At 71.9% G+C, this 461,373-nt stretch carries 406 protein-coding genes, 5 tRNA genes, 6 pseudogenes and 1 riboswitch (2 of these 418 only partly in view); of the genes and pseudogenes, 150 read left to right on the plus strand and 267 right to left on the minus strand.

Annotated elements, in window-relative coordinates:
* Positions 1-1,033, minus strand: partial view of a DNA helicase PcrA gene (gene pcrA, locus MicB006_RS21890; RefSeq protein WP_116508591.1) — the start only. The gene continues 1,361 nt to the left of window position 1, outside the view; only the first 1,033 of its 2,394 coding nucleotides appear in the window; its start codon is at positions 1,031-1,033; its stop codon lies beyond the left edge, outside the window.
* Positions 1,034-1,319: 286 nt separating this feature from the next.
* Between pcrA and MicB006_RS21895 the strand changes: the two genes are divergently transcribed.
* Positions 1,320-1,673 carry a chorismate mutase gene (locus MicB006_RS21895; protein WP_073828863.1) on the plus strand — a complete coding sequence of 118 codons (354 nt, stop codon included), beginning with the start codon at positions 1,320-1,322 and terminating at the stop codon, positions 1,671-1,673.
* Positions 1,674-1,758: 85 nt separating this feature from the next.
* On the opposite strand, the gene MicB006_RS21900 is transcribed toward MicB006_RS21895, so the two are convergent.
* The 7 genes from MicB006_RS21900 to MicB006_RS21930 all read right to left on the minus strand — a co-directional run bounded on the left by MicB006_RS21900 (position 1,759) and on the right by MicB006_RS21930 (position 10,111).
* Positions 1,759-2,775, minus strand: coding sequence for an ABC transporter ATP-binding protein (locus MicB006_RS21900; protein ID WP_073828864.1), 1,017 nt, complete (start codon positions 2,773-2,775; stop codon positions 1,759-1,761).
* Positions 2,768-3,796, minus strand: coding sequence for an ABC transporter ATP-binding protein (locus MicB006_RS21905; protein WP_073828865.1), 1,029 nt, complete (start codon positions 3,794-3,796; stop codon positions 2,768-2,770). Before MicB006_RS21905 ends, MicB006_RS21900 begins: the two co-directional genes overlap by 8 nt.
* A gap of 25 nt (positions 3,797-3,821) precedes the next feature.
* A complete protein-coding gene (locus tag MicB006_RS21910; protein WP_073828866.1) occupies positions 3,822-4,805 on the minus strand; it encodes an ABC transporter permease in 984 nt (327 codons plus the stop codon).
* A gap of 75 nt (positions 4,806-4,880) precedes the next feature.
* Positions 4,881-5,807 carry an ABC transporter permease gene (locus tag MicB006_RS21915; RefSeq protein ID WP_013288523.1) on the minus strand — a complete coding sequence of 309 codons (927 nt, stop codon included), beginning with the start codon at positions 5,805-5,807 and terminating at the stop codon, positions 4,881-4,883.
* Between the two features lie 147 nt (positions 5,808-5,954).
* Complete coding sequence (locus MicB006_RS21920; protein WP_116508592.1) at positions 5,955-7,598, minus strand: ABC transporter substrate-binding protein; 1,644 nt, start codon at positions 7,596-7,598, stop codon at positions 5,955-5,957.
* A gap of 583 nt (positions 7,599-8,181) precedes the next feature.
* Positions 8,182-8,859, minus strand: a complete 678-nt coding sequence (locus MicB006_RS21925) for a response regulator transcription factor (protein ID WP_073828868.1) — start codon at positions 8,857-8,859, stop codon at positions 8,182-8,184.
* A gap of 1 nt (position 8,860) precedes the next feature.
* Positions 8,861-10,111: an ATP-binding protein gene (locus tag MicB006_RS21930; RefSeq protein WP_116508594.1), complete on the minus strand. Its 1,251-nt coding sequence runs from the start codon at positions 10,109-10,111 to the stop codon at positions 8,861-8,863.
* A 176-nt stretch (positions 10,112-10,287) separates the two neighbouring features.
* Here MicB006_RS21930 and MicB006_RS21935 point away from each other — a divergent pair, with 176 nt between their 5' ends.
* The 3 genes from MicB006_RS21935 to MicB006_RS21945 all read left to right on the plus strand — a co-directional run bounded on the left by MicB006_RS21935 (position 10,288) and on the right by MicB006_RS21945 (position 13,930).
* On the plus strand, positions 10,288-12,129 hold the full coding sequence (locus MicB006_RS21935; RefSeq protein ID WP_116508596.1) for a PspC domain-containing protein: 1,842 nt from the start codon (positions 10,288-10,290) through the stop codon (positions 12,127-12,129).
* Positions 12,126-12,527 carry a hypothetical protein gene (locus MicB006_RS21940; RefSeq protein ID WP_116508598.1) on the plus strand — a complete coding sequence of 134 codons (402 nt, stop codon included), beginning with the start codon at positions 12,126-12,128 and terminating at the stop codon, positions 12,525-12,527. Before MicB006_RS21935 ends, MicB006_RS21940 begins: the two co-directional genes overlap by 4 nt.
* Before the next feature lie 155 nt (positions 12,528-12,682).
* Positions 12,683-13,930, plus strand: coding sequence for a phosphatidylserine decarboxylase (locus tag MicB006_RS21945; RefSeq protein ID WP_116508600.1), 1,248 nt, complete (start codon positions 12,683-12,685; stop codon positions 13,928-13,930).
* A gap of 61 nt (positions 13,931-13,991) precedes the next feature.
* Here the strand turns inward: MicB006_RS21945 and MicB006_RS21950 are convergent, their stop codons facing one another.
* The 3 genes from MicB006_RS21950 to MicB006_RS21960 form a co-directional block, all read right to left on the minus strand.
* Complete coding sequence (locus MicB006_RS21950; RefSeq protein ID WP_073828873.1) at positions 13,992-14,906, minus strand: phosphatidylcholine/phosphatidylserine synthase; 915 nt, start codon at positions 14,904-14,906, stop codon at positions 13,992-13,994.
* Between the two features lie 346 nt (positions 14,907-15,252).
* The gene (locus MicB006_RS21955) at positions 15,253-16,164 is read right to left on the minus strand and encodes an NUDIX hydrolase (RefSeq protein WP_116511700.1); all 912 of its coding nucleotides are present in this window, start codon (positions 16,162-16,164) and stop codon (positions 15,253-15,255) included.
* A 136-nt stretch (positions 16,165-16,300) separates the two neighbouring features.
* Entirely contained in the window at positions 16,301-17,248 is a 948-nt protein-coding gene (locus MicB006_RS21960) for an NUDIX domain-containing protein (RefSeq protein ID WP_073828874.1), read from the minus strand.
* Between the two features lie 144 nt (positions 17,249-17,392).
* On the opposite strand from MicB006_RS21960, the gene MicB006_RS21965 reads away from it, so the two are divergent.
* Positions 17,393-17,827 carry a PspC domain-containing protein gene (locus tag MicB006_RS21965; protein ID WP_116508602.1) on the plus strand — a complete coding sequence of 145 codons (435 nt, stop codon included), beginning with the start codon at positions 17,393-17,395 and terminating at the stop codon, positions 17,825-17,827.
* A 6-nt stretch (positions 17,828-17,833) separates the two neighbouring features.
* Here MicB006_RS21965 and guaA read toward each other — a convergent pair whose 3' ends face one another.
* Both guaA and MicB006_RS21975 read right to left on the minus strand, forming a co-directional pair.
* Positions 17,834-19,390 carry a glutamine-hydrolyzing GMP synthase gene (gene guaA / locus MicB006_RS21970; RefSeq protein ID WP_116508604.1) on the minus strand — a complete coding sequence of 519 codons (1,557 nt, stop codon included), beginning with the start codon at positions 19,388-19,390 and terminating at the stop codon, positions 17,834-17,836.
* Positions 19,391-19,509: 119 nt separating this feature from the next.
* Entirely contained in the window at positions 19,510-21,192 is a 1,683-nt protein-coding gene (locus MicB006_RS21975) for an FAD-dependent oxidoreductase (protein ID WP_116508606.1), read from the minus strand.
* A gap of 140 nt (positions 21,193-21,332) precedes the next feature.
* On the opposite strand from MicB006_RS21975, the gene MicB006_RS21980 reads away from it, so the two are divergent.
* On the plus strand, positions 21,333-22,433 hold the full coding sequence (locus MicB006_RS21980; protein WP_116508608.1) for an LCP family protein: 1,101 nt from the start codon (positions 21,333-21,335) through the stop codon (positions 22,431-22,433).
* Between the two features lie 6 nt (positions 22,434-22,439).
* Here MicB006_RS21980 and MicB006_RS21985 read toward each other — a convergent pair whose 3' ends face one another.
* From MicB006_RS21985 to guaB, 4 genes are all read right to left on the minus strand, one after another.
* Complete coding sequence (locus MicB006_RS21985) at positions 22,440-23,897, minus strand: M1 family metallopeptidase (protein WP_116508610.1); 1,458 nt, start codon at positions 23,895-23,897, stop codon at positions 22,440-22,442.
* Positions 23,898-23,985: 88 nt separating this feature from the next.
* Positions 23,986-25,380, minus strand: coding sequence for a M1 family metallopeptidase (locus MicB006_RS21990; RefSeq protein WP_116508612.1), 1,395 nt, complete (start codon positions 25,378-25,380; stop codon positions 23,986-23,988).
* Positions 25,381-25,476: 96 nt separating this feature from the next.
* On the minus strand, positions 25,477-26,595 hold the full coding sequence (locus tag MicB006_RS21995) for a GuaB3 family IMP dehydrogenase-related protein (protein WP_073828881.1): 1,119 nt from the start codon (positions 26,593-26,595) through the stop codon (positions 25,477-25,479).
* Between the two features lie 30 nt (positions 26,596-26,625).
* The gene (guaB, locus tag MicB006_RS22000; protein ID WP_073828882.1) at positions 26,626-28,188 is read right to left on the minus strand and encodes an IMP dehydrogenase; all 1,563 of its coding nucleotides are present in this window, start codon (positions 28,186-28,188) and stop codon (positions 26,626-26,628) included.
* A 197-nt stretch (positions 28,189-28,385) separates the two neighbouring features.
* Between guaB and MicB006_RS22005 the strand changes: the two genes are divergently transcribed.
* Positions 28,386-28,790, plus strand: coding sequence for a DUF5319 domain-containing protein (locus tag MicB006_RS22005; RefSeq protein ID WP_073828883.1), 405 nt, complete (start codon positions 28,386-28,388; stop codon positions 28,788-28,790).
* Between the two features lie 18 nt (positions 28,791-28,808).
* Here MicB006_RS22005 and MicB006_RS22010 read toward each other — a convergent pair whose 3' ends face one another.
* Complete coding sequence (locus tag MicB006_RS22010; RefSeq protein ID WP_116508614.1) at positions 28,809-29,621, minus strand: response regulator transcription factor; 813 nt, start codon at positions 29,619-29,621, stop codon at positions 28,809-28,811.
* 252 nt (positions 29,622-29,873) lie between these two features.
* Here MicB006_RS22010 and MicB006_RS22015 point away from each other — a divergent pair, with 252 nt between their 5' ends.
* Positions 29,874-30,257 (plus strand): WhiB family transcriptional regulator, encoded by a 384-nt coding sequence (locus MicB006_RS22015; protein WP_073829337.1) that lies wholly within the window; start codon positions 29,874-29,876, stop codon positions 30,255-30,257.
* 169 nt (positions 30,258-30,426) lie between these two features.
* Here the strand turns inward: MicB006_RS22015 and MicB006_RS22020 are convergent, their stop codons facing one another.
* The 3 genes from MicB006_RS22020 to groES all read right to left on the minus strand — a co-directional run bounded on the left by MicB006_RS22020 (position 30,427) and on the right by groES (position 34,313).
* Positions 30,427-32,145, minus strand: coding sequence for a sulfite oxidase (locus MicB006_RS22020; protein WP_116508616.1), 1,719 nt, complete (start codon positions 32,143-32,145; stop codon positions 30,427-30,429).
* Positions 32,146-32,281: 136 nt separating this feature from the next.
* Complete coding sequence (groL, locus tag MicB006_RS22025; RefSeq protein ID WP_116508618.1) at positions 32,282-33,928, minus strand: chaperonin GroEL; 1,647 nt, start codon at positions 33,926-33,928, stop codon at positions 32,282-32,284.
* A 70-nt stretch (positions 33,929-33,998) separates the two neighbouring features.
* Entirely contained in the window at positions 33,999-34,313 is a 315-nt protein-coding gene (gene groES, locus MicB006_RS22030; RefSeq protein WP_018222648.1) for a co-chaperone GroES, read from the minus strand.
* Between the two features lie 254 nt (positions 34,314-34,567).
* Between groES and MicB006_RS22035 the strand changes: the two genes are divergently transcribed.
* The 7 genes from MicB006_RS22035 (at position 34,568) to MicB006_RS22065 (ending at position 41,799) form a co-directional block, all read left to right on the plus strand.
* On the plus strand, positions 34,568-35,800 hold the full coding sequence (locus MicB006_RS22035; protein ID WP_116508620.1) for a methyltransferase domain-containing protein: 1,233 nt from the start codon (positions 34,568-34,570) through the stop codon (positions 35,798-35,800).
* A 48-nt stretch (positions 35,801-35,848) separates the two neighbouring features.
* The gene (gene ybaK, locus MicB006_RS22040; RefSeq protein ID WP_116508622.1) at positions 35,849-36,328 is read left to right on the plus strand and encodes a Cys-tRNA(Pro) deacylase; all 480 of its coding nucleotides are present in this window, start codon (positions 35,849-35,851) and stop codon (positions 36,326-36,328) included.
* A gap of 204 nt (positions 36,329-36,532) precedes the next feature.
* Positions 36,533-37,636, plus strand: a complete 1,104-nt coding sequence (locus MicB006_RS22045; protein WP_073828889.1) for a sugar ABC transporter substrate-binding protein — start codon at positions 36,533-36,535, stop codon at positions 37,634-37,636.
* A 63-nt stretch (positions 37,637-37,699) separates the two neighbouring features.
* Positions 37,700-38,512, plus strand: coding sequence for an ATP-binding cassette domain-containing protein (locus MicB006_RS22050; RefSeq protein WP_116508624.1), 813 nt, complete (start codon positions 37,700-37,702; stop codon positions 38,510-38,512).
* Positions 38,509-39,768: a sugar ABC transporter permease gene (locus tag MicB006_RS22055; RefSeq protein ID WP_043328321.1), complete on the plus strand. Its 1,260-nt coding sequence runs from the start codon at positions 38,509-38,511 to the stop codon at positions 39,766-39,768. The genes MicB006_RS22050 and MicB006_RS22055 overlap by 4 nt, the downstream gene beginning before the upstream one ends.
* A gap of 30 nt (positions 39,769-39,798) precedes the next feature.
* The gene (locus MicB006_RS22060; protein WP_116508626.1) at positions 39,799-40,974 is read left to right on the plus strand and encodes an ROK family protein; all 1,176 of its coding nucleotides are present in this window, start codon (positions 39,799-39,801) and stop codon (positions 40,972-40,974) included.
* 87 nt (positions 40,975-41,061) lie between these two features.
* Complete coding sequence (locus MicB006_RS22065) at positions 41,062-41,799, plus strand: DUF4142 domain-containing protein (protein WP_116508628.1); 738 nt, start codon at positions 41,062-41,064, stop codon at positions 41,797-41,799.
* Between the two features lie 54 nt (positions 41,800-41,853).
* Here MicB006_RS22065 and MicB006_RS22070 read toward each other — a convergent pair whose 3' ends face one another.
* The 6 genes from MicB006_RS22070 to tsaB all read right to left on the minus strand — a co-directional run bounded on the left by MicB006_RS22070 (position 41,854) and on the right by tsaB (position 47,829).
* Entirely contained in the window at positions 41,854-43,614 is a 1,761-nt protein-coding gene (locus tag MicB006_RS22070; RefSeq protein WP_116508630.1) for an ABC transporter ATP-binding protein, read from the minus strand.
* Positions 43,611-45,317 carry an ABC transporter ATP-binding protein gene (locus MicB006_RS22075; RefSeq protein ID WP_116508632.1) on the minus strand — a complete coding sequence of 569 codons (1,707 nt, stop codon included), beginning with the start codon at positions 45,315-45,317 and terminating at the stop codon, positions 43,611-43,613. Before MicB006_RS22075 ends, MicB006_RS22070 begins: the two co-directional genes overlap by 4 nt.
* Positions 45,318-45,387: 70 nt before the next feature.
* Positions 45,388-45,642, minus strand: a complete 255-nt coding sequence (locus tag MicB006_RS22080) for a hypothetical protein (RefSeq protein WP_030501549.1) — start codon at positions 45,640-45,642, stop codon at positions 45,388-45,390.
* A 17-nt stretch (positions 45,643-45,659) separates the two neighbouring features.
* The gene (tsaD, locus tag MicB006_RS22085; protein ID WP_073828895.1) at positions 45,660-46,706 is read right to left on the minus strand and encodes a tRNA (adenosine(37)-N6)-threonylcarbamoyltransferase complex transferase subunit TsaD; all 1,047 of its coding nucleotides are present in this window, start codon (positions 46,704-46,706) and stop codon (positions 45,660-45,662) included.
* Positions 46,707-46,711: 5 nt separating this feature from the next.
* Positions 46,712-47,155 carry a ribosomal protein S18-alanine N-acetyltransferase gene (gene rimI, locus MicB006_RS22090; RefSeq protein ID WP_116508634.1) on the minus strand — a complete coding sequence of 148 codons (444 nt, stop codon included), beginning with the start codon at positions 47,153-47,155 and terminating at the stop codon, positions 46,712-46,714.
* Positions 47,152-47,829, minus strand: a complete 678-nt coding sequence (gene tsaB / locus MicB006_RS22095) for a tRNA (adenosine(37)-N6)-threonylcarbamoyltransferase complex dimerization subunit type 1 TsaB (RefSeq protein WP_073828897.1) — start codon at positions 47,827-47,829, stop codon at positions 47,152-47,154. The genes rimI and tsaB overlap by 4 nt, the downstream gene beginning before the upstream one ends.
* 171 nt (positions 47,830-48,000) lie before the next feature.
* Between tsaB and MicB006_RS22100 the strand changes: the two genes are divergently transcribed.
* Positions 48,001-48,726, plus strand: a complete 726-nt coding sequence (locus tag MicB006_RS22100) for a helix-turn-helix domain-containing protein (RefSeq protein ID WP_116508636.1) — start codon at positions 48,001-48,003, stop codon at positions 48,724-48,726.
* Here the strand turns inward: MicB006_RS22100 and ung are convergent.
* Positions 48,715-49,413, minus strand: coding sequence for a uracil-DNA glycosylase (ung, locus tag MicB006_RS22105; RefSeq protein ID WP_116508638.1), 699 nt, complete (start codon positions 49,411-49,413; stop codon positions 48,715-48,717). The two genes, MicB006_RS22100 and ung, sit on opposite strands and share 12 nt — an antisense overlap.
* 182 nt (positions 49,414-49,595) lie before the next feature.
* On the opposite strand from ung, the gene MicB006_RS22110 reads away from it, so the two are divergent.
* Positions 49,596-50,978, plus strand: a complete 1,383-nt coding sequence (locus MicB006_RS22110) for a lipase family protein (RefSeq protein ID WP_116508641.1) — start codon at positions 49,596-49,598, stop codon at positions 50,976-50,978.
* A 1-nt stretch (position 50,979) separates the two neighbouring features.
* Here the strand turns inward: MicB006_RS22110 and tsaE are convergent, their stop codons facing one another.
* The 4 genes from tsaE to MicB006_RS22130 form a co-directional block, all read right to left on the minus strand.
* Positions 50,980-51,462: a tRNA (adenosine(37)-N6)-threonylcarbamoyltransferase complex ATPase subunit type 1 TsaE gene (tsaE, locus tag MicB006_RS22115; RefSeq protein WP_116508643.1), complete on the minus strand. Its 483-nt coding sequence runs from the start codon at positions 51,460-51,462 to the stop codon at positions 50,980-50,982.
* Positions 51,459-52,544, minus strand: coding sequence for an alpha/beta fold hydrolase (locus MicB006_RS22120; protein WP_116508644.1), 1,086 nt, complete (start codon positions 52,542-52,544; stop codon positions 51,459-51,461). Before MicB006_RS22120 ends, tsaE begins: the two co-directional genes overlap by 4 nt.
* Complete coding sequence (gene alr, locus MicB006_RS22125; protein ID WP_116508646.1) at positions 52,541-53,659, minus strand: alanine racemase; 1,119 nt, start codon at positions 53,657-53,659, stop codon at positions 52,541-52,543. Before alr ends, MicB006_RS22120 begins: the two co-directional genes overlap by 4 nt.
* Before the next feature lie 84 nt (positions 53,660-53,743).
* Positions 53,744-55,213, minus strand: a complete 1,470-nt coding sequence (locus MicB006_RS22130; RefSeq protein WP_116508648.1) for an NAD(P)H-hydrate dehydratase — start codon at positions 55,211-55,213, stop codon at positions 53,744-53,746.
* Positions 55,214-55,446: 233 nt separating this feature from the next.
* Between MicB006_RS22130 and MicB006_RS22135 the strand changes: the two genes are divergently transcribed.
* Both MicB006_RS22135 and MicB006_RS22140 read left to right on the plus strand, forming a co-directional pair.
* Positions 55,447-55,743 (plus strand): type VII secretion target, encoded by a 297-nt coding sequence (locus tag MicB006_RS22135; protein WP_225980450.1) that lies wholly within the window; start codon positions 55,447-55,449, stop codon positions 55,741-55,743.
* A complete protein-coding gene (locus tag MicB006_RS22140) occupies positions 55,740-57,407 on the plus strand; it encodes an alpha/beta hydrolase (RefSeq protein WP_225980451.1) in 1,668 nt (555 codons plus the stop codon). The genes MicB006_RS22135 and MicB006_RS22140 overlap by 4 nt, the downstream gene beginning before the upstream one ends.
* A gap of 76 nt (positions 57,408-57,483) precedes the next feature.
* On the opposite strand, the gene glmS is transcribed toward MicB006_RS22140, so the two are convergent.
* The gene (gene glmS, locus MicB006_RS22145; RefSeq protein WP_116508652.1) at positions 57,484-59,397 is read right to left on the minus strand and encodes a glutamine--fructose-6-phosphate transaminase (isomerizing); all 1,914 of its coding nucleotides are present in this window, start codon (positions 59,395-59,397) and stop codon (positions 57,484-57,486) included.
* Positions 59,398-59,669: 272 nt separating this feature from the next.
* Here glmS and MicB006_RS22150 point away from each other — a divergent pair, with 272 nt between their 5' ends.
* A complete protein-coding gene (locus tag MicB006_RS22150) occupies positions 59,670-60,668 on the plus strand; it encodes an MmpS family transport accessory protein (RefSeq protein ID WP_116508654.1) in 999 nt (332 codons plus the stop codon).
* A gap of 31 nt (positions 60,669-60,699) precedes the next feature.
* The gene (locus MicB006_RS22155; protein WP_116508656.1) at positions 60,700-61,887 is read left to right on the plus strand and encodes a pyridoxal phosphate-dependent aminotransferase; all 1,188 of its coding nucleotides are present in this window, start codon (positions 60,700-60,702) and stop codon (positions 61,885-61,887) included.
* A gap of 165 nt (positions 61,888-62,052) precedes the next feature.
* Here the strand turns inward: MicB006_RS22155 and MicB006_RS22160 are convergent, their stop codons facing one another.
* The 9 genes from MicB006_RS22160 to MicB006_RS22200 form a co-directional block, all read right to left on the minus strand.
* Positions 62,053-63,567, minus strand: coding sequence for a WD40 repeat domain-containing protein (locus MicB006_RS22160; RefSeq protein ID WP_116508658.1), 1,515 nt, complete (start codon positions 63,565-63,567; stop codon positions 62,053-62,055).
* A 3-nt stretch (positions 63,568-63,570) separates the two neighbouring features.
* Positions 63,571-66,432: a DUF4407 domain-containing protein gene (locus MicB006_RS22165; protein ID WP_116508660.1), complete on the minus strand. Its 2,862-nt coding sequence runs from the start codon at positions 66,430-66,432 to the stop codon at positions 63,571-63,573.
* A 36-nt stretch (positions 66,433-66,468) separates the two neighbouring features.
* Positions 66,469-67,038 carry a hypothetical protein gene (locus MicB006_RS22170; RefSeq protein ID WP_152037863.1) on the minus strand — a complete coding sequence of 190 codons (570 nt, stop codon included), beginning with the start codon at positions 67,036-67,038 and terminating at the stop codon, positions 66,469-66,471.
* A 269-nt stretch (positions 67,039-67,307) separates the two neighbouring features.
* Positions 67,308-68,663 carry a phosphoglucosamine mutase gene (glmM, locus tag MicB006_RS22175; RefSeq protein WP_116508662.1) on the minus strand — a complete coding sequence of 452 codons (1,356 nt, stop codon included), beginning with the start codon at positions 68,661-68,663 and terminating at the stop codon, positions 67,308-67,310.
* A gap of 117 nt (positions 68,664-68,780) precedes the next feature.
* Positions 68,781-69,245, minus strand: a complete 465-nt coding sequence (gene rpsI, locus MicB006_RS22180) for a 30S ribosomal protein S9 (protein ID WP_018784602.1) — start codon at positions 69,243-69,245, stop codon at positions 68,781-68,783.
* A gap of 20 nt (positions 69,246-69,265) precedes the next feature.
* Positions 69,266-69,709 (minus strand): 50S ribosomal protein L13, encoded by a 444-nt coding sequence (rplM, locus tag MicB006_RS22185; protein ID WP_013288574.1) that lies wholly within the window; start codon positions 69,707-69,709, stop codon positions 69,266-69,268.
* Positions 69,710-69,918: 209 nt separating this feature from the next.
* Positions 69,919-71,286 carry an MFS transporter gene (locus MicB006_RS22190; protein WP_116508664.1) on the minus strand — a complete coding sequence of 456 codons (1,368 nt, stop codon included), beginning with the start codon at positions 71,284-71,286 and terminating at the stop codon, positions 69,919-69,921.
* 122 nt (positions 71,287-71,408) lie between these two features.
* A complete protein-coding gene (locus tag MicB006_RS22195) occupies positions 71,409-71,702 on the minus strand; it encodes a type II toxin-antitoxin system PemK/MazF family toxin (protein WP_030501569.1) in 294 nt (97 codons plus the stop codon).
* A complete protein-coding gene (locus tag MicB006_RS22200) occupies positions 71,692-71,949 on the minus strand; it encodes a DUF6364 family protein (RefSeq protein ID WP_192900119.1) in 258 nt (85 codons plus the stop codon). The genes MicB006_RS22195 and MicB006_RS22200 overlap by 11 nt, the downstream gene beginning before the upstream one ends.
* A gap of 163 nt (positions 71,950-72,112) precedes the next feature.
* On the opposite strand from MicB006_RS22200, the gene MicB006_RS22205 reads away from it, so the two are divergent.
* Positions 72,113-72,580 (plus strand): helix-turn-helix domain-containing protein, encoded by a 468-nt coding sequence (locus MicB006_RS22205; RefSeq protein ID WP_116508667.1) that lies wholly within the window; start codon positions 72,113-72,115, stop codon positions 72,578-72,580.
* Positions 72,581-72,620: 40 nt separating this feature from the next.
* Complete coding sequence (locus MicB006_RS22210) at positions 72,621-73,121, plus strand: PIN domain-containing protein (RefSeq protein ID WP_225980452.1); 501 nt, start codon at positions 72,621-72,623, stop codon at positions 73,119-73,121.
* On the opposite strand, the gene MicB006_RS22215 is transcribed toward MicB006_RS22210, so the two are convergent.
* Complete coding sequence (locus MicB006_RS22215; protein ID WP_225980453.1) at positions 73,103-73,300, minus strand: hypothetical protein; 198 nt, start codon at positions 73,298-73,300, stop codon at positions 73,103-73,105. The genes MicB006_RS22210 and MicB006_RS22215 overlap by 19 nt on opposite strands.
* 253 nt (positions 73,301-73,553) lie before the next feature.
* Between MicB006_RS22215 and MicB006_RS22220 the strand changes: the two genes are divergently transcribed.
* From MicB006_RS22220 to MicB006_RS22240, 5 genes are read left to right on the plus strand one after another with little or no spacing between them, the layout of a single operon-like run.
* A complete protein-coding gene (locus tag MicB006_RS22220) occupies positions 73,554-75,662 on the plus strand; it encodes a molybdopterin oxidoreductase family protein (protein WP_116508668.1) in 2,109 nt (702 codons plus the stop codon).
* Positions 75,659-77,131, plus strand: coding sequence for an FAD-dependent oxidoreductase (locus MicB006_RS22225; RefSeq protein ID WP_116508670.1), 1,473 nt, complete (start codon positions 75,659-75,661; stop codon positions 77,129-77,131). The genes MicB006_RS22220 and MicB006_RS22225 overlap by 4 nt, the downstream gene beginning before the upstream one ends.
* Positions 77,128-79,638, plus strand: coding sequence for a nitrite reductase large subunit NirB (gene nirB, locus MicB006_RS22230; protein ID WP_116508671.1), 2,511 nt, complete (start codon positions 77,128-77,130; stop codon positions 79,636-79,638). Before MicB006_RS22225 ends, nirB begins: the two co-directional genes overlap by 4 nt.
* Positions 79,635-79,982, plus strand: coding sequence for a nitrite reductase small subunit NirD (gene nirD, locus MicB006_RS22235; RefSeq protein WP_116508673.1), 348 nt, complete (start codon positions 79,635-79,637; stop codon positions 79,980-79,982). The genes nirB and nirD overlap by 4 nt, the downstream gene beginning before the upstream one ends.
* Positions 79,982-81,070, plus strand: coding sequence for a uroporphyrinogen-III synthase (locus MicB006_RS22240; protein WP_116508675.1), 1,089 nt, complete (start codon positions 79,982-79,984; stop codon positions 81,068-81,070). Before nirD ends, MicB006_RS22240 begins: the two co-directional genes overlap by 1 nt.
* Before the next feature lie 11 nt (positions 81,071-81,081).
* Here the strand turns inward: MicB006_RS22240 and MicB006_RS22245 are convergent, their stop codons facing one another.
* Genes MicB006_RS22245 through MicB006_RS22260 form a run of 4 tightly spaced genes read right to left on the minus strand, consistent with a single transcriptional unit; the run spans position 81,082 to position 85,550 of the window.
* Complete coding sequence (locus tag MicB006_RS22245; RefSeq protein WP_116508677.1) at positions 81,082-81,699, minus strand: ATP/GTP-binding protein; 618 nt, start codon at positions 81,697-81,699, stop codon at positions 81,082-81,084.
* On the minus strand, positions 81,680-82,042 hold the full coding sequence (locus MicB006_RS22250) for a DUF742 domain-containing protein (RefSeq protein ID WP_030501578.1): 363 nt from the start codon (positions 82,040-82,042) through the stop codon (positions 81,680-81,682). Before MicB006_RS22250 ends, MicB006_RS22245 begins: the two co-directional genes overlap by 20 nt.
* A gap of 59 nt (positions 82,043-82,101) precedes the next feature.
* Complete coding sequence (locus MicB006_RS22255) at positions 82,102-82,509, minus strand: roadblock/LC7 domain-containing protein (RefSeq protein WP_013288588.1); 408 nt, start codon at positions 82,507-82,509, stop codon at positions 82,102-82,104.
* The gene (locus MicB006_RS22260) at positions 82,506-85,550 is read right to left on the minus strand and encodes a sensor histidine kinase (RefSeq protein WP_116508679.1); all 3,045 of its coding nucleotides are present in this window, start codon (positions 85,548-85,550) and stop codon (positions 82,506-82,508) included. The genes MicB006_RS22255 and MicB006_RS22260 overlap by 4 nt, the downstream gene beginning before the upstream one ends.
* Positions 85,551-85,997: 447 nt before the next feature.
* Between MicB006_RS22260 and MicB006_RS22265 the strand changes: the two genes are divergently transcribed.
* Positions 85,998-87,179: an ABC transporter substrate-binding protein gene (locus tag MicB006_RS22265; RefSeq protein WP_073828920.1), complete on the plus strand. Its 1,182-nt coding sequence runs from the start codon at positions 85,998-86,000 to the stop codon at positions 87,177-87,179.
* A 160-nt stretch (positions 87,180-87,339) separates the two neighbouring features.
* Here MicB006_RS22265 and MicB006_RS22270 read toward each other — a convergent pair whose 3' ends face one another.
* Together MicB006_RS22270 and MicB006_RS22275 are read right to left on the minus strand one after the other, a co-directional pair.
* Positions 87,340-88,125 carry an ABC transporter permease gene (locus MicB006_RS22270; protein ID WP_225980837.1) on the minus strand — a complete coding sequence of 262 codons (786 nt, stop codon included), beginning with the start codon at positions 88,123-88,125 and terminating at the stop codon, positions 87,340-87,342.
* A gap of 150 nt (positions 88,126-88,275) precedes the next feature.
* The gene (locus tag MicB006_RS22275; protein ID WP_116508683.1) at positions 88,276-89,304 is read right to left on the minus strand and encodes an ABC transporter substrate-binding protein; all 1,029 of its coding nucleotides are present in this window, start codon (positions 89,302-89,304) and stop codon (positions 88,276-88,278) included.
* Between the two features lie 286 nt (positions 89,305-89,590).
* Between MicB006_RS22275 and MicB006_RS22280 the strand changes: the two genes are divergently transcribed.
* From MicB006_RS22280 to MicB006_RS22295, 4 genes are all read left to right on the plus strand, one after another.
* Positions 89,591-90,376 (plus strand): ABC transporter ATP-binding protein, encoded by a 786-nt coding sequence (locus MicB006_RS22280; protein WP_073828923.1) that lies wholly within the window; start codon positions 89,591-89,593, stop codon positions 90,374-90,376.
* A gap of 2 nt (positions 90,377-90,378) precedes the next feature.
* Positions 90,379-91,329, plus strand: coding sequence for an LLM class F420-dependent oxidoreductase (locus MicB006_RS22285; protein ID WP_116508685.1), 951 nt, complete (start codon positions 90,379-90,381; stop codon positions 91,327-91,329).
* On the plus strand, positions 91,326-91,634 hold the full coding sequence (locus MicB006_RS22290) for a cupin (protein ID WP_073828925.1): 309 nt from the start codon (positions 91,326-91,328) through the stop codon (positions 91,632-91,634). The genes MicB006_RS22285 and MicB006_RS22290 overlap by 4 nt, the downstream gene beginning before the upstream one ends.
* A 74-nt stretch (positions 91,635-91,708) precedes the next feature.
* Positions 91,709-94,399 (plus strand): hypothetical protein, encoded by a 2,691-nt coding sequence (locus MicB006_RS22295; protein ID WP_116508687.1) that lies wholly within the window; start codon positions 91,709-91,711, stop codon positions 94,397-94,399.
* Positions 94,400-94,445: 46 nt separating this feature from the next.
* On the opposite strand, the gene thiC is transcribed toward MicB006_RS22295, so the two are convergent.
* The 7 genes from thiC to thiE all read right to left on the minus strand — a co-directional run bounded on the left by thiC (position 94,446) and on the right by thiE (position 100,364).
* Entirely contained in the window at positions 94,446-96,029 is a 1,584-nt protein-coding gene (gene thiC, locus MicB006_RS22300; RefSeq protein WP_116508689.1) for a phosphomethylpyrimidine synthase ThiC, read from the minus strand.
* 17 nt (positions 96,030-96,046) lie between these two features.
* The gene (gene thiD / locus MicB006_RS22305; protein ID WP_116508691.1) at positions 96,047-96,835 is read right to left on the minus strand and encodes a bifunctional hydroxymethylpyrimidine kinase/phosphomethylpyrimidine kinase; all 789 of its coding nucleotides are present in this window, start codon (positions 96,833-96,835) and stop codon (positions 96,047-96,049) included.
* Positions 96,832-97,581, minus strand: a complete 750-nt coding sequence (locus MicB006_RS22310) for a thiamine phosphate synthase (RefSeq protein ID WP_116511706.1) — start codon at positions 97,579-97,581, stop codon at positions 96,832-96,834. Before MicB006_RS22310 ends, thiD begins: the two co-directional genes overlap by 4 nt.
* 62 nt (positions 97,582-97,643) lie before the next feature.
* A complete protein-coding gene (locus MicB006_RS22315; protein ID WP_116511708.1) occupies positions 97,644-98,417 on the minus strand; it encodes a thiazole synthase in 774 nt (257 codons plus the stop codon).
* A gap of 5 nt (positions 98,418-98,422) precedes the next feature.
* Positions 98,423-98,623 (minus strand): sulfur carrier protein ThiS, encoded by a 201-nt coding sequence (thiS, locus tag MicB006_RS22320; protein ID WP_073828929.1) that lies wholly within the window; start codon positions 98,621-98,623, stop codon positions 98,423-98,425.
* The gene (thiO, locus tag MicB006_RS22325; RefSeq protein ID WP_192900120.1) at positions 98,614-99,744 is read right to left on the minus strand and encodes a glycine oxidase ThiO; all 1,131 of its coding nucleotides are present in this window, start codon (positions 99,742-99,744) and stop codon (positions 98,614-98,616) included. Before thiO ends, thiS begins: the two co-directional genes overlap by 10 nt.
* On the minus strand, positions 99,738-100,364 hold the full coding sequence (thiE, locus tag MicB006_RS22330; RefSeq protein ID WP_116508695.1) for a thiamine phosphate synthase: 627 nt from the start codon (positions 100,362-100,364) through the stop codon (positions 99,738-99,740). The genes thiO and thiE overlap by 7 nt, the downstream gene beginning before the upstream one ends.
* A riboswitch (TPP riboswitch) is annotated at positions 100,359-100,470 on the minus strand. (Overlaps the previous gene by 6 nt.)
* Positions 100,471-100,589: 119 nt before the next feature.
* Between thiE and MicB006_RS22335 the strand changes: the two genes are divergently transcribed.
* On the plus strand, positions 100,590-101,501 hold the full coding sequence (locus MicB006_RS22335) for a DUF559 domain-containing protein (protein ID WP_116508697.1): 912 nt from the start codon (positions 100,590-100,592) through the stop codon (positions 101,499-101,501).
* Between the two features lie 630 nt (positions 101,502-102,131).
* On the opposite strand, the gene MicB006_RS22340 is transcribed toward MicB006_RS22335, so the two are convergent.
* Genes MicB006_RS22340 through MicB006_RS22350 form a run of 3 tightly spaced genes read right to left on the minus strand, consistent with a single transcriptional unit; the run spans position 102,132 to position 105,459 of the window.
* Positions 102,132-103,094, minus strand: coding sequence for an aldo/keto reductase (locus MicB006_RS22340; RefSeq protein WP_192900121.1), 963 nt, complete (start codon positions 103,092-103,094; stop codon positions 102,132-102,134).
* 38 nt (positions 103,095-103,132) lie between these two features.
* Positions 103,133-104,812 (minus strand): ABC-F family ATP-binding cassette domain-containing protein, encoded by a 1,680-nt coding sequence (locus MicB006_RS22345; protein WP_073828934.1) that lies wholly within the window; start codon positions 104,810-104,812, stop codon positions 103,133-103,135.
* 41 nt (positions 104,813-104,853) lie between these two features.
* Positions 104,854-105,459 (minus strand): class I SAM-dependent methyltransferase, encoded by a 606-nt coding sequence (locus tag MicB006_RS22350; RefSeq protein WP_116511710.1) that lies wholly within the window; start codon positions 105,457-105,459, stop codon positions 104,854-104,856.
* Positions 105,460-105,584: 125 nt separating this feature from the next.
* Here MicB006_RS22350 and MicB006_RS22355 point away from each other — a divergent pair, with 125 nt between their 5' ends.
* Positions 105,585-106,814, plus strand: coding sequence for a hypothetical protein (locus MicB006_RS22355; RefSeq protein ID WP_225980454.1), 1,230 nt, complete (start codon positions 105,585-105,587; stop codon positions 106,812-106,814).
* A 7-nt stretch (positions 106,815-106,821) separates the two neighbouring features.
* Here the strand turns inward: MicB006_RS22355 and truA are convergent, their stop codons facing one another.
* The 60 genes from truA to MicB006_RS22650 form a co-directional block, all read right to left on the minus strand.
* On the minus strand, positions 106,822-107,655 hold the full coding sequence (gene truA, locus MicB006_RS22360) for a tRNA pseudouridine(38-40) synthase TruA (RefSeq protein ID WP_116508700.1): 834 nt from the start codon (positions 107,653-107,655) through the stop codon (positions 106,822-106,824).
* Between the two features lie 70 nt (positions 107,656-107,725).
* Positions 107,726-108,286, minus strand: coding sequence for a 50S ribosomal protein L17 (rplQ, locus tag MicB006_RS22365; protein WP_030501600.1), 561 nt, complete (start codon positions 108,284-108,286; stop codon positions 107,726-107,728).
* 34 nt (positions 108,287-108,320) lie between these two features.
* Positions 108,321-109,343: a DNA-directed RNA polymerase subunit alpha gene (locus MicB006_RS22370; protein ID WP_007073009.1), complete on the minus strand. Its 1,023-nt coding sequence runs from the start codon at positions 109,341-109,343 to the stop codon at positions 108,321-108,323.
* Positions 109,344-109,438: 95 nt separating this feature from the next.
* Entirely contained in the window at positions 109,439-110,065 is a 627-nt protein-coding gene (gene rpsD, locus MicB006_RS22375; RefSeq protein WP_073828936.1) for a 30S ribosomal protein S4, read from the minus strand.
* A 14-nt stretch (positions 110,066-110,079) separates the two neighbouring features.
* Positions 110,080-110,487 (minus strand): 30S ribosomal protein S11, encoded by a 408-nt coding sequence (gene rpsK, locus MicB006_RS22380; protein ID WP_013288613.1) that lies wholly within the window; start codon positions 110,485-110,487, stop codon positions 110,080-110,082.
* Positions 110,488-110,505: 18 nt separating this feature from the next.
* Positions 110,506-110,886, minus strand: coding sequence for a 30S ribosomal protein S13 (rpsM, locus tag MicB006_RS22385; RefSeq protein WP_013288614.1), 381 nt, complete (start codon positions 110,884-110,886; stop codon positions 110,506-110,508).
* A gap of 207 nt (positions 110,887-111,093) precedes the next feature.
* On the minus strand, positions 111,094-111,207 hold the full coding sequence (gene rpmJ, locus MicB006_RS22390) for a 50S ribosomal protein L36 (RefSeq protein ID WP_012184307.1): 114 nt from the start codon (positions 111,205-111,207) through the stop codon (positions 111,094-111,096).
* A 92-nt stretch (positions 111,208-111,299) separates the two neighbouring features.
* The gene (gene infA, locus MicB006_RS22395) at positions 111,300-111,521 is read right to left on the minus strand and encodes a translation initiation factor IF-1 (RefSeq protein ID WP_007073013.1); all 222 of its coding nucleotides are present in this window, start codon (positions 111,519-111,521) and stop codon (positions 111,300-111,302) included.
* Positions 111,522-111,753: 232 nt separating this feature from the next.
* Positions 111,754-112,296 carry a DUF1707 domain-containing protein gene (locus tag MicB006_RS22400; protein WP_225980455.1) on the minus strand — a complete coding sequence of 181 codons (543 nt, stop codon included), beginning with the start codon at positions 112,294-112,296 and terminating at the stop codon, positions 111,754-111,756.
* Between the two features lie 74 nt (positions 112,297-112,370).
* Positions 112,371-113,225 (minus strand): type I methionyl aminopeptidase, encoded by an 855-nt coding sequence (gene map / locus MicB006_RS22405; protein WP_116508704.1) that lies wholly within the window; start codon positions 113,223-113,225, stop codon positions 112,371-112,373.
* Positions 113,226-113,321: 96 nt separating this feature from the next.
* Positions 113,322-113,975, minus strand: coding sequence for an adenylate kinase (locus MicB006_RS22410; RefSeq protein ID WP_030501603.1), 654 nt, complete (start codon positions 113,973-113,975; stop codon positions 113,322-113,324).
* On the minus strand, positions 113,976-115,304 hold the full coding sequence (gene secY, locus MicB006_RS22415) for a preprotein translocase subunit SecY (RefSeq protein ID WP_073828939.1): 1,329 nt from the start codon (positions 115,302-115,304) through the stop codon (positions 113,976-113,978). It lies immediately after the preceding gene.
* Positions 115,305-115,540: 236 nt separating this feature from the next.
* Positions 115,541-115,984 (minus strand): 50S ribosomal protein L15, encoded by a 444-nt coding sequence (rplO, locus tag MicB006_RS22420; protein ID WP_018784561.1) that lies wholly within the window; start codon positions 115,982-115,984, stop codon positions 115,541-115,543.
* Positions 115,984-116,166 carry a 50S ribosomal protein L30 gene (gene rpmD / locus MicB006_RS22425; RefSeq protein ID WP_073828940.1) on the minus strand — a complete coding sequence of 61 codons (183 nt, stop codon included), beginning with the start codon at positions 116,164-116,166 and terminating at the stop codon, positions 115,984-115,986. Before rpmD ends, rplO begins: the two co-directional genes overlap by 1 nt.
* Positions 116,166-116,780, minus strand: coding sequence for a 30S ribosomal protein S5 (rpsE, locus tag MicB006_RS22430; protein WP_013288621.1), 615 nt, complete (start codon positions 116,778-116,780; stop codon positions 116,166-116,168). The genes rpmD and rpsE overlap by 1 nt, the downstream gene beginning before the upstream one ends.
* 33 nt (positions 116,781-116,813) lie before the next feature.
* Entirely contained in the window at positions 116,814-117,191 is a 378-nt protein-coding gene (gene rplR, locus MicB006_RS22435) for a 50S ribosomal protein L18 (RefSeq protein WP_192900327.1), read from the minus strand.
* An 8-nt stretch (positions 117,192-117,199) separates the two neighbouring features.
* A complete protein-coding gene (gene rplF, locus MicB006_RS22440) occupies positions 117,200-117,742 on the minus strand; it encodes a 50S ribosomal protein L6 (protein WP_073828942.1) in 543 nt (180 codons plus the stop codon).
* 16 nt (positions 117,743-117,758) lie between these two features.
* Positions 117,759-118,166 (minus strand): 30S ribosomal protein S8, encoded by a 408-nt coding sequence (gene rpsH, locus MicB006_RS22445; protein ID WP_073828943.1) that lies wholly within the window; start codon positions 118,164-118,166, stop codon positions 117,759-117,761.
* 98 nt (positions 118,167-118,264) lie between these two features.
* A complete protein-coding gene (locus MicB006_RS22450; RefSeq protein WP_007465272.1) occupies positions 118,265-118,450 on the minus strand; it encodes a type Z 30S ribosomal protein S14 in 186 nt (61 codons plus the stop codon).
* A 1-nt stretch (position 118,451) separates the two neighbouring features.
* Complete coding sequence (gene rplE, locus MicB006_RS22455) at positions 118,452-119,021, minus strand: 50S ribosomal protein L5 (RefSeq protein WP_018784556.1); 570 nt, start codon at positions 119,019-119,021, stop codon at positions 118,452-118,454.
* Entirely contained in the window at positions 119,021-119,341 is a 321-nt protein-coding gene (rplX, locus tag MicB006_RS22460; RefSeq protein WP_192900122.1) for a 50S ribosomal protein L24, read from the minus strand. The genes rplE and rplX overlap by 1 nt, the downstream gene beginning before the upstream one ends.
* Positions 119,338-119,706 (minus strand): 50S ribosomal protein L14, encoded by a 369-nt coding sequence (rplN, locus tag MicB006_RS22465; RefSeq protein ID WP_007073026.1) that lies wholly within the window; start codon positions 119,704-119,706, stop codon positions 119,338-119,340. The genes rplX and rplN overlap by 4 nt, the downstream gene beginning before the upstream one ends.
* 97 nt (positions 119,707-119,803) lie before the next feature.
* The gene (rpsQ, locus tag MicB006_RS22470; RefSeq protein WP_116508706.1) at positions 119,804-120,082 is read right to left on the minus strand and encodes a 30S ribosomal protein S17; all 279 of its coding nucleotides are present in this window, start codon (positions 120,080-120,082) and stop codon (positions 119,804-119,806) included.
* On the minus strand, positions 120,079-120,315 hold the full coding sequence (rpmC, locus tag MicB006_RS22475) for a 50S ribosomal protein L29 (RefSeq protein WP_013288628.1): 237 nt from the start codon (positions 120,313-120,315) through the stop codon (positions 120,079-120,081). Before rpmC ends, rpsQ begins: the two co-directional genes overlap by 4 nt.
* Positions 120,315-120,740: a 50S ribosomal protein L16 gene (gene rplP / locus MicB006_RS22480; RefSeq protein ID WP_007465292.1), complete on the minus strand. Its 426-nt coding sequence runs from the start codon at positions 120,738-120,740 to the stop codon at positions 120,315-120,317. Before rplP ends, rpmC begins: the two co-directional genes overlap by 1 nt.
* 3 nt (positions 120,741-120,743) lie before the next feature.
* Positions 120,744-121,616: a 30S ribosomal protein S3 gene (rpsC, locus tag MicB006_RS22485; RefSeq protein ID WP_073828945.1), complete on the minus strand. Its 873-nt coding sequence runs from the start codon at positions 121,614-121,616 to the stop codon at positions 120,744-120,746.
* The gene (rplV, locus tag MicB006_RS22490; protein ID WP_013288630.1) at positions 121,616-122,065 is read right to left on the minus strand and encodes a 50S ribosomal protein L22; all 450 of its coding nucleotides are present in this window, start codon (positions 122,063-122,065) and stop codon (positions 121,616-121,618) included. Before rplV ends, rpsC begins: the two co-directional genes overlap by 1 nt.
* Before the next feature lie 40 nt (positions 122,066-122,105).
* Positions 122,106-122,387 carry a 30S ribosomal protein S19 gene (gene rpsS / locus MicB006_RS22495; protein ID WP_007073032.1) on the minus strand — a complete coding sequence of 94 codons (282 nt, stop codon included), beginning with the start codon at positions 122,385-122,387 and terminating at the stop codon, positions 122,106-122,108.
* 12 nt (positions 122,388-122,399) lie between these two features.
* Entirely contained in the window at positions 122,400-123,239 is an 840-nt protein-coding gene (rplB, locus tag MicB006_RS22500) for a 50S ribosomal protein L2 (RefSeq protein ID WP_116508708.1), read from the minus strand.
* A gap of 12 nt (positions 123,240-123,251) precedes the next feature.
* Entirely contained in the window at positions 123,252-123,554 is a 303-nt protein-coding gene (rplW, locus tag MicB006_RS22505) for a 50S ribosomal protein L23 (protein WP_013288632.1), read from the minus strand.
* Positions 123,551-124,216, minus strand: coding sequence for a 50S ribosomal protein L4 (gene rplD, locus MicB006_RS22510; protein ID WP_073828946.1), 666 nt, complete (start codon positions 124,214-124,216; stop codon positions 123,551-123,553). Before rplD ends, rplW begins: the two co-directional genes overlap by 4 nt.
* Positions 124,213-124,878 (minus strand): 50S ribosomal protein L3, encoded by a 666-nt coding sequence (gene rplC / locus MicB006_RS22515; protein WP_073828947.1) that lies wholly within the window; start codon positions 124,876-124,878, stop codon positions 124,213-124,215. The genes rplD and rplC overlap by 4 nt, the downstream gene beginning before the upstream one ends.
* An 11-nt stretch (positions 124,879-124,889) precedes the next feature.
* The gene (gene rpsJ, locus MicB006_RS22520; RefSeq protein ID WP_007073037.1) at positions 124,890-125,198 is read right to left on the minus strand and encodes a 30S ribosomal protein S10; all 309 of its coding nucleotides are present in this window, start codon (positions 125,196-125,198) and stop codon (positions 124,890-124,892) included.
* Positions 125,199-125,554: 356 nt separating this feature from the next.
* Positions 125,555-126,748, minus strand: coding sequence for an elongation factor Tu (gene tuf / locus MicB006_RS22525; RefSeq protein WP_073828948.1), 1,194 nt, complete (start codon positions 126,746-126,748; stop codon positions 125,555-125,557).
* A 222-nt stretch (positions 126,749-126,970) separates the two neighbouring features.
* Positions 126,971-129,067: an elongation factor G gene (fusA, locus tag MicB006_RS22530; protein ID WP_073828949.1), complete on the minus strand. Its 2,097-nt coding sequence runs from the start codon at positions 129,065-129,067 to the stop codon at positions 126,971-126,973.
* A gap of 76 nt (positions 129,068-129,143) precedes the next feature.
* Positions 129,144-129,614, minus strand: a complete 471-nt coding sequence (gene rpsG, locus MicB006_RS22535; RefSeq protein WP_073828950.1) for a 30S ribosomal protein S7 — start codon at positions 129,612-129,614, stop codon at positions 129,144-129,146.
* Position 129,615: 1 nt separating this feature from the next.
* On the minus strand, positions 129,616-129,990 hold the full coding sequence (gene rpsL / locus MicB006_RS22540; protein ID WP_007465318.1) for a 30S ribosomal protein S12: 375 nt from the start codon (positions 129,988-129,990) through the stop codon (positions 129,616-129,618).
* Positions 129,991-130,493: 503 nt separating this feature from the next.
* A complete protein-coding gene (locus tag MicB006_RS32070) occupies positions 130,494-130,874 on the minus strand; it encodes a hypothetical protein (RefSeq protein WP_192900328.1) in 381 nt (126 codons plus the stop codon).
* Between the two features lie 328 nt (positions 130,875-131,202).
* Entirely contained in the window at positions 131,203-131,571 is a 369-nt protein-coding gene (locus MicB006_RS22550) for a hypothetical protein (protein WP_192900123.1), read from the minus strand.
* A 101-nt stretch (positions 131,572-131,672) separates the two neighbouring features.
* The gene (locus MicB006_RS22555) at positions 131,673-135,560 is read right to left on the minus strand and encodes a DNA-directed RNA polymerase subunit beta' (protein WP_116508711.1); all 3,888 of its coding nucleotides are present in this window, start codon (positions 135,558-135,560) and stop codon (positions 131,673-131,675) included.
* An 80-nt stretch (positions 135,561-135,640) separates the two neighbouring features.
* Positions 135,641-139,072, minus strand: coding sequence for a DNA-directed RNA polymerase subunit beta (locus MicB006_RS22560; protein WP_073828954.1), 3,432 nt, complete (start codon positions 139,070-139,072; stop codon positions 135,641-135,643).
* Between the two features lie 572 nt (positions 139,073-139,644).
* Positions 139,645-140,034: a 50S ribosomal protein L7/L12 gene (gene rplL / locus MicB006_RS22565; RefSeq protein WP_116508713.1), complete on the minus strand. Its 390-nt coding sequence runs from the start codon at positions 140,032-140,034 to the stop codon at positions 139,645-139,647.
* Positions 140,035-140,088: 54 nt separating this feature from the next.
* Positions 140,089-140,637: a 50S ribosomal protein L10 gene (gene rplJ, locus MicB006_RS22570; protein ID WP_073828956.1), complete on the minus strand. Its 549-nt coding sequence runs from the start codon at positions 140,635-140,637 to the stop codon at positions 140,089-140,091.
* Positions 140,638-140,953: 316 nt separating this feature from the next.
* Positions 140,954-141,643 (minus strand): hypothetical protein, encoded by a 690-nt coding sequence (locus tag MicB006_RS22575; protein WP_116508715.1) that lies wholly within the window; start codon positions 141,641-141,643, stop codon positions 140,954-140,956.
* Positions 141,640-142,455, minus strand: a complete 816-nt coding sequence (locus MicB006_RS22580; RefSeq protein WP_116508717.1) for an ATP-binding cassette domain-containing protein — start codon at positions 142,453-142,455, stop codon at positions 141,640-141,642. Before MicB006_RS22580 ends, MicB006_RS22575 begins: the two co-directional genes overlap by 4 nt.
* 82 nt (positions 142,456-142,537) lie before the next feature.
* A complete protein-coding gene (gene rplA / locus MicB006_RS22585; protein WP_073828959.1) occupies positions 142,538-143,254 on the minus strand; it encodes a 50S ribosomal protein L1 in 717 nt (238 codons plus the stop codon).
* Between the two features lie 83 nt (positions 143,255-143,337).
* Positions 143,338-143,769 (minus strand): 50S ribosomal protein L11, encoded by a 432-nt coding sequence (rplK, locus tag MicB006_RS22590; protein ID WP_073828960.1) that lies wholly within the window; start codon positions 143,767-143,769, stop codon positions 143,338-143,340.
* A gap of 188 nt (positions 143,770-143,957) precedes the next feature.
* The gene (gene nusG, locus MicB006_RS22595; RefSeq protein WP_073828961.1) at positions 143,958-144,680 is read right to left on the minus strand and encodes a transcription termination/antitermination protein NusG; all 723 of its coding nucleotides are present in this window, start codon (positions 144,678-144,680) and stop codon (positions 143,958-143,960) included.
* A gap of 35 nt (positions 144,681-144,715) precedes the next feature.
* Positions 144,716-145,126 (minus strand): preprotein translocase subunit SecE, encoded by a 411-nt coding sequence (gene secE, locus MicB006_RS22600; RefSeq protein ID WP_073828962.1) that lies wholly within the window; start codon positions 145,124-145,126, stop codon positions 144,716-144,718.
* Positions 145,127-145,340: 214 nt separating this feature from the next.
* Positions 145,341-145,413, minus strand: a tRNA-Trp gene (locus MicB006_RS22605).
* Positions 145,414-145,540: 127 nt separating this feature from the next.
* On the minus strand, positions 145,541-145,933 hold the full coding sequence (locus tag MicB006_RS22610) for a MaoC/PaaZ C-terminal domain-containing protein (protein ID WP_116508719.1): 393 nt from the start codon (positions 145,931-145,933) through the stop codon (positions 145,541-145,543).
* 4 nt (positions 145,934-145,937) lie between these two features.
* Positions 145,938-146,384, minus strand: a complete 447-nt coding sequence (locus tag MicB006_RS22615) for a MaoC family dehydratase N-terminal domain-containing protein (protein ID WP_116508721.1) — start codon at positions 146,382-146,384, stop codon at positions 145,938-145,940.
* 120 nt (positions 146,385-146,504) lie between these two features.
* On the minus strand, positions 146,505-146,672 hold the full coding sequence (gene rpmG, locus MicB006_RS22620) for a 50S ribosomal protein L33 (protein WP_013288652.1): 168 nt from the start codon (positions 146,670-146,672) through the stop codon (positions 146,505-146,507).
* Positions 146,673-146,802: 130 nt separating this feature from the next.
* A tRNA-Met gene (locus tag MicB006_RS22625) sits at positions 146,803-146,875 on the minus strand.
* A gap of 25 nt (positions 146,876-146,900) precedes the next feature.
* Positions 146,901-146,973 (minus strand) — tRNA-Thr (locus MicB006_RS22630).
* A gap of 95 nt (positions 146,974-147,068) precedes the next feature.
* On the minus strand, positions 147,069-149,597 hold the full coding sequence (locus tag MicB006_RS22635; RefSeq protein ID WP_116508722.1) for a bifunctional diguanylate cyclase/phosphodiesterase: 2,529 nt from the start codon (positions 149,595-149,597) through the stop codon (positions 147,069-147,071).
* A gap of 728 nt (positions 149,598-150,325) precedes the next feature.
* Positions 150,326-150,811, minus strand: coding sequence for a hypothetical protein (locus MicB006_RS22640; protein ID WP_152037865.1), 486 nt, complete (start codon positions 150,809-150,811; stop codon positions 150,326-150,328).
* 45 nt (positions 150,812-150,856) lie between these two features.
* Positions 150,857-151,066, minus strand: a complete 210-nt coding sequence (locus MicB006_RS22645) for a hypothetical protein (protein ID WP_152037866.1) — start codon at positions 151,064-151,066, stop codon at positions 150,857-150,859.
* Positions 151,067-151,112: 46 nt separating this feature from the next.
* Positions 151,113-151,271: a hypothetical protein gene (locus tag MicB006_RS32075; RefSeq protein WP_192900363.1), complete on the minus strand. Its 159-nt coding sequence runs from the start codon at positions 151,269-151,271 to the stop codon at positions 151,113-151,115.
* A 367-nt stretch (positions 151,272-151,638) separates the two neighbouring features.
* Positions 151,639-151,722: transfer RNA gene (locus MicB006_RS22650), tRNA-Tyr, on the minus strand.
* Between the two features lie 147 nt (positions 151,723-151,869).
* Here MicB006_RS22650 and MicB006_RS22655 point away from each other — a divergent pair.
* Together MicB006_RS22655 and MicB006_RS22660 are read left to right on the plus strand one after the other, a co-directional pair.
* Positions 151,870-152,364, plus strand: coding sequence for a YajQ family cyclic di-GMP-binding protein (locus MicB006_RS22655; protein WP_116508727.1), 495 nt, complete (start codon positions 151,870-151,872; stop codon positions 152,362-152,364).
* A gap of 91 nt (positions 152,365-152,455) precedes the next feature.
* Positions 152,456-153,730: pseudogene (locus MicB006_RS22660) on the plus strand (MFS transporter); the annotation flags it as partial.
* A gap of 38 nt (positions 153,731-153,768) precedes the next feature.
* Here MicB006_RS22660 and MicB006_RS22665 read toward each other — a convergent pair.
* The 9 genes from MicB006_RS22665 to MicB006_RS22705 form a co-directional block, all read right to left on the minus strand.
* A complete protein-coding gene (locus MicB006_RS22665) occupies positions 153,769-155,028 on the minus strand; it encodes an MFS transporter (protein ID WP_116508729.1) in 1,260 nt (419 codons plus the stop codon).
* A gap of 138 nt (positions 155,029-155,166) precedes the next feature.
* Positions 155,167-156,045, minus strand: coding sequence for a zinc metalloprotease HtpX (gene htpX / locus MicB006_RS22670; protein ID WP_116508731.1), 879 nt, complete (start codon positions 156,043-156,045; stop codon positions 155,167-155,169).
* A 149-nt stretch (positions 156,046-156,194) separates the two neighbouring features.
* Positions 156,195-157,661 (minus strand): NADH-quinone oxidoreductase subunit N, encoded by a 1,467-nt coding sequence (locus MicB006_RS22675; RefSeq protein ID WP_116508733.1) that lies wholly within the window; start codon positions 157,659-157,661, stop codon positions 156,195-156,197.
* Positions 157,658-159,163: a NuoM family protein gene (locus MicB006_RS22680; RefSeq protein ID WP_116508735.1), complete on the minus strand. Its 1,506-nt coding sequence runs from the start codon at positions 159,161-159,163 to the stop codon at positions 157,658-157,660. The genes MicB006_RS22675 and MicB006_RS22680 overlap by 4 nt, the downstream gene beginning before the upstream one ends.
* Positions 159,160-161,085 (minus strand): NADH-quinone oxidoreductase subunit L, encoded by a 1,926-nt coding sequence (locus tag MicB006_RS22685; RefSeq protein ID WP_116508737.1) that lies wholly within the window; start codon positions 161,083-161,085, stop codon positions 159,160-159,162. The genes MicB006_RS22680 and MicB006_RS22685 overlap by 4 nt, the downstream gene beginning before the upstream one ends.
* Entirely contained in the window at positions 161,082-161,450 is a 369-nt protein-coding gene (gene nuoK, locus MicB006_RS22690) for an NADH-quinone oxidoreductase subunit NuoK (RefSeq protein WP_116508739.1), read from the minus strand. The genes MicB006_RS22685 and nuoK overlap by 4 nt, the downstream gene beginning before the upstream one ends.
* Complete coding sequence (locus tag MicB006_RS22695) at positions 161,447-161,989, minus strand: NADH-quinone oxidoreductase subunit J (RefSeq protein ID WP_116508741.1); 543 nt, start codon at positions 161,987-161,989, stop codon at positions 161,447-161,449. Before MicB006_RS22695 ends, nuoK begins: the two co-directional genes overlap by 4 nt.
* Positions 161,986-162,576, minus strand: coding sequence for an NADH-quinone oxidoreductase subunit I (locus tag MicB006_RS22700; protein ID WP_116508743.1), 591 nt, complete (start codon positions 162,574-162,576; stop codon positions 161,986-161,988). Before MicB006_RS22700 ends, MicB006_RS22695 begins: the two co-directional genes overlap by 4 nt.
* 73 nt (positions 162,577-162,649) lie before the next feature.
* Positions 162,650-163,072, minus strand: a complete 423-nt coding sequence (locus MicB006_RS22705) for an ester cyclase (protein WP_116508745.1) — start codon at positions 163,070-163,072, stop codon at positions 162,650-162,652.
* 94 nt (positions 163,073-163,166) lie between these two features.
* Between MicB006_RS22705 and MicB006_RS22710 the strand changes: the two genes are divergently transcribed.
* Positions 163,167-164,213: a glutathione S-transferase family protein gene (locus tag MicB006_RS22710; RefSeq protein WP_370013362.1), complete on the plus strand. Its 1,047-nt coding sequence runs from the start codon at positions 163,167-163,169 to the stop codon at positions 164,211-164,213.
* A gap of 147 nt (positions 164,214-164,360) precedes the next feature.
* Here MicB006_RS22710 and nuoH read toward each other — a convergent pair whose 3' ends face one another.
* Both nuoH and MicB006_RS22720 read right to left on the minus strand, forming a co-directional pair.
* On the minus strand, positions 164,361-165,323 hold the full coding sequence (gene nuoH, locus MicB006_RS22715; protein ID WP_116508749.1) for an NADH-quinone oxidoreductase subunit NuoH: 963 nt from the start codon (positions 165,321-165,323) through the stop codon (positions 164,361-164,363).
* Positions 165,323-166,159, minus strand: coding sequence for an NADH-quinone oxidoreductase subunit C (locus tag MicB006_RS22720; RefSeq protein ID WP_116508750.1), 837 nt, complete (start codon positions 166,157-166,159; stop codon positions 165,323-165,325). The genes nuoH and MicB006_RS22720 overlap by 1 nt, the downstream gene beginning before the upstream one ends.
* 102 nt (positions 166,160-166,261) lie before the next feature.
* Between MicB006_RS22720 and MicB006_RS22725 the strand changes: the two genes are divergently transcribed.
* Complete coding sequence (locus MicB006_RS22725; RefSeq protein ID WP_192900124.1) at positions 166,262-167,308, plus strand: glucose 1-dehydrogenase; 1,047 nt, start codon at positions 166,262-166,264, stop codon at positions 167,306-167,308.
* Between the two features lie 31 nt (positions 167,309-167,339).
* Here MicB006_RS22725 and MicB006_RS22730 read toward each other — a convergent pair whose 3' ends face one another.
* Both MicB006_RS22730 and MicB006_RS22735 read right to left on the minus strand, forming a co-directional pair.
* Positions 167,340-168,656, minus strand: a complete 1,317-nt coding sequence (locus MicB006_RS22730) for a DUF2252 domain-containing protein (protein ID WP_116508754.1) — start codon at positions 168,654-168,656, stop codon at positions 167,340-167,342.
* Between the two features lie 36 nt (positions 168,657-168,692).
* Positions 168,693-169,253 (minus strand): NADH-quinone oxidoreductase subunit B, encoded by a 561-nt coding sequence (locus MicB006_RS22735; protein ID WP_073828982.1) that lies wholly within the window; start codon positions 169,251-169,253, stop codon positions 168,693-168,695.
* 56 nt (positions 169,254-169,309) lie between these two features.
* Between MicB006_RS22735 and MicB006_RS22740 the strand changes: the two genes are divergently transcribed.
* Complete coding sequence (locus tag MicB006_RS22740; protein ID WP_152037867.1) at positions 169,310-169,681, plus strand: hypothetical protein; 372 nt, start codon at positions 169,310-169,312, stop codon at positions 169,679-169,681.
* Positions 169,682-169,730: 49 nt separating this feature from the next.
* Here the strand turns inward: MicB006_RS22740 and MicB006_RS22745 are convergent, their stop codons facing one another.
* On the minus strand, positions 169,731-171,209 hold the full coding sequence (locus tag MicB006_RS22745; protein ID WP_116508758.1) for an aminotransferase class V-fold PLP-dependent enzyme: 1,479 nt from the start codon (positions 171,207-171,209) through the stop codon (positions 169,731-169,733).
* Positions 171,206-172,627 (minus strand): MFS transporter, encoded by a 1,422-nt coding sequence (locus MicB006_RS22750; protein WP_116508760.1) that lies wholly within the window; start codon positions 172,625-172,627, stop codon positions 171,206-171,208. The genes MicB006_RS22745 and MicB006_RS22750 overlap by 4 nt, the downstream gene beginning before the upstream one ends.
* Positions 172,628-172,751: 124 nt before the next feature.
* Here MicB006_RS22750 and MicB006_RS22755 point away from each other — a divergent pair, with 124 nt between their 5' ends.
* Positions 172,752-173,108: a hypothetical protein gene (locus MicB006_RS22755; protein ID WP_116508762.1), complete on the plus strand. Its 357-nt coding sequence runs from the start codon at positions 172,752-172,754 to the stop codon at positions 173,106-173,108.
* A complete protein-coding gene (locus MicB006_RS22760) occupies positions 173,108-173,764 on the plus strand; it encodes a nucleotidyl transferase AbiEii/AbiGii toxin family protein (protein ID WP_116508764.1) in 657 nt (218 codons plus the stop codon). Before MicB006_RS22755 ends, MicB006_RS22760 begins: the two co-directional genes overlap by 1 nt.
* Before the next feature lie 57 nt (positions 173,765-173,821).
* Here MicB006_RS22760 and MicB006_RS22765 read toward each other — a convergent pair whose 3' ends face one another.
* Entirely contained in the window at positions 173,822-174,133 is a 312-nt protein-coding gene (locus tag MicB006_RS22765; RefSeq protein ID WP_116508766.1) for an MGMT family protein, read from the minus strand.
* Positions 174,134-174,146: 13 nt separating this feature from the next.
* Here MicB006_RS22765 and proB point away from each other — a divergent pair, with 13 nt between their 5' ends.
* Both proB and MicB006_RS22775 read left to right on the plus strand, forming a co-directional pair.
* Positions 174,147-175,304: a glutamate 5-kinase gene (proB, locus tag MicB006_RS22770; protein ID WP_116508767.1), complete on the plus strand. Its 1,158-nt coding sequence runs from the start codon at positions 174,147-174,149 to the stop codon at positions 175,302-175,304.
* Positions 175,305-175,378: 74 nt separating this feature from the next.
* Entirely contained in the window at positions 175,379-176,620 is a 1,242-nt protein-coding gene (locus tag MicB006_RS22775; protein ID WP_116508768.1) for a glutamate-5-semialdehyde dehydrogenase, read from the plus strand.
* Positions 176,621-177,767: 1,147 nt separating this feature from the next.
* On the opposite strand, the pseudogene MicB006_RS32820 reads toward MicB006_RS22775, so the two are convergent.
* The 6 genes and pseudogenes from MicB006_RS32820 to MicB006_RS22805 form a co-directional block, all read right to left on the minus strand.
* Positions 177,768-178,637: pseudogene (locus tag MicB006_RS32820) on the minus strand (hypothetical protein); the annotation flags it as partial.
* A 130-nt stretch (positions 178,638-178,767) separates the two neighbouring features.
* Positions 178,768-180,015: an adenylyltransferase/sulfurtransferase MoeZ gene (gene moeZ / locus MicB006_RS22785; protein WP_192900125.1), complete on the minus strand. Its 1,248-nt coding sequence runs from the start codon at positions 180,013-180,015 to the stop codon at positions 178,768-178,770.
* A 41-nt stretch (positions 180,016-180,056) separates the two neighbouring features.
* On the minus strand, positions 180,057-180,812 hold the full coding sequence (locus tag MicB006_RS22790) for a DUF3152 domain-containing protein (protein WP_225980456.1): 756 nt from the start codon (positions 180,810-180,812) through the stop codon (positions 180,057-180,059).
* 165 nt (positions 180,813-180,977) lie between these two features.
* The gene (locus MicB006_RS22795; protein WP_116508771.1) at positions 180,978-181,847 is read right to left on the minus strand and encodes a DUF3152 domain-containing protein; all 870 of its coding nucleotides are present in this window, start codon (positions 181,845-181,847) and stop codon (positions 180,978-180,980) included.
* Between the two features lie 5 nt (positions 181,848-181,852).
* Entirely contained in the window at positions 181,853-182,851 is a 999-nt protein-coding gene (locus tag MicB006_RS22800) for an alpha/beta fold hydrolase (RefSeq protein ID WP_116508772.1), read from the minus strand.
* 38 nt (positions 182,852-182,889) lie between these two features.
* Positions 182,890-185,979, minus strand: a complete 3,090-nt coding sequence (locus tag MicB006_RS22805; RefSeq protein WP_116508773.1) for a hypothetical protein — start codon at positions 185,977-185,979, stop codon at positions 182,890-182,892.
* A gap of 149 nt (positions 185,980-186,128) precedes the next feature.
* Here MicB006_RS22805 and MicB006_RS22810 point away from each other — a divergent pair, with 149 nt between their 5' ends.
* Together MicB006_RS22810 and MicB006_RS22815 are read left to right on the plus strand one after the other, a co-directional pair.
* On the plus strand, positions 186,129-186,767 hold the full coding sequence (locus tag MicB006_RS22810; protein ID WP_073828993.1) for a TetR/AcrR family transcriptional regulator: 639 nt from the start codon (positions 186,129-186,131) through the stop codon (positions 186,765-186,767).
* A gap of 65 nt (positions 186,768-186,832) precedes the next feature.
* Positions 186,833-187,060, plus strand: coding sequence for a DUF3107 domain-containing protein (locus MicB006_RS22815; protein WP_030502928.1), 228 nt, complete (start codon positions 186,833-186,835; stop codon positions 187,058-187,060).
* Between the two features lie 46 nt (positions 187,061-187,106).
* Here the strand turns inward: MicB006_RS22815 and MicB006_RS22820 are convergent, their stop codons facing one another.
* Positions 187,107-187,793, minus strand: coding sequence for a ferritin-like fold-containing protein (locus MicB006_RS22820; protein ID WP_116508774.1), 687 nt, complete (start codon positions 187,791-187,793; stop codon positions 187,107-187,109).
* A 285-nt stretch (positions 187,794-188,078) separates the two neighbouring features.
* Here MicB006_RS22820 and MicB006_RS22825 point away from each other — a divergent pair, with 285 nt between their 5' ends.
* Together MicB006_RS22825 and MicB006_RS22830 are read left to right on the plus strand one after the other, a co-directional pair.
* Entirely contained in the window at positions 188,079-189,758 is a 1,680-nt protein-coding gene (locus MicB006_RS22825) for a DEAD/DEAH box helicase (protein ID WP_116508775.1), read from the plus strand.
* A 179-nt stretch (positions 189,759-189,937) separates the two neighbouring features.
* Entirely contained in the window at positions 189,938-191,086 is a 1,149-nt protein-coding gene (locus MicB006_RS22830) for an SAM-dependent methyltransferase (protein ID WP_116508776.1), read from the plus strand.
* A gap of 8 nt (positions 191,087-191,094) precedes the next feature.
* Here the strand turns inward: MicB006_RS22830 and MicB006_RS22835 are convergent, their stop codons facing one another.
* Entirely contained in the window at positions 191,095-191,529 is a 435-nt protein-coding gene (locus tag MicB006_RS22835) for a hypothetical protein (protein ID WP_116508777.1), read from the minus strand.
* Between the two features lie 192 nt (positions 191,530-191,721).
* On the opposite strand from MicB006_RS22835, the gene MicB006_RS22840 reads away from it, so the two are divergent.
* Positions 191,722-192,141, plus strand: a complete 420-nt coding sequence (locus MicB006_RS22840) for a helix-turn-helix domain-containing protein (RefSeq protein WP_030502923.1) — start codon at positions 191,722-191,724, stop codon at positions 192,139-192,141.
* On the opposite strand, the gene MicB006_RS22845 is transcribed toward MicB006_RS22840, so the two are convergent.
* From MicB006_RS22845 to MicB006_RS22885, 9 genes are all read right to left on the minus strand, one after another.
* On the minus strand, positions 192,142-193,209 hold the full coding sequence (locus tag MicB006_RS22845) for a hypothetical protein (RefSeq protein ID WP_192900126.1): 1,068 nt from the start codon (positions 193,207-193,209) through the stop codon (positions 192,142-192,144).
* Positions 193,202-193,432, minus strand: a complete 231-nt coding sequence (locus tag MicB006_RS22850) for a heavy-metal-associated domain-containing protein (RefSeq protein ID WP_116508779.1) — start codon at positions 193,430-193,432, stop codon at positions 193,202-193,204. Before MicB006_RS22850 ends, MicB006_RS22845 begins: the two co-directional genes overlap by 8 nt.
* A 98-nt stretch (positions 193,433-193,530) precedes the next feature.
* Positions 193,531-195,651 carry a RecQ family ATP-dependent DNA helicase gene (locus MicB006_RS22855; protein ID WP_116508780.1) on the minus strand — a complete coding sequence of 707 codons (2,121 nt, stop codon included), beginning with the start codon at positions 195,649-195,651 and terminating at the stop codon, positions 193,531-193,533.
* Between the two features lie 72 nt (positions 195,652-195,723).
* Positions 195,724-196,479, minus strand: a complete 756-nt coding sequence (locus MicB006_RS22860; RefSeq protein ID WP_116508782.1) for an SDR family NAD(P)-dependent oxidoreductase — start codon at positions 196,477-196,479, stop codon at positions 195,724-195,726.
* A gap of 113 nt (positions 196,480-196,592) precedes the next feature.
* Positions 196,593-197,711, minus strand: coding sequence for a branched-chain amino acid ABC transporter permease (locus MicB006_RS22865; protein WP_116508784.1), 1,119 nt, complete (start codon positions 197,709-197,711; stop codon positions 196,593-196,595).
* Positions 197,708-198,598: a branched-chain amino acid ABC transporter permease gene (locus tag MicB006_RS22870; RefSeq protein ID WP_116508786.1), complete on the minus strand. Its 891-nt coding sequence runs from the start codon at positions 198,596-198,598 to the stop codon at positions 197,708-197,710. Before MicB006_RS22870 ends, MicB006_RS22865 begins: the two co-directional genes overlap by 4 nt.
* Positions 198,595-199,323 (minus strand): ABC transporter ATP-binding protein, encoded by a 729-nt coding sequence (locus MicB006_RS22875; RefSeq protein WP_116508788.1) that lies wholly within the window; start codon positions 199,321-199,323, stop codon positions 198,595-198,597. Before MicB006_RS22875 ends, MicB006_RS22870 begins: the two co-directional genes overlap by 4 nt.
* Positions 199,323-200,066: an ABC transporter ATP-binding protein gene (locus MicB006_RS22880; RefSeq protein ID WP_116508790.1), complete on the minus strand. Its 744-nt coding sequence runs from the start codon at positions 200,064-200,066 to the stop codon at positions 199,323-199,325. The genes MicB006_RS22875 and MicB006_RS22880 overlap by 1 nt, the downstream gene beginning before the upstream one ends.
* Positions 200,067-200,069: 3 nt before the next feature.
* On the minus strand, positions 200,070-201,275 hold the full coding sequence (locus tag MicB006_RS22885; protein ID WP_116508792.1) for a substrate-binding domain-containing protein: 1,206 nt from the start codon (positions 201,273-201,275) through the stop codon (positions 200,070-200,072).
* Between the two features lie 276 nt (positions 201,276-201,551).
* Here MicB006_RS22885 and MicB006_RS22890 point away from each other — a divergent pair, with 276 nt between their 5' ends.
* Complete coding sequence (locus MicB006_RS22890; protein WP_073829006.1) at positions 201,552-201,779, plus strand: GntR family transcriptional regulator; 228 nt, start codon at positions 201,552-201,554, stop codon at positions 201,777-201,779.
* Between the two features lie 360 nt (positions 201,780-202,139).
* On the opposite strand, the gene MicB006_RS22895 is transcribed toward MicB006_RS22890, so the two are convergent.
* Positions 202,140-203,279, minus strand: coding sequence for a glycerophosphodiester phosphodiesterase (locus MicB006_RS22895; RefSeq protein ID WP_116508794.1), 1,140 nt, complete (start codon positions 203,277-203,279; stop codon positions 202,140-202,142).
* Positions 203,280-203,385: 106 nt separating this feature from the next.
* Between MicB006_RS22895 and MicB006_RS22900 the strand changes: the two genes are divergently transcribed.
* Positions 203,386-204,720: a TrkH family potassium uptake protein gene (locus MicB006_RS22900; protein ID WP_116508796.1), complete on the plus strand. Its 1,335-nt coding sequence runs from the start codon at positions 203,386-203,388 to the stop codon at positions 204,718-204,720.
* On the plus strand, positions 204,710-205,378 hold the full coding sequence (locus tag MicB006_RS22905) for a TrkA family potassium uptake protein (RefSeq protein WP_116508798.1): 669 nt from the start codon (positions 204,710-204,712) through the stop codon (positions 205,376-205,378). Before MicB006_RS22900 ends, MicB006_RS22905 begins: the two co-directional genes overlap by 11 nt.
* 92 nt (positions 205,379-205,470) lie before the next feature.
* Here MicB006_RS22905 and MicB006_RS22910 read toward each other — a convergent pair whose 3' ends face one another.
* The 7 genes from MicB006_RS22910 to MicB006_RS22940 all read right to left on the minus strand — a co-directional run bounded on the left by MicB006_RS22910 (position 205,471) and on the right by MicB006_RS22940 (position 214,214).
* A complete protein-coding gene (locus MicB006_RS22910) occupies positions 205,471-207,078 on the minus strand; it encodes a serine/threonine-protein kinase (RefSeq protein WP_116508800.1) in 1,608 nt (535 codons plus the stop codon).
* A gap of 71 nt (positions 207,079-207,149) precedes the next feature.
* A complete protein-coding gene (locus MicB006_RS22915; protein ID WP_192900329.1) occupies positions 207,150-208,682 on the minus strand; it encodes a fused MFS/spermidine synthase in 1,533 nt (510 codons plus the stop codon).
* A 60-nt stretch (positions 208,683-208,742) separates the two neighbouring features.
* Positions 208,743-209,780, minus strand: coding sequence for a hypothetical protein (locus MicB006_RS22920; RefSeq protein WP_116508804.1), 1,038 nt, complete (start codon positions 209,778-209,780; stop codon positions 208,743-208,745).
* Between the two features lie 184 nt (positions 209,781-209,964).
* Positions 209,965-210,774, minus strand: coding sequence for an inositol monophosphatase family protein (locus MicB006_RS22925; protein ID WP_116508807.1), 810 nt, complete (start codon positions 210,772-210,774; stop codon positions 209,965-209,967).
* Positions 210,767-211,219, minus strand: coding sequence for a response regulator (locus tag MicB006_RS22930; RefSeq protein ID WP_043328130.1), 453 nt, complete (start codon positions 211,217-211,219; stop codon positions 210,767-210,769). The genes MicB006_RS22925 and MicB006_RS22930 overlap by 8 nt, the downstream gene beginning before the upstream one ends.
* Positions 211,216-212,955, minus strand: coding sequence for an ATP-binding protein (locus tag MicB006_RS22935; protein ID WP_116511717.1), 1,740 nt, complete (start codon positions 212,953-212,955; stop codon positions 211,216-211,218). Before MicB006_RS22935 ends, MicB006_RS22930 begins: the two co-directional genes overlap by 4 nt.
* Before the next feature lie 20 nt (positions 212,956-212,975).
* Positions 212,976-214,214, minus strand: a complete 1,239-nt coding sequence (locus MicB006_RS22940) for a PP2C family protein-serine/threonine phosphatase (RefSeq protein WP_116508809.1) — start codon at positions 214,212-214,214, stop codon at positions 212,976-212,978.
* Positions 214,215-214,481: 267 nt separating this feature from the next.
* Here MicB006_RS22940 and MicB006_RS22945 point away from each other — a divergent pair, with 267 nt between their 5' ends.
* Entirely contained in the window at positions 214,482-216,878 is a 2,397-nt protein-coding gene (locus MicB006_RS22945; protein WP_116508811.1) for a M28 family peptidase, read from the plus strand.
* A gap of 165 nt (positions 216,879-217,043) precedes the next feature.
* On the opposite strand, the gene MicB006_RS32825 is transcribed toward MicB006_RS22945, so the two are convergent.
* The 7 genes from MicB006_RS32825 to MicB006_RS22985 all read right to left on the minus strand — a co-directional run bounded on the left by MicB006_RS32825 (position 217,044) and on the right by MicB006_RS22985 (position 232,228).
* The gene (locus MicB006_RS32825; RefSeq protein ID WP_370013363.1) at positions 217,044-217,145 is read right to left on the minus strand and encodes a hypothetical protein; all 102 of its coding nucleotides are present in this window, start codon (positions 217,143-217,145) and stop codon (positions 217,044-217,046) included.
* Positions 217,146-218,008: 863 nt separating this feature from the next.
* On the minus strand, positions 218,009-218,374 hold the full coding sequence (locus MicB006_RS32080) for a hypothetical protein (RefSeq protein ID WP_192900364.1): 366 nt from the start codon (positions 218,372-218,374) through the stop codon (positions 218,009-218,011).
* 5 nt (positions 218,375-218,379) lie between these two features.
* Positions 218,380-229,860, minus strand: a complete 11,481-nt coding sequence (locus MicB006_RS22965; RefSeq protein WP_116508813.1) for a LamG-like jellyroll fold domain-containing protein — start codon at positions 229,858-229,860, stop codon at positions 218,380-218,382.
* Positions 229,861-229,999: 139 nt separating this feature from the next.
* A complete protein-coding gene (locus tag MicB006_RS22970) occupies positions 230,000-230,317 on the minus strand; it encodes a hypothetical protein (protein WP_073829018.1) in 318 nt (105 codons plus the stop codon).
* A gap of 375 nt (positions 230,318-230,692) precedes the next feature.
* Positions 230,693-230,947, minus strand: a complete 255-nt coding sequence (locus MicB006_RS22975) for a Smr/MutS family protein (protein WP_013288724.1) — start codon at positions 230,945-230,947, stop codon at positions 230,693-230,695.
* 59 nt (positions 230,948-231,006) lie between these two features.
* Complete coding sequence (locus MicB006_RS22980) at positions 231,007-231,369, minus strand: M48 family metallopeptidase (protein WP_013288725.1); 363 nt, start codon at positions 231,367-231,369, stop codon at positions 231,007-231,009.
* Positions 231,370-231,457: 88 nt separating this feature from the next.
* Positions 231,458-232,228: an ROK family protein gene (locus tag MicB006_RS22985; protein WP_043328120.1), complete on the minus strand. Its 771-nt coding sequence runs from the start codon at positions 232,226-232,228 to the stop codon at positions 231,458-231,460.
* 83 nt (positions 232,229-232,311) lie between these two features.
* On the opposite strand from MicB006_RS22985, the gene MicB006_RS22990 reads away from it, so the two are divergent.
* From MicB006_RS22990 to MicB006_RS23000, 3 genes and pseudogenes are all read left to right on the plus strand, one after another.
* On the plus strand, positions 232,312-233,949 hold the full coding sequence (locus tag MicB006_RS22990; RefSeq protein ID WP_116508814.1) for an ABC-F family ATP-binding cassette domain-containing protein: 1,638 nt from the start codon (positions 232,312-232,314) through the stop codon (positions 233,947-233,949).
* Between the two features lie 38 nt (positions 233,950-233,987).
* Positions 233,988-234,239, plus strand: a pseudogene (locus MicB006_RS22995) (hypothetical protein); the annotation flags it as partial.
* Positions 234,240-234,948: 709 nt separating this feature from the next.
* Entirely contained in the window at positions 234,949-235,674 is a 726-nt protein-coding gene (locus MicB006_RS23000; RefSeq protein ID WP_116508816.1) for a methyltransferase domain-containing protein, read from the plus strand.
* Positions 235,675-235,796: 122 nt separating this feature from the next.
* On the opposite strand, the gene MicB006_RS23005 is transcribed toward MicB006_RS23000, so the two are convergent.
* Positions 235,797-236,801 (minus strand): LacI family DNA-binding transcriptional regulator, encoded by a 1,005-nt coding sequence (locus MicB006_RS23005; RefSeq protein WP_116508818.1) that lies wholly within the window; start codon positions 236,799-236,801, stop codon positions 235,797-235,799.
* 151 nt (positions 236,802-236,952) lie between these two features.
* Here MicB006_RS23005 and MicB006_RS23010 point away from each other — a divergent pair, with 151 nt between their 5' ends.
* The 5 genes from MicB006_RS23010 to MicB006_RS23030 are packed head-to-tail and all read left to right on the plus strand — an operon-like array spanning position 236,953 to position 242,649.
* Positions 236,953-238,464 (plus strand): alpha-N-arabinofuranosidase, encoded by a 1,512-nt coding sequence (locus MicB006_RS23010; RefSeq protein WP_116511719.1) that lies wholly within the window; start codon positions 236,953-236,955, stop codon positions 238,462-238,464.
* A gap of 37 nt (positions 238,465-238,501) precedes the next feature.
* Positions 238,502-239,833 carry an ABC transporter substrate-binding protein gene (locus MicB006_RS23015; RefSeq protein ID WP_116508819.1) on the plus strand — a complete coding sequence of 444 codons (1,332 nt, stop codon included), beginning with the start codon at positions 238,502-238,504 and terminating at the stop codon, positions 239,831-239,833.
* A 6-nt stretch (positions 239,834-239,839) separates the two neighbouring features.
* Positions 239,840-240,802, plus strand: coding sequence for a carbohydrate ABC transporter permease (locus MicB006_RS23020; protein WP_116508821.1), 963 nt, complete (start codon positions 239,840-239,842; stop codon positions 240,800-240,802).
* Positions 240,803-240,811: 9 nt separating this feature from the next.
* The gene (locus MicB006_RS23025; protein ID WP_116508823.1) at positions 240,812-241,636 is read left to right on the plus strand and encodes a carbohydrate ABC transporter permease; all 825 of its coding nucleotides are present in this window, start codon (positions 240,812-240,814) and stop codon (positions 241,634-241,636) included.
* Positions 241,633-242,649 (plus strand): glycoside hydrolase family 43 protein, encoded by a 1,017-nt coding sequence (locus MicB006_RS23030; RefSeq protein ID WP_116508824.1) that lies wholly within the window; start codon positions 241,633-241,635, stop codon positions 242,647-242,649. Before MicB006_RS23025 ends, MicB006_RS23030 begins: the two co-directional genes overlap by 4 nt.
* 91 nt (positions 242,650-242,740) lie before the next feature.
* On the opposite strand, the gene MicB006_RS23035 is transcribed toward MicB006_RS23030, so the two are convergent.
* Entirely contained in the window at positions 242,741-244,234 is a 1,494-nt protein-coding gene (locus tag MicB006_RS23035; RefSeq protein ID WP_116508826.1) for an amino acid permease, read from the minus strand.
* Between the two features lie 271 nt (positions 244,235-244,505).
* Between MicB006_RS23035 and MicB006_RS23040 the strand changes: the two genes are divergently transcribed.
* The gene (locus MicB006_RS23040; RefSeq protein WP_116508828.1) at positions 244,506-246,170 is read left to right on the plus strand and encodes a glycoside hydrolase family 10 protein; all 1,665 of its coding nucleotides are present in this window, start codon (positions 244,506-244,508) and stop codon (positions 246,168-246,170) included.
* A 160-nt stretch (positions 246,171-246,330) separates the two neighbouring features.
* The gene (locus MicB006_RS23045; RefSeq protein ID WP_116508830.1) at positions 246,331-246,876 is read left to right on the plus strand and encodes a phospholipase; all 546 of its coding nucleotides are present in this window, start codon (positions 246,331-246,333) and stop codon (positions 246,874-246,876) included.
* 72 nt (positions 246,877-246,948) lie between these two features.
* On the opposite strand, the gene MicB006_RS23050 is transcribed toward MicB006_RS23045, so the two are convergent.
* Both MicB006_RS23050 and MicB006_RS23055 read right to left on the minus strand, forming a co-directional pair.
* Entirely contained in the window at positions 246,949-249,762 is a 2,814-nt protein-coding gene (locus tag MicB006_RS23050; protein ID WP_116508832.1) for an adenylate/guanylate cyclase domain-containing protein, read from the minus strand.
* Between the two features lie 155 nt (positions 249,763-249,917).
* Positions 249,918-250,133 carry a zinc ribbon domain-containing protein gene (locus tag MicB006_RS23055; protein WP_073829034.1) on the minus strand — a complete coding sequence of 72 codons (216 nt, stop codon included), beginning with the start codon at positions 250,131-250,133 and terminating at the stop codon, positions 249,918-249,920.
* Positions 250,134-250,188: 55 nt separating this feature from the next.
* On the opposite strand from MicB006_RS23055, the gene MicB006_RS23060 reads away from it, so the two are divergent.
* The 3 genes from MicB006_RS23060 (at position 250,189) to MicB006_RS23070 (ending at position 256,034) form a co-directional block, all read left to right on the plus strand.
* Positions 250,189-251,586, plus strand: coding sequence for a lytic transglycosylase domain-containing protein (locus MicB006_RS23060; protein ID WP_116508834.1), 1,398 nt, complete (start codon positions 250,189-250,191; stop codon positions 251,584-251,586).
* Between the two features lie 67 nt (positions 251,587-251,653).
* A complete protein-coding gene (locus tag MicB006_RS23065; protein ID WP_073829036.1) occupies positions 251,654-252,670 on the plus strand; it encodes a GNAT family N-acetyltransferase in 1,017 nt (338 codons plus the stop codon).
* A gap of 91 nt (positions 252,671-252,761) precedes the next feature.
* Positions 252,762-256,034, plus strand: coding sequence for a lamin tail domain-containing protein (locus MicB006_RS23070; protein ID WP_116508836.1), 3,273 nt, complete (start codon positions 252,762-252,764; stop codon positions 256,032-256,034).
* Between the two features lie 32 nt (positions 256,035-256,066).
* On the opposite strand, the gene MicB006_RS23075 is transcribed toward MicB006_RS23070, so the two are convergent.
* From MicB006_RS23075 to MicB006_RS23100, 6 genes are all read right to left on the minus strand, one after another.
* Positions 256,067-256,702 (minus strand): helix-turn-helix transcriptional regulator, encoded by a 636-nt coding sequence (locus MicB006_RS23075; RefSeq protein ID WP_225980457.1) that lies wholly within the window; start codon positions 256,700-256,702, stop codon positions 256,067-256,069.
* 471 nt (positions 256,703-257,173) lie between these two features.
* The gene (gene hemB, locus MicB006_RS23080) at positions 257,174-258,157 is read right to left on the minus strand and encodes a porphobilinogen synthase (RefSeq protein WP_116508840.1); all 984 of its coding nucleotides are present in this window, start codon (positions 258,155-258,157) and stop codon (positions 257,174-257,176) included.
* Between the two features lie 13 nt (positions 258,158-258,170).
* The gene (locus MicB006_RS23085; RefSeq protein ID WP_073829040.1) at positions 258,171-259,751 is read right to left on the minus strand and encodes a uroporphyrinogen-III synthase; all 1,581 of its coding nucleotides are present in this window, start codon (positions 259,749-259,751) and stop codon (positions 258,171-258,173) included.
* Positions 259,748-260,734: a hydroxymethylbilane synthase gene (hemC, locus tag MicB006_RS23090; RefSeq protein WP_073829041.1), complete on the minus strand. Its 987-nt coding sequence runs from the start codon at positions 260,732-260,734 to the stop codon at positions 259,748-259,750. The genes MicB006_RS23085 and hemC overlap by 4 nt, the downstream gene beginning before the upstream one ends.
* A complete protein-coding gene (locus MicB006_RS23095) occupies positions 260,731-262,104 on the minus strand; it encodes a glutamyl-tRNA reductase (RefSeq protein WP_116508842.1) in 1,374 nt (457 codons plus the stop codon). Before MicB006_RS23095 ends, hemC begins: the two co-directional genes overlap by 4 nt.
* Positions 262,101-262,871: a redox-sensing transcriptional repressor Rex gene (locus MicB006_RS23100; protein WP_116508844.1), complete on the minus strand. Its 771-nt coding sequence runs from the start codon at positions 262,869-262,871 to the stop codon at positions 262,101-262,103. The genes MicB006_RS23095 and MicB006_RS23100 overlap by 4 nt, the downstream gene beginning before the upstream one ends.
* A 390-nt stretch (positions 262,872-263,261) precedes the next feature.
* On the opposite strand from MicB006_RS23100, the gene MicB006_RS23105 reads away from it, so the two are divergent.
* Together MicB006_RS23105 and MicB006_RS23110 are read left to right on the plus strand one after the other, a co-directional pair.
* Entirely contained in the window at positions 263,262-264,566 is a 1,305-nt protein-coding gene (locus MicB006_RS23105; RefSeq protein WP_116508846.1) for a sensor histidine kinase, read from the plus strand.
* 66 nt (positions 264,567-264,632) lie between these two features.
* Positions 264,633-265,289 carry a response regulator transcription factor gene (locus MicB006_RS23110; RefSeq protein WP_116508848.1) on the plus strand — a complete coding sequence of 219 codons (657 nt, stop codon included), beginning with the start codon at positions 264,633-264,635 and terminating at the stop codon, positions 265,287-265,289.
* A gap of 9 nt (positions 265,290-265,298) precedes the next feature.
* On the opposite strand, the gene MicB006_RS23115 is transcribed toward MicB006_RS23110, so the two are convergent.
* From MicB006_RS23115 to MicB006_RS23125, 3 genes are read right to left on the minus strand one after another with little or no spacing between them, the layout of a single operon-like run.
* On the minus strand, positions 265,299-265,940 hold the full coding sequence (locus MicB006_RS23115) for an HAD family hydrolase (RefSeq protein ID WP_073829046.1): 642 nt from the start codon (positions 265,938-265,940) through the stop codon (positions 265,299-265,301).
* 24 nt (positions 265,941-265,964) lie between these two features.
* A complete protein-coding gene (locus MicB006_RS23120; RefSeq protein WP_073829047.1) occupies positions 265,965-266,219 on the minus strand; it encodes a glutaredoxin family protein in 255 nt (84 codons plus the stop codon).
* On the minus strand, positions 266,209-267,882 hold the full coding sequence (locus MicB006_RS23125; protein WP_116508849.1) for an AMP-binding protein: 1,674 nt from the start codon (positions 267,880-267,882) through the stop codon (positions 266,209-266,211). The genes MicB006_RS23120 and MicB006_RS23125 overlap by 11 nt, the downstream gene beginning before the upstream one ends.
* A 512-nt stretch (positions 267,883-268,394) precedes the next feature.
* Here MicB006_RS23125 and MicB006_RS23130 point away from each other — a divergent pair.
* From MicB006_RS23130 to MicB006_RS23140, 3 genes are all read left to right on the plus strand, one after another.
* Complete coding sequence (locus MicB006_RS23130) at positions 268,395-269,366, plus strand: ECF subfamily RNA polymerase sigma factor, BldN family (RefSeq protein ID WP_116508851.1); 972 nt, start codon at positions 268,395-268,397, stop codon at positions 269,364-269,366.
* A gap of 292 nt (positions 269,367-269,658) precedes the next feature.
* A complete protein-coding gene (locus tag MicB006_RS23135) occupies positions 269,659-270,516 on the plus strand; it encodes a DUF5667 domain-containing protein (RefSeq protein ID WP_116508853.1) in 858 nt (285 codons plus the stop codon).
* Between the two features lie 111 nt (positions 270,517-270,627).
* Complete coding sequence (locus MicB006_RS23140) at positions 270,628-271,506, plus strand: HAD family phosphatase (protein ID WP_116508855.1); 879 nt, start codon at positions 270,628-270,630, stop codon at positions 271,504-271,506.
* Positions 271,507-271,521: 15 nt separating this feature from the next.
* On the opposite strand, the gene MicB006_RS23145 is transcribed toward MicB006_RS23140, so the two are convergent.
* The 11 genes from MicB006_RS23145 to MicB006_RS23195 all read right to left on the minus strand — a co-directional run bounded on the left by MicB006_RS23145 (position 271,522) and on the right by MicB006_RS23195 (position 281,513).
* Positions 271,522-272,379, minus strand: a complete 858-nt coding sequence (locus tag MicB006_RS23145) for a lysophospholipid acyltransferase family protein (protein WP_192900330.1) — start codon at positions 272,377-272,379, stop codon at positions 271,522-271,524.
* Positions 272,380-272,750: 371 nt separating this feature from the next.
* Positions 272,751-273,824 (minus strand): NAD-dependent epimerase/dehydratase family protein, encoded by a 1,074-nt coding sequence (locus MicB006_RS23150; RefSeq protein WP_116508857.1) that lies wholly within the window; start codon positions 273,822-273,824, stop codon positions 272,751-272,753.
* A 120-nt stretch (positions 273,825-273,944) separates the two neighbouring features.
* A complete protein-coding gene (locus tag MicB006_RS23155) occupies positions 273,945-274,046 on the minus strand; it encodes a 30S ribosomal protein bS22 (RefSeq protein ID WP_007465623.1) in 102 nt (33 codons plus the stop codon).
* A 221-nt stretch (positions 274,047-274,267) separates the two neighbouring features.
* Positions 274,268-274,477: a helix-turn-helix domain-containing protein gene (locus MicB006_RS23160; RefSeq protein WP_013288759.1), complete on the minus strand. Its 210-nt coding sequence runs from the start codon at positions 274,475-274,477 to the stop codon at positions 274,268-274,270.
* A gap of 202 nt (positions 274,478-274,679) precedes the next feature.
* Complete coding sequence (locus MicB006_RS23165; RefSeq protein ID WP_043328082.1) at positions 274,680-275,864, minus strand: ABC transporter permease; 1,185 nt, start codon at positions 275,862-275,864, stop codon at positions 274,680-274,682.
* Positions 275,861-276,739 (minus strand): ABC transporter ATP-binding protein, encoded by an 879-nt coding sequence (locus MicB006_RS23170; RefSeq protein ID WP_116508859.1) that lies wholly within the window; start codon positions 276,737-276,739, stop codon positions 275,861-275,863. The genes MicB006_RS23165 and MicB006_RS23170 overlap by 4 nt, the downstream gene beginning before the upstream one ends.
* Positions 276,736-278,133 (minus strand): efflux RND transporter periplasmic adaptor subunit, encoded by a 1,398-nt coding sequence (locus MicB006_RS23175; protein ID WP_116508861.1) that lies wholly within the window; start codon positions 278,131-278,133, stop codon positions 276,736-276,738. The genes MicB006_RS23170 and MicB006_RS23175 overlap by 4 nt, the downstream gene beginning before the upstream one ends.
* 30 nt (positions 278,134-278,163) lie before the next feature.
* Positions 278,164-279,729, minus strand: a complete 1,566-nt coding sequence (locus MicB006_RS23180) for a hypothetical protein (RefSeq protein WP_116508863.1) — start codon at positions 279,727-279,729, stop codon at positions 278,164-278,166.
* 95 nt (positions 279,730-279,824) lie between these two features.
* The gene (locus tag MicB006_RS23185; RefSeq protein ID WP_116508865.1) at positions 279,825-280,160 is read right to left on the minus strand and encodes a YrdB family protein; all 336 of its coding nucleotides are present in this window, start codon (positions 280,158-280,160) and stop codon (positions 279,825-279,827) included.
* Positions 280,157-280,726: a TetR/AcrR family transcriptional regulator gene (locus MicB006_RS23190; protein WP_116508867.1), complete on the minus strand. Its 570-nt coding sequence runs from the start codon at positions 280,724-280,726 to the stop codon at positions 280,157-280,159. Before MicB006_RS23190 ends, MicB006_RS23185 begins: the two co-directional genes overlap by 4 nt.
* Positions 280,719-281,513, minus strand: coding sequence for an alpha/beta fold hydrolase (locus tag MicB006_RS23195; protein ID WP_116508869.1), 795 nt, complete (start codon positions 281,511-281,513; stop codon positions 280,719-280,721). The genes MicB006_RS23190 and MicB006_RS23195 overlap by 8 nt, the downstream gene beginning before the upstream one ends.
* A gap of 76 nt (positions 281,514-281,589) precedes the next feature.
* On the opposite strand from MicB006_RS23195, the gene MicB006_RS23200 reads away from it, so the two are divergent.
* Entirely contained in the window at positions 281,590-281,994 is a 405-nt protein-coding gene (locus tag MicB006_RS23200) for a VOC family protein (protein WP_116508871.1), read from the plus strand.
* 1 nt (position 281,995) lies between these two features.
* Here MicB006_RS23200 and MicB006_RS23205 read toward each other — a convergent pair whose 3' ends face one another.
* Positions 281,996-282,916, minus strand: coding sequence for a proline dehydrogenase family protein (locus MicB006_RS23205; protein WP_116508873.1), 921 nt, complete (start codon positions 282,914-282,916; stop codon positions 281,996-281,998).
* 118 nt (positions 282,917-283,034) lie between these two features.
* On the opposite strand from MicB006_RS23205, the gene MicB006_RS23210 reads away from it, so the two are divergent.
* Genes MicB006_RS23210 through MicB006_RS23220 form a run of 3 tightly spaced genes read left to right on the plus strand, consistent with a single transcriptional unit; the run spans position 283,035 to position 285,064 of the window.
* Complete coding sequence (locus MicB006_RS23210) at positions 283,035-283,310, plus strand: hypothetical protein (protein WP_225980458.1); 276 nt, start codon at positions 283,035-283,037, stop codon at positions 283,308-283,310.
* A 1-nt stretch (position 283,311) separates the two neighbouring features.
* Positions 283,312-284,478, plus strand: coding sequence for a glutathionylspermidine synthase family protein (locus tag MicB006_RS23215; RefSeq protein ID WP_116508877.1), 1,167 nt, complete (start codon positions 283,312-283,314; stop codon positions 284,476-284,478).
* Between the two features lie 19 nt (positions 284,479-284,497).
* Positions 284,498-285,064 (plus strand): CGNR zinc finger domain-containing protein, encoded by a 567-nt coding sequence (locus tag MicB006_RS23220; RefSeq protein WP_073829064.1) that lies wholly within the window; start codon positions 284,498-284,500, stop codon positions 285,062-285,064.
* 22 nt (positions 285,065-285,086) lie between these two features.
* On the opposite strand, the gene MicB006_RS23225 is transcribed toward MicB006_RS23220, so the two are convergent.
* Entirely contained in the window at positions 285,087-285,893 is an 807-nt protein-coding gene (locus MicB006_RS23225) for a sugar phosphate isomerase/epimerase (RefSeq protein ID WP_184688830.1), read from the minus strand.
* A gap of 74 nt (positions 285,894-285,967) precedes the next feature.
* Positions 285,968-286,912, minus strand: a complete 945-nt coding sequence (locus MicB006_RS23230) for a Ppx/GppA phosphatase family protein (protein ID WP_073829066.1) — start codon at positions 286,910-286,912, stop codon at positions 285,968-285,970.
* Between the two features lie 74 nt (positions 286,913-286,986).
* Between MicB006_RS23230 and MicB006_RS23235 the strand changes: the two genes are divergently transcribed.
* Positions 286,987-287,793: a hypothetical protein gene (locus MicB006_RS23235; RefSeq protein WP_073829067.1), complete on the plus strand. Its 807-nt coding sequence runs from the start codon at positions 286,987-286,989 to the stop codon at positions 287,791-287,793.
* A 46-nt stretch (positions 287,794-287,839) separates the two neighbouring features.
* On the opposite strand, the gene MicB006_RS23240 is transcribed toward MicB006_RS23235, so the two are convergent.
* Positions 287,840-288,418: a hypothetical protein gene (locus MicB006_RS23240; protein WP_116504246.1), complete on the minus strand. Its 579-nt coding sequence runs from the start codon at positions 288,416-288,418 to the stop codon at positions 287,840-287,842.
* A gap of 1,160 nt (positions 288,419-289,578) precedes the next feature.
* Here MicB006_RS23240 and MicB006_RS23245 point away from each other — a divergent pair.
* Entirely contained in the window at positions 289,579-290,580 is a 1,002-nt protein-coding gene (locus MicB006_RS23245; RefSeq protein ID WP_116508880.1) for an NAD-dependent epimerase/dehydratase family protein, read from the plus strand.
* Between the two features lie 66 nt (positions 290,581-290,646).
* Here MicB006_RS23245 and MicB006_RS23250 read toward each other — a convergent pair whose 3' ends face one another.
* Positions 290,647-291,621: a nitroreductase gene (locus MicB006_RS23250; RefSeq protein WP_116508882.1), complete on the minus strand. Its 975-nt coding sequence runs from the start codon at positions 291,619-291,621 to the stop codon at positions 290,647-290,649.
* A gap of 187 nt (positions 291,622-291,808) precedes the next feature.
* Between MicB006_RS23250 and MicB006_RS23255 the strand changes: the two genes are divergently transcribed.
* On the plus strand, positions 291,809-292,447 hold the full coding sequence (locus MicB006_RS23255) for a response regulator transcription factor (protein ID WP_013284884.1): 639 nt from the start codon (positions 291,809-291,811) through the stop codon (positions 292,445-292,447).
* A 6-nt stretch (positions 292,448-292,453) separates the two neighbouring features.
* On the opposite strand, the gene MicB006_RS23260 is transcribed toward MicB006_RS23255, so the two are convergent.
* Together MicB006_RS23260 and MicB006_RS23265 are read right to left on the minus strand one after the other, a co-directional pair.
* Positions 292,454-294,121: a GAF domain-containing sensor histidine kinase gene (locus MicB006_RS23260; protein ID WP_192900331.1), complete on the minus strand. Its 1,668-nt coding sequence runs from the start codon at positions 294,119-294,121 to the stop codon at positions 292,454-292,456.
* Positions 294,122-294,214: 93 nt separating this feature from the next.
* The gene (locus MicB006_RS23265; RefSeq protein WP_116508886.1) at positions 294,215-295,225 is read right to left on the minus strand and encodes a nitroreductase; all 1,011 of its coding nucleotides are present in this window, start codon (positions 295,223-295,225) and stop codon (positions 294,215-294,217) included.
* 156 nt (positions 295,226-295,381) lie between these two features.
* Between MicB006_RS23265 and MicB006_RS23270 the strand changes: the two genes are divergently transcribed.
* Positions 295,382-297,730, plus strand: a complete 2,349-nt coding sequence (locus MicB006_RS23270) for a heavy metal translocating P-type ATPase (protein WP_116508888.1) — start codon at positions 295,382-295,384, stop codon at positions 297,728-297,730.
* A gap of 6 nt (positions 297,731-297,736) precedes the next feature.
* On the opposite strand, the gene MicB006_RS23275 is transcribed toward MicB006_RS23270, so the two are convergent.
* From MicB006_RS23275 to MicB006_RS23290, 4 genes are all read right to left on the minus strand, one after another.
* The gene (locus MicB006_RS23275; RefSeq protein WP_116508890.1) at positions 297,737-298,600 is read right to left on the minus strand and encodes a universal stress protein; all 864 of its coding nucleotides are present in this window, start codon (positions 298,598-298,600) and stop codon (positions 297,737-297,739) included.
* A complete protein-coding gene (locus MicB006_RS23280) occupies positions 298,597-300,999 on the minus strand; it encodes a phosphoketolase (RefSeq protein ID WP_116508892.1) in 2,403 nt (800 codons plus the stop codon). The genes MicB006_RS23275 and MicB006_RS23280 overlap by 4 nt, the downstream gene beginning before the upstream one ends.
* 128 nt (positions 301,000-301,127) lie before the next feature.
* The gene (locus MicB006_RS23285) at positions 301,128-301,958 is read right to left on the minus strand and encodes a universal stress protein (protein WP_116508894.1); all 831 of its coding nucleotides are present in this window, start codon (positions 301,956-301,958) and stop codon (positions 301,128-301,130) included.
* 83 nt (positions 301,959-302,041) lie between these two features.
* Positions 302,042-302,842 (minus strand): PP2C family serine/threonine-protein phosphatase, encoded by an 801-nt coding sequence (locus MicB006_RS23290; RefSeq protein ID WP_116508896.1) that lies wholly within the window; start codon positions 302,840-302,842, stop codon positions 302,042-302,044.
* Between the two features lie 97 nt (positions 302,843-302,939).
* Here MicB006_RS23290 and MicB006_RS23295 point away from each other — a divergent pair, with 97 nt between their 5' ends.
* From MicB006_RS23295 to MicB006_RS23320, 6 genes are all read left to right on the plus strand, one after another.
* The gene (locus MicB006_RS23295) at positions 302,940-303,176 is read left to right on the plus strand and encodes an HTH domain-containing protein (protein WP_043325563.1); all 237 of its coding nucleotides are present in this window, start codon (positions 302,940-302,942) and stop codon (positions 303,174-303,176) included.
* Positions 303,176-303,751, plus strand: coding sequence for a Clp protease N-terminal domain-containing protein (locus tag MicB006_RS23300; protein WP_116508898.1), 576 nt, complete (start codon positions 303,176-303,178; stop codon positions 303,749-303,751). Before MicB006_RS23295 ends, MicB006_RS23300 begins: the two co-directional genes overlap by 1 nt.
* 90 nt (positions 303,752-303,841) lie before the next feature.
* Complete coding sequence (locus MicB006_RS23305; RefSeq protein WP_116508900.1) at positions 303,842-304,849, plus strand: diacylglycerol kinase family protein; 1,008 nt, start codon at positions 303,842-303,844, stop codon at positions 304,847-304,849.
* The gene (locus MicB006_RS23310) at positions 304,842-305,843 is read left to right on the plus strand and encodes a YihY/virulence factor BrkB family protein (protein ID WP_116508902.1); all 1,002 of its coding nucleotides are present in this window, start codon (positions 304,842-304,844) and stop codon (positions 305,841-305,843) included. The genes MicB006_RS23305 and MicB006_RS23310 overlap by 8 nt, the downstream gene beginning before the upstream one ends.
* A gap of 77 nt (positions 305,844-305,920) precedes the next feature.
* Positions 305,921-307,411, plus strand: a complete 1,491-nt coding sequence (locus tag MicB006_RS23315; protein WP_116508903.1) for a phosphatase PAP2 family protein — start codon at positions 305,921-305,923, stop codon at positions 307,409-307,411.
* 4 nt (positions 307,412-307,415) lie between these two features.
* Positions 307,416-308,213: an endonuclease/exonuclease/phosphatase family protein gene (locus MicB006_RS23320; RefSeq protein WP_116508904.1), complete on the plus strand. Its 798-nt coding sequence runs from the start codon at positions 307,416-307,418 to the stop codon at positions 308,211-308,213.
* Here the strand turns inward: MicB006_RS23320 and MicB006_RS23325 are convergent.
* From MicB006_RS23325 to MicB006_RS23335, 3 genes are all read right to left on the minus strand, one after another.
* Positions 308,200-308,856 (minus strand): GAP family protein, encoded by a 657-nt coding sequence (locus tag MicB006_RS23325; RefSeq protein ID WP_116508906.1) that lies wholly within the window; start codon positions 308,854-308,856, stop codon positions 308,200-308,202. The two genes, MicB006_RS23320 and MicB006_RS23325, sit on opposite strands and share 14 nt — an antisense overlap.
* Before the next feature lie 165 nt (positions 308,857-309,021).
* A complete protein-coding gene (locus MicB006_RS23330) occupies positions 309,022-309,858 on the minus strand; it encodes an alpha/beta fold hydrolase (protein ID WP_116508907.1) in 837 nt (278 codons plus the stop codon).
* Positions 309,855-310,817, minus strand: coding sequence for a TIGR03557 family F420-dependent LLM class oxidoreductase (locus MicB006_RS23335; RefSeq protein WP_116508908.1), 963 nt, complete (start codon positions 310,815-310,817; stop codon positions 309,855-309,857). The genes MicB006_RS23330 and MicB006_RS23335 overlap by 4 nt, the downstream gene beginning before the upstream one ends.
* Positions 310,818-311,120: 303 nt before the next feature.
* On the opposite strand from MicB006_RS23335, the gene MicB006_RS23340 reads away from it, so the two are divergent.
* The gene (locus MicB006_RS23340; RefSeq protein WP_116508910.1) at positions 311,121-312,521 is read left to right on the plus strand and encodes a cellulase family glycosylhydrolase; all 1,401 of its coding nucleotides are present in this window, start codon (positions 311,121-311,123) and stop codon (positions 312,519-312,521) included.
* Between the two features lie 86 nt (positions 312,522-312,607).
* On the opposite strand, the gene MicB006_RS23345 is transcribed toward MicB006_RS23340, so the two are convergent.
* Genes MicB006_RS23345 through MicB006_RS23360 form a run of 4 tightly spaced genes read right to left on the minus strand, consistent with a single transcriptional unit; the run spans position 312,608 to position 318,006 of the window.
* Positions 312,608-314,818, minus strand: coding sequence for an alpha-galactosidase (locus MicB006_RS23345; RefSeq protein WP_116508911.1), 2,211 nt, complete (start codon positions 314,816-314,818; stop codon positions 312,608-312,610).
* A complete protein-coding gene (locus tag MicB006_RS23350; protein ID WP_116508913.1) occupies positions 314,815-315,699 on the minus strand; it encodes a carbohydrate ABC transporter permease in 885 nt (294 codons plus the stop codon). The genes MicB006_RS23345 and MicB006_RS23350 overlap by 4 nt, the downstream gene beginning before the upstream one ends.
* On the minus strand, positions 315,696-316,652 hold the full coding sequence (locus MicB006_RS23355; protein ID WP_116508914.1) for a carbohydrate ABC transporter permease: 957 nt from the start codon (positions 316,650-316,652) through the stop codon (positions 315,696-315,698). Before MicB006_RS23355 ends, MicB006_RS23350 begins: the two co-directional genes overlap by 4 nt.
* Before the next feature lie 22 nt (positions 316,653-316,674).
* A complete protein-coding gene (locus MicB006_RS23360; RefSeq protein WP_116508915.1) occupies positions 316,675-318,006 on the minus strand; it encodes an ABC transporter substrate-binding protein in 1,332 nt (443 codons plus the stop codon).
* Between the two features lie 279 nt (positions 318,007-318,285).
* Here MicB006_RS23360 and MicB006_RS23365 point away from each other — a divergent pair, with 279 nt between their 5' ends.
* Positions 318,286-320,298: a beta-galactosidase gene (locus MicB006_RS23365; protein WP_116508917.1), complete on the plus strand. Its 2,013-nt coding sequence runs from the start codon at positions 318,286-318,288 to the stop codon at positions 320,296-320,298.
* Between the two features lie 34 nt (positions 320,299-320,332).
* Positions 320,333-321,109, plus strand: a complete 777-nt coding sequence (locus MicB006_RS23370; RefSeq protein ID WP_073830081.1) for a DeoR/GlpR family DNA-binding transcription regulator — start codon at positions 320,333-320,335, stop codon at positions 321,107-321,109.
* An 18-nt stretch (positions 321,110-321,127) separates the two neighbouring features.
* Here MicB006_RS23370 and MicB006_RS23375 read toward each other — a convergent pair whose 3' ends face one another.
* On the minus strand, positions 321,128-321,700 hold the full coding sequence (locus tag MicB006_RS23375; protein ID WP_116508918.1) for a hypothetical protein: 573 nt from the start codon (positions 321,698-321,700) through the stop codon (positions 321,128-321,130).
* Between the two features lie 618 nt (positions 321,701-322,318).
* On the opposite strand from MicB006_RS23375, the gene MicB006_RS31850 reads away from it, so the two are divergent.
* The 3 genes from MicB006_RS31850 to MicB006_RS23395 all read left to right on the plus strand — a co-directional run bounded on the left by MicB006_RS31850 (position 322,319) and on the right by MicB006_RS23395 (position 329,436).
* Positions 322,319-326,527 (plus strand): hypothetical protein, encoded by a 4,209-nt coding sequence (locus MicB006_RS31850; protein WP_161565936.1) that lies wholly within the window; start codon positions 322,319-322,321, stop codon positions 326,525-326,527.
* The gene (locus tag MicB006_RS23390; RefSeq protein WP_116508922.1) at positions 326,509-328,332 is read left to right on the plus strand and encodes a response regulator transcription factor; all 1,824 of its coding nucleotides are present in this window, start codon (positions 326,509-326,511) and stop codon (positions 328,330-328,332) included. The genes MicB006_RS31850 and MicB006_RS23390 overlap by 19 nt, the downstream gene beginning before the upstream one ends.
* 117 nt (positions 328,333-328,449) lie before the next feature.
* A complete protein-coding gene (locus MicB006_RS23395) occupies positions 328,450-329,436 on the plus strand; it encodes a sporulation protein (RefSeq protein ID WP_116508923.1) in 987 nt (328 codons plus the stop codon).
* A gap of 61 nt (positions 329,437-329,497) precedes the next feature.
* Here MicB006_RS23395 and MicB006_RS23400 read toward each other — a convergent pair whose 3' ends face one another.
* Complete coding sequence (locus MicB006_RS23400; protein ID WP_184689440.1) at positions 329,498-329,779, minus strand: hypothetical protein; 282 nt, start codon at positions 329,777-329,779, stop codon at positions 329,498-329,500.
* A 368-nt stretch (positions 329,780-330,147) separates the two neighbouring features.
* Between MicB006_RS23400 and MicB006_RS23410 the strand changes: the two genes are divergently transcribed.
* Positions 330,148-330,570, plus strand: coding sequence for a hypothetical protein (locus MicB006_RS23410; protein WP_192900127.1), 423 nt, complete (start codon positions 330,148-330,150; stop codon positions 330,568-330,570).
* Positions 330,571-330,984: 414 nt separating this feature from the next.
* Here the strand turns inward: MicB006_RS23410 and MicB006_RS23415 are convergent, their stop codons facing one another.
* Together MicB006_RS23415 and MicB006_RS23420 are read right to left on the minus strand one after the other, a co-directional pair.
* Positions 330,985-333,204, minus strand: a complete 2,220-nt coding sequence (locus tag MicB006_RS23415) for an AAA family ATPase (protein ID WP_225980839.1) — start codon at positions 333,202-333,204, stop codon at positions 330,985-330,987.
* 241 nt (positions 333,205-333,445) lie between these two features.
* Positions 333,446-334,567, minus strand: coding sequence for a sigma-E factor regulatory protein RseB domain-containing protein (locus MicB006_RS23420; protein WP_116508927.1), 1,122 nt, complete (start codon positions 334,565-334,567; stop codon positions 333,446-333,448).
* 95 nt (positions 334,568-334,662) lie between these two features.
* Between MicB006_RS23420 and MicB006_RS23425 the strand changes: the two genes are divergently transcribed.
* Positions 334,663-335,319 carry a response regulator transcription factor gene (locus MicB006_RS23425; protein WP_116508929.1) on the plus strand — a complete coding sequence of 219 codons (657 nt, stop codon included), beginning with the start codon at positions 334,663-334,665 and terminating at the stop codon, positions 335,317-335,319.
* The gene (locus MicB006_RS23430) at positions 335,316-336,716 is read left to right on the plus strand and encodes a cell wall metabolism sensor histidine kinase WalK (RefSeq protein ID WP_116508930.1); all 1,401 of its coding nucleotides are present in this window, start codon (positions 335,316-335,318) and stop codon (positions 336,714-336,716) included. The genes MicB006_RS23425 and MicB006_RS23430 overlap by 4 nt, the downstream gene beginning before the upstream one ends.
* Positions 336,717-336,720: 4 nt before the next feature.
* Here the strand turns inward: MicB006_RS23430 and MicB006_RS23435 are convergent, their stop codons facing one another.
* Both MicB006_RS23435 and MicB006_RS23440 read right to left on the minus strand, forming a co-directional pair.
* Positions 336,721-338,307, minus strand: a complete 1,587-nt coding sequence (locus MicB006_RS23435; protein WP_116508932.1) for a tetratricopeptide repeat protein — start codon at positions 338,305-338,307, stop codon at positions 336,721-336,723.
* A 48-nt stretch (positions 338,308-338,355) separates the two neighbouring features.
* A complete protein-coding gene (locus tag MicB006_RS23440; protein ID WP_116511726.1) occupies positions 338,356-338,826 on the minus strand; it encodes a MarR family winged helix-turn-helix transcriptional regulator in 471 nt (156 codons plus the stop codon).
* A gap of 50 nt (positions 338,827-338,876) precedes the next feature.
* Between MicB006_RS23440 and MicB006_RS23445 the strand changes: the two genes are divergently transcribed.
* Positions 338,877-339,398, plus strand: coding sequence for a VOC family protein (locus MicB006_RS23445; protein ID WP_116508933.1), 522 nt, complete (start codon positions 338,877-338,879; stop codon positions 339,396-339,398).
* A 46-nt stretch (positions 339,399-339,444) separates the two neighbouring features.
* Positions 339,445-340,347, plus strand: coding sequence for a hypothetical protein (locus MicB006_RS23450; RefSeq protein ID WP_116508935.1), 903 nt, complete (start codon positions 339,445-339,447; stop codon positions 340,345-340,347).
* Here the strand turns inward: MicB006_RS23450 and MicB006_RS23455 are convergent.
* Complete coding sequence (locus tag MicB006_RS23455) at positions 340,313-340,831, minus strand: potassium channel family protein (protein ID WP_116508936.1); 519 nt, start codon at positions 340,829-340,831, stop codon at positions 340,313-340,315. The genes MicB006_RS23450 and MicB006_RS23455 overlap by 35 nt on opposite strands.
* Positions 340,832-340,942: 111 nt before the next feature.
* Positions 340,943-341,122: a DUF4236 domain-containing protein gene (locus MicB006_RS23460; RefSeq protein ID WP_116508937.1), complete on the minus strand. Its 180-nt coding sequence runs from the start codon at positions 341,120-341,122 to the stop codon at positions 340,943-340,945.
* Positions 341,123-341,323: 201 nt separating this feature from the next.
* Between MicB006_RS23460 and MicB006_RS31855 the strand changes: the two genes are divergently transcribed.
* The 7 genes from MicB006_RS31855 (at position 341,324) to MicB006_RS23490 (ending at position 346,795) form a co-directional block, all read left to right on the plus strand.
* Positions 341,324-341,464 (plus strand): putative leader peptide, encoded by a 141-nt coding sequence (locus MicB006_RS31855; RefSeq protein ID WP_157539073.1) that lies wholly within the window; start codon positions 341,324-341,326, stop codon positions 341,462-341,464.
* Between the two features lie 135 nt (positions 341,465-341,599).
* Positions 341,600-342,628 carry an ABC transporter substrate-binding protein gene (locus MicB006_RS23465; protein WP_116508939.1) on the plus strand — a complete coding sequence of 343 codons (1,029 nt, stop codon included), beginning with the start codon at positions 341,600-341,602 and terminating at the stop codon, positions 342,626-342,628.
* A complete protein-coding gene (locus MicB006_RS23470; RefSeq protein WP_116508940.1) occupies positions 342,625-343,443 on the plus strand; it encodes an ABC transporter ATP-binding protein in 819 nt (272 codons plus the stop codon). Before MicB006_RS23465 ends, MicB006_RS23470 begins: the two co-directional genes overlap by 4 nt.
* Positions 343,436-344,287: an ABC transporter permease gene (locus tag MicB006_RS23475; protein ID WP_225980459.1), complete on the plus strand. Its 852-nt coding sequence runs from the start codon at positions 343,436-343,438 to the stop codon at positions 344,285-344,287. The genes MicB006_RS23470 and MicB006_RS23475 overlap by 8 nt, the downstream gene beginning before the upstream one ends.
* Before the next feature lie 11 nt (positions 344,288-344,298).
* Positions 344,299-345,633: an LLM class flavin-dependent oxidoreductase gene (locus tag MicB006_RS23480; RefSeq protein ID WP_116508942.1), complete on the plus strand. Its 1,335-nt coding sequence runs from the start codon at positions 344,299-344,301 to the stop codon at positions 345,631-345,633.
* Entirely contained in the window at positions 345,630-346,187 is a 558-nt protein-coding gene (locus MicB006_RS23485; RefSeq protein ID WP_116508943.1) for a flavin reductase family protein, read from the plus strand. The genes MicB006_RS23480 and MicB006_RS23485 overlap by 4 nt, the downstream gene beginning before the upstream one ends.
* The gene (locus tag MicB006_RS23490) at positions 346,181-346,795 is read left to right on the plus strand and encodes a malonic semialdehyde reductase (protein ID WP_225980460.1); all 615 of its coding nucleotides are present in this window, start codon (positions 346,181-346,183) and stop codon (positions 346,793-346,795) included. Before MicB006_RS23485 ends, MicB006_RS23490 begins: the two co-directional genes overlap by 7 nt.
* Here the strand turns inward: MicB006_RS23490 and MicB006_RS23495 are convergent, their stop codons facing one another.
* Complete coding sequence (locus tag MicB006_RS23495; RefSeq protein WP_116508945.1) at positions 346,796-347,251, minus strand: Rrf2 family transcriptional regulator; 456 nt, start codon at positions 347,249-347,251, stop codon at positions 346,796-346,798.
* A 7-nt stretch (positions 347,252-347,258) separates the two neighbouring features.
* Positions 347,259-348,173: an AraC family transcriptional regulator gene (locus MicB006_RS23500; RefSeq protein ID WP_221453175.1), complete on the minus strand. Its 915-nt coding sequence runs from the start codon at positions 348,171-348,173 to the stop codon at positions 347,259-347,261.
* 157 nt (positions 348,174-348,330) lie between these two features.
* Between MicB006_RS23500 and MicB006_RS23505 the strand changes: the two genes are divergently transcribed.
* Positions 348,331-349,107, plus strand: a complete 777-nt coding sequence (locus tag MicB006_RS23505) for a glucose 1-dehydrogenase (protein ID WP_116511734.1) — start codon at positions 348,331-348,333, stop codon at positions 349,105-349,107.
* Between the two features lie 72 nt (positions 349,108-349,179).
* On the opposite strand, the gene MicB006_RS23510 is transcribed toward MicB006_RS23505, so the two are convergent.
* Entirely contained in the window at positions 349,180-349,611 is a 432-nt protein-coding gene (locus tag MicB006_RS23510; RefSeq protein WP_007457244.1) for an SsgA family sporulation/cell division regulator, read from the minus strand.
* Between the two features lie 274 nt (positions 349,612-349,885).
* Here MicB006_RS23510 and MicB006_RS23515 point away from each other — a divergent pair, with 274 nt between their 5' ends.
* The 8 genes from MicB006_RS23515 to MicB006_RS23550 all read left to right on the plus strand — a co-directional run bounded on the left by MicB006_RS23515 (position 349,886) and on the right by MicB006_RS23550 (position 368,964).
* Positions 349,886-350,425, plus strand: coding sequence for a TIGR02611 family protein (locus MicB006_RS23515; protein WP_184689446.1), 540 nt, complete (start codon positions 349,886-349,888; stop codon positions 350,423-350,425).
* 50 nt (positions 350,426-350,475) lie between these two features.
* Positions 350,476-350,550, plus strand: a tRNA-Val gene (locus MicB006_RS23520).
* A gap of 518 nt (positions 350,551-351,068) precedes the next feature.
* Positions 351,069-351,584, plus strand: a complete 516-nt coding sequence (locus MicB006_RS23525) for a DUF4365 domain-containing protein (RefSeq protein ID WP_116508949.1) — start codon at positions 351,069-351,071, stop codon at positions 351,582-351,584.
* Positions 351,584-352,705, plus strand: a complete 1,122-nt coding sequence (locus tag MicB006_RS23530; protein ID WP_116511737.1) for a hypothetical protein — start codon at positions 351,584-351,586, stop codon at positions 352,703-352,705. The genes MicB006_RS23525 and MicB006_RS23530 overlap by 1 nt, the downstream gene beginning before the upstream one ends.
* Before the next feature lie 143 nt (positions 352,706-352,848).
* Entirely contained in the window at positions 352,849-355,710 is a 2,862-nt protein-coding gene (locus MicB006_RS23535; RefSeq protein WP_116508951.1) for a helicase-related protein, read from the plus strand.
* Positions 355,707-360,428 carry a class I SAM-dependent DNA methyltransferase gene (locus MicB006_RS23540; RefSeq protein WP_116508953.1) on the plus strand — a complete coding sequence of 1,574 codons (4,722 nt, stop codon included), beginning with the start codon at positions 355,707-355,709 and terminating at the stop codon, positions 360,426-360,428. The genes MicB006_RS23535 and MicB006_RS23540 overlap by 4 nt, the downstream gene beginning before the upstream one ends.
* Positions 360,425-366,811, plus strand: coding sequence for a DEAD/DEAH box helicase (locus tag MicB006_RS23545; protein ID WP_116508955.1), 6,387 nt, complete (start codon positions 360,425-360,427; stop codon positions 366,809-366,811). The genes MicB006_RS23540 and MicB006_RS23545 overlap by 4 nt, the downstream gene beginning before the upstream one ends.
* Complete coding sequence (locus MicB006_RS23550) at positions 366,811-368,964, plus strand: UvrD-helicase domain-containing protein (protein WP_116508957.1); 2,154 nt, start codon at positions 366,811-366,813, stop codon at positions 368,962-368,964. Before MicB006_RS23545 ends, MicB006_RS23550 begins: the two co-directional genes overlap by 1 nt.
* 184 nt (positions 368,965-369,148) lie before the next feature.
* Here the strand turns inward: MicB006_RS23550 and MicB006_RS23555 are convergent, their stop codons facing one another.
* The 4 genes from MicB006_RS23555 to MicB006_RS32830 all read right to left on the minus strand — a co-directional run bounded on the left by MicB006_RS23555 (position 369,149) and on the right by MicB006_RS32830 (position 372,248).
* Positions 369,149-369,769, minus strand: a complete 621-nt coding sequence (locus tag MicB006_RS23555) for a GNAT family N-acetyltransferase (RefSeq protein WP_225980462.1) — start codon at positions 369,767-369,769, stop codon at positions 369,149-369,151.
* Between the two features lie 2 nt (positions 369,770-369,771).
* Entirely contained in the window at positions 369,772-370,719 is a 948-nt protein-coding gene (locus MicB006_RS23560; protein ID WP_116508959.1) for a hypothetical protein, read from the minus strand.
* A 681-nt stretch (positions 370,720-371,400) separates the two neighbouring features.
* Positions 371,401-371,616: a DUF397 domain-containing protein gene (locus MicB006_RS23565; protein WP_116508960.1), complete on the minus strand. Its 216-nt coding sequence runs from the start codon at positions 371,614-371,616 to the stop codon at positions 371,401-371,403.
* 119 nt (positions 371,617-371,735) lie between these two features.
* Positions 371,736-372,248 (minus strand): Scr1 family TA system antitoxin-like transcriptional regulator, encoded by a 513-nt coding sequence (locus tag MicB006_RS32830; RefSeq protein WP_363926379.1) that lies wholly within the window; start codon positions 372,246-372,248, stop codon positions 371,736-371,738.
* Between the two features lie 1,194 nt (positions 372,249-373,442).
* Here MicB006_RS32830 and MicB006_RS23580 point away from each other — a divergent pair.
* The 9 genes from MicB006_RS23580 to MicB006_RS23620 all read left to right on the plus strand — a co-directional run bounded on the left by MicB006_RS23580 (position 373,443) and on the right by MicB006_RS23620 (position 382,150).
* A complete protein-coding gene (locus MicB006_RS23580) occupies positions 373,443-374,276 on the plus strand; it encodes an N-acetyltransferase (protein WP_225980463.1) in 834 nt (277 codons plus the stop codon).
* 213 nt (positions 374,277-374,489) lie between these two features.
* Entirely contained in the window at positions 374,490-374,777 is a 288-nt protein-coding gene (locus MicB006_RS23585; RefSeq protein WP_116508962.1) for a hypothetical protein, read from the plus strand.
* An 11-nt stretch (positions 374,778-374,788) separates the two neighbouring features.
* Positions 374,789-376,234, plus strand: coding sequence for an APC family permease (locus tag MicB006_RS23590; RefSeq protein WP_116508964.1), 1,446 nt, complete (start codon positions 374,789-374,791; stop codon positions 376,232-376,234).
* Between the two features lie 304 nt (positions 376,235-376,538).
* Entirely contained in the window at positions 376,539-377,237 is a 699-nt protein-coding gene (locus MicB006_RS23595; RefSeq protein WP_225980464.1) for a hypothetical protein, read from the plus strand.
* Entirely contained in the window at positions 377,234-378,442 is a 1,209-nt protein-coding gene (locus tag MicB006_RS23600; protein ID WP_116508966.1) for a histidine decarboxylase, read from the plus strand. The genes MicB006_RS23595 and MicB006_RS23600 overlap by 4 nt, the downstream gene beginning before the upstream one ends.
* Positions 378,443-378,484: 42 nt before the next feature.
* Positions 378,485-379,630 carry a class II histone deacetylase gene (locus tag MicB006_RS23605; RefSeq protein WP_116508968.1) on the plus strand — a complete coding sequence of 382 codons (1,146 nt, stop codon included), beginning with the start codon at positions 378,485-378,487 and terminating at the stop codon, positions 379,628-379,630.
* 61 nt (positions 379,631-379,691) lie between these two features.
* Positions 379,692-380,441 (plus strand): class I SAM-dependent methyltransferase, encoded by a 750-nt coding sequence (locus MicB006_RS23610; protein WP_116508970.1) that lies wholly within the window; start codon positions 379,692-379,694, stop codon positions 380,439-380,441.
* Positions 380,442-380,453: 12 nt separating this feature from the next.
* The gene (locus MicB006_RS23615) at positions 380,454-381,362 is read left to right on the plus strand and encodes a hypothetical protein (protein WP_116508972.1); all 909 of its coding nucleotides are present in this window, start codon (positions 380,454-380,456) and stop codon (positions 381,360-381,362) included.
* A 143-nt stretch (positions 381,363-381,505) separates the two neighbouring features.
* Positions 381,506-382,150 (plus strand): N-acetyltransferase, encoded by a 645-nt coding sequence (locus MicB006_RS23620; protein ID WP_116508974.1) that lies wholly within the window; start codon positions 381,506-381,508, stop codon positions 382,148-382,150.
* Positions 382,151-382,404: 254 nt separating this feature from the next.
* Here the strand turns inward: MicB006_RS23620 and MicB006_RS23625 are convergent.
* Positions 382,405-382,581 (minus strand): annotated as a pseudogene (locus MicB006_RS23625) (IS256 family transposase); the annotation flags it as partial.
* Positions 382,582-382,914: 333 nt separating this feature from the next.
* Between MicB006_RS23625 and MicB006_RS23630 the strand changes: the two are divergent.
* From MicB006_RS23630 to MicB006_RS23655, 5 genes are all read left to right on the plus strand, one after another.
* Positions 382,915-383,247 (plus strand): hypothetical protein, encoded by a 333-nt coding sequence (locus MicB006_RS23630; RefSeq protein ID WP_225980465.1) that lies wholly within the window; start codon positions 382,915-382,917, stop codon positions 383,245-383,247.
* A gap of 779 nt (positions 383,248-384,026) precedes the next feature.
* Positions 384,027-384,872 (plus strand): formyltransferase family protein, encoded by an 846-nt coding sequence (locus tag MicB006_RS23640; RefSeq protein WP_116508978.1) that lies wholly within the window; start codon positions 384,027-384,029, stop codon positions 384,870-384,872.
* A gap of 28 nt (positions 384,873-384,900) precedes the next feature.
* The gene (locus tag MicB006_RS23645) at positions 384,901-387,303 is read left to right on the plus strand and encodes a tetratricopeptide repeat protein (protein WP_116508980.1); all 2,403 of its coding nucleotides are present in this window, start codon (positions 384,901-384,903) and stop codon (positions 387,301-387,303) included.
* 227 nt (positions 387,304-387,530) lie between these two features.
* The gene (locus MicB006_RS23650) at positions 387,531-387,839 is read left to right on the plus strand and encodes a hypothetical protein (RefSeq protein WP_116508982.1); all 309 of its coding nucleotides are present in this window, start codon (positions 387,531-387,533) and stop codon (positions 387,837-387,839) included.
* A gap of 309 nt (positions 387,840-388,148) precedes the next feature.
* Positions 388,149-388,415, plus strand: a complete 267-nt coding sequence (locus tag MicB006_RS23655) for a hypothetical protein (protein ID WP_116508984.1) — start codon at positions 388,149-388,151, stop codon at positions 388,413-388,415.
* Positions 388,416-388,418: 3 nt separating this feature from the next.
* On the opposite strand, the pseudogene MicB006_RS23660 reads toward MicB006_RS23655, so the two are convergent.
* Positions 388,419-389,252, minus strand: a pseudogene (locus MicB006_RS23660) (IS630 family transposase); the annotation flags it as partial.
* Positions 389,253-389,537: 285 nt separating this feature from the next.
* Positions 389,538-390,482, minus strand: coding sequence for an endonuclease/exonuclease/phosphatase family protein (locus tag MicB006_RS23665; RefSeq protein WP_116508988.1), 945 nt, complete (start codon positions 390,480-390,482; stop codon positions 389,538-389,540).
* 273 nt (positions 390,483-390,755) lie between these two features.
* Here MicB006_RS23665 and MicB006_RS23670 point away from each other — a divergent pair, with 273 nt between their 5' ends.
* Positions 390,756-391,430 carry an HNH endonuclease family protein gene (locus tag MicB006_RS23670; protein WP_116511746.1) on the plus strand — a complete coding sequence of 225 codons (675 nt, stop codon included), beginning with the start codon at positions 390,756-390,758 and terminating at the stop codon, positions 391,428-391,430.
* 189 nt (positions 391,431-391,619) lie between these two features.
* Here the strand turns inward: MicB006_RS23670 and MicB006_RS23675 are convergent, their stop codons facing one another.
* Positions 391,620-392,375, minus strand: coding sequence for a DUF6745 domain-containing protein (locus tag MicB006_RS23675; protein WP_161565938.1), 756 nt, complete (start codon positions 392,373-392,375; stop codon positions 391,620-391,622).
* 399 nt (positions 392,376-392,774) lie between these two features.
* On the opposite strand from MicB006_RS23675, the gene MicB006_RS32625 reads away from it, so the two are divergent.
* Entirely contained in the window at positions 392,775-394,619 is a 1,845-nt protein-coding gene (locus tag MicB006_RS32625) for an Hsp70 family protein (protein ID WP_116508994.1), read from the plus strand.
* 46 nt (positions 394,620-394,665) lie between these two features.
* Positions 394,666-396,612, plus strand: a complete 1,947-nt coding sequence (locus tag MicB006_RS23690; protein ID WP_116508996.1) for a hypothetical protein — start codon at positions 394,666-394,668, stop codon at positions 396,610-396,612.
* A 170-nt stretch (positions 396,613-396,782) separates the two neighbouring features.
* Here MicB006_RS23690 and MicB006_RS23695 read toward each other — a convergent pair whose 3' ends face one another.
* The 3 genes from MicB006_RS23695 to MicB006_RS23705 all read right to left on the minus strand — a co-directional run bounded on the left by MicB006_RS23695 (position 396,783) and on the right by MicB006_RS23705 (position 399,332).
* Positions 396,783-397,397: a hypothetical protein gene (locus tag MicB006_RS23695; protein ID WP_152037870.1), complete on the minus strand. Its 615-nt coding sequence runs from the start codon at positions 397,395-397,397 to the stop codon at positions 396,783-396,785.
* Between the two features lie 102 nt (positions 397,398-397,499).
* Positions 397,500-398,654 carry a hypothetical protein gene (locus MicB006_RS23700; RefSeq protein WP_161565939.1) on the minus strand — a complete coding sequence of 385 codons (1,155 nt, stop codon included), beginning with the start codon at positions 398,652-398,654 and terminating at the stop codon, positions 397,500-397,502.
* Between the two features lie 258 nt (positions 398,655-398,912).
* Positions 398,913-399,332: a hypothetical protein gene (locus MicB006_RS23705; protein ID WP_225980466.1), complete on the minus strand. Its 420-nt coding sequence runs from the start codon at positions 399,330-399,332 to the stop codon at positions 398,913-398,915.
* 414 nt (positions 399,333-399,746) lie between these two features.
* Here MicB006_RS23705 and MicB006_RS31865 point away from each other — a divergent pair, with 414 nt between their 5' ends.
* From MicB006_RS31865 to MicB006_RS23730, 4 genes are all read left to right on the plus strand, one after another.
* Positions 399,747-402,758 (plus strand): BTAD domain-containing putative transcriptional regulator, encoded by a 3,012-nt coding sequence (locus MicB006_RS31865; protein WP_161565940.1) that lies wholly within the window; start codon positions 399,747-399,749, stop codon positions 402,756-402,758.
* The gene (locus MicB006_RS23720; protein ID WP_116509004.1) at positions 402,755-403,792 is read left to right on the plus strand and encodes a DUF2637 domain-containing protein; all 1,038 of its coding nucleotides are present in this window, start codon (positions 402,755-402,757) and stop codon (positions 403,790-403,792) included. Before MicB006_RS31865 ends, MicB006_RS23720 begins: the two co-directional genes overlap by 4 nt.
* A 33-nt stretch (positions 403,793-403,825) precedes the next feature.
* Positions 403,826-404,059 (plus strand): transposase, encoded by a 234-nt coding sequence (locus tag MicB006_RS23725; RefSeq protein WP_161565941.1) that lies wholly within the window; start codon positions 403,826-403,828, stop codon positions 404,057-404,059.
* 178 nt (positions 404,060-404,237) lie between these two features.
* Complete coding sequence (locus MicB006_RS23730; RefSeq protein WP_152037873.1) at positions 404,238-404,966, plus strand: hypothetical protein; 729 nt, start codon at positions 404,238-404,240, stop codon at positions 404,964-404,966.
* A gap of 494 nt (positions 404,967-405,460) precedes the next feature.
* Here the strand turns inward: MicB006_RS23730 and MicB006_RS23735 are convergent, their stop codons facing one another.
* The 11 genes from MicB006_RS23735 to MicB006_RS23790 form a co-directional block, all read right to left on the minus strand.
* Positions 405,461-405,922, minus strand: coding sequence for a DUF4262 domain-containing protein (locus MicB006_RS23735; protein ID WP_116509010.1), 462 nt, complete (start codon positions 405,920-405,922; stop codon positions 405,461-405,463).
* Positions 405,915-406,955 carry a hypothetical protein gene (locus tag MicB006_RS32455; protein WP_225980467.1) on the minus strand — a complete coding sequence of 347 codons (1,041 nt, stop codon included), beginning with the start codon at positions 406,953-406,955 and terminating at the stop codon, positions 405,915-405,917. The genes MicB006_RS23735 and MicB006_RS32455 overlap by 8 nt, the downstream gene beginning before the upstream one ends.
* The gene (locus MicB006_RS23750) at positions 406,952-407,563 is read right to left on the minus strand and encodes a hypothetical protein (RefSeq protein WP_116509012.1); all 612 of its coding nucleotides are present in this window, start codon (positions 407,561-407,563) and stop codon (positions 406,952-406,954) included. Before MicB006_RS23750 ends, MicB006_RS32455 begins: the two co-directional genes overlap by 4 nt.
* A gap of 297 nt (positions 407,564-407,860) precedes the next feature.
* Positions 407,861-409,498, minus strand: a complete 1,638-nt coding sequence (locus tag MicB006_RS23755) for a VWA domain-containing protein (RefSeq protein WP_116509014.1) — start codon at positions 409,496-409,498, stop codon at positions 407,861-407,863.
* 30 nt (positions 409,499-409,528) lie between these two features.
* Positions 409,529-410,689, minus strand: coding sequence for an AAA family ATPase (locus tag MicB006_RS23760; RefSeq protein ID WP_116509016.1), 1,161 nt, complete (start codon positions 410,687-410,689; stop codon positions 409,529-409,531).
* A gap of 347 nt (positions 410,690-411,036) precedes the next feature.
* Positions 411,037-411,519, minus strand: a complete 483-nt coding sequence (locus MicB006_RS23765) for a hypothetical protein (RefSeq protein WP_116509018.1) — start codon at positions 411,517-411,519, stop codon at positions 411,037-411,039.
* Positions 411,520-411,575: 56 nt separating this feature from the next.
* A complete protein-coding gene (locus MicB006_RS23770) occupies positions 411,576-412,673 on the minus strand; it encodes a DUF4314 domain-containing protein (RefSeq protein ID WP_116509020.1) in 1,098 nt (365 codons plus the stop codon).
* A 77-nt stretch (positions 412,674-412,750) separates the two neighbouring features.
* A complete protein-coding gene (locus MicB006_RS23775; protein WP_116509022.1) occupies positions 412,751-413,422 on the minus strand; it encodes a hypothetical protein in 672 nt (223 codons plus the stop codon).
* 113 nt (positions 413,423-413,535) lie between these two features.
* Positions 413,536-414,606 (minus strand): M23 family metallopeptidase, encoded by a 1,071-nt coding sequence (locus tag MicB006_RS23780; protein ID WP_116509023.1) that lies wholly within the window; start codon positions 414,604-414,606, stop codon positions 413,536-413,538.
* A gap of 109 nt (positions 414,607-414,715) precedes the next feature.
* Entirely contained in the window at positions 414,716-415,753 is a 1,038-nt protein-coding gene (locus MicB006_RS23785) for a hypothetical protein (RefSeq protein WP_116509025.1), read from the minus strand.
* Positions 415,754-415,774: 21 nt separating this feature from the next.
* Entirely contained in the window at positions 415,775-416,146 is a 372-nt protein-coding gene (locus MicB006_RS23790; protein ID WP_225980468.1) for a hypothetical protein, read from the minus strand.
* 659 nt (positions 416,147-416,805) lie between these two features.
* On the opposite strand from MicB006_RS23790, the gene MicB006_RS23800 reads away from it, so the two are divergent.
* On the plus strand, positions 416,806-417,354 hold the full coding sequence (locus MicB006_RS23800; protein ID WP_116509029.1) for an aspartyl/asparaginyl beta-hydroxylase domain-containing protein: 549 nt from the start codon (positions 416,806-416,808) through the stop codon (positions 417,352-417,354).
* Between the two features lie 173 nt (positions 417,355-417,527).
* On the plus strand, positions 417,528-418,046 hold the full coding sequence (locus tag MicB006_RS23805) for a hypothetical protein (protein WP_116509031.1): 519 nt from the start codon (positions 417,528-417,530) through the stop codon (positions 418,044-418,046).
* Positions 418,047-418,097: 51 nt separating this feature from the next.
* Here the strand turns inward: MicB006_RS23805 and MicB006_RS23810 are convergent, their stop codons facing one another.
* The 15 genes from MicB006_RS23810 to MicB006_RS23885 form a co-directional block, all read right to left on the minus strand.
* On the minus strand, positions 418,098-418,640 hold the full coding sequence (locus MicB006_RS23810; RefSeq protein WP_116509033.1) for an immunity 21 family protein: 543 nt from the start codon (positions 418,638-418,640) through the stop codon (positions 418,098-418,100).
* Between the two features lie 90 nt (positions 418,641-418,730).
* Positions 418,731-419,378, minus strand: coding sequence for a GGDEF domain-containing protein (locus MicB006_RS23815; RefSeq protein ID WP_116509034.1), 648 nt, complete (start codon positions 419,376-419,378; stop codon positions 418,731-418,733).
* Positions 419,379-419,473: 95 nt separating this feature from the next.
* Positions 419,474-420,472: a MarR family transcriptional regulator gene (locus tag MicB006_RS23820; RefSeq protein WP_116509036.1), complete on the minus strand. Its 999-nt coding sequence runs from the start codon at positions 420,470-420,472 to the stop codon at positions 419,474-419,476.
* Positions 420,473-420,649: 177 nt separating this feature from the next.
* Complete coding sequence (locus MicB006_RS23825; protein ID WP_116511750.1) at positions 420,650-421,000, minus strand: Lsr2 family protein; 351 nt, start codon at positions 420,998-421,000, stop codon at positions 420,650-420,652.
* 33 nt (positions 421,001-421,033) lie between these two features.
* Positions 421,034-422,185 (minus strand): FAD-dependent monooxygenase, encoded by a 1,152-nt coding sequence (locus MicB006_RS23830; RefSeq protein WP_116509038.1) that lies wholly within the window; start codon positions 422,183-422,185, stop codon positions 421,034-421,036.
* Between the two features lie 259 nt (positions 422,186-422,444).
* Complete coding sequence (locus tag MicB006_RS23835) at positions 422,445-422,762, minus strand: hypothetical protein (RefSeq protein ID WP_116509040.1); 318 nt, start codon at positions 422,760-422,762, stop codon at positions 422,445-422,447.
* Positions 422,759-423,595: a hypothetical protein gene (locus MicB006_RS23840; protein WP_116509042.1), complete on the minus strand. Its 837-nt coding sequence runs from the start codon at positions 423,593-423,595 to the stop codon at positions 422,759-422,761. The genes MicB006_RS23835 and MicB006_RS23840 overlap by 4 nt, the downstream gene beginning before the upstream one ends.
* Before the next feature lie 433 nt (positions 423,596-424,028).
* The gene (locus MicB006_RS23845; RefSeq protein ID WP_192900128.1) at positions 424,029-424,841 is read right to left on the minus strand and encodes a hypothetical protein; all 813 of its coding nucleotides are present in this window, start codon (positions 424,839-424,841) and stop codon (positions 424,029-424,031) included.
* Positions 424,842-425,318: 477 nt separating this feature from the next.
* The gene (locus MicB006_RS23850; protein WP_225980470.1) at positions 425,319-426,158 is read right to left on the minus strand and encodes a replication-relaxation family protein; all 840 of its coding nucleotides are present in this window, start codon (positions 426,156-426,158) and stop codon (positions 425,319-425,321) included.
* 375 nt (positions 426,159-426,533) lie between these two features.
* On the minus strand, positions 426,534-429,044 hold the full coding sequence (locus MicB006_RS23855) for a helicase HerA domain-containing protein (protein WP_116509046.1): 2,511 nt from the start codon (positions 429,042-429,044) through the stop codon (positions 426,534-426,536).
* Positions 429,041-430,876 (minus strand): VirB4 family type IV secretion system protein, encoded by a 1,836-nt coding sequence (locus MicB006_RS23860; RefSeq protein ID WP_116509048.1) that lies wholly within the window; start codon positions 430,874-430,876, stop codon positions 429,041-429,043. The genes MicB006_RS23855 and MicB006_RS23860 overlap by 4 nt, the downstream gene beginning before the upstream one ends.
* Positions 430,873-431,835, minus strand: a complete 963-nt coding sequence (locus MicB006_RS23865; RefSeq protein WP_116509050.1) for a PrgI family protein — start codon at positions 431,833-431,835, stop codon at positions 430,873-430,875. Before MicB006_RS23865 ends, MicB006_RS23860 begins: the two co-directional genes overlap by 4 nt.
* Positions 431,832-432,746 (minus strand): conjugal transfer protein TrbL family protein, encoded by a 915-nt coding sequence (locus MicB006_RS23870; RefSeq protein WP_116509052.1) that lies wholly within the window; start codon positions 432,744-432,746, stop codon positions 431,832-431,834. Before MicB006_RS23870 ends, MicB006_RS23865 begins: the two co-directional genes overlap by 4 nt.
* A gap of 2 nt (positions 432,747-432,748) precedes the next feature.
* Positions 432,749-433,141: a pilin gene (locus tag MicB006_RS23875; protein WP_116509054.1), complete on the minus strand. Its 393-nt coding sequence runs from the start codon at positions 433,139-433,141 to the stop codon at positions 432,749-432,751.
* Positions 433,142-433,781: 640 nt separating this feature from the next.
* Entirely contained in the window at positions 433,782-434,666 is an 885-nt protein-coding gene (locus tag MicB006_RS23885) for a hypothetical protein (protein WP_116509055.1), read from the minus strand.
* Positions 434,667-435,502: 836 nt separating this feature from the next.
* On the opposite strand from MicB006_RS23885, the gene MicB006_RS23890 reads away from it, so the two are divergent.
* The 6 genes from MicB006_RS23890 to MicB006_RS23915 all read left to right on the plus strand — a co-directional run bounded on the left by MicB006_RS23890 (position 435,503) and on the right by MicB006_RS23915 (position 440,186).
* Positions 435,503-436,426 carry a hypothetical protein gene (locus MicB006_RS23890; protein ID WP_116509057.1) on the plus strand — a complete coding sequence of 308 codons (924 nt, stop codon included), beginning with the start codon at positions 435,503-435,505 and terminating at the stop codon, positions 436,424-436,426.
* Positions 436,410-437,411 carry a DNA methyltransferase gene (locus MicB006_RS23895; protein ID WP_116511754.1) on the plus strand — a complete coding sequence of 334 codons (1,002 nt, stop codon included), beginning with the start codon at positions 436,410-436,412 and terminating at the stop codon, positions 437,409-437,411. Before MicB006_RS23890 ends, MicB006_RS23895 begins: the two co-directional genes overlap by 17 nt.
* 108 nt (positions 437,412-437,519) lie before the next feature.
* Entirely contained in the window at positions 437,520-438,065 is a 546-nt protein-coding gene (locus MicB006_RS23900; protein ID WP_116509059.1) for a DNA cytosine methyltransferase, read from the plus strand.
* Positions 438,066-438,303: 238 nt separating this feature from the next.
* Positions 438,304-438,696, plus strand: coding sequence for a hypothetical protein (locus MicB006_RS32460; protein ID WP_225980472.1), 393 nt, complete (start codon positions 438,304-438,306; stop codon positions 438,694-438,696).
* 80 nt (positions 438,697-438,776) lie between these two features.
* Complete coding sequence (locus MicB006_RS23910) at positions 438,777-439,079, plus strand: helix-turn-helix domain-containing protein (RefSeq protein WP_116509060.1); 303 nt, start codon at positions 438,777-438,779, stop codon at positions 439,077-439,079.
* Between the two features lie 66 nt (positions 439,080-439,145).
* Entirely contained in the window at positions 439,146-440,186 is a 1,041-nt protein-coding gene (locus tag MicB006_RS23915) for a tyrosine-type recombinase/integrase (protein WP_225980473.1), read from the plus strand.
* An 893-nt stretch (positions 440,187-441,079) separates the two neighbouring features.
* Here the strand turns inward: MicB006_RS23915 and MicB006_RS23920 are convergent.
* Positions 441,080-441,427 (minus strand): pentapeptide repeat-containing protein, encoded by a 348-nt coding sequence (locus MicB006_RS23920; RefSeq protein WP_116509062.1) that lies wholly within the window; start codon positions 441,425-441,427, stop codon positions 441,080-441,082.
* Between the two features lie 657 nt (positions 441,428-442,084).
* Here MicB006_RS23920 and MicB006_RS23930 point away from each other — a divergent pair.
* Positions 442,085-442,597, plus strand: coding sequence for a DUF429 domain-containing protein (locus MicB006_RS23930; protein WP_116509066.1), 513 nt, complete (start codon positions 442,085-442,087; stop codon positions 442,595-442,597).
* 1,608 nt (positions 442,598-444,205) lie between these two features.
* Here the strand turns inward: MicB006_RS23930 and MicB006_RS23945 are convergent.
* On the minus strand, positions 444,206-444,574 hold the full coding sequence (locus tag MicB006_RS23945; protein WP_116509070.1) for a cyclic-phosphate processing receiver domain-containing protein: 369 nt from the start codon (positions 444,572-444,574) through the stop codon (positions 444,206-444,208).
* 99 nt (positions 444,575-444,673) lie between these two features.
* On the opposite strand from MicB006_RS23945, the gene MicB006_RS31870 reads away from it, so the two are divergent.
* Together MicB006_RS31870 and MicB006_RS23950 are read left to right on the plus strand one after the other, a co-directional pair.
* Entirely contained in the window at positions 444,674-444,811 is a 138-nt protein-coding gene (locus MicB006_RS31870; protein WP_161565943.1) for a hypothetical protein, read from the plus strand.
* A 190-nt stretch (positions 444,812-445,001) separates the two neighbouring features.
* Positions 445,002-445,250, plus strand: coding sequence for a hypothetical protein (locus MicB006_RS23950; protein ID WP_116509072.1), 249 nt, complete (start codon positions 445,002-445,004; stop codon positions 445,248-445,250).
* 50 nt (positions 445,251-445,300) lie between these two features.
* Here the strand turns inward: MicB006_RS23950 and MicB006_RS23955 are convergent, their stop codons facing one another.
* From MicB006_RS23955 to MicB006_RS23980, 6 genes are all read right to left on the minus strand, one after another.
* Positions 445,301-446,527, minus strand: coding sequence for a nitrate/nitrite transporter (locus tag MicB006_RS23955; protein ID WP_116509074.1), 1,227 nt, complete (start codon positions 446,525-446,527; stop codon positions 445,301-445,303).
* Between the two features lie 142 nt (positions 446,528-446,669).
* Complete coding sequence (locus tag MicB006_RS23960; RefSeq protein WP_225980474.1) at positions 446,670-447,863, minus strand: molybdopterin molybdotransferase MoeA; 1,194 nt, start codon at positions 447,861-447,863, stop codon at positions 446,670-446,672.
* An 86-nt stretch (positions 447,864-447,949) separates the two neighbouring features.
* Complete coding sequence (narI, locus tag MicB006_RS23965; protein WP_116509076.1) at positions 447,950-448,711, minus strand: respiratory nitrate reductase subunit gamma; 762 nt, start codon at positions 448,709-448,711, stop codon at positions 447,950-447,952.
* The gene (gene narJ, locus MicB006_RS23970) at positions 448,708-449,328 is read right to left on the minus strand and encodes a nitrate reductase molybdenum cofactor assembly chaperone (RefSeq protein ID WP_116509078.1); all 621 of its coding nucleotides are present in this window, start codon (positions 449,326-449,328) and stop codon (positions 448,708-448,710) included. Before narJ ends, narI begins: the two co-directional genes overlap by 4 nt.
* Entirely contained in the window at positions 449,325-451,022 is a 1,698-nt protein-coding gene (gene narH / locus MicB006_RS23975) for a nitrate reductase subunit beta (protein WP_116509080.1), read from the minus strand. Before narH ends, narJ begins: the two co-directional genes overlap by 4 nt.
* The gene (locus tag MicB006_RS23980) at positions 451,022-454,687 is read right to left on the minus strand and encodes a nitrate reductase subunit alpha (protein WP_116509082.1); all 3,666 of its coding nucleotides are present in this window, start codon (positions 454,685-454,687) and stop codon (positions 451,022-451,024) included. The genes narH and MicB006_RS23980 overlap by 1 nt, the downstream gene beginning before the upstream one ends.
* Before the next feature lie 193 nt (positions 454,688-454,880).
* On the opposite strand from MicB006_RS23980, the pseudogene MicB006_RS23985 reads away from it, so the two are divergent.
* Positions 454,881-455,119 (plus strand): annotated as a pseudogene (locus tag MicB006_RS23985) (hypothetical protein); the annotation flags it as partial.
* Positions 455,120-455,168: 49 nt separating this feature from the next.
* Here the strand turns inward: MicB006_RS23985 and MicB006_RS23990 are convergent.
* Both MicB006_RS23990 and MicB006_RS23995 read right to left on the minus strand, forming a co-directional pair.
* Positions 455,169-455,609, minus strand: a complete 441-nt coding sequence (locus tag MicB006_RS23990; RefSeq protein WP_064447300.1) for a hemerythrin domain-containing protein — start codon at positions 455,607-455,609, stop codon at positions 455,169-455,171.
* Positions 455,610-455,738: 129 nt separating this feature from the next.
* On the minus strand, positions 455,739-456,536 hold the full coding sequence (locus MicB006_RS23995) for a DUF2249 domain-containing protein (protein ID WP_116509083.1): 798 nt from the start codon (positions 456,534-456,536) through the stop codon (positions 455,739-455,741).
* A gap of 49 nt (positions 456,537-456,585) precedes the next feature.
* Here MicB006_RS23995 and MicB006_RS24000 point away from each other — a divergent pair, with 49 nt between their 5' ends.
* The 5 genes in view from MicB006_RS24000 to MicB006_RS24020 are tightly spaced (at most 5 nt apart) and all read left to right on the plus strand, a layout consistent with a single transcriptional unit that may run on beyond the window.
* Positions 456,586-457,293, plus strand: a complete 708-nt coding sequence (locus MicB006_RS24000; protein ID WP_116509086.1) for a metalloregulator ArsR/SmtB family transcription factor — start codon at positions 456,586-456,588, stop codon at positions 457,291-457,293.
* The gene (locus tag MicB006_RS24005; protein ID WP_116509088.1) at positions 457,290-458,417 is read left to right on the plus strand and encodes a hypothetical protein; all 1,128 of its coding nucleotides are present in this window, start codon (positions 457,290-457,292) and stop codon (positions 458,415-458,417) included. Before MicB006_RS24000 ends, MicB006_RS24005 begins: the two co-directional genes overlap by 4 nt.
* Positions 458,417-459,739, plus strand: a complete 1,323-nt coding sequence (locus MicB006_RS24010) for a hypothetical protein (RefSeq protein WP_116509090.1) — start codon at positions 458,417-458,419, stop codon at positions 459,737-459,739. The genes MicB006_RS24005 and MicB006_RS24010 overlap by 1 nt, the downstream gene beginning before the upstream one ends.
* A 3-nt stretch (positions 459,740-459,742) precedes the next feature.
* A complete protein-coding gene (locus MicB006_RS24015; RefSeq protein WP_116509091.1) occupies positions 459,743-461,095 on the plus strand; it encodes a multicopper oxidase domain-containing protein in 1,353 nt (450 codons plus the stop codon).
* A gap of 5 nt (positions 461,096-461,100) precedes the next feature.
* Positions 461,101-461,373, plus strand: partial view of a YwiC-like family protein gene (locus MicB006_RS24020; RefSeq protein WP_116511761.1) — the 5' portion only. The gene runs 486 nt beyond the window's last position; only the first 273 of its 759 coding nucleotides appear in the window; it begins with the start codon at positions 461,101-461,103; its stop codon lies beyond the right edge, outside the window.

Genomic DNA, 461,373 nt, shown 5'->3' on the forward strand with positions numbered 1-461,373 from the left:
CGCTCCACAGCCGCTTCGGCTTGCGGGAGGTGTTGCGGTCGATGACCGCGTTCGCCGCGTTGAGGATGGTCTGGGTCGAGCGGTAGTTCTGCTCCAGCAGGATGGTGCGGGCGTCGGTGAAGTCCCGCTCGAACTCCAGGATGTTGCGGATGGTCGCGCCGCGGAACGCGTAGATCGACTGGTCGGCGTCGCCGACCACGCAGAGTTCGGCCGGCGGGATCCCCTCGGTCCCGGAGACCAACTCCTTGATCAGCACGTACTGGGCGTGGTTGGTGTCCTGGTATTCGTCGACGAGCACGTGCCGGAACCGCCGCCGGTAGCTCTCCGCCACGTGCGGGTGCGACTGGAGCAGGTGCACGGTGGTCATGATCAGGTCGTCGAAGTCCAGCGCGTGGGCCTCGCGCAGCCGCCGCTGGTAGAGCGTGTACGCCTCGGCCAGCGCCCGCTCGTTCGGCCCCTTGGCCCGGCCGGCGAACTCCTCCGGGTCGACCAGCTCGTTCTTCAGGTTCGACACCTGGGCGGCCAGGCCCCGGGCCGGGTAGCGCTTCGGGTCCAGGTCCAGCTCGCGGGCGACCATCTGCATCAGCCGGCGCGAGTCGTCCGCGTCGTAGATCGAGAACGTCGACTTCAGGCCGGCGTGCTCGTGCTCGGCCCGCAGGATGCGTACGCACGCGGAGTGGAACGTCGACACCCACATCATCCGGGCACGCGGGCCGACCAGCGCGGCCACCCGTTCCTTCATCTCACCGGCGGCCTTGTTGGTGAAGGTGATCGCGATGATCTCGCCGGGGTGCACGTCCCGGGCGCCGAGCAGGTAGGCGATCCGGTTGGTCAGCACCCGGGTCTTGCCGGAGCCGGCGCCGGCCACGATGAGCAGCGGGGAGCCGGCGTGGGTCACCGCGTCCCGCTGGGGGCCGTTCAGGCCGTCGAGGAGGGCCTGCGGGTCCGACCCGGCGGCCCCGGGGCGGCGCGGCGGGGTCGGCCGGGACTCCGGCGCGGGCGGGGACGCGGGGATGTCGAAGAGAGGATGCATCGCAGCCCGAGTCTATGCCGCCGGCCGGACACTTCCCCGCCCGCGGCCGGTCGGCGCGCGGCGGCACGTCTCACCTGTTGGTGCGTCTTCTTGCGCGCCCGCCCGGGTGGTCGGCATACTCGACGACGTGTTCGATCAGCGCTTCTACTTTTACTACGGCACCGGGAGTCCGGCAGCCGTGGGTCGCGCCTGATCACAGACCTACGAAACGCCCCGGGCTCCCCGAGCCCGGGGCGTTTTCGTCCCGGGATCCGGGTACCGGGCCCGAGCCCCGAGAGGGACGACGATGATGACTGACGTGGTGGAGTCCAGCGGCAGCCTGGCGCGCAACGGCCGGCCGGCCGACGCCGATCCGACCGGCGCCGCGGCGGCCCGTACCGGCACCGACGACGCGGCGGCGGCCGAGCGGATCGGCGAGATCCGGCGGCGGATCGACGAGATCGACAGCACCCTCATCGCGCTCTGGCAGGAGCGGGCCGCGCTCTCCCAGGAGGTCGGCGCGACCCGGATGGCCTCCGGTGGGACCCGGCTCGTGCTGTCCCGCGAACGGGAGATCCTGGAGCGGTTCCGCGCCGAACTCGGCGCCGACGGCACCCAGCTCGCGCTCCTGCTGCTGCGCGCCGGCCGCGGCCCGCTGTGACGTGCGCGGAGACGCCGTGACGCGCCCGGAGACGACGAACCGCCTGCCGGCGTCGAGCTGACGCCGGCAGGCGGTTCGGTTCGGGTCAGGCCGCGTCGTGGGTGACGACGATCTCCCGCTTCTCCGCGAAGTGGCACGCGCTCGGGTGGTCCGAGCCCGGCCGGATCTGGAGCAGCGGCACCTCCTGGGCGCAGACGTCCTGCGCCTTCCAGCACCGGGTCCGGAACCGGCAGCCCGAGGGCGGGCTGATCGGCGAGGGGACGTCGCCCTGGAGCCGGATGATCGCCTTGCTCTCGCGCACGGTCGGGTCCGGCACCGGCACCGCCGACAGCAGCGCCTGGGTGTACGGGTGGGTCGGCCGCTCGTAGATCTCGTCCTCGGTGCCGATCTCCACCATCTTGCCCAGGTACATCACCGCGACCCGGTCGGAGAGGTGACGCACCACCGACAGGTCGTGGGCGATGAAGACGTACGAGAGACCGAACTCGCCCTGGAGCTTCTCCAGCAGGTTCATCACCTGCGCCTGGATGGAGACGTCGAGCGCCGACACCGGCTCGTCGCAGACGATCACCTCGGGCCGCAGCGCCAGCGCCCGGGCGATGCCGATGCGCTGCCGCTGACCGCCGGAGAACTGGTGCGGGTACCGGTTGATGTGCTCCGGGTTGAGGCCGACCAGGTCGAGCAGCTCCTTGACCTTGGTGCGCCGGCTGCCGCGCGGAGCCACCTCGGGGTGGATCTCGAACGGCTCGCCGATCAGGTCACCCACAGTCATCCGGGGGTTGAGCGAGGTGTACGGGTCCTGCATCACCAGCTGGATCTGCCGGCGCAGTCGCCGCAGCGCGCCACCGGAGAGCTTGGAGATGTCCTGGCCCTTGTAGAGCACCTGACCGGCGGTCGGCTTCTCCAGGTTCATCAGCACCCGGGCCAGCGTCGACTTGCCGCAGCCGGACTCGCCGACCACGCCGAGCGTCTCGCCGGCCTTGAGGTCGAAGGAGACTCCGTCGACCGCCTTGACCTGGCCGATGGTCTTCTTGAACACCACGCCCCGGGTCACGGGGTAGTGCTTGACCAGGTCACGAACCTCGATGATGTTCTCAGTCACGGTTCACCAGTTCCTCGGCGAAGTGGCAGGCGCTGGCCCGGCCGTTGCCCAGTTGCAGCAGCGGCGGGACCTTCTCCCGGCACACCGGCTGCGCCATCGGGCAACGCGGGTTGAACGCGCAGCCCGGCGGGATGTTCATCAGGTTCGGCGGGAGGCCCTTGATCGTGCGGAGCTCCTGCCCCTTCTCGTCCATCCGCGGGATCGAGTTGAGCAGGCCGAGCGTGTACGGGTGTCCCGGCTTGCGGTACAGGTCGTAGACGTCGGCTTCCTCGACGATCCGGCCGGCGTACATGACCGCGATCCGGTCCGCGACGTCGGCGACCACGCCGAGGTCGTGGGTGATCAGGATCATGCCCATCTGCCGTTCCCGCTGGAGCTCACCGAGCAGGTCCATGATCTGGGCCTGCACGGTCACGTCCAGGGCGGTGGTCGGCTCGTCGGCGATCAGCACCTCGGGGTCCAGCGCCAGCGACATGGCGATCATGGCGCGCTGCCGCATACCGCCGGAGAACTGGTGCGGGTAGTTGCTGAACCGGCCCTTGGCGTTGGGGATCTTCACCTGGTCGAGCATCTCGATCGCGCGCTTCTTGGCGTCCGAGCGGCTCATGCCGCGCCGGATGCGGAACTGCTCGGCGATCTGGAAGCCGACCGTGAAAACCGGGTTGAGGGCCGAGAGCGAGTCCTGGAAGATCATGGCGATGCCCTCGCCCCGGATCCGCCGCCGCTGCTCGGGGGACATGGTGAGCATGTCCTTGCCGTGGAAGCGCACCTGGCCACCGGTGACGAACCCGGGCGGGGTGTCCAGGATGCCCATGATGGTCTGCGCGGTGACGCTCTTGCCGGAGCCCGATTCGCCGAGCACGGCGAGGGTCTCCCCCGCCTCGACGTGGTACGTGACTCCGTTGATGACCTTGGCGACGCCGTCCCGGGTACGGAACTCCACCCGAAGGTCGTCGACCTCGAGCAGCCGGCCCGAGGGGCGGCCGGATCCGTCGGCGCCCGGCGAGGACTGCTCGGACACGAGAATGTCGGACAACTCAGTTCCCCTATCGGAGCTTCGGGTCGAGGGCCTCGCGGACCGCCTCGCCGAGCATGACGAAGCTCAGCACGGCGGCGACGAGGAACGCGGCGGGGAAGAACAGCAGGTAGGGCGAGACCCGGATGTAGTTCTGCGCCTCGCTGATCATGATGCCCCAGGAGACGACCGGGCTCTTCAGGCCGATGCCCAGGAACGAGAGCGTGGCCTCCGCGCCGATGAACGAGCCGACCATGATCGTGCCGTAGACCAGAAGCGGGGCCAGGCAGTTCGGCAGCAGGTGCTTGAGGATGATCCGGCCGGTGCTGGCGCCGAGCGCGCGGGCCGCGACGATGTAGTCGGCCTCCTTGGTGGAGAGCACCGAGGACCGCATCAGCCGCATCACCACCGGCCAGCTCAGCACGCTCAGGGACAGGATGACCAGACCCATGATCGTCCACTCGCCGTTGTCGCTGCCGGACCCGTTGAACGTGGTCAGGATGACGATCGAGCCGAGCACGAACGGCAGGCCGAAGAAGATGTCCGCGACACGGGACAGCAGCGCGTCCACCCAGCCGCCGCGGTAGCCGGCGATGATGCCCATCGTGCCGCCGACGAGCAGCGTCAGGAGGGTGGAGACCACTGCCACCACGATCGAGGCGCGGGCGCCGTAGATGACCCGGGCGTAGACGTCGCGGCCCTGCACGTCGTAGCCGAACCAGGCGGCCGACGACGGCTCGACCCGGCTGCGGTCCAGCGAGCCGTTGACCGCGTCGCCGGAGGTGAACAGCCACGGGAAGGCCGCCATCACGAGGAAGACCAGGATGATCGTCGCCGAGATCCAGAACAGCGGCTTGCGGCGCAGGTCGATCCAGGCGTCACCGAGCAGGCCACGCGGCTTGTTCTGCTTCGCGCTCTCCGGCAGGCCCGCGTTGGTGGGCGCGCCCGACCCCGCCTCGGTGGGCATGGTCGCGGGCGGCGTCGACACGATCGACGCGGTATTCGGGTCACTCATGCCCGTACCTCGCTGCGCTCGGCACGGGCGTGGTTGCCCGCGCAGACTGCTGGGACGTTTCGTACGCTGCGGCGGTCACTCATAGCGGATCCTCGGGTCGAGGGCGGCGTAGAGCAGGTCCACCACCAGGTTCATGATGAGATAGACGAGCACCAACACCACGACGATGCCGACAACGGTAGCGCTCTCCTTGGTGACGATCGAGCGGAGCACCTGCCGGCCGATGCCGTTGATGCCGAAGATGCCCTCCGTCACGATCGCGCCACCCATCAGCGCGCCGAGGTCGGTGCCGAGCAGGGTGACCACCGGGATGAGCGAGTTGCGCAGCAGGTGCACGCCGACCACGCGGCGCATCGGGAGGCCCTTGGCGATCGCGGTGCGGACGTAGTCGGCACGCCGGTTCTCGGCGATGCTCGTACGCGCCACCCGGGCGATGTACGCCATCGATGCGCTTCCGAGCACGAAGCCCGGCACGATCAGTTCACTGAACCGCATCTCGTTGGACACGGTCGGGTTGATGATGCCCCACTTCACGCCGAGCAGCCACTGCAGCACGAAGCCGATGACGAAGACCGGGAGGGCGATCAGGAAGAGGGTGGAGACCAGGACCAGGTTGTCCAGGAAGCCGTTGCGCCGCAGGCCGGTGAGGATGCCGGCGCCGAGACCGATCACGGCCTCGATGGCGAGGGCGACCACCGCCAGCTTCAGGGTGTTCGGGTACGACGTGGCGATGATGTCGCTGATCTCGCGACCGCCGAACGTGATACCGAAGTCACCCTGCAGAAGGTTCTTCATGTAGCTGGCGTACTGCACCCAGATCGACTCGTCGAGGTTGTACTTCTCGGTCATCATGGCGCGGTAGTTCGGCGGGCAACCGCGGTCGCCGCACTTGCCGGCGAAGGGGTCACCGGGTACTGACCAGACGAGCCAGTAGATCAGGAACGTCGTACCGATGAACACCGGCACGAGTTGCAGCAGCCGTCTCAAGAGATAACGGCCCATGGGGTGGTCCTCCAGACAGGGAGCGCCGGCGCGGGCCGGCGCGGCGGCGACAACGTTTGCGAGGGGTTCGTTGTACACCCCCTCGCGGAACGGCCCCGGGTCGGGCTCACCGGTAGGCGAGCCCGACCCGGGGTCAGAGCGTTCGGATCAGAGCTCGACCGAGGTGATGTCGAGCTCGCCGACGTTGGTCAGCTCCAGCTTCTTGATCTTCTCCGAGTGGCCGGACTGCTGGCCACCGAAGTAGATCGGCATCGACGGAACGTCCTGGTCGATGAGCTTGACGGCCTCAGCGAACTTCTTGTGGGCCTCCTCGATGCTGGGGGCCGCGGTGGCCTCCTTCGAGAGGGCGTCCACCTGCGTGTTGCTGTACTTGCCGTCGTTCGAGGAACCACCGGTGACGTAGAGCGGGTTGATCCAGTTCTCCACGTCCGGGTAGTCCTGCTGCCAGCCGGCCCGGTAGGCGCCGGTCATCTTGTAGGCGTTGATGTTGGCGCGGAAGACCGCGAAGGTCGGCACGCCGACGGCGACCGCGTCGATGCCCAGGTTGGTCTTGATCTGCTGGGCGACGGCCTCCATCCACTCCTTGTGGCTGGCGTCCGCGTTGTACGACAGGGTCAGCTTGCCCTTGAAGCCACCGGACTCGGCGTACAGCTGCTTGGCCTGGGCCACGTCGAACTTGCAGGCGGTGCAGTTGCCCGGCTCGGCGCCCGGGGTCAGCGGGTTGGCCCAGCTGTCGGCCGGCTTACGGGTACCGAAGAAGATCTTGTCGGTGATCGCCTGCCGGTCGATGGACAGCGAGATCGCCTTGCGCAGCTTCGGGTTCTGGAAGCGCTTGTCGTAGATCGGGAAGGCGATGATGCCGGTCGACGGGGTGGTCGAGGACATCGCCCGCTCGCCCAGGTCGGTCTTCCACTTCTCACCGGCCAGCGCGGAGACCGGAACCTGCTGCTGGAAGTCCAGGTTGCCGGCGAGCAGGTCGTTGTAGGCCGCCGTGTCGTCCTGGTAGATCTTGACGGTGACGTCCTTGACCTTCATCTTGTCGCGCAGGCTGTAGTCGTCGAAGCGGGTCAGCTTGATCTCGACGTCGTCCTGCCAGGAGACGAGCTTGACCGGGCCGTTACCGATCGGCTTCTTGCCGAACTCCGCCGGGGTGGTGGAGAAGAAGGCGTCCGGCAGCGGCACGAAGGCGCTGTAGCCGAGCTTGGTCGGGAACACGGCGGTCGGCGCGTTCAGCGTGACCTCGAAGTTCCAGTCGTCGACGACCTTGAGGCCGGACATGTCCTTCTTGGCCGGGTCCGGAGCCTTCTGCGGGCCGTCCGGGCCGTCCGGGTCCTCGGTGTAGACCTCGTCGAAGCCCTGGATGTCGGAGAAGAAGGAGGCGTTCTGCGCGCCGTTCGGGCCGTACGCCGCCCAGTTCCAGGCCTTGACGAAGCTCTCGGCCTTGACGGTGGTGCCGTCGTGGAACTTGGTGTTCTGCTTGATCTTGATCTTGAAGACCTTCGAGTCGCTCGTCTCGATCGACTCGGCGAGCAGGTTCTGCGGCGCCCCACCGTTGTTGGGGTACTCGACCAGACCGCTCCACATCCAGTCGATGATCGCGCCGCCACCGGTCTCGGTGGTGTTCGCCGGAACCAGGGGGTTCTCCGGCTGGGTACCGTCGATGACGATCGCGCCGTCCGAGCTGGCGCCGGCGTCGCCACCGTGGTTGTTCCCGCTGGAGCAGCCGGACGCGACGAGCGCGAATGCCGCGCCCACCGCGAGCGCGCCGCTCGCCCGCTTCGAGACTCTCATTCCGAGGGGCCTCCTCTTTCTTAACCTGGTTCCGTCGTGGGTTTCACGCACGTTTGGGGGTGACACCACCGGCGACCCGGACAAGCGGGACGTCGGTTTACCGCAGAGGATTTCGGGACACCCCAGGGGTACCGATCCGCCGGGCGCCACACCTTGGACGCGGGCACCACGCAGGGTCGACAACCACGCGGCGACGCTGGTGGCGGCGTCACGTGGTCGGCAGGCCCGACGAGATGCCTCACACCGGGGGGTGAGGTGCTGCCACTGTGACACCCACCGGCCCTTTCCGTGAAGGTGCCGTTATCAAGACGTTAGTTGCCTGCCGCGTTGCCGATACTTGAGAAAAGATCACAAAGCGTACGGACGATAGGGCCCTGAACAGGCAAGACGGGCACATAGAGGTTGACGGGCATCCCTGCCGCCCGCAAGCGCTGTGACGAGGACCGCGCCCGCTCCGGGCCCGTCGACGGGCGCACGACTGCGGGTTTTTTGTCCGTCCGGAGGATACCGACGTCGACTGTGCGGACACCAACGACCCCCCGGGGGGACGATGCCTCCCAGGGGGTCGCCGTGCGGCGTGGGCTCAGACCAGGCGGCGGTCCGCGGCCCAGCGCGACAGCTCGTACCGGTTCGACATCTGCAGCTTGCGCAGGACGTTGGAGACGTGCGTCTCGACCGTCTTGATCGAGATGTACAGCTCCTTGGCGATCTCCTTGTAGGCGTAGCCGCGGGCGAGCAGCCGGAGCACCTCGCGCTCCCGGTTGGTGAGCTGGTCCAGCTCGGGGTCGGCCACCGGCGCGTCCGGCCGGGACGCGAACGCGTCCAGCACGAACCCGGCCAGCCGAGGGCTGAACACGGCGTCACCGTCGGCCACCCGGCGGATCGCGTCGGTCAGCTCCTCCGGGGAGATCGTCTTGGTGACGTACCCCCGCGCGCCGGCGCGGATCAGCCCGATGACGTCCTCTGCGGCGTCGGAGACGCTCAGCGCGAGGAACCGCACCTGCGGGTGGGTACGCCGCATCGCCTCCAGCACCGCACGGCCACCGCCGTCGGGCATGTGCACGTCGAGAAGCACCACGTCCGGCTGGGTGGCCGCGATCCGGGTCACCGCCTCGGCCACCGAGCTGGCCTCGCCGACCACCTCGACCCGCGCGCCCAGCTCGGCGCGGACGCCGGCCCGGAACATCGCGTGGTCGTCGACGAGGAAGACCCGCAGCGGCCCTCGCGGGGCCGTGCCCTCGACCGGTTCCTGCTCGGACATGTCACCTGTCCCTTTCCGCCGTGGAGCCGGAGCCGCTGATCGGCAGGATCAGCCGGACCTCGGTCCCCTCTCCCGGCTCGGACCGGATCTCCGCCCGGCCGCCGTGCCGCTTCATCCGCCCGATGATCGATCCTCGGACGCCGTGCCGGTGATTCTCCACCGTATCCGGGTCGAAGCCCTTGCCCCGGTCCCGGACGAAGACGCTCACCTGTTCCGGCTCCACCTCGGCGTAGAGCGACACGGTCTGCACACCGGCGTGCCGGGCCGCGTTCACCAGAGCCTCCCGGGCGGCGGCCACGAGGGCGCCCACCCGCTCGTCGGTCTCCCGGTCGCCGACGACCACCGCCTCGACAGTGATGGCGAACGTGTCCTCCACCTCGGCGGCGGCCTGCTCCAGCGCGGCCGCGAACCGCTCGGTCGGCGAGGCGGCCGGCTTGTAGAGCCAGTTGCGCAGCGAGCGCTCCTGTCCACGGGCCAGCCGCTGCACCGTCTTGACGTCGCTGGCGTTGCGCTGGATCAGGGCCAGCGTGTGCAGCACCTGGTCGTGGACCATGGCGGCCAGCTCGGCCCGCTCCTGCTCGCGGATGCGTCCCTCCCGCTCCGACCGGAGCTGGTTCCAGGTCCGCCAGAGGACCGGACCGGTCACCACGCCGACGCCGGCCAGCCCGACCAGCGCGAAGATCACGCCGTTGAGCACCGCGTCGAAGTTCTGCGCCGGCGAGTAGACGGCCGCCACGCCGATGATGCCGACCGCGACGAGCACGCCGCCGCCGATGAAGCGCAGCACGAACGCGCGCCGGTCGGTCTCCTCCACCACCGCGCCCAGCCAGGGCACTGCCGCGTCGCCCCACTGCCGGCGCCGCTCCGGGCCGGACTGGTGCCAGATGACGCCCGCGCCGACCGCGATGATCGCCACCAGCCAGCCGGCGGTGCCGGCCGCGCCCACCGAGTTGAAGGCGAACACCTGCAACAGCAGTACGCCCAGCCCGATCGCCACGAACGGCAGCAGCTGGGCGAGGTCACGGCGCGGCGGGACGGCGGTGTCGCCGGGGCGGGGTGGCACCACCGCCCAGAAGGCGGCGTAGAGCAGCAGCCCGAGGCCGCTGAGCCCGAGCAGGACCATGAACGCCATCCGCACCCGCAGCACCGGGATGCCCAGGTGCTCGGCGATGCCCGCGGCCACACCGGCGGCCAGCCGGTGCTCGGTGGCCCGGTAGAGGCGCGGGACGTGCGGGGCGGGGGTGCTGCTGATCGGAAACTCCCAGGTCGAGGTGGAGACGCCGGCGACGCCGACGCTCAGATCGTCACACGACGGCGACGTCCCGGACCACGGGGACGCCCCGGACTTTCGTCGCCGGCGGATCTCAGGGTGGGGTCAGGGTCGGGTCCTGAGGCAGTCCGGGCGGCCGGGGCAGCAGTATCGGAGGCATGACCGAGGACGCTGCCCGTCCGCCCCGCCCCTGGGCGGCAGCACAGGACGCCCCGCCGCCGCCCCCACCGGGGTCGGCGCCCCCCACCGACCACGCGACCCCACCGCCCGGCGGCGGCGCGCCGTTCACCGGCCCGCCACCCGGCGGGTACGCCCCGCCGCCCGGCGCTGCCGGCTTCACCACCCGGTACGGCCTGGTGCGCCCCCGCGAGGGCCGCTACCTGGCCGGGGTGTGCGCCGCCATCGGCCGGGCCACGAACACCGACCCGGTGCTGTGGCGCGTGCTGCTTGCCGTGCTCGGCTTCTTCGGCGGCATCGGCATCATCGTGTACGTCGCCGGCTGGCTGATCATCCCGGGCGAGGGCGACACCGCGTCACCTGTGGAGGCCATGCTCGGCCGCGGCCGGTCCAGCATGTCGCCGATCACCGTGATCGTGCTCGGCATCGTGGTCGCCCTCGGCTTCGCCTACGTCGTCACCGACGGCTTCCGGGCCATCCTGCTGGGCGCGGTGATCCTGATCGGCGGCGCGCTGCTGCTCAACGGCGAACAGCGCGGCCCGGGGCAGCGGCCGGCTCAGCCGACGCCGCAGCCCGGCCCGCCGCCGGGTCCGGTGCCACCGGTGGCCTGGCCCGCGCCGCCGGCCTCGGCGCCGGGCGCCTGGGCCGCAGGGCCCGCCGCGCCGCCGGTCCGCCCCGAAGCAGCGTCGTACGCCGCCCACGCCGAGCCCGGCTACCCGCCGGCCGGCCGCCCCGAGCCCGGCTACCCACCGGCGACCGCGTCCGAGCCGGGCTACCCACCCGCGTCCCCGTCCGAGCCGGACCGTCCCGCGACCTCCGAGCGCGAGCCGGGCCATCCGGCGACGTCCGAGCGCGAGCCGGGCTTCGCGGGGGCCGGGACGAGCTACCCGACGCTGCCGGCGCCGGGCTGGCCCGCCGCGGCCGGCACCCGGCCGGGCTGGTCCGAGCCGACGACCGCAGCGCTGCCGCCGGTGAGCGGTCCGGTCGCTGACACCGCCACCTGGCCGGCCTACGGCGCGGCGCCCTCCTGGCCGGGTACCCGGAGCACCGACGCCCCGCTGGGTGGACCCGCAGCCGTGCCGCCCCCCGGGCCGGTGGGCGCGCCGCTGCCGCCCGGCGGCTACCGCCCGCCGTTCGCCCCGCACGGCCCGTACGCCGGGTCGCCGCCCCCGCAGCCGCCGGTCCGGGCGCCGCGACCGCCGAAGCGGCCGAAGGAGCGCTCCCCGCTCGGCGCGATCACGTTCTCGCTGATCTTCCTGGCGCTGGGCGTGGTGGCCATGCTCGACCTGCTCGACGTCTTCCCGGTCGGCGCGGCCGGCTACTTCGCCGCGGTGCTCGCCACCATCGGCCTCGGCCTGCTCGTGGGCACCTGGTTCGGCCGGGCCCGCTGGCTCATCGCCCTCGGCCTGGTGACCGCGGCGGCGCTCGGCGTCGCCACCATCGCCGAGTCCTACGACCGGGTGCGCGGCATCGACGGCAACGTCACCTGGGCGCCGACCGACCTGCGCGACCTGGCCAACCGCTACGAGAACAACCTCGGTGACGCCGTGCTCGACCTGCGCGGGATCAACTTCGACAAGCAGGACGTGCAGGTGACAGTCGACGTGAACCTCGGCAACGCGACAGTGGTCGTGCCGCCGAACGTCGACGTGACCACAGTGGCCGACGTCAACGCCGGTGACGCCACGGTCTTCGGTCGGCGCAGCGGCGGGCTCGGCGGCCGCCAGTGGGAGACCACCGACGTCGGCGCCGACGGTCCCGGTGGCGGCAAACTGCGCCTCTTCGTCCACGTGAACGCCGGCAAGCTGGAGGTGACCCGATGAAGGCGCACCGCACCGACGTCGTGTCGTTCGCTTTCGGACTCGTCTTCCTCGGCCTGTCCGTCTGGTGGCTGCTGGCCCGGATCCTCGGGCTGTCCGTACCTCCGGTCGGCTGGTTCCTGGCCGGCGGGCTGGTCCTGATCGGGCTGCTCGGGCTGATCGGCGCGCTGCGGTCCGGCCAGACCGCGGAGCAGCCCGCGCCACCGGAGGCGACGGTCTCCGCGCCGTACCGGGATGACAGCCCGGCCGGCGGTGGCGACGCGACGTCCGACGTGGCCGACGAGTGGGCCACCGAGGCGACTACCGACGTGTCGGAGCCCGCCACCCGCGAGATGCCGACGGTGGACCCGCCGGCGGACGAGACGCGCGAGGAGCGGCGTACGCCGGGCGACCCGGCCTGACCGCGCCACTGCGGGGCCTTCGGAACGCGGCCTATGCTGGTCGGCGGAGATCTCGCCTCCGCCGGCCGGCCCGCGCACCCGACCACGCCGGAGCCGTGTCGGGTCGCCGGAGCCGTTGCCCGCCCGTCCGCTACCTCGTCAGGAGCCCGCCCGACATGACCCAGTCCCCCGCCGTGCGCGTCACCGGTCCCTCCGGTGCGGTCCGCATCGGCGAGCGCGCCGCCCGCACGCTCGTCAGCGAGTTCGCCCGGCGCAACGACCCGAAGGCCGGCCTGCTGGTCGGCGCGACTCCGGAGTCCGCGGTGCTGGCCGCGGCGATCGAGGCGCTGCTCCCCGGCGACCGGCTCACAGTGGTGCCGGCGGAGGGCGGCGCGGCGGCGGCGCTGCGGGAGCACGTGACCGCGCAGGGCCGCTGGGTCGCCGACCGGGTACGCGTGGTCGACACCCTCGCCGAGGCGGACGCCGCCGCCGTGGTGGTCGTCGCCGAGCCGTTCACCGGCACCGCCGAGCAGGCGCGCGCCGCTGTGGACGGGCTGACGAAATACCTGGCCGACGGCGCGGTGCTGAGCGTCGCCGCGCCGCTGTTCCGCACCGAGGGCGCGGACGGCGAACTGGACCGGCAGGGCGTGCTGCACGGCGTACGCGCCGACCTGGTGCTGCGCAACACCCCGCCGGTACGCGTGCACCACCTGCGTTTCACCCCGGCGCCGGTCGCGCTCGCGGCCTCGCTGTCCCCGGCGTACCGGCCGTCGAGCGTGCCGCTGACCCGGGGCATGCACATCGACTCCAACGGGGTGGCCGCCGCCGGCATCACGCTCGGCCTGGCCGCCCTGGCCCGGGCCACCCGGCCGAAGTCGAAGCTCTGGCTGCTGCCGGCGCTGGCCGCCGCGCCGGTGGCCGCGTTCTTCCGCGACCCGGAGCGGGACGTGCCGGAGGACCCGTCGGCGGTGGTCGCCTCGGCGGACGGCCAGGTGCTCTCCGTGCAGCGCCTGCAGGACGAGCGCTTCGGCGACGGCGAGTGGCTGCGGATCGCGGTGTTCCTGTCGGTGCTGGACGTGCACGTCAACCGCGCCCCGGTGGCCGGCAAGGTGGTCGACTACTTCGTCGCCGACGGCGGGTTCGTCAACGCCATGAAGCCGGACGCCGAGCACAACGTGGCGGCGTACACGGTGCTGGACACCGACCACGGCACCGTGGTGGTGGCGCAGCGCACCGGGCTGATCGCCCGCCGGATCGTGCAGCGGGCGCCGGTCGGCTCGCTGCTGGCGCGGGGCGAGCGCTTCGGCCTGATCCGGTTCGGCTCGCGGACCGACGTCTACCTGCCGGCCGACGCGGCGGACCCGCTGGTCGGTCCGGGCGACAAGGTGGTCGGCGGCGCGACTGTGATCGCCCGCTGGCGCTGAGCGCCGGACACGAAGAAGGGGCGCCGCTTCTCGCGGCGCCCCTTCTGTCGTTCTCGGGGGATCAGGCGGTACGGCGCTGGTGCAGCCAGAGCAGCGGCCCGCTGACCAGGTAGCCCACCACCACGAGGGCGAACGTGAGCCGGATGTCGACGAGCGCGCCGATCACCGGGGCCAGCCACAGCCACGGCGGCAGCTTCAGCAGCCGGGCGAGCTTGGCGTACGGGAAGCTCGACACCATCGCGAAGGCGAGCAGCGCCACGCCGGCCACCATCACCAGGCCGGGGACCGGCACGCCGATGGCCACGGTCAGGGCGAGCACCGCAGCCGCCATGGTGGTCGGCACGCCGCAGAAGAAGCGGCCGTCCTTCGGCGAGACGTTGAACCGGGCGAGCCGGATCGCCGCGCACGCGGCGACGAGCGCGCAGGAGACGGCGGCGGCCGCCGGGGGCGCCGAACCGGCGAGCGAGGCGTAGACCACGACCGGCGCGGCGAGGCCGAAGGAGCACATGTCGGCGAGCGAGTCCATCTGCGCGCCGAACGGGCTGGCCACACCGAGCTTGCGGGCCAGCGCGCCGTCGAGGCCGTCGAAGGCCACGCAGGCGATCAGGAAGATCGCCGCGATCTGCACGTCACCGCGCATGGCCAGGAAGATGGCCAGCATGCCGAGCATGAGGCTGCTCAGCGTGCACGCGTTGACGAGCGCGAACTTGGCCCGGCGGGCGGCGGTGCGCTCACCCGGCAGGAGCGGGATCGACATCGCCGGGGACTCGTCGTCGACCGGTGCGGCCGGCGCGAGCGCCGGGCTGACCGGGCGTACCGCCTCGATGTCGGTGTCGAGCCGGCCGTAGCGGAGGCGCTGGCGGTCGGCGTAACGGTGGTCGGGGGTGACCAGGTCGGTCCCCGGAACGGCCGCGCCGTCCCGGCGGCCCACCCGGACCAGCAGCACCTGGCGGGCGAACGTACTGCTGCGGCGCAACCTGCCCGCCCAGCGACGCCCTGCGGGGCGCGGACTGTCAGTCGTACGACGCCGGCGCCATGGGGCTCTCGGCACGTTTCCTCCATCACCGGATCGGCTGGCCGCCCTCGACGGGGCGGGTGTCCGGCTGTCTCGTGCCGGACCTTTCGGGTCCGGCAGCCCTTTTGCGGAGTACACCATTGCACAGGGAACAGGGGCTTGGCGATAGCTGCCGGCGGTACTTATATCTCCTCTAACCGCGCGAACCGCTCAATCATTCCCATCTCGGGCTTCAACGTCCGTTTTCGTCGGCCAACCCCTCCTTCCGACTGTACCGGAGCTCACCCAGGGCGGCTCGGCGAGCGATTCACCTCACCCGTTGCCCGGTGGCGCGGGCCGCCACGTCGGTCATCGGCAGGCCGCTGACCTGCTCCGGCGCGAACCAGGCCGCCCGTGCGGTGGAGCCTCCGGCCAGCTCGGTCACCACCGCCTCGGTCGGCGCGTCCACGCGTACCCGGTAGATCACCCGGATGCCGTGCCAGTCCAGCGGACGGCCCTCCGGGCCGAGCGCGGCCGGGTTGTGCAGGTTGTCCACCGCCATCAGGTCGACCACCCGGCCCAGCTGGCCGGCCTCCTCGACCAGCTCACGCAGCAGCCCGGTGGCCGGCTGCTCGCCGTGGTCGGTACCGCCGCCGGGCAGGTGCCAGCGGCCCGCGCCCGGGTAGCCGTCGGCGATCATGGTGAGCAGCACCCGGTCGGCGGGGTCGGTGACCAGCCCGTACGCGGCGAAGCGCTGGCGGCGGTCGGCGGTGAGGCCGGCCGGTTCGACGGGCAGGCCCCGGGGCATGTCGGCCGGCAGCGGGGACACCGGCAGGCCGAGCAGCTCGGCGGTGAACACCATCAACGGGAGGCCGGCGGCCTCCTCCGGGGTGAACCAGCCCACCTCGTCGGTGCCACCGTCCGGCTCGGGTCGCAGCCGCCCGTCCCGCGCCTCGACCTCGAAGATCAACCGGTCCGTGTGCATCGCGACGTCCTCGGTGCGGAACACGGTCACGTCGGCGACCGCGGCCCGGATCGCGCCGGGCGCGACGGTCAGCCCGGTCTCCTCGGCGAACTCGCGGACCACCGCGTCGGCCGGGTGCTCCGCGTGCTCGACGCCGCCGCCGGGCAACTGCCACACCCCCGGGTACGGGCACCGCGCCGAGCCACGCGCCAGCAGCACCCGCCCGTCGGAGTCCCGCAGCATCCCGAACGCCCCGACCCGCCGCCGCTGCTCCACCCGCACCACTCCCCCGCGCCCCGCGCACACCCGCGCCCCACTCCGTCGATCATGAGATTAGCGGTACCGAGGCGGACATTTCCCGCCGTCAACTTCATGATCGCCGGAGTGGGGCGCGGGTGTGAGCGGGGTGGATCTAGAGGAGGTGGGCGGCCTGGACCGCCTCGGCGGTCACCTCGGTGAGGCGATCGGTGGGCAGAGCGCCGAGTTCCTCACGGCGGAACCAGCGGGCCTCGCAGGTGGAGCCGCCGACGTCGGCCACCGTGGGCGTCGCCGGCTGGTCCACGACCACGCGGTAGAAGGCGCGTACGCCGTGCCAGTCGATCGGGTAGCCCTCCGGACCGAGCGAGGCCGCGTCCCGGTGGCTGGCCACGCCGAGCAGCTCGACCAGGCGGCCGGTCTGCCCGGTCTCCTCGACCAGCTCCCGGATCAGCGCGGCGCCCGGCTGCTCCCCGTAGTCGGTGCCGCCGCCGGGCAGGTGCCAGCAGCCGGCGCCCGGGTAGCCGTCGGACACCCGGGTCAGCAGCACGCGCTCCTCCGGGTCGGTCACCACCGCGTACGCGGCGAAGCGCTGCGCCCGGTGCAGCCCGTCCGGGCCGGGTACGGCGTAGAACGAGGGGAACTCGGGCACCTCCTCCGGCACGATGTCGTCGGTGGAGGTGGGCAGGCCCAGGGCACGCGCGGTGAACGACCGCAGCGGCAGTTCCCGGGCCTCGTCGAGGGTGAACCAGCGGGCCAGGTCGGTCGGGCGGTCGACCCGCTCGGTGAGCGTCCCGCCGCGTACCGAGACGGTGTAGAGGAGGCGGTCGGTGTGGATCGTGATGCGCCGCTCGGGCAGCGCCCGCATGTCGGCGAGCACGTCCTGAAGGCCGGCGACCGTCACCGAGAGCCCGGTCTCGGCCGCGGTCTCCCGGACGACTGTGTGCTTGGGGTCCTCACCGTGGTCGACCGCTCCTCCGGGGAGCGACCAGGTGCCGGGGGTGCCGGAGCGCTCCGATGCGCGGACCAGCAACACTCGGCCGTTCGAATCAGCACAAACTGCGTATGCCGCGATCCTGCGGAGCGGCTCCAGCGAGGTGGTCACGGGATCAAATTCTCCCCGCAGCGGGTTACCGGGATCGAAAAGAGTCAGATTCCTGACTCTTCGCTGGCGTCTCAGGGATGCGTCAGGGTAGGGCTCCGGGCGGTCACCGAGGTCGCCCGCCACGGCGCGCGGCACCGTTGAGACATGACCTCCCCGAATCCCTCACACGCCCCGTACAAGCAGCTCCGCCGCCCGGTCAGCGACCGCATGATCGCCGGCGTGGCCAGCGGCCTCGGCCGTTACTTCGCCGCCGACCCCACGCTCATCCGGGTGATCTTCGCGACCGCCACGGTGCTCACCGGCGGACTCGCCGCGCTCGCGTACCCGATCATGTGGTTCCTGATGCCTGAGGAGCCGACCGGCGCGCCCGCCTGGCCGCACCCGCCGGGCACCGCGCCCGGGTGGCCGCCGGTCCCGCCGACCGGGCCGACTCCGCCGACCGCTGTCGTCCCGCCGACCGCCGTGCCGCCGACCGCCGTGGTGCCGCCGACCGCGCCGGCTACGCCGCGGACGCCGGCCGGGCCGGACACCGGACCGCCGGCGCCCCGCCCGGACGCCGGACCGCCGCCAGCGGCCTGAGCCGCGTCACTCCCACTCGATGGTGCCCGGCGGCTTGCTCGTCACGTCCAGGACCACGCGGTTGACCTCAGCGACCTCGTTCGTGATCCGGGTCGAGATCCGGGCCACCACGTCGTAGGGCAGCCGGGACCAGTCGGCGGTCATCGCGTCCTCGCTGGAGACCGGGCGCAGCACCACCGGGTGACCGTAGGTGCGCCCGTCGCCCTGCACCCCGACGCTGCGGACGTCGGCCAACAGCACCACCGGGAACTGCCAGACGCCCCGGTCCAGGCCGGCCGTGGTCAGCTCCTGCCGGGCGATCAGGTCGGCCTTGCGGAGCACAGCTAGGCGCTCCTCGTCGACCGCGCCGATGATCCGGATGGCCAGGCCCGGGCCGGGGAACGGGTGCCGCCACACCATCGCCTCGGGCAGTCCCAGCTCCAGGCCGATCGTGCGGACCTCGTCCTTGAACAGCGTGCGCAGCGGCTCGACCAGCGAGAACTTCAGGTCCTCGGGGAGGCCGCCGACGTTGTGGTGGCTCTTGATGTTGGCGGTGCCGGTGCCGCCGCCGGACTCCACCACGTCCGGGTAGAGCGTGCCCTGCACGAGGTATTCCACGTCGCCGTGCGCCGCGATCTCCCGGGCGGCGGCCTCGAAGACCCGGATGAACTCCCGGCCGATGATCTTGCGCTTCTGCTCCGGGTCGGTCACCCCGGCCAGCGCGCCGAGGAACCGCTCCCGGGCGTCGACCACCTTCAGCCTGATGCCGGTGGCGGCGACGTAGTCCTTCTCGACCTGCTCGGCCTCACCGGCCCGCAGCAGGCCGTGGTCCACGAACACGCAGGTGAGCTGGTCGCCCACCGCGCGGTGCACGAGCGCCGCGGCGACAGCCGAGTCGACGCCGCCGGAGAGGCCGCAGATGACCTCCTTGTCGCCGATCTGCTCCCGGATCCGGGCGACCTGCTCGTCGATGATGTTCGACGGCGTCCACGTCGGTTCGATGCCGGCGATGTCGTACAGGAAGCGGGTCAGCATCTCCTGGCCGTGCGCGGTGTGCCCGACCTCCGGGTGGAACTGCACGCCGGCCCGGCGGCCGGTCAAGTCCTCGAACGCGGCGACCGGGGCGCCCGCCGACTCGGCGGTGACGGTGAAGCCCTCCGGCGCCTCGGTGACGCAGTCGCCGTGGCTCATCCACACCGGCAGGTCGGCCGGGAGGTCGCGCAGCAGCACACCGGGCTCGGTCAGGCGCGGGCGCAGCGGCGTGCCGCCGTACTCACGGTTGCCGGTGCGCGCGACAGTGCCGCCGAGCGCCTGGGCCATGGCCTGGAAGCCGTAACAGATGCCGAAGACGGGCACGTCGGCGGTGAACACCCCGGCGTCGATCTGGGGCGCGTCCGGCGCGTACACGCTGGCCGGACCGCCGGAGAGGATGATCGCGGCGGGGTTCTTCGCCAGCATCTCGGACACCGGCATGGAGTGCGGGACGATCTCCGAGTAGACCTTCGCCTCGCGGACACGGCGCGCGATGAGCTGGGCGTACTGGGCTCCGAAGTCCACCACGAGGACGGGGCGAGGCGTGCTCATGTGCGCAAAGCCTACCGACAGTCACCGGGCCGCCGGACGCGCCCCGGCGGTGTGGCGGGGTGAATGTGTTAACAAGGGCCCCTTCCTCTACCGGAGGCGTTAAGAAGGGGCCCTTCCTTTCACCGCAGGGCGGCGGGGGCGTGGGCGGGGACGGCGGGGCGCCGCGGCGGCACCGGCCCCACCCGGGCGTACGCCGAGCCGACCGCCGGGCGCGGGTCCGCCTCGCCCTTGTTCGGCCAGTACGACATGGCCCGCTCGGCCTGCGCGGTGATCGTCAGCGACGGGTTGACGCCCAGGTTCGCCGAGACCGCCGCGCCGTCGACCACGTGCAGCCCCGGGTGGCCGTACACCCGGTGCCACGGGTCGATCACCCCCTGGTCCGGGGTGGCGCCGATGACCGCGCCGCCGAGGATGTGCGCGGTCACCGGGATGTTGAACGGCTCGGTGACCGCCCCGCCGCGGGTGCCGCCGATCTCCTCGGCGAGCAGCCGGGCCGCGGCGTTGCCGGCCGGGATCCACGTCGGGTTGGGCGCGCCGTGGCCGGGGCCGGAGACCAGCCGGCCCTTGCGGTACCGGGTGGTCAGCGAGTTGTCGACCGACTGCATGACGAGCGCTATCACGGTGCGCTCGGACCACCGGCGCACGGACAGCATCCGTGCGGCCAGCACGGGCTGCCGGACGATGCTGCCCAGCCAGCGCCGGGCACGGCGGGGACCGCCGTCGACGAGCAGCGACTGGAGCAGCCCCATCGCGTTGGAGCCCTTGCCGTAGCGGACCGGCTCGATGTGGGTCTGCGGGTCGGGGTGGAACGAGCTGGTGATCGCCACCCCCTCGGTGAAGTCGAGGCCGCGCCGCCGGGCCGCGCCGGGCGCCACCGACGCGCCGAGGATGGCCTCGGAGTTGGTCCGGGTCAGCTCGCCGAGCCGGGCCGAGAGCGCCGGCAGCGCGCCGGTCGCCTTCATCTGGTGCAGCAGCCGCTGGGTGCCGAGCGCGCCGGCCGCGAAGACGACCTGGTCGGCGTGGATCACCTCGCGCCGCTTGCGCAGCCACGCGCCGGTGCGTTCGGTGTGCACCGTGTACCCGCCGGCCGGGTCCGGGCGGACCGCTGTCACAGTGGTCAGCGGGTGCACCTGCACGCCGAGCCGTTCGGCCAGCCAGAGGTAGTTCTTCACCAGCGTGTTCTTGGCGCCGTGCCGGCAGCCGGTCATGCACGACCCGCAGTGGCTGCACCCGGTGCGGTCCGGCCCGGCGCCGCCGAAGTACGGGTCGGCCACCCGCTCGCCGGGACGCCCGATGTGCACGCCGACCGGCGTCGGGTGGTAGGTGTGCGCCACCCCCATCCGCTCGGCCACCGCGCGGACGGCCTGGTCCGCGCGGGTGTCGATCGGGTACGTGGTGACGCCCAGCATCCGCTTCGCCTGGTCGTAGTGGCGGGCCAGCTCGTCGCGCCAGTCGGTGATGTCCCGCCACTGCGGGTCGGCGTAGAACGCGTCGAGCGGCTCGTAGAGCGTGTTCGCGTAGACCAGCGAGCCGCCGCCCACTCCGGCGCCGGAGAGCACGAGTACGCCGCCGCCGGCCTTGCGGTCGGCCGAGCGCAGCAGCGTGATCCGCTGGAGCCCGAAGCAGCCGAGCCGGGGCGCCCAGAGGAACCGCCGCGCGCGCCAGGACGTACGCGGGAACTCGTCGTCGGCGAAGCGCCGGCCGGCCTCCAGGACGCCTACCGAGTAACCCTTCTCGGCCAGCCGCAGCGCGGTGACGCTGCCGCCGAACCCGGACCCGATGACGACCACGTCGTAGCGCATGGACGCATCATTACCGACGAGTAGCTATAGCGCCAACGAGGCTTTTTCGCACATCATGCAGAGCGCTCGATCGCCGGGATTCCCGCCGCTGCAACCTGTCGGCCACCCTGGCGCGTCGAATCACACGGGGAGGCACGAACGTGACGAGACGACGCCTGCTGGGCCTGGCCGCGCTGGTGGCCGCGCTGCTGGTGGCCACCGGAGCGGTGGTGACCACCCGGCTGGTGGCCGACCGCCCGGCCGCCCCGGCCGCCGGACCGAGCACCACCCCGCCGGCCTCGCCGACGCCCGCCCCGACCACCGCCAGCCCGACGCCGCCGCCCGGCGCCGACCTGAAGGGCCCGCTCAACCTGCTGCTCGTCGGCGTCGACACGCGGGTCAGCATCCCCGGCTGGGAGCCGCACGCCGACGCCGTGCTGCTGTTGCACGTACCCGCCGGGCTGGACCGGGCGTACCTGTTCTCGCTCCCCCGCGACCTGGTGGTGGACATCCCCGCCTACCCGAAGGCCCGCTACCCGGGCGGCCGGACCAAGCTCACCCACGCGATGAGCTACGGCAGCCGGGTGCCGGGCGACAAGGCCAACCCCAGCACCGCCCAGGGGTACGAGCTGCTGCGCGCCACCGTCTCCCGCTACACCGGGCTGCGCATCGACGCCGGGGCGGTGATCACGTTCGGCGGCTTCGACAAGCTGGTGGACACGCTCGGCGGGGTGGACCTCTACGTGGACCAGCGGGTCGCCTCCCGGCACCGCCGCCCGGACGGCACCATGCGGACGCTGAGCGGCGGCGGCTACATCGGTCCGCAGATGGTCTACGAGAAGGGCACCCGGCACCTGACCGGCTGGCAGGCGCTGGACTACGCGCGGCAGCGCTACACCGCCGGTGGCGACTACACCCGCCAGCGGCACCAGCAGCAACTGCTCCGGGCGCTGGCCCGCAAGATCGTCGACGAGGGCACTGCCCGCGACCCGCAGCGGGTCGAGCAGGTCGTCGCCGCGCTCGGCCGGACCCTGGTGTACGCCGGAGGCGGCCGGCAGCTGATCGACTTCGCGTACGCCCTGGGTGGCGTGCCGGCGGACCGGCTCACGCTCGTCGTGCTGCCCGGCGCCGGGGTGAGCAGCGGCGGCGCGTACCGGGGCGAGCAGCTCAAGCCGCTCGGCCGCGACTTCCTCACCGCGCTGCGCGGCGGACGGGTCGACGCCTTCCTGACCGCCCACCCGTCGCTGCGCGTCAAGAACTGACGCGACCTACAGCGGCTTCGGGGTGGGCGGGCGTTCGGTGCCGTACAGCCACGGGTCGAAGACCTTCGCCAGCTTCTTGCCGGAGACCCGCTCGGCCAGCGCCACGAAGTCGGCGGTGGTGGCGTTGCCGTTCTTCCGCTCCGCCGCCCAGGTACGCAGGACGGAGAAGAACGCGGTGTCGCCCACCGCCACCCGCAGCGCGTGCACTGTCATCCCGCCCCGCTCGTAGACCGAGCGGCTGAACAGGTTCTCCACCCCCGGCTTGCCCGGCGGCGTCCGCCACACCTGCGCGCCGGCGTTCGCGTACTTCTGGTCGAACGTGCGTTGCACGGTGGTCGAGCCGCTGTGCTCGGCCCACAGCCACTCCGCGTACGTGGCCAGCCCTTCGTTGAGCCAGATGTCCTGCCAGCGCTGGATCGACACGCTGTTGCCGTACCACTGGTGGGCCAACTCGTGGGCGACCACGCCGGTGTTGTCGCCCTGCCGGAAGAAGGTGGCCGAGTAGACCGGACGGCTCTGCGTCTCCAGCGCGTACCGGATCCGCTCGTCGGCGATCACCACCCCGCCGTACGAGTCGAACGGGTACGGCCCGAAGACGCTCTCCAGGTAGTCGGCGACCTCGACGGTCCGCGCGATCGACCGGTCCGGGGCGCCCTGGGGCAGCTGCGTGGTGACCGCGCTGTACACCGGCCGTCCCTTGTGCTCGCCGGTGGTGACCCGGAACTTGCCGATCGCCACAGTGGTCAGGTAGCTGGCGGTCGGCGCGCCCTCCGACCACTTCCAGGTGGTCCAGTCGCCGCTTGTCGTCTTCCCCTTCGGCACGCCGTTGGAGACCGCCGTCAGTCCCTTCGGGACGGTCAGCTCGATGTCGTAGGTCGCCTTGTCCGACGGGTGGTCGTTCACCGGGTACCAGGTGCTCGCCGACTCCGGCTGCCCGAGCGCGATCGCCCCGTCGGAGGTGTGCAGCCAGCCGCCCTCGCCCAGCGCCTCGGTCCGCAGCGCCTCCGGCCGCCCGTCGTACCGGATCTCGGCGGTGAAACCGTTGCCGGAGGTCAGCCCGGTTTCCGGGGTGATCACCAGTTCGTTGCCGGTACGGCTGTGCCCGGCGGCGGCGCCGTCCACGGTGACCGAGCGGACGGTCAGCCCGGCCAGGTCCAGGTTGAACGCGGACAGGTCGGCGGTCGCGGTGGCCCGCAGCGTGGTGGTGCCGTTGAGCTTGTCCGTCTCCGGGTCGTAGCGCACCTTCACCGTGTAGTGCGCGACGTCGTAGCCGCCGTTGCCGTAGCTCGGGAAGTAGGGGTCCCCGGCGCCGGGCGCGCCCGCCGCGAAGCTGCGCGTGGCCGCCGGGGCGGCAGTGGTGGAAGCCGCCGGTCCCGGGTCCGGCTCGGCCGAGCCGCAGCCGGCCACCAGCAGCGTCGTGCAGGCCAGCAGCCCGAGCCGTCGTCGTCCGCCGCGCCGCGTCATCGCTTCGATCCCTCCGGGTCCCGAACAGCGGCCCCGCCCACGGGCCGCTCCGCCCGCGGCAGCCTACCCAGCGGCGGTCACGCCCACGTCACGGCAGTCCCGGTGGCGTCGCGCCGACCAGCCAGGCGTCCAGCAGCGTCCGCAGCGGCCGCCCGGACGTGCGTTCGGCGTACCCGACGAAGTCGGCGGTGGTGACGTTGCCGTTGCGGTGCTGCGCCAGCCAGCCGCGCAGGACGCGGTAGAACGTCTCGTCGCCGACCGCGCGGCGCAGCGCGTGCACCGCGAGCGCGCCCCGCTGGTAGACCGCGTCGCCGAACATCCCGGACCGGCCCGGGTCGACTGTGGGCTTCGACCAGTCGGTGTCCGCGTACCGTTCGGCGACGGTCTGCGCCACCGTCCGGCCGCCGTCGTGCTCGGCCCAGAGCCATTCGGCGTACGTGGCGAAGCCCTCGTTGAGCCAGATGTCGCTCCACCGGGCCACCGAGACGCTGTCGCCGAACCACTGGTGGGCCAGCTCGTGCGCGACCACTTCGGTGTTCGGGCGGTCGCCCCGGAAGAAGCCCGGCCCGTAGACCGGCCGGCTCTGCGTCTCCAGCGCGTACCGGATGCGCTCGTCGGCCACCACGATCCCGCCGTACGCCTCGAACGGGTACGGGCCGAAGCGCTCGGCCAGGAAGTCGGCGATCTCGCCGGTGCGGGCCACCGACGCGGCGGCCGGCCCGTCCGCGGGCAGCGCCTCGGCGACGGCGGTGACCAGCGGCTTGCCCGCGTGCGTGCCGGTGCTGACCCGGTAGTCGCCGATCACCAGCGTGCTCAGGTAGCTGGCCATCGGCGCGCGCTCCGACCAGCGCCAGGTGGTCCAGCCGCCGGCGCTGGTGCGGCCCTGCGGCACGCCGTTCGCGAGCGCGGCGAGCCCGTCCGGCACGGTGACCGCGAAGTCGTAGGTGGCCTTGTCCGACGGGTGGTCGTTGACCGGGTACCAGGTGCTCGCCGACTCCGGCTGGCCGAGCGCTATCGCGCCGTCCGGTGTGGCGTGGAAGCCGCCGTCGCCGAGTTCGGCGTTCGGCAGCGGTTCCGGCACCCCGCCGTACGTCACCTCGACGGTGAGCCGCTTCCCCGACGGCAGCCCGCGCGGCGGGGTGACGATCAGCTCGGCGCCGTCGTGGCGGTGTTTCGCCGCCTCCCCGTCCACCCGGACCCGCTCGACGTCGAGCCCGGCCAGGTCGAGCTGGAACCGGGACAGCGCACGGGTGGTGGTGACGGTCAGCGTGGCCGTGCCGGTGAGCTTGTCGCCGGCCGGGTCGTAGCGCACGTCAAGCGCGTAGTGGCCGACGTCGTAGCCACCGTTGCCGGCCCCCGGCACGTACGGGTCACCGACGTCCGCCGCGCCAGCCCGGAACCCGTTGTCGTCGCCGCCCGTGCACCCGCCGGCCGCGTGCGCCACCGCCACCAGCCCTGCCGCCCAGATCCGCCGCCGCCTCACCCGGCGAGCCTAGACGCGCGACGGCGTGGGCGGGGCCGGAACACGTCCGGGCCGCGCCCGCGTCGTCATGCGGTGCTCAGCGGTACTCAGTGGTGCTCAGCGGTCGAGGACCAGCCCGACCTTCTGGAACTCCTTCAGGTCGCGGTAGCCGCACTTGGCCATCGCGCGGCGCAGGCCGCCGAAGAGGTTGAGCTGGCCGTCCGGCTCGTCGGCCGGGCCGAACAGCAGCTTCTCCATCGAGCCGAGCGGCTCGCCGGCCACCTCGAACGCGCCCCGGGGCAGCGACGGGTGGCTGGCCGCGGAGTGCCACCAGGCGCCACCGGCCGGCGCCTCCGCGCAGAGCGAGAGCGGCTCGCCCAGCATCACCGCGTCCGCGCCGCAGCCGAGCGCCTTGGCGATGTCGCCGGAGGTCTGCATGTCGCCGTCGGCGATCAGGTGCACGTACCGGCCGCCGGTCTCGTCCAGGTAGTCGCGGCGGGCCGCGGCGGCGTCGGCGATGGCGGTGGCCATCGGCACCCGGATGCCGAGCACCGACTCGGTGGTCGACCAGTCGTCGCCGCCGATGCCCACGATCACGCCGGCCGCGCCGGTACGCATCAGGTGCAGCGCGGTCTTGTAGTCGGTGCAGCCGCCGACGACGACCGGCAGGTCCAGGTCGGCGATGAACTCCTTGAGGTTCAGCGGCTCGTCGGTGGTGGAGACGTGCTCGGCCGAGACGAGCGTGCCCTGGATGACCAGGATGTCCACACCCGCGTCGAGGATCACCGGGGCCAGCGCCAGGGTGTGCTGCGGGGAGACCCGCACCGCCACCGTGCCGCCGCCCTCGCGCAGCTCGCGTACCCGCTCGGCGATCAGGTCGGGCCGGATCGGCTCGGCGTAGACCTCCTGGAGGCGCTTGGTCGCCCGCGCGTCCTCGCCGAGACCGGCAAGCTCCTCCAGCACCTTGGCCGGGTTCTCGTACCGGGTCCAGAGGCCCTCGACGTTGAGCACCCCGAGGCCGCCGAGCTGGCCCAGCCGGACCGCCGAGGCGGGGCTCATGGTCGCGTCCGAGGGGTGGCCGACGCAGGGGATGCCGAACTGGTACGCGTCGAGCTGCCACGCGGTGGAGACGTCGTCGACGTCCCGGGTGCGGCGGCTCGGCACGATGGCGATGTCGTCCAGGTGGTAGCCGCGCTGCGCGGTCTTGCCCAGCCCGATCTCGACCACGTCACGCATGGGGGACTCCAGGTGGTTGGGGGTGGTGGGTCAGCGGGAGTGGTAGTTGGGCGCCTCGACGGTCATCTGGATGTCGTGCGGGTGGCTCTCCTTGAGCCCGGCCGCGGTGATCCGGATGAGCTGGCCACGCCGGTGCAGCTCCGGGATGCTCTCCGCGCCCACGTACCCCATCGCGGCGCGCAGGCCGCCGATGAGCTGGTGGGCGACCGCGGACAGCGGCCCCCGGTAGGGCACCTGGCCCTCGACGCCCTCCGGGACAAGCTTGTCCTCGGCGAGCACGTCCTGCTGGAAGTAGCGGTCCTTGGAGTAGGACTTGCCCTGGCCGCGCGACTGCATCGCGCCGAGCGAGCCCATCCCCCGGTACGCCTTGTACTGCTTGCCGTTGATGAAGATCAGCTCGCCGGGGCTCTCCTCGCAGCCGGCCAGCAGGCTGCCGAGCATCACCGTGTCGGCGCCCGCGACGAGCGCCTTGGCGATGTCGCCCGAGTATTGGATGCCGCCGTCGCCGATCACCGGCACGCCGGCCGGGCGGGCGGCGCGGGCCGCCTCCATGATCGCGGTGATCTGCGGTACGCCGACTCCGGCCACGATCCGGGTGGTGCAGATGGCGCCCGGGCCGACGCCCACCTTCACGCCGTCCGCGCCGGCCTCGACAAGCGCCTTCGCGCCCGCGTACGTGGCGATGTTGCCGCCCACGATGTCGATGGTCACGTCCCGCTTGAGCCGGGCGACCATCTCCAGCACGGCGCGCTGGTGGCCGTGCGCGGTGTCCACGATGACCACGTCCACACCGGCGTCGACGAGCGCGCGGGCCCGCTTGTAGCCGTCCTCACCCACGCCCACCGCGGCGGCGACCCGGAGCCGGCCCGCGTCGTCCTTGGTGGCGTTCGGGTACTGCTCGCTCTTGGTGAAGTCCTTCACCGTGATCAGGCCGCGCAGCTTGCCGCCCGCGTCCACGATCGGCAGCTTCTCGATCTTGTGCTGGCGCAGCAGGCCGAGCGCGTCGTCCTTGCTCACGCCGACCGGGGCGGTGATCAGCGGCGTGCGGGTCATGATCTCGCGCACCGGCGTGGCCGGGTCGGAGACGAAGCGCATGTCGCGGTTGGTGACGATGCCGACCAACTGGCCCTGCCCGTCCACGACCGGCACGCCGGAGATCCGGTAGCGACCGCAGAGCGCGTCGACCTCGCGCAGCGTGTCGTCCGGGCTGGCGGTCACCGGGTTGGTGATCATGCCGGATTCGGAGCGCTTGACCAGGTCGACCTGGAGCGCCTGGTCCTCCACCGAGAGGTTGCGGTGCAGCACGCCGATGCCGCCCTGGCGGGCCATGGCGATCGCCATCCGCGCCTCGGTGACCGTGTCCATCGCGCTGGACAGCAGCGGCACGGTCAGCTCGATGTTGCGGGTGAGGCGGGTGCGGGTGTTGACGCGGCTGGGTACGACGTCCGACTCGCCCGGCTGCAGGAGCACGTCGTCGAAGGTCAACCCGAGCGGTACCACCCGGGCCGAACCGGCCGGCAGCTCGGGCAGATGGCCACCCAACTCCCCACCGTCGGTGCCGGCCGGGATCTCGGTGCTGGGCGAATTCTCCACGATTGCTCCCCTGAGCTGGTCGATCGGGCTGCAGCGAGGCGGCGCGCGCGGGCACCGGCGGGCGCCTGGTGACGGCGCGTCGCCTCATCGTACCCACTGGCCGGTTCGCGTCCGGGCAGCGGCGGGCCCGGGGGTAGGCCGGGCCACAGCGCGGGCTGGGGCGGGCTTTCCGGCGGCCCGGGGTCTACGGTGAGAGGGTGCACGACGAGCCCATCGACCCGTTCAACGGCGATCCCGCCGATCCGGCTGCCGGTCTGCACGATCCCGGCGACGACGACGCGCTCGACCCGCTGACCGACGTCGAGCGCCAGGACGTGCTGGAGGATCTCGCCGACCTGGAGATCTACCAGGCGCTGCTCCAGCCGATCGGGGTGCGCGGCCTGGTGATCGAGTGCGAGGACTGCCGCGAGCCGCACTACTTCGACTGGGACCTGCTGCGCGGCAACCTGCGCCACCTGCTCAACTCGGGGCGTCCCCGGGTGCACGAGCCGGCCTACGACCCGGACCCGGACCATTACGTGAGCTGGGACTACGCCCGGGGCTACGCGGACGGCGTGCACGACACGCTCACCGAGGGCACCGACGAGTCCAGCGAGAGCTGAGCGCCGACAGCCGGTTCGTCAGGCCACCAGGCCGGCCCGGAACCCGGCCGCCACGGCGTGCGCCCGGTCCCGCGCGCCGAGCTTGCGGAACAACCGCCGGGCGTGCGTCTTGACCGTGTCCTCGGAGACGAACAGCTCCCGCCCGATCTCCGCGTTGCTCTTGCCCTCGGCCATGCCGAGCAGCACCTGAAGCTCCCGCTCGGTCAGCCCGACCGCGCCGCGCGGCGTCCGCGCCGCGCGCTGGGCGGCACCCGGCCGGGGCGCCTCCGCCGCGTCCGCCGCCGCCGGGTCCTCCGCGTCCTCACCCCGTTGCACAGGCACCACCGTGGGCAGGCCCGCGGCATCCACCGGCGCCGCCGCCGGCCAGCCGGGTCCACCCTGGGTACGCCCCGCCGACCGGGCCGGTCCGCCGACAGCGGCCGCGTCCCGGGCGGTGTCCGCCACCCGGTGCCGGTTGCTCCGCCCGGGGGCGGAGAGCAGCAGCAGCGCCTTGGCCACAGCGCTGGTCAGGTCGTGGTCGGCGTTCTGGATCAGCCCGCGAGCGCCGGCGCTGATGGTGGCCGCCGCCGACTCCGACTCCTCAGCGCCGAGCAGCAGCACCGCCGCCTGCGGCGCGCGGGCCAGCACCCGGCGCACGAAACCGGCGCTGTCCGGCCGGGTCAGGGCGGTGTCGGCGAGCACCACGTCCACCGGACGCTCGGCGAGCCGCAACATCACCTCCGGATCGGAGACTGCCGTCCGGACGACGCCGGACAGCCCGAGCCGCGCCGCGGCGGAGGTCAGATGCTGGGCCGCCAATGGTGTCCGAACGCACACAAGAACACTACGCACAGTGGGCTCCTCTCCGACTCAGAGCAGACCATGCGGAGGTGGGCTCGGGAGGGGGTTCCGGGCAATCATCCGAACTTTTCCGACAGATGGGGCATATGCCGCTGACTGTCCGAGGTTTTCGATCACAGATGTGTGAGGCGGGGACGGCTCGGGTACCGAGGGGTTCATCCGGAACCGGCATCCCGCGCGGACCGCCGCCCGGTAGCTGGCCACGAACATTCTCCGCGGTGCCGCGCGGGAGGAGGGGTGCTGATGTCGAACGTACGTAGGCTGCCTGGACCGATCGACGAGCTCTGGGACTGGCAGCGGCTCGGGGCCTGCCGTGGCCGCGACAGCGCGCAGTTCTTCCACCCGGACGGCGAGCGCGGCTCCTCCCGGATGCGCCGTGAGATGGGCGCCAAGTCCGTCTGCCGCGCCTGCCCGGTACGCGCCGAGTGCGCCGCGCACGCGCTCTCCGTCCGCGAGCCGTACGGCGTCTGGGGCGGGTTCAGCGAGTCCGAGCGGCTGCGGCTGCTCGCGCTCGGCTGGGAGGACCTGGCCGACCGCCGGCAGACCCGGGTGGACATCGCCCGGCTGGAGGCCCGCCTCGGCCGTCCGCACAACACCGCCGTGCCGGACCAGCGCAAGGTCGCCTGACCCGGTCCACTGATTTCCGACGCCGCGCCCCGATTCCGGGGCGCGGCGTCGTCGCGTCGGGCCCGTCCCGCCCCCGCTTGATCAACACCGGCTCGGCGAAGTGGTCATATCGTGGAGCCTCTGATGCCACCATTTCGGGGAACTGGTGTTGATCAAGCCTGGGCGGTGGTCAGGTGATCGTGACTCGCACTGTGTGCCATCCCGTTGCGCCGTCGGGGGCGACCGGGGCCCGCTGTTCCGTCTGGGTCTCGCCGGTCGTGTCCGTCGCCCGCACCTGCAGCGTGTGCTCGCCCGGCGTGGCGTCCCACCGCCAGGACCACTGCACCCAGGTGTCCGCCGACACCGCCGGGGCCAGCGTCGCCTCCTGCCACGGGCCGCCGTCGACACGTACCTCGACGCGCCGGATGCCGCGGTGCTGCGCCCACGCCACACCTGCGACAGTCACCGGACCCGCGGCGGGACGGCTGCGAGGCCGGGGCGTGTCGATCCGGGACTGCGTCTTGATCGGCCCCTGCGCGGACCAGCCGCGCGGCACCCAGTACGCGTCGAAGTCGGCGAAGCTGGTCAGCTCCAGCTCGGTGAGCCACTTGCAGGCCGAGACGTACCCGTAGAGGCCGGGCACCACCATCCGCACCGGGAAGCCGTGCCGGATCGGCAGCGGCTCGCCGTTCATGCCGACCGCGAGCAGCGCGTCCCGCCCGTCGCGCAGCACCGAGGTGGGCGTGCCGCAGGTCCAGCCGTCGACGGCCCGGCCGACCACCTGGTCCGCGCCGTCCTCCGGGTCGGCCTCGTCGAGCAGTTCCCTGATCGGTACGCCTAGCCAGCGCGCGTTGCCGATCAGGTCGCCGCCCACCTCGTTGGAGACGCAGGCGAGCGTCACGTAACGCTCGACCATCGGACGGGCGAGCAGGTCGTCGAAGCTCAGCTCGATCGGGTTGCGGACCCGCCCGTGGATGCGCAGCCGCCAGGTGACCGGGTCCACCTGCGGCACCACCAGCGCGGTGTCGATCCGGTAGAACTCCCGGTTCGGCGTGACGTACGGCGCGAGCCGGGACAGCGACAGGTCGGCTCCGGCCGGCAGCGGTGGGGCGGGCGCGGCCGGGGCGTGCAGCGTCACCGCGTCCCGGGCCGTCGACACGCCGCGCCGGCCGGCCAGCCAGTGCCCGCCCAGCCCGGCCACCGCAGCCGCGCCGGTGAGCAGCCCGGCGCCACGCAGGAACCGTCGTCGCGACTCCGCGTCGTCGGGCCGGGCCGGCTCCCAGCCGCCCGGCGTCTCCCCCTCCCGGGCCAGCGCGGCGACCGCCGGCGGCGGGGCGGACGGCGGGGGCGACGCGGACGGCGGCTCGCTGTCCGCCGAAGCGGCCCCGTCGCGCTCCGCCGGGCCGGTCCCGGCCCGGTCGCGTCGCACGGCGTCAGACCGGTAGCGCCCCGGTCGCTTCCGGTGCGCCGGTTCGGCGCTCAGCGGGCCGGCCACGAAGGCCCAGAGCGTCAGCGCGCCGAGTCCGCCGCCGACCAGGGAGGGCAGCGCGTCGAACGCGTCAGCGCCGGCCCGGGTCAGCGCGGCGGCGACACCGAGCGCGGCGAACGCGGCGATGCCGGCCAGGCCGATCGCCAGCCGCCGGACCGCCGCCAGGCCGAGCAGCGCCCCGAAGGCGGCCAGCAGCAGCGCCGTCCCGATCAGCAGCGCGATCTTGTCGTACGTGCCGAAGACGCTGATGGCGAACTGCTTGAGCGGCTCGGGCACCAGGTCGACGACGAGTCCGCCGACGGCGACGAGCGGAGCCGACCGGGGGCCGGTCAGGACCGCAACGGGTTCGGCGGCGCCGAGCGCCACCACGGCGGCGACGACACCGGCCAGCGCCGCGCGGCGGCGGGAGAGGGTGCTCACGGCATCCAGTCTGGTCGACCCGCGGGGACGGCTGCCAATTCCGTCAGCGTTCCGTAAGGGGACCCGGCCCGGGAAAGCCGTCAGGGCACACCACCGGGTCGGCGGTGTGCCCTGACGTCGAGCCGTACTCCTCGGGTCAGAAGCCCGGGCCGTGCTGGTGGCCGTGACCGTGCGAGTGGCCGTGGCCACCGGCGCCGGCCGACTCCGGCTCGGCCGGCTTCTCCACCACGAGGCTCTCGGTGGTGAGCAGCAGGCCGGCGATCGAGGCGGCGTTGCTGACCGCGTTGCGGGTCACCTTCACCGGGTCGATGATGCCGGACTTGGCCAGGTCGACGTACTCGCCGGTGGCGGCGTCGAGGCCGTGGCCCCAGTCCTTGCCGACGACCTTCTGCACCACCACGTAGCCGTCGTGGCCGGCGTTCTGGGCGATCCAGCGCAGCGGCTCGACGAGCGCCTTGCGCACGATCGAGACGCCGACCTTCTCGTCACCGGTGAAGCCCAGGTCGTCGTCGAGCGCCGGCAGGATCTGGGCCAGCGCGGCGCCGCCACCCGGGACCGTACCCTCCTCGACCGCGGCCTTGGTCGCGGCGATGGCGTCCTCGATGCGGTGCTTGCGCTCCTTCATCTCGACCTCGGTGGCCGCGCCGACCTTGATCACGGCGATGCCGCCGGAGAGCTTCGCCAGCCGCTCGGCCAGCTTCTCCCGGTCCCACTCCGAGTCGGAGGCCTCGATCTCCTTGCGGATCTGGGCGACCCGGTCGGCGACCTCGGAGGCCTGCCCGCCACCGTCGACGACCGTGGTGTTCTCCTTGTCGACCACGACGCGGCGGGCGGTGCCGAGCACCTCCAGGCCGACCTGGTCGAGCTTGTAGCCCAGCTCCGGGGCGACCAGCTCGGCGCCGGTCAGGATCGCCATGTCCTGGAGCATCGCCTTGCGGCGGTCGCCGAAGCCGGGGGCCTTGACCGCGCAGACCTTGACGGTCTTGCGCAGCGCGTTGACCACGAGCGTGGAAAGGGCCTGACCCTCGACGTCCTCGGCGACGATGAGCAGCGGCTTGTTGTCCTGGAGGACCTTCTCCAGCAGCGGCAGCAGCTCCTCGATCGCCGAGATCTTCTGGGTGGTGATCAGGATGTACGGGTCCTCCAGGACCGCCTCCTGCGCCTCCAGGTCGGTGACGAAGTTCGGCGAGATGAAGCCCTTGTCGAACTGGAGCCCTTCGGTCACCTCCAGCTCGGTGACGAGCGCGGAGCCCTCCTCGACGGTGATGACGCCGTCGCGGCCGACCTTCTCCATCGCCTCGGCGATCAGCTCACCGATGGCGGCGTCCTGCGCGGAGACGGTCGCGACGTGCGCGATCGACTCCTTGCTGGCCACCTCGACGGCCTTGCCGAGCAGCGCCTCGGAGACCTTGGCGGCCGCCGCGTCGATGCCCCGCTTCAGGCCGGTCGGGTTGGTGCCGGCGGCCACGTTGCGCAGGCCCTCGCGGACCATGGCCTGGGCCAGCACGGTGGCGGTGGTGGTCCCGTCGCCGGCGACGTCGTTGGTCTTGGTCGCCACCTCCTTGACCAGCTGCGCGCCGAGGTTCTCGTACGGGTTGGTGAGCTCGATCTCCTTGGCGATGGTCACGCCGTCGTTGGTGATCGTGGGCACACCGAACTTCTTGTCCAGGACGACGTTGCGCCCGCGCGGGCCGAGGGTGACCTTGACCGTGTCCGCGAGGGCGTTGACACCGTGCTCCAGCAGGTGCCGGGCATCGTCCGAGAAGCTGAGGATCTTCGCCATCAGTATCCCTTCGAAGCGACGTTGCCCCGGCCCGGCGAGCCGGACCGGGGCAACGACACTGATCGGTTGCTTACTTCTCGATGACCGCGAGGACGTCGCGGGCGGAGAGCACCAGGTACTCCTCGCCGGCGTACTTGACCTCGGTGCCGCCGTACTTCGAGTAGAGGACGGTGTCGCCGACCTTCACGTCGATCGGCACGCGGTTGCCCTTGTCGTCGATCCGGCCCGGGCCGACAGCGAGGACGGTGCCCTCCTGCGGCTTCTCCTTGGCGGTGTCGGGGATCACGATGCCCGAGGCGGTGGTGGTCTCGGCCTCGTTCGCCTGGACCACGATGCGGTCCTCGAGCGGCTTGATCGCAACCTTGGTCGCGGTAGTCACGGGCATACCCTCCCGGGTACTTGGTGTCGTTGCCGGCCGGCGTGCCGACCAGCGTCAATCTGCCACATGCCACCGGGCGGGGCCGTCGTCGCGGGTGCCGGTCCGCCTGGCGCTCAACCCCCGGGCACAGGGCCCGGGCGTTGGCACCCTCAGGGTGAGAGTGCTAATCGCAGGTTATTCCTCGGCTAGCACTCCGTCAAGGAGAGTGCCAACGCGTCGCCCTCCGTGTCGCGCCGGAACCGGGCCGGGACAATGGGCGCGTGGATCTCGACCAGCTCGCCGCGCTGCGTACCCCCGAGGGGTCGGCCGCGCTCGCCGCGGCCGCTCGGGTGGCCGGCGGCGACCCGCTGGCGGCGGCCGCCGCGCTGCGCTCGGCCGGGATTCCGGGCGACCTCGCCGCCGCCGCGCTGACCCAGGCGGAGCTGCGCCGCCGCGCGGTCGGCAAGTTCGGCGCGGCCGCCGCCGGGATGTTCCTCACCCGGCCCGGGCTGGAGCAGGCCACCCGGGGGGTGGTCGCCGACCGGCGGGCCGCGCGGCTGCGCGCCGCGGGCGTGACCACCCTGGCCGACCTGGGTTGCGGCCTGGGCGCCGACGCGCTCGCCGCCGCCCGCGCCGGAATCCGGGTGTACGCGGTGGAGGCCGACCCGCTCACCGCCGCGATGGCCGCCGCGAACGCCGGGGCCGCCGGGCTGGCGGAACTGGTGACCGTCGAGTGCGGCGACGCCACGGCGTTCGACGTGAGCCGGGTCGACGGCGCGTTCTGCGATCCGGCGCGGCGGCGGGCCGGCACCGGGCGGCGCGTCTTCGACCCGAGGGCCTACTCACCGCCGTGGGACTTCGTCACCGGCCTGGCCGCGCGGGTGCCGCGCACCGTGGTGAAGGTGGCGCCGGGGCTGGACCACGCGCTGATCCCGGCCGGCGCCGAGGCGGAGTGGGTGAGCGTGGACGGCGACCTGGTGGAGGCGGCGCTGTGGTGCGGCGAGCTGGCCGGCGTCCCCCGCCGCGCCACACTGCTGCGCGAGAAGGAAGGGCCCCTTCTTAACGCCTCCGGTAGTAAAAGGGTCCCTTCCTATCACCTCACCGGCACCGGAGCGGCCGAGGCGCCGGTGGGGCCGGTCCGGCGGTTCCTGTACGACCCGGACCCGGCCGTGGTGCGCGCGCACCTGGTCGCCGAGCTGGCCACGGACCTCGACGCCACGCTCGCCGACCCGTCGATCGCCTACCTGTACGCCGACGAGGCCCGGCCCACCCCGTTCGCCCGCTGCCTGGAGATCACCGACGTGCTGCCGTTCTCGCTGAAGCGGCTGCGCGCCCTGCTGCGGGAGCGCCGGGTCGGCCGGGTCGAGATCCGCAAGCGCGGCTCGGCGCTGGAGCCGGAGAAGCTGCGTCGCGACCTGCGACTCTCCGGTGACGCGGCGGCCGACCTGGTGCTGACCCGGGTCGCGGGCGACCCCACGGTGCTCGTCTGCCGGCCGGTCCCGGCCGGCGGCTGACCGCGGTTTCGGCTCGCGGCCGGCCGGCGACCGGGCTAGCTTGATCCGGTGGCGGGCCCTGGCACTCCGGCGATCGCGTTGCTGAGCAAGCGGAAGATCGCCCACAGCACCCACACCTACGACGTCTCGCCGGACGCGCCGAACTACGGCGCGCTGGTCGCCGCGGCGCTGGGCGTGGCGCCGGACCGCGTGTTCAAGTCGCTCGTCACCGAGGTCGACGGCGGGTTGACAGTGGCGGTGGTGCCGGTGACCGGCGAGCTGGACCTGAAGGCGCTCGCCGCCGCGGTGGGCGGCAAGCGGGCGGCAATGGCGGACCGGGCGGTGGCCGAGCGGGCGACCGGGTACGTGCGGGGCGGGATCAGCCCGCTGGGCCAGCGCAAGCGGCTACCGACAGTCGTCGACTCCTCGGCGCTGGCGCACCCGACGGTGTACGTCTCGGCGGGCCGCCGGGGCTTGCAGGTGCAGCTCACGCCGACGGATCTGGTGACGCTCACCGGGGCGGCCACGGCATCGATCGCCGCCGCCTGACGGGCCTCGTGACGGTACGTGTGGGAGCGTTCCCGGAGCGCGCCCGCCCGGCGGTGTCTCGCGGGTGACAACCGCGTTGCTGAATTGTTACCGCCGCCAACAAACTTCTGACCTCGGCAGTCTTGCGGCCCATGGGAGGTGAGGAATACGTTGCCGGACACAACAAAACATCACCACTCCCCCACCTCCGAAAGGACCCTGCACATGCGCAAGGGCTTCCTCACCTTCGCGGCCGTCGGTCTTCTCGCGACCGGCAGCATGGCCGCCTGTGGTGACAACGGCGGTTCTTCCGACGAGGCCGGCGGCTCCAACGCCAAGAAGCCGAAGATCGGCGTGATCCTGCCGGACAGCAAGTCCTCCGCCCGCTGGGAGGGCGCGGACCGCAAGTACCTCAAGGCGGCGTTCGACGCGGCGGGCGTCGAGTCCGACATCCAGAACGCGCAGAACGACAAGACCGCGTTCCAGACCATCGCCGACCAGATGATCACCAGCGGCGTCAACGTCCTGATGATCGTCAACCTGGACTCCGGCACCGGCAAGGCCGTGCTCGACAAGGCCAAGTCGCAGGGCGTGGCGACCATCGACTACGACCGGCTGACCCTGGGCGGCTCCGCCCAGTACTACGTCAGCTTCGACAACGAGGCGGTCGGCAAGCTCCAGGGCGAGGGCCTGAGCAAGTGCCTGACCGACAAGGGCGTCAAGAACCCGTCGATCTCGTACCTCAACGGCTCGCCGACGGACAACAACGCCACCCTGTTCAAGAACGGGTACGACTCGGTGCTCAAGCCGAAGTTCGACTCGAAGGAGTACACCAAGGTCGCCGACGACCCGGTACCGGCGTGGGACAACGCGCAGGCCGCCACGATCTTCGAGCAGCAGATGACCAAGGCCGGCGGCAAGATCGACGGCGTGCTCGCCGCCAACGACGGTCTCGGCAACGCGGCCATCTCGGTGCTGAAGAAGAACAAGCTCAACGGCAAGGTCCCGGTGACCGGTCAGGACGCCACCAAGGAGGGCCTGCAGAACATCCTCGCCGGTGACCAGTGCATGACCGTCTACAAGGCGGTCAAGAAGGAGGCGGACGCCGCCGCCGACCTGGCCATCGCCCTCGCCAAGGGTGAGCGGAAGGACACCGGCCAGACGGTCAAGGACCCGGAGGGCAACCGGGACGTGCCGGCCGTGCTGCTGGAGCCCAAGGCCATCTTCAAGGACAACGTCAAGGACGTTGTGGCCGACGGCTACGTCACCAAGGAAGAGCTCTGCACCGGTGCCTTCGCGAAGCTCTGCACCGACGCCGGCGTGAGCTGACCCACCCGCCTCAGGCGGCGCCGGACGGGATCCGAGACCTCCCTCCGCCCAAAGGAGAACCCCGTGTCCGCAACCCCCCTGCTGGAGCTACGCGGGATCGACAAGAGCTTCGGTCCCGTCCAGGTGCTGCGTGACGTCGCCTTCACCGCGCACCCCGGCGAGGTGACCGCGCTCGTCGGCGACAACGGCGCCGGCAAGTCGACCCTGGTCAAGTGCATCAGCGGTATCCACCCCACCGACGCCGGCGAGTTCCTCTTCGACGGCCGGCCGGTGAGCATCAACAGCCCGCGCGACGCCGCCGCGCTCGGCATCGAGGTCGTCTACCAGGACCTCGCGCTCTGCGACAACCTCGACATCGTGCAGAACATGTTCCTCGGCCGGGAGAAGCGCAGCGGCATCGTGCTCGACGAGCCGACCATGGAGCAGATGGCCGCCGAGACGCTCGCCGGTCTGAGCGTGCGCACCGTGAAGTCGCTGCGCCAGCACGTGGCCAGCCTCTCCGGCGGCCAGCGGCAGACCGTCGCCATCGCCAAGGCCGTGCTCTGGAACAGCCGGCTGGTCATCCTGGACGAGCCGACCGCCGCGCTCGGCGTCGCGCAGACCGCCCAGGTGCTGGAACTGGTGCGCCGGCTGGCCGACAACGGCCTCGCCGTGGTGCTCATCTCGCACAACATGAACGACGTCTTCGCCGTCTCCGACCGGATCGCCGCGCTCTACCTCGGCCAGATGGTCGCCCAGGTGAAGACCACCGACATCACCCACTCGCAGGTGGTCGAGCTGATCACCGCCGGTCGATCCGGCAGCCTCGGCCTCACCGGCGAGCCGGGCGGCAACGGCGCCGCGCCCGCCGACACCACCCCAGGAGCCATCCGATGACCGCCATCGTCGTGAAGAAGGAAGGCCCGGCCGGCGTCGCGCCGACACCGACCCTGAACAGCCACGTGAACAACTACTGGCGCCGGGTACGCGGCGGCGACATCGGCGCGCTCCCCGCGGTGGTGATGCTCGTGGCGCTGGCGGTGGGCTTCTCGATCGCCCGCCCGTCGTTCTTCACCGCCGGCAACCTGGCGAACCTGTTCACCCAGGGCGCGGCGGTCACGCTCATCGCCATGGGCCTGGTCTTCGTCCTGCTGCTCGGCGAGATCGACCTCTCCGCCGGCTTCGCCAGCGGCGTCTGTGCCGCGATCCTGGCCAACGTCGTCACAGTGCTCGGCTACCCCTGGTACGTGGCGGTGCTCGCCGCCGTCGTCACCGGTCTGGTGATCGGCACCGTGCTGGGCCTGCTGGTCGCCAAGGTCGGCATCCCGTCCTTCGTGGTGACGCTCGCCGGGTTCCTCGCCTTCCAGGGTGTCGTGCTGACGCTGATGGACGAGGGCGCCAACATCGCGATCCGCGACGACGTGCTCGTCGCGATCGCCAACCGCAACCTCTCCCCCGCGCTGGGCTGGGCGCTCGCCGCGGTGGCCGTCGCCGGGTACGCGGCAGTGCAGTTGCTCCGGTACCGCAACCGGGCCGCCCGTGGCCTGCTCACCGACCCGCTCACGGTGGTCGGCGCGCGGATCGCCGGCCTGGCCGTGATCCTCGGCGTGGCGGTCTACGTGCTCAACCTGGAGCGCAGCCGCAACGTCCTGATCACCTCGCTCAAGGGCGTGCCGATCGTGGTGCCGATCATCGCGGTGCTGCTGATCGTCTGGACGTTCGTGCTCCAGCGCACCAGCTACGGACGGCACATCTACGCGGTCGGCGGCAACGCCGAGGCGGCCCGCCGGGCCGGCATCAACGTCGACCGGATTCGTATCTCCGTCTTCGTCATCTGCTCCTCGATGGCCGCCATCGGTGGCATCGTGGCCGCCAGCAGGGGCAACTCGGTCGACCCCAACACCGGGGGCAGTAACGTACTGCTCTACGCCGTCGGCGCGGCGGTGATCGGCGGCACCAGCCTCTTCGGCGGCAAGGGCCGGGTCCTCGACGCCGTGCTCGGGGGCGCGGTGGTCGCGGTCATCGACAACGGTATGGGACTGATGGGATACAGCTCGGGCGTCAAGTACGTGGTCACCGGCGTGGTGCTGCTCGCCGCGGCGACCATCGACGCGCTGTCGCGTCGGCGGGCCGCCGCCACCGGCAACCGCTGAGCAGGGGCACGGAAACACATGGCAGTGGCAATGCGCGCGGGCCCCAGTCAGGACGAGATCCGTCGGCAGAACCTGGGCGCATTGCTCCGCTACGTACACGTTCACGGGGCCACCACCCGCGCCGAGCTGACCACCGCGCTCGGGCTCAACCGCAGCACCATCGGCGCGCTGACCGCGGACCTGGCCGGCGCCGGTCTGGTCAGCGAGGGGACGCCGAAGGAGACCGGCCGGGCCGGACGACCGTCACTCGTCGTCCGGCCCGAGTCGGAGCGGGTCTACGCGTACGCGTACAGCGTCGAGGTGGACCGGCTGCGGGCCGCGCGGGTCGGGCTCGGCGGTGAGGTGCTCGACCGCCGGGAGATGGAGCGGCCACGCAACCTGGTCGCCGGGGAGGCCGCCCCGCTGCTCGCCGGGGCGGTCAAGGAGATGCACCAGTCGGTGCCGCCGGACGCGATCTGCGTGGGCGCCGGGGTGGCGGTGTGCGGCATGGTCCGCCGCGACGACGGGCTGGTCCGGCTCAGCCCGACCACCGGCTGGGTGGACCAGCCGATCGGTGCGGCGCTCGCCGTCGAGCTGGGGATAGACGTACCGATCACGGTGGGGAACGTGGCCGACGTGGCCGCGTACGCCGAGCACGCCCGGGGTGCGGCCGTCGGCTGCGACAACGTCATCTACATCTACGGCGACGTCGGTGTGGGCGCGGGCATCATCGCCGGGGGCCGGCGGCTGACCGGGCACGGCGGCTACGGCGGCGAGGTCGGCCACATGGTGGTGGTCCGCGACGGCGTGCGCTGCGACTGCGGCCGGCGCGGCTGCTGGGAGACCGAGATCGGCGAACACGGGCTGCTGCGCGCGGCGGGCCGGTCCGAGGCGCGCGGCCGGGACGCGCTGCTCGCCGTATTCGACGCCGCCGACCGCGGCGACGCCCGCGCGCAGACCGCGGTACGGCAGGCCGGCGACTGGCTCGGCTTCGGCGTCGCGAACCTGGTGAACATCTTCAACCCGGAGATGGTCATCTTCGGCGGCACCATGCGCGACCTCTACCTGGCCGCCGCGGCGCAGGTGCGCAGCCGGCTCAACTCCAACGGGCTGCCCGCGTGCCTGGAGCACGTGCGGCTGCGTACCCCGAAGCTGGGCGACGACGCGGCGCTGATCGGCGCCGCCGAGCTGGCGTTCGAACGACTCCTCGCCGATCCGCTGAACTGATCGGCCCGGTGATCCGTACCAGTGTGCGGACGGGCGGCCGTCCACGACACCCCGCGTACCGGTCCGGACCGAGGAGGCACCGCAACCATGGCATCGCTGGAATCCGCACGCCGCAAGCTGGCGCACCGGGTGGTACTGCTGCTCGCCGCGCTGGGCGCGGGGATCGGCGTCGTTCCCGGGACGGCGCAGGCCGCGCCCAACCCCGGCGTGCAGATGAACGCCGCCGACATGACGCTGCTCAACGGGGTACGGCTGGCCGGGCTGTGGGAGATGCCGGCCGGGCAGATGGCGGCCGAGAAGGGCCAGTCCGCCCGGGTACGCGAGGTCGGCGCGGAGATCGCCAAGCAGCACGCGGAGCTGGACCAGCTGGTGGTCGAGGCGGCCAACAAGCTCGGCGCCACCCTGCCGACGGATCCGACGGCCGAGCAGCAGGGGTGGCTGACCGAGATGCGGAACGCCAACGGCGCCCGGTTCGACCAGATCTTCGTCACCCGGCTGCGGGTCGCCCACGGCAAGATCTTCCCGGTGATCGGCGCGGTCCGGGCCAGCACCCGCGACCCGATCGTGCGCAAGCTGGCCGAGGACGCCAACAAGTTCGTCAACGACCACATGACCATGCTGGAGAGCACCGGGCTGGTGCGCTGGCAGCAGCTGCCACCGGCCGCGCTGCCGCCCGCGCAGAGCGACTCGCTCGTCGCCGCGGCCCAGGCCAACGTGGGTAGCAGCGGCGGGCTCCAGGTCGGCACCGGACTGGTGTGGGCGGTGTTCCTGATCGCGCTCGGCACCGGCGGGTACGCCACCTGGCGGCTGACCCGCCGCTCGTGACCGCGGCCGTCGAGCGGGCCCCGGCGCACGTCCGCCGGGGCCCGTCGCGCGTTCTCAGCCGTGCCAGGACCGCCACAGCGCGGCGTACGAGCCACCAGCCGCTACGAGTTCGTCGTGTGAACCCAGCTCGGTGATCCGCCCGTCGGCGACCACCGCCACGCGGTCCGCGTCGTGCGCGGAGAAGAGCCGGTGCGCGATGGCGATGACGGTACGGCCCTCCAGCACCGCCGCCAGCGACCGCTCCAGGGCCCGGGCCGCCCGCGGGTCGATCAGCGACGTGGCCTCGTCCAGCACCAGCGTGTGCGGGTCGGCGAGCACCAGCCGGGCCAGCGCGAGCTGCTGCGCCTGCGCCGGGGTGAGCGGGTGGCCGCCCGCGCCGACCGGCGTGTCGAGCCCGTCCGGCAGGGCCAGCGCCCAGTCCAGCGCGTCGACGGCGGCGAGCGCGGCGCGTACCCGCGCCGGATCGGCGTCCGGCCGCACCATCGCCACGTTGTCGGCGAGCGTGCCGATGAACACGTGGTGCTCCTGACTGACGAGCGCGACATGGGTACGCAGCTCGGCCAGGGGCATCCCGGCCAGCGGACGGCCGTCCACTGTCACAGTGCCGGCGTTCGGCGCGTGCACGCCGGCCAGCAGCCGGCCCAGCGTCGACTTGCCCGCCCCGGACGGGCCGACCATCGCGAGCCGCTCCCCCGGCCGGGGTTCCAGCGTCACGCCGTGCAGCACGTCGTGTCCCGGGCGGTACGCGTACCGCACGTCGTGCGCGGCGAGCCGGCCCTCGCCGCCCGGAGCGACGGCGCGCTGGTCCGGCGTGGCGGATTCCCTGGCGCGCTCGTCCGGCTCGGCGGCCACCCCGAGCAGCCGGGCCAGCGAGGCGCCGCCGACCTGGAACTCGTCCAGCCAGCCGAGCAGCCGCTCGATCGGGTCGGTGAGCTGCTGGGCGTAGAGCGTGGCGGCGGTGACCTGGCCGAGGCTTACCCAGCCCTTCAGGTGGAACCAGCCGCCGATGAGCAGCGTCGCCACCATCGGCACCAGGTAGCCGAACTCGGCCACCGGCCAGAACACGGTCCGCAGGTGGAGCGTGTAGCGCTCGGCGGCGTACGACCGGCGGATGTCGGCGTCCCCGCGAGCCCGGCGGCGGGCCGCCTGACGCAGCGCCTCGGTGGTCCGCGCCCCGTCGACCGTCTCGCTGATCCCATCGGTGATGTCCGAGTAGGCGGCGTTCTCCCGCAGGTAGCCCTGCGGCGCGCGGCGCAGGTACCAGCGCGTGCCGGCCCACAGCACCGGCACCGACAGCAGGCTGGGCAGCGCCAGCAGCGGGCCGGTCAGCACCAGCGCGCCGAGGATGAGCAGCACGGTCAGCGCCGAGATCAGCGTCTCCGGTCCGGCGAACCGGACGGTACGGGACAGCGCGGCGACGTCCCGCGAGGTGCGTGTGAGCAGGTCGCCGGTGCCGGCCCGCTCCACTGTGGCGAGCGGCAGCGCGAGCACCCGGTCGACGAACTCCTCCCGCAGCTCGGCGAGCACCCGCTCACCGAGCCGGGCCGAGGCCAGGTGCGCGAAGCGGACCAGCACCGCCTGCACCACCACGAACGCGGCGATGGCCGCCACGACCCGGTCCACAGTCGTCGCGGCGATGCCCTGGGAGATGCCCTGCACCAGGTCACCGAGCAGGCGCGGGGCGACGAGCCCGGCGCCCGCGGCGAGCGCGTGCAGGCCGAGCGCGACGGCCAGGCCCCGCGGGTGGCGGCGGATCAGCTCCCGCACGTACCGGCGGACCTGGGCGACGTCGGCGACGGGCAGCGCGTTGCTCATCGCTCCTCCTCCCGGCTCACCGTGGCGGCGTAGCGCGGCTCGCCGGCGAGCAGTTCCTCGTGCCGGCCCTCGGCGACGACCTTGCCGTCCTCCACGAAGACCACGTGGTCGGCGTGGCCGAGCACCAGCGGGCTCGTGGTGCAGACCAGCGTGGTGCGACCGTGGCGGGCCGGGCCGAGCCGTTCGGCGATGCGCGCCTCGGTGTGCGCGTCCACCGCGCTGGTCGGCTCGACCAGGATCAACGTCTCCGGGTCGGCGACGAGCGCGCGGGCCAGCCGCAGCCGTTGCCGCTGCCCGCCGGAGAACTCCCGGCCGCGTTCGGCGACCTCGCCGTCCAGGCCGCCGGGCAGCGCCTCGACGATGTCGGTGGCGCTCGCCGCGGCCAGCGCCGCCTCCACGGCGCCGGGCGCGGCCCGGTCGTGCGGGTCCAGCTCCGTGCGCAGCACGCCGCTGAACAGCTGCGCGTCGTTGTCGGCCACCAGGATCCGCTCCCGCACCGTCGCCAGTGCCACGTCCCGCAGCGGTACGCCGTGCAGCGTGACGTCCCCGTCGGCGTACCGGCCGAGCCGGTCGGCGATCTCGACGGCGTCCTGCGGGGTGGCGGTGGCCAGCGCGGTGAGCCGGCCCGGTCGCAGGACGAGTCCGGAACGCACGTCCGCCAGTTCGCCCGGGCCGGCCGGCACCGGCACCGGGGTGGCCGGGTCGGTGAACTCCGGCGTGAGGCGCAGCAGCCGGACCACCCGGCGAGCCGCGACGTGTCCCCGGGTCAGCTTGTCGGCCGCCTCGGTGAGGTTGCGCAGCGGGCTGACCAGGAACGCGGTGTAGCCGTAGAACGAGACCAGCTCACCGGCGCTGATCTGGCCGCGCAGCGCGAACCGGGCGCCCAGCCAGGTCACCAGCACCACGAAGACACCGGGCAGCAGGATCTGCGCGGCCTGCAGCAGCGACTCGACCCGGGCCACCCGCAGCCCGTCCGCGCGCAGCGCCTGCGACCGTTGCCGGTAGCGCTCGGACAGCACCGGCTCGCCGCCGACGCCGCGCAGCACGCGCAGGCCGGAGACGATGTCAGCGGCCCGGGCGGTGAGCCGGCCGGTCGACTCCCGGTACGCGGCCTGCTGCCGGTGCAGCGGGCGGATCAGCAACGCGACGAGCGCCATCAGCAGCGGCACCCCGACCACCACCACGAGGCCGAGCGGCTGGGAGGCGCTGAGCAGGATCACCGCGACTGTGACGATGCCGACCACCGAGCCGACGCCCCGGGCGGTGATGTCGATGGCGCCGCCGATGTGCTCGATGTCGGCGGTGCCGATGCTCACCACCTCGCCGGCCGCGACGCGCCGGGGCAACGCGGCGCCGAGCCGGTTGGTGGCGTCCACCGTCACCTGCACGGTGCGGTAGGCGGCGCCGAGCCAGTTGTGCACCGCGCAGCGGTGACGCAGGATCCCGGCGACGGCCTGCACCAGACCCAGCCCGAGCAGGGCCAGACTCCAGCGCACCAGCGCGTCCGGGTCGCGTTGCGCCAGGCCGGCTTCCACGGCGCGGCCGAGCACAGCCGGCACCAGCGCCTGGGCCAGCATCCAGATCACGCCGAGCGCGAGACCGGCGCCGAAGATGAAGGGGTGCCGCCCGGCGAGCCACACGAGGTATCGGGTGGCCGACCGCGCGTCGGGGGTGCCGGGGTCGCCGGCCGGTGAGAAGCGCATGACCCACCGACGCTAGGTGCCGGGACGACCTGGACGCCAACCAATTCCGGCCGTCGTGACGACCCTCGCGTCAGCGGTCGACCTGGGCGAAGTCCCAGCTGTGCGGCGGGCGGGCGATCAGGCGCGCCGGCGGCTCGGGCAGCTCCCGGGGGTTGTTCCGCCACTTCGAGATGACCACCAGCCGGTGGTCGGTGGAGGAGAACACCTCGCTGGAGACGTGCATCGGGTCGTGCTCGAACTCGGGCAGCGCGGTCTCGCAGACCCAGGTGATCAGGTCGGCGAAGCCGTACGACTCGGCCTTGGCCTCCCACATCCGGACGATCATGTCGGTTCCCTCCCCGCTCACACACTGACCACTGTCAGCGGCATCGCCGAGTCGGCCGGCAGGTCCAGCCGGCTCGGCGCGACGCCCGCGGCGACCAGGTGCGAGCCGAGCGCGGCCACCATCGCGCCGTTGTCCGTGCAGAGCTTCGGCCGGGGCGTACGCACCCGGATGCCGTGCTTGCCGGCCCGCTGCTCGGCCATCGCCCGCAGCCGCGAGTTGGCGGCCACTCCGCCGCCGATCACCAGCGTGTCGATGCCGCTGGTGCGGCAGGCGTCGATCGCCTTGCCGACCAGCACGTCGCAGACCGCCTCCTGGAAGGACGCGGCCACGTCGGCGACCGGGACCGGCTCACCGGCCCGCTGCCGCGCCTCCACCCAGCGGGCCACCGCCGTCTTCAGGCCCGAGAACGAGAAGTCGTAGCGGTGCCCGGCCAGGTCCTTCGCGGCGGTCAGCCCGCGCGGGAAGGCGATCGCCGCCGGGTCACCGGCACGCGCCTCGCGGTCGATGTACGGTCCGCCGGGGAACGGCAGCCCGAGCAGCCGCGCCACCTTGTCGAACGCCTCCCCGGCCGCGTCGTCGATGGTGGCGCCGAGCGGTACGACGTCGCGGGCCAGGTCGTCGACGCGCAGCAGCGAGGAGTGGCCGCCGGAGACCAGCAGCGCGATGGCGGGCTCGGGCAGCGGGCCGTGTTCGAGCGTGTCCACCGCCACGTGCGCGGCGAGGTGGTTCACCCCGTACACCGGTTTCTCCGCCGCCACCGCGTACCCCTTGGCGGCGGCGACCCCGACGAGCAGCGCGCCCGCGAGCCCCGGCCCGGCGGTCACCGCGATCGCGTCGATGTCGGCGATGGTGACGCCCGCCTCGCGCAACGCCCGGTCCATGGTCGGCACGATCGCCTCCAGGTGGGCGCGGCTGGCCACCTCGGGCACCACGCCGCCGAACCGGGCGTGCTCCTCGACGCTGGAGGCCAGCGCGTCGGCGAGCAGCGTGTGCCCGCGCACGATGCCCACACCGGTCTCGTCGCAGGAGGTCTCGATGCCGAGGATCAGGGGTTCGTCAGCCATGCTCGTCAGTCCTCGTTGCGCTGCATGACCAGCGCGTCGGTGTTGCTCGGTTGGTAGTAGCCGCGCCGTACGCCGATCGGCTCGAAGCCGTAGCCGGCGTAGAGCCGCTGCGCCGGGGCGTTGTCCGCGGCGACCTCCAGCAGCGTGCTGCGGACGCCGCGCCGGGACGCCTCGGCGAGCAGCGCCTCCAGCAGCAGCCGGCCGACACCCCGGCGCTGGGCGTCGCGGCGGACCGCGACGTTCTGCACCCACGCCTCGTCGGGCGGGTAGACGGCCAGTCCGGCGTAGCCGAGCACGGCGCCGTCGTCGTCGGTGGCGGCCAGGTAGAAGTGGCCGTTGGCGAGTTCGTTCCAGAACATCCCCGCCGACCACTGCTCGGCGCCGAACAGGTCCGCCTCGATGGGCAGCACCTCCTCGACGTGCCACCAGCGGAACCGGCCCAGCCTCATGGCAGGACCGGCTTGTGGCCGGTGGCCGCGACCGCGTCGGGGCGACGCAGGTAGAGCGGGGTGAGCGTCTCGCCGGGCGCGCCCGCGCGGATCCGCGGCGCGGCGAGACGCGCCAGCGCCAGCGGGTCCGGGTAGCGCGGCTCGTCCCGCACCGGCAGGCCGAGCACGTCGGCGTACCGGTGCGCGCCGTCGCCGACCGCGACGGTGACCGCCAGGTCGCGTGCCCGCTGCGCGACGACCGCCGGGGCGGCGACCTCCGGCCCGACCAGACGTTGGCCGGCGCCGTCGTAGACGGCCCAGTAGATTTCCCGCCGCCGCGCGTCGCTCGCCGCCAGCACCGGCTCGCCGGCGGCCGCCGGGTGGCCGAGCCCGTCCAGCGAGCAGACACCGTACGTGGGAACGCCGAGCACCTGCCCCATGGTGGCGGCGGTGACCAGCCCGACCCGCAGCCCGGTGAACGGGCCCGGGCCGAGGCCGGCGACGATCGCGGCCAGGTCGGCGGGCCGCGCGCCGACGTCCGCGAGCACGGCGTCGACCTGCGGCGCGAGCAGCTCGCCGTGGGCGCGGGCGTCGACAGTGCATCGGGACGCACGAACCGCGACGCCGTCCGCCGAGACCTCGGCCAGCGCCGCGGTCACCGCGGGCGTCGAGGAGTCCACCACGAGTACGAGCACGGTAAGCCAGCCTAGCCGTCCGCTCCGCCCACCCCTGGCACGCCCTCGCCGCTCGCCCGGTCACGGTGCGTAGCGTCTCCCCGGAAGAGATGACCTGAGAGCGATATACCTCTCGGTCATAAATATGACTCACAGGTATATCGCGCGACGGTGGGTTGTCATCCTCCGGAGATGACGGAGAGTCGCCTGGTCCAGGAGATCGCCCGCACCCTGCGCCACGAACGGGAACTGGCCGGGCTCACCCAGCAGGCCCTGGCCACGCGGGCCGGGATCAGCCAGGCCGCCGTCGCCCGGATCGAGCGCGGCGACCGGCTGCCCAGCCTGACGACTGCGGAACGTCTGCTCGCCGCGCTGGATCGGCAACTGCGGATCGAGGTCGAGCCGCTGGACAGTCACCTGGACGCGGCGCTTGACGAAATGGCCGGGACCGCGCTGACCGAGCGGATCGATCATCTCCGGCTGGACCCGATCATGGACGCGCTGGGCGACCTGCCGTACGTGCTGGCGGGCGGCACGGCGGCCCTGTTGCAGGGCGCGCCACTGCCGGTGGACGCGGTCGAGATCGCGGTGCGGTGGCGGGACTCCCCGCGGTTCACCGCGTTCCTGGAGCGGGGCCGCGCGCAGCGCTGGGATGCCCGATGGCAGGAGTGGGGCGGGGGCCACCCGGAGCCCGAGGAACCGGGCGAGCACCGCTGGCGGACCCGGTTCGGCGAGCGGCGGGCCCGGATGTGCGACGAACTGCCCGAGCCGATCGAGATCAGGCTCGGCGAGCGCACCTACCCGGTCGAGCCGCTGGTCGAGGTGGAGGTGACCGACCGGCGTACGGCCGAACTGCTGTCCCGGTACCGCCGGCGCCTCGCCGCGGCGGGCGAGGCGCAGGACGGGTCAGCCGGCTGAGCGCTCCCAGTCGATGGTGGGCAGCCCCGCGTCGGCCAGGGCCTTGTTCGCCGCGCTGAACGGGCGGCTGCCGAGGAAGCCGCGCGGGTTCATCGGGCTCGGGTGGCCGGCCTCCAGCACCACGTGCTGCGGGTTGGTCACGAGCGCCGCCTTCTTGCGCGCGTAGCCGCCCCAGAGCAGGAAGACCACGCGCTGGTCGAGCGCGTCGAGCGCCCGGATGGTGGCGTCGGTGAACTCCTCCCAGCCCTTGTTCGCGTGCGAGCCGGGGGTGGCCTGCCGGACGGTCAGCACCGAGTTGAGCAGCAGGCCGCCCTGCGCGGCCCAGCCGTCGAGGTTGCCGCTGCGCGGCTTCGGCACGCCCAGGTCCTCGCTCATCTCCTTGAAGACGTTGCGCAGCGACGGCGGGACCGCCACCCCCTCGCGGACGCTGAAGCTCAGCCCGTGCGCCTGGCCCGCCTTGTGGTACGGGTCCTGCCCGAGGATGAGCACCCTCGTGTCGGCCGGCCCGCACTGCCGGTAGGCGGAGAACAGGTCCTCCAGCGGCGGGAAGACGGTGGCGGTCGCGTACTCCCTGGTGACGAACTCGGCCAGCGCGGCGGTGCGGGCCGGGTCGAGGTGGGGGGTGAGCACGGCACGCCAGGCCTCCGGCAGCAGCGCCGGCAGGTCCAGGGTGGGGGCGTCGGGCATCGGCAACCTCTCCTCGTCGGGTCGCCATCTTCATACCAGCCGCAACCGACACTCCCGTGCTGCGGCAGCGCCGGGCACTGGACGGGAAAAGTTACCGGAGCGTAACCTACTGGCAAGTTACTTACGCCACACCACCACTGCTAGCTTGCATCCACCACCATCGATGCTCGCTAGGAGTGCCCGTGAGCAGGAGAAACACCCGTCCCCGCACGCCCTCCACCGCCCTCTCCCCCCGCCGCACGCCAGGCCTCCGGATGCTGGCCGTCGCCGCGGCGGCAGCCGTCTACCTGGCCGGATCCGGCACAGCCGCGTCCGCCGACGGCGCCGCGCCCGTGGTCTCCCGCGGGGTGACCATTCCGGCCTTCTACCAACCGCCCGCCGACCTGCCCACCACCAACGGCACGCTGATCCGCACCGAGCCCCTGCCGCTCGGCCTGAGCATTCCCGGGCTCGACGGCCGCCCGATGCCCGGCACGGCCACGCGGCTCATGTACCGGTCCACCGACTCCAACGGCCGGCCCGTCGCGGTGACCGGCGCCTACATCGAACCGTCGGCGGCGTGGCGGGGCGCCGGCCCGCGCCCGCTGGTCGCCGTCGCCTCGGGGACCATGGGGCAGGGCGACCAGTGCGCACCGTCGTTCTCGCTGCAACATCCGCTGACGCTCACCGGCGACACGGTGTCGGTCGGCTACGAGGCCCTCGCCGTCTACCGCCTCCTCGCCACCGGCGCGGCGGTCGTCGTCACCGACTACGTCGGCCTGGGCGCGACCGACCGGGTGCACACCTACGTCAACCGCCTCGACGGGGGACGCGCCCTGCTGGACGCGGCCCGCGCCGCCCGCGCCGTACCCGGAGCCTCGGTCACTGCGGAGTCCCGCGTCGGCCTGTACGGATACAGCCAGGGTGGGGGCGCCAGCGCCGCCGCCGCCGAACTCCAGTCCACCTACGCGCCCGACGTGCCGGTCGCCGGAACCTACGTCGGCGCGCCGCCCGCCGACCTGACCGCGGTCATCGGCGGCATCGACGGCAGCGCGCTGGTGGGGGCGCTCGGGTGGTCGCTGAACGGCTTCGCCCAGTCCGACCCGGCCCTGCGGGACGTCATCGAGGCCGCCCTCAACGACACCGGCCGGGCCGCGCTGAAGGACACCTCGACCATGTGCGTCGGCGACGCGATCCTCCGGTACGCGTTCACCAAGAGCACCAGGTGGATCACCGGCGGCCGATCCCTCACCGCCGTCATCGCCGCATCGCCCGAGGCCCAGGCCGTCCTCGACCGGCAGCGCATCGGCACGCTCAAGCCCACCGGCCCGGTACGTGTGGCGACCGGCATCCAGGACGACATCGTGCCCCACCGGCAGGCCCGCCAACTGGCTGTCGACTGGTGCCGCAAGGGCGGCAACGTGACCTACCAGGCGATCAGCCTGCCCAACCTCGGGGACAAGATCCTCACCAACCACCTGGTGCCGCTCATCACCGACCAGGGCGACGCGGTGGCCTGGCTGACCGACCGGCTCGCCGGGCGGACGGCCTACTCCAACTGCTGGACGATGCCCCTTCAGCCCTGACTCAGGACAGTTCGGCGACCCGGGCGGCCCAGTCCCCGCCCACCGGCTCCAGCGTGACCGCCCGGGTGTCGTCGTCGCGGCGGTCGATGCGTACCCGCAGGTGCGCGTCGACCAGTTGCTCGACCATTCCCTCGCCCCACTCCACCACAGTGACCGCCTCGTCCACCGAGGCGTCCAGGTCGAGGTCGTCGATCTCCGCCCGCGGGTCGGCGGCCTCACCCAGGCGGTACGCGTCGGCGTGCACGAGCGTCACCCGGCCGTCCCGATCCGGGTCTGGCCGGTGCACCCGGGCGATGACGAAGGTGGGTGAGGTGATGTCGCCGCGTACGCCCAGGCCGGCGCCGATGCCCTGGGTCAGCGCGGTCTTGCCGGCCCCGAGCGGGCCGCTGAGCAGCAGCAGGTCACCGGCGCGCAGCACCCCGGCCAGCCGCCGCCCGAACTCGTGGGTGTCGTCGACGGTCTTCAGCTCCACGATCACCGTCACAGCGACTCCAGGAACCTCTCCAGCGCCGCGTTCACGTCGTCGGCGTGCTCCAGCATCAGCACGTGCCCGCTGTCGTGGATCTTCACGAACTCCGCGTGCGGCAGCCGCCGGACGATCTCCTCGGAGTGCGTCACCGGCGTGATCATGTCCTTGTCCCCCACGATCACCAGCACCGGCGAGCCGGCCAGCGCGGCCAGCGCCGGGAAGCGGGAGTGGGTGGCGATCGTGCGCAGGTAGCGGGTGACCGTGTCGGCCGAGGTGCGCGAGTTCATCATCTCGACGTACGACACCAGGGCCGGGCTCGGCGTCGAGGTGCCGAAGCCGTACTTGCGGGTGAGCAGCCAGGCCACGTTCGAGGTCGACCGGCGCGCCCTGTCGATCACGGTGCCGCCGTACCGGGTGGCGTTGCTCATCATGTAGAGCACCGGCGCGCCGACCCGGCCGAGCAGCGCGGGCGCCACCAGCTTCGTCTCCGCCGCGAGGCCCCCGGAGGTGGCCATCAGCACGGTGCCGACCACGCGGTCACCGAACATCTCCGGGTACAGCTCGGCCAGCGCCATGATCGTCATGCCGCCCATCGAGTGGCCGACGAGCACCAGCGGACCCTCCGGGGCCACCTCGTCGAGCACCCGGCGCAGCGTGTGGCCCAGCGCGGTCAGGTCGTACTCGCCGCTCTCCAGCCGGCCGGACCGGCCGTGCCCCGGCTGGTCGTACGCGACCACCCGGTAGTCGCCGCGCTCGGCGAGCCGCTTGCGCTGGAAGTGGAACGTGCCCATGTCCAGGCAGAACCCGTGCACAAGCACCACAGTCGGGTGCCCGGCCACCGGGCGGGTCGGCTCGACCACCTCCACATGGATGTCGGTGCCGTCCGGCATCTCCAGCCGGTACGCCTCGTCGTAGCGCTGCTCGCCGAACACCTCGTCGGCGTACCGGTCGGTCGGGTCGTTCTTGAGCCGGCGGACCAGCACCCGCTCGCTGACCACGCCCGCCGCGAGCCCGGCGGCGGCCACCCCGACGGCCGCGCCGACCAGGCCGGCGACCTTGCCGGCGGCGGTACGCGGTCGCGGCAACCGGACACTCATGCGCGCTCGCCGTCGTAGACGCGGGGCACGCGCACGCCGCCGAAACGGGTCACGATCTCGTAGTTGATGGTGCCGACGGCCTCGGCCCAGTCGTCGGCGGTGGGCTCGCCGTCCGCCCCGCTGCCGAACAGCGTCGCCACGTCGCCGTCGGCCACCTCATCGTCGCCGCAGTCGACCACGAACTGGTCCATGCAGACCCGCCCGGAGATGTTCCGGCGCTTGCCGGCGAGCTGGACCGGCCCGGTGTTGGAGGCGTGCCGGGGCACCCCGTCGGCGTAGCCGAGCGGCACCACCGCGAGGTTGGCCTCCTGCTCCGTGAGGTAGGTGTGGCCGTAGGAGACGCCGGTGCCGGCCGCCACCCGCTTGGTCAGCATCACCCGGGCGCGGGCGGTCATCGCCGGACGCAGACCGAACTTCTCGCCCGCGACCGGCGACAGGCCGTAGACGGCGATGCCGGGCCGGACCAGGTCGAAATGGGTGTCCGGCCGGGTGAGCGTGGCGGCCGAGTTGGCCAGGTGGCGGTAGCGAGGGCGCAGACCGGCGCGCGTCACCATCTCCAGCCCTTCGTGGAAGACGGCGAGCTGGCGATCGGTGGTGGGGTGGCCGGGCGAGTCCGCGTACACGAAGTGGCTCCACACGCCGACCACCTCGACCAGGCCGTCGGCCTGGGCCTTCGCGGCGGCCTCCAGCAGCGCCGGCCAGTCGGCGACGGTGGCGCCACCACGGGCCAGCCCGGTGTCGATCTTGAGGTGCAGCCGGGCCGGGCGGTCCGCCCGGCGGCTCGCCTCGATCATCTCGTCGAGCTGGGTGAGGCCGGCGCAGCCGAGGTCGACACCGACGGTGATCCCGTCGTGCAGCGGCAGGCCGGGGCTGAGCAGCCAGGCCAGCACCGGCGCGGTGATGCCCTCCTCGCGCAGCCGCAGCGCCTCGTCCAGCGTGCAGACGCCGAGCTGGTCCGCACCGGCGTCGAGCGCCGCGCGGGCCGCCGGCACCATGCCGTGCCCGTACCCGTCGCCCTTGACCACCGCCATCAGCTCGGCGCTGGTGCCGGCCTTGAGCCGGGCCACGTTCTCCCGGATCGCGTCCAGGTCGACGCGCACCTCCGACTGCCACATGCTCCCAGCCTACTTCCGTCAGTGATCATCATGGCCGTGAGCCGCACGGCCGCTGCCCGTCGCCATACCCGGCCGTCGTCCGGATCACCCCAGCCGGGCCAACACCGGACGCAACGCGGTGGCCACGTCGGGCGCGGTCACGGGACCGCCGCGTGCCGCCTCCCGGCCGGCCAGCCCGTGCAGGTACGCCGCGGCGCCGGCCGCCCGCTCCGGGGCCAGCCCCGCGGCGAGCAGCGAGCCGAGCAACCCGGCCAGCACGTCGCCGGTGCCACCGGTGGCCAGCACCGGAGTGCCGGTCGGGTTCACGTACGCGCGGCCGTCGGGCGTGCCGATGACCGTGCGGTCGCCCTTGAGCAGCACCACCGCGTTCATCCAGGCGGCCAGCCGTAGCGCGGCGGCGACCCGGTCCTCCCCCGGCATCTCGCCGCAGAGCCGGGCGTACTCGCGGTCGTGCGGGGTCACCACGATCGGGGCGTCCCGGCCGCGCAGCCGGTCGGCCAGCTTGCCGTCCACGAGCAGCGTCAACGCGTCCGCGTCGAGCACCACCGGCACCGGCGCGGCGAGCACCGCGCGCAGCTCGGCGGCGGAGCCCTCGCCGGTGCCGAGCCCGGAGCCGCAGACCCACGCCTGCACCCGGCCCGCGTCGGCGACCCGGCCGGTGGCGATCACCGACGGGTGCTGGTGCAGCACCTCGCCCTTGGCGCTCCCGGCGTAGCGGACCAGGCCGGTGGGGCCGGCGAGCGCCCCGGCGACAGAGAGGACCGCCGCGCCGGGGTAGGTGGCCGAGCCGGTGGCCACGCCGACCACACCCCGGGTGTACTTCTCCGACGACGCGCCCAGCGCCGGCCACCAGTCGACCACGTCCGTCAGCTCGATCACCTGGAGCGCCGGCGTGCCGCGCAGCCACGGCGTCAGCCCGATGTCGACCAGCTCGACCTCTCCGGCCAGCTCGGCGGCCGGCCCGACGGCCAGCGCCGGCTTGAGCGCGCCGAAGGCCACTGTCACGTCGGCGCGGACCGCGCGGGGCCGCCCGGCGTCGGTCAGCGGGACGTGGCCGGTGTCGACCTCGACACCGCTGGGCACGTCGACCGCGACCACGGTGGCGCGCCTGCCGTCCCTGCCGAGGTGCCCGGTCAGGCTCGCGGCGAGCTGCTCGGCCGTGTCCCGCAACCCGCCCGTGCCGCCGATGCCCACGATGCCGTCGACCACCAGGTCGGCTCCGGCGGGTGGCCGGTCGACGACGCGCCCGCCGGCGGCACGCAGAGCGGCCAGACCCTCCGCGTGCGCCCGACCGGGGCTCAGCAGCAGCGCGGCCACCGCCGCGCCCCGGCGGGCCAGGTGCGCGCCCGCGAAGAGCGCGTCGCCTCCGTTGTCGCCGGAGCCGACAAGCAGCAGCACCCGGGCGCCGTAGACCCCGCCCCGGTCACCGAGCAGCAACGCGCAGCGGCGGGCCAGCCCTGCCGCGGCCCGGTGCATCAACGCCCCGGGCGGGAGGGTGGCCATCAGGCCCGCTTCCGCCGCGCGAACGTCCGCGACGCGCCATACCGGTCTCATGCCACCCCGTCCCGTTCGTCGCGCCGGCGCGGCCGGCTTCAGCTTCCGCCCGCGGCTGTCCCGATCACGGCCTCACCCTACCGGCGGTACGAGCCCGGGACCGGCTGGCGGAAGCGCCCTGTGGAAAACCCCGGCCGTTGTCCACAGGGGTCCGCGGTGGGACCGCCGGGCGGCCTAGCGTCCCGGTGTCCGGGGCCGGTGGGTGGCGTCGGGCGACGTGGGGAGGTCACGTGGTGGAGAAACCGTTCGACGTCGACCCGGAGCTGCTGCGCGCGGTCGCGCGGGAGTTGGCCGACGACGCGTACCGGCTGGCCCGGGGCCCGGGGGCGGCGGCGGAGTCGCTGCTGGTGGCGGCGGACGGCTGGCGGGCCGGGGCGGCGCTGGCCGACCTGGAGTCGGCGGTGCGGCGCTGGTCCGGCACGCTCGGCGCCCGGGTGGCCGACACCGCCGGGGCGTTGCGCCGCGGGGCGGACGGCTACGAGGCGGTGGACGAGCGCGCCGCGCGCCGCCTCAGCGGGGTGCTCCGGTGAGCGGCGGCGCTGCCGGGCGGTCCGCGCCAGGCTCCGCAGGCCCCGCCGGGCGGTCCGGCGGCCTTGCGGACGTCCCGGTCGGTTACGCGCAGCTCTGGCGGGCCGATCCGGGCGCCTGGTCCACAGCCGGGGTGGCCTGGCGAGGGCTCGCCGGGCCGGTGCGCCGTCGCGCCGACGCGCTGACCGCGCGGATCGGCGCACTCCGGCCCGGCTGGTCGGGCGCGGCCTCGGCCGCGGCACAGCGGCGGATCGGGGACCTGCGCACCGACCTCACCGACGTGCTGCCCGCCCTGTTCGAGGCCGACCAGGTGCTGGCCGAGTTCGGCGCCCGGCTGGGCGCGGCGAAGGCCCGGCTCGGCGCCGAGGTGGCCCGCGCCGAGTCCGGCGGCCTGCTCGTGGACCGCTCCGGCGCGGTGCGGCCCGATCCGGCCCGGCCCGTGTCCCAGGCCGGTCCGGCGGTGGTCGACGCGCGGGCCGGGATCCGGGGCGCGCTGACGCTCGTCGGCGCCGCCGACCGGGAGGCGGTTCGCCGCCTGGCGGAGCTGACCACCGCGACGGTGACCGGCTGGGTCAGCGTCCCGCCCGCGTGGCGGCCGGGCCCCGGCGCCGGGCCGGCCGAGGTGAGCCGCTGGTGGGCCGGGCTGAGCGCGGCCGAGCGGCGCTGGCTGGTCGGGCGGGAACCGGATCGGATCGGCCGCCTCGACGGCGTGCCGGCCGCCGCCCGGGACCAGGCCAACCGGCTGTTGCTCGGCGACCGGCGGACGGAACTGCTCGCGCGCCGCCACGCGTTGCTGCACCCGCTGCCGGCCGGACCGCTGGAGGTGTCCCGGCGCATCCGGCTGGCCGGCGTCGAGGCGGCGCTGCGCGGGCTGGACCGGCTCAGCGAGCGGCTCGCCGCGCCGGGGCTGCCGCGGGCGTACCTGCTGGGGCTGGACCCGGGCGGCGACGGGCGCGCGGTGGAGGCGCTCGGCAACCCGGACCGGTCCGCCGCGGTGCTGACCTACGTCCCGGGCATGACCTCGGACCTCGCCGACGCGCCGGACGAGCTGGGGCGGGCCGCCCGGGTGCTGCGGCGGTGCGCGGCGCTGGGGCCGGGCGAGGAGGCGGCGGCGGTGCTCTGGCTGGACTACGACGCGCCCGACTTCCTCACCGAGGTGGCCGGCGCCAGGCAGGCCGAGGACGCCGGGCCGGCCCTGCACCGCTTCCAGGAAGGGCTGCGCGCCGCGCACGAGGGTTCGCCGGCCCGGCAGACGGTGCTCGGGCACAGCTACGGCTCACTGGTGGTCGGCGCCGCCGCCCGGGACCACGGGCTGAGCGCGGACGCGCTGGTCTTCGTCGGCTCGCCCGGCGTCGGCGTCGGCCACGCCACCGAGCTGCGGATGCCCGCCGGTGAGGTCTGGTCGTCGACCGCGCCGGACGACGTGATCCGGCTGGCGCGTCCGCCGGACGAACTGGCCCGCCGCGCCCTGCTCGCCGGTACGCCGCTCGGCCCGGCGCTCGCCGTGCTCGACCCGCACGGCGAGCGGCTCTGGTTCGGCGCCGATCCGAGCGCGCCGGGTTTCGGCGGGCGGCGGTTCCCGAGCGCCCCGCACGGCCACACCGGCTACTGGGACCCGGACAACCCGGCGCTGGACGGCATGGCCCGGATCGTGCTGGGCCGATGACCCGCCCGAGGCGGGCCGGAGACGGCGCGGTCCCTCCGCCCGGGCTACGGGCGGAGGGACCGTGGACGAAAGCGGACTACTCGACCGTCACCGACTTGGCCAGGTTCCGGGGCTGGTCGACGTCGTGCCCCCGGGCGGCGGCGATCTCGGCGGCCAGCACCTGCAACGGCACAGTGGTCACCAGCGGCGCCAGCAGCGTCGGCGTACGCGGCACGTAGATCAGGTGATCGGCGTAGCGGACCACCGCCTGGTCGCCCTCCTCCGCGATCACGATGGTGCGGGCGCCCCGGGCGCGTACCTCCTGGATGTTGGAGACGACCTTGTCGTGCAGCATGCCCCGGCCGACCGGGGACGGCACGATGCAGATCACCGGGGTGCCCTGGTCGATCAGCGAGATCGGGCCGTGCTTCAGCTCACCGGCGGCGAAGCCCTCGGCGTGCATGTACGCCAGCTCCTTGAGCTTCAGCGCGCCCTCCAGCGCCACCGGGTAGCCCACGTGCCGGCCGATGAACAGCACCGTCGGCTCGGACTTCAACTCGCGGCCCAGCTCGCGGACCGGCTCGATCCGTTCCAGCAGCTCCCGCAGCTTGCCCGGCATCTCCTGGAGCTGGGCGACGACCGCGCCCACCTCGTCGGCGAACTTGATGCCGCGCACCTGGGCCAGGTGCAGGCCGATCAGGTAGCAGGCGACGACCTGGGTGAGGAACGCCTTGGTGGAGGCGACGGCGATCTCCGGGCCGCCGTGGGTGTAGAGCACGGCGTCGGACTCGCGCGGGATGGTGGAGCCGTTGGTGTTGCAGATCGCCAGCACGCGGGCCTTCTGCTCCTTGGCGTGCCGCAGCGCCATCAGCGTGTCCATCGTCTCGCCGGACTGCGAGATCACCACGATCAGCGTGGACCGGTCCAGCACCGGGTCGCGGTAGCGGAACTCGCTGGCCAGCTCCACCTCGCAGGGGATGCGGGTCCAGTGCTCGATGGCGTACTTGGCGACCAGGCCGGCGTGGTAGGAGGTGCCGCAGGCGACGATGAAGATCTTGTCGACGTCGCGCAGGTCCTGCTCGCTGAGGCGGACCTCGTCGAGGGCGATCTCGCCGGTCTCGGTGAGCCGGCCCAGCAGCGTGTCGGCGATGGCCTGCGGCTGCTCCTCGATCTCCTTGAGCATGAACCAGTCGTAGCCGCCCTTCTCGGCAGCCGACGAGTCCCAGTCGATGTGGAAGTCCGTGCCGCTGGCCGGCTGACCGTGGAAGTCGGTGATGTCGATGCTGTCCGGCGTGATCAGGACGATCTGGTCCTGCCCCAGCTCGACCGCGTCCCGGGTGTGCTCGATGAACGCGGCGACGTCGCTGGCCAGGTAGTTCTCGCCGTCGCCCCGGCCGACGACCAGCGGCGAGTTGCGCCGGGCGCCGACCACCGCGCCGGGGATGCCGGCGTCGACGGCGAGCAGCGTGAACGCGCCCTCCAGGCGACCGCAGACCACGCGCATGGCGGCGGCGAGGAGCTGCGGGCTGTCGGTCTCGCCGGCCGAGCGCAGGTCGGCCAGCGCGCGGGCGATCAGGTGCGCGGCGCACTCGGTGTCGGTGTCGCTGGCGAACTCGACGCCCTCGTCCTCCAGCTCGGCGCGGAGCTTCGCGAAGTTCTCGATGATGCCGTTGTGGATCACGGCCACCCGGCCGTCCGGGGAGAGGTGCGGGTGGGCGTTGCGGTCGGTCGGGCCGCCGTGCGTGGCCCACCGGGTGTGGCCGATGCCGGTGGTGCCGTCGCCAATGCCGATCGGGCTGGCCGCGCAGTCCTCGGGGTTGTCCGCCGCCCGCTCGGAGAGGACCTTCTCCAGATTCGCGAGCTTGCCGGCCTTCTTCTCGGTCAGCAGCTCGTCCTCGCAGACCACGGCGACACCGGCCGAGTCGTAGCCGCGGTATTCGAGCCGCCGCAGTCCGTCAAGCACGATGCCGAGCGCCGGGCGCGCACCGGCGTAACCCACGATTCCACACATGGTCCGCAGCCTAACCGAGTTTCGCTCATCGCGCGTGCTCGGAAGGCCGGTTAACGATCACTGAACTTGAGCGAACCGAACGCCGGGGCTGCAATGTCGGACAACACACGAGCCGGGCTCATCTGCCGCGTGCGTACCGGTTCGGGACGCGGCACGCCCGGACGGACCGGGTCCACGCGGCTGGCCGCCACGGCCTACATTGGGGCCGGGCTCCGCCCCCCGGGCCCATCGTTCCGCGGGCGTCCGCGCCGTACCCCCTGTGAGCTGAGCCGATGTCCGAGACGACCCCCGCCCCCGAGCCGGCCCCCGGACCGGTCGACCCGACCGCCGCGCCGGTGACCCCCCAGCCGTCCACCTGGACGCCGCCGGACCCGTTGGCCGCCCCACAGCCGTGGACGCCACCCGAGCCCTGGTCGCCGTCGTCGTCGGCCCCCTTGAGCGCCCCCGGCGCCGAGGGCGGTCACCCCGACCCGGCGGGCGGCGCCGAGGGGCGACCCGCGGGCGACCCGGGCCGGGCCGCTCCGGCCGACACGCCGGGCGCCGGCGATCAGGGACAGCCCGGGGCGCCGGGCGGGTGGCCGTCCCAGCCCGTGGGCCCGGGCACACCGCAGTGGCCAGGCCAGCCGGGAGCACCGGGCTGGTCGGCGCTGCCGGGCAACCCCGGCTCGTCGCCACCGCCGGGCGCCTACCCGCCCGGCGCTTACCCGCCCGGGCCGTACCCGCCCACCGCCTACCCGCCCGGGCCCTACCCGCCGCCGTACGCGTACCCGGGGATGCCGCCCCGCCGCAGCGGCGGCGGCTGGGTGGTCGGTGTGGTGGTCGGCATCGTCACCGTCCTGGCGCTGATCGTCTGCAGTTGCGTCGGGCTGGCCTTCCTCGGCAGCACCATGGACGACGGGACGGCAGCCGGCGAACGGTACGAGGAACCGATCTACGGCGAACCCGGCGACTGGACCGACGAGCCGACCGCGCCCCCGGCAAAGCCGGCGACCACCCCGTCCGGCGGGCCCGGCAAGTTCACCGTCCTGTACGAGGTGACCGCCTCCAACGGCGAGGCGGAGGTGCAGTTCTACGACGCGGACGCGAACTTCCACCAGCCCGGCGCCGTGGACACCCCCTGGCGGCTGAGCTTCACGGCGAACGACCGCGAGCGGGTGCAGATCATCGCCAGCCCGGTCGAGTCCGGCGACGTGACCTGCCGGATCACCGTCAACGGCAAGGTCGTCTCCAAGGACTCGGGCGAGTACGGCGCCACCTGCTTCGGCTGGTGAGTGCGCCGCGGCGGGCCGTAGGCTCGCAGCCGTGACGACGACCGATCCCCTGGTGGCCCGGATGCGGCCGTTCGGCACCACCGTCTTCGCCGAGATGTCCGCGTTGGCCGTGCGTACCGGCGCGGTCAACCTCGGGCAGGGCTTCCCGGACACCGACGGCCCGCCGGAGATGCTCGCCGCCGCGGCCGAGGCGCTGCGGACCGGCCACAACCAGTACCCGCCCGGTCCGGGGATCCCCGCGCTGCGCGCCGCCGTCGCCGCGCACCAGCGCCGATTCTGGGGCCTGGAGTACGACCCGGACGGCGAGATCGTGGTGACCGCCGGAGCGACCGAGGCGATCGCGGCGAGCATCCTCGCGCTGTGCGAGCCGGGTGACGAGGTGATCTGTTTCGAGCCGTACTACGACTCGTACGCCGCCTCGATCGCGCTGGCCGGAGCGGTGCGGCGCCCGGTGACGCTGCAACCCGGCCCGGACGGCCGGTACGCGTTCGACCCGGACGAGCTGCGCGCCGCGTTCGGGCCGCGTACCCGGCTGGTGCTGCTGAACTCGCCGCACAACCCGACCGGCAAGGTCTTCACCGCCGACGAGCTGACGACGGTCGCCGAGCTGTGCCGGGAACACGACGTGTACGCGGTCACCGACGAGGTGTACGAGCACCTGGTCTTCACCGACGCCGCCGCGTCGCACGTGCCGCTGGCCACGCTGCCGGGCATGCGGGAGCGGACGCTGCGCATCTCGTCGGCCGGCAAGACGTTCTCCTGCACCGGCTGGAAGGTCGGCTGGGTGAGCGGCCCGGCGCCGCTGGTGGCCGCCGTGCTGCGGGTGAAGCAGTTCCTGACGTTCGTCAACGCAGGGCCGCTGCAACCCGCGGTGGCGGTGGCGCTCGGGCTGCCGGACGCCTACTTCACCGGGTTCCGGGACGACCTGCAACGCCGGCGGGACCAGCTCGTCGCCGGGCTCGCCGACGCCGGGTTCGGCGTGCTCGCGCCGGAGGGCACCTACTTCGTCACCGCCGACGTCACGCCGCTCGGCGGCCGGGACGGGGTGGAGTTCTGCCGGGCGCTGCCGGAGCGCTGCGGTGTGGTGGCGGTGCCCACGCAGGTGTTCTACGACGACGTGGAGGCCGGCCGCCGGCTGGTCCGGTTCGCGTTCTGCAAGCGGCCGGAGGTGCTGGCCGAGGCGGTGACCCGGCTACGCGCGCCAACAGCACAGAGCTGACTGGCCGTCACGGCCTCTGCCTCGCTCAGCCGCCCGCTGCCTTACGAACGCGAGGCGTACGCATTGCGCGCCACCGCTGCGCGGCGCCGCATTTGTGACGCTGAGCTGCAGCAATCGTTGTGGCGGCGCGAGTCCAGAGCTGCGACGCCGCTGATCAACCGCGGGTTAGCCGAGCAGGTGCATGATTGCTGCTCCCACTCCGCCCACGCCGAGCCCAGCGAGGACCATCGCCGGCAGGGCGCACCCGTCCCCCCTGAACTGCGCACCGGCGGGCGGCGTGCCGGCGGTGATCTCACGCCGCTCCGGGCCGGCTTGCAGGCGCGGCGGGGCGGAAACGACGGCTGCCGGTCGCGGTGCTGCGCCTCCGTGGACGACCAACTGCTCCCGCTCGTCGCTCAGCACGACCCCGAGCGCATCCACGCAGATGGCGTGCACCCGCTGCCAGTCGAGCTCGGTCAGGGCCCCGCTGTCCCGATGCCCCGGCAGCAGCACACCCTCGACCAGCGTCGCCGGGCGACCGAATCCGTCTCGAAAAGGGTGCTGTCCGATGGCATCATCGTTGTGGCTGCCGGTCACCATGAGCCGGCCGTCGGGCGAACAGGCGACCACGTCGAGCCAACCAGAGTCGCCGACAAGCGTGCCGACGGACCGCCGGGTGGAGGTGTTCACCTCAACCATCCGGCCGTGCTCGCTGGTCACCACCATGTGGGCGGTGCCTGGCACCGCCGCACCGGCTCGAAGCGGGCCCACCTCGCGGAGCAGCACGTCGTGATTTCGAGACCACTGCCGCAGCGTCCCGTCCAGGCTTACCGAGGCGATCACGTCCGGTCTGGGCCACGCGCAGCCGGTCACCCAGTCCTCGTGCCCGGTGAGGGCGGCAATCTCGCGACCGTCGTCGAGGTCCCACACCCGGACCGTCCGGTCCCGACCAGCGGTGGCCAGCAAGTGGCCCGTTGGTGCCAGGGAGCACGCGGTGACCCGGTCCCGGTGGCCCCGCAGTTCCCCGACCTGCTGGCCGCTGCGCAGCCGGATCACCCGCACACTGTGGTCGGCGGCAGCCACGAAGAGCACCCGCCCGGATCGGTTGATCTCGACGGGACCGGTCAGCACTGTCGGCACCCGGGCCTCGGCGACGCGCCTCCCCGATGTCACGTCGACAGTGATGACGGTGCCGTCGGCGGCGGCGGTGACCAGATTCCGGCTGTCCGGCGTGAACCGACAGCCCACTACCCAGGAGCGATGCCCCTCGAACGTCTGCAGCACACGCCCCGAGCGGGAGTTCCAGATTCGCACGGTGTGGTCCCAACTTGCGGTAGCCACCAGGGCCCCGTTAGGGGACACCGCGACGTCGCTGACCCGGGCGACGTGGCCGCCGAGGCTAGTGATCCGTCGTCGGGCGGGCAGATCCCAAAGATGGGCTTTGCCGTCACTGCCTGCCCGGACTCTCCGGAACAGCACGGTCAGTCGGCCGTAGGGCTGGCGACGGAAGTCGCGGACGTGCACGGCCCCATCGGTCCCTCCGCTCGCGGTCTGCACTAGGGAGCGCAACAACTGCACCGGTTCAGGACCCAAGTCAAGCTCGGGCAGGAGAACCGGCCGGTTACCGCCCCGGCCGACAGGGCTGAGGAGAAACGGCCAGATGGCATCGTTCGGCCATTGGGAGACCGCCGTCGTACGCATCGTTCACTCCCCCACCGTCGTATTGCGCAAGCCCCGACCCGGGAACTCATGGTCAAAGCCGGCCAGTCGGCGAGTGAAACACTCAAGCACCCGCAGCTTTGCCCGCAGCGACCAGTCAGCCCGTCGGCGTAGCGCCTGTGCGCTCTCCACGATCTCCGCGTCCCGGGAGATGTCGCGGCGTAGCATCACCAACCGTTCCTCAAGGACTCCCGAGGCCAACCAGCCCGCGTTCGGATCGGTGGCTGCCTGGTGCTGCCAGCCGACCGAGGCGACGCCAACATTGAACTGGACCGTCAAACCACGGAACATCTGCTTCGCGCCGGTCAGGAGCGCCATCGCCCGGTAGCGGAGCCGGCGGCGACGGGCAATGCGAAGCCGGCGGCGCAGCGTCGTGTGCCCCATCTGGTCCAGGATCTGGAGCAGCCGGTCTGGCAGCAGGCCGGCGAACGGCACGTCGACGTTGACTGGGGTGCCCTGACGTACTTTTTCCATCAGCGGGTAGCCGGCAGCCGCATGCTCCTGGACCGCGCCTACCCCCACCACCGAGACCGGGATCACCCGTAGGCCCCGGTGGCTGCCACCCCCGCTGGCGGAAAGTAGGTGGCGGCCGGCCAACCGGCGCATTGCGGGGTAGCGCTCCAGCGCGACGACCAGCCGGTCCCGGCTCCACGCCCAGCCGCCCGGATCGGTCGTGCCCTCCAAGCAGTCCCACTTGGTCACCACCACCTGGACCGGGCAGCGCGCGCCCTCAACCCATTGGACGCAGGTATTCAGCAGCCGGGAGAAGTCGACCCGCTGTTCTTCGTCGACCTCCGCTTCCCGCAGCCGCACCCCGTCGACCATCAGCAGGACGGCGTCCGCTGCGCCGACCTGGTTGGCCAACTCCTTCCGGACGGTCGGATCGACGTCCAAGCCGCTCTCGATCAACTCTCCGGCGTAGTCAAGGTATCGCAGCCGCAGCACCGGCAGCTCTTCTTGATCCACGCGCACCAGGCAGTCGAACTCATACTCCTGGACGGCTGTCGTGCCGGTGTGCTCCGGCCAGTTGAAGCCTGCCGCACGGACTGCTGTTGCCTGGGCTGCGAGCAGATCCCGCTGCTCGGCGTCCGGACAGACGATCCGGTACCCCCGGCCGGGCTGACGTTCGTCGTCCTCCAATTCGGCGAACATAACCGCCATCAGCGCCGTCTTGCCCACGCCGACACCGCCGAGGGTGACCACGTTCATCCGCGGCAAGAGCCAGGACGACCGGCGCAGCGGACCGTCGGTCCCGGCTAGCGGATCGTGGCCGATCAGAGGATCGACGGAAGGGCCGCCGTCTTCGTACGGCTGGTCCAGAGGTGGATCTGCATGGTCTGCATGCTCCGCGGCATAGGAGTAAATCGATTCGGTCATCGGTTGCCCTCGATCCGAGTCGCCGAGCTCGCTAGCCGGGTGGGGTAGATCGACAGTGGCGCGCGCCCAATGCCGTTCCAACTCGTCAACAATCGAGTCATAGGTCGCAGCCCGCTCCGCCGCTGACCTGGCGCGCTCGACGTCGAGGCTCTCTCGCTGGTCTTCGGCCCAGCGGTGCGCTCGCGTAGTCTCCTCCAGCGCCAGTACCGAGTACTGCATCTCGCCGAGATTGAGGCTGCGCTGCGCCAGCCGGTCGTAGGTGGTGGCGCCGGAGTTGAATTTGACCAGGGCGGGCGCTAGGTCCACCAGGACGAACAGCGCGCGGACCACCCAGATGCCGATGGCGAGGGCGGCATGTTCGGTGGCCAGCCGATTGAGTGCCTCGATGCGTTCCAGCAGACCGGGGTCGTCGCGGAACACACGTTGCTGCGCCAGCCGCACCTGCTCGTCGATGTGCTGCTGCCGTTGTTTGAGCCACTCATCACTGGCCTCACGGATCTTCCCGGTCAATGTCTGCAACTCGCCTGTGAGCTGCGTGACGCCGGAGGTGAGCTGGCTTAGCTGATTGTTCCTGGCGTATTCGACCGCGTCCTTGGTAAGCCGCTTGCACACTGGCCCATCCCCGTACTGTCCGGTATGCCCGCGGCCAGGTTTGCCGAGGCACTCGTCCTGAGACTTTTCGACCAGTGCGTTGTGCTTGTTCTGGAGCGGGGTCAGCATGGTCTGGAGGTCGGCGAGCGCCTGCTGCTTTGAGACGTACTCGTTCTGGAGCGCCCGGATCCTCTCCGGCGTCGGCACGGTGTAGTCGTCGCAATCACCCCGCAGGCTCGACGCGGGCGCCGCGGACGCGGACGGCGACGCGGACGGCGACCCGGACGGCGACCCGGACGCGGCTGGCAGAGCCGGTACGTCGAGCGGACTGCACCGCTCCCACCTCGCCCGGGTTTGATTGACCTCCTGCTGACGCAACTCCGTCGCCTTGTCATCGACGGCACTGTGGAATACCACGAGGACCAGCGGCTCAGCGATCACCACGCCGAACACAAAGGCCATGCTCATCCGGACCAGGACAGTCCCGAACTTTCGGGAACCGCCGGCGGCCAGCGGAGTGGCAACCAGCCAGCGGTCGAAGTTCAGGATGAGCAGGAACCACAACGCGGCCGCAGGTAGCACCCCGACCGCCCTCGCATCCGGGAACGCGATGAACAAAGCCACCGACATGGACCCAAAAGCCATCAGCGCGGTGCACAGTACAGCACCGCCCATCCCGGTGTAGCGCGCCCGCTCCTGCGGCACCCAGGCCAACAGCTTCTCGTCAACCCCGCTGAAGCGGCGCAACAGACGACCGGTGCCCCAGCGAGGGGGCATCGGCGCGGGCTCAGGGCGGCCTGCGATGTCGGCCAGAGACGCACGCTCGTCAGCTTCCGCCGGGTCATCGGGGGCGCGGCTCGGCCTATCGTTTGAGACCATCGTCCATCCTCTACGGAGAGGGCTGAGAAAGGCGTCCTACACGACCGTCACGTGGACCGACACGAGCCGGATCTGCATGCCGGGAACTTCCGGAGGACTGGCATGGCACTGTGCAATCAACCGTTGGTGGATCCGGAAGTAGGCCTCATCAAGGCGGTCGAGGCTGGTGCCGGTGACCAGCCAGCGCAATCGCGGGCTCTGGTTGATAAAGGCGTCCAGGTCAGGGAAGAGGTTGGTGAGCCGAACCCGGGCCACAGTGGCGGCGTCGACCACCCGGGCTCGAAAGCCGACCCGCAACAGGCACTGATTCGCCCCGGGCGGTGGCCGCAGCGGCACCTCGACGAACAACGTCCTGGGACGCATGTCGACCAGCGCAACGCTGCCAGCGTGCACCACGGTGACCGCCTCCGGCGCGCCGGTCGGCTCCACAAGGTGCCGGCCGGCAACCTCGAAGACCCGTACCGTACCCGGTCGGCGGGCTGGTAGTTCGACCTCGACGCGGCGCCGCACCCCGTACCAGGATCTGGCGGCGGGACGCAGGTGGCGTTCTACGAGGACGGGAAAGGGCAACGGCCGTCCGCCCGCCTCCACAGCGGTAGCGATCACGTCGCCGAGCGTAGGGACGGCGCTTGCCGGCCGACAACCTTCCACTGTCGACGGTTGTCCGGTCAAACGGTCGCGTCAGTCAACGCTTGGAACGCGGTCGATGGCCGAACGCCCATCGTCGTAGACCGTTGCGGCGAGCTGTGCAGCCGTTCGCCAGTCGGGAGATCGGACGAAATCCGGTCGGAGTGACCTACCGCCACCGGCGTACCGCGACGGCGTCGAGCGCGGCAGGCTGGAGCTTGCGCACCCTGATCAGCAGTAGGAAGGGGTCAGGTGACCGGGCTGGCGGTGCGTACCTGCTCGGCGATGCGCTCGGCGACCTCGCGCGCGGTGTCCTCGGTGGCCGCCTCGACCATGACCCGCACCAGCGGCTCGGTGCCGGAGGGGCGCAGCAGCACCCGGCCGGTCTCGCCCAGCTCGACCTCGGCGCGCTCGACCTCGGCCCGGACGGCGGGCGCGGCGGCGCCGACGGTACGGTCGCCGACCGGCACGTTGATCAGCACCTGGGGCAGCTTGGTGACCACGGCGGCCAGCTCGGCCAGCGAGGTGCCGGTGGCGGCCATCCGCGCCATCAGGTGCAGGCCGGTCAGGACGCCGTCGCCGGTGGTGGCGTACGCGGGCAGCACGATGTGCCCGCTCTGCTCGCCGCCGAGCGCCAGGCCGGAGGCGCGCAGCTCCTCCAGCACGTACCGGTCGCCGACCTTGGTCTCGACCAGCCGGATGCCGTGCTCGGACATGGCCAGCCGGAGACCGAGGTTGCTCATCACGGTCGCGACCAGGGTGTCCTGGGTCAGCTCGCCGGCGTCCCGCATGGCCAGCGCGAGGATCGCCATGACCTGGTCGCCGTCGACCTCGTCGCCGTCGGCGGTGACCGCGACGCAGCGGTCGGCGTCGCCGTCGTGGGCGATGCCGAGGTGCGCGCCGTGCTCGACCACTGCGGCGCGCAGCGCGTCGATGTGGTTGGAGCCGCACTCGTCGTTGATGTTGAGCCCGTCCGGCTCGGCGTGGATGGCGATCACCTCGGCGCCGGCCTCCCGGTAGGCGACCGGGGCGACGTCGGCCGCCGCGCCGTTGGCGCAGTCGACGACGACCTTGATCCCGTCGAGGCGGTGCGGCACGGTGCCGACCAGGTGCTGCACGTAGTGGTCGGCGCCGTCGAGCAGGTCGTTGACCCGGCCCACGCCGGCGCCGATCGGGCGCTTCCAGGCGGTGGTGGCGTTGGCCTTCACCGCCTCCTCGATCCGCATCTCGATCTCGTCGGGCAGCTTGTGCCCACCGGCGGCGAAGAGCTTGATGCCGTTGTCCGGCATCGGGTTGTGCGAGGCGGAGAGCATCACGCCCAGGTCGGCCTTGATCTCGGCGGTGAGGAACGCCACCGCCGGGGTGGGCAGCACGCCGACCCGTACCACGTTGGCGCCGGCGCTGGTGAGCCCGGCGACCACCGCCGCCTCCAGCATCTCGCCGCTGGCCCGGGTGTCCCGGCCGACCACCGCGAGCGGCGGATGGCTCTTGTCGGTCTCGGCCAGCGTGTGGGCCGCGGCCACCGCGACCGCCAACGCCAACTCCGGGGTGAGATCCGCGTTCGCCCGCCCGCGTACGCCGTCCGTGCCGAACAACCGGCCCATACCCGCCAACCTCCGTGGAACTGCCGATGAGAGGAGAAAACGCGAAACGGCCGGTCCGCCTCCCGGGAAGGGGAAGCGGACCGGCCGTCCGTCAGAAGTACAAGGCGCTTGTGGTGATCAGCGCTTCGAGTACTGAGGAGCCTTGCGGGCCTTCTTGAGGCCGTACTTCTTGCTCTCCTTGACCCGGGCGTCACGGGTCAGGAAGCCGGCCTTCTTCAGGGCCGGGCGGTCGTCGGGCTCGCTGACGATCAGCGCCCGGGCGATGGCGAGCCGCAGCGCGCCGGCCTGGCCGGTGGTGCCGCCGCCACGCAGGTTGGCGATCACGTCGAACGCCTCGGGCTTCTCGGCGGTGACCAGCGGGTCCTTGATGAGCTGCTGGTGCACCTTGCTCGGGAAGTAGGCCTCGAGGTCACGGCCGTTGCAGGTGATCTTGCCGGTGCCCGGGACGATCCGGACCCGGACGATGGCTTCCTTGCGCCGACCCACGGTCTGGATCGGGCGGTCACCACGGGGCGCGCGCGCGACGGGCGCCGGCGCCTCGGTGGCCTCGGGGGCGACCTCGGTGGCGGTGATGTCGGTCATGCTGCTTCCTTCGCCCGCGCTCACTGCGCGATCTGCTTGATCTCGAACGGCACCGGCTGCTGCGCGGTGTGCGGGTGCTCGGCACCGGCGTAGACCTTCAGCTTCTTGAGAAGCTGACGGCCCAGCTTGTTGTGCGGGAGCATGCCCTTCACGGCCAGCTCGATGGCCCGCTCGGGCCGCTTGGTGAGCAGCTCGTCGTAGCCGACCCGCTTCAGACCACCCGGGTAACCGGAGTGGCGGTAAGCAACCTTGGTCTGGCGCTTGTTGCCGGTCAGCGCGACCTTGCCCGCGTTCACGATGACGACGAAGTCGCCCGTGTCGACGTGCGGCGCGAAAGTCGGCTTGTGCTTGCCACGCAGGAGCGTGGCGGCGTGGGTCGCCAGGCGGCCCAGCACGACATCAGAGGCGTCGATGACGTGCCACTGACGCTCGATCTCACCCGGCTTCGGGCTGTACGTACGCACAGGTCTACCTTGTCTCGTCGTCGGTCTGGGGTCGCGCGCCGAGGTGACCAGGAATACCCAGCCGGACCAGCGCGCACGAACGACCAAGCGTACCTGATGCGGCACGCCTAAGAATGTCGTACAACAGCAGGCAACGATACCCGGCCGCCCTGCGGCAGGTCAAAACGGGGTCGTACCCCGCGTGGCCTGCGCGTTCGCCATGGCGCAGCTCACACGCCGACCAGCGTACGCGGCCCGGGACGCAGGTAGACCACCCAGGTCACCAGGAAGCAGAGCGCGTACCAGACGATGAATGCCAGGTAGGCGGCGTCCGCCGTGCCGGAGGCCAGGAACGACTGCCGGAACGCCACGTTCACCAGCACCCCGCCCGAGGCCCCGACCGCGCCGGCGATCCCGATCACCGCCCCGGCCAGGCGCCGGGCCCGCCGCTGCGCCGCCTCCGGGTCGCCGGTCAGCTCGCTCTCCGCGACGGCCCGGGCCCGGAAGATCGCCGGGATCATCTTGTACGTCGAGCCGTTGCCGATGCCGGAGAAGACGAACAGCGCCAGGAACCCGGCCAGGTAGAGCGGGAACGACCGGTCCCGGGCGGCGTACAGCACCAGCCCGGCCCCGGCGGCCATCGCCACGAAGTTCCAGAACGTCACCCGGGCCCCGCCCAGCCGGTCGGCGAGCTGACCGCCCACCGGCCGGATAAGCGAGCCGATCAGCGGGCCGAGGAAGGTCAGCCAGGCGGCGTCCACGGGCGTCGGGAAGCGGTCGTGGAACTGGAGCTGGAGCACCTGGCCGAAAGCGAAGCCGAAGCCGATGAACGAGCCGAACGTGCCCACGTAGAGCAGCGACATCACCCAGGTGTGCGGGTCGCGGGCCGCCGCGCGCAGCGCGCCCGGCTCGTTGCGCGCCCCCGGGACGTTGTCCAGCCAGCGGGCCGCGGCCAGCGCGGCCAGCACGATCAGCGGCAGGTAGACCGCCGGCACCAGCCGGGGGTACGCGGCGCCGGCGGTCGCCAGCACCGCCAGGCCGACCAGTTGCACAGCCGGTACGCCGAGGTTGCCGCCACCGGCGTTGAGCCCCAGCGCCCGACCCTTGAGCCGCTCGGGGAAGAACAGGTTGATGTTCGCCATCGAGGAGGCGAAGTTGCCGCCGCCGACGCCGGACAGGCAGGCCAGCACCATCAACGTGGCGTACGACACCCCGGGCTCGATCAGCACTGCCATCGGCACCGCCGGCACCAGCAGCAGCAACGCGCTGACGATGGTCCAGTTCCGGCCGCCGAAGCGGGCCACCGCCAGCGTGTACGGCAGCCGCAGCACCGCCCCCAGCGCCGCCGGCACGGCGGTGAGCAGGAACTTCCCGGCCGGGTCGATGCCGTACTCGGGGCCCAGGAACAGCACTGTCACCGACCAGAGGCTCCACACCGAGAAGCCGACGTGCTCGGCGAAGATCGAGACGTACAGGTTGCGCCGGGCCACCCGGGCGCCCCCGGCGGCCCAGAACGCCGGGTCCTCCGGCCGCCATTCGGTGAGCCGGCCGGCGGTGGTGGCCGGCGGCGTGGTCGGTGCGGAAACGAGCGTGCTCACGGGCGACTCCTCCTCGTCGATGACGAGGCGACGCTCTCAGCCGGTGATTTCCCCGGCGTGCCCCGCGCGCGTCGGCGCGGCAACGGAGATCGCACGTCCGCCGGACGGCGCCGGTGAGGCGATCACAGCTCCTGCAGGATCCGCAGGGCCCGGCCGACCCGCTGCATGGTCTCGGTGTCGGCCACGTCCACGCACTCGGCGAACCACTTCTTCATCGGCGAGGAGATCCGGTCGGGCATCACCACGTACGCGCCCATCGGCACGGCGAGCGGCGAGTCGCGCAGCAGCGACTCCTCGACCACCTCGGCCACGATCACGATCGGCACCGCCGTGGCGTTGTAGACGTCGGAGCTGATCACCAGACCGAACCGCTCCCGGGCGCCGGAGATGCGCCAGACCTCACCCCTACGCAGCACGCGGACGCCCGCCGAACAGGGCGTCGTCGACGAGCGCGGCCTCCTGGGCGTCGGCCAGGGCGGCGGCGTCCAGGTCGAGACCGGCACGGCCTACCGCGTCGGCGTGCGCGGTGAAGACCTCGCGCAGCGCCTTCTCCCGGGCGGCCTGGTCCATCCAGGCGGAGAGGGAGAGCCCTTCCCGCTTGGCGAACCGGCGCGCCTCCTCGATCGTCTCGTCGGAGAACGACAGTGTCACCTTGGCGGTCATGCCAGAAAGACTACCCATCGGTATGACCGATAGTCATCCTCGTCCCCGCCGATCGGGGATTAGGACATCGCCAAGTGGAACAACCGAATCCAGTTGCGGATATTGCACTTGGGAGCGACGATGATGTGAGGACGCGAGCCACATCTGCCCACAGGGAGCCGCCATGAGCCTCAGCACCGGCATGGCCGCCTCGGTGATGCCCACCGAGGGAGCGGAGCGCCAGAAGGCAGCCGCCATGGAGGAGTTCCTCGTACGGCACCCCCTTGCCGCAGGCGGGGGCGTGGCCCGCCTCGTCTCGGCGGACGGCGAAGAGGTCGAGGTTCCCGCCCAGATGTTCGACGTCCTCCATCAGATCTCGGCGATGCTCGCCCGCGGCGACGGCGTCGCGATCAGCGCCATCTCCCGCGAACTGACGACGACCGAGGCGGCGAAACTGCTCGGCATTTCCCGCCCCACACTCGTCCGCCTTCTGGAGAACGGGTCAATCGCATCCCACCGGGTCGGGAGCCACCGGCGCCTCTTTCTCCGCGACGTCCTCGCATTCCGGCAACGACAGATGGAAGAGCGACGGAAGTCGTACGAGGCCCTGATGTGGGAGTCCGACGCGCTGGGCTTCACCGACGACGTGTAGTTCCCGGGACGACCAGAGGGCGCTGGGTAGGGTGTCCACTGTGATCCCCAGCGCCCCACTGGTGTTCCTGGACGCGAACGTTCTCTCGGAATGGATGTATCGCCTGCGCCGCAAGCGGCCTGAGCATTCCGAGCAGGCGATCGGTGGGCAGCGGCGTCGTTTCGTCCAGGCATTTCCGTACGGCTTCGTCACCGGTTACTCGCCGAACGACGTGCCGTGCCCGCCGGACCCGGACGACCGGCACGTCCTGGCCGCCGCCGTCCATGGCCGCGCCGACATCCTGGTGACCGACGACCGGCGCGCCTTTCCTCCGGAATGCGTGCGGGAATCACTGTCGGTCCTCACCGGCGACGAGTTCCTCAACTGGGTGGCCGACCGTTCGATGCCCCTGGTTCTGCGGGCATTGGCGCGGCAGATCGACTACTACCGACGCAGCCTCGTCTCAGAGGACAAGGACGCGGTCGAGTTGATCGCCCACCTACGCAAGGCCGGCGCACCCCGTTTCGCCGAGCGGCTCGAGAATCACCTCGCCGGCCGCTGACCGCCGAAGACCGCGAAGCGCCATTCCTTGAAGAAGCAGTCCACGTCCACCAGTCCCGCCTCGGCCAGCCAGCAGCACTGGTCGGCCACCGTGGCCGGCCGGTCGTGCCGCCTCCGCTCCCGGGCGCCGGCGATCTCCTCGGCGTCGGAGCCCAGCTCCGTGATCCGCGCCGTCCACACCTCGCCGTAGCGGGCGGTCCAGCTCCGGGGTCGACCCGGCCACCTGCTCGGCGTCGGGCCTGGTCGTAGCTGCCGTCCACCGCGTCGAACGCGTCCGCCACGCTCATGCCATCTTCCACTGTGTGAGATTGTTGTCCCACATTCCAAAACCCACGGACGACTCCGTCACGTGCGTGCGGTGTGAAGCGCTCGTGACAGGACCGAAACAGAGCAGACCCGGACCGGAAACTGCCCGACGGCACGCTTTTCCGACATGACAGACGGTGCACGCACGGCGACGCGAAGGGGTTCACGCCCCGAACAGGTCGCCACGCACTGCCCGTACTGCGCCCTGCAGTGCGGCATGGTGCTGAGCGCCACCGGCGACGGCGTCGAGGTCGGCGCCCGGGACTTCCCCACCAACCGGGGCGGGCTGTGCCAGAAGGGATGGACCGCCGCCGACCTGCTCGACCACCCGGACCGGCTCACCACCCCGCTGCTGCGCGACCGGCCCGGCGGCGAGCTGCGCCCGGCGACCTGGGACGAGGCGCTCGACCGCGTCGCCGCCGGCGTGCGGGACGTGCAGCACCGCCACGGGCCGGACGCGGTGGCCGTCTTCGGCGGCGGCGGGCTCACCAACGAGAAGGCGTACGCGCTGGGCCGCTTCGCCCGGGTGACGCTGCGGACGCGGCACATCGACTACAACGGGCGCTGGTGCATGTCCTCGGCCGCCGCGGCCGGCAACCGGGCGTTCGGGATCGACAGGGGGCTGCCCTTCCCGCTGGCCGACCTCGGCGGCGCGGACACGCTGCTGCTGGTCGGCGCGAACCCGGCCGAGACCATGCCGCCGCTGATGCGGCACGTCACCGACCTGCGGGAACGCGGTGGCCGGCTGATCGTCGTGGACCCCCGGGCCACAGCCACCGCGCGCCAGGCCGACCTGCACCTGCAACCGCTACCCGGCACCGACCTCGCGGTGGCGAACGCGCTGCTGCACATCGCGCTCACCGAGGGCTGGCTGGACCGGGCGTACGTCGCGGAGCGGACCACCGGCTTCGACGAGGTCCGGCGGACGGTCGCCGGCTACTGGCCGGCGGAGGTGGAACGGCTCTCCGGCGTGCCGGTGGCCGACCTGTACGCGACCGCACGCGCGCTGGCCACTGTGGACCGGGCGGTCATTCTCACCGCGCGGGGCGCCGAGCAGCACGCCAAGGGCGTGGACACGGTCACCGCCTTCATCAACCTGGCGCTCGCCCTGGGCCTGCCCGGTCGCCCCGGCTCCGGGTACGGCTGCCTGACCGGGCAGGGCAACGGGCAGGGCGGCCGGGAACACGGGCAGAAGGCCGACCAGCTACCCGGCTACCGGCGTATCGACGACCCGGCGGCCCGCGAGCACGTGGCCGGGGTGTGGGGCGTCGACCCGGACGCGCTGCCCGGGCCGGGGGTGCCGGCGTACCAGCTCCTGGACGCGCTGGGCACGCCGTCGGGCGCGCGGGCGCTGCTGGTGTTCGGCTCCAACCCGGTCGTGTCCGCGCCCCGCGCGGCGCGGGTCGAGTCCCGGCTGCGCGCCCTGGACCTGCTCGTGGTCGCGGACTTCGTCCGCTCCGAGACGGCCGAGCTGGCCGACGTGGTGCTGCCGGTCGCCCAGTGGGCCGAGGAGGACGGCACGATGACCAACCTGGAGGGCCGCGTGCTGCGCCGCCGGGCGCTGCGTGAGCCACCGGCCGGGGTCCGTACCGAGCTGGAGATCCTCGCCGCGCTCGCCGGGCGGCTGACCGACGGCGCGCCACTGCCGACCGACCCGCGTGAGGTGTTCGCGGAGCTGGGCCGGGCCTCGGCCGGCGGGCCGGCCGACTACGCCGGGATCACCTGGGACCGGATCGACGCCGACACCGGCGTCTTCTGGCCCTGCCCGGACCGGGACGGCCCGGACACCCCCCGGCTGTTCGCCGACCGCTTCCCCACCCCGGACGGCCGGGCCCGGTTCCACGCCGTGACCCACCGGCCGGCCGCCGAGCCGGTGTGCGCCGACTACCCGCTGCACTTCACCACCGGCCGGGTGCTCGCGCAGTACCAGTCCGGCGCGCAGACCCGGCGGGTGGCCGCGTTGCGCCGGGCCGCGCCGGGCGGGTTCGTCGAGCTGCACCCGGACCTGGCGGCCCGTCTCGGCGTGACCGAGGGAGCGCCGGTACGTGTGGTCTCCCGCCGGGGCGAGCTGCGGGCGCCGGCCCGGCTCAGCACGGCGATCCGGCCGGACACCGTCTTCGCGCCGTTCCACTGGCCCGGCGCGCAACGCGCCAACTCGGTCACCAACGACGCCCTCGACCCGGTCTCCGGGATGCCCGAGTTCAAGATCTGCGCGGTCCGGGTGGAGCCGGCATGAACGAACGCATAGTCGTCGTCGGCTACGGCATGGCCGGCGCCCGGCTCGCCGCCGAGCTGCACGCCCGCGGCGGGGGCCGGCGGATCACCGTGCTCGGGGCGGAGCCGCACCGCGCGTACAACCGGATCATGCTCTCCACGCTGCTCGCCGGGCGCATCGGCGAGCCGGACGTGGAACTGGTCGAAGCTGTCGGGCCGGGCGTCGAGGTGCACACCGGTGCGGCGGTCACCGCCGTGGACCGGGCCGCCCGGGAGGTGGTCACCGCCGACGGCGAGCGGCACGGGTACGACCACCTCGTGCTCGCCACCGGCAGCGTGGCCGTCGTGCCGCCGCTGCCGGGCCTCACGCCGCTGCCCGAGCGGGTCGTCCCGTTCCGCACGCTCGGCGACTGCCGGCGGATCCTCGCCGCCGCCGGGGGCGCGCGACGCGTGACAGTGCTCGGCGGCGGGCTGCTGGGCCTGGAGGCGGCCCGAGGGCTCGCCGCGCGGGGTCTCGACGTGACTGTGGTCCACCCGGTCGGGCACCTGATGGAACGTCAGCTCGACCCGCCGGCCGGCGCGGTCCTCGCCGGCACGCTCGCCGGCCTGGGCGTCCGGTCCCGGCTCGGCGCGGCGGCCACCGCCGTGACCGCCGACGCCGACGGCGTCCGCCTGCACCTGGGCGACGCCGAACCGCTCGACGCCGACCTGCTGGTGCTCTGCTGCGGGGTACGCCCCGACACCGCGCTCGCCGCCTCCGCCGGGCTCGCCGTCGAGCGGGGCGTGGTGGTGGACGACCGGATGCGGACGAGCGACCGGCGGATCTCCGCCATCGGCGACTGCGCGCAGCACGACGGGACGCTGACCGGGCTGGTCGCGCCGGCCTGGGCGCAGGCCCGGGTGGTGGCCGACGTGCTGACCGGAGCGGATCCGCTGGCCCGTTACCGCCCTCGGCCGGCGGTGACCCGGCTCAAGGCGGCCGGCATCGACCTGGCCGCGATGGGTGACGTGGCCGGGACCGGCGACCCGGGCGGCCCGGTCGAGGAGCTGACCTTCGCCGACCCGGCCCGGGGCACCTACGCCCGGCTGCGCATCCGGGACGAGCGGCTGACCGGCGCGATCCTGCTCGGCGACAACCCGGCGGTCGGCACGGTGGTCCAACTGTTCGACAGGGGCGCACCGGTGCCGGCGGACCGGCGCTCGCTGCTGCTCGGCCGGGCGTTCGGCGAGACGCCGTCCGGGCCGGCCGCGTCCCCGGCGCTGATGCCGGACGCCGCGACCGTGTGCCGGTGCAACGACGTGACCAAGGGCGCGCTGGTGGCGTGCTGGCGGGCGGGCGCCCGGACGGCGGCGGCGCTGTCCGCGTCGACCCGGGCCGCCACCGGCTGCGGCAGTTGCCGGGACGCGGTGGCCGGCATCGCCGCCGGGCTCGCCGAGGCCGACCCGCAGGTAACCGACGAGGTACGCGAGACGGTGGAGGTGGCGTCATGAGCGAGCGCTTGGTGGTGGTCGGGAACGGCATGGTGGGGCAGCGCTTCGTCGAGGCGCTGCGGGCCCGGGACACCGGTGGGCGGTGGCGGGTCACGGTGCTGGCCGAGGAGCGGCGTCCGGCGTACGACCGGGTGCGCCTCTCGGCCGTCTTCGACGGGGTGGACGCCGACGAGCTGACGGTGCACACCCCCGACGACGGAGTGGACCTGCGGCTGGGCGAGCCGGCCACCGGCGTCGACCGGGCGCGTCGGGTGGTGACCACGGCAGCCGGGGAGTACCCGTACGACGCGCTGGTGCTGGCCACCGGCTCGTACGCGTTCGTGCCGCCGGTCGACGGCACTGACCTGCCGGGCGTCTTCGTCTACCGGACGCTGGACGACCTGGCCGCGATCCGGGAGCACGCCCGGGGGCGGCGCACCGGCGCGGTGATCGGCGGCGGGCTGCTCGGGCTGGAGGCGGCGAACGCGCTGCGGCTGCTCGGGCTCGACACCAGCGTGGTCGAGTTCGCGCCCCGGCTGATGCCGGTGCAGGTGGACGAGGCGGGCGGCGCGATGCTCCGCCGCTACGTGGAGGAGTTGGGCGTCACGCCGTACCTCGGGGTGGCCACCACGGCGCTGCGCCCCGGGCTGGACGGCACTGTCGCCGCGCTCGACCTGGCCGACGGCCGGACTGTCGACGCGGAGCTGGTGGTGGTGGCCGCCGGGATCCGGCCGCGCGACGAGCTGGCCCGGGCGGCCGGGCTGCCGCTCGGCCCGCGCGGCGGCGTGCTGGTGGACGCCTCCTGCCGTACCGCCGACGAGCGGATCTGGGCGGTCGGCGAGTGCGCCGCGGTGGACGGGGTCTGCCACGGGCTGGTCGCGCCCGGGTACGCCACCGCCGAGGTGGTCGCGGACCGGCTGCTCGGCGGCGCGGCCACGTTCCCCGGCGCGGACACCGCGACGAAGCTCAAGCTGCTCGGCGTGGACGTGGCTTCGTTCGGCGACGCGCACGGCGTCACCCCCGGCTGCCTGGACGTGACGTTCACCGACCCGGCCACCCGCGCGTACGCGAAGCTGGTCCTCTCCGACGACGCGCGGACGCTGCTGGGCGGCGTGCTGGTCGGGGACGCGAGCGCGTACCCGACGTTGCGGGCCAGTGTCGGCGGGCCGCTGCCCGCTCCCCCGCTGGCGTTGCTGGCGCCGGCCGGCGGCCCGGGCGCCGGCGCGGGCGCGCTGCCGGCCGCCGCGCAGGTCTGCTCCTGCAACGCGGTGACCCGGGCCGACCTGGACGCGGCGATCGCCGGCGGGGCGACCGACGTGCCGGCGTTGAAGGCGTGCACCCGGGCCGGTACGAGCTGCGGCTCCTGCCTGCCGATGCTCAAGCAGCTGCTGGACGCCGCCGGGGTGCGCCAGTCCACCGCGTTGTGCGAGCACTTCGACAGCAGCCGGCAGGAGCTGTTCGACCTGATCCGGGTGCGGGGCATCGGCACGTTCTCCCGGCTCGTCGCCGAGCACGGGCGCGGAAGCGGCTGCGACATCTGCAAGCCGGTGGTGGCCTCCATCCTGGCCTCGCTCGGCGCCGGGCACGTGCTCGACGGCGAGCAGGCTTCGCTGCAGGACACGAACGACCACTTCCTGGCCAACCTGCAACGCGACGGCAGCTACTCGGTGGTGCCCCGGATTCCCGGCGGGGAGATCACCCCGGAGAAGCTGATCGCGATCGGCGAGGTGGCCCGCGACTTCCAGCTCTACACGAAGATCACCGGCGGACAGCGGATCGACCTGTTCGGCGCGCGGGTCGACCAGTTGCCGCAGATCTGGCGCCGGCTCGTCGACGCGGGCTTCGAGTCGGGCCACGCCTACGGCAAGGCGCTGCGCACCGTGAAGTCCTGCGTCGGCGACACCTGGTGCCGCTACGGCGTGCAGGACTCGGTCGGGCTGGCGATCGCGCTGGAGCTGCGCTACCGAGGGCTGCGCGCGCCGCACAAGCTCAAGTCGGCGGTCTCCGGCTGCGCCCGGGAGTGCGCCGAGGCCCGGAGCAAGGACTTCGGCGTCATCGCCACCGAGGGCGGCTGGAACCTGTACGTCGGCGGCAACGGCGGCTTCCGGCCCCGGCACGCCGACCTGTTCGCCACCGACCTGAGCACCGCCGAGCTGGTCACGCTGATCGACAGGTTCCTCATGTACTACATCCGCACCGCCGACCGGTTGCAGCGCACCGCCGCCTGGATCGAGGCGATGGACGGCGGCCTGGACCACCTCCGGTCGGTGCTCGTGGACGACTCGCTCGGCCTCTGCGCCGACCTCGACGCGGCCATGGCCCGGCACGTCACGAGCTACTCCGACGAGTGGCGTGACGTGCTGGATGACCCGGAGCGGCTGCGCCGCTTCGCCTCGTTCGTCAACGCGCCCGGCGTGCCCGACCCGTCCATCACGTTCACCCGGGAGCGGGGCCAGCCGGTGCCGGCCCGCGACGCCGGGCACCGCCGTCAACCCGTCGCGCTCGGACTGCCGGAGGTACGCCGATGAGCCCTGTCGTCACACTGGACTGGACGCCGGTCTGCCCGCTGGACCGGCTCGACCTCGACCGGGGCGTGGCCGCGCTCGTCGACGGCGTCCAGGTAGCTGTCTTCCGCACCGCGAGCGGGCTGTACGCGGTGGACAACCTCGACCCGGTCGGCGGCGCGTACGTCATGTCCCGCGGCCTCGTGGGCAGCCGGGGCGGCGTGCCGACGCTCTCCTCGCCACTGCACAAGCAGGTCTACGACCTCACCACCGGGCGGTGCCTGGACCTGCCCGGCGTGACGCTGACGCGGCACCGGGTGCGCTGCCGGGACGGCCAGGTCGAGGTGCGGTTACGGCAGGAGCAGTGATGCGGGACGAGCTGGCCGGTTTCACCATCGGGGTCACCGCGGACCGGCGGCGCGACGAACTGGCCGCCCTGCTCCAGCGGCGCGGCGCGCGGGTGGTGCTCGCCCCGGCGCTGCGGATCGTCCCGCTCGCCGACGACACCGACCTGCGTGAGGCGACCCGGGCCTGCCTGGAACATCCGCCGGACGTGCTGATGGCGAACACCGGCATCGGCATGCGGGGCTGGCTGGAGGCGGCCGAGGGCTGGGGGCTGGCCGAGCCGCTGCGCGCCACGCTGGCCCGCTCGTACGTGGTGTCCCGGGGCCCCAAGGCGACCGGGGCGATCCGCGCCGCCGGGCTGCGCGAGCACTGGTCGCCGGGGTCGGAGAGCTGCGACGAGGTGGTGGATCATCTGGTCTCGCGCGGCGTGGCCGGCCAGGTGGTGGCGATGCAACTGCACGGTGAGCGGCAACCCGAGTGCACCGACGCGCTGGTGGCGGCCGGGGCCACGGTGATCGAGGTGCCGGTCTACCGGTGGGCGCCGCCGGCCGACCCGGCGCCGCTGCACCGGCTCATCGACCTGGTCGCCGGGCGGCTCGTCGACGCGGTCACGTTCACCTCGGCCCCGGCGGCCGAGGCCCTGCTGCGGGCGGCCGGGGACCGTACCGAGACCGTGCTGGAGGCGCTGCGCGGCGACGTGCTGGCCGGGTGTGTGGGCACCGTCACCGCCGAGCCGCTGGTCCGGCGCGGAGTGCCGGTGAGCGCGCCCAGCCGCGCCCGGCTGGGCGCGCTGGTCCGCACCATCGTCGAGGAGCTGCCCCGGCGGACGGTCTCGGTGAAGGCGGCCGGGCACGTGCTGACGCTGCGCGGCCACGCCGCGGTGGTGGACGGGGAACTGCGCCAGCTCGCGCCGGCCCCGATGGCCGTGCTGCGCGCGCTCGCCGCGTCACCCGGCAAGGTGCTCTCCCGCACCGCGCTGCTGCGTACGCTGCCGCGCGGCGCGGACGAGCACGCCGTGGAGATGGCTGTCGCCCGCCTGCGGGTCGGCCTGAAGGCACCCCGGGTGGTGCAGACAGTGGTCAAGCGGGGCTACCGCCTGCGGGTCGACTGACCCGCAGGCGGTCAGCCCACCGAGGCCGGGTAGCCGTGCTCGGCCTGGAGGCGGAGCATCGCGTGCTCGACCACAGTCACCAGCACCTGCTTGACCGAGTCGCGCCGACGGGCGTCGCACAGGACCATCGGCACGTCCGGGGAGATGGCGAGCGCCTCCCGGACCTCCTCCAGCTCGTAGTGCGGCGCGTCTTCGAAGCGGTTCAACGCCACGACGTACGGCAGCTTGCGGTTCTCGAAGTAGTCCAGCGGCGCGAACGCGTCGGTGATCCGGCGGGTGTCCACCAGCACCGCCGCGCCCACCGCGCCCCGGATGATCTCGTCCCACATGAACCAGAAGCGGGTCTGGCCGGGCGTGCCGAACAGATAGAGGATCAGGTCCTCGGCCATGGTGATACGGCCGAAGTCCATGGCGACCGTGGTGGTCTCCTTGCCCGGCACCTTCGACGCGTCGTCGATGCCCACGCCCGCCGCGGTCATCAGCGCCTCGGTGGTCAGCGGCTGGATCTCGGAGATCGCACCGACCAGGGTGGTCTTACCCACGCCGAAGCCGCCCGCGATCACGATCTTCGCGGAGATGATCTCCCGGCCGCGGTTCACCCCGTCGGGGTCATAGTTCGCGAAGTCCACTTAGCACCCTTCCAAGCAGGTTCATCCGCGCCGCGAAACCCGTCGCGGGAGCGGCAGTGTGTAGCGTCAGCAGGCCCTCGGCCACCATGTCGGCGACCAGCACCCGGGTGACGCCCAGCGGCATCCGGGTGTAAGCGGCGATTTCCGCCAGCGACTGTGCCCGGCCTTCACAGACCGAGGAGATGCGGTACTTGTCGTGCCCGGCGAACCGCGCCTCGGCAGACTGCGTGGGCGTGCTCGACAGCACCGCCTCGAGCGCGATGTTCTGCAACGGCTCGGTGCGGCCCCGGGTGACCGCGTACGGTCGCACCAGCGCGCCGCGCGGATCACGTCGCGGTTCCATCTCGCGATCACCTCCCCTCGTACGGAGCGCAGCGGCTCCGGCTCATGTCGGCGGCCCGGTCAGGACCGGACGGCGTCCCTCGGCAGCGGGACCAGCGCCTGGCCGACCCGTTCCACGAGCAACGCCATCTCGTAGCCGACCTGGCCCACGTCGCAGCTGCGCGCCGCGAGCACGGCCATCGAGGAGCCGTCGCTGATGGACATCAGGAACAGGTAGCCGCTGTCCATCTCGATCACGGTCTGCAGCACCCCGCCGGCGCTGAACATGCGCGCCGCGCCCTCGGTCAGGCTCACCACGCCGGAGGTGATCGCGGCGAGCTGGTCGGCCCGGTCCCCGGGCAGGTCCCGGGAGGAGGCGAGCAGCAGCCCGTCCGCGGAGACCGCCACCACGTGGGCGATGCCCGCCACGCTGTCGGCGAAGTTGGTGAGAAGCCAACCCATGTCCTGCATGGCCGCCGGCCTGTTCATCGGTTCGTCTCCTTGGTCGAGGTGCTGTTCAGGTCGGCGCCGGCCGTACGGCCCCGCTGGACGCCACGGTGGTAGGCGGAGAGCAGCCCCCGTACCTCGTCCGGCGTGCGCCGGCTACGGTCCCGGCCGCTCTTCGGCTCGATCCCGCCGGGCACGAGCTGGGCCTGCGGCACCCGCTTGGGCAGGCCCGAACGGGTGGTGCCGCCGGTGGTGGGCTCCGCGGCCCGGCTGGCCCGCGTCCAGCCCTCGTCGGCCGCGGTACGCCAGGCGCTCGGGTCGATGCCGGGTGCGGGCTCGGCGGCGGGTGGCGGCGCCGGGGCGGCCGGTGGCGGCGACGCGGCCACCGGGGACGACGGAGCGGCCGCCGCGGGTGGCGCGGACGGCACGGCCGGTGCGTTGTACGCGGCCGGCGTGCTCAGCCCCGACGCCTGCGCGCCCGGGGTACGGGTGGGCAGCGGCGGACGCGCCGACGCCGCGGGCGGCGGCACGGCCGGCTGGGCCGGCGCGGGCGGCTCGTCGAAGGTGGGCCGGGTGAAGATGGTGGTCTCGTCCTCTCCGTGCGAGCGGAACCAGACCGCCTCCATCTCCCGGAATATCGGGGCCTCGGCCCGCTGCTCGGGACGAGCCACCACGGGCGTTGCCGGGGTGGTCTCCACCGCCGGCGCCGCGGCGAGCGGCTGGTAGGCCGGAGGCGCCACCGGCTGCGCCGCCTCGGTGCTGGGCGACCGCTTGGGCAACGGGTCGAGCGCGGGGTACGCCACCGTCGGCCCGCCGGCCGACCAGCCCGCCCCGGAGACCGGGGCCTGCGTGGCCGGGGCCGGGGCCGCCGGCAGCGTGCCGGGTGCCCCGCCGAGCTGTACGGCGGGAGTGGTGTCACGCACCTCGGCGGGCGTCTGCCACCTGGCGGGCGGGGCGGTGGTGGCCCCGCGCCATCCGTCGGCGAGCGTCGCGGTGGCGGCGCCCCGGCCGGCGCCGGCAAGCGCGTCGGCGACGCCGACCTGGCTCAGCGGCGACTGCTCGACGGCCAGCGGCTGGCGCGGCCGGGTCAGCGGGGCCTGACCCCGGTTGGCCGGCAGCACCACAGTCGAGTTCGGCAGCGTGACCTGGGCGACAGTGCCGCCCTCGACGTTGCGGCGCAGCTCGACCCGGATGCCGTACCGGGAGGCGAGCCGGCTCACCACGGCCAGACCCATCAGCCGGAACGCGGCCACGTCGACTGTCGGCGGCGCGGCCAGGCGCCGGTTGAGCGAGTCGAGCTGCTCGTCGCTGAGGCCGAGGCCCCGGTCCTCGATCTGGATCAGCACGTAGTCGCGGATCCGGCGGCCGTCGGCCACCACCGAGGTGTTCGGCGGCGAGAAGCGGGTGGCGTTGTCGAGCAGTTCCGCGACCAGCCGGACGACGTCGTTGACGGCGTGGGCGGCCACCGAGATGTCGGTGTCGACGGTGCCGAACTCGACGCGGTTGTAGAGCTCCACCTCGGACTGCGCGGCGCGCAGCACGTCGACCAGGAGCGCGTCGTCGCGACGCGGCACCGCCGAGTCGGCGCCGGCGAGCACCAGCAGGTTCTCGTCGTTGCGGCGCATCCGGGTGGCCAGGTGGTCCAGCTCGAACAGCTGCGCCAGACGCTTCGGGTCCTCCTCGGACCGCTCGATCGCGTCCAGCTCGCCGATCATGCGGTCGACGAGGCTCTGCGAGCGGCGAGCCAGGTTGAGGAACATCGCCGAGACGCTCGTCCGCAGCGCGGCCTGCTCGGCCGCCACCCGTACCGCCTCCCGGTGGACCACGTTGAAGGCGACGGCCACCTGGCCGACCTCGTCGCGGTTGGTCAGCTTGATCGGGTCCCGGACCTGCTGGACGATCTCGTCCACGCCGCCGTCGCCGATGGCGTTGATGTTCTGCAGCCGGCTCACCGCGTCCGGCAGGTCGTGGTTCGCCACCGCGAGCGCGCCCTCACGCAGCCGGCGCAGCGAGTCGTTCAGCGACCGGGCGAGCACCACGGCGAGCGTCACGGCGATGGCCAGCGTGATCAGCACCAGCAGGCCCTCCACGACCGCCTGCCGGATCACGTCGGCGCGTACCTCGTCGGCGTCGGCGAGCAGGTCGTCCAGGAGCTGGATCTCCGCCCACCGCATCAGCTCGTCGACCGCGCCGATGGCGTCGGCCGCCTCCTGCCGGGTGACGAGCGCGGGGCGCCCGACCGAGCGGGACAGGTCGGCGGCGACCCGGTCGGCGAGCTGGACGGCGTCACCGGAGACGGTGCGGTCCACCAGGGCCCGCTGGGCCGGCGTCGCGGACCGGGAGAAGGTGAGCAGCGCCTCCTGCTGACTGGTCAGGGTGGCCACGAAGGAGGAGAACTGCTCCTCGTCGATCCGGCCGGCGCCGAGCGCGGTGAAGGCGACCGCCTGTTCCTCGGCCACCGCGGACTTGGCGTGGGCGAACGCGGCCACCGCGCGGCGGGCGTCGGCCAGGCTCTCCGCGCCCGGCTGCTGGGCCAGGGCGTCGCTGTACGCGACCAGGTCGTCCAGGACGATGCCGTAGCGCAGGCTGGCCTCGGCCACCGGCATCTGCGACCGGTCCAGCACCTCCTGCCGCACGCCGTTCAACGTGGACAGGTGGGCGTCGATGACCTTGAGTTGGTTGCTGACCGCGCCCGGCACGTCACCGAGCCGGCGCCGCTCCTCCTGGTACGCCGCGATGCGCTCGTCGGTCTGGCGCACCCGCAGGTTGTACGCGTCCGGCTTCTGGTCCGGCTGGGCCAGGAAGACCGCCGCCGCCATCCGCTCCTTGTGGAGGTCCTGGGTGAGCGCCGAGATGTCGACCGACACCGCCGTCAGCGACCGGACCCGGTCCGCCTCGAACGCGCCCTGGCCCACCGAGACGAGTCGGATAGTTGCCAGTGCGATGACAGCCGCTACCGGAACGACCAGGATGAGGGCGAGTTTCGAGCGGATCCGGGCGTCGCGCAGCCTCGGCAGGCGCCGTCGCCGGTTCCGCTGATCGGCGTTGGGGCTCCCGGGCAGGGTCGTAGGTCCGGTGCTCACGACATCGCCTCCGTCGTTTCTTCCACGCGCGACCCGCTGACCCGTGCCTGGTGCAGCGGCGAGCGCCGCGCGCGGCACGGCCGCGATTTCATCAGACGAGATCGTGTTTGGGAAGCCGCAGGGAGGCAGGAAACGGTCGGGGTCGGCGCAACCCGTGATCCGATCACCTAATACCTTCTTTTCTCCAACCCCCTGATCAGGGGATGTCACTCCAGAGTGGTCACGCGCTTCTGTGCAGTAATTGTCAGTTAATGTTCCGTGTCCCCAGCATGTGGGATGGCTGTCCCGAAACAGCACTCGAGATCCCGGCTTGACCACAGGCCCCGGCATTGGCAAGGTTTTGCAGGCTTCGCGCACACCGTACGGCACACCAATCCCGTTCCTCCACTGAGGACGGACTAGCGGCGGTGATCGGGCGTCGGCCCGCGCCGCACCTGGAGGACTGAGTTGAGCCCCATCCGCTCCGCGAGCTTCGCGGCGCTCGCATCGGCCGTGCTGGCCACCACGCTCACCGGCTGCGGAATCGGCGGGGAACCGCAGGACACCAGCCCCATCGTCATCGCCGCCGACCTGGAACTCTCCGGCGCGTCGGCGCCGGTCGGCAAGGTGTACCAGCGGGCACTGGAACTGAAGGTCGAGCAGGTGAACTCGTCCGGCGCGCTGGGTGGCCGGAGGATCGACCTGAGGATCAAGGACAACCGCTCCGACGCGGCGGAATCCTTGCGGAACATCAATGATTTCAGCGGCGACTCACGGGTCAGCGCCGTCATCATGGGCGGCTGCAACGAATGCGCCGTCGGCGCGGCCCGCACCATCGGTGAGAAGCGCATTCCGACGATCGCACTGGCCTCGTCGAGCGCGGTCACCGAACCGGTGGACCAACGACGATATGTCTTCAAGCTCGCCCCGAACGCCGCCGACAGCGCCGCCGCGCTCGCCACCGAACTGGAGCGGCGCAACATCCGCAAGGTCGCGCTGCTGCACAGCGCCGACGGTTACGGCCAGGAAGGCCTCACCGCGCTGCGGCGGGAACTGGAAAAGACCACGGTGCGACTGGTGGGCAACGAATCGGTGCGGCTCACCGACACCGAGGTCGGCACGCAGGTCAACGATCTGATCGACGCCAAGCCGCAGGCCCTGGTCCTCTGGACCACGCCGGAGCAGGCGACGCTGGCCGCCACCACGGCCCGGCAGAGCAAGTTCGGCGGGTCGCTGTTCTTCGACGCCGCGGCCGCCGGCGACCTCTTCCTGGGCCCGTCGGCCCGCTCCACCGAAGAGGCCACGCTGATCTTCACCCAGACCATGGTGATCGACGACGTGATCGCCACCACCCCGGCCAAGGCCGCACGCCGGCAGTGGTTCCAGGACTACACCGCCCGGTTCGGCGGCTACAACGGCTTCTCCTCGTTCGCCGCGGACGCGGTCCAGCTGATCGTCGACGCCGAGCAGCGCGCCGGTGGCGAACCGGGCAAGGTCGACCGGGACGCGCTGCGCGACGTGCTGGAGACCTCGCAGTTGGACGGGCTGTCCGGGCCGATCCGGATGACGCCGGACAACCACTCCGGGTTGATGCCGCAGGCGTTGACGACGCTGGTGGCTCGTGGTGGTCGCTGGCGGCTTGCCGGCTAGTCACTGTGGGGTGTGGGCCCCGGCACAACCGGCTCCGGGCGGTCAGGCTTGATCCCTCCGCCGGTTGCGCCGGGGCCCACACTGTCGTGGTCGGCCGGCACCCGTGGGTTGAGGTTTCCTTCTGGGTTCTCGGTCGACGTCGGTGCTCTTGTCGGTGCTCTCAGCGGGCTGAGGTGGTGGCCTTCACCCAGGGCAGGGCCAGGCGCTCGACGAGGCTCAGAGCGGCGTAGAGCACGATGCTCATCAGGGCCACCAGCACGATCGCGGCCCAGGCGGTGGCGGTGTCGCCGACGCCGTTGTACTGCAGGATCTGGTAGCCCAGGCCGGGGCGATCCGAATAGAACTCACCGATCACCGCGCCGATCGCGGCCAGCGGCATGGCCACCTTGAGCCCGACGAAGATCTGCGGCAACGCGGACGGGAAGCGCACCTTGCGGAACGACTGCCACCACGAGGCGTTCAGCGACCGGCCCAGCTCCGCCAGGTCCGCCGGAGTGGTGGTCAGGCCGGTGGCGGTGGAGAGCACGATCGGGAAGAAGCAGAGCAGGAACACCATGGTCAGGATGGGTTTCTGACCCCAGCCGACGGCCACCACCAGCAGCGGCCCGAACGCGATCTTCGGGACCGCGTTCACGGCCACCAGCAGCGGCGCGAACATCCGCTCCACCCGGCGGGAAGCGGCCAGCGCCATCCCGATCAGCACCCCGGCGGCCGACGAGAGCAGGAAGCCGAACAGGGTCGACCAGGTGGTGATGCCCAACGCAGGCAGCAGCACGCCTGTCGTGTTCGCGAGGGACTCCCCCACCGCCTGCGGCGGCGGCAGCGCGGCCGGGTGCACCAGGTTCAGCCCCGAGGTGACCAGCCACCAGGCAGCCACCATGATCAGCAGGCCGAGCGTCGGCAGCCCGACCGCGGCCGGACGTACGGCGAACCCGCGCCGGACCACCGGGCGCGGTTGCGGCGCCTCCGGCCGGGCCTCGGTCAACTGTGTCAACGTGTCCTCCTCTCTGCGCCGGTCGGTGCGACCGGCACGGGAAGGGGGTGCGCCCCACCGGGTGTCCGGCGGGTCGCACCCCCGTTGGCCCGAGCGGGCCGGTCAGGCCTTCGGCGCGAGGCTGAAGTCGATGATCTGGTCCGGGGTGAGGTCCTGCTTGAGCGCGCCCGCGCCCTTCAGCAGCGCGATGCTCTTGGCCACCCGGCCGCTGTCCAGCGTGCCGATAGCGGTGCCGGAGTTGCTCGACCGGACGTACGCGGCCATCAGCTGAAGCTCGGCGGAGGCCGCGGCCGGGACGGCGGCCGGCACGTTCTTCTTCAGGATCTCGGCGGCCTCGTCCGGGTTGGCCAGCGAGTACTCCAGGCCCTTGAGCAGCGCGGCGGTGAACTTCTTCACCATCTCCGGCTTCTCCTTGGCGAGCTTCGTGGAGGTGATCAGCGCGTTGCCGTAGAGGTCCTGCATCACGTTGCTGTACGGCAGGACGACCGGCTTCTTCTTGGTCACCGTCTCCACCGTCGGCTGACCGACGACGAACTGGCCGATGCCGTCCACCGAGCCGGAGCCGAGCATCGGCATCAGGCTCTGCGCCTCACCGCTGACCCAGGTCACCTTGCTGCCGTCGATGCCGGCGAGCCGCGCGTACGTGGGGAAGAGGTTACGCACGACGGAGCTGGGGGTGTCGGCGAGCTTCTTGCCCTCGAGGTCCTTCGGGGTGGCGATGTTCTTGCCCTCGACCGTGACGATCGCGGCCATGGTGCGCTGCTGGATCGCGGCCACCGCCACGAAGTCCTTCGCCTGGCCGTTGCCGAGCTGGAGGATGCCACCGGTCAGGTCGATCGGGCCGAACTGGGCCTGGCCGCCGGTGATGGTCTGGATGACGGAGCCGGTGCCCTGGCCGGGCTTGATGTCGACGTCGAAGCCGGCCTCCTTGAAGAAGCCCTTGTCCTTCGCCACCCAGGCGTAGGAGTCACGGCCGAAGTTGCCGAACGAGGTGAGGTACGTCACCTTTTCCAGCGCACCGCCGTTTCCGCCGCCGCTCTCGGACTTGTCCGAGTCGCTGCTGCAGCCGCCCACGAGGGCGAGGGCGGTAGCCAGAGCCGCGGCGGCGACCGTACGGGTCAGCCTTCTCATCAGTGCACCATGTCCTTTCCGACCAGGACTTTCTCGCCGGTCGGGTCGTGTGTCCGACGGGGTCGGCAGGAGGGGTTGGGCCGACTGGACCGTCGTGAGGGGACTCTTCGCGCGCAACAGCGTACGAGAAGGCGGATGGTGTGCCCCCTCCGTCCCGGTTGCGGAACGGAAACGAAGTTGCGTGACGGAAAGTGGACTGACGTCCACCCCGGACAGTGCTATAAGCACCGTCCGCTACGCTAGCCCGGCTCACATTAGGGACGACGTGGAAGGGAGGCGGCGGGAGATGATCCGACTGTCCGGGGTGTCCCGCACCTTCGACGGCCGTTCGGGGCGGGTGGAGGCGCTGCGCGGCATCGACCTCGACGTCGCCGAAGGCGAGTTCGTCGCCGTGCTCGGCCGGTCCGGCTGCGGCAAGTCCACGCTCCTGCGCATGATCGCCGGCCTGCTCCCGGTCAGCGGCGGCGAGATCACCGTGGCCGGTACGCCGATCACCAGGCCCCGCCGCGACGTGGCCATGCTGTTCCAGCGACCGGCGCTGCTGCCCTGGCGCACGGTGCTGGACAACGTGCTGCTGCCGGTGGAGATCTTCGGCTGGCGCCGGGCCGAGCACCGCGACCGCGCCCGCCAGCTGCTGGAGATGGCCGGGCTGAGCGGCTTCGAGAAGCGGCTCCCGCACGAGCTGTCCGGCGGCATGCAGCAGCGCGTCTCGCTCTGCCGGTCGCTCATCGGCTCACCCCGGGTGATGCTCATGGACGAGCCGTTCTCCGCGCTCGACGCGCTCACCCGCGAGGAACTCTCCGGCGAACTCCAGCGGGTGCACATGGAGACGAAGGCCACGATCGTCTTCGTCACCCACTCGATCGACGAGGCGGTGCTGCTCGCCGACCGGGTCGTCGTGCTCAGCCCGCGCCCCGGCCGCATCCGCGAGGTGGTCGAGGTGAACGTCCCCCGGCCCCGCACGCTCGGCCGGCACGCACACCTGGCCGACGTCGCGCGGATCAGCGCCGAGCTGCACGAACTGCTGATGGAGCGGGACGCCCCGGGCGTACCCGCGGCCGGAGGACGGTGACCATGCGGGTCTCGGTCTTCACCGAACCCCACCGCGGAGCGGACTACGACGACCAGCTCCGGTTCGCCCGGCTGGTCGAGGAGACCGGCTTCGAGGGCTTCTTCCGGGCCGACCACTACCGGGCGATGGGGGACGAACCGGCGCTGCCCGGCCCCACCGACGCCTGGCTGACGCTCGCCGCCCTGGCCCGGGAGACCTCCCGGATCCGGCTCGGCACGCTCGTCACGTCCGCCACGTTCCGGCTCCCCGGCCCGCTGGCGGTCATGGTCGCCCAGGTCGACCGGATGAGCGGCGGACGGGTCGAGCTGGGCATCGGCGCCGGCTGGTACGAGCGCGAGCACACCGCGTACGGCATCCCGTTCCCGCCCGTCGCCGAGCGCTTCGACCGGCTCGCCGAGCAGCTGGAGATCGTCACCGGCCTGTGGCGCACCCCGGCCGACGAGACGTACAGCTTCACCGGCGAGCACTACCGGCTGGCCGACGCGCCCGCGCTGCCCAAGCCGGTGCAGCAGCCCGGCCCGCCGGTGATCGTCGGCGGCCGGGGACCGAAGCGCACGCCCGAGCTGGCCGCCCGCTACGCCGACGAGTTCAACATGCCGTTCAAGAGCGTGGCCGAGACCGCCTCCGCGTACGACCGGGTCCGGGAGGCGTGCGACCGCACCGGCCGGGACGCCTCCGGCCGGGCCCCGCTGACGCTCTCCGCCGGCATCGTGGTGGCGATCGGGCGCACCGACGCCGAGGCGCAGCGCCGGGCCGCCCCGCTGCACGTCACCAGCGCGCTGCCGCCGGAGGACCCGGTGGTCGGCTCCCCCGCCCAGCTCGTCGACCGGATCGGCGAGTTCGCCGCCGTCGGGGCCACCCGGGTCCACCTGCGCCTGATCGACTTCAACGACCTCGACCACGTGGAGCTCATCGCCGCCGAGGTGCTCCCCCAACTGGACGGACCGCGATGACCGAACTCTCCGCCGACCTCGAACTCGGCCCGGTGGGCCAGGAGATCGTGTACGAGAACGACCGGGTACGGGTCTGGCACATCCGGCTGGAGCCGGGTGAGCGGCAGCCGCTGCACCGCCACGACCACCCGTACCTGGTGGTGGCGATCCAGGGCGCGAAGAACGTGGTGCAGACGATCGACGGCGCCACCATCGACGCCGACGAGCCGACCGGCGGCGTCGTCTACCGGGACCCGGGCGCGGTGCACATGCTGACGAACGTCGGCGACACCACCTACCTCGCCCGCCTGGTCGAGCTGAAGTAGCCACGCCGGCAGGTTCGCCGCGCCGCGCGGCGGCAAGGTGGCGATCGGGGGCACCGGGCCGTAACGTGCCGGACATGGCCTTTCGGACGTGGGGCAGGCTGCTGCTCACGGCGCTCGGCGTGAGCGTACTGGCCGGGGCCGGCCAGTTGGGCATCGCGTACGGCTTCGGAGTCGTCCGCCTCGACGGCGCGTTCGTCGACGCCTCGGTGAACAGGTGGCCCGCCCAGCTCGTCTGGGTGGGCTGGTTCGCCGTGGTCGCCACGGTCGCCGGAGCCGTCCTCACCGAGCGCTTCGCCCGCCAGGACGACCTCCCCGGCGGCACCACCGAACTGCTCTCCATCGCCGGCGTCAGCGCGCTGGGCGCGACGGTGGTGGCCCCGCTGTGCATGCAACCGGCCCGCGCGGCCGAGCTGGCCGGATCCGTCGACCCGGTCTGGGCCGCCGGTGTCTGCGCCGCGCTCGGCGCGGTGGTCGGCGCCGGCGCGGCGATCGCCGTACTGCTGAAGCCGCCGTTCGGCTGGGGCGTGGCGATCACCGCCGGGATCGTCTGGCTGCTGGCGCTGCTGTCCGTCGCGCCCACCATCGTCTCCAACCGCCCACTGGCATCCGTCCGGCTCGGTGTCCTCGAACCGTCCTGGCTGGATGCGGCGGCCGCGCAGCGCCTGTCCATGCTGCTGCTGCCCACGCTGGCCCTGCTCGCCGGTGGCGCGGTCGGCGTGCTGGCCCGCCGGGCCGGGTGGCCGCCGCTGGTCGGTGGCGCGGCCGGGGCGGCCGGTCCGGTGCTCGTCGCGTTCGCCTACCTGACCGCCGGCCCGGGCGCGGCGACCGACAGGTACCAGATCGCGCCCTACTACGGCGCGCTGATCGCTGTCGTCGCCGGGGCGCTCGGCTCGACCGCCACCACGATGCTGCCCCGGCCGGTCACCGCCGGCGGCGATCCGGACGCCGTCGAGGCCACCGACATCCTCGCGCCGCTGCCGCACTCGGCCGCTCCGGGCGTACCGGCCGCGCCGCCCGCGCCTCCGGTGACGAGCGGCGCCGCCGCGCCGGCGCACTGGAACTGGCCGGAGGCCGGCGGCTCGGCCACGGCGGCGACACCTGGCGGTACCGGCCTTCCCGCCGCCGATCAGCCGGCCGTCCCGGGTCTGACCGCCACCGATCAGCCGGCCGTTGTCACGGGACAGCCGGCGGGCGACCGCCCGGCCGTGGTCGAGGTGAGCCACGGCCAGCCCATGCCGGGTCTGCTGCCCCCGGGGCGCCGGACCTCGGCCATCGACGTCCTCGCCGCGGGCCGCCCGGGCCCGGTTCCGGGCACGGCACATCCGGACAGCACCGGCGAAGTAGCCGCCACGGACCGCACAGCCACGGCCGACCGCGCCTCCGACATCTCCGCGGTCACCCCCGTGGACAGCGAGGGCACCTCCGCAGCCGCCCCGGCCACCGGCTACGGCTCCGCGCCCTCCGGGACCGGCGACGCAGCGCCGGAACCGGCTCAGGAAGCGGCGGCGCCCGCGCCACGGGTGACCCGGCCGCGCCGTACCCGCGCCGGCCGGTCCAGTGGGACGACCGACGGATCGACGTCACCGGCAGACGAGACCACAGCGCCCCGCGCCGGGGACGCCGGTGCGGGCACCGCCTCGAAGGAGGCGTCACCGGCCACCGGCGACACCACCGAGGGCCACGTTCCCGGCCCACGTACGGACAGCGGCACCCTCGCCGGATCGGCCCCGGCCGACGCGGACAGCGGCAGCCTCACCGGACCGGCCCCGGCCGACGCGGACAGCGGCACCCCCGCCGCACCACCGGCCGAGTCCAGTGCCGGAACCGGCCGCTCCACCCGCTCCCGGCGTCCCCGCACCCCGAAGACCGGACCGCGCACCGGCGTACCGGCCTCCCCCGGATCCGACCCGGCCGATGTCGCGCCGACGACGCCGAACGGCCACACCGACGCCGCGCCGACGACGCCGAGCGGGCAGACCCCGGAGGCCACGGACACCGCCCCGATCCCACCGGCGGGCCGGGACGACGCGAGCGTCACCTCGGCGCCGGGCCATCCCGGCACGCCTGACGCTTCCCTCGGCGGCCCGGCTCCTCGCACCGACTCCCCCACCGGGGATGTCGCACCCTCCGGACGCAGTTTCTTCTTCGACGCCCCGGCGCCGGTCCCGCCGACCCGGCCCCGGTTCTCGATGTTCGAGGACGTCACCAGCGCGCCCGGCGAGGTACGCCCGGCCTGGCCGATCACCCCGGCGGCCCGCCCGCAGCGCGCCACCACCGAACCGGACGCACCGGCCCGGGACGGCGTGGACGCGGCTGTCCCGGCCGAGCCGGCGCAGCGTCCCCGGCACCGGGGCCTGCCCGAGCCGGGCGCGAGCACCGGTTGGGACGCGCTCGCCACGAACGCCCGCCCGGCGGGGCCGCTCGTCCGGCCGGAGGCGGGGAGGCCCGTCGCCCGATCGGAGGCCGCACCGGGCGAGGCGGATGCCGCGCTGCCGGAGGCCAGCGCTGCGGAGGCGGAGACGGATTCCCGGCGCGGGCGGCACGCCGGACCGGACGACGTCGATGCGCCCGACGGAAAGCCGAAGGCCCGGCGCGGCCTGTTCCGGCGCAACCGGGCGAAGGTGGAACCGGAGCCGGCGGACCGGACGGCCGAGCCCGGCGACGCGGCCGACGACGAGTACGTGGACTGGGTCGCCGGTCTCGCCTCGGACGACAACGCCGACGACGCCCGCTCGCTGCGTACCGGGCGGCACCACCGCGACTGAACGAGCACCGGGGCGGGCCGGAACGCTAGGCCCGCCCCGGCCCCGCTCACGCCAGTGGCAGGTAGACCCGTGAGCCGCCGGCGACGAACTCCTCCGACTTTCCGCGCATGCCCCGCGCCGCGTACTCCTTCAACTCCTGCGTGATCTTCATGGAGCAGAACTTCGGGCCGCACATCGAGCAGAAGTGCGCGGTCTTCGCGGGCTCGGCGGGCAGCGTCGCGTCGTGGTACGACCGCGCGGTCTCCGGGTCGAGCGCCAGGTTGAACTGGTCCTCCCAGCGGAACTCGAACCGGGCCTTGGAGAGCGCGTCGTCCCACGCCTGCGCGCCGGGGTGCCCCTTGGCCAGGTCGGCCGCGTGCGCCGCGATCTTGTACGCGATCACGCCCGCCTTCACGTCGTCCCGGTCCGGCAGCCCGAGGTGCTCCTTCGGGGTGACGTAGCAGAGCATGGCGGTGCCGAACATGCCGATCATCGCGGCGCCGATCGCCGAGGTGATGTGGTCGTACGCGGGCGCGATGTCGGTGGTCAGCGGCCCGAGCGTGTAGAACGGGGCCTCGTGGCACCACTCCTGCTGGAGGTCCACGTTCTCCTTGATCTTGTGCATCGGCACGTGCCCGGGGCCCTCGATCATCACCTGGACGTCGTGCTCCCAGGCGATCCTCGTCAGCTCCCCGAGCGTACGCAGCTCGGCGAACTGCGCCTCGTCGTTGGCGTCGGCGATGGAGCCGGGCCGCAGACCGTCACCGAGGGAGAACGTCACGTCGTACCGGGCGAGGATCTCGCACAGCTCGGCGAAGTTCGTGTAGAGGAAGTTCTCCTCGTGGTGCGCCAGGCACCAGGCCGCCATGATCGAACCGCCCCGGGAGACGATGCCCGTCACCCGGTCCACCGCCAGCGGCACGTACGGCAGCAGCACCCCCGCGTGCACGGTCATGTAGTCGACGCCCTGTTCCGCCTGCTCGACGACGGTCTCGCGGAACACCTCCCAGCTCAGCTTCACGGGGTCGCCGCCGACCTTCTCCAGCGCCTGGTAGATCGGCACCGTGCCGATCGGCACCGGCGCGTTCCGCACGATCGCCTCCCGCGTCTCGTGGATGCGCTTGCCGGTGGACAGGTCCATCACGGTGTCCGCGCCCCACCGGGTCGCCCAGGTCAGCTTCTCCACCTCCTCGGCCACCGACGAGGTGACAGCCGAGGTGCCGATGTTCGCGTTGACCTTGACCAGAAACGCCTTGCCGATGATGGCCGGCTCGCACTCCGGGTGGTTGACGTTGAGCGGCAGCACCGCCCGCCCGGCCGCGATCTCGTCCCGGACGAACTCCGGCGACACTGACTCCCGGATCGCCACGAACTCCATCTCGGGCGTGACGATCCCGGCCCGCGCGTACGCGAGCTGCGTCGGACGGGTTCCGGCCCGCGGCGTGCCGGCGCCGCGGACCGGGGCGACGTCGCCGCGCTCGGCGATCCACGGCCCGCGCAGCGCGGGCAGCCCCACCTCCGGGTCCGAGCCGGGGCCGGACGTGTCGTAGAGCCGTACCGGCGGGTTGTCCCCGGTCAGCGGCACCTCGGCGAACGGCACCTGGATGTCCGGCCGCGACCCTTCCACGTACACCTTGCGACGTGCCTGCATGTGAGCCTCCCTGTCGCTCATGCGGACCAGCCGAAGTGGTCCAGCGGGCCGCGTCCCGCGCCCAGCTCCCAGGTCCGCGCGCCGGTCAGCGCGCGGGTGACGTACTCCTTGGCGGCCGCCACCGCGACCGGCACCGCGTCGCCAGCGGCGAGCCGGACCGCGACGGCGGCCGAGAACGAACAGCCGGTGCCGTGGTTGTGCCGGGTGTCCACCCGGGGCGCGCGCAGCAGCCGCGTCGTCCCGCCGCCGGACAGCACGTCCACCGACTCGCCGTCGGCGTCCACGTCGCCGCCGGTCACCACCACGAACGCCGGGCCGCGCGCCGCCAGCGCCTCGGCCGCCGCCACCATCTCCTCGACGGTGCCCACCGGGCCTCCGGTGAGGGCCGCGGCCTCCGCGCAGTTCGGCGTCGCCACCTCCGCGTACGGCAGCAGCCGCTCGACCGCCTCGACCACGCCGAGCCGGTGCCCACTGGTGGCGACCAGTACCGGGTCGACGACCAGGTGCGGCAGCCGCCCGGCCCGGGCCGCCTCGGCCACCGCGTCGGCGACCGCCGGGGTGCCGAGCATCCCGGTCTTCACGGCCCGGACGTCGAAGTCGCCGAGCACGCTGTCCATCTGGTCGCGGACGGTCTGCGGCGGCAGTGGCAGGACGGCGTCCACGCCCCTGGTGCTCTGCGCGGTGACGGCGGTGAGCACGCTCGTGCCGTACGCCCCGAGCGCGGCGAACGTCTTGAGGTCGGCCTGGATGCCTGCTCCTGCTCCGGAGTCGGATCCTGCGACGGTGAGAACTGTTTGCGGCGTCACTGGTTCTCTTCCTCGGTTGCGGTTGAGGGCTGCGGCCGACCGTGCCCACTCCGGGCGGTCGGGCTTGATCCCTCCGTGGTCACGGTCGGCCGCAGCCCTGTCGCGTGCGGGCCTTCGTCGGGTCGCGCGGGGTGGGTGCGCGTCAAGCGGGTGGCCGCCTCCTGGAAGGCTCTGCCCAGCGTGGTGGCGGTTTCTTTCGGGTCGTCCGCGCGCATGATCGCGCCCAGGACTGCTACTCCTGTTGCGCCCGCCTCTACGCATGCGGTGACCTGGGCGGGGGTTTCGATGCCGCCGAGGGCGAGCACCGGGACCGGGCTGGCTTTCACCAGCTCGGCGAGTCCGGCCGCCCGTAACGCCGGGCCGTAGCCGGGCTTCGTCCTTGTCTCGTAGACCGGGGACAGCGTGGCGTAGTGCTCGGTGGTGAGCCGGGCCAGCTCGGCGGTGTCGTGGCAGGAGCGGCCGACCAGGCCGAGGGCGGGCGGCGGGTACGGGCCGGCGGCGGGCAGGTGCACCGCGTCCCCGTCGAGCGGATCGGGTCCGGCGACGATCAGCGTGCCGCCCGCGGCGGCGAGGATCGCGCGCAAATCGACGGCGAGCGCGAGGCGTTCGGCGCGCGGCAGGTCCTTCTCCCGCAGCACCACCCAGCGCACTCCCCCGCCCACGGCACCCGCGCACACGTCGACGAGCGCCCCCCGAGCCACCCGCCGATCGGTGAGCAGCACGACGCCGGTCGGCCCGCCCTGGATCTTGGTACGCGGCCGCCCCTCCGAGGGTGCATCCGTACCAAGATCCGCAACGCGTGAGGCGGTCACAGGTCGGGGCGTCCGTCGTCGGGAGTGGACGCGAGGGCGTGGAAGCGGCGGGTGATGCGGCCCGCGCCGTACGCCAGGCGGCCCGCCTCGACCGCGTACCGCATCGCTGTGGCCATCGCGACCGGGTCGGCGGCCCGGGTCACGGCGCTCGCGAGCAGCACCGCGTCGCAGCCCAGCTCCATGGCGAGCGCCGCGTCGGAGGCGGTGCCGATGCCCGCGTCGAGCACCACCGGCACGTCGACGGCCTGCCGGATCAGCCGGATGTGGTGCGGGTTGCCGATGCCCAGCCCGGAGCCGATCGGCGACCCGGCCGGCATCACCGCCGCGCAACCCACGTCCGCCAGCCGCCGCGCCAGCACCGGATCGTCCGACGTGTACGGCAGCACCGTGAAGCCGTCCGCCACCAGCTCCTCGGCGGCGCGCAGCAGCTCCACCCCGTCGGGCAGGAGCGTGCGTTCGTCGCCGATCACCTCCAGCTTCACCCAGTCGGTGTCGAACGCCTCCCGGGCCAGGTGCGCCGTCTTCACCGCCTCCACAGCGGTACGGCAGCCGGCCGTGTTCGGCAGCAGCCGTACGCCGCACCGCTCCACCAGATCGAGCAGGCCGCCCGACCCGCCGGGCGTGGTGTCCACCCGGCGCAGCGCCAGCGTGACCAGCTCGGTGCCGGACGCGCGGATCGCCTGCTCCAGCACGTGCAGGTTCGCCGCGCCACCGGTGCCGAGGATGAGCCGGGAGCCGAACTCGACCCCGCCGATCTCCAACATGGACATGCTGCTCACCCGCCCTGGGTGGCGCTGAGCACCTCGACCCGGTCGCCGTCGCGCAGCACGCTCGCCGACCAGCCGCCGCGCGGCACCACCTCGCCGTTCACCGCCACCGCGAGCCCGCGCTCCCGGTCGGTGACGGTGCGGACCACCTCGGCGACTGTGACACCGTCGGGCAGCGTCCGGCCCGTGCCGTTGACGATCAGTTCCACGTGCGCTCCTTCCCGAAGCGGTCCGGGGTGAAGGGGGCGAGCGCGGGATCCGGCTCGCCGGTGACGATCAGCTCGGTGACCAGGTCGGCGGTGACCGGGGTGAGCACGATGCCGTGCCGGTGGTGCCCGGTCGCGGCGAGCACGCCCGGCCGTCCGGGCAGCGGCCCGATGATCGGCGCATTGTCCGGCGTACCGGGGCGCAACCCGGCGACGGCCTCGGCCAGCTCGTACTCGACGAGTTCCGGCACCAGCTCCACCGCGGCGCGCAGCAGCGTCAGCACACCACCGGCGGTGACATCGGTGTCCGCGCGCTCCTCGACTGTCGCCCCGACGACGACCTCACCGCTGTCCCGGGGCACCAGGTAGACCGACTCGCTGTCCGCGTACCCCCGGATCACGTGCCGGAAGCCCGGCGGGCCGCCACCCGGCGCGCGCAGCCGCAACACCTGGCCCTTCACCGGGCGGACCGGCAGGCCGGTCAGCTCCGCCGCGCCGCAGCCGGCCGCGACCACTGTGACGCGGGCGTCCACCTCGGACAGCCCGCCGACGCGGGCCGGGCGCAGCTCCACACCGGCTCGTTCCGCGGCCGTGCGCAGCGCGGCGACCAGCCGGCGCGGGTCGACCTGGTGGTCGCCGGGGGCCACCGCGCCGCCGCGCACACGCGGCGCCAGCGCCGGTTCGCGGTCGCGCAGCTCCGAGGGACGCAGCGGCGTGATCGGCAGTCCCAACCCCTGTTGGTACGACCACAGCCGCCCCGCCTCGGCCAGGTCGTCGGCGGTGAGCCCGACGACGAGCGTGCCCTCGGTGCGGTACCCGATGTCGACGCCGCTCGCCTCGGCCAGCTCGGCGGCGAAGCCGGGCCAGCGGGCGGCCGAGTCGACGAGCAGCCCGGTCAGCTCGCGCTCACCGAAGTACGCCTCGGCGACCGGCGACAGCATCCCGGCGGCCACCGACGAAGCACCCGACCCGGGCCAGTCGTCGTGCACCACCACGCGCAGTCCGCGCTGCGCGCACCGCCACGCGATCGCCCACCCCACCGGCCCGCCCCCCACCACCGCCACGGGGGTAAGGAAGGGCCCCCTGTTAACGCCTCCGGTAGAGGAAGGGCCCCCTCTTAACACGTCAGCGCCCGCATCAGCTCGGCGGTGGCGTGCGCAGGATCGGCTGAGCCGCTCAGCGCCCCCACCACGGCCACCCCGTACGCCCCGGCGGCCCGCAGCTCCGGCACGCTCGCGGCGGTCACCCCGCCGATCGCGATCACCGGCACGGTCACCGCCTCGGCGACCGCGCGTATCCCCTCGGGGCCGATCGGTTCCGGCAGGCCGGACTTGGTGGTCGTGACATGACACGGCCCCACACCCAGGTAGCCGGCGCCGGCGTCCACAGCGGCACGGGCGCCCACCGGTTCCCGGGCGGTCGCGCCGAGCACGGCGTCCGGGCCGAGCACCCGGCGCGCGGCAGCCACCGGCAGATCGTCCGCGCCGACGTGGCCACCGGCGGCGCCCACCGCGAGCGCCACGTGCAGCCGATCGTTCACCAGGCACCGCGCCCCGTACGGCCGGCAGGCGTCGACCACCAGCCGGGCCAGCTCGTACGCCTCCCGGTCGGTCGCGTCGTCCTCGACGCGCACCTGCACGACGAGTTCGGCGCCGGCCACCGGCAGGGCGGCACGCAGCACCGCGAGCGGGTCACGCCCCGGCCGGGTGTCGGTGATGAGATGCAGTCGTCCCAGGGACAGCACGGCAACGCTCCTCCCTGCGCCGGCATTACCCGGATCAGGTTCGACGGTCGGGGGCTTCCAGCCCCCCTCTCAGCCCGGTCCGCACCGGGCTCCCGTGGGTCACTTGCGGCCTACCGTACGACGCCTCCCGCCCGTACGGAAGCCCGGGTGAGGTTTTTCCCAGGAAACCGTTCACCTTCCGTTCCGGGACAGCCGGTGACCGTCCCGTCACGACACGCTGCCCGGATGTCCGTTCCCGCTCGCGTTCCGCGCCGCCTTGCGATCCTGCCGTTCCGCGGCGGCCACGCCGTCTCCGAAGGGCTGCTCACCTGGACGATGCTGCGCGGGCCGACGTGGATCCGCCTGCTGCCGGACGTGTACGTGCACCGGGACGGATACCGCGCCGACGACCACCGGATGTGGTGCGAGGCGGTGGCGTTGCGCCTGCCACCGGGTGGCGTGCTGGCGGGGCGCAGCGCCGCATGGCTGTTCGGCGCCGACGTGCTCACCCGCGACGCGCCGGTCACCGTGCTGCTGCCGACTGCCGCTCGACTGCGACCGCACCCACGGTTGCGGTTGGTCCGGTCGCCGCTGCCGGATCGGGACCGCACCCTCGTCGGCGGGCTGCCGGTCACCACCCCGCTGCGTACCGCGTTCGACCTGGGTCGACAGGGTTCACTCGCCGAGGCGTTGGTCGCCGTCGACGTGCTGCTGCGTCGCCGGGTCGTGAAGCTGCCCGCCCTGCGGGCGTACGCCGCCGACCGGCCGGGCTGGCCGGGCGCTCCGCTGTTGCGCGAGGTGCTGGCGCTGGCCGAGCCCTTGAGTGAGTCCCCGATGGAGACACGACTGCGGCTGCTCCTCCTCGACGCCGGTCTCGGCCCGCTCACCGCCCAGCACGAGGTACGCGCCGGCGGACGCTTCGTGGCCCGGGTGGACCTGGCCTGGCCGGCACTCCGCCTCGCGGTCGAGTACGACGGCGACCACCACCGCGAGCGGGCTCACTTCCGGCGGGACGTGGCGCGCCTGAACGCGCTGCGCGCGGCCGGGTGGCTCGTACTCCGGTTCACCGCCGACGACGTGCTACGCCGGCCCGACGCCACTGTCGCCCTGGTACGCCAGGCCCTGGCAGAACGTCGTGCCACCGCAGCAAACCACTGATCCGCAGCCCGCAGCCCGCCGCGCCCTCCGGACCGCCACCCGCTGCCGGGCCGCCCGAGACACCACGGGCGTCAGAAGGCCGCCCGCAGACACCTATGGCGTTCCACCCGCCGCTAGATCCAGCCGCGAGTGGAACGCCATGGGTGTCTCAAGGCCCTTTTGGCACCCATACCGTTCCACCCATCGTGAGCGCTGCCTCGGGGCGGAACGCCATGGGTGCCTCCGCGCGAGCGGGCCCCGGTGGGCGCACGCCGCCGCTCGGGGCAAGCCCTGACGCTCGCACGCTGACGAGCGGGCGCCTCCCCGACGCGCAAGCGGACCGAACACGGGCGGACCAACCGCGAGCGGGCCCAACGCGCGAGCGGGCAAGCCCCGACGCTCGCACGCCGACGAGCGGGCGCACCCCCCGACGCGCGGACGGACCGAACACGGGCGGACCAACCGCGAGCGGGCCCAACGCGCAAGCGGACAAGCCCCGACGCTCGCACGCCGACGAGCGGGCGCACCCCCCGACGCGCGGACGGACGGAACACGGGCGGACCGAACGCGCGAGCGGACCCAAGGCGCGGCCCGACGCGCGAGCGGACCCAACGCGCGCGCGAGCGGGCGCGTCGATACCGGCAGGGGCAGTCAGAGGATGGCGTCCAGAGCGTCCAGGTCCTCGTCGGACGGCTGCCACGTCCCGGCTTCGGCGTTGGCCTTCACCTGGTCGGGGGTGGTCGCGCCGGCGATCACCGATGTCACGGCGGGACGCGCCGCCAGCCCACCGATGGCCACCTGGAGCATGCTGATCCCGCGCTCGGCCGCGTACGCCTCGATCGCCTCGATGACGTCCCAGCGCGCGGCGGCCAGCCGCTCGGCGTACCGGCCGCCACCGGCCAGGCGGCTGCCGGACGGGGGCGCCTCGCCCCGCTTGTACTTGCCGGTGAGCAGCCCGTTGGCGAGCGGGAAGAACGGCAGCATGCCGAGGCCGAACCGCTCGCAGGCCGGGATCACCTCGTCCTCCACCCCGCGCTCCACCAGCGAGTAGTGGTTCTGCGCGGAGATGAACCGGGTACGCCCCTGCGACGACGCGGTCCAGTCGGCGTCGGCGATCTGCCAGCCGGCGAAGTTGGAGTTGCCGAGGTAGCGGACCTTGCCGGCGGTCACCAGGTCGTCGAGTGCGGCGAGCGTCTCGTCGATCGGGGTGCCCGGGTCGGGCTCGTGCATCTGGTAGAGGTCGATGTGGTCGGTGCCGAGCCGGCGCAGCGACGCCTCGACGGCGCGGGCGATGTAGCGGCGGGCGCCCCGGGCGTCGTGGTCCGGCCCGTTCGCGCCGTGCATGTCCATGCCGAACTTGGTGGCCACCACCACGTCGTCGCGGCGGCCCTTGAGCGCCTGGCCGAGCAGTTCCTCGGAGGCGCCCTGCGGCTCGCCGTAGATGTCGGCGGTGTCGAAGAAGTTGACCCCGGCGTCGAGGGCGGCGTCCACCACCGCCCGGGTGCCGTCGATGTCGAGTTTGCGGCCGAAGTTGTTGCAGCCGATGCCGACCACGGACACCACGAGCCCGGAGTCGCCCAGCCGGCGATAGGTCATCTCACTCACGAGATCCACCCTATGCCCGCTCCCCGGGCGCGCACCCGGGGAGCGGCTCAGCCCACGTCCCAGACCGGTTCCGGCGTCTCCACCACGTCGCCGTCGCCCCGGAACAGCACGAACCGGTCGAAGGTACGGGTGAACCACCTGTCGTGGGTGACCGCGACCACAGTTCCCTCGAACGCGGTCAGCCCGGCTTCCAGCGCCTCGGCCGAGGCCAGGTCGAGGTTGTCGGTGGGCTCGTCGAGCAGCAGCAGCGTCGCCCCGGACAGCTCCAGCAGCAGCACCAGGAAGCGGGCCTGCTGACCGCCGGAGAGCGTGCCGAACCGCTGGTCGCCCTGACCGGCCAGCTCGTAGCGGGACAGCGCCGCCATGGCGGCGTGCCGGTCCATGCCGGCCCGGTGCTCGTCGCCGCGCCACAGCACCTCGACCAGCGTCTTCGCCATCAGCTCGGGCCGGTCGTGGGTCTGCGAGAAGTGCCCGGGCCGCACGCGCGCGCCGAGCCGGACCATGCCGCCGTGCGCGACGGGCGCGAGCGCGGCGGCGCCGTCGACGGGGGTGTTGCCGGGCTCCGGGTCGGTGCCGCCCCGGGCCAGCAGTCGCAGGAAGTGCGACTTGCCGGTGCCGTTCGCGCCGAGCACCGCGACCCGGTCGCCGTACCAGAGTTCCAGGTCGAACGGGTACGTCAGGCCGTCCAGCTCCAACTGCTCGGCGATCACCGCGCGCTTGCCGGTCCGCCCGCCGGTCAGGCGCATCCGGATGTCCTGGTCCTTCGGGGGTACGGGCGGCGGCCCGGCCTCCTCGAACTTGCGCAACCGGGTCTGCGCGGCCTGGTAGCGGGAGGCCATCCCGTCGTTGTACGCGGCCTTCTGCTTGTACATCAGCATCAGCTCGCGCAGCTTCTGGTGCTCCTCGTCCCAGCGTTTGCGCAGCTCGTCGAGGCGGGCGTGGCGGGCCAGCCGGGCGTCGTGCCAGCTCGCGAAGCCGCCCGGGTGCACCCAGGCGCTGCCGCCCTCCACCGCGACGACCCGGTCGGCGGTCTGCGCCAGCAGTTCCCGGTCGTGCGAGACGTAGAGCACCGACTTGGCCGACTCGCGCAGCCGCGCCTCCAGCCAGCGTTTGCCCGGTACGTCGAGGAAGTTGTCCGGCTCGTCGAGCAGCAGCACCTCGTCCGGGCCGCGCAGCAGCAGCTCCAGCGCGAAGCGCTTCTGCTGGCCGCCGGACAGCGTGCGTACCGGCCGGTCGCGGGCGCTGTCCCAGGGCAGGTCCAGCACGATCGTGGCAACGGTGTCGAAGAGCACCTCGGCGTCGTACCCGCCGGTCTCGCCCCAGGCGGCGAGCGCTTCGGCGTACGCGAGCTGGGCCTTGGCGGCGGTGGAGCTGTACTTGCCGCGGACCTCTGCAGTCCGCATGGCCGCCTCGGTCTCGGCGAGCCGCCGCCCGGCGTCGCGCAGCGCCGGCGGGGCGAGGGAGAGCGCCAGGTCGGCGAGCGTGGACTCGTCCCCGATCATGCCGATGAACTGCCGCATCACGCCGAGTCCGCCGGAGCGGGCGATCGCGCCGGTCTTCACCGGCAGGTCACCGGCGACCATCCGCAGCAGCGTGGTCTTGCCGGCGCCGTTCGGGCCGACGAGCGCCACCTTGGCGCCTTCGCCGACGCGGAACGACACGTCGGCGAACAGCTCCCGTCCGTCCGGGAGGATGTGCCCGACCCCTGCCACGTCCACGTATCCCACGCGGGCATCCTGCCCGAGCGGGGCCGGTGGACGACACCGGATTACCGGGTGACCCGCAGCACCCGGTAGCCCTTCTGGCTGGCGTGCCGCTCGACTGACCAGCCCTGCTCGACGAGCCAGCGGTGCAGCGAGTCGCCGCCGAGGTGCCGGGCGACGACGAGCCAGGCCACGCCGTCCGGGCTCAGCCGCGGCAGCCAGCGCAGCAGCAGGCCGTGCAGCTCCGGCTTGCCGATGTGGATCGGCGGGTTGGACCAGATCTGGGTGAAGGTGACGTCGTCCGGCAGTTCGTCGGGCGCGACGGCGTGGACGCGGTCGGCGGCGTCGACCCGGGCCGCGTTGGCGGTGGTGAGGGCGCGGGCCCGCTCGTTGACGTCCACCGCCCAGACCGTGGCTTTCGGCGCGTTCGCGGCGAGGACGCAGGTGATCGGGCCGAAGCCGCAGCCGATGTCGAGCAGCGCGCCGGTGACGTCGGCGTCCGGCAGTTCGGCCTTGCGCAGCAGGACCGCGGTGCCGGGGTCGAGCCGGTCGGCGGAGAAGACGCCCGCGGCGGAGCCGAGCGTGTAGTCGCGCCCGCCGGCTGTGAACTCGACCTCGCGCGGACGCGCCGGGGCCGTTGGCTCAGCGGTGAAGTAATGGTCGCCGGTCACGTCGGCATTGTCGCACCGGGCCGGAACGGTTCCGGCGACGGTGTCGTGGGCGGAGTGGGACGCCACTCCGCCAGAATTTCCCGATATTACCCCTGAAAGGGACAATCAGTCCTACTCTATGCCACATGGTGTACCGGTACGAGTCCGATGAGGATGCCTTCCTGGAGTACCCGAAGCCCGGATCGGCCCCGACCGGGCCCGCAGCCGCGCCGCCGCCCGCGGGTCCGTCGCGCTCCCGCTTCCCCACGCCGTCGCTGCCGCCACCGGCCCGTCCCGCCGCCCAGCCGGCGCTGCCGCCGGCCGGACCGCCCGAGCAGCCGGCGCTGCCGCCGGCCGGACCCGACGAGCAACGAGTGGCCGACGACGCCCGCGCCCCTGCTCCGGCGCCCCCGGCCCCGGCGCCGACACCGGGGCGGCCCGCGCCGCCCCCGGCGCCTTCCCCGGTGCCGCAGCCCGCACCGCCCGCCCCCGCGCCCGTGCCGGCGGCCGCGACCCGGCAGGCCGTGCCGATCCCCGCCAGCCCGACCACCCGCGCCGGCGACGTCTCCGAGGTGCCCCGGACCCGGCGCGCCGACCGCCGTAACGGCGGCAGCCGGTTCTGGCAGGCGCTCGTCGGTGGCGCCGCCGTGCTGCTCCTGCTCTCACTCACCGGGCTCGCCGTCGCCGCGCTGCTCGACGAACGCACCGCCACGCCGCCGACAGGCCAGCCGACGCCGCAGCCGAGCCAGTCGAGCGCCCCGTCCAGCGGGACCGACCTGGACTCCCGGGACACCGACCAGGCGGCGCTCACCGCCAAGGAGGTCTTCCCGGCCAAGGACCTGGTGGTCACCGACGGAAAGCCGGCCTACCGGGTGCTCAAGACCCAGGCCAGCACGAAGTGCCAGGTCGCGGCCACCGGCGAGATCGCCGACCTGCTGGTCCGGCTCGGCTGCAACCAGGTCGTGCGGGGGACGCTCCGCTCCCCCGACGGCGACCACCTGGTCACCGCCGGCCTGTTCAACCTCACCGACGTGGCCACCGCCCAGCGGGTACGCGACCGCATCCGGCCGCTGCTCGACCAGCGGCAGGGACGGTTCCGTGGCATGGCGGCGGGCGACGACACCGAGGCGGTGGAGCGGGCCGCGGCCCGGGTCGCCTGGCAGGTACGCGGCCACTACGTCGCCTTCTGCCTGGTCACCCGCGCCGACGGGGAACGCATCGGCAGCGACGACGCCACCGCCCGGGAGATCATGTACGACCTGATCGAGCTGCACCTGAACCGGGGCGTGCTCGACCGTCGCGCGGCGAGTGGAACGGCCGGACAGCCCGACGCCGACTCGGCCGAGGACAGCGCCGGTCAGCGGGGCACCGACTGACCTCCGGTCAGCCCTCGGCCACCGGCACCCGCAACCGGCGGGTCAGGTCGGCCCGGCGGGCGTACTCGGCCGGGTCGGCCGGGTAGCCCACCTCGACCAGGGCCAGGCCGTGCGCGGGCGCCACCGTCACCTCGCTGGACCGCTCCCGGCGGGTCAGCAGGCCGGCCGGCCACTGGACCGGCCGCCGCCCGTCCCCGGCGACAAGCATCGCCCCCACCAGGCTGCGCACCATGTTCTGGCAGAACGCGTCGGCCTGGACGGTGGCCACCAGGATCCCGTCCGGGTCGCGCCGCCAGTCCAGCCGGGTCACCTCGCGCAGCGTGGTCGCGTTCTCCTTGCGCCGGCAGTACGCGGCGAAGTCGTGCTCGCCCACCAGACCGGCCGCGGAGGCGTTCAGCGCCGCCAGGTCCAGCGGCTTGGGCCAGGCCAGGGTGTCCCCGCGGCGCAGCGGCTCGGCGCCCCACGGGGCGTCGGTGACCCGGTACTCGTAGCGCCGGAACGTGGCCGAGAACCGTGCGTCGAAGTCGGCCGGCACCTCGGTCATGGCGCGTACCCGCACGTCCGGCGGGAGGAGCCGGGCCAGCCGGCGCAACAACCGCCCCTCGTGCTCCCGCCACACCGCGGCGGGCAGGTCGAGGTGGCAGACCTGCCCGGTGGCGTGCACCCCGGCGTCGGTACGCCCGGCCACTGTGAGGCCGGTCGCCGTGCCCGCGCCGAGCACCAGGTCCAGCGTCTGCATGAGCACGCCGGCCACCGTGCGCCGGGTCGGCTGGGGCGCCCAGCCGGAGAAGTCCGTGCCGTCGTACGAGACGTCCAGCCGCAGCCGGATCCGCTCGTCCACCTCGTACCTCCTGTCGACGGCGACGGGCCCGGCACCCCCGAGGGGATGCCGGGCCCGGTCGAGCCTGATCTCAGGCCTTGTCGTTCTCGGTGGCCTCGTCGCTGTCCTCGCGGGCGGCGGCGGTGTCACCCGACGCGGAGACCGGGGCCTCGGCGTCCTGGTCGCCCTCGCTGGAGCGCGGCTTCTCCTCGGCCGGGGCCAGGGCCTCGACCTTGTCCTGCTGCGCGGCCTTGCGGGCGGCGGTCTTCTTGTTCGCCTTCGGCTCGGCGACCTGAAGCTCCTCCACCAGCTCGATGATCGCCATCGGAGCGGCGTCACCCTTGCGCGGACCGGTCTTCACGATCCGGGTGTAGCCACCGTTGCGGTTGGCGTACCGGGGCGCGATCTGGTCGAACAGGGCGTAGACCACGTCCTTGTCCTTGACGACGCCCAGCACCCGGCGGCGCGAGGCGAGGTCGCCGCGCTTGGCCTTGGTGATGAGCTGCTCGGCCAGCGGACGGAGCCGCCGGGCCTTCGTCTCGGTGGTCTGGATCTTGCCGTGCTGGAACAGCGCGGTGGCCAGGTTGGCCAGCATCAGCCGCTCGTGCGCGGGGCTGCCGCCGAGGCGGGGGCCCTTGGTGGGCGTGGGCATGCTTGGTGCTCCTCAGGTGTGGCGGCAGCGCGGACTAGAGCTGCTCGGTCTCGCGGTAGTCGTCGGTGTCGTAGTCCGCCTCACCGAAGGCGTCCACGACGTGCGCCGGGTCGAAGTTCGGAGCCGAGTCCTTCAGCCCCAGGCCCATCCCGGCGAGCTTCATCTTGACCTCGTCGATCGACTTCTGGCCGAAGTTGCGGATGTCGAGAAGGTCGGCCTCGGTACGCCCGATGAGCTCACCAACGGAGTTGATGCCCTCGCGCTTGAGGCAGTTGTAGGAGCGGACGGTCAGGTCCAGCTCCTCGATCGGCAGGGCCAGGTCGGCCGCCAGCTGGGCGTCCTGCGGGGACGGCCCGATGTCGATGCCCTCGGCGGTCTCGTCCAGCTCACGGGCGAGCCCGAACAGCTCCACCAGCGTCGAGCCGGCCGAGGCCAGCGCGGTACGCGGGCCCATCGACGGCTTGGTCTCGACGTCGATGATCAGCCGGTCGAAGTCGGTCCGCTGCTCGACACGCGTCGCCTCGACCCGGTACGTCACCTTGAGCACCGGCGAGTAGATCGAGTCGACCGGGATCCGGCCGATCTCGGCGCCCGCCTGCTTGTTCTGCGCCGCCGTGACGTAGCCGCGACCCCGCTCGACGGTCAGCTCCATGTCGAGCCGGCCCTTGCCGTTGAGGGTGGCGAGCTTCAGGTCCGGGTTGTGCACCGAGACACCGGCCGGCGGCTGGATGTCACCGGCGGTCACGTCGCCCGGGCCCTGCTTGCGCAGGTACATGCTGACCGGCTCGTCGTGCTCGGAGCTGACGCACAGCTCCTTGATGTTCATGACGAGCTCGACCACGTCCTCCTTGACCCCGGGGATCGTGGTGAACTCGTGCAGCACACCGTCGATCTTGATCGAGGTGACCGCCGCACCGGGAATGGAGGACAGCAGCGTACGCCGCAGCGAGTTGCCCAGCGTGTAGCCGAAGCCGGGCTCCAGCGGCTCGATGGTGAACCGGGAGCGGGTCTCGTTGATCGACTCTTCGGAGAGAGACGGTCGCTGGCTGATGAGCATCTTTTCTCTTCTCTTCCGGGGCGCCCGCTATTTGACGCCCACGACACAACTGTTCCGGTGGCCCGCCCCGAAGGACGGGCCACCGCAACGAGCCCTTACTTGGAGTAGAGCTCGACGATCAGCTGCTCCTGGACCTGGGTGTCGATCACCTGGCGGGCCGGGAGCGAGTGCACGAGGATCTTCATCTGGCTCGGGATCGCCTCCAGCCAAGCCGGAACGGTCCGCGAGCCGGCCTCACCCTGCGCCACGAGGAACGGGGTGAGCTCCTTGCTCTTCGCACGCACCTCGACGATGTCGTGCTCCTTGACGCGGTACGACGGGATGTCGACCTTCTTGCCGTTCACCGTGAAGTGGCCGTGCTTGACCAGCTGACGGGCCATGTCCCGGGACTTGGCGTAGCCGGCCCGGTAGACCACGTTGTCCAGCCGCGACTCGAGGATCTGCAGCAGGACCTCGCCGGTCTTGGCCTCCTTGCTCACGGCCTCTTCGTAGTAGCCGCGGAACTGCTTCTCCAGCACGCCGTAGACACGACGGGCCTTCTGCTTCTCACGAAGCTGGAGCAGGTACTCCGTCTCCTTCGTGCGGCCGCGGCCGTGCTGCCCGGGCGGGAACGGCCGGGACTCGAACGGGCACTTCGGGCCATCGCACTTGCTGCCCTTGAGGAACAGCTTCATCTTCTCCCGCCGGCAACGGCGGCAGTCAGCACCGGTGTAACGAGCCATCTCTCTCTAACCTCTCAGACCCGGCGACGCTTCGGCGGACGGCAGCCGTTGTGCGGCTGCGGCGTGACGTCGGAGATCTGCCCGACCTCGAGGCCCACTGCCTGCAGCGAACGGATGGCGGTCTCCCGGCCGGAGCCGGGACCCTTGACGAACACGTCGACCTTGCGCATGCCGTGCTCCATCGCGCGACGCGCGGCGGCCTCGGCGGCGAGCTGCGCGGCGAACGGAGTCGACTTGCGGGAGCCCTTGAAGCCCACCTGGCCGGAGGAGGCCCAGGAGATGACCGCACCGGTCGGGTCCGTGATGGACACGATGGTGTTGTTGAAGGTGCTCTTGATGTGCGCCTGCCCGTGGGCGACGTTCTTGCGTTCCTTGCGCCGGACCTTCTTGACGGCGGCTCCGGCACGAGCCTTCGGTGGCATAAGTCTGTGCGCTCCTAGTTACTTCTTGCCGGGCTTCTTCTTGCCGGCCACGGTCCGCTTCGGGCCCTTCCGGGTCCGCGCGTTGGTCTTGGTGCGCTGACCACGCACGGGCAGACCGCGGCGGTGCCGGATACCGGCGTAGCAGCCGATCTCGACCTTGCGGCGGATGTCAGCGGCGACCTCGCGGCGCAGGTCGCCTTCAACCTTGTAGTTGCCCTCGATGTGGTTCCGGAGCTCGACGAGCTCCTCGTCCGTGAGGTCCCGAACGCGCTTGTCCGGCGAGATGCCGGTCGCGGCGAGCGTCTCCAGGGCGCGGGTGCGACCGACCCCGAAGATGTAGGTGAGCGCGATCTCCATCCGCTTCTCGCGGGGGAGATCCACGCCGACTAGACGTGCCATGTGCGGGCGTACTCCTCGTGATGTGTGGCGGAGGTGTGGACCCGTCCCACCCCGCTACCCGACCGTCCCTGTCCTTCCGGCGACGAACGCCGGCGACCGGGATGGGTCGCTGCCCGAGCGGGCCCCGGCCTCCGACCGGGGGTCAACCACGAGGGGTACGCGCTGCGCACCGACCGCGGCTGGGACGAGTTGGTGATGTGTGGGGCGTCAGCCCTGGCGCTGCTTGTGGCGCGGGTCGGTGCAGATGACCATGACCCGGCCGTGCCGGCGGATCACCCGGCACTTGTTGCAGATCCTCTTGACGCTCGGCTTGACCTTCACGGTTGCCTTACTTCCCATCTGGCCCGGAGGCGCGACGCAGCGCGACCCGGACGTCGAAGACGGACACGGGAACGTCCCGGCCGCCGTCAGGCTTACTTGTAGCGGTAGACGATGCGCCCGCGGGTCAGGTCGTACGGCGAGAGTTCGACGACGACCCGGTCCTCCGGCAGGATGCGGATGTAGTGCTGCCGCATCTTGCCGCTGATGTGAGCCAGCACCTTGTGACCGTTCGCGAGCTCCACCCGGAACATGGCGTTCGGCAGGGGCTCGATGACCCGACCCTCGATCTCGATGGCTCCGTCTTTTTTCGGCATGTACTCCGCTGTCCTGACGTCGGTTACTCCGGACGGCCCACAACGTCTTACACGGGAGAACTGACCAAGATCAGGAAACCCGCGCCAGCCGCGGCTCCGACTCCCACCGAAGCGCAGGGTGGGCATGGCGGAGTGGACGCTGTGCGCCGATCTGAAAGTGTACGCCGACCCGCGCGCGCTCGCCAAACCGACCGGCGCAACTGTCACCCGCAGGACGCGGATATGACGCAGCTCACGTCTCCGGCAGCTCGCGCTTCGCCTGGCGACGCGCCTCCCGCTCGACCTGCTTGCGCCGCCGGCGCTCGACGTCCTTCTCCGGCGCCCCGTGCGCCAGCCCCTGAATCGTCTGGTAGAGCACCACGGCGCCCCACGGGCCCAGCACCCAGATCGGCCAGTAGTCGTCGACCTCGAACTCGCCCTCACCCAACTGGGAGACGAACCAGATCGCGGTGAGGATCAGGGCCACCTTCAGCCAGGGCCCCCACACCCCCAGCAGCCAGGCGTTGCGCGCGCTCACGGCCGCCTGGTCCCGATCGGCGACCCGGCTCTTTCCGGGCACGCGCGGAGCCGGCAGCGAGCTCTCCGCCGGCCGGGGACCGGGCAGGTCGGTCAGCAGCTCGTCCAGCTCGCCGTAGGTCTTCGCCCCGTACGCCTGACGCAGCCGATCGTCGTACTCACCCAGGTCGAGCCGGCCCTCGGCCAGCGCGGCGCGAAGCCGCTCCGCGGTGGCCTCCCGGTCCGCGTCGGCCGCCCGCATCCGGTTGCGCTCATCCATGGGAACCAGCATGGCACCCCATGGCGAAGGCGGCACGGCGTGTGCCGGTCATCCGGACGGGTCGAGGCACCGGCTCAGACCGCTGGAGAGTCGACAGACGTCTGCCGGGCGGTCACCAGGTCGCCCAGGCGGCCCCGTCCGCCGTCCTCGGCCGTGAGCACCCACACGCCGTCGTCCAGCAGCGCCATCGAGTGCTCCACGTGCACCGCCATCGAGCCGTCCCGGGTCACCACGGTCCAGCCGTCGGCCATCTCGACGGTACGCGGCGAACCCATGGTGATCATCGGCTCGATGGCGAGCGCCAGGCCGGGAACCAGCCGCGGGCCCTTGCCGGGACGACCGTGGTTGAGCACGTGCGGGTCCTGGTGCATCTCGGTGCCGATGCCATGACCGCCGTAGCCGTCGACAATGCCGTACCGGCCGCCCTTGCGGACCGCGCTCTCGACCGCGTGGGAGATGTCGGTGAGCCGGCCCTTGCCCGAGGCCGCCCCGCGCGCCGCCGCCGCGATCCCGGCCCACATCGCGTCCTCGGCCACCGCCGTCATCCTCAGCAGCGCCGGGTCGACCTCGCCGACCGGCACCGTGACGGCCGCGTCGCCGTGCCAGCCGTCCAGCACCGCGCCACAGTCGATCGAGATCAGGTCACCCTCGCGCAGCACCTGCTGAGCCGACGGGATGGCGTGCACCACCTGCTGGTTCACCGAGGAGCAGATCGACGCCGGGAAGCCGTGGTAGCCCTTGAAGGACGGCACCGCGCCGGCCTCGCGGATCGTCGACTCGGCGATCGCGTCCAGGTCGGCCGTCGACACGCCCGGCGCCACCGCCTCGCGCATCCGGCGCAGGGCACTGGCGACGACCAGACCGGCGGCCCGCATCAGCTCGATCTGCTCGGGGGTCTTCAGCTGGATGTCCAGCTGGTGACGGCGCATGGTGGCGTTACCTTTCGTCGCGCGTACGCGGAGCAGCGGGGCACGTCGCACGTACCCCGCTGTTCGCACTCTATCCGCCGGGTGGCGGGTGGGACCTCAGCCGCCGTACGACCGCAGCGCGTCGATGGCGCGGACCGTGACGTCCTCCACCGGGCCGGTCGCGTCGATGCCGACGAGCTTGCCCTGGGCGCCGTAGTAGTCGACGAGCGGCGCGGTCTTCTCGGCGTACTCGCGCAGCCGGGCGGCGATGGTCTCCGGCTTGTCGTCGTCCCGCTGGAACAGCTCCGCGCCGCAGCGGTCGCAGATGCCCTCCCGGCTGGTCGCGTCGAACTCGACGTGCCAGATCTTGCCGCAGCCCCGGCACGTGCGCCGGCCGGACAGCCGCCGGATCACCTCGTCGTCGTCGACGACCAGCTCCAGGACCAGGTCCAGCGCGGTGCCGAGGTCGGCGAGGAGCTTGTCCAGCGCGGCGGCCTGCGGAGTGGTCCGCGGGAAGCCGTCGAGCAGGAAGCCCTCGCTCGCGTCCGGCTCGGCGAGCCGGTCACGCACCATGTTGATGGTGACCTCGTCCGGGACCAGCTTGCCGGCGTCCATGTACCGCTTGGCCTCGACTCCCAGGGGCGTGCCCTGGGAGACGTTCGCCCGGAAGATGTCACCGGTCGAGATCTTCGGCACCGAGAGGTGCGCGGCGATGAACTCCGCCTGTGTGCCCTTGCCCGCGCCCGGCGGGCCAACCAGAACGAGTCGCATCTACCGCAGGAACCCTTCGTAGTTCCGCTGCATGAGTTGGCTTTCGATCTGCTTCACGGTCTCCAGACCGACGCCGACCATGATCAGCACAGCGGTGCCGCCGAACGGGAAGTTCTGGAACTGCTGGTTGTCCAGCCAGATGAAGAAGAAGTTCGGCAGGATCGCGACGATGCCCAGGTAGAGCGCGCCCGGCAGGGTGATCCGGCTGAGGATGAAGTCGAGGTACTCGGCGGTCGGCTTGCCGGGGCGGATGCCCGGCACGAAGCCGCCGTACTTCTTCATGTTGTCCGCGACCTCGGTCGGGTTGAACGTGATCGACACGTAGAAGTACGTGAAGAAGATGATCAGCAGGAAGTAGATCGCGATGTGCTCCGGCGCGCTCGCCTTCACGATGTGGTTCTGGATCCACGCCTGGACCTTGCCCGGGTCGTTCTGATCGAAGAACTGGAGCGCGAGCTGCGGCAGGTAGAGCAGCGACGAGGCGAAGATGACCGGGATGACGCCGGCCTGGTTCACCTTGAGCGGGATGTAGGTCGAGGTGCCGCCGTACATCCGCCGGCCGATCATGCGCTTGGCGTACTGCACCGGGATGCGGCGCTGCGCCTGCTCGATGAACGTGACAGCGGTGATGACCACGAGCACCAGGGCGATGACGAGGAGGAACATCCCCCAGCCCTTGGTGGTCTTGATCTTCCAGCCCTCGCTGGGGAGGCGAGCCGCGATCGAGGTGAAGATCAGCACGGACATGCCGTTGCCGACGCCCCGGTCGGTGATCAGCTCACCGAGCCACATCACCACGCCGGTGCCGGCGGTCATGGTCATGACCAGGATGGTCAGCGTCAGCCAGTCCGGGATGCCGGTGCCCTGGGGCACGATCGGGAACTGGTCGCACTGGTTGTTGAACAGCTGGCCGGAGCGGGCCAGCGCCACGAAGGCCGAGGCCTGCAGGACGCCCAGGCCCAGCGTCAGGTAGCGGGTGTACTGCGTGATCTTGGCCTGACCGGCCTGGCCCTCCTTGCGGAGCTGCTCCAGGCGCGGGATCACCACCGTCAGCAGCTGCAGGATGATCGACGCGGTGATGTAGGGCATGATGCCCAGCGCGAAGACCGAGAGCTGGAGCAGCGCGCCACCGGAGAAGAGATCCAGCAGGTTGAGCACGCCGGTGCTGCCACCCTGGATGGTGTCGAGACACTTCTGCACGTTGCCGTACGAGACGCCCGGGCTGGGCAGCGTGGCGCCCAGCCGGTAGACCGCGATGATGCCTACTGTGAACAGCAGCTTCTTGCGCAGGTCAGGCGTACGGAACGCACTGAGAAAGGCGGACAGCAACTTCTTCCTCCTGCGCGACGCGGGCCGCCGTGACGAATCCTGGCGGGGCGGGGTGGTGTGCCGGGCGGCGTGCCCGGAATCCATGGCTGGGAACGGACTCTAACAGTCCGACCCCGGTCCGGGCAGATGTGCCCGGCTACATAAACCGAATCCGATGTTACCCGGCGCACACGTGGCCGGTAGACCATGGCGCCCGCCCAGTTGCGAACAACTGAGCGGGCGCCATGAACATCGCCTTACAGCTCGGTGACCGAGCCACCGGCGGCGGTGATCTTCTCCTTGGCCGACGCGCTGAACGCGTGCGCCGAGACCTGGAGAGACACGCCACCGAGGTCGCCGGTGCCGAGCACCTTGACCGGGTGACCCTTGCGGACCGCGCCGGCCTCGACCAGCTCGACCGGGCCGACCTGGCCGCCGTTCGGGAACAGCTCGGCCAGCCGGTCCAGGTTGACCACCTGGAACACGACCTTGAACTTGTTCTTGAAGCCCTTCATCTTCGGCAGGCGCATGTGGATGGGCATCTGCCCACCCTCGAACGCCGGCGAGATGTTCTTCCGGGCCTTCGAACCCTTGGTACCGCGACCGGCGGTCTTGCCCTTCGAGCCCTCACCACGACCCACGCGGGTCTTGTCGGTCTTGGCACCAGGGGCCGGACGCAGGTGGTGCACCTTGATCGTCATTACTCGACCTCCTCGACCTTCACGAGGTGGTTGACCGTGAAGATCATGCCGCGGATCTCCGGCCGGTCCTCCTTGACCACCACGTCGTTGATCCGCTTGAGACCGAGCGAACGCAGCGAATCACGCTGGTTCTTCTTGGTCCCGATCACGGACCGGAGCTGGGTGACCTTCAGGCGTGCCATCAGGACGCCACCCCCGCCCGCGACGCCAGCATGGCGGCCGGCGCGACGTCCTCGACCGGCAGACCACGACGGGCCGCGACCTGCTCCGGGGACTCGAGTCCCTTCAGGGCAGCCACCGTGGCGTGCACGATGTTGATCGGGTTGGACGAGCCGAGGCTCTTGGAGAGCACGTCGTGGATGCCTGCGCACTCCAGCACGGCACGCACCGGGCCACCGGCGATGACACCCGTACCGGCGGAGGCCGGCTTGAGCAGCACCACACCGGCGGCGTCCTCGCCCGTGACCGGGTGCGGGATCGACTGACCGATCCGCGGCACCTTGAAGAAGTGCTTCTTGGCCTCCTCGACACCCTTGGCGATCGCCGCGGGCACCTCCTTGGCCTTTCCGTAGCCCACACCGACGGTGCCGTCGCCGTCGCCCACGATCACGAGGGCGGTGAAGCTGAAGCGACGACCACCCTTCACGACCTTGGCGACGCGGTTGATCGCGACGACCCGCTCGAGGTGCGGGGTCTTCTCGACGGGCGCGTTTCCGCGGCCGCCCTCACGGCGGTTGTCGCGGCGACCACCCTCGTTGCCACCGGACCCGCCGCCACGGCGCTGTTGACCTGGCATCAGCAGCCTTCCTTCTCTCTCGTGACGGGGTTTCTAGAACTCGAGCCCGGCTTCGCGGGCGGCGTCGGCAAGCGCGGCGACACGCCCCGCGTACCGGTTGCCACCGCGGTCGAAGACGACCTTCGAGACGCCGGCGGCCTTGGCACGCTCGGCGAGCAGGGCGCCGACCTTGCCGGCCAGGGCGCTCTTGTCGCCCTCGGTGCCGCGCAGCGAGGCGTCCATGGTCGAGGCCGACGCCAGGGTGTGACCCTTGGTGTCGTCCACGACCTGGGCCACCATGTGCCGCAGGGAGCGGGTGACGACGAGGCGGGGACGCTCGGCGGTGCCGCTGACGTTCTTGCGGACCCGGAAGTGCCGACGCGCACGCCCGACGGCACGCTTGGCGGCGACGCCGCGGCGGCGCTTGAGCAGCGTGGCGCTCACTTCTTACCTGCCTTTCCAGCCTTGCGGCGGATGACCTCGCCCTGGTACTTCACGCCCTTGCCCTTGTAGGGCTCCGGCGGGCGGATCTTCCGGATGTTGGCGGCGACCTCACCGACCTGCTGCTTGTCGATGCCGGCCACGTGGAACAGCGTCGGCTTCTCCACCGTGAAGGTGATGCCGTCCGGCGCCTGCACCAGGACCGGGTGCGAGAACCCGAGCGCGAACTCCAGGTCCTTGCCCTTGGCGGTCACGCGGTAACCGGTGCCGGCGATCTCCAGGCTCTTGCGGTAGCCCTCGGTCACGCCGACGATCATGTTGGCCACCAGCGTCCGGCTCAGGCCGTGCAGCTCCTTGGCCTTGCGCTCGTCGTTGGGCCGGTTGACGTGCAGCTCGCCGTCCTCGCCCCGCTCCGCCGTGATCGGCTCGGCCAGTACGTGGCTCAGCTCGCCCTTGGGGCCCTTGACCTTGACGGTCCGGCCGTCGATCGTGATGTCGACGCCGGCAGGCACCGGGATCGACTTACGTCCAATACGCGACATTTCTACCTGTCTCCCGTTACCAGACGAAGGCGAGGACTTCCCCGCCAACGCTCCGCTTGCGGGCCTGCCGGTCGGTGAGCAGCCCCTGGGACGTCGAAATGATCGCCACGCCCAGCCCGCCGAGCACCCGCGGGAGCCCGTCCGACTTGGCGTACACCCGGAGACCGGGCTTGGACACGCGCTTGATGCCGGCCAGGCTCCGCTCGCGGTTCTGGCCGTACTTCAGCTCGACGACCAGTCGCTTGCCGACGGCACCCTCCTCGGGCTCCTCGACCGACCAGGTGGCGATGTAGCCCTCGGCCTTGAGGACCTCGGCGATGTTCGCCTTGATCTTCGAGTACGGCATCGTCACCTGGTCGTGGTACGCCTGGTTGGCGTTACGCAGACGCGTGAGCATGTCTGCGATCGGGTCGGTCATCGTCATGAAAACTCGTCAACCTTTCTCGCCGGGGTTCCCCGGGCCAGGCCCGGGGCCTACGGCGAAGAGACAGTTCAGCTGACGCGCCGGAGCGCGCCGGGCTATTACCAGGAAGCCTTGGACACGCCGGGCAGCTCACCGCGGTGGGCCATCTCCCGGATGCACACCCGGCAGAGACCGAACTTGCGGTAGACCGCCTTCGGACGCCCGCACCGCTGGCAGCGGGTGTACGCGCGAACCGAGAACTTCGGCTTCGCGGCCGCCTTGATGATCAGCGCCTTCTTGGCCATCTCAGTTCTCCTTGAACGGGAAGCCCAGGAGCTTGAGCAGCGCCCGGCCCTCGTCGTCGGTCGTGGCGGTCGTGACCACCGTGATGTCCATGCCCCGCTGGCGATCGATCTTGTCCTGATCGATCTCGTGGAACACCGACTGCTCGGTCAGACCGAACGTGTAGTTGCCGTGCCCGTCGAGCTTGCGCCCGTCCAGGCCGCGGAAGTCGCGGATACGCGGCAGCGCGATCGAGAGCAGCCGGTCCAGGAACTCCCACATCCGGTCGCCGCGCAGGGTGACCTTCGCGCCGATCGGCATGCCCTCGCGGAGCTTGAACTGCGCGATGGACTTGGTGGCCCGCCGGACCTGCGGCTTCTGGCCGGTGATGGTGGCCAGGTCGCGAACGGCCCCGTCGATCAGCTTGGCGTCGCGAGCGGCCTCGCCGACACCCATGTTGACGACGATCTTGACCAGCCGCGGCACCTGCATCGGGTTGGCGAACTCGAACTGCTTCTGCAGCTCGGCCACCACCTCGTTGCGGTACCGCTCCTTGAGGCGCGGCAGAGTCTTGGTTTCGGTAGCCGTGGTCATCAGAGGTCCTTACCGGTGCTACGCGCGATGCGGACCTTCTGGCCGTTGTCGTCGATCCGGTAGCCGACGCGGGTCGGCTTGCCTTCGGAGTCCAGGACCATCACGTTCGAGACGTGGATCGGGGCCTCCTGGGTGACGATGCCACCGGTCTTGGCGCCACGCTGGGTGGTGCTGATACGGGTGTGCTTCTTGACCCGGTTCACGCCCTCGACCAGGACCTTGTCCTGCCGCGGGTAGGCCGCGATGACCTTGCCCTTGGCACCCTTGTCCTTGCCGGCGATGACGACGACCGTGTCGCCCTTCTTGACCTTCACGGTCACAACACCTCCGGCGCGAGAGAGATGATCTTCATGAACCGCTTGTCCCGCAGCTCCCGGCCCACCGGGCCGAAGATGCGGGTACCGCGCGGGTCCCCACCGTCCTTGATGATGACGGCGGCGTTCTCGTCGAAGCGGATGTACGACCCGTCCGGCCGCCGCTTCTCCTTGGCGGTCCGAACGACGACGGCCTTGACGACGTCGCCCTTCTTCACACCGGCACCGGGGATCGCGTCCTTGACGGTGGCCACGATGACGTCGCCGATGCTCGCGTAGCGCCGACCGGAGCCGCCGAGCACCCGGATGCACAGGATCTCCCGGGCACCCGTGTTGTCGGCGACGCGCAGTCGCGACTCCTGCTGAATCACGTCTATCTCCTATGTCTGCCGGTTCTCCGGCCGCTCGGGGCGGCCGGAGCCTGGCGGAACCTGCGCCCGACCGAGACCGGCCGAGCTCGAGCCTTCGCTACTTGGCCTTCTCGAGGATCTCCACGAGCCGCCAGCGCTTGGTGGCGGACAGCGGCCGGGTCTCCATGATCAGGACCCGGTCACCGATGCCGGCCGAGTTCTGCTCGTCGTGGACCTTCAGCTTGCGCGTACGGCGCATGATCTTGCCGTACAGCGCGTGCTTGACCCGGTCCTCGACCTCGACCACGACGGTCTTGTCCATCTTGTCGCTGACCACGAGGCCGTCGCGAACCTTGCGGGCGGCCGGCGCGGCGGCGGTGGTGGTGTTCTCACTCATGATGCAGTCACCTCAGTCGGCGCGGCCGAGAGACCCAGCTCACGCTCACGCATGATCGTGTAGATCCGGGCGATCTCCCGACGGATGACCTGCAGCCGCCGGTTGTTGTCCAGCTGCCCGGTTGCGGCCTGCACGCGGAGGTTGAACAGCTCCGCCTTCGCCTCGCGCAACTTCGTGACCAGCTCCTCCTCGGAGAGCTCACGCAGCTCGGAGGGCTTGACGCCAGCTGCCATCAGGATTCACCCACTTCGCGCGTAACAATGCGGCACTTCATCGGGAGCTTGTGGATCGCGCGACGCATCGCCTCTCGCGCGATCTGCTCGTTGGGGAAGGACATCTCGAAGAGGACCCGCCCCGGCTTGACGTTGGCGACCCACCACTCGGGCGAACCCTTACCGGAACCCATCCGGGTCTCGGCCGGCTTCTTGGTGAGGGCCTGGTCCGGGAAGATCGTGATCCAGACCTTGCCGCCACGCTTGATGTGACGGGTCATCGCGATACGCGCCGACTCGATCTGGCGGTTGGTCACGTACGCCGGCTCGAGAGCCTGGATCCCGAACTCGCCGAACACCACCCGGTTACCACCCTTGGACGCGCCACTGCGGTCCGGGTGGTGCGGCTTGCGGAAGCCCTTCGGGGGCTTGCGCGGCATCAGCATCTGTCAGCCCTCCTGCTGCGTTTCTGCCGGCTGGGTCGTGGCCGCTGCCACGGCGCCGGCGTCGACCGGCTCACCGGCCGGCGTCTCCGCCTGCTGCGCGATGGTCGTCGCGGCAGCCCGGCCGGCCTCGGTGCCACCGGCGGTCGTACCGGACGAGCCCGAGCGGCCACGGCGCGGCCGGTCCGGCCGGTCGCCACGGTCGCGGCGCGGGCCGCGCGACGGGGCGGCCTCGGCCGGGGCCTCGCGGCCCGGGACGGCGTCGCCCTTGTAGATCCAGACCTTCACGCCGATCCGGCCGAAGGTGGTACGGGCCTCGAAGAAGCCGTACTCGATGTTGGCCCGCAGCGTGTGCAGCGGAACCCGGCCCTCGCGGTAGAACTCGGTCCGGCTCATCTCGGCGCCGCCGAGACGGCCCGAGACCTGAACCCGGATGCCCTTGCAGGCGGGGTTCTTCATCGCGGACTGCATCGCCTTGCGCATGGCCCGACGGAAGCTGACCCGGCTGGACAGCTGCTCGGCAACGCCCTGGGCGACCAGCTGCGCGTCCGACTCGGGGTTCTTGACCTCGATGATGTTCAGCTGGACCTGCTTGCCGGTGAGCTTCTCCAGCTCGCCGCGGATCCGGTCGGCCTCCGCACCCTTACGGCCGATGACGATGCCCGGCCGGGCGGTGTGGATGTCGACGCGGACCCGGTCCCGGGTGCGCTCGATGTCGACCTTGGAAATGCCGGCGCGCTCGAGGCCCTTGGACATCATGCGGCGGATCTTGACGTCCTCGCCGATGTAGTCCTTGTAGAGCTTGTCCGCGAACCAGCGGGACTTCCAGTCGGTCGAGATGCCGAGCCGGAACCCGGTCGGGTGAACCTTCTGACCCATTACTCGGCACCCTCCGTCGTGCTCTGCTCCTCAGCCGCCGGCTTGGCCGGAGCGGCCTTCTTCGCCGACTTCTTCGGCGTGGCCGCCGCGACCGCCTCGACCGCCACGGTGATGTGGCAGGTGCGCTTGCGGATCCGGTACGCCCGGCCCTGCGCACGCGGCCGGAACCGCTTCATGGTCGGGCCCTCGTCGACGAACGCCTCGCTGACGAGCAGCGCGTCGGGGTCCAGCCGCTCGTTGTTCTCCGCGTTGGCGATCGCGCTCGCGAGCACCTTGTACACCTGCTCGCTCGCAGCCTGCGGCGCGAACTGCAGCACCGTGAGAGCCTCCTTCGCGGGCAGGCCGCGGACGAGGTTGACCACCCGGCGCGCCTTCATCGGCGAGATGCGCACGTGCCGCGCAACCGCCCGCGCGCCCGGAAGCACCGGAGCGTCGCCCTTTCCTGGCATCGCTGTAACCCCTTGTTCCTCTATCCGTATGCCCGCGGCGTCAGCGCCGGCGGCTCTTCCGGTCGTCCTTCTCGTGACCCTTGAACGTGCGGGTCAGCGCGAACTCGCCGAGCTTGTGCCCGACCATGGCCTCGGTCACGAAGACCGGGACGTGCTTACGTCCGTCGTGCACGGCGATCGTGTGACCCAGCATCTCCGGGATGATCGTCGAGCGGCGCGACCAGGTCTTGATGACGTTCTTCGAGCCCTTGTCGTTCTGCGTCTCCACCTTCTTGAGCAGGTGGTCGTCGACGAACGGGCCCTTCTTCAGGCTGCGAGGCATGTCTTATCTCCCTCAGCCGCGCTTACGCGTGGCGTAGCGGCGGCGGACGATCAGCCGGTCGCTCGGCTGGCCCTTACGACGGGTGCGGCCCTCGGGCTTACCCTGCGGGTTGACCGGGTGGCGACCACCGGAGGTCTTACCCTCACCACCACCGTGCGGGTGGTCGACCGGGTTCATCGCGACACCACGGACGGTCGGGCGCTTGCCCTTCCACCGCATACGGCCGGCCTTACCCCAGTTGATGTTCGACTGGTCGGCGTTGCCGATCTCGCCGATGCTGGCGCGGCAGCGCACGTCCACGCGCCGGATCTCACCGGACGGCATACGCAGGGTCGCGTACGCGCCCTCACGGCCGAGCAGCTGGATGCCGACGCCGGCCGAACGGGCCAGCTTGGCGCCGCCGCCCGGACGCAGCTCCACGTTGTGGATGGTGGTACCGACCGGGATGTTGCGCAGCGGCAGGTTGTTACCCGGCTTGATGTCGGCGCCCGGACCGGACTCGACGCGGTCGCCCTGCTTCATGTCCTTCGGCGCGAGGATGTAGCGCTTCTCGCCGTCGGCGTAGTGCAGCAGCGCGATGCGCGCGGTGCGGTTCGGGTCGTACTCGATGTGGGCGACCTTCGCCGGCACGCCGTCCTTGTCGACCCGCTTGAAGTCGATCAGACGGTACTGGCGCTTGTGACCGCCACCCTGGTGCCGCGTGGTGATCCGGCCGTGGGCGTTGCGTCCGCCCTTCTTCGGCAGCGGAGCCAGCAGCGACTTCTCGGGCGTCGACCGGGTGATCTCGGCGAAGTCGGCAACGCTCGAGCCACGCCGGCCCGGCGTCGTCGGCTTGTACTTACGGATAGCCATTGTCTACACCCCTCAGCTGACCGGGCCGCCGAAGGCCTCGATACGGTCACCGTCAGCCAGCTTCACCATCGCGCGCTTGGTGTCCTTGCGCTTGCCGAACCCGGTACGGGTCCGCTTGCGCTTGCCCTCGCGGTTGAGCGTGTTGACCGTCAGGACGCGGACGTTGAAGATCTGCTGGATAGCGATCTTGATCTCGGTCTTGTTCGCGTCCGGGTGCACCAGGAAGGTGTACCAGTTGCGGTTCAGCTCGCTGTAGCTCTTCTCCGAGACGACCGGCGCGACGATGACGTCACGCGGATCGGCGATCGTGCTCACTTGCCATCCTCCTCGGTGGTCTCGGCGGGAACGCCCAGGAACTCGTCCAGGGCCTCCTTGGTGAAGACCACGTCGTCGGCCACCAGCACGTCGTAGGTGTTGAGCTGGCCGGCCTCGATCAGGTGCACCCGGCCGTCCTGCGTGTTGCGCAGGTTCCGCAGCGACACCCAGTTCAGCTCGTCGGTGCTGCTCAGCACGACCAGGACCCGACGGGCCTGGGTCAGCTTGGTCAGCGTGGCCAGGGCCGCCTTGGTGGACGGCTTCTCACCCGAGACGAACGCCTCGACGACGTGCACCTGGCCGGCGCGGGCCCGGTCCGAGAGGGCGCCACGCAGGGCGGCGGCCTTCATCTTCTTCGGGGTGCGCTGGCTGTAGTCGCGCGGCACCGGGCCGTGGACCACGCCACCGCCGGCGAACTGCGGCGCGCGGGTCGAGCCCTGGCGGGCACGACCGGTGCCCTTCTGCTTGTACGGCTTCTTGCCTCCACCGGAGACCTCGCCGCGGGTCTTCGTCTTGTGCGTACCCTGGCGGGCCGCCGCAAGCTGGGCCACCACGACCTGGTGCATCAGGGCGATGTTGGCCTGCGCGTCGAAGATGTCGGCCGGCAGCTCCACGGAGCCGCTCTTGGCGCCTTCGACGTTGATGACGTCAACGGTGGTCACTTGGCCGCACCGCCCTTCTTCACCTTCGCCTTGGCCGCGGTGCGGACCAGGACCAGCGCGCCCTTCGGGCCAGGGATGGCGCCGCGGACGAGCAGGAGGTTGTTCTCGGTGTCGACCGCCTGGACGGTCAGGTTCTGGACGGTGTAGCGCACGCCACCCATCCGGCCCGCCATCCGGGTGCCCTTGAAGACGCGACCCGGGGTCGCGCAGGCGCCGATCGAGCCGGGCGAGCGGTGCTTGCGCTCGACACCGTGGCTGGCACGCAGGCCGTGGAAGCCGTGCCGCTTCATCGGGCCGGCGTAGCCCTTGCCCTTGGTCTTGCCGGTCACGTCGATCACGGCGCCGGCCGGGAACTCCTCGACCGTGACCTCCTGGCCCGGCGCGTAGTCCGCGGCGTCGGAGGTGCGCAGCTCGACGATGTGCCGGCGCGGCGCGACGTCCGCCTTGGCGTAGTGCCCGGCGACCGGCTTCTTGACCTTGCGCGGGTCGATGACCCCGTACGCCAGCTGGACCGCGGAGTAGCCGTCCTTGTCGGCGCTACGAACCTGGCTCACGACGCACGGGCCGGCCTGAACCACGGTCACGGGCACAACCTTGTTGTTGTCCCAGACCTGGGTCATGCCGAGCTTGGCGCCCAGGATCCCCTTGACTTGCCTGTCCATTTGTCCGGTCCCTACAGCTTGATCTCGATGTCGACGCCAGCCGGCAGGTCGAGGCGCATGAGCGAGTCGACCGTCTTCGGGGTCGGGTCGATGATGTCGATCAGACGCTTGTGCGTACGCATCTCGAAGTGCTCGCGCGAGTCCTTGTACTTGTGCGGCGAGCGGATGACGCAGAAACGGTTGATCTCCGTGGGCAGCGGCACCGGGCCAGCGACCTGCGCCCCGGTACGCGTCACCGTCTCGACGATCTTCCGAGCCGAGGAGTCGACGACCTCGTGGTCATAGGCCTTGAGCCGGATGCGGATCTTCTGTCCCGCCATGGTGGCTTCTGTTCCTTCTCTCGATGCCGCTGTGTTGCGGGCGCCTGTACCGGCTGGCACAGGCCCACTTCCGCCGACCCCCGCGGTCGGGCGTGTCGCGCCCGTGGGCCAGGCTCCGCCCCGGGACTCCGGAGCGATTCTCTGACCACGCGGTGGGTCATGGCGCCGATCGCGGGAACCGCGACCTGGACGCCGCGCGAGGGTGGTTGACCGCCCGATGGCAGCCAACCACCCTACGCGAGACAGTCTGACTCCCGGAGGTCCAGCGTTAACCGGACGCAGGCGACCGACTGTCGTTACGCAACCTGACTAGTATGCCGCACGACCGGCGGCGACGCTAATCGGGGTTACCCAGCTCACTTGATGATCTTAGTGACGCGACCAGCGCCGACCGTACGACCACCCTCGCGGATCGCGAACTTCAGGTTCTCCTCCATGGCGATGGGCTGGATCAGCTTCACCGACATCGAGGTGTTGTCGCCCGGCATGACCATCTCGGTGCCCTCGGGCAGCGTGACGACGCCGGTGACGTCCGTGGTCCGGAAGTAGAACTGCGGGCGGTAGTTCTGGAAGAACGGGGTGTGCCGGCCGCCCTCCTCCTTGGAGAGGATGTAGACCGTCGCCTCGAACTCCGTGTGCGGGGTCGTGGTGCCCGGCTTGATGACCACCATGCCGCGCTCGACGTCCTCGCGCTTGGTGCCACGCAGCAGCAGGCCGACGTTCTCGCCTGCGCGGGCGTCGTCCAGGGTCTTCCGGAACATCTCGATCGCGGTGACCTTGGTCTTGAAGCCCTTCTCGCGGATGCCGACGACCTCGACGTCCTCGTTCGGGAGCAGCACGCCACGCTCGACACGACCGGTGACGACGGTGCCGCGACCGGTGATCGTGAACACGTCCTCGACGGGCATGAGGAACGGCTTCTCGGTCTCGCGCTCGGGCTGCGGGATCGCGGTGTCGACCGCGCTCATCAGCTCGAGCAGCTTCTCGGTCCACACCGGGTCGCCCTCGAGCGCCTTCAGCGCGGAGACCTGGACGACCGGCAGGTCGTCACCCGGGTACTCCTGCGAGGAGAGCAGCTCGCGCACCTCGAGCTCGACGAGCTCCAGGAGCTCCTCGTCGTCGACCATGTCGCTCTTGTTGAGCGCCACGACGATGTACGGCACACCGACCTGACGGGCCAGCAGCACGTGCTCGCGGGTCTGCGGCATCGGGCCGTCGGTCGCCGCCACCACCAGGATCGCGCCGTCCATCTGCGCGGCACCGGTGATCATGTTCTTGATGTAGTCGGCGTGACCGGGGCAGTCGACGTGCGCGTAGTGACGCGCCTCGGTCTGGTACTCGACGTGCGCGATGGAGATCGTGATGCCGCGGGCCTTCTCCTCCGGCGCCTTGTCGATCTCGTCGAACGGCGTGTACGGGTTGAGGTCCGGGTACTGGTCGTGCAGGACCTTGGTGATGGCCGCCGTCAGCGTCGTCTTACCGTGGTCGATGTGACCAATGGTGCCGATGTTGACGTGCGGCTTAGTCCGCTCGAACTTAGCCTTCGCCACTGGGTCCTCCTGTGGACTTTCTTGGTTCGTTCGCCCCGGCGCGCGGTTCGGCGCTTAGGACTCTGTCGACAGCCTTTCCGGCCGGAAGGCCGGAGAGCTTTTGTGGGTTCTGCGGCGATGAAGCCTACAGGCCCGGTCTCACGCAATCCGATCGAGGTGGCCGCGGGCGGGAGAACCCTCCCGCGACCGCCCTCGTGTCATCGGATCAGCCGAGGGTGAGTGTCACTCACCCGTCGCCTTGGCGATGATCTCCTTGGCCACCGAGTTCGGAACCTCGGCGTAGGAGTCGAACTGCATGCTGTAGCTAGCCCGGCCCTGGGTCTTCGACCGCAGGTCGCCGACGTAGCCGAACATCTCCGACAGCGGCACCAGGGCCCGGACGACGCGAGCGCCGCTGCGCTCCTCCATCGCCTGGATGATGCCACGCCGGGAGTTGAGGTCGCCGATGACGTCACCCATGTTCTCCTCAGGAGTGGTGACTTCAACGGCCATCATCGGCTCGAGGAGAGCGGGGTCGGCCTTGCGGGCCGCCTCCTTCATCGCCATCGAGCCGGCGATCTTGAACGCCATTTCCGACGAGTCGACCTCGTGGTACTGGCCGTCCACCAGGGTGAGCTTGACGCCCACCAGGGGGAAGCCGGCGAGGATGCCGTACTGCATGGCGTCCTGCGCGCCCGCGTCCACCGAGGGGATGAACTCCCGGGGGATGCGGCCACCGGTCACCGCGTTGGCGAACTCGTAGGTCGGCGCGTCGTTGCCCAGCGGCAGCGGCTCCACGCTGATGATCACGCGGGCGTACTGGCCGGAACCACCGGTCTGCTTCTTGTGGGTGTACTCGACCTTCTCCACCTTGCGGCGGATGGTCTCGCGGTACGCCACCTGCGGCTTGCCGATGTTCGCCTCGACGTTGAACTCGCGGCGCATCCGGTCGACCAGGATGTCCAGGTGCAGCTCGCCCATGCCGGAGATGACCGTCTGACCGGTCTGGTCGTCCAGCTTGACGCGGAAGGTCGGGTCCTCCTCGGCCAGCCGCTGGATGGCGGTGCTGAGCTTCTCCTGGTCGGCCTTGGTCTTCGGCTCGATGGCCACCTCGATGACCGGCTCCGGGAAGGTCATCGACTCCAGGATGACCGGGTTCGCCGGGTCGCACAGGGTGTCACCGGTGGTGGTCTGCTTCAGACCCTGCACCGCGATGATGTCGCCGGCCTGGGCGGAGCTGCGCTCCTCCCGCTTGTTGGCGTGCATCTGGTAGATCTTGCCGATCCGCTCCTTGCGGTCCTTGGTGGAGTTGATCACCTGAGAACCGGACTCAAGCGTGCCGGAGTAGATCCGGACGTACGTCAGCTTGCCGAGGTGCTTGTCGGTCTGGATCTTGAAGGCCAGGCCGGAGAACGGCTCGGAGACCGCGGGCTTCCGCTGCAGCGGGGTCTCGCCGTCGGTGGCCGTACCCTCGATCGCCGGGATGTCCAGCGGCGAGGGCAGGTACGCGACGACCGCGTCCAGCATCGGCTGGATGCCCTTGTTCTTGAAGGCGGTACCGGTGAGGACCGGGTTGGCCTTGCCGGCGATGGTGGCCCGGCGGATGGCGGCCTTGATCTCGTCGACCGAGATGTCCTCGCCCTCGAGGTACTTCTCCATCACCGAGTCGTCGACGTCGGCGAGGGTCTCCATCAGCTTCTCGCGCCACTCCGCGGCGGAGTCGGCGAGGTCGGCCGGGATCTCCTCGACCGCGTAGTCCTCACCCTTCTGGGTCTCGCCGCGCCACGTGAGCGCACGCATCTCGACCAGGTCGACCACGCCGATGAAGTCGGACTCGGCGCCGATCGGGATCTGGAGCACCAGCGGGGTGGCGTTGAGCCGGTCGATCATCATCTGCACGCAGCGGAAGAAGTCGGCGCCGGTCCGGTCGAGCTTGTTGACGAAGCACATCCGGGGGACGTTGTACTTGTCCGCCTGCCGCCAGACGTTCTCCGTCTGGGGCTCCACGCCGGCCACGCCGTCGTAGACCGCGACCGCACCGTCCAGCACCCGCAGCGACCGCTCGACCTCGACCGTGAAGTCGACGTGGCCGGGCGTGTCGATGATCTGGATCGTGTGGCCCTTCCACTCGCACTTGGTGGCGGCGGAAGTGATGGTGATACCGCGCTCCTGCTCCTGCTCCATCCAGTCCATGACGGCGGCGCCCTCGTGGACCTCACCGATCTTGTACGTGATGCCGGTGTAGAACAGGATTCGCTCGGTGGTAGTGGTCTTACCGGCATCGATGTGGGCCATGATGCCGATGTTGCGTACGTTGGCGAGCGCGTCTGCGGCGGCCACTTCAATCCCTACTTATCGTCGTCTCGACACAACTGGTGGCGGTTCCGGCGCCGGGTGGGCGCCGGAACCTCAGGTGTTACCAGCGGTAGTGCGCGAAGGCCTTGTTGGACTCGGCCATCTTGTGCGTGTCCTCGCGCCGCTTGACGGCGGCGCCCAGGCCGTTGCTCGCGTCCAGCAGCTCGTTCATCAGCCGCTCGACCATGGTCTTCTCGCGCCGGGCCCGGGAGTAGGTCACCAGCCAGCGCAGACCGAGAGTGGTCGCACGGGACGGCCGGACCTCGACCGGAACCTGGTAGGTGGCGCCACCGACACGGCGGCTGCGCACCTCGAGGGTCGGCTTGACGTTGTCCATCGCGCGCTTGAGCGTGACGACCGGGTCGGTGCCGGACTTCTCGCGGCAGCCCTCCAGGGCGGCGTACACGATGCGCTCGGCGAGCTGACGCTTACCGCGCATCAGGATCTTGTTCACCAGCTGGGTGACCAGCGGGGAGTTGTACACCGGGTCAGCGACCAGCGGCTTCCGCGGAGCGGGTCCCTTACGCGGCATGTCAGCTCTTCTCCTTCTTCGCGCCGTAGCGGCTGCGAGCCTGCTTGCGGTTGCGGACACCCTGGGTGTCCAGCGAGCCGCGCACGATCTTGTACCGCACGCCCGGGAGATCCTTCACACGGCCGCCACGCACGAGCACGATCGAGTGCTCCTGCAGGTTGTGGCCGACGCCCGGGATGTAGGCGGTCACCTCGATCTGGCTGCTGAGCTTGACACGAGCGACCTTGCGCAGCGCCGAGTTCGGCTTCTTCGGGGTGGTGGTGTACACGCGGGTGCACACGCCGCGCCGCTGGGGAGACCCCTTGAGCGCAGGGGTCTTCGTCTTGGTCGTCTTGGCCTGGCGGCCCTTTCGGACCAACTGCTGAATGGTGGGCACCGGGTTTCTCCGCTCCCTTCGGCCGCTGCGATGCGACCGCGCCGTCTGCTCCAGCCGTCCGGATGGGCGGCTCTCTTACATTCCAACCAGGGCCGCCTGACGGCTCCCCAGCACCCGCGGTCGGGCGTGTCGCCCAAGTCACGGTCCCGGTGCCGGCCGCTGACGCGTCGTACCGGGTGTTTGGTCTTGATGGTGCGCGACGGCGCTATTCACCGGCTGACCGGTTCCAGCGCACGCACGCATTGCCCGGGCGAGCCCGGGCACAAGGGGAAAGAGTACCTACCACAGCCGCGCCGGTCAAAACGGATGGGTCGGGAGGACCGCTCTTCGCGATCCGCCGGCCGATCTCCGGGTTGCCGACGCGCCCATGACGGGCACCTACAGTGACAAGTGTACCGGCTCGTCCGCCGGGCGACCCGGCGGCCCCGACACCGCCCAGCCTCCGGGCACCCGGACATACCGGTCGTGGCAGGTCAGCGGCCGCACCGGCCCCACCGAGGGCCTCACGTGATCTGCACCACCAGGGCCAGCCCGAGCCCGATCAGGCTGAACAGCAGCCCCACGCCGCCGCAGGAGAGCCCGGCCACCGCCAGGCCGGCACCGGTGAACCGGACCGCCGGCGGCGGCGCCGGCCGGCGGATCTGCCGACGGGCGAGCAGCCCGGCCACCACCGCGCCGACCCCGATCAGCGCGCCGAGCACTGTGAACGCGCCGGCCGCCCAGGCGCCACCGTAGTCCGGCCCGGCGATCCCGAAGCAGAAGACCAGCAGCGAGACCCCGATCGCGGCGATCCCGGCGATCAACGACCCGATGGCGAGCCCGGAGGTGACCGGCGGCACGTCGAGGTGGACCACGCCGAACGGCGTACCGGGCACCGCGTCGATCCGCTTCGGCGGTCGCGGCGCCTCGGCCGGCGGCGGCGGGAACGCCGGTCCCCAGCCCCCGTGGCCCGGCGCGCTCGCCGGAGCCGGCCAGCCGCCGCCGTGGCCCGGCGGATTCCCCGGGTACGCCCCGTGCGGGAGGTGCGCAGGCGCGGGCGCGGACGCGGAACCCGGCGGGTACGGCCCGGGGCGGTTCGGGTCGCCTCCCGGCGCGGCCGGCTCCGTCACGGGTTCCTCCTGTCCACACTCGCCCGCCACCCGGCGGACACCGGCCAGGCTACCGTCGCGGGTCACGGCCGGGTGGGCGGGCGCGGTCCGCTCCCCCGCCCGGTCAGTCGAAGTTCGGCGCGAAGTCGTGGCCGAACGAGCCGTCGGCGTACCGGACCACGCCGATCACCACCGCCGCGACCACCGCGACCGCGGTCAGTACCAGCCCGGTCCGCGCCATCTGCTCGCCGCGCCGCAGCCAGTCGCCGCCGGTGAGATAACCACCCGACGCGTACGCCTCGCGGCGTGCCTGCCGGGCCAGCGTGAGCGCGATCGTCGCCGGCACCGCGCCACCGACGAACAGGCCGGTGAGCGCGCCGATCAGGCCAAGCGCGAAGACGGCCCGGGCCTTGGTGGAGCGGACCGGCTCCGGGTCGTGCGGATGGCGGTGCCCCTGCGGCACGACGGGCGCCGGCCCGGGCACTGTCGTCATGCCTCCATCATGCCCCGAACCGGTTCCCCGGGTCCCGGCAAGCCGGCCCGGACGCGACGAGGCCCCCGGCTGCTGCCGGGGGCCTCGTCGTTTCCTGGTGCTTAGCGGTACGACCCGAAGTCGAAGTCGTCCAGCGGAACCGCCTGGCCGCTGGCCGGCCCGAAGCCGTAGTCGGTCTCCGGGTAGCCGGTCATCGAGTAGACCTTGGCCTTCGCCTCCTCGGTCGGCTCGACCCGGACGTTGCGGTACTTGCTGATGCCCGTACCGGCCGGGATGAGCTTACCGATGATCACGTTCTCCTTGAGGCCGATCAGCGAGTCGCTGCGGGCGTGGATCGCCGCGTCCGTCAGCACCCGGGTGGTCTCCTGGAAGGAGGCCGCCGACAGCCAGGAGTCAGTGGCCAGCGAGGCCTTGGTGATACCCATCAGCACCGGGCGACCGGCGGCGGGCTCGCCACCCTCGCCGACGAGCCGGCGGTTCTCCGACTCGAACAGCGCCCGGTCGACCAGCACGCCCGGCAGGAACTCGGTCGAGCCGGAGTCGATCACCGTCACCCGCTTGAGCATCTGGCGGATGATGATCTCGATGTGCTTGTCGTGGATGAGCACACCCTGCGAGCGGTAGACCTCCTGGACCTCCTGGGTCAGGTGGACCTGGACCGCGCGCGGGCCGAGGATGCGCAGCAGCTCGTGCGGGTCGATGGTGCCCTCGGTGAGCTTCTCGCCGACCTCGACGTGGTCGCCGTCGTGCGCCCGGAGCCGGACCCGCTTCGAGATCTTGTCGTAGACGATCTCGTCGCTGCCGTCGTCCGGGATGACCACGATCTTGCGGGACCGCTCGCCGTCCTCGATCCGGATGCGACCCGGGGTGTCGGCGATGGGCGCCTTGCCCTTCGGCACCCGGGCCTCGAAGATCTCCTGGACACGGGGCAGACCCTGGGTGATGTCCTCACCCGCGACACCACCGGTGTGGAAGGTACGCATCGTCAGCTGCGTACCCGGCTCACCGATCGACTGGGCGGCGATGATGCCGACCGCCTCGCCGACGTCCACGGTCTTGCCGGTCGGCAGCGAGCGGCCGTAGCACGCACCGCAGACGCCCAGCTTCGACTCGCAGGTGAGCACGCTGCGCACCCGCACCGTCTCCGTCCCGGCGGCGACGATCGCGTCCACCAGGATCGAGTTGATGTCCTGGCCGCGGTGGGCCACCACGGTGCCGTCCGGCCCCTTGATGTCGTCGGCCAGCGTCCGGGCGTGCACGCTGGTCTCGGCGTGCTCGTGCACGACCAGCTTGCCGTCGATCCGCTCACCGATCTGCATCGGGATGGCACGGTCGGTGCCGCAGTCCTCCTCGCGGATGATGACGTCCTGCGAGACGTCCACCAGACGCCGGGTCAGGTAACCCGAGTCGGCGGTACGCAGGGCGGTGTCCGCGAGACCCTTCCGGGCGCCGTGCGTGGAGATGAAGTACTCCAGTACGGACAGACCCTCCCGGTACGAGGCCTTGATCGGCCGCGGGATGATCTCGCCCTTCGGGTTGGCCACCAGACCACGGATCGCCGCGATCTGCCGGAGCTGGAGCAGGTTACCGCGGGCACCCGAGTTGATCATCTTCCACAGCGGGTTCTCCTGCGGCAGCGCGGTGTCCATCTCCTTGGCGACCTCGTTCGTCGCCTTGGTCCAGATCTCGATGAGCTCGCCGCGGCGCTCCTCGGCGGTCATCAGACCACGCTGGTACTGCTTGTCGATCCGGTCGGCTTCCTTCTCGTACCGCTCCAGGATCTCCCGCTTGCGCGGCGGAGCGATGACGTCCTCCATGCCGATGGTGACGCCGGACCAGGTGGCCCAGTGGAAACCGGCCTCCTTGAGCCCGTCCAGGGTGGCCGCCAGGGCCACCTTCGGGAAGCGCTCGGCGAGGTCGTTGACGATCGCGGAGAGCTGGCCCTTGCGGATCTCGTAGTTCACGAAGCGGTAGCCCGGGGGCAGCGTCTCGTTGAACAGGACCCGGCCCAGCGTGGTCTCCACGGTCACCGGCTCGCCCTCGGTCCAGCCCTCGGGGGCGGTCCAGGGCTCGGCGCCGGCGCCGTTGTCCACACCGACGACGTCGCGCAGCCGGATCCGGACCGGCGCCTGCAGGTGCAGCTCGCCGTTGTCGTACGCCATCCGCGCCTCGGCGTCCGAGCTGAACACCCGGCCCTCGCCCTTGCCCCCCGCAGTGAGGTGGGTGAGGTGGTAGAGACCGATGACCATGTCCTGGGTGGGCATGGTGACCGGCTTGCCGTCGGCCGGCTTGAGGATGTTGTTCGACGACAGCATCAGGATCCGCGCCTCGGCCTGGGCCTCGGCGGACAGCGGCACGTGGACCGCCATCTGGTCACCGTCGAAGTCGGCGTTGAACGCGGTGCAGACCAGCGGGTGGATCTGGATGGCCTTGCCCTCGACCAGCTGCGGCTCGAAGGCCTGGATGCCCAGACGGTGCAGCGTCGGCGCGCGGTTCAGCAGCACCGGGTGCTCGCCGATGACCTCTTCCAGCACGTCCCACACGACCGGCCGCTGCCGCTCGACCATCCGCTTGGCGGACTTGATGTTCTGCGCGTGGTTGAGGTCGACCAGCCGCTTCATGACGAACGGCTTGAACAGCTCCAGCGCCATCTGCTTGGGCAGACCGCACTGGTGCAGCTTGAGCTTCGGGCCGACCACGATGACCGAACGGCCGGAGTAGTCGACGCGCTTGCCCAGCAGGTTCTGGCGGAACCGGCCCTGCTTGCCCTTGAGCATGTCGGACAGCGACTTCAGCGGCCGGTTACCCGGGCCGGTGACCGGACGACCACGACGGCCGTTGTCGAACAGCGCGTCGACGGCCTCCTGGAGCATCCGCTTCTCGTTGTTGACGATGATCTCGGGCGCGCCGAGGTCGATCAGCCGCTTGAGGCGGTTGTTCCGGTTGATCACACGCCGGTACAGGTCGTTGAGGTCGGAGGTCGCGAAGCGGCCACCGTCGAGCTGCACCATCGGGCGCAGGTCCGGCGGGATGACCGGGACGCAGTCCAGCACCATGCCGAGCGGCGAGTTCCGGGTGTTCTGGAACGCCGCGACGACCTTGAGCCGCTTGAGCGCGCGGATCTTCCGCTGGCCCTTGCCGGAGCGGATGGTCTCGCGCAGGTTCTCCGCCTCGGCCTCCAGGTCCATGTTCTGGACCAGAGCCTTGATCGCCTCGGCGCCCATGCTGCCGGTGAAGTACTCACCGAAGCGGTCGCGCAGCTCGCGGTAGAGCAGCTCGTCGGTGACCAGCTGCTTCGGCTCCAGCTTGCGGAAGGTGTCGAGGACCTCGTCGAGGCGGTCGATCTCGCGCTGGGCCCGGTCGCGGATCTGGCGCATCTCGCGCTCTCCGCCCTCCTTGACCTTGCGCCGGACGTCCGCCTTCGCGCCCTCGGCCTCCAGCTCGGCCAGGTCGGCCTCCAGCTTGGCGGCCCGCTTCTCGATCTCCGAGTCGCGGCTGTTCTCCGCCTGGCGCTTCTCGGCCAGGATCTCGTTCTCGATGGTCGAGAGGTCGCGGTGACGCGCTTCGGCGTCCACGCTCGTCACGACGTACGAGGCGAAGTAGATGATCTTTTCGAGGTCCTTCGGGGCGAGGTCCAGCAGGTAGCCCAGCCGGCTCGGCACGCCCTTGAAGTACCAGATGTGGGTCACCGGAGCGGCCAGCTCGATGTGACCCATCCGCTCCCGGCGAACCTTGGAGCGGGTCACCTCGACGCCGCAGCGCTCGCAGATGATGCCCTTGAAGCGGACCCGCTTGTACTTACCGCAGTAGCACTCCCAGTCCCGCTGAGGACCGAAGATCTTCTCGCAGAAGAGCCCGTCCTTCTCCGGCTTGAGGGTGCGGTAGTTGATGGTCTCGGGCTTCTTGACCTCGCCGTGGGACCACTGACGGATGTCGTCAGCGGTGGCGAGGCCGATGCGCAGCTCGTCGAAGAAGTTGACGTCGAGCACTATGTCCCCTATGTCGTCGTCTGTACTGCTAGCTAACGGGCGGAACCGGGGGCCGGCGAGCCGGCCCCCGGATCACCGCCTCAGACCTCTTCGACCGAGCTCGGCTCGCGCCGGGACAGGTCGATGCCCAGCTCCTCCGCGGCCCGGAACACCTCGTCGTCGGTCTCGCGCATCTCCAGGGCCACGCCGTCGCTGGAGAGCACCTCGACGTTGAGGCACAGCGACTGCAGCTCCTTGAGCAGCACCTTGAACGACTCCGGGATGCCCGGCTCGGGGATGTTCTCGCCCTTGACGATCGCCTCGTAGACCTTGACCCGGCCCAGGACGTCGTCGGACTTGATGGTCAGCAGCTCCTGCAGGGCGTAGGCGGCGCCGTACGCCTGCATGGCCCAGCACTCCATCTCACCGAAGCGCTGGCCACCGAACTGCGCCTTACCACCCAGCGGCTGCTGCGTGATCATCGAGTACGGGCCGGTCGAGCGGGCGTGGATCTTGTCGTCGACCAGGTGGTTGAGCTTCAGGATGTAGACGTAGCCGACCGCGATCGGGTCGGGCAGCGGCTCGCCGGAGCGACCGTCGAACAGCTGCGCCTTGCCGGTACGCCCGATCAGCTGCTTGCCGTCCCGGTTGGGCAGGGTCGACGCCAGCAGACCGGAGATCTCCTCCTCGCGGGCACCGTCGAAGACCGGAGTGGCCACGTTGGTGTCCGGCTCGGACTCGTGCGCCTCGATCGAGCGGAGCTGGCGCTTCCACTCCTCGTCGTCGCCGTCCACGCTCCAGCCGGTCTTGGCCACCCACCCGAGGTGGGTCTCCAGGACCTGGCCGATGTTCATCCGGGACGGCACACCGAGCGGGTTCAGCACGATGTCGACCGGGGTGCCGTCCTCCAGGAACGGCATGTCCTCGATCGGCAGGATCTTGGAGATGACGCCCTTGTTGCCGTGGCGGCCCGCGAGCTTGTCACCGTCCTGGATCTTGCGCTTCTGGGCCACGTAGACCCGGACCAGCTCGTTCACGCCCGGGGGCAGCTCGTCGCCGTCCTCGCGGGAGAAGGTACGCACACCGATGACCGTGCCGGTCTCGCCGTGCGGCACCTTCAGCGAGGTGTCACGGACCTCGCGCGCCTTCTCACCGAAGATCGCGCGGAGCAGCCGCTCCTCGGGGGTCAGCTCGGTCTCGCCCTTCGGCGTGACCTTGCCGACCAGGATGTCGCCGGGGACGACCTCGGCGCCGATCCGGATGATGCCGCGCTCGTCGAGGTCGGCGAGCATCTCCTCGCTGACGTTCGGGATGTCGCGGGTGATCTCCTCCGGGCCGAGCTTGGTGTCCCGGGCGTCGACCTCGTGCTCCTCGATGTGGATCGAGGTGAGCACGTCCTGCTGCACGAGGCGCTGCGACAGGATGATCGCGTCCTCGTAGTTGTGGCCCTCCCAGCACATGAACGCCACCAGCAGGTTGCGTCCGAGCGCCATCTCGCCCTCGTCGGTGCACGGCCCGTCGGCGATGACCTGGCCGGCCTCGACGCGGTCGCCCTCGAACACGACCGGCTTCTGGTTGACGCAGGAGCCGGCGTTGGAGCGGCGGAACTTGTGCAGCAGGTACGTCCGGCGGTGGCCGTCGTCCTGGTGAACAGTGATGTAGTCCGCGCAGAGGTCCTCGACCACGCCGCCGACCTCGGCGACGACCACGTCACCGGCGTCCACCGCGGCGCGGTACTCCATGCCCGTACCCACGAGCGGGGCCTCGGCCTTGACCAGCGGCACCGCCTGACGCTGCATGTTCGCGCCCATGAGCGCGCGGTTGGCGTCGTCGTGCTCCAGGAACGGGATCATCGCGGTGGCGACCGAGGTCATCTGCCGCGGCGACACGTCCATGTAGTCCACGGCGCCCGGCGGGACGTCCTCGGTCTCGCCGCCCTTACGGCGGACCAGGACGCGGTCCTCGGCGAAGGTGCCGTCCGACTTCAGCGGGGCGTTGGCCTGCGCCTTGACGAACCGGTCCTCCTCGTCCGCGGTCAGGTAGTCGATCTGGTCGGTGACCCGGCCGTCGATGACCTTCCGGTACGGCGTCTCGATGAAGCCGAACGGGTTGACCCGGGCGAACGTGGAGAGCGCGCCGATCAGGCCGATGTTCGGGCCTTCCGGCGTCTCGATCGGGCACATCCGGCCGTAGTGGGACGGGTGCACGTCCCGGACCTCGAAGCCGGCCCGCTCACGGGACAGACCACCCGGGCCGAGCGCGCTCAGCCGACGCCGGTGGGTCAGACCCGCCAGCGGGTTGGTCTGGTCCATGAACTGGGACAGCTGCGACGTACCGAAGAACTCCTTGATCGCCGCCACTACCGGGCGGATGTTGATCAGGGTCTGCGGCGTGATCGCCTCGACGTCCTGGGTGGTCATCCGCTCGCGGACGACCCGCTCCATCCGGGAGAGACCCACCCGGACCTGGTTCTGGATCAGCTCGCCCACGGTACGCAGGCGACGGTTGCCGAAGTGGTCGATGTCGTCGGCCTCGTAGCCCTCCTCACCGGCGTGCAGCCGGCAGAGGTATTCCACGGTGGCGACGATGTCGTCCTCGGTGAGCGTGCCGGTGGTGATCGGCACGTCCAGCTCGAGCTTCTTGTTGAACTTGTAGCGCCCGACCTTGGCGACGTCGTACCGCTTCGGGTTGAAGAAGAGGTTGTCGAGCAGGGTCTGGGCGTTCTCACGGGTCGGCGGCTCGCCAGGGCGGAGCTTCCGGTAGATGTCGAGCAGCGCCTCGTCCTGCCCGGCGATGTGGTCCTTCTCGAGCGTGGTCATCATCAGCTCGGACCAGCCGAACTTCTCGCGGATGCGCTCCGCGGACCACCCGATGGCCTTGAGCAGGACGGTGACGGCCTGACGGCGCTTGCGGTCGATGCGAACGCCGACCGTGTCGCGCTTGTCGATGTCGAACTCCAGCCAGGCACCCCGGCTCGGGATGACCTTGACGCTGGAGAGGTCGCGGTCGGACGTCTTGTCCGGCTGCTTGTCGAAGTAGACGCCAGGCGAGCGGACGAGCTGGCTGACGACGACGCGCTCGGTGCCGTTGATGATGAAGGTGCCCTTCGGCGTCATCATCGGGAAGTCACCCATGAACACGGTCTGGCTCTTGATCTCGCCAGTGGTGTTGTTGGTGAACTCCGCGGTCACGAACAGCGGCGCGCAGTAGGTGAGGTCCTTCTCCTTGCACTCCTCGATCGAGGCCTTGACCTCGTCGAAGCGCGGAGCCGAGAAGGAGAGCGACATGGTGCCGGAGAAGTCCTCAATGGGACTGATCTCGTCGAGGATCTCCGCGAGACCCGAGCGTGCGTGCGGGTCGTCCGCCGACCGGCCCTGCCAAGCCTCGTTGCCGACGAGCCAGTCGAAGGACTCGTTCTGGATGGCGAGGAGGTTGGGGACCTCGAGGTGTTCGGTGATCCGACCGAAAGAAACTCGGCGGGGCGCGAAAGCGCTCGACGTACGACTGGTCTTCGCAGGGCGGGAAGCTGCCAAGATGCGTCCTTCCGAGGACCGGTGCTGCAGAACGGCTGGTACGCGTGCACTCCAATGACCCCACCAGAAATATCCGTAAACGGACATTTCCGAGCAGGGGTCAAGTCGGAAGGCAGCGCAAACTAGCAGTGTAGCCGAAAGGCTAACCGCTGTCCAGCCCACCCCGCAGGTCGTCGCGGAACAAGCCCTGGGACCTCGGAAAACCGGGTCGTCCGGGCCGCTCGGAACGCGACGCTCCTGCCGGCCCGCTCGGGTGCCGCGGCGGCTGTGCTGCCGTTGCCATTACCCGAGAGGCGGCCGTTGCAAGCGCGGAAAGTCTTGCTGATGCCAGCGTGCCTGGCAGGTCGGTGCCGCGTCAAGGGCCGGTTACCGGTCGGGGTGTCTTTCCCACCGACGGGCTACCGACAGACGCCACTGACCGGCTGGCACACGGGCCGTCGTACGCCCTGTTCACACCGCTGCCGTCCGGGACCACCAACACGGCGGGCGGCGATCCGATTCCGGATCACCGCCCGCCGCGACGCGGTGTGCCCCGGCTCACGTGAGCCGGACGCGCGTCAGGTGGAGCAAGGTCACTTCATGGTGACCTTGGCGCCCTCGCCCTCGAGCTTGGCCTTGGCCTTCTCGGCGGTCTCCTTGTTGACCTTCTCCAGGACGGCCTTCGGCGCGGCCTCGACCAGGTCCTTGGCCTCCTTGAGGCCCAGGCCGGTCAGCTCACGCACGACCTTGATGACCTGGATCTTCTTGCCACCGTCGGCGTCGAGGACGACGGCGAACTCGTCCTTCTCCTCCTCGGCCGGGGCGGCAGCGCCGCCGGCGGCCGGGGCGCCCGCGGCCACGGCGACCGGAGCGGCCGCGGTGACCTCGAAGGTCTCCTCGAACTGCTTCACGAACTCGGAGAGCTCGATCAGCGTCATCTCCTTGAACGCGTCGAGCAGCTCGTCAGTGCTGAGCTTCGCCATGTCTGGCGTCCTTTCTAAACGTGAAAACTAAGAATGTGGTGCGCCGGGAGGGCCTCAGGCCGCCTCGGCGCCCTCCTGCTCGCGCTTCTTGTCCGCCAGGGCGGCCGCCGCGCGGGCGGCCTTGGAGAGCGGCGCCTGGAACAGGGCCGCGGCCTTGCTCAGGTTGCCCTTCATCGCGCCGGCCAGCTTGGCCAGCAGCACCTCGCGGGACTCCAGGTCGGCGAGCTTCGTGACCTCGGCCGCGGAAATGGCCTTGCCCTCGAAGACACCGCCCTTGATGACGAGCTTCGGGTTGGCCTTCGCGAAGTCGCGAAGCCCCTTCGCCGCCTCGACGACGTCGCCCGAAACGAAAGTCAGCGCGGTAGGACCGGAGAACAGCTCGTCGAGGCCGGAGATGCCCGCATCGGCCGCGGCACGCTTGGCAAGCGTGTTCTTCGCGACCATGTAGCTGGTCTCCTTGCCGAGCGAGCGCCGCAGCTGGGTGAGCTGCGAAACCGTGAGCCCGCGGTACTCGGTGAGCACCGTCGCTCCCGCGTTGCGGAAGCTCTCGGTCAGCTCGGCGACGGCCGTGGCCTTGTCGGCCCGGATCGGCTTGTCCGCCATGTCCCTCCTCTCTCGTTACTCGGAGCTGGTACGCCGGCGACGAGCCGGGGCTCGGCGACGGCGGCGGAGGCGTCACGACAACGAAAAAGCCCCGGCGCAGGGCGCGCGGGGCGAGGGCCGGCGGCACGGGCACAGTCGGCGGACCGTGCATGACACCGAATTACGCTTACCGCCCTGCGCGGGTCGCCCGTTGTCGCGGAACCTTCGACCGTGCCGGAGCACGGTGACCAGCGGTCTCTGGGTGGAACTACCGCCCCAGGTTACGCGACCGGGCCCGCAGCGCCAAATCGCCCCCTGTGCTCCCGGTCACCGCGGCTCAGGCCCGGGTGCGGCGGGCCCAGGCGTAGCCGGTGAGCGCCACCGCCGCCCAGAGCGCCGCCCAGCCGGTGAGCAACAGACCGGCGCCGGTGGCGACCGGCCCGGTGACCGCCCGCGCGGTCGCCATGACCGGCGGGGCCAGCCACGGCGCGACCGAGCCGGAGAGCCCCAGCACCACGACCCCGACCGCGCCGGTGACCAGCACCGCCACCCCGTAGCCGGCGCTGCGGGTCACCGCCCGGCTGGCCAGCGCACCGAGCGCCACCGCCGCGGGCAGGGCGAGCAGGTGCGCCCAGAGCCCGAGCGCCACCCCCACCAGGGCCGGCCGCTCCCCCGGCCCGGCGGCCGCGGTCACCCCGCCGAGCGGCCACGGCAGCGCCAGCGCTACCACCACCACGGCGAGCCCGGCCACCAGCGCGGCGAGCAGCCCGGCCGCCCGCTCCCGGGCTGCCCCGGCCACCACCCGGGCCATCCGACGCTGCACGTCGGGCTCGACGTCCAGCAGGATCTTGGTCTGCCAGGCCAGCACCGGGAACAGCACCACGGCGGAGACGCCGTAGGCCTCCGCCGGCCGGGCCCGGCCGCCGCCGTAGAGGACGCCCAGGACGAGCAGGCCGGCCAGCACCGGCGCCAGCGCCCGTCCGGTACGCAGGAACCCGGCCAGCCGCAGCCGGACCAGCGCGATCACCGGGCCACCTCCGGCGCCGGCCCGGGGCGGCCGGAGTCCCCGGCCTCGGCGCCGACCGGGTGCGTGGCCGGGGGCGGGACGGCGTGGTCGCGTACCCGGAGGATCTGGTGGCCGTCGGCGCGCAGGCGGGCGACGGCGGCGGCCAGCCCGGCGGCCGGCACCGCCAGCTCGACCACGGCGACGGCCGCGCCGGCGGACGGCGCCTGCTCGGTCACCGTGCCGTCGGTGACCGACCAGTGCCGGGCGCCGGGCAGCCGGACGGTCTCGCCCCGGTGGTCGCTGACGAGTACGGCGCCACCGGCGGCCAGCACCTCGCCGATGATCTCGGGGACCGACTCACGGGCGGCGGCGTCCAGCCCCTCCCAGGGTTCGTCGAGCACCAGCAGGCCGGGCGGGCGCAGCAGCGCCTGCGCCAGGCCGACCTTCTGCGCGGTGCCCTTGGACAGCCGGGGCAGGCGGACGTCGTGGAACCGGGCCAGGCCGAGGCGATCGACCCAGTGGCGCACCGCCCGGTCGGCGGCCGGAGCACGGAGACCGGCGACGCGGCCCATCGCGGTCAGGTAGGCCCCGACGGTGAACGGCTGGTCGGCGGGGAAGCGCTCCGGCACCCAGCCGACGATCGGCGGCCGGTCGGCGACCCGGCCCCGGGTCGGGCGCAGCACCCCGGCGGCGAGCTGGAGCAACGTGGACTTGCCGGCCCCGTTGCGGCCGAGCACGACAGCGACCTCACCCGGATCGACGGCGACGTCGACCTGCCGCAGCACCCACGGGCCGTGCCGGTGATAGCGGAACCACGCGCCGTCGAGCCGCATGCGCCGAGACTGCCACAACGGACAGACGAACGGGGCCCCGCCACGACCTGGTGGCGGAGCCCCGTTCGGGACGTGCTGGTGCTCAGGCCTCGGTCGAGGCCTCCTGCACGTTCTTCACGACCTTCGGGTCGACCGGGACGCCCGGGCCCATGGTGGTGGTGAGGGTGACCTTCTTGAGGTACGTGCCCTTGGCCGCGGACGGCTTGGCGCGCAGCACCTCGTCCAGCACCGCGGCGTAGTTGTCGACCAGCTGGGCCTCGGAGAACGAGGCCTTGCCGATGATCAGGTGCAGGTTGGAGTGCTTGTCCACCCGGAAGGTGATCTTGCCGCCCTTGATGTCCGAGACGGCCTTGGTGACGTCCATGGTCACGGTGCCGGTCTTCGGGTTCGGCATCAGGCCGCGCGGGCCCAGGATCCGCGCGATCCGGCCGATCTTGGCCATCTGGTCGGGCGTGGCGATCGCCGCGTCGAAGTCCAGCCAACCGCCCTGGATCCGGGCGACGAGCTCGTCGGTGCCCACCTCGTCCGCACCCGCGGCGACGGCCTCCTCGGCCTTCGCGCCGGCGGCGAAGACGATCACGCGGGCGGTCTTACCGGTGCCGTGCGGCAGGTTGACCGTGCCGCGAACCATCTGGTCCGCCTTGCGGGGGTCGACGCCGAGGCGCATCGCGACCTCGACCGTGGCGTCGAACTTGACGTTGGTGGTCTCCTTGGCCAGCTTGACGGCCTCGACCGGGGTGTAGAGCTTCGACCGGTCGATGACGTCAGCGGCCTTGCGGTAGCTCTTGCTGCGCTGCATTTCTGGTGACTCCTGTGGTCTCTGGCGGGCGCGCGTCACTCGCGGCCCTCCCACGAACAGATCGGGTGGAGCGGGTGCCGAGGTCAGTCGGCGACGGTCAGGCCCATCGACCGGGCGGTGCCGGCAATGATCTTCTCGGCCTGCTCGATGTCGTTGGCGTTGAGGTCAGCCATCTTCTTCTCGGCGATCTCACGCAGCTGGGCGCGGGTGACCGAGCCGACCTTCTCCTTGTGCGGGACGCCCGAGCCCTTCTGCACGCCGGCGGCCTTGATCAGCAGCCGGGCGGCGGGCGGGGTCTTCAGCACGAAGGTGAACGTGCGGTCCTCGTAGACGCTGATCTCGGCGGGGACGATGTCGCCCCGCTGAGACTCGGTCTGCGCGTTGTAGGACTTGCAGAACTCCATGATGTTCACGCCGTGCTGGCCGAGCGCGGGGCCGACCGGCGGCGCCGGGGTGGCCTGGCCCGCCGGCAGCTGAAGCGTGAACGTCTTGACGAGCTTCTTCTTCGGAGGCATGTCTCTTCCTGGGGCTTGGAACTGGGATTCTCGCCGGTCCGCGGGCGCGCACGGTCAGCACGGTGCGGACAGCCGACGTTCTAGGGTAGCGCAGCCGTCGGCCACCCTCCGCGCCGAGGGTCGGCGGGCGGCGAAACGGCGCACCGGCGGCCACCCCGGAGAGGGTGGGCCGCCGGTGCCGACGTACGTCAGATCTTGGCGACCTGGTTGAAGTTCAGCTCGACCGGCGTCTCCCGGCCGAAGATCGACACCAGCACCTTGAGCTTCTGCTGATCGGCGTTGATCTCGCTGATCGTCGCCGGCAGCGACGCGAACGCGCCGTCGGTGACGGTGACCGAGTCGCCGACCTCGAAGTCGAGGACCTTGACCTCGGGCTTGGCCTTCTTCTGCTCGGTCTCGACCGCCGGGGCCAGCCACTTGAGCACCTCGTCGAGGCTCAGCGGCGCCGGCCGGTCGGCCCGGTCGGTCGCGCCGACGAAGCCGGTGACCCCCGGGGTGTTCCGGACGCAGGAGTAGGACTCGGCGGTCAACTCCATCCGGACCAGGATGTAGCCCGGAAAGACCTTCGCCTGGACCTGCGACCGCTTGCCGTTCTTGACCTCGACCTCTTCCCGGGTCGGCACCTCGACCTGGTAGATGAAGTCCTCCATGTCGAGGGAGGTGATCCGGGTCTCGAGGTTGGTCTTGACCTTGTTCTCGTAGCCGGCGTACGAGTGCACCACGTACCAGTCGCCGGGCGCGTAGCGCAGCTTCTGGCGCAGCTCGGCGACCGGGTCGAAGTCCTCGTCCGGGGCCGGCTCGGTGGTCGGGAACTCCGGCTCGCTGGCGGCCTCGACCGACTCGTTGTTGGCCGCCGTCGCCACCGTGGACTGCTCGTCCGGGGTTCCGGCGGTCTCGTCGTACTCAGGCACGCTCGCTCACTTCCGTCAGTATCGCTGTCCGCAGGTCAGCTGGACTCGCCGAAGACCCACAGCACCGCCTTGGCGAAGCCGTAGTCCAGGCCGGCCACGATCGCCAGCATCACCGCGACGAAGGTGACCACCACGGCGGTGTAGGTCAGCAGCTCCTTGCGGGTCGGCCAGATGACCTTACGCAGCTCTGCCACGACCTCGCGGAAGAACCGCGCGATGCGGGCGAACAGCCCGATCCGCTCGGTGTCCTTACGGGTCTTCCGGCCCTCGGCCGGCTCGGCCTGCGCCCGCTTACGGGTCGCGGTGCCGCCCCGCGAGACCGGCTCATCCGCGTCGGTGGCGTCGTCGCCGTCGGCCACGTCGTCGTCGGCCACGCCGTCGACGGTCGCGTCGTCGTTCAGACGCTCGTCGCCGTCGTCCTCGCCGCGGCGCTTGCTCTTGGCCACTTCGCCCTCCGTGCGGGATATGGGGTCGCACGCCGGGCGGCGTGCGCAGCGTGTTGGTCACGCCGGCCGGACCAACCGTCCCGCGACGGGCCGCGGCCGGCGGACCGGCCAGGAGGGCCCGAGCGCCTCGGAACCACCCCACCGGTGCCACCACCACGGGCCGGACGCCACCGGTGAGGGCGGCGCGACCCACGGAACGGTCAGGCCTGAGGCGCAGGGGTGACAGGACTTGAACCTGCAGCCTGCGGTTTTGGAGACCGCTGCTCTGCCAATTGAGCTACACCCCTGTGCGGCAACTCACCTCCACCCGGACACACAGTGCCGAGCGGGGGTCACTTGCCCCACGGCGGACCAGTGTACGGGTAGTCGTGCGACTTTCCCAACCGGTCTGCCCCTCGCGCGTCGGGCGTGCCCTCAGCGCGTCGTGCGGATCAGTGCCCGGGCCTGCGACAGCACCTTCTCACCCTGGCAGGTGGCGGTGATGTCGAGCCTGGTCAGGCCCTCCGCGGTGACCTCCTTGACCACTGCGGACACCTCGATCTCGGTGCCCTCGTCGGTGTCCGGGACGACCACCGGGCGGGTGAACCGGACGCCGAAGTCGACCACCGCGTCCGGCGCGCCGGCCCAGCCGGTCACCGCCCGGCCGACCAGGGCCATGGTGAACATGCCGTGGGCGATGACGCCCGGCAGCCCCACGGCGGTGGCGACGCGGTCGCTCCAGTGGATCCGGTTGAAGTCGCCCGAGGCGCCCGCGTAGCGGACCAGGTCCGCGCGCGTCACCCGGTACGTCTGGGTGGGCAGCTCCATGTCCTCAGGCCTCCCCGCGTACGACGATCTTGGACCAGACGGCGACCACCGGCTCGCCCTCCACCGTGCTCACATCGGTGCGGGTGGTCAGGAACCCGTGCCCGCCCCGGCTGGTGACCTCCTCGATGGTGCTCACGCACACCAGCTCGTCCCCGGCAACCACCGGCCGGGTGTACGCGAACCGCTGGTCGCCGTGCACCACCCGGCTGTAGTCGACGCCGAGCGCCGGGTCCTCGACGATCTGCCGGCTCGCGGCCATCGTGACGACCACCGGGAACGTCGGCGGGGCCACCACGTCGGGGTGGCCGAGCGACCGGGCCGCCTCCGGGTCGTGGTGGGCCGGATCGGTCACGCCGATGGCGGTGGCGAACTCGCGGATCTTTTCTCGGCCCACCTGGTAGGGGGCGGTCGGCGGGTACGTCCGGCCGACGAAGGACGGGTCCAGGGACATGCCGCCGAACCTACACGCAAAACACGAACGCCGATCCGCCCGGTCGGGCGGCCCGGAGGCCACCCGTCAGGTGGATCGGCGTTCGAGAAAGCTGGTGCGGACCGGCAGCGCCGGTCGCGGTCAGCGGGTCTCGCGGTGGACGGTGTGCTTGCCGTCCCGGGGGCAGAACTTCTTCAGCTCGATGCGGTCCGGGTCGTTACGGCGGTTCTTGCGCGTGATGTAGTTGCGCTCCTTGCACTCCACACACGCCAAAGTGATCTTCGGCCGAACATCGGTCGCCTTCGCCACGGCGGAGTGCCTTCCTCGCTCAGGAACAACTACGGCGTGCCAGCCTACGCGCTGACGACGCGGACATGCAAAGTGGGCGCCCTGTGGCGCCCGTCCCACCGACCACCGGGGTATGCCCGGAGGACGAGAGTAGCGGTGGCCGGACTTGAACCGGCGACACAGCGATTATGAGCCGCTTGCTCTACCATCTGAGCTACACCGCCGTGGCGGGTCCAGCCGGACCCTCTGAGCCCCCTTACGGAATCGAACCGTAGACCTTCTCCTTACCATGGAGACGCTCTGCCGACTGAGCTAAGGGGGCCTGCCCGATCACCCCGGGGGTGTCGCGCAGGGGAAACAGTACACGACCGCGTCGCCGAGGTGAAATCGGATCCCCCACGCAGGTGTCGCCCCTGCTCAGGGCACCACTCGCAGCCGCGGCAGCTCCCCCGCGACCACCGTCTCCGGGTCGACCTGGGCGCCGAACCACGCCTCCAGCCGCTCGTACGGCAGAGGGCGGCTGAACAGGAAGCCCTGGCCGATCTCGCAGCCGATGTCCTGCAGGAGTTCCAGCATCAGCTCGCTCTCCACGCCCTCGGCCACCACCGCCAGGCCGAACTGCTGGGAGAGCGTCACCACCGCGTTCACGATCGCCAGATCACCCGGATCGGTCGCCATGCCCTGCACGAACGACCGGTCCACCTTGACCTCGTGCACCGGCAGCCGGCGCAGCTGGGCCAGGGACGAGTTGCCGGTGCCGAAGTCGTCCACCGAGAGGCGGACACCGAGGTCACGGAGGCTGCGCAGGGTCGAGATGGGACGTTCGGCGCCGTCCAGCACACCGGCCTCGGTGACCTCCAGGGTCAGCCGCTGCGGCGGCACGTCGTACTCGGCCAGCAGATCGCGTACCAGCGCCGGGAAGTGCTGGTCGGTGAGCGTACGCGCGGCGAGGTTGACCGCGACGGAGAGCGGCTGCTCGCCGTGGCTCCAGTCGCGGCTGCGCCGCAGGCTCTCCCGGAGCACGAACTCGGTGAGCCGGCCGAGCTGGCCGGTGTGCTCGGCCACCGCCACGAAGTCGTCCGGCGCGACAGTGCCGTGCGCCGGGTGCTCCCACCGGGCCAGGCACTCCACGCCCACCAGGCGGCGGTCCCGCAGCGTGACCTTGGGCTGGAAGTAGACCTCCAGCGCACCCTCGTCCAGCGCCCGCTGCAGGTCGCCGGCGAGCCCGAGCCGGCGCAGCGACCGCGACTCCAGCGCCGGACTGTAGAGCTGCAAGCTGCCCGGCACCGACTTGGCGGCGCTGGCCGCCAGGTCGACGCGCTGCAACAGTGCCACCGCGTCGCTGCCGTGGTCAGGGTGGACCGCCACGCCGACCACCGTGTCCACGTCCACGGTGAGCGCGTCGAAGACCATCTCGTCGCGGATCTGCTCCCGGAGCTGGGCCGCCAGCTCCAAGGCCGCCTCGGTGCTCTCCAACCGGAGCGTCACCAGGAACTCGTCACCACCGGCCCGGCCGACCAGCGCCGAGGACGGCGCGCAGGCGCGCAGGCGCTCGGCCACCTCGACGAGCACCTTGTCCCCGGCGGCGTGGCCGAGCGACTCGTTGACCTGGCGGAGCCGATCGACGTCGAAGAGGAGCAACGCGACCACCTCGCCCGGCGCGCCGATCTTCACCGCCTCGGCCACCGCGGCGGTCAGCCGCCGCCGGTTGGGCAGCTTGGTGAGCGTGTCGTGGTCGGCGTCGTGCCGCAGCCGGTCGACCAGGCGCGAGTTCTCCAGGGCGACAGCGGCGTGCGCCGCCACCGTCTCCAGGACCGCGACGTCGCGCGAGGTGAAGTGCGAGGGGTCGACCAGCCGGTTGGTCACCTCGAGCGTCCCGATCACCACCCGGCCCGAGCGCAACGGGACGATGATCGTGTCCTTGACGCCCTGCTCGGCCAGGCTCGCCCGGAACTCCGGATCGCTGCACACGCCACGGCCGACAGTGACCGGGCGGGCCTTCAGCATCGCCCGCTGGCGCAGCTCGACGCCGGTCGGGGCGGTGTCCAGCAGGCCAGGGTCGTCCACCCGCGCGGTGAGCAGGGTCTCCGGGTGCCGGCCCTGGGCGGGCAGCCACAACGTCGCGTACTCCGCCTGCATCAGCCCGCGGACACGACCCAGCAGCGCGTCCGCGAGGGTGCCGTCCTGGCCGCTGGCCGAGATCGCCCGGCTCAGCTCGTACATGCCGCTGAGCGTGCGGTGCTGCTGGAAGAACTCGGTGTACGACCGGTAGACCGCCACCAGCCCCGCGGCCAGCGCGGCCAGCGGCACCAGGGACCACCAGGACTGCTCCAGCAGCATCAGCACGATCAGGCCGGCCGACACGTTGATGCCGTTGGTCAGCACGCCCGAACGCAGCGCGCGGAACGTCTCCCGGCCGGCGTGCCACCCGATGAGCAGCGTCTGGACCGCGGCGATCGAGGTGAGGCTCACCAGGATCACCATCGCCACCGCGAGGCAGAGGCCCAGCCAGGTGGCGGGGCCCACGCCTTCGGTCGGCGGCAGGGTGGTCAGCACCAGGGCGCCGACCGACGTGCCCGCGGCGGCACGCGCGACGTTGAACCAGAGCTTCGGCGCCGACAACCGGTGACGCAGGTGCGTCACGAGCGAGGACAGCGTGTAGATCAGGACGACGGTGAGCGGCGGCAGGAAGTAGAAGGCGAGCACCAACGGCAGCTCGGTGAGAGTCATCCCGAGCGACTGCCTCCGGATGACCACCCCGACGACCGGCCCGCTGGCGACGATCATCAGCGCCAGGAGCAGCACAGCCGGAAGCCACCCGCCGATGGGTGGCTTCGCGATCAGTCCGGTGACTGTCGAACAAGCCACCGCCACCAGGGCGAGCGGTGCGGTGATTATCCAGGCGTCCTCGGAGGGTCTACGCCTCGGGTTGTCTCGCCCGCTCATCCCACTCCCTGTCCGGTGGGTACCACTCCCTGCCCGGCGGGCAGGGCCCACCAGCTTCCGTGGACGTCAGCCCGGGTCGGCGTTCAGACCCAGACGTAGTCGAGGAGCCGGAGGTCACCCAGACCGGACTTCGCACTGATTACCGAAACGCCCAAGGCGGCGGAGACGAGGAGGAGCGAGCCAAACAGCCGGCCCAGCCTACGACCAGACATGATTGCTCCTGTCGGGAGAGTTACAACCATCGTGAAGGTTCCACGATCGTGCCACACCCCGCTCACGCGCAAAAGCTGCGCAAGCCCTTGTGCAGGGCCAGTGGCAGGGAAATCATCCGTTCGACAGGCGCGGCTCACCCTCCGGCCCAGCATACCGTCACGATCAGCCCCGCAGCCGCTACGGAAGGCGCGCACAACGACTTCGCGCGTAAACCACGCTTAGCGCCTGATTCACCCGTCAGCCAGTCGACACCCGGCCACGGCCACAGTAGATAGCGTCGGCGCTCCCCTCGGCCGTCCCCGGACAGCCTCTACCATCATCGATGGCTGAGGCAAGGTTTCACGCCAGGAGAACCGAGTGAATCATCAGCCGGTCGGGTATCCGCGCCGGAACCCGGCCCGATCGCGGCGGCGTTCGCCTTCGACGCCTCGAAGACCTCTCGTCGACCAGCCGCCCACCATGGTCAGACACCCCGGCTGTCGCGCGACTGTGGCCACGGGTGGGCACGGTGCTGGCTATTGGGCCGACGGCGGCGACATGTCCGCTGGGCAGTCCTTGACGTGGTGCGAGTACTGGGCGCCGTTACGGTCAGACCAGGACACCTCGAAGCGGATGCAGGTGGTCACCGTGGCACCCTTGGAGAACACGCTGTCAGACGACGTACGGGTAAGCGCAACGTCCACCCAGCCGACCACCGGACCCGACTTGGCCATGCCGGACCTGCTCCAGGAGTCCAACACCTGTTCGTTTGGCCGTGTCAGATGCCCGCGCAAGTAGCGCACGGATCCGTCGCCCAGTTCAGTGCGACTGATTGCGGCGACCTCGGCGTCGCGGGTATAAACCTCCGCGTCCCGCAGCGCCATGTCCTTGGCTTCCTGTCGACCTTGCTCGGTTGAGTCAGCGCAGCCAGCGAGGGCAAGTGCGACGGCAGCCAGCGCTAGACCTCGGCGACAGAGTCGGACGGCCGTTCTGGTCAGCGCCTTGCCATGCTCGGTGCTCAACGGCTCATCCTCCACAGCTTCCCGGTCAACCGAGTACATCCCCGATCAGTCGTCCTTCGGCATCGGCCACACGTCCCGGGAGTCGTTGAAGGCCCCTCCCGGCGACGGCTCGATCGTCAGAGACTTCAAAGCACGCGGCAAGGAGGTGAACCCACGCCTCACCAACCGCGAGAGCGATACCACCAGGTACACCAGGGCGAAACCCGCAACCGAGCCCAGCGCGACCAGCAGCACGAGGCCGAGCATTCCTGTCATCACTCGCACATCCTGCCCAGTCGAGCGCGCGGACGGGTGCCGTGGATCATCCGAGGGCGTCGCTGATCTTGTCGTTCATGGTGTCGTCGCCGCCGTCGATGCAGTTGGCGTAGACGCGGAGCAGGACGGCGACGCCGTGGCCCGGGCGCCGGGCGGCCTCGGTTGGCGGGACGCCGGCATTCAGCCCAGAGCGAGGCGGCCGCATGACGCTAATCCGGCCGGCGGCACGATCACGGCCAGGCAGTACGGAAGCAGAATCGGTCGGCCTCGTCGACGATCAGGGCTTCCGGCTGCCGCGCCAGTCCAACCCCGGGCTGGCTTGCCCCCGATCTCTCTCCCACAGCTGGCGACGCCTCACCGCGGACCCCTCAGCCGATCGCTACACGCACGGCCTTCGCCAGACTGGATCCAGGCCACCAACCCCAGCGGTCGCAGGCCCGGAAAAGCCCTCCGCGGGTCAAGATCGACCTGCCCCCGACCAGTTGTCAACGGCTGGACTCAGCCGGACAGGCCGGACAAACGACAACGGCCCCCGATCAGCATCTCTGCTGTTCAGGGGCCGCATCTGCACCTGGTGGCGGGTAGAGGATTCGAACCTCTGAAGCTTTCGCGACGGATTTACAGTCCGCTCCCATTGGCCGCTCGGGCAACCCGCCAGGGCACACCACCGCGTCGCAACGCGGCGGCGGAAGCAAGGATAGCGGTTGCCCCCTGCCCTGCCGCAACCGGGTACCGTCAGGAGGTCCCACGCTGGTCAGCGCGGGACGGACCAGGACAGACCGCCGGACAGCAGGAGCATGAGCATGGCAGCGAACCCGTCGTTCGACATCGTGAGCAAGGTCGACCGGCAGGAGGTCGACAACGCCCTCCGGCAGTCGGAGAAGGAGCTCTCGACGCGGTTCGACTTCCGCGGCACCGGCGCGGAGATCACCTGGTCGGGCGAGGAGGCGATCAGCATCCAGGCGGAGACCGAGGAGCGGGTGCGGGCCGCGCTCGAGGTCTTCAAGGAGAAGCTCATCAAGCGGAACATCTCGCTGAAGTCGCTCGACGCCGGCGAGCCCCGCCCGTCGGGCAAGATCTTCAAGATCGACGCCAAGGTGGTGCAGGGCATCGACTCGGACAAGGCCAAGGCGATCAGCAAGAAGATCCGCGACGAGGGCCCGAAGGGTGTGCAGGCGCAGATCCAGGGTGACCAGCTCCGCGTCACGGGCAAGAAGAAGGACGACCTCCAGGCCGTCATCACGCTGCTCAAGGGCGAGGACTTCGGGCTGGCCCTCCAGTTCACCAACTACCGGTAGTACCGGGCCGCCGGCCGCCGCGCGGCGGCCGGCCTTCTGCCCTCAGGTAACTTCGTTGTTCCGGAGGGCGGGCGTGGGGTCGGGTGTAGCCATGACCCCCGTGCTGCTCCTCCCCTACCGGCCGGTGCTCGGCCATCCCGTGCTGCGCCGGCTGCTGCCAGGTCTCGCGACTTCCGCGCTCGGTGACGGGCTGGCCCTGGTCGCGGTGACGTGGTTGGCACTGCAACTCGCCCCGGAGGGGCAGCGCGGCACCTGGACCGCGTTCGCGGTGGCGGCGTACACGCTGCCGGGGGCGGCCGGTGCGGTGCTGCTCGGTCGCTGGCTGGGCGGGCGGAGCGGGGCTCAGCTCGCCGGCTGGGACGCCACGGTACGGGCGGCAGCGCTGGGCGCGATCCCGGCCGCACACCTCGCCGGGGTGCTGGACGCCGGTCTGTACGTCGCTCTGCTCGCGGTCTCCTCGCTGCTGCACCCGTGGGGGTCGGCCGGTCGCTTCACGCTCGTGGCGGAGCTGCTGCCGCAGCGGCACCACCTGGCCGCGAACGCGCTGCTCGGAGTGTTCGGTCAGGCGGCGACGATCGTGGGTCCGCCGCTGGCCGGTCTACTCATCGCCGGGGTGGGCCCGGTGTGGGTGATCGCGATCGACGCCGTCAGCTTCGCCGTGCTGGCCGTCAGCTACCGCCTCGTCGCCCCGACCACCCGCCACGCGAGCACAGAGCGCCACGCAAGCAACGCGGGCGCAGGCAACCACGCGAGCAACGCGGGCACGGGCGGCCGCGCAGACCGGCCAGCATCCGGGTTCCGGATCATCGCGCGAGACCGGTCGCTGCTCGGGCTGCTGTCGCTGTCCTTCGCGTTCTTCTTCCTCTTCGGCCCGTTCTATGTGGCCATGCCGGTGCACGTCACCGACGACCTGCACGCCTCCGCCGCGACGCTCGCTGCCTACTACACCGCGTTCGGCGTCGGCTCGCTGCTCGGCGGGCTGCTCACCGGGCACCTGCGAGGGTGGCCGCCGCGGACCACGCTCGCCGGCATCGTGGCGTTGTTCGGCACCGCGCTGCTGCCGCTCGGCCTGGGCGCACCGGTGGTGCTGTCACTGCCCGCGTTCGCGCTCGCCGGGCTGGTCTGGGCCCCCTACCAGCCGACCGCGACGGCGTTGTTCCAGCGTCGGGCCGGCGCCGCCGACCTGCCTCGCGTACTGGCGGCGAACGGGGCTCTCCTGGTGCTGTCGGTGCCGCTGGGCACCATGCTCGGCGGTCCGGCGACCGCGTTGCTCGGGGCGCGACCCACTCTGCTGACGTGCGCGGTGGCGATCCTCGTGCTGGGCCTGCTCGTGGCCGGGCGCCCCGGTCGGGGAGGCGCCGGGCGGGGACCGGGCCGCCGGCCGGCGCACCCGGACGCCACCGGTCAGGCGGCCAGTGACTGCTCGGTGCGTACCGCTGTGGCTTCCGCCCGGGCGATCGGGCCGGCGGGCAGCGCGGCGACCGCGGCCCCGACGGCGACCGCCACCCCGGCGAAGATGAACGCCCAGGACACGCCGCCGGCGTGGTCGATGATCAGTCCGGCGATCGAGCCGCCGGCGGCGCTCGCCGCGACCGACATGGTGACGACCCAGGTGTACGCCTCGTTCAGCATGCCGGCCGGGGTGATCCGCCCGACCAGTGTGTTCTCCAGGGTGAGCGCGGGGGCGATGGCGGCGCCGCCGAGCACCAGCGCGACGCCGAGCGCGGCCGGGCCGGGCATCACCGCGAAGACGGCGAAGCTGGCCGCCACGGCGCCGAGCAGCCAGGCGAACTGGCGGGTCATGTTGGCGGCGGGCTTGCGTACGCCGAACCAGAAACCACCGATGGCGCTGCCGATGCCCCAGACGGCGAGCAGCACGCCGGCGAGGCTCTCCGGGTCGTCGGCGCCGGAGTTCCCGGCGAAGGCCGGGACGATGACGCCGGAGGCGCCGAACGCGATGCCGAGGCTGGCGACGCAGAGCAGCAGCGCGGGGAAGCCGCCGATCCGCAGCGGGCCGAGGCCCCGGGCGTGATGCTCGCGCGAGTGCGGGCGCCAGCCCCGCATGACCTGGCCGAACGCGACGGCGCCGGTGCCGACCAGGGTGACCACTGCGGCGCCGACGAGCGCGGCGGAGGCGTCGGCGAACAGCACGAAGCCGGCCACCAGCAGCGGGCCGATCACGAAGACGACCTCGAAGAGGGTGGTCTCGGCGGCGAGCGCGGTGTTGCGCAGGTGGGCCCGGCCGGTGGCGGGGGCGGTGAGGTCGTTCCAGGCGCCCCGGATCGCGGCGGTGAGCGGCGGGTACGTGGCGCCGGCCAGGCCCGCCCCCAGGTAGATCAGCGCGAGGTTGCCGGTGTCGGAGCGGGTGGCGACGAGCAGCCCGATCAGGGCGAGCGGGTGGGCGAGCGCGGTGGCCAGCAGCACGGGGGCGGGGCCGACCCGGTCGGCGATCCGGCCGGCGACCGGGCTGAGCGCGGCGCCGGAGAGCGCGTAGATGCCGCCGGCGACGGCGGCGAGGGAGTACCGGCCGGTGACCTGCTCGACGACGAGCAGCAGCGCCAGCGGGGTCATGCCGATCCCGAGCCGGCCGATGATGCCGAGGACCAGCAGCATCGGCGCGCCGGGGATCCGCCAGACGCCCTGGTACTGGCGCAGTGCGGCCACGGTCGACCTCCAGCGGAGTAATGAGTGGGAGACGTTTCGACCCTAACGGCGCGGCCTTATCGGGGGAAACGCATTGTGCCCGGACACACCACCGCGCCCGCGTCGTGGGACGCGGGCGCGGTGGGGAGTACTTGCGGGTCAGCGCTGGAACTGCACCGGCCCGGAGTTGCGGGCCATCTGCTCCAGGCGGGCCACCCGCTGCTCCATCGGCGGGTGGGTGGCGAACATCGCGGCGATGCCGCCGCCCCGCTTGAACGGGTTGTCGATCATCAGGTGCGCGGTGCTGGCGAGCTGGCCCTGCGGCGCCAGCGGGCGCGCCTGCGTACCCATGTGGATCTTGCGGAGGGCGCTGGCCAGGGCCAGCGGGTCGCGGCTCAGTTCGGCGCCGGACTGGTCGGCCTGGTACTCCCGGCTCCGGCTGATCGCGAGCTGGAGCACCGTGGCGGCGATCGGGCCGAGGATCAGCGTGAGCAGCAGCACGGCCGGGTTCGGGCCGTCCTCGTCGTCGGACGAGCCCAACGGGATGAACCAGGCGAGATTCGCCAGCATCGTGATGATGCCGGCCAGGCCGGCCGCCACGCTGGAGATGAGGATGTCCCGGTTGTAGACGTGCGACAGCTCGTGGCCGATCACGCCACGCAGCTCCCGGTAGTCCAGGACCTCCACGATGCCCTGGGTGACGCAGACCGCCGCGTTCTCCGGGTTGCGGCCGGTGGCGAACGCGTTGGGCTGCGAGGTCGGGCTCACGTAGAGGCGGGGCATCGGCTTGCCGGCGAGCGTGGAGAGCTCCCGGACCATCTGGTACAGCTCGGGGAACTGTGCCTCGGTGACCGGTTGCGCCTTCATCGAGCGCAGTGCGAGCTTGTCGGAGAAGAAGTAGGTGACGCCGTTCATCAGCAACGAGATGACGACGGCGATGACGAGACCGCCGCTACCGCCGAACCAGTAGCCGATCGCGAGGATCAGCGAGGTCAACAGGCCGAGCAGCGCTGCGGTCTTGAGACGGTTGTGATGCACGATCTCTCCTTCGGTGCACGGGCTCTTGCGGGAGGCCCGCTGACCGGTTCAACACACCGGTACCCGTCAACCATCCGGCTCATGGCTGAAAGTTGGCTGGATGTTGCTGTGCACACGCTGAAGCGGTCGCCCACCAGGGCACGAACCGGTCAGCGCGCCGCCACGTCCAGCACCAGCTGCGGTGCGAAACCGATCACTACCGCCGCCACGGTGGCCAGGCCGAGCGCCAGCGCCACGGTCCGCGCGGGGCGGACCGCCGCCGCGCCCGCAGGCGTCGCGTAGAGCGAGGCGGTGAGCCGCAGGTAGTACGCCAGGCCGATCACCGCGTTCAGCGCCACCACCAGCGCCAGCCAACCCGCGTGCCCGGCCAGCAGCGCGCGTACCACTGTCACCTTGGCGAACAGCCCGGCCAGGCCCGGGGGCAGGCCGGCCAGCCCGATCAGCGCCAGCGCGAACGCGCCGCCCACCCACGGGTGCCGCCGCGCCGCTCCGCGCAGGTCGGCCAGCGTGCCGCCGTCGCCGTCCGCCGGGCGCAACGCCACCACAGCGGCGAACGCCGCCAGCTCCAGCAGCACGAAGAAGATCGCGTACGCGACTGCTGCCGCGTACGTTGCCGCCCGCGCGTCGCCGGTGCGCCCAGCGGCCAGCGCCAGCGCGCCCAGCGGGGCCAGGATGTACCCCGCCTGGGCCACCGACGACCAGGCCAGCAACCGCACGGTACGCCGCTGGCGCAGCGCCACCAGGTTGCCGACGGTCATGGTCAGCACCGCCAGCGCCGCCAGCACCGGGCCGGTCATGTCGCCCGGCAGCGCGCGCTGCACCACCGCCAGCAGCGCCACCACGCCACCGAGCTTCGAGGCGGTCGACAGGTACGCGGCCACCGGCAGCGGCGCGCCGTCGTACGTGGCGGGGGCCCACGCGTGGAACGGCACCGCGGCGACCTTGAACGCCAGCCCGGCCACCACGAGCGCCACCGCGACGCCGGTCAGCGGCAGGTCGGTCAGGTCGTCGCGAGCGGCCAGTGTGGCGCCGAGCCGGTCCAGGTGCAGCGTGCCGGCGACCGCGTAGAGCAGCGCCGCGCCGAGCAGCGTCACAGTGGTGGCGACCACGCTCACCACGAAGAACGTCACCGCCGCCTCGGCGCCGGCGAGGCTGCCCCGGCGCAGGCCGACCAGCACGTACAGCGGGAGCGTCAGCGTCTCCAGCGCCACGATCAGCGTGATCAGGTCACCTGCCGCGCCGAGCACCACGCCACCGGTCATCGCGCAGGCGAGCAGGAAGCAGTACTCGCCGACCGGGGTGCGCCCGGCGCGCAGCAGCGGGCCGGACAGCGCCAGCACACCGAGCGTGAGCAGGGCGATCACGGCCCCGACCAGTGCGGCCCGGCCGTTCCACACCCACGAGCAGTCGTCGCCGACGCAGAACGTGCGCCGCTCACCGGCCGCCCCGACCAGTGCCGCGCCGGCCGCGGTGCCGGCCGCGCCGAGCGCCGCCACGGCGACCGTGACGGCGGGCCGGGCCACCAGCAGGTCGAACAGCAGCACCAGCACGGCCGTGCCGGCGGCCAGGTACGCGGGCAGCATCGCCAGGTTGTCGACAGGCTGCACCAGGCTCATGGGACGACCCCCAGCAGCGCCTCCACCGGGCCGGAGGCGTAGGACAGGACCAGCGCCGGGGCCAGGCCGACCGCGAGCGCGAGCAGCACCAGCGGCGCCCACGCGGTCAGTTCCGCGCCGGCCACGCCGGGTGCGAGACCGGCCACCGCCGGGCTGGGCCGCCCGTGCGAAACCCGGCGCAGCAGCCGCAGGAAGTACGCGGCGGTGAGCGCCCCGCCCAGCGCGGCCAGCACGGCGAGCGTCAGCCAGAGTGGGCCGCCCCGCTGCACGGCGGCCACCACGGCGAACGCCTCACCCCAGAACCCGGCCAGGCCGGGCAGCCCCAGCGAGGCGACGGCCGCGAAGCCGAGCAGCCCGGCCAGCCGGGGCGCGGTCTCCCGCAGCCCGGACAACTCGGCCAGCGAGCCGGTGTGCGCGCGGTCCTTGACGGCGCCGGCCAGGAAGAACAGCAGGGCGGTGATGACGCCGTGGGCGATGTTGCCGATCAGCGCGGCCTGGAGCCCGGTGGCGGTGAGCGTGGCGATCCCGAGCAGCACGAAGCCCATGTGCCCGACGCTGGAGTACGCGATGAGCCGCTTCAGGTCGTCCTGCGCCAGGCAGACCAGGCCACCGATCAGAATCGCGGCGACGGCGAGCACGCCGAGCACCGGCGCGGCCCAGCGGGCGCCCTCCGGGGCCACCCCCACGGCGACCCGGATCATGCCGTACGTGCCCATCTTGAGCAGCACCCCGGCGAGGATCACGCTGCCGACGGTTGGTGCCTGGGTGTGCGCGTCGGGCAGCCACGAGTGCAGCGGCCAGAGCGGGCTCTTGACCGCGAACGCCAGCGCGAGCAGCGTGAACGCGGCGAGCTGCGTGCCCCGGGACAGCCCGGCGCCGCCGGTGAGCGCGACCAGGTCGGCGGTGCCCGCGGCGGCCACCACCACGTAGACGCCGACCAGCAGCAGCACCGAGCCGAACAGCGTGTAGAGCGCGAACTTGCGGGCCGCCCGGCGACGGTCCGCGCCGCCCCAGCCGGCGATCACCGCGTACATCGGCAGCAGGACGACCTCGAAGAACAGGAAGAACAACACCAGGTCGAGCGCGAGGAACGTGCCGAGGATGCCGACCTCGACCACCAGCAGCAACGCCACCAGCGCGCGCCCGCTGCCGCCGCCGGGCGGCACCCGCCACAGCGTGTACGCGCAGCACAGCAGCGTGAGCAGCGCGGTCAGCACCACCAGCGGCCAGGAGATGCCGTCCACCCCGAGGTGGAAGCGCAGGTCGAGCCCGGGCACCCACTGCAGGTCGACCTGGTGCCAGGGCTGCACCGCCGGACGCGGCCCGTACCCGAACCAGCCGTGGTCGCCGCCGACGAGCGGCAGCGTCGCCAGCAGCGTCAACGCGGCGGCGGCGGTGCCGACCACCCGCCCGGCCCGGTCGCCCGGCACCACCGCTGTGGCCAGTGCGCCGAGCGCCGGGAGCGCTACGACGGCGACCAGCAGGACCTGCCCGAACGTCATGAGGTCACTCCGATCAGGGCGACCGCGAGGCCGATCAGCAGCGCGCCTGCCAGCACCCCGGCCGCCGCGCGCGGCAGCGCCGCCCGGTGCAGCGCGGCCAGCCCGCCGCCCACCTCGACCGCCGCCCGGCCGCCGCCCTCGACCAGCCCGTCCACGCCCAGCTCGTCACCGGTACGCACGACCCGCGCGAGCGCGCCGGCCGGGCGTACGACCAGGGTGTGCTGCACGTCGTCGAGCCGGAACGCCCGGACAAAGACCGGCCGCAGCGGACCCAGGAAGCGGGCCGGGTCGGCGGCCGGGTCGCGGCGCCAGCCCGCCCAGGCGACGCCCGCGCCGACGAGCAGCAGCAGGAACGGCAGGATCAGGTTCGGCGCCAGGTGCACCAGCTCGACCGCCTCGCCGGTGTCGTCGCCCGGCACGCGCAGGCGGTCGGCGAACCAGGGCGCGAACGCGGCCAGGCCGAGCAGCGCGGCCGGGACCGTGAGCAGCAGCACCGGCCAGCGCAGCAGGCCCGGCGGGTCGTGCGGCCGCAGCAGCGGCGTGCGGGTCGCGCCGAGGAACGTGCGCAGCAGCAGCCGGGTCGCGTACCAGGCGGTCACCGCAACGCCGACCAGCCCCGCCAGCCAGACCAGCCAGCCCACCCAGGCCGCTGTCGGCCCCGCGCCGTCGAGCGCGGCCGCCTCCGCGGCTGCGAGCACGCCGTCCTTGCTCCAGAAACCGGAGAGCGGGGGTACGCCGGCGAGCGCGCCCAGGCCGACCACCATGCACCAGAACGTCACCGGCATGCCGGTACGCAGGCCGCCCATCCGGGACATCAGCGTGGTGCCGACGGCGTGGATCACCGCACCGGCGGCGAGGAACAGCAGCGCCTTGAACGCGGCGTGGGTGAGCAGGTGGAACAGCGCGGCGGCAGGTGCGCCCACAGCCAGCGCGCCGGTCATGTAGCCGATCTGGGAGACCGTGGACCAGGCGAGCACGCGCTTGATGTCGTCCTGGGCGGTGGCGGCGAACGCGCCGAGCAGCATCGTGATCGCGGCCATCACGCCCAGCACGGCGAGCGCGGCCGGGGCTCGCTCGAACAGCGGGAACAGCCGGGCCACCGCGTACACGCCGGCCGCCACCATGGTGGCCGCGTGGATCAGCGCGGAGACCGGCGTGGGACCGGCCATCGCGTCCGGCAGCCAGGTGTGCAGCGGGAACTGGGCGCTCTTGCCGGCCACCCCGGCGAGCAGCAGCAGGCAGGCGGCGGTGAGCGTGCCGGCGCCGTAGTCGTGGGCCAGCACGTCGGCGATCCGGAAGCTGCCCGCGCCCACGCCGAGCAGCGCGATGCCGAGCAGGAACCCGACGTCACCCACGCGGGTGACCAGGAACGCCTTCACCGCCGCGCCGGGCGCCTCGGGCAGCCGCCGGTCGTGGGCGATGAGCAGGTACGAGCAGATGCCCATCACCTCCCAGCCGACCAGCAGCATGATCAGGTCACCGGACACCACCACAGTGAGCATGGCGGCGGTGAAGAGGCTGAGCTGAGCCGCGTACGGCGGGTAGCGGTGGTCGACGTCCACGTCGTCGTGCGGGCCCCGGCGCAGGTAGCCGATCGAGTAGACCTGCACGGCCAGCGCCACAGCGGCAACCGCCGTCGCGACGAGCACCGCCACGCCGTCCAGCCGCAGGCCCAGCGTGACCCGCAGCCCGCCCAGGTCGACCCAGGTGGTGGACGCCTCGACCGGGGCGTCCACACGGACCAGCAGCGCCAGCGCGGCCAGCAGCGACACGGCTGCCCCGGCCACGCCCAGCGCGACCGCCAGCCGCCGGGCCGAGGCCCGGTCCCGGTGCGGAGCGGGCGGCAGCAGCAGGCCGAGCAGCCCGGCGACGAGCGGCGCGGCCGGCAGCACCGCCGCGAGCCACAGCGTCGCCGTGCTCACCGGACCGCTCCTTCCGCATCCGGCCGCCCGGACGTCGGGGCCGCCGCGACCATGGGCGCCGGCTCGGCCAGCGGCACGTCGTCGACTGTGACGCTGGCACGCAGCCGGTAGAGCTGGAGCACGATGGCCAGTCCGACACCGATCTCGGCGGCGGCGAGCACGATCACGAACAGCGCGAACACCTGGCCGGAGTGCGGCAGCGCGGCCTTGACAGTGGTGTCGGCGGTGACCAGCACCAGGTTCACCGCGTTCAGCATCAACTCCACCGCCATCAGCACCAGGACGGCGTTGCGGCGGCGCAGCACGCCGTACACACCGAGGCCGAACAGCAGCGCGGCGGTGACGTACGGGATGACCGGCCTCACGGGCGGCCGCCCTCGTCGGCGGGCTGCGCGGCGTCGGCGGATCGGCTGCCGATGTCGGGGCGGGAGAGCACGATCGCGCCGACCAGCGCGGCCAGCAGCAGCACCGACAGCACCTCGAACGGCAGCACCCAGGAGCGGAACACCTGCTCGCCGATGCGCTCGGCGGTGCCCGCGGCGGGCAGGTCCACCCGGGACCAGCGGAACGCGTCGATGAGCAGCACCGCCAGGCCGAGTCCGCTGCCGCCGCCGACCAGCGCGGCGGCCCAACCGGGCCGGTCCAGGTCGTCCGACGGGCCGATCGGGGCGCGGGTCAGCATCACCGCGAACAACAGCAGCACCACCACCGCGCCGACGTAGATGAGCACCTGCACCCAGGCCACCAGCTCGGCGGTCAGCACCAGGTAGTCACCGGCCAGCGCGCCCAGGCAGACCACCAGCCACAACCCGGCCCGGACCAGGTGCCGGGTGGCGACCACCAGCGCACCGGCGCCCACCGCCACCGCGCCCAGCGCCAGCAGCAGCACGTCCGCACCGGTCATGAGGCAGCGCCTCCGCCCGGATCGGTGGCGGCGTCGGGGCGTACCCGGGAAGGAGCCGGACGGGCCGACGGACCCGCCGCCTTCCGGGCGGCGGTGGTCTCCTCCTTGGAGGGGTCGCCGAGCGGGTCGTGGGCCGGCGGCGGCGGGACGGTGGCCATCCACTCGCCCAGGTGGTCCTTGTCGTGCAGCAGGTCCTTGATGTCGTACTCGGCGTACTCGAACTCCGGCGACCAGTAGAGCGCGTCGAACGGGCAGACCTCGACGCAGATGCCGCAGTACATGCAGAGCGAGAAGTCGATGTCGAACTTGTCGAGCACGTTGCGCTGGCGGGGACGGGCGGCGCCGGGCACCGCCACCTCCTCCTTGTGCGAGTCGATGTAGATGCACCAGTCCGGGCACTCGCGGGCGCAGAGCATGCAGACGGTGCAGTTCTCCTCCAGCAGCGCGATCACGCCACGGGAGCGGGGCGGCAGCTCGGGCGCCACATCCGGGTACTGCTGGGTGGTCGAGCGGCGGGTCATCGTCTTCAACGTGACCGCCAGGCCCTTGACCAGACCCCCGCCGGGCACTCCACCGTGCTCGCTCATGCCGCCCATCCTGCCCTGTGGCCCGGGCTCGCGCGACCACCACCCGGCGCTTTGGCCCGGGCGTGCGGCCGGATCACGCCTCGCCGGGCGTGAGTGGGGGCAGCATCTCCACGCCGAGCTGCTGGAGCACCTGGAACAGCTCGTTGACGCTCCACACGTCCACGATCCGCCCGCCGTCGTCGAAGCGCAGGAACGTCGCGCCCGAGTAGCTGACCACCCGGCCGGTCGGCGGCACCGGACCGAACTGGCCCGCCTGGGTGCCGGCGGCCCGCCACCGCACCGCCACCCGCGTACCGGTCGCCACCACGTCGACGATCTTGTAACGCAGGTCGGGGAACGACGCCCGCCGGTCCCGGTGCCAGGCCAGCATCGCCGCCGGGCCGGTGCCGCCCAGGCCCGGGCACTCCGCCGCCACCAGCTCGTACGCGCTCTCCTCGCGCCCGGCGTTCCACACGTCGGCGACGAAACGCCGGGCCGCCGTCTCCACATCGGTCACGGCGGGCAGCCTATGCCTCTTTGTGACGCGCTCGACCTGCCGGGAGCCGCCGGAGCGACCATGATGGGAGCGAAAAGCGAACTCGGAGGTGGGCGTGGGCGGCAGCGACGACGAGGTCCTGGACCGAACCGGCGGCAAGTACGTGGAACCGGGTGGCGAGTTCACCCGTGACCAGCGCTACATCGCCACCCGGATCACCGCCGACGGGCGGGACGGCTGGCCGGTGGAGCCGGGCCGGTACCGGCTGGCGGTCAGCCGGGCCTGCCCCTGGGCGAACCGGCTGATCATCGTCCGGCGCCTGCTCGGGCTGGAGGACGCCATCTCGATGGCAGTGGCCGGGCCCACCCACGACAAGCGCAGCTGGACGTTCGACCTGGACCCGGACGGCAAGGACCCGGTACTCGGCATCGAGCGGCTCGCCGACGCCTACTTCGCCCGCTTCCCCGGCTACGAGCGCGGCATCACCGTCCCGGCGCTCGTCGACGTGCCCACCGGGCAGGTCGTGACGAACGACTACGCCCAGATGAGCCTCGACCTCACGACCGAGTGGACGGAACACCAGCGGCCCGGCGCGCCGGACCTCTACCCGGAGCCGCTGCGCGCCGAGATCGACGAGGTGAACGCTGTCGTCTTCGCCGACGTCAACAACGGCGTCTACCGGTGCGGCTTCGCCGGCAGCCAGGAGGCGTACGACAAGGCGTACCACCGGCTCTTCGACCGGCTGGACTGGCTGAGCGACCGGTTGGCCGGGCAGCGGTACCTGGTCGGCGACACGATCACCGAGGCGGACGTACGGCTGTTCACCACGCTCGTCCGCTTCGACCCGGTCTACCACGGGCACTTCAAGTGCAACAGGCAGAAGCTCAGCGAGATGCCGGTGCTGTGGGCGTACGCGCGGGACCTGTTCACCACGCCCGGGTTCGGCGACACCATCGACTTCGACCACATCAAGCGGCACTACTACGAGGTCCACCTGGACATCAACCCGACGGGGATCGTGCCGCTCGGCCCCGACCTAGGCAACTGGCTCACCCCGCACGGCCGGGAGGAGTTGGGCGGCCGCCCCTTCGGCGACGGCACCCCACCCCCGCCCCCACCCGAGTCCGAGCGCGTAGACCCGGCCCACACCCCCTTGCGCTGACCCCCTCCCTCCCCGCCGCGCCACCCCGCCCCGCCCCGCCGCCGATCTTGCACTTTGGGCCCGGAACCTGGGCGTCTTGCCCCTTTTGCCGGGGCAGAAAGTGCAAGATCAGCGGGGAGAGGGGGCGGGCGGGGGGGGGCGGGGGGGTTACAGGGCCAGGCGGACTGCGGCGGTCAGGACGAGCTGGGCCAGGGCCAGGGGGACCAGGACCAGCCAGCAGAGGCGCTGGAGCTGGTCCTCGCGCAGCCTCGGGTAGCTCACCCGCAGCCAGATGATCACGAAGGCGACGGCGAACACCTTCAGCAGCGTCCACAGCCAGCCGAGCTGCGCGTCGGCGAACGGGCCCTGCCAGCCGCCGAGGAACAGCACAGTGGTCAGCGCCGCGATCACCACGATGCCGACGTACTCGGCGAGCAGGAAGAACGCGAACCGCAGGCCGGTGTACTCGGTCATGTAGCCGAAGACCAGCTCGGAGTCGGCCACCGGCATGTCGAACGGCGGGCGGCGGATCTCGGCCAGCCCCGCCACGAAGAAGATCACCATGGCCGGCGCCTGCCACAGCAGCCACCACGGCTCCCACGCCTCCACGATGCCCGACAGGCTGAGCGTGCCCGCCGCCATCGCCACCGAAGCGGCGGCCAGCACCAGCGGCAGCTCGTACCCGAGCAGCTGGGCCGCGCCGCGCAGCCCGCCGAGCAGGCTGTACTTGTTGGCCGACGCCCACGCGGACATGAGCACGGCCAGCACGCCGACGCCCACCACGGCGAGCACGAAGAACAGGCCGATGTCCAGCGGCTGGGCGACCAGGTCACCCGGCCCGAGCGGAATCACGAGCAGCACCAGCAGGTACGGCACCAGCGCCACCGCGGGCGCCAGCCGGAACACCTGCCGGTCCGCGTCGCGCGGAGTGACGTCCTCCTTCTGCACGAACTTGATGCCGTCGGCCACCAGTTGCGCCCAGCCGTGGAAGCCGCCCGCGTACATCGGGCCCAGCCGGCCCTGCATGTGGGCCATCACCTTGTGCTCGGCCTGGCCGACGATCAGCGGCAGCGTGAGGAACGCGACGAGCACGCCTGCCACGCGCAGGACCAGCTCCAACCAGTCCGGCATCAGCTCTCCCCCGCCGCGTCGGGGTCCGGCTGCTGCCGGGGCGGACCGGTCGGAAGTTCCCCTGGCAGCGGCCGACCGAGCGGACCCGCCTCATCGACCGCCGGAGCAGCATCGGACCCGGCAGCGCCCTCACCGGCCGAAGGACGGGCAGCACGTGCCGGACGCTCACCCGGTGCGGGCCGCGCCGGACGCTCCCGGGCCGGGCGCGCCGGCGTACCCCCGCGAGGGCCCTCACCGGCGCCCGCCGCACCGGCCGGCGTGGGCGTGGTGCCCCACTCCCCCGGCGCCGGGACGCCCGGCGGCCGCACCGGCCGTCGTCCGCCGCCGGCCTCCGACTCGCCCGGCTCCTTGGCGCCGGGCCACGGCTTGGCGACGCGGGAGGCGAGGACGAACTCCTTGCGCAGCGGGTGCCCCTCGAACTCCGGCGGCAGCAGCAGCGGCCGCAACTCGCCGTGGCCGGCGAAGTCGATGCCGAACATCTCGTGGGTCTCCCGCTCGTGCCAGGCCGCGCCGGGGAACAGGTCGACCACCGAGGCGACGACGGGCGCGTCGCGGGGGACGCGGGTGCGCAGCAGCAGCCCGTGCCGGCCCCGGACCGACCACAGGTGCAGCACCACGTCGAAGCCGTCGGCCAGCTCGTCCACCGCGGAGAGCCAGTCGAGGAAGTCGAAACCCAGCTCGGCGTCGTCGCGCGCCGCACGCACCGCGTCCGCCCAGCTCGCCGGGGGTACGTCGACGGTGGCGCGCGCGTACCCCTGGCCGCCGGAGACCGACGCGGTGGCCGCCACGGGCGCGAGCAGCTCGACCACCCGCCGGCCGACCTCTTCCGGAGTCATGCGCTGATCCTATGGCCGACGGCTGCGGACCGGGTCGGGCCGCCCGTGCGGGATCGTCGCTTTGCCGGACGGGCGGCGGGAGCGCGCGGAAAGATGAGGTACGTGCGCGCTGTGACTGTGACCCCCGGTGTCCCGGACTCGCTGCGGCTGGTCGACGACTGGCCCGAGCCGGCGCCCGAGGAGGGCGCGATCCTGGTGGAGGCGCTGGCGGTGGGCGTCTGCGGCACCGATCACGAGATCGTCGCGGGCGAGTACGGCGAGGCGCCGCCGGGCCAGGAGCGGCTGGTGCTCGGGCACGAGTCGCTGGGCCGCGTGCTGGAGGATCCGACCGGCACGCTGCAACCCGGCGACCTGGTGGCGGGCGTGGTCCGCCATCCCGATCCGGTGCCCTGCGCGAACTGCGCGGTGGACGAGTGGGACATGTGCCGCAACGGGCGGTACACCGAGCACGGCATCAAAGGGCTGCCCGGTTTCGCCCGGGAGCGCTGGCGGCTGCAGCCCAAGTTCGCTGTCGGCCTGGACCCGGCCCTCGCGTCGGTGGGCATGCTGCTGGAGCCGGCCAGCGTGGTGGCGAAGGCGTGGGACCACATCGAGCGGATCGGGCTCCGCGCCGAGTGGAAGCCGAAGAGCGTGCTGATCACCGGAGCGGGGCCGATCGGTCTGCTCGCGGCGCTGCTCGGCAGCCAGCGTGAGCTGTCGGTGCACGTGCTGGACCGCAACACCTCAGGCCCGAAGCCGGACCTGGTCCGGGCGCTGGGCGCCACGTACCACACCTCGTCGGTGACCGAGCTGGACCTGAGCCCGGACGTGGTGATCGAGTGCACCGGCGCGCCCACAGTGGTGCTGGACGCCATGTGCAAGGCCGCGCCCACCGGGATCGTCTGCCTGACCGGCGTGTCCAGCGGCGGCCGGACCATCAACTTCGACGCCGGGGCGCTCAACCGGGAGCTGGTGCTGGAGAACAACGTGGTGTTCGGTTCGGTGAACGCCGGCCGGCGGCACTGGGACCTGGCCGCCGAGGCGCTCGCCCAGGCGGACCAGTCCTGGCTGACGTCGCTGATCACCCGCCGCGTACCGGTCTTGAACTACCGGGAGGCGTACGCCCGCACCGGCGAGGACATCAAGGCGGTGCTGGACTTCACGCAGTGAGGCGGGGCGCCGCAGCCGGCGCCCCGCGCCCTCAGATGCCGGGTAGCCGGCCGTTGCGGAACAGGTCCACGAAGAGCTGGTGGTCCTCGCGCGCCCGGATCCCGTACCGGTGGGCGAAGTCGACCAGGTAGCCGACGAACCCGTCCGGGTCGGCGTCGACGGCAGCGACTATCGCCTCCTCGGTGGAGTAGTCGACCAGGTCGTGGCTGGACTCGTCGTCGGCCACCGAGTGCATCCGGGCCACCGCGCGGCCCAGGTCGGCGAGCACGCCGCCCAGTTCCTCCGGCTCGTTCACGTCGGCCCAGTCGAGGTCCGCCGCGTACGGGGAGACCTCGGCGACGAGCTGGCCGACGCCGTCCAGCTCGGTGAAGCCCAGCCACGGATCGGCGTGCGCCTGCAACGCGCGCTGCGACTCGGCGGTGCGGTGCCCCTGGTGCCGGAAGTACGACCGGACGCGCTCGTCGTCGACGTACCGCGCCACGGCCGGCACCTGCGCCTGCTTCATGTAGATGACGACGTCGTTCTCCAGCGCCTGGGTGTGCCCCTCCAGCAGCAGGTTGTACGACGGCAGCCCGGCCGAGCCGATGCCGACGCCCTTACGCAGCACCACGTCCTTGATGCCGGTGGCCACCGGGCGCATCCGGGTGGTCGATTCCGGCAGCGTGTGCAGGTAGTCGGCGAACGCGGCGCAGACCTTCTCCCGGGTCGCGGCGTCGATCTCGTGCACGCCGTCGCCGAGGGAGAACCGGCGCTCGTAGTTGTCGACGGTGGTCTGCGCGGCGAGCAGGTCCACCCGGGTGTTCAGCCGCGCCTGCTGGAGCACCCGGCGCAGCACGCCGTCGGCGTTGTCCAGCGTGATCGAGCCGATCGCGTCGTCCCCGCCGGCCGCGATGGCCCGCAGCTCGGCCAGGTACGACCGGGCGAAGCCGGTGACCAGCTCGCCGATCACCCGGTCGGAGAGGGCCTTGGCGTAGCCGATCAGCGCCACGCTCGCCGCGAGGCGCTTCAGGTCCCAGGTGAACGGCCCGACGTACGCCTCGTCGAAGTCGTTGACGTTGAACACGAGCTGCCCGGACGCGTTCATGTAGGTGCCGAAGTTCTCGGCGTGCAGGTCGCCGTGGATCCACACCCGGCTGGTCCGCTCGTCGAGGAACCGGTCGCTGCCGAAGTCGCCGCGCTGGTCGGCGTAGAACAGCGCCGCGCTGCCCCGGTAGAACGCGAACGGTGACGCCGCCATCTTGCGGAACTTGCGGCGGAACGCCGCCGGGTCGATCGCCATGGACGCGCCGAACTCCTCGGTCAGCACGCCGATGATGAATGCGGAGCGCTTCTCCGCGAAGTCGGTCATGAGCCGCAGGCTAGACCGGCGGCGCCACCTGACGGCTCAGCCGAGCGGCGGACGTACCGGTGGCGCGGTCAGCGCCTCGACCGGCCGGGGGGTGACGTCCGCCGGGGAGGCGAGCGCGTCGGGGCGGGGCACGCCGCCGACGCCGGACTGCTCGGCGGCGATCTTCTCCTGCAGGCGCAGGATGCCGTGCAGCAGCGCCTCCGGGCGGGGCGGGCAGCCGGGCACGTAGACGTCGACCGGGATGAGCTGGTCGACGCCCTTGGTCACCGAGTAGGAGTCCCAGTACGGGCCGCCGCAGTTGGAGCAGGCGCCGAACGAGATCACGTACTTCGGCTCGGGCATCTGGTCGTATAGCCGCTTGATGGCCGGGGCCATCTTGTCGGTGACGGTCCCGCTGACCACCATCAGGTCGGCCTGCCGGGGACCGTGGGCGAACGGGATCACGCCGAGGCGCATGAAGTCGTGCCGGCCCATGCTGGTCGCGATGAACTCGATGGCGCAGCAGGCCAGGCCGAAGTTGAACACCCAGAGCGAGTAGCGGCGGCCCCAGTTCAGCACGAACCGGATCGGCTCGCCGAGCACGCCCGGCAGCTGCATCTCCGACCTCCCCGCTGTCCGTGGACCCCGAGCAGACAGTCAACCACAGCGTTCCGGTGTCGTACCCACGACAGGGAACCCGGGCAACTGTCCCCCGGGCCGCGGGTGTCATCACTGTCGGGCGGACGGAACGACCGCCGCCGTTCCGGCTCGCCGCGCGGGCGGTCCTGCCCGCCGGGGTCGAGGTGTGGAGCACCGACCCGCAGGACCTGCCCAGCTTCCCGGACTCGTTCGACGTCCCGGGCGGCCGGTTCATGCCCGGCGAGGAGCGCACGTTCGACGTCGTCCTGCGGGCCTCGGCCGGAACGCCGGCCGGCGCGCTGGGCAGCGGCGCGTTCACCGTCGAGGCCCGCTACGTGAACGAGCCGGTCGGGGACGTCGACCCGGCGGACAACACCACCACGTTCAGCATCAGCGCCGCCGGCTGACACACCTGACGGCGCGGCCCGCCCGGAGACCGGGCGGGCCGCGTCCGCGTCACCAGGCCGGGCGTTGGAGCAACCCGACGAACTCGGCGAGCAGCCGCTCCCGCAGCCGGGACGGCGCGGCGTCGAGCAGCGTGTTGACCACCGCCATCCGGTCCGGCACACCGGCGCCGGCGGCCAGGCCGAGCCCGTCGGCCAGCCCGGCCACCAGGTCCGGGGTGAGCGCCTCCGGGGTGAGGCTGCCGGCCAGCGCCACCAGCTCCGGCGGCAGCACGACCGGCCCGGCGGCGCGGGCCGCCGCGACCGCCTCGGCCAGCGCCGGGCCGAACTCGGCCACCCGGGGCGCCACCGCCGCTGTCACCGTGAGGTGCACGCTGGCCGGCAGATCGGCGTACGTGAGCTGGGGCTGGGTGTGCCAGCCACGCGCGGTCAGCTCGTCGACCAGCACGAACAGGTCGAGCCCGGGATCGTCGCTGGTGAAGCAGACGACAGTGGTCTCCGGCTCGGCCATCAGCCGCAGCCCCGGGGTGGCCCGGATCGCGTCGGCGAGCCCGGCGACCGCGTCCCGGGTCGCGGCGGCCAGCCGCAGGTAGCCGTCCTCGCCGAGGTGGCGCAGCGTGGCGTACGCGGCGGCGATCGGCCCACCGGAGCGGGTCGAGGCGATCACCGGGTTGACCATCGTGTACCCGGGCCAGTCGGCGTACGCGAAGAACTGCGGGGCGCGCAGCGCCGGATCGCGGTGCAACAGCACCGAGACGCCCTTCGGCGCGTACGCGTACTTGTGCAGGTCCACCGAGATCGAGGTGACCCCCGGCACGGCGAAGTCGAACGGCGGCACCGGCGCGCCGAGCCGGCGCAGCCAGGGCAGCGTCCAACCGCCGAAGCAGGCGTCCACGTGGCAGCGCACCCCGGCCGCCTCGGCGACGGCGGCGATCTCCGCGACCGGGTCGACCACCCCGTGCGCGTACGACGGGGCGGACGCGACCACCAGCACGGTCTCCGGGCGGATCGCGGCGGCCACCGCTGCCACGTCCGGGCGCAGCGTCACCGGGTCGACCGGCACCGTGTCCAGCGCGACCCGCAGGTAGTGCGCCGCCTTGGCGAACGCGGCGTGCGCGCTGGCCGGCGCCACGATCCGTGGCTCGGTCAGATCGGGGCGGGCGTCCCGGGCCGCCTTGACGGCGAGCAGCAGCGACTCGGTGCCGCCGCTGGTGACGCTGCCGACCACGTCCGGCGCGCCGGTGCCGGGACCGCCACCGAGCAGCCGGGCGGCGGCGCCGACGAGCGCGTTCTCCATCGCCAGCAGCGACGGGAACGCGGTCGGGTCGAGGCCGTTGACGTGGGCGCTCTGCGCGTACGCGGCCTGCGCCAGCTCGTCCAGGCCGCTCACGCCCGGGTCGTAGACGTACGCGAACAGCCGCCCGCCGTGCGTGGGCCGGTCGGCGTCCCGCAGCGCGCGGATCTCGTCGAGTACGTCCGCCGCGGGCATCCCCTGTGCGGGCAGCGCGCCGGCGCCTGCCGTGTCGGTCATCGGGTGGTTCCTCTCCTGGACGGGCCGGGCGGTGCGGTGTTCACGCGCGTGACCGGGGCGGTGCCGTCGACCTCGGACGCTGTGGTCTCAGGCGCGGCGGTCAGCTGGGCCGGGGTCAGGGTGTAGCCGCGCAGCAGCACCAGCGGGATCGCCACCAGCAGCGCGGGCAGCACGGTGAAGCCGAGCAGCACGCCGAGGCGTGCCGTGTCGGACTGGACGGCGGCGGTACCGGTGGACGAGGAGACGTAACCGGAGAGCTGGAGCACCAGCCCGTAGATGCCCGGCCCCAGCGCCAGCCCGAACGTCTCCCCGGCGGTCCACAGCCCGGTGAACACCCCGGCCTGCCGCCGCCCGGTGCGCACGGTGTCGTACGCGATGCAGTCCGGCAGCATGGCCAGCGCGAACACCTGCTGGCCCGCGTACCCGACGCCGATCACCGCGACCACCGCGTACGCCGCGGCGGCGGGCAACGCGGGCGCGGCGACCAGGGCCAGCGCGCCCACCGCGAAGATCAGCGACGCGGCGACCAGCGACGCCCGCTTGCCCAGCCGGGCGCCGGCCCGCGACCACAGCGGCATGACCAGCAGCGCGGGCGCGACGAAGCAGGCGAACAGCAGCGTCGGGCCGCTGTCCGGCTCGCGCAGCACCTGGCCGGCGAAGTACTTCACCCCGGCCAGCACGGTGGCCACCCCGGCGGACTGGATCACGAAGCAGATCAGCAGCACCCGGAACGGCCGGTTGCGGGTGGCCACAGCGAGCTGGGCGCGCAGGCTCGGCTCGCTCTCCCCCACCGTCCCCGACGGCGCGGACCGGGTGCCGAGGAAGACGCCGACCGTGCCGACGACGATGAGCGCGGCGACGAACAGGCCCATCCACCGGTGACCTGGGACGCCGTCGCCGCCGGCGGTCACCACCGCCGGGGCCACCGCGCCGGAGACCAGGATGGCCAGCGCCAGCACCGCGATCCGCCAGGTCATCATCCGGGTACGCTCCGCCGGGTCGGCGGTCAGCTCGGCCGGCATGGCCACGTACGGCACCTGGAAGAACGCGAACGCGGTGGCGGTGGCCAGGAACGCCAGCGCCACGTAGGCGGCCGCGCCCGGACCGCTCGCGAACGGCGCGGCGAAGATCGACGCGAACAGCACCGCGAGCGCCAGCCCGCCGACGAGCAGGTACGGCCGGCGGGCGCCCCAGCGGGAACGGGTCCGGTCGGAGATCCGCCCGGCGACCGGGTTGACCAGCACGTCCCACGCCTTCGGCAGCAGCACCAGCAGCGCGGCCAGCCCGGCGGCGACGCCGAGCGTGTCGGTGAGGTACGGCAGCAGGAGCAGCCCGGGTACGGTGCCGAACGCGCCGGTGACCAGGGAACCCAGCGCGTACCCGAGGTGCACCCGGCGGGGCAGGCCCGAAGCTGTCATGGAGCCGAATGCTACTCACGTTATGGCCCGCGTCACATCCCCTCGTCCGTTGCTGCCCGTTGGATGCCGACAGGCGCTCGCGAGTCGCGACGAGCCGCAGGTCGGCACCGCTACCCTGTAGGGCATGGACCCGGCCCGATCCGTCCGCAGCTCGCGGGCACCGTACGAGGCCCGCCCCGGCCGCCGTGCGGTCGTGGTCCCCGACCTGAACGAGTTGCAGGGCCCGGTCGCCGGTGTGGTCGAGCTGCCCCATCGGCTGTTCTGGCAACCCGACCGGCACGTCGACCTCGACGTGCCGGGCCTGCTCGCCTGGATGTACGAGACGGTGCTCACCGAAGCCGTTCATCCCGACGAGCTGCGCGCTTGGCTGCACGGCCCCACTCTCGTGCGACTGTGGCCCGAGCTGTACGTGCCCCGCGGCGTCCGCCGCGCCTGGGAAGAGAGCCACCCGGTGCTGCGCGCCCGGGACGTCGCCGCCTGATGCCACCTGCGCCGGACCCCTTCCAGCACGAGGTCGCCCGGATCGCGCTCGCCGTGGCCGGGCGACACGGCTTCGCCCTCGCTGGCGGCCAAGCCCTCATCGCCCACGGCATCGGCGCCCGTCCCACCGAGGACGTCGACCTGTTCACCGATGTCGACGGAGGGGTCACCGCAGCCGCCGAGCTGGTACGCGTCACCCTGCTCGATGCCGGGTACCAGGTCGAGACCATCGCCGAGCCCACCGAACTGGACGACGTCTTCTACGGCTTCGAGCACGACATGACCGAGTTCGAGGTTCGCCGCGACGACCGGACCGTACGGCTCCAGCTCGTACGCTTCGCGCGCAGCGCCAGCCCGATCGTGCTCGACGTCGGGCCCGTGCTGCACCTGGACGACGTGATCGGCACCAAGGTCGCCGCCATGGTGACCCGAGCCCAACCCCGCGACTACATCGACGTCGCCGCCGCGCTCAGCCGGTACAGCAGGAACGACCTGGTGAACCTCGCGAGGCGTGCCGACCCGGCGCTCACCGACGAAGAGTTCCTGGACTCGCTGCAGCGCCTCGACCGCCTGCCCGACACCGTCTTCGCCCTCTACCGCCTCACCCCGGACCAGATCCGCGACCTGCGCCACGCGTTCGTGGGCTGGCCGCGGTGACGGCCCCGGTTCAGCGCCATCGCGACTGAACGCCCGGCTGCCTCCTACGCGGTCGGGTCATCCCTCGTCCGGCGACCACGATGCCGCCGCGAGGTCCACCCGGTCCCCGCGCAGCGGGCACCCCTCGGCGAGCAGCCGCTCCCGCGCCTTGCGCTCGTGACCCGGCGGCAGCCGGCCGGCCGAGTTCACCACCCGGTGCCAGGGCACGCCGCCCCCGTGCCGCGCCATGATCGAGCCGACCAGCCGCGGCGACGCCCGCCCCGAGCAGTCGGCGAGCGCGTCGGCCACCGCCCCGTACGACATCGCGCGCCCCGGCGGGATCCGCTCGACAAGTGCCAGCACTGCCTCGACGTACTCGTCAGATGTCACGAGCTGCCACGATATGGGAACGCGCCGCGGCGTCACAGACCGCAGCGCGCAGAATGGTCGGGTGCGTGAAGCAGTCACCTCGGCCCGCCGGATCGTCGTCAAGATCGGTTCGTCCTCGCTGACCACCGCGACCGGCGGCCTGGACGACGCCCGGGTCGACGCGCTCGTCGACACGCTCGGCGAGCTGGCCGCCGCCGGACGCGAGGTGGTGCTGGTCTCCTCCGGCGCGATCGCCGCCGGGCTCGCCCCGCTGCGGCTGCCCCGGCGCCCGCGCGACCTGGCCACCCAGCAGGCCGCCGCCAGCGTCGGTCAGGGCCTGCTGATCGGGCGGTACGCGGCCGCGTTCGCCCGGCACGGCCGCACCGTCGGGCAGGTGCTGCTCACCGTGGACGACGTGACCCGGCGCGCGCACTACCGCAACGCGTACCGGACGCTGCGCAAGCTGCTCGACCTGCATGCCGTGCCGATCGTCAACGAGAACGACACGGTGGCGACCGAGGAGATCCGGTTCGGCGACAACGACCGCCTCGCCGCGCTCGTCGCCGCGCTCGTCGACGCCGACCTGCTGGTGCTGCTCTCCGACGTCGACGCGCTCTGGACCGGCAACCCGGCCCGCCCCGGCAGCACCCGCATCACCGAGGTGCACGGTGAGGGTGACCTGGCTGGCGTGGACATCGGCGGGGCCGGCCGGGCCGGGGTGGGCACCGGCGGCATGGTGACGAAGGTCGAGGCGGCCCGGATCGCCACCGGCTTCGGCATCCCGGTGGTGCTCACCGCCGCGCCGCTGGCCGGGCCGGCGCTGGCCGGCGAGCCGGTCGGCACGTACTTCCACCCGAGCAGCCGCCGTCCCGCCGCGCGCCTGTTCTGGCTCGCGCACGCCACCGCGCCCCGGGGCCGCCTGCATCTCGACCCGGGCGCGGTGCAGGCGGTGGTCGGCCGCCGCAAGTCGCTGCTGCCCGCCGGCATCACCGCCGTCGACGGCGCGTTCACCGCCGGGGACCCGGTCGACCTGGTCGACACCGCGGGCGCGCCGGTGGCCCGAGGGCTGGTCAACTACGACGCGGTGGAGCTGCCCGGCCTGCTCGGCCGGTCCACCTCCGAACTCGCCGCGGCGCTCGGCCCGGCGTACGAACGTGAGGTCGTCCACCGCGACGACCTGGTCCTGCTGTAAGCAAGGGCCCCTTCTTAACACCCGTCTGTTAATAAGGGGCCCCTCCTTAAAACACCTCCGAAGGAGTACGCACGATGAGCGTCGTCGAGCAGGCCCGGCGAGCCCGGGACGCGGCGGAAGCCCTGGCCACTGCCACCCGTACCGTCAAGGACACCGCGCTGCACGCGATGGCCGACGCGCTCGTGGCGCGTACCCCCGAGGTTCTCGCGGCGAACGCGGCGGACCTGGCGGCCGGGCGCGACGCCGGGCTGTCCGCGGCCGTGCTGGACCGGCTCGCGCTCGACGAGGGCCGGGTGGCCGCCATCGCCGACGCGCTGCGCCAGATGGCCGCGCTGCCCGACCCGGTCGGCGAGGTGGTACGCGGCTCGACGCTGCCCAACGGCCTGGAGCTGCGCCAGATCCGGGTACCGTTCGGGGTCGTCGGCATCGTCTACGAGGGCCGACCGAACGTGACTGTCGACGCCGCCGGGATCTGCCTGAAGTCCGGCAACGCGGCGCTGCTGCGCGGCTCCTCGTCGGCCGCGCACTCCAACGCCGCGCTGGTCGAGGTGCTGCGCGACGCGGTCGCCGGCGCCGGGCTGCCGGCGGACGCGGTGCAGCTGCTCGACTCCAGCACCCGCGACTCGGTCAAGGAGCTGATGCGCGCCCGCGGCCTGGTCGACGTGCTGATCCCGCGCGGCGGCGCGTCGCTGATCCGCGCCGTGGTCGAGGAGTCGACAGTGCCGGTGATCGAGACCGGGGTGGGCAACTGCCACGTGTACGTCGATGCCGCCGCCGACCTCGGCAAGGCGCTGGCCGTCACGCTGAACGCCAAGACCCAGCGCCTGTCCACCTGCAACACCGCAGAGTCGCTGCTGGTGCACCGCGACGTCGCGGACGCCTTCCTGCCGGCGGTGCTCGCCGCGTTCGCCGACGCCGGGGTGACAGTGCACGGCACGCCCGAGGTGGCCGCCCACTCCGACACTGTGGTGCCGGCCACCGAGGAGGACTTCGGCACCGAGTACCTCTCCGCCGACATCTCGGTCGCCGTGGTCGACTCGCTCGACGCGGCGGTCGCGCACATCCGCCGGTACGGCACCGGGCACACCGAGGCGATCGTCACCGACTCGCAGCGAGCGGCCCGGGAGTTCGTGGCCCGGGTGGACTCCGCGGCGGTCATGGTCAACGCGTCGACCCGGTTCACCGACGGCGGTGAGTTCGGGTTCGGCGCGGAGATCGGCATCTCGACGCAGAAGCTGCACGCGCGCGGCCCGATGGGCCTGCCGGAGCTGACCAGCACCAAGTACGTGGTGACCGGGGACGGTCACCTGCGCTGATCAGCTGGCTCCTTATGCCGCCACCTCGCCGTACTGGTCGGGGGCCGCCGCGCCAGTTCGGGGAAGTGGTGCCATCCCAGGACCTCCGATACCGCCACCTCCCCGAACTGGCCAGGCCCGCCGGCAGCTCGGGGAAGTGGTGCCATCCCAACGCCTCCGATAGCACCACCTCGCCGAACTGGCCAGAGCGCCGCCAGCCCGGGGAAGTGGCGGCACCCCAGCGCCTCCGATAGCACCACCTCCCCGAACTAGTCAGAGCGCCGGCAGCTCGGGGAAGTGGTGCCATCCCAGGACCTCCGATACCGCCACCTCCCCGAACTGGTCAGAGCCCCCGCCAGCCCGGCGAAGTGGTGCCATCCCAACGCCTCCGATACCGCCACCTCCCCGAACTGGTGTTGATCATCGGCTGGCGGGGCTACGCGAGCTGGAGTGGATCACCGTCTGCCGGTGTGGCGGGGTCGACCGGCGGGGTGGTGCCGGGCTGCGGCAGCGCCGGGGCCGTGGGTGCCGAGGGCGGCATGACCAGCGGAGGCAACCCCCGGGACACCGGGGCGGCTGGTGGCACCGCAACCGCCGGAGGCAGACCGGGCAGCACCGGGCCGGGTGCCAGGTCCGGCACCGGCTGCGCAGCAGGCTTGCCCTCGTCGGGGAGCAGATCGGGCGTGACGACCCAGGCGGACCACGAACCCGGCCCGCCGTCCGGACCGGCCGAGATCACGGGGCCGGCCGACGGATCAGGCTCCTCCACTGAACCGGACGCGGCATCCGACCCGACGTCCGGACGGAACCACGTGTGAGGACCGAGACCCTGGGCCGGAAACAAGTCCGGCCCCACCGACAGCGCGGGCGCGATCCCCGGTCCGCCCGACGGGTCAGTGCCGAGACCGGACGGCAGGTCAGTGCCGAGACCGGACGGCAGGTCAGGACCGAAGCCCGCAGAAGATTCGGGGCCGCCACCGGACGAAGGCTCGGGGCCGCCACCGGACGAAGGCTCGGGGCCCCGGCGGGACGACAGGTCGGGATCGGGACTCGCCGATGCGGGGAGCCGGCGCCGGCGCGGGGCCGGCACCGCGGGCGGCGGGGGCAGTTCGGCGGGCCGCGGTGCCACGAACGGCGCGCCGGACACCGGGGCCTCGGGCGCGTTCGGCCGGCACGCACGGATCGCCCGCAGCGTGGTGTGCACGTCGAACTGGTGCCCGTCGTCGCTGTCCCAGCCGCCGTCGCTGCGCTGGGTCTCGGCGAGCCGCCTGCGCGCGGAGACCAGCAGCCACTGCTCCTCGCCCACGTCGACCCGGCGCAGCGTGGCGGCGAGCCAGGCCACGTCGGCCGGGGACATCTGTGGGATCCGGTCGGCCAGCACCGCCTGGATGCGCGCCGACTCGTAGTACATCTGCTGGCGGTGCAGCACCGCGGCGGCGAGCCAGCCGGCGGGCAGGAAGGACGGCCAGCTCCCGTCCGGCGCGAGCTGGGCGGCGAGCGCCTGCGCGGCCGCCTGCACCACACCGGCGTACGCGCCGCCGACCCGGTGGTCCAGCGGCCCGGCGGCGCGGGCGTCCAGCCCGGCCACTGTCAGCCAGAATCCGGCGTTGGCGGTCTGGTAGAGCCGGGCCTCCGGATCGCCGGGGGTGGCCCATTCGGGGGCGAGCCCGGCCAGTGACGGGTCCTCGTCCCAGCCGCCGTCGGGCAGTTGCCGGGCGGCGAGCCAGTCCAGCGCGTGCCGGGCCGCCGGCCGGCCGAGCGCGCCGAGGTCGTCCAGCTCGGCCAGGCGGAAGCAGGTCGCGTCGATCGAGGCGACTTCGCCGTCGAGCACGGCGGGCCAGCCGCCGCCCGGCGCCTGCCCGGACTCGGCGGCGTCGAGCAGGCCGGGCGGCACCGGAGCGCCGGTGCGCAGCCGGGAGAGACGGGCGCGGTCCACCGCGTCTCCGTGTGCGACGACGAATCCGATCGCCGCGTCCAAGTCCACCACGGCCCTGACGGTACTGGCGCGGCCGAGGTTACGCCTCGGTAGCTCGGTCAGGGCCGGTACCGCCCACCGGTCGCCGAAGGCATCCACCTGTGGGTCGGGCGACCAGGCGTTTGCCCATGCCACGGGGTACGGAAAGCACGATGGGCCCGCCCGGGGAACCGGGCGGGCCCATCGACGCGACTCAGTACGACGGCAGGGACGGGTCGATCTGCTTGACCCAGGAGAGCACACCGCCCTGGACGTGCACGGCGTCGGTGAAGCCGGCCGCCTTCAGCGCGGCGAGCGCCTCGGCCGACCGGACGCCGGACTTGCAGTGCAGCACGATCTGCCGGTCCTGCGGGAACTTCGCCAGCGCCTCGCCGGAGAGGATCTCGCCCTTGGGGATGAGCGTCGCGCCGGGGATGCGGACGATCTCGTACTCGGCGGGCTCGCGCACGTCGACGAGGAAGATGTCCTTGCCGGAGTCCTGCCAGTCCTTCAGCTCCAGCGCGGTGATGGTCGAGTCGACCACCGCCTCCTGCGCCTCGTCGGAGACCGCGCCGCAGAAGTCCTCGTAGTCCTCCATGAGGTCGGTGAGGGTCGCGTTCTCGCCGCAGAGCACGCAGTTCGGGTCCTTGCGGACCTTGATCTTGCGGTAGCTCATCTCCAGGGCGTCGTAGACCATCAGCCGGCCGACCAGCGGCTCACCGATGCCGGCGAGCAGCTTGATCGCCTCGTTGACCTGGATCGACCCGATGGACGCGCAGAGCACGCCGAGCACGCCGCCCTCGGCGCAGGAGGGGACCATGCCGGGCGGCGGGGGCTCCGGGTAGAGGCAGCGGTAGCAGGGGCCGTGCTCGGCCCAGAACACCGACGCCTGGCCGTCGAAGCGGTAGATCGAACCCCAGACGTACGGCTTGCCGAGCAGCACCGCGGCGTCGTTGACCATGTACCGGGTGGCGAAGTTGTCGGTGCCGTCGACGATCAGGTCGTACCGGGAGAAGATGTCCCGGACGTTCTCCCGGTCCAGCGCGGTGTTGTGGATCTCCACGTTGACCAGCGGGTTGATCTCGCGGATCGACGCGGCGGCGGACTCGGCCTTGGAACGGCCCACGTCGGAGACGCCGTGGATGACCTGGCGCTGGAGGTTCGACTCGTCGACGGTGTCGAAGTCGATGATGCCGAGCGTGCCGACACCGGCCGCGGCGAGGTACAGCAGGGCCGGCGAGCCGAGGCCGCCGGCGCCGACACAGAGCACCCGGGCGTTCTTCAGCCGCTTCTGCCCCTCCACCCCGACGTCCGGGATGATCAGGTGGCGCGAGTAGCGGCGGATCTCGTCTACGGTCAGCTCGGCGGCGGGTTCGACGAGCGGGGGCAACGACACGGTGGACTCCCCGGGATCGGCGGTGTGACCGCGCCATTGTCGCTCGCCCGGACGGGGATCGGCCATGATGAGGGACACTCGGCCCGAACTGCGGGACCGGGAATAACTCAGACGCCGTCGGTGGGCTCGCCGGAGTACCGCCTTCCGTCGACGTACGGCCAGGCGTTCGGCAGGCAGCCGTCCAGCCCGTACGTCTGCTGCTGCATCACCGGGGCGGGCGCGCCGGGCGCCGGGCAGGCCTGGTGCAGCTCACCGAACTCGTGCCCGACCTCGTGGTTGATCACGTACGTCCGGTAGACCTCCAGCGGGGCGCCGTAGTCGGGCACCGCCGTCATCCACCGGGCCAGGTTCAGCACGACCCGGCCGGGCAGCCGGCAGGAGGTGTACCGGTCGGTGCGCAGGCCGCCCTCGGCGCACATCCGCTCGGAGGTGACCGGGGTGGCGAGGTAGACGGTGAAGTCTGCGGCGGCCGCCTCGGGCACCCGCTGCACCCGCAGTTCTCCCGACGCGATCCAGCTGCGCGGGTCGCCGAGCACCGAGTCCACGGTGGCGGCGAACCGGTCGGCGTCCTGCCCCGTACCGTGCTCGACCTCGACCCGGTAGCGGCTCAGCGGCCCGTCGTGTCCGCGTACCGGGGATCGCCCATGGGCCACGGCGAACGTGCCGGGCCCGGCGGTGGGGTAGCCGGTCGGCGGCGCGGCCGGGACGTCGGCCTCGGCGGCGCCGCGGGCGAGCGACGGCTCGGCCGCGAGCGACGTCCCGCCGGGCCCGGGGGCGTTCAGCCGGGTGATGCCGACCGCTCCGCTGACGGCGGCCAGCAGCATCGCCAGCAGCAGCACCGAACGGCGGCGGCGACGTCGCATGCGGCGCAGGGTGGGCCGCTCGGCCGGGCGACCGGGCGGTCGGCGGCGCGGCTCGGCAGGCATGTCGTAAGGGGACGACGACGTCATGACATCAGCGTGCCATGCAATTCGGGCATTTAGCTGCTTTTGCCGCCTATGCCGCGAATCTTCTTCACAACCGGCGCATCACAGGCTCGGCCCGGCGTACCGCTTCCCGCCCACGTAGGGCCAGGGGTTCGGGCGGCAGCCGTTGAGGAAGAGCGTCTGCTGCTGCATCACCGGCGCGGCCCGCCCCGCCCTCGGACACCCCTCATGCCGGTGCCCGAGCTGGTGGCCCACCTCGTGATTGATCACGTAGAGCCGGTAGTCGTCGAGCGTCATCCCGGCGGCGACCAGATGCGGCGCGGAGGTCCGCCACCGGTCCAGGTTGATCACCACCTTGCCCGGCACCCGGCAGGACGTGTACGGCACGCCGCCCACGCGGATGTCGATCCCGCCCGCGCCGCACAACCGCCGCGCGGTCTCCCGGGTCGCCAGGTGGATCGTGAAGTCGTACCCGCTGCCCGGCCCGACCCGCTGCAACCGCAGCCGGCCGCCGTCCACCCAGCTCCCCGGGCCCGCCAGGGCCCGCTGCACCGCCTCGCCGAAGTCGCGGACCTGCTCGCCCGAGCCGTTCTCGACCGCCACCCGGTACCGCTGAAGCGTCCCGGAGCGGCCCAGCACCCCGCCGGGCCGGTCGTCGTAGCCGAAGCTGCCCCGCCCTTTTGCCGGCCCCGGGTCGGACAGCGTCAGCACCGGCGGCGCCGGGGAACTGGGCGTCACCGGAGGCGGCGGGGCGACGCTCGGCGCCGACGACGGCGCCCTCGCGGGCGCCGGAGGCTGGGCGACGAACCCGTCGGTGACCCGCGTCCCCGCCCCCGCCGACGGCAGTTGCAGCGCCGCGCCGACGCCGACCGCGGCGACGGCGAGGAAGGCGCACACCACGAGGGCCGAGCGCCAGGCAGGACGAGCGGCGGCCCGGGACCGGGCGGTGCGGGGAGGGCGTGAGCTGGGCATCCGGCTCAGCCTGCCATGTCGCGCCCCGTTCCGCTCTCCCCCGCACCGGCCTCCGGCGACGACGGCGTCTCGCCGAGCAGTCCCAGCACCGCCCGCGCCACCGTCCGCGGGACCTCAAGCTGCGCCACGTGCCCGACGCCGTCGAGCATCAGCAACCGGCTGTCCGGGATCACGCGGGCCGCCTGCGGCGCCACCCGGACGTCGACCAGGCGGTCCTGCCGTCCGCCCACCACCAGCGTCGGCGCCCGCACCGCCGCCGCCTGCCGCCAGAGCGCGCCCTCCCCCGGCAGGTACGAGCGCAGGAAACTGCCGACCAGGCCCCGGAAGGTACGCACGTACGCGGCGGCATAGTGCGCGGCCTCGTACCGGACCCGGATCTCGTCGATCGCCTCCTGCCGGCGCTGCTCGCTGATCCGGGTCAGGTCCGCCACGCACGCCTCCATCACCTGCTGCGCCGTCACCTCGGGAGTGAACTGGGCCAGCCGCCAGGCAGCCAGCCGCTCGCCCTGGGGGATCGCCAGCAGTGGAAGCATCCGCCCCTGCAACGAACGCCGGAAGTCCAGGAACGGCAGGGCCGGCGAGATCAGGGTGAGCGTGCGGACCAGGTCCGGGCGCAGCGCCGCCACCCGGACCGAGATCGCGCCGCCGAGCGAGTTGCCGAACAGGTGCACCGGCCCCCGGTCGGTGTGCTCGATCCAGCGGATCACCCGCTCGGTGAAGGCCGGGATGGTGTAGCGCGGTCCGGGCTCGCTGCGCCCGAAGCCGGGCAGGTCGATCGCCTGGCCGTCGAGCCGGCCGGAGAGCAGGCCGGCCAGGTCGGTCCAGTTCTGCGCGGACCCGCCGAGGCCGTGCACGTAGAGCGCCGGTTCCGCGCCGGGCCCGGTCGCAGGGGTCTCCCGGACGTGCACGAGCGTGCCGTCGATCCGGACGTGCCGGCCGGGCCAGGGCGGCGGGACCTCGTGCGCGGGAAGGCTGTGCTCCGGCCAGAGTGCGGCGCGTTTCATGTCTCCAGTCTCCCCGCCCGCGCCGTACCGCACACCGTTCAGGTGAGCAGCGCCTCCAGCCGCCGGTTCACCGCCGCCAGCGTGGCCCGCACCACCGCCTGCCGGGGATCCCCGGCTACCAGGGCCGAACCGGCCAGTTGCTCCACCCAGCCGTCGCAGACCAGCAGCACGACCACTGTCGCCACCTCGCAGTTGCCGAACGGCACCACGGCGGCGTGCTCCACGAAGCACCGGCCGTGCTCGCCGGCCGGGACGCCCCGGCCGAGCAACTCGTCCACCGCGGCGGCCGCGGCCACGGCGCACAGCCGCAGCACGTACCCGTCGACGGCCGGCCCGGTCGCGTGGCCCTCGGCCGTCCGGTCGCCCGCGACCAGGCGGACCTCCGTGGTGGCGTCCAGGCCGAACGTGCTCACCAGGACGTGCTCGATCACCACCCGGGGGCCCGGCGCGCCGCCGGTGTCGAGCGGTCGCGACGGCGCGGTCTCCGTCGTGGTCATCTGCCCGCCGGAGTACGAGGTGCCGAGCGTCACCGGGCTGCCGGTGGACATGCCGGTCGGCGCGGCGGCCAGCGACGTCTCGTCGACAGCGGCCCGGCCCCGGTGGGTGGCCTGCCGGCGGCGGCGCGGCGGCTCGTCGCCGTCGGCCGGGGCGTCGGCCGGACGGGCGGCGCGGTCCGTCCCGCCGAACCGCCCCTCACCGGAGCGGTTCGCGGCCGGGCGCACCACACCGGTACGCGCCGGCGTCTCGTCCCCGGCCGGTCCGGGCTCGTCACCGTTGCGGGGCGCGGGCGCTGCCGTCCGCGTCTCGTCCGGCAGGGCGCGGGCGTGAATCGGCCCGGTCGGCCGGCCCTCACCGGCGCGGTCCAGTCGGGCCGACCGGCGGCGCAGTTGGGCCGGCGGCGGCGCGCCCGGCGCGCCGGGCAGGTTCTGCGGCGCCGCGGCCAGGCCCATCCGTTCCTGGAGCAGCCGGGCCACCAGGCGGCTGACCTCGGCCGGGTCCGCGCCGTCGGCCAGGTCGAGCCGGAGGCTGTGGGCGCCGGCCGGGGTACGGCGCAGCGCGGCGTCGCGTACGCCGGCCACCTCGCGGACCGCGTCCAGGATCGCGTTGACGTCGAAGCCCTCCGGGCGCTCACGCAGCGGCGCGGGCTCGTCGTCCCGGCGCAGGTGGGTGGCGATGCGGGCGAGTTCGGGGGTCTCGGCGGACGGTTCCACTGCCGGCGGCTCCGGCACGACTGGCACGTCGGGCTCGGCGGGGACGCGCTGCGGCAGCACCACGGGGGCCGGCTCCTCCGGTCGGGGCTCGGCGGCCGCGTCGGCGGCCGGTACCGGTTCCGGCGCGGACCGGCGGGCGGCGTAGGGAGGCGCGCTCGCCGGCTGGGGCGCGGAAGTGCGGTCGGCGTGCGCCGCGCCGCTCGCGGCGGGGGCGCCGGAGATCGGCCGGGCCGGAACCCCTGAGGTGGGCTGGGCCGGGACGCCGGAGATCGGCCGGGCGGGGACGCCGGAGGTCGGCTGCGCCGGAACGCCGGAGGTGGGCTGGGCCGGGACGGCCGAGATCGGCCGCGCCGGGACGCCGGAGGTCGGCTGCGCCGGGACGCCCGAGATCGGCCGGGCGGGGGCGGCCGGCGGCTGCCGGGGACCGTCGGCGGGCTCGCCGGTGGCCCGGGTCGCGGGGTTGGCCACGGGGGCGGCGGTGGGCGGCGGCCCGGCGGGTGCGGCGGGGTACCCGGGGAACGTCGGGGTGTACCCGCCGGCCGGCGCGGGTGGCGCGCTCGCCGGCTCGGGCCCGGCGCCCGGGTTCACCGGCGTGACAGGCACCGGCGGTCCGGCCCACGAGGGTCGCTCGTACCCCTGCTGCGGCTCGGCGTCACCCCGGGCCAGCCGGAACGGCCGGGTCGCCTCACGCGCCTGCTCCGGACCGGCGCCCGGCTCGTGCTGACGCCCCGGCTCGGACTCGTACGGGCGCGGCGGCTCCGGCTCGTACGGCCGGGTCGGTTCCGGTCCGGCGGCCGGCTCGGCGCGCAACGGCTCGTACGGCCGTACCGGCTCGGGCCGGGGCGGCTCGTAGCCGGACGGCGGCTCGACGCGGGCCGGCATGTACGGCCGCACCGGCTCGGGCGCCCACTCGGCCGCGCGCTCGTCGCGGGCCGCACGGTCGTCCCAGCCCGCGCGGTCGTCGTGGCCCGCACGGTCGTCCCAGTTCCCGCGCTCGTCATGGCCCGCGCGGCGGCCGGTGGTGTCGTCCTCCTGCTCGCGCCGGTCGGCGCGCTCGGCGGCCCGGCGCGCCGGTGGCTCGTCGGTGCGGGCCCACGGCGGAGCCCAGCCGTCGCCCCAGCTCGGGCGGTTCCAGGACGGTCCGGACCAGTCCGGTTCGCCGGCGCCCGGGTCGTCCGCGACCGGCTCCCGGGAATCGGCGGCGGCCCGGGGCTCGGCAGGGCTCGACGGCCCGTCCGGTGGGCGGACGTCGCCCGCTGGCTGCGCAGAACGGCCGGCCGCGTCGGTGGACGGCTCGGCCGGTGGCCGGTCGGCCCAGCCACGGGAGAGCGACGGGGTGGACTCGGTGTTCGGCGCGTGGAAACCCGGTGGCACCTCGAAGCCGGAGGCGGCGGCGCCGACCGGCGGTACCTGCAGGGCCGGCGGCGCGGAGGCGGGACCGCTCTCGGCCCAGCGCGGCGCGGCGGCCGGGTCGTCGACGGCATGCCGGGACCCGACGGCGTCGGTCGGGCTGACCTGCTGCTCGACCGCGGGCGCCGGTCGCGGGGCCGGTACGGCCAGCCGCTCGCCGTCGCTCTGCCGGGGCGGATCGTCCGCCGGCGGGGCACTGACCGGCGCCTGGCGGGTCACGCGCGACTCCTCCCCGGCGTGATGCACGCCGTTGACGTGGCGGCCGTTCACCGGGCTCGGCTCCGGTTGGCCGGGTAGCGGAGCCGGCAGGTCACCGTGCCGGGGCGAGGAGGCGGCCCAGCCGCCGAGATCGCCGTAGGGCCAGCCGCCGGGCGCCGGAGCGCCACGTGACCAGCCGTTCGGCGGGGGCGCCCAACCGCCGCCGGTACGGGCTGGTTCGTCCTGCCGGCCCGTCCCGTCGCCGTGCTCTCCCGGGGTGGCGGCTCCGGGTTGCCCTGTTTCACTCACCGCGCGCTCCTTGGTCGCCCCCGCTGAGGCTACCGTGTGGTGACAGTGGCGATAAGTTACAGCGGCGGGCCAATTCCGCGACGGGTTCACGAACCCGCACCGGTTCGGGTGATACGTGCCGGCTCGTACGCAGATACTCGGAGGATCCCATGACCGCAGTGGGGAACGGTGCACAGACCGCCGGTCGGCCCACCCGCCTGCCCCGCTCGGCGCGCCGTAAGCAGCTGCTCGCCGCTGCTCAGGAGGTGTTCGTCGCGCAGGGCTACCACGCCGCCGCGATGGACGACATCGCCGAGCGGGCCGGGGTCTCCAAGCCGGTGCTCTACCAACACTTCCCCGGGAAGATGGAGCTGTACCTGGCGCTGTTGGACACGCACTGTGACGCGATAGTGGCCAAGGTGCAGGACGCGATGAGCGGCACCAACGACAACAAGGAGCGGGTGAGCGCCGCGGTCCGCGCGTACTTCGACTTCGTCGACCACGAGAGCGAGGCGTTCCGGCTGGTCTTCGAGTCCGATCTGCGCAACGACCCGGCGGTGCGGCAACGGGTCGAGCGGGTCGAGCAGGGCTGCATCGCGGCCATCACCGACACGATCATCTCGGACACCGGGGTCAGCCGGTCGCACGCCGAGCTGCTCGCCTCGGGCCTGGTCGGCGCCGCCGAGACGGCCGCCCAGTTCTGGCTCGCCGGCGGCCGGCAGGTGCCCAAGGCGGAGGCCGAGGCGCTGGTCGCGGCCCTGTCCTGGCGTGGCATCGCCAGCTTCCCGCTGCAAGGCGAGTCAGCCTGAACATCGGGCCGCCGGATCGGATAGCCTTCCCACGGTGGCTTTTTCGCCCCAGTTGAGGAGGCACAGTGGAGGTCAAGATCGGCGTGCAGTACGCGCCGCGGGAGCTGGTCCTGGAGAGCGCGCAGTCGCCGGCCGAGATCGAGCAGATCGTGACCGACGCCTTCGCCCGGAGCGAGGGCACGCTCTCCCTGACCGACGAGAAGGGCCGGCGGGTCATCGTGCCGGTCGGCAAGGTCGCCTACGTCGAGATCGCCGAGGCCTCGCCTCGCGCGGTCGGGTTCACCGTTCGCTGATTTCCCGCGGCACCGGCCGCCGTGGCGGGCCTCCCGCCACGGCGGCTCAGTTGTTCAGCCCGACGGCCGTCATCCGCGCGGTGTGCGCCTCGGTCAGCCGGCGCAGCAGCCCCGGCACGTCCCCGCCGGTCCGGCCGATCAACGCGCCGAGCGCGCCCCGGTCGGCGGCGGCGACCCGTCCGGCCTGGGAGAGCGCCTCACCCAGCAGCCGCCGGGCCCACATGGAGAGCCGGCCGGCGGCCCGTGGATCGGCCTCGATCGCGGCCCGGATCTCGGCCGCGGCGAACTCGGCGTACCGGGAGTCGTGCAGCACGTCGAGCAGCAGCGCGCGCTCCGGCCCGGCCAGCCCGCCGGCGATCCCGCGCAGGAAGTCGTCGGTGATCGCGTCACCCACGTACGCCTTCGTCACCGCCTCCGCCCAGTCCCGCGGCTCGGTCGAGTCGTGGTACGCCCGCAGCGCCTCGACGTAGGGGGCCATCGCCTCCTCCGGGGTGACGCCCCACCCGGCGAGGCGGTCGGTCAGCCAGCGGTAGTGCGCGATCTCCGCGGCGGCCATCTCGCTGAGCGCGGCGCGGCGGCCCAGGTCGGGCGCGAGGCGGGCGTCGGCGGCGAGGCGGTCGAAGGCGAGCAGTTCGCCGTACGCGACGAGCCCGAACAGGCCGGTCGCGGCGGGATCGGGGGCGGTGGGACCGGCGACGGCAGCGCCGGTCGCGGCGGGGTCGGGGGCGGCCACGAGCGCAGGCTACCGGCGTAAGGGCTGTGACTCAAGTCACATCGAGCCGCCCCGCGTGCACGGCCACCACCTGGGAATCGGGACGGCTCAGGGGCCGTTCAGGTAGGATGAGACAGTTGCCGTGGGCACCGATTCGGTCAGCTTCGCTGATCAAGGCCGGTCCCCGACGCGCGTGCGGCCCGGTCCGGCTCGGCGATACGCCCCCGACCGCGTGGCCCGCGCCACACACCGAACGCGCCCTGAGGACATGAGGGGCGCACCACGAGAGGGCACCCCCACATCCACATGAGCGAGCAGATTTCCGGCCAGCCACTGGCCCCCACCGCTCCGGTCCCCCCGGAGGCACCCACGTTCGCCGCGCTCGGCGCGCGGCAGGAAACCGTCGAGGCGCTCGCCGCCGCCGGCATCACCCGCGCCTTCGCCATCCAGGAGTACGCGCTGCCGATCGCGCTGCGCGGCGTCGACCTGATCGGGCAGGCCCCGACCGGCACCGGCAAGACGCTCGGCTTCGGCATCCCGCTGCTGGAGCGAGTGTTCGCCCCGTCCGAGGGCAGCGACGGCGTCCCGCAGGCGCTCGTCGTCGTACCTACCCGCGAGCTGGGCATCCAGGTCGCCAAGGACCTCGACGCCGCCGGCCGTACCCGGGGCGTCCGGGTGCTGCCGATCTACGGCGGCGTGGCGTACGAGCCGCAGATCGAGGCGCTGCGCAAGGGCGTCGAGATCCTGGTCGGCACTCCCGGCCGCCTGATGGACCTGCAGAAGCAGAAGCACCTGCGGCTCGACCGGGTCCGCGCGCTGGTCCTCGACGAGGCCGACCGCATGCTCGACCTGGGCTTCCTCGACGACGTCGAGAAGATCCTGGCGATGCTGCCGGAGGACCGGCAGACCATGCTGTTCTCGGCCACCATGCCGGACCCGATCGTCGCGCTGTCGCGGCGGTTCCTGCGCCGGCCGGTGACGATCCACGCCGGGCACACCGCCGAGACCGGCCCGTCCCCGCAGACCACGCAGCTCGCGTACCGCACGCACTCGCTGAACAAGGTCGAGATCGTGGCGCGCATCCTCCAGGCGGAGGGCCGCGGCCTGACCATGATCTTCACCCGCACCAAGCGGGCCGCCGACCGGGTCGCCGAGGATCTCGACTTCCGTGGCTTCGCCGTGGCCGCCGTGCACGGCGACCTGGGCCAGGGCGCGCGGGAGCGGGCGCTGCGGGCGTTCCGCGCCGGCAAGATCGACACGTTGGTCGCCACCGACGTGGCGGCCCGGGGCATCGACGTCACGGGCGTCACCCACGTGATCAACTACGACTGCCCCGAGGACCAGGACACCTACACCCACCGCATCGGCCGTACCGGCCGGGCCGGGGCCACCGGTGTCGCGGTGACGTTCGTCGACTGGGACGACATGCCCCGCTGGCGGATCATCGACAAGACGCTCGGGCTGGACATGCCGGAGCCGCCGGAGACGTACCACACCTCCGCGCACCTCTACACCGACCTGGCCATCCCGACGGACGTCAGCGCCACGCTGCCGACCGCCGAGCGCACCCGTGCCGGCCTGTCCGCCGAGGTCGAGGAGGACCTGGGCGGCGGTGGCCGGGCACGCCGGGGCGCGCGGCGCGGCGACAGCCGGGGCCGCGAGCGCGGTGACCGTGACCGCGGTGACCGTGGTGACCGTGGTGACCGCGGTCGGAGCCGCGCGAGCGAGGGCGGGGACGCGCCCGCCGGGCAGGCCGAGGCTGAGGGCGGAGACGGCGACGCGACCCGTACGCCGCGTCGGCGGCGGCGTCGCCGGGCCGGCGAGGCGGTGGCCGGCGAGCCGACCGCGGTGATCAGCACCGAGGGCGCGGCCGAGGCCGCCGCACCGGCGACCGGGGAGGGCGAGGCGTCCACCAAGCCGCGTCGCCGTCGTCGCCGCCGTGGCGGCAGCGCCGGCGCGCCCGCCGAGGCCAGCAACGCCGACTGACCCACACCGACGGAAACGGCCTCCCGGACCACGGTCCCGGAGGCCGTACCCGTCCCACGACCGCCGAACCATGCGGTGATCATGAAGTTGACGGCGCGACACGCCGTGCTCGCGTACGGCCAACCTCATGATCAACCAGGTCGGTGGGGTGGGCGGAGAAACTGGAGAGGCAGGTAGGGATGCCGGAGCCGTTGGACTCGGCGCTGTCGGAGGTACGGGCGCTGCTGCTCGCGCCGGGACTGACCCGGGCGGTGGCCGCCGGGCGGCGTCGTGGGCAGCGTCCCTCGGTGGTACGCGCGGAACTGCGCCCGGTCGCGCTCAAGGGCGGCCCCCGGTTGCAGATCGCCACCTCCGACGGGTCCCGGCCGCACACCCGAAACGTGGCGCCGGGAACCGAGGCCGACGCCGCAGTGGACGAACTGCTCGCCGAGCCGTTCGGCAACTGGCACGTCGAGACCACCGACGCCACACTCCAACTCCGGGTGACGAAGTCCGGTGAGGCGCAGGTGCACCGCGCGGCGGCCAGCCGTACCGTTGGCGAGCCGGAGCGGCACGACCGGGCCAAGGAGTGGCTGCTCGACCCGGGTGATCCCCTCTTCCGGGAGATCGGCGGCTCGGCGGCCAAGCGCCGGCAGGTCGACGCGTTCCTGCGCGCGCTGGCCGCGACACTGCCCGACGACCTCACCGGCCCGCTGCGGGTGGTGGACCTGGGCTGCGGCAACGCGTACCTGACCTTCGCCGCCTACCGCTACCTGGTCCGGCGCGGCCTGGACGTGACGCTCGTCGGGGTGGACGTGCGCGAGGACCAGCGCCGGCGCAACACCGAGCTGGCCGAGCGGCTGGGCTGGGCCGACCGGGTCAGCTTCGTGGCCGGCACCATCGCCGAGGCGCCCGTCGAACCGGCGCCGGACCTGGTGCTGGCGCTGCACGCCTGCGACACCGCCACCGACGAGGCGCTGGCGCGGGCGGTGCGCTGGGACGCCCGCTGGGTGCTCGCCGCGCCCTGCTGCCACCACGACCTGGCCGCCCAGCTCCGGACGCGCCCGGCGCCGGAGCCGTACGAGCTGCTGACCCGGCAGGGCATCCTCCGGGAGCGGTTCGCCGACGTGCTGACCGACGCCCTGCGGGCCGGGCTGTTGCGCCTGCACGGATACCGCGCCGAGGTGGTGGAGTTCGTCGACTCCCAACACACGCCGCGCAACCTGCTCATCCGGGCACGTCGGACGGCCGGCGCGCCGACCGACGGGCAGCGTTCCGAGTATCGCGAGCTGGTCGGCCAGTGGGGCGTGACGCCCCGGCTGGAGACGCTGCTGGCCGAGCGGGCCTGAGGGCCGCGCTACCGCCCCCGGTCACCCCGGTTACGGTCGCCCCGGTCCAGCACCGACACGCGCTCACCGAGGCCGCGGTTGGCGGGCCGCTCGCCGTCCTCGGACGCGGCCGGGAACGGCACCACCTTTCCGCCGGGGTGGTCGGCGTTGCCGGCGGCGGCGAAGGCGTTCCACGAGATGTCGACGAGCATCCGCTTCAGCTCGGCATGCCGGAGGGCGGCGTTGCGCTGCAACGCCATCCGCGCTCCCAGCACCACCGAGGCCAGCGTGGTGCAGACCGCGCCGGTCGCGGCGATCAGGTGTACGCCTGTCGCCTCGCTTCCCCGTACCGCCAGGACCAGCAGCCAGATCCAGAAGCCCAGCGCGAACACGCCGGCCTTGGCTACGAAGAAGAGGCTCACCGCGCCGGGGCGATGCGGTACGGGACGGTCCGGCTCGGCCATGCTTCTCCTTCATCGACTCTCAGGGTTTCCTCAGCCTATTACCCGAAGCGCATTACCCGAAGCAGGCTTCCGCAGTCGTCGAGTCCCGCCGACGAGATCTCCGGACCGATCAGTCAGTTACTTCTGCGCCCCGGCGTACTAGGCTCGATCGGCAGAGCCGGGCCACCGGCGGAAGGGGACAGATCCGAAGGGATGGGTTCGGCAGACGTTTCGCCGCAGATGGCCTTCGCACGCTTCGTACGCCGGGCCATTGACGACGCGCGCGAGGAACGCGGCTGGACGGTCACCGATCTGGCCACCCACACCGGAGTCGGCCGCTCGACGGTGTTCCGCTGGCTGGCCGGCGACTGGCAGGACTACCCCGAACTCGCCAAGGTGCGCGGTTTCTGCGCCGCTCTCGACCTGCCCGTGGCGGCCGCGTTCCGCGCGCTGGGCCTGCCCGACGCCGGGCCGGTGCCGCGCCGCCGGGGCGCCGAGGACGGTCCGGTGGAGGCCGACGTACGGGTGATCCTGGATCGGCTGGCCGACCCGAGCGTGCCCGCCGAGGAGAAGCACCACATCCGCGACCTGCTCCGCTACCTGGCCCGCCGTCCGGTCCGCCGCGCCGGCTAGCTAGGCCACTGTCAGCGTGAACTCGGCGGTCCGCACCACGCCGCCGACCTGGAAGTCCAGGAACATCCGGTAGTTTCCCGGCCCCGGCGCGGTCAGCCAGAACGTCACCTCGTCGCCGTCACGCACCGGCTCCGGGTGTACGTGCAGGTAGCCGAGGTCGCCCTCGCGCAGCGCGACCAGGTGCCCGTACGCGCCGAGGTACGGCTCCAGCGGCGCTGCCGCGCCGTCCGCGCCGGTGATCCGGAACCGCAGCGGCACCGACCGTCCCACCTCCGGGGTGCCCGTGTAGGCGGCGGTGAACCCGTCGACAGTGGCCGACGTGGCGGCGGCGGGCAACGGCCGGGGCCGGTACGCGCCGGGCGCGGCCAGGTCGGCGCCGAGCACCACGGCGACCTGGCCGCCGTCGTCGGCGACAGCGGTGAAGTCCGCGTACATCCGCCAGGCGCCCGGGTCGAGCGGCCCGAGCGGCACCGACCAGGTGCCGTCGGCGGCCATCGTGGGGTGCAGGTGCAGGTAGCCGCTCAGGTCACGGCGCACCACGATCACGTGCATCGGCTTGTCGTGCACCACGGCGAACCGGGTCACCGCGCGACGCTTGTCGTCGCGGATCTGGAAGCGCAGCTCACCGGCGCGACCGGCGGCCAGCTCAGTGCTCGTCGGGACCAGCGTGTAACCGGCCGAGGTGACGGACAGCCCGGCCGCGCCGTCGCCGCCGCCCTGGGTGACGGTGGCGCCGTCGTGGGTGTGCGCGCCGGTGCCGGGCGCGTGGGCGTGCATGCCACCGTCGCCCGCGGTGGTCCCGCTCGCCGAAGGGCCGCCGGACCGGGCCGGGGCGGCCGGCGCGTTCAGCCGGCCGAGCCCGAAGCCGAGCAGCACCGCGAGCACGAGGCCGCCCACCACCAGGGCCAGCCGCAGCGTCTCCCGATCCACCGTGACCGGGCCGCCCGCGGCCGCCGCGGGCCGGGCAGCGTCACCCGCATCCGCGGCGTGGCCGAGCGGTGTCGCGCCGGCCGCGGCGTCGTCGGGGACGACGTCGGGGCCGGACGTGACGGACGAGGACTCAGGCACCGCCGCCGACCAGCTCGTAACCCGCCTCGTCCACGGCGGCGCGGACCGACTCGACCGGCAACGGGGCGTCGCTGGTGACGGTGGCCTTGCCACCGGCCAGGTCGATCCGGACCTCCTCGACGCCGGGCAGCGCGGACAGCTCCTCGGTCACCGCCCGGACGCAGTGTTCGCAGGTCATCCCGGTCACGGTGTACGTCTGGACGACGGGTAGCTGCTCGGTCATGACCCCACGGTACCGCCGGTCACGGGCCGGTCCGCCGACGGTCCGCCGACGGTGGCGACGCTCGCATTCCGGCCGCGCCGGGAACTATCCGCGACGGGTCAGGCGGCCACGGCGAGCGCCAGCGGCAGCACGTCCGGCGCGCCGGCCCGGCGCAGCAGCCGCGCCACCATGGCCATGGTCCAGCCCGAGTCGACCAGGTCGTCCACCAGCAGCACCGGCCCGTCCAGCCCCGGCAGCGCGTCGGCCAGCTCGTCCGGCAGGCGGAAGGCGTCGTGCAGTGTGCGTACCCGCTGGGCGCTGTTGCCGCGCGGCCCGCCGCCGCCGGACGGACCGGCCGGGACGACGTGGCCGAGCAGCGGCAGCCGGCCCACGGCGGCGATCCGCTCGGCGAGCGAGCCGACCAGCAGCGGTCGCGTCCGGGAGCCGACCGCGACCACGCCCACCGGCCGCCGGGGCCACGGGTCGTCGCCGTGCGCCCACGCCTTCAGCACCTCGACCACGGCCGCCACCACGTCGTCGGGCACCGGGCCGTCGGGCGCCTCCGGCCCGACCAGCCCGCGCAACCGCCCGCCCCACCCCAGGTCGGAGAGGCGTCCCACGGCCCGGCCGGGCAGCGCCTGCTCCGCCGGGGGGATGCGGCCCTTCAGGGGTACGCCCACCGCGTCCAACCCGGTCGGCCAGAGCTTCTTGGGCGAGATCGTGACGCCGGGGCGCCCGAGGAACGTCTGCGCGGCGGTGAGCGCCTCGCCGGAGACGGCTGCGTCGAACAGCGGCCCGGCGCAGTTGTCGCACCGCCCGCAGTCGGCCGCGCCGGTGTCGTCCAGCCCTTCCCGCAGGTAGCGCATCCGGCAGCCGGACGTCGAGGCGTACTCCCGCATGGCCCGCTGCTCGGCGGCGCGCGCGTCGGCGACGCGCCGCAACCGGGCCTCGTCGTAGACCCAGGGCTCGCCGGTGGCGAGCCAGCCGCCGCGCACCCGGCGGACCGCGCCGTCCACGTCGAGCACCTTGAGCATCAGCTCCAGCCGGGCCCGGCGCAGGTCGACCACCGGTTCCAGGGCCTGGGTGGAGATCGGCCGCTCGGTGTCCAGCGCGGCGAGCACGGCGCGGACCTGCTCCTCGGGCGGGAAGGCGAGCGAGGCGAAGTACCGCCAGATGGCCGCGTCCTCCACGCCGGGCAGCAGCAGCACCTCGGCGTGCTCGACGGCCCGGCCGGCGCGGCCGACCTGCTGGTAGTAGGCGATCGGCGAGGGCGGCGCGCCCAGGTGCACCACGAAGCCGAGGTCGGGCTTGTCGAAGCCCATGCCGAGCGCGCTGGTGGCGACAAGCGCCTTGATCTTGTTGTCCAGCAGGTCCTGTTCGGCGGCCCGCCGGTCGGCGTCTTCGGCCTGCCCGGTGTAGGAGGCGACCGACCAGCCCCGGCCGCGCAGGAAGTCCGCAGTCTCGGTGGCCGCCGCCACGGTGAGCGTGTAGACGATCCCCGAGCCGGGGAGCCGGTCCAGGTGGTCGGCCAGCCAGGCCAGGCGGTGCGCCGCGCTCGGCAGATCGAGTACGCCCAGGCGCAGCGACTCCCGGTCGAGCGTGCCCCGCAGCACCAGCGCGTCGCCCAGTTGCTCGGCCACGTCCTGCGTCACCCGGGCGTTGGCGGTGGCCGTGGTGGCCAGCACCGGTGTGCGCTCGGGCAGGTTGGCCAGGAACGTGCGCAGCCGCCGGTAGTCGGGCCGGAAGTCGTGCCCCCAGTCGGAGACGCAGTGCGCCTCGTCCACCACCAGCAGCCCGGTGGTGGCGGCCAGCTTCGGCAGTACGCCGTCGCGGAAGTCCGGGTTGTTCAGCCGCTCCGGGCTGATCAGCAGCACGTCGACGGCTCCGGCGTGGATCTCCGCGGTGATCTCGTCCCACTCGTCGAGGTTCGCCGAGTTGATGGTGCGGGCCCGGATGCCGGCGCGGGCGGCGGACTCGACCTGGTTGCGCATCAGCGCCAGCAGCGGCGAGACGATCACCGTCGGCCCGTGCCGGTTGCCCTCGCGCAGCAGCGCGGTGGCCACGAAGTAGACGGCCGACTTGCCCCAGCCGGTGCGCTGCACGCAGAGCACCCGCCGCCGGTCGATCACGAGCGCCTCGATGGCCCGCCACTGGTCCTCGCGCAGCCGGGCGTGGTCACCCGCCAGCCGTCGCAGTACCGCTTCGGCGCGTTCCCGTACGGCCGTCCGATCCTGGCTCATCCGGCATTTCTACCAGGGACGGCGGCTGTCCCGGGCGTCACGAGCGGCGGGGGTCGCCGTCCCTTCCGGGTGTCAGCGGCCGAGGACGGAACCGCCGTTGACGCCGAGCACCTGTCCGGTGACGTACCCGGCGGACGGGCCGACCAGGTAGCGCACGGCCGCCGCGATGTCGTCCGGCACACCGGCCCGGCCGACGAGCGTGGCGGCGACGCGCTTGGCGTGCCCCTCGGGCGTCATCCGGTCGCCGAAGAACTCGGTCTCGGCCACGTAGCCGGGGCTCACCACGTTCACGGTGATCTGGTCCGGGCCGAGCTGGGCGGCCAGGTCGTACGCCCAGCCGTGCAGCGCGGCCTTCGCTGCCGAGTACGGCCCGGCGCCACCGCGCTGCGCGGCGATCGAGCTGAGCAGGACCACCCGGCCGCCGGGGCGGCGCAGGGCGGGCAGCAGCGCCTCGGTGAGCAGCACGGCGGTGAGCACGTTGGCGTCCAGGTTGGCCCGCCACCAGTCCGCCACCCCGTCGAGCGAGTCGGTGGACCCGCCGAGGTAGCCACCGGCGTTGTTGACGACGGCGTCCACGGCGCGCTCTCCGACGGCGTCCACCACCGCGCCGACCTGACCAGGGTCGGTGAGGTCGGCAACGACAGCGGTGACCGCCCCGTCCCGCCCGCTCTCGGCACCGATCCGCCGCGCCGCGGAGTCGAGCACGTCACCCCGCCGCCCCACCACGATCACGTCGAACCCGTCGTCAACGAGCCCTCGCGCCACGGAGGCCCCGATCCCGGTCCCACCCCCACTGACCACAGCCAGCCGCCGCTCCCGCTCCCCCATGCCCGCTCCCCTTCCCCGCTTCCCCGTTGATCAAGGAGTTTGCGTCATCCTAACCGCGGAATCAGGACACAAACTCCTTGATCAACGGGGTGATGGGAGGGGGATGGGAGCGGTCAGCGGGGGCGGCGGAGGGCGGTCAGGACGGGGGTTAGGCGAGATCTCAGGCTGGCCAGGCCGCCGGGGAAGAAGTAGACGGCCAGGATGAAGACCGTGCCCAGGACGAACAGGGGCTGGCTCAGCGGGTGGCTGAGGAACGCGGGCAGGCTGTTCACCGCCTCGCTGCTGCCGAACGCGGTGAGCCGGTGGTCCAGGTACATGTACAGGACGCCGCCCAGCACCGGACCCCATCGCGTGCCGGGGCCGCCGAGCACCACCATGACCAGCAGCGACAGCGTCAGCTCCGACGAGGTGATGTGCGGGCTGGCGCCGCCGACGATCAGCACGTAGACCACGCCACCGGCCGAGGCGAGGCCGCCGGCGAGCGTGAACGCGACGAGCTTGAACCGGTACGGGTCGAGCCCGAGCACCCCGATGCGCCGCTCGTCGTCGCGCAGCCCGGCCAACACCCGCCCGGTCGGCGAGGCGCTGACCCGGTGCACCACCAGGACCACGATCGCCAGGTACGCCAGCGCCAGCCAGTACAGGTTCACCGTGTTGGTGACGCCCACCAGCGCCGACGGCAGCCCTGAGACGTCCAGCGGCAGGCCCTCCTCGCCGCCGGTGAGGCCGCCGAAGTCGCGGGCCACCAGGATCGCCCCGACCTGCGCGAACGCCAGCGTCACCATGGCGAACGCGATGCCGACGGTCCGCAGCGCCACCGCGCCGAGCAGCGCGGCCAGCGTGGTCCCGCCGATCACCGTGAGCACGGCGGCCTGCCACAGCGGCAGCCCGGCCTTGGTGACCAGGATGTCGGTGCCGTAGACCCCGGCGGCGAAGTAGAGGGCGTGCCCGAAGGAGAGCATTCCGGTACGCCCGAACAGCAGGTCGTAGCCGGCCGCGAGCCCGCCGAAGACCAGGCAGATGGCGAGCAGTTGCAGCGTTCCCGGCGAGTTCAGCGGCCCTTCGAAGATGCCCGGCAGGTGCAGTGTGGAGTACGGCAGGATCGCCGCCACCACCAGCGCCACCAGCGGCAGGTACGGGCGCAGTCCGTGCCAGCGGGCGCGGCCGGGAGTCAGCTCGTCCGGCACCGCCGCCGGGGGTGCGGGCGCCTCGGCGCTCTTGACCTCGGTCATGCGTGAGCCACCTTTCCGGCCAGGCCCTGCGGACGCAGCAGCAGCACCACGGCGAGCAGACCGACCACGCACAGGTCGCCCAGCCCGGACGTGCCGTAGTAGTTGACGAACTGTTGCAGCAGCCCCACCGCGACCGCCGCGTACGCGGACCCGACCACCGAGCCCATCCCGCCGATCACCACCACGATGAAGGCGAAGATCAGCAGCGAGCCACCCTGCCCCGGCGAGACGGTGCCGAAGTAGACGCCGCCGAGCGCGCCGGCCAGCGCGGCGGCGGCCCCGCCGATCGCGAAGACCAGCGTGAACGCCTTGCGCACGTCGATGCCGAGCGCCGTCACCATTTCCCGGTTCTCCACCCCGGCCCGGATGATCAGGCCGTACCGGGTCCAGCGCAGGAACGCCAGCAGCGCGCCGAGCACCACGACGGCGGCGACGATCAGCAGCAGCCCGGCGTTCGGCACCTGGGCGCCGAGCACCGATGTGACGTCCCGGCTCCAGTCCGGGCGCGGGAACGGCCGCGGGTCGGCGCCCCAGGTGGCCTGCAGCAGCGCCACCCCGGCGAGCGACAGGCCCACGGTGACGAGCACCTGCTCGATGGTGCGGGAGTAGAGCGGCCGGATCAGTACCAGTTCCACGAGCACCGCGACGAGCGAACCGGCCAGCACGCCGAAGACGACAGCCAGCACGAAGCCGAACCCGTCCGGTCCGGCGCCGGGCAGGTTGCCCGAGGCCCACCAGGTCGCGTACGCGCCGACGCCGAGGAACAGCCCGTGCGCGAAGTTGAGCACGTCGGCGAGGCCGAAGACCAGGGACAGGCCGGAGGCGACCAGGAAGTACAGCGCCGCCAGGCCCAGCCCGGTCAGCGTCAGCAGGACCACTGTGTTCACGAGTGCACCTCCGCCGAACCCACACCGAGCAGCGACTTCGTCAGCGCGGTCTCCAGCAGCAACTCCTGGGCGTCGCCGGTCCAGGCGACCTTGCCGGCGGAGAGCACCACCGCGTCGGTCGCCAGCCGCCGTACCACCGCCAGGTTCTGCTCGACCAGCAGCACCGGCACGGATTCCGCCACCCGTTCCAGCACCTCGGCCACCTCGGTCACCACCTTCGGCGCCAGCCCTTTCGTCGGCTCGTCGACCAGCAGCAGCCGGTTGTCGTTGAGCAGCACCCGGCCGATCGCGAGCATCTGCTGCTGCCCGCCGGACAGCGAGCCGGCCCGTTGCCGTCCGCGCCGCTCCAGCTCCGGGAAAAGCGCGAAGACCTTGTCGTACGCGGGCGCGACACCCCGCCGTTCGGCGAGCCGCAGGTTCTCCGCGACGGTGAGCCCGGCGAAGACGCAGCGGTCCTCCGGCACGTAGCCGAGGCCGTCGCGGACCAGCCGGTGGGTGGGGCGGGCCAGCAGGCTGCGCGCCCCCATGCGTACGCTGCCGCGCACCTCGCCACCGCGCGGCGTCAGCCCGACGATCGCGCGCAGCGTGGTGGTCTTGCCGACGCCGTTGCGCCCGAGCAGCACCGTCACGCCGGTGGGCGCGACGTCGAACGACACGCCCTGGAGGATGTGCAGCCCGGCGATCCGCACGGACAGGTCCGCCACGGACAGGACAGGTTCGGTCATCAGAGGGCCTCCCCCAGGTACGCCTCCTGCACGGTGGCGTTCGCCATCACGGTCTCCGGGGTGTCGCACGCCAGCAGCGCGCCGTGGTGCATCACGGCGATCCGGTCGGCCAGCCCCAGGATCACGTCCATGTGGTGTTCCACCATGAGGACCGCCCGGCCGCTGTCGCCGGTCAGCGACTTGATCACGCTGACGAGTTCGGGCACGTCCTCGGCGCTCACCCCGGCCATCGGCTCGTCCAGCAGCATCACGCGGGGCTCCCCGGCGAGCAGCAGCGCGATCTCCAGCTTGCGCTTCTCGCCGTGGGCCAGGGTGCCGGCGAGCGCCGTACCCCTGTGGTGCAGGCCGACCCGGTCGAGCGCCGCGTCGGCGGCGGCGGCCACCTCCCGGTCGGCCGCCGCCCGCCGCCACAGCTTCATCGAGCCACCCCGGTGTGCCTGTACGGCCAGCCGGACGTTCTCCCGCACGGTCAGCGAGCCGAAGACCGAGGACGCCTGGAAGGTACGCCCCAGCCCGAGCCGGGCACGCCGGTGCGGCGGAAGCGCGGTGATGTCCGCGCCGTCCAGCAGAACCGTGCCCTCGGTGGGCCGGCGCAGGCCGGTGATCAGGTTGAACAGGGAGGTCTTGCCGGCGCCGTTGGGCCCGATCACGCCGAGGAACTCCCCCGGCGCCAGATCGAGGTAGACGGAGTCGACGATGGCGACCTCACCGATCCGCCAGGTCAGACCGCGGGTGGCGAGCACGGGTCAGCCCTTCATCTGCGCGACCGGCGGCGCGCTCTCGTCACCGGTGAGCGACTTCTGGGCGGTCGCCGTGAAGGCGGTGCCGCTGCCGGAGAGCTTGGCCTGGTACATCGGCTGGAGCAGGGCGTGGTCCTCGGCGCGGATCTTCATGGTGCCCTTGACGCCCTCGAACTCCCAGCCCTCGAGCGCCTTGACCATCTTCTCCACGTCGTCGCCGCCCTCCTGCACGGCCCGGACGACCATCTGCGCGGCGGCGAACCCGTCCGGGTGGAACAGGTCGAGCGTGCCGCCCGGCACCTTCGCCTTCGCGGCCTTCGCGGCCTCGGTGTCGCTGGCGCCGTCGAAGTAGTGCGACAGGAACGAGATCTTGCTGCCGGCCGCGCCGAACGTCGGCCAGGAGGCACGGATGTCCAGGCCGGTGACGACAGTGGTGGAGGCGAGGACGCCCTGCTGGTCGAGCGTCTGCCACATGGCGCCGGCGGTGGTGCCGGCCCAGGCGACGAAGAGCAGGTCCGGCTTGGCTGCCTTGATCTGGCTGGCGAACGGCGTGAACTCGGTGGCGCTGGCCGGGGCCCGCACGCTGCTCACGTTCGCGCCCGCGCCGCCGATGACGGCCTTGACGGCGGCCTCGTTCGCGTCGCCGAACGCGCCGTCCTGCGCGAACACGACGACCTTCCTGCCGCCCGCGTCGCCGATGAACGACCGGGCGGTCACCACGTCCTGCCACGACTGCCGTCCGGAGCGGAACGTGTACTTGTTCGCGCCGGTCACCGCGTCGGTGGCGGCCGGACCGGAGATGAACAGCACCTTGTTCTGCGCGGCGATCGGCGCGACCTGGAGCGCCACCCCGGAGGAGGTGGACCCGGCGATGATCTTCGTACCCTTGCCGATCAGGTCCTTCGCGGCGGACACGGCCTTGGCGGGGTCGCCCGCGTCGTCGGCCTCGGTCACCTCGATCGTGCGGTCACCGACCTTGCCGGTGCCCTTGGTGGCGAAGTCGAGGCCCGCCTTGAAGCCCTCGATGTACTGCTTGCCGTAGCTGGCGAGCGGGCCGGACTGGGAGTAGACCAGACCGACCTTGACCGGGGCGGCGTCGTCGCCGCCGCCGGATGCGGTGTCCTGCGGGCTGCCACAGGCCGTGGCGGCCAGAGCGACCGCCACCGAGGTGGCGGCGGTAAGGAACACCCGTCGCGTGTGCCGGATCGTCATTGCGACTCCAGGTGAGGACAGGAGGAATGTCAGTTGTCGGCTCACGCTAGAAGTGACGTCACCCACGGGCTATGTGGTCGGCGCACACAAGTCCCCGTGACGGGGTGGCCACTCGTTACAACGCCGGACATCGACACGTAACCGCACCGACCCGGGATGGCCGCACCCACCACGCGCACGTCGCCGGGAATGTCGCCCCACGCCATCGCGCGCCGTGTCGCAGTGCCCGTGTAGGTAGGACGGGACCGGATTCGCCGGACCAACCGGAGTCCCACCATGCCCACAGCAGAAGCACCGTTCCGCCGTATCGCCAACGACATCGCCGCGAAGATCAAGAGTGGCGAGCTGAAGCCCGGCGACAGGCTGCCCTCCACCCGCGAGTTGGCCGAGACCTACGGCGTCCACATGAACACGGCCTACCGCGCGATGTCGCTGCTGCACGATCGCGAGCTGATCACCGGCCAGCCCGGCCGAGGCACCTACGTAGCCGAACCGCCAGCCTGATCAGCTCCACTACGCCGAGGTGGCGGCATCATCCCGCCCGGAAGCAGCCACTTCCCCGAAGTGGCGCCCGCCCCGCGCCGAGCCCCGCCGATCGCACCCCTCACCCCGCCCGTCGCCGCCCCGCCCGCCCCGCCGATCTTGGAGTTGTGGCGCCTCAGATGCCCGCTTCGCGGCTTACGCGAGGCACCACAAGTCCAAGATCGATGGGGAGGCCCCGCCACGAGAGGAGATCTTGGTACGGGATGGCCCCTCGGAGGGCCGTTTCGTACCAAGATCTCGAGAGCGGGCAAGCGCGATGGACCCGGCAAGCGTGGACGGGGTGCCCGCTGGGACGGCGGGCACCCCGGAAAGAGAGCAGGGTCAGCGGCCGGCTCGGGCGGCCACCGCCGTGTCTGGGTGGTCGCTGAACACGCCGTCCAGGCCCAGGTCGAAAAACAGCTCGTACTCGGACGTGATGTCACCGCGCGCGTTCGGGTCGGCGCCGATCCGGAAATCGGCCGGCAGGAACTGGTTCTCGGCCCGGAACGTCCACGCGTGCACCACCAGCTTCTGCCGGTGCGCATCGCGGATCACCGAGGTCGGCGCGAGCAGCCGTCCGGCGGAGTCCCGGGGCACGATGAGGTTCTTGTTCAGGCCGATGCCGTCGGCGTACCGGGAGATCCACCCCAGTCCGGCGGGCGTGGCCAGGTCCGCGTACGTCCGCTTGTCGCCGCCCGCGACGAAGTCGTAGGGCGCGCCGCTCGCGTCCATGAGCTGCACCAGCCGTACGTCGATCATCTTGTCGAGCTTGCGCAGGCTGGCGCTCTCGAAGCTCTGGACGAACACCGGGTCGACGCGGTGGGTGAGCCGGTTGCGGCCCAGCACCGCGACCAGCGGCTCCTCCAGCGGGCGGCCGATCGAGGCGAAGTAGGTGGGGTGCTTGGTCTCCGGATAGACGCCGATGGTCCGGCCCCGGGCCTTCGACTCGCTTCGCGCCAGGTCGATGACCTCCTGGAACGTCGGGATCTCGAACCTGCCGTCGAACGCGGTGTTCGCGACCCGCACCTGCGGCAGCCGCTCCTTGGCCCGCAGCGTCTTCAGCTCGGCGAGCGTGAAGTCCTCGGTGAACCAGCCGGTGACGGTGACCCCGTCGATGGTCTTCGTCGCCTTGCGGGCGGCGAACTCGGGGCGGGCGGCCACGTCTGTCGTACCGGAGATCTCGTTCTCGTGCCGCGCGACCAGGACGCCGTCCCTGGTCGCGACCAGGTCCGGCTCGATGAAGTCGGCGCCCTGCCGGATGGCGAGCCGGTAGGCCTCCAGGGTGTGCTCGGGGCGGTAGCCGCTCGCGCCGCGGTGACCGATCACGATCGGCCGCTGGGGGGCGCGGGCCTGCTCGGCGCGGTGGTCCGGGCCGGCAGCGCGGTGGTGCGGGCCGGCCTGGGCGGCCACGGCCGGCGCCACCACAGCGGCCGCCGCGAGCAGCGCGCCGGCCACGCCGAGGGCGGAAAGGGTACGTCGCAACGCCGTCTCCTGTCGTCGATGGGTACGCACAGCAGACCGGGCGTGGTTGACCGCCAGTTGGTCGGTTCCTGACCTGCCGGTGAATCTCCGGACGGAAGATGACGGGGTGCGCCGTCTGCTCCGGAAGCCCGTACGGCTGGTGCCGTTGGGGTTCCTGGCGGTGATCCTGGTCGGCACCGGTCTGCTGATGCTGCCCTGGGCGACGAGCCAGCAGCGGTACACCCCGTTCGTCACCGCGCTGTTCACGTCCACGTCGGCGGTGTCGGTGACCGGGATGGCGGTGACCGACACCCCGAACTACTGGAACGGCTTCGGGCTCGTGATGATCACCGTGCTGACGCAGATCGGCGGTCTGGGCATCCTGACCGGGGCGTCGCTGGTGATCCTGGCGGTCTCCCGCCAGCTGGGCCTGCGTAACCGGCTGCTCGTGCAGGCGGAGACCGCCGAGTTCGGCCTCGGCGACGTACGCCGCCTGCTGTTGCGCATCGCGGCCACCGTCTTCGTCACCGAGGCCCTGATGACGGCGGTGATCGCCGCGCGCCTGTTCCTGGCGTACGACTACCGGCCGGGCCGAGCGCTCTGGTCGGCGGTGTTCCACTCGGTGCAGGCGTTCAACAACGGCGGGTTCGCGCTCTACTCCGACGGCCTGATCGCGTTCTCCCGCGACGGCTGGGTGGCGCTGCCGCTCAGCGTCGGCGCGATCATCGGCGGGCTGGGTTTCCCGGCGTTGTTCGAGGCGGTACGCGAGTGGCGGCAGCCGGCACGCTGGGCGGTCGCCACGAAGCTGACCGTCTGGGGCAGCGTGGTGCTGACCGTCTTCGGCGTCGCCTACCTGCTGATGGCCGAGTGGACCAACCCGTTCACGATCGGCACCTACGACGTGCCGGGCAAGCTGCTGGCGTCGTTCACCCAGATCGCGTTGAGCCGTACCGGCGGCTTCGACGTCGTCAACGTCGGGCGGCTCACCGACGAGAGCTACCCCATGTTGATCGGCCTGATGTTCATCGGCGGCGGCAGCGCCAGCACTGCGGGCGGCATCAAGGTCTCCACGTTCTTCCTGCTCGGCTTCGCCATCTGGGCCGAGCTGCGGGGCGAGCCGGACACCACTGTCGGACGGCGCCGGGTGGCGGCGGCGAGCCAGCGGCAGGCGCTGACGGTGGCGCTGCTGAGCGTCGCGCTCGTGGCCGGCGGGACGGTCAGCCTGATCGCGTTGACCTCGCAGGTGTCGTTCGCCGCCGCGTTGTTCGAGGTCACCTCCGCGTTCAGCACCACCGGACTGACCGTCGGGGTGTCCGGCCAGCTCTCCCCGCCCGGCCAGTACGTGCTGACCGCGCTCATGTACATCGGCCGGATCGGGCCGCTCACGCTCGGCTCGGCCATCGCGTTGAACACCCGTCGACGGCTGTACCGCTACCCGGAGGAGCAACCCATTGTCGGCTAGGCATCCGGAGGAGACCGGCATCGCGGTGATCGGCCTGGGCCGGTTCGGCTCGCGCCTGGCGGAGTCCCTGTCCCGGCTCGGTTACGAGGTGCTGGCGATCGACCACGACCCGAACCGGGTCCAGCACTGGTCGGCCGACCTGGATCGGGTGGTGCAGGCGGACACCACCGAGGAGGTGGTGCTGCGCCAGCTCGGGCTGGCGGACTTCGGCCGGGTGGTGGTCGCGATCGGGGCGTCGCTGGAGGCGAGCGTGCTCACCGTACTGGCCCTGGCCGAGCTGGGGATCGCGCAGATCTGGGCGCGGGCCACCTCGGAGAAGCACGCGAAGATCCTGCACTCGGTCGGCGCGCACCACGTGGTCTTCCCCGAGCAGGAGACCGGCGAGCGGGTGGCGCACCTGATCGTCAGCCGGATGCTCGACTTCATCGAGTTCGACGACGACTTCGCCATCGCCAAGATCAAGGTGCCGGCGCCGCTGGTCGGGCGGGCGCTGCGCGACATCGCGCCGCAGGACCGGTACGGCGTGATGGTGGTGGGCGAGAAGCAGGCCGGGGAACCGTTCCGGTACGTCGGACCGGACACGGTGCTGAAGGCGGACAGCGTGCTCATCGTGGAGGGCGGCATCTCCCAGGTGCAGCGCTTCTCCGCGCTGACCTGACCGCCGCGCCGACCTGGCCGCCGCGCTGACCTGAAACGGTCAGCCCTTCTTCGGACCCTTGCCCTTGCCGGGCCCACCCCCCTTCGGCCGGTCTACTGTGCTTTTCCCTTCGGACCTTCCTTGCCCTTGGGCTTCGGCGCGGCCTTGGGCTTCGATTTCGGCGGCGCCGGCTTGGCCTTCGCCGGTCCGCTCTTGGCGGTGGACTTGGTGGCCGGCTTGACCGGCGGCGCGGTGGTGGGCGCCGAGCCGGCGATCCCGGACACCTGCACGTCGCAGCTCTTGCCACCGACGGTGAACGCCACCGGCAGCGTGTTGCTCCCGGTGTAGCGTCCGGCCAGCGTGAGCTTCGCCGACGCGCCGGGGGCCAGCGCCGGGGTCGCGGTGGGCGCGGACATCGACACGGTACGCCCCGCCTGCCGCGCCGGTGGCTGGGACGTGGTGACCGTCTGCTTGCCGGGGAACGTGAAGTTCATGGTCCAGCCCCGCAGCTCGCGGTCGCCGGTGTTGGTGAGCGTCAGCTCGGCGGCGAACTCCTTGCCGGTGTCACGGCGCAGCGAGTAGTCGACAGCGCAGGGCGTCGGCTCCGGCAGGCTCATCCGCGCCTCGGTCGGCTCGACGCCGCCGCTGGCCGGGCTCCGCGACGTCAGCCCCCACAGCGTGGCGGTGACCGCGATCAGCCCGACGGCGGCCACCCCGGCCTCCACCTTGCGCCGCCGCGCCACCGCCCGCCTCGTGCGGGTGCGGACCACCGAGAACGGCAGCGCGTCGGTCTCCGCCGACCAGGGCAAGATCGTGGTGCCCGCGTTCTCGGCGAGCGCCGGGTCCAGCCGGCCGAACGCCGGTGACACCGGCACGACGGCCGCGATCCCGGCCGCCTCGGCGAGCGTACGGGCCACCTCGGCGGTGGCCGGGCGGTCCTCGGGCCGCTTGGCCAGGCACCGCTGCACCAGCGCGGCGACCGGCTCGGGCAGGCCCGGCACCGGCGGCATCGGGTCCGGGTCGCGGTACATGTGCGCGCGCAGCATCTCGGTGGTGGTGCTGGCCTGCCACGGCAGGCGGCCGGTGAGCATCCGGTACAGCAGCAGCCCGACCGCGTACACGTCGGTGGCGGGCGAGACGTGCCCGTTGTCCAGCCGCTCCGGCGCCAGGTACGCGGGCGTGCCGAGCAGCGCGCCGTCCGGCCCCTTGTCGCTCTCCCCCACCAGCGCCGAGATGCCGAAGTCGACGACCTTCACCCCGGTCGGGGTCAGCATCACGTTGCCCGGGGTCACGTCCCGGTGCACCACGCCACGTGCGTGCGCGGCGGCAAGCGCCGAGGCGACCTCCGCGCCGATGGTCATGGCCTCCCGCCAGGGAAGCTGCCCGTCGCGGCCGAGCCGTCCGCTGAGCGGACCGCCGTCGACCAGCTCCATGACCACGTACGGCACGGTCAGGCCGACCTGCACAGACTCGCCGTAGTCGTACACGTTCGTGATGTTGGGGTGGCACAGCCGCGCGGCGGCCTGCGCCTCCACCCGGATCCGGTGCCGGAACGCCTTGTCGCTGGCCAGCCGCGAGGCCAGCACCTTGACCGCCACCTGGCGGCCCAGCACCTCGTCGTAGCCGCGCCAGACGACCGACATGCCGCCCGCACCCAACTGCTCGACGAGCCGGTATCGCTCGCCGAGAAGTTGTACGCCGTTCCTGACCGGTCCACCCATGGTCGGTCCTGTTGCCCGAAGTCGACCCTCGTACACCTCAGCGGTCGGAATCGGTCAGGAAAGTCACCCGTTCAGGCGGTCGCCAGGAGTTGGTCCACCGGCGCGTAGTCGTCGGTGAGCACCATCGCGTCGCCCACCCATTCGGTCACCCGCGCCTCGTCCATCAGCTCGGCCCGCTCGGGCAGCAGCTTCAGCCCGGGCGGGATCGCGTCCAGCGGCAGCGGCGCGTCCGAGGCGACGATCACGAAGTTGGCGCCCTGCTCCCCGTCGATCGCGCCGGGCGGCGCGATCAGCGCGACGTGCGCGAACTCGGCCTTCACAGTGGCCAGCTCGGCCCGGATGAACCGGCCCGGCGGATAGTCGATGACGTTCTGCACGTAGATCCCGTCCGGGCGCAGCACCCGCCGGATGTCGGCGGCCATCTCCCGGGTGGCCAGGTGCCACGGCACCACCAGGTGACCGAACGCGTCGCCGACGATGAAGTCGCGGCTGTCGGTCGGCTCGTCACGCAGCAGCACCCGCGCGTCGCCCACCTCGGCGCGCATCAGCGGGCCGGTGCGCAGGCCCAGCTCCCGCCGGTCCAGCTCGACCAGCCCGCCGTCGAGCTCGAACACCAGGTTGTCGGTGCCGGGCCGGGTCGCGGCCAGGTAGTTCGGCACGGTGAAGCCGCCGCCGCCCAGGTGCAGCGCGTCCATCGGCTGCTTCGCCGGCCGCGCCACGTCCGCGACCAGGCCGATCCACTGCGTGTACGCGTACTTCAGGTGGTTCGGCTCGTTCAGGTCGACGTAGGAGTGCTCGGCCGAGTTGAGGTAGAGCGTGCGCCCCTGCGGCCACGACGGGTCCACCTCGACCCGGGCGCAGTGGTACGCGGTCTCCACGTCGCACGGGTTCGGGGCCGCCGCGGTGAGCCCGGCGGCGGCGAGACCGAGCAGCGCCAGCGCGGCCTTGACCCGGCCCGGCGTGGACGGCCCGCCGGCGCCGGCCTGCCGTCGCAGCCAGACGCCGAGCGCCAGCCCGGTCACCCCGAGCGCGGCAGCGAGCCCCAGCACGATGACGGAGCTGGACAGCGCGGCCACCAGCACGAAGCCGGTGCCGAGCGTGGCGGTGATGCCGCCGAGCGTGCCGATGCTGGACAGCTTGCCCACCACCTGGCCGGTACGGCGCAGGTCGGCGAGCTGAAGCTTCACCACGAGCGGGGTGATCCCCGCCAGCAGCGCCGCCGGCAGCACCACCGTCAGCGCGGTCAGCAGGAGCACCGCGCTCGCCGCGCCGCCGCGCAGCACCTCACCGGCGTACCTGACGATCGGCAGCGTGACGGCGGTGGCGATGCCGGCCAGCACCAGCGCCGGGGCGAGCAGGGTGCGCGGGTCACGCCGGTCGGCGAGCCACCCGCCGAACCACGCCCCGTACGCGATGGCGGCCAACGCCATGCCGATGACCGAGCTGGTCACCTGGAGCGTCACCCCGACGTACGGGCCGACCAGGCGCAACGAGACGGTCTCCAGCACCAGCACCGCGCCGCTGGAGAAGAAGACGAGGAACGCGGCGAGCCCGTTGGGGAGGGCCCGCGGCGGAACCGGGGCGTCGGCCGCCGGTTCCGCCATGACGTCGGACGATGTGCTGCTCACCGTGGCGATGGTACGCAGCGCCGCCGGCGGGCCGCGTCAATACATCGAGATGTGAACATGGTTTGTGTGGTCCGCGGCCGGGCTGCCGCCGCCGCTGTACGCCCGCCAGCCGGTGTTCGGCATCCAGATCTGCCGATACCAGATGACGTACATGATGCCGAGGCGGTTCGCGTTGTTCTTCGCCCAGGCGGCGAGGCTGTCGCCGTACGCCTTGTCGCCGCCGGTGGCGGTCTTGTCCTCGAACCCGCCGCTGGCGGCGGAGAAGTCGCAGGCCCGGCCCTTGGGGTGCTCGCCGCCGCCACCGCTGCGGTGGCACGAGGCGTAGCGCTTGTAACCGGCCGCCTTGGCCTGCTGGAGCATGTGCAGAGTGCGCGGCGTGATGCAGCCGGACGCGGGCGTCGGGTCGTCCACCGAGCAGGACTCCGACGGCCACGAGCCGTCCGAGTTGCGCGGCGCGGGCTTCGCCGACGAGGAGGTGCCGTTGAACCCGGACCCGGCGCCGGAGCTGACCTTCGCCAGCGCCACCTCGGCGTCCTTCTTCTTGCGGGCCTGCACCGCGACCTGCTTGGCCTGCTCCCGCACCTCGGCGTCGAGGGCGAGCTTCGCCTCGGCCGCCTCGGCCTTCGCGTCGGCCAGCTCACGCAGCCGCTTGCTGTCCCGCTGGGCCATCACGTCCAGCTCGGCGGCCCGCTTGAGGAAGTCGTTCGGGTCGGCGCTGGCCAGCAGCATCGACGTCGCGGTCAGCCGGCCCATCCGGTACGACTGCGCGGCCACCTCGCCGGCCTGCGCGCTGAGCCCGACGAGGCGTACCTCGATGTCCTTGAGCTGGGCGTCGAGCGCCTTCTGCCGGCGCTTGGAGTTCTCCAGCTTGTTCTGGGCCTCGATGTGACCCTTAGCCGCGGCCTCGAGCGCCGCCCGCAGCTGCTTGCTGCCGCCCTCGTTCGGGGCGTTCGGGCTGGGTACGGCGGCGGCCGGCCCGGCGGCCACGCCGGAGCCGAGCAGCACGGCCAGCGCGGCCAGCGCGGCGAGCAGCGACCGCCGGGCGCGCCGGCCGGTAGAGCTGGTCCTGGGCACGTGATGGTCCTTCCGTCGACCGCCGGCCCCCGTACACCGAGCGGCGTCTCCGCCGGCGCCGGGTGGCGGCCTGCTGGCGGAGACCGCCGGTCACGATACCGGAACACGCGCGACTCGCCAGGCCGGCGACCGCGAACGGCGGCCGACGTCGACGCAGCGTGCTGCGGCCGTCGCGCAGCGCCGCTCAACCGCCCAGCAGGGCGGCGCTCACCTCGTCCCAGACCTCCGCACTCGCCGCCACGAGCAGTCCCTTGCCCTCGTCGGCCGGGTGGTAGTCGGCGCCGTCGAACCGGCGGGCCACGCCGCCGGCCTCCCGCACCAGCAGCGCGCCGGGGGTGTGGTCCCACGGCAGGGTGCGCCAGAACAACACGAACTGCTGCGCGCCGGTGAGTATGTCCAGGTACTCCCGGCCGGCGCAGTGCTGGCCGGGCAGCAGCTCACCGATCCGGCGCCCGCCCTCCTCCACGCGGCGGCGGAAGTCCGGCGGCAGGAACTTCGTCGCCGCGGTGCCGCGCAACGCGCCCACCCGGGGCTCCGCCTGCGGCGTCCGCAGCGTCGCCCCGTCCAGCCGGGTGCCCGCGCCGAGCCGGCCCGCCGCCATCGTGCCGTCCAGCGGGTCGTACACCCAGGAGGCGACCGGTGCGCCGTCGGTGAGCAGCGCCGCCATCAGCGCGAACGGCCGCCGTCCGGCGGCGAAGTTGGAGGTGCCGTCGACCGGGTCGACGAGCCAGACGTCACCGCTGCCGCGCAGGTGCCGCAGCAGGTCCGGGTCCTCGGCGACCGCCTCCTCGCCGACCACCACCGAGCCGGGAAGCAACTGACGCAGACCCTCGGAGATGAGCGCCTCAGCCTCGCGGTCGGCGACGGTGACCACCTCGCCGGGCGCCTTCTCGGAGATGTCGGACGCGTCGAGCCGGCGGAACAACGGCACGACGACCTTGGCCGCCGCCTCTTTCAGCAGCGTGCCGACATCGTCCAGCAGCGGGTCAGCCACGCGGAGGCAGCTTGACCACGCTGACGAAGAACTCGTCGATCTGGCGGACCACCGAGATGAAGCGCTCGAAGTCCACCGGCTTGGTCACGTAGGCGTTGGCGTGCAGCTGGTAGCTGCGCAGGATGTCCTCGTCGGCCTGCGAGGTGGTGAGCACCACGACCGGGATCCGGCGCAGTTCCCCGTCCTTCTTGATCTCCTCCAGCACCTCCCGGCCGTCGCGCCGGGGCAGGTTCAGATCGAGCAGGATCAGGTCGGGCGTCACCGCGTCCGCGTACTGGCCCTCGCGGCGCAGGTACGCGAGCGCCTCGGCGCCGTCGGAGACGACGGTGAGGCGGTTGCGGAGCTTGTGCTCCTCGAACGCCTCCTGGGTCATCAGCACGTCGCCCGGATCGTCCTCGACGAGCAGGACCTCGATCGGGCTCTTGCCGTCCGCGGGCGCGGTCATCCCACCGTCTCCTTCATGCCACCGTTTGTACCGTGTCGGTCCGCCTCCGCGGGCGGCTCTTCGCGTGCCTCGCCGTCCGGCTGCCGCCCGACGGCTGCCGGGTCATCCTCGGCGGCCGACGCCTCGACCGGCTCCGCGGCGTCCTGTGCGTCCTCGTCCGCCGCTTCCGCCGCCCGGGCGGCCTCGATGTCGGCCTCCAGCGCGGGCAGCGTGAACCGGATCGTGGTGCCCTCGCCGGCGTCGGTGTCCACCCAGACCCGGCCGCCGTGATACTCCACGATCTTCTTGACGATGGCCAGCCCGATGCCGGTGCCCGGGTACGCGTCCTTCGAGTGCAGCCGCTGGAAGATCACGAAGATCTTGTCGGCGAACTCCGGCTCGATCCCGATGCCGTTGTCCTGGCAGCTGATCTCCCACTCGCCGTCCACCAGCCGCGCCGACACGTGCACCTTCGGCGGCACGTCGGGGCGGCGGAACTTCACCGAGTTGCTGACCAGGTTGACGAGCAGGTTGGTCAGCAGCGGCTCCTCGCCGCGGATGGTCGGCATCTCGCCCCAGGTCAGGTCCGCGTCGGCGTACTGCACGGCCGCCTCGGTCTGCCCCGCCACGTCGCCCATCACCTTGTTCAGGTCGACCTCGGTGAAGCCGGTGGTCAACCGCCCGATCCGGGAGAACGCCAGCAGGTCGTTGATCAGCCGCTGCATGCGCTGCGCGCCGTCCACCGCGAACGCGATGTACTGGTCGGCCCGCTCGTCGAGCTGCCCGGCGTAGCGCCGCTGGAGGAGCTGGCAGAAGCTGGCCACCTTGCGCAGCGGCTCCTGCAGGTCGTGCGACGCGACGTAGGCGAACTGCTCCAGGTCACGGTTGGAGCGGGTCAGCTCCTCGGCCTGCTTCTGCAACTGGCTGTTGACCCACTCGATGCGCTCCCGCGCCTCGCGTACCTCGTCCAGCTCCCGGGCGATCTTCATCCGCATCTGGTCGATGTCCTCGGCGAGGCGGCGGAACTCCGGCGGCCCGGACCCCTCGATGTGGTGCCGGTAGTCGCCGTCGGCCACCTCGCGCACCTGGCTGACCAGGGCGGCCAGCGGGCGGATCAGGATCCGGTCCAGCGAGAGCAGCATGACCACGCCGGCCGTCGTCACCACCAGCGCGGCGATGATCAGCAGCACGACCAGCGTGTTGCTCGTCGCGTTGACCCGCTCCGCGGTCTCCTCCCGGACGGTGAGGATCTCGTCCTGGAGCGTGTTCACCGACGAGCGGATGCCGTCGAACTGCTGCCGCGTCGCGTCCGTGATCAGCGCCTGGCCCGCCGCCGCGCCGTCCCGCTCGACCGTGGTGATCACCGGCTCGGCCACCTGGCTCCGCCACTGCGCCGTTTGCTGCTCCACCACGTCCAGCGACCGGCGCACGTCCGGGTAGTCGGCGGAGAGATCGCGGATCGAGGCGGCCAGGCTCTGCTCCCGCCGCACACCCTCCTGGTACGGCTCCAGGTCGCTGCGGTCACCGTTCACCGCGTACCCGCGCACCGAGGTCTCCTGGTCGAGCAGCGCGCTCATCAGCTCCTGCGCCTGCACCCGCAGCGGACCGGTCTTGAGCAGCACCGCGTCGATGTTCTGGCGGTTCTGCGCGGCGACCGCCGCCTCCGCGCCGGCCAGCCCGAGCAGCAGCACCACCACCACGCCGAGCAGCGCGGCCACCCGCCGCCGCAGGGTCCACCCCTGCTGGTACGCCTTCACCGGTTCCTCCCCGTCCCCGTTCACCGACCGCTACCGCGGGTCACCAGCAACATCGCCACGTCGTCGGCCAGCGGGCCACCGTTTATCTGCTCGGCGCGCCCCACCAGCCAGGCGGGCAGCTCGGACAGCGGCACCGCCCGGTTGGCCGGGTCGGCGAGCAGGTCGGTCAGACCGGGCACGTCGAGCCGTTCGTCACCGCCGTTCACCCGGCCCTCGATGAGGCCGTCGGTGTACATCAGCAGGGACCAGTCGTCGGTATCGAACTCCAGGTCGAAGGCGACCGGGCGCCGCGGTCGTACGCCCAGCAGCAGCCCGCCCTTGGCCGGCACCGGCGCGACAGTGCCGCCGCTGAGCAGCAGCGGCGGCGGGTGACCGGCGAGGCGTACGGTGGCCCGCGCCGACGCCAGGTCGAGCCGGGTGGTGGCCACCGTCGCGAAGATCTCCTGGAGGCGGCGCTCACTCATCAGCACCTGCTCCAGCGCGGGCAGCACCTCGTCGTCCGGCACCCCGGCCAGCACCAGCGCCCGCCAGGCCACGCGCAGCTCGACACCGAGCGCCGCCTCGTCCACGCCGTGCCCGCAGACGTCGCCGACGATCAGGTCGATCCGGTCCGGCTGGGTCTGCACCACGTCGTAGAAGTCGCCGCCAATCAGCGCCGCATGCCGGCCGGGCCGGTAGAACGTGTGCACCGACACCTCGTCGGTGGTCATCAGCGGCTGCGGCAGCAGGCCGCGCTCCAGGCGGGCGGACTCGGCCTGGCGCAGCTCCACCTCGCGCAGCCGGCGGGCGTTCTCGTCGGCCCGCTTGCGCTCCACCGCGTAGCGCAGCGCCCGGGTCAGCAGGACCCCGTCGACCTGGCCCTTGACCAGGTAGTCCTGCGCCCCTTCGGCGACCGCGACGATGCCCAGGTGCTCGTCGGAGCGGCCGGTCAGCACGCAGACCGCCGCGCCGCTGGCCATCTCCAGCACCCGGCGCAGCCCGTCCAGCCCCTGCGCGTCGGGCAGGCCCAGGTCGAGCAGGACGCAGTCCACGCCCATCACCCGCTGCCGGGCCTCGCTGAGACTGGTCGCCACCAGCAGGTCGATCATCGAGTTGGTCTCGGCGAGCAGCTCGCTGACCAGGAAGGCGTCGCCCTCGTCGTCCTCGACCAGCAGCACCCGCAGCCGCTCACCCGGCGGCACGCCGCCGTGCAGCCCCGCCCCGGCCGACGGCACGTAGGCGGCGCCCGACGCGCCGGAACCCCGCTGCGGTCGAGTCACCGCCGCGAGTCGGGGGAGTTCGCTGGTGATGTCGGGCTCCTTCCGAATGCCCTGCTGATCCTGACTCAGACAACAGTCGCACACAACGCGAACGTTGCCGGTGCGGCGGAGCGTGTGACCGGTCCACTTCCATAGCGGCCCGGTCGACAAACGATGTTACGCGGCAACCGTTGTCGCACCGGCGGCGCACCGACGGGGAGTGCCGCCGGGGCCCTCGGGGGTGCAGGATGATGCCCACCCCCGTTGATCCACCCCCAAGGAGTCCCCGTGGGCGCACCCCCCACCCGCCCCGCCGACCGGGCGCTCACCAAGCCCCGCCGCCGGCTGACCAGCGCCGTCGCCGCGCTTGTCGCGCTGCTCGCCGTCGGGGCGGGCGTCCTGGTCGGCCTCTCCACTCCGGCGCCGCGCCCGGCGGACGCGCCGGCCGGAGAGTTCAGCGCCGCCCGGGCGTACCGGAACGTCGAGGTGATCGCGGCCGAGCCGCACGTAGCAGGCAGCGCCGCCAACGACCGGGTGCGCGAGCACCTGGTCGGGACGCTGCGCGGGCTGGGCCTTCAGACCGAGGTGCAGGACGCGGTCGCGCCCGAGGCCGGTCAGCTCAGTGGCGCGGCCGGCGGGGCGACGCTGGCCCGGGTCCGCAACGTGGTGGCCCGCCTGCCCGGCACCGACCCGACCGGAAAGGTGTTCCTGGTCTCCCACTACGACTCGGTGCAGACCGGGCCGGGCGGCAACGACGACGCCGCCGGCACCGCCGCGATCCTGGAGGTGGCCCGGGCGCTCACCACCGGCCCGCGTCCCCGCAACGACATCGTCTTCGTGCTCACCGACGCGGAGGAGGCGTGCCTGTGCGGGGCCGCCGGGTTCGCCGCCGACCACCCGCTCGCCCGCGACGGCGGGGTGGTGCTCAACCTGGAGGCGCGCGGCTCCACCGGCCCGGTGATCATGTTCGAGACGTCCCGGAACAACGCCAAGCTGGTGGAGGTGTTCGGCAAGGCCGCGCCGCACCCGGTAGGCACCTCGTTCGCGGTGGAGATCTACCGGGCGCTGCCGAACGACACCGACTTCACCGCGTTCCTCGACCGTAAGTTCGTGGGCCTGAACTCGGCGTACATCGACGGCGGCGCGATCTACCACACCCCGCTCGACGTACCGGCCCGGGTGGACCGGGGCAGCCTCCAGATGCACGGCGACAACGCGCTCGGCCTGGCCCGCGAGTTCGGCCGTACCGACCTGGGCGACCTGAGCGCGGGCCACGACGACACCTACTTCCCCGTGCTCGGCGGGCTCGTCAACTACCCCGGCTGGCTGACGGTGCCGCTCGCCGTGGCCGCGCTGCTCGCCGTCGGCGCGCTCGGCTGGCTCCTGCGCCGCCGGGGCCGGGCCACCGCCGGCACGCTCGCCGCCGGCTTCGGCCTGACCCTGCTGCCGGTCGTCGTGGCGCCGCTGGGCGCGTGGCTGCTCTGGGCCACGATCACCACGATCCGCCCCGGGTACGCCGAACTGCTCGACCCGTACCGCCCGGTCTGGTACCGGCTCGCCGTGGTGGCGCTCTCCGCCGCGGTGCTGTTCTGCTGGTACGCGCTGCTGCGCCGCCGGGTCGGCCCGGCCGCGCTGGCGTTCGGCGGGCTGGCCTGGCTCGCCGTGTTCGGCGTGCTGCTCGCCGTGGCGGTGCCCGGTGGGGCGTACCTGACGACACTGCCGGCCCTGGCCGGCGCGCTCGCCGGTTTCGCGGCGCTCGCCACCCGGCGCGACGGACCATGGCCGGTGGTCGCGGTGACACTCGCCGCCGCGGTGGCGGTGGTGATCCTGCTGCCCCCGGTGGTGCTGCTGTTCCCGGCGCTCGGCATGGGCATGGGCGCGGTAGCCGCGCTCGTCGCGGTGCTGCTCGGCCTCGCCGTACTCCCGGTGGTGGACCTGCTGCACCCCCGGGCCGGCGGCCAGCGCGGCCTGCTCGCGCTGCGCGCACGCCGGCGCGGCGCGCTGCCCGCCGCGGTCGCCGCGCTGGCGGCGGTGGTGCTCGCCGGGGTCGGCCTCGCCGTGGACCGCTTCGACGCCGCGCATCCCGTGCCGACCCACCTGATGTACGCGCTGGACGCGGGCACCGGGAAGGCGGCCTGGCTCACCCGTGAGGAGAAGCCGCAGCCCTGGACCGACGGCTACGTCGACGGGACGGTCTCGATCGCCGACGACTTCCCCGGGCTGGGCGCCACCGAGTTGCGCGGCGGACCGGCCACCGCGGCGCCCCTGCCCGCCCCGAAGGTGGAGCTGCTCTCCGACAGCCGCTCCTTCTCCGACCCTCCCTCGCGTGACCAGCGCGTGCTGCGGGTGCGGGTGGTGCCGCAGCGGCAGGTACGCCTGCTCACGCTGCACGTCGACGCCAGCACCGCCACCGTGCGGTCCGCCTCGGTGGCCGGGCGGGACGTGCCGGTCGAGCCGGGCGACGGCAAGTGGGGATTCGGGGTCGTGTTCCACGCCCCGCCGCCGGAGGGTGTCGAGGTCACGCTGACGCTCGTGCCCCGCGGCGGTGCCGTCTCGGTGCGCGCGATGGACGCCAGTGACGGGCTCTCCTCCGTGCCCGGGTTCCGGCCCCGGCCGGAGGGTGTGGGCGTGGTCGGCTCGCACAGCTCGGAGATGCTGGCGGTGGCGCGCACGTACCCGCTCTGAGCGGTCCGCTCGATCGACACCACCGCTTGATCTGCCCGCCGCTTGATCGGCACCAGCTCGCTGGAGTGGATCAACGCCGCCCCAGCACCTCGGCGACCCGTAGGAAACCGTCATTGCCGTGGCCCAGCCCGACGGCCCGGCGGGCCATGTTCTCGGCCGCACGCATCACCCTGCATCGATGCCGCGCGCCTCGGACGTGTGGACGATGTGCGCCATGGACGACACGGCGGAGGTGATCGGGTTGCCGTCTCCGGGGAAGGTGCCCATGTCCATTTCCACCGCGCCCCTCGAAGATGGGCGGCAGGTTCGCGCGATGCCATTGGCGAGCGGCGGAACGCAGATGACGCGCAGCCGGGCCCAGGATCTGAACGTCTATGGAGTGAGAGCCGCGATCGACGCCGAGTGGAAGGCAGCCCTGCTCTGGCTTCTGGAATCCGGCCCGCCCACCCTCCGGAGAGCTGCGCCTGCAGCTTCCGGGTCTCACCGAGAAGGTGCTGACTCAGGCGTTACGGGAGATGGAGGGCGACGGACTGGTACACCGGGAGGCGTACGAGGTACTACGGTTGAAGACCGAGTACTCGCTGACACTTTCGGACGCGAACTGGCCGAGGCGCTGGCCCTCCTCTCCGACTGGGGACACCGCCGCCTGCGCAAACCCGCCGAAGCCCGCACCGCCTCCACCCACATCCAAATTCGTCGCGGCCGCGCACGGCGACAAGTATCCACAAAAGCGCCTACGGCCCGTGAGATCGACGGCGAGCCGGGTCGGCAGGAGTCGGGACATGGAGTTCTTCTGCTACCACCGCGATCGGCTCGGCTCGGCCGCTCTGCGCCAGCAGCTGGTCGAAGAACACTGGGCCTTCATGGACCGTATGCGGGGCAGATGATCGCGCACGGTCCGACGCTCGCCGACGACGGCTCGCCGACCGGCAGCGTGCACATCCTGAGCCTGTTCGACCCCACCCACTGCCGCCGGGCGTTCGCCTTCGAGGAGGAGCATCTGTCCGCTTCACCGCGCCACCCTTGGCGAACTCGCCCGGACGGACAACAGCTTTTAGTCGGCATTGCAGGACAGCGACCGACACCAAGCGAATTGGATCATCGCCAACCATTCCTAGGGCCAACCTTGCCTACTTTGGGAATAGCGCGAGGATCTGCTCGGCCTCCAATCCCGGATCGACGATAGCGTCAAAACTATAGGTATCGTCACAAAGAATGACTGTGTGATCGGCGGGCACAAGACGCCGATACCACGCGACAAACTCCGCGACCGATCGCTCTTGTCCGTCGAGATAGATGCACTGGCCAGAGTTGTGGGCAGATCCTTCAACCCGCCCTTCTCCAGCACCATGACCCCAGACGACATCCAACGCCGGATCCCCGCGCCCGACCGACTCATCCACCACGCTTGCAGGCCAGTCGGTTTGTAGCGCCCGAATCAAATTTTCCCTGTCCAGGGACCAGCCATCAGCCTGGACAAGTGCCAGATATGTCATCTTTTCTACCTCACGACCACTTCGCCTGGGATGCTGAACCTGCTCATCAAGCCCTCGAAGTAGGGTACAGCACCTGCTTCGTTAGTAATTACACGAAGCCGCTCAAAGGGTGTCGCAGGATCGTTAATCACATCTGCATATCTACTGAATTCACTTTCGGTCTTCGCGTTGATAAAGCCACGAATCTTGTCTGGTATCGCAGAGCCGGGAACGAAGGGACTGCGACCAGGATTACCAACGTGCTTGGCGTCCAGGAGTGTGTGGATTCCTTCAATCCCATCAGCCCAGACCTGCGACTGTCCGCCAACGCAAAGCTGTTCACAAGGACCCGTATTGGCAACCTGGTAATGGTGGCTCGCACCGCTTCCAACTGCGGGCCGCGTATCAGCTACTCCTGGACGAAGCGGGCCCTCACCGCAGTTGTGTACGAGGACCGGCGTGTTGCCGGCGATCACATAGTACGTGTGGACGTCCGCGACGGTCAGGTCACGCATGTTCTGGACGCCGACGTGGTTTCGCACGTCGGCGACGGCCGCGCTACCCGCACCCAGCGAGAGCAGCGTCGCACCGACGGCCAACGCACCGGCAGTAACCCACTTGCGGGCGGTCTTGTCCCAGAAGGGATGGTTCTGGGTCGTCTTCACGGTGACACTGGTCGCCGCTTTGCCCTTTGCCGCCCGGACCGACACCGTCACGTCCGCCAAGTCGCGGTCACGGTTGAGGTGCAGGGCGGTGACCGGCTTGGCGGTCGTCGTGCCGGTCGCCGGGTCGGTTGCCTTGACCTTGTCCCCGACGTTGACGTCCTTGATCGGGCGGACGCTGCCGTCGGCCATCAGGACGCGGGTGCTCGGATCGAAGCTGTGACAGCCCGCGCGGCCCTTGCTGAATCCACCAGCCACCGCGCCTAGACCGGTGGCGAGCGCCAATTGGGTGGTGTTGATCCGACCGGTGGTCGCCAGCTGGGTCAGCCCGTCCGCGGTGCCACCGCCGATCGCGCCCCCCAGCACCCGCCCGCCGAGCGAACCGGCGAAATTACTGAGCCGGCCGCCGACCGCGGACGCCAACCGGCCACCGACAATTCCGCCCAGGCCGCCGATCGCTCCTCCGAGAGCCCCCAACGCGGTGGTCTTGAAGAGGTCCATGCCTCGCTCGCCGTTCATGTAACCGGTGACGAGAGATCCGGCGGCACCCGCGAGCGCGCCGCAGGCGACAGCGCCGACGCCGGTCCAGCCGATGAGTGCTCCACAACCGATGCCCACCACTGCACCCACGATGAACCCGGCGATTTCCGCCTTGTGCTCCTGCACCCACTTCTCGGTGGCCTTGTAGGCGTCGGCGATCCCGTTCACTGCCTTGGCGACGAGTTTGTTGCTCATCACCTTTGTGACCATGTTCTTGCCGGCCTGCTTGACGTTCGCGGCCAAGCGCTGGGCCTTGCGTTTCGCCTCAGCCGCTTTGTCGGCCAACCATTTCCGGCCCTCGCTGACCTTGTCGCGGGCTTTCTGGTAGGTCTCGCCCGCCCAACTCTTCGTCCGTTCCCACTGCTTCGAGGCCCAACTCTTCGTCCGCTCCCACTGCTTCGAGGCCCAACTCTTCGTCCGCTCCCACTGCGTCGAGGCCCAGTTGGTAGTTGCGTTCCAGGCTGACGAAAGAGCGCTGGTGGTGGAGTTCCAAGCGGACGAGAGCGCGCTAGTGGTGGAATTCCAGGTGTTCTTCAGACCGGACTTCACCGAGGAGAAGGTGTTACTCCAGCTTGGCCAGTGACCGGTCGGGTCGGTGACCGTGAGTGGATTGTCGTCCGCGTAGACGAAGCGGTTGGCCGTGACGGACGTCGGCGTGGGCGACAATGTGGCCGAGTCCCGGCTATCGAACTGCCCCGTCTCCGGGTTGTACCATCGGGACCACATGTTGACCCGGCCGGTGGAGGAACTGGTCCACTCCGACTGGTAGCCGAGGTTGCCCAGCATTCCATTGCCGCCGATCCGCTGGCCCAATGGATCGTAGGTCGTGGAGCCGACCAACTCGGTGGCCGCTCCGCCGAACTGACCGACCACGTCCTGATGCAGATCCGTCCATGCGTAGCGGTTCTGCGCCGCCGCTCGCACGCCGACCAACTCGTCGCTCATGTTGCGGACGTAAAGGGCCGCACCGTCGGCTGCGAGCGTGTTCCCGGTGCCCGTGTACTGGAAGCCGCTGCGGATCAGCCGGCCCAGGCCGTCGTAGTCGTAGGTCTCACTGCCACCACCGAGCAGGCCCTGCGATCTCACCTGGCCGAATGCGTCGGTGGAGGTGATCGTCTCACCGTTCGCCGTGGTGGCCGAGGCCAACGTGCCACGGGGGGTGAACCGGTAGGTGGCACCGGTGCTGGAACCGGTCAACTGGTTGCGCTGGTCGTAGTTGAAGACGACTGTGCCCGCCTGCACGCGGTTACCCGACTTGTCGTAGGCGTAGACCACAGGCGTCGAGCCGTTGTCCCAGCCGGTCAGGCGGTTGGCCAGGTCGTAGGTGTACGTGTTGGTGGTAGAGCCGCCGAATCCTGTCGTCGTCTTCGAGGTCTCGTTGTCGTTCGCGTCGTAGCCGTACGCGATCCGGGCCACGGTGGCGCCGGCGGACGTGCTCAGAGTGTCCCCGGTCAACCGGTGCAGATCGTCGTAGGCGAGCGAGCGGGTGTTGCCACCGGCGCCGTACCCGATCGTCGCCACCTGGGAGAGCGAGTTGTAGGTGTAGCTCAGGGAGACACCCGCCGTGGGGTTTGAAACCGTCGCCGGCCGGCCCGCCGGGTCGTAGCCGTAGGTCGTCACGCCAGCGGCATCGGTCCGGGTGGTCAGCTTGCGGTCTGGCGACCAAGTGAAGGATGACGCGCCGGACGGTCCTTCGGCGGACGACAGCAGGCCTCGGTCATCGAACGTGAATGTGTTGCTTCCCGAGGTGCCCGACACCGATGTCAACCGTCCGGCCCGGTCGTAGCCGAATGACCGATCCGGACTCGTCGCCTCCGCGCCGGCACCTGTCTGGGTGATCAGTCGGCCGACCTCGTCGTAACCATTCGAGATGGTTACGCCGCCCGGAGCACGTTGCTCGGCGACTTGCCCGCCCCGCTCATAGGCGACGGTGAAGGTGCGATCCGCCAAGTCCGGGAATCGTGAGGTGGCCGGCTCGATTCGAGACTCCGGCAGGTTCCAAGTGTTGTACGTGGTGATGAACCGATTGCCGCGACCGTCGGTCAGCCGTGTCCGGTTTCCTGCGAGGTCGTAACCGAACGACGTGGTGATGGAGTCGCTGGCGGAAATGGGCTCCATCTGCGAGATCAACCGGCCGCTGGCGTCGTAGGCGAAGCTGGTGGTGCTCTCGCGGGCATCGGTAGACCTGACCGGGCGTCCCGCCCGGTCGTAGGCCCATGACCTGGTCCTCAGGCGGGTGCCGTCCTCGCGGTAGGAGGAGGCCGACACGGACCGGCTCGCCATGTCGTATCCGACGGTGTCGTACGTTCCGTCGGGAAGGGTCGTGCGTACCGATCGGCCGAGTGAGTCGTAGTCGTACCGCGTCACCTTGCCCGCGCCGTCCGTTTGGGTGATCGACTCTCCGGCAGCGTTGTAGGTGGTAGTACTTGTCACCCCCGCCGGGGAGGTCACCGAGGACAGCCAGCCCCCGGCACCGTAGGCGTAGCTGGTGGTGTGGCTCGATCCGGTCTGCCGAACGATGTCGGTCGAGGTGACCGTACGACCGAGGAAGTCGTACGTGGCCTCGTTTCGCGCACCGGTCGGGTCAGTCGTGGAGAGGCGGTCACCGGCCAGGTTGTACGTGAAACGGCTCGTCCCGCCGTCGGGTGCGGTCACCATGGCGACCTGGCCGAGCTGGTCGTACTGGTAACTGGTCGTCTTGTTCCGGGTATCGGTCTGAGTCTTGAGCTGCCCCAACTCGTCGTAGGTGTTGCTCGTCACAGGGTGCACAGCGGTACTTGAGCCCGGTGGCGTGTAGCTGGGCAGGTGGGTGGCGACAATCCGTCCTGCGCCGTCGTAGTCGTTGACAGTGACGTTGCCGTTCGCATCCTTGGTCTCCGCCACCTCACCGAAGGTGTCGTATCCGATGTAGGAGACCGGCCGTGCCGTCACCGCCGGGTTCCCACCCGTCTCGGTACTGACCGCCGGCCCCACCGTCACGGCCAGGCGGCCGGCTTCGTCGTACTGGTGGTCGGTGGTGGCACCGGTGGGGTCGGTGGTCGCGCGGACCAGCCCGCCGTTGTCCACGTCGTAGGTCGTGCGTACGACTGACATCGTGGCGGTCGGAGCCGTACCGGCGGTCACCTGCGCGACTTCGGCATCGGGGAGCGTCCGCTGGTAGAGCTGCACGTCGTCGAGCTGACCAGCCCAGAAGCCGGTGGGGCCGCCGGCCGTCGTGCCGGCACCGATCCGCAGGGGTAGCCGAGTGCTGAAGGACGACGCTCCGGTGGTCGTGCCCGCCAGCACGCCGCCGACATAGAGGCGGATGGTTCCCGTCGCGGCGTCGAAGGTGCCGACCAGATGGGTCCATGTGTCGGCCTGCGGAGTGCTGGCCGCTGTCGCCGTGACGACCTCGCCGTCATTCCGGTCGGCCGATCGCACGGCGAACTTCCAACCGCCGCCGTCGAGACCCAGTTCGAAAGCGGAGCCGGCCTGGCCCGGCCCGGACACCGCCGTCTTCGTTCCGACAGTGTCAGAGGCCCGGACCCAGGCCGCCACGGTGAAGCTGCGCGCCGGGTCGACCACCGAGGACTTGGCACGCAACGTGGTCGCGCCGGCAAGGTCGACCAGACCGCCCCGATCGGTGCCCCACTCAACTGGACCATTGGGGCTGAGCGGGCTGTTGCCCGTGGAGTCGGACAGGCGGGCGTCGGCGTCGCCGTCGAAGGTCCATCGGCCGACGGGCGAGTTCGAGCCCAGGTAGATCGTGTCGCTCAGCTGACGACCCATCGGGTCGTACGACATCTGGCGACGCTCCCTGGTGGCCTCCGGGTCCCAACGGACTGCGCTCACCACCTGGTCGTCCAGGGAGTACTCGAAGTTGGTGTAGCGCTTGAGTCCGTCCGGGTCGAGAACGGTACGAGTGACCCGGTTCGCCGCGTCGACGGTGTTGACGGTGGTCGAGGCCCCGCCGTTCGTGATCACAGTGATCGGATTGCCGGCACCGTCGTACTCCGTCTTCTGCACCACGAAGGTGGCGCCGGTGCTCGGATCCTTTCGGGTGATGCTCGCCGTCAGGCCGTTGTCGGTGTACGTGTACCGCGTCTCCCAGCCCATCGCGTCGGTCTCGGTGGCGAGCCGCCCGGCCGGATCGTATTCCTTCGAGGAGAGGACGAGATCCTGGGCGGGTCGGGGCGCGTTGGGGTCGCCGGTCCAGCCGAGAAGCGTGGTGGTTAGTTGCTGCCCCGCCGCGTCATACGTCGTGAGGATCTCTCCGCCGTCCGGGCCGATTTCCTTGACCGCGCGGCCGTAGGAGTCGTACTCCAACCGCGTCGTGCGCGCGGAGGCGTCAGTGGATGTCTCCTGTTGCCCGAACGCGTTGTACGTGGCCGACTCGGTCCGAGAGGCGTCCCCTCCGGTGGTGTCGGTGACGGTCTCGGAGAGCACGAAACCGTCGTCGTCGTAGACCGTGCTGGTGACGGGCGTGTGCACGGCGCCGGTGACCCGGTTGGTGGTCGCCGGTTCGGTCTGTGTCACGACGCGGCCGAGCCGGTCGTACTCGTAGATGGTCTCGAGACCAGCCGGAAAGGATTCGGTGATCTCCTTCTTGGCCGTGATCCGGCCGATGCCGTCATACGTGTAGCGGACTTCCTTGCCGGCCGCGTCCACCGTCCGGGCGAGGTCGCCGTTGGGGAAGTAGAACAGTTGCTGACGGACTCCGGCCGGCGAGGTGATCGTGGCAGGAAGTCCGGCAGGCACCACTCCGCCGCCCTCTGCCGGCGTCGAGCCGTCGGTGTAGGAGGTGACCGTGGTGCGGCCGAGCGGGTCCCGCACCGTCGTCCGGTTGCCCTGCCCGTCGTAGCCGAAGGTGGTGAGGTAACGGTCGTCGGAGACGCCGGACGTGGATCGACCGTCGCGCATCGTCAGCATCACGTCGTTGCGCGGATCGGGGCCGCCCGCGCCGAGCTTCTCCGCCGTCCCAGAAGCCCAGCCGCCGCTTCCGTTGCCACGCATGAGGTACATGTCGCGGTCCGTGCTCCCGCGCCGAAGCACGTCCGCCTTGCCGTCCCCGTTGAAGTCGCCCGACGAGGCAAGTGCGTCGACGTCCGCCCAGCCTGCGCTGACCAGTACCGACGTGCCGGTCAACCAACCACCGGCACCGTTGCCCTTCACGATGTAGAGGCCGTTGTCGGTCGACTTGCGGTAGAGCACGTCCGGCTTGCCGTCACCGTCGAAGTCACCGGGCGAGAAGATCATTTGAGCCGATCCCCAGCCGGTACCCACCTGGATCGGCGTGCCCGTCAACCAACCACCGGCACCGTTGCCCTTCACCAGGTAGAGATTGTTGTCCGTGGACTTGCGGAACAAGATGTCCCGTTTGCCGTCGCCGTCGAAGTCGCCGGGTGAGAAGACCATCTGTGCGGTCGCCCCGAAGGTCGACGGAATCAGCTTGTAGGTGTCAGGAGCCCACCAGCCCTTGCCGTTGCCGCGCCACAGGTGGAAGTTGTTCTCGCCGGCCATGTGGTAAATCACGTCGCGATTGCCGTCGCCGTCAAAGTCACCGGGAGCGATGATCTGATCGGGGCCGCCCCAGTTCCCGCCGAGTTTGGCGGGAACGCTTGTCAGCCAGCCACCTCTGCCGTTGCCGCGCATCAGGTAGATGTTCTTGTCGCTGTTGTTGCGATAGATGACGTCCGCGGCACCGTCGCCGTCGAAGTCACCCGGCGACAAGATCGGCCCGGCGTCCTTCCACATGCTCGGGGGTGTGGAGTTGACGGAATACGTGTAGTAGACGGTGGAGCACTGGTTCTCGGAGCGATCCTGACAGGTCGTCGATGCGACCACGTTGCCACGCGGATCGTGTTCGGTGGTGGTCACGTTGCCGTTCGGGTCGGTGGTGCTACGGAGGAAGCCCGCCGCGTCATACCCGAAACGGGTCGTCCGGCCCAGTGCGTCCGTCTCCTGGATCTTTCGATCGCCGACGTCGTGTACATAGGTCAATTGCTTGTCACTGGGATCAGTCACCTGGTAGGTCTTCGTCAGGGCACCTGACGAGTTCGACCTGGCCGCAAACTGCGTGCCGGCATCGGCTGCGGTGAGCTGACCGCGGTAGTACGAGACCTCGGCGATCTCGCCCTTGAAGTGGCCGTTCGCGTTGGTGGGAGCCGCAGGCCATCCGACTGCCCGCCCAGCACCGACATAAGCGTTCACCGCACCGTACGACGACAGGTCACCAGCCATGGTCCCAGCCGCCATGCCGTCGAGGTAAAGGGTCTGGCTGATGTCCGACGCGGCGAGTACGACGTGGTGCCACTTCCCGTCGTTCACCGCCGCAGCGGAGGTGATCGGGGTGTTGTTCCCGTTCCAGAACTTGCCGCGAAGCTTGCCGTCGGTGCCGACGTACAGGTTGGGGCTCCAGCCACTCGCCGGTGTGCCACCGTCGTCGATCGGGCTCACCTGCGAGCCGAAGAGGACGCCGCCGCCGGTGTGACCCGCCGGCGTCCTGAACCACATGGCGATCGAGTGCGGACCGGCGCCAGGCACGTCGTTCGCCGGCATCCGGAGATACGAGGAGGTTCCGTTGAACGTCGCCACGGCGGTGTTGTCGTCGGCGCGGGAAGGGTCGTCGAACGGTCCGCCGGCGGTGCCGAGGGTGACTGAGTTGTAACGGGCGACGCCGCCATTGACCTCGTTGACGGCCTCGGTGGTACCGCTCTCGGCCAATCGCCAGTAGTCGGCCGGGTTGGCACCGAGGACGGTGCCGGCGTGGACCCGGAAGGAGCCGGCCGGTGTGCCGGCACCGATCTTCCACACCCCGCCGTGTTCGTCGGTGACCTGGTTGACCCGTCCGCTGTCACCGTCGTACCGCACCTCCGTCTGCCTGTTGCCGGAGGCACGGACGACAGTGCTGATCGGGGCCGCTTCGATGTTGGCCGAATCCAGCTCGTTCACTTCGAACCTGCTCAGGGCGCGGTCGAAGAGCGCCACTTCGGCGATCGAGCCGGGGAAGAAGCCCTTGCTGTTGGTGGGACGCGCCGGCCAGGTGTTCGTCTCGCCGGCACCGACATAGACGTACTTCGCGGCGTTCGCTTGCGCTGCCAACAGCTTGTTGAGCGTTCCCTCCGGGAAGCCGTCGAGGTAGAGGGTTTGGCTCGTCCTGTCTCCCACGAGCGTCGCGTTGTGCCACCGGCCATCGTTGACCGCGGAGTAGGAGGTGATCGGTTCGACGGCGCCCGTCCAGAACTCGCCACGGAGCTTGCCGTCCGTTCCGACGTACAGCGCCGGCGTGAAGTTGGCCGTAGGCCCGGAGGTAATCGGGTTCGTCTGGTAGGCGAACAAGGTGCCACCGGCCGTGGAACCGGCGTTCATCTTGAACCAGAGACTCACCGATTTGTAGCCGGCCTGGTCGATGTCGGCCACGGGCAGGCTGACGTGCGAGGAGGTGCCGTTGAAACCGGGTGCCTTAGCGGTCGACCCGGCCAGCGCGCCGGCCTGGCCCAACGTCACCGAGTTGTAGGTGCCGCTCTCGGCACCGGCCGCCTCCAGCACCGAGTTGGCAGCGGTCGTACCGGAGGTTTCCCCGAGACGCCAGTAGGCACGCGGGTTGGCGCGCTCGAGCGTGGCCGGATAGCGGGTGCTCGCGGTGTAGGTGTAGGTGGTGCACTTGTCCACCGACGTCGGTGGACAGACCTTCGTCAGCCGGGTGTCGGTGTACTCGTAGGTCCAGGTGGAAGCGGTATCGGGCACTCCGGGTACGACCGGGTCGGTGCTGACCGACAGCAGTCGGTACACCCCTCTGGCCGTTGACCACCTCAAATGCAGCGACCGCCCGTTGGCGCCGGTGATCGTGGTCGGGCGGCCTTCCGTGTCCACGTAGGTCCACTTCAACCGCAACGTACGGCCGTTGCTGTCGGTGACCGCGACGAGGTCGTACTGCCCGGGCACCGTCAGGCCGCCCCGGAAGGTGTAGGTGGTGCCGTCCTTGTCCACCAGCTCGTAATCGCCGCCCGGCTGCTGCGACAGGCTGGCGAACCGGCCGGAGGGCGGCGCGAAGGAGCCGTCCGCATTGCGGCCGAAGGCCACCTCCTCACCGGACGGGTAGGTCACGTTCAGATGAGGCGGTGGGGATTTGATGGACGACCACGGATCGACGATCCGCATATCGAGCAGGCTCGACCATCCCTGACCGAAGGATCCGGGGCGCTTCGACAGGGTGTTGTAGGTCCGTGCGATCGTCAGGGGCGGCCCGGGTGTCGGCACCGAGGCGTCCGTCGAGGCGAACGTGTAATTCCCGGCGCTGGGATCGAATCCTCGGTCACCGTTCTGGCCGACTCCGCCGGCAGTCAATGGTTGTTGCACCGCGGTGGCGAAGGACTGCAACTTCTGGGAGGTGCTCGCCAGATTGCCGTCCTTGACGATGACCGTCCAGGTGTAGCCCTCGTTCCACTTGAGCTTGCCAGACGGCACGAACCAGCTCATGTACGGCTGCCAGCCGGATTCGGCGATCTTGCTGGCGCTGCGGTCGTACAGCATGAAATTGAAGCTGAGCGCTGCGGGAAAGGCGTCGGGGTCGACCGCGTAGGCCATCAACTCGGGCGTGAGCGTGTTCACCGTATGCCCGTGCGGCGGGTACTGCGAGTTGACCTGAGGCGCCACGTTGTCGGTGTAGGTCAACTCGAGGTACGGCGTGAATACCGGGTTGGGTCCGTCCCGTGAGGTGAACCGCTTGAACTGCGGGCTGTTCGTCTGATTGGTGTTCAGGGCGAGACCGTAGTTGGCCCCGCCGTTCGCCCAGCTCTGGAACGTCGACACCGGCAGATCCACCGTGACCCAGTCGCCGATCGAACGGTCGGCACCCTTGTTGCCGCACGCCCGCGCCGAGTTGGGTGACAGCTTGGCGAGCGTGGTCCCCAGCCCTGGACCGGCATAGGGAATTCCGCCGTAACGGGCGGTTGAGGCATTCCACGGCTGGGTTAGGGTCTGCACCGAGAACTCTTGCGCGGTGCAGTTGTACTGCCAGGTCAGGTAGAGCTTGAGTCGGACCGAACTCAGATTCTTGTAGTCGAACGCCGTGCCGAAGTTCTGGAACGCGAGCAGCGAGATGGAACGATGGGTGCCGCCGTCCCAGGTGCCGACTGCGAGGTTGTCCTCTCCGGAGTGATTGACGTCGTCGCCGTACTGCATGTAGGTGTCCGCGGTGGTGTCGTACCCACTCGTGACCGACGGATCGACAGTCACCGGGAATACCCGGTTCGGATCCTGCAGCCACTCTCGGCTTGCCGTCATCCGGAGCGCTCGGCCACCGGCCACGTCGATCAACTCGTACGAGATCGCTCGGGAGGTGGTGAACTCCCCCGAGCCGGGCTGCATGAAGGAGTCATGCATCGAACCGACCGGGATCGAGCCAATCGTCTTGCCGGAGGCTTCCCGCAGCGCGATCGATCCGTCCGGCTCGACCGTCGCGTCGAGACCCTTCATCGTCAACGGGAAGACCCAGGAGTTCGCTGCCGTTGGGGAGTGCAGCACGAACTCCTCCTTGAGCCCACGGGGTCCCGTGGTCACCCGGAGGTCCGTCTCGGGCAGGACCGAGCGGTAGAGAGCAGCCGAATCCGCAGTCACCGGGGCGACCGCTGCCGCACCCTCCAGGCTCCAGGAGATAGACCGGTTGGCGGCGAAGCGGAAGGTGACCAGACGCGGGTCGTCCGCACGCGCGGCCAGGTCGATGCCGAGAGGGCTGGCCTTCTGCTTCAGTCTCGTGCCGGACCTGACCAGCGTGCGGTCGATGGGGCGCCACGCGCCGTCGTCGGCACGGTAGTTGATCGGTAACTCGTGCAGCTTGCGCGTGACCGAACCGTCCGGATTCTGATAGAGATCCGCGTTCGCCTCGGCCTCGTCCGCGATTCGTCGGCTCTTGGCCGAGTCGAAGCCCTTGCCGTCGGCGATCGGCGGCGTCGTCTGCCGCTTGACGCCGGGTTCCTTTGCCTGGACCACCTTGTTCGCGGCGGGACTGTGCCCGGCGGGACCGCCGGCCCCGCCGTCAGCAGTGGTCTCAGCGGTCGATGCGTAGTGATCGCGCCCTGCTGCCCCGCCTGCCGACTTCTGCGCCGGTCCGTCCAACCCGGGCGCAGACCACGCCGCGCGCTGCGGCAGCCAGGACCAGAGCCACGACAGCGGGAATGCGCCGTCGGCAGGCACCGCCCCTGGCGGCACCGCCACCGAGAGCGCGAGGGTGAAGGTGAGGGCGACGCCGATACGGCGGACCCAGGAACTCGCGGAACGTCTCCCACGGACCTTCTTCCGAACACCAATGAACACGTTCCGCAACATCGCTGGATCTCCCCGTCAGATCACATAGACGAAGAGGAATCATCTGCGGACGGTGAGCTTGGCGAACAGAGCCGAAGCGCTCGACAAACCTGACCTTCCGGCGGCACATCCGGCGCGGCAAGATCTGCTAGCGCATCGATCAGCGCTCCGCTGCGCGAGCCGCGTCCAGGACGGCGTCACGGACCTTGATGCGAACGGCATCCGGCGACCCCGCAACCCACGTCACGTTCGCCCTCGAATCGCTCGGCTGATCACCCACGGCGACGAACTGCTGCGCGGGAAAGCGGGCAGAGGCTGCCGTCGCGGCGGCGCCGGGCGCTTGACCGGAAAGAACGACCAGGTTGCACCGGGACTGCACCATGCTTGCGACGAAGGTTCCGGCGTTGTCAGTGGTCTGCTCCCCAATTACGGAGAGATGCTGGACCTTCGTCAGACTGGCGAGCGAGGCGTCCTGCATACCAGCCCAGGCAGGGGCCGCGGCAGGCCCGCCGATCCCCGCTTCGTCTGTCAGAAGGCAGCTTGTGAACGCCCCGTACTGACGGCTACGGGGCTTCTCCTCGCCACCCGCAGTTACCAGGATCAAACCAAGGACTGCGGCGACAACCAGGCCGCCAGCCGCGATCCCATATGCCCGACGGCGCTTCATCGTCCCTCCAGATGCCAGGCGGCCATTGGCAGAGGCCGCCGCGGGATACTAGAAGCCCGCCCGCCGATCGCGCCGCCCCTCTTTCCATCCGCCACAGCCGGAGCGACGCTTGCTCGGGGCGGCCGTTGACCGTCGCGCCGGTGTTGAGTTGCACAACCGGGCGTTCGGCTGCGACATGCAACCGGGCTACTTCCAGCGGAAGTGCACGAACAGCCGGCCGAAGTTCTTCGAGTCCTTCTCGACCCGGTGGTAGAGCTGCTTCACGTCCTTCTGGTCGAGGAACCGCAGCACCTTCTTCTTCAGCGCGCCCGACCCCTTGCCCGGGATGATCTCCACGAGCGTGGCCTTCTTCGCCACCGCCTCGTCCATGATCCCGCGCAGCGCACGGTCGATGTCGTGGCCCTTGTTGTAGATGTCGTGGAGGTCGAGCTTGAGCTTCACGGTCCCATCCTAGGTACGCGGAAGGGCAGCCCGCCTGGGCTGCCCTTCCGCGTGATCAGTCAACGACCGACCTTGCCCTCCACCCGGCGCAGCGCGGTGGCGTAGTCGGTGTTCGTCGAGTACATCGCGGCAGCGATGCGCAGGTGCCGCAGCGCGTCCACGGGCCGGTTCATCCGCTCCAGCGTGCGGCCGAGCACGTGGTGCGCGTAATGGTCGCTCGGGTCCCGGTCGACCAGCGCGCGCAACTGCTCCTCGGCCCGGTTGAGCTGGGCCGACTGGAAGTAGGCGCGGGCCAGCAGCTGCCGGACCGACGAGTTGTCGGGCTCGGCCTCGATGATCGGTTCGAGCAGCCGGGCCGCTCCGGTCGGGTCACCCGCTTCGAAGAACATGGTCGCCCGCCGGTACTCCGCCAGAAGATCCACTCGACCCACCTCCTCGTGTCGCGCCAGGCCTTGGTCCGACGCTGGCACAACACCGGCGCGAGCGCGAGTGTTCCTGCGGGGCGAAAGATCAGGTGGTCGGGTCGTACCGGCCGCCGACCAGGTCCCAGGCCCGGACACCGCCGACGATTCCGGCCGTGTTCGGGACGATCACCACGTCGTCGCCCATCCGGGCCACCTGCTCGGGCCGGATCAGCCGGGAGTTGCCGCCGCCGAGATACAGCCGGTCCCAGCGGAACACCGGCCGCAGGCCGTCCACCACCTGCCGGATCCGCCGGGACCAGAACGCGTCGCCGAGGCGCCGCCGTTCCGGCTCCCCCACGTACGTGTCGTAGGTGGTGTTCCACCGCACCGGCGCGTGCGACAGCTCCAGGTGCGGCGCCAGCACCCCACCGTCGAACAACGCGCTGCCCAACCCGGTGCCGAGTGTCAGCACCAGCTCGCAGCCGGTCCCGGCGACCACGCCCGCGCCGTGCACCTCGGCGTCGTTGAGCACCAGCGCCGGCACGCCGAACGCCTCGGCCAGCGCGGTGCGCGCGTCGTACCCGGACCACTCGGCCATCAGGTCGGGGTCGACGCGGCTGCGCGGCCCGGACCGGGTCACGTAGTGCGGCGTCGCCACCACGACGCCGTGCCGGATCATGCCGGGCATGCCCACGGTGAGCCGGTCCGCCGTGGGCAGGCGGGCGCCGAGATCCAGCAGCGTCTTGACGAACAGGGCAGGCGGCAGCGGGTACGGCGTGGGCACGCGCAGCGGCCGGGCGCGCATGGTCCCGGCGGCGTCCAGCACGGAGGCCTTGATCCCGCCGCCACCGCAGTCGATCGCCAGTGTGGTCACCACGGCTGTGAGTCTCCCTCAGATCGGTGCCGCCGCGAGCGCGGGTCACGGTAATCCGGATGCGCGCCGGTAGGCTTGATCACCTGATGAGCGCCACGTTGATCGCCAAGGACCTCACCGCCGGCCACGGTGACCGCCTCCTCTTCGAAGACCTCGACCTGGTCGTCGCGCCGGGCGACGTGGTGGGTCTGGTCGGGGTCAACGGCGCGGGCAAGTCCACGCTGCTGCGTACCCTCGCCGGGCTGGTCCCACGCGAGCAGGGCACGGTCTCGCTCAGCCCGCCCACGGCGACCGTCGGCTACCTGCCGCAGGAGCCGGAGCGCCGGCCCGGCGAGACGGTCCGCGAGTTCCTGGCCCGGCGCACCGGGGTGAGCACCGCGCAGGCCGCGCTGGACGCCGCCACCGAGGCGCTCACCGCCGGGGCGGCGGGCGCCGACGACGCGTACGCGAATGCTCTGGAACGTTGGCTCGACCTCGGCGGCGCGGACCTGGACGAGCGGGCCGGGCAGGTCGCCGCGGAGCTGGGTCTCGACGTCGGCCTGGACCACCCGATGACCGGCCTGTCCGGCGGGCAGGCCGCCCGCGCGGGGCTCGCGTCGCTGCTGCTCAGCCGGTACGACATCTTCCTGCTCGACGAGCCCACCAACGACCTCGACCTGGCCGGGCTGGACCGGCTGGAACGTTTCGTCACCGGCCTGCGCGCCGGCACCGTGGTGGTCAGCCACGACCGGGAGTTCCTCACCCGCACGGCCACCCGGATCGTCGAGCTGGACCTGCATCAGCGGCAGGTCAACCACTACGGCGGTGGCTACGCGGCCTACCTGGAGGAGCGGGAGGTGGCGCGCCGGCACGCCCGCGAGGAGTACGAGGAGTTCGCCGACACGAAGGCCGGCCTGGAGGCGCGCGCCCGCACCCAGCGCGCCTGGATGGAGAAGGGCGTCAAGAACGCCCGGCGCAAGGCCACCGACAACGACAAGGTCGGCCGCAAGTTCCGCGCCGAGTCGACCGAGAAGCAGGCCGCGAAGGCCAAGCAGACCGCCCGGCTGATCGAGCGGCTGGAGGTGGTCGAGGAGCCGCGCAAGGAGTGGGAGCTGCGGATGGAGATCGCCGCCGCGCCCCGCGCCGGCGCCGTCGTGGCCTCGCTCCGAGGAGCAGTGGTACGCCGAGGCGGCTTCACGCTCGGCCCGGTGGACCTGCAGATCGACTGGGCCGACCGGGTGGCGATCACCGGGGCGAACGGCTCCGGCAAGAGCACCCTGCTCGCCGCGCTGCTCGGCCGGCTGCCGCTCGACGAGGGTCACGCCGCACTCGGCCCCGGTGTGGTGGTCGGCGAGGTCGACCAGGCTCGGGGGCTCTTCCTCGGCGATCAGCCGCTGCTCGACGCGTTCGGCGCCGCCGTACCCGATCTGGCCCCGGCGGACGTGCGGACGCTGCTCGCGAAGTTCGGCCTGCGCGCCGACCACGTGCTGCGACCGGCGGCAACGCTGTCCCCCGGCGAGCGGACCCGGGCCGCGCTGGCCCTGCTCCAGGGCCGCGGCGTCAACCTGCTGGTGCTCGACGAGCCGACGAACCACCTCGACCTGGCCGCGATCGAACAGCTCGAATCGGCGCTGGCCAGCTATCCCGGCACGCTGCTCCTGGTGACCCACGATCGGCGGATGCTCGACGTGGTGAGCGTGAACCGGCGGCTGCGCGTCGCGGACGGACGGATCGCCGAACACTGATCCGTGCCGAGTCGCCCGCGCGGGTCCACAATGAGCGCATGCTCAAGTGGGAGTACGCGCTGCTGGTCCGCCGTCGTCAACCCGCCGCGACCGACCTCGGGTTCGAGGTCGTCTTCATCTGGTACGGCCCGGACGGCTCCATGATCGACGTCACGCCGTACGGCGACACCGCGCTGGCCCACCTGAACCGGGCCGGTGACCAGGGCTGGGAACTGGTCGCGATGAGCGAGGACCCGTCGCTGCCCGGCAACAACGAGCTGCACCGCTACCACCTCAAGCGTCCGAAGACGGCCGCCACGCAGCCCCGCCAGCGCATGCGCAGCTCCCGCACCATCCGCCGAACCCTCTCCCCCTGACCCTCCTCCCCTCCCGCCCTCCCCGCCCGCCCTTCCCCGCCGTCCCTCAGCGCGTCGATCTTGCAGTGGCGGCCCCTCGCCTGCCCCCTTTGCGAGCTTGGCCCAGGCCACAACTCCATGATCGACGAGCCGCCCGCCCGGGCCCCGGCATCGGAGCACACCCCGACCAAGACCGGCGTTGATCAAGGAGTTCGTGTCGACACAGCCCTCGAAAAGGGACACAAACTCCTTGATCAACGGGGCGGGCCGGATGGCCTCTCGCGCGATCGAGGAGTTCGGGTCCATCCACGCCGCCGACGCCAGCACAAACTCCTTGATCAGCGCTGCAGCTCGAGTCGTGGGAGATCTTGGAAGGAAAGTGCCCCTATGACGGCCGGAATCTTCAAGATCTCGGGCGCTCCCCGGTGATCAAGGAGTTTGTGTCCTCAGGGGCGTCTTCTGGTGACACAAACTCCTTGATCACGGGCGACAGGCGGGGCGGACGGGCCGACGGAGGGCTGAGGGCGGGCGGCGGGCCGGGGGCGGGGCGCGGGCGGGGCGCGGGGCGGGACGGGACGAGGGCGGCGGGCCGAGGTGGAGGAGGGCGGGCGGGCGCGGGGCATATTGGGGTGAAATGGGGGTAACGGGCCGCCGGAGGTGGCGCATGGTGGCGATGGGGCAGACCGCGCTCTCGGGTGAGCGACTCCGGCAGACCGACGAGTTTCTCGCCGAGGCGTGGGCCGACCTGGTCCGGCACGACGAGCGGCTACGCGGGACGACCGTCGAGGTGCGCTTCGACAGGGGGGTGGCGCACCTGACCGGCGCGGTCGCCGATCCGGCGCAGTTGCGGCTGGTACGGGAGTTGATCGGCCGGCTGTCGGGCGTACTCGGGGTCTGGTGCCGGGTCGCCGTGGCCGGGCGCGCGCCGGTGGTGGTCGACCTGGGCTGCGGCGCGACCAAGCAGTGGCCGGGCAACCTGGGGCTGGACATCTATCCGGCGCCGGGGGTGAACGCGGTCGCCAATCTCGCCGGCTCGCTGCCGTTGCGCGACGACTCGGTGGACGTGTTCTTCGCTGTGCACATCGTCGAGCACCTGATCGACTTCCTGCCACTGTTCGACGAGTGCCACCGGGTGCTGCGGCCCGGCGGGGTGCTCCACGTGATGAGTCCCTGGTGGCGGCACGTCAACGCGGTGGCCGACCCGACCCACGTACGTCTGCTGGACGTGCAGACGTTCAAGGGCATCTGCGGTCAGCGCCCACCGGGTACGCCGCGCTGGTATCCGCTGCACGTCGGCTGCGACGGTGCGTCGATCTTCGCCGACCTCACTCCCCTGCCCCCGGACGCGCCACCTCCACCCGCGTCCCACCTGGCCCGCTTCTTCGACTGACCACCAACCGAGCAAAACCCACCCCGTCGATCATGAAGTTGGCGGCACTCCAGGAGATCGACATCGCCGCCAACTTCATGATCGACGCGGCCAGGAGGGGGCCAGAGGAGGGCTGGAAGGGGCTAGAGGGGGGCGGACTCGCGTAGGGCCAGGTGGTGGGGGGCCACCAGTTCTCGGGGTGGGGAGTCGCGGTCGGGGCCTAGACGTCCGGCCAGCAACTCGACCGCGAGGCGGGCGATGCGCTCCTTGTCGGGGGCGACTGTGGTCAGCGTCGGGATCGAGAAGCGGCCGTCCTCGATGTCGTCGAAGCCGGCCACCGCGACGTCCTCGGGCACGCGCAGGCCCACCTCGTGCAGGGCGCGCAACGCGCCGAGCGCGAGCGTGTCGTTGAAGCAGAAGACGGCGTCGGGGCGTACCCCGGTGGTGAGCAGGTTGCGCATGGCGGCGGCGCCGTCCGCGCGGTGCCAGGCCGGCGCGGGCGCCACCAGGCGGTCGTCGTACGCGATGCCGGCCTCGCTCAGCGCGGCGGTGTAGCCGGCCAGGCGGAGCCGGGCGCTGGCGCCCTCGGGGGTGCGCTGGGAGCCGATCGCGGCGATCCGGCGGCGGCCGAGCCCGATCAGGTGGGCGGTGATCTCCCGGGCGGCGGCCACGTTGTCGATCATGACGTGGTCGGCGGGGCCGTGGTCGACCCGTTCGCCGAGCAGCACCATGGGCAGGCCGTGCAGGGCGGCGAGGTCGTCGGAGGTGAGCGCGAGCGGGCTCAGGATCAGGCCGTCGATCATGTGGTCGCCGATGCCGCTGGCGGCCTTTCGCTCCTGTTCGGAGCCGCCGCCGGTCTGGTCGATGAGGACCGTCCAGTCGTGGTCGGCGGCGGCGGTGACGACGTGCCGGGCCAGCTCGGCGAAGTAGGGGATGTCGAGTTCGGGCACGGCCAGGGCGATCACCCCGGTACGCCCTTTGCGCAGGTTGCGGGCCGACAGGTTGGGCCGGTAGTTGAGTGCGGCGATGGCCTCCTCGACCCGGGCCCGGGTGTCGGCGCGTACGTGCTGGTAGCCGTTGACGACGTTGGAGACGGTCTTCACCGACACTCCGGCCCGCTCCGCGACGTCCTTGAGCCTGTGCCGCACTGAACTGTCCTCCCGGTGAACGCTGGCCGCACTGTACCGCGTCACGACGACGTAACGAGCTCTTTACACGAGCACTTACAACGTTGTAGAAACCACTGACAGGGGGGTGGCCTCGGTCACCGGCAACACCACTGGGAAAGAGGTTGGCATCGTGCCGAACGCGCAGCTCACGATCGATCCGGCGTTCCGGGTCGCGCCGGCGGACCGCCGGATCTTCGGTTCCTTCGTCGAGCACATGGGGCGCTGCGTCTACGGCGGGGTGTACGAACCGGGGCACCCCACCGCCGACCGGCGGGGTCTGCGGCGCGACGTGCTGGACCTGACCCGCGAACTGGGCGTCTCGGCCGTCCGGTACCCGGGCGGGAACTTCGTCTCCAGCTACCGCTGGGAGGACGGCATCGGCCCGGTCGGCGACCGGCCGCGCCGGCTCGACCTGGCCTGGAAGACGATCGAGACCAACGAGTTCGGCCTGGACGAGTTCATGACCTGGGCGGCCGAGGCCGGGGTCGAGCCGATGATGGCCGTCAACCTCGGCACCCGCGGCGTGGCCGAGGCGCTCGACCTGCTGGAGTACACCAACCACCCGGGCGGCACCCAGCTGTCCGACCTGCGCCGCAAGCACGGCGCCGAGCAGCCGTACGGGGTGCGGCTGTGGTGCCTCGGCAACGAGATGGACGGGCCGTGGCAGGTCGGGCACAAGACCGCCGACGAGTACGGCCGACTCGCCGCCGAGACCGCGCGCGCCATGAAGATGATCGACCCGTCGATCAGCCTGGTCGCCTGCGGAAGCTCCAACCGGGGCATGCCCACGTTCGCCGCGTGGGAGGCCACCGTGCTGGAGCACACCTACGAGCACGTCGACTACATCTCCGCCCACACCTACTACGACCCGTCCGACGGCGACCGGGCCAGCCTGCTCGCCTCCGCCGTCGACATGGACGCCTTCATCACCGAGGTCGTCGCCACCGCCGACCACGTGGGCGCCAAGCTGCGGCAGAAGCGCAAGCTGAAGATCTCCTTCGACGAGTGGAACGTCTGGTACCAGTCCCGCCTCCAGGCCGACCTGGACCGGCGCGGCTGGGTCGAGGCGCCCGCGCTGATCGAGGACGACTACACGGCGGTCGACGCGGTGGTCGTCGGCGACCTGCTGATCACGCTGCTCCGGCACGCCGACCGCGTCGGGGTGGCCTGCCAGGCGCAGCTCGCCAACGTGATCGCCCCGATCCGTACCCGCAACGGCGGCCCGGCCTGGCGGCAGAGCATCTTCCACCCGTTCGCCCTGACCGCCCGGTACGCGCGCGGCACCGTGCTGCGGACCGAGCCCACCGGCCCCACCTACGAGACCCGCCGGTACGGCGACGTGCCCGCGCTGGACACCGTCGCCGTGCACGACGAGGAGACCGGCGAGCTGGCCGTCTTCGCCGTCAACCGGAGCTCGCAGGACCTTCCGCTCGACCTGGACCTGCGCGGCCTGCCCGGCCTGCGGGCCGAGGCGCACACCACGGTGGCGGCCGGAACCGAACCGGACGCCACGAACACCGAAGCGGACCCGGAGCGGGTCACGCCCCGGGACCTGACCACTCCCACAGTCGACGGCGGCCGGGCCTCCGTGCTGCTGCCGGCCACCTCCTGGAACCTGCTGCGCTTCGTGCCAGCGCTGTGACCAGGCAATACTCCATCCCGTCCCCCAAGGAGTACCCATGATCCAGAACGAGATGAGCCGGCGGCGCCTGCTCGGGCTCGGCCTCGGTCTCGGCGCGGCGGCCACGCTGACGCTGAGCGGCTGTGGCGGCGGCAGCAGCAGCGACAGCTCCGGCGCCTCCGGCAACGGCGGCAAGGACTACACCGGCCCGAAAGTGGACCTGAAGCTGTGGAACGGCTTCACCGGCGGCGACGGCGACATCTTCAAGGCGCTCGTCCAGCAGTTCAACAGCGAGCACCAGAACATCGCGGTCAGCGTGATCACGTACCAGTGGGAGGACTACTACAGCAAGCTCCCCGGTGCGGTCTCCAGCGGCAACGGCCCGGACATCGCGGTCATGCACATGGACCAGCTCGCCACGTTCGCCGCCCGCGGCACGATCACCGAACTGGACGACGTGGCGAAGACCCTGGAGCTGAGCGAGGGCGACTTCGCCCCGACCGTCTGGAAGGGCGGCCTCTACAACGACAAGCGGTACGGCATCCCGCTGGACATGCACCCGCTGGGCTTCTACTACAACAAGGCGGTCATGCAGAAAGCCGGCCTGGACCCGGAGAAGCCCCCGGCCACCCGGGGCGAGTACACCGCCGCGCTCACCGAGCTGAAGAAGTCGGGCGTGCAGGGGTTCTGGGTCAGCCCGTTCCAGTTCACCGGCGGCATGACCTTCTACAGCCTGCTGCACCAGTGGGGCGGCACGCTCTTCGACGCCGAGGTGGCGAAGGCGACGTTCAACTCCGACCCGGCGGTCGAGGCGTGCACCTGGCTGGTCGACCTGATCAAGCAGGGTCACTCCCCGGCGAACGTCGGCCAGGACGCCGACTACCTGGCGTTCAAGAGCGGCAAGAACGCGTTCAACTGGAACGGCATCTGGCAGATCAACGACCTGAAGAAGAGCTCGAACGTGCAGTGGGGCGTCGCGCCGCTGCCACAGATCGGCAGCCAGCAGGCCGCCTGGGCGAACTCGCACAACTTCACCATCGTCAAGCAGCGCTCCGCGAACGCCAACAAGACCGCCGGGGCGAAGGTGTTCATCAACTGGCTCAGCCAGCACTCGCTGGACTGGGCCAAGGGCGGGCAGGTGCCGGCGCGCAAGGCGGTACGCGAGAGCAGCGAGTTCAAGGGCCTCACCGAGGTCAACGCGCTCGCCCCCGAGCTGGAGTACGCCGCGTTCCCGCCGGCCGCGCCCGGTCTCGGCGAGACCATGCTGACCTTCTACAGCGCCTTCAACGAGGCGGCGCTGGGCAAGAAGTCGCCGAAGCAGGCGCTCGACGACGGCGTGGCCAAGGCGAACAAGCAGCTCGAGGACAACCGCAAGAAGTACGGGAACTGATCCGCCGTGGCGGACGTGATCGAGGCCGGGGCGGCGCGTGAGGACGCGCCGCCCCCGGCGGCGCCCACCCGCCGCCGGGGCGCGACGGAACGCGGCAACCGCACGACGCCGTACCTCTTCCTCGCGCCGTACCTGATCCTGTTCGGCGTCTTCGGCCTGGCGCCGATCCTGTTCGGGGTCTGGATCAGCCTGCACCAGTGGGACCTGCAACTGCCCAACCGGCCGTTCGTCGGGCTCGGCAACTACCGGGACCTGTTCTCCAGCGAGTCGGCGATCTACGGGGACTGGTGGTCGAGCGTCCGGGCCACCGGGATCTTCACGCTGTTCTCCGTACCGCTGCTGGTGGTCGTCCCGCTCGGGCTGGCGCTGCTGCTCAACCGCTCGTTCCCCGGCCGGACGTTCTTCCGGGCCGCGTTCTTCGCCCCGTACGTGCTGGGTGTGGCGGTGATCGGCCTGCTCTGGCGGTTCCTGCTCGACGCCAACCTGGGCCTGGTCAACCGGCTGCTCGGCGTGGTCGGGTTGCCCTCGGACACGCCCTGGGTGGCCGACGTGCCGTGGGCCTGGATCTCGCTGGTCGGCGTGACCGTGTGGTGGACCTGCGGCTTCAACGCGGTGATCTACCTGGCCGGTCTCCAGGACATCCCGGCAGAGCTGTACGAGGCGGCGAAGGTCGACGGCGCGGGCGCCTGGGACCGGTTCCGCCACGTCACGATCCCCGGGCTGCGCCCGGTCATGCTGTTCGTCTTCACCACCACGATCCTCGCCTCGGCGAACGTCTTCGGGCAGGCGTTCCTGATCACCCAGGGCGCGCCCGGCGAGCAGACGCGGACCGTGGTCTGGCGGATCGTCGACGAGGGACTTCGGGACTACGACGCCGGGCGGGCCGCCGCGATGAGCGTGTTCTTCGCGCTGATGCTGGCCGTGGTGAGCGTCGTCAACTTCCGGCTGTTCCGCTACCGGGAAGACTGAGGGGACGACATGAGGAACGTACGCACGGTGGCGCGCTACGGCGTACTGCTCCTGATCACCGCGATCTTCGTGACCCCCCTGGTCTGGATGCTGCTGACCTCGGTGAAGACGTACGAGGACGCGCAGCAGGTGCCGCCGGGCTGGCTGCCGAACCCGTTCTCCACCTACGGCTACGAGCAGATCATCGACAACACGGCGAACCCGGTGCTGCGCTGGTTCGTCAACAGCATGCTCGCGGCCACCCTGCACACGCTGCTGGTGCTGGTGACCGCGTCGATGGCCGCGTACGCGCTGGCCCGGATGCGGTTCCGCGGGCGCAAACTGCTGTTCGCGCTGATCGTGGGCACGCTGTTCCTGCCGCCCACCTCGTTGATCATCCCGAACTTCATCATCGCCGAGCGGCTGAGCTGGATCGACACGCTCACAGTGGTGATCGTGCCGGGCGCGGCCAGCGCGTTCGGGGTGTTCTTCCTGCGCCAGTTCTTCCTCTCCATCCCGGCCGAACTGGAGGAGGCAGCGGTGCTGGACGGGGCGAACCACTGGCAGATCTTCCGGCAGGTGCTGCTGCCGCTGTCGAAACCGGCCCTGGCCACGCTCGCGGTGCTGTCGTTCCTGACCAACTGGAACGACTTCCTCTGGCCGGTGTACGTGCTGTTCAGCCCGGAACGGCTGACCCTGCCGGCGGGCCTGGGCCTGCTCCAGGGCGCGTACGTGACCGACTACCCCGTCATCATGGCGGGCGCGGTACTGGCCAGCGTGCCGGTGCTGATCCTGTTCGTGCTCGCCCAGCGGCACGTCATCCAGGGCGTGTCCCGCAGCGGCCTGAAGGGATGAGCGCCGGGCGGACGAGGCGACGCGGCGCGGCGGCGGTCCTGGCCGCCGCGCTGCTCGCCGCCGGTTGCGGCAGCACACCAACCCCGTCGAGTACGCCGGAGGACGCGCGCGTGTTCACCAACCCGGTCGTCCGCAGTGACGCCCCCGACCCGCAGGCGATCCGGGTCGGCGACACCTGGTACCTGTTCCACACGAACGCCGGCGGCCGGAACGTGCCGGTGCTCACCTCGCCCGACCTGGTCGACTGGACTCCGGCCGGCGACGCGCTGCCGACGCTGCCCGACTGGGCGGACGCGGGGAAGACGTGGGCGCCCGAGGTGATCCAACTGGCCCCGGACCGGTTCGTCCTGTACTACACGGTGGCCGACCGGGCCTCCGGCCGGCAGTGCCTGAGCCGGGCGGTGGCGAGCACCCCGCTCGGCCCGTACGCGGACGACTCGGACCGGCCGCTTGTCTGCCAGGCGGACCTGGGCGGCTCGATCGACGCCAGCCCGTTCCGGGACACCGACGGCAGCCTGTGGCTGCTGTGGAAGAACGACGGCAACGCGATCGGCGTGGACACCTGGCTCTGGTCGCAGCGCCTCTCCCCGGACGGGCTGCGGCTGACCGGCCCGGCTACCAAGCTGCTGCGGCAGACCGAGCCGTGGGAGGGCACGCTGATCGAAGGGCCGTTCCTGCACCGGCACGACGGGAAGCTGTTCCTGTTCTTCGCGGCGAACGCGTACGACAAGGGCGCCTACGCCGAGGGGTACGCGGTCTGCGAGAGCCCGGCCGGGCCGTGCGTGAAGGCGCCGGAGAACCCGATCCTGCGCGGCAACGACGTGGCCTCCGGGCCGGGGCACGCCTCGATCGTCGAGCACGACGGCCGTACCTGGCTGCTCTACCACGCCTGGCCGCCGGGCCTGGAGGGCGCGACCGACCCGGGCCGGCAGGTGTGGCTGGACGAGATGGTCTGGGAGAACGGCCGTCCGGTGGTGAAGGGTCCCACCGGGTCCGCCCAGCCCCGCCCGTAAGGAAGGGCCCCTTGTTAACGCCTCCGGTAGTAGAAGGGCCCCTTCTTAACGCCAGGCGTTAAGAAGGGGCCCTTCCTTCGGGGGGCCCGCCTCAGGGGGTGGGGGCGGGCTCGGGGGTGTCCGAGTGCTCGCGCCGGGCGAGCCGGTTCTTGCGGTGGCCGTACCCGAAGTAGATGACCGCGCCGATCAGCATCCAGGCGAGGAACCGCAGCCAGGTCTCCACCGACAGGTTCAGGCTCAGGTAGAGGCACGCCACGGCGGTGATGATCGGCAGCACCGGCGAGAACGGCACCTTGAACGGCCGCTCCAGGTCGGGCCGGCGCTTGCGCAGGATCGGCACCGCGATCGCGACGAGCGTGAACGCGCAGAGCGCGCCGATGCTGACCAGGTCGGCCAGCGCCGACAGCGGCAGGAAACCGGCGAGCAGCGCCACCGCGACGGTCATGATCCCGGCGATCCGGTACGGGGTGCCCCAGCGCGGGTGCACCTTGGCGATGGCGGGCGGGATGAGCCCGTCCCGGGCGATGGCGAAGCCGATCCGGCCCATGGCGACCAGGTCGACCAGGATCACGCTGGTGAGCCCGGCGACGGCGGCGATGGAGACGAGCACCGCGGCCCAGCCGGCGCCTACTGCCCGGAACGCGGACGCGATCGGCGCGCCCTCGTCGATCTCGGTGTACTTGACCATGCCGACAACGACGAGCGAGACGCCGATGTAGAGCACTGTGGAGATGAGCAGCGTGCCGAGCAGACCCAGCGGCAGGTCCCGCTTGGGCTTGCGGGTCTCCTCACCCAGGTTCGCCACGGCCTCGAACCCGGTGTACGCGAAGAACACGACCGCGGCGGCGGTGAGCACCCCGACGAAGCCGAAGACGGAGGGCTCCAGCCCGAAGATGGCCTGGGTGACCGGTTGCTTGATGCCGTCGTCCCCGGCCCCGGCCGGCTCGGCGGACGGGATGAACGGGCTGAGGTTGGCCGCCTTGACGAAGAACAGCCCGGCGATGATGACGAAGGCGCAGATCGCCACCTTGACCAGCACGAGCAGGTTGGTGACCCGGGCGGACTCGCGGATGCCGACGACGGCGACCACGCCGAGCACCAGCACGATGCCGATCGCGCCGAGGTTGACGACGCTGCCCTCCTCGGCGAACCAGGCGCTGGGCAGGCCGAACAGGTCGGCGAGGTAACCGGACCAGCCGCGGGCCACCACCGCCGCGCCGAGCGCGAACTCCAGCAGCAGGTCCCAGCCGATGATCCAGGCGACGATCTCGCCCATCGTCGCGTACGCGTAGGTGTAGGCGCTGCCGGCGGTCGGCACGCTGCTGGCGAGTTCGGCGTAGCAGAGCGCGGCGAGCAGCGCGACCAGGCCGGCGATGCCGAACGAGATCACCACGCCCGGCCCGGCGCTGTTGCGCGCCTCGACACCGGTGAGCGTGAAGATGCCGGTACCGATCACGATGCCGATGCCGAAGCCCATCAGGTCGACAGCGCCGAGCCGGCGCCGCAGTCCCGGTTTGCCGTCCTCGCCGTCGGCGTCGCCCTGGGCGAGCACGTCCTGGATCGGCTTGGTACGCAGGACCGACATCTGATCACCTCCCCCGCCGTGTGGCCGCCACGGTGGCGGTCTGACCGGGCTAGCTACCCAGCCGTTTTCCGCTCCAATCCCGCACCGCAGGTATCGGAATCGTCACGATCCGGCCGAGTCGGACGGCCCGGGGACATCGATCACCGGTCAGGGTCTTGCGCCGGGCACGGATAGATGAAAGTTTCCTACCGGAGGCATGGACGGTGCGGCGAATCTTGCCGCACACCCGCCGCCGATCGTCCCCCCGGACCCGACGAAGGGACCGCACCGCATGAAGGCAACTCGGCTCGGAGCAGCCGCGCTGGCCGCGGCGCTGCTCAGCGCGCTGGTCGCCGGCACGCCGGCGCAGGCCGCACCCGACGACACCAGCACCGCCACTTCCCCCTCCACCGACTGCGTCACCGACCCGGCCACCCCCAAGCGCCAGTTCCGGGCCATGTGGATCGCCTCGGTGACGAACATCGACTGGCCCACCAAGGACTCCTGGACCGCGCCGGACCAGGTGGCCAAGCAGAAGGCCGAATACCTGGCCTGGCTCGACCTGGCCCAGAAGCTCAACCACAACGCCGTCGTGGTCCAGGTCCGCCCGACCGCCGACGCGTTCTGGCCCTCGCCGTACGAGCCGTGGTCGGAGTACCTGACCGGCGTACGCGGCAAGAACCCCGGCTGGGACCCGCTGGCCTTCCTGGTCGACGAGTCACACAAGCGCAACCTGGAGTTCCACGCCTGGTTCAACCCGTACCGCGTCTCCATGCCCGCGCCCGGCGGCGCCGGCGCCGACCTGTCGCAACTGGCCCCGGACAGCCCGGCCCGCCAGCACCCCGACTGGGTCTTCGCCTACCCGCCCGCCGGCGTCGCCGGCAGCCGGCTCTACTACAACCCCGGCATCCCCGAGGTCCGCGAGTTCGTCCAGACCGCGATGATGGACGCGGTCAAGCGGTACGACATCGACGGCGTGCACTTCGACGACTACTTCTATCCGTACCCGAGCGGCACCCACCAGGTGCCCGACGACGCCACGTTCGCGGCGTACAACAGGGGCTTCACCGACAAGGCCGACTGGCGGCGGGACAACATCAACCTGCTGATCCAGGAGATGAACGCCAAGATCAAGGCCGTGAAGCCGTACGTGAAGTTCGGCGTCAGCCCGTTCGGCATCTGGCGCAACGCGTCGGCCGACCCGAACGGCTCGGACACCACCGGCTCGCAGTCGTACGACATCATCTCCGCCGACTCCCGCAAGTGGGTCAAGGAGGAGTGGATCGACTACATCGTGCCGCAGCTCTACTGGTACATCGGCCAGTACCCGGCCGCCGACTACGCCCGGCTGGTGCCGTGGTGGGCCGAGCAGGTACGCGGCACGCGGGTGCAGCTCTACATCGGCCAGGCCGACTACAAGAGCGGTGACCCGGCGTACGGGTCGTTCTGGATGAACCCGCAGGAGCTGTCGAACCACCTGACGCTCAACCGGTCGTACCCGGAGGTGCTCGGCAACGTGCACTTCTCCGCGGTGCAGGTCCGGGCGAACCGGCTCGGCGCCACCGACATCTACGCGGCCGAGCACTACTCCCGCCCGGCGCTGGTGCCCACCATGACGCACCTGCCGCGCAAGCCGCTGCTGTTCCCGGTGGTCACCAAGGCCCAGCGGGAGGCGGACGGGGTACGCCTGAGCTGGCGGCAGTCGGCCGACGGCAAGGGCCCGCTCGGCACCGCCGCGTCGTACGCGATCTACCGGTTCGACGGGCACGGCCTGGCCGGGCGCTGCGACTTCGCGGACGCCTCCAACCTGGTCGGCACCGTGCGGGCCACCGACGGCTCGGTGCAGTCCTGGGTGGACAGCACGGCGGCCGACGGCGCCCGGTACACCTACTACGTGACAGCACTGGACCGGCTGGCGAACGAGAGCCCGGCGAGCCCGCCGCGCTTCGTACGCTGATGCACCCCGAATGCCCCCGGGCCGCCTCGCCGGCCCGGGGGCATTCGTCTGTTTGAGCGGATGTCAGCGAGCCGTCACCCGCAGCATCGCCCCAGCTCACCCGCTTGATCGACACTTGTCGACATCCGGAGATCCCGGCCACCACCCCACGGAGGTTCCCGTGTCCCGTCGCCTCGCCACCACCCTCGCCGCCGGAACACTCGCCCTGCTCACACTGCTCGGCGGCCTGGCCACACCGGCCGCCGCCGCGGTGAGCACCCAGCAGAAGCTGTCCGTCCTGACCAGCTGGACGCAGACCAGCGCGTCCAGCTACAACGCCTGGAACAGCGCCCGGCAGAACCGGTCGCCCTGGACCGAGTACGGCTTCGACTGGTCCACCGACTACTGCTCGTCCAGCCCGGACAACCCCATCGGCTTCAACTTCAAGCTCTCCTGCTACCGGCACGACTTCGGCTACCGCAACCACAAGGCGATGGGCGTCTTCTCGGCCAGCAAGTCCCGGCTGGACAACGCCTTCTACGCCGACCTGAAGCGGGTCTGCGCCACGTACAACGCGGTGGTCCGGCCCGCCTGCTACAGCCTCGCCTGGACGTACTACCAGGCGGTGAGCGTCTTCGGTTCGGTCGCCGCCGTGTCCCAGGCCGACCTCGACCGCGCCGCCCGGATGAAGGCCGACGCCGAACGCCGCGCCGCCGCGCGCACCTGACGCACCACACGGGGAGTCCGCCGCACGGCGGGCTCCCCGCCGTGCGGCGCGAGCACGGTGGGCCCGCCCGCCTCAGCCCGCCGTGCTGCGTGGCTGGAACGCCGGCCAGGAGCCCTGCGCGGTGAAGCCGAACCGGGGTGAGTCGGCGGCCAGGTCCGGGTGCTCGACGTGCAGCGCCAGCGCCGCCACCTCGTCCAGCCGCAGTCCCGCCCCGGCGCCGTACGCGGCGTCGAACGCCTCGTCGCCCAGCACCCGGCGCAGCTCCGCCTGCCGGGCCGCCCAGTACGGGCCGTATATCCCCGGCGTGGCCCGCAGGTTCGACCGGGTGGCCTGCGCCGCGCCGAACAGCCGGGCCGCGGCGAGCGCGTCCCCGGCGAGCGCGCAGCGCACCGCTATCGCGTTTATCGTGTCGCAGGCCCGGCCCAGGTAGCCGTGGCCCATCCGCGACCGCAACGCCACCAGCAGGTGCTCGTGCGCCGCGACCAGGTCACCCCGGGCCAGCGCCACCATCCCGAGCAGCATGTCCACCGAACGGCCGCCCCGCTCCGCCGGCCGGGACGCCTCGACCGGGCGGGCCGCGGCGAGCACGTCGGCGGCCTCGTCCAGCGCGCCGCGGCGCCAGAGCAGCTCAGCCAGGTTGTAGACGGCGAGCAGCGCGTCCCCCACCACGTCCTGCGCGTACGCCCAGTCGATCACCTCACGGCAGACCCGCTCCGCCTCGGCGAACTGGCCCATGTCGACAAGCGGCGCGGCGCGCCCGGCCAGCACCCGGGCCAGCAGACCCCGGTCGCCGGACTGCCGGGCGGCCGCCTCGGCCCGCTGCGAGTACCGCAGCTCCTCGCCGAACTCGCCGTCCGCGCCCGCGTGCAGCGAATGCATGTGGTACGCGGCGGCCAGCTCGGCCTCCGGCATCACCTCGCCGGTCTCGGCGAGCCGGCCGTAGAGCCGGAACAGCCAGAGCCGCCCCTCCCGGGCCAGCCCACGCTCCCGCCACCACTGGTCCAGGTCACCGGCCAGTCGCAGTCCGGCCCGGGCGCTGCCGCCGGTGGCGCACCAGCGCAGCGCGGCCCGCAACTCGCCGGCCAGCGGGTCCAGCGCGTACAGGGAGAGCGTCACCGGACGGCCGTCCGGCCCGAGGCATGCCCGGTCCAGCGCGTGCCGGCACCAGTCCACGTGCCGGTCCCGGGCGCTCTGCTCCTCGCCCGCCTCGACCAGCCGCCGGGCCGCGTACGCCCGGATCGGGTCGAGCATCCGGTACGTGCTGCCCGAGGCGTGCGGCTCGGCCAGCACCATCGACTTGTCCACGAGCACCGAGAGCGGATCGAGCGGGTCCTCGCCGAGCAGCCACTGCACGGTGGGCAGGTCCACCGGTCCGGCGAACACCGCCATCCAGCGCAGCAGCCGGGCCGAACGCGCGCCGAGCGTCCGGTACGACCAGGTGACGGTGGCCTGGATGGTCAGGTGCCGCTCGCTGGCCGAGCGCTGCACCGCGCGGGTCGCCGGCGTGGGCGGGGCGGCGCCGGTCGCCGCGGCCACCAGGTCCACAGTGTCCTGCTGGTTGCCGCTCCAGCCCGCCTCCACCGGCGGCGGCTCCGCCGTCTCCCGTCCCGCGTCGAGCGTGCCCAGCATGTCGTCCAGCCGCTCCGCCAGCTGCCCGGCGGAGAGCACCCGCAGCCGGGCGGCGGCCAGCTCTATGGCCAGCGGCAGCCCGTCCAGACGGCGCACCACCCGGTGCAGGTCGGCCTGCTCGGCCGCCTCCGGCGCCCGGCCGCCCCGGGCCACCGCCGTGCGGTCCAGCAGCAGCGCCACGGCGTCGCTGCCGCCGTCGGGACCCTCGTCCACGGACAGCGGCGGGATCCGCCACACCACCTCACCGGGTACGCCGAACGACTCCCGGCTGGTCGCCAGCACCCGTACCCCCCGGCCTCCGGCCAGCAGCCGGCTGATCACCTCGGCCGACGCCGCGGTCTGGGCGTCGCAGGTGTCCAGCAGCACGAGCATCCGGCGCGGCGCCGCGTACTCGACGAGGGTGTCGAGCATCGGCCGGCCGGGCTCCGGGCGGAGGCCGAGCACGGCGGCGATCTCGAACGCCACGAGCCCCGGGTCGGTCACCGCGGCGATGTCGACGAACCAGACCCCGTCCGGGTAGTCCTCGACGATCCCGGAGGCCAGCTCCACGGCCAGCCGGGTCTTGCCGGCGCCACCCGCGCCGAGCACCGTCACCAGGCGGTACGCCTCGACCAGCCGGCCCAGCTCGGCGCGCTCGGCCTGCCGGCCGACGAACGTGGTGACCTGGGTGGGCAGGTTGTGGGCCGTCGCGTCGGCTGTGCGCGGACGCGGGAAGCGCCGCTCCAGCCCGGGCGCGACGAGCTGGAACAGCCGCTCCCGGTCGTCGAAGCCGCGCAGCCGGTGCAGGCCGAGGTCCAGCAGGGACACACCGTCCGGCAGCGGCTCGGCATGCCGGGCGGTGGCGGCCGAGCAGAGCACCTGCCCGCCGTGCGCGGCGGCAGCCACCCGGGCGGCCCGGTGCACCTCAGGGCTGGCGTACTCGCCGTCGCGCGGTTCGGCGTAGCCGGTGTGCAGACCCATCCGGACCCGGGGCGTGGCGTCCGGGTTGGGCCACTCGTGGCCGGCGAGCGCGCGCTGCGCGGTCAGGCAGGCGTGCACCGCGGTGGCGGCGTCCGGGAACGCCAGGAAGAACGAGTCGCCCTCGGTCAGCAGCTCCGCCCCGTCGGTGCCGGCGAGGGTGTCACGCAGCAGCCGGCGATGCTCGTGCAGCACCGGCCGGTAGACCGGACCCAGCATCCGGGCCAGCCGGGTCGAACCTTCGATGTCGGTGAACACGAAGGTCACCCACCCGCTGGGGAGGTGGTGGCCTGGCGACATACGTCGAACCTCCGCCCGCTGACGTCGGGTCCATGCTGCCCTATGATCGCGCCGTCACGCATCGTGAGAACGGTTGGGCGGATTCCGACCCAAGGTGCCAAAAGATCACACGGGCGGCAAGAGCCGGTTCGACCCGCGGGACGAGCGGCGGAAACTCAGCAGCCGCAGGACCCGCCGCAGCAACCTCCACCGCTGGGAATCCCACCAGTCGGACCGGATCCACCACGCCCGGTGACGGCGACAGCGGAGAGCAGCTTCACCGTGTCGGCGTGGCCCTGCGGGCAGGTGGCCGGCTCGGCGGCCTCGGCCATCGGGCGGTTGACCTCGAAGGTGTCGCCGCAGGCGCGGCAACGGAACTCGTACCGGGGCATGACATCAGCGTACGGCGGGCCTGACGCCGTCACACGGATGGGTGATACTCGACGGGTGGTGGACGGCGAACGGCGAGCGACGGCCCGGCCCCTGCGACCCGCAGCGCCGCCCGACGGCGATGCCCGGCCCGTCCCCCGACCCCGCCGCGAGCGCCGCACCCTCCCCCCGGAGCGCCCCGCCGACCCGGCCCGCGACCCGGACGCCAAGGCCGGCGCGCCGAGCACGGACGCAGGCACCAAGCCGGACACGAGCGCGAAGCCCGACGCGAGCGCGAAGCCCGGAGTCGGCACGGGTGCGAAGCCAGACGCAGACGCGAAGCCCGGAGCCGACGCGGGTGCGAAGCCGGCCGCAGGCTCAGGCGCGGACGCCGAGCAGGACGCGAAGCCGGAGCACGCGCCGGATGCCGGAGCCGACACGGACATCAAGCCTGACGCGGATGCCCCGTCCGGCGAGAAAGCGGAGCCGAAGGCGAAGGACGAGGCGGCGGATGAGGCGGCGGACGCGCAGCCGGCCGGCGGGCGGCGTCGGCGCGTACCGTTCGCGCACGCCGTCCGCACGCGGCCGCGGCAGCTCGCCGTCGGCGCGGCCCACGCCACCCGCGCCTGGTCCCGCCGCCCCGCGGGGCGCACCACGCTGCCGGCGCTGTTCCTGCTCGCCCTGGTCGGCGTCGCCACCACGGCGGGCGCGGTGATCGTGCCGGCCGCCGTCGGCAGGCCGGCGTCGGTCGACGAGGCCCTGCCGGAACCGAGCGTGGCGCGGACCGCCGCGCCCGCCGCGACGCCCCTGTTCCCGGACCCGTCCGGGCTGCCCGGCACCGCCGCGCCGACCGGAACGCCGCTGCCCGGCGGCGCGACAGTCGCCCCGCCCACCGGCCGCCCCGCCGACGCGCTGGCCGACTGGGCGAGGCGGGTCAGCGCGGTCACCGCCATCCCGGTGGTGGCGCTCCAGGCGTACGCGTATGCCGAGCTGGTGCTCGCCCAGACCAACCGTGCCTGCCAGCTGAGCTGGACCACGCTCGCCGCCATCGGGCACGTCGAGTCCGGGCACGGCTCGGCCAACGGCGCCACGCTCGGGCCCGACGGGCGGGCGCTGCCGGAGATCAAGGGGCAGCCGCTCGACGGGCAGGGCGGCCGGTCCCGGATCCTCGACACCGACCAGGGGCAGCTCGACGGCGACCGCGTCTACGACCGGGCGCTCGGCCCGATGCAGTTCATCCCGACCACCTGGCAGGAGATCGGGGCGGACGCGGACAACGACGGCGTGAAGAACCCGCACGACATCGACGACGCGGCGCTGGCCGCCGGCCAGTACCTGTGCAAGGGCGGCCGGAACATGACCATCCCGGGCGACTGGTGGGGGGCCATCCTCTCCTACAACGATGTGCGCCGCTATGCCCAGGCCGTCTTCGACAAGGCCGACGAGTACGGCAGGCTCAGCCGCAACGTGAGGTGACCGCTCGCGTACATTCGCGGACTGAACCCTTCCCCCCAGCAGCGGTTGACGGCAAGCTAGACGGGTGATGGTGCGCGAGTGGAACCCTCGGACCGCCTCGTCCGCCGAGATCGCGTCCCTGCTGGACACGCTGAACGCGGTCCTGGCGGCCGACCTGCCGCAGGACCCGCCATGGCGGGACAGCTCCATGCGGGAGTACCTGTCCGAGGTGATGCCCGGCGAGCGGCGGATCTCCTGGGTGGCGCAGGAGGACGACGCTCCGGACGGCACGCCCGGAGCGATCGTCGGGCACGTGCACGTGCTGCTGCTGGGCGGCATCGGCGTACTGGAGGTTCTGGTGCACCCGGCCGTCCGGCGCACCGGGCTCGGTCGTGACCTGGTCCGGGTTGCCGCCCGCCGGGTGTGGGACGAGGGCTTCCAGTCGATCGGCGTGGAGGTGGTCGGCGACACCCCGGCCGTGGCGTTCTACGAGTCGCTGGGCTTCACCCGCGACTACGTGGAGACCCGCAGCGTGCTCGACCTGCGCACGGTGGACTGGCCGGCGCTGACCGAGATGGCCGCCGAGGTGGGCGCGGGCTACCGGGTCGAGTTCTGGCCGGGCGGGCCGCCGGACGAGTTGATCGAGGCGTACGCGCGGGCCAAGGCCGAGGTGCGCGACTCCGACGACGTGGAACTGCGGCCCAGCTCCTACGACCCGGACCGGCTGCGCGACAGTCTCGCCACGTTGCACCGGCGCGGCATGAAGCCGTACATCGTGCTGGCGCTGCACGAACAGACCGGGGACGTGGCCGGGTTGACCGAGGTGGTGGTGCCGGCGCAGCACCCGACCCGGGCCGACCAGTACGACACGATCGTCGTCCACGACCACCGCGGTTACGGCATCGACCGGGCCATCAAGGCGCGGATGCTGCTGGAGCTGCGCTCCGCCGAGCCCCAGCTGGTCGAGGTGCAGACCTGGAACGCGCAGGACAACGAGTCGATGCTGAAGGTCAACGCCGAGCTGGGCTACCGCCCCGACCGTGACTGGTGCGAGTACGGAGTGGACGTCGCCGAGCTGGTGCACCGGCTGGACAGTCACCGCTGACCGTTCACCGGACGGCCATCGAAGGGCTGGACGGTGGACCCACGAGAGCCTTAACGTTCGTTAGTTCCTGTCCACCCACCGTGGAGGCCCCATGCGCCCGCGCCGCACCCTCGCCGCGCTCGCGACCACCGCCGCCGTCACCCTCACGGCGATCGCTGTCGCACCCCCCGCGGCCAGCGCCGCGCCCACCGACCTGCTCATCTCCGAGTACGTCGAGGGGTCGTCCAACAACAAGGCCGTCGAGCTGTACAACGGCACCGGCGCCCCGATCGACCTGGCCGCCGGCGGCTACCAGCTCCGGCTCTACTTCAACGGCGCCAGCACGTCGACGAACGTGGCGCTGACCGGCACCGTCGCCGCCGGGGACGTGTTCGTCTTCGCCGCCGCGTCGGCCGCGCCCGCGATCCTCGCCCAGGCCGACCAGACGTACGGCGGGTCGCTGTTCAACGGCGACGACGCGATCGTGCTGCACAAGGGTGACACGGTTGTCGACTCCATCGGCCAGGTCGGCGTCGACCCGGGCACCGAGTGGGGCAGCGGGCTCACCAGCACCGCCGACAACACGTTGCGCCGGCTGCCCTCGGTGACCGCCGGTGACACGGACCCGGCGGACCCGTTCGACCCGGCCGCGCAGTGGGCCGGCTTCGCCACCGACACGTTCGACGGGCTGGGCAGCCACACCGTCGGCGGAGGCGGCCCGGTCGACCAGCCGCCGACGCTCGCCTGCGGCGGCGCGCTGACGCTGTCGGCGGGCGCCACCGCGACCCGCGAGGTGACCGCCACCGACGCCGACGACACGATCACCGACCTCGCGGTCACCGCCGTCGTGCCGGCGCCGACGAGCGGCTCGATCAGCCGTACCGCGTTCACCCCGGCGGCCGGGGACGGTGGCACGGCCACCGCCACGCTGACCGCCACCGGCCTGCCGGCCGGCAGCTACGCGGTCACTGTGACCTCCACCGACGACGACGGCGACACCGCCACCTGCACGCTCAGCGTGCAGGCCACCAGCGTGCTGTCGATCGGTGAGGTGCAGGGCCGCACCGGCGACGACGAGGACGGCCGCGCCGACCGCTCGCCGCTCGCCCCGGCCAGCGGCAACGGCACCAGCTCCACGTTGTACGACGTACGCGGCGTCATCACCGGCATGTCGCTGACCCGCAGTTCGGCCGGGGCCGACCAGTGGGGCTTCTACCTGCAGAGCCGGCTCGGCACCGAGGACGGCGACCCGCTCACCTCCGACGGCCTGTTCGTCTTCATGGGCTCGTTCACCACGCTGATCGGCGGGTACGCCCCCACCGTCGGCGACGAGGTCGTGCTGCGCGGCCGGGTCTCCGAGTACTTCAACCAGACCCAGCTCTCCGGCGCCTCGCTGGTCCGCAAGCTCGACTCCGGCCTCGACGTGGACACGGTGGTCCGCGTCGACGACGCCGTCCCGCCGGCCGAGGCGGCCGCCGCCGACCTGTTCTGGGAGCGGCACGAGGGCGAGCGGATGCGCGTCCGCGCCGGCAGCGGCGTCTCCGCGCCCCGGCACATCTACTCCTCCACCGCCGACTCCGAGATCTACGTGCTGGACCGGGAGGACCCGGTCATGAAGCGGTCCGACCCGTACGCCCGGCGGGTGTTCCGGGACGCGCACCCGCTCGACGACATCCCCGGCACGCTCTTCGACAACGGCAACAACCAGCGCATCCTGCTGGGCGCCGGCGGTGTTAAGGCGACCGCCGGTGACTCCGGCGCGCTGCTGCCCGAGGCGCGTACGTTCGACACGCTGACCGAGGACGCCTACGGGTCCGTGTCGTACGCGTTCAGCAAGTACAGCGTGCAGCCCGAACAGCTCACCCTGACCGGTGGTGCCGACCCGGCCGCGAACCACCCGCCGCAGCCGGCCGACCGCGGCAGCGAGGTCGCGATCGCCACCTACAACGTGGAGAACCTCTACGACTACCGGGACGACCCGTTCGACGGCTGCGACTTCGCCGGCAACACCGGATGCACGGGGGTCAGCCCGCCGTTCGACTACGTGCCGGCCAGCCAGGAGGCGTACGCCGCCAAGCTGGCCGCGCAGGCCCGGCAGATCGTCAACTCGCTGCACAGCCCGGATCTGATCCTGGTGCAGGAGGCCGAGGACCAGGACATCTGCTCGGTGGTCGACGGCGCTCTGGCGTGCGGTGACACGAACAACGCCGACGGCGCCCCGGACACCGTGCAGGAGCTGGCGCTGGCCATCGCGGCCAACGGCGGCCCCGCCTACGCCGCCGCGTACGACCGCACCGGCGCGGACGCCCGGGGCATCGCCTCGGCGTTCCTCTACCGCACCGACCGGCTCACGCCGGCCGAGGCGACCGCCGCGGACCCGCTGCTGGGCTCGGCGCCGACTGTCCAGTACCGCTCGGCGGCGCTCGGCTCCAACACGGACGTGCAGAACCCGAAGGCGTTCAACGCGGTGCTGCCCGCCGACGTGGACCGGTCGACCGGCGTGGACGGCAGCAACGTCTACACCCGCGCGGCCCAGCTGGCCCGGTTCACCGTCAAGGCCGCGCCCGGCTCGACCGAGCGGTTCACGCTCTGGGCGGTCGCCAACCACTTCTCGTCCGGGCCGGACAGCCGGGTCGGGCAGCGCCGCGAGCAGGCCGCGTACGGCGCCGCGATCGTCGCGGCGGTCGAGGCGAGCGACCCGAACGCCCGGGTGGTCTACGGCGGGGACCTGAACGTCTTCCCCCGTCCGGACGACCCGATCGCCACCGCCCAGAACCCGACCCCGTCGGACCAGCTCGCCCCGCTGTACGAGGCCGGACTGCACAACCTCTGGGACGACCTGGTGGCGGACGCGCCGGCATCGGCGTACTCGTACACCTTCAGCGGCCAGGCGCAGACGCTGGACAACCTCTTCGTGAACGACCCGATGCACGACGACCTGGTGCAGGTACGGACGGCGCACATCAACGCCGACTACCCGACCGACGCGCCGGAGCTGGGCGACCGGGGTGCCAGCGACCACGATCCGCAGGTGGCCCGGTTCCGTTCGCGCGCCTCGCTGCGCGTTGCCGACACCTCGGTGGCCGAGGGCGACAAGGGCACCCGCGCGATGACCTTCACGGTCACCGTGTCCCGCCCGCTCTCCGAGCCGGCCCTGGTCTGCGCGACCACCTACGGGACGACCGCCCAGGCCGGGTCGGACTACGACCCGTACGTGGGCTGCAAGCTGCTCCCCGCGGGCCAGACGTCGCTGGCGTTCCCGGTCACCGTGCGCGGCGACCGCAAGCGCGAGGCGGACGAGAAGCTCACGCTGTACGTGGCGGGTGTGCCGGGCCTGCGGCTGGCCGACCCGTCCGGCATCGGGACGATCCTGAACGACGACTGACACGTGTTTCGCGGGGCGGCCCGTCGATTCGCTCACGGGCGGATCGGCGGGCCGCCGCGATATCCGCACCGCTGCGGGTCCGGCGGGGACGGCACGGTCCGGTACTTGGCCACCCGCACCTCCCACTGGCTGCGACGGCGCAGCGCGTCCCGGACCGCCCGGTCGCGGTAGAACGTCTCCGGCGGGCGGGCCAGTCCGTAGCGGTCGGCCCACCACTCCCCCGCCTCCGGGTCGGTGACGACGTCGAGGTGGGACGGGTACCGCCGCTCCGCGCCGTCACGCAGGTCAGCCCGGTCACGCATCGGTTTGAGCACCATGCCGGCCTCGTCGACGACCACGAGCCGGAAGCCGGCCGTGCCGATGACGCGCGACAGCATGGCCAGGCTCGGGGTCAGGCTCCCCGCCTCGATGCGCCCGATCGTGCTCGGATGCACCCCGGCGAACCGGGCCAGCTCACGCTGGCTGGCGTCGGCCCGACGACGCACCGCCCGGATGATCCCCGGCGCCGGGAACGGGACGTCGAACGGCTCGGTGAGCAGCGCCGGCCCGCCGTCCGCAGCGGGCCCGCCGTCGGCCGCTGTCACGGGTGTCGCCACAGTCGCTTCCGGAGCGGCGCAGGCACCTGCTCCGGTGGCCGCCTCCGGCCCGGTGTCGGCGATGTCTGTCACGCCGCCCACGGTCCCGCCTGGCGCATCGGCCCGGCAACCCCGCTCCCGACCCCTGTGGAAAACCCGGGATCCGGCGACCAACCAGACCTCGCCGCCGCGTCGCCCACCCCACTGAAGACACACGGAGCGTGACATCACTGTGCGTTAACCAGCACCGCGAAGGCGAACGACGCGTTGGCGGAATAAAGAGTAACCAGACGGACATAACGTCCGACAAGGCTGAGCCAGGAATGACTGCCTCGGACGACTTTGCTCTGCAGCCGTCGAGGCGGCGCTCACGCTTCGTGACAGTTGCGCCCGTGGCTGCAGAGCAAAGTCGGCCGGGGGTAATGCCGTCTTCCGCCCAGAAAACTACGTCGAGTTACCGCGCCCGGCTGTGGGTAACGCGAGGCGACGCGCCTCCCGCGAATTTCGCCGACGGCACGGCGCCGGCGCGAGCCCGATCCGGGCCCGAAGCCGGCCGGGCGCGGGTCAGTAGCGTTGGCGCAGCAACTGGGCCGCCTCGACCGCCCAGTAGGTGAGGATGATCTGCGCACCGGCCCGGCGGATCGAGGTGAGCGTCTCCAGCATCACGCGCTCCCGGTCGATCCAGCCGTTCGCGGCGGCCGCCTCGACCATCGCGTACTCGCCGGAGACCTGGTAGGCGGCGACCGGGACGTCCACCGCGGCCCGGACCGCCGACACCACGTCGAGGTAGGGCAGCGCGGGCTTGACCATCACCATGTCGGCGCCCTCGGCCACGTCCAGCTCGACCTCGCGCAGCGACTCGCGCAGGTTCGCCGGGTCCTGCTGGTAGGTGCGCCGGTCCCCCTCCAGCGCCGACTCCACCGCGTCGCGGAACGGGCCGTAGAAGGCGGAGGCGTACTTGACCGCGTACGCGAGGACCGAGACGTCCTGGTGCCCGGCGGCGTCCAGCGCCTTGCGGACCACGCCGACCTGGCCGTCCATCATCCCGGACGGCCCGACCACGTGGACCCCGGCGGCGGCCTGGGCCACCGCCATGTCGGCGTACGCGGCGAGCGTGGCGTCGTTGTCGACCCCGCCGTCCGGGGTGAGCAGGCCGCAGTGCCCGTGCGAGGTGAACTCGTCCAGGCACAGGTCGCTCATCACCACAGTCGAGTCGCCGACCTCGGCGATCACGTCCCGGATCGCCACGTTGAGCACGCCAGCCGGGTCGATGCCACCGGAGCCGGTCTCGTCGCGCGTCGCCGGCACCCCGAACAGCATGATCCCGCCGACCCCGGCCTGGACCGCCTCCGCGGCGGCCTTGCGCAGCGATTCCCGGGAGTGCTGGAGCACTCCCGGGAGCGACGCGATCGCCCTCGGCTCGGTCAGCCCCTCCTTGACGAACATCGGCACGACCAGCTCGGCCGGGTCGACGCGCGTCTCGGAGACCAGCCGCCGCACGGCCGCGTTGCGGCGCAGCCGGCGGGGCCGGATCTCGGGGTACGGCATGAGGAGCCTCCTGTCAGCGGAACCTCAGGGCGGTCGGGCCCTGCACCTTGGAGCCCCGGCGCTGCTTCGCCGGCATGGCGGCGAGCTTCTCCCGCAGCTCGACGGCGTAGGCGGCGAGCGCCTCCACCAGGTCGGGCACCGAGGCGTGCGGCGGCTGCACGTCGACCCGCAGGCCGAACTCGGTGGCGGTCTCCGCCGTCTTGGGCCCGATGACTGCAACAACCGTGCGCGCGTGCGGCTTCCCGGCGATACCGACGAGGTTCCGCACCGTGGACGACGAGGTGAACAGCACCGCGTCGAACCCGCCCGACTTGATCGCGTCGCGGATCTCGGCCGGCGGCGGCGCCGCCCGCACCGTCCGGTACGCGGTCACGTCATCGACCTCCCAGCCCCGCTCGGTGAGCCCGGCGGCCAGGGTCTCGGTCGCGATGTCGGCGCGCGGCAGCAGCACCCGGCCGACCGGGTCGAGGACCTCGTCGTGCGGCGAGAACTCGGCCAGCAGGCCCTCGGAGGACTGCTCCCCGGAGGGGATCAGCTCCGGCTGGATGCCGAAGGCGCGGACCGCCTCGGCGGTGGCGTCCCCGATACAGGCGATCTTGACGCCGCCGAAGTGGCGGGCGTCGAGGCCGTGCTCGGCGAACTTCTCCCACACCGCCCGGACCGCGTTGACCGAGGTGAAGATGACCCAGGCGTACCGGCCGTCGACCAGGCCCTTTACCGCCCGCTCCATCTGCGCCGGGGTACGCGGCGGCTCGACCGCGATGGTCGGGACCTCGCACGGGATCGCCCCGTACGCGCGCAGCCGCGCGCTCATCACGCCGGCCTGCTCCTTGGTGCGGGGCACCAGCACCTTCCAGCCGTACAGCGGGCGGTTCTCCCACCAGCTCAGCTTGTCGCGGTCGGTGACGGCCGCGCCGACGGTGAGCACCACCCGGCCGGTGAAGCCGAGCGCCGCCGCGACGAAGGAGTCGACGCTCGACGTGGTGGTGTACTGCGTCTCGCCGGTGCCGTCGCCGGTCACCCCGACCGCTGTGGTGCCGTCGACCCCGGCGGCCAGCAGACCGTCCCGGACGGCGGCCAGGTCACCGGCGTCCACGGCGAGCGCCAGCGAACCCCGGCCGACCGCGGTGGCGAGCGCGTCGAAGTCGAGCGCGGTGACGTCCTCGACGTCGGCGGCGGTGCGTACGCCCGGCAGCGGGACGCCCGCGTAGGTGGCGACGCCCTCGGCCTGGCCGACGCCCGGCACCACCTCGAAGTGGGCGGCGGTACGCGCGACCGCCTGCACCTCCTTGACCACCGAGTCGTGGCCGAACGGGTCACCGGAGACCAGGTGCACGGCGTTCTGCCCGGCCCGGGCCGCGGAGATCAGCACCTTCGCCACGTCCCCCGGTACACCCTCGGCGGGGCTGAACTCAGCGTCGGGCCGGGCCTGGGCGCGGACGTGCGCCAGGAGCGACTCGGGTACGCCCCGGTCGTAGACCACCTGGTCGGCCTCGACCAGGGCGTCCAGCGCCCGGCGGGTCAGCAGGCCGGGGTCGCCGGGGCCCGCCCCGACGAAAGCGATCTGGCCTACGGGCTTACGGGTGCGGGTCATTCTGTGCTCCCAAGTTGCTGGGTCCCCGGGCCGGCCTGTGCGTCCTGGCCGAGGATCGAGTCGGCGCCGAGTTCGAGGAGTTCGGCGGCGAGTGCCTTGCCGATCTCCGCCGCGTCGGCGGGCGTTCCGGTGCGGGACAGCCGGAGGTCACGAGTACCGTCCGGGCTGATCACCGCACCGCGCAGGTAGATCTCCTGGATCACGTCGCCCTCTTCGGTGATCTCGCCTTCGGCGAGGACGGCGTACGCGGCCACGGGTGCGCTGCACCCTGCCTCCAGGGTGGCCAGCAGCGCCCGTTCCGCGGTGATCGCGGCGCGGGACGGCTCGTGGTCGAGCAGCGCGAGCATCTCGATCACGTCCTGGTCGTCGGCCCGGCACTCGACGGCCAGCGCGCCCTGAGCGGGCGCGGGCAGCATGAGCATCGGGTCGAGCGTCTCGGTGATGACGTCGGCGCGGCCGATCCGGTTGAGCCCGGCGCGGGCCAGCACGACGGCGTCGAGGTCGGCGTCCGGGCCGAGCACCCGGGCCACCCGGGTGTCGATGTTGCCCCGGATCGGGGCGACCTCCAACTGCATGCCCAGCGCGTGCAACTGGGCGATCCGGCGCAGCGCGCCGGTGCCGACGCGGGCGCCGGGCGGCAGCTCGGCGAGCGTACGGCCGTTCGTGGCCACCAGCGCGTCGCGCGGGTCCTGCCGGGGCGGCACGGCCGCGACGTGCAGGCCGGGCGCCGCCGCGGTGGGCAGGTCCTTGTACGAGTGCACGGCGAAGTCGATCTCACCGGCGGTCAGCGCGTCGCGCAGCGCGGACACGAACACGCCGACGCCGAGTCGCTGCACCGGGGCGGTGGACTTGTCGCCTGCGGTCACCACCTCGACCAGCTCGACCGGGCGGCCGGTGGCCGCGGTGAGGGCTTCGGCCACATGGCCGGACTGGGCCATCGCCAGGGCGCTGCCCCGGGTGCCGAGGCGCAGTGGGGCGGTCATCGCGCACCTCCGGTGGGCGGGATGTCGGCGGCGTCGAACGACGGCCGCCCGTCGAGATCGGTGGCGACCACGTCGGGAACGGTGTCGACCGGGGACGTCTGCGGAACGTCCAGGTCGAACAGCTCGCGCAGCAGCGCCGCGTACTGGTCGCCGCCGGGCTCGGCGGCGAGCTGGCGGACCCGTACGGTCGGCTGGTGCAGCAGCCGCTGCACGACCCGGTGCACGGTGCGGGCCACTTCGGCCCGCTGGTCGTCGCTGAGGTCGGGACGGCGCTGGACGAGCCGGCGCAGCTCGGTGGTGACCACGTCGTCGGCCCGGCCGCGCAGGGCGGCCACCGTCGGCGCCACGTCGGCGCCGCGCAGCCAGCTCAGGAACGACTCGACCTCACCGGCCACGATCCGGGCCACCTCGGCGGCGTCGGCGGCGGCCGGCCCGTCGGCGAGCACGGCGGCCATCCGGTCGATGTCGATCACCTCGACGCCGCGCAGCTCGGCGACGCCCTCCTCGACGTCGCGCGGGACGGCCAGGTCGAGCAGGACCAGCGGGCCCCGGTCGGCGTCCCGGCGGGCCAGCGCCCGGGTCACCACGTCGCGGGTGAGCACCGGCTCGGTGGCGGCGGTGGCGGCGACCACGACGTCGACGTCGGCGAGCGCGGTGATCAGCTCGGCCATCGGCACGGCGGACGCGCCGTACGACTCGGCGAGCCGGACGGCGCGGGCGGCGCCCCGGTTGGTCACGGTGAGCGGGCCGGCGCCCAGCCGGGACAGCGTGGCCACGCCCAGCGAGCCCATCGCCCCGGCGCCGACGATCATCGCGGGCCGCCCGGCCAGCTCGCCGTCGAGCAGCTCGGCGGCGAGGTCGAGGGCGGCGGTGACCACGCTCTGCCCGGCCCGGTCGATGTTGGTCTCGGCGTGCGCGCGCTTGCCGACCCGCAGCGCCTGCTGCATCAGCTCGTGCAGCAGGCGGCCGGCCGAGTCGGCGCCACCGGCGGAGTGGTACGCGTCGCGGAGCTGGCCGAGGATCTGCGCCTCGCCCACCACCATCGAGTCGAGCCCGGCGGCGACCCGGAAGACGTGGTCCACGGCGGCGGCGTCGTAGTGCACGTAGAGGTGCGGGGCGAGCGCCGCCGGCTGGCAGCCGGCCTGATCGGCCAGGACCGCGCAGATGTCGCCGAGTCCGCCGTGGAACCCGGAGACGGCCGCGTAGACCTCCACCCGGTTGCAGGTGGAGACCAGGACGGCCTCGGCGACGTACGGCTGGGCGATCAGGCGGTCCAGCGTCCGGGTCAGGTCTGCGGGCGGGACGGCGAGCTGTTCCAGGGTGGCGACCGGTGCGGTGCGGTAGGACGCGCCGACGACGAGCAGTTTCACGTGCCGATCGCCTCCTGGGTTTCGGTGGCCGCGAGACCGCCGGGCAGGGCGGTGAGGGCGGACCCGCCGCTGGCGGGGAGCGCGGTCAGCGATGCCTTGCGGTGCTCGTGGAAGGACAGGATCTGCAGCTCGATGGCGAGGTCGACCTTGCGCACGTCGACCCCCTCCGGGACCGAGAGTACGCAGGGCGCGAAGTTGAGGATGCTCGTCACGCCGACGGCGACCAGCTGATCGGCGACCGCCTGGGCGGCCGGCGCGGGGGTGGCGATGACGCCGATCGAGATCGCCTCCTCGGCGACCACCTGGGGCAGCTCGTCGATGTGCTGGACGACGAGCCCGTTGATCAGCTCGCCGACCCGGGACCGGTCGGCGTCGAGGAGCGCGGCGATGCGGAAGCCGCGGTTGGCGAAGCCGTCGTAGCCGGCCAGCGCGTGACCGAGGTTACCGACGCCGACGAGCGCGACGGCCCGGCACTGGGTGAGGCCGAGCACCGAGGAGATCTGGTCGACCAGCAGCGCCACGTCGTAGCCGACGCCGCGGGTGCCGTACGAGCCGAGGTGGGACAGGTCCTTGCGGAGCTTCGCGGAGTTGACGCCGACGGCGTTCGCGAGCCCTTCGCTGGACACCGTCTCGTGGCCGGAGTCGGCCAGCGCGTGCAGCGCACGCAGGTATTCCGGGAGCCGGGACACGGTCGCCTCGGGCAGGTCCGGAAGCGCCGGTACGGCACCGGTGCGACCGGGCGCGCCTGGTTGACGGTGCTGGCTCATGAGACTCCGTGCGGTGCGATCCTCGACCAGCGACAGGGGCCGGTCGTTTCGGGACTCCCGCTGGCGACCGTTGTTGCCGGCTGTGCTAGCAGGGCGCGTCGGAACTACAGAGTAGGCGCTTGTGAAGGGGTGCACAAATCGCGATCTTGAAAGCTCGCGACGCGCCTTCACCTGCCCCTCCATTCTCGCAAGATCGATCGACCGCATCCCTTGGCGGCGCGTGGCGATTATTGCTCAATCCCGACTTCCCTGACCAATCGCGCGCGGCCCGTAGCGCTCCGTCACCGGCGTGGCGAGGCGAGTCTCACGTTTTGCAGTAGGGAGAACCCCACCCCGAAGAGGCCAGCGTGCGGGATGGGTCGGCAGGTCGTACGCCCATAGCCTCGAACCATGACCGCAGCACCACTGGCCACCGCGCCCACCCCGACGTCGCCCGTCCTCGGCCTCCTGCGCCGCCTCGGCCGGGACTCCGCCTACGTACTCCTGGGCCTCCCGCTGGCCATCGTGGGCTTCGTCCTCGCCGTGGTCGGGATCTCACTGAGCGCCGGGCTGCTGGTGACCACGCTCGGCCTGCCGATCCTCGCCGGCTTCCTGTACGCCACCCGAGGGCTGGCCGACATCGAACGGCTCCGGCTCGCCGGGGTGCTGGACCGGCCCCGGGTACGCCCGGTCTACCGCCGGCCGGAGCCGGGCGCCGGGTTCTGGCGGCGGGTGTTCACCCCGATCCGGGACGCGCAGTCGTGGCTCGACCTGCTGCACGCGTTCGTCCGGCTGCTGGTGGCCCTGCCCACGTTCGTACTGCTCGTGGTCTGGTGGGTGCTGGCCCTGGGCGGCACGCTCTACGTCGTCTACGACTGGGCCATCCCGCGCGGCGTCGACGACCAGGACCTGAGCCAGCTGCTCGGGATGGGCGACGGGGCGGGCGCGCGGATCGCCCTGAACACCGCGATCGGGCTGTTCGCCCTGTTCACCCTCCCGCTGGTGGCGCGCGGCTGCGCCCGGCTCCAGGCCGGGCTGGCGTACTCGCTGCTCACCGGCGTGGCCGAGATGCGACAGCGGATCATCACGCTGGAGGAGCAGAAGCGCGCCGCCGCCTCGGCCGAGGCGGTCGCCCTGCGCCGGCTGGAGCGCGACATCCACGACGGCCCGCAGCAGCGGCTGGTCCGGCTCGCCATGGACCTGGGCCGGGCCCGCCACCAGCTCGCCGCCGACCCGGAGGCGGCCCGGCAGACGCTCGACGAGGCCGTGGCGCAGACCCGGGAGACGCTGGACGAGCTGCGCGCCCTCTCCCGGGGCATCGCGCCGCCGATCCTGGTCGACCGGGGCCTGCCCAGCGCGCTCGCCGCGCTCGCCGCCCGCGCGCTGGTGCCGACCGAACTGGTGGTGGACGACGAGCTGGGCACCGCCGCCGGCCGGCTCGACCCCGGGGTGGAGAGCACCGCGTACTTCGTGGTGGCCGAGGCGCTGACGAACGTGTCGAAGCACAGCCGGGCTGGCACCTGCCGGGTGGAGGTGACCCGGAAGGTGGGCCGGCTGGAGATCACCGTCACCGACGACGGCGTCGGCGGCGCCCACCTGGCGAAGGGCCACGGGCTCAGCGGCATCGCCGACCGGGTCCGGGCGGCCGGCGGCACGCTGGGCGTGACCAGCCCGGAGGGCGGGCCGACCCGGGTCTACGCGGAACTGCCCAGGTGAACCGGCACGCCCCGGACCCGGCCCGCCCGACGGGCGCCGGGTCCGGGCGTGATAGACACCGGACCCATGCGGGTGGTGATCGCGGACGACGCCGTACTGCTCCGGGAGGGGCTGGTCCGGCTGCTGACCGAGTACGGGCACGAGGTGGTGGCCGCCGTCGGTGACGGCGTCGCCCTGGTCGAGGCGGTGGTGACGCACCGGCCCGACGTCTCGGTGGTGGACGTGCGGATGCCGCCGTCACACACCGACGAGGGACTGCGCGCCGCGGTGGAGGCCCGCCGCCGGGTGCCGGGTACGCCGATCCTGGTGCTGTCCCAGTACGTCGAGGTGTCGTACGCCGACGACCTGCTGGACACCGCGGGCGGGGCCGGCGGCGGCATCGGCTACCTGCTCAAGGACCGGGTCGCCGCGATCGACGAGTTCCTGGACGGCCTGGCCCGGGTGGCCGCCGGCGGCACGGTGCTCGACCCGGAGGTGATCAGCCAGTTGCTGGTCCGGCGGCGGCGCGACGATCCGCTGGCGTCGCTGACCCCGCGCGAGCGCGAGGTGCTGGCGCTGATGGCCGAGGGCCACTCGAACACCGCCATCGCCCGGGCGCTGGTGGTCAGCGACGGCGCGGTCGAGAAGCACGTCCGCAACATCTTCACCAAGCTCGACCTGCCGCCGGACGCCACCACCCACCACCGCCGCGTCCTGGCCGTCCTGGCCCACCTGCGCGCCTGACCGGACGGGTCAGGACAGGGTGCGGGCCACTGTCACCGCGTCGGTGAGCGTGTCGGCGGCCGGGTGGCCGCTGGCGCGCAGCCGGTCCGGGTCGGACAGGCCACCGGTGTAGAGCACGCAGCGGGCGCCGACCGAGGCGGCCGCGTCGGCGTCGTCGAGCGAGTCGCCGATCAATACCACCTCGTGCCCACCCAGCCCCAGCTCGGCCAGGTGCTTCTCCAGCCACTCGGCCTTGCGCCCGCCGCCGACAGTGGCGCGCAGCCCGTCCACCCGGCGGAAGTGCGGGGTCAGCCCGTACGTGTGCACCGTCGGCACCAGCTCGTCGTGGAACCACATGGACAGCAGCGACTGGCTGCCCTCCCAGGACTCGATCGCGGTGGTGGCGTCGGCGGCCAGCGCGCAGGTGGTCAGCCCGGCCCGGTACGCGTCGTGGAACACCCGGTCGAGCGTGCCGAACGCGTCGGCGTCCACGGCCCGGCCGAGCATCTCGGCGTAGTAGTCGGCGATCGGCCGCCGGAACCGCACCCGGTGCTCGGCGGCGGTGACCGCCGGCCCGCCGGCGCTGGCGAAGGCGACGTTCGTGGCCTGGACCACCAGGTCGAGGTCGTCGAGGAGCGTTCCGTTCCAGTCCCACACGAGGTGGCGTCGCATACCCGTCACCCGAGCACTCTAAGGCTAGAGCTGCGGGGTGGTCAGGTCGCGCAGCAGCCGGTCCTCCTCGACCCGCCAGTAGCCGTGCTCCTTGCCGTCGAGCAGCACCACCGGCAGCCGGTCGCCGTAGTCGCGCTCCATCTCCAGGTTGCCGGTGACGTCCCGCTCCACCCAGCGGTCACCGGTGACCGCCACCACCCGGTCGAGCGCGGCCTTCGCGTCGTCGCACAGGTGGCAGCCGGGCCGGGTGATCAGGATGAGCCTCGGGTCACTGGACATCGGATACCTCCGTGCGGATCTCGGTCGGCGGCGACGGCGACGGCACCGCGGGCGCCGGACGCAGCTCGGTCTTGCGCACCTTCCCGATCGCCGAGTACGGCAGGCTGTCGACGAACTCGACGGCGGTCGGGCACTTGAACCGGGCCAGGTTACGCGCGCAGTGGGCGAGCAGGTCGTCCGCCGTCACCGGCGGACCGGCCGCCCGCACCACGTACGCCCGCACAGTCTCGCCGGTCCGCGGATGCGGCACGCCGAGGACCGCCGACTCGGCCACCCCGGGGTGCGCCTGGAGCACCAGCTCCACCTCGTGCGGGTAGACGTTGAAGCCGTTGACCAGGATCAGCTCGCCGAGCCGGTCGACCAGGAAGAGGTCGCCGTCGCCGTCGGCGTACGCGACGTCGCCGGTGGCCCACCAGCCGTCCGGGTCCGGCCCGCCCCGCCCGTCCGGCCAGTAACCGGCGAACAGGTTCTCTCCGCGTACCACGATCTGCCCGGGGTCGGTGCCGGCCAGTTCGTCGGAGAGGTCCATCTCGTCGTCGTCGGGCTCGTCGGCGGGCACCCCGTCGCGCCACAGCTCGGCGCCGTCGGCGCCGGTCAGGCGCAGCTCGACGCCGGGCAGCGGGCGGCCGATCGAGCCGGGCTTCGGCTCGCCGCCGACGAGCGTCGAGGTGAGCACCGGCGCGGTCTCGGTGAGCCCGTAGCCGACGTGCACCGGGTGCCCGGTCAGCTCGGTGAAGCGCGCGCCGACGGCCGGCGGCAGCGGCGCCGCGCCGCACACCGCGACGCGCACCGAGGTCAGCGCCGCGGCCGGGTCACGCTCCGCCTCGGCCCAGGTCAGGAACATCGACGGTACGCCGACGAGCACCGTGACGCGGTGCCGGGCGATCTCGTCCAGCGTCCCCGCCGTGGGCTCGTCGACGAGTACACCGGTCGCGCCGTGCCGCACCACGGCGCCGAGCGCGGTGTTCAGCCCGTACGCGTGGAACAGCGGGAGTGCGAGCAGCACGACGTCGTCCGGGCCGAGGACCGGCGGCTCGATCCGGTCGGTCTGGTCGTGGTTGGCGGCGAGCGCGCGGTGCGACAGCATCGCGCCCTTGGGGCGGCCCTCGGTGCCGGAGGTGTAGAGCAGGACGGCCAGGTCGTCGCCGGAGCGGGCCGGGAACGGGGCCGGCCCGGCGTCGCCGCCCACCGGCGGCGCGGTGTGCACGGCGCGCAGCCCGGGCAGTTCGGCGCGGTCCACCCGGCCGGTCACCTCGGGCGCGCCGACAAGCACCGCGGCGCCGGAGTCGGTGAGCACGTGCCGCAGTTCGCGGGCGGTGAGCGCGGGGTTGACCGGTACGGCGACCAGGCCGGCCCGCAGCGCGGCGAGGTAGGTGACCACGAAGTCCGGGGTGTTGCCGAACGCGACAGCCACCCGGGGCGGATGCTGCGTTCCGGCGGCCGGCGGCGCGTCGGCAACCAGCGCGCGGGCGGTGGCGGTGACCGCGTCGTCCAGCTCGGACCAGGTGAGCGTCCGCTCGCGCCAGTGCAGCGCGGCCCGGTCGCCCCGTTCGGCGGCGGCCCGGCGGACCTGGTCGGCGAGGTTCGGCGCGGAGCTTTCGGCGGCGTCCTGCACGGTGGCTGAGTCTGGCACAGCCGCGTCCGCCGGACCATGCCCGGACACGGCGCCGGGTCCGCCGCACGGGACTGGGAATGCAGTACGGTGGGATTCCCCGGCACGGGACAACGATCTCCAACGGCACTCGCCGAGCAGCCCGGGGCGACCCGTGCGAGCCGCCTTCGCGACACGCCGAGCGGAAAGAAAATCTGCTCCGACCAGGACTTTCCACTGCGGACCACGATCCGGTGCGAAAGTCAACCACACGCGACGGACAACGGGTCCGCCATCCGTGCGATCCGGCGGGAAATACTTCCGCTCTGTGTAACGGACTTGCCACGCGTGGGTGACGTTGGCCCTATCATCACTCGGGTCGGCTCACCCCATTTGCCGTGAGTCGACACCCCTCAGCCCGAGGAGGCCCCCGTGCCCGTCAGCGCATTGGACCAGCACCTCAAGGGGATCTGCCGCCCGTCGGCACGTCCCGACCCGGCCGCGCCCGGCCGGGTTCCACCCGGTCCCCCGGCGCCACAGTGGCGCCCGGCGCGGTCGCTTCCGACTCGGACCGGGGAGGCGCGGTGACCACCTTCGGTTACGCCGAACGGCCGGCCGGCGTCACCGGCCCGACCCAGCGCAACCCGCTCAACGAGCGCGCCGATCCACCTCCCCGGGGCACCGACGGCCAGCTCGCGGTACGCGGCGAGGGGCGGCGCGTACGCAGCCGCGCGCACCACACGAACGAGGCGCCGGCACGCCCCGCGACGCCCGGCGGCAACGCGAAGCCCGCAGCCGGGAGACTCGGCAGCCCGGCCCGCCCCACCATGCCGGCCCAGGCCCGGCGCGGCGACGCGGCGACCGGCGCCGAGCCCTCCGCCGCGGAGACCGCGATCCTGCCGGCGGTGACCACCGGCGACACCGCCGTCCTGCCCGCCGTGCCGGCCGCCACGCCCGCCACCGGCTTCCCCAGCCGCCCCGACCCGTCCGACCCGGCCACCGAGGTGTGGACGCTCGTCGAACGCGCGCAGGCAGGCGAGTCCGAGGCGTTCGGGCTGATCTACGACAGGTACGTCGACACGGTGTTCCGGTTCGTCTACTTCCGGGTCGGCAACCGTCAGCTCGCCGAGGACCTCACCTCCGACACGTTCCTGCGCGCGCTCAAGCGGATCGGCAGCTTCACCTGGCAGGGCCGCGACCTCGGCGCCTGGCTGGTCACCATCGCCCGCAACCTGGTCGCCGACCACTTCAAGTCGGGGCGCTACCGGCTGGAGGTGACCACCGGCGACGTCCTCGACGCCGACCGGGAGGACCGCGGGCCGGAGGGCAGCCCGGAGGCCGCGGTGGTGGAACACATCACCAACGTCGCCCTGCTCACCGCCGTCAAGCAGCTCAACCCGGAGCAGCAGGAGTGCATCGTGCTGCGGTTCCTCCAGGGTTTCTCGGTGGCCGAGACGGCCCGGACCATGGGCAAGAACGAGGGCGCCATCAAGGCCCTCCAGTACCGGGCGGTACGGGCCCTGGCCCGGCTGCTGCCCGACGGCTTCCACTCCTGAGCGGCAGCCCCACATCCGTCCTCTCACCGGCGCTGTCGCCGGGCGCTGTCGCGTGCCCGACGCGCCACGCGGTCCGATCACTCTTGGTGATTTCGCCGCCGCCCCGGCCGTAACCGGCGACCGGCGCGGTCCGTTTCTCCGGGTGCGACCAGTGGTTGTCCCGGCGTCCCCCGGGCCACCCGGTCCGGCGGGTCAGGTCGGCCGTCCCGGTCGACTCTGCGCCTCACGCTGCCACCGGTCGCTGGTGACGACGACGGCCGCCCGGCCGTGACCAGCGAGAGGGGGTGCCGCGGTGGACAGCGACCTCTTCTCCCGTCGGCGGGCCGAGCGCTTCGCGCAACTCCTCGACGAGGCCAACGGCGGACGCCGGCACCACGTCCGGTCCAAGGCGGACGGTGAACTCACCGCGCTCGTCGAGGTGAGCCGCCGGCTCACCGCAGAGGGGCCCGACGTCGAGCCGCGCGCCGAGTTCCGCACCGGACTGCGGGCGATGCTCGTGGCCACCGCCGAACGCGAGGGCATCGGCGCTCCGGCCAAGCCCGCCACCACCGGAGTACGCGGCGCGCTGCTGCCCGCGATCACCGGACGCCGGGCGCGGGCCCGGGGCGCGATCCTGGTCGGCGTGGCCGCCGGCGCGATCGCCCTCTCCGGGATCTCCGCCGCCAGCGAGAACGCGTTGCCCGGCGACGCCCTGTACGGGATGAAGCGCTCCACCGAGCGCGCCCAGCTCGCGCTCGCCAGCTCGGACATCAGCCGCGGGCAGCTCTTCCTCGACTTCGCCCGCACCCGGCTCGACGAGGCCGCCTCGGTGCACGGCGACCAGCTCGGCTTCAGCGCCGTCCTGGACGACATGGACGCGGACACCCGCCAGGGCGTACGCCTGCTGACCACTGTCGCCGCGCAGCGCTCCGACCCGGCGGCGCTGGACGCGGTGGACACGTTCCTCGCCGGCCAGCGCCGGGTGGTCAGCGGCCTGCTGGACCGGCCCGACCACGCCGACCGGGAACGCACCCGCCGCTCACTGGCGCTGCTCGACGCGGCCGGCAAACGCGCCGACGCGCTGCGCGAGGCGATCGCCTGCGGGCTGCCCGCGCCGCAGGCCAGCGACGCGCTCGGGCCCGCCCCGGCCGCCTGCCCGGCCGACCGCTGAGCGCGGACGCCGACCGCACCACACTTCTCCCGGCGGACACCCGCCCGTCACACCGTGCCGGATACGCTCGACGCGGAGGGCGTACGCGGTCGTCGAGGCAGGGAGGTCACCGTGGCCGGCACCCGGAAGGTGACCGTCAGCACCGACGCGCACGGGCACACCGCCGGCTGGTCCGAGGCCCCGTCGGCGCCCGCGACCACGGTTCCGCCCGACCCCACGGCTGCCGCCTTCTTCGACGTGGACAACACGATGATGCAGGGCGCCTCGATCTACTGGTTCGCCCGTGGGCTGGCCGCCCGGAAGTACTTCACCACCGGTGACCTGGCCCGCTTCGCCTGGCAGCAGGCCCGGTTCCGGCTGCTCGCCACCGAGCACGCGGGCGACATGTCCCAGGCCAAGGAGGCCGCGCTCGCCTTCGTCCAGGGCTGGCGGGTGGACGACATCGAGCGCCTCGCCGACGAGATCTTCGACGAGCTGATGGCCCCGCGCATCTGGGCCGGCACCCGCCGCCTCGCCCAGCGTCACCTCGACGCGGGCGAGCGGGTCTGGCTGGTCAGCGCCGCCCCGGTCGAGATCGGCCGGGTGATCGCCGCGCGGCTCGGCCTGACCGGCGCGATCGGGACGGTGGCCGAGGTGGTCGACGGCGCGTACACCGGACGGCTGGTCGGTGACCTGATGCACGGTCCGGCGAAGGCCGAGGCGGTGACCCAGCTCGCCGCCGTGGAAGGGCTGGACCTGGACCGGTGCGCCGCCTACAGCGACTCGGCCAACGACCTGCCGATGCTCTCCGCCGTCGGCCGCGCGGTGGCGGTGAACCCCGATCCGGCGCTGCTGCGGCAGGCCCGTGAGCAGGGCTGGGACGTGCGCGACTTCCGCACCGGGCGACGGGCCGTACGCATCGCCGTGCCCTCCACCGCCGCCGCCGGGCTGGTCGCCGGCGCGGTCACGGCCGGGCTGGCGCTGCACCGGCGCCGGCACCGCGAGGCCTGAGCTCGCCCTGACCGCTCAGGGGCCGAACGGGTCGGGGCGGCGTTCGAGCAGCTTGTGCAACGTCTGCTGGATCGTCTCCCGCACCTGGTCGGCGAGGTTGAACACCACCAGCGGGTCGTCCGCGGAGTCACGCAGGTGCGCCGTCGGGATCGGCGGGCAGAACTCGATCAGCCACTTGCTCGGCAGCGGCACCATGCCCAGCGGCCCGAGCCAGGGGAACGTGGGAGTGACCGGGAAGTACGGCAGTTTGAGCAGCCGGGCCAGCGGCTTGATGTCGGCGAGCATCGGGTAGATCTCCTCGCCGCCGACGATGGCCACCGGCACGATCGGCGTACCGGTGCGCAGCGCGGCGGAGACGAACCCGCCCCGGCCGAAGCGCTGGAGCTTGTAACGGTCGGAGTAGAGCTTGCCGACCCCCTTGAAGCCCTCCGGGAACACGCCCACCAGTTCCCCGTTGCCGAGCAGCCGCTCCGCGTCCGGGCTGCACGCGACGGTGCCGCCGGTCTTGCGGGCTATCTCGGACACGACGGGCATCCGGAAGACCAGGTCGGCGCCGAGCAGCCGCAGGTAGCGGCGCGCCGGGTGCCGGTCGTGCAGCGCGGTGGAGAGGATCAGCGCGTCGATCGCCACGGTGCCGGAGTGGTTGCCCACGACCAGGCCCGCGCCCTCGGCCGGTACGTGCTCGATGCCGCTGACCTCGGTGCGGAACCAGTCCCGGTAGAGCAGGCGCACCAGCGGGTGGACCACCGCGTCGGTCAGGTCGGGGTCGAAGCCGAACTCGTCGACCTCGTACTCACCGGCGAGCCGCCGCCGCAGGAACGCCAGGCCCTGGGCCACCTTGCGGTCCCAGTGGTCGCCCGGCCGGTCTGCCACCGCCGGTCCGGGCGGCGTGTCACCGGCCGGTTCGCTCCCGGCCGCCGGATCAGCCACAGCCTTCTTCGCGACCGTCTTCTTCGCGACTGCCTTCTTCGCCACCGTCTTCTTGGCCACGGTCTTCCCGGCCGTCGGGCGGTGCGCCGCCGGGCCCGGGGCGGCCGTCCCGGCCGGAGCGCCGGGCTCGTCGGCAGCGACGCCGGGCTCGTCGGCGGAGGTGTCCGGCTCGTCGGCCGGGTCCACCGGCGCGGCCGGGCGGGCGGACGGCGCGGTCACCCGGCGGTGTCCGTTGCGCCGCGCCGGCTCCGCACCCGGTCCGGGCACGTCCAGCGGTACGTCGTAGCGCGCGTCGCGCCGCTCCTCCGGGCTGCTCACGAACGCTCCCGTACGGTCGAGCGGACCTGCCGGATGCTCTCCAGCACCAACTGCTCGGCCGCGGCCAACTGGTCCCGGGTCACCACCACGCCGCCGTGGTGGGCGCGGATGAAGTCGTCGAACGCGGCGGCGGTCGAGCGGGGCGTGAAGCCGAACTCCCGCTCCAGCCGGCTGGTGTCCACCACCCGGCCGTGCACGAACAGGTCCACCTGGTCCAGGCCGTACCGGCCGAAGCCCAGGCTGCGGGCGATCGCGGCGACCCCGGCCAGGCCCGGTTCGAGCACCGGCACCGCCACCCGGCCCGCCCGGCGGATCGCCTGCGACAGCGACAGCACACCCGGCCCGGCGACGTTGTACGTGCCCGGGTGGTCCTCGGCGACGGACCGGTGCAGCACCTCCAGCGCGTCGTCGAAGTGCACGAACTGCAGGCGCGGGTCACGGCCGAAGACGGTGGGCACCACCGGCTGGGAGAAGTAGCGGGTGAGCGTGGTGTCGGCGGCGTACCCGATGAACGGCGCGAAGCGCAGCACTGTCGCGGTGACGTCGGGCCGGCGGCGGCGGAACCCGCGGACGTACCCCTCGATGTCGAGTATGTCGCGGCCGAAACCGCCGCGTGGCACCTCGCGAGGCTCGGTCTCCTCGGTGAAGACGGCCGGATCGCGGAACGACACCCCGTACGCGGCGGTGGACGAGCGGACCACGAGCTTGCGCAGCCGGGGCGCGCGCTGCGCGGCGGCGAGCATCTGCATCGTGCCGATGACGTTCTGTTCCTTCATCCCCGACCGGCCGCCGTGCTGCGGATCGGGCGAGGTGACGAGCGCCAGGTGCACCACGGCGTCGACGTCGAGGTCGACCAGGAGGCCGGCGAGCGAGTCCAGGTCGAGACGGACCCGTTCCACGTCGGTGAGCAGATCGGCCAGCTCGGGGTTGGGCGGGGCCGGATCGACCCCGATGACGCGCTCGATCCGCGGGTCGGCGGCGAGCCGCGCGGCGACGTGCGCGCCGAGCCAGCGACCGACTCCGGTCACGACGACGACCCCCGGGGCACCGGAGGTGTCACCGGGGGTCATGTCGTGCGCCTTGCGCGGCAGGCGGGATCGAGCCGGGACGTCCACGGCCTGATCACCTGAGCCTCCGAGGGTCGACAGTTGGCAAGTGGTGCCGGGAGCCGGGCCAGTGCCCGGCCCCGGTCACTTGCCGAGACGGCGACGCTGGACGCGGGTCTTGCGCAGCAGCTTGCGGTGCTTCTTCTTAGCCATGCGCTTGCGGCGCTTCTTGACCACCGAGCCCATACGACAGCCTTTCGATGCAACGTTCGGGGCGGACCGGAAGACACCACCGCCGGTGGTGCCTTGACCGCTTGCGGACAACGGACCGGACCAGCGTGGTGGGCAGGGCACACCAGAGGGCGATCACGGTCGTGGTCCAGCCTAACCGGAGTGCGTCAGCAGGACCAACGCGCCCCCGTCGATGCCCCTTTTCGTCGCACTCGGCGGACCGGCCCGCCGAGTGGTCAGGCGGACTCCTGGAAGGCGCCCCGGAGGTATTCGTGCACGGCGTGCTCGGGCACCCGGAACGAACGGCCGACCCGTACCGCGGTCAGCTCACCGCTGTGCACGAGACGGTAGACCGTCATCTTGGAGACCCGCATGACCGTCGCCACCTCGGCGACGGTCAGGAACCTGACATCCGACAGCCGTGCGTCGGACTGCGACCCGGCCATGGCTCACCGACCCATTCCCGTGCCCGGCGCGTGTCACCGGGCAGGTGCTCCCGCCTCGACGAGCGACGCGCGTGTAACCAGTACGGTAGCGGGACGGCTGTGACCTGCGCGATCCCTTCCACCCTTTGATCATGGCGAGGCAGCCGTTCACCCGATGTCCACCAGGGGTTTTTCGCCCGGACGGGTGCCTCGTCCGATCCGCCTACTCGGCGCGCAGCGCCACCACCGGGTCGAGCCGGCCCGCCCGCTGCGCCGGCACCACGCCGAAGACGATGCCGACCGCCGCGGAGACGCCGAACGCCAGCGCCAGTGACCACCAGGTGATCGCCGCCGGGATCGGGGAGAACGCGTCCACGAGCAGGGCGGTGCCCACGCCCAGCGCCATCCCGGTCAGGCCGCCGACGGAGGTGAGCAGCACCGCCTCCAGCAGGAACTGCACGCCGATGTCCCGGGGGCGGGCGCCGACCGCCTTGCGCAGGCCGATCTCGCGGGTCCGCTCGCGTACCGAGACCAGCATGATGTTGGAGACGCCGACGCCGCCCACCAGCAGCGAGATGCCCGCGATGGCGGCCAGTACGCCGGTGAGCACGCCCAGGATGTCGCCGAGCACGCCGAGGATCTGCCGCTGGGTGACGGCGCTGAACTCGGTGTCCGGGTGCCGGCGGGACAACTCCGCGACGATCCGCTCGCCGAGTTCGTCGATCCGCTCCCGGTCCGGCGCCTTGACCGCGATGCCGTCGATGCGCTGGGTGCCCCACAGCCGTTGCGCCGCCGTCACCGGTACGTGCACCTCGTCGTCCCGGTCCACGCCGAGGCTCTGCCCGAGCGGCGCGAAGACGCCGATCACCCGGAACCGCACCCCGGCCAGCGTGACCTGCTGGCCGAGCGGGTCACGGTCGGGGAAGAGCGCCCGGGCCACCGAGTCGCCGAGCACCGCCACCCGGCGGCTGGTGTCCACGTCCGCCCCGGTCAGGTAGCGGCCCCGCGACAGCGACCTGGTGAACACCGACGGGGTGGTCTCCAGCACGCCCTGCACGGTGGTGAAGTCGGACCGGTTGCCGGCCCGCGCGGTCGCCCCGGAGGCCACTGTCACCGCCACCCGGCCGGGGTCGCCGACCACCCGGGAGACGGCGTCGGCGTCGCTGAGGTCCAGTGGCGAGACCACCGGCGCGTTGCCCACCTCGATCCGGCCCGGCACCACCAGCAGCAGGTTGGAGCCGAGCCCTTCGACCTGCTGCTCGACCTGCTGTTTGGTGCCGGTGCCGATGGCCACCAGGATCACCACCGAGGCCACCCCGATGATCACCCCGAGCATGGTCAGCACGCTGCGCAGCCGGTTGGCCCGCAGCGCGTCCCACGCCACCCGCCACGCCTCGGCCAGCCTCATCCCGCGTCCCCGCCGCCCGCCCGCGGAAGGCGCTGCTCAGGCCGCGGAAGGCGCCCGGTGGCACCGGCGGCGCCACCGGAGCCACCGGGCGGGTGCCCCGGGCCGCTTCCGGAAACGGACCGGGGCTCCGCGCTGGGAGCGGGGTCCAGTGTCGCAGGTGCGCCGGAACCCTCCGACGGCGGTCGATCATGAACGCTGTCGGAGCGGATCAGGCCGTCCCGCACCGCGATCCGCCGACGCGCCCGGGCGGCCACCTCCTGGTCGTGGGTCACCATCACCAGCGCCACCCCGGACTCGGCGTTCAGCTGTTCCAACAGCTCCAGCACCGCCTCGCCGGTGGCGCTGTCCAGGTTGCCGGTCGGCTCGTCGGCGAGCAGCACCGCCGGTTCGGTCACCAGCGCCCGGGCGATCGCCACCCGCTGCTGCTCGCCGCCGGAGAGCTGGTTGGGCCGATGGTGCAGCCGGTGACCGAGCCCGACCCGGCCCAGCATCGCCGCCGCCCGCTCCCGCCGCTGCCGCGCCCCGACGCCCCGGTAGACCAGCGGCAACGCGACGTTGTCCACAGCCGACGTACGGGCCAGCAGGTGGAACGCCTGGAACACGAAACCGATCGTCTCGTTGCGCAGCGTCGCCAACTCCGGGGCGGTGAGCGTGGTGACGTCCCGGCCGCCGATCACCAACCGGCCGCCGCTGGGCCGGTCCAGCCCGCCGAGCAGGTGCATGAGCGTCGACTTGCCCGAGCCGGACGGCCCGATCACCGCCACGTACTCGCCCTGGCCGATGGTGAGCGACACCCCGCGCAACGCGGACACCGAGACGCCGTCCAGCTCGTACGTGCGCCAGACGTCGACGGCCTCGACCGCCGGTGCCGTCACCGCAGTTCCTGGCCGTCGCGCACCTGGTCGGCGCCGCGTACCACCACCCGGTCGCCGGCCCGTACGCCGTCGACGATCTGCACCAGGTCCTGCCCCTGCACGCCCACGGTCACCGGCACCCGGTCGGCCCGGCCGTCCCGCAGCACCCAGACCGCGTCCCGCCCGTCGGCGGAGAAGACCGCTGACGCCGGCACAGTCACCGCGTCGGCGGCCTCCCGCACCCGCAGCCGTACCACCGCGTTCATGCCGGGGCGGGGCGCCGGGGCGACCTCGGCCTCACCCAGGCGGCCGGCGCCCAGGTCGAGCCGGACCCGATAGGTGACGCCGCCCCGCGCCGAACTGCTCGGCAGCACGTCGACAGACCGCACAGTGGCGTCGTACGTCGCGCCGGTCACCGCGTCCAGCTCGACCGACGCGGGCACCCCCGCCCGGACCAGCAGCACGTCGGTCTCGTCCACCTCGGCGAGCAGGCCGAGCCGGCCGGTGTCCACCACTGTGAGCACCGGTGTGCCGGCGGTGACCCGGCCACCGGCCGGGATCGCGTCGTCCACCCCGGGCGGTGGCCCGCCCTGCCCGCCCGCGCCGAGCGCCGACGGGTCGAGACCGGGCACCGCCGCACCACCGGCCGCCCCGAGCAGCCCGGCCAGGTCGGCCGGCGCCGCCGAGCGGGTGCCGCCCGGCTGCACCACACCGGCGATCGGGGCGCGCAACGTCAACGCGTCCACAGTCGCCTTCGCCAGGTCGTACGCCTGCTGGGCCTGGAGTCGCTGCGCGGCCGACAGCGCGCCGACGGCGCTGTTCAGGCCGGCGACCCCGCGCTGCACCTGGGCGACCGCCCGGTCGGCGGCGCGGGCGGCCGACTCGTACTGCCGCTGCGCCGACTGGACCTGGAGCAGCAGCGCGGCGCGTACCTGCGGGTCGCCGACCTTGCCGGCGGCGGCGCGGGCGGCGGCGAACGCCTCGTCGGCGGCCCGGTCGGTGCCCCGCCGGCTGCCGCCCAGGTCGCCGCTGCCGGCACCCCGGCCGGCCCGCTTCGCCGCGCGCAGCGCCTCCCGTGCCTGCGCCAGGCGCTCCCGGGCGGACGGCGAGTCGATCACCGCGAGCACCTGCCCGCGGCTGACCCGCGCGCCGGGCTGGACCCGCAGGCTGGCGAGCGTGCCGTCGGCGGGGGCGGTGAGGGTGGCCGCGGCCCGCGCGGTCACAGTGGCCGGCGCGTCGATCACCTCGCTCACCGGCGCGCGACCGACCTCGGCGACAGTCACCGCCGGAGCGTCGTCACCGCAGGAGGCGGCGGTGGCGCCGGTCAGCGCGACGACGGCGAGAAGCGCGGTGACGAGACGGGGGCGGCGGGCCGCGGGCAGCCGCGGCGAGGAAGTGCGGGCCACCCGGCCCATGCTACGACCCCGTCGACAGCCGTCGACGTGTCAGCCGGCGACGGCCCGCACGTAGGCGACGCACTCGTCGTGCAGCATCGACCACGGGTCGCCGAGCACCTCGTCGGCGGCCTGTGCCGGGGAGCGTCGCTCGTGCACCACGGCCCGGTAGAAGTCGAGCATCCGCTGCTCGCCGTAGCGGTCGACAAGGTGCCGCACGGCCAGGTAGCCGACGCCGTAGGCGCCGCCGACCCGGCTGTCGCTCGCGTCCGCCTCCGGCGCCACCGCCTCCAGCCGCCCGGACCAGCCGCCGCGCAGCAGGTCGCGCACCTCGGCCAGGCCCTCGTAACGGTGGACCGGCTGGCCGTCGGCACCGGCGTACTCGGCCAGCCCCTCCACCAGCCACCAGTCCGCGCGGTCGGCGTACCCCCGGTCGGGCAGCGAGGCGGCGTGGGTGAGTTCGTGCCGCAGCAGGTCGTCGACGCCGTCCGGGGTGACGGTCTGGGCGTTGAGGACGACGTCGTGGCGTCCACCGCCGACGCCGACCGCGTACCCGGCGGTCCACTTCGGCCGGCCGCCGCCGTACCAGCGCCGCCACTCGGCCTTCCCGGCGTAGTAGACGAGATACCGGTCCGGCCGCGCGTCGCCGACCGCGTACCGGTCCGCGACCCGGGCGGCCGTCTCGGCCTGGGCGAGCAGGCCGGGCAGCTTGCTCCGCTGGGCGGGCGTGGTGGCCACCACCACCCGCTTCCCGACCGTCACGGCCAGGTCGTTCGCCTGCCACGGCCGCACGCCGGCCGGGTCCGCGCCGGACGGTTCCAGCGCGGTCAGCCGGGGCTCCTCCCCCACCAGCCGCCAGCGTGCGTCCAGCTCCACTGTGCTCGGCGCGCAGTCCGGCACCACGAAGCAGTAGCCCACTGTGATCGTCTGCCGCCACTCCCCGGGCCGCCCGTCGGCCGCCGCCGGAACCTCGTCGGCCGCCGGCCGCCACACCGTGACCCGCAGCGCCCGCAGCGCCGCGTACCGCCGGGTCAGGGCCGGCCGCGCCGCCGGATCGGCGATCGCGAGGAAGCCGGCCCGGTCCGCGCCGACGAGCGCGGCGGCCTGCCGGTCCAGCAGCGCGAGCATTCGCTCGCCGAGCCGCCGCTGCGCCGCAGTGCCCGGGTCGTCCCGGCCCGCGGCCGACCGCCCGGCCGCGTCCGGCGACAGCTCCCGCAGGAGTACGCCGGGTACCGCGCCCGCCACCAGGCCGAGCACCAGCCCGAGCGCGGTCCAGAGGGGCCAGCGCCGCCGTTTCCGCACCGTCCGCGTCTGCTCGCCCACGTGCGCCAGGGGTACGGGGTACGGCGCGGATGCCGTGACGAGGTGTGGCTGCGAGTTCGTGTCCGCGACCGAGGCCGCAACGGGGTGCGGCGGCGGGCTCGTGTCCGCGACCGGGGCGGGGACGTCGGACGGGTTGTCGGGCGCGTTGTCAGGCGCGTTGTCGGCGCCGTCGGTCGACTCCGCCGGCGTCGGGCTCGCGTCGGCGACGGGGGCGCCGCCCGGGATGCTGCTGTCGGTACGAGGCTCGTCGCCGTCCGTCGTCCGGCCGGGAGGCTGCTCGTCGCCGTCGGTCACCGGCGAAGGGTACGACCAATCGGGCGTTCCGGGAAAGAGTCCCGCCGTTGTTCCGCCGCGTCGGAGGCCGTGGGACGGACGTCGTCCAGGCGCTCTCAGATCGGGGTGCCGGTCAGCGTCAACGCGGCCTTGCCGGCTGCCCAGAGGGCCACCAGTGCCACAGCTGGGACGGCGTGGCCGGCCAGTGCGAGCAGCACGCCGCCGGCGAGGAAGCAGGCGGCCTGGACGGCGAGCTTGGCCGGGTCGGGCAGCGTCACGGTGGCGCGGGGTGAGCAGAACAGCCCCCACACCACGGCGATCAGCAGCGGCGCGCCGAGCCCGGCGAGCAGGCGCAGCGACCAGCCGGCGTCGAGCGTGAAGCCCCAGTACCCGGCCGAGCCCAGCAGGGCCAGCTCCAGCAGGAAGATCACGCCCAGCAGCAGCGCGGTCATCGGTCCCCCCAGGAACAGTAGGCGCGGTCCAGGCCCGCGATCAGCTGGTCGAAGGAGCGGTCAGTGTCGCGGGGCAACCCGAATCCGCCGGCCGCCTCCAGGGCGACGAAGCCGTGCACGGCGGCCCGGAACATCCGGATGGCGTCGATCGCGTCGTCGCCGTCGAGGCCGTACCCGAGCAGGATCGCCCGGACGGCGCCGACCGCGCGCTCACCGGCGGCCAGGTGGTCGGCGTCGGCCGGGTCGGGTGCCCGCTGGGCGGCCGGGTAGCGGCCGGGGTGCTGCCGCGCGTACGCCCGGTAGGCGGTGGCGACGGCGCGCAACGCGTCGCTGCCGGCCCGGCCCGCGGCGGCGGCGGTCAGCACGTCGGCGATCTCGGCGGTGGCCAGGACGGCGAGCTGCTGGTGCAGCGCGTCCACGCCCCGTACGTGCTTGTAGAGGCTGGGCAGCGCGACGCCGAGCCGCGCGGCGAGCGCCGCCAGGGTCAGCTTGTCGTAGCCGACCTCGTCGGCGAGCACGGCGGCCTCCCGCACGACTGTGGCCGGGGTCAGGCCGGCCCTAGGCACGCGCGGTCACCGCCAGGAACTCGACCAGGTCGGCGGCGGTGGCGTCGGGCTGGTCGGCGTGCGGGTAGTGACCGGAGTCGGCGACCATGCGCGCCTCGGCGACGGCGAACAGTCGCCGCGCGGCCCGCGCCTCCGCGCCCGGGTCGGGGAAGTCCGGGTCCTTGGCGCCCATCAGCACGAGCACCGGCCGGTTCACGTCACGGGCCCGCGCGGTCCAGTGCGGGTCGGCCGGCGCGACCACGCCGCGCACCGCGTCCATCCGGCCGCGCAGCTTGGCGACCAGTTCCTTGCGGTACGCGGCGTCGTCCGCCGGCCGCCCGCAGGGAAACAGCGTGCGGTGGAACAGCCCGAACAGCCGAGGGCTGCGCAGCACGACGGCTTGCGCGGCCCGCATCAGTGGATTCGGCTTCGGCGTGCCGACGAACGGGCTTACCTGCACGATGCCGCTGACCAGCTCCGGCGCCTCGGCGGCGGCGAAGACCACCGCGGCGCCGCTGGACGAGCTGCCGACCAGGGTGGCGGGGCCACCGCCAAGTGCCCGCACCACGGCGAGCAGATCGCCACCGACCTGCTCCGGGGCGTACGTGGGCCAGTGCGGACTGGAGTCGCCGTGCCCGCGTACGTCGACAGAGGCGACCCGGTAGCCGGCCGCCACCAGCCGGGGCGTCAGGTGACGGAAGGCCGCCCGGTTCTCCCCCATGCCGTGCGCGAGCACCACGAGCGGGCCCGACCCGTGCACCTCGTACGCGATAGTGCCGCCGTCCCGCACCACCTGGCTAACTGTCATAGCCAATAAGCTAATGCTATTAGCTTTCCCCGTCAAGCTTGACCTCAACACGACGTGAAGTCGCACGATCGCCGGCATGCCGATCACCGCCGACACCCACGTACGCCTCGCCCGCCCGAGCCGCGACCTGACCGCCGCCGAACGGTTCTGGGCCCACGGCGTCGGCCTGGACGTGCTGTTCCGCGCCGAGGCCGGGCGTCCGGGCGAGCACGACCTGGTGATGCTCGGCCTGCCCGGCGCGGCCTGGCACCTGGAGCTGGTCGGCGGCGCGGCACTGACCGTCGCGCCGCGCCCCACCGAGGAGGACCTGTTGGTGCTCTACCTCGACGGCCCCGCCGACGACGAGCTGGTCACGAGACTGGAACGGGCCGGCGGGACACGGGTCTCCGCCGGCCCGTACTGGGACAGGTGGGGCATCACGTTCGCCGACCCGGACGGCTACCGCCTCGTGCTGTGCACCCGGGCCTGGTCGAACGAGTGACTCACTTCTTCGACAGCACCGCCCGGCCGAAGAACGCCAGGTTGGCCGGGCGCTCCGCGAGCCGGCGCATCAGGTAGCCGTACCACTGGTCGCCGTAGGGCACGTAGGTGCGCACGGTGTAGCCCTCGTCCACCAGGCGCTTCTGCTCGTCCGGGCGGATGCCGTAGAGCATCTGGAACTCGAACCGGCCCGGTTCGCGGTCGAACCAGCGGGCCCGGTCCTCCCCGATCGCGATCAGCCGCGGGTCGTGGGTGGCGAGCATCGGGTAGCCGTCGCCGGACATCAGCACGTTCATACAGCGCACGTACGACTTGTCGACCTCGCGGGCCGACTGGTACGCCACCGACTCCGGCTCCTTGTACGCGCCCTTGCACAGCCGCACCCGCGACCCGGCGGAAGCCAGCTCCCGGCAGTCCGACTCGGTGCGCCGCAGGTACGCCTGGAGCACCGCCCCGGTCGACGGGTGGTCCTTACGCAGCTTCGCCAGGATGTCCAGCGTCGAGTCGGTGGTGGTGTGGTCCTCCATGTCCAGCGTGACTGTCGTGCCCGCCGCGTCGGCCGCCGCGCAGATCGCCCGCGCGTTGTCGTACGCGAGCTGCTCGTCGAACATCTGGCCCAGCGCGGACAGTTTCACGCTGACCTCGGCGCCCGGGGTGAGCCCGGCGGCGCCGAGCCGGCTCAGCAGCCTGAGGTACTCGTCCCGGGTGGCGTTCGCCTGCTCCGGGGTGGTGGTGTCCTCGCCCAGGTAGTCGAGGGTGACCGCTTGGCCGTCGGCGACCAGCTCGCGGGTGGCGCGCAGCGCGTCGTCGGTGGCGGCGCCGGCGACGAACCGGCGGACGACGTCCCGGGTGAACGGGGCCGTCGCGACGAGCCGCTCCACCTGGGAAGACCGGGAGGCGGCGAGGATGACGGAACGGAGCATGAGCCGAGCGTAACGCTCACCACCGGGCCCCCGCCGGGTGCGTCCGGGGCCCGTCCCCTCCCGCGCTACGGCCTGGGCCGGGCTCCCCCGGCTGGCGGAGATCGGCTACAACGTTCACGTGGATCGACGACACCCCCGGCGCCGGCTCCGCTCGGCCTCCGTGCAGCTCGGCGCGCTGACCGCGCTGGCCCTCGCGCTCTCCGGCTGCAACAACGGTTATGACGACGACGATGACGACTGCGCGCTCGGACCGGCCGGCGGCGGCGGCGACACCGTCGCGGTCGCCCTGCGCGTACCCGCGCCGGCCACCGCCGCGCGCGGCGACGCGGCCCCGACCGTCGCGCTGCCCGAGCGCGGCGGCTTCGGCACCCACCTCGCCTCCTGCGGCGGCTGACGTGCGTCGCGAGGCGAGCACGCCGCGCCCCGGCTGGGACGAGACCATCCGGGCCCAGGGCCTGGTGTACGTCGACACCGAGCTACCAGACGGCGAGATCATGTCGTACTGGGACGAGACGGCGGCGTACTCGTTCACGCTCGACGAGGTGCTCCGGCTGGAGGAGGCGACCGAGGAGCTGCACCGGATGTCGGTGGCCGCCGCCGAGCACGTGGTGGCCCGCCGCCGGTACGCCGAGTTCGGCATCCCCGAGTGGGCCGCCGAGGCGGTCGCCCGCTCGCTGCGGGAGAACCCGCCGACGCTCTACGGCCGGTTCGACCTCTGGTACGACGGCAGCGGCCCGCCGAAGATGCTGGAGTACAACGCCGACACCCCGACCGCGCTGGTCGAGGCGAGCATCGTGCAGTGGTACTGGCTGGAGCACACCCGGCCGGACGCGGACCAGTGGAACAGCCTGCACGAGCGGCTGGTCGGCGCGTGGGCCAAGATCGGCGCCGGGCTGCACGAACGCCGGACGCACGTGCTCTGGTCCGACGAGGAGGAGTCGGGCGAGGACCAGATCACCGCCGGCTACCTGGCCGAGACGGCCCGCCAGGCCGGGCTGGACGTGACGCTCATGCCGATCCAGCAGGTCGGCTGGGACGGGCGGCGCTTCGTCGACGCCGACGACCGGCCGATCGCCACCTGCTTCAAGCTCTACCCCTGGGAGTGGATGCTCGCCGAGCCGTACGGGTGCCCCGCGCTCGACCCGGGCACGCCCACCACCTGGATCGAGCCGGCCTGGAAGCTGCTGCTGTCGAACAAGGCGCTGCTCGCCGTGCTCTGGGAGCTGTACCCGGGGCACGACTACCTGCTGCCCGCGTACCTGGACTCGCCGCGCGGCATGACCGAGTACGTGGCCAAGCCGCTGCTCGGCCGCGAAGGCGGTTCGGTACGCATCGTGACCGGCGACACGGAGATCACCAACCCGGGAATCTACGGCGACGAGGGCTTCTGCTATCAGGAGTTCCGCGCGTTGCCCGAGTTCGAGGGCAACCGCACGGTGCTGGGCAGCTGGATCGTGGACGGCGAGTCGGCCGGCGCGGGCGTACGCGAGAGCGAGAGCCTCATCACTGACGGTTACGCGCGGTTCCTGCCCCACTACATCGACGCACCGCGTCTGCCCTGAGTCGTCTACCGTTGGTGTCGTGAACTTCGACGCGTACGCCCGGACCGGGGTCGAGCTCGTCAACGCCCGGCTGGACGACCTGGACGGCCTGCGGGCCGTCTTCACGGACGAGCAGGGCTGGATGCGCGACGAAGTCGCGGAACGGGACCTGGCGATCTTCCGGAGAGCGCAGAAGCGCCTCCGGGACGTCTTCGAGTACGGCACCTCGGGCCGGGACAACGAGGCGGTGGCGGAGTTGAACGCGCTGCTGGAGGCGTTCCCGGTGCAGCCACGCATCTCCGGCCACGACTCCTCGGACTGGCACATGCACGTGACCAGCCGGGGCGCCTCCGTCTCCTCGGAATACCTCGCCGGCGCGGTCTGGGGCCTGTCGGTGTGGCTCTGCGAATACGGCAGCGCCCGCTTCGGCGTCTGTGCCGACGACCGCTGCGGCAACGTCTACCTGGACACCTCGTCCAACTGCTGCCGCCGGTTCTGCTCCGAGCGCTGCGCCACCCGCTCCCACGTGGCGGCGCATCGGGCCCGCAAGCGGGCGGCGGTCGGCGAGCAGGCCGTCCCGGCGCAGCCGCTCTCCCCGGTGAGCTGACCTCGGAGGGCGGCGCCGTTGGTCAGGCGTCGACCGGGGAGGGCGCGGTCAGGTGGGCCCGGGCGAACTCCAGCGACTCGCGCAGGTCCGCCTCGCGGACCGCGCGGCTCTTCGCGCCCCGGGTGGTCACCTCCACCGCTACCGTGCCGCTGAAGCCGCGCCCGGCGAGCGAACGGAGCATCTCCGCGCAGGGCTGCCCGCCGCGACCGGGCACCAGGTGCTCGTCGCGCCCCTCGCCGGTGCCGTCGCCCAGGTGCACGTGCGCCAGGCCGGAGCCCATCCGGTCGGCCATAGCCATCGCGTCGGTGTGCGAGGCCGCGCAGTGCGACAGGTCGAGCGTGTAGGAGGCGTACCCGATCTCCGTCGGGTCCCAGCCCGGCGCGTACGGGACGAACTGCCGCCCCGCCATCCGCACCGGATACATGTTCTCCACCCCGAAGTGCAGACCGCCGAACTGCCCGGCGATCGTGTCCAGCCCGTCGGCGAAGTTTCGCGCGTAGTCACGCTGCCAGGTGAACGGCGGGTGCACCACGACAGTCGGCGCCTCCAGCGTCTCGGCCAGCTCGGCGGCCTTGCGCAGCCGCTCCCACGGGTCGGGGCTCCACACCCGCTGGGTGACCAGCAGGCAGGGGGCGTGCACCGACAGCACCGGCACGCCGTAGTGCTCGGCGAGGCCGCGCAGCGCGCCCGCGTCCTGGCTGACCGGGTCGGTCCAGACCATCACCTCGATGCCGTCGTAGCCGAGTTCGGCGGCGAGCTGGAACGCCGCCGCGGTCCGTTCGGGGAAGACCGAGGACGTGGACAGGAGTACCGGAACGCGGTAGGTCACGCCTCCGAGGGTAGCTCCCACCGCCAGCGAGCATCGGGACGAGCAACCGCAAAGCACCCAGAGCGTTCGGACGGTCACATCGGCGCGAGCTGATCCAGCCGACGCAGGATGACGCCCTCGCGCAACGCCCACGGGCAGATGTCCACGCGGTCCACGCCGAGCCGGCGCATCACCGCCTCCGCCACCACCGCGCCCGCGAGGAGCTGGTGCGCTCGCTGCGCGCTGACCCCCTCCAGCTCGGGCAACTGGGCCGGCGGGATGTGCCTGATGAACCCCAGCACCTGCCGCAGACCGGTACGGGTCAGGCTGCGCCGCGCCCACAGGCCCGCGCCGGACGGAGCGGCGCCGGCCAGCCGGGCCAGCGTGCGGAACGTCTTCGACGTGGCGACCGGCCGTTCCCAGCCCACCGCCGTCAACTGCTCCACCACCGGGTCGAGCTGCGCGTCCACGTACGCCCGCAGTTCCTCCACGGCCTCGGCCGACGGCGGCGCCGTGCCGGCCGGGTCGACAGCCAGCCGCTCCCGGCTCAGCCGGCCCGCGCCGAGCGGCAGCGAGACCGCCACGTCCGGGTGCTCGTCGATGCCGGCCGCCAGCTCCAGGGACCCGCCGCCGATGTCCATCGCCAGCAGCCGTCCGGCGGACCAGCCGAACCATCGCCGCACCGCGAGGAACGTCATCCGCGCCTCGTCCGCGCCGGAGAGCACCTCCAGGCGTACGCCCGTCTCGTCGCGGACGCGGGCCAGCACGTCGGCGGCGTTAGTGGCGTCGCGAACCGCGCTCGTGGCGAACGCGAGCAGGTCCTCGGCGCCCAGCCCGTCCGCCGCCGCCCGGGCCATGCCGACCGCCTTGACCAGGCCGTCCGCGCCGCCGACGGTGAGCGCGCCGTCCGGGCCGATCTGCTCGGCCAGCCGCAGCACCACCTTCTCCGAGTGCGCCGGCCAGGGGTGCGCGCCGTGATGGGCGTCGACCACCAGCAGATGCACAGTGTTGGAACCGACGTCGAGGACACCCAGTCGCATGGGAAAGACCCTAGGGCCAACACGTTTCGTCGGCTCGCCGGCCGGGCGGGGTCACCGCGCGTACGCTGGTCCGAGTGACAGGGCAGATCGAGCTTCACGTGCTGGTGGACGACCCCGAGGACCCGCGCAGCCGCGAGGTCGGGCTGGACTTTCCCCGGGAGTGGATCGAGTTCGTCGACCCGGCCGACCCGAAGCACGTCGTCCGCGCCGACCTGACCTGGCTGCTGTCCCGCTGGACGTGCATCTTCGGGCAGGGCTGCCACGGCATCATCGCCGGACGGGCCGCCGACGGGTGCTGCTCGCACGGCGCGTTCTTCACCGACTCCGACGACGAGAAGCGGGTCCGGGCCGCGGTGAAGCGGCTGACGCCGGAGACCTGGCAGCACTTCCGGCGCGGGTTCAAGAACTGGACCGAGAACGACACAGTCGACGGCAAGACGCCGGCCCGGCGTACCGCCACCCGCGACGTGGACGCACCGTGCGTGTTCCTCAACGACGCCGACTTCGCCGGCGGTGGCGGCTGCGCGCTGCACGCCCAGGCGCTGCGCGACGGGGTGCACCCGCTGGAGTACAAGCCCGACGTCTGCTGGCAGCTGCCCGTACGCCGCGACCAGGAGTGGCACAAGCGGCCGGACAACACGAAGGTGCTGATCTCCACGCTCGCCGAGTTCGACAGGCGCGGCTGGGGCGCGGGCGGGCACGACCTCGACTGGTGGTGCACCTCCTCGACCGACGCGCACGTCGGCGCGGACCCGATGTACGTCTCGTACGGGCCGGAGCTGACCGCGCTCATCGGTGCGCCCGCGTACGCGAAACTGGCCGAACTCTGCGCCGCCCGGCTGCGCCAGGGACAGGTCGCCCCGCACCCGGCAAGCGAGTGAAGGCCGGCACCCCGTCTCGGGGTGCCGGCCTTTCACGCGTGTGTGCTTACTTGTTCCAGTGTTCGGCGACGAGGTCGGCGGCCTGCTGCTCCCACTGGGCGTAGTGGTCGGGGTAGGCGGAGACCTGGACGGTCTGGGCGGCCTTGGTCAGCGGCATGTCCTGCCAGCCGTCAACCTGCTTCAGACCCTTCAGGAACGCGGTGGTGGAGTATTCGGGGTCGGTGATCTGCTCGACCGTGCCCCAGCCGGAGGAGGGGCGCTGCTGGAACAGGCCCTGCGAGTCGTGGTCGTTGCGGTCACCGAGGTGGCCGAGGTTCTCCAGCTTCGACTCCTGCAGCGCGGTGGCGATGGACACGACGGCGGCGCGTTCGTCCATGCCGGCCTTCTTCGTGGCCGCGATGATCGCCTTGACGTTCTTGGTCTGCTCGTCGTTGAGGTCGATGCGGGACTGGTTGCCCTGCACGCCGTGCGGGATCAGCTTGTCACCCTGCACGCTCACGCTCACCGGCTTGACGCTGGCGGTGGTGGTGTCGGCCGCGTGGGCGGCGACCGGGCCGGCGAACACGCCACCGGTGAAGGCCAGACCAGCAATACCCAGGATGCTCTTCCGCAGAATCGTGTTCATCAGGGGGCTCCATTCGGGGGATCGACGCCCACACCGACAGGGGGGTTCGGCGCGGGTGCGAGCACCACGTCAGGCGCTCAAAAGAAGTCTTGGGGGATCTCGGCTGCTCGCGGGGCGGGGGCCTCTACGCGGCGCCGGAAGGATGTCCAACGACCCGTGGCCCGGCATCATTCCCGGGCGCCTCACGCCACCGGGGGCGGCGCGGGTTCACGTCGTCGGAACCGTGCTCAACGACCGGCCGGGCGCGATGATTCCCGCGGCCCACGCCACCGGGAACCGGACTCAACGACCGGCAGCCCCGGACTGTTCCCATACCCGGCGCCGCCGCGGCGAGGACGTGGCCCTTGCTCGGTCGGTCACCTGGTTACAACGCCACCGGCCCGCCCACGATTCCGCCACCACAGTGCCGCCCACCACCCCCGAACCCGACACACACCCCACACCTCCCACACACACCAGATGCAGCCGCGCCCCGCCTGCCGTCGAGCGCATCGCACCGCGCCCATCCCGGGCACCCCGCTCCACGCCCGTGATCAAGGAGTTTGCGGCACCTTCGAGCGCCCACGAGACCACAAACTCCTTGATCACCCCAGAACAGGCCCTCCCCGGGCACCCACCACAGGGTTGATCATGAGGTTAGCTGCGACAAAACGGACACCAAGTGCCGCCAAGTTCATGATCGACGCCCCCAGCCGAAGGGCCGAACCGAGGAGTGGAGCGAGGGGCGGAGCGAGGGGCGAACCGTGAGGTGGAGCGTGGGGGTGGGTGTGGCCGCGCCGATCTTGCAGCTTGAGTCCTTCAGTCGTCCCTTATATCCGTTATGCGGGGCACGGAAGTGCAAGATCGCGGGCGACCCCCGGGCGAGGCTGTTCGGGGGTGCTCGGAACCCGCCGTGATCTTTGAGCCCGGCGATCTTGGAGTTGTGGCACCTCGCGAAGGGTGTCAACCGGGCATCCTGGGCGCCACAACTCCAAGATCGGCGGTCCGGGGGCGAGGGCGCGTGGAGCCCGACAGCACGGCAGCTCCTCAGGTCACTGCGCGCAGCCGCCGCACCGTCGGGCAGTGCGGGCCGCTGCCGACCGTGGGGTTCTGCCGTTGGCAGATCCGCTGACCGTGAACAGGGCACGCCGTACCCGACACGGGGCGGCACTCTGGGACGCATGCGACTCCTGATGCTCGGCGGTACGGGCTTCGTCGGTGGTGCGGTGGTGGCCGAGGCGGTACGCCGCGACTGGCAGGTGACAGTGTTCAACCGGGGCGTACACGGGCAGGCGCCGCCCGGCGTACACCGGTTGCGGGGTGACCGGACGATGCCGGACGGGCTGGCCGCGCTGGCCGGCGGCGAGTGGGATCTGGTGGTGGACACCTGGGACGGCGCGCCCCGGGCGGTCCGGGACGCGGCACTGGCCCTGGCCGGCGCGGTGCCGCACTACGTCTACGTGTCCAGCGGCTCGGTGTACGCGCCACCCGTCGAACTCGGCACCGGCGAGGAGGCGCCGACGGTGGCGGCGGACCCGGACGTCGACGACGGCGACTATCCGGCGAACAAGGCGGGCGGGGAACTCGCCGCGACCCGGGTGTTCGGTGACCGGGCGCTGCTCGTGCGCGCCGGGCTGATCCTGGGGCCGGGGGAGGACATCGGGCGGCTGCCGTGGTGGCTGCACCGGATCGCCCGGGGCGGGGACGTGCTGGCGCCCGGGCCGCGTGACCTGCCCATCCAGTACGTGGACGTCCGCGACCTGGCGAACTGGCTGCTGGACCGGGGTGCCGAGGGCGTCGGCGGGGCGTACAACGTGATCGGTCGCACCGGGCACGCGACGATGGGCGAGCTGCTCGACGCCGCGGTGGCGGCGACCGGGTCGGACGCGACGCTGCGGTGGACGGCGCCGGAGCCGATCCTGGCGGCCGGGGTGGTGCCGTGGAACGACCTGCCGGTCTGGGTGCCGCGCGGGCACGAGTACCGGTGGTTGCAGGAGCGGAACGTGGAGCGGGCGTACGCGGCGGGGCTGGTGTGCCGGCCGGTGACCGAGACGGTCGCCGACACCTGGCGGTGGCTGCGCGAGGTGGGGCGCGTGCCGGAGCGCGCGGGGCGGCCGGCGCGGGCCCCGGTCGGCCTGGAGCCGGAGCGGGAGGCCGCGTTGCTGGCCTCGCTCCCCGCCTGATCAGGCACCGGGCCGCCGCCGGTACGCGGGGCCGTGCGGCCGGCCTGACCTGCGGAGGGGTACGGGTCAGGCCGGCACGACCGGCAGGTCGAGCACCTCCTCGACGGAGCGACGCGGGGTGGCGCGGCCCGGCTGGCCGTACCCGATCCGCATCACCATCTGCGGGGTGCCGAACCGGCCCAGCGACATCCGCAGCGCCTCCCGCGCGGCCGGCACCTCGATCGGCTGGGACAGCATCGACGCGCTGAGCCCGGCGTCGGTGGCGGTGAGCAGCACCCGCTGCAACGCCTGCCCGGCGAGGACCTGGTCGGCGGAGGTGTTGCCGGCCGAGCCGAGCACCGCGACGAGCGGCTCCGGCTCGAAGTCCCGGCCGGGTGCGCGGTTGCGGCCACCGAAGCCGCGCTGGGGCAGCAGGTCCTGCGGCTCGCTCTGCGGTCCGCCGGCGACGGCGGGCACACCGTCGGCGGCCGGCTCGGAGCGGATCCACTCCTTCCGCTCGGCCACGTACGCGGGGTCGCGCTCCAGCACCCGGTGGGCGCTGCGGGCGACCCCGGCGACCGCGTTCACCGCGCTGGTGCCGATCACCAGCTCCAGCCAGCACTGCTCGGCCCGGGCCGCCTCGCCGAGCCGCCAGCGGGCCTCGGCGGGCACCGGGTCCGGCCAGAACGGCGCGCGGTTGCTGAACCGGCGGCTGATCGCCCCGTACAGGCTCTGCTCGGTCGGGGTGGGGCGGCGTGGCACGTCCGGCACGAGCCGGGCCACGACGTCCGGGTCGGAGGGGTACGGGCGCAGCCGCACCGTGGCCGGGGTGCCCGCCACGGCGAGCGCGAGCCGCAGGTTGAACAGCGCCGCGCCGGCGGCCATGCGCGCGCCCCACCCGGTCGGGTCGGTGGCGGGCAGGCCGCGCAACGGGTCGACGGACACTTCGATGCCGCCGTCGACCACCCGGAACCGCCACGGCTGGGTGTTGTGCAGCGACGGCGCCCGGACCGCGTCGGCGACCGCGGCCCGCAGGTCCGCGGTGGTGTATTCGGTCGTCATGGTGGTGCTCCCTCTCGTGCGGCGCCGGCTCCCCCGTCCGGTACATCACCAACGGTGCGTCAGCGGGCCGCGACCTGAGCAGGGCCGGAGGTCCCCACCTGGGCCCGGCCGTCGGTCCCGGCCGGCGCGTGCAGGACGGGACTTTCGACCCGTGCTACTGAGGCGGGAAAGCGGGTAGAAAGGACTGATGATCCGGGTGTTCCTGCTCGACGACCACGAGGTCGTCCGTCGTGGCCTTGCCGACCTGCTGCAGAGCAGCGGCGACATCGAGGTGGTCGGCGAGTCCGGCCTGGCCCAGGAGGCGGCGCGCCGCATCCCCGCGCTGCGCCCCGACGTGGCGATCCTCGACGCCCGGCTGCCCGACGGCAACGGCATCGACGTGTGCCGGGACGTCCGCGCCGTGGACTCCTCGATCAAGGGGCTGATCCTCACCTCGTACGAGGACGACGAGGCGCTGTTCGCGGCGATCATGGCGGGCGCCGCCGGGTACGTGCTCAAGCAGATCCGCGGCACCGACCTGGTGGACGCGGTCCGCCGGGTCGCGGCCGGGCAGTCGCTGCTCGACCCGGCGATCACCACCCGCGTGCTGGAGCGCATCCGCAGCGGCGTGGAGCAGCCCCGGGAGCTGAAGTCGCTCACCGAGCAGGAGCGGCGGATCCTGGAGTACGTGGCGGAGGGGCTCACCAACCGGGAGATCGCCGGGAAGATGTTCCTGGCCGAGAAGACGGTGAAGAACTACGTCTCCAGCGTGCTGGCCAAGCTCGGTCTGGAGCGGCGCACCCAGGCGGCGGTGCTGGCGACTCGGCTGCTCGGCAAGAACACCTGACGCCGGTCAGTCGATCGGGACGCTCCAGCGCAGCTCGGTGCCGCGCGGCTCGGCCCGGCGCAGCGAGAACTCGCCGCCCAGCCGCTCGGCCCGCTCGCGCAGGTTGACCAGCCCGCTGCGGGCCGCCTCCGGGTCGCACCCGATCCCGTCGTCGGTGACGGTGATCTCGACCCGGCCGGAGTCGACGCGGACGCGTACCCAGACCCGGTCGGCCTGCGCGTGGCGTACCGCGTTGGACAGCGCCTCGCGCAGCACGGCGGTGAGTTCTCCGCGTAGCTCGTCCGGGACGGCGCTGTCGATCGGGCCGACCAGTTCCAGGTCGGGCCGGTAGCCGAGCGACTCGGCGGCCACCTCGATGGCCTCGCGGATCTCGGTGCGCAGCGCCGCGCTCATCGGGGTACGCAGCTCGAAGATGGTGCGGCGGATGTCGCGGATGGTGGCGTCCAGGTCGTCGACGGCCTGGTTGATCCGCTTGGCCGCCTCGGGGCGGGCGTTCATCGCGCCGCTCTGCAGTTGCAGGCCGGTGGCGAACAGCCGCTGGATCACCACGTCGTGCAGGTCGCGGGCGATGCGCTCGCGGTCCTCCAGGACGACAAGCAGTTCCCGCTCCTCCTGCCCGCGGGCCCGTTCCATGGCCAGCGCGGCCTGCCCGGCGAAGCTGGCGAGCAGCGCGAGGTCGTCGTCGGCGGCGGGGCCGTGGTCGGGCCGGTAGCCGATCACCAGGACGCCGTGCAGCGTGTCGGCGGCGGCGAGCGGGGAGACCACGGCCGGCCCGGCGACCACGGGCCGGGGCCAGGGCGCCGCGGCGGCGAGGTTCTCCACCTGGTCGTGCCGGCCCGACGTGGCGGACGCGGCGAAGCTGGTCTCGGCGGCCGGCAGCACCACGCCGACCAGTTCCCGGGTGACCGGGTCGGCGCCGTCGACCACCTCGACCGTGAACTGTGCCTCGTCCTCGTCGTAGAGCAGCACCAGCGCCAGCTCGGCTTCGGCGACCTCGCGGGCGCGGCGGGCCACGAGGGTCAGCGCGTCGGTGCGGCGCACCTCGCCGAGCAGCACGGAGGTGATCTCCGCGGCGGCGGCGAGCCAGCGTTCCCGCCGGTGCGCCAGCGCGTAGAGGCGGGCGTTCTCGATCGCCACGCCGGCCGCGGCGGCCAGCGCCACCACGATCTCCTCGTCGTCCTCGGTGAACTCGGCGGCGCCCTGCTTCTCGGCCAGGTAGAGGTTGCCCCAGACGTGGTCGCGGATGCGTACCGGCACGCCGAGGAAGCTGTGCATCGGCGGGTGGTGCGGCGGGAAGCCGTACGAGTTGGGGTGCTTGGTGATGTCCGGCATGCGTACCGGCTTCGGCTCGTCGATGAGCAGACCCAGCACGCCGCGGCCGTGCGGCAGCTCGCCGATCTTCGCGTGCAGCTCGGGGCTGATGCCGTGGACGATGAAGTCGTGCAGCATCCGGTCGGGGCCGATCACGCCGAGCGCGCCGTAGCGGGCGCCGGCCAGCTCGCACGCCGACTGCACGATCCGCTGGAGCGTGCTGCGCAGGTCGAGGTCGGAGCCGATGCCGACGACGGCGTCCAGCAGCGCCCGTAGCCGCTCTCGGCTGGTCACCACCTCGCCGACGCGGTCGAGCATCTCCTGGAGCAGTTCGTCCAGGCGGACGCGGGACAGCGGGGTCAGCCCGAGCGACGGCGCGAGGTGCTCATGCTGGGGCTGGGGTGCGGCGGCCACCGGGCGATGGTATCGCCCGGCGGCCGCCCTGATCGAGACCGGTCAGGTGAGCCGGTCGCGGACCGCCGAGGTGTCGACGGTCTGCGTGACGTCCAGCCGGGGGGTGTGCGGGGGTCCGGCGTGCGTCGGGTCGGCCACGCCGAGCCGCATGCTGATGTACGGGAACCCGAGGCCGGCGAGCATCTGCCGCAGCACCTCGCGGGTGCTCTCGACCTCCACCACGCCGGACAGGGGCACCAGCGACACCCCGTGCCGGGTGGCGGTGAGCCAGGCGGCGGAGAGCGCCTCACCGGCGCGCAGCCAGCTCATCAGCTCGTCGTCGGCGCCCCAGAGGATCCCGTACACGGCGGTCTTGTCGTGGCCGGGCCCGATCGGCAGCGACCCGGCGCGGCCGAAGTCGCGGGCCGGAACGGTCGTCTGCGGGGCCTGATCGGGCAGCACCTCCGGCGGCAGCCCGGTGCCGGTGCCGGCCCGGCTGGTCCAGTACGCCAGTTCCTCGCGCAGCTCCGGGCTGTCCGCCTCGACGGCGGCGGCCTGCTGGGCGGCGCTGGCGAGCTGGATCTTCTGGGTGTCGTCGAGCAGTTGCAGGTTCACGCCCTCGAGCGTGGCGGCGCGGTCGATGTCGTCGAGCGCGGCGGTCGGGATCTGCTCGTCGCTGACCGGCCGCCGGTCGGTGTGCCGCACCTGCATGCACTGCACGACACGCATGGCGTCGGGGTCGGCGCCGGTGTGCTTCAGGCTGGTGATCCGGGCCAGCAGGTCGGGCTCCTTCGGATCGGGCAGCCGCTCGACCACCGGGGTCCAGCCCTCGGCGGCCAGCGCCACCCGGGCGTGGTGCAGTGCCGCGCCGCAGCTCACCACCAGCAGGTGACCCTCCGGGTCCATGGCGCTGAGGTGCCGCTCGCGTACCACCCGCAGCTCCAGCGCGTCGGGCAGAACCGTCCAGTGCCACGGCTGTGTGTTGTGCACCGAGGGGGCATGGCCGGCCATTCCGGCGGCCTCCGCGAGCGCGGTGGTCAACGGGCGATCGCCGGCCGGCGTCTCGTGGCTCATCGTCACGACCTTTCCTGTTTTCCCCATCGTGCCCCACGCCCGGGACGCCCGGGTGGGGGATGCCGCTCCATCCTCGGGCATGCCCGGCCACCCCGCAGGCGTCCCTCGCCGCTCGGATCGCCAGCGTCGTCCCGCCCGGACTGGGACGATCCTCGGGTGGGAACCGAGCCACGCGAGTGCGTACCCGAGCAGCCGGCCCGCGCCCGGCGGTGGGCGTGGACCGAGTGGGGGCCGTTGGTGCTGCTCACGGTGGCCGTGCTGGCCGGGGCGGCGCTGTGGTTCGCCGGCGCGCACGACGCCGCCCGGCTGGTCTGGGCGGCGGTCACACTGGTCGCGCTGGTCCCGGCCGCGTGGACCACGCTGCGCCAGATCTGGCTGCGGCAGTTCGGGGTGGACGTCATCGCGGTGCTGGCGCTGCTCGGCGCGCTGCTGGTGCGGGAGTACCTGGCCGGCGCCGTCATCGCGGTGATGGTCGCCACCGGGCGGGCGCTGGAGGAGTACGCCCAGCGCCGCGCCACCCGCGACCTGCGGGCGCTGCTGGAACGCGCGCCTCGGCAGGCCCGCCGGCGCACCCCGGACGGCGGGATCGAGGTGGTGCCGCTGGACCGCGTCGCGGTCGGGGACCGGCTCCTGGTCGGGCCGGGCGACGTGGTGCCTGTCGACGGCGTGGTCGAGGAGGCGGCCACGCTCGACGAGTCGGTGGTCACAGGCGAGTCGCAACTGGTCACCCGCGCGGCGGGGGAGCAGGTCGCCAGCGGCGTGGTCAACGCGGGCGCCGGGTTCGGGCTGCGGGCCCGCCGCAACGCGGCGGAGAGCACCTACGCGGGCATCGTCCGCCTGGCCGGCGAGGCCACCGCCCGCAAGGCGCCGATGGTACGGCTCGCCGACCGGTACGCCGCCGCGTTCGTGCCGTTCACGCTGGTGCTGGCGGGGCTGGCGTGGCTGCTGTCCGGCGAGTTCACCCGGGCGGTGGCGGTGCTCGTGGTGGCCACCCCGTGCCCGCTGCTGCTGGCCACCCCGATCGCCGTGGTCTCCGGCCTGTCCCGGGTGGCCCGCCGCGGCGTGCTGGTCCGTGACGGCGGCTCGCTGGAGCAGCTCGGCCGCGCCCGTACGCTGCTGCTGGACAAGACGGGCACGCTCACCGCGGGCCGGCCCCGCGCGGCCGAGGTGGTGACGGCGCCGGGCGGCGACCGGGACGAGGTGCTGCGGCTGGCCGCGTCGGTCGAGCAGCTCTCCCCGCACGTGCTGGCCGCCGCGCTGGTCCGGCAGGCCCGCGAACGCGGGCTGCCGCTGGCCGAACCGACCGACGTCACCGAGGAGCCGGGGCACGGGGTGAGCGGGCGCGTCGACGGGCGGACGGTGCACGTCGGGCAGCTCGCGGGCGAGCCGCCGGAGTGGGCGGGCCGGCTCGGTGAGCGCGCCGAACGGGCCGGGCGCTCCGCGGTCTGGGTCAGCGACGACCACGGGCCGCTGGGCGCGATCCTGCTGGAGGACCCGGTGCGCCCGGACGCCCGGCGGACCGTGCGGCGGCTGCGCGAGGCGGGCCTTTCCCGACTGGTCATGGTGACCGGCGACCGTCCGGGCACGGCCCGGCAGGTGGCGCAGATCGTGGGCGTGGACGACGTGATCGCGCGCTGCTCGCCGCAGGAGAAGGCCGAGCGGGTACGCCAGGAGTCGGCGCACGCGGTGACGGTGATGGTCGGCGACGGCGTGAACGACGCCCCCGCGCTGGCCGAGGCGCACGTCGGGGTGGCGATGGGCGCGACCGGGGCGACCGCCTCGGCCGACGTGGCCGACGCGGTGCTCACCGTGGACCGCCTGGACCGGCTCGCGGACGCGGTCGAGATCGCCCGGTACGCCCGCCGCATCGCGGTGCAGAGCGCCACCGTCGGGATGGGCCTGGCGGTGCTGGCGATGCTGGTGGCGGCGGCCGGCCGGCTGCCCCCGGTGGCCGGCGCGTTCCTCCAGGAGGGCATCGACGTCCTGGTGATCCTCAACGCGTTGCGCGCGCTCGGCGGCGGCCTGCGGCGGCGGGACCTGCCCCCGCACACGGTGGAGCTGATCGACAGGTACGCCGGCGAGCACGGCGGCGTACGCGCCGTGCTCGCCGGGTTGCGGGACACCGCCGACATGGTGGCGATCCGCCCGGACGACCCGGCGTGCCTGCCGGCGCTGCGCGAGGTGCACCGCCGCCTGGTCGACGAGGTGCTGCCGCACGAGGCGGCCGAGGACCGGCAGCTCTACCCGGCGCTGGCCGGCCCGCTCGGCAGCGACGAGGCGACCTCCACGATGAGCCGGGCGCACGTGGAGATCGTGCGGCTGGTGGAGCGGATCGGCGGGCACCTCACGGCGCAGCCGGACGGCCGGCTGCGCCACGACGAGGTGCCCGATCTGCTCGCCGCGCTCTACGGCCTGGACGCGGTGCTGCGCCTGCACCTGGCGCAGGAGGAGGAGGACTACTTCTCGCTCAACCCGGAGGAGGGCTCCACCGCGTCCGGCCGCTGAGGGCGGTCAGCGTTCGCGTACCACGGCGACCGGGCAGTGCGAGTGCTGGATGAGCTGCTGGCTGACCGAGCCGAGCAGCATGCCCCGCAACCCGCCCCGGCCCCGGCTGCCGACCACCACGAGCTGCGCCGACCGGCTCGCCTCCACCAGCAACGCCGACGGGCTGCCGGGGACGGCCTCGACCTGCACCGGCACGTCGGGGAAGCTCTCCCGCCAGGTGGCCAGCTCCGCCTCGGCGGCGGCCCGCTCGGCGGCGGCGGTCTCCTCCGGGTCGAAGTCCGGCGGCACCCACCTGTCGCCGGGCGGCTCCCAGACCCGCAGCACCCGCAGCGGCACGTCCCGCTGGGCGGCCCGCTCGACCGCGAAGCCGAGGGCCCGCAGCGCGGTCTCCGAGCCGTCCGAGCCGACCACCACCGGCCCGGAGGTGGCGGGCTGACCGTCGCGGACCACCACCACCGGGCAGTGGGCGTGCGCGGTGACCGAGACCGCCGTGGAGCCGGCGAGCAGCCCGCCGAAGCCGCCGTGGCCCCGGCTGCCGAGCACCAGCATCCCGGCCTCGGCGGAACGCTCCTGCAGCACCAGCGCGGGCGGGCCGTCGAACACCTCGCCGTGCACGGTGAGGCCGGGCCGCTCGGCGGCGGCGTCCGCCGCCGCCCTGCGGACCAGTTCCTCGACCTGCCGGCGGGCGGTCTCGTCCGGCCACACCCCCGGGGCCACCCCGGGGCCGATCCAGCCGGTCACCGTCAGCCACTCGAACACGTACGCCAGCCGCACCGGCCAGCCCGAGCGGCCCGCCTCGTCCAGCGCCCAGTTCAGGGCGACAGCCGCGTCAGCGGAGCCGTCGTAGCCGACCAGGATCTCGTCGCTCATTCGCCACTCCTCACCGCGGGGTCGTTCTCCCTGATCCAGCGCCACTCGGCGACCCGGGGGTCGTCCTCGCCGTAGCGCCGGGTGTAGTCGCGGCAGGACTGGCGGGCGTCCACCATGTCCTGACGCAGGTGCGCGGCCCGCGACCGCAGCCCCGGCACCCGGTCGATCACGTCGATGACCAGGTGGAAACGGTCCAGGTCGTTGAGCATCACCATGTCGAACGGCGTCGTGGTGGTGCCCTCCTCCTTGTAGCCGCGGACGTGCAGGTTCTCGTGGTTGGTGCGTCGGTAGGTGAGCCGGTGGATGAGCCACGGGTAGCCGTGGTAGGCGAAGATGACCGGCTTGTCGCGGGTGAAGATGGTGTCGAACTCGCTGTCCGGCAGGCCGTGCGGGTGCTCCGACGGCGGCTGCAGGCGCATCAGGTCGACCACGTTGACGACCCGCACCTTCAGGTTCGGCAGGTGCCGGCGCAGCAGGTCGGCCGCGGCGAGCGTCTCCAGCGTCGGCACGTCGCCGGCGCAGGCGAGCACCACGTCCGGCTCGGCGCCGTCGTCGCTGCTGGCCCAGTCCCAGATGCCCAGGCCGCGGCGGCAGTGCTGGACCGCCTCGTCCATGGTCAGCCAGTTCGGCGCGGGCTGCTTGCCGGCCACCACCACGTTGATGTACTGCCGGCTGCGCAGGCAGTGATCCATGGTGGACAGCAGCGTGTTGCCGTCCGGCGGCAGGTAGACGCGGACCACTTCGGCCTTCTTGTTCATCACGTGGTCGATGAAGCCGGGGTCCTGGTGCGAGAAGCCGTTGTGGTCCTGCCGCCACACGTGGCTGGACAGCAGGTAGTTCAGCGAGGCCACCGGCTCCCGCCACGGGATGTGCCGGGTCACCTTGAGCCACTTGGCGTGCTGGTTGACCATCGAGTCGACGATGTGGATGAACGCCTCGTAGCTGGTGAAGATGCCGTGCCGGCCGGTCAGCAGGTAGCCCTCCAGCCAGCCCTGGCACAGGTGCTCGGAGAGCACCTCCATCACCCGGCCGTCGGGGGAGAGGTGGTCGTCGCCGGGGACCTCCGCGCCGACGAACGCCCGGTCGGTCACCTCGAACGCCGCGCCGAGCCGGTTCGAGGCGACCTCGTCCGGGCCGAACAGGCGGAACGTCTCCGGGTTACGCGCGATCACGTCGCGGACCCAGGGGCCGAGCACGCCCGCCGCGCCGGCCATCGGCTCGCCCGGCGTCGGTACGTCGACCGCGTAGTCGCGGAAGTCGGGCAGCTCCAGGTTGCGCAGCAGCCTGCCGCCGTTGGCCACCGGGTTCGCGCTCATCCGGCGGTCACCGGTCGGCGGCAGGTCGGCCACCTCGGCGACCGGGCCGCCGGTGGCGTCGAACAGCTCCTCCGGGCGGTAGCTGCGCAGCCAGCGCTCCAGCTCGGCCAGGTGCTCCGGGTTGTCCCGGACCTGGGAGATCGGCACCTGGTGGGCGCGGAACGTGCCCTCGACCTGCTTGCCGTCGACCCGGGACGGGCCGGTCCAGCCCTTCGGCGTGCGCAGGACGATCATCGGCCAGCGCGGGCGTTCCACGCGCCCGCCGGAACGGGCGCGGCGCTGGATCTCACCGATCTCGTCGACCGCCCGGTCCAGCGTGGCGGCGAGCAGTTGGTGCACTGTCGCCGGGTCGTCGCCCTCCACCACGTACGGCTGGTAGCCGAAGCCGCGCATCATGTCCCGCAGATCCTCGCCGGGGATCCGGTCCAGCACGGTCGGGCTGGCGATCTTGTAGCCGTTGAGGTGCAGGATCGGCAGCACCGCGCCGTCGCGGGCCGGGTTGAGGAACACGTTCGACAGCCAGCTCCCGGCCAGCGGGCCGGTCTCCGCCTCGCCGTCGCCGATCACGCAGGCCACCAGCAGGTCCGGGTTGTCGAACGCGGCGCCGTACGCGTGGCTCAGCGCGTACCCCAGCTCGCCGCCCTCGTGGATCGAACCCGGCACCTCCGGCGCCACGTGGCTCGGGATGCCGCCGGGGAAGGAGAACTGGCGGAACAGCCGCTGCATGCCGGTCTCGTCGCGGGGGATGTGGTGGTACAGCTCGCTGTAGGTGCCCTCCAGCCAGGTGTTGGCGACCAGCGCCGGGCCGCCGTGGCCGGGGCCGGTGACGAAGATGGCGGACAGGTCCCGGTCGACGATGACCCGGTTGAGGTGTGTGTAGAGCAGGTTGAGCCCGGGGCTGGTGCCCCAGTGGCCCAGCAGGCGCGGCTTGACGTGCTCGGGTCTGAGCGGTTCGCGCAGCAGCGGATTGTCGAGCAGATAGATCTGGCCGACGGTCAGGTAGTTCGCCGCGCGCCAGTAGGCGTCCAGCCGACGCAACTCTTCCTCGGTCAGGGGGCTGTGCAGGTTCACCGCGGTGTCCATGCTGTCTCAGCCTCTCGTGGCTCGGGGTCGGCCGCCACTCGGGGACCGCATCTTCTTCCCCGGCGCGTCCAGCTTCGCCCCTGCCCGGGGTCGCCGGTCAGGGCCGTAGGTCCCGCCTCGCGCGGGCGTCACGATTCGTCCCCGTCGTCCGGCCTGAGCCCTCGTACGACGATCAGCGGGGCTGGCGAATGGTAGAGCAGGGATTGGCTGACCGCGCCCAGAGTGGACGTCACCGGCCCGTCGCCGCGCGCGGCGACCACCGCGAGCTGCGCCGCGCGGGACCGGTCGAGCAGGACGGACTTCGGCTCACCGTGGACGGTGAGGCAGTCGGCGGTGACCCGGGGATGCCGGGCGGCGTGCCGGTTCACCGCCTGCTCCAGCAGCCCGTCGTCGCCGTCGCCGCATTCGGGCTCGATCACCCGGACGGCGAGCAGGCGGGCGCCGCGGCGCTCGGCGCAGTCGAAGGCGTACCCGAGAGCGGCGCGGGAACTGGACGATCCGTCGAAGCCGACGATCAGCGGTCCGGGCGGGGCCGGCTCGGCGCGGCCGATCAGCACCGGGCACCCGGCCCGGGCGGCCACCTCGACGGCCGGCGTGTTGGTCGGTACGCCGTTCGGCCGGGTCGACATGCCGCCGTCACCGAGCGCGACCAGGAACGCGGTGTCGGCGGCCCGCAGCAGTGCCTCGACCGGTGAGCCCTCGACGATCTCACCGCTGACCGGCACCTCCGGCGCGCACTCGGCGACCGCCTGGCCGGCGGTCTCCAGCAGGTTCTCCGCGTCCGTGCGGCTGCCGCCCGCCGGGGCGGGCCCGGGCGTCGCGGCCCAGTTGAACGCGTGCAGCAGGTGCAGCGGCAGGTGGTGGGCGGCGGCCTCGGCGGCAGCGGTGCGGACCACCGCCAGATCTTCCGCCGACCGGCCCACGCCGACCACCACCGAACCGTGGCTCGGTGCGGCCACCCCGGCTCACCTCCCCGACCCCGCTTTTCACTCACCGTAGTCGCGGGACCGGGTGCGCCGGACCGGGTCGGCGGAACTGGCGCTCAGCGCGGGGAGGGCAGGGTGGGATGGACGCGCAGGACGACGGCTGTGGCGTTGTCCTCGCCGCCCTCGTCGAGGCTGGCGGCGAGCAGGGCCTCGGTGGTCCGCGCCGGGTCGCGCCGGGTGGCGAGCAGGTCGCGCAGCCGGTGGTAGCCGAGCTGGTCGCTGATCCCGTCGGTGCACAGCAGCCAGGTGTCGCCCCGGCGCAGCGGCACGGCGAGCAGGTCCGGCTCGGGCCGGTCCGGGTGCCCGACGTAGCGCAGCAGCTGGTAGCGGGCCCGGGCCGCCTCCGGCGAGTCCGGCGGCCACCAGCCGTGCAGCAGGCCGAGCCAGGCCATGGTGTGGTCGACGGTCACCAGCTCCAGCAGCCCGTCGCGCAGCCGGTAGGCTCGCGAGTCGCCGAGCTGGACCAGCCAGCCCTGTTCGCCGTCGGGCTGGACCACGAGCGCGGTGAGTGTGCATCCGGTCAGGCCGGACTGCGCCGCCCCGGCCTGGCGTACCCGCCGTTGGGTCTCGGCGACGGCGGCCCGCAGCCCGGCGGGGTCGACGGTGGGCCAGCCGGTGCGGACCTGCGCCACGAACGTCTCGGCCGCGGTCGTGCCGGCGATCCGGCTGCCCTCGCCGTCGCCCATGCCGTCGCAGACCACCGCCAGCGGCAGCTCCGGGTCGACGTGCAGCACGTCGTAGTTCTCCGGGTAGCGGTGCCCGACCACGCTGCCCCCGGCGATCTCCAGGGTGAGGCGGCCGGCGGTGAGCCGGCGCGCGGGCTCGACCGGCCGGTCCAGCGGACGGCGGCGGAACACCAGCGGACCGTAACACCGCCGCGGGCCGGGGATGGTAGGCCACGACGTGTGTCAACCAGGGTTGACAAGACTCATGCTGTCAACCTACATTGACAGCATGAGTCAGGCTACGGAACTCGCGGCGGCGGCCGGCAGCACCGACCCCAAGGTCGGCCTGCGCGCCGTGCTCGCCCTGCGCCGGCTGCTCGAACGGCTCGAGGTGATCCAGGTGGACAACGCCCGGCGACAGGGCTGGTCCTGGCAGGAGATCGCCGACGCCCTCGAGGTCAGCCGGCAGGCGGTCCACAAGAAGCACGCCGGGCGACCGGCGGTACGCGACAGCTGGGAGGCGTGATGTTCGAACGATTCACCGACCGGGCCCGCACCGTGGTGCGCCACGCGCTCGACGAGGCCCGCGCCGAGGGGCGGCGGCCGGTCGGCACCGAGCACCTGCTGCTCGGCGTACTGGCCGACAGCGACAGCCTGGCCGCCCGGCTGCTGGCGGCCGGCGGCATCGAGGCCGACGCCCTGCGCGCCGCGCTGGCCCGCCACACCGCGCGGGGCGTCGACGGGCTCGGCGAGGCGGACGCCGCGGCGCTGCGCGAGATCGGCATCGACCTCGCCGCGATCGTGTCCCGGATCGAGGAGTCCTTCGGCCCCGACGCGCTGCGCGAGGCGACGCCGCGTCCGCGCCGGTGGTGGCGTCGCGGGACGGACCACGGCACGTTCTCGCCCCGGGCGAAGAAGGCGCTGGAGCTGTCGCTGCGCGAGGCGCTGCGGCTGCGCCACCGGCACATCGGCACCGAACACATCCTGCTCGGCCTGCTGCGCGAGGGAAACGGCCTGGCCGCGGTGGTGCTGACCGAGGCCGGCGCGGACATCGACGACCTGCGCCGCCGCATCGACGCGGCGCTGCGCGAGGCCGCCTGAGGCCACCGGAGTTTCAAACCTGTTTGCGGTCCTCGCAACGTCCCGCTGCGCCGGGTCGCCGTCACGCCCCGTGTCCTGCACACTGACGCCGTGGACGGTGCAGACGACAAGCGCCCGGTGAACGCGGAGAACCGCACCCCGCGCTCGGCAGTGGTGGTCAACCCGGTCAAGGTGACCGACCTGGACGAGTTCCGCCGCACCGTGGACGGCGCGCTCGCCGCCGCCGGGTGGCCGGCCCCGACCTGGTACGAGACGACAGTCGAGGACCCGGGCCGCGGGCAGGCGGAACAGGCCGTCAAGGCGGGCGCGGAGGTCGTCTTCGCCTGCGGCGGCGACGGCACGGTGATGGCCTGCGTGACCGCGCTGGCCGGCACCGACGTGGCGCTCGCGGTGCTGCCCCAGGGCACCGGAAACCTGCTCGCCGCCAACCTCGGCCTCTCCGGCGACCTGGCCGCCGGGCTCCAGGTCGCCGTCGAACGCGGGATGCGCCGCCTCGACGTCGGCGTGGTCGGCGACCAGTGCTTCGCGGTGATGGCCGGGATGGGCTTCGACGCCCAGATGCTCGACTCCACCTCCGAGACCACCAAGAAGCGGATCGGCTGGCCGGCGTACGTGGTGGGCGCCGCCCGGCACCTGCGGGACCGGCCGATGCGGGTCTCGGTGCGCATCGACGGCAAGCCGCCGCTGCGCCGCCGGGCCCGCTCGGTCCTGGTCGCGAACGTCGGGCGCCTGCAGGGCGGGGTACGCCTGCTCACCGACGCCGAGCCGGACGACGGCTGGCTCGACGTGGCGGTGCTGACGCCGCGCACGCTGGGCCACTGGCTCGCCATGGGCTGGGCGGTGCTGCGCCGCCGCGACCGAGTCCCCGGGATGGAGGTGTTCCGGGCCCGCTCGGTCGAGATCACCAGCACCCGGGCACAGCCCCGGCAGCTCGACGGCGACCTGATCGAGCCGGGCCGCTCGCTGAAGGCCACCATCCGCCCCGAGTCGCTCTGGCTCTGCGTACCGCGCCCGGAGGAGCACCCCGACCTGGCGGAGGACGCCGACGCGGTCGGCGAGCGCGGCGAGCACCTGGTCGAGGAGGCCCGCCGTGAGTAGCACCAAGCTGGTCCCCGAGACCCGGTTGATGACCGAGAACGAGCTGTCCGCCGACGACGCCTGGCACACGCTGCGCCGGCACGGCGGCTGGTGCCTGCTGCGGGACGCGTTCGTCCGGTTCCGCTACGGCGACGGCTTCAGCCACTCCCGGGCGCTGGGGTTCCAGCTCTGCCTGGCGGTGGTGCCGTTCCTGATCGCGCTCACCGGCCTGATCACCGACCTGGGCGTGGACGAGGGCGGCAAGGTCGTCGCCGACACCGTACTGGCCATCACGCCCGGCCAGAGCGAAGCCATGGTGCAGCAACTGCTGACCGACAGCGAGCGCACCGAGAGCGCCGGTGAGCTGGCGCTGACCCTCGGCCTGCTCACCGGGCTGGTCGCGCTGACCACCACGATGGCGCAGATCGAGCGGGGCGCGAACCGGATCTACGGCGTCGAGCGGGACCGCCCGGCGCTGGCCAAGTACCTGCGCGCCACGGTCCTCGCGGTGGTCGCCGGCGTGCCCGCGCTGGCCGGCTTCCTCATCCTGGTCGGCGGCCGGGCGATGGGCGAGTCGGTACGGCGGCACTACGAGTGGGGCGACGTCGCGATGGCCGGCTGGGACGTGATCCGCTGGCCGCTGAGCCTCGGCCTGACAGTGCTCGCCGTGGCGGTGCTGTTCCGGCACGCGCCGCGACGCCGGCAGCCCGGCCTGTCCTGGCTCGTCTTCGGCGCGGCCATCGCCATCGCGATCTGGTGGCTGGCCAGCCTGCTGCTGGCCGCCTACGTGAAGTACAGCGGCGGATTCGGCCAGACCTACGGCGCGCTGACCGGCATGATGGCCCTGTTGCTCTGGGCCAACCTCACCGGGATGGCGCTCTTCGGCGGGCTGGCCTTCGCCGCCCAGCTGGAGGCGATGCGCATCGGCGTGGACGAGCCGGCCCAGCCGGATCTGTGGCAGCCGGAGGCGCACCGTGAGGACCTGTTCGACACCGGTGAGATGACCTCGCTCTGACGCCGCGCCGGTCCGGCGTGTACGAGTCACGCCGATCGGGTACAGCGCGCCTCGCAGAGGAACGAGGGAGGTGCGGTGTGACCGCGGTCAAGGAAGCCGGGCGCCGGCCGCTGAGCCATTTCGCCGAGCGGAGCCTGGTGGGTCTGCTCGCCGTGGCCGGTGCGGGAGTCGGGTTCGGGCTGCTCCTGATGCTCGTCCGGTTCCGCTGGAGCCCGCTGCGCGACGCCGACCATGCGGCGGCCGAGTGGTTCAACGACCTGGTGGCGCCGCACGGCCCGCTGGTCACCGTGCTCCAGGCGATCACCGACCTGGGCGGCCGGCCGGTGCTGATCTGGCTGGTCACCATCGCGGTGGTGGGCCTGCTGATCCGCCGCCAGTCCCGGCTGGCGGTCTACCTGATCGTCACCGGCGTGGGCGGGCTGATCCTCGACCCGTCGCTCAAGGCGCTCGTCGGACGGCTGCGCCCGGTGGTGGACGTCCCGATCGCCGACGCCCCGGGCAACAGCTTCCCCAGCGGCCACGCGCTCGGCTCGTTCGTCGCGTACGGGGCGCTGCTGCTGGTGTTCCTGCCGGCCATGTCGCCGCGCTGGCGCAAGCCCGCCATCGCCATCGCCGCCGTGCTGGTCTTCCTGGTCGGGCTGACCCGGATCGCGCTGGGCGTCCACTTCGTCTCGGACGTGATCGGCGGCTGGCTGCTCGGCGCGGCCTGGCTCGGTGTCACCGCGTACGCCTTCCGGCTGTGGCGGCGCGAGCGCGGCCGGCCGGTGCCGCCGCTGCGCGAGGGCCTGGAGCCGGAGGCGGGCGAGGAGCTGGCGCTCGCGCCGGACGAGGAGAAGGTGCTGGAGCACCCCCGCTCCGCGGTGGCCGAGCTGCTCGTCGGCTGGGTGCTCGTCTTCGGCGCGCTCTACGCGTTCGGCATGTTCGTCAGCTACCACGCCAAGGGCACGTTCTTCGACACGCTCGACACGAAGGTGCCGCGCTGGTTCGCCGAGCGGCACACCGATCTGCTCACCGACGTGAGCTGGTGGTGGAGCAAGTTCGGCGACACCCACGCGATCCTGCTGGTGTCGCTGGTGTTCTGCCCGATCGTGCTGGCCCTGTGGCGGCGCTGGCGGCCGGTGCTGTTCGTGGTGCTGGCGATGTTCGGCGAGCTGAGCCTGTTCCTGGCCAGCGCCCGGGTGGTGGCCCGGCCCCGGCCGCCGGTGGACAACCTGGACGGGCAGATGCCCACCTCGTCGTTCCCGTCCGGGCACATCGCGGCGACCATCTGCCTCTGGGCGGCCATGGCGATCATCGTGTTCCCGCGTACCGACAGGTGGTGGCGGTGGCTGTTCGTGGGCATGGCCGTGCTGATGCCGGTCGGCGTGGCCACCTCCCGGATGTACCGGGGCATGCACCACCCGACGGACTTCATGGGCGCGATCCTGCTCGGCGCGCTCTGGCTGTCGCTGCTGTACTGGGTGATCAAGCCGAACGCCGACGTGGCCGAGGGCAACCAGCCGGCGATCGAGTCCGAACAGGTGGACGAGCTGGACGACGAGCTGGCCAAGGCCGCGCGGCCGGACTGAGCCGATGCTGCGGGTGATGACCTGGAACATCCGGACCGGCGGGCGGGACGCGGTCGGCGCCGACCGCCGGGACCGGATCGTCTCGGTCGTCACCGCGCAGCGCCCCGACGTGCTGGCCCTGCAGGAGCTGCGCGGCATGGACGCCACGCTGGGCGGCCTGGCCGAGCGGCTCGGGATGGCGCCGTACCTGGCCCGGTCCTGCCTCGGCCAGCCGGTGGCGGTGCTGGTCCGCCCGCCGCTGCGGGTGCTGCGCGCCGACCGGGTCCGCCGCCCGTTCCACCACGCCGCCGCCCGGGTCCGGGTGGCCACCGGCGCGGGACCGCTGACCGTGCTCAGCACGCACCTGTACCCCTACTCGGGCGGGCGGCGGCGGATGGAGGCGGACTGGCTGGCCGCCGCGCTGCGGCGTACCGGGGGAGAGCTGGCTCTGCTCGCCGGGGACCTGAACACGCTGGAGCCCGCCGTCGACCACACCGCCCGGCTCGCCGGGCTGGCCACCCCGTACCGGCGGCGGCACCTGCGCCGCGACGGCCGTACCGTGGACACCCGCGCGGTGGCCCGGCTGCTCGACGCCGGGCTGGTCGACCTGTGGCCGCGCTCCGGCGGCGACGAACCCGGCGGCCGGACCGTGCCGACCCGGCACGGCGGCGCCGAGTTCGCCGGGATGCGGCTGGACTATCTGCTCGCCACGCCGGCGCTGGCCGATCGGGTACGCGCGGTGCGGGTGGTCCGCGACGGTGACGCCGACTCGGCCTCCGACCACTATCCGGTGCTGGCCGAGGTGGACCTCACGGCCGGCTGAACGACGTCGACGCCAGGTCGGCCACCACGAAGGCCGCGAAGATCAGGATGACCGCCTCGCTGACCAGCCAGGAGTGCCGGTCGGTCCAGGCGCGGAAGGCCGGCAGCAGCCGTTCGGCGCGGTCGCCGAAGACCAGCAGCGTGAGCAGCGGCAGCGCCAGCAGCAGCACGGTGAGCGCCACGAACGGCAGCAGGTGCCACCAGGGGCGGCCGTGCCCGGCCATGCTGCCCGCGACCGACGCCATGACCAGCTCGTCGCTCGGCACGGCGACGGCGAGCAGCAGCCCCAGACCGAAGGCGTACGCGGGCCGGGGGTCCTGCAACCGGCGCAGCCACCCGGGCGGCCGGTCGCGCCGCCGCCTGCGGAACGTGACCACCATGAGGACGGCCAGCAGCGTCAGTACGATCCAGTCGATGAGCCGGCGGCTGCCGCCCACCCCGATGCCGTGCACGGCGGTGTGCCGCACCACCCGGAACGCCGCGTACCAGAGCGTCAGCGGCCCGAGGACGCCGACCGCCACGCCGCCGAGGAAGGCCGCCGAGCTGCGCCGCGGGTGGTGGCCGGCGGCGAGGACGACGGCGCTGACGAGCTTCGACCCGGCGACCATCTCCAGCGCCAGCGGCAGCGCGGTCAGCAGGGGCATGCCCCATTCTGGTGCCGCCCTCGCGGACGCCGGGCCGGGTTCTACAGGACCAGGTTGAGCAGCACGGTGAGCACCACCGAGGCGACGATCGAGAAGAGGATCATCAGCAGGCAGCCGAGCCCGCCCCCGGCGGGGCGGATCTCCGTGTTCCCGATACGCATGGCGTCAACTCCTCGTGGTGATGGTGAGCAGGTCGTGGACGGCGGCGGCGACCTGGGCGGGCGCGGTGGTGACCACGTTGTGCGCCGCGCCCGGCACCACAACCGAGCGGGCGCCCGGCACCAGCCGGGCCACCTGGTCGCGCCAGGCGGCCGGGGCGACCGGGTCGCGGGCGCCGGTCAGCACCAGCGTCGGCGCGGTGACCCGGACCAGGTCCTCCTCGACTGCGTTGCGGACCGAGTGGGACAGCGTCGCGAACACCCGCCACGGCCGGGCGTCGGCCACGTCGCGCAGCAGGATCGGCGTCTGCCACGCCGCCTCGCGCAGCGTGTCCACCAGCCAGCGGCCGGCCAGGCCGCGCCGGGACCGGGCGGCCGGGTCGCAGGTCGGTCCGGCCAGCACCAGGGCCCGGACCAGGCCGGGGTGGCGGGCGGCGAGCGCCGCGGCCACCTCCGCGCCGAAGGAGTGGCCGAGCAGGCAGACCGGACCCAACCGGTGCGCGTCGAGCCAGTCGACGAGGAACGCCACGTGCCGGTCCACGTCGTACGCGGCGCCGGGGCGCCCGGTCAGCCCGAAGCCGGGCAGGTCCGGCACGTACACCGGCAGGCGTGACGCCAGCGCGACCGCCAGCGGGGTGAGGTAGCGGTGCGACACGGCCAGGCCGTGCACCAGCACCACAGGCGGCGCGTCGGCGTCCGGGCCGGCGGCCCGGCGGGTGTGCGCCAGCAGCCCGCCGACCTGCCGGAAGTCGCTGGTCAGTCCGGCGGCCGGCCGGGGCGCGGCGAACGCGAGCCGCAGCTCGGCCCGGCCGAAGCGCCCCGGCGGGGACGACGGGACGGTCACAGCTCCCGCAGCCGGGGCAACAGCTCCTCCTGGGCCCAGTCGAGGAACATCGGCTGGTTGTCGCCGCCCACCTGGATCAGCGCGACGTGGGTGAAGCCCGCGTCGACGAACTTCTTGAACGCCTCGACGTGCCGGTTGGTGTCCGGGCCGCAGGGGACGCCCTCGGCCACGTCCTCCTCGCGCACGAACTGGGTCGCGGCGGCGAACGACTCCGGACCGGGCAGGTCGGCGTTGACCTTCCAGCCCAGGCCGAACCAGCGGAACTGGTCGTGCACGATCTTGCGGCACTCGTCCTCGTCCGGGCCGTAGCAGATGGCCACCTGCCCGTAGCGGGGGCGGCCCGCGCCACCGGCCTCCTCGTACATGTCGATCAGGTGCGGCAGCGGGTCGGTGGCGATCATCGCGTCGGCGTACTCGGCGGCCAGCGTGGCCGACTGCCGTCCGGACGCGGCCACCGCCATCGGCACCGGCCGGTCCGGGCGGTCCCAGACGTACGCGTCGGGCACGTCGAAGTGGTTGCCGGAGAACGTCAGCGTCTCGCCGTTGAGCAGCGGCCGGATGATCTGCAGCGCCTCCTCGAACATCTCGTGCCGCTGCTGCACGTGCGGCCATCCGCCCACCACGTGCTCGTTGAGGTTCTCCCCGGCGCCGAGGCCCAGCGTGAACCGCCCGTCCGAGAGCACCCCGATGGTGCTGGCCTTCTGCGCCACCACCGCCGGGTGGTAGCGCCGGATCGGGCAGGTCACGAACGACATCAGCTCGGCCCGGCTGGTGGCGTGGGCGACCGCGCCGAGCACCGACCAGGCGTACGGGGAGTGGCCCTGGGAGTCCAGCCAGGGGTAGTAGTGGTCGGACATGACCAGGTGGTCGAAGCCGGCGGCCTCGGCGCGTACGGCGTGGTCGACCAGTTCCTTCGGGCCGGCCTGCTCGCACATCAGGGTGTAGCCGACGTTGACCATGGCACGTCTCCTTCCCGGGCGGATCGTCCCCGGATACCCCGCCCGGCGCGGGTCAACCCTGCTGTCCGCTTCTCCGGCCCGCCGCGCCCCGATCCCTTAACCGGTTCAGCCAGTGCCGCCCGTCGAGTCCCGCAGCCTCCCGGGTTCTTTCGCTTAACCGGTTGCCTTCCGCGATCCATCGCCATACGCTGATGCGGCGTCCGCCGGGAACCGGCGGCGGCTGCCGGGCTCAGCCGCCACCACGTCGTCACCGTCACCGCACCCCCGCTCGGGCACGGGGGAGATCTTCCCCTGAGGACAGCCATGAAGAAACTGCTCTCCGTCGCGGGCGCCGCCCTGCTGACGGCCCTCGCCGCCGTCTTCGCCCTCGCGCAGCCGGCCCAAGCCGCCACCGGGTTCTCCGTCTCCAACGGGCGGCTCTACGACGCCAACGGCTCCGAGTTCGTCATGCGCGGGGTCAACCACGCGCACACCTGGTACCCGCAGCAGACCAGCTCGTTCGCCAACATCAAGGCGCTCGGCGCGAACACCGTCCGGGTGGTGCTGGCCAGCGGCGACCGCTGGACGAAGAACAGCGCCGCCGACGTGGCAAACGTGATCTCGCTGTGCAAGACCAATCGCCTGATCTGCGTGCTGGAGGTGCACGACACCACCGGGTACGGCGAGGAGGGCGCCGCCGCCACGCTGGCCAAGGCCACCGACTACTGGCTGAGCATCGCCGACGTGCTCAAGGGCCAGGAGAAGTACGTCATCGTCAACATCGGCAACGAGCCGTTCGGCAACCAGGGCTACAGCGCCTGGACCACCGACACCTCGAACGCGATCAAGCGGCTGCGCGCCGCCGGCCTGACCCACACGATCATGGTGGACGCGCCGAACTGGGGTCAGGACTGGTCGTTCACCATGCGCGACAACGCGAGCACCGTGTTCGCCGCCGACGCGCAGCGCAACACCGTCTTCTCGATCCACATGTACGGCGTGTTCGACACCGCCGCCGAGATCAGCGACTACCTCGGCCGGTTCCGGACCGCCGGGCTGCCCATCGTGGTCGGCGAGTTCGGCTTCAACCACTCCGACGGCAACCCGGACGAGGACGCCATCATGGCCTACAGCCAGGTCAACGGCATCGGCTACCTCGGCTGGTCGTGGAGCGGCAACGGCGGCGGCGTGGAGTACCTGGACATGACGACCGCGTTCAACCCGGCCCAGCTCACCAGTTGGGGCCAGCGGATCTTCAACGGCGCCAACGGCATCGCCGCCACATCCCGCGAGGCGTCGGTGTACGCCGGCAGCACCCCGACTGCCAGCCCGACGGTCAGCCCCACCGTCAGCCCGACGACCAGCCCGACCGTCAGCCCGACCGTCAGCCCGACCGCGCCGCCGGCCACCACGCCCCCGCCGTCCGGTGGCTGCACCGCCACCTACACGGTCGGCAACTCGTGGCAGGGCGGATTCCAGGGCGAGGTCAAGGTGACCGCCGGAGCCGCCGCGATCACCGGCTGGACGGTGCGCTGGACGTACGCCAACGGCCAAACCGTCACCCAGGCGTGGAACGCGAGCGTCAGCAACAGCGGGTCCGCGTACACCGCCCGCAACGTCGACTACAACGGCCGCCTCGGCGCCGGAGCCAGCACCAGCTTCGGCTTCATCGGCACCTGGCAGGGCACCAACTCCACCCCCGCCGTTACCTGCACCCCCGCCTGACCCCCCAATAGGTGATCAAGGAGTTTGTGTCCCGTTCGGACGCCGGCGGTGACACAAACTCCTTGATCACCCGGGGTGGGGCGGGGTCAGGCCGCGACCACCTCCAGCAGCAGGGCCTGTTCGGGGTGCAGGGCCGGTAGTTGCAGGCCGACCGACCCCAGCACCGAACCGCTCACTGTGATCCCGTCGCCGGGCCAGGCCAGCCAGCCCGGCGGGGACAGCTCCAGCAGGGCGGGTTCCGGTACCCCGGCGGGCGGTCGGACCCGGTAGCGCCGGGCCGGGTCCAGCCCTGGTAGCCGTACCGCGCCCGGCACCTGCGCCGCGGAGGTGGCGACCCGGCTGATCGCGTACACCGCATGGGAGCTGTCGTGGGCGACCACGCCGTGGGCCTGCACGGCCGGGTCCGGGTGGTCGACCCGGACCACCCGGCCACCGTGCAGCAGCGGACGCAGCCGCTTGTGCAGCGCCACCCAGGCGGCGAGTTCGGCCCGCTCGGTCGCGTCGATCGCGGTGATGTCCCACTCGATGCCGTGGTGGCCGAACAGCGCGGTGACCGCCCGGAAGCTCAGGTCGTGCACGCGGTGCGTGGTGTGCGAGCGTTCCGGCCCGATGTGCGTGCCGATCAGTTCCGGCGGCAGCAGCAAACCGGTCCAGCGCTGGATGGACAGCCGTTCCAGCGCGTCGTTGCAGTCGCTGGCCCAGACCCGGTCGGTGCGGCGCAGGATCTCCAGGTCGACCCGGGCGCCACCGGAGGAGCAGCTCTCGATCTCGACGTCCGTGTGCCGGGCGCGCAGCTCGTCCAGCAGCCGGTAGACCGCGAGGGTCTGCGCGTGCACCCCGGGCCGTCCGGCGTGCCCGGCCTCGGTGAGGTCGCGGTTGTGGTCCCACTTCAGGTACGCGATCCCGTCGTGCTCGCTCAGCACCGCGTCGAGCCGGCCGAGCAGGTACGCGTACGCGTCCGGGTTGGCCAGGTCGAGCACCTGCTGGTGCCGCCACGGCGGCGGCAACCGGTCCGGCGCCTGGAGCACCCAGTCGGGGTGGGCGCGGAACAGGTCGGAGTCGGGGTTGACCATCTCCGGCTCTACCCAGAGCCCGAACTGCATGCCGTGCCCGCGTACGTGGTCGATCAGCGGCTGCAACCCGTCCGGCCAGACGTCGCCGTCGACCCACCAGTCACCGAGCCCGGCCTGGTCGTGCCGCCGGCCCCGGAACCAGCCGTCGTCGAGCACGAAGCGCTCCACACCGACCTCGGCGGCCGCGTCGGCGAGCGCCCGCAGCCGGTCCAGGTCGTGGTCGAAGTAGACCGCCTCCCACACGTTCAGCGTCACCGGCCGTGGCGTGCGCGGGTGCGACGGGCGGGCCCGCAGGTGCGTGTGCAGGGCGTCGCTGAGCCCGTCCAGCCCGTCGGCGGAGTGCGCCGCGTAGAGCAGGGGAGTGGCGTACTCCTCGCCCGGCCCGAGCACGATCTCGCCGGGTGCCAGCAGCTCACCGCCGCCGAGCGTGGCCTCACCGGTGGGGCGGCGCTCGGCAGCCGTGACGTGGTCACCGCTCCAGGCGGTGTGCACCGCCCACACCTCGCCGTGCCGGAACCCGAACCCGGCGGTGCCGGCGACCAGCAGCAGAGTCGCGTCGTGTCCGGTGCGGCCGTGCCGCCCCTCACGGACCCAGGCGCCCATCGGCCACGGGTGCCGCTGCGGGGCGCGTTCCCGGCACCAGCGGCCGGTCAGGTCGAGCAGCTCGGTGGCGACCGCCGGCACCGGCAGCACCGGCGTCAGCTCGCGCAGCTCGTAGCGGCCGTCGCCGTCGTTGCGCAGCCGGTGCCGCAGCGTGAGCACGCCCGCGGCGTCCAACGTCAGCTCGACGGTCAGGCTCAGCCCGGCGTCCTCGTCCGCCGCCCGCACCACCACCCGCCCCGGGGTAAGGAAGGGCCCCTTGTTAACGCCTGGTGCAGGTAAAGGGTCCCCTCCTAACAGGTCGGGCGGCGGCGCCGCGAAGTCGTCGTGCACGTCGAGGTCGATCAGGCGGAACGCCGTCGACCAGTCCCGGCCGTCGCGGTGACCGGCGAGACCGGGCCGCCCGCTCCACCCGGCGCCGGCCTCGGGCAGCAGCGACAGCACAGTGGGCGCGTCGAAGCTGCTCGGCACCACCGGCGGCACCGTGGCGTCGACGAGCGCTGGCAGGTCCCCGTCGGGCAGCGGGCCGAGGTCGGTGCCCCAGTGCACGACCCGGGGCAGCCCCGGGCCGCGTGCGTCGAGCACCAGGCTGGTCCGCGCGCGGCGCAGGTGGACGATCGTCATCCCTTGGAGGCTCCCAGCGTCAGACCCCGGACGAACTGCTTCTGGAGCAGGAAGAAGATCACCAGGGTGGGGATCGCGACCAGCACCGAACCGGCCGAGACCAGGTTGTTGTCGGTGAAGAACTCGCCGCGCAGGTTGTTCAGCGAGCTGGTGACCGGGAACTTGTCGCCGGTACGCATGAGCACTGTGGCCCAGAAGAACTCGTTGTAGATCCAGGTGACCTCCAGCGTCGCCAGCGCGGCGAGCGCCGGGCGGCACAGCGGCATCGTCACCTGCCAGTACTGCCGCCACACGTTCGCCCCGTCGACCATCGCGGCCTCGTACAGCTCGTGCGGCAGCGCCTTCATGTAGTTGCTCAGCACGAACACGCAGAAGCCGCACTGGAACGCGACGTTCACCAGGATCAGTCCCCAGTAGCTGTCGTAGAGCAGCTCCGAGTCGCTCATCCAGGCCGGCAGCGGGATCTCGGTGAACATCCGGAACAGCGGGATGAGCAGCGCCTGCTGCGGCAGCAGGTTCGCCGCGGTGAACAGGCCGAGCAGCGCGATGTTGAGCTTCCAGCTGAACCGGGCGATCACGAACGCCACGCACGAGGCGAGGAAGAGCGTGAGCAGCACCGCCGGGACGGTGATGTAGGCCGAGTTGAGGAAGTGCTTGCCGAACTCGGCGGTACGCCACGCGGTGACGTAGTTGTCGACAGTCCAGCCGCCGAGGGACACGTAGCCGTTGGCTGCCGTGTACTCGTAGGAGCGGAACGAGGTGAGCACCGCCCACAGGATCGGGAACAGCCAGCCCACTGCGACCGTACCCAGGAACAGGTGCAGGGCGACCCGGGCGGGCCGCACGGGGCGGCGGCGGCCGGTGGAGACTGCGGCGGTCATCGCTTGCCCTCCCGCATCACGGTCCAGAGGTAGATGGTGATGAAGACGAGCGAGACGGCCAGCATGATCGTCGCCAGCGCGGAGCCGAAGCCGATCCGGCTGGCCTCGCCGACCACGTTCTGGGTGACCAGCGCGGAGATCAGCTCCAGCCCGTTGCGGCCCTTGTTGATGACCCAGACCAGGTCGAACGCGCGCAACGACTCGATCACTGTCACCACCAGCACGATGATGTTGATCGGCCGCATCACCGGGAAGACGACCCGGAAGAACGTGCTGGTCTCCGAGGAGCCGTCGACCGCGGCGGCCTCCCGCAACGACGGGTCGACGCCCTTGAGGCCGGCCAGGTAGAGCAGCATGATGTAGCCGACGTGCCGCCAGCCGGCCGCCACCAGTACGGCCCAGATGTTGACGTTCGGGTCCCCGTACCAGTCGGTCTCGCCGCCGAACACGCCGTTGAGCAGCCCCTGGTCGCGGCTGTAGATGAGCTGCCAGACGAAGCCGATGAGCGCCAGCGACAGCACCACCGGCAGGTAGAGCGCGGTCTGGTAGAAGCGGCTGCCGCGAATCTCCTTGTCGAGCAGCACGGCGAGGAACATGCCGAACGGGGTGGCCACCACGAACAGCGCGGCCAGCCAGAGCAGGTTGTTCTGCACCGCGGGGACGAACGGCGGGTAGATGTTCACCACGTCGTCGTAGTTCTTGACGCCGACCCACTCGATCTCGGAGATCGGGCCGATGCCGTCCCAGTTCGTGCCGGAGAGCAGCACCGTCGCCACCGCGGGCAGCCAGACCAGGCCGGCGACGAGCAGCAGGGGTACCAGCACCATGAGCGTGATGACCACGCGGTCGGTGCGGGACAGGAGCCGTAGCCGACGACCGCGACCACCCTTGGTGGTGGTCGCGGCCGGCGGCGGCACGGCGCGATCCGCTTGGATCAGGGGCAGGTCGGACATGATGTCCTTCCCCCTTCCGCCGTCAGCTGGTGAAGATCGACTTCTTCTGGTTCTCGATGCTGGTGAGCAGCCCGCTGATGTCCTTCGGGTCCTTGATGAACTGCTGCAACGCCGGGATCATCACGGTGGAGGCGAAGTCCGGCCGGGTGTCGCGATCGAGGAACTGGGCGATCTCGGTGGCGGAGCCGACCAGCTCGGCCGCCTTCTTCTGCAGCGCGGTGTAGGCGCCGGTGTTCGCGCCGCTGTTGGCGACGAGCGTGCTCGGGTCGTTCTTGACCGTGATGTCCGCCGCCTCCTTGGAGCCCAGGTACGTCAGCAGCTTCTCCGCCGCGTCCTTGGACTTCGGCTTGCGGGCCATCATGTAGCCGTCGATCGGGGCGTCCAGGGCCTTCGCGCCGATGGTGGAGTCGACCTCGGGGAACGTGAAGAAGTCCAGGTCCTCCAGGTCCGCGCCGCTGAACTGCTGGCCGACGAACAGGCCGAGCAGGTACATGCCGCTCTTCTTCTGCTGCAGCGACTGGGCGGCCTCCTGCCAGGTGCGGCCGAGCGAGTCCGGCTGGTGCAGGGGGAGCAGCCCGGCCCAGGTGTCGAAGACCTTCTTCACCTTGTCGGAGGTCCACGCCTCCTTGCCGGCCATCAGGTCGATGTGGAACTGGTAGCCGTTGATCCGCAGGTTGAGGATGTCGAACGTGCCCATCGCCGGCCAGCCGTCCTTGTCGGCGAAGGCGATCGGGTTCAGCCCGTCCTTCTTCATCTGCGCGCCGAGCGTGTTCAGGTCGTCGAGCGTCTTGGGCACCTGGTAGCCGCGCTGCTGCCACACCGACTTGCGGTAGAAGACGGCCCACGGGTAGTACGACGCGGGCACGAAGTACTGCTTGCCGTCGTCGCCTGTGGATGCCTTCTTGAACGCCTCGGAGTAGCCGTCGAGCTTGCCCCACACGTCGCTGAGGTCGCCGGCCAGGCCCTTTGCGGCGAAGAAGCGCATCCGGTACCCGGCGAACCAGGTGAACACGTCGTCCGGCTTGCCCTGCAGGTAGTTGTTGATGTTCTCCTGGAACGTGTTGTGGTCGACCGTGTTGATGTTGACGGTCACCCCGGAGGACGTCTTGAAGCCGTCCATCACCTTCGCGACGACGTCCTTGGGTTTCGGGTCGGACTGGTTGGAGCCGAGCGAGACGCTCTTGGCGTCACCGCCCGATCCGGAGTCGGAGTCGCCGCAGCCGGCGAGCAGCCCGGTGCCGAGCAGCGCCCCCGCGCCGGCCGCGCCGGCGAGCAGCGAGCGCCGGTTCAGGCCGGCGACGGACGGGGGTACGAGCCGGGCGAGGTATTCGGCTTGCGAGCGGGGACGGGACATGGTGCCTCCTGCGTGGAAGAGGTGCGCTGCGCTCATGGACCGTGATCGTTGGCGGTGAGCGGTGTTCATGTCGGCCGCGGCAGATCCACCGAGAATCCACACGTCCGAACACAAACAGCCGGTGGCGCTTGAAGCTACCCCTTGGCGCGGCGCTGTCAAGAGGGCAAAAAGGCGGCACCGTTGCCGGTAAGGCAGGGCAAAGAGCCGGTAATCGTTGGAACATCAGTCGATGTTGGAAAGTGTTGACTTGGGTGCTGTTCGGAGGCAACCTCTGCTGTCATGCGGAACTGGCACGGCGAGGGCATCTGGTACGGCGCCGACTACAACCCGGAGCAGTGGCCCGAGCAGACGTGGGCCGAGGACGTCGAACTCATGCGACGGGCCGGGGTCAACCTGGTCTCGGTCGGCATCTTCTCCTGGGCGCTGCTGGAACCCGCCCCCGGCCGGTACGTCTTCGACTGGCTGGACCGGGTGATCGACCTGCTGCACGACGGCGGCATCGGCGTCGACCTGGCCACCGCCACCGCCAGCCCGCCACCGTGGCTGGCGCACCGGCACCCGGAGACGCTGCCCCGCCGGGCCGACGGCGCGGTGCTCTGGCCCGGCGGCCGGCAGGCGTACTGCCCCAGCTCGCCGGTGTTCCGCGACCACTCGCTCGCCCTTGTCGAGGCGGTCGCCCGGCGGTACGCGCGGCACCCCGCCGTCGTGCTCTGGCACGTCTCCAACGAACTCGGCTGCCACAACGTGCACTGCTACTGCGACGTCAGCGCCGAGGCGTTCCGCGGCTGGCTGCGCGAGCGCTACGGCGACCTGGACTCGCTCAACGCGGCCTGGGGCACCGCGTTCTGGAGCCAGCGCTACCACGACTGGGACGAGATCAACCCGCCGCGTACCGCGCCGACGTTCGCCAACCCGACGCAGCAGCTGGACTTCCTGCGGTTCTCCTCCGACGAGCAGCGCGCCCAGCTGCGCGCCGAGCGGGAACTGCTGAACCGGCTCGTCCCGCAGCCGGTCACCACGAACTTCATGATCGGCACCGGCATCAAGTACCTGGACTACCACTCCTGGGCCTCCGACGTGGACGTGGTCGCAAACGACCACTACCTCACCGCCGCCGACCCGCAGCCGCACGTCAACCTCGCGCTGGCCGCCGACCACACCCGGGGCGTCGCGGGCGGCGCGCCGTGGCTGCTGATGGAGCACTCCACCAGCGCCGTCAACTGGCAGCCCCGCAACGTGGCCAAGACGCCGGGCCAGATGCGCCGCAACAGTCTCGCCCACGTCGCGCGCGGCGCCGACGGGGTGCTGTTCTTCCAGTGGCGGGCCTCCCGGGCCGGCGCCGAGAAGTTCCACTCCGCGCTGGTCCCGCACGCCGGCCCGGACACCAAGGTGTTCCGCGAGGTCTGCCGGCTCGGCGCCGACCTGCGCGCGCTGGCGGAGGTACGCGGCAGCCACGTCGACGCCGACGTGGCGATCCTGTTCGACTACGAGGCGTGGTGGGGCGTCGAACTGGACTCCCATCCGAGCGTCGACGTCACCTACACCGACCGGTTGTCCGCGCTGCACGGCGCGCTCTGGCGGGCCGGGGTCACCGCCGACGTGGTGCACCCCTCGGCCGACCTGTCCCGCTACCGGCTCGTCGTGGTGCCCACGCTCTACCTCACCCGCGACGCCGACGCCGACGCGCTGCGCCGGTTCGTGGAGGCCGGCGGTACCGCCCTGGTCACCTACTTCAGCGGCATCGTCGACGAGCACGACCACATCCGGCTCGGCGGCTACCCCGGCGCGTACCGCGACCTGCTCGGCGTACGCGTCGAGGAGTTCTTCCCGCTGCGGGCCGGCGAGACGGTACGCCTCGACGACGGCGCCCGCGCCGACGTGTGGACCGAGTGGCTGCACGCCGAGGGCGCCGAGGTGCTCGCCGCGTACGCCGACGGGCCCCTGCCCGGCGTGCCGGCGCTGACCCGCAACGCCGTCGGCGCGGGTGCCGCCTGGTACGTCGGCACCCGGCTCGACGATGACGCCACCGACCGGCTGGTGGCCCGGCTGCTCGCCGAGACCGGCGTCCGGCCGCCGGTGGACGCGCCGGCCGGAGTGGAGGTGGTCCGCCGCCGCTCGGCGGCGGACCGGAGCTGGCTGTTCGTGATCAACCACACCACCGAGCCGGCCCGGCTGCCGGTCACCGGCGTCGAGCTGCTCGGCGGCGCCCGCTGCGACGGCGAGCTGGAGGTGCCGGCGGGGGAGGTGGCGGTGGTCCGCGAGGAGCCCGCGCCGCCACCCGCGACCGCCTGACCGGTACCCAGCCGTGCGCGCCGAGGAGGTCCCCATGCTCGCCCAGCAACGGCAGAGCGCCATCCTGGAGTTGATCCGCCAGCGTGGCGGCGTCCGGGTCAGTCACCTGGTCAGCCGCTTCGGGGTGTCCGACATGACGATCCGCCGCGACCTGGAGGTGCTGGCCGACCGCGGCCTGATCGACAAGGTGCACGGCGGTGCGACGCTGGCCGGACCCGGCTCCACCGAGGAGCCCGGCTTCGCCGCCAAGTCGGTCCGGCAGCAGGCCGAGAAACGCGCCATCGTGGAGCGTGCCGCCGGCCTGGTCGAGCCGGGGATGGCGGTCGCGCTCTCCGCCGGCACCACCACCGCCGCGCTGGCCGCCCGGCTGGCCGAGGTACGCGGGCTCACAGTGGTCACCAACTCGATCCCGGTCGCCGACGCGCTCTACCAGAACCCCCGGACCGACCAGACCGTCGTGCTGACCGGCGGCATCCGTACCCCCTCGGACGCGCTGACCGGACCGGTCGCCGAGGCGGCGATCGCCGCGCTCAACGTCGACCTGCTCTTCCTCGGCGTGCACGGGATGAGCCCGCGTACCGGGTTCACCACCCCGAACCTGCTGGAGGCGGCGGTGAACCGGCGGCTCATCGGCGCCGCCCGGCGGCTGGTGGTGCTCGCCGACCACACCAAGTGGGAGACGATCGGCATCGCCACGATCGCCCCGCTGGAGGAGGCCGACGTGCTCATCACCGACACCGGCCTGTTGCCGGAGGCGCGCCGGCAACTCGGTGAGCAGGTGGGCGAGCTGGTGGTGGTGCGAGCGGACTGACGGCCGGCCCGAGTGTCACTAAACCGACTGAGCGTCGGCGGGATGATCAATCGCGGACTCGGTCGACGCCGGCCGGCTGCGGAGCACACCGGTGAGCAGATAGATCGAGAGGCCGGTGGCGAGGAGTCCCACCGTCCAGACGGTGCCCAGGCCGACGACGGCCCCCGCGTGCCGGTGGGTGAACGTCGGCCACAGAGTCCATCCCAGGGCCAGTACGCCGGCGCCCGGAAAGCAGATCAGCAGAGGAATGAACCAGTCCAGGACCCGGGCCGGCCGACGATTCGCCTGCGACCAGGCTGCCCAGCCGAGTCCGCCGGGAACCCGTGGCGCGAGTTCCTCATTGATGTACCTCGTCGTCCAGCGCATCGCCGTCCGCTGTCCCACATATCTCCCGCAGAGCAGGTATGAGCTCAGCGGCACGATCAGCAGTACCGGTAGCAGGCCCGGGCTCGACAGGGCGAAAGCGACGATTGCGCTCGTCAGCGTCAACTGAAGGGCCAGGATCTGTTGTTGGAACTTCGCCCGCGAATCAATCTCCGCGCGAAGCGACTGGTACTCGGCCAACGCTCCGTGGACGTCAGAATCGGTCACGCCTTGTCCTCTCGACCGTAGTGACCGCCGTACGGTCACCACGCACCGTTCACCGACTGGTCACCGCTTCGATTCATCCCGGTAGTGTGACGGAAAGTCTCCACGCGGGCGATCGAGCGGAGATGAGGCATGATTCTCCTCAACTTTGGCACGCGCCTCAATGCCCGGTCCTGGGCGAACGCCCTGAACGTGCGCGCCGATTTTCTCGCCGAGTCCACTCTCTCACCGGGCAAGTTCGCAGGTCAGCGCATTGTCGTAGATCTCTCAGAAGTCGGTTTTGCCGATTTCGTGAGCCTGGGCCATCTCCTCATCTTCCTGCGGGCCGCAACCAATGCGGGCGCGCAGTTCTCGGTGGTCCCGCCCCATCCGGGGGCACTGGCGCACGAGTCTTCCGGTGATGCCGCGTCCGGCTTGCGGAGGCTGGCCCGGCGCAACTGTCAGCTGTACCTCGAGCAGACCGGCTTCCAGGCCGCCTTCACCGAATTGCGAGGGCGGGTCGATTTCGATTCCTCGCGTGATGCCCGGCTTCTCCCCATCCCCGACAGTTCGCGGACCTCGGAGGGGGACGAACTCGGGCAACTACCGAAACGGCGTCGGCGTATCCTGCCTTATCGCTGGGTGGCAGTAGAAGACGCCCGCGGCCTGACCGAGTCGGATGCGGCATCGCGCTGGGTGGGCGACCTCAAAGACCTGGGCCTGTCCGAGGAACAAGCAGCGGCTTTCGGCACCGGAATCATCGCCGAACTGCTGGAGAATGCGGCCGAGCATTCCTCGTTGATGGCCGACGGCCTGGATCGGCCGCAGATCCTCCTCGGTGGGGTGATCGTGCCGCCGGAGACCTACCAGGACCGTAGCGGGGACCTCGACGAGAGCCTGGGGGACCTGGTGACCACGGCGGCCGCCGTTCCCAGCCCGCTCGTGCGACTGGTCGTCGCGGACGCCGGTGTCGGCATGATCGGTGAACTCGTGGTCGGGTCCGATCCCGGTCCGGCGACCGTGCAGCGGGCCATCCTGACCACGTTGGACCGCCGGCAGCCGGCGCGCACAACGAACGGGCCGATCGATCACCATGCCCGAGGGCTGTGGAAGGTCGCCCGCCTCGCCCGCGGCTACCAGGGCGGTCTGCTGATCACGTCGGGCGGTCAGGTGGTCACCCGGACGTTCGGGAGCCAGCCGAGCCACCAGGACTCGGCTCGAAGCCAGGCCGCAGCCACCGCCGGCACCCTCGTCGAATGCGCCGTGCTGCTGCACCCGGACGACCGCCGGCTCGGCGCGGAGGAGGTGGCGACACCGCCACGAACCACCGGTCGCGAGGACGGTCGCCCTGACCTGCAATGCGTGATCGCGTCGCTGCGCCGTCGCTGCGGGCTCACCGGCGCCGACCTGCGCACCGTGCGCCGGGAGTTGAGCCGTCGGCCCACCGCCACCAGCGGCCTGGTCATCGCGGTCACCACCCCGGACGGCGACGTGCGGCCCGACGACGTCGACATCGGCGCCGCGATCGCCCAGGTCCTGACGGTGGCGAACACCCAGGACGACCTCGGCATGGTGGTCCTCGCCTTCCCCGGCGTGAATCGGCAGATGATGTCCGTCGCCGTGGAGTTCCTCAACGCCGGCTGCGGGCCCCGGCCCGTCGATGTCCCGTCCGACCGGCGGTCACCGATCCTGGTGCTCGGCCCGGACAACCGGCACTTCTGGGTGGGCGGCACCGCGACCGGCCGGCAGATCCTCCGCCGCCTGTCCGGCGCGCAGCGGCCCGTGCACCTGCACGACCTGGCGGACAGTGGCAGCCCGGCCGACGTGCTGCCCGCGATCCGCGAGCTGCAGGACCGGACCGGAGCCCTGCACGCCGAGCACGACGTGCTCCGCCTGCGGATCAAGCCACAGGACGCGATGAGCGCCCTGGCGAACTACGTCGGCCAGGAACTGCGGACCGCCATCCAGGACGCCACCTCCGACGGTGTGGTCCAAGGCGTGTTCCTGACCCCGAACCTCAGGGTGACCAACCGCTGGTGCGACCTCGGGCGCGTCCTCGCGGGGCTGGATCTCGGCGGCCTGGCCGGCTACGCGCTCGCCGCCCTGATGGAGGATCGCATCGGCCGCTTCGACCGGAAGACGGCGCCGCTCGTGGTCCGGGTCGGCGACGCGCCCCACGCGATGGTCGCGGCGTTCGCCCGCTCGTTCACCGGCCACGACCGATACCTCAACTCGCTGGAGGACGTACGGCTGGAGCGAGCCCGCCGAGGCACGGAGGGCGCGCCCCGGGTGTTGTTGATAACCGACCTCGCGTCCAGCCGCCGGACCCTCAAGCACGCGCTGCTGGAGGTCGTCGACCGCGACATGGTGCCCGTCGCCGCCGCTGTCGCGGTCGACACCGGCGCGCACGAGGACCCCGGGGAGCCGGGCGAGGTGCTGTTCCTCAACCGCCGGATGCCGATGATCAGCCTGGCGCAGGTGGACATGAGGGTGGCGGAGCCGCCTCCGCGCACACCGGACCCGATCGACCCGGTGCTGCGCCGGCCCACCACCGGTCACCGCGTCATGCCGAGGGCGCTGGTCGACCAGGACACGTACGTCTCCGCCATGGAACGGGCGAACGCCGCCCGGCTCGGTCACATCGAACGTCCGGCCGAGCGGCACTACACGGCGTACGTGGACCCCACTCGCCTGTTCCGGCAGCGGGACTGGGCCGAGATGGTGACCAGGCACATCACCCGGCGGGTGAAGGAGATGGACCGGGTGGCCTTCGGCGGCGCCGAGGCTCACGCGCCGGTGTGCGTTCTCTACCCGGAGGGCACTGTCGACGACCTGCCGCAGGTCGCGGCGATCGTCGCCACCGCGCTGAACCGGGCGGGCGTACCCGTCGTGGCGATGCTGGGCGTTCCCCGGGCCCCGCTCGGCGAGCGGTGGTGGTATCCGGGCTCGGTCAAGCTTCCCGCCGGGGCGCGGCATGCGGTGATCATCGACGCGGGCGCGGGCAGCACCCGCACGATCGGTCACCTGCAGCGCATCGCCACCAGTGGAGGCATCGCCGCGATCAGCGGTTTCCTGCTGCTCAACGGTCTTCCGCACGACGACGCGCTGGTGCTGCACCAGCCCAGCACCATTTCCCGCGCCCGGGGCGGATCCCGGCGGGAGGGAGTTCCGGTCGCCCTGCACTACGTCGCCCGGACGGCGATGAGCGGACTCGGGCGGTGGTTGTGCGACATCTGCTCGTTGCGCCGGACCTACGACGAGCTCGCCATGCTGGTGCCGATTCCGGTCCGGCTGGAAGCGCACCGGAACTGGCTGCTGCGGCTGCTGGAGCCGCGCTCCAAGCGGTCCGCGTTCGAGGAACAGGCCACCGACCTCTTCGGCGCCCACGTGGGCCCCAGGGACTGCACCGAGTACCTGCGCTGGCGATTCGAGCTGCGCGAGGCGAACGTGGACACCCTCCAGCGTCGTGCGGTCACCGTCAAGCTGGAGGCCGCCCGCGAGGAGACGGTGGTCAGGGATGCGCTGATCCGTCTCCTGGTCGCCGAGGCCCACTGGCTGGGTTCGGCGCCGCTGTGGTTCCCGGAGTGCAGGGACACCATCGCCGAACTGGCGCTTTCGCTGCTGACCAGCGACTCCGCGCGGTCGGACGACGCGATGCTGCGGGTGCAGGCGGTGATTCTCCTGGCCAAGGTCTCGGTGATCACGTTCGCCGACCAGCTCAGCCGGATCCTGCACGACAACCGGTACGACGAGCCGGTCGTCCTGCAGGTGATGCTCGAGGCGCTTCGCCTCGTGGCCGCCGTCCGGTCGCCGAACCGGTACTCCCGGGATCTGGTGATCAATCCGATCGTGCAGCGACTCGTGCGGCTGGAGGACGAACTGCGCGGGTACGGCTCGGACCGCGCCGAGGGGCCGTCCGTGCTGACGCCCAACCTGGTGCGCTATGTCCTCTCACACGGGCAGCGCACCGTCGCTCCCGAACCGGCCGACCCGCAGACCGCCTGGGCCGCGCTGCGGGGCAACCGGCGTTCGGTAGCCGACCACGACTACGAGAACGCGATGTGGCGCGTCATCCAGAACGTCACGCTGGTCGGCCGGGGACGACTGCCCGAGGATCTCGACGGCATCCGGGAGGACTGGGCGGTCTGCAGCAACTTCCTCAATCTCGACGTGCTGCCGAACATCTACCTGCTGCGTAACGCGCTGTTGACCCGTGACACCGCGGCGGGCCTGAGCAGGGACGACGCGGACCGCTTCGCGGAGGTGGTCAACACCGCGTTCGGGCGGAGCGCGGTGGACGAGACCACCGTGCAGCTGGACGCCCTGGTCGACCGGGCGAGGGCCAGCGTCGGACGAGCGCCGCACGACGTCGACCAACTGCTCCGCGACCTGCAGTGGTGGCACGACTTCTTTCTTCCGGCCACCGGCGCCGGCATCCATCAGGTGGTCGACCGGTGTCCGACCGACCTCATGCGGGTCCTGCGCAGCACCTTCCCCGACCATCAGGTGCTGCTTCCGGCCGGCGAACGGCACTTCCAGGTCTTCTGCACCCGACGGCTCGTCAAGGACGTGTTCACGCACATCCACATGAATGCCGCCAAGGTGCACCGGGTCGAAGGTGGCGAGCAACGTATCGAGGTCGCCGTCGAGATCCGGGACCCCGGGTTCGTGACCGTGTCGGTCCGAAACGACAGCAGCCGGCCGTCGCGTCGCGGCGGAGGGCGCGGCCTGAGCTCCCTCAAGGACGAACTCGCCGCCTTCGGCGGGCGGATCCAGCCGGTCGACCCCCCGGCGGAGTGGGCAACGTTCTGTGTCGAGGTCACGTTCGAGCGGTGGAGGCTGTCGACATGACGCTGGAGATCCGAGGGCTGCTGGTCGACGACGAAGCCGGCAACACCCCCGTCATCCGCGACTCCATGAACCTGGAGTTCGAGGAGATCGGGATGAAGGTCAGCTGGACAGTCGCCTCGGACGCGACCTCTGCGCGCAAGACGATCCGGGACGAGCCGACGTTCGAGTTCGCCATCGTCGACTACGGCCTGGGTGAGGGCCAGCAGAACGGCATCGCGGTCGTGGAGGCGCTGCGGGCGCGGGGCGCGGACACCTACGTCCTCGTCATCACCGGTCTCGGAAACCACTATCCGAACTTCCGGGAGGAGGCGATCAGAGCCGGCGCGGACGAGGCGGTCATCCGGTCCATCCTCAACATGGGCCGCCAGGGCGGCATGACCTTCCGCGACCTGGCGAACAAGGTTCGTCTGCACGTGGCCCGCAAGCGTGACTTCGAAGGGCTGAAGGTCACCTTCACCGACGACGATCTCGCGCTGGAATCGACCCTGCACCAGGTCGGCAGCCCGAATCCACCAGGGGCGGACTCGGTGGCCATCGGCAAGGACATCGTGCGCAGTCTGGCCCTGGACTGCCTCGCCCCCGACTACCGGCCCGGGGCGACGGCGCTCGCCGTCGGCTACCTGGCGCCGGGGCGGTCCGGCGCGTACGTGTGCCGGGTCGATCATCAAGAGGGGCGGGCCACCACCTCGTACGTCCTGAAGATCGGACTCGACCGGCGCGCGCTCGAGTTCGAACTCGCGGCCAACAAGAAGGCGTTGCACCTGCTCGGCGCGGGTGACCTCGTCGGCTTCTCCGGTCAGATCCGCAGCCACCAGGAGTCCGGCTATCACGCCATCGCCGCGCGGCTGGCCACCGGCGCGCACACCCTGGCCGACTGGCTGGACGATGCCACCCAGGAAGAGGCGGAACACGTGGCCCGCATCCTCTTCGGATCTCAGCTGATCAAGCTGTTCGCCCCCGGGCAGCGAGAGACGAGACCGTTCGACGAATGGCTCGCCGCGACGCCGGTACTGCGCCTGCGGGTGCTCGACACGCTGACCCTGTACGGCGACATGCTGGCGACCGTGCGGGCGGAGGCAGGCGAGGCGCCCGGCGAACCGGCGGCCTGCGACATCCTCACCACCTTCGTCAACCAGGGCGTCCTGCCCGGCGGGCTGCGTCCCGAAGGGACCACGACGTACATCGACGCCTTCGGCGACCTGCACTCCACGAACGTCCTCGTGTATCCCGCCCCGGACAACCGGCCCGTGCTGGTGGACGCCTCCATGTACGGGCCGCACCACTGGGCCACTGACGCGGCCCGGCTGGTGGTGGATCTCGTCCTTTCCGTGCGGCGGGCGGGGGTGGCCTCGCTGGACTGGGCGGACACGACCGAGGTGTCGGCGTACATTGCCGGCCTGTGCCGGACCGCCAGGTCCAGACGACACGTCCCGCCGGCCGATTCGGTCGACGCCTTCATCGGTCACGTGGTCGACAACCTGCCGACGTACGTCAACGCGGAGAAGCTGCAGATGACCAGCGAACAGTGGCACTGGCAGTGGCACGCCGCGTTGGCCAAGGAGTTGATCCGCCAGGGCACCCGGGCCGGACTGCCCGCTCCGCGGGCGGCGGCGGCGCTGAGCGCCGCGGTGCGGCAGCTGACCTTCGCGGCGGACGCCTTCAGCCGGATCGACTACGCCGGCCGGACCGCTGCCGTACCGCCGCCCGCCTGCGCGGCGGACGAGCCAGATGTCACAGTGCCCCGACCGAGAGCAGGCGGGTCCGGCGCCGAGCCGGGAACGGACGCGCAACCCCGACGGTCCTGATAGACGTGCCGGCCTTACCTGGCGCGCCTCACAGGCAGTTCTCAGTCGCGCCATTTAGGGTGCCCTGACGAAGCGTCCGACGGTCCATGTCGGAATGCCGTTCAGCGGGAGTGACCGATGGTCTTCAAGAAAATGTTGAGCGCGTTCGGCGTGGGTGGCCCGAGCGTCGACACGGTGCTCACCAACCCGAACACCCGGCCCGGACTGACCCTGGACGGTCACGTCAACCTGGTCGGCGGCGACAGCCCGGCACGGATCGAGCAGATCAACCTCGGCCTGGTCACCCGCGTCGAGATCGAAAGCGGCGACCACGACTACGCGGGCGTCATGGAGTTCCACCGGCTGCCCGTCAGCGGTGCGTTCGAGCTGGCGCCGAAGCAGCAGCTGTCGATCCCGTTCCAGATGCCGGTGCCGTGGGAGACCCCGATCACCGACGTCTACGGCCAGCGGCTGCACGGCATGACCATGGGGCTGCGTACCGAACTGGCGGTGGCCCGCGCGGTCGACAAGTCCGACCTGGACCAGGTGTCGGTGCACCCGCTGCCGGTCCACGAGCGCATCCTGGAGGCGTTCCAGGCGCTCGGCTTCCGGTTCAAGCATGCCGACCTGGAGCGGGGCCACATCTATGGCGTGCCGCAGACGCTGCCGTTCTACCAGGAGATCGAGTTCTTCGCCGCGCCGCAGTACGCGCAGACGGTCACCGAGGTCGAGCTGACGTTCGTGACCAGCCAGCAGGGCGTCGAGGTGATCCTGGAGTGCGACAAGCGGGGCGGCTTCCTCAGCCCTGGGCACGACGTCTTCGGGCGGTACTCGATCCCGCACACCGACGCCGGCCGTACCGACTGGGTGCAGGTCGTCGACGGCTGGCTGCGGGAGACCACCGGCCGTTACGGCAGCATGCGCGCCCAGGGCTTCGGCATGCCGCACGGCGCCCACGGCTACCCGGGTCAGCGCGGCTACGCCGGCCACGGGCGCCGCGGCCCGGGCATGGGCGGCGTGGTCGCGGGTGCCGCGCTGGGCGTCGCCGGCGGCCTGGTCGCCGGTGAGATGCTCGAGGGCGCCTTCGAGGGCGGCGACGACTTCGGGGACTTCGGCGAGGAGTGAGCACACGCGACGACGCCCCCGGGACGGATCCCGGGGGCGTCGCCGTTCACGCGGCGTCCGATCAACGCCCGCGGCGCTCCTTGCCGGAACGGCGCGCGCTGCCCGCCTTCGACAGGCCACGGCTGACCAGGTACGCGCCGGTCAGCGCGGTCAGGTACCACCAGGCCTGATTCGGGTTGTTGATGTTCAGGCCGTTGGCGGTGGTGCCCTTCCAGAACGCGGCGATCACGACGAGCGCGACCGCTGCGGCGTACACCCAGAACTCGGTGGTCAGGAACGCCTGCTTCGTCTCCGTACCCGGAGACGGCATCGGCTCCCGGTGACCGTCGTGCATCGACGGCATGTGCCGGGTCGACGTGTCCTGCATGCTCGCCCGGTTCTGGGCGTCGGACATCGGCCGGTTCATCGGCCTGGTGGATGCAGCCTGCGTGCTCATCTGGTCCTCCTCAAGGATTTGATGAGTCGTTAACCTGCACACCCTCGCCCCGCTACCGCAGGTCGGCCACGGCGCGGTTCGCGCTCTGTGGCGGGGGCACCCTGGGTCTACCCGGGCCCGGAGACAAGCTAACCGCCGGTCGTCATCTGATGGCCGCCACGCTCCCGAACCGGACATCCGGGCACGCACCCGGCCCCCGCCGCCGGCTCCGGTTTCAGCCACCCGCCGTCGGGCACGCAACACCGATACCCCGAGAGAGCTGCGAGGTGGTTGACGTGCGTGAGGACGACATGCGGCAGGACGCCGCCCGGCGGGCCGATCAGCGGGTCGCCGGCGGCGTGTACGGCGAGGGCGCGCTGGACGAGGTCACGGTGCCGCAGACCGACGTGGAGCGGATGCGCCAGGAGCTCGACCCGGACGACCCGGCGGACGTACCCGTCGACCCGACGGTGCTGCGCGACGGCGGACCGACCCGGGGCCAGGGCGCGGTGACCACGACCGGTGGCACGGCCGGCCCGGCCAGTGTGCGCCGGGTGGCCCGGCAGCCGGAGAAGCACCCGGGCAAGGTGGCGCCGACGACAACCGGGGACGCCGGCACGGGTGGCCTGAGCACCCCGGCGGGCGGCTCCACGAGCGACAACTCGGCCAGCGGCGCCCAGGTGGGCAACTTCACCAACAACCGCCCCAACCCAGGCTGACCGGAGGCGGCACGGCACAGCGGGGCGGCCTCCGGCCGCCCCGCTGTGCGACTTCTGCCACCGCCACATCGGGGAGGTGGTGTGGTCGGGGCGGTCGTGATGTAGCAACTTCCCCGAGCTGGTGCACGTGCCCGCCACTCCGGCGAACCGGCGCGAAACAGGCCGGCTGAACACGCGCCACCCCAGCCCACCCCAAGCCCGCACTCGCCGATCTTGCACTCCGCCCCGAAGAATGTCCGTTTGGTAGCTCTTTCCGGGGCCGCAACTCCATGATCGCGGAGCAGGGAGGGCGGACACCGTGGGACATGAGGCAGCACGTGCTCAACCCGGTCGATCATGAAGTTGGCGGCCGATATCGAGATCGACAATGCCGCCAACTTCATGATCAACGGGGCAGAGGGGAAGGGAAGGGGGTTAGGGGGTGCGGAGGATGCCCAGGCGCTGGGTGGCTCTTGTCAGAGCCACGTAGAGGTCGCTGTGACCTCGTGGGGACTCGGACACGATGCGGGCCGGGTCGACCACCAGCACCGAGTCGAACTCCAGGCCCTTGGCCTGCTCGGTGGTCAGCACCACCACCCGGTTCGCCAGCTCGGGCTGTTCGCCCACTGTCGCCTCCGGCAGCGCCGCCACGACCGCGCTGCCCAGCTCGCTCACCCGCCCGGTCGGCACCAGCACGCCGAGCCGCCCGTCACCGAGCGACGTGGCCTCCCGGGCGGTGGCCTCGACCAGCTCGGTCACGAGCCGGTCCGCCGGTACGGTCCGGTCCCAGGGCGGTACGCCGGTGGCGCGTACCGAGCGGGGTGGCCGCAGCGCCGGGTCGATCTCGGCCAGCACGTCGGCGGCGACGGCCATGATCTCGGCCGGGGTGCGGTAGCTGACGGTCAGCTCCTCCAGCCGCCACCGGTCCGCCACGTACGGCGCCAGCGCCTCGCCCCACGAGGGCGTGCCCGCGAGCGCGCCGGTCTGTGCCACGTCCCCGACGATCGTCATGGACCGGCTGGGGCAGCGGCGCATCAGCAGCCGCCACGCCATGGGCGACAGCTCCTGCGCCTCGTCCACGATCACGTGCCCGAACGCCCAGGTGCGGTCGGCGGCGGCCCGCTGAGCGGTGGTGAGCCGGTCGGACTCCTCCTGCCGCTCGGAGAGCCGGTCGGCGTCGATCAGGTCGGTCACGCCGAGGATCTCACCGCCGTCGGCTTCGTCCTCCACGTCGATGGAGCGGGAGCCGCGCCAGATCTCCAGCACGCCCTCGGCGTACTCGCGTTCCATCGCCCGGATGCGTTCCCGGCGCGCCACGGCGGCGCGCTCGTCCTCGCCGAGCAGTTCGGCGGCCTCGTCCAGCAGCGGCACGTCGGCGGGCGTCCACCCGCCGGGCTCGCGGTGCAGCGCGGCCCGCTCGGCGTCGGTGAGCATCGGCGCGGCGGCGGCGATCCGCTCCGGCGAGGCGTACAGGTCGGCGAGCAGGCGTTGCGGGGTGAGCACCGGCCACAGCTCGTCCAGCGCGGCCCCGATCTCCGGTTCCTCGCGCAGTTCGCGGCGGATCTCCGCGCGGTCGGCCTCGGAGAGCAGGTTCTCCCCGCCCAGCGGGTCGGCGCCGATCCGCTCGGCCACCTGGTCGGCGAGCGCGTGCACGATCTCCACGTCGAACAGGGCGCGGGCCAGGTTGTGCGGGCGGCCGGTACGGCGTACCCGGTCGCGGGCCTGGCGCACGGTCTCCGGGTCGAGCGTCAGCATCTCCCGCTGCGGCAGTTCGATGGTGACCGGCTCGTCCGGCACCCACTGCCGGTCGCGGACGGCCGCGGCGAGCACGTCGGCCAGCACCGCGCGGCCTTTGAGCGCCGCGGTGGTGGCCGGCTCCGCGCGGCGGGCGTGCACGCCGGGGAACAGGTCGGCCTGGGTACGCAGCAGCACGCCGGTCTCGGCCAGCGTGGGCAGCACCTGGGAGATGTAGCGCAGGAACGTGGCGTTCGGGCCGACCAGCAGCACACCGCGGGTGGAGAGCTGCTGGCGGTGGGTGTAGAGCAGGTACGCGGCCCGGTGCAGCGCCACAGCGGTCTTGCCGGTGCCCGGGCCGCCCTGCACCACCATCACGCCGGGCAGGTCGGCGCGGATGATCCGGTCCTGCTCGGCCTGGATGGTCTCGACGATGTCGCGCATCCGGCCGGTACGCCCGGCGTTGAGCGCGGCGAGCAGCGACGCCTCGCCGGTCAGCTCCTCGTGGGCGGTGGGGGAGGCGGCGGCGATGTCCAGCACCTCGTCGTTGAGCCCGGTCACCTTCCGGTCGCGGGTGCGCAGGTGACGGCGGCGGCGTACGCCCTGCGGGTTGGCGGCGGTGGCCAGGTAGAACGGCCGGGCGGCCGGGGCGCGCCAGTCCATCAGCAGCGGGTCGTAGTCGCCGGAGGAGTCGAAGATCCCGATCCGGCCGATGTAGCGGGCCGCGCCGTCGTCGCCGTCGAGGCGGCCGAAGCAGAGACCGCTCTCCACGGCGGAGAACTGCTCGACCTGGTCGGCGTACATCGCGACTGTCGAGTCGCGCTGCGAGCGGGCCTGCTGCGTGCCGCCGGTGTGGCGCAACTCCTCGTCGAGCCGCCGGGCGGCCTGTTCCCGCATGCCGTCCAGCCGGTCGTACAGCATCGAGACGTATTCCTGCTCGCGGCCGATCTCGTCGTCCTGGCGCAGGTCAGCCGACACGTCGGAGTGCGTTGACAATCCGGCTCCTCATTGACTAAAATTGCCGCAGGAATGGCATTCAGAAGCCATTCCTTTTTTGTGCCTGAACTGAGAAAGATAGCGCGTCGGCAGCCATCCGACCAAGCCCGGACACGACTCGGGGCCCGGTCGGCGGACGCCGACCGGGCCCCGAATACGGCATGTCTCAGCCCTTGGCCGCCTGGTAGAGCCGCTCCGGCGTGACCAGGCCGGCGATCACCCGGCCGTCGTCGGTGAGCAGTACGCTGAACAGCTTGCCGCTGAGCAGCCGGCCGCTGCCCCAGTCGCCGCTGACCTTGGGCAGGTCACCGAGCACGCCGGCCAGCATCTGCGCGTCCGGCGCGTCCGCGCCGGGCTTCGCGCCGGGCTTGGCGTCGCCGCCCGGCGCCGCGTCGCCGATCTTGGCGACCACCACGGTGGTCCACCCGGTGCCGACGGTACGCACGTCCGGCTTCTCGGCGTCCTTCCGGTCGAACCGCTTGCCCGCCGGTCCGGGCCGCTCGCCCTCGGTGGCCTCGGTGACCTTCACGCCGGGCGGCGGGTTGAACCGGAACTGGTCGGCCTCCGGCGTGCGGAAGTCCACCTGGGTGAACGCCACCTGGAACGCGGGCTCGTCCTGGCCGTCGGCGAGCACCTGCAGGCGCAGCGGCACGTGCTCCTTCGCGTCGAGCGCGATCCGTACCTGGTGCACCAGTGAGGCCTTGTCGCGCGGGGTGAGCACCAGCTCGTACGCGTTGCGCCCGGCCACCGTCGCGGTGCGGCCGACGGTGACTGCCGTGGTCGGGTCGATCGCCTCCAGCGCCCGGTCGGTGGCGTCGGCCGGGGTGGCCGGCACGGTGGCCCGGTCCGGGGCGTCGGCCGGCAGCGTCCGGTGCGTCGCGGTGTTCTCCCGGCTGTTCCAGGTCCAGACGTCCCGCCCGTTGCGCAGGATGTCCTGCTCGCCGAGCGTGTCGACCAGGGCGATCCGCTGCCGGTCCTCGCCGCCGTACCAGACGCGCAGCGTGTGCGTACCGGACACCAGGCCGGCCAGGTCGTTGCCGGCGGCCCGGCCGGCGAGCGCGGCGATCGGCGGCAGGCCGAGGTCGGCGCGCTGCACCACGGTGCCGGAGAGCCCGTCCAGGCGGGACGTGCGCAGGTCTTCCAGGAGCTGGGCGGCGCTGCGCGGCGGCAGCGCCGGGTCGGCGCCGGCGGCGAACGTGCCGACGGCGGCGCCACCGCCGATCACGGCGACCCCCGCGGTCACCGGGACCAGCCAGCGCAGCACGGCGCGGTTCTTCATCACGGACATAGTGTGCACCTCCTGCGCACCATGCTGCGCGATGGTCGCTGTGACCACGCTGAGGAGATCCCCTACGGGTGACCCCATGGTGGCACCCTGGACCGGTGCGATTGCTGGTGGTGGAGGACGAGACGCGGCTCGCGGCGGCGCTGCGCCGGGGTCTGTCGGCAGAGGGTTTCGCGGTGGACGTGGCGGCCACCGGCCCGGCCGGGCTGGACGCGGCCCGGCACGGCGAGTACGACGCGATGATCCTCGACGTCATGCTGCCCGGCCTGTCCGGCTACGAGGTGGTGCGCCGGCTACGCGCCGAGCAGCGCTGGCTGCCGGTGCTGATGCTCTCGGCCAAGGACGGCGAGTACGACCAGGCAGACGGCCTGGACTGTGGCGCCGACGACTACCTGACCAAACCCTTCTCGTACGTGGTGCTGCTGGCCCGGCTGCGGGCGCTGCTGCGCCGCGGCGCGCCCCGCCGGCCGGCCGTGCTCACCGTCGGCGACCTGCGCCTGGACCCGGCCCGCCGCCGGGTCACCCGGGCCGACGCCGAGGTCGTGCTCACCAGCCGCGAGTACGCGCTGCTGGACTACCTGATGCGCCGCCCCGGCGAGGTGGTCTCCAAGACCGAGCTGCTGGACCACGTCTGGGACGCCGCTGTCGACACCGCCCCGAACGCGGTGGAGGTCTACGTCGGCTACCTGCGCCGCAAGATCGGCCGGGAACGGCTGGAGACGGTACGCGGCGCGGGCTACCGGCTGGCCACGTGAGCTGGGTACGCGGCCCGCTGCCGCGCCTCGGCCTGCGGGCCCGGCTGCTCGCGCTCGGCGTGCTGGGGCTGGCGGTCGGGTTCGCGTTCGGCGGGACGCTGCTGGTCGGCGCGCTGGGCTGGACGCTGCAGCGCTCGGTCGACGAGGAGGCGCTGCGCACCGCCGACGCGGTGGCGCTGCTGACGGCCGAGGACGCGCTGCCGGACCCCCTGCCGGTCGCCGGCGGGCAGTTGCGGGTGCAGGTGGTCGACGCGCAGGGCCGCATCCGGGCCGCCTCGATCGACGCGGACCGCCTCGTGCCGATGCTCGGCCCCGGCGACCTGCGGCCCGGGCAGCGGCAGCGGCTGGTGGTGGACGGGCGGCGCGTCGGCATGCCCGGCCCGGTCCGGGTGGTCACGGTGCCGGCCGGCACGCCGCAGGAGCCGCGCACGGTGCTCGTCGCCAAGTCGCTCACCGACGTGCGGCACAGCCTGCGCGTGGTCCGCAACCTGCTGCTGGTGGGCTTCCCGCTGCTGGTGGCCGGGCTCGGCGTGGTGGCCTGGCGGGTGGTGGGCGCGACGCTGCGACCGGTCGAGCAGTTGCGCAGCGGCGCCGCCGAGATCACCGGGCGGGCCGGGGCGGAGCGGCTCCCGGTACCGGCCGGGCAGGACGAGATCCACCGGCTCGCGGTCACGCTCAACGACATGCTGGACCGGCTGGCCGCGTCCCGGGACCGGCAGCGCGCGTTCGTCGCCGACGCCGCGCACGAGTTGCGCAGCCCGCTGACGAACATGCGTACCGAGCTGGAGGTGGCGCGGCGTCTCGGCGACGACACCGACTGGTCGGCGGTCGCCGACGACCTGCTCGCCGACACCGAGCGGCTCAGCCGCCTGGTGGACGACCTGCTGCTGCTGGCCCGCCTGGACGAGCAGGACGCCCGGCCGGCGCCGGTGGGCCCGGTGGAGCTGGGCGAGCTGCTGCGCGCGGTGGCGGCCCGCTATCCGTCCCCGCCGCTGCGGCTGACGCTTCCGGACGGGCCGCTGTGGGTCGAGGGGGACGCGGGGGAGCTGCGCCGGGTGCTGGTGAACCTGGTGGACAACGCGCTGCGGCACGCGCGTACCGGGTTGGAGCTGGACGTGTCCGGCCCGGACGGGGCGTACCACCTGGTCACGGTGACCGACGACGGGCCGGGCATCCCGGCGGCGGACCGGGAGCGGGTGTTCGCGCGGTTCACCCGGCTGGACGACGCGCGGGCCCGCGACGCGGGCGGCGCGGGTCTCGGCCTGGCCATCGTGCGCGAGCTGGTGCGCCGGGCCGGCGGCGCGGTGGAGCTGGCCGACGCGACGCCGGGCGCCGCCGCGCCGGGGCTGCGGGCGACGGTACGACTGCCCGCGCTGGCGGAGCCGGACGCGGAGTGAGCGGTCAGCGGCGGCGCTTGGTGCAGACCGGGCCGGTGCGGGCGACGGTGTCGGTGGACCACACGAGCGCGACGGTGAAGCAGTAGTCGGTGGTGCGGTCGAGCCCGTAGGCGATGTAGTCGGCCGAGCCGGCGGGCAGCGTGGCGAAAGTGCCCTGCGGCTGCCCGGCCCGGCCTCCGGCGACCACCACCGGTCCTTCCGCCCCGGGCGGGTACGTCCAGCTCAGCACGATGCTGTCGCGCCGGTCGGTGAGCGTGAACCTCCCGGGTGGGGTGCCCGGCGCGGCGGCTGCCGCCGTGGTGGGCGCGGGAGCGGCGGAGGTCGGCGGCGGCGCGCTGGACGCGGGCGCGCCGGTGGCCGGTGGCGTGGCGTCGCGGCCGTCGTCCACCCGGGACACCCCGGCGATCACCGCGATGGTGCCCAGCAGCAGCGCCACCACCACGCCGAGCACCACGAGCGGCAGCCAGGGCAGCGTGCGCCGCTCGGCGGCCGGTGGCCGGGGCACGTGCACCGGCAGGTAGCGCGACGGCGGCTCGGGCGGCGCCTGCGGCACCCGGCGTACGCCGTCCGGCTCGTCGCCGGCGAGCCCGACCACTGTGGGCGGCAGCGGGTCCGCGCCGGGGCGCCACGGCTGCTCGGCCGGCTCGTCGGGCGGCCACGGGTAGTCGCCGAACCCGTCGGCGTCGTCCTCGGGCGCGGTACGCGGCGTCGGCACGTGCGCGGCCTCGGCGGCCCGGCCGGGCGGGTGGTAGAGCGGCGTGTCGACCGGTTCGTCCAGCGCGGGCGGGCTGTACGGCGGCAGGTCGTGCGGCCCTTCGGTGGGCGGGGGGACCCGCGCGGCGGGCACCACCGGCGTGGTGCGCGCGGGCGGCGGCTCGGGAGCGGGCGTGGGCGCGGGGCAGACGTGGTCCGGGTCGGCGGCGGCGCGGGCCAGCCCCGCCACCTGGGCGGCGAGCGGGTCGTCGGGGTCCAGGTGCTGGCGACACAGCTCCTCGGCGAGCGTCAGGTGCTCGTGCGAGTCGGCGTACCGGCCGCAGTCGCGTTCCATCGCGCCGAGCTTCGCCAGCATCTTGATGCCGCTGGGATGGCCGTCGCCGTATACCTCGTGGTGCAACTCCCAGGCGTCCTGCAACCGATCGCGGGCCACCTCGCACTGGCCGCGCGCGAACTCCACGGTGGCCAGGTCGGCGTGCGCGGCGAGCACCCGCTGCGACTCCGGGCCGTCGCGGGCGGTCAGCTCGATGATGACGTCGGAGTAGAGCCGGGCGGCCCGGGCGTCGCTGCCGACCCGGTGCAGCACCGCGGCGAGCGTCGCGGCGGCGGTGACGGTGCGCTCGTCGGAGCGGCCGTGCAGCCGGGTGGCCGCCGCGTACGCGAACGCCGCCCAGCCGCGGGCGGAGTGCGGCTCGCCGAGCGCGACGAGCACCCGGGCCTGGAGGCCGGCCGCCTCGGCCAGTTCGGGGGAGGCGTTGCCGGGGCGGGGATCGGCGTCGCTGAGCGCGTCGGCGAGCAGCCGCTCCGCGCCGGTGAGGTCGCCTTCGGACACCAGTTGGTGCGCCTGGACGGTCAGGTCAGCGAAGCCGGAGGACACGCCCCATCGTGCTCGTCCGGCGACGGTATGTACAAGACCCGGAGTGGATCAGTTTGGTCCCGAATCCGTCAAGTGGTCGGCGAGCGTCTCGCTGATCCGGCGGAGCTGGTCGACCTGGGCCGGGCTGAGCGCGTCGAACAGGTGCCGGCGTACCCCCTCGACGTGGCCGGGCGCGGCGGCGGCCAGGGTGGCGAAGCCCTCGTCGGTGAGCACGGCGATCTGCCCGCGCCGGTCGGTGGGGCAGTCCTCGCGGCGGATCCACCCGGACGCCTCCAGCCGGGCGGCGGCGTGCGAGAGCCGGCTGCGCGAGGAGCCGGTGAGCTCGGCCAGCTCGCTCATCCGCAGCCGCCGGTCCGGGGCCTCGGAGAGGCGGACCAGGATCTCGTAGTAGGCGTGCGGCATGCCCGCGTCGCGTTGCAGCTCGCGGTCGAGCGCGTCCGTCAGCGCCCGGGAGGCGGTCAGGAAGGCGCGCCAGGTCCGCTGCTCGTCGGGGGTCAGCCACCGGGTCATGACGCCCATCATAGCGGCAATAGTTGAACGCTCAACAAAACCCGGGTACGGTCGGTGGCATGGGCATCCACCGACTCAACCACGCCGTCCTCTACGTCAGTGACCTGGAGCGCAGCGTCGCCTTCTACCGCGACGTGCTGGGCTTCCGCCGGGTCCCGATGACGCCCGAGGGCTTCCGCGGCGCCGCGTTCCTCCAGGCGCCCGACTCCACCAACGACCACGACCTCGGCCTGTTCGAGATCGGCGCGGCGGCCGGGGCGTCCCAGGCCGGACGGGCCACCGTCGGCCTCTACCACCTGGCCTGGGAACTGGACACGCTCGACGAGTTGAGGGCCACCGCCGAGCGGCTGGCCGCTGCCGGGGCGCTGGTCGGCGCGTCCGACCACGGCACCACCAAGAGCCTCTACGGCCGCGACCCGGACGGGCTGGAGTTCGAGATCGTCTGGATCGTCCCGGCCGACCTGCTCGACGACGCCGCGCTCGCCGCGCGTACCCGCATCGGGCGGCTCGACCTGGACCGCGAGCGGCAGCGCTACGGCGGGCAGACCCGCGGCGGCGTGGGCATCTCCGTCCCGGTCTGAGCGGGGTTCACGGCCGGGCCGCCGCGCCGTGCGGTAGAAACGCACCATGTCGACCGACGCCGTCCTGCGCGAGCTGCTCGTCCGCCAGCTCGACCACTGGCTCCCCGCCGCGCTGCACCGGGCGCGGCGGGCCACGCTCGCGCTCGCGTACGCCGGAGGTGACGCCACCGGGGCGGAGGAGGCGTTGCGGGTGGTGGCCGAGTTCGCCGACCGGCTGCGGGGGCGGCGGCTGACCGTGCTGGTGGTGGCCGACGACGGCACCGACCTGGCGGTGCGGCTCGGCGCGGCCGAGGCCGCGCTGCCGGCCGACGTCGCCGTGCACCTGGTGCCCGGCGGGCCGGACCGGCTGCCGGTGGCGCTCAAGGCCGCGGGCGCGGCCGGCGCGCCGCTGCTCACAGTGGCCGACGGTGCCGAGCCGGACCCGGCCCTGCTGGCCGCCGCCGCGTCCGGCCGCCCGGCCGAGCTGCTGCTGGTCACCACGCCCGGCCGGTCGCTACGTCCGGCGCTGAGCGCCGCCGGGTTCCCGCTCGCCACCGAGGTCGAGCTGGTGCCCGAAGGAGACGGCCCGGCCCGGCTGCTCGGCTACGCCACCGGCTCCGACCGAGGGCTGGAGACGGTCAAGGAGGCGCTCTGGGCGGTCGACGAGTACGCCGGGGTGCGCTACCGCGACCCGGCCGACCCGCAGGGACGGCTGCTCGACATCTCGCTCGACCCGGAGCCCGGCCCGCTGCGCCGCGAGCTGCTGGCCGAGCTGGCCCGCTCCGGTCCGCGCCCGGTCACCGAGCTGCGCCGCTTCGCCACCACGGCGACCGTCTACCGGGCCGCCGACGCCAACCGGGCGCTGGCCTCGCTGCTCGCCTCCGGCGCGGTGACCCGCGATCCCGAGCACGGCCGGCTCGGCGGGGACGTGCTGATCAGCGCCGTCCCGCACGCTGGGTCATCTGCTTGAGCACTATCGACGCTCCGGTGGCGACCACACCGATGCTGAACACCATCTGCGCGCACACCGCCACCCGGGCGATCTGCCCCTCGGCGTGCACGTCGCCGTAGCCGACAGTGGTGAGCGTCGCCAGCGCGAAGTAGAGCGCGTCGACCCGGGTCCGCAGACCGACGAACTCACCAGGCCGGGTGTTCGCCACCACGTAGTCGCCGAGTGCGAAGACCAGCAGCCCGGCGATCAGCGCGACCGCGAGCCGGGTCAGCGCGCGATCCTCGTCCCGGCCGGTCGGCTGGTCCTTGACGAGCTGTCGGCGGACCTGGCCGGTGACCAGGAACGCGATCACGGCCACCAGCACCACTGTGCCCGCCGAGCGCAGGAACAGCCGCAGGCCGTTCGGGTCGGCCGCGACCGGCACCAGGAAGTAGCCGACGAGCATGAGCAGGCAGGCCGCCACGGCCCGCCGTCGCATCCGCCGCAGGGACAGGTCCGCCATGCGGCGATTCTCCGGTCGCCGGGGCGCCGTGGTCGGCGGAACCGGAAAAGCCGGTACGGACGACGATCGGGGCGCCGGCCAGCCGCCGGCGCCCCGATTCACGTCCGGGTGTCAGGACGGGCTCTTGTCCTGCTTCCACGACAGCGGTCCCGGAAGGTCCACGCGGTGGGCGCGGGTGTTCGAGTTCCAGGACCAGCGGCCGATCTTGATGCTCCACGACGAGAAGCCGTTCTGGGTGAAGTGGAGGATCAGCGGCCCGTACTTCTTACGCTTGCGGAACTGGACGCCCATCGGGGGTGCCTCCTTCGTCTCCCTGCCTCTGCAGTCGTCTGCATGCCTTCGCGGCATCGAACATGCCCGGATCGACGATTCGCGAAACCCTGCCCGGTCCGCTCTGGACGGTGGGGCTGCCGCCCGGCAAAATCTCTATCCAACGGGTAGGTGTTAAGGAGTCGTAAATGCTGGTGGAGGCGGGTCGTAGCAAAGCCAGCGATGAAAGTCTCACTGAATGGAAGGGCATTGACCGGCGTGGAGAACGGTCGGCAGCATGAGGGCATGTCGCAGCGGGACGAGCTTCTCCTCACCGCTCGCGTGCACGTCGACCTGGTCCGGCACGCGAGCGCGCTCTGTTGAGCCGAGCGCTCGTCGTTCCCTCTCCGCCCGTCCGTTCCCGCAGCCGGCGCATCGTGGCCCGGCGCGGTACGGCGTGCTCCCCGGCCCCGCGCGGGCCCCCTCCACCGCATCGTGGACAGATCAGGAGACTCCGCCATGCCCTCGACCCGATCACCGCGGCGTGCCCTCACCGCCGCCGTCGCCCTGCTCGCCCTCACCACCGCCACCGCGTGCGGCGCCGACGCCGCCGACGGCGCACAGACCAAGGAACTGCGCTACCAGGGTTCGGTCGGCCAGGTGACCCTCCCCGAACTCGCCGCCGACCTCGGCTACCTCGGCGACGTCACGCTCGACTGGATCGGCAACGTCACCGGCGGCCCGGCCGACATCCAGGCCACCGCCACCGGCCAGAGCGACTTCGGCGGCGCGTTCAACGGCGCGATCGTCAAGCTCCAGGCCGCGAACGCCCCGATCACCGCAGTGGTCAGCTACTACGGCTCCGACGCGCAGACGTTCCAGGGCTACTACGTGCTCGACGACAGCCCGATCCGCGGCCCGCGTGACCTGATCGGCAAGCGGGTCGGCATGAACACGCTCGGCGCGCACGCCGAGGCCGTCCTGCGTACCTGGCTGGCCCGGGGTGGCCTCACCGCCGCCGAGATCGGCAAGGTCGAGCTGGTCGCGCTGCCGCCGGTGAACACCGAGCAGTCGCTGCGCGCCCGGCAGATCGACGTCGCCGTGCTCGGCGGCGTGATCCGCGACAAGGCGGTCGCGAACGGCGGCATCCGCACCGTCTTCACCGACTACGAACTCCTCGGCGCGTTCAGCGCCGGCAGCTACGTCTTCCGCGACGACTTCCTCACCCGTAACCCGGACACCGTCCGGACGTTCGTCACCGCGGTGGGCAAGGCGATCGAGTGGGCGCGCACCCAGCCGCGCGAGACGGTGGTGGCCCGGCTCAAGGCGATCATCGCCAAGCGCGGGCGCAACGAGGACACCACGCTCGTGGAGTACTGGAAGTCCAGCGGCGTCGCCGGGACCGGCGGCCTCATCACCGACCGGGAGTTCGCCACCTGGATCGACTGGCTGGCCGACTCCGGCGAGCTCAAGGGCGAGCGGCCGAAGCCGTCCGACCTCTACACCAACCGGTTCAACGCCGCCGCGGCCACCGGCGGTGGCGCATGAGCACCGACAAGATCCGCTTCGACCGGGTGCGCAAGGTCTTCCCGGGCCGGCGTGGCGGCGGCGGCGCGGTCACCGCGCTCGACAACCTCACCCTCGGGGTACGCCCCGGCGAGTTCCTCGTCGTCGTCGGCCCCAGCGGCTGCGGCAAGTCCACCCTGCTCGACCTGCTCGGCGGGCTGGCCACCCCGACGGCCGGGCAGGTGCTCGTCGACAGCCGCCCGGTCACCGGGCCGGGCCTGGACCGGGGCATCGTCTTCCAGCAGTACGCGCTGCTGCCCTGGCGCACCGCCGCCGGCAACGTCGCGTTCGGACTGGAGGCCAAGGGCCTGCCCCGCGCCGAGCGCGCCGACCTGGTCGCGTACCACCTCGACCTGGTCGGGCTGACCGGCTTCGCCGACCGCTACCCGCACGAGCTGTCCGGCGGCATGAAGCAGCGCGTCGCCATCGCCCGCAGTCTCGCGTACGACCCGGACGTGCTGCTGATGGACGAGCCGTTCGCCGCGCTGGACGCGCAGACCCGCGACTCGCTCCAGGACGAGCTGGTGCGGATCTGGCAGGCCACCGCCAAGACCGTCGTGTTCATCACGCACGGCATCGACGAAGCCGTGCACCTCGGTCAGCGGGTCGCCGTGATGACGTCCCGGCCCGGCCGGATCAAGCAGGTCATCGACATCGAGCTGGGCGACCGGGAGGCCGAGGAGGACGTCCGCTCCACCGACGCGTTCCGCCACCACCGGCACCAGATCTGGACGCTGCTGCGCGACGAGGTCCGCGCCGCGCAGTCCGCCGTACGCGAGGAGGCCCGCGTTGGTTGACGTCGCCGCACCGCCGGCCCGGCCGGTGGCCGCCCCACCCGCCCCGGCCGTCGCGCCCCGCCGGCCCGGACGCCTGCTCGGCCTCGGCGGCCGGGCGCTGCACCGCAGCGCCGCGCTGCTGACGCTGGCCGCGATCTGGGAGACCGCGCACCGCGCCGGGCTGGTCGACCGGGTCTTCCTGCCGCCGCTGTCCGAGGTGCTCGCCGCCTGGTGGGAACTGCTGCGCAGCGGGCAGCTCGCCGACCACGTCGGCGCCAGCGGAACCCGGTCGCTCACCGGCTTGGCGCTCGCGGTGGTCACCGCCATTCCGCTCGGCCTGCTGATCGGCTGGTACCGGCCGCTCGCGGACCTGCTCAGCCCGCTGCTGGAGGTGTTCCGCAACACCGCCGCGCTGGCACTGCTGCCGGTCTTCGTGCTCATCCTCGGGCTCGGTGAGACCTCGAAGATCGCCCTGGTGGTCTACGCCTGCTCCTGGCCGATCCTGCTCAACACCATCGCCGGCGTGAAGGGCGTCGACCCGCTGCTGATCCGCTCGGCCCGCTCGATGGGGCTGAACCACCTGCGGCTGTTCCAGAAGGTGATCCTGCCGGCGGCCGTGCCCACGGTGTTCACCGGCGTCCGGCTCGCCGGGGCGTACTCGATCCTGGTGCTCGTCGCCGCCGAGATGGTCGGCGCGAAGGCCGGGCTCGGCTACCTCGTGAACTACGCGCAGTACAACTTCGCGATCCCCGACATGTACGCCGGGATCATCACCATCTCCGCCATCGGGCTGGTGGTCAACCAGCTCCTCGTCGCCGGGGAACGTCGCTTCTCCACCTGGCGCGTCGACGTCACCACCGTCTGAGAGGAACCGCCATGTCCCGGACCCTGCACCTCAACGCCTTCCTGATGGGTGTCGGCCACCACGAGGCGGCCTGGCGGCACCCGCGCGCCGACCCGAGCCGCCTCGCCGACGTACGCCACTTCCAGGAACTGGCCCGTATCGCCGAGCGGGGCACGCTCGACTCGGTGTTCCTCGCCGACGGGCTCGCCGTCGGACCGGCCGTACGCCACAACATCCAGGCCGTCTTCGAGCCCATCACGCTGCTCGCCGCGATCGCCACCGCGACCGAACACATCGGCCTGATCGCCACCGCCTCCACCACGTACACCGAACCGTTCAACCTGGCCCGCGCGTTCGCCTCGCTGGATCACCTCAGCGGTGGCCGGGCCGGCTGGAACATCGTCACCTCCGCCCAGGCCCGGGAGGCCCGCAACTTCAACCTCGACGACCACCCGGCGCACGCCGACCGCTACCGGCGGGCCGCCGAGTACGTCGACGTGGCGATCAAGCTCTGGGACAGCTGGGAGGACGACGCGCTGGTCCTGGACACCGCCGCGGGCGTCTTCGCCGACACCGCCCGGGTGCACGAGATCGACCACGCCGGGGAGCGGTTCCGGGTCCGCGGACCGCTGAACACGCCCCGCCCGCCGCAGGGCCGGCCGCTGCTGGTGCAGGCCGGCTCGTCCGCCGACGGGGTCGCGTTCGCCGCCCGGTACGCCGAGGCCGTGTTCACCGCCCAGCAGACGCTCGCCGACGGCCAGGCGTTCTACAGCGCGTTGAAACGGGCCACCGCCGACGCCGGGCGTGATCCGGAACTGGTCAAGGTGCTGCCCGGTATCGCGCCGGTCATCGGGGGTACGGAGAAGGAGGCCCGCGACCTCGCCGACGAACTGGAGGCCCTGATCGTGCCCGAGCACGCTCTCGCCCAGCTCTCCGGCATGACCGGGCTCGACCTGACCGGGCTGCCGCTGGACGGCCCGCTGCCGGACCTGCCCGACGCCGGCACGGTGCAGTCGCACCAGAGCCGCTACCAGCTCGTCGTCGAGCTGGCCCGGCGGGAACGGCTCACCCTGCGGCAGCTCATCGGCCGTCTCGGCGGCGGACGCGGGCACCGCGTCGTGGTCGGTACCCCGGAACAGATCGCCGACCAGATCGAGCTCTGGTTCACCCAGGGCGCCGCCGACGGCTTCAACGTCATGCCACCGCTGCTACCCGACGGACTGGAGGACTTCGTGGACCACGTCGTACCACTGCTGCGCCGGCGCGGGCTGTTCCGGTCCGCGTACACCGGGCGTACCCTGCGCGAGCACTACGGCCTGCCCCGGCCGGCCAGCGCCTACGCGACCCGTGAGCTGGTGGCGTCGTGACCACCGTGGACCGGCCCGGAACCGTCGAGCTGCGCCCGGTCGACGTCGACTCGTTCCGCGGCCTGCTGCGCCGCCAGGCGTCCACCGTCACCGTGGTCACCACCCCCGGCCTGCGCGGCAACCGGATCCGGCCGGACCTGCCACCGGCCGGCTTCACCGCCACCTCGTTCACCTCGGTGTCGCTCGACCCGCCGCTGGTCTCGGTGTGCCTCGGCCGCGCGTCGTCGAGCTGGCCCACAGTCGAGCAGGCCGAGCACGTCGCCGTGCACCTGCTCGCCTCCGGCCAGCAGGAGATCGCGCAGATCTTCGCCACCAGCGGCATCGACCGGTTCAGCGCCCACCCGGGCTGGACCACCGGACCGTTCGGCGTGCCGCTGATCGGCGACGCGCTCGCCGTGCTGCTGTGCCGTGTGGTCCGCCGGATCGAGGCCGGCGACCACACCATCCTGCTCGGCGAGCCGCTCGCGCTCGGCGCGGGCGAGGACGGCGACCCGCTGCTGCACCACCGGGGCAGCTACACCACCACGCTCGGCGACTGGTCCGAGGCGTGGTGACCGCCGCCGCCGACGAGCTGATCGCACTGGACCGGGCCGCCCAGGACCTGCTGTTCCGGGCGGCCCGCACGGCAAACGTGTTCACCGACGAGCCGGTCGGCGACGAGCAGGTCCGCGCCATCCACGACCTGGTCCGGTACGGCCCGACAGCGATGAACGCCCAGCCGCTGCGGGTGCTGCTGCTGCGCTCGGCGGCGGCCCGGGCGCGGCTGCTGCCCTACGTCAGCGCCGGCAACCGGGACAAGACGGCAGCCGCGCCGCTGACCGCCGTGCTCGCCGCCGACGTGAACTGGCACGACCGGCTGCCCGAGCTGTTCCCGCACCGGCCCGGCGCGCGGGACTGGTTCACCGGCGACCCGGCCGGGCGGGAGGCGCAGGCCCGGTTCAACGCCGCGCTCCAGATCGGCTACCTGCTGGTCGGGGTACGCGCCGCCGGGCTGGCCGCCGGGCCGATGGCCGGATTCGACGCGGCCGGCGTGGAACGGGAGTTCTTCCCCGACGGGCAGCACCGGGTGCTGCTGCTGATGAACATCGGCCGCCCGGCGCCGGACGCCTGGCGGGAACGGCTGCCGCGCCTGCCCTACGAGGAGGTGGTCAGCACGCTGTGATCAGCGCGGCTCCCACGCGTCCGGCTGGGCGGTCAGCTTGCGCACGTGCGCCGGCAGCCGGCCGCTGACCAGCTCGTCCAGGCTCACCTCGTCGACCACCCGGCGCACCGAGGCGCGTACCGCCACCCAGAGACGGGGCAGGTTCTCCGCCGCGCCCTCGTACCGGGTCTCCTCCGGGCGCAGCCCGCGTACCCCGGCGAGCGGACCGTCGACGGCGCGCAACACGTGCCCGATGGTGATCTCGCGCGGCGGCCGGGCCAGCGTGTACCCGCCCTCGGCGCCGCGCTGGGCCCGGACGATCCCGGACCGGCGCAGGTCGGCCAGGACCGCCTCGAGGAACTTGCGGGGCATGTCCTGCTCCGCCGCGATGACCTGGGTGGACAGCAGGGTGGGGTACGCGGTGGCCAGGCTCAGGGCTGCCCGTACCGCGTAGTCGCCGCGCGCGGAGATCTGCACAGTGCCATCATGCCTGGCCGGTGGGCGCGGGGGAGTCGGCGGGCGGCCGGGGTCGCACCAGACGGACGGGCAGCGGGCGTTCCCGGTTGGCCCGGAACGTCCCCGGGCTCACCCCGACCTCCCGGGTGAAGAAGCGGCCGAAGTTCGTCGGCTCGGGAAAACCCAGGTCACGGCCGATCCGGGCGATCGACTCGTCGGTGGCGGCGAGCAGCCGGCACGCCTGCAACGCGACCCGCTCGTCGATGACCTGCTTGGCGCTGCGCCCGGTCACCGCCAGGCAGGCCCGGGTCAGGGTACGCACCGAACAGCCCAGCTGGGCGGCGTAGTCCTCCACCCGGCGGGTGTGCCGGTAGCCGCGCTCCACCTCGCGGCACAGCCGCCGGAACGTGTCGGTCTCGGCCCGCGGCGCGGACCCCTTCTCCGGATGCGGCAGCAGGCTGAGCCGCAGCAGCAGCACCGCGAGCTGGTGCCGCAGCAGCGCCGCGGCGGGAGGCACCATCGCGTGCCGTTCCGCGTCCACAGCCAGCTGGCTGACCTCGCTGATCACCGCGTCCTCGTCCTCGCCGGCGAGCTGGCGGTGGGCGGGCACCGCGTCCGGGTCGACGTCGAGGCCGGCCAGCGCGTCCGGCCGCCAGCTCACCACAGTCGCGTCGAGCTGCGCGCCGACGCACCGCAACACCTGACCGGGGTACGCGCGCAGCAACGTGCCGGGCCGGCACGGCACCGGCCGGAAGTCCAGCTCGGCAGTGCCGTGACCGTGGGTGACCAGGATCAGCACGTCGCGGTCGAGCAGGACCGGCCGGGGCCAGCCGGGCTCGGCGGCGAGGTCGTCGAGCGCGCCGGTGAGGATCTCGTCGGCGCCGGGGCGCGACTCCGGCGGGCCGGTGCGGGTGGCCGGGGAGGGCTGACCGGTAGTGACCATCACCCCGACGGTAACCGGCCCGGCCGCACGTTGCATCTCGACGCTTCCGCCCGCACGGACCGGTCTTGTCGGCACGTACGGCGGACCGTTACGTTACCGATCGGTAAGCCCGGGTCGGCCGACCGGCCCCCGGCCGGGCGACGGCGATGGGATGAGCATGACGGAACTGTTCTCGGTCGACGGCAAGACGGTGCTGGTCACCGGCGGTTCGCGGGGGATCGGGCTGATGATCGCGCGGGGCTTCGTGCAGGCCGGCGCAAAGGTGATCATCTCGTCACGCAAGGCCGACGTGTGCGAGTCGGTGGCCAAGGAACTCTCCGCCGAGGGGCACTGCGAGGCGATTCCGGCCGACCTCGGCAGCGACGCGGGCGCGCTGACGCTCGCCGAGGCTGTGCGGGAGCGCCACGACCGGCTGCACGTACTGGTGAACAACGCGGGCGCCACCTGGGGCGCGCCGCTGGAGGAGTACCCGGAGGGCGCCTTCGACAAGCTCTGGGCGGTGAACGTCAAGGCGGTCTTCCGGCTCACCACCGCGCTGCTGCCGCAGCTGCGCGCCGCGGCCGCCGCCGACGACCCGGCCCGCGTGATCAACATCGGGTCGGTCGACGGCATCCGGGTGCCGTGGATGGAGGTGTACGCGTACTCGGCCACCAAGGCGGCGGTGCACATGCTCACCCGCAGCCTCGCCCACCAGCTCGCCGGTGAGCGGATCACCGTCAACGCGATCGCGCCCGGACCGTTCGAGAGCAAGATGATGGCGTTCGCGCTCGACGACCCGGAGTCGCGCTCGGCGATCGAGCAGCAGGTGCCGCTGGGGCGGATCGGGCGGCCCGAGGACATGGCGGGCACGGCGATCTACCTGGCGTCGCGGGCCGGCGCCTACCTGACCGGCGCGGTCATCCCGGTCGACGGTGGGATCACCACGCGCGGCTGAGGCGCACCCCCGGTGAGACGGCCCGGGGCCGCGCGGACTCGGCAGATCCGCGCGGCCCCGGGTGTTGCCGTGTCAGCGACCGGCGAGCAGCCGGTTCACCGCGGTGTCGACGTCCAGGTGCTCGGCCTCGCGGCCGCGCGGGACGACGACGTAGGTCCGGCGCAGGAAGCGCACCAGCACGCTGCGCGGAACCTCGAACAGGGCGTTGCCGTCCGGGGACGACAGCGCGAGCGCGACGAAGTCGCCGCGCGGTGTGGCCCACGGCCAGACCCGCACATCACCGATGCCGGCCGGTTCGTCGAGCCCGGTGACCAGCAGTTCGCGTGCGAACGACCAGCTCACCGCCTCGCCGCCGGCGGACTCGGCGTGAAACAGGACATGGACCGCATACGGGTCAGCAGGGTCGTAACGCAGACTGGCACGCACCGGCAAGGCGGTGGCGTCAGGCGCGACGAGCCTTAGCGACGTCTCGACCTCTACGGTCGTCGGTCGGATGACACTCATGAACGTTCTCCCCCCGGCACCGCTGCGGAACGCGCGTGTCCCGCTTTTCCCATACTCAGGTGCTGCTCCTGGCTACGCTCCGCCATACGCTGACTTCACCCAGTGGTGGGAAGGGGTTCGGAAAGCCCTCGGGAACCCCTCGGCCCCACGTAGGATTTCCGGTTCCGCCCACTCCGTCGTCCCGCCCGGCAACGGGTGGTTCAGTCGTCGACTTACTCCGGTAACGTCCAGTCGTCAGCAGGGGTGACGGTCCCGCGCGACACTGGGGGTGGAAATGGTCACGGGGGGCTCGTCGGTGACGTCGCGGACCAGGGGTGATTCGCCGAAAGGTGCGGCCCGAGCAGCCGAAAGTCGGGGGTACGAGGTGCCGGTGGAAGGGCGGTCGCGAGGCGCTCTCGTGGAGCAGCGCCGGCGCCGACGTGGCTGGCGGCTGCGCCTGCACACCACGCTCGAACTCATCCGCGCCAACCCCACCGGCCGCGTCGCCCTGAAGATCTTCATCGGCATTCTCGGCGCGCTCGTGGTCACCATCGGTATCGCGCTGATCCCGCTGCCCGGCCCCGGCTGGCTGCTGGTCATCGCCGGCCTCGGCGTCTGGGCGGTGGAGTTCCACTGGGCGCGACGGCTGCTCGCGTTCACCCGCCGGCACGTCAACTCGTGGACGCGCTGGGTGAAGCGGCAGTCACTGGGGGTGCGGTTCGTGCTCGGCGCGGTCGGGCTCGTGTTCGTGTCCGTGGTGGTGTGGCTGTCGCTCAAGTACAGCCTCGGCATCGACGTCGTGGCGCAGGCGCTGCACTACCTCGCGACGCACTGAGGCCCGGTTTTTGGTCCGGGCTCTCGATCGGGTAGAGTCATGCGCGCTGAGGGCGATTAGCTCAGCGGGAGAGCGCTTCGTTCACACCGAAGAGGTCACTGGTTCGATCCCAGTATCGCCCACCATGAATATAGGCAGGTAGGAAGCCCGTTACCGGAACCGCCGGTAACGGGCTTCTCCGCTCTTGCCCCTTAAATTGGGAGCAGATTGGGAGCAGGAGCTCCGTCGGGGGCAAGCCCGTTGATGGGCCCACCCTCTGGCTAGCGCAACGTGACGCCGCCAGGGCAGGTAGTTTGGCGCGGCGATCCCAACAGGTTGTTCCGTGCTGGAGTTGGCACGCGTAAGCGAAAGAGCCCGCTGGCCCAGCGGGGCCAAACGCTCAGTTTGGTCCGATGTAGCTCAAGGTGCTCGCGGCGGGATCCGGGCGAGTAGTTTGGCGCGGAACCTGTGGTCACCGCGAACAGCCGGCCGCGCAGCAAGCCGGGTGGCTCGCCTGAGCATAGGTTCCCACCTAAGCCCGACAGAGTCGGCTAGCCCAACCACAGATCGAGTCTGCAGCGGCAGCCCAGGGGTTCTCAACGACGGTAACCCGAAGTATGTTTACGCCCACGGAGCGCGTCGGTGCGGGCCTGGGGCAAGGTGGATGAGTTACGGCAGATACAACCACCAGGGTTATTTCGGTGAGAGCTTCGTGCGTGTACTGGCCAGCGCCGCCGGTCTGATCGCCGGGCAACAGGACGTAGACCACACCGGGGTGGACTTTTCGATCGACTTTCCGGGGACCCGCGGCACGGTCCGCTTTCCCAAGATCGAGGCGCAGGTCAAGTCCTGGTCCAGCCCCAAGGGCACCGACCTGGACTGGCTCTATCCCATGGACGTGCGGCATTACAACAACCTTGCCGGCGAGGGGTTCGCGGTGTCGCGTTACCTCTTCCTGGTTATTGTTCCTGCGGATGCCGGTCAGTACGCGCAGGCGGACGAGACTTCCCTGCGGCTCAGTCACTGCGGATACTGGGTGTCTCTGCGGACGTCGCCCGTGATCGACCAAGCGACGCAGCGCCACGTCACGGTCCCCGTGCCGAAGCGCAATCTGCTGACCGTCAAGGGCCTACGATCCCTTCTCGAGCCCCGTCCGGCGCAACGGGTGCCTGCGTCATGATGCCGTCGATCGCCATGAGTGCTGACGAACTTAGCGCAGCATCGGGGCTGACACCCGAGATATTGAGCCGCTATCTGGCGGCCACCGGTTGGACGCAGGAGCAGCGACTCGAACGGGCGACCCTGTGGTCGCGTAGAGAGGACGACGGCGACTTCCAGGTGCTGGTCCCGGGCTATCAGGGCCTGCGCGACTACGCGAGTCGTGTCTCCGACTTTCTCACCACAGTCGCGGCGGTCGAGGAGCGCCCGATCCGGTTGCTTCTCGACGATCTGGAGACCACCGGCGCGGATACGCTCTCCTTCCGGCTGCTGCCGGGCGGCCCGTCCGGAACCATTCCGCTGTTCAACGCGGTGGACGCGTTGGCGGGAGTGCGGGAACTTGTCGTCTCCTCGACCTACGCCCTGATGAGCGAGCAGCCGATGCTGGTTCAGGGGCGCCGACCGGAGAGTGCGTTGGACTTCGCGCGCACTGTGCGACTGGGAACGCCACGTGCGGGAAGCTGGGCGATCGCGGCACGGCTCGCCGTTCCGCGCGACGACGGGAACGCCGGTGTGCCGCTTGCCCGCCGGGTGTCGTTGCAGATGCATCGTGCGGTGCGGGCATGCTTCGCCGCCTCCGGTGAGGCGCAGCGCGACTTCGATCTCGGGCTCTTCCTGCGCCGCACCGGTGAGGGCGTGTCGGCGAACGTCTGCGACGCCCTGGCCAAACTCGGCCGCGACGGCGTTCCCTACGACGTCAGGTTCAACTGGGCCGCACAGTTGGCCTCCGCCGTGCCGGCTCGCTCGTTCCGCTTCAACACCCGCCGGATCGAGGTGCTGCACACGGCGGCGGAGCAGCTCAAGGTGGCTGTCCCGGACGGCGAGGTCACCGTCGAGGGCCAGGTCAGCAAGCTCCGGCGAGATATCGGTGAGGGTGGCCAGGCAACCGTGCGGGGCCCGATTTCCACCGTGTACGGCTCCTCGGAGCGTTCCATCCGGGTTCTCCTGCCGGATCTGCTCTATCAGCGGCTCGTCCAGGCGCACGGGCACCGGCAGCATGTGCGGGTCACGGGAATCGCGGTGCGCGGGCGAATCGAGCGGGTTTCCCGCGTCGAGGTTCTCGGCGGCACCACCGCGTCCTGACCCGTCCACCTGCAGTACTTCCACCGCTCGTACGACCGGTGAGCGCTCTTGACCCGGCCGGCAGGAACGGATGACGGGGTGTCCTGCCGTCGACCTTCTACATAGGATCCTCGGACCGCGACTCGATGGGGGAGGAGACGGCCGTGGGCGATATCCGTTCTGAGTCGGCACTCGACGTGGCGCCCGGGTCGGTGGTGGTCATCCGCGACGAGGAATGGCTGGTACAGACCGCGGAGGAAACCGCGGACGGGCTCCTCGTGCATGTCCGCGGGCTGGGTGAGCTGGTTCGTGACGTCACCGCCAGCTTCTACGCCACCCTCGACCGCGTCGCACCGCTCGACCCGGCAGCCGCGCGCGTCGTGGCGGACAGCAGCCCGCGTTACCGCAATGCTCGGCTCTGGCTGGAGTCCACCTACCGCAAGACCGCGGTTCCGCTCGCCGACCGCTCGCTCACCGTGGCCACCCAGGCTCTCGCCACGCCGTTGAGTTACCAGCAGACCGCCGTGCGCAAGGCGCTGGACCCGGACAACCTGCGTCCCCGGATCCTGCTGGCCGACGCCGTGGGGCTCGGCAAGACCCTGGAAATCGGCATGATCCTGTCGGAGCTGGTACGCCGTGGCCGAGGTGAGCGGATCCTCATCGTGACCCCACGCCACGTGCTCGAACAGATGCAGCAGGAGTTGTGGTCCCGGTTCGCACTGCCGTTCGTCCGGCTCGACTCGGCCGGCATCCAACGGGTCCGCCAGAAGCTCCCGGCCAACCGCAACCCGTTCACGTACTTCCGGCGGGCGATCATCTCGATTGACACCCTGAAGTCGGAGCGGTACGCGGCCAGCTTGAAGAAGCAACGCTGGGACGCGGTCGTCATCGACGAGTCGCACAACCTGGCCAACGCTGCCACGCAGAACAACAGACTGGCCCGGACGTTGTCCCGCAATGCCGAAACGCTGGTCCTGGCCTCGGCGACCCCGCACAACGGCCGCAAAGAGTCCTTCGCCGAGTTGGTCCGGCTGCTCGATCCGTCCGCTATCCCGCCGGGCGGCGAGCTGGTGGCCGCCGAGATCGAACGGTTGGTGATCCGCCGGCACCGGCACAGCGACGAGGTGGCCGGCGTCGTCGGCGCCGACTGGGCGGAGCGGGAGGAGCCGGAGAACGTGTTGGTGCCCGCGAGCCCGGCGGAGAACGCGGTCGCACGCGAACTCGAGGACGTGTGGCTGTGGCCGCTGGACCGGCGCACGCCCTACTCCGGGCAGAACGCGTCGCTGTTCCCGTGGACGCTGGCCAAGGCGTTTCTGTCGTCGCCGGCCGCGCTGGCGGAGACCGTCCGGCAGCGGCTGGGGCGGGTCGGGCACGACGCCGCCGCGAACAGAGAACGCGCGGCGCTGGATCGGTTGGCCGGCCTCAACGCGGTGGCGTTGGAGGAAGGCTCGGCCAAGTACGCCGAGCTGGTCTGCCGACTCCAGGGGATCGGCGTCGCCGCCGGTTCGCCGATGCGGGCGGTGGTGTTTGCCGAACGGCTGGCCACCCTCGCCTGGTTGCACGAGCACCTGCCCGCCGACCTCGGCCTGCCCGCCGGAGCCGTCGCCGTCATGCACGGCGGCCTGCCCGACGACGAGCAGCAGCAGATCGTCGACGCCTTCAAGCAGGAGAACACGGCGATCCGCGTGCTGGTCACCGGCGACGTCGCCTCCGAAGGGGTGAACCTGCACGCCCAGTGCCACCATCTGATCCACTACGACATCCCGTGGAGCCTCATCCGGATCGAGCAACGCAACGGCCGCATCGACCGGTACGGACAGCGACATTCGCCTCGGATCACCGCCCTGCTGCTGGATCCGGACAGTGACCGGTTCGCCGGCGACGTCCGCATCCTGGCGCGACTCGTCGACAAGGAGAACGAGGCGCACCGTGCCCTCGGGGACGTCGCCTCGCTGATGGGCCGGTACGACGTCAAGGGCGAGGAGGACGCCATCCGTGCCGTCCTGGCCGGGCAGCGTGACCTGGACGACGTGGTGCGAACGCCGGACGAGGTGCTGGCCGCCGACGACCTGTCGGCGATGTTCTTCGGCCTCGTCGACGAGGCCGACGAGTCGCCGCTGCCCGAGACGGCCGCGGCCGTCGGCTCCGGGCTCTACCCCGACGAGGTCTCCTACCTCGAAGAGGCGTTGCACGCCGCCTTCGTCGACCCGACCGGGCCGCCGAGCAACAACGGGGTCGCCTGGCGGCGGAACACCGCCTTCGGTACGGCGGAGCTGATCCCGCCGCCCGACCTGGTGCAACGCCTCGACGTTCTCCCGCAGAGCTATCTGACCGACCGGCGGGTCGCCGACCGGCTCGTCCTGGCCACCACCGTCGCCCGGGGCAAGGACCGGCTGGAGCAGGCGCTCCGCGACGACACCGGTTCCAGTTGGCCGGACGCGCACTACCTGGGCCCGCTGCATCCGGTGCTGGACTGGGCCTCTGACCGCGCGCTGGCCGGCCTGGGCCGCAATCAGGTGTTCGCGGTCCGCGGTGAGGTCGACGGGCCGACCGTGCTGTTGCTGGGCACGCTCACCAACCGGCGTGGGCAGGTCGTCTCGGCTGCCTGGCTGACCGTCGAGTTCCCGGTGCCCGACAACCCGTCCTTTGCCCCGGTGACCCCGCATCCGTCGGCCGCCGTGGCGCTGGCCGCGCTGGGCTTCGACACCGTGCGGGTCAATCCCGGAGCGGTGCCTGGCGCCGAGGCGCTCGACCGGTTCATCGCCCCGGCCGTTCAGCACGCCCGCGCGCAGATGCGCGACCTGTTCGCGGCGGCCGAGAAGGATGTCGCGCACCGGATCGAGCAGTGGTCGCACCGGCTGGCCCAGTGGCAGGACGAGGCGGACGCGCTCATCCAGCGTCGCGACCTGAAGCAACGCCGGGTGAGCATCGCGCAGGAGCAGATGCTGGTGGCCGAGATGAACCCGGACCGGCAATTGGTCCGCCCACTGCTGGTCGTCGTGCCGCAGATCGGGGGCACCCGATGAGCGTCTCGGATGCGATCCTGGTCGGCGAGGGCTGGATCTCGGAGCACTATTTCACCACCGACGCGACGAGGGAGTCGTTCCACGCCCGCGTGCTGGAGCGCCGTAAGGAATGGGACGCGGAGGCCGACGCGCGCCGGCCCACTCCGCGCAGCCGGTTCATCGAGGCCCGGCAGGAACTTGAAGCCGACCTCGCCAAGCTCACCGAGCTGGCCGATGTGGAGGCGGACCTCGGCGCCACCGATGCGCAGGCCACCGCCGCCGCTATCGCGTCGATCCATGAGCGCGTCGTCGGCATCCTGGGGGTACGCGGGCACGGGCTCGCCGTCAGCGGGGACGGGCCGATCCTGCGCGTCTCAGCGCCTGGCATCACCGAGCGGGCGCCGCTTGTCGTCGTGCTCGCCCAGCCGGTCGCGACGGTCGAGGACGTTCTCGCCAAGGACGGCCGGACGCTGGCCGCGCCGGTGCGCCTGAGCGACGACGGCGATGATCTCCCCTCGGCCGCCCGGCTGGCCTCGGCTTTGTTCGGTGAGGACGACGCGCCCGATCTGATCCTCATCCTGGCGGGTCGCTGGGCGGTGCTGGCGGAACGGGAGCGTTGGGCCGAGGGCCGCTATCTCGCCGTCGACCTGCAACTGATCTGCGAGCGCAACGACACCAGACGCGGCGGCGAGATCGACCGCGCGCTGACCTGCCTGTCTGCCGCCTCGATCGCTCCGGACGCGGACGGCGGCCTGTGGTGGAGCGGCGTCCTCGACGAGTCGATCAAACACACCGTCGGCGTCTCCAAGGACCTTCGCGAGGGCGTACGCCTCTCCATCGAGATCCTCGCCAACGAGGTGGTGGCCCGTCGCCGCGCTCAGGCCCTCGAACCGCTGCCCGCGGCACAGGCACAGCCGCTGGCCAAGCAGGCGCTGCGTTTCCTCTACCGCATCCTGTTCCTGCTCTATGCCGAGGCCTCGCCCGATCTGGGCGTGCTGCCGGTCGGCGCCCCCGAGTACGACCGGGGTTACAGCCTGGACCGGCTGCGGGAACTCGTCCAGGTGCAACTGGCCACCCCGCGCGCCCGGACCGGCACCCACCTGTACGAGTCGCTGGGCGTGTTGTTCCGGCTGGTCGACAAGGGCCACCGTAGCGCCGAACTGGACGACGAGGAGGCGTTGTCCGCACCGGGACTCACCTTCAACCCGCTACGCGCCGACCTGTTCCGGCCAAGCGCCACCGCGCACATCGACGCGGTCGGTCTCGGCAATGCCGCGCTTCAGGAGGTGCTGACCCACCTGCTGCTGAGCAAGGAGCGGCGCGGCCGGGACCGGGGCTTCATCTCGTATGCGCAACTGGGCATCAACCAGCTCGGCGCGGTCTACGAGGGGTTGATGTCGTACACCGGTTTCTTCGCCGAGACGGACCTGTACGAGGTCGCCAAGGGCGGCGATGCCGGCAAGGGCTCCTGGGTGGTGCCAGTGGACCGGGCGGGCGGCATCGCCGCCGCCGACTTCGTGAAGGACGCCGACCCGGTGACCGGCGAGCTGCGGCCGTTGCTGCACAAGCAGGGCTCGTTCGTGTTCCGGCTGGCCGGCCGGGAACGTCAGCAGTCGGCGTCCTACTACACCCCCGAGGTGCTGACGAGGTTCACCGTCGGGCAGGCCTTGGAGGAGTTGCTTGACCAGAACGGCGAACGCACCCCGGCGGTCGACATCCTCGGCATGACGATCTGCGAACCGGCGCTCGGCTCGGGCGCGTTCGCCATCGAGGCGGTGCGGCAGCTCGCCGAGCAGTATCTCAAGCGCCGCAAGGAGGAACTGGCCGCCCAGGGCAAGACCATCGACCCGGACGACTACCCAAGACGCCTGCAGGAGGTGAAGGCGTACCTCGCCCTGCACAACGTCTACGGCGTCGACCTGAACGCCACAGCCGTCGAACTCGCCGAGATCACCCTGTGGCTGGACACCATGGTGCCGGGCCTGCCGGCACCCTGGTTCGGGCTGCACCTGAAGCGCGGCAACTCGCTGATCGGCGCCCGTCGGGCCGTCTACCGTCGCGGCCAGGTCGCCGACAAGTCCTGGCTGGGCGCCGTGCCCGAGGAGATGCCACTGACCTCGTTGGTCGACGACATGGCCGCCGGCCAGGTCGCCACCGACGGCATCCACCACTTCCTGCTGCCAGCCGACGGCTGGGGTTCGGCCGCCGACGCCAGGGAGGCCGCCGCGCTCGCCCCCGTCGCCGCGAAGAGGCTCAAGACCTGGCGGGGAAGCACCAAGACCAAACCCACAAAGCAAACCATCGACGCGTACGCCGAACTGGCGCACCGCGTCGAGTCGCTGTGGCAGATCGCGTACCGCCGCCTGGACCTCGCCGAGCAGCAAATCCGTCGGCGTATCCCGGTGTGGGAGGCGGGCGAGCTACCGGCCGGTGGGGCGGTGCAGCGCGAGGAGATCGAGAAGGCGCTCGCCGACGAGGACGGCGCCTACCGGCGGCTGCGCCGGGCGATGGACGCCTGGACGGCGCTGTGGTTCTGGCCGCTCACCGACGAGTCCGCGACCGTCGACGGCAAGGTGATCGCCCCACCTACGGTCGTGCAGTGGGTGGCCGGGTTGCAGGCGCTGCTGGGCCGCAACCCGGAACTTCGCAAGCGGAAGACATCCGGCCCGACCCTGACCGCCGGGATGAGCTGGCACGAACTCAACGAGGCCGAACGGGTCGAGATCGGTTTCGCCAACGCCAAGCCGATCGAGACGGTGCGGCGTGAGCACCCGTGGCTAGTGGTGTGCGAGCGCATCGCCGCGCGGCAGGGCTTCTTCCACTGGCAGTTGGACTTCGCCACCGTGTTCGCCCGGGGCGGCTTCGACCTCCAGGTCGGCAACCCGCCGTGGGTCCGGCCGGACGTCGACGTGCCGGCACTGCTGGCCGAGGGCGATCCTTGGTGGCAGCTCGCGCACAGGCCATCGCAGGCGCAGGTGGCCACCAAGCGTGATGCCACCTTCGACCTGCCTGGCATGTCGAACCTCGTTATCGACGGCACGGCGGACACCGTTTGCGTGGGTTCCTTCGTCAGCGCGACGCCGCAGTATCCGCATCTCGCCGGCCTGCGCCCCGACCTATACCGCTGCTTCATGGAGGTGATGTGGCGGCATGGGTCGGCCCGCGGCACTATCGGCATGATCCACCTGAACTCGCATTTCACGGACGAGAACGCGGGCCTTCTCCGCGCCGAGCTCTACGTGCGCCTCCGCCGCCACTGGCACTTCATCAATCAGTTGCTGCTCTTTGAGATCCAGAATCACAAGCACTTCGGTATCACAGTGCACGGGCCGCGGCAGAGCAAGTCGGGGTTCACCCAGGCGAGTTGGCTCTACCACCCCGACACGGCTGTCCGTTCAATGGTCCACGATGGCTCCGGGCCGGAGCCGGGACTCAAGGACGACGAGGGACGCTGGGACGTGCGCCCCCACCGCTCGCGGATCATTACGGTCACCGAGGAGACGTTGCGAGCTTGGCACGCCACGATGGAGACCGACGACGTCCCCATTCGACAGACCCGAATGGTGTATGCGGTGAACCGGTCAGCGGCGGCAGTGCTTGAAAAGCTGTCTCGCGCATCGCGTCTCGGAAAGCTCGGACTCCAATTCTCGCAGGGGTGGAACGAGACAACAGATCGGCGCAATGGGTATTTCGAGTCGGAGTGGGGTGTGCCGGCCTCCTGGGATGACGTGATCCTGCAGGGGCCGCATCTGTACGTCTCGACGCCGCTGAACAAGACGCCGAACCCCACGCTGGTCAGCAATAAGGACTGGTCGGTGACGGACTTCGAGGCGTTGGCGGCTGACGCGATCCCTGCCACCGCCTACCAACCCCGAGGCGACCGGTACGACTACGACTGCGCCTACACCGACTGGGGCGATGAGGACCACCCCGATCCCGCCCGCGACCACTACCGGGTCGCCTGGCGCAACATGGCTGCTAACCAGGGAGAACGAACCCTGATACCCGCCCTGATTCCGCCGGGCGCTGCGCACGTAGATGGCATCTACTCAGCTGGGCTACCGGAAGGCAAATTGCGTACACTGGTAACCGCATGCGGGTATCTCTCGTCTTTGATTTCGGATTTCTCCATTAGGGTTGCACCCAAGTCCAATATTCGCGCTGGCGCCGTAATGCGACTGGCATTTCGGGGAGTTCAGCCACTCGATTCATATCTGTTGCTTCGCGCAGCGCGACTGAATTGCGTGACGGATGCGTTCTCGGAGCTATGGCGAGATTGTTACCTCAAGGATTTCGTCGATGACGCCTGGGCCGGTGGGTTGGACCACAGGCGGAAGGCGCCGCTCGGCCTCGTCGAGCCGGAATGGACATTCGTTACCCCTCTGCGGATCGCTGCGGATCGGCGGCAGGCGCTCGTCGAGATCGACGCGCTGGTCGCACTTGCCCTCGGCTTGACAGCCGACGAGTTGTGCTCGATCTACCGGACCCAGTTCGCCGTGCTGCGCGGCTACGACCGCAACGTCTACTTCTACGACGCGAACGGCCGGCTGGTGCCCAACTCTGTGCTCACCGTCTGGCGCAGGAAGGGCGACGACCGGATCACCGCCGAGGAGCGCACCGCCACCAACCAGGCCGGCAACACCTACACCTATGAGCTGCCGTTCGTCACCCTGGACCGGGAGGCGGACATGTGCCAGGCGTACGCGGTCTTCGCGCAGCGCCTGCGGGAGCGTTCGTGACCGAGCTGCTGCCCACCGTCCAGGCGGCGAACGTCCGGGACAGTCTTGTCGACTATCTGACGACGACGTTCGCGCTTACCGACGCGGACGCCCGGGACGGCCTCGACACGTTCCTGTCCGACCCGGTGACCGGCATGTTCAAAGGGCCGTACGTGCGCCTGCGCCTGCCCTTCCGTCCGGCGGAGCAGGGCTGGCGGCAGCACCTCGACTGGTACGCGGGCCCCGACCCGTACGGCCATCAGGCCGCCGCGTTCGCGCGGCTGACCTCCCTGGGTGGGCGGCGTCCGCAGCCGACGCTCGTCACCACCGGCACTGGCTCGGGCAAGACCGAGGCGTTCCTGTATCCGATCCTCGACCACGTGCGCCGGGCCCGGCTGGAGGGCGTCAGCGGGATCAAGGCGCTGATCCTGTACCCGATGAACGCGCTCGCTAACGACCAGGCCGGCCGCCTCGCTGGGCTGCTGACCGGTCACCCGGAGCTGGCGTCGATCACCGCCGCGCTCTACACCGGGGAGAAGGGCCGGCCGCGGACGATGGTCACCGCCGACGGGTTGATCACCGATCGGGGGATCATCCGGGACACAGCGCCCGACATCCTGCTCACCAACTACAAGATGCTCGACCAGCTGCTGCTGCGCCACGAGGACCAGAGCCTGTGGCAGCAGTCCGCGGCCAGCCTGCGCTACCTGGTGCTCGACGAGTTCCACACCTACGACGGCGCGCAGGGAACCGACGTCGCCATGCTGCTGCGCCGTCTCGGTCTCGCGCTGAAGAGTTACTGGCGCGACGACGACCCCGCGGTCACCAAGGCCGCGTGGTCCCGGCCGCTGGGGCTAATGACGCCGGTGGCCACGTCGGCGACCCTGGGCGACAAGGGAGATCCGGGCGCCATGCTCGGTTTTGCTGAGACGGTGTTCGGCGAACCGTTCCCCGCCGACGCGGTGGTAACCGAGTCCCGGCAAGACCTCGCCGAATGGGTGGGGGACGCGGAAGCCGTCGTCGCCGGAGCCGGCTTCGCCGTCGCGGACGCGTTCCGGCCCGACGAGGTACGCGCAGCCGTCGAGGCGCTCGGGGCCGACCCGGACGGCACCGCTCTCACCCGTACCGTCCTGGGTCTGCTCTGGTCCGGTGACCATGACCGACTCGCGGAGGCCGGGCCGGACCTGCTGCTCGCGCTGGCGAAGGCGCATCCGCTGGTGCAGGAACTCACTCACGAGACCGCCGACGCCGTCGGCGTCGACGACCTGGTACGCCGGATCGCCGGTCAGGCGGACCGGCGCACCTCACGCCTCGCGGCGGGCGGCTTCGACACCGACTGGTCGCAGGCGATATCGGCAGTGGTGGCGGCCCTCGGGCACATCCGGGCGGTGGCTGGACGGGACGCCCTCGCTGTCGACGTGCATTTGTGGGTGCGCGAACTCACCCGGATCGACCGGGCCGCTGACACCACCGCCCGGTTCCGCTGGGGCGACGACGGGCCACCCGTGCCCGGTGGTGACACCGAGGACATCCGGCCGTCGTTTCCGGCCGTCTACTGCCGGTTCTGCGGCCGTTCCGGCTGGGGTGTCGCGCTCGCTCCGGTCGGCACCGGCCTCGCCGCCGACGACGAGAGCATCCGGCGCGACCACGCCACCCGCGAAGGACGCTTCCGGGCCCTGCTGTACGCGCCGGCGGAAGCCAACGCCGCGTACGACGGGGCCACGCACCCGGACGGGCTGGCCTGGTTCTCGGTACGCGGCCGGGAACTGCTCGACGCCGCCCCGCCCGACGACGACTCCGACCTGCGCGACGGGTGGATCCTGCCGGTGCTCACCACCGTCGGCCGGGACGCCGACGAGCACGCCCGCGACGACACTTGTCCCTCCTGCTCCCAGCCGGACGGAATCCGGTTCCTCGGCAGCGCCATCGCCACTCTGCTGTCGGTGTCCCTGTCCACCCTGTTCGGGTCGGCGGCGCTCGACGTACAGGAGAAGAAGGCCCTGGTCTTCACCGACTCGGTGCAGGACGCCGCCCACCGGGCGGGCTTCGTGGAGGCCCGCTCGCACACCTTGACACTGCGGGCGGCGCTCAACGCCGCGATCGCCCCCGGCACCCTCACCCTGGACGCGCTGGTAGAGGACGCGATCCGTCGCACCGGCGAGGACAGCTTCCAACGTTACCGCCTGCTCGGCCCCGACTGCGTCGACCGAGAGTCGTTCGTCCCGTTCTGGACGTCGAAGACGCTGCGGGGGGTGCCTGCCCGGGTGATGTCCCGGGTAAGGAAGCGGCTCGCCCTCGACGTGGCTTTGGAGTTCGGGCTCAACTCGCGTACCGGCCGGACCCTGGAACTGACCGGCGCCGCGACCATCGAGGTGGACGCCGGCCCGCCGACCCGGATGGCCGCCGCGGCCCGGACCGTCCTGACCGGGTTCGCCGTCCAGAACCCGCTCGGCGCGGATCACGCCGAGCCGTCCGACGAGATACTCGTCCGGTGGGTGCGCGGCGTGCTGGACCGGATGCGGGTGCAGGGTGCCATCGACCACCCCTGGTTCGCCACCTTCCGGCGGGAGGACGGGAACCGCTGGTCCATCTGGGGTGGGCGGCCCCGGGACGAGGGCATGCCAGCCTTCCCCAACACCCGGCCGGCGCCGAGCTATCCGCGCGTCGGGGGCTCCGCCAACCCAGTCCGCGACAGTGACCTGGACGCCGTCACGGCGGCTCAGTCCTGGTACGCGCGCTGGACCTCGCGGGCGCTGTCGGTCAGCCCCGCCGACGGAGGGCGGCTCGTCCGCCTGCTGCTCGACCGGCTCGCCCGCGACGGTGTCCTCACCACCGTCACCAGCCAGAGCGGCGCCACCGTCTACGCGATCCCACCATCCGGCGTGGCGGTGGGACCGGCCCGGCTCGACGACCTCACCGCCGGGCGTCACCTCCTGGCCTGCGACACCTGCCGGGCGCTGGTGCCGGGCAGTCGCACCACGGTCGACCAGCTCGACGGGGCGCCGTGCATGCTGGTGCGCTGCCACGGCCGACTGACCCGGGAGGCGCTGGCCGACAACTTCTACCGCCGGTTGTACAGCTCGCCGGACATGCGCCGGATCGTCGCGCGCGAGCACACCAGCCTGCTGGACGACGCCACCCGGCTGAGCTACGAGGAGGGCTTCAAGAGGTCCGCGTCCGAACCGGACGCGCCGAACGTGCTGGTCGCTACGCCGACGCTGGAGATGGGCATCGACATCGGTGACCTGTCGGCGGTCCTGCTCTCGTCGCTGCCCCGTACCGTGGCGTCCTACCTGCAGCGGGTGGGGCGGGCCGGACGCATCACCGGCAACGCCCTGAATCTGGCCTACCTGACCGGGCGTGGCGAGCAACTACCCAAGCTCGGTGACCCGCTGTCGGTCATCAACGGCGAGGTACGTCCACCCGCCACCTACCTGAGCGCCGAGGAGATCCTGCGACGGCAGTTCACCGCCTGCCTCGTCGATGGCATGGCCCGCGACGGACGCCACACCCACCCGAGCAGCGCCCAGCAGGCCATCGGCTCCAGCGCGCCGGGGTCGTTCCTCGGCGAGCTCATCGCCGCGGCCGAGACGGGTGGGGCCGACGCGGTACGCCGGTTCACCGACACCGTCGGAGCACTGCCCAGATCCACGGTCGATGCGCTCATCCACTGGGTAAGTCCGGTGGCCGGCGCCAGAACCAGCCTGTTCGCCGGGCACGTGCACGCGGCCAGCCGGCGCTGGCAGCAGACCGTCGAGACACTCCGGCAGCGCCAGACCCAGATCAACAGGGTGTTGCCGGAACTGGAGGCCAAGGCCGCCTCCCCGGCCGTCACCGACGACGACAAGCGTGCCCTGCGGTCGGCCCGAACCACCCGCAAACTGATCGGTGGGCAACTCGGTCACCTGCGCGGCGAATACTGGATCAGCGTGCTGGAGGAACACGGCCTTCTGCCCAACTACACGTTGCTCGACGACACCGTCACCCTCGCGGTCGGGATCAGCTGGACCAACCCCGACTCCGGCGAGTTCGAAAGTGACAGCGCCCAGTTCCAGCGCGCTTCCGCGCAGGCCATCCGCGAGTTCGCGCCGGGCGCGACCTTCTACGCCCGGGGCTGGGAGATCTCCGTCGACGCGATCGACCTCGGCATCGACGGGGAATCCATCCGCCCCTGGGCGTTCTGCCCGGCCTGCGGTTACGCCGCCGACATCGCCGCCACGGGTCAGGAACAACGGATCGCCAAGTGCCTGCGGTGTGGCAGCACCGGCATCGCCGACACCGGCCAGCATCTCCATGTCGTGGAACTGGCCCACGTCTCCGCCGAGGTGCGCCGTGACGAGGTGAAGATCTCCGACCGGCGCGACCAACGCGACCGCATCCCGTTCCAGCTCATCACGGCCGCCGACATCGACCCGGCGGGTGTGGCGGCGAAGTGGTTCGCCGAGAACACCGGACTGGGCTGCACCTATCTGCGCGCCATGGACCTGCGGTGGCTGAACGTCGGCGTCCCGGGTCACGGCATGTCGCGGATCATCTCGGCCGACGAACGCACCGGAGCGTTGTTCCGGGTGTGCAGCGGGTGCGGCAAGCTCGACACGGACTCCGGCCGTAACCGCCCGCACGAACACCGCGCCTGGTGCCCGTACCGGAGGTCGGCCAGGGAGAACACTGTCGCCGTCGCTCTCTCCCGGACCCTGCGTACCCAAGGGCTGTTGCTGCGCCTGCCGTACGCGGTCACCCTCGGCGACGACTTCGCCGTGCCTAGCCTGGCCGCGGCGCTGCTGCTCGGGCTGCGTGAGCAGATCGGCGGGCACCCCGACCACCTGCAGGTCGAGCACGTCGTCGATCCGACCCTCAGCGACGGCACCGACAACCACGACGCGCTGCTGCTGCACGACGTGGTGCCCGGTGGCACCGGATACCTGGCCGACCTGGCCGACCCACGACAGTTGCGCGACCTGCTGGCGCGGGCCTGGCGGCGGGTGCGCGACTGCGAATGCCGGCACGAGGAACGCCTCGCCTGCCATCGCTGCCTGCTGCCGTTCACCCCGCCCGTCGCACTCCGCCGCACATCCCGTGCCGCCGCTGAGCGACACCTCGCCCACCTGCTCGGCCTGTCCGAGGACGCCGACAGCGCCGACAGCGCCGACGGCCCGCCGTGGACGCTGGTGCAGACTCCGCCGCAGGACAGCCCCGAATCGCACCTGGAACAACGCTTCCGCAAGTTGATCGTGCAGCGGTTGAAGGCGATCGGAGCTGCCACCACCGAAGTGCCCAAACCCTGGGGCAACGCCCTGCGCTTCACCCTGCCCGGTGACCACCGGCAGTGGACCCTCACCCCACAGGTGAACGTCGAGAACTCCCGCCCCGACTTCCTCCTGGAATCCAACGACACCTCCGTACCGGCGGTGGCCATCTTCACCGACGGGCGGGCCTTCCACGCGGTCGCGTCCCGTAACCGGCTCGCCGAGGACGCCGAGAAACGCCAGATCCTGCGCGACACCGGCCGCGTCGTCCTGGCCGTCACCGCCGCCGACCTCGCCGCCGCCGAGCAGGAGACGAGCGCCGCGCCGGTGTGGTTCGCCGAGGCGACGGTGGCCAGACTGATCAAGCAGGCCCCGTTCCAGGCCGCGCCGAGTGCGTACGAAGGGCTGCGCTCCGGCCCGATTTCCTGGCTGCTGGCCTGGGTGTCGGCGCCCAGGCCGGCGGACCTGGGGATCGTCGCGAGGGCCGTGCCGATGTTCCTCGTCGACGGCCGGTCCCGCCGCACGTGTGCCGACGGGGTCGGCCTCGCCGCGATCGGGCGGGCCGTGTTGATCGGCGAGGAATTGCCACCCGGCGGGCGGACCGTCCTGGTGCGGCAGTTCGGCGCGCTGGTCGTAGTCGTCGAGCCGACGCGGTCGGCGGTACACGCCGCGCTTGTGCTCGACGACCGGGAGTTGGCACTCGATGCCGCCCACGCCGACGCCTGGCGGCTGTGGCTGCAACTGTCTAATGCGATGTCCCTGCGTGACTGGCCCACCGTCATCACGACCACCAGCCGCGCGCACGCCCTCACCGCCGCGACCACCATGCCGGAACCGGCCAGCTCGGACGGGCTTCCGGAGGGCGTGGACGATAGCTGGGTGTCCGCGTACGAGTCGGCCGCGCCGGGCGCCGAACGCGATCTGATCCGGCTTCTCGCCACCCGCGGTGACCTCGACGCCCCGCTGATCGGCGCGGAGGGCCCGCAGGGCATCCCGATGGACATCTGCTGGCCCCACCGGCACGTCGCCGTGGACCTCTACGACATGCCCGACGAGGACCGCGCCGATCTCAGCGCTGCCGGCTGGTACGTCGTGCGGCCGGACCCGGATGCCATCGTCGCGGCACTGACCGGTACCACCGAGCACGGAGAGCGCTGATGCCGACAATCATCATGACCAAGTGGCCCGTCAAGATCGATGGCTCGGTCAAGGCCAAGGCGATGACCTTCCTGCAGAAGCTCTCCGCCGATGACACCACTGCCGGCCTGCACGTCGAACCGATCGCCGGGGCGGCCGACCCCCGCGTCCGCACCGGCCGCGTCGACCAGTTCTGGCGGGCCGTGATGTTTCGGCTCGACGGCGCGGGGGAGTGCCACTACGTCATCCACGGCGTCTGGCCCCACGACGACGCCATCGCCGTCGCCGCCCGGATCCGTCTCAAGGTGAATCCGATCAATGGCCTGCCGCAGATCGAGGAGGCCGGACCCATCGCACCGTCGCACGGCGGCCGCCTTGCCGTGTCCCGCCCGGAGTACCCCCACGCGGACCCGGTGGAGCCGCTGCTGGTCCGGCTCGGACGCAGCCGCAGCGAACTCGTCGATCGGCTCGGCGTGCCCTCCGACATCGCCGACCAGGCAATGGCCGCGCCGGACGAGGATGCCGTCCTGGAGCTGGCGCAACGCCACGAAGGCTGGCTGGGACTGCTCCTGGTGGACCTCGCCACCCAGGACTCCATCGACGCCATCGCCGAGCGGCTGCACCTCGAAGCGCCCGACCAGACCGGTGACGACGACGCCGACCTGCTTCGGTCGCTCCAGCAACCAGCCGCTCAGGCCCAGTTCGCCTTCATCGACGGCCAGGAGGAACTCCGCCGAGTCATCGAGAACGGCGACTTCGGTTCGTGGCGGGTCTTCCTGCACCCCGAGCAGCGCCACTACGCGGTGCGCCGCTACCGGGGACCTTTTCGGCTCTCAGGCGGTGCCGGCACCGGGAAGACGGTCGTCCTCCTGCATCGCGCTCGCGCGCTGGCCCGGGAGCGGCCCGACGCGCGGATCGTGCTGACGACCTTCACCACGAACCTGGCAGACGCGCTCCGTGACGGTCTCGGGCTACTCGACCCGACGGTGCCGCAGGCGTCAGCACTCGACGTACCCGGCGTCCATGTCACCGGCGTCGACGCGCTCGCCGCCACCGTCATCCGGTCCGCCGGCGCCGGCATCGCCGACGCCGTCCACGCCGTCCTGGGCGAGGCCCGATCGACGCCGACCGGCCGTACGCCGACCGGCCGCTGGCGGGAGGTCATCGAAGCGTCGGCGACCTCGCTGCCGCCGGAGATCGTCAACGAGACGTTCCTCAGCAACGAATACGCGCTTATCGTCCTGCCCAACAAGGTCAAGAACGAGCACGAGTACCGCCGGGTACGCCGGCCCGGTCGTGGCGTGGCCCTCGACCGGGCCAAGCGGGACAGCGTCTGGGCGCTGATCGCCGCCTACCGGGCGCAGTGCCGCATCGACGGCACACTCGACTTCGCCGAGGCCGCCGCCGTCGCCGCCGCTTACCTGACGACCAGCGGTGGCCAAGCCGACCACGTGCTCGTCGACGAAGGCCAGGACCTGTCGCCGACGCACTGGCAGATGCTGCGCGCTCTGGTCGCCGAGGGCGAGGACGACCTGTTCATCGCGGAGGACTCCCACCAGCGCATCTACGGCAGCCGAACCGTCCTGGGCCGCTACGGCATCAAGATCGTCGGTCGGTCGCAGCGGCTCAGCCTCAACTACCGCACTACGGCGCAGAACCTACGCTACGCGATGACTGTGCTCGACGGCGGTCACTACGTCGACCTCGAAGAACATACGGAGATCACCGGCTATCGGTCGGCACGATCGGGCCCGGCGCCAGCGGTGGAGACGCTGGACTCGCTCGCCTCGGAGCTGGACAGGATCGCCGACCGCATCCGCTCCTGGCGCGACGGCGGGGCCATACCCGAGACGATCGCCGTTCTCGTGCACGACAAGTTTCAGCGGGAGAGGGTCGTCAACGCGCTCAACGAGCGTGGGGTGCCGGCCCGGGCGGTCGACCGCGACCGCCCGGGGGAGGGCCGGGTGCTGGTCATGACCATGCACCGGGCGAAGGGCATGGAGTTCGCCAAGGTTGTACTCGCCGACGTCGGGTTTCAGTCTGTCGCCGAGAGGGCCAGACTCAACGAGCTTGATCCTATCGAGCGGCACGACGCTGAGCTCCGGGCCCGGTCATTGGTGTACGTAGCTGCAACCCGTGCTCGCGACGAGCTGTTGGTGATCCAACGCCGGTAGCTCTGCCCGGGCTCTTATCGGTACACACCTTCTGTAGACACATAATTGTCACTATGTGCGGTGGCGCCAGCCTGATGGGAGGTTACAGCGGACGAAGCGTTGCAGGACGTGTCACCACGCGCTTTAGCCGTGGGCTCACTCGGCTGATCGGTCGCCGCCGCCAGACGCCTGGCCTGGCCTGACCTCACCCACGCTGCCCCGCTCGACGCATGCCCTGACCACCGCCCGCATCTCCGTCCTGCTGCGACTCGGTCAATTCGAGAATCATCGAGTCGTATACAGGAGCGTCATCGAAGGGTTGAAGTTCGCCGATCATTTGCCACCCCCAACTGCGGTATGCGGCCTGGGCGGCAACATTGTCAGGCAGTACGAGTAGCGTTGCTCGCTCCTCGCTTGCCTCCTCAATGAGGGCATCATGCAACTGTCGGGCGATCCCGCGACGTCGCCATCTCTTTCGCACCATGATTTCGTTGAGGGCAAACGTTCTGGTGCCGGTTTCAACGAGTGCCTTCGCATCCACGGCGGATCGCAACCCTTGCCACCACCGCGATTCCGCGGGCAATGTATAACCCAAGGCATATCCGACCAGCGTTTCGTCGACCTTGCCGGCAACAGCCCGAAACCCATTCCTTGCGGCGTAGGCCGTTAGCCGACTCCAGTATGTCTCCGAGGAGAAGAAGGGATCATTAAGCTGCCCGGCATATACCTCTTCGTAAACCTCGATCAGCTCATCCCGATATTCATGGAAAGACTCTTGTTCCAGCTTTCGGATTCGCACAGCAAGAATCTTCTCGTCCATCTCCATGGTCACGTCTTTCGGTATCGATCGAGGAACGAGTCGACTTCGGCAACGCCCTGGTGGGCTGCGAAAAGTTGCGACAACTTCGCCATTTCTGTCGAGACTCGTGAGCTTGCCACTTCGCCAACCATGTCGTCCAGTGCGGCATGCGCTGCGCCGGCCGCACCTTCCGGTTCACCCTGCAGGAGGCGTGCATGAGCGAGCCGGACGCGGTACAACGCTCGGTTTCGTGCGTAACCGTCGCTGTAGCCGCTGACAGCTGCGTCGAGCAACTTCTCCGCGCGGACCGGCCTGCCGAGCGTTAGCTGGCACGTGCCGTGGAGCCCATCGATCTCGGTGTGGCTCAGGAAGGAGCACCACTCTGCGGCTGGCTTCTCGCTGTCACGGTCGACGATCCTCCGTGCGTTCGTGAGGGCGGCCTCGGAGCCGCGCGCATCGCCTGTCAGCGATGACGCGACGGCGAGACGCAGCCAGGGGATGGCGGCTAAGCGCGGATGCTGATTGATCGTAGGTACCTGCGCGGCGGATGAGGCGAAGCGGAGGGCCTCTCGCGGTCGGTTGAGTGAGTTGGCCTGACCTGCCAGGTAGGTAAGGGCTGCCGTTTCGACCTCTCGATCCTGCGCTTGTCGCGCCAGGATCAGCGCTTCTGCGAAGCGTGTACGGGCGACGACATGCTCGCCCGCGTCGAGGGCGAGCCATCCGGTGCACATCTCCAGACGGGCGGTGACCTTGAGGAGTCGGCTCTCCGTGGGGGAGGAGTAGTAGCCCTGTTCCAGCATCGAGTAGCCGTCACGGACTTTGATGGCGGCGGCCTGCCACAGGCTGCCGCCGCCGATCTGATAGTCGAGGCTGTACAGATGCCTCACGCTGCGCTCCAACGGCACCACGTCCCCGACACCGATCTTGCGCGCCCGGCCGTTGCTGAAATCTGGAAGACGCTTCTCGGCGCCTGCCATAGCAGCTATCACGCCTAACGTCACTACTGCCCGTCGCCTCACATCACCCGACGTTACGCCTTGCGGCTGCGCTAGCGTTTCGCCAGTTCCGTCCGGTAGTGAAGCGGCGTCCAGGACTTGGCCGTCATGATCGGCGGAGACCACTGCGTGAGTACGCCGTGGGCTGTAGAGGCCGAGATCGGCGTCACTTGTGGCACCAAGCACGAGTCGTAGCGCGGCACGTCGCTCTTCGCTGGGCCATCGGTGCTCTCCGCGTTCCAGCTTGCCGATCCAACGGTGGTCGACACATTGGGCGGTGAGGTTGCGGTCTGGGTAGAGCTGGGCCAGGGCGGTGTTGACGGCGTCGGCCAGCTCAGTCCGGGACATGCGCTGTCCGGGTCGCCGTGGTGACGGCAAGCCCGCGCGCCTCGCGGCAAGCTGCGCGTTCGGCGTGATCAGCGTGTCCGGATGACGAGGCACCGACACACCCTTCCCCGTGGACTTGACTGGACTCACGTGAATCTGCGGACTCGCCGGTACATCCTCAGTCGCGGCCCTGTGGACATTGCGCGGCCCTTGCTGCCATCGTGGCGTCAGGGTCACGCAGAGTCAAGGCGACCTTGAGTGTTGTCGCCGAGACCCGAAGACCGGTCTCGACCGCCTGGATTGCCGGAAGCGCTGTGACGAGATGCTCGGGTTCTGCTACTGCTCCCTTGCGGCCGGAAGGGGTTCCGCGATCGCGGACGCCTGCGTGAAGGTGCGCCATTGCCTGGGGGCGAATCGCAGTACCGGTCCGGTGCTGTTCTTCGAATCGCGTACCAGGATCGATTCGCGGGTGCTGGCGACTTCGACGCAGTTGCCCTCGTCGCTGTGACTGGACTTGCGCCAGGTGAGCTGGGTACTGGGCCGAATGGTCATATCGAGGCTCCTTCGGTGGGTGCCAGGTCCCCCGCAACGGCGCGGAGGACACGGATACTTGATTTGGGAGACAGGGCCGCGGCCTTGAGCTGGCAGTGCAGGCCCCATAGGGGCCCAGCTCATCTGGATCGGTGTGAAACATGTCGCCGGTCAGGGTGCCGACCGCGACAGGCCGTGACCTCTGCGGGTCGCGATAGCGGCAGATCGAGTACGCCGGCCGGGGGCGCGCTGTGGCTTGTGATTGACGCGTCGGACGGCAGCACCTGGACGGCCACGGATGACGGGTGATTCGTGCATCGGGCGATGACGTGTCGAAGTTGCTCCGCGACGACGACGGGGTCAGCGGCGCGTCGCCGAATCGCACTCTCTCCGATGACGGCTTCGTAACGCGGCCCGCCGGCAACGAGCACCAGGCTCTGGCGGCGAGCGCGGGCGGCAACCGCGGGAGCGGGATCGAACCCGTCGGCGTGGCGGACCGGTTCGCTGCGGAGCCGCGCAGCGGCGTAGGCGGGGCTCTGAAGTAGGCCGGGGATCAGTGAGATGGCGAACTCGGTATCGTCTTGGTGCCGCTTTCCAGATCCGCGTAGATGGCCTGACGGGTTCCCATCCGTCCTGCATCGGCCACCCACCACCCACGCGCCAACCGTCGGCGGCGGCGTCCATAATCGCGGTCCGCCGATTCACGCCCACCGTGAGGTAAGCACAGATTCCGCTGACGAGATCAGTATCAGGGCCGAGATGCCCGCTCTTCAGCGCGCTGATCTGTTTTCTCGAAATCCCAGCGCACGGCGATCGACTCGCCCGTCACATCATGCTCCTCCTGCAGTCGGCGGATTTCACGTCCGAGCGGTTCAGCTGGCCGGGGTGCGCTCACTGTAACCCCATCATCGCTTGGAGGACTCTGAGTCAGCGGGCAGTGCGCCACTGTTTGTGCAGGTCAGGTGCTGGTCGGACCGCAGGTCGGTGTGCCAAGTCGGACCGGAAGTAGGTATTCCCTGCGCCGACCTCTGCTGGGCATGATCTCCACGAATGAATAACGGTTCAGCTCAAACACTCCATTGCGGATCGGTATTGACGATTACTCAGGCAGGCGGTGCCGCTGTGTTGCTATCGGCGATTGCGGTCCTGGCCAGTCTGGCTATCGGCTGGCTGGCCGGAATGGTCACCTATCGGGCGTCCCGACGGTGGTGTGGCCGGTGCGGTGGTTCTCTTCGCTGCGCGGCCTGCGAGCCGGCCTCTGACGGCGGCCAGCTCATCAACGAAGGTCAGCAGCACGTTGGATCACCAGTAGAACCAGGGCAGAGGTGACGGAGTGAAAAGCGCTGCGAGACGAGGCATCGCCGCGAAGACGCGTCCGTTGGCGGACCTTCCCGTTCGGCTCAAGGCAGCACTGATTGTTCTGCCGACCGTACGAGACGGCGGAGTTGCCTCAGGTGCCCTGCCCGTGGGCGCCGCATCGACCGCCGGGCCGGCCACTGAGGGTGCGCAGCTCGTCCGGTCTGCGGCGACGACGTCCGCAGGCGCACGTGGTGCCGGGCGTATTGCCGACGCCGCGCACCAGCCCCGAGTCTTTCGCCCCCGATCGATCCGTTGGCGACTCGGGCGTAGGTCGCCGGTGCCATGCGGGGTCTGCGGGCCGCGTCGGTCACCCCTCCTCTTTCCGCAGCTCCTCACCCTGATAGGAGAACGTTGATGAGCGTCAGCACTGCTACCCCCGGTAGTCCCCGGCTTTCGGTGCTGCTGAATGGCGTGGCCCGACAGACCCAGGTTGTGGCGCACGTCGTCGCGGTGTCCGGTCGCGAGAGGCCGCGAGCTGAGGGGCCGTCATGACGGTGACAGCGGCGCGACACAACGTGCCGGCGAGGGTGGTCGACAGCATGGACGTTCCGCTGGGGATGCGAGGTCCGCAGTCTGTTCCCAACCGGCCGGTCGAACGTGACGATTCTGCTCGCTGGGTACTCGGCTTGCAGGTTCCGGATGAGGCGGTGGTCTGCGCGACCGGTGACGACGTTCCCGTGCTGGCCGCGCTTCTGGCTCACAATCTGTCGGCCGGATCGTTAAGTGCATGGCTGGTGCCTGACGCGGCCGTGCGCGATAGGGCTCTGCGTCGGTATGCCGAGTTCGTACTGATGTCTGCGGTGCAGCACGGCCGGGTCGACACGACCGAGGATCGTGCCGCGGTCGCGGTGTGGTTTTCGCGGCTGGAGCCACCGCCGACCGGTGCGGGGTGGGGGTGTGAGCTGCGCCGGTTGCTCGGCCCGTTCGCGGCGCGGTTCGCGGTGCTGCACGCGGTGGTGCCGCGTACGCCGCATCACTATCTGGCACAGTTCGCGGCCCGTCCCGGGGAGGGCACGGCGGCGAGGGCGTTGCTGGCGAGCTGTCACCGGGTGGTGGATGCCGAAGGGCTGCCGGCGTACACGCAGGTGTGCGGCGGCGAACCTCGCGAGAGCTTGTTGGGCCGGCTCGGCTACCTGCCGCGGTCACCGATGCTGTTGGAGCCCGGTGGCCCGGTGCTGTGGCGGATGTACCGGCCGCGGCGCGGCGGTGAGCGGCGTGACGGCCTGCCCCGTCGTGTGCGGCTGCACCGGGCCGCGGCGCCTTCTGCCGGCGCAGGGCCGTCGGCGGCGCCGCCGCTTCTCGGTCGGGTCGACACGACCTGACAGCCGTTTCGGCACCTGGATACACGGCTGCTGGCCTCCGGCCAGCGGGGCGTTTGCATACACCTTTCCCCTTGATGCAAGGAGGTATTCCTCATGCTGGCTGCTACGACCCGTTGCCCGATGCGGCAACGACGGCCGAATGCCGGCCGGTGGCTGTTGGCGTGGCTCGGTGCTGCGCCTGCCGGTGCCGCCGCCGTCACGGACGCGGGAGCTGTGACGTCGCGCGAGTTCGTCTGGGGGTACGCGATCAGGCGGGAGTGGCCGGACGGTACTCATGACTTGTTCGGGTTCGCGCCGGACGCTCGCGTCGCGCAGCGGCGGCTCGGTCGGGACCAGGACTACTGGCGGGGCGGCCCGGTACGGCCGGTGGCGGTGTACGTCGTGCCCGCGAGCGCGGCCGACGTGGACGGTCACCCGGTGGACGGCTGCCGCCGCACCGGCTGTCCCAACGTGCCGGAGCACTCGCGCTGTCCGGACTCTCCGGATCGGGGGCAGCGGTGAGGTCGACGCATGTGCAGGTGGCCCTCGCCCGGCGGACGTTGACTCCGTTCGGGCTGTGGGTGTTCGGGGCGGCGGCGTCGGCGCCGATGGTGGTGCTGGCAGGAGGCATCGTCGCCACGTACGCGACCACGGGGGTGGAGGCGTTGCCGCTGGTGTTCGTGCTGGTGGCCGGCGTCGTGGCGGTGCTCGCGGTCGGGTACACGGCGATGGCCCGGCAGGTGGGGCACGCGGCGGCGTACTACGGCATCCTGGCGCACGGTCTGGGTCGTAGCTGGGGTGTGGCCGCCGGTCTGGTCGCCCTGATCGCCTACAACGCGATCCAGACGAGCCTGTTCGGGTTGTTCGGCGCGACGCTGGCCGGGCAGCTCGGCGGCGCGTGGTGGGTGTGGGCGGGCATCGCCGTGGCCGTGGTCGGGGTGGTAGGTGTGCGGGCGATCGTGCTGTCGACCCGCGTGCTGGCCGCCGTGCTGGCGGTATCCCTGCTGATCGTCACCGCGTTCGCGCTGGCCGGTCTCGCGCAGCCGGCGGACGGCGGGTTGTCCTGGGAAGGCTTCGACGCCTCGAGCCTGGCGGTCAGCGGTATCGGCGGTGCGGTCGCCTTCTGCGTGGCCGCGTTCATGGGCACCGACGCGCCGGGCTCGTTCGTCGAAGAGGCCATCGACCGCCGGTCGGTCGGCCGGGCCACCATCGCCGCGGTGCTCGTCCTCGGCGGGGTGTATGCGGCAGCGGCGTGGGCGATGGGCATCGCCGCCGGTCCCCGATCCGTCGCCGACGTGGCTGCCGACCCTGCGGCGGGCCTGCCGTTGTCGGTGCTGGAGCGCCTGGGCGGCTGGTGGGTACCGCTCGCGCAGACGGTACTGATCTGCGCGATCGTCACGTCGATGCTGGCCTTCCATTCGGTCATCGCCCGGTATGTGTTCGCGATGGCCCGGGAAGGCGTGCTGCCTGCCGGGCTCGCAAGGACCGGCAGCGCGACTCGCGTCAGCGCGCCGCGCGGCGGTTCCCTGACGCAGACCGGCATCGCCGTCGTTGTGGTGGGCGGGTTCGCGTCGGCCCTCGCGGACCCGGTCGCGGTGATGTTCACCTGGCTGTCGGCCTTGGGCGCGATGGGCTTGTTGTGCCTGCTCCTGGCCGCCTCGGTGGCGGCGGTGCGAGCACCGGCCGGCCTGCGAGGCCCGAAGGCCGGCGTGTGGGAATGGCGGCTCGCGCCCGTGATCGGTGTAGCGGGCGGGGTGGCGGTGCTGGCCTTGATGGTCGGCAACGTGGACTCCCTGCTCGGCGCCCCGCCGGGGTCACGGGCGCCGCTGCTGCTGCCCGCGATCCTCGTCGCCACGGCCGTCGTGGGCGGGTTGTGGGCCGGGCACGTACGCCGGTCCCGTCCGGAGGTCTACGCCGGTATCGGCCGTGGCACACCGGCCACCCATGCCGTACCCGACGCCATCACCGTCTCCATCTGACAAAGGGGCGCAAGCGATGAGGACTCACACGGCGATGACCCCGCCTGGCGGACGCTACGGCGTCGATCCCCTGCATCCCGGCTGGCGGCCGGAACACCCTCCGGCGGCGCCACCGGGCCCGCGCGCCCCGGCTGTCGGCACGCCGCCCGGCTACCACGCGCCGGGGGAGCACCACCGGCCGCCGACGCCCCCGGCCCCTCCAACCCCGCCTGCGGCAGTACCCCCGCCGGACATGCCCACGGACCAGCCTGCGCAGGACGGAAACGAGGCGCCGGGACAAGCGCGGCGGTGGGCGGATCTGCGCGTGCAGGTCGCCTACCGGTGCAGGCGGCTCAACACCGGCCACATGGTCGAGGCGGACCAGCGCCACGACACCCGTGAGGCGCTCGGCCCGCACGCTCTGATGCTGTTCTTCGTCTCCGAGGCACCGGCCGAGCCGCACGGCTACCTGCTGCACACCGCCTACCGGCTGTGGCTGGCCTCCCCGGAAGCCGAGGACCTGCCCCGGCTCCTGGCCGACCTAGCCGAGGTGGTCCGGACCAACATCGCCCGCGCCGCCTCCGCCGGGCGGCGGTGGCATCCGCTCGGGCCGGACGCCTCGATGGTCAACGGCGGAGACATGAGCCCCCCGCCGGGCGCCACCTACGTCGGCGTCGGGGTCAGCACCCTCGACTCCGACCAAGGCCGCTGGCACCAGGTCGCCCGCACCCTCCGGGACGGAACCGGCGGCCGGTACCTGTCGGCCTTCGACCTCAAGGGCCAGTGCTACGTGCTGCTGACCGACGGCACCGCCCTGCACCTGGACCGTGACCCCCAGGCCCGCATCGGCGTCGACGGGATCCGCTGCACCAAGACCCTCGACCCGGACCGGCCCGCCTACTGGCACAACCCGCACGCCAACCTCACCGAGCAGGGCGACGACGCCACCCGCGAGTTGTGGCGACGACTCGGCACGCTCCACCACACCCTCACCTCCCACCTGCACGGCGGGCGGCCGGCGTGACCCACACCCTGAGACTGGCCGCCGCCACGGACCTGAGCCGCGCGCCGATCGACATCACGGCCGTGCTGGACCACCTCGTTCGCGCAGCCGACGCCACAGCGGCGACGAGCATCGGGTTCCCCGGCGCTGTGGACCTCGACCACACGGAGGTCATGACCCGCCTCGGCGGCAGGCTGTGGAACAACATCGGCGACCCCGCCGACGAGGGCGGAATCGCGCACACCCGGGCGCTCGAACGCGCGGTCATCACGTGGACAGCCGACCTGCTCGCCATGCCCGCCCACGACCGGTGGGGCTACGTCACCACCGGCGGCACGGAAGGCACCCTGTCCGCCCTGCACGCCGCGCACCGGCGCAAACCGACGGCACGGATCTACTACTCGGCCGCCGCCCACTACTCCGTGGCCAAGGTGGTGCGTCTGCTCGGCGCGCACGGCATCCTGGTCCACGCGCGCCCCGATGGGGAGATGGACTACGCGCACCTCGCCGAGCAGCTGCACCGGCGGCGCCGCTTCCCGGCGATCGTCGTCGCGACCGCCGGCACCACCATGACCGAGGCGGTCGACGACACCAGCCGCATCCGCGCGGTCCTCGACGAGCATCACGCAGGCGGGCAACTGCACGTCGACGCGGCCCTGTCCGGCATCCCCCTGGCCCTCGACGGACGACTGTCCCTCGATGACGCCAGCGGCATCGGCAGCGTCGCGATCAGCGGCCACAAGTTCTTCGGCACACCGACGCCGTGCGGCATCGTCCTCATCCGCGATCACCTACGCCCCGCCGGTTCCCGGGTGACCTACACCGCCACGGCGGACACCACCATCACCGGCTCCCGCTGCGGCCTGTCGGCTGCGCTGTTGTGGCATGCCATCGCCGTTCACGGACGGGAGGGGCACCGATGGCGGGCCAGCGAAGCCCGCCGGCTGGCTGCCTACACCGTCGAGCGGCTCAACGCTGTCGGCTGGCCCGCCTGGCGGCACCCGCACGCCTTCACCATCGTCCTGCCCACCCCACCCGAGCACGTACGCCGAAAGTGGCTCCTGGCCACCGACGGCGACACCAGCCACCTCATCTGCATGCCCGGCATCACCCCCGGCCAGGTCGACGCCTTCGTCGCCGACATCGCCGCCACCCGCCCGCGAATCCGGCCGATCCCGCGACCGAGACCGGCGACGGCATCTCCCGCCAGCTCCCACGCGCGCTGACCACACCAGCACCAGCCACCCCACCGACGAAAGGCAACCATCATGACCACCGGATACGTCTTCCATCCCGAGTACCTGTGGCACGACACCGGCACCAGCGCCGGCCTGCTACCCGCCGACCCGACCGCCGGCGTCCAACCCGCCGTGCACGTCGAGAACCCTGAGGCGAAGCGACGCGTCCACGAGCTGATCCACGCCTGCGGACTGCTGGGCGAGCTGATGGTCATCGAGCCTCGCCGAGCCACCGTCGCCGAACTGACACGCGTGCACACCCCCGCCTACGTCCAGCACATCAAGACCCAAAGCGACCTACGCGGCGGGGGAGGCGACGCCGGAGACGGCTTCTCGCCGGTCGGGCACGGCAGCTACGACATCGCCCGCCTCGCCGCCGGCGGGCTGATCGAACTCGTCACCGCCGCCGCCCACGGCGACATCACCAACGGCTACGCCCTGGTCCGCCCACCCGGCCATCACGCCACCGCCAACCAGGGAATGGGTTTCTGCCTGTTCAACAACATCGCCGTCGCCGCCCGCCACGCCCAAGCCGAACTCGGGCTCGCACGCGTCGCGGTCGTGGACTGGGACGCCCACCACGGCAACGGCACCCAGGCCATCTTCAACGACGACCCGAGCGTGCTCACCATCAGCCTGCACCAAGCCGGCTGCTTCCCACCCGACTCCGGATGGACCCACGAAAACGGCACCGGCGACGGCACCGGCTACGCCCTCAACGTGCCCCTACCACCCGGCAGCGGCCACGCCGCCTACCTCAACGCCATGCACCAGGTCGTCCTCCCGGCACTGGACCGCTTCGCCCCCGACCTGATCCTGCTCGCCAACGGCTTCGACGCGAACGTCTTCGACCCCCTCGCCCGGCAGATGCTCACCGCCGCCTCCTACCGAGAGATGACCCGCCTGCTCGTCAGCGCCGCCGACCGGCTCTGCCACGGCCGGCTCATCGCCGCCCACGAAGGCGGCTACAGCCCCTTCTACACCCCCTACTGCGCCCTGGCATTCCTCGAAGAACTCACCGGCACCACCACCCACGTCACCGACCCCCTCGCCGCCGTCGTCGCCGGGTACACCGCCGAGCCCTTCCTGCCCCACCAGCGCGAGGTGATCGCGACAGCCGCACAGCTCGTCGACCGGATCAGCCCAGCCGCCACCAGCATCACCGGCTCCCAGTAAGGCAGCACCAGCACCCGACGCCACCGGCATCACCCCCCACGCCGACATCCGGAGCACCGCCATGACAACCACGCTGCCGGCCCACGCCGGGCCGATACACCTACTGCTGAACCCGAGCATTCACACGATCCTGGACCGACTCGACATCCGCACCAACCAGCGGGTGCTGGACGTCGGCGCCAGCGAGGAGAGCACCACCCTCCTGGCCCGGCTCGTCGGCCGCTACGGCTCCGTCACCGCCGTCGACGCCGACACCGGCCACCTCACCGACACCGCCGTCATCAACGTCCACCAGCTGGACCTGAACCGTGACCCGGTGCCCGGCCACGCCGCCGGCTACGACCACATCCTCGCCCGCTGGCCCCACGGCCCCCTGCGCGACCCCGCGGACCTGATCGCGCAGATGACCACCCGGCTGCGCCCGGGCGGCTGGCTCGTCCTCGCCGACATCACCACCACCGCCCCCCGGATCTACCGGGCGCCCGACGACGAGTCCGCCACCCTCATCCACACCGTCCTGCAACAGACCCACCGCGCCCTCACCGGCCCGCACGGCGCGACCTGGACCGCCGACCCCGAAACCCTGCTGTTCAGCCACGGCATGGCGCAGCACTGCATCCACACCACCACCGAGACCTGGACCGGCGCCGACCCCGGCTGCCGGCTCCTCGCCGACATCATCACTCACCTACGTCCCCGCCTGAACATCACCAACGCGGACACGGACCGGTTCGCCGACCTCATGACCGACCCCCGCGTACTCCTCGGCTCCTACGAACGCCGGGTCATCCACGCCCGCGCGCGCAGATAAGGCACGACAACCATGACCCACCTGACCCTCACGGCCCGCCGGCAACGTGCCGCGCTCCTCGGCGGCAGCCTCGTCCTCGTACTGCTCACCGCCTGCCATGCCGATCCACGACCGGCCGGCACCGCGCCCGCCGCACCGCGCCCCGCCAGCACACCAGCTACAGCCGCCACCGCCGCCGGGCTCACCGCCCAGCAGCGCCTGAACCTGCTCGCCGACACCATCAGCACCGCCCCCGCCGACACCACCGACGGACTGCCCTACACCTACCTGCACCTGCAGAGCTGGACACGCGCGAGCACCACGATCGTCCGCACCGACGTACGGCGCTGGCGGCACGACGCGGACGGCTCCGGCCGAGAAATCATCCGCCGGGCACCGGACCTGCACGGCCTCAACCACCAGCCCACACCAAAGGAGCGCCAGGAGTTCAGCCGGGCCGTACCGCACACACTGCACCACGGCATCGGTGACCTGCACCCCCACCTCCCCGGGGACATCCCCACCAACCCCCGCGAGCTGATCCGACTGCTCGCGCCGCCCGCGCTGGCCGACGAGCCCGCCTACCCCAGGATTCTGACCAGCGGCATCGTCGAACTGGCCACCAGCCAGCACCTCAACCCACGGCAACGAGCGACGACCCTGCGCGTCCTGGCAGCGGCCCCCCACCTCACCTACAAAGGCACGACAACCGACCTCGCCAGCCGGACCGGCATGTCCTTCCAGATCGTCGCCGACGGATCCACCTCGACGCTGCTCATCCACCCGGACACCGGCGACCTGCTCGCCGCGACCGAATGGATCAACCGCGGACGCCGACCCGGCCTGCACTCCTACACCCTCCTGCTAGCGAACGCCCACACCCGCAGCACCGACCCGCCCACCTCACCTACCACCGCCGCAGCCGTGACCCGCCTGCGGTGACAACCCGGCCAGCCGACGTGCCAGAGGGAAGGCGCAGCGGGGCGGGGCCCTCGTGGCCGGCGACAGCGGCTCTCCCGTCCCCTACCGCCGGCCACCCCAACCAGCACGATGACAAAGGCAGCAAAAGAAAGGCAGGGCACGAGGTGCCGCACCACATCCGGGCCGCGCGGTGGCGCGAACAGGACATCGTCGCCACGGTGATCGCCGAGGCCCTCCAACCCACTCCCATCGCCGCCTGGCTGATACCCGACCAGGAACAACGAGGCCGGGTCCTGGCCGACGTCGCCGCCATCTGGGTCGAACACGCCATGTTCTACGGCGACGTCCACGTCACCAGCGACCTCACCGCCGCCACCGTCTGCTTCCACCAATACGGGCCCCTTCCACCACCGGCCGACTACGCCACGCGCCTCGCCACAGCCGCCGGCCCACACGCCGAGCGCTTCCGTCTCCTGGACGACATCATGGACAGCCGGCAACCGACTACGGCGCACTACCACCTCGCCTTCCTGGCCGTGCGCCCCACGCACCAGCGGACCGGCAAGGGCCGGGCGCTGACGGAGCACCTGCGCTGCCGGCTCGACCTCATCGAACTGCCGTCCTGGACCCTCACCCTCCCCGCCGGGCAACACCTCCTCGCCCAGGCCGGCTACGACACTGACCACGCGATCGCGCGCCCGGCCGAGGACGTGAGCATCCAACCGATGTTCCGTCGCCCCGGCCAGCGCGACCAGACCGCCACCGCAGCGCGCCGCCCGGCTGGCCGCCGTCACGACTCCCGAGCCTGACCCGCGATCGACAATTTGTTCGGGCCCGCTGCGGGTCTGGGATCGGCCCCGTTACACAGCCGTACCCGGAAGGCGAGAGCTGTGTGTCACCGCGGCGTGGCAGGCAGCCGCCCCATGATCACGTGTTCGTCTGGGATCGGCCGTGCCGGTGGTCACCGTGCCCGCTGTCGCCGCTGGGGTGGTGCCTCTTCGGCCAACTGGGTCGACGACTCCCTGACGGTCTGGCGACGGTCTGCAGCGGTTGTTGCGTGTTGCTCGGTCAGCTCCTCGTTCAACGCAGTCTCCAGGACCGTCTTGGTCAACTGCTTGAACAGCCCGTCCGGAGCCGTCAACGACAAGCTCTGTTCCTTGGCCGCCTGGCTCAGCTCGGCGGCTTTCGCCTCCGCCGACGGCTCGGGCCGCTTCTTCCGTCCGGTTTGGTCGGCGGTCATCATGGCAGCCTGCTCACCAGGCGCCACGCCCGGCAATCAGGCCGGAAACACTGTTAGATCCACACCCCAGCGAAGTCGCCGTGGTCCGCAGGTCCCATTGACCGCTTTCGCGCGGCGTGGGCTGCGCGGCTGGCGGCTTGGTGCAGCAGGCAGGGCGGGAGTTCGCTCGCCAAGTGACTTTCGACGTCTCTACTCTGGACAGAACTCGCCGGTCCTGAACGAGCACCGGTCGCCGGCGTGAGGCGGCATCGACGCGCTGAGGCCTTGGAGGCGGATATGGACGCGGTTTCAGCAGCTGTGCTAGCGGCCCTGGCCAGCGGCGCGGGTGGAGAGGTGGGTCGGCAGGCGTGGACCGCATTGACTGCGTTGGTGCACCGTCCGTCTTCCGCTGTCGACGACGACGGACCGTCCTCGGCGCCGGACGGTGAGCGTGAGCTTGCGGCGCTGGAGGCGACGTCGGCGGATCCCGTGGTCGCTGAGCGACTAGCGGAGGTGCTGACACGCCGCAGCGCCATCGATGCGCAATTCGCCGCGGATCTCGACGCTGTTCTCGCGCAGGCTGCGGCTGCGCTGAATCCGCCCCAGGTGAGCAACACCATCAGCGGCAGGGTCACAGGATCAGTCATCCAGGGAAGGGACTTCTCCGGACCTATTAGCTTTGGCTGACCAACCGGGCGCGAGCGCGGTCAGAGATGAGAATCCGAACGCTTTCCGGCACTCCGGCACTCCGGCACTCCGGCAGGACGGCTCCGCTCGCGGTGAGGACGTGCATCGTGATGCGCAATCCGCAGCTGTGCCGCGTCCTCTGCTGCACTCCTTGCAGGTGGTGCCGATCAGCTAGGTCGTGAAGCCATGACCTGGGCTGTCGTGATCAGGATCGATGGTGGATGGTGATCGCAGATTACGACAACTGACGACCGCGTTGCTCATACTCGGCGGCTGCGCCGAGTAGTAGTTGCGGAGAGATCTTCACTGCTGTCTCTCCCGCCAGGACATTGCTCAGCTCACCTTCGGTGTCTTGGTCCAGCCGTAGGCCCTGAACGACGATATCGCCGTCCTCCGCAATGTAGATTGTTGGGCAGCTAGTCGAAGACGTGCTGTATAACAGCCGCAGCTTCATAGAGGTCCTCGCTATACGGGTAGCGACTTGAAGGACAGTTCAGGCAAGTATCCGTCACATCACCCTTCGTGGTCAAGGCTTGCCGTCGCCCGCCTGGTGGACTGTCCAGCGTCCTGACCTGCGGCGATGTGGCAGCGGACTCGACTTCTATCGATGGGATTGGCGCAAATGCGGGTAGAACTCGTCCTCAGTGTCTCCAACTGCGGACACCGGTTGCCGAGGACGCAACGCGGCATTGATCCACCGCAGCAGGCGTGCGCCATAGGGACCTCAGGCGATAAGTTGTTCGGACAACTTTGGTCGCCCACAAGTGATTGGACGGGCCATGACGCGGTTGCGTGTTGCCTACGCCGGCCATGACTTTTTCTCCTCCTGTCTGGAGCTGCTAGCCCAGCACGCGGACGTCGATCTCGTGCTCGTCCTTACCGACGAACCCGGAGGTCAGCCGACGGACAACGTCCGCGCGATCGCCGCAGCGCAACAAACGCCTGTTCGGACGGGCCGCTGGAGCACGGCCCTAACCGACGAGTTCAACGACATCAGCATCGACCTGCTGGTATGCGCCGCATACATGTACCGCATACCGATCGAAGAGCTAAACGTCCGATACGCGGTCAATGTTCACCCCACCTTGCTGCCCGAGGGACGCGGCCCCAACCCGCTGGCCTACCTGACGTTCGACTACCCGCAACTCAACGGTGTGAGCATCCACGAAATGACCCCCGAGCTGGACCAAGGCCCGATCCTTGTTCAAGAGCCGTTCGACCGCGATCCCGGCGACGGATTCGACGAGATCTTCCTCAAACTCTGGGCATACGCGCCTCGCGCACTGCGGCGCCTCCTCGACGACGTCGACCACTACTTCGCCAACAAGCAGAACCAGGCCGGCGGCTCCTACTGGCCCGAACCGCCGCAGGCAGAACGCACCCTGGACGCCGCCACCGCAACCGTGGCCGACGCACTGCACCTGCATGCCCGCTTCGGGCAGCTGGGCTTCTTCCTGCACACCGACGACGAGCACCCGACCCAGGTACGCGCCACCGCCGCCTCGCGGTGCCAGCACCAATACCCGCCTGGCCACGTCACCGCGAGACTGAGCCGCGGCTGGATCGTGGCGCTCACCGACGGCCTTCTGCAGACCCAGCCCGCCTTTCACCACAAGCCTGTCTGAGGCGCAGCAGCAGCGCAGGGAGGACGCCGTGCACGACGCGCATTCCGAGCGGGGCGACCAGACACGGTCCGAGCTCTCCGGCGCGGCCCGTGACGTCGTGCAAGCCCGAAGCGTCAGCGGGGGAGTCCACTTCCACGCCCCGCACCACCCCGCCGGACCCATCCCACGGTTGCTCCCACCTGGCGTACCCGACTTCGTCAACCGCACCGAGGATCTGCAACACCTCGGCGCCTCACTCGCCTCCAGCGCGGACACCAGCACGCCTACCGTCATCGTCGTCATCGCCGGCACCGCAGGCGTCGGAAAAACCTCCCTCGCCCTGCACTGGGCACACCAGGTCCGCGAACACTTCCCCGACGGACAGCTCTACGCCAACCTGCGCGGCTACGACCCCGGCCAGCCCGCCCAACCACACGACATCCTCGAACGCTTCCTGCGCGCTCTCGGAGTTCCACACGACGACATACCCGCCGACACCGACAGCCGTACCGACCTCTACCGCTCGCTACTCGCCGAACGCCGAGCCCTCGTTGTCCTCGACAACGCCGCCACCGTCACCGCGGTCCGCCCACTCCTGGCCGGTACCGGCGGGAGCCTGACCATCATCACCAGCCGCAGCCGACTATCCACACTCGTCGCCCGCGAAGGCGCCCGCCGCCTCACCCTCGACGTCCTCAGCGACCCCGACGCCGTCAAACTCCTGCAACTCACCACCGACAGCTACCGGCGCGGAGACGACCCCCAAGAACTCGCCGAACTCGCCCAACTCTGCGCCCGCCTCCCCCTTGCCCTACGGATCGCCGCCGAACGCGCCTCCCGCTACCCCCAACAGGCCCTCGGCGACCTCATCCAAGACCTTCGAGACGAATCCGGCCTGTGGGACCTGCTCACCAGCGGCGACGACGACGAAGCCAGCGAAATCCGCAGCGTCTTCGCCTGGTCCTACCAAGCCCTACCCGCAGACGCGGCCACACTCTTTCGGCTACTCGGCCTCCACCCAGGGCCGGACTTCTGCACCAGCGCCGCCGCAGCGCTAGCGGGCATAACACCCAACCGCACCCGCAGCATCCTCGACGTCCTCGTCGGCGCGCACCTGCTCGAACAAAAGGCCCGCGACCGCTACCAGTTCCACGACCTGCTCCGCGCCTACGCAGCCGATCAGGTCCTCCACGACGAAACCGCCGAATCACGCGCCGCCGCCCTCGACAGAATCCTCTCCTGGTACCTCCACAGCACCCACAACGCCATCACCGCAAGCATGTACGGACACCCCACCCTCGACCTCGCGCCACACCCCGACAGCGTCACCCCCACAACCTTCACCACGCACGAGCAAGCCATCTCCTGGTACGAAGCCGAACGCACCAACCTCGTCGCCGCTACCCGCGCTGCCAACGCACACGACATGCACCAACACGCCTGGCAGCTACCCGCCCTGCTTCACCAGATCTACAACTTCCGCCACCCGATCCACGAATGGCTCACCACCGCTGAGATCGGCCTAGCATCCGCCCGACACCTACACAACCAGGAAGCCGAAGCGTTCCTGCTCTACAGCCTCGGCAAAGCCCACACGCAGGCGAACCGGCACCAAGAGGGCCTCGGCTACCTCACCCAGGCCATCGCCCTGCAACGGCGAGCCGGCGACCTCGCCGGTGAAGCCGAAACACTTTGCGGCGCCGGCCTCGCGTGCCTGCGCCTACGTCGCCTCGATGAAGCCTTGACGATGTTCCGCCAAGCTCAAACCGCAGCCCGCCAACTCGACGACCTTCACCAAGAGGCCTTCGCAGGCCACCTGACGGGTTGGGCGCTGCTGGAACTGCAACGCCCCGCTGAGGCACTCCAACACAGCCTTGCCGCGGCCGCGACCATGCGGCAGCTCGGCGACCGCGCATCCGAGATCGACGTCCTGGTCAAGCAATGCGACATGCTGCGACAGGTAGGCCAACTCGAACAGGCACGCGACGTCGCCAACCAGACCTTGACAATCGCCTCCGACACCGACGACCAAGTCATCGCCGCCGCCGGCTTCATCGAACTAGGCCGCATCCAGCAAGACCGCGAAGAGCCAGAAGAAGCCCTCGCCTCCTACCAACGCGCGGCCGTCCTTCAACGCCGCCTCGGCAACCGCAGCCGCGAAGCCACCGCGCTCGACGCCACCGGGCTGGCCTACCAGCAACTCGGCCGCTTCGACGAAGCCGCCGAATTCCACCACCGCGCCGCAGCGATGCACCACGACCTCGCAGACAGCTGGTTACAGGCGGTAGCGCTCGCGCATGTCGGTGATGCGCTCAGCGCAGCAGGACGCAACGCAGAAGCCTGCAACGTATGGAGCGATGCGGAGCAGATCCTCCGGCAGTTCGCTGACCCAGCTGCCCAGGAGCTTCGGAACCACGTCGCCGACGCCATCGGTCAGGGCGACCAGCAGTAGTGCCATACCGATGCGCGACCGCGGCCTAGCCGGCGTGGCGCGGGGCAGGAAGGCCGAACTTGTCACCGCCGAGTTGACGTCGGGGGACCAGGCCCGTTCCACGATGTGCGGACTGACGGCGGAGATGGGCTTCGGGGAGAGGAGTGGTTGACCGACAGCCGAAGGCGCAAGGACAGCGGCGACGGCAGGGCCAGCGATGAGAGCCGAGCAGAGACTAACCTGACCCGGTGTCGATCAGCAGCAGCGAGTTCGAGGCGTGCCGGCGGCTTTCCACGTACCGTGCGGGCATCTGGGTCTACCGTTTGGCGATCCTCCTGGCTGTTTTTCCGTGGCTGTTCCGGGCGGCGGGTGTGCGGCTGATGTCCCCACAGGGGGCGGCGATGATGGCTGCCGTGGGCTGCATCCTGGTGTTCGCCGGCCATCGTCTCGTTCTCCGCTCCCATCAGAGAGCGGGGTATCTCGGTGACGGCTACGACCCGTTGCGGCCGCCGGGCGGCCTGGTTGCCCGAGATGTGTTCCGCCTGACGTATTGGTAGCCGCATCTTCGACCAGCCTGAGGCGGTTTGCCGGGCTGGTCAGCCGAGCGGAACGACCTGCAACCGGCCCACGTGCCCGCTGCATGCCCGATGGGGTGGGCGACGACCGTCAACTACGGTCAGCTCCCAGGTGTGACGCCAGCATAGCGACGCAGCTTAAGCCAGGTGATTGCCGAGCGGTTCCCGTCCGTTCCCCACACTTCCTCAACCGTGTGTGGCCAGTCCGTATTTTGCCGGGGCAGCTCGACGATCAGCTAGTGCCTTGACCACGAACGTTCGTGGTGTTGAGCGGACGGTAGCCTCGGCGCGGTGGCGGAGGATGACTTCATGATCGGGCTGAGTCGGGACGAGGCGTTGGTGTTCTCGGACTGGCTTCATCGGATGATGGGCACTGCCGATTTCGACGAGTTGGTCGATCGTGACCGGGCGGTGTGGTCACCGCTGTATCGCATCTCGGGTGCGCTGGAGACCTCGCTGGTGGAGGTGTTCAGGCCGGACTACCCGGTCCGGCTGCAGGAGGCGAGGCAGCGGTTGCTGGATGCGCTTGGCGAGGTGGGGCGGCCAACCGGCCCGTGACGCTCAGGCAGCACGTGTGGTCGGTTGTCGCCAGACTTGTTGGCGTTCGCTGCGAATACGGGCGCGCTCGCGGCGTTGGGCGGCCATAACGTCGGGGTGGCGTGCGTTGGCGTTTCGCCAGCGCAGGTAGGCCTGTAGTTTGCGGGTCAGGACGGTGTGATTCGGGTGGTCGGAGCCGGCGATCACGAAGGTCCGCAGCTGGCCGAACTGCGCTTCGATCGGGTTGGCCCAGGACGCATACGTCGGGGTGAAGCACAGTTCGACCTTGTTCCGAGCCGCCCACGCCCGGATCTTGGTGCCCTTGTGCGCGGACAGGTTGTCGAGGATGACGTAGATCGGCGCCCCGTACGGACGTGCGGCCCGGATCGATTTGAGCGCGGCCAGGGTGTTCGCGGCGCTTTTGCGACGTCTGACCACACCCCAAAGTTGGTCGTCACCGACGCTGTAGCAGCCGTGAAACTGCCGGACCCCATGCAACTTGTGGTAGTTCGCCGGCAGCCGCTGCGGATGCCCTGACGGCGCCCACCCGGCACCGGCCTGCGGACGGATGACCAGTGGCCCGAACTCGTCAAAGGCGAACACCCGCTGCGGGAAATGCGCGGTGACGTACTCGATGCGGGCCAGCTTGACATCCCGGTCGGGGTCGGTGGACTCCTTCCACGTCTTCGTCCGCTGGAACGTGATCCTGTGCTGATGCAGGATCTGTCGCAGCCGCGCCCGGCCGATCCGAACTCGGCGGGCGGCATGGCCGGTGAGGTAGTCGGCGAGCTTCCGCACGCTCCAGCGGGTGAACGGCCGCCCCAGTGCTTCCGGGCGGGCGCTGGCCGTCTTGACGACTGAGCCGCCGGACGCGTACGGGTTCTGTCACCGCCACAGCCTGATGGCCGCGATGCCGTCCGTCAGCCAGGCCGGACGGCGTGTCATCGAACACCGCGAACCTTCGTGGTCAGAGCACTAGCGGTCGGTCATGTGCCCTGGCAGACGAGAGGCCGCAGCGTCAGTCGTGTCTTCTGAACAGCCTCGCCCAACTAACGATGCCATGTATCGCGTCGCCACCGCCGCCGAGCTCGACGACATCGTGGCGCGTAGCGTCGGTCGCTGCGTTTCCCGGCCGCCCGCGTTTTACCCGTGGAATCGGGCGACGACGGGGGCATGGTCTGGTACGACGGCCTTCTCCCGGCTGCGGGTGGAGGCGCCGATGGAGGTGATGTCGTCGACGAGGGAGTCGATGGTGATCAGGCGGAGTTGCAGGTCGCGGGTTGCCAGGAGGTGGTCGATGAGCTCGCCGTTGCCCTGGTAGATGCGGGAGTATGCGCGGGCTGGGGGGAGGCGTCGTCCGAGGTTGTACAGCCGAACGGCGTCGCCTTTGTCGGGGCGGTTGACGTCTCCGTCGGCGGGGCCTTCGAGCAGGACGGTGGTGATGGCGTCGGGGCCGTCGTTGAGGTCGCCGCACAGGATCGTGGCGATGCCCGGTTGGCCGTTCACGGCGGTTGCGGCGAGGGTCTCGTTGAGGTGTACGCGCAGGGCGACGGCTTCGGCGGCGCGCCGCAGGAGGGCGTAGCCGGAGCCGCGGGCGCGCTCGTCCTCGTTGAGGGGGTAGCGTCGCCCGCCCGGGTAGGTGAGCAGTTTGCTTTTCAGGTGCGCGGTCAGCAGCCGCAGGCCGGCGCCGCCGCAGTCGACGTGTACCTGAAGCGCTCCGCGGCCCATGTGGGTGAGGGTGTCGCCGTCGACGTCGGGGACCGCGGGCAATCCGGAGGGCGGCAGCGCGAGGATCTGCGCTTCCTCGGTAAGGGAGTGCCGGGCGAGGACGGCGACGCGGATGCCGCGGCTGTCCGGGTGGGAGGACACGACGGCCTGCCAGGGCTCACCGAGGGCGGCCCGCAGGTCCTCAGCGGCCTGCGGGGTGCCGATTTCTTGGAGGGCGACGACGTCGGCGCCGGTGCCGGCGATCAGACCGGCGAGGTAGGTGAGCTTCGCGGTGTAGGTGTCGGCCGCCGACGTGTCGGTGTCGTCGGGTGGGAACAGGTTCTCGACGTTCCATGTCATGACGATCAGGTTGTTGGCCACCGTCGCTCCCGGAATTGCAGGTGTCGTGCCAGCCTGAGAGTCGCACTCTAGGACGTCGGATCGTCGCTGATCGCCGGTCCGTCGCCATCTCGACAGGCGCGATCGGCGGCGGGGCAGCGGACCGGCGAGTTCCCCCGGGGCCGATGGTGCGGACAGGAAATGGCTGTGATCAGTGTTCGCGGGAGCCTTCCCCACTCTTCACAGTGGTGACCGTCGATGGACATGATGGGGCGAGATGGTCGCTGTCCACGACGGATGCCCGAGGAGGCCCTCATGCGACTCACCCGACGACTCACCACATCTGCGTTGGCACGGCGTGCCCTGACCGGCGCGGCGGCCGTGATGGTCGCCAGCGCTGGCCTGGTCGCCGTCGACGCCTCGGTGGCTTCGGCGACACCTCCCGGTATTCCGTCCAAGGCGAGCGCCCAGTCGCAGCTGAACGCTTTGACGGTGAAGAGCGAGGGGTCGACGAGTGGGTACTCCCGGGATCTGTTCCCGCACTGGATCACCATCAGCGGCGCCTGCAACACCCGCGAGACGGTCCTCAAGCGTGACGGCACGTCCGTGGTCACCGACAGCAGCTGCGCGGCGACCTCGGGCCGCTGGTACAGCCCGTACGACGGCGCGACCTGGACCGCCGCCTCCGACGTCGACATCGACCACGTCGTGCCCCTGGCCGAGGCGTGGCGCTCGGGCGCCAGCGGCTGGACCACCAGTCGACGGCAGAGTTTCGCCAATGACCTGACCCGCCCGCAGTTGATCGCCGTCACCGACAACGTGAACCAGTCCAAGGGTGACCAGGACCCGTCGACGTGGCAGCCGCCGTTGTCGTCGTACCGGTGCACCTACAGCAAGATGTGGATCACCGTGAAGTACAACTGGGGGCTGAGCCTGCAGTCGTCGGAGAAGTCCGCGCTGCAGAGCATGCTGAACACCTGCAGCTCCTAACTCCTCGCACCGCCTCAGGCCTGACCGCACAAGCACCGACGCACGGCAACGTCTGAGCCATCCGTCATCGGCCCCGCCCGCGCGCCCGCGGACGGCGGCGCCGACGCGCTGGAGGGCGGGTCGCCACACGACCCGCCCTCCAGCGCCGAGGCGCAATCGGATGAGGCGCTGATCCCGCCGGCGGGGCGATCACCCGGTTGGGACGATGGCACCGTCACGGGCCCACAGGGTGCTGCCGTCGGGCCAGACAACCGCCGGCTCGTCGGCGCCGTGCAGCAGGCCGTCGCCGGTGACTCGCAAAACGGTGGGGCGCTGCATCATCACGGCCACCCCCGATAGGGGCCACCACGGCCCAGCCGCCAACGCCACGTCACGGCACCCCTCCCACCCTGGGGTGGGTGCCGTGCCGAGCACCTGCTGGTAGGTGTCGATCGCGGCGAGCACAAGCCAGTCGGGGTAGAGGTTCCAGGCCGGATCGAAGAACCAGTCACGAGGATCCAGGCAGTAACGGATCACGGCGCGTCCCTCGTCGTTGCGCTTCACGATCGTCTGCTCGTCGCTCCAATACCAGACGAATTGCATGATGTAGCCGCCGGTGAGGGTACGGTCGACCGCCGCCCAGACCGGACCCAGCACCTGCTCATACACCTGCCGTACCGCCTGCAGTACCGGTGTGAGCGCGGACCGCTCGCCCTCGGTGACCGGGTTACAGAGGTACCGGTGCTCCATCAGGTTGTAGCGGGCCTCGAAGCCGTCGTAGCGCTGCTCGCCGTAGTAGCCGTGCCATTCCATGAAGTCGTGGAAATCGCCGAAGGCGGTGAACCGGTCGTGGTCGCTGGTCTGCTCCCAGATCGGGGCTCGTGCTGCTGCCAGCGCGTTGTTGAGGGCGTAGCGGCGGACCGAGGCGACCAGCGACGTGTGCCCGTCCTCGAGCAGTTGCCGCACCTGCTGCAGGGGCGGCCGGGGGAGAGGGGCACCACAGGAACCGCGACGGCTCGGGATGCCCGGCGCTGCGGTAGGCGAGGCGGACGGCTGCCTCCGCGCGCGCCTGGTCCGCGGGCTCGCAGGACAACGCCGCCTGCGTCCATCGGCTCGCCACGGCTTGTCCGTGCGCTGAGATCGGATTGGTGGAGTCACGCATGTCGTCCTCCCGACGAATGATCGATAGTGCGGCATGCCGTTGACGATGCCGCTGCAGGTCAAGTGGCCACGTGCGACCCAGAGGAACCAGGGCCGATCGTCGGTCCCGGCGTTCGCTGTTGTGGCCCTGCTGGGCACCGCGGCCGGTTGCGGTGAGTGATTCAGGGATGACGTGAATGAGATCCTCATGTTTGACTGACATCCATGCGATCGGGGCAGACGCGGCTGGCGATCGACTACGGCAGCGCCGACACCACCGCCGTACTGGCATGGCCGGACGGCACCTGGACGCCGCTGCTCTTCGACGGCGAACCCGCCCTGCCCAGCGCCGTCCTCCTCAGCGAGGACGGCACCACCGTGACCGGCCACCACGCCTGGCGGGCCGCGCCGGCCACACCGCACCGGTTCATCCCGCACCCCCGCCAACCCTCCGAACAGCGCCTCACCGTCGCCGACACCGACGTCGACCCGCTCGACCTGGTCGCCGCGACCCTGCGCCACGTCGCCGAGCAAGCCCACCAGATCACCGGACCCGGCATCGACGACGTACGGCTCGTCGTCCCGGCAGGCTGGGGCCCGCGACGACGCACCTGGATGCGCCACGCCGCGCACCGCGCCGGCCTCCCACCACCACAGTTGATCGACGCGCCGACCGCCGTCGCCGGGCACCTGCTCGCCACCGGCCTGCAGCTGCCCGTCGGCGCCTACATCGCCGTCTGCGACGTCGGCGCCACCGCCGAAGTCAGCGTCCTGCGCCGCGGCCCCGCAGGCTTCGAAGTCCTCGCCACCCTCGCCGACCCCAGCGCCGGCGGCACCGCCATCGACGACGCCCTCACCACCACACTCACCACCAACCCACCCGCCACCGGCGGGCAACGATGGGCCATGACGGCCAGCCTCCGCGCCGGCAAACACGCCCTGACCGACCACCCGGCCGTCACCGTGCCACTACCCGACGGGCCGGCCGTGGTGCTCCACACCGGCCTGCTCGACCAAGCCGCCCAGCCCGTCCTGCACCGCATCGCCCACCTCACCACCGAAGCGATCACCGCCGCGGAACTCACACCCCGCGACCTCACCGGCGTCTACTGCGTCGGCGGCACCGCCCGCCTACCCCTACTGGCACAGACCCTCACCGACGCCGGCATCACCCCCACCCTCGTCGACCAGCCCACCCTGGCCGCAGCCCGAGGCGCCGCCGACGCAGGCACCACCAACACCACCACCGACCCCACCACGACCGACGAGCCGATACCGCCGGTACGGCGCGCCGCCGCGATCGCCCTACCCGGCTTCGCATCCCTCGCCCTGGTCTCCCAGTTCCTGCTCACACCCCAGTGGCGCGGCTCCCTCATGTACCGCGAAGCGATCCTCAACTGGGGCGAGCTGACAATGGCCGCCGTCTTCGCCGTCATCGCCTGCCTCAGCGCCGGCACCGTCCTCGCCTCCACCATCGCCAACCGCACCACCACCCCGACCAGCCCCGGCACACACACCGGCACCGGCATCCTCGCCGCAGCCTCCCTCGGCGTCGCCGTCAGCGGCATGTACGCCGTCGTCGGAAGCCTCTACGTCGGCTACCCCGTCAACAGCTTCCTGCGCTGGACACTGCTACCCATCACCCCGACCATCACCGCCGCCGCCGTCATGGCCCTCATCGCCACCCGGCAATGGCGCACCCCCGCGGGCGGATGGTCGAAACTGCTCGCCTTCCCCACCAGCTCCGTGATCACCGCCGCCGCCGGCATGCTGCTCATCCAATACAGCCTGACCGCCGACCGGTGGCCCCACCTGATCCTCTGGATCGACCTCGCCGGCCGAGCCGGAGGCCTGCTCCTGGGCATCGGCACCGTCATGGCCGTCGTGTCCCAGCCGATCCTGCGCCTGATCCTCAGCGCACCCCTCGCCGTCATCACCGCCGCCCTGGTCTCCTGGCCCGCCTCCGGCATCCTCGGCGCCATCTACGCCATCGCCGTGACCACCTGGTGGCTACGCCAGATGTGGACCCACCTCCTACGCCCCCACCACCCCCACCGGCCGCCGCAATGACCCCACCAACCGGATACCGCCCAACGCACGTGGGGGAGGAGCCGCGGTGAACGGGGCCCGGCGACTCGCAGGCGCTACCGTCGTGCTGGCCGTCCTGGCGATACCACCGTGGCTGCTGACCACCCTCACCCGAGCGCACCTGCCCGGCTGGCCGACCAGCACGCAACTACGCGACTGGCTGACCGACCCGCTGACCCCGGCAACCCTCACCACAGGGCTCATCGCCGTGGCCTGGCTGCTGTGGCTCGGCATGACCTACACCGTCACCGTGACGGCCGCCCGCCGACTGCGCGCCGGCGCCCGATGGGTACGCCACCTGCCGCTACCCACCCCATGGCAGGCCGCCGCCACCAGCATCGCCGGCGCCGCCGCCCTCACCACCGCCCACACCCCCACCACCCATCCGCCGAACCCACCGACACCAGTCACCGCCGATGAACTGCAGCACCCCTCCGATACGCCCCAGACCGAGCGCGGTGGGGTGGTCGTGCCCGGCGGCTGGCTACCCGACGACACCGCCCACCACATCGCCGCCGCAGCCGCCCTGGTATGGCTACGCCGCCGTCGCGCCCACCAACCCGGCCAACCCGACACCAACGCCACCCAGCTGACACCCCTACCCGCCACCATCACCGCCGTCCAAGCAGTCATCGCCGACCAACCACCGCCGCCAACAGCCACCACCGGCGCAATGCAGGCGCCGCTGCCCCCAGCCGGCATTCGTCTCGCCGGTGACGGCGCCGACCACGCCGCCCGAGGCTTGCTCGTCACCAGACTCCTCACCGCGCTGCGCGACCCCACCGACACGACCCCGGTGATCATCACCAGCAATACCCTCACCAGGCTCCTGCCCAGCGTCGCCGAGACCGTCGCCACCATCCCGGGCCTGCACGTCATCGACACCCTCGAACATGCCGCCGTCCTGCTACCTGCATCCCGCACGTCGTCCACAGCCGACCGCCGTATACCCAGCCTCGTGATGACCGCCGGACCCGCGACGGCGGCACCACCGGACCTCCCGGGCGCCCGTGTCGTCACCCTCGACGCCGGAGCACCACTACCCACCTGGCGCGTCGACCGCCACGGCCACACCGTCGATCACCAGACCGGGCAACCACGGCCACGGATGTGTGTCCTCGACGGCACCGCCGCGGCGGACCTGCTCGCCGTCCTGGCCCAGCCCGCCACCGAAGTACTCGACCCCGCCGCCTCCGTACCAGCCCGGCCGGTCGACCGCGCACAGGCAAAGATTCCCCGCCAATCCAGCCGAGTCACACCGCCCACACCGCGGCAGCCCACCGAGACCACAGCAACCGCTATCCGGCTGCGGGTGCTCGGCCGTCCGGCGCTGCACATCGACAGCAACGAGGTCACCATCCGCCGCAGCGCCGCCCTGCAAATCCTCGTCTTCCTCGCCGTGCACCCCGACGGCGCCACCACCACGCAACTCGTACAAGCCCTCTGGCCCGGCCTACCCGCCCACACTGTCACCGGCCGCCTCTACACCACCCTCAGCGACCTCCGCTCGACCATCCGCGCCACCACCGCCGACCCCATGGTTGTCCACACCGAGGGCCGCTACCACCTCGACCCACGCGCCGACGTGGACCTGTGGCGACTGCAGGCCGCCGCCCACCACAGCGCCACCACAGACGCACCCGGCAGCTGGCAGGCCGTGATCGACGCCTACACCGGCGATCTCGCCGCCGGTCACACCTGGCCATGGATCGACCCACCCCGTGAAGCCACACGCCGCCTGGCCCTCGACGCCCACACCACCGCCGCAGCAGCACAAACCGACCCGCACGAGCGCCTACGGCTGCTCCAAGCGGCGATCCGCATCGACCCCTACAACCAACAGCTCCACCAGCTCGCCGCCGACCAACTGAACGCCCTCGGCGACTCCGCCGCAGCCGCCGACCTTCTCCACACCCACCGGCAACGCCTGCGCCTCGCTGGCATCCTCGACCAACCCATGATCACTGCTCGTTAGCCGGGTAGGTCCTCCGGTCGCGGCACGGCGACGTCGAACGAATCCTCGGTGGCGGCAACCAAATCCTTGAAGCCCTCGGCGAGGGCCTGTCTCGCGAAGGGCTCTGTCTCATCCACAGACCCCTCGGCGAGGAAATCGAGGAAGCCGTGGGCCAAGACCGCCACGGCGGTTCAGCCATCGAGCAGATTGCGCAACTGCATGGCTTGGCGTTTTGCCTCCGCGTCTTCGTCCTGCGTGACTTCAGGCGGTGGAGGCGCGAGTGGAAGGGGGGCTAGCCGCAGGCCGTAGCCGCACCGGGATCCGGCCTTGATGATCAGTGGGGGAGCCGGAGGTTCGGGCCAGGCGATGAGGTGAAATCGTTCATCTGACTGGTCGAGCACCTGGTCGTAGTGGCGGTCCCGGCCGCTGGCGTGTATCCGCAGCCGGTAGTGCCCGGGGCCCTGGATGCTGAGCATTGGCAGACTGACCCGCTCGTGTTCTGGTGGTTGCTCAAGTTCCTCGACGGTGAGGTGCCCGTTAGGCACGTACAGGCTGACCTCAGCGACGTCTTCCCAGGAGTCGAGTTCGTTCCAGCGCGTGCCGGTCTCCAGCGCGGGACGCTCGTCGAATGGTTCGGCGGTGACGAGGACGTGGCCGCGGTCGATGCCGGCGTACAGCAGCGCGGCGGAGGCCATGACTCCGGCTAGGCCCGTGCTGTAGTCCATGGTCCCGAACACGGTGTCAACATCGCGGTCGGTCACGAGGAAGCCGTGGTCCTGAACATGAACGCGCGCAGGATGCCTCATGGCATCATCCTGCCCCACCTATCGGGCTGACAGCACATCGTTGCGAGGGCCACGAGTAACCGGCCCCCGCAACGATGTGCCCTTGCCGATGGTGTGCCGGTGTTAGCTGCTGATGCCGATGCGGAATGGGTCGCTGTGCAGTACGCGGTAGTCGTAGTAGAACGCGGCCATTAACCCGCCTTGGGCATTGTTTTCACTGGCCGTGATCATGCAGGCGCTGGCACCAGACGGTCCGGTGACGTTGGTCGGCGCGCTGATGTTGCAGCCGGAGAACGTGCGCCGGCTACCACCGAACGCCAGTCCTTGGAACGTTGAGGCCAGCGGATACTCGTCGCAGCTCTTGCCTGTGAGGCTGGGTGCGTCCCCGCAGGCGCGGCTGCGGTTGAGGTTGTTCGTGGCCGTGTCGACGTTGCGGTTGAGCGGGTTGGTGATGGTTGCGCCGGGCAGTCCGGAGCCTTGGGCTCGCGAGACATGCGAAGCCAGGCTCGGGTAGCGACTCTGGCTGTAAAGCACCTGTGCCGGGTACCACGGTACGACGCAGCCGACCCGCGCAGGCCGGGATCCGTTGGCTCCGGTGGCGTTGTCGCACATGATTTCCGCCATTGACGTCGATGCGGTCACGAGCGGGTAGCCGACGGGCTGCAGGCGCAGATTCCACGTTGTCGTACACTCGCCGACCGCGCCAACCGCGGTGGCGGTGGTCTTCGCGCCGGCTTCTCCAAGTCGGCTGGTGTTGTTTGCCGGTGCCAGCGACTGCAACGGGAACGATGACGACCCGTTGAGCACGCAGTCACCTGCGGCCGATAGTGTGCCGGTGATGGTGGAGTTGCGCGCGTCCCCCCACCCAGACCACGGCGATATGCCGATTTGGTGAATCCAGTTGGGCAGGCTTACCGAGCTATAGGTCAGCTCGTAGACGTCCATGATCAGCTCACCGGTGATCTTGACTGTGCCGTTAACCGTTTCCTCCGTGCTGAGAAGCAGCGCGTTGATCTGGCATGCCTCTGTGCGTGAGCCGGCGACTGGGAGGCCGTCATCGACGCTGCCGGCACACCACGACGGGAACGGCACCGGCGCCAGCGCTGTTGCAGCGCTGGCCGCCTGCTGTCTCGGCTGAGCAGGCGCCACGCACACGGACCGAGTCGCCGACGTGCTCACGCATGTCTTCGCCATGGCCGCGCGGGGCTTCGCCGCGGTCACACCATGGCGCCCGATCGGGATGCTTGTCGGTTTGACCAGCACGTCCGGTGACGTCACGACGTTCGCCGTGCTCGCCGTCCTCGGTGCTGCAGTCGCGGGCGACGTTGCGGCAGCGCAGGAAGCAGCGGCTAAGGCGGAGACCGCCAAAACTCTCAGACCCGTGCGCACATGCATAGAGTGCTCCCCTCGTGATTGCAAGCAATAGCAATGAGCTATTACATCGAAACATGTAGATGTTCACGATTCAACCCTTCGGCCGCCGCCTGTTGCCGTTGCAGTACCAGGCCGTTCCCGACGCGCGGTGCCCGCCAAAGTTCATCGAGGACGGTGAAGAAGCGTCCTCGATGGCGCCAGGCCGAGGTCGGCCATCAGGTGCGCGGCCTCGACCTGGACGAAGCCGAAGGACCAGGTGGACAGCAGGGTCGCGGCGGTGCACAGCTCATCGGTGTCGTCGATGCTGGAGATGTCCACGCACACGGCCGGGGCGTTGAGGCGGATCGCGGTGGTGGTCTGCCCCTCGAAGGTGTCGCCGAGCGAGCCGTGCAGCAGCCCCAGCAGGGTGCGGCACAGCCCGTTGGCCTCTTCCCGGAAGCGGCGCAGGTCCTGTTCCTCCTGCCAGAGGACGGCCGCGCGGACTGGTGGCGGGGCGTTGCGGATGACGCGCAGGACGTCGGAGAGCACCGGCGGGGTGTCGGTCTCGCGTTCGGCGAGGTAGCGCAGCGCGGCGGACAGCACGGTGGTTGCGTCCGAGCTGACGGCCCGCGCCGGAAGAGCGCGACCAGCACGTTCAGTCGCCGGTCGGTGACTGCGGGCAGACCACGGCGCCGGTCCGTTCATCGAAGCGGTCGAGGCCCTGGCGCCACGGGCCACCATCGAGGGGGTGGATGCGGTCCAGGCCGGGCCCAATGCGCAGCGCCTGACAAGGTCGCCGAGCCGGGCACCGGCGCTGCAGCTGATGGGCCGCGTCCCTCGTTGACCTGCCGCTGTGAGGTCGTGTGAGGCGCCGTGAGGTGCAGTCAGCGGCCGACCTGGACGCAGGACTGGGCTGGGGACATAGCGTCACGGCATCGCCCCCATCAGCAGCCCTGCTGGGTGTGGACGACGACAGGAGGAGGGCAGGTGACATCGCCAGGAGTACGGACCGCCGCAGTGATAACCGGCGTCCTGTCCACCGCCGCCATCGCGGTCATCGTGGTGATGCAGAGCGGCTGGACTCCGAACCTGCCGGCGCCGGCCACCATGCGGCAGTGGATAGCCGACCCGATGAACAGCGGTGCCGTCACCGTTCTCGTCGTAGCCGCAGCAGTGACGCTCTGGCTGCTGCTGGCCACAGCCGTCCTAAATTCTGTGTACGCGGCGCTGGCCCGTCGGCTGCGCCCGGCACCCGCCCTACGCCTTCCCGGTCCGGTCCAGGGCCTCACCGCGGCGCTGCTCGGCGCGACCGCCGTCACCGCTGCTACCGGCGCGGGCGCACACGCCACCCCCGCGACCACCACGTCCGATGAACCAGCCGCGGCCGGACAAGCGACCGCCTCACCCGCCTCCCACCACCTCGCTGCAAGCCACCAGCCGGCCGCGCCGCCACCCACCTACACCGTGCGCCGCGGCGACAGCCTGTGCGAGATCGCCGCCCGAACCCTCGGCGACCCCGACCGATGGCCGGAAATCTTCGCCCTCAACCGGGGCGCCCGCTTCCCCCACGTCGGCGGCACCCTGCGCAACCCCGACCTCATCTACCCGGGCTGGGTTCTCCGCCTACCGGCCGACGCCACACACAGGAGCGACCAGACTCCGCCGCGCGGCCACGATCAGCAGCCCCGCACCGAACCCGGACGCCCGGACGCCCCGGCGCCGCCCACGAAACCTGACTCCTCGGCCGGAGCACCGACACCCACGACCACCACCACGGCAGGCCCGACAGCACCCACGATCGAACCACCCCCGGCAGGCCCCGAGGTCACCGCGAGCGCGCCGGGCACCGCCCGTGTGACTCCACGGCCCGGCAGCGCCTCGCAGCCGCCGACACGGAATCCGCTGCCTACACGTCACGGGTCTCCAGGCATCGACGTGCCGGGCGGCAGCTGGGTGGACATCGGCCTGGCTGCGGCGATCGCCGCAACCGCCGCGCTGGTGTGGGCGCACCGGCATCGCCGCTACACCCCGCGCCCGCCCTCGACCGCTACCCACGTCGAGGGTCCCGACATGACCCCGATGCCGACCGTGGTCATGCAGATCCGCCGCCGTCTGCGCGCCGCCGCACTACGCACCGCCACACCCCCCGCCACTGGCCACCAACGGCACGACCTCCACTCGTCCCCAGGCCTCGAAGACGGCAACACCGGACCAGACTCGGCCGCCCGCGACGGTGAAGACCACACCGCCGGTGACTCGACACCTGTGCCGCGTCCGGCGGTGCCGTCCTTGGCGCACCCGCTGGCCGAGACTTGGCCGTCCGCAGGCCTCGGGCTCACCGGCCCCGGCGCTGACGCCGCTGCCCGCGGCTTCCTGACCGCCGCGCTCGCCGCCGGCGGCCTCGACGCCCCACACGAACGCACCCAGGTGGTGATGCCAGCGACAACCGCGACGACCCTCCTCGACACGGACACCACGACCCTGCCCCACAGCCCACGCCTGACGGTCACCACCACCGCCGAGGAGGCCCTCGACCTCCTCGAAGCGCAGATCCTCCATCGCAGCCGCCTCGTCGACACCCGCGACGCTGACACGGTGGCCGACCTACGGACGATCGATCCCGCGGGGGAGCCGCTGCCGCCTGTTCTGCTGCTGACCCACGCCACCGCAGCCCGGCAGAACACCCGCATCGCCGCGCTACTCACCCAAGGCACACGCCTGGACATCCACGGGGTGCTGCTCGGCGCCTGGCCCGACGGAGACACCGTCGCCGTCGCCGCTGACGGCACCACAGCCCTCACCGACGGCCCTGCCGACCAGAGCGATCATCCCGTCCCAGTGGAGCGTCTGGCCGTGCTCACCTCGGCCGACACCCTCGCCCTGCTCGGCGTCCTCGCCGAGTCACACACCGGCCAACCACCGGCCCCCATTGACGCCGCGCCGCAGTCAGACGACCGGCGACTGGCCACCGCGAACTCGACCGAGGCCGGCCGCAGCGCCCCGGCCGAGACACCGGGACCGGCCGCGAGGCCCACCCTGACGACTGCCAGCACGTCACCCACCCCTGTCGAGGCCACCGGCAGCAACCCGGCCACCGCACATCCCCGCGCATCGGACGAGTTGACCGGCATCGTCGACACCCGGCCCCGTCCGATCGCCGTTGCCAGCGCCGGTGGTCACGACACCGCACTCTCCGCCGGGCCGGAAACCGTGCCGCCCGCCGTGAATCGCGAGCAGCAGCCCCGTCGCGTGCAGGTATCGGTGCTCGGCCCGCCCAGCATCACCGCCGCTGCGTCCCATCCGCCGCTGCGCGCAAAGGCCCTCGAGGTGCTCGTGTACCTGGCGGTCCACGACGGGGAAGCGACCGTGGACGCCATTCTGGATGACCTGTTGCCCGACGCCCCGACCAGTAAGGCACCGGGCCGGCTGTACACCTACGTGTCGAACCTCCGCGCCGTTATGCGGCACACGGGCGGCCCAGGCGACTACCTCACCCACCCCCAGAACCGCTACACGCTCAATCCCGCCCTCGTCGACGTCGACCTGTGGCGGATGCGCGCGGCGATCCGCGACGCCGAACGCGCCACCGACCCGCAAGCGCGGATCGCCGCGTTACGGCGCGCCGTCGACACCTACCGCGGGCACCTCGCCGACGGCGTCGACTACGAATGGATCGAGCCCTACCGCGAGGCCGTACGGCAGCAAGCCCTCGACACCTACCTCGCGCTCGCCGACGCCCTCGCCGACCATCCCGCCCACCAGCTGACAGTGCTCGACGAGGCGATCCGCCACAGCCCTTACACCGAGGAGCTCTACCAGCACGCCATGCGCGCCCGCGCCGCCCTCGGCCAGACAGACGCGATCCGATCCCTGCGCCGAGCACTGACACGGGCTCTTGCAGAGATCGACGCCGAACCCCACGAAGACACCCTCGCCCTCGCCAACGAGCTCATCGCCGCCCAGCAGCGCCGCCGCCCCCGACCGCCGGCGCAGCGCCACTCCCGCGACGAGGACGGAGTGACTGCATGACCAGTATTTCCACCTCGCCGTCCTCGCACCGTGACCGTCCGAACGCGGCCAGCCGGGAGCAGCTGGCCGGTCTACGGCCGCTGCGGTGGGCGGTGCGTGCCGTGCTCACCCTCGGCGTCGCCGCGTCGATCGCGGCGAACGTGCTGCACGCCCGACCGAACCTCATCAGTCAGCTGATCGCCGCCTGGCCGCCGCTGGCGCTGCTGCTCACTGTGGAATTGATCTCCAGGGTGCCCAGCCACCGTAGGTCCCTGGCCGCTCTGCGGCTGCTGGCGACCGCCGCGATCGCCGGCATCGCCGGCTGGGTCAGCTACTGGCACATGGTCGGTGTCGCCGCCCGCTACGGCGAGATCGACGCCGGTGCCTCTTATCTGCTGCCGATCTCCGTGGACGGCCTTGTCGTCGTGGCCAGCATCAGCCTCGTGGAGATCACCGGAAGGATCCGCGCCGGCACCGGCCAGCCCACGTCTCCGCAGCAGCCAACTGCCCCTCAGGACCGGCCAGGACACCCTGCCCCGAGGACCGGCGCCGACCGGACCACCAGGCGGCGAACGCCCTGCCTCACCGAAACGGTCACCGAGACCAAACCAATGACCACCTTCGCGTCGCCGGACGCCGTGTCTACTCCGGCTTCACCGCGAGGACAGGCCGCGAGCACACAAAGCGCCGGGTCACCAGACCGCCCACCCCGGCCCGACCGCGAGGACGTCCCTGGCGGTTCCGAGGAGTCCCGTGCAGCGGGCGGCCGCGCCGGAAGGACGCCGACCGGCCATGGGAGGACCGCAGCGACGATCCCCGCGGACCAGGACAGCGCCGCCCAGGTCGTTGCGGCCACTCCGGCCGCCGTGGCGTACTGGTATCAGCAGGATCCGTCGATGCATCCCGCGCAGATCGCCGAGCGGATCGGCAGATCCGAGCGCACCGTGCGCCGATACTGGCCGCCGGCCAAACTGCAACGGGCCAACGGCCACCACCACGGCCCGCAACCGACCGTCCCCGGGGCGTCTAACCCTGACCCGCCCTCGATCTTGTAGAGACTCTTGGTGTCTGTCCCCTCATTGAGGAGGGTGCCGGCCCGCGCCGGCGGTAGACCACCGAACTTCGACCGCGTCGCCTACCGCAAACGCAACCAGGTAGAACGCGGATTCAACCGGCGCAAGCACTGGCGCGGCCTGGCCACCCGCTTCGGCAAGCTGGCCAGCCACTACCAGGCCACCCTCGACCTCATCGAGGCCCTGAACTGGCTACGCGCCGTACCCGACGGACATGGTCGCGAGACAGAAAGCCTGGGCCGCGTTTGATCGGCCGGGCCTCGCCCGGCCTGTTTGCCGACGAGGCTTAGCCGATTGGCGCGCGCCTTGCGAACGCCGTCTTGACCGGACACCATCAGACAACCGCACGACGTCGACGGGGGCCGCCATCTTCAGTACGTCACCAACCATAGACACCGCGCTTTCGGGGCACCGGCGGGCGGGAACGGTGGTGCTGGTCGCCGCCGCGGCGAGCGCCGTCGTGCTGGCCGTGCCCGGTGGCTTCCGTATCTTCGACGGCGTCGCCACCCCCTACGGCGCGGGCCGCTGGGTGCTGCTAGCGCTGCTGGCCGCAGGCGGACTCATGCTGAGACGGGGCGGACCGGTCGCTACCGGCGTCGCAGCGACAGCGGGCCTGTTCGCCGCCGGACAGCTCAGCGCTACCGGCATCTGGGCGGTGAAGCATTGGCGCCCCTTCTCCGGCATGGTCGGCACCGGCTACGGCATGCTTCCCCTGCTGATGTCGCTGGCAGCCGTCCTCGCCGTCGCGGGCGCGTTGGCCGCAGTGTTCTGCCTGACCGCGATGCGCCGCAACGGTGTTTGGGCCGTGCAAACCACTGGAACTCAGCGCTGGGTCGCCTTCGCAGCCGGTGTGGTAGTCGTGGTCGGCCTGCCGGTCGCGATGCTTGGCGGATTGTCCCCGATCACTATGCTCGGTACGTTCACGCTGCTGTTCGGCCTGCCGTGGGGCATCGCCCTGGCTGCGACCGGCTGGCTGCGCCGCGACGCGGCGATCGCCGCAGGTGGCCTTGTGACCGTCAGCGCGCTGACCGCCGTTGGTTGGAGCATCGGCCACAGCACTGAGTGGCGCTCCGTTTTCCTCCACCTCCTCGCCGTCGCCGTCGTAGCCGCCTTGGCTACCGCCCTCCGCTTGCGCCGTCCCACTCAAGCCCTCTGAGTACTCCCGCCGAGTCGCTCTTGGCCGACTCCTGGTCGCTATGCCCGCTGCTGGCGTGCTCTACGACGATGCGCACGGCGCCGGTGCCGACCGCCAGCCGTCGGCCGCCTTCGCCCATGCAAGAACGACGCAGTGGACCCGCGGAGATCGGGCCACGATCGGCCTAGTTCATGCGTTGGACTGCCACGCAGTGCCCGACGGCGGAGATCCGCGAGACAGAACCTAGGGGGAGCGGGGCCAAGCCACCCCAGTGTTCGGCAATGGCACCCTCTCCTACGCCTACGCGGTTTCTCACCACGTACCTGGACCGGCTGTTTCTGTTGCAGGCGGAGACCGAGCGCCGCCGGTGCCCGTAACGGTGGGCATCTAGAGACGAATGCCGCCCAGCGGGTGCACGACGAGCTCGCTGATCGCGCGCTGGGGCTCAGCGACTCATTCGGTTGGCTGACCACCATGGCGGCGCCGATCGCGGACGATGGCAGTCGGGTGTCCGGCTACAGCCGGCCGATCAGCGGCTGTGTCCGCGGGTCGAACCGGTATCCGTTATCCCAGGGGAACCGGCCCTGCTGGTCCGGCCACACCATCTGCTGCAGTCGGACCCGGTCGCGGCCGTAGCGGCTGATCGCCAACCCGGGCAACAGGTCGTCCGTCGGCGGCCCGTCGATGATGATCGCGTCGTAGCCGGCGATGACGTCGCTGAGGCGTTGTCCGTGGGTGAACCGTTCGGCGGTGTCGTAGACCCGGCGAGCCAGGTCGTTGAGCAGACTGTGGGCGACCTCGGGTGGCAGCCCTGCGGTGATCAGTTCGGGGTAGTCGTGGGCGGTGAGCCCGACGGTGTAGGCGAACGGGGCGGTGGTGACGGTGCCGTCGTCGGTGGGCAGGACGTACGTGACGGCCCATCCGATGGTGTCGATGATCCGCTCTTGACGCCGGAGCAAGTCGTCGATGTCACGCATGGTCGGTGCCTCCTAGGAATTCGGCGCTGGGGGCGGGGTCCGTGTCTGGGGCGGGTGGCTCGACGTCGACGAAGCCCCAGAGGTGTTCCATGACCTGGAGTTGCCAGGTGCGGTAGCGGTCGGCGAAGCCACGGCAGAGCGCGGGCGGGACCGGGCTGCCGGCGTAGGGCAGCGTCGAGTGGCAGATGATGTATCCCGCGTCGCCGCGCGCCTCGCGCACCATCTGCTGGAGCCGGCCGGGGGTGAGGTGCATCGGGTTGCCGGGCTTGAAGATGCAGGTGGCGCACTCGCGGGCGAGCCGGCGGGTCTTGCGCAGTTCCGGGTCGCCGACGCTGAGTCGGGGTGGCCGGTCGACGTCCGGTTCGTCGGCGGCGTCGAACATGTTGTCCATCGTCAACTCCTTGTCGTTGCGGCACGGGCCCGCTTGGCGTGGGATGCGGGACCCGTGAGTCCGGGTGATCGGGGTTCTGCGGTGCTGGTGCGGCGTGGTTTTGAGCCGGCGCAGCCAGGTCAGCACCGTGTCGATGTCGGCGCGGCGTAGCCCGTCGTGCGGGTCGACCGGGTGGAGGAGGGTGGGTGCGCCGTCGGCGGTGCGCTGGCCGGCGGTGGTGGTGTCCTTGCCGCCGAACTCGTCGTCGAGGACGGCGAGTGGCCGCCGCGCGACCCACCCGTACAGGGGGCTGAGTTTGTTCTGGTGGCCGAAGCGGACCCCGCCGGCGTGGACGGGGACGTGCGGCCAGGTGGTCGGCAGGCCCAGCCGTGGCGCGATCCACGCGGCGGCGAGGTGGTTCCAGCTGGTGCACCACACCGGTTGGGCGTGCTCGGCGAGTTCTCGCAGCCAGGGCCCGTGGTCGGGGTTCAACCAGACGGTGCCGGTGACGTGCCGGCCGTCGGGGGCGGGCCCGTCGTAGCGGTGCGGCCGGTAGCCGAGTGTTTCGGCGTGGCAGGGGTCGGCGGGGTTGAGGACGCCGTCGACGTCGATGGCCACGACGGGGGAGGAGGCGGGCTGTGCCGGTGGTCGGCTGCTGGTCACGGCTGGGCCTGCTCGCTGAGGATCGGGTGCAGGGGCACGGTGAGCCGGTCGGCGGTGCGGCCGGGCCGGTCGGCGGGTTGCCACGTGTCGGCGGCGGCGTGGGTGGGGAACGGGCCGACGGCGGCGAGCCTGCCGTCGGTGCGGTCGAGCAGCACGAGAACAGCGGTGCGGGCGTCGTCGAGCGCCGGCCGCAGAACGTGGGCGAGGTCGGGCGGGAGGTCGACCCAGCCGGTGGCGGGGAGATCCGTGACGGCGGGATCGTGCAGCGGCACGGGCCTGGTCACGGCGAGTGTGGTGCTGTCGAGCGCGAGCGTGGCGGCGTGGGAGTGGGCTGCGTCGGCGCCGCTGGTGGGGCCGTGGGCGTCGAGGTCGCCGCTGGTGTGGACGGCGAGCAGCGCGTGCGGGTCGCGGATCTCCAGGGAGTCGAGGACGGCGAGGGTGACGGTGTCGCCGGTGCGCATGTCGCGCAGGGTGAGCAGGACCGGCCGTCCGTCCGGGTCCCGGTTCCAGGTGATGGCGTCGAAGTGTTCGCTGGTGACGTCGCGTAGGCGCCGCCAGGCGCGGTTGTCGGTGTCGAAGGGGTGTTCGTCGTCGGTGCCGTAACGCATGAGGAACTCCTTGTCGGGCAGCGTCGTAGCCGCGCCCCGGGATCTGGATGGGTCGGGGCGCGATGCATGCACGCTTCGATGGCGCGGGATGGTCAAGTCGCCGGGGGCGGCAGCGAGGCTCGTTCGGCATCGGCCCTTCGCGAGATGCGAGTGCGGCCGCCTGGGGCAGCCCCTGCATTCCAGGCCCGGGTATGTCGTGGGTCGCGGCGCGCGGCGCCGCCGGGCAGCGGTTAGGCAGCGCCGCGGCGCGGGGTGGGACTGGTTGGCTGCCCGCTCGGGGCCTGCCCCGGCCGGGGTTCAGGCCTGGGTGAGGGCGGTGACGGCGGCGTCGGCGATCGCCGCGATGGCCTCGGTCGGGTCGGTGACGGTCAGGGTGGTGGCGTGGGTGAAGGTGTGCCCCCAGATCTGGTCCGGGTCGGCCGGTTCGCCGTCGGTGGGCGGGTCGGCGGGGTGCAGCCACAGCACGGCGCAGCCGGCGCGGTGCAGGGTGGTGACGAGTTGCTGGCCGGCGGGGATGTCGTCGAGGTAGCCGTCGGAGACGACGGCGAGCATCCGCAGGGCGCGGCCGTGGCGCAGGTCGAGCAGCTGGTCGGCGACCTTGACCGCTTCCGGGAAGGTGGCGGTCGCCAGGCCGGTGCGCATGTGCAGCACCTGCCGGGGGTAGGTGCGTGGGGGCACCAGGACGGTGGTGCGGTCACCGAACCCGATGGTGGTGGTCGTCGCCTGCGCGCGGCGGGCCGCGTTGGCGAAGATCCACGCGGCCGACGACATCGCCTGCGTGTAGCGGGCCATCGACCCGGACAGGTCGACCAGGACAGCCAGATGCAGGCGGGGCTTCTCCGGAGGCAGCTGGGCGCGCTGCTGCCACGGTGCGGCCGTCGGCATCTGCCCGGCGGCGGTTTGCGCATCGGCGGTGATGGCGTGGCGGGTCCGCAGCCGACCGGGTGGGATCGGCGAGGGGCGCCAGCCGGGTTCGGGGTGGCGAGTGCGGGCCTGCCGCAGCCGGTTGGCGAGGTCGCGGGCCGCGCGGTGTTCCTGCTCGGTCGGGTCGGCGCGGTCCCACTCTGCTGGTGGGCTGTGCCGGTGGGCGAGCAGCGCCGTCGCGTACTCGGCCGGGGTGACGCCGGCGGCGACGGCCAGGTAGTCGACGAGGGCCGCGGCGAGGCGGCCGGGGAACAGGCCGGCGTCCGGCACGGGCGGGTCGTACTGCTGGTCGGGGTCGATGCCGAGGACCTGACACCACCGGCGGGCCAGGCAGATCATGGTGTCGGCGTCGGTGTCGTCGCAGGTGTGGGCCTCCCGCCAGATGTCGCGCAGCTGCCGCAGGCGCTTGCGTCCGAGGACGCCGGTGACCGCGGCGCGAATGGGGCGGACGTCTTTGCTGGTGACGATGCGGGCGTCGACGCGGGCCAGGAGCAGCGCGGCGAGTTGCCCGGCGTGCCACGCGTCGTCGACGGCCGCGCCGTTCGGGTCGAGGAGGGTTGTCACGACGTGGCGCAGCCACCGGCGGTCGCCGCGGCGGCGAGCGCGTTGGCGTCCTTCGGCCCGGGATTCCTCCAGCAGGTCAGCCACGGTGGCGAGGATCGGCGGGGTGCCGGGCGGGGTGGTCCAGCGGCTGTGCGCGGCGTGCGCGGCACCGTGCACGAGCAGCCCGTAGCCGGTGGGCACGAGCCGCTTGTGCCGGGCCTTGGCCGGGTCGGTGACGTCAGGGCTGTCGGCGATGTAGGTGGCGTCGACCTCGATCCGGTTGAGGGCGGGGTAGAAGCACTCGGGTGCGCCCCCGGCCGCGCCGGGCGCGACGGGGACGGTGAGGTCGGTACGGCCGGTCAGCAGCGGAACGTGCTGGGTCCACGCCTGCGACCAGGCCCGCCAGTCGGCGGCACCGGCCGGCGGCGGCGGTGTGCCGGGGCGCAGGTGGGTGTGCGGATGGGACACGAAAGGGGCTCCTTCCAGAAAAGGGGGCGGTTAGCGCTTGCCGAGGGCTAGCGCGGTGATGGGCGTGCCGGTGTGCCGGGACAAGGCGGCGGTGACGTCGTCGCGGGCGTCCTGCGGGGCGATACCGGCCAGGTTCGCCAGGGCGGCGCTCATACCCAGCTGGTCGCGGACTGTGACGAAGCCGAGCAGTTCACGCAGCTGCGGCGCCCATACGGTCTTGCCGGCGGCGAGGTCGGCGTTGAGGTCCATCGCGGCGGCCACGACCGGCTTGGGGACGCCGAGCTGGCGGGCGAGGTCCCAGTCGGTGGTGACGTGCAGGTGGACGGTGAACCGGGAGGCCAGGGCCTCGGTGAGCACGGCGCCGTGCACGCCCGGGTTGTGGCCGGCGACGATGTAGAACCCGTCGACGGCTTCCACGGTTTCGTTGCCGTGCGCGGGAATGGTGACGGTGCCGCGGCCGTCCATGGCCGGGTACAGCACGGCCAGGACGCGGGGCGGGATGAGGGTGGCGTCGTCGACCAGCAGCACCCGCCCCTGGCGCATCGCGGTGACGAGGGGCCCGTGGACGAACTCGTAGCCGCCGCCGGGGACCGGGTTGTAGGAGCCGAGGAAGTCGTCGACGACGGTGTCGCCGGTGCCGGCGACGGTCAGCAGGTCGGGGAACGCCGCCTCGACCATCGCGGTCTTCCCGGTGCCGGGCGGCCCGTACAGCAGCACCGGCACCTGCCGGGCGCGCAGCCGCCGCAGTTCCTCGACGTCCCAGCCTTTGCCGAGCCGCCGCGGGTGATAGAGCGTCCCGTTCGGTCGCGGCACCGGCGCGGGCCGGGACTGCCGGCCACCAGAGCTGCCGGGGGAGCGGGTGCGGGGCGCGGCGGGCGGGAGGGCGCCGGCGGCGTCGATGCCGGCCTGGGTGATCTGGAACCGGTGTGGGTTGCGGTGGTGGGTGGCGTGCCCGGCGGCGGCCATCTTCTTCAGCGCCTCGAACACCGCCCCGGACGACGGTGCGCCGATCGCCCTGGTGATCTCACCGACCTTGAGAACCTGGTCGGGGTGGTCGGCCAGGTGCAGGGCGACTGTTCGGTAGAGGTAGCCGGCCCGGCCGGAGCCCGCCCCGGTGCCGGGAGTGCCAGCGCCGCTGGCCGGGGCCGGGTCGTTCTGCGGTGAACCGGCCGGTGGGTGTGGTGTGGTCATGGGATTGCCTCGATTCGGGTTCGGGCCCGCGCACCCGTCTCCGGGTGCGCGGGCGGTGGGTACCGCACAGCGGAGACAGGCGGGGCCAACCCCTGCCGGCCCGCATCGCGCCGGACAGGTCGGCGACCCCACCCCTGGTGGTGCTGAAGGGTTACGGCGACACGTCAGGTCGCCGCTGATACGTGCTGGTCGGTGTCGAGGCCGTGCAGGCAGTGTCGGCGCCGACGATGGAACCCCCACCAAACCAATCGATCAAGTCGAATGGGTGTGCGGGGGCGGGATTGCGGAAGTGCCGGCTGACTACGTGTGCGACGCAACGTCGAGCGATGCTGCCGGCGCGGTCGTGGTCAGTCAGCGCAGCCCCGTTCGCAGCCCTGCGGGTCGCACTGCTGTCCCTCCGCCATCCGAGCCAGAGCCAGCCCGTCGCCCCCGTCGAGGTCATCGAGGAACCGCCAGCCGAACCCGTCGGCGAACGCCTTGACCTTGGCCGCCCCGTACATCGGGTAGCCGGCGTGCTCCATCGCCGCCACGACGTCGTCGCGGCCGAGGAGCCAGGCGAGTTCACTCAGCTTGTCCACCGACCGGCTCGCCGAGTTGCCGCGGTGGTCGAGGATCTTCCCGATAGCGAATCGCAGGTAGTCCCGGGCATGGGTCTCGTGGTCGACCCGCCGGGTCCACTCGCCCGGGTGTCGAGGGGCGATGACCTGGCGGGCGTGGTCCAGGTCGAGTGCCTCCACGAGGACCTCCTCCCGGAAGCCGAAGATGTCCCCGCGGTTGGCCCGCAGAGCCCAGACCCGGGTGACGATCTCTTCTTGGGTGCGGATGGTCACTTGTTTCCTTTCTGTCGGCCCACCCGTCGAGGTAGGGCATCGGTGGGTATGCCGGCCTATGCGTTGTCGGTGTCGGGCAGGTCGCCGACGATCCGGTCGCAGACGTACGGATCGACGGCCTCCCAGCACCAGCTGCGGCCCATCACCACGTACCGGCCGTCCCCGTCCGCGGTGATGCGATCGATGGCGTCCGGGTCGCCGGACAGGGCACGCTGGTCGGCGACGAGGACGTCGCCGTCGAAGGACAGACCGGCCAGCGCTTCGTCGACCTGCCGGTCCAGGTCGCCGGCCGGCACGCCCTGCTCGCGCAGGCTGTCGCGGTACCGGTCGCGGTGGCGCTGCTGGTCGGCGACGATCGCCTCGGCCACGTCGCGGGTGCAGGAGAACACCGCCCACCCGTTCCAGTAATCGATCAGGGTGCCGACGAACCCGACCTCGACCCGGTCGTCGCCGTCGGGGCCGGTGGTGCGCGCCCAGTCGCCTGCGAACACACCGACACCGCCGATCCGGACCCGGTCGGGGTGCAGGTGGGACACATCCGTGCCGGTGGGGCTGGCCGCGAGATGACACAGTTCCGCGACGCGGTCGGTGACGGCGGTGTCGTAGGCGTCGCGGTAGACGGCCATCGCCTCGTCGCGCTGCGGGATGCGCAGCCCGAACCAGCCCGCGCTGTCGCCGGTGGCGGCGGCAAACAGCTCCCACCCGGCGACGTCGACCGACTCTCCCGCCACGGAGAAGGAGGGCAGGGCGTCGAGGACGGCGGGATCGCCGTCGTGGATGCCGGCCAGGATCCGGCGTGCGGCCAGGCGGCTGTCACCGCCGACCCGGGCACCGATGGTGTCCTGCGCCCACCACTCGGCGGCGGCGCGTCCGGCCTCGGCGCCGGCGGCGCACATCCGTTGCAGCGCGGCGGCCCATCCGGTGGCCTCGCCGACCACCCCGCCAGTGCGAGGCGGGGTGGTGGTGGCCGGTGCGATGCGATCGCCGGCGTCGAGGCACATCGCCAGCGTCGAGCCGCTGTCCCAGGTGACCTCCACGACGTTCTGCCGCTGGTCGTGGCGGCGGACAGTCCCGGTGTCACCGGGCCGCAGCAGGGTGTACGGGTCGTCGGTGTGGACCAGGGCGACACGCTGCCCGGCCTCGTAGCTAGGCACGGCAGTTGCCGATCGGTCGACGGGGCCGGTGGAAGGGCCGCCATCGTCGGTGGCCATTGACGGCGGGCGGTCGGTGCTCATCGGGTCTCGCCCGCCGTATCGCCCGCCGTGGGGTTCTGCGGTGGCCAGGGCTTGCGGGTGACGTGATCGCCGAACATCGGGTCGCTGGCGACCGAGGAACCGCAGCGGACGCAACTGGTGACGGTGTCGTAGCCGTAGCCGACCATGGACGGCACCTCGACGTGGTCGATCTCGTCGACCGCGCCGCAGACGGTGCACACCGTCATCCCCGGACCGCCCCCGTCGTCGGCAGGCGCGGTGACGAACAGGTCCTCGACCGGGTCGAGGTGATGCGCGCTGTGCCGCAGCCAACGGCCATGGATCGTCGCCTCGTACACCACCAGCCGCCGCTGGTCGAGGTGCAGCAGATACAGCCACTCCAGGGCCCCGCCGACGTCCTCGCGCAGCGCGCCCCGCCGAACGGTGGCGTCCTGAGCGACGACCGGGTAGCCCAGCCCGGGCACGGGCGGCTGCCGGTCCCAACGCCGGGGCTTGGGGTTGACGGCAAGGGACCACCAGTCGTGGGCCAGCAGCGCGGCGGCCATAGCGCCGGTGTCACGGCCGAACGTGTCGGTCCAGATCCGGCGCAACAGCGGAACCAGAACCTCCGGACTCTCACCGAACTGGACCAAGCGGGCGGTGTAGCTGCCGCGGAACGCGGCGACACCGATGAGCGTGGGTGTGCTCACGGCCTTGTCCTCCTCAAGGGATGTGTGGATGGGTCGCGGCGGTCGTCCCCGCACGGGTCGACCGCCGGGCTGGGGCTAGATCACGGAGCCGCCGCCGGCATCCGCGATCGGGACTACTGATTCAGGGGCGCGCCGACGGACGCCATGAAGGCGACCGGGTCGACGGCCGTGCCGGAGGTGTGATCACCGAGGTGCACCTCGAAGTGCAGGTGCGGCCCGGACGAGTGGCCCGAGCTGCCGGCGACGCCGATAACATCCCCGGCAGCGACCCGTTGACCCTCGGCGACGGAGGGGCGGGTGAGCAGGTGGCAGTAGCGGGTGATCACCCCACCGGGGTGGTTGATGTCGACGTACCAGCCACAGCCGCGGGTCAGAGCGGGATCGCCGTCGCGGTCACAGCCCCAGTCCCGGCCAGTGCGAACGTCAACGGCGTTGCACCGCACGACGGAGACAGTGCCGGCGGACGCGGCGTGAATCGGGGTGCCCTTGCCCACGATCAGGTCGACGCCGTCGTGCCCGGGACGGCCCGAGGTGCGGAAACCGGAGCCGACATCCCCCTGCACCGGCCGGGCCCAGCCCTGCGCGCTGACCGCCACGCCGCAGGCGGCCGGGCCGGCGCTGGCCCCGGTCAGGGCGGCGACGATCCTGGCGGCGTCGGGTTCCCACCTGGCGTAGGCGTCCGGGTAGGCCGACCGCTGCACCCGTTGGGCGGCCTCGGTCAGTGGCATCGCCTGCCAGCCGTCGACGGCCTGCAACTTCTGGTAGAACTTCGTCGTCGCGTACCGCGGGTCGTGCAGTTGCTCGGGAGTGCCCCAGCCCTGGGAGGGGCGCTGTTGGAACAGGCCGACCGAGTCGCGGTCCCCACCAGGGATGTTGATCAGAGAGGACTCCTGCATCGCGGTGGCCACGGCGATAACCCAGCCGCGCGGCGGCACGCCGAGGCCCATGCCGACGGTGGTGATGGTGGCGGCGTTGCCAACCTGCTCGGCGTTCCAGTCACCGATCGGACCAATCCCACCCAAAGCAGGGCTGCGCGCGGCCGACGAAGCGGTGGGCGTGACGCTGGTAGCCGACCCGCACGCGCCCGCCCCGCCGCCGAAGATCAAGGTGGTGGCCAGCCCGGAGCACAGCAGCAGGACGCCGGTGACCGCGAGGGCGATCCCGGACAGCATGCGGGCGGTCATGACTGGACTCCTTCGAGGCAGGGCCGGCAGCGGGCCGGCGGGTCGCGAGGACGGTGAAGGCCGCGAGCCTGCGGAGCGGCGGCGCGCGGCCTTCGGGCGGGTGCAGGAGTCAGCGGGCGAGGACGGCCACCTTCTCGCCGTGCAGCAAGGGCGCCCCGTCAGGGCCTTTGATGTGGGCGTTGATCCAGACGCGGTAGGGGTGGCCATCGCGGTCGATGAGGCGTCGCCAGTGGCCGCGGACGACGAACCGCACCCGGTAGTGCCACTTGGGCTCGCCGTCGGCCGGTTCGGCGAGAGGGCTGGTGCGGCGCAGCATGACCACACGGGTGTCATGGCGGATGCTGGCCCGCACAGCACGGCGGCGCGCAGCGCGGTCCAAGGGTGCGGCGGCGACGGTCGCGAGGGGTTGGGCCTGGATACGCCAGAAGGCATAGGCGACAGCGGCGCAGGCCCGCATCGCGGTCGTGGTCTCGTCAATACAGAACCGGCCGTCGGGCGCCGGTTCCCAGTCACGGTCGTCCCCGTCGAGGACCGGCAGGTCGGGGCGGAGGTCAACGGGCCGGCCGATGGGGATCTCGGTGAAGTCGGTCAGCACATAGGGGCCGAACTGGCGGGCGAGGTCGGGCCGGTCAGCGAGCTGCGCACGACGGCGCACCACCGCCGGGTCGTGCGCGTCGTGGTGGTCGGCCCAGCCGGCGATGGCCCAGAAAGACCGACCGCTGCTGGTGTTGGTGGTGCGGGCCCAGGTGATCGCCCCGATCGAGGACACCTCACCGCTGACGCCGCGGTGGTAGATCGGTTCGGGAAGGAACAGCACCCCGCCGTCGTCGGGGGCGACGTCGGCGGGAAGCACCTCGCCGGTCAGGTCGAGGGCCGCCGCGGCGGCGGCGATGATCGCGGTCATCGCGGGGGCGATGACATACGGCTCGCCGAATCGCCACGGGTTGGCGGTAATGGCACGGACCGCGGTGAGGACCTTCGCCATGCCCCCCGAACTGGGACTGGGGCGGTCGGCGAGACGACTGCCAAAGAACGCCTGCAGGTACTGCGCCGCGAGCGGACTGCGGTGATAGTCGACCATGCGGGCGCGCAGGTCCACGGCGGTGCGGGCGTAACCGGCGAGTGTGTCGTTCGGTAGGAAGTTCACGGTTTGCCTCCAGGTGCGTGCTCAGGCGGCCGACGCCGCCACGGGTGGGCGCCGGTCCAGCCGGGATTCCGGCGGCACCGCGCCCGGTACGGACGCAGGCCGCATCACAGGTGCCGGCGGATGGGCCGGGGTGAACCAGCCGGTCAAGCGACGCGGCATGGCGGGAACCGGGGCGCGCCCGCGTGCGATCGCGGCCGGACCCGGCGAAGGCGGCGGGGCGAGGGTGGCGGCGCGGCGGGCGCGTTGTTCGGCGCGCCGGGCGGTGCGCAGCGCCCAGCAAGGACCCTGCTGTCCGCGGCACTGCAGGTTCGTGCAGGCACCGTCGGGTCCCGGGTGATGGGCGGCGGCGACGTCGACCGCGAGCGCCCACAGAAGCCTGTCGGTGACGTCCACCGGTAGCGCCGTGCGGTCGCTGGGACGCCGGCTGCGGTCCTCAGGGTGTGCGGGGTGTGCCATGGCGGGTGGCCCTTCGGTCGACGGATTGCGGGCATGCACGGTCGCCGCCCGACACACGCCAGGGCCCTTGGAAATGCTGACGTCCGGACGACAGACGACGACCAGCGCTGATCGACGCTCATCTCTTGACCGAGGTCAAGTCGTGCTGGACGAGGTGAAGGGTCACCGGCCCTCACAGCAGCGAGGGGTCACCGCCCAGGTGGTCTGCGCGCAATCACGGCGCACGCGGGTGGGGTCGACGGTGGTGAGCAGCGGCCGGGAGACGGCTGGCCGTTGCTGTCGCCGAGCGGGCCTATGAAGGCGCGATGGATGCCGTCGTCGGGCGTCATCGGTGTCGGCGGTTGAGTTCCGGAGCAGAGCCGGATACGCCGGACGTGCAGCGGTCGAGGCGCGAAGCCTTGCCAGCGGTGGCGACGGCCGGCCACCGGCCCAGGTTTGCTACTCACTGGCAACCGGCCGCTGTGGACCGGTGACCGAACGTGCATGAACGTGCGGCTAGAGCTGTAAATGCTGTGAACAAGGGCCATTGCCACGACCGCCTACACGAGGCGGTGCCGTAGCCCACATCGCCCCTCGTTGGTGCATCATGCTGTCTCATGTTCGTGGATCAGCGGCGTTTTCCCTTCCTGGCCGATCTTCGGGCACAGTGGGAGGTCATCCGGGACGAGTGCCTTGCTCTGCCGCGGGAGACCTATCAGCCGTGGGTGCAACGCGACATGTACGGCCAGGGCTGGAGCGTGTACGGCCTCGTCGCCTTCGGGAAACGGATCGAGGAAGCGCTCGACGCGTGCCCGCACACTGCCTCCGCGTTGACGAAGGTCCCTCACCTGACGACCGCTGGGTTTTCTCGAATGGCTCCTGGTACCCACATCAAGCCCCACCAGGGATGGGTGACGACCGTCTACCGCGCCCACCTCGGGCTGGTCGTGCCAGAAGGCTGCGCGCTGCGCGTGGGCGACGAGACCCGGCAATGGAGCGAGGGCGAGAGCCTCGTCTTCGACGACACCGTCACGCACGAGGCGTGGAACTACGGCTCCAGCGACCGCATCGTGCTTCTGTTCGACTTCGCCCGTCCCGGCTACGAGGACATGCCGCAAGACGAACTGCCGGCCTCGGTGGCAAGCTTCGTGCGGCGCGGCGGATGACCGAGACAGGCCGGCCCAGCTCCGCGGCCCTGCTTCATCCTGCCGGTTCGAAGAACCCGACCGAATACGAGGCCACTGCAACACCTGAGGACGTCACGCTACGCGCAGCGCCCTACGCGGTAGACCCAGATGCCGTTGTCGTTGGCTGCCCGGACCAGGACTACCTTGCCTCGATGACGTTCAACTTCGGGATCCCCGGTTACCAGCCAGACTGGCGCCACGGAATATCCGACATCGCCAGCCGTCACGCCCAGCGACTACGGGGCCTCGTGGGCCGCAGGCTGACGTCCACCTGGGTGGTCTGGGATGACGACGACGATTCGTGGTTCGCCGACTGCCCGATGGTGCTCGACTTCGATGAGGAACGCCTGGAGATCAACCATCAGAAGTTCGACGACATCTCGATCACCTGGTGCACGATCGACGTGACCCGGGCGCCGCTATGGCCGACATCGGATGGCTTTCGCCTGCGGTGGCGCGACGATGCTCCCGCGTCGTTGGCTGCTCGACACGGGCAGCGCCTGACGGAGGTGGAGCTCCTGGAGTACGTCGGGGGCGACATGGCGGACGGCAGCGTGGCCCTGGGTCTGCGATTCGCCGATGACTGGCTGACGATTTACAACGCCCTAGACGAGAACGGGATTGAGGTCGGCGAGATCTCCCCGCAGTACCGCCGACACCGTCCGAGCTGAGCGCGACTCCGAAATCGACGGCAAGGTGGTCAGGGGCACAAGCGTGCGAGTTCATGACACGGGTTGAAGCTGAACGAGGACCATCCAGGTGTCACCATCGGCGCGATACGTCGCACGGACCCGGTATTCACCCGGGCAGAGATCGATCACGAGGTGGTTGTCGGGCTCCAACTCCGCCCCCGGCCACGCCGAATCGAACATCACGACTGGCCCGTCCACCACCCAACGGACATCCTCATCTGCGTCCCAATCCACGCCATCACGTACCGCTCGGCGGGCAGCGCTCACCAGATCGTCTTCCTCGTACGCCGCTGCCCACCGCAGGAACAGCCGTTCCGAGGACAGGTACGTCGTCATTGCCGGCTCGTCGCCCAGAACAAGCGCCTGCCGCTGACCGATGGCGACCACGCCGACGTAACCGTCGATCGCGCACGCCCGGCCGTAGTCCCCCCAGCTCTCCACGGGTCCATCCGTGCTATCAGCGCCGCTCCACAGTGACAGCGCCGATTGCGGAGCGACGAGCAGCGGCCCGCCAGCCGACGAAACCCACGTGTACTGCAATGACCTACCTCCCGTCGTGATCTTGCCAGGCAACGTCGATACACGAGTGCCCGCCGAGACGCGGCAGAACGCTTTCCTCGCGCACGTCGTCGGCGGGCGACCCCCTTCGGTGTCCGTGAGCGGTTAGCGGCGACGCAGGTCCCGCGGGCGGGAACCCGGCGGCGGTCCGGTGCGGCTGCTGGTGGCGGTGGCGCCATGGACTCCGGCACCGGATTGTTTGGCCTGATACATGGCGGTGTCGGCCTGGTGCAGCAGGGCCCGCGGGCTGACGCCGAGGGCGGCGCTGGTATGCCCGACGCTGGCGCGCAGAGTCAGCGTGTGCGCGCCGAGGTCGACGGAATGGCGGCCGACCGCCCGCCAGGCGGCGCGGGCGGCGGCGGCAACGTCGTCGGGGCCGCCGTCGACCAGCAGGGCGAACTCGTCGCCGGACAGGCGCGCGGCGAGGCGCACCGGCCCTCGCAGGGCGGTCAGCCGCCGGCCGACCTCGGTGAGGACGTCGTTGCCGGCCTCGTGGCCGAAGGTGTCGTTGACGGCTTTGAAGCCGTCGAGGTCGAGCAGGACGAGCCCGAACGGGGCATCGGCGCGGGTGGCGCGGGTGAGGGCGGCGAGCAGGGCCCGCCGATTCGGTAGGCCGGTGGCGTCGTCGTGGTCGGCGGCGTAGCGGGCGCGGGCCAGCGCCTGCTGCTGGCGCCACAGCAGCGCTGCGGCGAGGGCGAGACCGGCGAGGACTCCACCGGCGGCGGTGACGATCGAGGTCAGGATGGGAGACACTTCGGACGCTCCTTCTGTAGTAAGGAGCACCGGGGGCGGGCGTGGTTCCGGGAAGTTCGACGCCCGCCCCCGGGCTACCGGCAGGGCGGGATCGTTCAGGCGGTCGGGTCGGCGAGGGCGAACGTGGCGGGTTTCTCGGCGACCAGGACCGCTCGCCCGGTTCCGACGAGCTTCACGGCGGCGTTGTGGACCGCGCCCGCGCTGGCCTTCTTCGCGCCGGTTCCCTCGTTGGCCCGGTCGACCAGCCTGCACAGCTCACTGACCTTGTACTGCCGGCCGGGGTTGGCCTCGAGGACGTCGAGGATCGCGCCGCGCAGGGTGCCCGATGCCCGCCGGGTAGGGGCCTGTGCCCCCTTGCTCGCTGCCTCCGTGGCGGGCGGTGCGGGGAGTCCTTCCGCAGCAAGGCCACCGGTGGAGCTGTCGGCGGCCGTGCCGTCAGAGGGATGCTCCGATGTGGTCGGTTCGGCGTCCGCATCGTTCGCTGCGGACGCCGCTCCGGTGGCCGGGCCGGTGCCGTTGATTGCGAGTGGCACCTCAGGTTCGGCATTCGAGCGGTCGCTGTCGTCGCCGTGCTCGGTTTCGGTGTTCTCGGCTTCGGCGGCCGCGTCGGATGCCGAATCTGCATCACCAGGAGTCGGCGATGCAGATTCCTGGGGGGCTTCCGGCTGCCCGCCGGCGGGAACCGCGACGGCCGACCGCTCGTCGTCGTCCTTTCCGTCAGCCTCCCCAGTGCCCTGCCTGTCGTCGCCGGACGGCCCGTGTTCTGCGGCGGTGGCGGGTGTGTCGGTGGCGCGAGTGGCGGGCTCCAATGCGGGTTGGCCGTGACCGCCCTGTTCGGCATGCGTGCGGCCAGTGCCGGTCAGCCGCCACAGGGTGGGTCCGGTGTCGCTTCGGGTGGGCTCGGCCAGTCCCGCGATGTGCAGGCTGCGCAGTTTCGGGGTGGTGGTGGAGTAGCCGAGGCCGGCTTCGGTGGCGATGGCGGCGGCGGTGGCCTCGCCGAGCCGGTGCAGCGCGGCGAGGACCTTCTCGACGCTGGGTGCCAGTGGCGCTGGTGCGGCCGTGTCGGTGGTCGTGCTGGTGGGGGTGCTGGTCATGGGCGCGTGGCCCCCTTTCTCCTGCCCTCGGCAGGGGTTGGTGAGTGAGGCGTGCACTGATGCACGCTTCGGATCGGGTTCTGATCAAGTCGTCTGCCCGGGATGCGGGACTCTGCGGGGCGCGTCCAGGTGTGCCGCCCGGTGATCGCCCGCCGGACGGCACGGTAGGGACCGGGGTCAGTGGGCGGCGTGGTAGGCGTCGTGCACCGCGGCGGGGATGACGCCGCCGGTTCGTGGCTGGGGCAGGTTCAGCTCCTGCCAGTTGACGGTCCACCACCAGGTGCGGATCTCCTGGCTCTGGGTGCGGCCGGTCGCGGTGTCGTCCTGCCGCCGTGGTGGCCGGGGTTGTTTCGGCAGGCGCCGACCGGCCGTGATGAACGGGCCGAACGCCGCGGCCATCCGGTCGAAGTTGCCGGCGGACAGGTCGATCTCGTAGGTGACGCCGTTGAAGGCGAACTGGTAGGTGGCGACGTCGTCGGTGGAGCCGTCGAGGTCGTCGATGAGGATCGCGGTGGTCTTGGTGGCCACGAGGGCCACCTCCTTTCCTCTCGGGGTGGGTTACTAGGCGGGCTGGTGGGTGCCGAGGCCGAGCTGGTGGCCGATGACGGGCCCGCGGTGCACAGCGGCGACGGCGGCGGGCAGGTGTCGGCGTTGCCAGCCGTGCAGGGCGGCGGTGAGGTCAGCTCGGTACTTGCGGTGCTGGGTGAGGGCGGCGGCGAGGCCGGCGGCCTGCTCGATGCCGTTGTTGGCGCCGCGCGCGGTGTGCGGGCGCACGGGGGCGAGGGCGTCGCCGAGCAGGACGGCGTGACCGGCGCCGACGGGCCAGACCATGCGCTGCGGTGGGGTGATGTCGAGGACCGGTACCGCCATCCGGGTGGTGGTGGCGTGCACGACGGCGGCGTGGTCGGCCGGGAGGAGCAGGTCGGCGTGGGTGTCGACGTGGGCGCGGGCGGCGGGGCTGACGTGCCGGGGCAGGGCAAAGACCCGGCGGGTGGGGTCGGCGCCGAACCGCTGCGCGTAATCGGTGCGGGTGCAGTTGAGGTAGAAGGTCCAGTCGCAGCCGCCGGGTACCGGGGCGAGGTTGAACTGCACGCCCGGGCAGGGCTGCAACCGCAGGAAATCCCGCAGCCCGGGCTCGGGGGCGATGTCGGCGATGCCGCGGTGAGCGACGTAGCCCGCGTACCGCAGGGCCCGCTCGGGATCCAGCAGCCGGCGGCCGGTGGAGGACCGGCCGTCGGCGAACACGACCAGGTCGGCGGCCGCGGTGTGGCCGTCGCGGAACCGCAGCACCGGCCGACCGTCCTGCTCGGCCAGGGCGGTGACCGTCATACCGGTGTGCAGGACACCGTCGGGCAGGCGGCGGATCAGCGCCTGGTGCAGCAGCGTCCAGGTGGTGTTCCGCCCCGGATAGGTACGCCGGATCGTCTCGGCCGGCTGGCGGTCGCGGACGGTCATTTGAACGATGGCCTCGGAGTCGTGGGCCACGAACTCGTGCTGGCCGATGTCGAGGCGGTCGAGCACGTCGAGGGCGGGGTGTTCCAGGCCGATGAGGCCGCCGCCCAGCGGCGCGGACGCCGGCGCGGCCTCGAAGACGGTGACGTCGTCGAATCCGGCGTGCAGCAACAGCAGCGCGGTGACCGGGCCGGTGATACTGCCGCCAATGACGGCGATGCTGGGCTGGCGGCCGGAGGACGGCCTGGTGGCGGATCTCATGAGAGGGGTTCCCTTCTGGAGGGCGGGAAACCCGGGCACGGCCGTGCCCGGGTGTGCGCGAGTGCGCGGGTGGCCGGGCATCGGCCAGGTGGTGCCAGTGAGAAGGCGGGTCAGCGACGGTGGACCGCGGACCCAGGTCGGCCGCCTTGATGCGGCGGGCGGAGGGAGGTTCGGAAGGCGCGGTGCCGGACGGCGTCCGCTGGTGCGCGAGGTGCGACCGGGCCGGCAGGGCGGCGCGGGAAGGTGTGGTCTCGGCGGGTTAGCGGCCGGGCGTGGTGAACGGAGGCGGCACGGGAAGGATCCGCCGGGCCCGCTGCAGTACCTCGTCGGCGACCGTGATCAGCGGTGTCGCGTCCGGGGGCGTGGCTGGGGTTGTGCGGTGCCAGCCACTACCGGGGCTGCTCGCGATGATCGTCCAGGTGAACAGCGGGGTGAGGACCTCAGCGACCGCCGTGCTCTGCGTGGCGTAGCTATCGCGGCAGACCCGAACCCGCAGGACGTACCCGTCGATGTGGTGCACCCGGGTCAGCTCGTAGGTGCCGTGGCCGCGCTGGTGGAACACCTCGTCAACGATCACCGCGACCGGCCCTCTGGGTCGGTGGCGCGGGTCGTCGCCTCGGACGCGACACGGTTCCAGGGCCACTGGTAGGCGCCGATGGCGTAGCAGCGGTTGGCGTCCGGGACGATGCGGTCGTGCTCGACCCAGCGGCTGTCCAGGCCGTCGTCGTCCTCCCACTCGACGGTGACCTCGTCGCCGTCGAACCGCAGCCGGGGATGCTCGCCGGGCATGTCACCGGGGTAGAGGGCGTCGAGGTGGGCGGCCATGCGCTGCACCGCGAACCGAGGGAAGCGGCACAGCACCCCGGCGCGGGAGAGGGTGGTGTAGCCGGTGGCGACCATGGCGCGGTAGGCGCCGCCGCCGACCACGTCGCAGGTCACGGTCGCCGGGGTCCAGGTGGCAAGCGGCGGGGTGATGTCGCCGCGGCTGCGGAAGATGCGGTAGCGGACGTCGCTCGCCGGGTCCGGGTGCAGCCCGAACCAGCGCATCTCGTGGCGGCGGGCGTAGCGGAGCAGGTCGAGCAGGTCCCGGCGGCCGTCGAGGTGTTCGGTGTGCAGGGGCAGGAATCCGTGTCCGTCGTCGGTAGGGATCGGGTTGCCGGTGGCGCCGGTGGCGGTGTGGGTCCAGGTTTCGGCGCGGACGCGGTGGTCGGCGCCGTCGGTGTCGTACCAGCGGGGGACGCCGTTGGAGGACAACCAGTCACCGTCGGCGTCGTGTGACCAGATGAGCGCGCCCTGGTCCGGGACACCGGCCCGGTACTGCTGCCGGCTCTTCAGGTGCGCGCGGGTGGCGGCGGCGTGTTCGGCGAGGGGTAGGACGTCGTCGACGCGGAACCACAGTCGGTCGGACATAGCGAAGGAACCTCCTGATGGGGGAAGAGGGAAAGGTCGGCCGTTCGCCGGCCGGGCTTGCGGGGCGCCCCAGCCCGGGGCGCCGGGCCGTGCGCGGGCGGCAGAGTGCTCACACCCGCTGCGGCGACGTACGGCGTCGGACCGGAAATCCGAATCGAGCGCGAGTGCCAGGTGGAGCTGAGGTTCGGGTGGCGGTGTCGGCGAGTACCCCGACAGGCGATGACCTGCCACGGTGGTCTCGCCGCGCTGGTCGGGTTAGGGGTGTGCGTCGCAGGCCGGCGGGGCTCATGGGTGCGGCTGGTAGAGCTCGCTGTCTGCTGCCAGGGCCGGCGCGGCGCGGTTGGGAAGGGGGTGGAGCCGGTCGGGCCGCCGCCGATCCCCAGGGAAGAGGGGGGATGGGTGGCGGTGCCCGACCGGTTCCGGTGCGGTGGTGTTACAGGGCGACGGCGAGCAGCCGCTGGTCGGTCTCGACGCTGTCGAGGTACCGCATCGCCTGCTCGAGGTAGGTCACCCGGTGGGTGAGGGCGTCGCTCGCGGGTGCGAGCTTGTGCCCGTCCGGCGTGAGCAGGGCGTCGCCACAGACGGCGGTGGTGGCGCTGTAGTGCTGGTAGGCCATCGGGCCTGCCTGGAACATCTCCAGCTCACCTGGGCTGAGGCGGGCGGCGCCGTAGCTGGCCGCGTTGTGCATCCGCATCGCGTTGACGCGGGCCTGGTTGTGGAAGTCCGCCTCGGCCCGCTCGCGCGGGTAGCGGGCGGGGTCCGCCAGGTGACGGGCCAGCAGGGTCGGCCACGGGGTGGCCGGCCGGGTGCCGTGCACGACCCGCTGCCACACCTCGTGGCGGATGCCGGCGCCGACGCCGGCGGCGTGGCGCATGGCGGCGAGGTCGAGCAGCTTGACCGGTCCGCCGGCGCAGTACACCGGACGTCCCTTGCGCGGTGCGACCAGGTCGCGCCGCTGCCACAGCCACATGTCCGGGATGGCCCAGAAGCGGGGCTGCAGGGTGCCGGACACGCCGAAGTGCCGGTCGAGCTGGGTGGCGGTCAGGGCCTGCGACGGCAGTCCGTCGGGCAGGCAGACGATCATGGTGTTGATCGTCGCGGTCTGCGTGACCACCGGGCTGGTGGGTGCCGTGGTGCTGGCGGTGGTGGCCGCAGGGGTGAGCTTGCGGCCCGGGCGGGGCGTCACCGTCGGCACGCGGGTGCCGAAGCGGCTCAGCGGAGTCGCGGCACCGTTGGTTGCGGTCATCTGGGGTTCCTCCTTCGGTAGGGCGCGTTGTCGGGCGCGCGGAAGCGGCCGGCCCACCGGGTACAGCGGTCGACTCACGGGACGAACAGGGATGGGTGCAGCAGAGGGCTGCTGGTGGAGAGGGATGGCGCGGGTTCGTGCTGGTGGTGCGGTGCGACCTGGGGGTCGCCGCGCGGCGCGGGCGCCGACCGGCCGACAGGGCGGGTGGGCAGAGCGCACCGTGAGGTGCGGCGGTGGTTCCCGAGGCGGGACCGAACCGGGTGGAGCGATATATGGGTGAAGGTGGTGCCGATGAAGGTAGCGGCCGGATCTGTCAGCGCCGGCCGCCGTCATGATCGTCAGTAGTGCCGTCGACCTGCACTGTCAGACGACCGCTCGATTACGCGGGCGAGGGACGGCGAGGCTGTGAGATCCGGTCGGTCTCACAGCCGCCCACGACAGTGGACGGCTCCCCTGCGCGTGCGGTGAAGGTGAATGTCAGGGCTCCGGGTCGGGGCCGCTGGGGTCGGTGTCGGGGAAGCGGTGCGGGTTGGTGGACGGGTTGTCCGGGCCGTGGTCGCAGGGCAGTTCGTGCAGCCAGCGGCGCGGCCCGGGGTCGGTGGTCAACGTCCAGGCAGGCCCGGCGGGGTGCTCGCCGTGAAGGCCGGTGGCCACGGGCATGGCGGTGGGCACCCCGGCGAGGGCGTCGAGGAGGTGCTGCTCGCGGCGGCGGCCGGGGACGCGCAGCAGCACCGGGTAGCGGGGCCCGTAGCGGGCGAGCTGCTCGTAGGCGCGCAGCTTCCGCAGCACGGTACCGAGGGGTTCGGTGCCGTTGTCGTGTTCGAGGAAGAACCCGACGCTGCGCCCTCCGGCGTGCCAGATGCCGTGTCCGTCGGGCTGGACACCGGTGCCGCTGCCGGCGGCGTAGGAGGCGGCGGCGAAGGCGGCGGTGGTGTGCTGTTCGGACCACCACCGCGCCAGCCGGGCGTGTTCGTCGGTGCGGGCGTAGCCGAGCAGGTCGATGAACAGCTGGTTGGTGCCGAGCAGGTGGGGCAGGCGGCGGCTGCCGATGATGCGTTCGGTGCGGTCGATGCTGGTCCGGGGAGCGCGGACGCCTGCGTGGTTCGGGTCGTTGAACTGGGTGGGGTGGACCACGGTGCCGAGCGGTCCGAGGGTGTAGAGGTACTGGCCGCTGCCGGTGGTGACGTCGACGAACCGGCTGACCGCCTCCATCTGGTGCAACTGGGCGAGTCGAAGCCGGGCCGAGCGACGCGATGGGAACAGCGCCGTAGTGATCTGGTCGGTGGACAGCACGTAGTGCTCGGCGAGCCACCGCAACAGCTGATGATCACGGGCGGTCAACCGACGAAGCCGGTCAAGACGAGCAAGACGAGACGACGAACGGGAACCAGGCGAAGAGGCGGAGGAAGAGGCAGAAGCCGAGCGCGAGACGGAGTTATTGGTGGACACGGTGGATGCTCCAAGCGGAAGAGGAGTCCCTCCCGAGGGAGGGTGTCTGAGTTCGGTGAGGTGGTCACCGGAGGCTGGACACGGCCGGTGAGCGGCACTGACAGACCCGGACGGCCGGATCTGTCAGTGCGGTGTGATGATCGGTGGTGAAGGGCTGGTGAAGCCCGCACGGAAGGGGCGACCGGGACGCGGTCGACCTCGGTCGACCGACCTGTCGATCTTGCTTCAACCGTCCTGCGGCGTTCAGGTGTTCGCCTTCGGAGCGCTCTTGCCACGGGACCGGCGGTTGTCGTCGGGGCGGGCCGAGAACCGGTCGACGAGGTCGTCGATCGCGCTGGCGTCCTGCGCCGGCACCGCCTCCGCCGCTGCCTGACGGATCACCGTCGCCTCACCCACGACCGGCTTCGGCGGCCGGGTCTTGAGGGTGAACGCCGGCGTCTGCCGCCCACCGACGACCAGGCGGCCGACGGCGGTGTAGGCGTCCAGGTGGGTCAGGTCGTGCTCGTCGAGCTCGGGCAGCGTGTGCCGGGCGAGGACACGGGCGTCCTCCGGTGCGACGGAGAAGTACAGCTTGTTGCGGGCGTTCGCCGACGCGGCGGCGAGCAGGTCCTTCGGGAACTGGGCCAGGTCCTGGTGCGCGAGGACCATCGACAGCCGGTACTTCCGCGCCTCCGCCAACATCGAGTCGAGACTGTTGGCGAGGGTCAGGAAGTTCTGACACTCGTCGATGATCAACGTGGCGTCCCGGCGTCGGTCCGCGGGCACGCTGGCGCGGGCGGTGGCGGCCTGCCACACCTGGGCCAGCACGAGGGAGCCGAGCAGCTTGCTGGTGTCCTCACCCAACTGCCCCTTCGGGATGCGCACCAGCAACGCCCCACCATCGAGAACCTTGCCCATGTCGAAGCTGGAGCGGGGGTAGCGCATGGTGCGCTTGACGAAGTCGCGCAGCAGGAACGCCCGCAACCTCGCGAGGACGGGACCGATGACCTGGGAGCGTAGGGCCGGGTTGAGCTGGTCGTACCACTGCCAGAACCCGGACAGGCCGGCCGGGTCGTCCAGACCGACGGTCATCGCGCTTCTGAACTGGGCGGAGTTGAGCAGGGGCGGGATGTGCTGGAGGGTGACGTTGGCGTGCCGCAGCAGGGTCAGGCAGGCCACCCGCATGACGTCGTCCATCCGCGGCCCCCACGCCTTGGCGAAGATGTTCCCGAAGATCGACACGAGGTTGTCGACGACCAGGTCCGGGTCGTCGCCGGACAGCGGGTTGAGGGTGGGCGGGTTGGGCTGGTCGGGGTCGAACAGCACCACCCGCCCGGCGACGCTGGCGGGGAGCCGGTCGAGGATGTCGAGGACCATGTCGCCGTGCGGGTCGATGACCACGGTGCCCCGGCCGGCTTTGATGTCCTCGACGGCCATGTTGACCAGCAGGGTCGTCTTCCCGGAGCCCGTCGATCCGACCACATGCAGGTGATACCTCGCATCCGCCACCGACAGGGCCACCGCATGCCCACCGACTTCGGCGTCACCCAGAACCTTCGTGCCTCGGCCGCCGGTCGGCACCGCCACCGGGGCGGGCATGGACTTCGCCCGCGCCCGATCCAGCCCCGGCACGGCCAGATCCCGCGGCAGCGCCGCGAGGACGGCCAGTTCGGGGGTGGAGGCCAGGAACCCTGATCCGAGCCGCCGTATCGCCAGCACGGCCACCGGCTGCGCCATCCGCGCCCGGTGCGCGAGGCGGTTGCGGCCGGCGTACACGGCGAACGACGAGGCGACCGCGTCCGCGATGCCCCGCAGCCTGGCCTCCGGCCGGGAGCCGCCGCGGTGATTGTTCTTGGCGATGGCGTAGCGGATGCCGATGCTCCACAGCGGCTGGGCGGTCTTGTCGAGGATCGCCCGCACGTCCCGCTCCACACCGGGATCCCGGCGGCCGGCCGGCTGGCCGCCGCTGCGGGCGGTGGTGCGGCCGGGAAGAAACGCCTCGATCAGCCACAGCAGCGGCGCGGCGGGATTGACGGCCGGTACGGCCGTCTTGCCGTCGCGGAGCCGGCCGGCGGCGCGCCGGGCACGCGCGGCCCGGCGGGGGGTGGCGGGGCGGGCGAGGACCTGAACGCAGGCGTACTCGTCCGGCTTGAGCTGCGACCCGGCGGACATCAGCGCCCGCAGCGGGTCGTTGTCGTGATCGGTGCGCAACGGCAGCCACTCGGCGGCTGACGGCAGCAGGTGCCCGCCGACGGCGGCCGGCACGTCCAGTGGGATCGGCGGTGACGCCTGGTCGTCGGTGGTGCAGGTGGCGCCGGGCCAGGCGGCCCGCACGGCGGCCTCGACCGCCCCGGCCGGCACGCTGCCGGGCACCCAGATGCTGATGAGCAGCTGCCGGCCGGTCCAGGTGTACTGCCACACCACATGCGGGCTGCCGTACAGCAGCCGCCGTCGGCGCGACGAGGTGAGCGTGCCGTGCAGGTTCGCCCACAGCGCGGCGGCGCTGTGCGGGTCGACCTCCGGTGGTGGGGCGACCGTGACCAGGCGGGCCCGGTCGGCGTGGCGGCGGTGCCGCCACCCGTCGACCAGGTTGCGCCCGGCCACAGAAGCGACGAGCAGGGCGGCGGCGACTGCCAGGAGCCACGGCCGGTCTACCACCCACTGCGCGGCGTGCAGAACCCAGCGCGTGGGATCGCCCGGCGGCAGAATGACCCCGGCGTCCGGCCCGGACGGACTGGGCGCCGGCGACGGCGATGCGACAAGGGACGGTGTCACAGGTCCTCCTCCCCGTCGTCGAGGTCGGCGAGGTCGGACGGCGTCGTGGTCGCGAGAACATGTTCGGCCTGCGAGGAGATCGACTCGAACGCGGTCCGGTTCGTGCCGGAGATCAGCAGGCCATGCCCGACCCGGGCCGACAGCAGCATCCGCCGCTCGCCCGCGGTCAGGCCGAACGCGTCGGCGACCTGGTCGATGGCCTGCGGGGCCTGCTTGAGCAGCACCTGCGTGGCCGCATTCGACACGACGGCGTGGCCGAGGTCGGTGCCGAGCACGTCGGCGACGTCCTGGGTGATAACCGACAGGCCGGCGTTGCGCTTGCGGCCGGCCTTGCTCATCTTGAACAGGAACCGGGCGCCCTCACCGTCGCGCATCAGCAGCCACGCCTCATCCACCACCACCAGCCGCCGGCCCTGCGGGCGGGATCCTTCGGGGGACCGCCGCCGATATTGAGGTGGGAGGTCGACCTGCCGCCAGATCTCGTCCAGCGCGAGCAGGGTGCCGACGGTGCGCAGTTCGTCCGGCAGGTTCCGCAGGCTCCAGACCACGAGGTGCCCGTCCGGGCGGGTCGTGGTCGGTGCGTCGAACAGGTCGGAGAACGAGCCGGCCACCCACGGCGCCAGCCGGGCGGCCAACTCGTGGGCGGCCGGGTTGTCGTCGGCCCGCAGTGTCGCGGCCAGATCCTTCAACAGGGGAGCGGGCCGGTGGTGGGTGGCCGGGTCAGCGGTGATGCCCGCCTGCCGGTACACCTGCAGGATCGCCCGGTCCAGGGCGGCGCGCTCGGCAGGCGGCGGCACCTGCCCCAACAGCACCGCGATGAGGGTGTGGAGGAACAGGCCGCGGCGGGTGAGCACGTCCGGGCGGCCGTCTCCGGCCGGCAGATCCAGGGGGTTGATCTTCACGCCGGGTGCGCCGAGCCGCACGATGGTGCCGCCGACCGCGTCCGCGAGGCGGAGGTATTCGTCCTCGGGGTCGACGACGGCGACCTGCACCCCCTGGTAGAGCTGGCGGAGGATATCGAGTTTGACGAAGTAGGACTTGCCGGCGCCGGAGCGGGCCAGGATCACGCTGTTGTGGTTCTCGCAGCTCCAGCGGTCCCACCAGACGATGCCCTGGGAGTCCGGGTTGACCCCGTACAGCACCCCGCCGGTGGTGGCCGGGTCGCCGGGCAGCGGCGCGGGCAGGTCCGCCGACGCGAGCGGGAACGCGGCCGCCAGGGCTTGGGTGTCCATGGTGCGGCGCATCTGCAGGCTGTCGGTCGCAAGCGGCAGGGTGGTGGTCCAGCCGGGCAGGTGCCGCCACGTCGCGGGCTGCACCTCGATCAGGGTGGACGCGGCGGCGGCCTTCACCTGCGCGCACGCGTCGAGGAGTTCGGCTTCGGTGCGGGCGTGCACGGTCAGGTACAGGCCGACGCGGAACAGCTTCGCCGTCCCGCGGGCGAGGCGTTCGGCGAGGTCGGCGGCGTCGTCGGCGGCGGCCTCCACGTACGGGTCGGCCAACTTCCCTTTCTCGGCATCGGCCCGCCGGGACGATTCGAACCGGGCGCGCTGGTTGCGCAGCCGGGACGCCGCCACCGGCGCGGGGATCGGGTCGATGTGCAACGCGAGGTCGAGGCGGCCCGGCCAGGACAGCAGCGGCTCCAGCCACGCCGGCCCGACCTCGGCCGGATACCCGGTCACCACCAGCGTGGCGGCGTAGCCGTCTCCGACTCGCAGGAACCGGGGCGTGACCTCCACCGAAGCCGGTGCCACCGCCGCCGCCAGTCCTGCGGACGGCGGGCTGGCGCTGGGGTTGTCGTCGTGCGAGGCGCGTCGGCGCCTGACGAAGATCACGATGTCCTCCTGGTGCGTGGCCTCCTGACCGGAGGGCCGGTGATGGTGGTGTGGGGGGCGGCGAGTCCGCCGGGGCGGGGCGGCCGGTACGGGTCGGCCGCAGCGGCCAGGGCGGCGGTCGTCGCGTGGCCGTCGAGGGCGCGGGTGGTGACGCCCAGCCCGGACAGCGACCGGACCGTCTGGTCGGCGCGGCGCCGGGCAGCGTGCTCGCCCCGTTCGCCGCGGGTGGTGCGGGTGACGACGAGGACCTGCCGGCGCAACGGATCCCGCCGCTGCGCGAGGTCGTCGAGGAACCGGGCGTGGTCGGCCGCCGCGTCCGCGAGAGCCGGGTGCGGCAGGGCGTCCGCCGCCTGGGCGACGGTGTGGGCGGCGGAGTGCAGGTCGACCGGCTGCGCCGACACCACGATCTGCGTCGGCGTGGACAGGCTGTTGAGCCAGCGGCCGAACGTGTCGACCAGGGCGGCCTGCTCGTCGGCGGTACGTAACGCGAGGTTGACGCTGGTCGCCGCGACCATCGCCGCCTTCACCGCGCCGAGGCTGATCTCCCCGCGGTCGTCGATGGCGTCGGCCGGCAACCTCAGCGGGGCCGGCAGTGGCACCGTCGACGTCGGGGCCTGTACCCAGTCGGGTGTTGTCGCGGTGGTGTCGGTGGTGGATAACGCGCGCGGAGCCCGCCAGTGGCGTACCGCGCAGGCCAGCCACACGTCCATGGGCAGTCCGTCGCGGCGGCCGACAGCGAGGCCGAACACCAGGCCGCCGAGCACGACGGCCGCGCCGAGCAGCACCGGTGCGGGCACGATGGTGTGCAGGGCCTTCCCGCCGCCGTAGAAGATGACGGCGGCCACCGCCACGATCGCGAGTTGCCGGAATGTCAGTCCGTAGAGCACCTTGTCCGGTGCGTCCACGTCGGCGGGCATGCGGGCGGTGACGGGCTGTTCGTCGCGGTGGTCGCGGCTCATCGCCCCACCATCCGAAGGCCGGGGATGCGCAGCCCGCGGGTGAGTTGCTGCACCACGACGACCCGCACGACCGCGCCGACCGGGTTGCCAGCGTGCCCGCCTGCGCCGCTGGTGGCGTAGCGGCGCATCAGCGCAGGCACCTTGACCGTGGTCCACAGCAGGACCATCAAGACGAACAGGTTGAGCGTCCCGCCTGGTTCGACCGGCAGGCCCAGCAGCGGCAGCATGGCGTTGGCGTCCAGCAGCATCCACTGGCCGGCGAACAGCACGAACGCCTGCACCACCGGGATGGCCAGCATGGCGACGTACGACCGCCACCACAGGCGGGCCACACCCTCGGTTTGCGGCAGGGCATGGCAGGCCAGGGCGATCGGCGCGACCGCGGTGAGCACCAACGCGACCGCGAAGCGGACGATCACACTGCAGGCGGTGGCGGCGAGCAGGACAACGATGATCGCCAGGCAGACGACGAACAGCAGCCCGGCGGTCTGGTCCCGCGTGGCCATCAGGTGGGTCTTGACGGCGTTGAGGGCCTCGTCACCGTTGAAGTCCTGCGCGGTCAGGGCGGTGGTGAACGCGTTCGCGACCTCGATTAGCGTGCCCGCGATCAGCTGCGAGAAGTGGGCGGTGACGAACCCGACCACGCATCGCGGCAGGAGATCCTTGACGGTGTAGCGGGCGCGCTCGTCACCGCCGGCGACCATGGTGAGAACACCAGCGGTGACGAACGCCAGGACGAAGACGGTGTCGACGACCCAGACCGACCGTCCGGTCAGGGCCTGCACCTGCGGCAGCGCGGTGACGTCCGGGGTGATCAGCAGCGCGCGGGTGATCGCGGTGATGAGCCCGTTCAGGCAATCCAGCAGCAGACCGGCGAACCAGTCGAGGATCTGGTTGAGCGCCCAGGCCATCGTCAGCCTCCGACGATTCCCTGAACGACCCTCAGCAGGACGGGCGCGAGCACGGCCAAGCCGTAGCCGATCAGCGCGTTCTTCAACGCGCCCTTGGCCTTGTCGACCTGGACGGGGTCGCCGCCGGCGGTGGCCCAGTACACCCCGGCCAGGACCAGGAACAGGGTGGCGACCGCGGCCAGGATGCCCATCACCCAGGTATGCAGGTTGGCGATGACGGTGGGCAGGTCGTTGACGGCCAGGACGACCGGCTCACCGACGTCGCCGTAGGCGACGGCGGGCACGGCCAGCATCCCGAGGGCAGCCGCAGCGGGCGCGGCGACCCGGGCGACGCGGCGAAGCGTGGACATCGCGATAGTCAGAGCACGAGAACGTGCCCACAACGTGGGGAACATGGGTGGCTGCACCTCCCGCACCGGCTCACGGCCGGCGCGAATAGTCGAAACGGCGGTCGGGGAGCCGCCGCCGGGCTCGGGAGACACATGCCGGACAGGGGAGCGCGGTGAACCTCAGGAGGAGCTCGTCCTCCCATTCGGGTCAGCGGCGATCGATGAGGTGTCAGCGCATCAACGTGGCGCGGCACCCGAGGCACCCGGTCCCGTGTCAGCCCTATGTCCCGGCCCGACGGCGGGCGAAACCAAACCTCCGCATGACGCCGTGGTGACGCCGGAGGAGTTCCGCACCCTCAAACCGGCGTTTGTGAGCCCTGGCGAACACCTGCCGGTCCCACAGCGCTCCGACACCACCTCACAAACCTCTAACGACCCTGGCCAGCGCACCCTTCCGACGACCATGCCGCTGGTGACGGAACCGCCTGCCAGCGTCGGCGCCGGAGCCTCACAGCCGCCTCCTCGACATCCCCTGGGCGCCGCTGTGAGAGTCCCGACATCCCGCCCCGCAGCGGGTCACGGCGGTTCGCCGCCGTACCCGGGGTGGGAGCCGGTCGCCGCTGCGACACGGCAGGCTCGCCGCACACGGTCGCGGACCCGACCAGATGGCCGGGCCCGCGTCGAGGCGCTCAACGGGGATGGCACCTCAGGCGGCTGCCAGCCTCACCCGCGCCGCAGCCGGTCGCGGACCAGCACCGCGGGCGGCCCGAATGTGCTGGCGTCGCTCGGCCGCCGCGGCGAGGTCGTCCTGCACCCGCGATGAGATCACCTCGGTGAGAAGCCCGGCGGCGAGCGCTTCGGCGTTGCGCACGTCGATGCGCTCGACGCGCCGCCGCAGCGTGTCGACCTCCACGCCGAGCCGTGCGGCGATGGGTTCGATGGCCCGCCGGCCCAGCCGCAGGTCGATGTAGGGCTGCTCATCGCACTCATCGACGATGCCCAACTCGACGGCGCGGCGCACGAGGAGGTCCGGATGCCCGTAGGGCCGCCTCGGAGTACGCGGGCCGGTGACGTGCTCGAGGTCGTCCACCGGCACGGCCTCGGCGCCAGCACGCTGCCGCAGTTCATGGCCGGCCCGCCACGCGGCCATGCACAACGCCGCGTAGGGCGCCGGGCGGGCCAGGTCGACCCGGTCGCGCAGGGCGGTCAGGAAACCGGTGAGGATCTCGGCGTCCAGGTCGTGGGCGTCGCCGGCCCAGCCGGTATGCAGTCGGCCGGCGTAGCGGCGCAGCGCCGGCATCGCCAGGGCGACCGCGGCGATGACCCAGGCCGGCCCGTCGAGGCGGGCGCGGCGGATCAGCTCCCGCCACACCACGTCGCGCACCGTGTAGGCGCGGGGATGCTCCAGCAGCCACTGCCGCAACGCCGGCAGCGCGATGACACCCCTGGGTAGACCGGTGTCATCACCGAGCTGCCCGACAAGCGAATCGGGGTTCAAGGACAACGGGTCGGGGTCGCAGGTCAGGTCGGCGAAGGCGGTGTCCACGGCGTCCAGAGGCGAGTCGGGCCAGCCGGTGGCGGAGGAGGTCATGTCAGGAACTCCCATGTCAGAGATGAATGTCGATGACGGGCCGGAGCGGCAGCCGGCACGCCTGACCGCCATTGCGCCACCTCGGCCTCACGGACCCCTGACAACGCAGGCTGGCCGACATGGACACCGGGTCGACGCCATCAGTCGCCTCTCGCGACACCACCGCTCACTGACGATCGACGTCGACGTGCACCGTTCTGATACGCCACGCTGACCTGCGCGCTGACACGACCAGAGACGGACGGACACGCTCCGCAGCCGCGGCCGGATGAGAGGACGCGCCACCGCGGCGCTGGCCCGACGACGCATCCCAGCCCGTCTCACAGCGCTGGACAGCGAACAGTGACAGACCGCGATCGGCTGGACGCCCCGCCTGTCGGCGTCCACGGGGGGTGGGGTGCGCCGGCATGCCCCGGCTGACAGCGTCCGTCCGCCGGGCCGTGACGGTCTGACGAGCCGCCGTCCGAATGACAGCTTCGGAGCCGGTGCCTCCGGTGACGCCGTTGCTGTCCGGCGAAGTCGGACAGCGGTCTGACAATGCCGGCCAGCACCCCGTGTCATTGGCGTACGCCGCTGGCATGGCCGAGGTGGCCGTGACACTGGGCGGCTGACAGAACTGGGACGATCGACGGCTCTGGCAGCCTCCCGATACTGATCCGACCCCATGGAGCCGGCGCCCGCGTGAACATCCGGGAGCCCATGGACAGCTAAGCGGACGGGAACCGGCTGTCAGAGATTCGTGAGATCACCGTGAGAGGGGCAGGTGTTCGCCACGGCTGACAAACACCGGTTTGAGGGTGTCAGCGCACCACGGCGCGGCGCGGAGCCGACACCACATGAGCGAGCACACGCCGCAGCACCACAACCCGCATCCCGATCCCACCGTCGACACCGGCCCTGACGCTGAGGTCGACCCGACACCGACCGACCTGGTCGCCGGCGACCCGCCGGTACCGCTCACCGTCTGGCGCACCGCCCGTATCCCGGGCGACGCCGGACGCAGCATCGGCGCCCGACTGGCCGGCCGCCTCATCGCCGCCTACAGCCGCCCCGGCGAGGCGGTCGTCGACGTTACCGGCGACCACGCCCTCACCCAGGCCTGCGCGGCCGGAGCGCGCCGTCACCACCCGGCGTGGTTCACCGACGCGTGCAGCCTGATCATCGGCCCGGCCACCGCGGCCCCGCCCGCCGGCACCACCGGCGGCGGCGCGGAACCGGGGGAGGAGGACGACCTGCCCGAGATGGGCGCCTGGTTCGGTGACGATCTCACCGACCCGCAGCTGCACCCGCCGACCGGCACGGCGGCCGACCCGCCACCCGGCGGCTCCCTGCAGCAGGCGACCAGTCTCGTGGTCGCCTGCTGGCCCCTGCACGAGCACGCCGCCGCCAACCGGGTCCGGCTGGCGTGGCTGCTGACCGCCTGCGCCGCGCTGCTGCAACCGGGCGGCTGCCTGATCCTCGTCGTCACCGTCCCGGCCGGCATCACCGCCGGCCCGGAGGACTTCTCCGGCGTGGTCCAGGCCGCGGCCGGCGTCGGACTGGGCTACCTGCAGCACCTCGTCGCCGTCACCGCCGACACCGACGGCGACGCGTTCGTCTACCACGTCACCGACGAGGAACTGCTCACCCTCACCACCACCGACCAGCGGTGGCAGATGGCGCACCTGCGCATCCACGCGGACCTGATGGTCTTCAGCCAGTCCCAGAGCCGCGCCCCGCGTGGACAAGGCGGGCGCGAGGCCGGTGGTCGCCGTGGCTAAGCACCACGCAGACACCGCCGGCGACCCCAACGAGCAGAGCACACCGACTGCCTTTTCCACCATCGACCCGATCGGAGGCCATCAGGCTGCTGCCGGCCCGGAGGGCCTGTCGGTGTGGGCGACCGCCCAGGCCACCGGACCGGTCCAGCGCCGAGGCCGGTACGTGCGCGAGTCCGTGCAACACCCAGCGCGGATGCTCCCCGCGATCGCCGCGCACGCCGTCGCCGCCTACACCCGACCGGGGGACTTGGTGCTCGACCCGATGTGCGGGATCGGCACCACCCTGGTCGAGGCCATCCACGCCGGGCGCGACGCGATCGGCGTGGAGTACGAGTCCCGCTGGTCCGACATCGCCGACGCCAACATCAAACACGCCCACACCCAGGGCGCGACCGGCCGTGCCGGCGTCATCCGCGGCGACGCCACCAGCATCCTGTCGCTCGTACCCGCGGCCCTGACCGGGCAGGTCGCCCTCGTGGTGACCTCGCCGCCGTACGGACCGACCGTGCACGGCCTGGTCCGGCCCGGCGCCGACGGGGTGGCGAAGTTCGACAACGCCTACAACGACGGCACCGACCGCGGAAACCTCGCCTACCGCGACCTCACCGGACTCGCCGACGGGTTCGCCCAGATCCTCACCGGCTGCCACACCCTCCTCAAACCGGGTGGGGTCGTCGTCGTGACCGCCCGACCGTGGCGCAAGCACGGCGAACTCGTCGACCTCCCCTCGGCCGTCATCGGCGCCGGCATCCGGGCCGGCCTCACCCCCGTCGACCGGTGCGTGGCGCTGCTCGCCGCCGTCCGTGACGGCGGGCTCGTCGCCCGGCCGTCGTTCTTCCAACTCCAGGCCGTCCGCAAGGCCCGGGCGGCCGGCACCCCCATGCACCTGATCGCACACGAGGACGTCCTCGTGTTCAGCAAGAGCCAGACCGACTCGGGTTCAGGAAGCCTGAAGAACACCCTCGGGGGAGGGGTGGTCGCGTGAGTAGGCCTACCCACCGCCACCCGAGTCGCGCGGCGGGACGGTACAGCTGCTGCCGTCTGCTGTTGGCCGCGCGCGGTGAGCCCTCGCAGTTCGACGCGGCGGAGGTGCGTGATTGACCACCGACCCGCACCGCGCATCGGATCGCTGTGCACCGGATACGGCGGCCTCGACATGGCCGTCGAGCTGGTGCTCGGCGGCCAGCTCACCTGGTACGCCGAAACCGACCGGCATGCCGCCACCGTCTGCGCCCACCACTGGCCCGGGGTGCCGAACCTCGGGGACATCCGCACCATCGACTGGACCGACGTGCCACCCGTCGACATCCTCACCGCAGGCTTCCCCTGCCAAGACATCTCCAACGCCGGCAAACGCGCCGGCATCACCGGTGTCCACAGCAACCTGTGGACAAGCGTCGCTCACGCTGTTCGCGCTCTTCGACCGCCCGTCGTCTTTGTGGAAAACGTCGCCGCCCTCCGCACACGCGGACTCGACGTCGTCCACGCCGACCTGGCCGCGCTCGGGTACGACACGAGCTGGCTATGCCTACGCGCATCCGACATCGGCGCCCCGCATCGACGGGACCGGCTGTTCCTGCTCGCCACCACCGAAGAGGGGAGAAGAGATACGAACGCTGCCGACACCCTGTGCCCGTGACGGCAAAGGACCCGGGCACCAGCGCGGTCTGCCCGACGTCGTCGCCTCGAGCGGCATCCGCCACCAGCTGTTGCCGACCCCACCCGCGAGCGACACCGGCACCCCCGGCCGCCGCGCAGGTGACGGTTTCCGACCGCCGCTGTCACAGGTGCTCCTCCCCACGCCGCGCGTGACGGACAGGCAGAAGGATTGCCCCGGACAATGTGGCTCCCACGAGGACGTCCCCCTGCCGTCTCTGGTGCCTGGCCTATCGAAGCCCCGAACCTCCTACACGGGAAGCGCCGGCCACCATGGCGACAAGGACCCCGACCTACGCGCCGCCCCCGCCCAGCTCAGCAGCGACGCGCTCGGAAGACCCGACGAGACCACGTGGCAGATCTACGCCCCGGCGATCGCACGCTGGGAGCTTCTGATCGGCCGCCCCGTTCCCGCGCCCGCCCAGCCCGGCCAGCACGGTAAGCCCGTGCTCGCACCGCCGTTCGTGGAATGGCTCATGGGCCTACCCGCCCACTGGGTCACCGACCCCACCCTCGATCTCCCACGCACCGGCGCGTTGCGCGTCCTTGGCAACGGCGTCGTCCCCGCCCAAGCGGCCACCGCCCTGCGCCTTCTGCTGTGCCGCCACCACTGACCACCCGCGGGCTCTTCGCAAGCCGACCAGGCATCCGCCCGCGAAGAGCCCGCCCCACCCGCGCCTACGAGGAGCTCACCGTGCGCGACAACCCGCACCGCCCCCGACGGCGCCCACCGCCGTCACCCACACCCGCCCACGCGACAGGACACCACGACGAGCAGGAACCGCGCCTCTACACACCAGCCGAAGCCGCAGCGCTGCTGCGCATCCCGGAATCCTGGCTACGCCGCCGCGCCGGGCGCCGTCAAATCCCCTGCACCTTCCTCGGCAAACACCTGCGCTTCTCCGCCGCCGACCTCGCCGCCCTCATCGCCACCTCCGCAGAACCAGCCACCGGCCGCCGCACCCACCGGCGCTACCGCCCGCCAGCGGCGACTTGACCCAACCCGCGAAGTCACGCGTCCATCACCGACGCACCGCAGCACCCGCACCGAATGGAGTAACCCATGGCCTGGGTGGAACAACGCGGCATGAAGTTCCGCGTCCGCCTCCGCATGACCGACGGCACCGTCACCACCGACTCCACCCATGACCTGCGCGCCGACGCCGTCATCCGCGCCAAAGAAATCGACGTCGAAGTCGCCCGCGACACCTTCATCGACCCCCGCGGCGGACGGATCCCCCTCGCCGAATGGGTGCCCATCTGGGAGTCCACCCACCAGGCGTCCCCCGCAACCTGGGCCGCCTACCGCAGCCACCTACGACTGCACATCCTGCCCACCCTCGGCCCCCTGCCCCTGGTCGACATCCGCCGCCAACACATCAAGACCCTCGCCGTCGCCCTCGGCAAACGCCTCGCACCCCGATCCGTCGCCGACGTGATCATGGTCCTATCGATGGTCCTACAAGAAGCAGTCGAAGACCGCCGGATCCCCTTCAACCCCTGCCGAGGAATCCGCATCCCCAAAGGCATCCGCGCCGAACGACCCCACGCCACCACCGAACAAGTCGCCGCCATCGTCGCCCGCCAAACCCGACCCTCCGACGGCCTCATGATCCTCACCGCCGCCTACACCGGCATGCGCTGGGGCGAACTCGCCGGCCTGCACCGAGACAACCTCGACCTCACCCGCGGCAGCATCTACGTCCACCCCGACACCGGCGCCCTGCACGAAGTCGAAGGCAAGCTCTACCTCGGCCCACCCAAAACCAACGACTCCGTCCGCCACATCCGCCTACCCCGCTTCCTCACCAACCTCCTCGCCACCCACCTCGCCGACCACCACCACAACACCGTCTTCCCCGGCGCCCGCGGCCACCACCAACGCCGCTCCAACTTCAACCGCCGCGCCTGGACCCCCGCCCTCACCGGCGACCCCAACGAGACATCCCGCCGATCCTGCCCGGCATGCACTTCCACGACCTACGCCACACCCACAAAACCTGGCTCATCGAAGACGGCATCCCCGAAATCGCCCAGGCCCGACGGCTCGGACACCGCCTCGCCGGCATCAGAGGCATCTACAGCCACGTCACCGAACCCATGATCACCAACCTTGTTGACGCGCTGCAGCGACGCTGGGAGACAACCCAACCCGACCGCCCCGACAGGACCTTGCGGCATCTGCGACCTGTCGCTTGATAAGGCTGCTGAGATGCGCATTGGTTACGTGTCACACCAGGATCGAACGGACTTACCGCCGCCGCCGGCGACAGCGATCGCCGTCTCGGTTGGCCGATATCGAACATCGCTGGTCATACCTGTGACCGCACCGCGTTTACGTTTGATCCTGTATCGCTACGCCGGCAGCAGTGCCGTGATCGAACGCGCGTTCACGCCGCGATCAGCGCGGGGCAAGCAGGTGTGCCGTCCCGAGGTGGTCGACGGATGTTCAAGGAACGAGCGGCCGTGCCGGTGACATCTGAACCCGCCGAAGAATCGGCTCCAGGCCGGGCCGTAGACCAGAGTCGCCCAGGTCCGTGCACCAGCATTCGCATCCGACGGACGATTCAGCTATCGGCTGCGCGGCTTGGTCTGAGACCAGAGGATCACGGTCGCGGCGACAAACAGCAACACCAATAACGCGCAGGGGCACAGCAGGAGCCACGCCGTTCCTTCCATGGGCACAGCCTAGGCTCGCCGGGGACACGCCGAACTCGGCAACTGCGAACGGCAGTTAGCCTCGCCAGTATCGCGGTACTGGCGGCATCCGCTCCTGCCGCTGTTAGCCTCCGTCTTTCGCTGGATGTTGATCAAGGCGGTGGCCCAGGGCAGTTGCTCTGTCCGCTGGGCCGCTCGGACGTTCGGGCATGCTGATTGGCCGGCGCGGTGACCGGCGTCCTCCGGCGCTGCGTTTGTCGTGGCTGGGGGCGGTTCAGGTGACTGCCTGGGGTAGCGCGGTCAGGCGGGTGTACGCGGTGACCAGGTCGGTGGCCAACGTCAACCGGACGTGACCCCGGAATCTGAGCGGTCGTGCGGCCACCCGATGACGCGCTCGGCTGTGACGCCACGAAGGTCGGCTCCGTTCCACCGTGCCCCAGTGACGTCTGTGCGCCCGTACTCCGGATCGTGCGTCAGGACGTAGCTGAACCGCGCGTAGGACAGGTCCGTGTCCCGCAGGTCGGCGTCGCGCAGATCACAGCCGGCGAAGCTGGCACCGCGAAGGGACGCGCCCCGAAGGTCGGCGCCACGGAAGTCACACAACGTGAACGAGTGCCTATCAAGGGTGCGGTGCCGAAGATCGCGACCCGCGAACGATTGCCTCGTCGCGCGGGGCGGGGTGCTCACCCGCGAACCGTAGCGTGGTCGTCGGTCGCCGAACCACCGGTTTCAGGTTCCGTCTTCGAGAGGCCCACAACTACGAGTTCCAAACCGTTGCTGGGGTCAAGCCCCGATCGCATGTTGATTCCGGCCGCCCCTGGCCTGCTGGCGGCGCGAGCGTCGGCATCGGTCAGGCGTCGGGCGCCTGGATTTGGGCTGCCATCATGGCCACGTGTTGTCCTGGACCCGGCCATATGAAGATCCGATGCGGCTCTTCACCGGCACACTGGCGGTGCTCGGTACGTTGCTTTTTGTCATGGGTCCACAAGGCGGTGAAGGCAGCCGACATGGCCGTGATCATAAGAGCGACGACCGGCAGTCTCGACCCATCACGCCGGGGGGCGTTGATGGATTGAGCCGGCATTGGGATCTGCCGCCTGAACACGCGCGACCCCTACCAACTAGAGGTGGTCGCAGTACGGAGAGCAACGACGGCCCAAGGCGTGGCCCAGGTCCCGCAGAAGAGTGCCCAAACGCTCGGCTTCCTCGGCCGTGGGCGGAGTGATGGCTGCGCCAGCCGCAACGTGCTCTCCGGCCTCGTACAGCGCGACGTACAGATCTACCGCGGTGGTGCGGTCGAGCCGCAGAACAATGTCATCCCGCATGCGCAGACCCTAATCGCACATCTCGAGGCGCCAGGCAGACGTGCTGGCGTACAAGCTGGTAGGGCCTCGACGGTCGTCGGTGTTCATGACACCGGTCCGGGCCGCGTTGGAGGCCGGCAGCCATGCGGTGACGGTGCAGGTGAACAGGGAGCGGGCAGGTGAGGGCGTCTCTGCGCAGGTGTATGGGTTGCGCGCCAAGATTTTCGAAGTCGACATCTGGGCCCGGCAGGCAGGGCGACAGGTCGTGGAAGTGCACCCGGAGGTGTCGTTCGCGAGGTTGGCCGGCTTGCCGCTGCCCGACGGTAAGCGCACCTGGGCTGGAGCGCATCATCGTCGGCGCTTGCTCACCGATGCTGGAATTCACCTTGCTGACGATGTGGGGGAGGCTGGCCACGCTGCGGCCGTTGACGACGTGCTTGACGCTGGTGTTGCAGCTTGGACGGCCGCACGAGTCGCCTCCGGTGCCGCAACGTCTCTTCCAAACCCGCCTGTCGAATACTCGGATGGCTGGCCGTCAGCAATCTGGGTCTGATCTGACGTTCAAGCGCCACGCATGAGGGCAAGCTTCGTCTTCAGTCTCAATTTGGTGATCGATAGCGGATCAGGGCATAACGTGATGCCGCTGCCGGCTCGGGATCCCGCGATCAGGAGTCGCTATCGTGCTCGGTTCCAAAGCGGTGACCCGGCCGACGCGTCCAGGACTGCTCGCTCGAGTGTCACTGCAGCTTGCCGGTCTTCCGTCACAGCCCACCTGATATGCAGGTCGGCCCAGTGCAAGGCGTCTTGCGCCCAAGCCGACGCGCGCTTGGGCTGGCCGCCGATGAGTTGCTCGAGGTGCTCCTGTACGAACGCGGCATCGGCAAGGGCCCGATCCAGGACGGCTTCTCCCAACCCGCTGACCGCTGCCTTCCCACGGCGGTACACCGTGAGCCGTCCTCGAAGTCCTCGGCCACGACGCTCGCCGGCCATGCCCACATAGACGAGGCTGCCTGTTGCCCCTTGCCGAGCGAGGTACACGCCTGGAAGACGCGGCGCTGAGACAGCCGCGTCGTGGAAGGGGAGCCACGGCGACCACTTTGCAAGGGCTTCGACCATGTCGTCGGCGAACACCGGACCAGCATGCCGTAAGTGCAAACGAGGCGAACCTCCGAAGGCATCGCGCTCTCATGCCGCGGATAAGGCGCGGCATCCGTACGGGCGCCCGGTGGACTGCCGGGCCATGGGAGCAGGTCGGAAGCGCCAGAGCTTAACTGCCGCTGGCGGGGCGTCAACCAAGGCCACTCGGGCCAGTCGCCACGAACCGTCAACGAACTACCCGCAGGACAGTCCTTCGCAGCCTGGACACAGCAGCCCGGTCGCAAGCTCGGGAGCGGGGGAGCAGCTTGGGAGCAACAGGGTGCACCGAACGTTCTTCAACTGCGTCGAGCAGCATCCAACGGTGTGCAACTGCACCCACCCCTGGGTGCGGCTTCTCGTTTCCGCAGGGCAGAGTCAGTGTGGCGTCAGAACGCCGAAGTGGTCAGGGCGCTGCTCCCCTTCCTGCTGGTGTCGGCTGCCGCCGGGGATCCGTTGACGCCGGTCGAGAGGGCCCCTGGCATATCGACGCATGGCTCTGGCTCGCGCCGTGCTCGCGTCGATGTGATTCCGAGGACTGAGACTCGAATCCCACCAGCAACGCGCTGACCAGCGCTTCCTGGGCGATGACCTCTTCGGCGTTTCCGAATGCATCAGCCTCGAAAGCCCGCTCCACAGGGTCGGGGACGTCTACTCATGCCGAGAAGCGTTCACCTCGGGGGCTGTAGGTCGGCGTACGCTGATCAAGTAGGTGCGGTGCGATGGCGTTTGAGGAGATGCGGGATGGTTGAGCGCGTGACTGCCGGCCGGTTGATCCTCGTTAACGTGGTGGGTTGCTGGTTCTACCTGCGGCAGCCCACGTTCATCGGCACCGGGCAGAGCTACTGGATCGATCACGAGACCAGCGAACTGTGCGTCGACCGCGGTGCTGCCCGCGTAACCCGGCATGCTCGCGTAACCCGGCACGCAGGTTGGATGTGTCGGTAGCTGAGATCCAGGGCTCGATAAGTGTTCCGGATCCGCCACAGATGAAGAACGACTGTACGCGACGGCGTAGCCGGATCGATCAGCTCGCCGGAGGGCCTTTGTCGTAGCCGACGTCTGAGCAACCCGACGCGACGCGGACCCGGTAACCCCAGCGCCTCAGGACAAGCGCGATTCTCGCGGCACCGCCCGGGTTGGCGGAATGGACGACGACCACACCGATGTTGAAGGGGCGGTCGTCGAAGGCGGCCTGTTCCAGGACCTCTATCACCGGCCAGATGGTGTCGTCGCCGCCCAGGTCGTGGTCCAGCCACAGCTCGTCCAGCCGGCCATCCCGGTAGTGGGTAAGAAGCTCGACTCCGGCAGCGCTCGTGCGGGCCACCTCCGCGCGGCGGCCATCGACGAATGACCGAAGGTCATCGATCAGAGCGATCGCTCGTCGGGCGTCCACCTGGTCATGATGCGCGGGCACCGCCACACGTCGCCATCCGGTTTCGCCGGCGAAGCAGGCTCCGAGAGCTGTCGGAGGGTGTTGCGGTGATCCAGGCCGGTGGCGAAGCCGCAGATTCGGGCATCCGGCCTGGCGGGCGCGGTTGATCCAGATGTCGAGGTGCTGCTCGGTGCCCTGGTGGCGGACCAGCGCGGCGGACCGGCGGGCGAAGCCGGCGACGGTATCGAGGTCCAATGACGTGGCGGGCCGGACAGCGCCCCGCTCCCCAGGGGGGCGGGGTCGTCAACTGCAACCACCTCAGTCGTCGACGTTGCCCCAGAGAGCACAAACGCCAGGGTCCGGCCGAGGCCGTTGCAGGCGAGGTGAATCTTGGTGGTAAGTCCACCTCGACTTCAAACCGACGTTGCTGGGGTCAAGCCCCGATCGCATGTTGATTCCGGCCGACCCTGGCCTGCTGGCGGCGCAGCGTCGGCATCGGTCAGGCGTCGGGCGCCTGGATTTGGGCTGCCATCATGGCCACGTGTTGTCCTGGACCCGGCCGTATGAAGATCCGATGCGGCTCTTCACCGGCACACTGGCGGTGCTCGGTACGTTCCAGCGCATGATGCCGGTGTGGGCCATGGCCACGTCGTCGACGACCCGGGTCACACCGTTCATTCGACGGACCCGGCCCTGACGAAGCGGTCAGTGGCCAGACCCGGCACCGGTCAGCCCGCACCGAGACCGTCAACCGGCGCGGCGGGCCAGGCCTCCCATCTTCACCGCGGTGAACACCGCGGCGGCCAGCGCCACGTCGGAGAGCAGCATCAGCCCGATGGCGTAGGAGCCCTGCGACCCGTACACCCAGCCCATGACCAGAGGCGGCACGAACCCGCCGAGCCCGCCGGCGGCCCCGACCAGCCCGGTGACCGCGCCCACCTGGTCGGCGGGGGCGACCTTGCCGACCAAGGCGAACACCGCGCCGCTGGCTGCGCCGAGCAGCACCGCCATGCCGAGCAGCGCGACCGTGGCGACCGGCATCAGGGCCGGCTGGAAGGCCTGCACGACGGCGAACCCGGCCACCCCGGCGAAGCACCACACCAGCACCGGCACGGGGTGTAGACGGTCGGAGAGCCAGCCGCCCACCGGGCGGGCCAGCACGGCGAGCACGACGAACCCGGCGGTTCGCAGCGCACCGTCCGCGGCATTGAGCCCGTAGGCGGTGCGCAGGTACGCCGGCAGGTACACGCTGAAGGCCACGAACCCGCCGAACCCGACCGCGTACAGGAAGCACAGCTGCCAGGTGACGGTCAGCCGGGCGACGCCGGCGAGCCGCTGCCAGGCCGACCCGGTGGGCCGGGCCGGGCCCGGCGCGTCGCGCAGCAGCAGGAACGACAGCACCGCGTACGCCGCCAGGATCGCCGCGACCAGCAAAAACGGGGCCCGCTCCCCGTAGGTTTCGGCCAGCCGGACGGTGGTGAAGTTGGCGATCGCGGTGCCACCCATGCCGACACCGAACACGCCGATGGCGAAGCCGCGCCGGGCCGGCGGATACCAGCCGGACACCAGCGGGACGCCGACGGCGAAGGCGGTGCCGCCGATGCCGAGGAAGAAGCCGGTCACGATCAGCGCCGGGTAGGAGGAGACCGTGGTGAGGGTCAGCACCGGAACGATGGTGGCGACGGTGACCAGCGGGAAGACTACCCGGGCCCCGTACCGGTCGGTGAGCGCGCCGACCGGGATGCGGCCCAGCGAGCCCACGATCACCGGCACCGCGACGAGCAGGGACTGCGCGGCGAAGCCGAGCCCCAGCCGTTCCTTGATGCCGGGGCCCAGCGGACCGAGCAGGGCCCATGCCCAGAAGTTCACTAGGAAACCGAGGGTGGCCACGGCTAGCTGGAGGGCGGCGCCGGAGGTGGCCTCGGGATGCCCGACCGGGGCGGTGGACCCGGCTTGGTCACGGATGCTGGTCATCGTTCAACTCCGTCGGGATCGTCGTGCTGCTGTCGCGGCGTCAAAGGGGAATGCGGCGGTCCGCTTCACCGGTACGAGCCTCGCTCGAGCCAACCCACCCCGGCAGGGCCGGAAGACCCGGCCAGGAGGACGTCCCCACCTGTCACGGCAGGGTGCGCAGACCGACCGGGGTGCCGGGACGCCAACCGGGCGGCACCACGGCCAGCGCGTCGGCGTCCGCCGCCGCGCCCAGGTATCCCGGGTGCGCCCCGTCGACCAGCCGCAGGCCCCGCGCGCCGCGCCGGACCGGCACGATCCGGGTGTTCCGCTCGTCGAGGCGCAACGGATCGGTGAGGACGGCGGTGTCCAGATCGGCCGGCGGCCGTCCGGCCAGCCCGGTGAGCAGCGGGTCGATCAGGGTGAGCGCGGCGACCAGCGCCGCGTACGGGTTGCCCGGCAGGCCGACGATCCAGTGGGCCCCGGCCTGGGCCAGGACCTGTGGGTGCCCGGGCCGGCACCGCACCCCGTCCACGTGCGCAACGGCCCCGAGGTGCCGCAACGACGCGTGCAGCCCGTCCGCCGGGCCGACGGAGGACGCCCCGCAGACGACCGTCACGTCGGCGTCCCGCGTGCTGTCCGCGACCGCCTCGGCGAACCAGTCGGGCTGGTCGCCGACCATCCGCGGACCGAGGAGGTCCGCTCCCCAGGCGGACAGCAGCGGGGTCAGCATCGGGCCGATCGCGTCCCGTACCCTGCCCCACGGGGGACGTCCGGCGTGGATCACCTCGTCGCCGCTGATCACCAGGCGGGCCCGGGGTCGGGCCCGGACGGTGAGGTGGTCGAGGCCGACGCTCGCGGCCAGCCCCAGCACCGCCGGCGTGACCGGCGAACCCGCCGGCACCAGTTCCTGACCGCGGGCGGCGTACTCGCCCGCGCGCCGGATGTGCCAGCGGTCGCCCGGCGCCGCCCGCAGGACGTCACCGATGCGGTCGGCGACCTCGTAGGGCACGACCCGGTCCGCCCGGCCCGGGACGGGAGCGCCGGTGGCCACCTCGACCGCGGTCCCCTCGACCAGGGGCCCGACGGCGTGGGTCCGACCGGCCAGGACACGGCCTACCACCCGCCACGGGCCCGGCCCGCGCACCGCGTACCCGTCCATCGCGGAGTTGTCGAACCCGGGCAGCGGGACCGCCGCGACCAGTGGCGCCGCGAGGGTCCGGCCGGCGGCGGAGGCCAGCGGTACCGACTCCGCGGGCAGGGGAGCGGGGAGCCGGTGGGCCAGCGCCCGCGCCGCGGCCCACTCCGTCGCGGGTCGAGACGAATGGTGACTGTCGGTGTGGTGCGGTGCGATGGTCACCGGTGGTTCCTCCCTGCCGGGACGTCGGGCTGCCTGTTCGCCGGAGGCAGCCGGTGGCGGTCTCCGGGCGGTCGAGGCGGCGGTGGTCACCGGCGCGAGCGGGTCCGACCGCCGCGCGGGGTGGGCAGCCGAGGCGCCCCCTCCCATCCGGGGCGGGTCGGCCGCAGTCCGGGCCGGTCGTCCCGGCTTCGATAGACGACGTAGGGGCGGGTGGCGTAGCCGACCGGGGCGCTGAACGCATGGACGAGGCGGGTGAACGGCCAGAACGCGAAGAGCGCGAACGCGGCCAGGATGTGGATCTGGAAGCCCACCGGGGCACCGGCCATGATCTCCGGATCCGGGCTGAGGTAGAACAGCGACCGGAACCACGGGGAGATGGTCTCCCGGTAGTCGTAGCCGGGGCCGGCGACGTTGGCCCGCACCGTGGCCCAGAGGCCCAGCACGATCACCCCCGCCAGCACCACGTACATCGCCTTGTCGTTGCGGGTGGTGGCGGCGAAGACCGGCCCGGTCAACCGGCGGCGGGCGATCAGGATGCCCAGCCCGATCAGGGTGCAGAAGCCGGCCACCGTGCCGATGAACACGGCCATGAGGTGGTAGGTGTGCTCGGTGACGCCGACCGCCTCGGTCCAGGACTTCGGGACCACCAGGCCACCGATGTGTCCGATCAGGACCATCAGCACGCCGAAGTGGAACAGCGGGCTGCCCCACCGCAGGATGCTGCTCTCGTAGAGCTGGGAGGATCGGGTCGTCCAGCCGAACTTGTCGTAGCGGTGGCGCCAGATCAGGCCGCCGACGAGGATCGCGATCGACAGGTACGGGTACACCACCCACAGCAGGATGTTCATCGGCGTCCTCCAGTCGTGTCGACCAGTCCGAATGGTTCGAGTCCGACCTGCTCCACCGGCGGTCCGGTGCGGGCCAGCCGGGCGGCGGCGGCGATGTCCCCGGGCTGGGCGGGCGGCAGCATCTCCCGGACGGCGGCGACGGCCTGCCGGTACACCGACTTCTCCCGCCCCAGCGCCTCGACCAGCAGGTCGAGGCCGACGCGGTTCTCCCGCAGCAGCCGCCACCCGTCGTCGTCGGCGGCGGCCAGGTCGAGGACAGCGGGCAGGAAGTCGGGCAGCTCGCCGTCGACGACAGTCAGTCCGGCCGCCTTGTACGCGGCGGCGAAGTCGACCAGCGCCTCCCCCCGGCGACGGGTGTCGCCGCAGGTGTAGTAGGTCAGGTGCAGGCAGCAGCGGCGCCGGAAGTCGAACACCTCCACGTAGGCGGTCCGCAGGTCGACCGGCGCGGCGGCTTCCCGGTGGGCGACCACCTCGCGCAGCGGCCGGGCGACCTCGGCCGGCAGGCCGTCGAGCGCGGCCCGCACGGTGGGCAGCGCGGCGAGCACCTCCTCTTCGGGGTAGCGCAGCAGCAGGGACGCCGCGCGGGCGGCCACCGCCCGCCAGGTCGGCTGGCTCACGGGTTACCTCCGTCGACGGGTGCGGATTCGCGGCTGCGGGGCGGGAAGAGGCCCTTCGGGCTGCCCTTGCCGTCCCAGTTGAGCAGGTTGACCCGGCGGGGTTCGTCGCCCGGATCGGTGAAGCCCTCCGCGGTCTGCCGGTCGCGCAGCATGTGGAAGGTCTCCACCTGGACCGGCACCGGCGTGCCGGAGGACTCCCCGAAGGGCCCCTGGCCGTACGGGCCGCCGCCGCCCATCCCGGGGCCGCCCTCGTAATCGAGGCTGCACTCGGTGGCGATCTTCTCCAGCCGGTGCGCGTCCTCGGCGTGCGCGGCGGGGATGACGTACCGCTGCTCATACTTGGCGATGGCGAGCAGCCGGTACATCTCGTCCATCTCCGCGCCGGTCATCCCGACGGCGGCGGCGATGGACTCGTCGCGTTCCTCGCCCAGGTTGATCCGGCGCTGGTAGGCGCGCATCGCGGCGAGCCGGTTCAGCACCCCGCGCACCGGCTCCGGGTCGCCGGCCGTGAAGAGCTCGGCGAGGTACTCCACCGGGATCCGCAGCGCGTCGATGGCCCCGAAGAGGTTGCCGGCCTCCTCCGCGTCGTGGCCGGTCTCGCGCAGCACGTCGGCCACCGGCGACAGCGGCGGGATGTACCAGACCATCGGCATGGTCCGGTACTCCGGGTGCAGCGGCAGCGCCACCTCGTAGCGCATGATCAGGTCCCAGATCGGCGAGCGCTGCGCGGCGTCGATCCAGTCGTCCGGGATGCCGGCCTCGCGGGCGGCGGCGACCACGGCCGGGTCGTGCGGGTCGAGGAAGACCGACCGCTGCGCGTCGTACAGGTCGTGTTCGTCGGCGATGGCGGCGGCGGCGGCGACGCGGTCGGCGTCGTAGAGCATCAGCCCGAGGTAGCGCAGCCGCCCCACGCAGGTCTCGGAGCAGATGGTGGGCTGGCCGATCTCGATGCGCGGGAAGCAGAAGGTGCACTTCTCGGCCTTGCCGGTGCGGTGGTTGAAGTAGACCTTCTTGTAGGGGCAGCCGGTCACGCACATCCGCCAGCCCCGGCAGCGGTCCTGGTCGACCAGGACGATGCCGTCCTCGGCCCGCTTGTAGATCGCGCCCGACGGGCAGGAGGCCGCGCAGGACGGGTTGAGGCAGTGCTCGCAGATCCGCGGCAGGAAGAACATGAAGGTCTTCTCGAACTCCTGCTTCACCTGGCCGGAGACCTTCGCCAGCACCGGGTCACCGGCGGCGATCTCGTTGCCGCCGGCGAGCGAGTCGTCCCAGTTCGCGCTCCAGGTGATCTTCGTGTCCTCGCCGGTGAGCAGCGACTTCGGCCGGGCCACCGGGGTGTCGTCGCCGGCCGGCGCGTTGATCAGGTGCTCGTAGTCGTACGTCCACGGCTCGTAGTAGTCCTGCATGGATGGCAGCTTCGGGTTGGCGAAGATGCTGAACATCTTCTTCACCCGGCCACCGGAGCGTGGCTTGAGCTTGCCGGAGCGGGTCCGCACCCAGCCGCCCTGCCAGCGCTCCTGGTTCTCGTAGGTGCGCGGGTAGCCCTGCCCGGGGCGGGTCTCCACGTTGTTGAACCAGACGTACTCGACGCCGGAGCGGTTGGTCCACGCCTGCTTACAGGTGACCGAGCAGGTGTGGCAGCCGATGCACTTGTCGAGGTTCATCACCATCGCCATCTGTGCCATGACCCGCATCAGTACTGCACCTCCTGGGAACGGCGGCGGATCACGGTGACCTCGTCGCGTTGGTTACCGGTCGGGCCGAGGTAGTTGAACGCGAAGGACAGCTGCGCGTACCCGCCGATGAGGTGGGTGGGCTTGACCAGCAGCCGGGTCAGCGAGTTGTGGATGCCGCCGCGCCGGCCGTTGGTCTCCGACTTGGGCACGTCGATCACCCGTTCCTGGGCGTGGTACATGTAGACCGTGCCCTCGGGCATCTTGTGCGTCACCACGGCCCGGCAGACAACCACGCCGTTGCGGTTGACCGCCTCGATCCACTCGTTGTCCCGGACGCCGATCTTCGCCGCGTCGGCCTCGCTCATCCACATCGTCGGTCCGCCCCGGGACAGCGTGAGCATGATCAGGTTGTCCTGGTACTCGGAGTGGATGGACCATTTCGAGTGCGGGGTGAGGTAGCGGACGGTGATCTCCAGCTCCCCGTTGCGGCCGAGTCGCGGTTCGCCGAAGAGCTTGTGCATGTCCAACGGCGGCCGGAAGATCGGCAGCGCCTCGCCGGCCTCGTGCATCCAGTCGTGGTCGAGGAAGAAGTGCTGCCGGCCGGTGAGCGTGTGCCAGGGCTTGAGCCGCTCGGTGTTGATGGTGAACGGGGAGTAGCGGCGGCCGCCGTGCTCGCTGCCCGACCACTCCGGGCTGGTGATCACCGGCACCGGGCGGGACTGGGTGTCGGCGAAGGTGATCTGCTTGCCCTCGTGCTCGGCCGCCAGGTCCGCCAGGCGTACCCCGGTGCGCTTCTCCACGTCCCGGAAGCCCGCGGTGGCGACCCGCCCGTTGGTGGTGCCCGACAGCGCCAGGATCGCCTCGCAGGCGTGCGTGTCCTTCGCCAGCGACGGCCGCCCGTCCGCGGCGCCGCCGCGCACCTCACCGTTCTTGCGGCGCAGATACTCGACCTCCGGCCGCACGTCGACCGAGAAGCCCTTGCCGGTGGTGCCGAGGGTGTCCATCAGCGGCCCGAGCGCGGCCATCTTGTCGGCGATCGCGCCGTAGTCCCGCTCGACCACCACCAGTTTCGGCATGGTCCGGCCCGGCACCGGGGTCTCCCCGGTCGCCGCCCAGTCGCGGACCCGGCCGTGCGGGGTCGCCATCGCGTCCGGGGTGTCGTGCAGCAGCGGCGCCGCGACCAGGTCCTTGCGTACGCCCAGCCGCGGCCCGGCGAGAGTGGAGAACGCCTTCGCGATGCCGTGGAAGGCGTCGAAGTCGGTCCGGGTCTGCCACGGCGGGTTGATCGCCGGGGTGAAGGCGTGCACGAACGGGTGCATGTCGGTACTGCTCAGGTCGTGCTTCTCGTACCAGGTGGCAGCGGGCAGAACGATGTCGGAGAAGAGCGTCGTGGAGGTCATCCGGAAGTCCAGGCTCAGCAGCAGGTCGAGCTTGCCCTCCGGGGCCTCCTCCCGCCAGGTCACGTCCTTGGGCCGCAACTCCTCCGGCGCCTCCTCGGCGCGCAGGTTCGCGTCGGTGCCGAGCAGGTGCCGCAGGAAGTACTCGTTGCCCTTGGCCGACGAGCCGAGCAGGTTGGCCCGCCAGACGGTCAGCACCCGTGGCCAGTTCTCCGGCGCGTCCGGGTCGGTGCAGGCGAACGTCACGTCGCCCTCGCCGAGCCGCTCGGCCACCCAGCCCGCCGGGTCGTCCGGCCGGGCGGCGAGGGCCTCGTCGGCCAGGTCGAGCGGGCTGCGGTCGAAGGTGGGCATCGACGGCATCCACCCCGAGCGGGCCGACTGGGCCAGCAGGTCCATGGTGTGCTTGCCGGCGAACGCGCCGGTGCCGGTGGGGGAGGAGACCACGTCGGCGGAGTAGGTGTCGTAGCGCCACTGGTCGGTGTGCACGTACCAGAAGGCGGTGCCGATCATCTGCCGGGGCGGGCGGACCCAGTCCAGGCCGAACGCGAGCTGCGCCCAGCCGGTCGCCGGGCGGCACTTCTCCTGCCCCACGTAGTGCGCCCAACCGCCGCCGTTGACCCCCTGGCAGCCGGTGAGGGTGACCAGCGCCAGAATCGCCCGGTAGGTGGCGTCGGAGTGGAACCAGTGGTTCGTGCCGGCGCCGAGCAGGATCATCGACCGTCCGCCGGAGCGGTCCGCGTTGTCGGCGAACTCCCGCGCCACCCGGGCCACCTGCGCCGCCGGCACGCCGGTGACCTGCTCCTGCCACGCCGGCGTGTACGGCGCCTCGACGTCGTCGTACCCGGTCGGCCACTGGCCCGGCAGGCCGTCGCGGCCCACCCCGTACTGGGCCAGCACCAGGTCGAAGACGCTGGTCACCAACTGGCCCCGCACCGTGCGGGTCGGCACGCCCCGGCGCAGCGCCTGCGGGGTGTCGGTGTCGAACCGAGGCAGCTCCACCTCCACCGCGTCGCCCGCCCCGAGGCAGGTCAGCGCCGGCTCCAGGTCGCCCAGGTCCAGGTTCCACTGGCCCTGCTGCTCGCCCCAACGGTGGCCGAGGCTGCCCCGCGGCACGGCGGGAGCGTCGGTGGCCGAGTCCCAGAGCACCGTCCGGAAGGCCGCCTCCTTGTCCGTCTCGCCCAGGTCGTCGGCGGTGAGGAACTTGCCCGGCCGGTACGCCCCGTCGGCACCCGGCTCCAGGGTGACCAGGAACGGCAGGTCGGTGAACCTGCGGACGTAGTCGACGAAGCGCGGGGTGCGCTGGTCGACGAAGAACTCCTTGAGGATGACGTGCCCCATCGCCATCGCCAGGGCGCCGTCGGTGCCCGGCTGGGCGGGCATCCACTCGTCGGCGAACTTGACGTTGTCGGCGAAGTCGGGGCTGACCACCACGACCTTCTGCCCCCGGTAGCGCGCCTCGGCCATCCAGTGTGCGTCCGGCGTGCGGGTCACCGGGACGTTGGAGCCCCACATGACGAAGTAGGAGGCGTCCCACCAGTCCCCGGACTCGGGCACGTCGGTCTGGTCGCCGAAGACCTGCGGGGAGGCCACCGGCAGGTCGGCGTACCAGTCGTAGAACGACAGCATCGAGCCGCCGAGCAGGGACAGGAACCGGGCGCCGACGGCGTGCGACACCATCGACATGGCCGGGATGGGGGAGAAGCCGGCGACCCGGTCCGGGCCGTACTCGGCGATCACGTGCACGTGCGCGGCGGCGACCATCTCCTGGGCCTCGTCCCAGGTGATCCGCACCAGGCCGCCCTTGCCGCGGGCCTTCTGGTAGCGGCGGCGTCGTTCCGGGTCGGCCTGGATGTCCGCCCACGCGGCCACCGGATCACCGAGGCGGCCCCTGGCCTCCCGGTACATCTCCACCAGCACGCCCCGCGCGTACGGGTAGCGCACCCGGGTGGGGGAGTAGGTGTACCAGGAGAAGGCGGCACCCCGGGGGCAGCCCCGAGGCTCGTACTCCGGCCGGTCCGGTCCGACGCTCGGGTAGTCGGTCTGCTGCTGCTCCCAGGTGATGATGCCGTCCTTGACGTACACCTTCCAGGAGCACGAGCCGGTGCAGTTCACTCCGTGCGTGGAGCGCACCACCTTGTCGTAGGACCAGCGATCCCGGTAGAAGGCGTCCGCCTCCCGGCCGCCGATCTGGTGCAATGTCCGGCCGTCGGCGGAGACCTCGGCCCGGCGTACCAGGCCGCCCACCGCCAGCAGCGCCCGCCCCGCACTATCGGTGGCTCGCGACATACGCCTCATTCCTTCGATAGATGGCCGTACTGCCCCACGTTCTCGACAGATGCGCCGGAGTGCAACCCCGAGCGAGGGCGTAATGGCCATGGTGCCGACGTACAACCTCGGGAAACCGGGCCGAAGGTCCCGAGATCATCGGCTTTGAATCTGCGGGTTCGCGGCGGGACTTCGGGCCCGGTCGGGCGGTCACCGGCGGGGCACGGAGCGGGGCCCGGCCGTCTCGGCGTCACCGTCCGGGACGCCCACCCTCACCCGCGAGGCGCTCGCCGGGCAGGTCCGGGACCGGGGGCCACTGTGGAGCGTGTTCTTCCTGGTGCCGGTCGGGTGGGGCGCCGCGCTGGGCGGCCTCGACGCGGGCAGACCGAGGACGTGCTCGACGCCCTCTACGACCTCCGCGAGACCGTGCCGGTCAAGACCACCGAGGCGCACCGCCGGTAGCCGCGGGGCGGCGTCGGCAGCGGCCGACATCCGGGCCGGCTCACCCGGCCGCCGCCTCCGCCGGGGTGATCCGGTCCCAGGCCGGGATCGGCAGCGCGATCACCGCGGCCGGGAAGAGACCGTGCTCCTCGTTGTCGATGTGCCGGTGGAGCCGGTCCAGGGCGGCCAGCACTGCGGGCCAGTCCGGGGCGGCCCGGTCGACGCCGCCGAGCACGCCGTGGATGTCGTCGTGCTCCGCGCAGAGCTTCGCCACCGCCTCGGCCAGGCTGCCCTCGGCCCGCAGCTCCTCGAAGAGGCCGTCCTCCTCGGTGGCGGTGTGCGGCATCAGCAGCGCCAGCAGCGCGTCCAGCGCCACCAGAGCGTCCGGGCCGCCGGCCCGCACCGCGCCGCGCAGCAGGCCGGCCGCGTTCGCGATCGCCTCGTGCTCGGCCGAGAGCCGGCCGATCAGCGGGAACTCCCGACAGCCGCAGTAGTTGCACACTTCGTCTCCTGACCACGAGGGTGGGCGACTCCATCGTGCGTACCGGCAACCTCCGTCAGCAGGGCCGGACGGCCCGGTACGCCGGGACGGCGGGCCCTGACCCCCACCGCCCGGGCACCGACAGACTGCTCAGACCGTCAACGGCCGGCGGGAGAGCCGGATCTGCCACACGTCCGGCCCGTCCTGCAGCCACTCGCTGGTCATGCCGTCGGCGTAGCGGGCTGCGACCTCGGCCAGCAGCGGGCGGGGTGCGTGCGGGGCGACCAGCACCAGCGCTCCACCGGCCGGCAGCGCCTCCAGCGCCGCCAGCACCCGCGCGTGGCGCTGGTCGTGCGGGAGCTGCCGGACGTCCAGCCGGGGATCGATGGTCAGGGTCGGTGCCGCCGCGTCGGCCGGTGCCCGGTCACCACCGCAGCCGCAGCCACCCCCGCCGCCTTTCGAGCCTTCCGAGGAGCCGAGCAGATCGTGCATCCCCTCCAGCAACTTCGCCAGCGAGACGTCGGCCGCGTCCACCAGCAGCGGGACGACCAGGTCGTTCTCCTTGGCCAGGTGGACGGCGAGGAGCGCGGCGAGGGCGCGCGCGGTGCCGGCGAGGCGTACCGGCCGGTTGCCGGTCTCCAACTCGGCGACCAGGCCGGTGATCGCCTGGTGCTCGTCGAGCATGCCCCGGACCAGCAGCTCACCCTCGGCCCGCTCACCGGCGGCGGCGTAGAGGGAGTCCTCCTCGGCGTGCGCGTGCGGCAGCAGTTCGTCGCGGAGCCATCGGAGCAGTTCGTCGCGGTGCCGGAGCGCCCCGGCGGCGTCACCCTGGTCGGCCGCGGTCAGCAGGTTTCCGACGTGCCGGTCGAGGTCGGCGGCGAGCTGGGCGTGGTGCCGGACGACGGCCTGCGCGGCCTCGTGGTCGGCCGGGGAGCGTGAGGCGGACATGGAGCCCTCCAGGGTTTTGCGGGTGAACGACGTTGTAACGTTATCTAACGTGGAAACCCCGAGAACAGGGCCGGCCGGCGAGACCATCGACCCGCAACGCCACCGGGCCCTCGGCACCGCCAGCCGGGCCTCGATCCTGGAGTTCGTGCGCGCCGCCGGCGTCGGCATGACGATCGCCGAGGTGGGGGAACGGACGGGCCTGCACCTGTCCACCGCCCGCGCCCACCTCGACCGCCTGGTCGACGCCGGACTGTTGGTCAAGGCGCGGGCCAGTGGGGGCCAGCCCGGACGGCCGGCGTGGCGCTACCGGGTGGCCGTCGCGGAGGCCCCGGCCCCCGCGCCCTACCGGGCACTCGCCGCCGCCCTGCTCGACCACCTGTCGCGGCGTGGCCACGGAGACGTCCGGGCGGAGGCCACCCGCGCCGGCCAGGCCTGGGGACGCCACCTCGCCGCCGCCACCCCGCCCGGCGGGGAGCCCGTCGATACGCTGCTCGACGTCCTGCGCGGGCTGGGCTTCAATCCCCGCCGACACCGGACGGCCGACGGGGCGACCGAGATCCACCTGCACACCTGTCCCTTCCTGGAACTGGTCAACCGCAACCCCGACGCGATCTGCGCCCTGCACGTCGGCGTGGTCCGCGGCACGCTCGAACACGCCGGTGCCTCACCGGCCGGCGCCGTGCTCGAACCCTTCGGCGCACCCGACGCCTGCGTGGTGCGGCTGGCCCTGCCGAATATCACCGAAGAGCCGGCATGAACCCACGGCCGGTCGCCGTACGATGGCGTCTCCCCGTCCTCGCCGCGGGCGGCTTCGCCCTGGTGAGCGGTCTCTACGCCGCCCTGCTGCTGCTCGGCCTGCCGATGCCCGCGCCTCACGTCCCACTGGAGCAGGTGCACGGCCCGCTGATGGTGCTGGGCTTCGTCGGCACCCTGGTGGCGCTGGAACGCGCGGTGGCCCTCGGCACCCGGTGGGCCCTGCTCGCACCCGCCTGCTCCGGCGCCGGGGCGGTGCTGCTGGTGCTGACCGGGCCGAGCCTGCCCGGCCGGCTGCTGCTCATGCTCGCCTCGGTGCTGCTGCTGCTGATCTACCAGCGGCTGTGGTGGCGGCAGCCCGGCCCGGCGCTGCTGGCCCAGGTCACCGGCGCGCTGAGCTGGTACGCCGCTACCCTGCTCTGGCTCGCCGGCCTCAGCGTGCCGGAGATCGTGCCCTGGCTGGCCACCTTCGTGGTGGCCACCATCGCCGGGGAGCGTCTGGAACTCGCTCACCTCACGCTGCCCCGGCACGGCGTCGGCTGGTTCCTCGCCGCCCTCGGCATGCTGACCGCCGGCGCCACCGCCGCCGCGCTCTGGCCGGCCGTCGGGGCGTACCTCTTCGGGGTCGGCCTGCTCGCAACGGTGGCCTGGCTGGTGGTCTGCGACGTCGCCCGCCGCACGGTGCGCGCCGTCGGCCTCCCCCGCTACGTCGCGGTCGGCCTGCTCACCGGGTACGCCTGGCTGGCGCTGGCCGGCCTGCTGTGGGCCGGCGCCGGGCCGGTCACCGGCGGCTCCCGTTACGACGCCACCCTGCACCTGGTCTTCCTGGGCTTCACCATGTCGATGATCTTCGCGCACGCTCCAGTGATCCTGCCGGCTGTGCTTCGCCGCCCACTGCCCTACGGACCGTGGCTGTACGCCCCGCTCGCCCTGCTGCACACCACCCTGACGATCCGGGTCCTGGTCGGCGACGTGCTCGGCGTGCCGGCCGGGTGGCGCTGGGGCGGCGTCGGCAACGTCCTGGCGGTGCTCGGTTTCGTCGGCGGAGTGGTGGCCGCGTTGGTCCGCGCCGCCCGGCGGCGGACCCGGACGGCGGTCGTCCCGCCGGTCGTGCCGGCGGTGCGGTGATGGCCGGCACCCGCGGCGACTCCGCCCCGACCGCGCCCTCGGGCCCGAGGCCCGGGCCGACCGTCTCGGCAGTCGCGTCGGCCGGTCCCGCCGCCCCGGCCCCCGGCCCGGTGACCGCTCCGGCCGTGGCGGCGGGCCTTCGGCGGGCCGGCTGGCACCGCCGGGTCGCTGCGCTGCCGTTGGCCTACCTGGCCGGGCTGGTCGTGCTCGCCTTCGTCCATCCGTTCCTCCCCGCGTGGCGCTGGACGGCCATCCACCTGCTGCTGCTCGGTGCGGTCAGCAACGCCGTCGTGGTGTGGAGCGCCCACTTCGCCGCCGCCGTGCTGCGTGCCCCCGCCCCGGACCGCCGCCGCGCCGAGGCGGCCCGGCTGGCCGCGCTCAACGTGGGCGTGCTGGCGGTCCTGACCGGCGGCACGGCCGACCGCCCCTGGCTGGGCGTGGCGGGCGCTACGCTGGTCTTCGTCGCGGTGACCGCCCACCTCGTCGCGCTCACCCGCCGGCTGCGCCGCGCCCTGCCGGCCCGGTTCTCCGTCACGGTCCGCTACTACCTGGCGGCGACCGTGGCCCTGCTCGCCGGCGTGCCGGTCGGCGCCGGGATGCTGGTGATCGACGACCCGCTGCGCCCCCGGCTGCTGCTGTTCCACGCCCACGTGAACCTGCTCGGTTGGGTGACGCTGACCGTCCTCGGGACGCTGCTGACACTCTGGCCCACCGTGCTGCGTACCCGGATGGCCGACGGTGCGGTCCGCGCCGCCACCGTCGCGCTGCCGGTGGCGACGACCGGACTGGTCCTGCTGGGCGTCGGCCTGCTCGCCTGGTGGCGGCTCGTCGCCGCGGCCGGGCTGAGCCTGTTCGCCCTCGGCGCGCTGATCGCCCTGCGCCCCGCGCTGGCCGTCGCGCGCACCCGCCCCCCGTACGCGTTCGCGTCCTGGTCGCTCGCCGCGGCCGCCGGCTGGCTGATGGTCGCCCTCGCTGTGGACGCCGCGACGCTGCTGCCCGCTGCGGACCCGGCCGGCGCGGCCGACCGCTTCGGTGCGGTGCTGCTCCCGCTGCTGGTCGGCTTCGTCGCCCAGGTCCTCGTCGGAGCCCTGACCCACCTGCTGCCCGTGGTGCTCGGCGGCGGACCCGCGCCGGTGCGCCGCCGCGCCGCCCTGCTGGAGCGGCACGGCCCGCAGCGCGTCGCGATGACCAACGCCGCCCTGCTGGTCCTCGTCCTGCCCACCCCGCCGTTCGTCCGCATCACCACCTCACTGCTGATCCTCGCCGCGCTGGTGCAGTTCTTCGTGCCGGCCGTGCGGGTCCTGCTCACCGCCCGGAGGTAACCCGTGTCCGCGCGCACCGACGCCCCCGTGCCCCGCCCGCTCGGCGGAGCAGCCGCGGGTCTCGCCCTCGTCCTCGTCGCCGTCCTCGTCGGGGTCGCCGCCCAACGCGTCTCCGGTGACGCACCCGTCCCCGCCGCCGCCACCGCCGTCACCCCGACCGGGCACACCACCACGGTCACCGTGGTCGCCGACGGCATGCGTTTCCACCCCGACCGGATCGACGTGCCCCGGGGTGATCGACTGGTCATCGAGCTGACCAACCGGGACAACCGCCGCCACGACCTCGTCCTGGCCTCCGGGGCGAAGACACCGCTGCTGACGCGGGGCGGCGACGCCCGGCTGGACGCCGGCGTGATCGGGGCGACGGTGGAGGGCTGGTGCTCCCTGCCCGCCCACCGGCAGGCCGGCATGACACTGCGGATCGTCCCGACGGGGGCCACGGTGGCCGCTCCGACAGGGACGGCCGCGGCGACGGAGGGAACGAGGCCGCGCCTCGATGCCATGGCCGACCCTGGCGCGGCCTTCGTCGCCCGGGACGCCACCGCTCCGCCCGTGCCGCCCGGCCGGCTGCACCGGCGTGAGCTGCACGTCCGGGAAGTCGTCCGGGAGGTCGCGCCCGGGGTACGGCAGCGGCTGTGGACCTTCGACGGAACCGTGCCCGGCCCGGTGTTGCGCGGCCGGGTCGGCGACACCTTCGAGATCACCCTGGTCAACGACAGCACCCTGGACCACGGCATCGACTTCCACGCCGGTGCCGTCGCCCCGGACGAGGTGATGCGCCCGATCGACCCCGGGCAGCGGCTGACCTACCGGTTCACCACGACCCGCGCCGGCATCTGGATGTACCACTGCTCGACCATGCCGATGCTGCACCACATCGGCAACGGGATGTACGGTGCGGTCATCGTCGACCCGCCCGACCTGCCCCGCGTCGATCGCGAGTTCGTGCTCGTCCAGTCCGAGCTCTACCTCGGCCCGGACGGCGAGCCCGGCGACCTGGCCGCGATGCAGGCGGAGCGCCCCGACGCCGTCGTCTTCAACGGCTACCCCGCCCAGTACGCGCACCGTCCGCTGCCCGCCCGGGCCGGTGAACGGGTCCGAGTCTGGTTGCTCGACGCCGGCCCCAACCGAGACAGCTCGTTCCACATCGTCGGCGCCCAGTTCGACACCGTCTACCGGGAGGGGCACTGGGAGAACCGGCCGACCGACCCCGGTGGAGCACAGGTGCTGTCCCTCACCCCGGCCGGCGGCGGCTTCGTGGAGACGGTCTTCCCCGCAGCCGGGCACTACCCGTTCGTCAGTCACGCCATGGTCGACGCCGAGCGCGGCGCCCGTGGCCTGTTCGAGGTCCGGTGACCACCATGAACACCGCTGTCGTAGCCGACCGCCCGGTAACGCGCCGCCGCCGCGTGCGCCAGTTCGTCCCACCCCAGCACGGCGCGTGGGCGATGCTCCTGCTGCCGTACACCGTGGGGGTGGCCTTGGCCGGCCCGCGCTGGCCGCACCTGCCGCTGCTCGGCGCCTGGCTGACCGGCTACCTGCTGTCGTATTACGCCTTCCAGGCGATCAAGAGCCGTCGGCCGAGCCGCTTTACCCCCCAGCTGCTGGTGTACGGCCTGTTGGCGGCGCCGCTC

Origin of the sequence: Micromonospora sp. B006, from assembly GCF_003408515.1 — a bacterium.
GTDB classification, from domain to species: Bacteria; Actinomycetota; Actinomycetes; order Mycobacteriales; family Micromonosporaceae; genus Micromonospora; species Micromonospora echinospora_A.

What these genes read in the sequence shown, in the direction of transcription:
- MicB006_RS23550 (WP_116508957.1), top strand. Translation starts at nt 366,811, where the DNA reads ATGCCGACAATCATCATGACCAAGTGGCCCGTCAAGATCGATGGCTCG.
- MicB006_RS23255 (WP_013284884.1), top strand. Translation starts at nt 291,809, where the DNA reads ATGATCCGGGTGTTCCTGCTCGACGACCACGAGGTCGTCCGTCGTGGC.
- MicB006_RS23335 (WP_116508908.1), bottom strand. Translation starts at nt 310,817, where the DNA reads ATGGTCAACGTCGGCTACACCCTGATGTGCGAGCAGGCCGGCCCGAAG.
- rplO (WP_018784561.1), bottom strand. Translation starts at nt 115,984, where the DNA reads ATGACGATCAAGGTGCACCACCTGCGTCCGGCCCCTGGTGCCAAGACC.
- MicB006_RS22830 (WP_116508776.1), top strand. Translation starts at nt 189,938, where the DNA reads ATGCCGGAGCCGTTGGACTCGGCGCTGTCGGAGGTACGGGCGCTGCTG.
- MicB006_RS22450 (WP_007465272.1), bottom strand. Translation starts at nt 118,450, where the DNA reads ATGGCCAAGAAGGCGCTGATCATCAAGGCGGCCGCGAAGCCGAAGTTC.
- MicB006_RS23555 (WP_225980462.1), bottom strand. Translation starts at nt 369,769, where the DNA reads ATGGAGATGGACGAGAAGATTCTTGCTGTGCGAATCCGAAAGCTGGAA.
- MicB006_RS23015 (WP_116508819.1), top strand. Translation starts at nt 238,502, where the DNA reads ATGATCCAGAACGAGATGAGCCGGCGGCGCCTGCTCGGGCTCGGCCTC.
- MicB006_RS23450 (WP_116508935.1), top strand. Translation starts at nt 339,445, where the DNA reads ATGTCGACCGACGCCGTCCTGCGCGAGCTGCTCGTCCGCCAGCTCGAC.
- MicB006_RS23365 (WP_116508917.1), top strand. Translation starts at nt 318,286, where the DNA reads ATGCGGAACTGGCACGGCGAGGGCATCTGGTACGGCGCCGACTACAAC.
- MicB006_RS23670 (WP_116511746.1), top strand. Translation starts at nt 390,756, where the DNA reads ATGCGACTCACCCGACGACTCACCACATCTGCGTTGGCACGGCGTGCC.
- MicB006_RS23500 (WP_221453175.1), bottom strand. Translation starts at nt 348,173, where the DNA reads ATGGTCACTACCGGTCAGCCCTCCCCGGCCACCCGCACCGGCCCGCCG.
- MicB006_RS23780 (WP_116509023.1), bottom strand. Translation starts at nt 414,606, where the DNA reads ATGACCGCCCGCATGCTGTCCGGGATCGCCCTCGCGGTCACCGGCGTC.
- MicB006_RS23050 (WP_116508832.1), bottom strand. Translation starts at nt 249,762, where the DNA reads ATGTCGCCAGGCCACCACCTCCCCAGCGGGTGGGTGACCTTCGTGTTC.
- MicB006_RS23455 (WP_116508936.1), bottom strand. Translation starts at nt 340,831, where the DNA reads ATGGCGGACCTGTCCCTGCGGCGGATGCGACGGCGGGCCGTGGCGGCC.
- rpsS (WP_007073032.1), bottom strand. Translation starts at nt 122,387, where the DNA reads ATGCCTCGCAGCCTGAAGAAGGGCCCGTTCGTCGACGACCACCTGCTC.
- MicB006_RS23175 (WP_116508861.1), bottom strand. Translation starts at nt 278,133, where the DNA reads ATGGGCCGGGTGGCCCGCACTTCCTCGCCGCGGCTGCCCGCGGCCCGC.
- MicB006_RS22635 (WP_116508722.1), bottom strand. Translation starts at nt 149,597, where the DNA reads ATGAGCGGGCGAGACAACCCGAGGCGTAGACCCTCCGAGGACGCCTGG.
- rpsK (WP_013288613.1), bottom strand. Translation starts at nt 110,487, where the DNA reads ATGCCACCGAAGGCTCGTGCCGGAGCCGCCGTCAAGAAGGTCCGGCGC.
- infA (WP_007073013.1), bottom strand. Translation starts at nt 111,521, where the DNA reads ATGCCGAAAAAAGACGGAGCCATCGAGATCGAGGGTCGGGTCATCGAG.
- MicB006_RS23265 (WP_116508886.1), bottom strand. Translation starts at nt 295,225, where the DNA reads ATGAGCCACGAGACGCCGGCCGGCGATCGCCCGTTGACCACCGCGCTC.
- MicB006_RS23250 (WP_116508882.1), bottom strand. Translation starts at nt 291,621, where the DNA reads ATGACGACCGAATACACCACCGCGGACCTGCGGGCCGCGGTCGCCGAC.
- rplK (WP_073828960.1), bottom strand. Translation starts at nt 143,769, where the DNA reads ATGCCTCCGAAGAAGAAGCTCGTCAAGACGTTCACGCTTCAGCTGCCG.
- MicB006_RS22730 (WP_116508754.1), bottom strand. Translation starts at nt 168,656, where the DNA reads ATGACCGACTTCGCGGAGAAGCGCTCCGCATTCATCATCGGCGTGCTG.
- MicB006_RS23035 (WP_116508826.1), bottom strand. Translation starts at nt 244,234, where the DNA reads ATGTCGGTCCTGCGTACCAAGCCGATCCAGGACGTGCTCGCCCAGGGC.
- MicB006_RS23980 (WP_116509082.1), bottom strand. Translation starts at nt 454,687, where the DNA reads ATGTCGCGAGCCACCGATAGTGCGGGGCGGGCGCTGCTGGCGGTGGGC.
- MicB006_RS23300 (WP_116508898.1), top strand. Translation starts at nt 303,176, where the DNA reads ATGTTCGAACGATTCACCGACCGGGCCCGCACCGTGGTGCGCCACGCG.
- MicB006_RS24005 (WP_116509088.1), top strand. Translation starts at nt 457,290, where the DNA reads ATGAACCCACGGCCGGTCGCCGTACGATGGCGTCTCCCCGTCCTCGCC.
- MicB006_RS23395 (WP_116508923.1), top strand. Translation starts at nt 328,450, where the DNA reads ATGGTCTTCAAGAAAATGTTGAGCGCGTTCGGCGTGGGTGGCCCGAGC.
- MicB006_RS23830 (WP_116509038.1), bottom strand. Translation starts at nt 422,185, where the DNA reads ATGAGATCCGCCACCAGGCCGTCCTCCGGCCGCCAGCCCAGCATCGCC.
- groES (WP_018222648.1), bottom strand. Translation starts at nt 34,313, where the DNA reads ATGCCCGTGACTACCGCGACCAAGGTTGCGATCAAGCCGCTCGAGGAC.
- MicB006_RS22800 (WP_116508772.1), bottom strand. Translation starts at nt 182,851, where the DNA reads ATGAAACGCGCCGCACTCTGGCCGGAGCACAGCCTTCCCGCGCACGAG.
- rpsH (WP_073828943.1), bottom strand. Translation starts at nt 118,166, where the DNA reads ATGACGATGACCGACCCGATCGCAGACATGCTCACGCGTCTGCGTAAC.
- MicB006_RS23070 (WP_116508836.1), top strand. Translation starts at nt 252,762, where the DNA reads ATGCGCCCGCGCCGCACCCTCGCCGCGCTCGCGACCACCGCCGCCGTC.
- guaA (WP_116508604.1), bottom strand. Translation starts at nt 19,390, where the DNA reads ATGAGCACGCCTCGCCCCGTCCTCGTGGTGGACTTCGGAGCCCAGTAC.
- MicB006_RS23105 (WP_116508846.1), top strand. Translation starts at nt 263,262, where the DNA reads ATGACCGCAGCACCACTGGCCACCGCGCCCACCCCGACGTCGCCCGTC.
- rimI (WP_116508634.1), bottom strand. Translation starts at nt 47,155, where the DNA reads ATGAGGCTGGGCCGGTTCCGCTGGTGGCACGTCGAGGAGGTGCTGCCC.
- MicB006_RS32080 (WP_192900364.1), bottom strand. Translation starts at nt 218,374, where the DNA reads ATGACATATCTGGCACTTGTCCAGGCTGATGGCTGGTCCCTGGACAGG.
- MicB006_RS23510 (WP_007457244.1), bottom strand. Translation starts at nt 349,611, where the DNA reads ATGAGTGTCATCCGACCGACGACCGTAGAGGTCGAGACGTCGCTAAGG.
- MicB006_RS22315 (WP_116511708.1), bottom strand. Translation starts at nt 98,417, where the DNA reads ATGTCCATGTTGGAGATCGGCGGGGTCGAGTTCGGCTCCCGGCTCATC.
- MicB006_RS22550 (WP_192900123.1), bottom strand. Translation starts at nt 131,571, where the DNA reads ATGACGACAGTGCCCGGGCCGGCGCCCGTCGTGCCGCAGGGGCACCGC.
- MicB006_RS22675 (WP_116508733.1), bottom strand. Translation starts at nt 157,661, where the DNA reads ATGAGCCTGGTGCAGCCTGTCGACAACCTGGCGATGCTGCCCGCGTAC.
- MicB006_RS22130 (WP_116508648.1), bottom strand. Translation starts at nt 55,213, where the DNA reads ATGAGACCGGTATGGCGCGTCGCGGACGTTCGCGCGGCGGAAGCGGGC.
- MicB006_RS23840 (WP_116509042.1), bottom strand. Translation starts at nt 423,595, where the DNA reads ATGTCCGACCGACTGTGGTTCCGCGTCGACGACGTCCTACCCCTCGCC.
- MicB006_RS22205 (WP_116508667.1), top strand. Translation starts at nt 72,113, where the DNA reads ATGAGCCTCAGCACCGGCATGGCCGCCTCGGTGATGCCCACCGAGGGA.
- MicB006_RS22755 (WP_116508762.1), top strand. Translation starts at nt 172,752, where the DNA reads ATGGACCCGGCCCGATCCGTCCGCAGCTCGCGGGCACCGTACGAGGCC.
- MicB006_RS23505 (WP_116511734.1), top strand. Translation starts at nt 348,331, where the DNA reads ATGACGGAACTGTTCTCGGTCGACGGCAAGACGGTGCTGGTCACCGGC.
- MicB006_RS21920 (WP_116508592.1), bottom strand. Translation starts at nt 7,598, where the DNA reads ATGAGAGTCTCGAAGCGGGCGAGCGGCGCGCTCGCGGTGGGCGCGGCA.
- MicB006_RS22850 (WP_116508779.1), bottom strand. Translation starts at nt 193,432, where the DNA reads ATGACCGAGCAGCTACCCGTCGTCCAGACGTACACCGTGACCGGGATG.
- MicB006_RS22720 (WP_116508750.1), bottom strand. Translation starts at nt 166,159, where the DNA reads ATGACTCCGGAAGAGGTCGGCCGGCGGGTGGTCGAGCTGCTCGCGCCC.
- MicB006_RS22075 (WP_116508632.1), bottom strand. Translation starts at nt 45,317, where the DNA reads ATGCGCTTCTCACCGGCCGGCGACCCCGGCACCCCCGACGCGCGGTCG.
- MicB006_RS22015 (WP_073829337.1), top strand. Translation starts at nt 29,874, where the DNA reads ATGTCGAACGTACGTAGGCTGCCTGGACCGATCGACGAGCTCTGGGAC.
- rplP (WP_007465292.1), bottom strand. Translation starts at nt 120,740, where the DNA reads ATGCTGATGCCGCGCAAGCCCCCGAAGGGCTTCCGCAAGCCGCACCAC.
- MicB006_RS22240 (WP_116508675.1), top strand. Translation starts at nt 79,982, where the DNA reads ATGCGGGACGAGCTGGCCGGTTTCACCATCGGGGTCACCGCGGACCGG.
- MicB006_RS23040 (WP_116508828.1), top strand. Translation starts at nt 244,506, where the DNA reads ATGAAGGCAACTCGGCTCGGAGCAGCCGCGCTGGCCGCGGCGCTGCTC.
- MicB006_RS23295 (WP_043325563.1), top strand. Translation starts at nt 302,940, where the DNA reads ATGAGTCAGGCTACGGAACTCGCGGCGGCGGCCGGCAGCACCGACCCC.
- MicB006_RS23720 (WP_116509004.1), top strand. Translation starts at nt 402,755, where the DNA reads ATGACCAGTATTTCCACCTCGCCGTCCTCGCACCGTGACCGTCCGAAC.
- MicB006_RS23480 (WP_116508942.1), top strand. Translation starts at nt 344,299, where the DNA reads ATGTCCCGGACCCTGCACCTCAACGCCTTCCTGATGGGTGTCGGCCAC.
- MicB006_RS22825 (WP_116508775.1), top strand. Translation starts at nt 188,079, where the DNA reads ATGAGCGAGCAGATTTCCGGCCAGCCACTGGCCCCCACCGCTCCGGTC.
- MicB006_RS23695 (WP_152037870.1), bottom strand. Translation starts at nt 397,397, where the DNA reads ATGAGGCATCCTGCGCGCGTTCATGTTCAGGACCACGGCTTCCTCGTG.
- MicB006_RS22580 (WP_116508717.1), bottom strand. Translation starts at nt 142,455, where the DNA reads ATGCGGCTCGACGGCGCGTGGTTCCGCTATCACCGGCACGGCCCGTGG.
- MicB006_RS22100 (WP_116508636.1), top strand. Translation starts at nt 48,001, where the DNA reads ATGACGGAGAGTCGCCTGGTCCAGGAGATCGCCCGCACCCTGCGCCAC.
- MicB006_RS23195 (WP_116508869.1), bottom strand. Translation starts at nt 281,513, where the DNA reads ATGACAGTTAGCCAGGTGGTGCGGGACGGCGGCACTATCGCGTACGAG.
- MicB006_RS32625 (WP_116508994.1), top strand. Translation starts at nt 392,775, where the DNA reads ATGCGATCGGGGCAGACGCGGCTGGCGATCGACTACGGCAGCGCCGAC.
- MicB006_RS23465 (WP_116508939.1), top strand. Translation starts at nt 341,600, where the DNA reads ATGCCCTCGACCCGATCACCGCGGCGTGCCCTCACCGCCGCCGTCGCC.
- MicB006_RS22890 (WP_073829006.1), top strand. Translation starts at nt 201,552, where the DNA reads ATGCCCACAGCAGAAGCACCGTTCCGCCGTATCGCCAACGACATCGCC.
- MicB006_RS21945 (WP_116508600.1), top strand. Translation starts at nt 12,683, where the DNA reads ATGACCCAGTCCCCCGCCGTGCGCGTCACCGGTCCCTCCGGTGCGGTC.
- MicB006_RS23415 (WP_225980839.1), bottom strand. Translation starts at nt 333,204, where the DNA reads ATGCTGTACGACCGGCTGGACGGCATGCGGGAACAGGCCGCCCGGCGG.
- MicB006_RS22060 (WP_116508626.1), top strand. Translation starts at nt 39,799, where the DNA reads ATGCGCGCGGGCCCCAGTCAGGACGAGATCCGTCGGCAGAACCTGGGC.
- MicB006_RS23885 (WP_116509055.1), bottom strand. Translation starts at nt 434,666, where the DNA reads ATGACCTCCTCCGCCACCGGCTGGCCCGACTCGCCTCTGGACGCCGTG.
- MicB006_RS22220 (WP_116508668.1), top strand. Translation starts at nt 73,554, where the DNA reads ATGACAGACGGTGCACGCACGGCGACGCGAAGGGGTTCACGCCCCGAA.
- MicB006_RS23610 (WP_116508970.1), top strand. Translation starts at nt 379,692, where the DNA reads ATGACAACCACGCTGCCGGCCCACGCCGGGCCGATACACCTACTGCTG.
- MicB006_RS23345 (WP_116508911.1), bottom strand. Translation starts at nt 314,818, where the DNA reads ATGACGATCGTCCACCTGCGCCGCGCGCGGACCAGCCTGGTGCTCGAC.
- MicB006_RS22610 (WP_116508719.1), bottom strand. Translation starts at nt 145,933, where the DNA reads ATGGAGCTGCCCACCCAGACGTACCGGGTGACGCGCGCGGACCTGGTC.
- MicB006_RS22775 (WP_116508768.1), top strand. Translation starts at nt 175,379, where the DNA reads ATGAGCGTCGTCGAGCAGGCCCGGCGAGCCCGGGACGCGGCGGAAGCC.
- MicB006_RS23030 (WP_116508824.1), top strand. Translation starts at nt 241,633, where the DNA reads ATGAGCGCCGGGCGGACGAGGCGACGCGGCGCGGCGGCGGTCCTGGCC.
- MicB006_RS23525 (WP_116508949.1), top strand. Translation starts at nt 351,069, where the DNA reads ATGAGTTACGGCAGATACAACCACCAGGGTTATTTCGGTGAGAGCTTC.
- rplB (WP_116508708.1), bottom strand. Translation starts at nt 123,239, where the DNA reads ATGGCTATCCGTAAGTACAAGCCGACGACGCCGGGCCGGCGTGGCTCG.
- rplA (WP_073828959.1), bottom strand. Translation starts at nt 143,254, where the DNA reads ATGCAGCGCAGCAAGAGCTACCGCAAGGCCGCTGACGTCATCGACCGG.
- glmS (WP_116508652.1), bottom strand. Translation starts at nt 59,397, where the DNA reads ATGTGTGGAATCGTGGGTTACGCCGGTGCGCGCCCGGCGCTCGGCATC.
- rplV (WP_013288630.1), bottom strand. Translation starts at nt 122,065, where the DNA reads ATGCCAGGAAAGGGCGACGCTCCGGTGCTTCCGGGCGCGCGGGCGGTT.
- narH (WP_116509080.1), bottom strand. Translation starts at nt 451,022, where the DNA reads ATGCGGGTCATGGCACAGATGGCGATGGTGATGAACCTCGACAAGTGC.
- MicB006_RS22760 (WP_116508764.1), top strand. Translation starts at nt 173,108, where the DNA reads ATGCCACCTGCGCCGGACCCCTTCCAGCACGAGGTCGCCCGGATCGCG.
- MicB006_RS23865 (WP_116509050.1), bottom strand. Translation starts at nt 431,835, where the DNA reads ATGAGCCGCGACCACCGCGACGAACAGCCCGTCACCGCCCGCATGCCC.
- nuoH (WP_116508749.1), bottom strand. Translation starts at nt 165,323, where the DNA reads ATGCCGGACTGGTTGGAGCTGGTCCTGCGCGTGGCAGGCGTGCTCGTC.
- MicB006_RS23280 (WP_116508892.1), bottom strand. Translation starts at nt 300,999, where the DNA reads ATGGACACCGCGGTGAACCTGCACAGCCCCCTGACCGAGGAAGAGTTG.
- MicB006_RS22700 (WP_116508743.1), bottom strand. Translation starts at nt 162,576, where the DNA reads ATGAGCGAGCACGGTGGAGTGCCCGGCGGGGGTCTGGTCAAGGGCCTG.
- MicB006_RS21925 (WP_073828868.1), bottom strand. Translation starts at nt 8,859, where the DNA reads ATGTCCGAGCAGGAACCGGTCGAGGGCACGGCCCCGCGAGGGCCGCTG.
- MicB006_RS22910 (WP_116508800.1), bottom strand. Translation starts at nt 207,078, where the DNA reads ATGGGTGGACCGGTCAGGAACGGCGTACAACTTCTCGGCGAGCGATAC.
- MicB006_RS22855 (WP_116508780.1), bottom strand. Translation starts at nt 195,651, where the DNA reads ATGAGCCAGGATCGGACGGCCGTACGGGAACGCGCCGAAGCGGTACTG.
- MicB006_RS22965 (WP_116508813.1), bottom strand. Translation starts at nt 229,860, where the DNA reads ATGTTGCGGAACGTGTTCATTGGTGTTCGGAAGAAGGTCCGTGGGAGA.
- MicB006_RS23640 (WP_116508978.1), top strand. Translation starts at nt 384,027, where the DNA reads ATGACGCGGTTGCGTGTTGCCTACGCCGGCCATGACTTTTTCTCCTCC.
- MicB006_RS24010 (WP_116509090.1), top strand. Translation starts at nt 458,417, where the DNA reads ATGGCCGGCACCCGCGGCGACTCCGCCCCGACCGCGCCCTCGGGCCCG.
- MicB006_RS22335 (WP_116508697.1), top strand. Translation starts at nt 100,590, where the DNA reads ATGTCCGTTCCCGCTCGCGTTCCGCGCCGCCTTGCGATCCTGCCGTTC.
- MicB006_RS23065 (WP_073829036.1), top strand. Translation starts at nt 251,654, where the DNA reads ATGGTGCGCGAGTGGAACCCTCGGACCGCCTCGTCCGCCGAGATCGCG.
- MicB006_RS23915 (WP_225980473.1), top strand. Translation starts at nt 439,146, where the DNA reads ATGGCCTGGGTGGAACAACGCGGCATGAAGTTCCGCGTCCGCCTCCGC.
- MicB006_RS23515 (WP_184689446.1), top strand. Translation starts at nt 349,886, where the DNA reads ATGGTCACGGGGGGCTCGTCGGTGACGTCGCGGACCAGGGGTGATTCG.
- proB (WP_116508767.1), top strand. Translation starts at nt 174,147, where the DNA reads ATGGGAACGCGCCGCGGCGTCACAGACCGCAGCGCGCAGAATGGTCGG.
- groL (WP_116508618.1), bottom strand. Translation starts at nt 33,928, where the DNA reads ATGGCGAAGATCCTCAGCTTCTCGGACGATGCCCGGCACCTGCTGGAG.
- MicB006_RS21995 (WP_073828881.1), bottom strand. Translation starts at nt 26,595, where the DNA reads ATGCGTGACGTGGTCGAGATCGGGCTGGGCAAGACCGCGCAGCGCGGC.
- rpsG (WP_073828950.1), bottom strand. Translation starts at nt 129,614, where the DNA reads ATGCCGCGTAAGGGACCCGCTCCGCGGAAGCCGCTGGTCGCTGACCCG.
- MicB006_RS22695 (WP_116508741.1), bottom strand. Translation starts at nt 161,989, where the DNA reads ATGACCGGTGCGGACGTGCTGCTGCTGGCGCTGGGCGCGGTGGCGGTG.
- MicB006_RS22290 (WP_073828925.1), top strand. Translation starts at nt 91,326, where the DNA reads ATGACCGAACTCTCCGCCGACCTCGAACTCGGCCCGGTGGGCCAGGAG.
- MicB006_RS32825 (WP_370013363.1), bottom strand. Translation starts at nt 217,145, where the DNA reads ATGGGCACCTTCCCCGGAGACGGCAACCCGATCACCTCCGCCGTGTCG.
- MicB006_RS23085 (WP_073829040.1), bottom strand. Translation starts at nt 259,751, where the DNA reads ATGACCCGCACCCGTAAGCCCGTAGGCCAGATCGCTTTCGTCGGGGCG.
- MicB006_RS22915 (WP_192900329.1), bottom strand. Translation starts at nt 208,682, where the DNA reads ATGGCGGAACCGGCGGCCGACGCCCCGGTTCCGCCGCGGGCCCTCCCC.
- MicB006_RS22080 (WP_030501549.1), bottom strand. Translation starts at nt 45,642, where the DNA reads ATGATCGTCCGGATGTGGGAGGCCAAGGCCGAGTCGTACGGCTTCGCC.
- MicB006_RS23155 (WP_007465623.1), bottom strand. Translation starts at nt 274,046, where the DNA reads ATGGGCTCGGTGGTCAAGAAGCGCCGCAAGCGCATGGCTAAGAAGAAG.
- MicB006_RS23530 (WP_116511737.1), top strand. Translation starts at nt 351,584, where the DNA reads ATGCCGTCGATCGCCATGAGTGCTGACGAACTTAGCGCAGCATCGGGG.
- rpmC (WP_013288628.1), bottom strand. Translation starts at nt 120,315, where the DNA reads ATGGCAGCTGGCGTCAAGCCCTCCGAGCTGCGTGAGCTCTCCGAGGAG.
- MicB006_RS23360 (WP_116508915.1), bottom strand. Translation starts at nt 318,006, where the DNA reads ATGTCCCGTCCCCGCTCGCAAGCCGAATACCTCGCCCGGCTCGTACCC.
- MicB006_RS22045 (WP_073828889.1), top strand. Translation starts at nt 36,533, where the DNA reads ATGCGCAAGGGCTTCCTCACCTTCGCGGCCGTCGGTCTTCTCGCGACC.
- MicB006_RS22355 (WP_225980454.1), top strand. Translation starts at nt 105,585, where the DNA reads ATGGTGTACCGGTACGAGTCCGATGAGGATGCCTTCCTGGAGTACCCG.
- MicB006_RS21975 (WP_116508606.1), bottom strand. Translation starts at nt 21,192, where the DNA reads ATGCGCTACGACGTGGTCGTCATCGGGTCCGGGTTCGGCGGCAGCGTC.
- MicB006_RS23540 (WP_116508953.1), top strand. Translation starts at nt 355,707, where the DNA reads ATGAGCGTCTCGGATGCGATCCTGGTCGGCGAGGGCTGGATCTCGGAG.
- MicB006_RS23615 (WP_116508972.1), top strand. Translation starts at nt 380,454, where the DNA reads ATGACCCACCTGACCCTCACGGCCCGCCGGCAACGTGCCGCGCTCCTC.
- MicB006_RS21915 (WP_013288523.1), bottom strand. Translation starts at nt 5,807, where the DNA reads ATGGGCCGTTATCTCTTGAGACGGCTGCTGCAACTCGTGCCGGTGTTC.
- MicB006_RS22735 (WP_073828982.1), bottom strand. Translation starts at nt 169,253, where the DNA reads ATGCAGCTGCCGGGCGTGCTCGGCGAGCCGATCCGGTTCGTGCTGAAC.
- MicB006_RS22835 (WP_116508777.1), bottom strand. Translation starts at nt 191,529, where the DNA reads ATGGCCGAGCCGGACCGTCCCGTACCGCATCGCCCCGGCGCGGTGAGC.
- MicB006_RS22200 (WP_192900119.1), bottom strand. Translation starts at nt 71,949, where the DNA reads ATGACCGCCAAGGTGACACTGTCGTTCTCCGACGAGACGATCGAGGAG.
- ung (WP_116508638.1), bottom strand. Translation starts at nt 49,413, where the DNA reads ATGCCCGACGCCCCCACCCTGGACCTGCCGGCGCTGCTGCCGGAGGCC.
- MicB006_RS23445 (WP_116508933.1), top strand. Translation starts at nt 338,877, where the DNA reads ATGGGCATCCACCGACTCAACCACGCCGTCCTCTACGTCAGTGACCTG.
- MicB006_RS23185 (WP_116508865.1), bottom strand. Translation starts at nt 280,160, where the DNA reads ATGACCGCGCTGCTGCTGGGCGTGATCTTCCTGCTGGAGCTGGCCCTG.
- MicB006_RS22055 (WP_043328321.1), top strand. Translation starts at nt 38,509, where the DNA reads ATGACCGCCATCGTCGTGAAGAAGGAAGGCCCGGCCGGCGTCGCGCCG.
- nirB (WP_116508671.1), top strand. Translation starts at nt 77,128, where the DNA reads ATGAGCGAGCGCTTGGTGGTGGTCGGGAACGGCATGGTGGGGCAGCGC.
- nirD (WP_116508673.1), top strand. Translation starts at nt 79,635, where the DNA reads ATGAGCCCTGTCGTCACACTGGACTGGACGCCGGTCTGCCCGCTGGAC.
- MicB006_RS23240 (WP_116504246.1), bottom strand. Translation starts at nt 288,418, where the DNA reads ATGAACACGATTCTGCGGAAGAGCATCCTGGGTATTGCTGGTCTGGCC.
- rpsE (WP_013288621.1), bottom strand. Translation starts at nt 116,780, where the DNA reads ATGCCAGGTCAACAGCGCCGTGGCGGCGGGTCCGGTGGCAACGAGGGT.
- rplC (WP_073828947.1), bottom strand. Translation starts at nt 124,878, where the DNA reads ATGGACAGGCAAGTCAAGGGGATCCTGGGCGCCAAGCTCGGCATGACC.
- MicB006_RS23460 (WP_116508937.1), bottom strand. Translation starts at nt 341,122, where the DNA reads ATGGGCGTCCAGTTCCGCAAGCGTAAGAAGTACGGGCCGCTGATCCTC.
- MicB006_RS22225 (WP_116508670.1), top strand. Translation starts at nt 75,659, where the DNA reads ATGAACGAACGCATAGTCGTCGTCGGCTACGGCATGGCCGGCGCCCGG.
- rpsJ (WP_007073037.1), bottom strand. Translation starts at nt 125,198, where the DNA reads ATGGCGGGACAGAAGATCCGCATCCGGCTCAAGGCCTATGACCACGAG.
- MicB006_RS22810 (WP_073828993.1), top strand. Translation starts at nt 186,129, where the DNA reads ATGACCGCAGTGGGGAACGGTGCACAGACCGCCGGTCGGCCCACCCGC.
- MicB006_RS23370 (WP_073830081.1), top strand. Translation starts at nt 320,333, where the DNA reads ATGCTCGCCCAGCAACGGCAGAGCGCCATCCTGGAGTTGATCCGCCAG.
- MicB006_RS22255 (WP_013288588.1), bottom strand. Translation starts at nt 82,509, where the DNA reads ATGAACAGGCCGGCGGCCATGCAGGACATGGGTTGGCTTCTCACCAAC.
- MicB006_RS23565 (WP_116508960.1), bottom strand. Translation starts at nt 371,616, where the DNA reads ATGACCATTCGGCCCAGTACCCAGCTCACCTGGCGCAAGTCCAGTCAC.
- MicB006_RS22295 (WP_116508687.1), top strand. Translation starts at nt 91,709, where the DNA reads ATGGCCTTTCGGACGTGGGGCAGGCTGCTGCTCACGGCGCTCGGCGTG.
- MicB006_RS22275 (WP_116508683.1), bottom strand. Translation starts at nt 89,304, where the DNA reads ATGAGAAGGCTGACCCGTACGGTCGCCGCCGCGGCTCTGGCTACCGCC.
- rplE (WP_018784556.1), bottom strand. Translation starts at nt 119,021, where the DNA reads ATGACCACGGCTACCGAAACCAAGACTCTGCCGCGCCTCAAGGAGCGG.
- MicB006_RS21895 (WP_073828863.1), top strand. Translation starts at nt 1,320, where the DNA reads ATGATGACTGACGTGGTGGAGTCCAGCGGCAGCCTGGCGCGCAACGGC.
- MicB006_RS22065 (WP_116508628.1), top strand. Translation starts at nt 41,062, where the DNA reads ATGGCATCGCTGGAATCCGCACGCCGCAAGCTGGCGCACCGGGTGGTA.
- MicB006_RS21940 (WP_116508598.1), top strand. Translation starts at nt 12,126, where the DNA reads ATGAAGGCGCACCGCACCGACGTCGTGTCGTTCGCTTTCGGACTCGTC.
- MicB006_RS23870 (WP_116509052.1), bottom strand. Translation starts at nt 432,746, where the DNA reads ATGGCCTGGGCGCTCAACCAGATCCTCGACTGGTTCGCCGGTCTGCTG.
- MicB006_RS22165 (WP_116508660.1), bottom strand. Translation starts at nt 66,432, where the DNA reads ATGGTCTCAAACGATAGGCCGAGCCGCGCCCCCGATGACCCGGCGGAA.
- MicB006_RS23000 (WP_116508816.1), top strand. Translation starts at nt 234,949, where the DNA reads ATGGTGGCGATGGGGCAGACCGCGCTCTCGGGTGAGCGACTCCGGCAG.
- thiC (WP_116508689.1), bottom strand. Translation starts at nt 96,029, where the DNA reads ATGCAGGCACGTCGCAAGGTGTACGTGGAAGGGTCGCGGCCGGACATC.
- narI (WP_116509076.1), bottom strand. Translation starts at nt 448,711, where the DNA reads ATGAACATCCTGCTGTGGGTGGTGTACCCGTACCTGTCGATCGCGATC.
- MicB006_RS23110 (WP_116508848.1), top strand. Translation starts at nt 264,633, where the DNA reads ATGCGGGTGGTGATCGCGGACGACGCCGTACTGCTCCGGGAGGGGCTG.
- MicB006_RS22150 (WP_116508654.1), top strand. Translation starts at nt 59,670, where the DNA reads ATGTCCGAGACGACCCCCGCCCCCGAGCCGGCCCCCGGACCGGTCGAC.
- MicB006_RS23800 (WP_116509029.1), top strand. Translation starts at nt 416,806, where the DNA reads ATGTTCGTGGATCAGCGGCGTTTTCCCTTCCTGGCCGATCTTCGGGCA.
- MicB006_RS23580 (WP_225980463.1), top strand. Translation starts at nt 373,443, where the DNA reads ATGACGGTGACAGCGGCGCGACACAACGTGCCGGCGAGGGTGGTCGAC.
- MicB006_RS23205 (WP_116508873.1), bottom strand. Translation starts at nt 282,916, where the DNA reads ATGCTCCGTTCCGTCATCCTCGCCGCCTCCCGGTCTTCCCAGGTGGAG.
- MicB006_RS22645 (WP_152037866.1), bottom strand. Translation starts at nt 151,066, where the DNA reads ATGACAGGAATGCTCGGCCTCGTGCTGCTGGTCGCGCTGGGCTCGGTT.
- MicB006_RS23320 (WP_116508904.1), top strand. Translation starts at nt 307,416, where the DNA reads ATGCTGCGGGTGATGACCTGGAACATCCGGACCGGCGGGCGGGACGCG.
- MicB006_RS23055 (WP_073829034.1), bottom strand. Translation starts at nt 250,133, where the DNA reads ATGCCCCGGTACGAGTTCCGTTGCCGCGCCTGCGGCGACACCTTCGAG.
- rplF (WP_073828942.1), bottom strand. Translation starts at nt 117,742, where the DNA reads ATGTCGCGTATTGGACGTAAGTCGATCCCGGTGCCTGCCGGCGTCGAC.
- rpsI (WP_018784602.1), bottom strand. Translation starts at nt 69,245, where the DNA reads ATGACCGACATCACCGCCACCGAGGTCGCCCCCGAGGCCACCGAGGCG.
- MicB006_RS22750 (WP_116508760.1), bottom strand. Translation starts at nt 172,627, where the DNA reads ATGACAGCTTCGGGCCTGCCCCGCCGGGTGCACCTCGGGTACGCGCTG.
- MicB006_RS23160 (WP_013288759.1), bottom strand. Translation starts at nt 274,477, where the DNA reads ATGGCCGGGTCGCAGTCCGACGCACGGCTGTCGGATGTCAGGTTCCTG.
- MicB006_RS22795 (WP_116508771.1), bottom strand. Translation starts at nt 181,847, where the DNA reads ATGCCCAGCTCACGCCCTCCCCGCACCGCCCGGTCCCGGGCCGCCGCT.
- MicB006_RS22280 (WP_073828923.1), top strand. Translation starts at nt 89,591, where the DNA reads ATGATCCGACTGTCCGGGGTGTCCCGCACCTTCGACGGCCGTTCGGGG.
- MicB006_RS23750 (WP_116509012.1), bottom strand. Translation starts at nt 407,563, where the DNA reads ATGCGTTACGGCACCGACGACGAACACCCCTTCGACACCGACAACCGC.
- MicB006_RS22990 (WP_116508814.1), top strand. Translation starts at nt 232,312, where the DNA reads ATGAGCGCCACGTTGATCGCCAAGGACCTCACCGCCGGCCACGGTGAC.
- rpsQ (WP_116508706.1), bottom strand. Translation starts at nt 120,082, where the DNA reads ATGAGTGAGAACACCACCACCGCCGCCGCGCCGGCCGCCCGCAAGGTT.
- glmM (WP_116508662.1), bottom strand. Translation starts at nt 68,663, where the DNA reads ATGGGCCGGTTGTTCGGCACGGACGGCGTACGCGGGCGGGCGAACGCG.
- MicB006_RS22865 (WP_116508784.1), bottom strand. Translation starts at nt 197,711, where the DNA reads ATGACCGAGGTCAAGAGCGCCGAGGCGCCCGCACCCCCGGCGGCGGTG.
- MicB006_RS23150 (WP_116508857.1), bottom strand. Translation starts at nt 273,824, where the DNA reads ATGACCCCCGGTGACACCTCCGGTGCCCCGGGGGTCGTCGTCGTGACC.
- MicB006_RS22285 (WP_116508685.1), top strand. Translation starts at nt 90,379, where the DNA reads ATGCGGGTCTCGGTCTTCACCGAACCCCACCGCGGAGCGGACTACGAC.
- MicB006_RS22615 (WP_116508721.1), bottom strand. Translation starts at nt 146,384, where the DNA reads ATGTCCCTGGACCCGTCCTTCGTCGGCCGGACGTACCCGCCGACCGCC.
- MicB006_RS23275 (WP_116508890.1), bottom strand. Translation starts at nt 298,600, where the DNA reads ATGAGCGACGAGATCCTGGTCGGCTACGACGGCTCCGCTGACGCGGCT.
- MicB006_RS23230 (WP_073829066.1), bottom strand. Translation starts at nt 286,912, where the DNA reads ATGCGACTGGGTGTCCTCGACGTCGGTTCCAACACTGTGCATCTGCTG.
- MicB006_RS23955 (WP_116509074.1), bottom strand. Translation starts at nt 446,527, where the DNA reads ATGACCAGCATCCGTGACCAAGCCGGGTCCACCGCCCCGGTCGGGCAT.
- MicB006_RS23995 (WP_116509083.1), bottom strand. Translation starts at nt 456,536, where the DNA reads ATGTCCGCCTCACGCTCCCCGGCCGACCACGAGGCCGCGCAGGCCGTC.
- MicB006_RS32075 (WP_192900363.1), bottom strand. Translation starts at nt 151,271, where the DNA reads ATGCGGCCGCCTCGCTCTGGGCTGAATGCCGGCGTCCCGCCAACCGAG.
- MicB006_RS22970 (WP_073829018.1), bottom strand. Translation starts at nt 230,317, where the DNA reads ATGCAGGACGCCTCGCTCGCCAGTCTGACGAAGGTCCAGCATCTCTCC.
- MicB006_RS21910 (WP_073828866.1), bottom strand. Translation starts at nt 4,805, where the DNA reads ATGAGTGACCCGAATACCGCGTCGATCGTGTCGACGCCGCCCGCGACC.
- MicB006_RS23120 (WP_073829047.1), bottom strand. Translation starts at nt 266,219, where the DNA reads ATGTCCAGTGACCCGAGGCTCATCCTGATCACCCGGCCCGGCTGCCAC.
- MicB006_RS22370 (WP_007073009.1), bottom strand. Translation starts at nt 109,343, where the DNA reads ATGCTCATCAGCCAGCGACCGTCTCTCTCCGAAGAGTCGATCAACGAG.
- MicB006_RS22070 (WP_116508630.1), bottom strand. Translation starts at nt 43,614, where the DNA reads ATGAGCAACGCGCTGCCCGTCGCCGACGTCGCCCAGGTCCGCCGGTAC.
- MicB006_RS23950 (WP_116509072.1), top strand. Translation starts at nt 445,002, where the DNA reads ATGTTGATTCCGGCCGACCCTGGCCTGCTGGCGGCGCAGCGTCGGCAT.
- MicB006_RS22120 (WP_116508644.1), bottom strand. Translation starts at nt 52,544, where the DNA reads ATGAGTGTCCGGTTGCCGCGACCGCGTACCGCCGCCGGCAAGGTCGCC.
- MicB006_RS22790 (WP_225980456.1), bottom strand. Translation starts at nt 180,812, where the DNA reads ATGCGACGTCGCCGCCGCCGTTCGGTGCTGCTGCTGGCGATGCTGCTG.
- MicB006_RS22160 (WP_116508658.1), bottom strand. Translation starts at nt 63,567, where the DNA reads ATGCGTACGACGGCGGTCTCCCAATGGCCGAACGATGCCATCTGGCCG.
- rpsD (WP_073828936.1), bottom strand. Translation starts at nt 110,065, where the DNA reads ATGGCTCGTTACACCGGTGCTGACTGCCGCCGTTGCCGGCGGGAGAAG.
- rpmD (WP_073828940.1), bottom strand. Translation starts at nt 116,166, where the DNA reads ATGGCACGCCTGAAGGTCACCCAGCTCCGGTCCGTGATCGGGACCAAG.
- MicB006_RS23805 (WP_116509031.1), top strand. Translation starts at nt 417,528, where the DNA reads ATGACGTTCAACTTCGGGATCCCCGGTTACCAGCCAGACTGGCGCCAC.
- rplL (WP_116508713.1), bottom strand. Translation starts at nt 140,034, where the DNA reads ATGGCGAAGCTCAGCACTGACGAGCTGCTCGACGCGTTCAAGGAGATG.
- MicB006_RS23115 (WP_073829046.1), bottom strand. Translation starts at nt 265,940, where the DNA reads ATGCGACGCCACCTCGTGTGGGACTGGAACGGAACGCTCCTCGACGAC.
- MicB006_RS23845 (WP_192900128.1), bottom strand. Translation starts at nt 424,841, where the DNA reads ATGACCGCAACCAACGGTGCCGCGACTCCGCTGAGCCGCTTCGGCACC.
- MicB006_RS23245 (WP_116508880.1), top strand. Translation starts at nt 289,579, where the DNA reads ATGCGACTCCTGATGCTCGGCGGTACGGGCTTCGTCGGTGGTGCGGTG.
- MicB006_RS23420 (WP_116508927.1), bottom strand. Translation starts at nt 334,567, where the DNA reads ATGTCCGTGATGAAGAACCGCGCCGTGCTGCGCTGGCTGGTCCCGGTG.
- rplQ (WP_030501600.1), bottom strand. Translation starts at nt 108,286, where the DNA reads ATGCCCACGCCCACCAAGGGCCCCCGCCTCGGCGGCAGCCCCGCGCAC.
- MicB006_RS23165 (WP_043328082.1), bottom strand. Translation starts at nt 275,864, where the DNA reads ATGAGGCTGGCCGAGGCGTGGCGGGTGGCGTGGGACGCGCTGCGGGCC.
- MicB006_RS23325 (WP_116508906.1), bottom strand. Translation starts at nt 308,856, where the DNA reads ATGCCCCTGCTGACCGCGCTGCCGCTGGCGCTGGAGATGGTCGCCGGG.
- hemB (WP_116508840.1), bottom strand. Translation starts at nt 258,157, where the DNA reads ATGCCGTACCCCGAGATCCGGCCCCGCCGGCTGCGCCGCAACGCGGCC.
- MicB006_RS23760 (WP_116509016.1), bottom strand. Translation starts at nt 410,689, where the DNA reads ATGACCACACCACACCCACCGGCCGGTTCACCGCAGAACGACCCGGCC.
- rpsM (WP_013288614.1), bottom strand. Translation starts at nt 110,886, where the DNA reads ATGGCACGTCTAGTCGGCGTGGATCTCCCCCGCGAGAAGCGGATGGAG.
- MicB006_RS21965 (WP_116508602.1), top strand. Translation starts at nt 17,393, where the DNA reads ATGACCTCCCCGAATCCCTCACACGCCCCGTACAAGCAGCTCCGCCGC.
- MicB006_RS23025 (WP_116508823.1), top strand. Translation starts at nt 240,812, where the DNA reads ATGAGGAACGTACGCACGGTGGCGCGCTACGGCGTACTGCTCCTGATC.
- MicB006_RS22680 (WP_116508735.1), bottom strand. Translation starts at nt 159,163, where the DNA reads ATGACGTTCGGGCAGGTCCTGCTGGTCGCCGTCGTAGCGCTCCCGGCG.
- MicB006_RS23355 (WP_116508914.1), bottom strand. Translation starts at nt 316,652, where the DNA reads ATGTCCGACCTGCCCCTGATCCAAGCGGATCGCGCCGTGCCGCCGCCG.
- map (WP_116508704.1), bottom strand. Translation starts at nt 113,225, where the DNA reads ATGCGCCGTCACCAGCTGGACATCCAGCTGAAGACCCCCGAGCAGATC.
- MicB006_RS22745 (WP_116508758.1), bottom strand. Translation starts at nt 171,209, where the DNA reads ATGACCGACACGGCAGGCGCCGGCGCGCTGCCCGCACAGGGGATGCCC.
- MicB006_RS22875 (WP_116508788.1), bottom strand. Translation starts at nt 199,323, where the DNA reads ATGACCGAACCTGTCCTGTCCGTGGCGGACCTGTCCGTGCGGATCGCC.
- MicB006_RS23340 (WP_116508910.1), top strand. Translation starts at nt 311,121, where the DNA reads ATGAAGAAACTGCTCTCCGTCGCGGGCGCCGCCCTGCTGACGGCCCTC.
- MicB006_RS22860 (WP_116508782.1), bottom strand. Translation starts at nt 196,479, where the DNA reads ATGGGGGAGCGGGAGCGGCGGCTGGCTGTGGTCAGTGGGGGTGGGACC.
- MicB006_RS31855 (WP_157539073.1), top strand. Translation starts at nt 341,324, where the DNA reads ATGAAAGTCTCACTGAATGGAAGGGCATTGACCGGCGTGGAGAACGGT.
- MicB006_RS22885 (WP_116508792.1), bottom strand. Translation starts at nt 201,275, where the DNA reads ATGACGATCCGGCACACGCGACGGGTGTTCCTTACCGCCGCCACCTCG.
- tsaD (WP_073828895.1), bottom strand. Translation starts at nt 46,706, where the DNA reads ATGGCTGACGAACCCCTGATCCTCGGCATCGAGACCTCCTGCGACGAG.
- MicB006_RS22410 (WP_030501603.1), bottom strand. Translation starts at nt 113,975, where the DNA reads ATGCGACTCGTTCTGGTTGGCCCGCCGGGCGCGGGCAAGGGCACACAG.
- MicB006_RS23400 (WP_184689440.1), bottom strand. Translation starts at nt 329,779, where the DNA reads ATGCCGTCGATGCACGACGGTCACCGGGAGCCGATGCCGTCTCCGGGT.
- MicB006_RS23200 (WP_116508871.1), top strand. Translation starts at nt 281,590, where the DNA reads ATGCCGATCACCGCCGACACCCACGTACGCCTCGCCCGCCCGAGCCGC.
- MicB006_RS23350 (WP_116508913.1), bottom strand. Translation starts at nt 315,699, where the DNA reads ATGACCGCCGCAGTCTCCACCGGCCGCCGCCGCCCCGTGCGGCCCGCC.
- MicB006_RS23605 (WP_116508968.1), top strand. Translation starts at nt 378,485, where the DNA reads ATGACCACCGGATACGTCTTCCATCCCGAGTACCTGTGGCACGACACC.
- MicB006_RS22250 (WP_030501578.1), bottom strand. Translation starts at nt 82,042, where the DNA reads ATGGAACCGCGACGTGATCCGCGCGGCGCGCTGGTGCGACCGTACGCG.
- MicB006_RS21935 (WP_116508596.1), top strand. Translation starts at nt 10,288, where the DNA reads ATGACCGAGGACGCTGCCCGTCCGCCCCGCCCCTGGGCGGCAGCACAG.
- MicB006_RS23875 (WP_116509054.1), bottom strand. Translation starts at nt 433,141, where the DNA reads ATGTTCCCCACGTTGTGGGCACGTTCTCGTGCTCTGACTATCGCGATG.
- MicB006_RS21985 (WP_116508610.1), bottom strand. Translation starts at nt 23,897, where the DNA reads ATGACGCGGCGCGGCGGACGACGACGGCTCGGGCTGCTGGCCTGCACG.
- MicB006_RS22655 (WP_116508727.1), top strand. Translation starts at nt 151,870, where the DNA reads ATGGCAGCGAACCCGTCGTTCGACATCGTGAGCAAGGTCGACCGGCAG.
- MicB006_RS23560 (WP_116508959.1), bottom strand. Translation starts at nt 370,719, where the DNA reads ATGGCAGGCGCCGAGAAGCGTCTTCCAGATTTCAGCAACGGCCGGGCG.
- MicB006_RS22840 (WP_030502923.1), top strand. Translation starts at nt 191,722, where the DNA reads ATGGGTTCGGCAGACGTTTCGCCGCAGATGGCCTTCGCACGCTTCGTA.
- MicB006_RS23470 (WP_116508940.1), top strand. Translation starts at nt 342,625, where the DNA reads ATGAGCACCGACAAGATCCGCTTCGACCGGGTGCGCAAGGTCTTCCCG.
- moeZ (WP_192900125.1), bottom strand. Translation starts at nt 180,015, where the DNA reads ATGGCCGATCCCCGTCCGGGCGAGCGACAATGGCGCGGTCACACCGCC.
- MicB006_RS23735 (WP_116509010.1), bottom strand. Translation starts at nt 405,922, where the DNA reads ATGCGTGACATCGACGACTTGCTCCGGCGTCAAGAGCGGATCATCGAC.
- MicB006_RS23100 (WP_116508844.1), bottom strand. Translation starts at nt 262,871, where the DNA reads ATGAGCCAGCACCGTCAACCAGGCGCGCCCGGTCGCACCGGTGCCGTA.
- MicB006_RS22400 (WP_225980455.1), bottom strand. Translation starts at nt 112,296, where the DNA reads ATGGATGAGCGCAACCGGATGCGGGCGGCCGACGCGGACCGGGAGGCC.
- rpsC (WP_073828945.1), bottom strand. Translation starts at nt 121,616, where the DNA reads ATGGGTCAGAAGGTTCACCCGACCGGGTTCCGGCTCGGCATCTCGACC.
- MicB006_RS23890 (WP_116509057.1), top strand. Translation starts at nt 435,503, where the DNA reads ATGAGCGAGCACACGCCGCAGCACCACAACCCGCATCCCGATCCCACC.
- hemC (WP_073829041.1), bottom strand. Translation starts at nt 260,734, where the DNA reads ATGACCGCCCCACTGCGCCTCGGCACCCGGGGCAGCGCCCTGGCGATG.
- MicB006_RS22930 (WP_043328130.1), bottom strand. Translation starts at nt 211,219, where the DNA reads ATGACCGCGCCCGCGGACGGCAAGAGCCCGATCGAGGTCCTGCTCGTC.
- alr (WP_116508646.1), bottom strand. Translation starts at nt 53,659, where the DNA reads ATGTGGCAGTCGGAGGTGCGCGTCGACCTGGACGCGATCCGGGAGAAC.
- MicB006_RS23820 (WP_116509036.1), bottom strand. Translation starts at nt 420,472, where the DNA reads ATGACCAGCACCCCCACCAGCACGACCACCGACACGGCCGCACCAGCG.
- MicB006_RS23440 (WP_116511726.1), bottom strand. Translation starts at nt 338,826, where the DNA reads ATGGGCGTCATGACCCGGTGGCTGACCCCCGACGAGCAGCGGACCTGG.
- rplJ (WP_073828956.1), bottom strand. Translation starts at nt 140,637, where the DNA reads ATGGCGGACAAGCCGATCCGGGCCGACAAGGCCACGGCCGTCGCCGAG.